The organism is Mycolicibacterium diernhoferi, assembly GCF_019456655.1.
GTDB classification, from domain to species: Bacteria; Actinomycetota; Actinomycetes; order Mycobacteriales; family Mycobacteriaceae; genus Mycobacterium; species Mycobacterium diernhoferi.
The window spans coordinates 4,972,530-5,425,327 of sequence record NZ_CP080332.1; the positions used below are offsets into that span (position 1 = coordinate 4,972,530).

The 452,798-nt window shown below is 67.7% G+C and carries 449 protein-coding genes, 7 tRNA genes, 6 pseudogenes and 1 riboswitch (2 of these 463 cut by a window edge); of the genes and pseudogenes, 215 read left to right on the plus strand and 247 right to left on the minus strand.

Features of this window, described 5'->3' with window-relative positions; all coding sequences use genetic code 11:
• Nucleotides 1–604, minus strand: the start of a protein-coding gene (glp, locus tag K0O62_RS23470; RefSeq protein WP_073858899.1) for a molybdotransferase-like divisome protein Glp. 650 nt of this gene lie to the left of the window's left edge; 604 of the gene's 1,254 nt are visible here — the first part of the coding sequence; its start codon is at nt 602–604; the stop codon falls past the left edge of the window.
• 39 nt (nt 605–643) lie between these two features.
• A complete protein-coding gene (locus K0O62_RS23475; protein WP_073858900.1) occupies nt 644–1,555 on the minus strand; it encodes a UTP--glucose-1-phosphate uridylyltransferase in 912 nt (303 codons plus the stop codon).
• Between the two features lie 53 nt (nt 1,556–1,608).
• On the opposite strand from K0O62_RS23475, the gene K0O62_RS23480 reads away from it, so the two are divergent.
• The 4 genes from K0O62_RS23480 to mscL all read left to right on the plus strand — a co-directional run bounded on the left by K0O62_RS23480 (nt 1,609) and on the right by mscL (nt 3,828).
• Nucleotides 1,609–2,202: a 5-formyltetrahydrofolate cyclo-ligase gene (locus tag K0O62_RS23480; RefSeq protein WP_073858901.1), complete on the plus strand. Its 594-nt coding sequence runs from the start codon at nt 1,609–1,611 to the stop codon at nt 2,200–2,202.
• A 72-nt stretch (nt 2,203–2,274) separates the two neighbouring features.
• Nucleotides 2,275–2,607: an FmdB family zinc ribbon protein gene (locus K0O62_RS23485; protein ID WP_073858902.1), complete on the plus strand. Its 333-nt coding sequence runs from the start codon at nt 2,275–2,277 to the stop codon at nt 2,605–2,607.
• Between the two features lie 67 nt (nt 2,608–2,674).
• Nucleotides 2,675–3,334: an SAF domain-containing protein gene (locus tag K0O62_RS23490; protein WP_073858903.1), complete on the plus strand. Its 660-nt coding sequence runs from the start codon at nt 2,675–2,677 to the stop codon at nt 3,332–3,334.
• An 86-nt stretch (nt 3,335–3,420) separates the two neighbouring features.
• Nucleotides 3,421–3,828, plus strand: coding sequence for a large-conductance mechanosensitive channel protein MscL (mscL, locus tag K0O62_RS23495; protein ID WP_073858904.1), 408 nt, complete (start codon nt 3,421–3,423; stop codon nt 3,826–3,828).
• 67 nt (nt 3,829–3,895) lie between these two features.
• Here the strand turns inward: mscL and K0O62_RS23500 are convergent, their stop codons facing one another.
• The 8 genes from K0O62_RS23500 to rpmF all read right to left on the minus strand — a co-directional run bounded on the left by K0O62_RS23500 (nt 3,896) and on the right by rpmF (nt 10,726).
• A complete protein-coding gene (locus tag K0O62_RS23500; protein ID WP_234800261.1) occupies nt 3,896–4,249 on the minus strand; it encodes a hypothetical protein in 354 nt (117 codons plus the stop codon).
• 166 nt (nt 4,250–4,415) lie between these two features.
• Nucleotides 4,416–4,769 (minus strand): hypothetical protein, encoded by a 354-nt coding sequence (locus K0O62_RS23505; protein WP_073858906.1) that lies wholly within the window; start codon nt 4,767–4,769, stop codon nt 4,416–4,418.
• A 98-nt stretch (nt 4,770–4,867) separates the two neighbouring features.
• The gene (gene mspA / locus K0O62_RS23510) at nt 4,868–5,521 is read right to left on the minus strand and encodes a porin MspA (protein ID WP_073858907.1); all 654 of its coding nucleotides are present in this window, start codon (nt 5,519–5,521) and stop codon (nt 4,868–4,870) included.
• Nucleotides 5,522–6,191: 670 nt separating this feature from the next.
• On the minus strand, nt 6,192–6,752 hold the full coding sequence (locus K0O62_RS23515) for a MogA/MoaB family molybdenum cofactor biosynthesis protein (RefSeq protein ID WP_073858908.1): 561 nt from the start codon (nt 6,750–6,752) through the stop codon (nt 6,192–6,194).
• A complete protein-coding gene (locus K0O62_RS23520; protein WP_073858909.1) occupies nt 6,749–8,083 on the minus strand; it encodes a S1C family serine protease in 1,335 nt (444 codons plus the stop codon). Before K0O62_RS23520 ends, K0O62_RS23515 begins: the two co-directional genes overlap by 4 nt.
• Before the next feature lie 157 nt (nt 8,084–8,240).
• Complete coding sequence (locus K0O62_RS23525; protein ID WP_234800267.1) at nt 8,241–9,692, minus strand: HAMP domain-containing sensor histidine kinase; 1,452 nt, start codon at nt 9,690–9,692, stop codon at nt 8,241–8,243.
• A 110-nt stretch (nt 9,693–9,802) separates the two neighbouring features.
• Nucleotides 9,803–10,492 carry a response regulator transcription factor gene (locus K0O62_RS23530; protein ID WP_073858910.1) on the minus strand — a complete coding sequence of 230 codons (690 nt, stop codon included), beginning with the start codon at nt 10,490–10,492 and terminating at the stop codon, nt 9,803–9,805.
• Between the two features lie 60 nt (nt 10,493–10,552).
• On the minus strand, nt 10,553–10,726 hold the full coding sequence (gene rpmF, locus K0O62_RS23535; protein WP_073858947.1) for a 50S ribosomal protein L32: 174 nt from the start codon (nt 10,724–10,726) through the stop codon (nt 10,553–10,555).
• Nucleotides 10,727–10,917: 191 nt separating this feature from the next.
• Between rpmF and K0O62_RS23540 the strand changes: the two genes are divergently transcribed.
• The 7 genes from K0O62_RS23540 to K0O62_RS23570 all read left to right on the plus strand — a co-directional run bounded on the left by K0O62_RS23540 (nt 10,918) and on the right by K0O62_RS23570 (nt 20,097).
• Entirely contained in the window at nt 10,918–12,684 is a 1,767-nt protein-coding gene (locus tag K0O62_RS23540; protein WP_073858911.1) for an acyclic terpene utilization AtuA family protein, read from the plus strand.
• A 70-nt stretch (nt 12,685–12,754) separates the two neighbouring features.
• Nucleotides 12,755–13,906, plus strand: coding sequence for an acyl-CoA dehydrogenase family protein (locus K0O62_RS23545; protein WP_073858912.1), 1,152 nt, complete (start codon nt 12,755–12,757; stop codon nt 13,904–13,906).
• Entirely contained in the window at nt 13,903–15,498 is a 1,596-nt protein-coding gene (locus K0O62_RS23550; RefSeq protein WP_073858913.1) for an acyl-CoA carboxylase subunit beta, read from the plus strand. The genes K0O62_RS23545 and K0O62_RS23550 overlap by 4 nt, the downstream gene beginning before the upstream one ends.
• Before the next feature lie 42 nt (nt 15,499–15,540).
• Nucleotides 15,541–17,505 (plus strand): acetyl/propionyl/methylcrotonyl-CoA carboxylase subunit alpha, encoded by a 1,965-nt coding sequence (locus K0O62_RS23555; protein ID WP_073858914.1) that lies wholly within the window; start codon nt 15,541–15,543, stop codon nt 17,503–17,505.
• Nucleotides 17,502–18,662 carry an acyl-CoA dehydrogenase family protein gene (locus tag K0O62_RS23560; RefSeq protein ID WP_073858915.1) on the plus strand — a complete coding sequence of 387 codons (1,161 nt, stop codon included), beginning with the start codon at nt 17,502–17,504 and terminating at the stop codon, nt 18,660–18,662. Before K0O62_RS23555 ends, K0O62_RS23560 begins: the two co-directional genes overlap by 4 nt.
• Complete coding sequence (locus K0O62_RS23565) at nt 18,662–19,417, plus strand: enoyl-CoA hydratase family protein (RefSeq protein WP_073858916.1); 756 nt, start codon at nt 18,662–18,664, stop codon at nt 19,415–19,417. Before K0O62_RS23560 ends, K0O62_RS23565 begins: the two co-directional genes overlap by 1 nt.
• Nucleotides 19,418–19,521: 104 nt before the next feature.
• Nucleotides 19,522–20,097, plus strand: coding sequence for a DUF1707 SHOCT-like domain-containing protein (locus K0O62_RS23570; protein WP_073858917.1), 576 nt, complete (start codon nt 19,522–19,524; stop codon nt 20,095–20,097).
• Nucleotides 20,098–20,114: 17 nt separating this feature from the next.
• Here K0O62_RS23570 and K0O62_RS23575 read toward each other — a convergent pair whose 3' ends face one another.
• Together K0O62_RS23575 and K0O62_RS23580 are read right to left on the minus strand one after the other, a co-directional pair.
• The gene (locus K0O62_RS23575) at nt 20,115–22,100 is read right to left on the minus strand and encodes a VWA domain-containing protein (RefSeq protein WP_073858918.1); all 1,986 of its coding nucleotides are present in this window, start codon (nt 22,098–22,100) and stop codon (nt 20,115–20,117) included.
• Entirely contained in the window at nt 22,093–23,475 is a 1,383-nt protein-coding gene (locus K0O62_RS23580) for a sigma 54-interacting transcriptional regulator (RefSeq protein WP_073858948.1), read from the minus strand. The genes K0O62_RS23575 and K0O62_RS23580 overlap by 8 nt, the downstream gene beginning before the upstream one ends.
• Before the next feature lie 94 nt (nt 23,476–23,569).
• On the opposite strand from K0O62_RS23580, the gene K0O62_RS23585 reads away from it, so the two are divergent.
• Nucleotides 23,570–24,577 (plus strand): alpha/beta hydrolase, encoded by a 1,008-nt coding sequence (locus K0O62_RS23585; RefSeq protein WP_073858919.1) that lies wholly within the window; start codon nt 23,570–23,572, stop codon nt 24,575–24,577.
• A 27-nt stretch (nt 24,578–24,604) separates the two neighbouring features.
• Here K0O62_RS23585 and K0O62_RS23590 read toward each other — a convergent pair whose 3' ends face one another.
• The gene (locus K0O62_RS23590; protein ID WP_234800262.1) at nt 24,605–27,391 is read right to left on the minus strand and encodes an ATP-binding protein; all 2,787 of its coding nucleotides are present in this window, start codon (nt 27,389–27,391) and stop codon (nt 24,605–24,607) included.
• A gap of 571 nt (nt 27,392–27,962) precedes the next feature.
• Between K0O62_RS23590 and K0O62_RS23595 the strand changes: the two genes are divergently transcribed.
• The 5 genes from K0O62_RS23595 to K0O62_RS23615 all read left to right on the plus strand — a co-directional run bounded on the left by K0O62_RS23595 (nt 27,963) and on the right by K0O62_RS23615 (nt 31,926).
• Complete coding sequence (locus K0O62_RS23595) at nt 27,963–28,373, plus strand: nuclear transport factor 2 family protein (RefSeq protein WP_165637045.1); 411 nt, start codon at nt 27,963–27,965, stop codon at nt 28,371–28,373.
• 9 nt (nt 28,374–28,382) lie between these two features.
• Nucleotides 28,383–29,021, plus strand: coding sequence for a sigma-70 family RNA polymerase sigma factor (locus K0O62_RS23600; RefSeq protein ID WP_073858921.1), 639 nt, complete (start codon nt 28,383–28,385; stop codon nt 29,019–29,021).
• A 225-nt stretch (nt 29,022–29,246) separates the two neighbouring features.
• Nucleotides 29,247–29,915, plus strand: a complete 669-nt coding sequence (locus K0O62_RS23605; RefSeq protein ID WP_234800263.1) for a cutinase family protein — start codon at nt 29,247–29,249, stop codon at nt 29,913–29,915.
• Nucleotides 29,916–29,973: 58 nt separating this feature from the next.
• Nucleotides 29,974–30,942: a pirin family protein gene (locus tag K0O62_RS23610; RefSeq protein WP_073858922.1), complete on the plus strand. Its 969-nt coding sequence runs from the start codon at nt 29,974–29,976 to the stop codon at nt 30,940–30,942.
• A gap of 66 nt (nt 30,943–31,008) precedes the next feature.
• Nucleotides 31,009–31,926, plus strand: a complete 918-nt coding sequence (locus K0O62_RS23615; RefSeq protein ID WP_073858923.1) for an NADP-dependent oxidoreductase — start codon at nt 31,009–31,011, stop codon at nt 31,924–31,926.
• Nucleotides 31,927–32,148: 222 nt separating this feature from the next.
• On the opposite strand, the gene K0O62_RS23620 is transcribed toward K0O62_RS23615, so the two are convergent.
• From K0O62_RS23620 to sfnG, 6 genes are all read right to left on the minus strand, one after another.
• Entirely contained in the window at nt 32,149–32,547 is a 399-nt protein-coding gene (locus K0O62_RS23620) for a RidA family protein (protein WP_073858925.1), read from the minus strand.
• Entirely contained in the window at nt 32,547–34,109 is a 1,563-nt protein-coding gene (purH, locus tag K0O62_RS23625; protein WP_073858926.1) for a bifunctional phosphoribosylaminoimidazolecarboxamide formyltransferase/IMP cyclohydrolase, read from the minus strand. Before purH ends, K0O62_RS23620 begins: the two co-directional genes overlap by 1 nt.
• A gap of 12 nt (nt 34,110–34,121) precedes the next feature.
• Complete coding sequence (gene purN, locus K0O62_RS23630) at nt 34,122–34,757, minus strand: phosphoribosylglycinamide formyltransferase (protein WP_073858927.1); 636 nt, start codon at nt 34,755–34,757, stop codon at nt 34,122–34,124.
• Between the two features lie 10 nt (nt 34,758–34,767).
• Entirely contained in the window at nt 34,768–36,204 is a 1,437-nt protein-coding gene (locus K0O62_RS23635) for a cell division protein PerM (protein WP_073858951.1), read from the minus strand.
• Between the two features lie 63 nt (nt 36,205–36,267).
• A complete protein-coding gene (locus tag K0O62_RS23640) occupies nt 36,268–37,197 on the minus strand; it encodes a DUF5336 domain-containing protein (RefSeq protein ID WP_073858928.1) in 930 nt (309 codons plus the stop codon).
• Between the two features lie 56 nt (nt 37,198–37,253).
• The gene (sfnG, locus tag K0O62_RS23645; protein ID WP_073858952.1) at nt 37,254–38,384 is read right to left on the minus strand and encodes a dimethylsulfone monooxygenase SfnG; all 1,131 of its coding nucleotides are present in this window, start codon (nt 38,382–38,384) and stop codon (nt 37,254–37,256) included.
• A 114-nt stretch (nt 38,385–38,498) separates the two neighbouring features.
• On the opposite strand from sfnG, the gene K0O62_RS23650 reads away from it, so the two are divergent.
• Together K0O62_RS23650 and K0O62_RS23655 are read left to right on the plus strand one after the other, a co-directional pair.
• Nucleotides 38,499–39,347 (plus strand): LLM class F420-dependent oxidoreductase, encoded by an 849-nt coding sequence (locus tag K0O62_RS23650; protein ID WP_073858929.1) that lies wholly within the window; start codon nt 38,499–38,501, stop codon nt 39,345–39,347.
• A gap of 64 nt (nt 39,348–39,411) precedes the next feature.
• Nucleotides 39,412–40,268 (plus strand): annotated as a pseudogene (locus tag K0O62_RS23655) (dioxygenase family protein).
• A gap of 3 nt (nt 40,269–40,271) precedes the next feature.
• On the opposite strand, the gene K0O62_RS23660 reads toward K0O62_RS23655, so the two are convergent.
• Nucleotides 40,272–41,801 (minus strand): acetyl-CoA acetyltransferase, encoded by a 1,530-nt coding sequence (locus tag K0O62_RS23660; RefSeq protein WP_073858930.1) that lies wholly within the window; start codon nt 41,799–41,801, stop codon nt 40,272–40,274.
• Nucleotides 41,802–41,946: 145 nt separating this feature from the next.
• On the opposite strand from K0O62_RS23660, the gene K0O62_RS23665 reads away from it, so the two are divergent.
• The 3 genes from K0O62_RS23665 (at nt 41,947) to K0O62_RS23675 (ending at nt 46,126) form a co-directional block, all read left to right on the plus strand.
• Nucleotides 41,947–43,098 (plus strand): AAA family ATPase, encoded by a 1,152-nt coding sequence (locus K0O62_RS23665; protein WP_234800264.1) that lies wholly within the window; start codon nt 41,947–41,949, stop codon nt 43,096–43,098.
• A 4-nt stretch (nt 43,099–43,102) separates the two neighbouring features.
• Nucleotides 43,103–44,176 (plus strand): MarR family transcriptional regulator, encoded by a 1,074-nt coding sequence (locus K0O62_RS23670; protein WP_073858953.1) that lies wholly within the window; start codon nt 43,103–43,105, stop codon nt 44,174–44,176.
• An 81-nt stretch (nt 44,177–44,257) separates the two neighbouring features.
• Nucleotides 44,258–46,126: a S9 family peptidase gene (locus tag K0O62_RS23675; protein WP_205870744.1), complete on the plus strand. Its 1,869-nt coding sequence runs from the start codon at nt 44,258–44,260 to the stop codon at nt 46,124–46,126.
• A 62-nt stretch (nt 46,127–46,188) separates the two neighbouring features.
• Here K0O62_RS23675 and sucD read toward each other — a convergent pair whose 3' ends face one another.
• A complete protein-coding gene (gene sucD, locus K0O62_RS23680) occupies nt 46,189–47,091 on the minus strand; it encodes a succinate--CoA ligase subunit alpha (protein ID WP_073858932.1) in 903 nt (300 codons plus the stop codon).
• A gap of 13 nt (nt 47,092–47,104) precedes the next feature.
• On the minus strand, nt 47,105–48,268 hold the full coding sequence (sucC, locus tag K0O62_RS23685) for an ADP-forming succinate--CoA ligase subunit beta (protein WP_073858933.1): 1,164 nt from the start codon (nt 48,266–48,268) through the stop codon (nt 47,105–47,107).
• A gap of 294 nt (nt 48,269–48,562) precedes the next feature.
• Here sucC and K0O62_RS23690 point away from each other — a divergent pair, with 294 nt between their 5' ends.
• Both K0O62_RS23690 and K0O62_RS23695 read left to right on the plus strand, forming a co-directional pair.
• Nucleotides 48,563–49,633: a M23 family metallopeptidase gene (locus K0O62_RS23690; protein WP_073858934.1), complete on the plus strand. Its 1,071-nt coding sequence runs from the start codon at nt 48,563–48,565 to the stop codon at nt 49,631–49,633.
• Nucleotides 49,634–49,670: 37 nt separating this feature from the next.
• A complete protein-coding gene (locus K0O62_RS23695) occupies nt 49,671–50,192 on the plus strand; it encodes a hypothetical protein (RefSeq protein WP_097933893.1) in 522 nt (173 codons plus the stop codon).
• A gap of 37 nt (nt 50,193–50,229) precedes the next feature.
• Here K0O62_RS23695 and pcrA read toward each other — a convergent pair whose 3' ends face one another.
• Nucleotides 50,230–52,578, minus strand: a complete 2,349-nt coding sequence (gene pcrA / locus K0O62_RS23700) for a DNA helicase PcrA (RefSeq protein WP_073858955.1) — start codon at nt 52,576–52,578, stop codon at nt 50,230–50,232.
• Between the two features lie 84 nt (nt 52,579–52,662).
• On the opposite strand from pcrA, the gene K0O62_RS23705 reads away from it, so the two are divergent.
• Nucleotides 52,663–52,920, plus strand: a complete 258-nt coding sequence (locus K0O62_RS23705; protein WP_234800265.1) for a chorismate mutase — start codon at nt 52,663–52,665, stop codon at nt 52,918–52,920.
• 70 nt (nt 52,921–52,990) lie between these two features.
• Here the strand turns inward: K0O62_RS23705 and K0O62_RS23710 are convergent, their stop codons facing one another.
• On the minus strand, nt 52,991–54,445 hold the full coding sequence (locus K0O62_RS23710; RefSeq protein ID WP_073858936.1) for an NAD-dependent succinate-semialdehyde dehydrogenase: 1,455 nt from the start codon (nt 54,443–54,445) through the stop codon (nt 52,991–52,993).
• A gap of 50 nt (nt 54,446–54,495) precedes the next feature.
• Between K0O62_RS23710 and pgi the strand changes: the two genes are divergently transcribed.
• On the plus strand, nt 54,496–56,145 hold the full coding sequence (gene pgi, locus K0O62_RS23715; protein ID WP_220045475.1) for a glucose-6-phosphate isomerase: 1,650 nt from the start codon (nt 54,496–54,498) through the stop codon (nt 56,143–56,145).
• Nucleotides 56,146–56,147: 2 nt separating this feature from the next.
• Here the strand turns inward: pgi and K0O62_RS23720 are convergent, their stop codons facing one another.
• Nucleotides 56,148–57,173: a methyltransferase gene (locus tag K0O62_RS23720; RefSeq protein WP_234800315.1), complete on the minus strand. Its 1,026-nt coding sequence runs from the start codon at nt 57,171–57,173 to the stop codon at nt 56,148–56,150.
• Nucleotides 57,174–57,671: 498 nt separating this feature from the next.
• Here K0O62_RS23720 and K0O62_RS23725 point away from each other — a divergent pair, with 498 nt between their 5' ends.
• Nucleotides 57,672–58,853: a cytochrome P450 family protein gene (locus tag K0O62_RS23725; RefSeq protein WP_073859792.1), complete on the plus strand. Its 1,182-nt coding sequence runs from the start codon at nt 57,672–57,674 to the stop codon at nt 58,851–58,853.
• 42 nt (nt 58,854–58,895) lie between these two features.
• Here K0O62_RS23725 and K0O62_RS23730 read toward each other — a convergent pair whose 3' ends face one another.
• The 4 genes from K0O62_RS23730 to K0O62_RS28925 all read right to left on the minus strand — a co-directional run bounded on the left by K0O62_RS23730 (nt 58,896) and on the right by K0O62_RS28925 (nt 62,451).
• Nucleotides 58,896–60,164: an IS30 family transposase gene (locus tag K0O62_RS23730; RefSeq protein WP_207551014.1), complete on the minus strand. Its 1,269-nt coding sequence runs from the start codon at nt 60,162–60,164 to the stop codon at nt 58,896–58,898.
• Between the two features lie 90 nt (nt 60,165–60,254).
• Nucleotides 60,255–60,680, minus strand: coding sequence for a hypothetical protein (locus tag K0O62_RS23735; RefSeq protein WP_207551012.1), 426 nt, complete (start codon nt 60,678–60,680; stop codon nt 60,255–60,257).
• A 52-nt stretch (nt 60,681–60,732) separates the two neighbouring features.
• Nucleotides 60,733–61,482: an SDR family oxidoreductase gene (locus K0O62_RS23740; protein ID WP_073859499.1), complete on the minus strand. Its 750-nt coding sequence runs from the start codon at nt 61,480–61,482 to the stop codon at nt 60,733–60,735.
• 99 nt (nt 61,483–61,581) lie between these two features.
• Entirely contained in the window at nt 61,582–62,451 is an 870-nt protein-coding gene (locus tag K0O62_RS28925; RefSeq protein ID WP_073859498.1) for an Fpg/Nei family DNA glycosylase, read from the minus strand.
• Nucleotides 62,452–62,503: 52 nt separating this feature from the next.
• Here K0O62_RS28925 and K0O62_RS23750 point away from each other — a divergent pair, with 52 nt between their 5' ends.
• Nucleotides 62,504–64,069, plus strand: a complete 1,566-nt coding sequence (locus K0O62_RS23750; RefSeq protein WP_073859497.1) for an FUSC family protein — start codon at nt 62,504–62,506, stop codon at nt 64,067–64,069.
• A gap of 4 nt (nt 64,070–64,073) precedes the next feature.
• Here K0O62_RS23750 and K0O62_RS23755 read toward each other — a convergent pair whose 3' ends face one another.
• Both K0O62_RS23755 and cobF read right to left on the minus strand, forming a co-directional pair.
• Nucleotides 64,074–64,469: a phage holin family protein gene (locus K0O62_RS23755; protein ID WP_073859496.1), complete on the minus strand. Its 396-nt coding sequence runs from the start codon at nt 64,467–64,469 to the stop codon at nt 64,074–64,076.
• Nucleotides 64,470–64,603: 134 nt separating this feature from the next.
• The gene (cobF, locus tag K0O62_RS23760) at nt 64,604–65,344 is read right to left on the minus strand and encodes a precorrin-6A synthase (deacetylating) (protein WP_073859495.1); all 741 of its coding nucleotides are present in this window, start codon (nt 65,342–65,344) and stop codon (nt 64,604–64,606) included.
• An 87-nt stretch (nt 65,345–65,431) separates the two neighbouring features.
• Here cobF and K0O62_RS23765 point away from each other — a divergent pair, with 87 nt between their 5' ends.
• Nucleotides 65,432–66,625, plus strand: a complete 1,194-nt coding sequence (locus tag K0O62_RS23765) for a diiron oxygenase (RefSeq protein ID WP_073859494.1) — start codon at nt 65,432–65,434, stop codon at nt 66,623–66,625.
• Here the strand turns inward: K0O62_RS23765 and K0O62_RS23770 are convergent.
• On the minus strand, nt 66,583–67,782 hold the full coding sequence (locus K0O62_RS23770) for an MFS transporter (protein WP_073859493.1): 1,200 nt from the start codon (nt 67,780–67,782) through the stop codon (nt 66,583–66,585). The two genes, K0O62_RS23765 and K0O62_RS23770, sit on opposite strands and share 43 nt — an antisense overlap.
• Nucleotides 67,783–67,835: 53 nt before the next feature.
• Here K0O62_RS23770 and K0O62_RS23775 point away from each other — a divergent pair, with 53 nt between their 5' ends.
• Both K0O62_RS23775 and K0O62_RS23780 read left to right on the plus strand, forming a co-directional pair.
• Nucleotides 67,836–68,717 carry an LLM class flavin-dependent oxidoreductase gene (locus K0O62_RS23775; protein ID WP_073859492.1) on the plus strand — a complete coding sequence of 294 codons (882 nt, stop codon included), beginning with the start codon at nt 67,836–67,838 and terminating at the stop codon, nt 68,715–68,717.
• 25 nt (nt 68,718–68,742) lie between these two features.
• A complete protein-coding gene (locus K0O62_RS23780) occupies nt 68,743–69,102 on the plus strand; it encodes a nuclear transport factor 2 family protein (protein ID WP_073859491.1) in 360 nt (119 codons plus the stop codon).
• Nucleotides 69,103–69,106: 4 nt separating this feature from the next.
• Here K0O62_RS23780 and K0O62_RS23785 read toward each other — a convergent pair whose 3' ends face one another.
• Nucleotides 69,107–70,246 (minus strand): ROK family transcriptional regulator, encoded by a 1,140-nt coding sequence (locus K0O62_RS23785; RefSeq protein ID WP_073859490.1) that lies wholly within the window; start codon nt 70,244–70,246, stop codon nt 69,107–69,109.
• 69 nt (nt 70,247–70,315) lie between these two features.
• On the opposite strand from K0O62_RS23785, the gene K0O62_RS23790 reads away from it, so the two are divergent.
• Complete coding sequence (locus tag K0O62_RS23790) at nt 70,316–71,554, plus strand: MFS transporter (RefSeq protein WP_205870759.1); 1,239 nt, start codon at nt 70,316–70,318, stop codon at nt 71,552–71,554.
• A 57-nt stretch (nt 71,555–71,611) separates the two neighbouring features.
• Here K0O62_RS23790 and K0O62_RS23795 read toward each other — a convergent pair whose 3' ends face one another.
• From K0O62_RS23795 to K0O62_RS23805, 3 genes are read right to left on the minus strand one after another with little or no spacing between them, the layout of a single operon-like run.
• Entirely contained in the window at nt 71,612–72,004 is a 393-nt protein-coding gene (locus K0O62_RS23795; RefSeq protein WP_073859488.1) for a DUF5709 domain-containing protein, read from the minus strand.
• A gap of 9 nt (nt 72,005–72,013) precedes the next feature.
• On the minus strand, nt 72,014–73,285 hold the full coding sequence (locus K0O62_RS23800) for a nucleotide disphospho-sugar-binding domain-containing protein (RefSeq protein ID WP_205870757.1): 1,272 nt from the start codon (nt 73,283–73,285) through the stop codon (nt 72,014–72,016).
• Nucleotides 73,286–73,322: 37 nt separating this feature from the next.
• The gene (locus K0O62_RS23805) at nt 73,323–73,481 is read right to left on the minus strand and encodes a hypothetical protein (protein ID WP_165637062.1); all 159 of its coding nucleotides are present in this window, start codon (nt 73,479–73,481) and stop codon (nt 73,323–73,325) included.
• 82 nt (nt 73,482–73,563) lie between these two features.
• Here K0O62_RS23805 and K0O62_RS23810 point away from each other — a divergent pair, with 82 nt between their 5' ends.
• The 8 genes from K0O62_RS23810 to K0O62_RS23845 are packed head-to-tail and all read left to right on the plus strand — an operon-like array spanning nt 73,564 to nt 81,064.
• Nucleotides 73,564–74,679, plus strand: coding sequence for a polyprenyl synthetase family protein (locus tag K0O62_RS23810; protein WP_073859487.1), 1,116 nt, complete (start codon nt 73,564–73,566; stop codon nt 74,677–74,679).
• On the plus strand, nt 74,679–76,178 hold the full coding sequence (gene crtI, locus K0O62_RS23815) for a phytoene desaturase family protein (protein ID WP_073859486.1): 1,500 nt from the start codon (nt 74,679–74,681) through the stop codon (nt 76,176–76,178). The genes K0O62_RS23810 and crtI overlap by 1 nt, the downstream gene beginning before the upstream one ends.
• Nucleotides 76,175–77,119 (plus strand): phytoene/squalene synthase family protein, encoded by a 945-nt coding sequence (locus K0O62_RS23820; protein ID WP_073859485.1) that lies wholly within the window; start codon nt 76,175–76,177, stop codon nt 77,117–77,119. The genes crtI and K0O62_RS23820 overlap by 4 nt, the downstream gene beginning before the upstream one ends.
• 1 nt (nt 77,120) lies before the next feature.
• Nucleotides 77,121–77,462 (plus strand): lycopene cyclase domain-containing protein, encoded by a 342-nt coding sequence (locus K0O62_RS23825; RefSeq protein ID WP_073859509.1) that lies wholly within the window; start codon nt 77,121–77,123, stop codon nt 77,460–77,462.
• Nucleotides 77,459–77,779: a lycopene cyclase domain-containing protein gene (locus K0O62_RS23830; RefSeq protein WP_073859484.1), complete on the plus strand. Its 321-nt coding sequence runs from the start codon at nt 77,459–77,461 to the stop codon at nt 77,777–77,779. The genes K0O62_RS23825 and K0O62_RS23830 overlap by 4 nt, the downstream gene beginning before the upstream one ends.
• Entirely contained in the window at nt 77,776–78,486 is a 711-nt protein-coding gene (locus tag K0O62_RS23835; protein WP_073859508.1) for a class I SAM-dependent DNA methyltransferase, read from the plus strand. Before K0O62_RS23830 ends, K0O62_RS23835 begins: the two co-directional genes overlap by 4 nt.
• Nucleotides 78,483–80,024, plus strand: a complete 1,542-nt coding sequence (locus K0O62_RS23840; protein ID WP_073859483.1) for an FAD-dependent oxidoreductase — start codon at nt 78,483–78,485, stop codon at nt 80,022–80,024. Before K0O62_RS23835 ends, K0O62_RS23840 begins: the two co-directional genes overlap by 4 nt.
• Complete coding sequence (locus tag K0O62_RS23845) at nt 80,021–81,064, plus strand: Rieske (2Fe-2S) protein (RefSeq protein WP_073859510.1); 1,044 nt, start codon at nt 80,021–80,023, stop codon at nt 81,062–81,064. Before K0O62_RS23840 ends, K0O62_RS23845 begins: the two co-directional genes overlap by 4 nt.
• Here the strand turns inward: K0O62_RS23845 and K0O62_RS23850 are convergent.
• The 3 genes from K0O62_RS23850 to K0O62_RS23860 form a co-directional block, all read right to left on the minus strand.
• A complete protein-coding gene (locus tag K0O62_RS23850; RefSeq protein WP_073859482.1) occupies nt 81,033–81,527 on the minus strand; it encodes a hypothetical protein in 495 nt (164 codons plus the stop codon). The two genes, K0O62_RS23845 and K0O62_RS23850, sit on opposite strands and share 32 nt — an antisense overlap.
• Nucleotides 81,528–81,572: 45 nt before the next feature.
• Nucleotides 81,573–83,192 carry an HNH endonuclease signature motif containing protein gene (locus tag K0O62_RS23855; RefSeq protein WP_073859481.1) on the minus strand — a complete coding sequence of 540 codons (1,620 nt, stop codon included), beginning with the start codon at nt 83,190–83,192 and terminating at the stop codon, nt 81,573–81,575.
• A gap of 87 nt (nt 83,193–83,279) precedes the next feature.
• Entirely contained in the window at nt 83,280–84,374 is a 1,095-nt protein-coding gene (locus K0O62_RS23860) for a GGDEF domain-containing protein (protein WP_073859480.1), read from the minus strand.
• A 151-nt stretch (nt 84,375–84,525) separates the two neighbouring features.
• Between K0O62_RS23860 and K0O62_RS23865 the strand changes: the two genes are divergently transcribed.
• Together K0O62_RS23865 and rnhA are read left to right on the plus strand one after the other, a co-directional pair.
• The gene (locus K0O62_RS23865) at nt 84,526–85,137 is read left to right on the plus strand and encodes a VOC family protein (protein ID WP_073859479.1); all 612 of its coding nucleotides are present in this window, start codon (nt 84,526–84,528) and stop codon (nt 85,135–85,137) included.
• A 54-nt stretch (nt 85,138–85,191) separates the two neighbouring features.
• A complete protein-coding gene (rnhA, locus tag K0O62_RS23870) occupies nt 85,192–85,647 on the plus strand; it encodes a ribonuclease HI (protein WP_073859478.1) in 456 nt (151 codons plus the stop codon).
• A 3-nt stretch (nt 85,648–85,650) separates the two neighbouring features.
• Here the strand turns inward: rnhA and K0O62_RS23875 are convergent, their stop codons facing one another.
• From K0O62_RS23875 to K0O62_RS23885, 3 genes are read right to left on the minus strand one after another with little or no spacing between them, the layout of a single operon-like run.
• Entirely contained in the window at nt 85,651–86,025 is a 375-nt protein-coding gene (locus K0O62_RS23875; RefSeq protein WP_073859477.1) for a DUF4267 domain-containing protein, read from the minus strand.
• The gene (locus K0O62_RS23880; protein WP_073859476.1) at nt 86,022–86,330 is read right to left on the minus strand and encodes an NIPSNAP family protein; all 309 of its coding nucleotides are present in this window, start codon (nt 86,328–86,330) and stop codon (nt 86,022–86,024) included. Before K0O62_RS23880 ends, K0O62_RS23875 begins: the two co-directional genes overlap by 4 nt.
• On the minus strand, nt 86,330–86,806 hold the full coding sequence (locus K0O62_RS23885) for a DUF1772 domain-containing protein (protein WP_073859475.1): 477 nt from the start codon (nt 86,804–86,806) through the stop codon (nt 86,330–86,332). Before K0O62_RS23885 ends, K0O62_RS23880 begins: the two co-directional genes overlap by 1 nt.
• Nucleotides 86,807–86,905: 99 nt before the next feature.
• On the opposite strand from K0O62_RS23885, the gene K0O62_RS23890 reads away from it, so the two are divergent.
• Nucleotides 86,906–87,496, plus strand: coding sequence for a TetR/AcrR family transcriptional regulator (locus K0O62_RS23890; protein ID WP_073859474.1), 591 nt, complete (start codon nt 86,906–86,908; stop codon nt 87,494–87,496).
• On the opposite strand, the gene K0O62_RS23895 is transcribed toward K0O62_RS23890, so the two are convergent.
• The 5 genes and pseudogenes from K0O62_RS23895 to K0O62_RS23915 all read right to left on the minus strand — a co-directional run bounded on the left by K0O62_RS23895 (nt 87,459) and on the right by K0O62_RS23915 (nt 90,169).
• On the minus strand, nt 87,459–88,028 hold the full coding sequence (locus tag K0O62_RS23895) for a TetR/AcrR family transcriptional regulator (protein WP_073859473.1): 570 nt from the start codon (nt 88,026–88,028) through the stop codon (nt 87,459–87,461). The two genes, K0O62_RS23890 and K0O62_RS23895, sit on opposite strands and share 38 nt — an antisense overlap.
• Nucleotides 88,025–88,534 (minus strand): nuclear transport factor 2 family protein, encoded by a 510-nt coding sequence (locus K0O62_RS23900; protein ID WP_350355556.1) that lies wholly within the window; start codon nt 88,532–88,534, stop codon nt 88,025–88,027. The genes K0O62_RS23895 and K0O62_RS23900 overlap by 4 nt, the downstream gene beginning before the upstream one ends.
• 36 nt (nt 88,535–88,570) lie before the next feature.
• Complete coding sequence (locus K0O62_RS23905) at nt 88,571–89,395, minus strand: alpha/beta fold hydrolase (protein WP_079244623.1); 825 nt, start codon at nt 89,393–89,395, stop codon at nt 88,571–88,573.
• Between the two features lie 98 nt (nt 89,396–89,493).
• Nucleotides 89,494–89,643, minus strand: a pseudogene (locus K0O62_RS23910) (haloalkane dehalogenase); the annotation flags it as partial.
• Between the two features lie 55 nt (nt 89,644–89,698).
• Nucleotides 89,699–90,169: a MarR family winged helix-turn-helix transcriptional regulator gene (locus K0O62_RS23915; protein ID WP_234800303.1), complete on the minus strand. Its 471-nt coding sequence runs from the start codon at nt 90,167–90,169 to the stop codon at nt 89,699–89,701.
• Between the two features lie 72 nt (nt 90,170–90,241).
• Here K0O62_RS23915 and K0O62_RS23920 point away from each other — a divergent pair, with 72 nt between their 5' ends.
• Nucleotides 90,242–91,234, plus strand: a complete 993-nt coding sequence (locus K0O62_RS23920; RefSeq protein ID WP_073859505.1) for an NAD-dependent epimerase/dehydratase family protein — start codon at nt 90,242–90,244, stop codon at nt 91,232–91,234.
• Nucleotide 91,235: 1 nt separating this feature from the next.
• Here K0O62_RS23920 and K0O62_RS23925 read toward each other — a convergent pair whose 3' ends face one another.
• The gene (locus K0O62_RS23925) at nt 91,236–93,527 is read right to left on the minus strand and encodes an ATP-dependent DNA ligase (protein ID WP_073859470.1); all 2,292 of its coding nucleotides are present in this window, start codon (nt 93,525–93,527) and stop codon (nt 91,236–91,238) included.
• Nucleotides 93,528–93,558: 31 nt separating this feature from the next.
• On the opposite strand from K0O62_RS23925, the gene ku reads away from it, so the two are divergent.
• Nucleotides 93,559–94,461: a non-homologous end joining protein Ku gene (gene ku, locus K0O62_RS23930; protein ID WP_073859469.1), complete on the plus strand. Its 903-nt coding sequence runs from the start codon at nt 93,559–93,561 to the stop codon at nt 94,459–94,461.
• A 17-nt stretch (nt 94,462–94,478) separates the two neighbouring features.
• On the opposite strand, the gene K0O62_RS23935 is transcribed toward ku, so the two are convergent.
• Nucleotides 94,479–94,551 (minus strand) — tRNA-Ile (locus K0O62_RS23935).
• Nucleotides 94,552–94,784: 233 nt separating this feature from the next.
• On the opposite strand from K0O62_RS23935, the gene K0O62_RS23940 reads away from it, so the two are divergent.
• The 19 genes from K0O62_RS23940 to K0O62_RS24030 all read left to right on the plus strand — a co-directional run bounded on the left by K0O62_RS23940 (nt 94,785) and on the right by K0O62_RS24030 (nt 114,069).
• Complete coding sequence (locus K0O62_RS23940; RefSeq protein WP_073859468.1) at nt 94,785–95,576, plus strand: SDR family oxidoreductase; 792 nt, start codon at nt 94,785–94,787, stop codon at nt 95,574–95,576.
• An 8-nt stretch (nt 95,577–95,584) separates the two neighbouring features.
• A complete protein-coding gene (locus tag K0O62_RS23945; protein ID WP_073859467.1) occupies nt 95,585–96,673 on the plus strand; it encodes an NAD(P)H-dependent amine dehydrogenase family protein in 1,089 nt (362 codons plus the stop codon).
• A gap of 124 nt (nt 96,674–96,797) precedes the next feature.
• A complete protein-coding gene (locus K0O62_RS23950; RefSeq protein ID WP_372512860.1) occupies nt 96,798–98,027 on the plus strand; it encodes an Nramp family divalent metal transporter in 1,230 nt (409 codons plus the stop codon).
• A 10-nt stretch (nt 98,028–98,037) separates the two neighbouring features.
• Nucleotides 98,038–99,096 carry a poly-gamma-glutamate hydrolase family protein gene (locus tag K0O62_RS23955; RefSeq protein ID WP_073859466.1) on the plus strand — a complete coding sequence of 353 codons (1,059 nt, stop codon included), beginning with the start codon at nt 98,038–98,040 and terminating at the stop codon, nt 99,094–99,096.
• A 37-nt stretch (nt 99,097–99,133) separates the two neighbouring features.
• Nucleotides 99,134–100,426 carry an NAD(P)/FAD-dependent oxidoreductase gene (locus K0O62_RS23960; RefSeq protein WP_073859503.1) on the plus strand — a complete coding sequence of 431 codons (1,293 nt, stop codon included), beginning with the start codon at nt 99,134–99,136 and terminating at the stop codon, nt 100,424–100,426.
• Nucleotides 100,423–101,196, plus strand: coding sequence for a DUF1365 domain-containing protein (locus K0O62_RS23965; RefSeq protein WP_073859465.1), 774 nt, complete (start codon nt 100,423–100,425; stop codon nt 101,194–101,196). Before K0O62_RS23960 ends, K0O62_RS23965 begins: the two co-directional genes overlap by 4 nt.
• Nucleotides 101,193–102,467 (plus strand): class I SAM-dependent methyltransferase, encoded by a 1,275-nt coding sequence (locus K0O62_RS23970; protein WP_073859464.1) that lies wholly within the window; start codon nt 101,193–101,195, stop codon nt 102,465–102,467. The genes K0O62_RS23965 and K0O62_RS23970 overlap by 4 nt, the downstream gene beginning before the upstream one ends.
• Nucleotides 102,464–103,072, plus strand: coding sequence for a sigma-70 family RNA polymerase sigma factor (locus K0O62_RS23975; RefSeq protein WP_073859463.1), 609 nt, complete (start codon nt 102,464–102,466; stop codon nt 103,070–103,072). Before K0O62_RS23970 ends, K0O62_RS23975 begins: the two co-directional genes overlap by 4 nt.
• Nucleotides 103,069–103,779 carry an anti-sigma factor gene (locus tag K0O62_RS23980; protein ID WP_073859462.1) on the plus strand — a complete coding sequence of 237 codons (711 nt, stop codon included), beginning with the start codon at nt 103,069–103,071 and terminating at the stop codon, nt 103,777–103,779. The genes K0O62_RS23975 and K0O62_RS23980 overlap by 4 nt, the downstream gene beginning before the upstream one ends.
• Nucleotides 103,780–103,797: 18 nt before the next feature.
• A complete protein-coding gene (locus K0O62_RS23985; protein WP_073859461.1) occupies nt 103,798–104,595 on the plus strand; it encodes a TIGR03621 family F420-dependent LLM class oxidoreductase in 798 nt (265 codons plus the stop codon).
• Between the two features lie 85 nt (nt 104,596–104,680).
• On the plus strand, nt 104,681–106,786 hold the full coding sequence (locus K0O62_RS23990; protein WP_073859460.1) for a catalase: 2,106 nt from the start codon (nt 104,681–104,683) through the stop codon (nt 106,784–106,786).
• Nucleotides 106,787–106,792: 6 nt separating this feature from the next.
• Complete coding sequence (locus tag K0O62_RS23995) at nt 106,793–107,983, plus strand: AI-2E family transporter (RefSeq protein WP_073859459.1); 1,191 nt, start codon at nt 106,793–106,795, stop codon at nt 107,981–107,983.
• A gap of 44 nt (nt 107,984–108,027) precedes the next feature.
• Nucleotides 108,028–109,176, plus strand: coding sequence for a sensor histidine kinase (locus tag K0O62_RS24000; protein ID WP_207551011.1), 1,149 nt, complete (start codon nt 108,028–108,030; stop codon nt 109,174–109,176).
• Nucleotides 109,173–109,835 carry a response regulator gene (locus tag K0O62_RS24005; RefSeq protein WP_207551010.1) on the plus strand — a complete coding sequence of 221 codons (663 nt, stop codon included), beginning with the start codon at nt 109,173–109,175 and terminating at the stop codon, nt 109,833–109,835. Before K0O62_RS24000 ends, K0O62_RS24005 begins: the two co-directional genes overlap by 4 nt.
• Before the next feature lie 57 nt (nt 109,836–109,892).
• Entirely contained in the window at nt 109,893–110,474 is a 582-nt protein-coding gene (locus K0O62_RS24010) for a DUF2867 domain-containing protein (RefSeq protein WP_073859457.1), read from the plus strand.
• Between the two features lie 30 nt (nt 110,475–110,504).
• Nucleotides 110,505–110,577: transfer RNA gene (locus tag K0O62_RS24015), tRNA-Arg, on the plus strand.
• A 263-nt stretch (nt 110,578–110,840) separates the two neighbouring features.
• Nucleotides 110,841–112,055, plus strand: a complete 1,215-nt coding sequence (locus K0O62_RS24020) for a PP2C family protein-serine/threonine phosphatase (RefSeq protein WP_073859456.1) — start codon at nt 110,841–110,843, stop codon at nt 112,053–112,055.
• A complete protein-coding gene (locus K0O62_RS24025; RefSeq protein WP_073859455.1) occupies nt 112,052–113,626 on the plus strand; it encodes a sensor histidine kinase in 1,575 nt (524 codons plus the stop codon). Before K0O62_RS24020 ends, K0O62_RS24025 begins: the two co-directional genes overlap by 4 nt.
• Nucleotides 113,623–114,069 (plus strand): response regulator, encoded by a 447-nt coding sequence (locus K0O62_RS24030; protein WP_073859454.1) that lies wholly within the window; start codon nt 113,623–113,625, stop codon nt 114,067–114,069. The genes K0O62_RS24025 and K0O62_RS24030 overlap by 4 nt, the downstream gene beginning before the upstream one ends.
• Here the strand turns inward: K0O62_RS24030 and K0O62_RS24035 are convergent.
• The 5 genes from K0O62_RS24035 to K0O62_RS24055 all read right to left on the minus strand — a co-directional run bounded on the left by K0O62_RS24035 (nt 114,042) and on the right by K0O62_RS24055 (nt 117,297).
• On the minus strand, nt 114,042–114,491 hold the full coding sequence (locus tag K0O62_RS24035) for an ATP-binding protein (RefSeq protein WP_073859453.1): 450 nt from the start codon (nt 114,489–114,491) through the stop codon (nt 114,042–114,044). The genes K0O62_RS24030 and K0O62_RS24035 overlap by 28 nt on opposite strands.
• Nucleotides 114,492–114,524: 33 nt before the next feature.
• Entirely contained in the window at nt 114,525–114,887 is a 363-nt protein-coding gene (locus K0O62_RS24040) for an STAS domain-containing protein (protein ID WP_073859501.1), read from the minus strand.
• Between the two features lie 31 nt (nt 114,888–114,918).
• On the minus strand, nt 114,919–116,130 hold the full coding sequence (locus K0O62_RS24045; protein ID WP_079244616.1) for an MFS transporter: 1,212 nt from the start codon (nt 116,128–116,130) through the stop codon (nt 114,919–114,921).
• An 88-nt stretch (nt 116,131–116,218) separates the two neighbouring features.
• Complete coding sequence (locus K0O62_RS24050; RefSeq protein WP_073859452.1) at nt 116,219–116,827, minus strand: methylated-DNA--[protein]-cysteine S-methyltransferase; 609 nt, start codon at nt 116,825–116,827, stop codon at nt 116,219–116,221.
• Nucleotides 116,824–117,297 carry an RNA polymerase sigma factor gene (locus K0O62_RS24055; RefSeq protein ID WP_073859500.1) on the minus strand — a complete coding sequence of 158 codons (474 nt, stop codon included), beginning with the start codon at nt 117,295–117,297 and terminating at the stop codon, nt 116,824–116,826. Before K0O62_RS24055 ends, K0O62_RS24050 begins: the two co-directional genes overlap by 4 nt.
• A 91-nt stretch (nt 117,298–117,388) precedes the next feature.
• Here K0O62_RS24055 and K0O62_RS24060 point away from each other — a divergent pair, with 91 nt between their 5' ends.
• The 4 genes from K0O62_RS24060 to K0O62_RS24075 all read left to right on the plus strand — a co-directional run bounded on the left by K0O62_RS24060 (nt 117,389) and on the right by K0O62_RS24075 (nt 121,527).
• Nucleotides 117,389–118,588 (plus strand): acetyl-CoA acetyltransferase, encoded by a 1,200-nt coding sequence (locus tag K0O62_RS24060; protein ID WP_073859451.1) that lies wholly within the window; start codon nt 117,389–117,391, stop codon nt 118,586–118,588.
• The gene (locus K0O62_RS24065; RefSeq protein WP_073859450.1) at nt 118,589–120,091 is read left to right on the plus strand and encodes a carotenoid oxygenase family protein; all 1,503 of its coding nucleotides are present in this window, start codon (nt 118,589–118,591) and stop codon (nt 120,089–120,091) included. It begins immediately after the preceding gene.
• 40 nt (nt 120,092–120,131) lie between these two features.
• Complete coding sequence (locus K0O62_RS24070; protein ID WP_073859449.1) at nt 120,132–120,986, plus strand: winged helix-turn-helix transcriptional regulator; 855 nt, start codon at nt 120,132–120,134, stop codon at nt 120,984–120,986.
• Between the two features lie 94 nt (nt 120,987–121,080).
• Nucleotides 121,081–121,527, plus strand: a complete 447-nt coding sequence (locus tag K0O62_RS24075; RefSeq protein ID WP_073859448.1) for an Hsp20/alpha crystallin family protein — start codon at nt 121,081–121,083, stop codon at nt 121,525–121,527.
• On the opposite strand, the gene K0O62_RS24080 is transcribed toward K0O62_RS24075, so the two are convergent.
• Both K0O62_RS24080 and K0O62_RS24085 read right to left on the minus strand, forming a co-directional pair.
• Complete coding sequence (locus K0O62_RS24080) at nt 121,524–122,108, minus strand: GNAT family N-acetyltransferase (protein ID WP_073859447.1); 585 nt, start codon at nt 122,106–122,108, stop codon at nt 121,524–121,526. The genes K0O62_RS24075 and K0O62_RS24080 overlap by 4 nt on opposite strands.
• Nucleotides 122,105–122,521 (minus strand): hypothetical protein, encoded by a 417-nt coding sequence (locus K0O62_RS24085; protein WP_073859446.1) that lies wholly within the window; start codon nt 122,519–122,521, stop codon nt 122,105–122,107. Before K0O62_RS24085 ends, K0O62_RS24080 begins: the two co-directional genes overlap by 4 nt.
• A 42-nt stretch (nt 122,522–122,563) precedes the next feature.
• On the opposite strand from K0O62_RS24085, the gene K0O62_RS24090 reads away from it, so the two are divergent.
• Together K0O62_RS24090 and K0O62_RS24095 are read left to right on the plus strand one after the other, a co-directional pair.
• Nucleotides 122,564–123,004, plus strand: coding sequence for a cupin domain-containing protein (locus K0O62_RS24090; RefSeq protein ID WP_073859445.1), 441 nt, complete (start codon nt 122,564–122,566; stop codon nt 123,002–123,004).
• A 93-nt stretch (nt 123,005–123,097) separates the two neighbouring features.
• A complete protein-coding gene (locus K0O62_RS24095) occupies nt 123,098–124,366 on the plus strand; it encodes an IS30 family transposase (protein WP_207551014.1) in 1,269 nt (422 codons plus the stop codon).
• A 67-nt stretch (nt 124,367–124,433) separates the two neighbouring features.
• Here K0O62_RS24095 and K0O62_RS24100 read toward each other — a convergent pair whose 3' ends face one another.
• The 6 genes from K0O62_RS24100 to K0O62_RS24125 form a co-directional block, all read right to left on the minus strand.
• On the minus strand, nt 124,434–124,865 hold the full coding sequence (locus K0O62_RS24100; protein WP_073858957.1) for a type II toxin-antitoxin system Rv0910 family toxin: 432 nt from the start codon (nt 124,863–124,865) through the stop codon (nt 124,434–124,436).
• Nucleotides 124,866–125,099, minus strand: coding sequence for an antitoxin (locus K0O62_RS24105; RefSeq protein ID WP_073858958.1), 234 nt, complete (start codon nt 125,097–125,099; stop codon nt 124,866–124,868).
• A gap of 9 nt (nt 125,100–125,108) precedes the next feature.
• A complete protein-coding gene (locus K0O62_RS24110; RefSeq protein WP_372512864.1) occupies nt 125,109–127,472 on the minus strand; it encodes an HAD-IC family P-type ATPase in 2,364 nt (787 codons plus the stop codon).
• A gap of 69 nt (nt 127,473–127,541) precedes the next feature.
• On the minus strand, nt 127,542–129,101 hold the full coding sequence (locus K0O62_RS24115; protein ID WP_073858960.1) for a serine hydrolase: 1,560 nt from the start codon (nt 129,099–129,101) through the stop codon (nt 127,542–127,544).
• Between the two features lie 18 nt (nt 129,102–129,119).
• A complete protein-coding gene (locus K0O62_RS24120) occupies nt 129,120–130,214 on the minus strand; it encodes an MBL fold metallo-hydrolase (protein WP_073858961.1) in 1,095 nt (364 codons plus the stop codon).
• Nucleotides 130,214–130,960, minus strand: a complete 747-nt coding sequence (locus tag K0O62_RS24125; protein WP_073858962.1) for an enoyl-CoA hydratase — start codon at nt 130,958–130,960, stop codon at nt 130,214–130,216. Before K0O62_RS24125 ends, K0O62_RS24120 begins: the two co-directional genes overlap by 1 nt.
• A gap of 27 nt (nt 130,961–130,987) precedes the next feature.
• Here K0O62_RS24125 and K0O62_RS24130 point away from each other — a divergent pair, with 27 nt between their 5' ends.
• On the plus strand, nt 130,988–132,484 hold the full coding sequence (locus K0O62_RS24130; protein WP_073858963.1) for an acetyl-coenzyme A carboxylase carboxyl transferase subunits beta/alpha: 1,497 nt from the start codon (nt 130,988–130,990) through the stop codon (nt 132,482–132,484).
• 26 nt (nt 132,485–132,510) lie between these two features.
• Here K0O62_RS24130 and K0O62_RS24135 read toward each other — a convergent pair whose 3' ends face one another.
• The 6 genes from K0O62_RS24135 to K0O62_RS24160 all read right to left on the minus strand — a co-directional run bounded on the left by K0O62_RS24135 (nt 132,511) and on the right by K0O62_RS24160 (nt 139,906).
• Nucleotides 132,511–134,505: a YhgE/Pip domain-containing protein gene (locus K0O62_RS24135; RefSeq protein ID WP_205870659.1), complete on the minus strand. Its 1,995-nt coding sequence runs from the start codon at nt 134,503–134,505 to the stop codon at nt 132,511–132,513.
• A gap of 15 nt (nt 134,506–134,520) precedes the next feature.
• On the minus strand, nt 134,521–135,171 hold the full coding sequence (locus K0O62_RS24140; protein ID WP_073859049.1) for a hypothetical protein: 651 nt from the start codon (nt 135,169–135,171) through the stop codon (nt 134,521–134,523).
• Nucleotides 135,172–135,190: 19 nt separating this feature from the next.
• Nucleotides 135,191–136,066, minus strand: coding sequence for a rhomboid family intramembrane serine protease (locus K0O62_RS24145; RefSeq protein ID WP_073858965.1), 876 nt, complete (start codon nt 136,064–136,066; stop codon nt 135,191–135,193).
• 87 nt (nt 136,067–136,153) lie between these two features.
• Nucleotides 136,154–136,546, minus strand: coding sequence for a hypothetical protein (locus K0O62_RS24150; protein WP_073858966.1), 393 nt, complete (start codon nt 136,544–136,546; stop codon nt 136,154–136,156).
• 40 nt (nt 136,547–136,586) lie between these two features.
• Nucleotides 136,587–138,218 carry an AMP-binding protein gene (locus tag K0O62_RS24155; protein WP_073858967.1) on the minus strand — a complete coding sequence of 544 codons (1,632 nt, stop codon included), beginning with the start codon at nt 138,216–138,218 and terminating at the stop codon, nt 136,587–136,589.
• The gene (locus tag K0O62_RS24160; protein ID WP_073858968.1) at nt 138,218–139,906 is read right to left on the minus strand and encodes an AMP-binding protein; all 1,689 of its coding nucleotides are present in this window, start codon (nt 139,904–139,906) and stop codon (nt 138,218–138,220) included. Before K0O62_RS24160 ends, K0O62_RS24155 begins: the two co-directional genes overlap by 1 nt.
• A gap of 58 nt (nt 139,907–139,964) precedes the next feature.
• On the opposite strand from K0O62_RS24160, the gene K0O62_RS24165 reads away from it, so the two are divergent.
• Nucleotides 139,965–140,789, plus strand: coding sequence for a helix-turn-helix transcriptional regulator (locus tag K0O62_RS24165; RefSeq protein ID WP_073858969.1), 825 nt, complete (start codon nt 139,965–139,967; stop codon nt 140,787–140,789).
• A 1-nt stretch (nt 140,790) separates the two neighbouring features.
• Here the strand turns inward: K0O62_RS24165 and K0O62_RS24170 are convergent, their stop codons facing one another.
• Both K0O62_RS24170 and K0O62_RS24175 read right to left on the minus strand, forming a co-directional pair.
• The gene (locus K0O62_RS24170; protein ID WP_073858970.1) at nt 140,791–142,611 is read right to left on the minus strand and encodes an ABC transporter ATP-binding protein; all 1,821 of its coding nucleotides are present in this window, start codon (nt 142,609–142,611) and stop codon (nt 140,791–140,793) included.
• Nucleotides 142,608–144,413, minus strand: coding sequence for an ABC transporter ATP-binding protein (locus K0O62_RS24175; protein ID WP_234800269.1), 1,806 nt, complete (start codon nt 144,411–144,413; stop codon nt 142,608–142,610). The genes K0O62_RS24170 and K0O62_RS24175 overlap by 4 nt, the downstream gene beginning before the upstream one ends.
• A gap of 170 nt (nt 144,414–144,583) precedes the next feature.
• Between K0O62_RS24175 and prrA the strand changes: the two genes are divergently transcribed.
• Together prrA and K0O62_RS24185 are read left to right on the plus strand one after the other, a co-directional pair.
• Nucleotides 144,584–145,288, plus strand: coding sequence for a two-component system response regulator PrrA (prrA, locus tag K0O62_RS24180; protein ID WP_073858972.1), 705 nt, complete (start codon nt 144,584–144,586; stop codon nt 145,286–145,288).
• 41 nt (nt 145,289–145,329) lie between these two features.
• A complete protein-coding gene (locus tag K0O62_RS24185) occupies nt 145,330–146,664 on the plus strand; it encodes a sensor histidine kinase (protein ID WP_073859050.1) in 1,335 nt (444 codons plus the stop codon).
• 8 nt (nt 146,665–146,672) lie between these two features.
• Here the strand turns inward: K0O62_RS24185 and K0O62_RS24190 are convergent, their stop codons facing one another.
• From K0O62_RS24190 to K0O62_RS24210, 7 genes and pseudogenes are all read right to left on the minus strand, one after another.
• Entirely contained in the window at nt 146,673–147,440 is a 768-nt protein-coding gene (locus tag K0O62_RS24190) for a hypothetical protein (RefSeq protein WP_234803665.1), read from the minus strand.
• Entirely contained in the window at nt 147,437–148,678 is a 1,242-nt protein-coding gene (locus tag K0O62_RS24195) for a hypothetical protein (protein WP_131817462.1), read from the minus strand. Before K0O62_RS24195 ends, K0O62_RS24190 begins: the two co-directional genes overlap by 4 nt.
• A gap of 132 nt (nt 148,679–148,810) precedes the next feature.
• Nucleotides 148,811–148,948 (minus strand): hypothetical protein, encoded by a 138-nt coding sequence (locus K0O62_RS24200; protein ID WP_165637047.1) that lies wholly within the window; start codon nt 148,946–148,948, stop codon nt 148,811–148,813.
• 98 nt (nt 148,949–149,046) lie between these two features.
• On the minus strand, nt 149,047–149,130 hold the full coding sequence (gene arfC, locus K0O62_RS29095) for a channel accessory protein ArfC (RefSeq protein ID WP_434084853.1): 84 nt from the start codon (nt 149,128–149,130) through the stop codon (nt 149,047–149,049).
• Between the two features lie 5 nt (nt 149,131–149,135).
• Nucleotides 149,136–149,243: pseudogene (gene arfB / locus K0O62_RS29100) on the minus strand (channel accessory protein ArfB); the annotation flags it as partial.
• A 10-nt stretch (nt 149,244–149,253) separates the two neighbouring features.
• Complete coding sequence (gene arfA, locus K0O62_RS24205; RefSeq protein WP_083603729.1) at nt 149,254–150,207, minus strand: channel-forming protein ArfA/OmpATb; 954 nt, start codon at nt 150,205–150,207, stop codon at nt 149,254–149,256.
• A gap of 3 nt (nt 150,208–150,210) precedes the next feature.
• Nucleotides 150,211–150,573 carry an FKBP-type peptidyl-prolyl cis-trans isomerase gene (locus tag K0O62_RS24210; protein ID WP_073858973.1) on the minus strand — a complete coding sequence of 121 codons (363 nt, stop codon included), beginning with the start codon at nt 150,571–150,573 and terminating at the stop codon, nt 150,211–150,213.
• 32 nt (nt 150,574–150,605) lie between these two features.
• On the opposite strand from K0O62_RS24210, the gene K0O62_RS24215 reads away from it, so the two are divergent.
• Nucleotides 150,606–152,162 carry a phytoene desaturase family protein gene (locus K0O62_RS24215; RefSeq protein ID WP_073858974.1) on the plus strand — a complete coding sequence of 519 codons (1,557 nt, stop codon included), beginning with the start codon at nt 150,606–150,608 and terminating at the stop codon, nt 152,160–152,162.
• Here K0O62_RS24215 and K0O62_RS24220 read toward each other — a convergent pair.
• The 6 genes from K0O62_RS24220 to pdxH form a co-directional block, all read right to left on the minus strand.
• Nucleotides 152,159–152,566, minus strand: coding sequence for a MarR family winged helix-turn-helix transcriptional regulator (locus K0O62_RS24220; protein ID WP_073858975.1), 408 nt, complete (start codon nt 152,564–152,566; stop codon nt 152,159–152,161). The two genes, K0O62_RS24215 and K0O62_RS24220, sit on opposite strands and share 4 nt — an antisense overlap.
• Nucleotides 152,559–153,995, minus strand: a complete 1,437-nt coding sequence (locus K0O62_RS24225) for an MFS transporter (protein ID WP_073859054.1) — start codon at nt 153,993–153,995, stop codon at nt 152,559–152,561. Before K0O62_RS24225 ends, K0O62_RS24220 begins: the two co-directional genes overlap by 8 nt.
• Before the next feature lie 136 nt (nt 153,996–154,131).
• A complete protein-coding gene (locus tag K0O62_RS24230; protein ID WP_073858976.1) occupies nt 154,132–155,433 on the minus strand; it encodes a citrate synthase in 1,302 nt (433 codons plus the stop codon).
• Between the two features lie 72 nt (nt 155,434–155,505).
• Nucleotides 155,506–156,069 (minus strand): TetR/AcrR family transcriptional regulator, encoded by a 564-nt coding sequence (locus tag K0O62_RS24235; protein ID WP_073858977.1) that lies wholly within the window; start codon nt 156,067–156,069, stop codon nt 155,506–155,508.
• Nucleotides 156,062–156,739, minus strand: coding sequence for a TetR/AcrR family transcriptional regulator (locus tag K0O62_RS24240; RefSeq protein WP_207764091.1), 678 nt, complete (start codon nt 156,737–156,739; stop codon nt 156,062–156,064). Before K0O62_RS24240 ends, K0O62_RS24235 begins: the two co-directional genes overlap by 8 nt.
• A gap of 73 nt (nt 156,740–156,812) precedes the next feature.
• Nucleotides 156,813–157,472, minus strand: coding sequence for a pyridoxamine 5'-phosphate oxidase (gene pdxH / locus K0O62_RS24245; RefSeq protein ID WP_073858979.1), 660 nt, complete (start codon nt 157,470–157,472; stop codon nt 156,813–156,815).
• 54 nt (nt 157,473–157,526) lie between these two features.
• Between pdxH and K0O62_RS24250 the strand changes: the two genes are divergently transcribed.
• Nucleotides 157,527–158,654, plus strand: a complete 1,128-nt coding sequence (locus K0O62_RS24250) for a citrate synthase 2 (RefSeq protein WP_073858980.1) — start codon at nt 157,527–157,529, stop codon at nt 158,652–158,654.
• Nucleotides 158,651–159,259: a maleylpyruvate isomerase N-terminal domain-containing protein gene (locus K0O62_RS24255; protein ID WP_073858981.1), complete on the plus strand. Its 609-nt coding sequence runs from the start codon at nt 158,651–158,653 to the stop codon at nt 159,257–159,259. Before K0O62_RS24250 ends, K0O62_RS24255 begins: the two co-directional genes overlap by 4 nt.
• Here K0O62_RS24255 and K0O62_RS24260 read toward each other — a convergent pair.
• Nucleotides 159,190–160,608 (minus strand): cytochrome P450, encoded by a 1,419-nt coding sequence (locus tag K0O62_RS24260; RefSeq protein ID WP_079244513.1) that lies wholly within the window; start codon nt 160,606–160,608, stop codon nt 159,190–159,192. The genes K0O62_RS24255 and K0O62_RS24260 overlap by 70 nt on opposite strands.
• A 141-nt stretch (nt 160,609–160,749) precedes the next feature.
• Here K0O62_RS24260 and K0O62_RS24265 point away from each other — a divergent pair, with 141 nt between their 5' ends.
• On the plus strand, nt 160,750–161,202 hold the full coding sequence (locus tag K0O62_RS24265; RefSeq protein ID WP_073858983.1) for a VOC family protein: 453 nt from the start codon (nt 160,750–160,752) through the stop codon (nt 161,200–161,202).
• Here the strand turns inward: K0O62_RS24265 and K0O62_RS24270 are convergent.
• The 3 genes from K0O62_RS24270 to K0O62_RS24280 are packed head-to-tail and all read right to left on the minus strand — an operon-like array spanning nt 161,183 to nt 166,480.
• The gene (locus K0O62_RS24270) at nt 161,183–163,744 is read right to left on the minus strand and encodes a family 1 glycosylhydrolase (RefSeq protein WP_073858984.1); all 2,562 of its coding nucleotides are present in this window, start codon (nt 163,742–163,744) and stop codon (nt 161,183–161,185) included. The genes K0O62_RS24265 and K0O62_RS24270 overlap by 20 nt on opposite strands.
• Nucleotides 163,745–163,793: 49 nt before the next feature.
• Nucleotides 163,794–165,455: a 4Fe-4S binding protein gene (locus K0O62_RS24275; protein WP_073858985.1), complete on the minus strand. Its 1,662-nt coding sequence runs from the start codon at nt 165,453–165,455 to the stop codon at nt 163,794–163,796.
• A gap of 8 nt (nt 165,456–165,463) precedes the next feature.
• On the minus strand, nt 165,464–166,480 hold the full coding sequence (locus K0O62_RS24280) for an AurF N-oxygenase family protein (RefSeq protein WP_073858986.1): 1,017 nt from the start codon (nt 166,478–166,480) through the stop codon (nt 165,464–165,466).
• 178 nt (nt 166,481–166,658) lie between these two features.
• Between K0O62_RS24280 and K0O62_RS24285 the strand changes: the two genes are divergently transcribed.
• The 3 genes from K0O62_RS24285 (at nt 166,659) to sepH (ending at nt 168,992) form a co-directional block, all read left to right on the plus strand.
• Nucleotides 166,659–166,829 (plus strand): hypothetical protein, encoded by a 171-nt coding sequence (locus K0O62_RS24285; RefSeq protein ID WP_234800270.1) that lies wholly within the window; start codon nt 166,659–166,661, stop codon nt 166,827–166,829.
• Nucleotides 166,830–166,865: 36 nt separating this feature from the next.
• Nucleotides 166,866–167,972, plus strand: a complete 1,107-nt coding sequence (gene serC, locus K0O62_RS24290) for a phosphoserine transaminase (protein WP_073858987.1) — start codon at nt 166,866–166,868, stop codon at nt 167,970–167,972.
• Between the two features lie 78 nt (nt 167,973–168,050).
• A complete protein-coding gene (sepH, locus tag K0O62_RS24295) occupies nt 168,051–168,992 on the plus strand; it encodes a septation protein SepH (RefSeq protein WP_073858988.1) in 942 nt (313 codons plus the stop codon).
• A 4-nt stretch (nt 168,993–168,996) separates the two neighbouring features.
• Here the strand turns inward: sepH and K0O62_RS24300 are convergent, their stop codons facing one another.
• Nucleotides 168,997–169,281, minus strand: a complete 285-nt coding sequence (locus tag K0O62_RS24300; protein WP_073858989.1) for a hypothetical protein — start codon at nt 169,279–169,281, stop codon at nt 168,997–168,999.
• Between the two features lie 422 nt (nt 169,282–169,703).
• On the opposite strand from K0O62_RS24300, the gene K0O62_RS24305 reads away from it, so the two are divergent.
• On the plus strand, nt 169,704–171,929 hold the full coding sequence (locus K0O62_RS24305) for an acyltransferase family protein (protein WP_073858990.1): 2,226 nt from the start codon (nt 169,704–169,706) through the stop codon (nt 171,927–171,929).
• A gap of 247 nt (nt 171,930–172,176) precedes the next feature.
• Nucleotides 172,177–174,360, plus strand: a complete 2,184-nt coding sequence (gene helR, locus K0O62_RS24310; RefSeq protein WP_073858991.1) for an RNA polymerase recycling motor ATPase HelR — start codon at nt 172,177–172,179, stop codon at nt 174,358–174,360.
• Nucleotides 174,361–174,594: 234 nt separating this feature from the next.
• On the opposite strand, the gene K0O62_RS24315 is transcribed toward helR, so the two are convergent.
• The 3 genes from K0O62_RS24315 to K0O62_RS24325 all read right to left on the minus strand — a co-directional run bounded on the left by K0O62_RS24315 (nt 174,595) and on the right by K0O62_RS24325 (nt 176,112).
• Entirely contained in the window at nt 174,595–174,864 is a 270-nt protein-coding gene (locus tag K0O62_RS24315; RefSeq protein WP_073858992.1) for a DUF2537 domain-containing protein, read from the minus strand.
• Nucleotides 174,861–175,568: a TrmH family RNA methyltransferase gene (locus K0O62_RS24320; RefSeq protein WP_308214452.1), complete on the minus strand. Its 708-nt coding sequence runs from the start codon at nt 175,566–175,568 to the stop codon at nt 174,861–174,863. The genes K0O62_RS24315 and K0O62_RS24320 overlap by 4 nt, the downstream gene beginning before the upstream one ends.
• A 109-nt stretch (nt 175,569–175,677) precedes the next feature.
• Nucleotides 175,678–176,112 (minus strand): Rv0880 family HTH-type transcriptional regulator, encoded by a 435-nt coding sequence (locus K0O62_RS24325; protein ID WP_073858994.1) that lies wholly within the window; start codon nt 176,110–176,112, stop codon nt 175,678–175,680.
• Nucleotides 176,113–176,156: 44 nt separating this feature from the next.
• Here K0O62_RS24325 and K0O62_RS24330 point away from each other — a divergent pair, with 44 nt between their 5' ends.
• Together K0O62_RS24330 and K0O62_RS24335 are read left to right on the plus strand one after the other, a co-directional pair.
• Nucleotides 176,157–176,408, plus strand: a complete 252-nt coding sequence (locus tag K0O62_RS24330) for a DUF2530 domain-containing protein (RefSeq protein WP_073858995.1) — start codon at nt 176,157–176,159, stop codon at nt 176,406–176,408.
• Between the two features lie 18 nt (nt 176,409–176,426).
• On the plus strand, nt 176,427–176,882 hold the full coding sequence (locus tag K0O62_RS24335; RefSeq protein WP_073858996.1) for an SRPBCC family protein: 456 nt from the start codon (nt 176,427–176,429) through the stop codon (nt 176,880–176,882).
• Here the strand turns inward: K0O62_RS24335 and K0O62_RS24340 are convergent.
• Nucleotides 176,879–177,661 (minus strand): DUF3027 domain-containing protein, encoded by a 783-nt coding sequence (locus K0O62_RS24340; RefSeq protein ID WP_073858997.1) that lies wholly within the window; start codon nt 177,659–177,661, stop codon nt 176,879–176,881. The genes K0O62_RS24335 and K0O62_RS24340 overlap by 4 nt on opposite strands.
• Nucleotides 177,662–177,811: 150 nt before the next feature.
• On the opposite strand from K0O62_RS24340, the gene K0O62_RS24345 reads away from it, so the two are divergent.
• Both K0O62_RS24345 and K0O62_RS24350 read left to right on the plus strand, forming a co-directional pair.
• Nucleotides 177,812–179,395: an MFS transporter gene (locus K0O62_RS24345; protein ID WP_083603730.1), complete on the plus strand. Its 1,584-nt coding sequence runs from the start codon at nt 177,812–177,814 to the stop codon at nt 179,393–179,395.
• A gap of 8 nt (nt 179,396–179,403) precedes the next feature.
• A complete protein-coding gene (locus K0O62_RS24350) occupies nt 179,404–179,928 on the plus strand; it encodes a DUF2771 domain-containing protein (protein ID WP_425561772.1) in 525 nt (174 codons plus the stop codon).
• On the opposite strand, the gene K0O62_RS24355 is transcribed toward K0O62_RS24350, so the two are convergent.
• Together K0O62_RS24355 and K0O62_RS24360 are read right to left on the minus strand one after the other, a co-directional pair.
• Complete coding sequence (locus tag K0O62_RS24355) at nt 179,913–180,917, minus strand: glutathione S-transferase family protein (protein ID WP_073859000.1); 1,005 nt, start codon at nt 180,915–180,917, stop codon at nt 179,913–179,915. The genes K0O62_RS24350 and K0O62_RS24355 overlap by 16 nt on opposite strands.
• Before the next feature lie 28 nt (nt 180,918–180,945).
• A complete protein-coding gene (locus tag K0O62_RS24360) occupies nt 180,946–181,356 on the minus strand; it encodes a cold-shock protein (protein ID WP_073859055.1) in 411 nt (136 codons plus the stop codon).
• Between the two features lie 111 nt (nt 181,357–181,467).
• Between K0O62_RS24360 and K0O62_RS24365 the strand changes: the two genes are divergently transcribed.
• From K0O62_RS24365 to K0O62_RS24380, 4 genes are all read left to right on the plus strand, one after another.
• Entirely contained in the window at nt 181,468–181,866 is a 399-nt protein-coding gene (locus K0O62_RS24365) for a YccF domain-containing protein (RefSeq protein ID WP_073859001.1), read from the plus strand.
• Nucleotides 181,863–182,918, plus strand: coding sequence for a GTP 3',8-cyclase MoaA (moaA, locus tag K0O62_RS24370; RefSeq protein WP_073859002.1), 1,056 nt, complete (start codon nt 181,863–181,865; stop codon nt 182,916–182,918). Before K0O62_RS24365 ends, moaA begins: the two co-directional genes overlap by 4 nt.
• Nucleotides 182,919–182,920: 2 nt before the next feature.
• Nucleotides 182,921–183,178: a MoaD/ThiS family protein gene (locus tag K0O62_RS24375; RefSeq protein ID WP_073859003.1), complete on the plus strand. Its 258-nt coding sequence runs from the start codon at nt 182,921–182,923 to the stop codon at nt 183,176–183,178.
• A gap of 233 nt (nt 183,179–183,411) precedes the next feature.
• A riboswitch (cyclic di-AMP (ydaO/yuaA leader) is annotated at nt 183,412–183,613 on the plus strand.
• Nucleotides 183,614–183,622: 9 nt separating this feature from the next.
• A complete protein-coding gene (locus tag K0O62_RS24380; protein ID WP_073859004.1) occupies nt 183,623–184,969 on the plus strand; it encodes a transglycosylase family protein in 1,347 nt (448 codons plus the stop codon).
• A 66-nt stretch (nt 184,970–185,035) separates the two neighbouring features.
• On the opposite strand, the gene K0O62_RS24385 is transcribed toward K0O62_RS24380, so the two are convergent.
• The 4 genes from K0O62_RS24385 to K0O62_RS24400 are packed head-to-tail and all read right to left on the minus strand — an operon-like array spanning nt 185,036 to nt 186,589.
• Complete coding sequence (locus K0O62_RS24385; RefSeq protein WP_073859005.1) at nt 185,036–185,467, minus strand: molybdenum cofactor biosynthesis protein MoaE; 432 nt, start codon at nt 185,465–185,467, stop codon at nt 185,036–185,038.
• Nucleotides 185,454–185,933 carry a MogA/MoaB family molybdenum cofactor biosynthesis protein gene (locus K0O62_RS24390; RefSeq protein WP_073859006.1) on the minus strand — a complete coding sequence of 160 codons (480 nt, stop codon included), beginning with the start codon at nt 185,931–185,933 and terminating at the stop codon, nt 185,454–185,456. The genes K0O62_RS24385 and K0O62_RS24390 overlap by 14 nt, the downstream gene beginning before the upstream one ends.
• Nucleotides 185,930–186,397, minus strand: a complete 468-nt coding sequence (gene moaC, locus K0O62_RS24395; protein WP_073859007.1) for a cyclic pyranopterin monophosphate synthase MoaC — start codon at nt 186,395–186,397, stop codon at nt 185,930–185,932. Before moaC ends, K0O62_RS24390 begins: the two co-directional genes overlap by 4 nt.
• 3 nt (nt 186,398–186,400) lie before the next feature.
• The gene (locus K0O62_RS24400; protein WP_073859008.1) at nt 186,401–186,589 is read right to left on the minus strand and encodes a hypothetical protein; all 189 of its coding nucleotides are present in this window, start codon (nt 186,587–186,589) and stop codon (nt 186,401–186,403) included.
• Nucleotides 186,590–186,647: 58 nt separating this feature from the next.
• Between K0O62_RS24400 and K0O62_RS24405 the strand changes: the two genes are divergently transcribed.
• Together K0O62_RS24405 and K0O62_RS24410 are read left to right on the plus strand one after the other, a co-directional pair.
• Nucleotides 186,648–188,921, plus strand: a complete 2,274-nt coding sequence (locus tag K0O62_RS24405; protein ID WP_073859009.1) for a helicase-associated domain-containing protein — start codon at nt 186,648–186,650, stop codon at nt 188,919–188,921.
• Between the two features lie 8 nt (nt 188,922–188,929).
• Nucleotides 188,930–190,582: a DNA repair helicase XPB gene (locus K0O62_RS24410; protein WP_073859056.1), complete on the plus strand. Its 1,653-nt coding sequence runs from the start codon at nt 188,930–188,932 to the stop codon at nt 190,580–190,582.
• Here the strand turns inward: K0O62_RS24410 and K0O62_RS24415 are convergent.
• Nucleotides 190,579–191,079 carry a MarR family winged helix-turn-helix transcriptional regulator gene (locus K0O62_RS24415; protein ID WP_073859010.1) on the minus strand — a complete coding sequence of 167 codons (501 nt, stop codon included), beginning with the start codon at nt 191,077–191,079 and terminating at the stop codon, nt 190,579–190,581. The two genes, K0O62_RS24410 and K0O62_RS24415, sit on opposite strands and share 4 nt — an antisense overlap.
• A gap of 50 nt (nt 191,080–191,129) precedes the next feature.
• Between K0O62_RS24415 and K0O62_RS24420 the strand changes: the two genes are divergently transcribed.
• Nucleotides 191,130–191,546 (plus strand): DUF5313 domain-containing protein, encoded by a 417-nt coding sequence (locus tag K0O62_RS24420; RefSeq protein ID WP_073859011.1) that lies wholly within the window; start codon nt 191,130–191,132, stop codon nt 191,544–191,546.
• Here the strand turns inward: K0O62_RS24420 and K0O62_RS24425 are convergent.
• The 3 genes from K0O62_RS24425 to K0O62_RS24435 form a co-directional block, all read right to left on the minus strand.
• Complete coding sequence (locus K0O62_RS24425) at nt 191,543–191,887, minus strand: cupin domain-containing protein (protein ID WP_073859012.1); 345 nt, start codon at nt 191,885–191,887, stop codon at nt 191,543–191,545. The two genes, K0O62_RS24420 and K0O62_RS24425, sit on opposite strands and share 4 nt — an antisense overlap.
• A gap of 9 nt (nt 191,888–191,896) precedes the next feature.
• Nucleotides 191,897–192,574 carry an SDR family oxidoreductase gene (locus K0O62_RS24430; protein WP_073859013.1) on the minus strand — a complete coding sequence of 226 codons (678 nt, stop codon included), beginning with the start codon at nt 192,572–192,574 and terminating at the stop codon, nt 191,897–191,899.
• A 101-nt stretch (nt 192,575–192,675) separates the two neighbouring features.
• The gene (locus K0O62_RS24435) at nt 192,676–193,599 is read right to left on the minus strand and encodes a LysR family transcriptional regulator (protein ID WP_073859014.1); all 924 of its coding nucleotides are present in this window, start codon (nt 193,597–193,599) and stop codon (nt 192,676–192,678) included.
• Nucleotides 193,600–193,730: 131 nt separating this feature from the next.
• On the opposite strand from K0O62_RS24435, the gene K0O62_RS24440 reads away from it, so the two are divergent.
• The gene (locus K0O62_RS24440) at nt 193,731–194,435 is read left to right on the plus strand and encodes an SDR family NAD(P)-dependent oxidoreductase (RefSeq protein ID WP_073859015.1); all 705 of its coding nucleotides are present in this window, start codon (nt 193,731–193,733) and stop codon (nt 194,433–194,435) included.
• A gap of 2 nt (nt 194,436–194,437) precedes the next feature.
• Nucleotides 194,438–194,800, plus strand: a complete 363-nt coding sequence (locus tag K0O62_RS24445; RefSeq protein ID WP_073859016.1) for a YybH family protein — start codon at nt 194,438–194,440, stop codon at nt 194,798–194,800.
• Here K0O62_RS24445 and K0O62_RS24450 read toward each other — a convergent pair.
• Nucleotides 194,797–195,786, minus strand: coding sequence for an LLM class F420-dependent oxidoreductase (locus K0O62_RS24450; protein ID WP_073859017.1), 990 nt, complete (start codon nt 195,784–195,786; stop codon nt 194,797–194,799). The two genes, K0O62_RS24445 and K0O62_RS24450, sit on opposite strands and share 4 nt — an antisense overlap.
• A gap of 88 nt (nt 195,787–195,874) precedes the next feature.
• Between K0O62_RS24450 and K0O62_RS24455 the strand changes: the two genes are divergently transcribed.
• Both K0O62_RS24455 and K0O62_RS24460 read left to right on the plus strand, forming a co-directional pair.
• Complete coding sequence (locus tag K0O62_RS24455) at nt 195,875–196,597, plus strand: furin-like repeat-containing protein (protein ID WP_073859018.1); 723 nt, start codon at nt 195,875–195,877, stop codon at nt 196,595–196,597.
• Between the two features lie 4 nt (nt 196,598–196,601).
• On the plus strand, nt 196,602–197,027 hold the full coding sequence (locus K0O62_RS24460; protein WP_073859019.1) for a pyridoxamine 5'-phosphate oxidase family protein: 426 nt from the start codon (nt 196,602–196,604) through the stop codon (nt 197,025–197,027).
• Here the strand turns inward: K0O62_RS24460 and K0O62_RS24465 are convergent.
• The 7 genes from K0O62_RS24465 to K0O62_RS24495 all read right to left on the minus strand — a co-directional run bounded on the left by K0O62_RS24465 (nt 197,024) and on the right by K0O62_RS24495 (nt 206,551).
• Nucleotides 197,024–198,001 carry a GGDEF domain-containing protein gene (locus tag K0O62_RS24465; protein ID WP_073859057.1) on the minus strand — a complete coding sequence of 326 codons (978 nt, stop codon included), beginning with the start codon at nt 197,999–198,001 and terminating at the stop codon, nt 197,024–197,026. The two genes, K0O62_RS24460 and K0O62_RS24465, sit on opposite strands and share 4 nt — an antisense overlap.
• Before the next feature lie 15 nt (nt 198,002–198,016).
• The gene (locus K0O62_RS24470) at nt 198,017–199,474 is read right to left on the minus strand and encodes a class I adenylate-forming enzyme family protein (RefSeq protein WP_073859020.1); all 1,458 of its coding nucleotides are present in this window, start codon (nt 199,472–199,474) and stop codon (nt 198,017–198,019) included.
• A gap of 21 nt (nt 199,475–199,495) precedes the next feature.
• Nucleotides 199,496–200,458 carry a helix-turn-helix domain-containing protein gene (locus tag K0O62_RS24475; RefSeq protein WP_073859021.1) on the minus strand — a complete coding sequence of 321 codons (963 nt, stop codon included), beginning with the start codon at nt 200,456–200,458 and terminating at the stop codon, nt 199,496–199,498.
• Nucleotides 200,459–200,637: 179 nt separating this feature from the next.
• Nucleotides 200,638–201,792, minus strand: coding sequence for a serine hydrolase domain-containing protein (locus tag K0O62_RS24480; protein ID WP_079244437.1), 1,155 nt, complete (start codon nt 201,790–201,792; stop codon nt 200,638–200,640).
• Nucleotides 201,793–201,929: 137 nt separating this feature from the next.
• The gene (locus K0O62_RS24485) at nt 201,930–204,077 is read right to left on the minus strand and encodes a 3-hydroxyacyl-CoA dehydrogenase NAD-binding domain-containing protein (RefSeq protein WP_073859023.1); all 2,148 of its coding nucleotides are present in this window, start codon (nt 204,075–204,077) and stop codon (nt 201,930–201,932) included.
• A gap of 15 nt (nt 204,078–204,092) precedes the next feature.
• On the minus strand, nt 204,093–205,301 hold the full coding sequence (locus tag K0O62_RS24490) for an acetyl-CoA C-acetyltransferase (protein ID WP_073859024.1): 1,209 nt from the start codon (nt 205,299–205,301) through the stop codon (nt 204,093–204,095).
• Nucleotides 205,302–205,435: 134 nt separating this feature from the next.
• Nucleotides 205,436–206,551 (minus strand): alkene reductase, encoded by a 1,116-nt coding sequence (locus K0O62_RS24495; protein ID WP_073859025.1) that lies wholly within the window; start codon nt 206,549–206,551, stop codon nt 205,436–205,438.
• A 55-nt stretch (nt 206,552–206,606) separates the two neighbouring features.
• On the opposite strand from K0O62_RS24495, the gene K0O62_RS28930 reads away from it, so the two are divergent.
• The 8 genes from K0O62_RS28930 (at nt 206,607) to K0O62_RS24530 (ending at nt 212,740) form a co-directional block, all read left to right on the plus strand.
• Nucleotides 206,607–206,738 carry a hypothetical protein gene (locus tag K0O62_RS28930; RefSeq protein ID WP_264002283.1) on the plus strand — a complete coding sequence of 44 codons (132 nt, stop codon included), beginning with the start codon at nt 206,607–206,609 and terminating at the stop codon, nt 206,736–206,738.
• A gap of 26 nt (nt 206,739–206,764) precedes the next feature.
• Nucleotides 206,765–207,475, plus strand: coding sequence for a TetR/AcrR family transcriptional regulator (locus tag K0O62_RS24500; RefSeq protein ID WP_073859026.1), 711 nt, complete (start codon nt 206,765–206,767; stop codon nt 207,473–207,475).
• A 134-nt stretch (nt 207,476–207,609) separates the two neighbouring features.
• Nucleotides 207,610–208,356 carry an SDR family oxidoreductase gene (locus K0O62_RS24505; protein WP_073859027.1) on the plus strand — a complete coding sequence of 249 codons (747 nt, stop codon included), beginning with the start codon at nt 207,610–207,612 and terminating at the stop codon, nt 208,354–208,356.
• Nucleotides 208,353–209,381 (plus strand): ABC transporter substrate-binding protein, encoded by a 1,029-nt coding sequence (locus K0O62_RS24510; RefSeq protein WP_220045476.1) that lies wholly within the window; start codon nt 208,353–208,355, stop codon nt 209,379–209,381. Before K0O62_RS24505 ends, K0O62_RS24510 begins: the two co-directional genes overlap by 4 nt.
• A gap of 5 nt (nt 209,382–209,386) precedes the next feature.
• Entirely contained in the window at nt 209,387–210,145 is a 759-nt protein-coding gene (locus K0O62_RS24515; RefSeq protein WP_073859029.1) for an ABC transporter permease, read from the plus strand.
• The gene (locus K0O62_RS24520) at nt 210,142–210,909 is read left to right on the plus strand and encodes an ABC transporter permease (protein ID WP_073859030.1); all 768 of its coding nucleotides are present in this window, start codon (nt 210,142–210,144) and stop codon (nt 210,907–210,909) included. Before K0O62_RS24515 ends, K0O62_RS24520 begins: the two co-directional genes overlap by 4 nt.
• Nucleotides 210,909–211,664: an ABC transporter ATP-binding protein gene (locus K0O62_RS24525; protein ID WP_073859031.1), complete on the plus strand. Its 756-nt coding sequence runs from the start codon at nt 210,909–210,911 to the stop codon at nt 211,662–211,664. Before K0O62_RS24520 ends, K0O62_RS24525 begins: the two co-directional genes overlap by 1 nt.
• Before the next feature lie 2 nt (nt 211,665–211,666).
• Entirely contained in the window at nt 211,667–212,740 is a 1,074-nt protein-coding gene (locus tag K0O62_RS24530; protein WP_097933916.1) for a PQQ-dependent sugar dehydrogenase, read from the plus strand.
• Here the strand turns inward: K0O62_RS24530 and K0O62_RS28810 are convergent.
• Nucleotides 212,740–212,856: pseudogene (locus K0O62_RS28810) on the minus strand (LuxR family transcriptional regulator); the annotation flags it as partial. The gene K0O62_RS24530 and the pseudogene K0O62_RS28810 sit on opposite strands and share 1 nt — an antisense overlap.
• On the opposite strand from K0O62_RS28810, the gene K0O62_RS24535 reads away from it, so the two are divergent.
• Nucleotides 212,842–213,078 (plus strand): hypothetical protein, encoded by a 237-nt coding sequence (locus K0O62_RS24535; protein WP_073859033.1) that lies wholly within the window; start codon nt 212,842–212,844, stop codon nt 213,076–213,078. The pseudogene K0O62_RS28810 and the gene K0O62_RS24535 overlap by 15 nt on opposite strands.
• Nucleotides 213,079–213,205: 127 nt before the next feature.
• Here K0O62_RS24535 and K0O62_RS24540 read toward each other — a convergent pair whose 3' ends face one another.
• Nucleotides 213,206–214,120, minus strand: a complete 915-nt coding sequence (locus K0O62_RS24540) for a zinc-binding dehydrogenase (protein ID WP_073859034.1) — start codon at nt 214,118–214,120, stop codon at nt 213,206–213,208.
• Nucleotides 214,120–214,554: a RidA family protein gene (locus K0O62_RS24545; RefSeq protein ID WP_073859035.1), complete on the minus strand. Its 435-nt coding sequence runs from the start codon at nt 214,552–214,554 to the stop codon at nt 214,120–214,122. The genes K0O62_RS24540 and K0O62_RS24545 overlap by 1 nt, the downstream gene beginning before the upstream one ends.
• Nucleotides 214,555–214,599: 45 nt before the next feature.
• Here K0O62_RS24545 and K0O62_RS24550 point away from each other — a divergent pair, with 45 nt between their 5' ends.
• Complete coding sequence (locus tag K0O62_RS24550) at nt 214,600–215,070, plus strand: MarR family winged helix-turn-helix transcriptional regulator (RefSeq protein ID WP_073859036.1); 471 nt, start codon at nt 214,600–214,602, stop codon at nt 215,068–215,070.
• Here K0O62_RS24550 and K0O62_RS24555 read toward each other — a convergent pair.
• Nucleotides 215,067–216,074, minus strand: a complete 1,008-nt coding sequence (locus tag K0O62_RS24555) for a helix-turn-helix transcriptional regulator (protein WP_073859037.1) — start codon at nt 216,072–216,074, stop codon at nt 215,067–215,069. The two genes, K0O62_RS24550 and K0O62_RS24555, sit on opposite strands and share 4 nt — an antisense overlap.
• Nucleotides 216,075–216,276: 202 nt before the next feature.
• On the opposite strand from K0O62_RS24555, the gene urtA reads away from it, so the two are divergent.
• The 12 genes from urtA (at nt 216,277) to K0O62_RS24615 (ending at nt 228,391) form a co-directional block, all read left to right on the plus strand.
• The gene (gene urtA, locus K0O62_RS24560; RefSeq protein WP_073859038.1) at nt 216,277–217,515 is read left to right on the plus strand and encodes an urea ABC transporter substrate-binding protein; all 1,239 of its coding nucleotides are present in this window, start codon (nt 216,277–216,279) and stop codon (nt 217,513–217,515) included.
• On the plus strand, nt 217,515–218,216 hold the full coding sequence (locus K0O62_RS24565; protein WP_073859039.1) for an urease subunit beta: 702 nt from the start codon (nt 217,515–217,517) through the stop codon (nt 218,214–218,216). Before urtA ends, K0O62_RS24565 begins: the two co-directional genes overlap by 1 nt.
• 1 nt (nt 218,217) lies before the next feature.
• Nucleotides 218,218–219,933 (plus strand): urease subunit alpha, encoded by a 1,716-nt coding sequence (gene ureC / locus K0O62_RS24570; RefSeq protein ID WP_073859040.1) that lies wholly within the window; start codon nt 218,218–218,220, stop codon nt 219,931–219,933.
• Nucleotides 219,934–219,946: 13 nt separating this feature from the next.
• Nucleotides 219,947–220,564, plus strand: a complete 618-nt coding sequence (gene ureG / locus K0O62_RS24575) for an urease accessory protein UreG (protein ID WP_073859041.1) — start codon at nt 219,947–219,949, stop codon at nt 220,562–220,564.
• A complete protein-coding gene (locus K0O62_RS24580; protein ID WP_073859042.1) occupies nt 220,561–221,364 on the plus strand; it encodes an urease accessory protein UreD in 804 nt (267 codons plus the stop codon). Before ureG ends, K0O62_RS24580 begins: the two co-directional genes overlap by 4 nt.
• A 3-nt stretch (nt 221,365–221,367) precedes the next feature.
• Nucleotides 221,368–221,862, plus strand: a complete 495-nt coding sequence (locus K0O62_RS24585) for an urease accessory protein UreE (RefSeq protein ID WP_073859043.1) — start codon at nt 221,368–221,370, stop codon at nt 221,860–221,862.
• Nucleotides 221,843–222,541 (plus strand): urease accessory protein UreF, encoded by a 699-nt coding sequence (locus tag K0O62_RS24590; protein WP_073859044.1) that lies wholly within the window; start codon nt 221,843–221,845, stop codon nt 222,539–222,541. The genes K0O62_RS24585 and K0O62_RS24590 overlap by 20 nt, the downstream gene beginning before the upstream one ends.
• Before the next feature lie 28 nt (nt 222,542–222,569).
• The gene (locus K0O62_RS24595) at nt 222,570–223,730 is read left to right on the plus strand and encodes a pyridoxal phosphate-dependent aminotransferase (protein WP_073859045.1); all 1,161 of its coding nucleotides are present in this window, start codon (nt 222,570–222,572) and stop codon (nt 223,728–223,730) included.
• 17 nt (nt 223,731–223,747) lie between these two features.
• Nucleotides 223,748–224,959: a DUF6986 family protein gene (locus K0O62_RS24600; RefSeq protein ID WP_073859046.1), complete on the plus strand. Its 1,212-nt coding sequence runs from the start codon at nt 223,748–223,750 to the stop codon at nt 224,957–224,959.
• Entirely contained in the window at nt 224,956–225,918 is a 963-nt protein-coding gene (gene alc / locus K0O62_RS24605; RefSeq protein ID WP_073859047.1) for an allantoicase, read from the plus strand. The genes K0O62_RS24600 and alc overlap by 4 nt, the downstream gene beginning before the upstream one ends.
• Nucleotides 225,915–226,823: an allantoinase PuuE gene (gene puuE / locus K0O62_RS24610; RefSeq protein ID WP_073859048.1), complete on the plus strand. Its 909-nt coding sequence runs from the start codon at nt 225,915–225,917 to the stop codon at nt 226,821–226,823. The genes alc and puuE overlap by 4 nt, the downstream gene beginning before the upstream one ends.
• Nucleotides 226,824–227,068: 245 nt before the next feature.
• The gene (locus K0O62_RS24615) at nt 227,069–228,391 is read left to right on the plus strand and encodes an HNH endonuclease signature motif containing protein (protein ID WP_220045477.1); all 1,323 of its coding nucleotides are present in this window, start codon (nt 227,069–227,071) and stop codon (nt 228,389–228,391) included.
• 91 nt (nt 228,392–228,482) lie between these two features.
• Here the strand turns inward: K0O62_RS24615 and K0O62_RS24620 are convergent, their stop codons facing one another.
• From K0O62_RS24620 to K0O62_RS24645, 6 genes are all read right to left on the minus strand, one after another.
• A complete protein-coding gene (locus tag K0O62_RS24620; protein ID WP_073856579.1) occupies nt 228,483–229,199 on the minus strand; it encodes an aspartate/glutamate racemase family protein in 717 nt (238 codons plus the stop codon).
• Nucleotides 229,196–230,743, minus strand: a complete 1,548-nt coding sequence (locus K0O62_RS24625; protein WP_073856580.1) for an NCS1 family nucleobase:cation symporter-1 — start codon at nt 230,741–230,743, stop codon at nt 229,196–229,198. Before K0O62_RS24625 ends, K0O62_RS24620 begins: the two co-directional genes overlap by 4 nt.
• 79 nt (nt 230,744–230,822) lie before the next feature.
• Complete coding sequence (locus K0O62_RS24630; protein WP_073856581.1) at nt 230,823–231,521, minus strand: GntR family transcriptional regulator; 699 nt, start codon at nt 231,519–231,521, stop codon at nt 230,823–230,825.
• Between the two features lie 53 nt (nt 231,522–231,574).
• Complete coding sequence (locus K0O62_RS24635; RefSeq protein ID WP_073856582.1) at nt 231,575–232,489, minus strand: LLM class F420-dependent oxidoreductase; 915 nt, start codon at nt 232,487–232,489, stop codon at nt 231,575–231,577.
• 59 nt (nt 232,490–232,548) lie between these two features.
• Nucleotides 232,549–232,986 carry an SRPBCC family protein gene (locus K0O62_RS24640; RefSeq protein ID WP_073856583.1) on the minus strand — a complete coding sequence of 146 codons (438 nt, stop codon included), beginning with the start codon at nt 232,984–232,986 and terminating at the stop codon, nt 232,549–232,551.
• A gap of 92 nt (nt 232,987–233,078) precedes the next feature.
• Nucleotides 233,079–233,519, minus strand: coding sequence for an SRPBCC family protein (locus K0O62_RS24645; RefSeq protein ID WP_073856584.1), 441 nt, complete (start codon nt 233,517–233,519; stop codon nt 233,079–233,081).
• Nucleotides 233,520–233,579: 60 nt separating this feature from the next.
• Here K0O62_RS24645 and K0O62_RS24650 point away from each other — a divergent pair, with 60 nt between their 5' ends.
• On the plus strand, nt 233,580–233,927 hold the full coding sequence (locus K0O62_RS24650) for a UBP-type zinc finger domain-containing protein (protein WP_073856585.1): 348 nt from the start codon (nt 233,580–233,582) through the stop codon (nt 233,925–233,927).
• Between the two features lie 38 nt (nt 233,928–233,965).
• Nucleotides 233,966–234,118, plus strand: coding sequence for a hypothetical protein (locus K0O62_RS24655; protein ID WP_165636981.1), 153 nt, complete (start codon nt 233,966–233,968; stop codon nt 234,116–234,118).
• Here the strand turns inward: K0O62_RS24655 and K0O62_RS24660 are convergent.
• The 8 genes from K0O62_RS24660 to K0O62_RS24695 form a co-directional block, all read right to left on the minus strand.
• Entirely contained in the window at nt 234,115–235,677 is a 1,563-nt protein-coding gene (locus K0O62_RS24660) for a phytoene desaturase family protein (protein WP_073856586.1), read from the minus strand. The two genes, K0O62_RS24655 and K0O62_RS24660, sit on opposite strands and share 4 nt — an antisense overlap.
• Nucleotides 235,678–235,738: 61 nt before the next feature.
• Nucleotides 235,739–236,341 carry a TetR/AcrR family transcriptional regulator gene (locus tag K0O62_RS24665; RefSeq protein ID WP_073856587.1) on the minus strand — a complete coding sequence of 201 codons (603 nt, stop codon included), beginning with the start codon at nt 236,339–236,341 and terminating at the stop codon, nt 235,739–235,741.
• A 47-nt stretch (nt 236,342–236,388) separates the two neighbouring features.
• Entirely contained in the window at nt 236,389–236,973 is a 585-nt protein-coding gene (locus tag K0O62_RS24670) for a TetR/AcrR family transcriptional regulator (RefSeq protein WP_073856588.1), read from the minus strand.
• Nucleotides 236,974–236,992: 19 nt separating this feature from the next.
• A complete protein-coding gene (locus K0O62_RS24675; protein ID WP_073856589.1) occupies nt 236,993–237,346 on the minus strand; it encodes a Fe-S protein in 354 nt (117 codons plus the stop codon).
• A gap of 25 nt (nt 237,347–237,371) precedes the next feature.
• Nucleotides 237,372–237,974 (minus strand): YdcF family protein, encoded by a 603-nt coding sequence (locus K0O62_RS24680; protein ID WP_073856590.1) that lies wholly within the window; start codon nt 237,972–237,974, stop codon nt 237,372–237,374.
• 66 nt (nt 237,975–238,040) lie between these two features.
• Nucleotides 238,041–238,114, minus strand: a tRNA-Phe gene (locus K0O62_RS24685).
• Nucleotides 238,115–238,153: 39 nt separating this feature from the next.
• Nucleotides 238,154–238,230: transfer RNA gene (locus K0O62_RS24690), tRNA-Asp, on the minus strand.
• 41 nt (nt 238,231–238,271) lie between these two features.
• Nucleotides 238,272–238,344: transfer RNA gene (locus K0O62_RS24695), tRNA-Glu, on the minus strand.
• Nucleotides 238,345–238,484: 140 nt separating this feature from the next.
• Here K0O62_RS24695 and K0O62_RS24700 point away from each other — a divergent pair.
• Nucleotides 238,485–238,560 (plus strand) — tRNA-Lys (locus K0O62_RS24700).
• 600 nt (nt 238,561–239,160) lie between these two features.
• Here the strand turns inward: K0O62_RS24700 and K0O62_RS29105 are convergent.
• Nucleotides 239,161–239,835: pseudogene (locus K0O62_RS29105) on the minus strand (PGRS repeat-containing protein); the annotation flags it as partial.
• Between the two features lie 420 nt (nt 239,836–240,255).
• Nucleotides 240,256–240,618 carry a group I truncated hemoglobin gene (locus K0O62_RS24710; RefSeq protein ID WP_073856592.1) on the minus strand — a complete coding sequence of 121 codons (363 nt, stop codon included), beginning with the start codon at nt 240,616–240,618 and terminating at the stop codon, nt 240,256–240,258.
• A gap of 196 nt (nt 240,619–240,814) precedes the next feature.
• Here K0O62_RS24710 and K0O62_RS24715 point away from each other — a divergent pair, with 196 nt between their 5' ends.
• The 6 genes from K0O62_RS24715 to K0O62_RS24740 are packed head-to-tail and all read left to right on the plus strand — an operon-like array spanning nt 240,815 to nt 247,690.
• Nucleotides 240,815–242,128 carry an MFS transporter gene (locus K0O62_RS24715; RefSeq protein ID WP_073856593.1) on the plus strand — a complete coding sequence of 438 codons (1,314 nt, stop codon included), beginning with the start codon at nt 240,815–240,817 and terminating at the stop codon, nt 242,126–242,128.
• Between the two features lie 11 nt (nt 242,129–242,139).
• The gene (locus tag K0O62_RS24720) at nt 242,140–243,561 is read left to right on the plus strand and encodes an amidase (RefSeq protein ID WP_073856594.1); all 1,422 of its coding nucleotides are present in this window, start codon (nt 242,140–242,142) and stop codon (nt 243,559–243,561) included.
• Complete coding sequence (locus K0O62_RS24725; protein ID WP_073856595.1) at nt 243,558–244,301, plus strand: GntR family transcriptional regulator; 744 nt, start codon at nt 243,558–243,560, stop codon at nt 244,299–244,301. Before K0O62_RS24720 ends, K0O62_RS24725 begins: the two co-directional genes overlap by 4 nt.
• Nucleotides 244,291–245,520, plus strand: a complete 1,230-nt coding sequence (locus K0O62_RS24730; protein WP_073856596.1) for an NAD(P)/FAD-dependent oxidoreductase — start codon at nt 244,291–244,293, stop codon at nt 245,518–245,520. The genes K0O62_RS24725 and K0O62_RS24730 overlap by 11 nt, the downstream gene beginning before the upstream one ends.
• A gap of 17 nt (nt 245,521–245,537) precedes the next feature.
• Entirely contained in the window at nt 245,538–246,689 is a 1,152-nt protein-coding gene (locus K0O62_RS24735; protein ID WP_073856597.1) for a M24 family metallopeptidase, read from the plus strand.
• Nucleotides 246,689–247,690, plus strand: a complete 1,002-nt coding sequence (locus K0O62_RS24740) for an asparaginase (RefSeq protein ID WP_073856598.1) — start codon at nt 246,689–246,691, stop codon at nt 247,688–247,690. The genes K0O62_RS24735 and K0O62_RS24740 overlap by 1 nt, the downstream gene beginning before the upstream one ends.
• 13 nt (nt 247,691–247,703) lie before the next feature.
• Here K0O62_RS24740 and K0O62_RS24745 read toward each other — a convergent pair whose 3' ends face one another.
• A complete protein-coding gene (locus tag K0O62_RS24745) occupies nt 247,704–248,735 on the minus strand; it encodes an oxygenase MpaB family protein (protein ID WP_073856599.1) in 1,032 nt (343 codons plus the stop codon).
• A 70-nt stretch (nt 248,736–248,805) separates the two neighbouring features.
• On the opposite strand from K0O62_RS24745, the gene K0O62_RS24750 reads away from it, so the two are divergent.
• From K0O62_RS24750 to phoU, 5 genes are all read left to right on the plus strand, one after another.
• Nucleotides 248,806–249,390, plus strand: a complete 585-nt coding sequence (locus K0O62_RS24750; protein ID WP_073856600.1) for a TetR/AcrR family transcriptional regulator — start codon at nt 248,806–248,808, stop codon at nt 249,388–249,390.
• Between the two features lie 142 nt (nt 249,391–249,532).
• A complete protein-coding gene (locus K0O62_RS24755) occupies nt 249,533–250,543 on the plus strand; it encodes an acyl-ACP desaturase (protein WP_073856601.1) in 1,011 nt (336 codons plus the stop codon).
• Between the two features lie 35 nt (nt 250,544–250,578).
• The gene (dusB, locus tag K0O62_RS24760) at nt 250,579–251,712 is read left to right on the plus strand and encodes a tRNA dihydrouridine synthase DusB (protein ID WP_205870705.1); all 1,134 of its coding nucleotides are present in this window, start codon (nt 250,579–250,581) and stop codon (nt 251,710–251,712) included.
• A gap of 210 nt (nt 251,713–251,922) precedes the next feature.
• Nucleotides 251,923–253,974, plus strand: coding sequence for an LCP family protein (locus K0O62_RS24765; RefSeq protein WP_073856603.1), 2,052 nt, complete (start codon nt 251,923–251,925; stop codon nt 253,972–253,974).
• A gap of 88 nt (nt 253,975–254,062) precedes the next feature.
• The gene (gene phoU, locus K0O62_RS24770) at nt 254,063–254,731 is read left to right on the plus strand and encodes a phosphate signaling complex protein PhoU (protein ID WP_073856604.1); all 669 of its coding nucleotides are present in this window, start codon (nt 254,063–254,065) and stop codon (nt 254,729–254,731) included.
• A 66-nt stretch (nt 254,732–254,797) separates the two neighbouring features.
• On the opposite strand, the gene pstB is transcribed toward phoU, so the two are convergent.
• The 6 genes from pstB to K0O62_RS24800 form a co-directional block, all read right to left on the minus strand.
• Nucleotides 254,798–255,574 (minus strand): phosphate ABC transporter ATP-binding protein PstB, encoded by a 777-nt coding sequence (gene pstB / locus K0O62_RS24775; protein ID WP_073856605.1) that lies wholly within the window; start codon nt 255,572–255,574, stop codon nt 254,798–254,800.
• 12 nt (nt 255,575–255,586) lie between these two features.
• Nucleotides 255,587–256,519: a phosphate ABC transporter permease PstA gene (pstA, locus tag K0O62_RS24780; protein ID WP_073856606.1), complete on the minus strand. Its 933-nt coding sequence runs from the start codon at nt 256,517–256,519 to the stop codon at nt 255,587–255,589.
• On the minus strand, nt 256,516–257,589 hold the full coding sequence (gene pstC, locus K0O62_RS24785; RefSeq protein WP_073856607.1) for a phosphate ABC transporter permease subunit PstC: 1,074 nt from the start codon (nt 257,587–257,589) through the stop codon (nt 256,516–256,518). The genes pstA and pstC overlap by 4 nt, the downstream gene beginning before the upstream one ends.
• 48 nt (nt 257,590–257,637) lie before the next feature.
• Nucleotides 257,638–258,768: a phosphate ABC transporter substrate-binding protein PstS gene (gene pstS, locus K0O62_RS24790; protein WP_165636983.1), complete on the minus strand. Its 1,131-nt coding sequence runs from the start codon at nt 258,766–258,768 to the stop codon at nt 257,638–257,640.
• A 92-nt stretch (nt 258,769–258,860) separates the two neighbouring features.
• Nucleotides 258,861–259,748, minus strand: coding sequence for a mycothiol synthase (mshD, locus tag K0O62_RS24795; protein WP_372512858.1), 888 nt, complete (start codon nt 259,746–259,748; stop codon nt 258,861–258,863).
• Entirely contained in the window at nt 259,724–260,536 is an 813-nt protein-coding gene (locus K0O62_RS24800; protein WP_073856609.1) for a winged helix-turn-helix transcriptional regulator, read from the minus strand. The genes mshD and K0O62_RS24800 overlap by 25 nt, the downstream gene beginning before the upstream one ends.
• A 167-nt stretch (nt 260,537–260,703) precedes the next feature.
• Here K0O62_RS24800 and lmeA point away from each other — a divergent pair, with 167 nt between their 5' ends.
• The 7 genes from lmeA (at nt 260,704) to K0O62_RS24830 (ending at nt 264,603) form a co-directional block, all read left to right on the plus strand.
• Entirely contained in the window at nt 260,704–261,519 is an 816-nt protein-coding gene (gene lmeA, locus K0O62_RS24805) for a mannan chain length control protein LmeA (RefSeq protein ID WP_073856610.1), read from the plus strand.
• Entirely contained in the window at nt 261,516–261,938 is a 423-nt protein-coding gene (locus tag K0O62_RS24810; protein WP_073856611.1) for a thioredoxin family protein, read from the plus strand. Before lmeA ends, K0O62_RS24810 begins: the two co-directional genes overlap by 4 nt.
• A gap of 29 nt (nt 261,939–261,967) precedes the next feature.
• The gene (locus tag K0O62_RS29050; protein WP_350355557.1) at nt 261,968–262,060 is read left to right on the plus strand and encodes a putative leader peptide; all 93 of its coding nucleotides are present in this window, start codon (nt 261,968–261,970) and stop codon (nt 262,058–262,060) included.
• A gap of 88 nt (nt 262,061–262,148) precedes the next feature.
• Nucleotides 262,149–262,601 (plus strand): DUF4395 domain-containing protein, encoded by a 453-nt coding sequence (locus K0O62_RS24815; RefSeq protein WP_073856612.1) that lies wholly within the window; start codon nt 262,149–262,151, stop codon nt 262,599–262,601.
• 44 nt (nt 262,602–262,645) lie between these two features.
• Entirely contained in the window at nt 262,646–263,479 is an 834-nt protein-coding gene (locus tag K0O62_RS24820; RefSeq protein ID WP_073856613.1) for a sulfurtransferase, read from the plus strand.
• A 1-nt stretch (nt 263,480) separates the two neighbouring features.
• Nucleotides 263,481–263,783, plus strand: coding sequence for a DUF1416 domain-containing protein (locus tag K0O62_RS24825; protein ID WP_073856614.1), 303 nt, complete (start codon nt 263,481–263,483; stop codon nt 263,781–263,783).
• 166 nt (nt 263,784–263,949) lie between these two features.
• Nucleotides 263,950–264,603: a heme-binding beta-barrel domain-containing protein gene (locus K0O62_RS24830; protein ID WP_073856615.1), complete on the plus strand. Its 654-nt coding sequence runs from the start codon at nt 263,950–263,952 to the stop codon at nt 264,601–264,603.
• A 279-nt stretch (nt 264,604–264,882) separates the two neighbouring features.
• Here the strand turns inward: K0O62_RS24830 and K0O62_RS24835 are convergent, their stop codons facing one another.
• Entirely contained in the window at nt 264,883–265,677 is a 795-nt protein-coding gene (locus tag K0O62_RS24835) for an aminotransferase class IV (protein ID WP_073856908.1), read from the minus strand.
• Nucleotides 265,678–265,713: 36 nt separating this feature from the next.
• On the opposite strand from K0O62_RS24835, the gene ygfZ reads away from it, so the two are divergent.
• Complete coding sequence (ygfZ, locus tag K0O62_RS24840) at nt 265,714–266,787, plus strand: CAF17-like 4Fe-4S cluster assembly/insertion protein YgfZ (protein WP_073856616.1); 1,074 nt, start codon at nt 265,714–265,716, stop codon at nt 266,785–266,787.
• Nucleotides 266,788–266,929: 142 nt separating this feature from the next.
• Entirely contained in the window at nt 266,930–267,115 is a 186-nt protein-coding gene (locus K0O62_RS24845) for a DUF3073 domain-containing protein (RefSeq protein WP_073856617.1), read from the plus strand.
• Nucleotides 267,116–267,149: 34 nt separating this feature from the next.
• On the opposite strand, the gene purM is transcribed toward K0O62_RS24845, so the two are convergent.
• Complete coding sequence (gene purM / locus K0O62_RS24850; RefSeq protein WP_073856909.1) at nt 267,150–268,226, minus strand: phosphoribosylformylglycinamidine cyclo-ligase; 1,077 nt, start codon at nt 268,224–268,226, stop codon at nt 267,150–267,152.
• A 204-nt stretch (nt 268,227–268,430) separates the two neighbouring features.
• Between purM and K0O62_RS24855 the strand changes: the two genes are divergently transcribed.
• Entirely contained in the window at nt 268,431–269,393 is a 963-nt protein-coding gene (locus K0O62_RS24855) for an NAD(P)H-binding protein (protein ID WP_205870611.1), read from the plus strand.
• Nucleotides 269,394–269,396: 3 nt separating this feature from the next.
• Here the strand turns inward: K0O62_RS24855 and purF are convergent, their stop codons facing one another.
• On the minus strand, nt 269,397–270,947 hold the full coding sequence (gene purF / locus K0O62_RS24860) for an amidophosphoribosyltransferase (protein ID WP_073856618.1): 1,551 nt from the start codon (nt 270,945–270,947) through the stop codon (nt 269,397–269,399).
• Between the two features lie 161 nt (nt 270,948–271,108).
• Entirely contained in the window at nt 271,109–271,498 is a 390-nt protein-coding gene (locus K0O62_RS24865) for a sterol carrier family protein (RefSeq protein WP_073856619.1), read from the minus strand.
• 73 nt (nt 271,499–271,571) lie between these two features.
• Here K0O62_RS24865 and K0O62_RS24870 point away from each other — a divergent pair, with 73 nt between their 5' ends.
• Entirely contained in the window at nt 271,572–271,814 is a 243-nt protein-coding gene (locus tag K0O62_RS24870; RefSeq protein ID WP_220045478.1) for a hypothetical protein, read from the plus strand.
• A gap of 105 nt (nt 271,815–271,919) precedes the next feature.
• On the opposite strand, the gene K0O62_RS24875 is transcribed toward K0O62_RS24870, so the two are convergent.
• The 3 genes from K0O62_RS24875 to K0O62_RS24885 form a co-directional block, all read right to left on the minus strand.
• A complete protein-coding gene (locus tag K0O62_RS24875; protein WP_073856621.1) occupies nt 271,920–273,644 on the minus strand; it encodes an alpha/beta hydrolase in 1,725 nt (574 codons plus the stop codon).
• Nucleotides 273,641–275,935, minus strand: a complete 2,295-nt coding sequence (gene purL / locus K0O62_RS24880; protein WP_073856622.1) for a phosphoribosylformylglycinamidine synthase subunit PurL — start codon at nt 275,933–275,935, stop codon at nt 273,641–273,643. The genes K0O62_RS24875 and purL overlap by 4 nt, the downstream gene beginning before the upstream one ends.
• A 68-nt stretch (nt 275,936–276,003) precedes the next feature.
• The gene (locus K0O62_RS24885) at nt 276,004–276,345 is read right to left on the minus strand and encodes a VOC family protein (RefSeq protein ID WP_073856623.1); all 342 of its coding nucleotides are present in this window, start codon (nt 276,343–276,345) and stop codon (nt 276,004–276,006) included.
• A 76-nt stretch (nt 276,346–276,421) separates the two neighbouring features.
• Between K0O62_RS24885 and K0O62_RS24890 the strand changes: the two genes are divergently transcribed.
• A complete protein-coding gene (locus K0O62_RS24890; protein WP_073856624.1) occupies nt 276,422–276,802 on the plus strand; it encodes a nuclear transport factor 2 family protein in 381 nt (126 codons plus the stop codon).
• Here the strand turns inward: K0O62_RS24890 and K0O62_RS24895 are convergent.
• Nucleotides 276,799–278,052 carry a M18 family aminopeptidase gene (locus K0O62_RS24895; RefSeq protein ID WP_073856625.1) on the minus strand — a complete coding sequence of 418 codons (1,254 nt, stop codon included), beginning with the start codon at nt 278,050–278,052 and terminating at the stop codon, nt 276,799–276,801. The two genes, K0O62_RS24890 and K0O62_RS24895, sit on opposite strands and share 4 nt — an antisense overlap.
• A 52-nt stretch (nt 278,053–278,104) precedes the next feature.
• Here K0O62_RS24895 and K0O62_RS24900 point away from each other — a divergent pair, with 52 nt between their 5' ends.
• Together K0O62_RS24900 and K0O62_RS24905 are read left to right on the plus strand one after the other, a co-directional pair.
• A complete protein-coding gene (locus K0O62_RS24900; RefSeq protein ID WP_073856626.1) occupies nt 278,105–279,115 on the plus strand; it encodes a Dyp-type peroxidase in 1,011 nt (336 codons plus the stop codon).
• Nucleotides 279,112–279,909 (plus strand): family 1 encapsulin nanocompartment shell protein, encoded by a 798-nt coding sequence (locus K0O62_RS24905; protein WP_073856627.1) that lies wholly within the window; start codon nt 279,112–279,114, stop codon nt 279,907–279,909. The genes K0O62_RS24900 and K0O62_RS24905 overlap by 4 nt, the downstream gene beginning before the upstream one ends.
• A gap of 21 nt (nt 279,910–279,930) precedes the next feature.
• Here the strand turns inward: K0O62_RS24905 and K0O62_RS24910 are convergent, their stop codons facing one another.
• The 3 genes from K0O62_RS24910 to purS all read right to left on the minus strand — a co-directional run bounded on the left by K0O62_RS24910 (nt 279,931) and on the right by purS (nt 282,016).
• Complete coding sequence (locus K0O62_RS24910; RefSeq protein ID WP_073856628.1) at nt 279,931–280,815, minus strand: glycosyltransferase family 2 protein; 885 nt, start codon at nt 280,813–280,815, stop codon at nt 279,931–279,933.
• A 290-nt stretch (nt 280,816–281,105) separates the two neighbouring features.
• On the minus strand, nt 281,106–281,780 hold the full coding sequence (gene purQ, locus K0O62_RS24915) for a phosphoribosylformylglycinamidine synthase subunit PurQ (RefSeq protein WP_073856629.1): 675 nt from the start codon (nt 281,778–281,780) through the stop codon (nt 281,106–281,108).
• Nucleotides 281,777–282,016, minus strand: a complete 240-nt coding sequence (purS, locus tag K0O62_RS24920) for a phosphoribosylformylglycinamidine synthase subunit PurS (protein ID WP_073856911.1) — start codon at nt 282,014–282,016, stop codon at nt 281,777–281,779. The genes purQ and purS overlap by 4 nt, the downstream gene beginning before the upstream one ends.
• A 73-nt stretch (nt 282,017–282,089) precedes the next feature.
• On the opposite strand from purS, the gene K0O62_RS24925 reads away from it, so the two are divergent.
• Entirely contained in the window at nt 282,090–282,740 is a 651-nt protein-coding gene (locus tag K0O62_RS24925; protein ID WP_073856630.1) for an MBL fold metallo-hydrolase, read from the plus strand.
• A 47-nt stretch (nt 282,741–282,787) separates the two neighbouring features.
• On the plus strand, nt 282,788–283,369 hold the full coding sequence (locus tag K0O62_RS24930) for a phosphatase PAP2 family protein (protein WP_073856631.1): 582 nt from the start codon (nt 282,788–282,790) through the stop codon (nt 283,367–283,369).
• On the opposite strand, the gene K0O62_RS24935 is transcribed toward K0O62_RS24930, so the two are convergent.
• The 5 genes from K0O62_RS24935 to K0O62_RS24955 form a co-directional block, all read right to left on the minus strand.
• Nucleotides 283,282–284,925, minus strand: coding sequence for an FAD-binding dehydrogenase (locus tag K0O62_RS24935; protein WP_073856632.1), 1,644 nt, complete (start codon nt 284,923–284,925; stop codon nt 283,282–283,284). The genes K0O62_RS24930 and K0O62_RS24935 overlap by 88 nt on opposite strands.
• A gap of 15 nt (nt 284,926–284,940) precedes the next feature.
• On the minus strand, nt 284,941–285,645 hold the full coding sequence (locus K0O62_RS24940; RefSeq protein ID WP_073856912.1) for a DUF2334 domain-containing protein: 705 nt from the start codon (nt 285,643–285,645) through the stop codon (nt 284,941–284,943).
• 61 nt (nt 285,646–285,706) lie between these two features.
• A complete protein-coding gene (locus tag K0O62_RS24945; protein WP_073856633.1) occupies nt 285,707–286,195 on the minus strand; it encodes a glutathione peroxidase in 489 nt (162 codons plus the stop codon).
• Nucleotides 286,196–286,205: 10 nt separating this feature from the next.
• On the minus strand, nt 286,206–286,892 hold the full coding sequence (locus K0O62_RS24950; RefSeq protein WP_079244771.1) for an aspartate/glutamate racemase family protein: 687 nt from the start codon (nt 286,890–286,892) through the stop codon (nt 286,206–286,208).
• On the minus strand, nt 286,889–288,292 hold the full coding sequence (locus K0O62_RS24955) for an MFS transporter (RefSeq protein ID WP_073856634.1): 1,404 nt from the start codon (nt 288,290–288,292) through the stop codon (nt 286,889–286,891). The genes K0O62_RS24950 and K0O62_RS24955 overlap by 4 nt, the downstream gene beginning before the upstream one ends.
• Before the next feature lie 202 nt (nt 288,293–288,494).
• Between K0O62_RS24955 and K0O62_RS24960 the strand changes: the two genes are divergently transcribed.
• Nucleotides 288,495–289,157, plus strand: coding sequence for a GntR family transcriptional regulator (locus tag K0O62_RS24960; protein ID WP_073856635.1), 663 nt, complete (start codon nt 288,495–288,497; stop codon nt 289,155–289,157).
• A 3-nt stretch (nt 289,158–289,160) separates the two neighbouring features.
• Here K0O62_RS24960 and K0O62_RS24965 read toward each other — a convergent pair whose 3' ends face one another.
• The 3 genes from K0O62_RS24965 to K0O62_RS24975 are packed head-to-tail and all read right to left on the minus strand — an operon-like array spanning nt 289,161 to nt 292,798.
• Nucleotides 289,161–289,715 (minus strand): TetR/AcrR family transcriptional regulator, encoded by a 555-nt coding sequence (locus tag K0O62_RS24965; protein ID WP_073856636.1) that lies wholly within the window; start codon nt 289,713–289,715, stop codon nt 289,161–289,163.
• Nucleotides 289,716–289,760: 45 nt separating this feature from the next.
• The gene (locus K0O62_RS24970) at nt 289,761–291,914 is read right to left on the minus strand and encodes a S9 family peptidase (protein WP_073856637.1); all 2,154 of its coding nucleotides are present in this window, start codon (nt 291,912–291,914) and stop codon (nt 289,761–289,763) included.
• Nucleotides 291,911–292,798 (minus strand): phosphoribosylaminoimidazolesuccinocarboxamide synthase, encoded by an 888-nt coding sequence (locus K0O62_RS24975; protein WP_073856638.1) that lies wholly within the window; start codon nt 292,796–292,798, stop codon nt 291,911–291,913. The genes K0O62_RS24970 and K0O62_RS24975 overlap by 4 nt, the downstream gene beginning before the upstream one ends.
• Nucleotides 292,799–292,828: 30 nt before the next feature.
• On the opposite strand from K0O62_RS24975, the gene K0O62_RS24980 reads away from it, so the two are divergent.
• Nucleotides 292,829–293,440 carry a hypothetical protein gene (locus tag K0O62_RS24980; RefSeq protein ID WP_073856639.1) on the plus strand — a complete coding sequence of 204 codons (612 nt, stop codon included), beginning with the start codon at nt 292,829–292,831 and terminating at the stop codon, nt 293,438–293,440.
• Nucleotides 293,441–293,534: 94 nt separating this feature from the next.
• Nucleotides 293,535–294,437, plus strand: coding sequence for a type IV toxin-antitoxin system AbiEi family antitoxin domain-containing protein (locus K0O62_RS24985; protein WP_073856640.1), 903 nt, complete (start codon nt 293,535–293,537; stop codon nt 294,435–294,437).
• On the opposite strand, the gene K0O62_RS24990 is transcribed toward K0O62_RS24985, so the two are convergent.
• The 5 genes from K0O62_RS24990 to K0O62_RS25010 form a co-directional block, all read right to left on the minus strand.
• Nucleotides 294,382–294,981, minus strand: a complete 600-nt coding sequence (locus K0O62_RS24990; protein ID WP_073856914.1) for a DUF1707 SHOCT-like domain-containing protein — start codon at nt 294,979–294,981, stop codon at nt 294,382–294,384. The two genes, K0O62_RS24985 and K0O62_RS24990, sit on opposite strands and share 56 nt — an antisense overlap.
• 17 nt (nt 294,982–294,998) lie before the next feature.
• Nucleotides 294,999–296,204 (minus strand): cytochrome P450, encoded by a 1,206-nt coding sequence (locus K0O62_RS24995; protein WP_073856641.1) that lies wholly within the window; start codon nt 296,202–296,204, stop codon nt 294,999–295,001.
• Nucleotides 296,201–297,619, minus strand: coding sequence for an adenylosuccinate lyase (gene purB / locus K0O62_RS25000; protein WP_073856642.1), 1,419 nt, complete (start codon nt 297,617–297,619; stop codon nt 296,201–296,203). Before purB ends, K0O62_RS24995 begins: the two co-directional genes overlap by 4 nt.
• A gap of 11 nt (nt 297,620–297,630) precedes the next feature.
• On the minus strand, nt 297,631–299,007 hold the full coding sequence (locus K0O62_RS25005; RefSeq protein ID WP_073856915.1) for an APC family permease: 1,377 nt from the start codon (nt 299,005–299,007) through the stop codon (nt 297,631–297,633).
• Between the two features lie 76 nt (nt 299,008–299,083).
• Nucleotides 299,084–299,713: a TetR/AcrR family transcriptional regulator gene (locus K0O62_RS25010; protein ID WP_073856643.1), complete on the minus strand. Its 630-nt coding sequence runs from the start codon at nt 299,711–299,713 to the stop codon at nt 299,084–299,086.
• A gap of 84 nt (nt 299,714–299,797) precedes the next feature.
• On the opposite strand from K0O62_RS25010, the gene K0O62_RS25015 reads away from it, so the two are divergent.
• Nucleotides 299,798–300,622: an alpha/beta hydrolase gene (locus tag K0O62_RS25015; protein WP_073856644.1), complete on the plus strand. Its 825-nt coding sequence runs from the start codon at nt 299,798–299,800 to the stop codon at nt 300,620–300,622.
• Between the two features lie 3 nt (nt 300,623–300,625).
• On the opposite strand, the gene purD is transcribed toward K0O62_RS25015, so the two are convergent.
• Nucleotides 300,626–301,894: a phosphoribosylamine--glycine ligase gene (purD, locus tag K0O62_RS25020; protein ID WP_073856645.1), complete on the minus strand. Its 1,269-nt coding sequence runs from the start codon at nt 301,892–301,894 to the stop codon at nt 300,626–300,628.
• A 98-nt stretch (nt 301,895–301,992) separates the two neighbouring features.
• Between purD and K0O62_RS25025 the strand changes: the two genes are divergently transcribed.
• Both K0O62_RS25025 and K0O62_RS25030 read left to right on the plus strand, forming a co-directional pair.
• A complete protein-coding gene (locus tag K0O62_RS25025; RefSeq protein ID WP_272939077.1) occupies nt 301,993–303,192 on the plus strand; it encodes a cytochrome P450 in 1,200 nt (399 codons plus the stop codon).
• A gap of 17 nt (nt 303,193–303,209) precedes the next feature.
• A complete protein-coding gene (locus K0O62_RS25030; protein ID WP_073856647.1) occupies nt 303,210–303,803 on the plus strand; it encodes a TetR/AcrR family transcriptional regulator in 594 nt (197 codons plus the stop codon).
• 1 nt (nt 303,804) lies between these two features.
• Here the strand turns inward: K0O62_RS25030 and K0O62_RS25035 are convergent, their stop codons facing one another.
• The 5 genes from K0O62_RS25035 to K0O62_RS25055 are packed head-to-tail and all read right to left on the minus strand — an operon-like array spanning nt 303,805 to nt 308,554.
• Nucleotides 303,805–305,031: a hypothetical protein gene (locus tag K0O62_RS25035; protein ID WP_073856648.1), complete on the minus strand. Its 1,227-nt coding sequence runs from the start codon at nt 305,029–305,031 to the stop codon at nt 303,805–303,807.
• Nucleotides 305,021–305,464, minus strand: a complete 444-nt coding sequence (locus K0O62_RS25040) for a carboxymuconolactone decarboxylase family protein (protein ID WP_073856649.1) — start codon at nt 305,462–305,464, stop codon at nt 305,021–305,023. Before K0O62_RS25040 ends, K0O62_RS25035 begins: the two co-directional genes overlap by 11 nt.
• Nucleotides 305,465–305,466: 2 nt before the next feature.
• On the minus strand, nt 305,467–306,324 hold the full coding sequence (locus tag K0O62_RS25045; RefSeq protein WP_073856650.1) for an NAD(P)-dependent oxidoreductase: 858 nt from the start codon (nt 306,322–306,324) through the stop codon (nt 305,467–305,469).
• Nucleotides 306,321–307,073 carry an SDR family oxidoreductase gene (locus K0O62_RS25050; RefSeq protein WP_073856651.1) on the minus strand — a complete coding sequence of 251 codons (753 nt, stop codon included), beginning with the start codon at nt 307,071–307,073 and terminating at the stop codon, nt 306,321–306,323. Before K0O62_RS25050 ends, K0O62_RS25045 begins: the two co-directional genes overlap by 4 nt.
• A gap of 11 nt (nt 307,074–307,084) precedes the next feature.
• Nucleotides 307,085–308,554, minus strand: coding sequence for an aldehyde dehydrogenase (locus K0O62_RS25055; RefSeq protein WP_073856652.1), 1,470 nt, complete (start codon nt 308,552–308,554; stop codon nt 307,085–307,087).
• Nucleotides 308,555–308,751: 197 nt separating this feature from the next.
• Between K0O62_RS25055 and K0O62_RS25060 the strand changes: the two genes are divergently transcribed.
• From K0O62_RS25060 to K0O62_RS25100, 9 genes are all read left to right on the plus strand, one after another.
• Nucleotides 308,752–309,366 (plus strand): TetR family transcriptional regulator, encoded by a 615-nt coding sequence (locus tag K0O62_RS25060; protein WP_073856653.1) that lies wholly within the window; start codon nt 308,752–308,754, stop codon nt 309,364–309,366.
• Nucleotides 309,363–310,565, plus strand: coding sequence for a cytochrome P450 (locus K0O62_RS25065; RefSeq protein ID WP_073856654.1), 1,203 nt, complete (start codon nt 309,363–309,365; stop codon nt 310,563–310,565). The genes K0O62_RS25060 and K0O62_RS25065 overlap by 4 nt, the downstream gene beginning before the upstream one ends.
• Nucleotides 310,566–310,585: 20 nt before the next feature.
• Nucleotides 310,586–311,410 carry an SDR family oxidoreductase gene (locus K0O62_RS25070; RefSeq protein WP_073856655.1) on the plus strand — a complete coding sequence of 275 codons (825 nt, stop codon included), beginning with the start codon at nt 310,586–310,588 and terminating at the stop codon, nt 311,408–311,410.
• Nucleotides 311,407–312,798, plus strand: a complete 1,392-nt coding sequence (locus K0O62_RS25075) for a lanosterol 14-alpha demethylase (protein ID WP_073856656.1) — start codon at nt 311,407–311,409, stop codon at nt 312,796–312,798. The genes K0O62_RS25070 and K0O62_RS25075 overlap by 4 nt, the downstream gene beginning before the upstream one ends.
• A 1-nt stretch (nt 312,799) precedes the next feature.
• Entirely contained in the window at nt 312,800–313,012 is a 213-nt protein-coding gene (locus K0O62_RS25080) for a ferredoxin (RefSeq protein ID WP_073856657.1), read from the plus strand.
• 4 nt (nt 313,013–313,016) lie between these two features.
• Nucleotides 313,017–313,556, plus strand: coding sequence for a nuclear transport factor 2-like protein (locus K0O62_RS25085; protein ID WP_073856658.1), 540 nt, complete (start codon nt 313,017–313,019; stop codon nt 313,554–313,556).
• Nucleotides 313,557–313,650: 94 nt separating this feature from the next.
• Nucleotides 313,651–314,781 carry an NDMA-dependent alcohol dehydrogenase gene (locus tag K0O62_RS25090; protein WP_073856659.1) on the plus strand — a complete coding sequence of 377 codons (1,131 nt, stop codon included), beginning with the start codon at nt 313,651–313,653 and terminating at the stop codon, nt 314,779–314,781.
• Between the two features lie 69 nt (nt 314,782–314,850).
• Nucleotides 314,851–315,270 carry a nuclear transport factor 2 family protein gene (locus tag K0O62_RS25095; protein WP_073856916.1) on the plus strand — a complete coding sequence of 140 codons (420 nt, stop codon included), beginning with the start codon at nt 314,851–314,853 and terminating at the stop codon, nt 315,268–315,270.
• 28 nt (nt 315,271–315,298) lie between these two features.
• Entirely contained in the window at nt 315,299–316,123 is an 825-nt protein-coding gene (locus tag K0O62_RS25100) for an SDR family NAD(P)-dependent oxidoreductase (protein WP_073856660.1), read from the plus strand.
• On the opposite strand, the gene K0O62_RS25105 is transcribed toward K0O62_RS25100, so the two are convergent.
• The gene (locus tag K0O62_RS25105) at nt 316,111–317,067 is read right to left on the minus strand and encodes an acyl-ACP desaturase (RefSeq protein WP_073856661.1); all 957 of its coding nucleotides are present in this window, start codon (nt 317,065–317,067) and stop codon (nt 316,111–316,113) included. The two genes, K0O62_RS25100 and K0O62_RS25105, sit on opposite strands and share 13 nt — an antisense overlap.
• 176 nt (nt 317,068–317,243) lie before the next feature.
• Between K0O62_RS25105 and K0O62_RS25110 the strand changes: the two genes are divergently transcribed.
• Nucleotides 317,244–317,648 (plus strand): HIT family protein, encoded by a 405-nt coding sequence (locus K0O62_RS25110; RefSeq protein ID WP_073856662.1) that lies wholly within the window; start codon nt 317,244–317,246, stop codon nt 317,646–317,648.
• Here K0O62_RS25110 and K0O62_RS25115 read toward each other — a convergent pair.
• Together K0O62_RS25115 and K0O62_RS25120 are read right to left on the minus strand one after the other, a co-directional pair.
• Nucleotides 317,636–319,093 carry a sensor histidine kinase gene (locus tag K0O62_RS25115; protein ID WP_097933946.1) on the minus strand — a complete coding sequence of 486 codons (1,458 nt, stop codon included), beginning with the start codon at nt 319,091–319,093 and terminating at the stop codon, nt 317,636–317,638. The two genes, K0O62_RS25110 and K0O62_RS25115, sit on opposite strands and share 13 nt — an antisense overlap.
• 2 nt (nt 319,094–319,095) lie before the next feature.
• Nucleotides 319,096–319,824: a response regulator transcription factor gene (locus K0O62_RS25120; RefSeq protein ID WP_073856663.1), complete on the minus strand. Its 729-nt coding sequence runs from the start codon at nt 319,822–319,824 to the stop codon at nt 319,096–319,098.
• A gap of 92 nt (nt 319,825–319,916) precedes the next feature.
• On the opposite strand from K0O62_RS25120, the gene K0O62_RS25125 reads away from it, so the two are divergent.
• The 6 genes from K0O62_RS25125 (at nt 319,917) to K0O62_RS25150 (ending at nt 324,529) form a co-directional block, all read left to right on the plus strand.
• Complete coding sequence (locus K0O62_RS25125; RefSeq protein WP_073856664.1) at nt 319,917–320,948, plus strand: hypothetical protein; 1,032 nt, start codon at nt 319,917–319,919, stop codon at nt 320,946–320,948.
• A gap of 18 nt (nt 320,949–320,966) precedes the next feature.
• Nucleotides 320,967–321,041: transfer RNA gene (locus K0O62_RS25130), tRNA-Thr, on the plus strand.
• A gap of 42 nt (nt 321,042–321,083) precedes the next feature.
• Nucleotides 321,084–321,488 carry an HNH endonuclease signature motif containing protein gene (locus K0O62_RS25135; protein WP_073856665.1) on the plus strand — a complete coding sequence of 135 codons (405 nt, stop codon included), beginning with the start codon at nt 321,084–321,086 and terminating at the stop codon, nt 321,486–321,488.
• Between the two features lie 32 nt (nt 321,489–321,520).
• Nucleotides 321,521–321,886: a hypothetical protein gene (locus tag K0O62_RS25140; protein WP_073856666.1), complete on the plus strand. Its 366-nt coding sequence runs from the start codon at nt 321,521–321,523 to the stop codon at nt 321,884–321,886.
• A 121-nt stretch (nt 321,887–322,007) separates the two neighbouring features.
• A complete protein-coding gene (locus K0O62_RS25145; protein ID WP_073856667.1) occupies nt 322,008–324,053 on the plus strand; it encodes a glycoside hydrolase family 183 protein in 2,046 nt (681 codons plus the stop codon).
• 2 nt (nt 324,054–324,055) lie between these two features.
• A complete protein-coding gene (locus K0O62_RS25150) occupies nt 324,056–324,529 on the plus strand; it encodes a hypothetical protein (RefSeq protein WP_073856668.1) in 474 nt (157 codons plus the stop codon).
• On the opposite strand, the gene K0O62_RS25155 is transcribed toward K0O62_RS25150, so the two are convergent.
• The gene (locus K0O62_RS25155) at nt 324,526–325,389 is read right to left on the minus strand and encodes a DKNYY domain-containing protein (RefSeq protein ID WP_073856669.1); all 864 of its coding nucleotides are present in this window, start codon (nt 325,387–325,389) and stop codon (nt 324,526–324,528) included. The two genes, K0O62_RS25150 and K0O62_RS25155, sit on opposite strands and share 4 nt — an antisense overlap.
• A gap of 38 nt (nt 325,390–325,427) precedes the next feature.
• Between K0O62_RS25155 and K0O62_RS25160 the strand changes: the two genes are divergently transcribed.
• The 6 genes from K0O62_RS25160 (at nt 325,428) to K0O62_RS25185 (ending at nt 331,488) form a co-directional block, all read left to right on the plus strand.
• On the plus strand, nt 325,428–326,606 hold the full coding sequence (locus K0O62_RS25160; protein ID WP_073856670.1) for an XdhC family protein: 1,179 nt from the start codon (nt 325,428–325,430) through the stop codon (nt 326,604–326,606).
• A gap of 112 nt (nt 326,607–326,718) precedes the next feature.
• Nucleotides 326,719–329,094, plus strand: a complete 2,376-nt coding sequence (locus K0O62_RS25165; RefSeq protein WP_234800108.1) for a xanthine dehydrogenase family protein molybdopterin-binding subunit — start codon at nt 326,719–326,721, stop codon at nt 329,092–329,094.
• 3 nt (nt 329,095–329,097) lie between these two features.
• On the plus strand, nt 329,098–329,805 hold the full coding sequence (locus K0O62_RS25170; RefSeq protein ID WP_073856672.1) for an SRPBCC family protein: 708 nt from the start codon (nt 329,098–329,100) through the stop codon (nt 329,803–329,805).
• Nucleotides 329,802–330,677 (plus strand): FAD binding domain-containing protein, encoded by an 876-nt coding sequence (locus K0O62_RS25175; protein ID WP_073856673.1) that lies wholly within the window; start codon nt 329,802–329,804, stop codon nt 330,675–330,677. Before K0O62_RS25170 ends, K0O62_RS25175 begins: the two co-directional genes overlap by 4 nt.
• Nucleotides 330,670–331,155 carry a (2Fe-2S)-binding protein gene (locus tag K0O62_RS25180; RefSeq protein ID WP_073856674.1) on the plus strand — a complete coding sequence of 162 codons (486 nt, stop codon included), beginning with the start codon at nt 330,670–330,672 and terminating at the stop codon, nt 331,153–331,155. Before K0O62_RS25175 ends, K0O62_RS25180 begins: the two co-directional genes overlap by 8 nt.
• 9 nt (nt 331,156–331,164) lie before the next feature.
• Entirely contained in the window at nt 331,165–331,488 is a 324-nt protein-coding gene (locus tag K0O62_RS25185; RefSeq protein WP_073856675.1) for a DUF732 domain-containing protein, read from the plus strand.
• On the opposite strand, the gene K0O62_RS25190 is transcribed toward K0O62_RS25185, so the two are convergent.
• Entirely contained in the window at nt 331,489–332,328 is an 840-nt protein-coding gene (locus K0O62_RS25190; protein WP_073856676.1) for an SDR family oxidoreductase, read from the minus strand.
• A 59-nt stretch (nt 332,329–332,387) separates the two neighbouring features.
• On the opposite strand from K0O62_RS25190, the gene K0O62_RS25195 reads away from it, so the two are divergent.
• On the plus strand, nt 332,388–332,555 hold the full coding sequence (locus K0O62_RS25195; protein WP_097933944.1) for a hypothetical protein: 168 nt from the start codon (nt 332,388–332,390) through the stop codon (nt 332,553–332,555).
• The gene (locus K0O62_RS25200) at nt 332,556–334,034 is read left to right on the plus strand and encodes an alpha,alpha-trehalose-phosphate synthase (UDP-forming) (protein ID WP_073856677.1); all 1,479 of its coding nucleotides are present in this window, start codon (nt 332,556–332,558) and stop codon (nt 334,032–334,034) included.
• A 79-nt stretch (nt 334,035–334,113) separates the two neighbouring features.
• Here the strand turns inward: K0O62_RS25200 and K0O62_RS25205 are convergent, their stop codons facing one another.
• The 12 genes from K0O62_RS25205 to K0O62_RS25260 all read right to left on the minus strand — a co-directional run bounded on the left by K0O62_RS25205 (nt 334,114) and on the right by K0O62_RS25260 (nt 346,016).
• Nucleotides 334,114–334,599, minus strand: coding sequence for a mammalian cell entry protein (locus tag K0O62_RS25205; protein ID WP_073856678.1), 486 nt, complete (start codon nt 334,597–334,599; stop codon nt 334,114–334,116).
• The gene (locus tag K0O62_RS25210; protein ID WP_073856679.1) at nt 334,599–335,294 is read right to left on the minus strand and encodes an Rv1363c family protein; all 696 of its coding nucleotides are present in this window, start codon (nt 335,292–335,294) and stop codon (nt 334,599–334,601) included. The genes K0O62_RS25205 and K0O62_RS25210 overlap by 1 nt, the downstream gene beginning before the upstream one ends.
• A complete protein-coding gene (locus K0O62_RS25215) occupies nt 335,295–337,061 on the minus strand; it encodes an MCE family protein (RefSeq protein ID WP_073856680.1) in 1,767 nt (588 codons plus the stop codon). It lies immediately after the preceding gene.
• Nucleotides 337,061–338,224, minus strand: coding sequence for an MCE family protein (locus tag K0O62_RS25220; protein WP_165636984.1), 1,164 nt, complete (start codon nt 338,222–338,224; stop codon nt 337,061–337,063). The genes K0O62_RS25215 and K0O62_RS25220 overlap by 1 nt, the downstream gene beginning before the upstream one ends.
• Nucleotides 338,221–339,639: an MCE family protein gene (locus tag K0O62_RS25225; RefSeq protein ID WP_073856681.1), complete on the minus strand. Its 1,419-nt coding sequence runs from the start codon at nt 339,637–339,639 to the stop codon at nt 338,221–338,223. The genes K0O62_RS25220 and K0O62_RS25225 overlap by 4 nt, the downstream gene beginning before the upstream one ends.
• Complete coding sequence (locus tag K0O62_RS25230; protein WP_073856682.1) at nt 339,636–340,694, minus strand: MCE family protein; 1,059 nt, start codon at nt 340,692–340,694, stop codon at nt 339,636–339,638. The genes K0O62_RS25225 and K0O62_RS25230 overlap by 4 nt, the downstream gene beginning before the upstream one ends.
• Nucleotides 340,687–341,724, minus strand: coding sequence for an MCE family protein (locus tag K0O62_RS25235; protein WP_073856683.1), 1,038 nt, complete (start codon nt 341,722–341,724; stop codon nt 340,687–340,689). Before K0O62_RS25235 ends, K0O62_RS25230 begins: the two co-directional genes overlap by 8 nt.
• A 37-nt stretch (nt 341,725–341,761) precedes the next feature.
• Nucleotides 341,762–342,964, minus strand: coding sequence for an MCE family protein (locus tag K0O62_RS25240; RefSeq protein ID WP_073856684.1), 1,203 nt, complete (start codon nt 342,962–342,964; stop codon nt 341,762–341,764).
• 5 nt (nt 342,965–342,969) lie between these two features.
• On the minus strand, nt 342,970–343,812 hold the full coding sequence (locus tag K0O62_RS25245) for an MlaE family ABC transporter permease (RefSeq protein WP_073856685.1): 843 nt from the start codon (nt 343,810–343,812) through the stop codon (nt 342,970–342,972).
• Between the two features lie 33 nt (nt 343,813–343,845).
• Entirely contained in the window at nt 343,846–344,610 is a 765-nt protein-coding gene (locus tag K0O62_RS25250; RefSeq protein ID WP_073856919.1) for an MlaE family ABC transporter permease, read from the minus strand.
• Nucleotides 344,611–344,883: 273 nt separating this feature from the next.
• The gene (locus K0O62_RS25255; RefSeq protein ID WP_205870831.1) at nt 344,884–345,810 is read right to left on the minus strand and encodes a 3-oxoacyl-ACP reductase; all 927 of its coding nucleotides are present in this window, start codon (nt 345,808–345,810) and stop codon (nt 344,884–344,886) included.
• A 14-nt stretch (nt 345,811–345,824) separates the two neighbouring features.
• Entirely contained in the window at nt 345,825–346,016 is a 192-nt protein-coding gene (locus tag K0O62_RS25260; RefSeq protein WP_073856686.1) for a ferredoxin, read from the minus strand.
• Nucleotides 346,017–346,179: 163 nt separating this feature from the next.
• On the opposite strand from K0O62_RS25260, the gene K0O62_RS25265 reads away from it, so the two are divergent.
• The 5 genes from K0O62_RS25265 (at nt 346,180) to lpqN (ending at nt 351,691) form a co-directional block, all read left to right on the plus strand.
• Complete coding sequence (locus K0O62_RS25265; protein ID WP_073856687.1) at nt 346,180–347,361, plus strand: acyl-CoA dehydrogenase family protein; 1,182 nt, start codon at nt 346,180–346,182, stop codon at nt 347,359–347,361.
• A gap of 13 nt (nt 347,362–347,374) precedes the next feature.
• Nucleotides 347,375–348,496: an acyl-CoA dehydrogenase family protein gene (locus tag K0O62_RS25270; protein ID WP_073856688.1), complete on the plus strand. Its 1,122-nt coding sequence runs from the start codon at nt 347,375–347,377 to the stop codon at nt 348,494–348,496.
• Nucleotides 348,497–348,499: 3 nt separating this feature from the next.
• The gene (fadD17, locus tag K0O62_RS25275) at nt 348,500–350,011 is read left to right on the plus strand and encodes a long-chain-fatty-acid--CoA ligase FadD17 (RefSeq protein ID WP_073856689.1); all 1,512 of its coding nucleotides are present in this window, start codon (nt 348,500–348,502) and stop codon (nt 350,009–350,011) included.
• Nucleotides 350,011–350,826 carry an SDR family NAD(P)-dependent oxidoreductase gene (locus K0O62_RS25280; protein ID WP_073856690.1) on the plus strand — a complete coding sequence of 272 codons (816 nt, stop codon included), beginning with the start codon at nt 350,011–350,013 and terminating at the stop codon, nt 350,824–350,826. Before fadD17 ends, K0O62_RS25280 begins: the two co-directional genes overlap by 1 nt.
• 151 nt (nt 350,827–350,977) lie before the next feature.
• Nucleotides 350,978–351,691 (plus strand): envelope biogenesis lipoprotein LpqN, encoded by a 714-nt coding sequence (gene lpqN, locus K0O62_RS25285; protein ID WP_073856921.1) that lies wholly within the window; start codon nt 350,978–350,980, stop codon nt 351,689–351,691.
• Here the strand turns inward: lpqN and K0O62_RS25290 are convergent.
• The gene (locus tag K0O62_RS25290) at nt 351,688–352,263 is read right to left on the minus strand and encodes a hypothetical protein (RefSeq protein WP_234800109.1); all 576 of its coding nucleotides are present in this window, start codon (nt 352,261–352,263) and stop codon (nt 351,688–351,690) included. The genes lpqN and K0O62_RS25290 overlap by 4 nt on opposite strands.
• A gap of 86 nt (nt 352,264–352,349) precedes the next feature.
• On the opposite strand from K0O62_RS25290, the gene K0O62_RS25295 reads away from it, so the two are divergent.
• Nucleotides 352,350–353,318, plus strand: coding sequence for an NAD-dependent epimerase/dehydratase family protein (locus tag K0O62_RS25295; RefSeq protein WP_073856691.1), 969 nt, complete (start codon nt 352,350–352,352; stop codon nt 353,316–353,318).
• Here the strand turns inward: K0O62_RS25295 and K0O62_RS25300 are convergent.
• The 3 genes from K0O62_RS25300 to K0O62_RS25310 form a co-directional block, all read right to left on the minus strand.
• On the minus strand, nt 353,304–353,858 hold the full coding sequence (locus K0O62_RS25300; RefSeq protein ID WP_073856692.1) for a TetR/AcrR family transcriptional regulator: 555 nt from the start codon (nt 353,856–353,858) through the stop codon (nt 353,304–353,306). The two genes, K0O62_RS25295 and K0O62_RS25300, sit on opposite strands and share 15 nt — an antisense overlap.
• Before the next feature lie 85 nt (nt 353,859–353,943).
• Nucleotides 353,944–355,065 carry an NAD(P)H-dependent flavin oxidoreductase gene (locus tag K0O62_RS25305; protein WP_073856693.1) on the minus strand — a complete coding sequence of 374 codons (1,122 nt, stop codon included), beginning with the start codon at nt 355,063–355,065 and terminating at the stop codon, nt 353,944–353,946.
• Complete coding sequence (locus K0O62_RS25310) at nt 355,065–356,717, minus strand: medium/long-chain-fatty-acid--CoA/3-oxocholest-4-en-26-oate--CoA ligase (RefSeq protein ID WP_073856694.1); 1,653 nt, start codon at nt 356,715–356,717, stop codon at nt 355,065–355,067. Before K0O62_RS25310 ends, K0O62_RS25305 begins: the two co-directional genes overlap by 1 nt.
• Before the next feature lie 70 nt (nt 356,718–356,787).
• Here K0O62_RS25310 and K0O62_RS25315 point away from each other — a divergent pair, with 70 nt between their 5' ends.
• Nucleotides 356,788–357,597, plus strand: coding sequence for a crotonase/enoyl-CoA hydratase family protein (locus tag K0O62_RS25315; protein WP_372512853.1), 810 nt, complete (start codon nt 356,788–356,790; stop codon nt 357,595–357,597).
• A gap of 10 nt (nt 357,598–357,607) precedes the next feature.
• Here K0O62_RS25315 and K0O62_RS25320 read toward each other — a convergent pair whose 3' ends face one another.
• From K0O62_RS25320 to K0O62_RS25335, 4 genes are all read right to left on the minus strand, one after another.
• On the minus strand, nt 357,608–358,963 hold the full coding sequence (locus K0O62_RS25320) for an MFS transporter (protein WP_073856696.1): 1,356 nt from the start codon (nt 358,961–358,963) through the stop codon (nt 357,608–357,610).
• 27 nt (nt 358,964–358,990) lie between these two features.
• Nucleotides 358,991–360,202: a cytochrome P450 gene (locus tag K0O62_RS25325; RefSeq protein ID WP_073856697.1), complete on the minus strand. Its 1,212-nt coding sequence runs from the start codon at nt 360,200–360,202 to the stop codon at nt 358,991–358,993.
• Nucleotides 360,199–360,879: an acetoacetate decarboxylase family protein gene (locus K0O62_RS25330; protein WP_073856923.1), complete on the minus strand. Its 681-nt coding sequence runs from the start codon at nt 360,877–360,879 to the stop codon at nt 360,199–360,201. The genes K0O62_RS25325 and K0O62_RS25330 overlap by 4 nt, the downstream gene beginning before the upstream one ends.
• A 105-nt stretch (nt 360,880–360,984) precedes the next feature.
• The gene (locus tag K0O62_RS25335) at nt 360,985–362,016 is read right to left on the minus strand and encodes an LLM class F420-dependent oxidoreductase (protein WP_073856698.1); all 1,032 of its coding nucleotides are present in this window, start codon (nt 362,014–362,016) and stop codon (nt 360,985–360,987) included.
• A 71-nt stretch (nt 362,017–362,087) separates the two neighbouring features.
• Here K0O62_RS25335 and K0O62_RS25340 point away from each other — a divergent pair, with 71 nt between their 5' ends.
• The 6 genes from K0O62_RS25340 to K0O62_RS25365 all read left to right on the plus strand — a co-directional run bounded on the left by K0O62_RS25340 (nt 362,088) and on the right by K0O62_RS25365 (nt 368,290).
• Complete coding sequence (locus K0O62_RS25340; protein WP_073856699.1) at nt 362,088–363,101, plus strand: Zn-ribbon domain-containing OB-fold protein; 1,014 nt, start codon at nt 362,088–362,090, stop codon at nt 363,099–363,101.
• A 15-nt stretch (nt 363,102–363,116) separates the two neighbouring features.
• Nucleotides 363,117–364,172, plus strand: a complete 1,056-nt coding sequence (locus tag K0O62_RS25345; protein WP_073856700.1) for a thiolase family protein — start codon at nt 363,117–363,119, stop codon at nt 364,170–364,172.
• Between the two features lie 4 nt (nt 364,173–364,176).
• Nucleotides 364,177–365,361: a thiolase family protein gene (locus K0O62_RS25350; protein WP_073856701.1), complete on the plus strand. Its 1,185-nt coding sequence runs from the start codon at nt 364,177–364,179 to the stop codon at nt 365,359–365,361.
• A 419-nt stretch (nt 365,362–365,780) separates the two neighbouring features.
• The gene (locus K0O62_RS25355; RefSeq protein WP_073856702.1) at nt 365,781–366,428 is read left to right on the plus strand and encodes a hypothetical protein; all 648 of its coding nucleotides are present in this window, start codon (nt 365,781–365,783) and stop codon (nt 366,426–366,428) included.
• A gap of 240 nt (nt 366,429–366,668) precedes the next feature.
• On the plus strand, nt 366,669–367,820 hold the full coding sequence (locus tag K0O62_RS25360; protein ID WP_073856703.1) for a 3-ketosteroid-9-alpha-monooxygenase, oxygenase component: 1,152 nt from the start codon (nt 366,669–366,671) through the stop codon (nt 367,818–367,820).
• Nucleotides 367,820–368,290: a hypothetical protein gene (locus K0O62_RS25365; RefSeq protein WP_073856704.1), complete on the plus strand. Its 471-nt coding sequence runs from the start codon at nt 367,820–367,822 to the stop codon at nt 368,288–368,290. The genes K0O62_RS25360 and K0O62_RS25365 overlap by 1 nt, the downstream gene beginning before the upstream one ends.
• Here K0O62_RS25365 and K0O62_RS25370 read toward each other — a convergent pair.
• From K0O62_RS25370 to K0O62_RS25395, 6 genes are all read right to left on the minus strand, one after another.
• Nucleotides 368,264–369,691, minus strand: a complete 1,428-nt coding sequence (locus tag K0O62_RS25370) for a CotH kinase family protein (RefSeq protein ID WP_073856705.1) — start codon at nt 369,689–369,691, stop codon at nt 368,264–368,266. The two genes, K0O62_RS25365 and K0O62_RS25370, sit on opposite strands and share 27 nt — an antisense overlap.
• Complete coding sequence (locus tag K0O62_RS25375) at nt 369,691–370,368, minus strand: DUF4956 domain-containing protein (protein ID WP_073856706.1); 678 nt, start codon at nt 370,366–370,368, stop codon at nt 369,691–369,693. Before K0O62_RS25375 ends, K0O62_RS25370 begins: the two co-directional genes overlap by 1 nt.
• Entirely contained in the window at nt 370,365–371,207 is an 843-nt protein-coding gene (locus tag K0O62_RS25380; RefSeq protein WP_234800111.1) for a polyphosphate polymerase domain-containing protein, read from the minus strand. The genes K0O62_RS25375 and K0O62_RS25380 overlap by 4 nt, the downstream gene beginning before the upstream one ends.
• Before the next feature lie 119 nt (nt 371,208–371,326).
• The gene (locus tag K0O62_RS25385; protein WP_073856708.1) at nt 371,327–372,478 is read right to left on the minus strand and encodes a sulfotransferase family protein; all 1,152 of its coding nucleotides are present in this window, start codon (nt 372,476–372,478) and stop codon (nt 371,327–371,329) included.
• A 73-nt stretch (nt 372,479–372,551) separates the two neighbouring features.
• The gene (locus K0O62_RS25390) at nt 372,552–373,331 is read right to left on the minus strand and encodes an SDR family oxidoreductase (protein ID WP_073856709.1); all 780 of its coding nucleotides are present in this window, start codon (nt 373,329–373,331) and stop codon (nt 372,552–372,554) included.
• Nucleotides 373,332–373,333: 2 nt separating this feature from the next.
• On the minus strand, nt 373,334–374,461 hold the full coding sequence (locus tag K0O62_RS25395) for a hypothetical protein (protein WP_073856710.1): 1,128 nt from the start codon (nt 374,459–374,461) through the stop codon (nt 373,334–373,336).
• 106 nt (nt 374,462–374,567) lie between these two features.
• On the opposite strand from K0O62_RS25395, the gene K0O62_RS25400 reads away from it, so the two are divergent.
• Nucleotides 374,568–375,464 (plus strand): IclR family transcriptional regulator, encoded by an 897-nt coding sequence (locus tag K0O62_RS25400; RefSeq protein ID WP_073856711.1) that lies wholly within the window; start codon nt 374,568–374,570, stop codon nt 375,462–375,464.
• Here K0O62_RS25400 and K0O62_RS25405 read toward each other — a convergent pair whose 3' ends face one another.
• From K0O62_RS25405 to K0O62_RS25435, 7 genes are all read right to left on the minus strand, one after another.
• Nucleotides 375,465–376,592 carry an acyl-CoA dehydrogenase family protein gene (locus K0O62_RS25405; RefSeq protein ID WP_073856712.1) on the minus strand — a complete coding sequence of 376 codons (1,128 nt, stop codon included), beginning with the start codon at nt 376,590–376,592 and terminating at the stop codon, nt 375,465–375,467.
• Nucleotides 376,589–378,094 carry an AMP-binding protein gene (locus K0O62_RS25410; protein ID WP_073856713.1) on the minus strand — a complete coding sequence of 502 codons (1,506 nt, stop codon included), beginning with the start codon at nt 378,092–378,094 and terminating at the stop codon, nt 376,589–376,591. The genes K0O62_RS25405 and K0O62_RS25410 overlap by 4 nt, the downstream gene beginning before the upstream one ends.
• A gap of 22 nt (nt 378,095–378,116) precedes the next feature.
• Nucleotides 378,117–379,634: an aldehyde dehydrogenase family protein gene (locus tag K0O62_RS25415; RefSeq protein WP_073856714.1), complete on the minus strand. Its 1,518-nt coding sequence runs from the start codon at nt 379,632–379,634 to the stop codon at nt 378,117–378,119.
• Nucleotides 379,631–379,882, minus strand: coding sequence for a hypothetical protein (locus K0O62_RS25420; RefSeq protein WP_073856715.1), 252 nt, complete (start codon nt 379,880–379,882; stop codon nt 379,631–379,633). Before K0O62_RS25420 ends, K0O62_RS25415 begins: the two co-directional genes overlap by 4 nt.
• 2 nt (nt 379,883–379,884) lie before the next feature.
• Complete coding sequence (locus K0O62_RS25425; protein ID WP_073856716.1) at nt 379,885–380,991, minus strand: NDMA-dependent alcohol dehydrogenase; 1,107 nt, start codon at nt 380,989–380,991, stop codon at nt 379,885–379,887.
• Between the two features lie 5 nt (nt 380,992–380,996).
• The gene (locus tag K0O62_RS25430) at nt 380,997–382,283 is read right to left on the minus strand and encodes a cytochrome P450 (RefSeq protein ID WP_073856717.1); all 1,287 of its coding nucleotides are present in this window, start codon (nt 382,281–382,283) and stop codon (nt 380,997–380,999) included.
• 162 nt (nt 382,284–382,445) lie between these two features.
• Entirely contained in the window at nt 382,446–383,708 is a 1,263-nt protein-coding gene (locus tag K0O62_RS25435; protein WP_234800112.1) for a sensor histidine kinase, read from the minus strand.
• A 60-nt stretch (nt 383,709–383,768) separates the two neighbouring features.
• Here K0O62_RS25435 and K0O62_RS25440 point away from each other — a divergent pair, with 60 nt between their 5' ends.
• On the plus strand, nt 383,769–384,431 hold the full coding sequence (locus K0O62_RS25440; protein WP_073856719.1) for a response regulator transcription factor: 663 nt from the start codon (nt 383,769–383,771) through the stop codon (nt 384,429–384,431).
• Between the two features lie 3 nt (nt 384,432–384,434).
• Here K0O62_RS25440 and K0O62_RS25445 read toward each other — a convergent pair whose 3' ends face one another.
• From K0O62_RS25445 to K0O62_RS25460, 4 genes are all read right to left on the minus strand, one after another.
• Complete coding sequence (locus K0O62_RS25445) at nt 384,435–384,626, minus strand: ferredoxin (protein WP_073856720.1); 192 nt, start codon at nt 384,624–384,626, stop codon at nt 384,435–384,437.
• A gap of 98 nt (nt 384,627–384,724) precedes the next feature.
• Complete coding sequence (locus tag K0O62_RS25450) at nt 384,725–386,845, minus strand: RecQ family ATP-dependent DNA helicase (RefSeq protein ID WP_073856924.1); 2,121 nt, start codon at nt 386,843–386,845, stop codon at nt 384,725–384,727.
• A 76-nt stretch (nt 386,846–386,921) separates the two neighbouring features.
• Nucleotides 386,922–387,422 (minus strand): isoprenylcysteine carboxyl methyltransferase family protein, encoded by a 501-nt coding sequence (locus K0O62_RS25455; RefSeq protein ID WP_073856721.1) that lies wholly within the window; start codon nt 387,420–387,422, stop codon nt 386,922–386,924.
• 8 nt (nt 387,423–387,430) lie between these two features.
• Nucleotides 387,431–388,537: a type III polyketide synthase gene (locus K0O62_RS25460; protein ID WP_205870686.1), complete on the minus strand. Its 1,107-nt coding sequence runs from the start codon at nt 388,535–388,537 to the stop codon at nt 387,431–387,433.
• A 275-nt stretch (nt 388,538–388,812) separates the two neighbouring features.
• On the opposite strand from K0O62_RS25460, the gene K0O62_RS25465 reads away from it, so the two are divergent.
• Complete coding sequence (locus K0O62_RS25465; RefSeq protein WP_073856722.1) at nt 388,813–389,637, plus strand: class I SAM-dependent methyltransferase; 825 nt, start codon at nt 388,813–388,815, stop codon at nt 389,635–389,637.
• Nucleotides 389,638–389,719: 82 nt separating this feature from the next.
• Nucleotides 389,720–389,878 carry a DUF6632 domain-containing protein gene (locus tag K0O62_RS29055; protein WP_372512854.1) on the plus strand — a complete coding sequence of 53 codons (159 nt, stop codon included), beginning with the start codon at nt 389,720–389,722 and terminating at the stop codon, nt 389,876–389,878.
• Here the strand turns inward: K0O62_RS29055 and dmpG are convergent.
• From dmpG to K0O62_RS25480, 3 genes are read right to left on the minus strand one after another with little or no spacing between them, the layout of a single operon-like run.
• Nucleotides 389,826–390,902 (minus strand): 4-hydroxy-2-oxovalerate aldolase, encoded by a 1,077-nt coding sequence (gene dmpG, locus K0O62_RS25470; protein WP_073856723.1) that lies wholly within the window; start codon nt 390,900–390,902, stop codon nt 389,826–389,828. The two genes, K0O62_RS29055 and dmpG, sit on opposite strands and share 53 nt — an antisense overlap.
• A complete protein-coding gene (locus K0O62_RS25475; RefSeq protein ID WP_073856724.1) occupies nt 390,899–391,819 on the minus strand; it encodes an acetaldehyde dehydrogenase (acetylating) in 921 nt (306 codons plus the stop codon). The genes dmpG and K0O62_RS25475 overlap by 4 nt, the downstream gene beginning before the upstream one ends.
• A 24-nt stretch (nt 391,820–391,843) precedes the next feature.
• Nucleotides 391,844–392,629 (minus strand): 2-keto-4-pentenoate hydratase, encoded by a 786-nt coding sequence (locus tag K0O62_RS25480; RefSeq protein ID WP_073856725.1) that lies wholly within the window; start codon nt 392,627–392,629, stop codon nt 391,844–391,846.
• Between the two features lie 95 nt (nt 392,630–392,724).
• Here K0O62_RS25480 and kstD point away from each other — a divergent pair, with 95 nt between their 5' ends.
• Together kstD and K0O62_RS25490 are read left to right on the plus strand one after the other, a co-directional pair.
• Entirely contained in the window at nt 392,725–394,407 is a 1,683-nt protein-coding gene (gene kstD, locus K0O62_RS25485; RefSeq protein WP_073856926.1) for a 3-oxosteroid 1-dehydrogenase, read from the plus strand.
• 1 nt (nt 394,408) lies between these two features.
• The gene (locus tag K0O62_RS25490; RefSeq protein ID WP_073856726.1) at nt 394,409–395,269 is read left to right on the plus strand and encodes an enoyl-CoA hydratase ChsH3; all 861 of its coding nucleotides are present in this window, start codon (nt 394,409–394,411) and stop codon (nt 395,267–395,269) included.
• On the opposite strand, the gene K0O62_RS25495 is transcribed toward K0O62_RS25490, so the two are convergent.
• Nucleotides 395,219–397,837 (minus strand): AMP-binding protein, encoded by a 2,619-nt coding sequence (locus K0O62_RS25495; protein ID WP_073856727.1) that lies wholly within the window; start codon nt 397,835–397,837, stop codon nt 395,219–395,221. The genes K0O62_RS25490 and K0O62_RS25495 overlap by 51 nt on opposite strands.
• 254 nt (nt 397,838–398,091) lie before the next feature.
• On the opposite strand from K0O62_RS25495, the gene K0O62_RS25500 reads away from it, so the two are divergent.
• The 3 genes from K0O62_RS25500 to K0O62_RS25510 are packed head-to-tail and all read left to right on the plus strand — an operon-like array spanning nt 398,092 to nt 400,945.
• Complete coding sequence (locus K0O62_RS25500; RefSeq protein ID WP_073856728.1) at nt 398,092–399,687, plus strand: GMC oxidoreductase; 1,596 nt, start codon at nt 398,092–398,094, stop codon at nt 399,685–399,687.
• Nucleotides 399,688–399,720: 33 nt separating this feature from the next.
• Nucleotides 399,721–400,299 (plus strand): YdcF family protein, encoded by a 579-nt coding sequence (locus K0O62_RS25505; protein WP_097933465.1) that lies wholly within the window; start codon nt 399,721–399,723, stop codon nt 400,297–400,299.
• A gap of 34 nt (nt 400,300–400,333) precedes the next feature.
• Entirely contained in the window at nt 400,334–400,945 is a 612-nt protein-coding gene (locus K0O62_RS25510) for an LbetaH domain-containing protein (RefSeq protein WP_073856729.1), read from the plus strand.
• Here the strand turns inward: K0O62_RS25510 and K0O62_RS25515 are convergent.
• The 3 genes from K0O62_RS25515 to K0O62_RS25525 are packed head-to-tail and all read right to left on the minus strand — an operon-like array spanning nt 400,911 to nt 404,406.
• Nucleotides 400,911–402,230, minus strand: coding sequence for a lipopolysaccharide biosynthesis protein (locus tag K0O62_RS25515; protein WP_073856927.1), 1,320 nt, complete (start codon nt 402,228–402,230; stop codon nt 400,911–400,913). The two genes, K0O62_RS25510 and K0O62_RS25515, sit on opposite strands and share 35 nt — an antisense overlap.
• Nucleotides 402,227–403,144: a glycosyltransferase family 2 protein gene (locus tag K0O62_RS25520; RefSeq protein WP_073856730.1), complete on the minus strand. Its 918-nt coding sequence runs from the start codon at nt 403,142–403,144 to the stop codon at nt 402,227–402,229. The genes K0O62_RS25515 and K0O62_RS25520 overlap by 4 nt, the downstream gene beginning before the upstream one ends.
• On the minus strand, nt 403,141–404,406 hold the full coding sequence (locus K0O62_RS25525; RefSeq protein WP_234800115.1) for a hypothetical protein: 1,266 nt from the start codon (nt 404,404–404,406) through the stop codon (nt 403,141–403,143). The genes K0O62_RS25520 and K0O62_RS25525 overlap by 4 nt, the downstream gene beginning before the upstream one ends.
• Nucleotides 404,407–404,526: 120 nt before the next feature.
• Between K0O62_RS25525 and K0O62_RS25530 the strand changes: the two genes are divergently transcribed.
• The 6 genes from K0O62_RS25530 to K0O62_RS25555 all read left to right on the plus strand — a co-directional run bounded on the left by K0O62_RS25530 (nt 404,527) and on the right by K0O62_RS25555 (nt 408,970).
• Complete coding sequence (locus K0O62_RS25530) at nt 404,527–405,075, plus strand: DapH/DapD/GlmU-related protein (protein ID WP_097933467.1); 549 nt, start codon at nt 404,527–404,529, stop codon at nt 405,073–405,075.
• Between the two features lie 4 nt (nt 405,076–405,079).
• Complete coding sequence (locus tag K0O62_RS25535) at nt 405,080–406,201, plus strand: glycosyltransferase (RefSeq protein ID WP_073856732.1); 1,122 nt, start codon at nt 405,080–405,082, stop codon at nt 406,199–406,201.
• 116 nt (nt 406,202–406,317) lie between these two features.
• A complete protein-coding gene (locus K0O62_RS25540) occupies nt 406,318–406,857 on the plus strand; it encodes an SGNH/GDSL hydrolase family protein (protein WP_205870670.1) in 540 nt (179 codons plus the stop codon).
• A 35-nt stretch (nt 406,858–406,892) separates the two neighbouring features.
• Entirely contained in the window at nt 406,893–407,597 is a 705-nt protein-coding gene (locus K0O62_RS25545; protein ID WP_234803609.1) for an SGNH/GDSL hydrolase family protein, read from the plus strand.
• A complete protein-coding gene (locus tag K0O62_RS25550; RefSeq protein ID WP_073856735.1) occupies nt 407,594–408,235 on the plus strand; it encodes a YveK family protein in 642 nt (213 codons plus the stop codon). Before K0O62_RS25545 ends, K0O62_RS25550 begins: the two co-directional genes overlap by 4 nt.
• Nucleotides 408,236–408,295: 60 nt before the next feature.
• Complete coding sequence (locus K0O62_RS25555) at nt 408,296–408,970, plus strand: YveK family protein (protein ID WP_234800116.1); 675 nt, start codon at nt 408,296–408,298, stop codon at nt 408,968–408,970.
• A gap of 10 nt (nt 408,971–408,980) precedes the next feature.
• Here K0O62_RS25555 and K0O62_RS25560 read toward each other — a convergent pair whose 3' ends face one another.
• Together K0O62_RS25560 and K0O62_RS25565 are read right to left on the minus strand one after the other, a co-directional pair.
• Nucleotides 408,981–409,952 (minus strand): NAD-dependent epimerase/dehydratase family protein, encoded by a 972-nt coding sequence (locus K0O62_RS25560; protein ID WP_073856737.1) that lies wholly within the window; start codon nt 409,950–409,952, stop codon nt 408,981–408,983.
• A 217-nt stretch (nt 409,953–410,169) separates the two neighbouring features.
• Nucleotides 410,170–411,579: a nucleotide sugar dehydrogenase gene (locus K0O62_RS25565; protein WP_079244418.1), complete on the minus strand. Its 1,410-nt coding sequence runs from the start codon at nt 411,577–411,579 to the stop codon at nt 410,170–410,172.
• A gap of 355 nt (nt 411,580–411,934) precedes the next feature.
• On the opposite strand from K0O62_RS25565, the gene K0O62_RS25570 reads away from it, so the two are divergent.
• Together K0O62_RS25570 and K0O62_RS25575 are read left to right on the plus strand one after the other, a co-directional pair.
• On the plus strand, nt 411,935–412,789 hold the full coding sequence (locus K0O62_RS25570) for a hypothetical protein (protein WP_234800118.1): 855 nt from the start codon (nt 411,935–411,937) through the stop codon (nt 412,787–412,789).
• Nucleotides 412,752–414,164, plus strand: coding sequence for an O-antigen ligase family protein (locus tag K0O62_RS25575; RefSeq protein WP_234800119.1), 1,413 nt, complete (start codon nt 412,752–412,754; stop codon nt 414,162–414,164). Before K0O62_RS25570 ends, K0O62_RS25575 begins: the two co-directional genes overlap by 38 nt.
• Here the strand turns inward: K0O62_RS25575 and K0O62_RS25580 are convergent.
• From K0O62_RS25580 to K0O62_RS25600, 5 genes are all read right to left on the minus strand, one after another.
• Nucleotides 414,127–415,245, minus strand: coding sequence for a GNAT family N-acetyltransferase (locus K0O62_RS25580; protein ID WP_073856739.1), 1,119 nt, complete (start codon nt 415,243–415,245; stop codon nt 414,127–414,129). The two genes, K0O62_RS25575 and K0O62_RS25580, sit on opposite strands and share 38 nt — an antisense overlap.
• Nucleotides 415,242–416,180, minus strand: coding sequence for a glycosyltransferase family 2 protein (locus K0O62_RS25585; RefSeq protein ID WP_234800130.1), 939 nt, complete (start codon nt 416,178–416,180; stop codon nt 415,242–415,244). Before K0O62_RS25585 ends, K0O62_RS25580 begins: the two co-directional genes overlap by 4 nt.
• Nucleotides 416,181–416,182: 2 nt before the next feature.
• Nucleotides 416,183–416,731: a polysaccharide deacetylase family protein gene (locus tag K0O62_RS25590; protein ID WP_234800120.1), complete on the minus strand. Its 549-nt coding sequence runs from the start codon at nt 416,729–416,731 to the stop codon at nt 416,183–416,185.
• A 181-nt stretch (nt 416,732–416,912) separates the two neighbouring features.
• Nucleotides 416,913–419,027 (minus strand): GNAT family N-acetyltransferase, encoded by a 2,115-nt coding sequence (locus K0O62_RS25595; protein WP_234803653.1) that lies wholly within the window; start codon nt 419,025–419,027, stop codon nt 416,913–416,915.
• Between the two features lie 275 nt (nt 419,028–419,302).
• The gene (locus K0O62_RS25600; RefSeq protein WP_234800122.1) at nt 419,303–420,553 is read right to left on the minus strand and encodes a glycosyltransferase family 4 protein; all 1,251 of its coding nucleotides are present in this window, start codon (nt 420,551–420,553) and stop codon (nt 419,303–419,305) included.
• Between the two features lie 464 nt (nt 420,554–421,017).
• On the opposite strand from K0O62_RS25600, the gene K0O62_RS25605 reads away from it, so the two are divergent.
• Nucleotides 421,018–422,520, plus strand: coding sequence for a hypothetical protein (locus K0O62_RS25605; RefSeq protein WP_234800123.1), 1,503 nt, complete (start codon nt 421,018–421,020; stop codon nt 422,518–422,520).
• Here the strand turns inward: K0O62_RS25605 and K0O62_RS25610 are convergent.
• The 4 genes and pseudogenes from K0O62_RS25610 to K0O62_RS25625 all read right to left on the minus strand — a co-directional run bounded on the left by K0O62_RS25610 (nt 422,474) and on the right by K0O62_RS25625 (nt 428,268).
• Nucleotides 422,474–423,379, minus strand: a pseudogene (locus K0O62_RS25610) (SDR family oxidoreductase). The gene K0O62_RS25605 and the pseudogene K0O62_RS25610 sit on opposite strands and share 47 nt — an antisense overlap.
• On the minus strand, nt 423,369–425,093 hold the full coding sequence (locus K0O62_RS25615; protein ID WP_308214462.1) for a GMC oxidoreductase: 1,725 nt from the start codon (nt 425,091–425,093) through the stop codon (nt 423,369–423,371). The pseudogene K0O62_RS25610 and the gene K0O62_RS25615 overlap by 11 nt, the downstream one beginning before the upstream one ends.
• 310 nt (nt 425,094–425,403) lie before the next feature.
• Nucleotides 425,404–426,939 carry a lipopolysaccharide biosynthesis protein gene (locus K0O62_RS25620; protein WP_073856745.1) on the minus strand — a complete coding sequence of 512 codons (1,536 nt, stop codon included), beginning with the start codon at nt 426,937–426,939 and terminating at the stop codon, nt 425,404–425,406.
• A 114-nt stretch (nt 426,940–427,053) separates the two neighbouring features.
• Complete coding sequence (locus tag K0O62_RS25625; protein WP_073856746.1) at nt 427,054–428,268, minus strand: glycosyltransferase; 1,215 nt, start codon at nt 428,266–428,268, stop codon at nt 427,054–427,056.
• Nucleotides 428,269–428,435: 167 nt separating this feature from the next.
• On the opposite strand from K0O62_RS25625, the gene K0O62_RS25630 reads away from it, so the two are divergent.
• The gene (locus tag K0O62_RS25630) at nt 428,436–429,815 is read left to right on the plus strand and encodes a glutamate-1-semialdehyde 2,1-aminomutase (RefSeq protein ID WP_073856747.1); all 1,380 of its coding nucleotides are present in this window, start codon (nt 428,436–428,438) and stop codon (nt 429,813–429,815) included.
• A gap of 152 nt (nt 429,816–429,967) precedes the next feature.
• Nucleotides 429,968–430,630, plus strand: a complete 663-nt coding sequence (locus tag K0O62_RS25635) for a methyltransferase type 11 (protein ID WP_073856748.1) — start codon at nt 429,968–429,970, stop codon at nt 430,628–430,630.
• Between the two features lie 61 nt (nt 430,631–430,691).
• Here K0O62_RS25635 and K0O62_RS25640 read toward each other — a convergent pair whose 3' ends face one another.
• The 3 genes from K0O62_RS25640 to K0O62_RS25650 form a co-directional block, all read right to left on the minus strand.
• Nucleotides 430,692–431,687, minus strand: coding sequence for a hypothetical protein (locus K0O62_RS25640; protein WP_079244069.1), 996 nt, complete (start codon nt 431,685–431,687; stop codon nt 430,692–430,694).
• A gap of 84 nt (nt 431,688–431,771) precedes the next feature.
• Nucleotides 431,772–432,599, minus strand: a complete 828-nt coding sequence (locus tag K0O62_RS25645) for a class I SAM-dependent methyltransferase (protein ID WP_234800124.1) — start codon at nt 432,597–432,599, stop codon at nt 431,772–431,774.
• Between the two features lie 34 nt (nt 432,600–432,633).
• Nucleotides 432,634–433,710 (minus strand): methyltransferase domain-containing protein, encoded by a 1,077-nt coding sequence (locus tag K0O62_RS25650; protein ID WP_073856749.1) that lies wholly within the window; start codon nt 433,708–433,710, stop codon nt 432,634–432,636.
• A 14-nt stretch (nt 433,711–433,724) separates the two neighbouring features.
• On the opposite strand from K0O62_RS25650, the gene rfbC reads away from it, so the two are divergent.
• The gene (gene rfbC, locus K0O62_RS25655) at nt 433,725–434,279 is read left to right on the plus strand and encodes a dTDP-4-dehydrorhamnose 3,5-epimerase (RefSeq protein ID WP_073856750.1); all 555 of its coding nucleotides are present in this window, start codon (nt 433,725–433,727) and stop codon (nt 434,277–434,279) included.
• Here rfbC and K0O62_RS25660 read toward each other — a convergent pair.
• From K0O62_RS25660 to K0O62_RS25705, 10 genes are all read right to left on the minus strand, one after another.
• Entirely contained in the window at nt 434,263–435,291 is a 1,029-nt protein-coding gene (locus K0O62_RS25660) for an NAD-dependent epimerase/dehydratase family protein (protein ID WP_073856751.1), read from the minus strand. The genes rfbC and K0O62_RS25660 overlap by 17 nt on opposite strands.
• Before the next feature lie 28 nt (nt 435,292–435,319).
• Nucleotides 435,320–435,991 (minus strand): PIG-L deacetylase family protein, encoded by a 672-nt coding sequence (locus tag K0O62_RS25665; protein WP_073856935.1) that lies wholly within the window; start codon nt 435,989–435,991, stop codon nt 435,320–435,322.
• Nucleotides 435,991–436,788 carry a glycosyltransferase family protein gene (locus K0O62_RS25670; RefSeq protein ID WP_073856752.1) on the minus strand — a complete coding sequence of 266 codons (798 nt, stop codon included), beginning with the start codon at nt 436,786–436,788 and terminating at the stop codon, nt 435,991–435,993. Before K0O62_RS25670 ends, K0O62_RS25665 begins: the two co-directional genes overlap by 1 nt.
• Complete coding sequence (locus K0O62_RS25675) at nt 436,785–438,041, minus strand: class I SAM-dependent methyltransferase (RefSeq protein WP_073856753.1); 1,257 nt, start codon at nt 438,039–438,041, stop codon at nt 436,785–436,787. Before K0O62_RS25675 ends, K0O62_RS25670 begins: the two co-directional genes overlap by 4 nt.
• Complete coding sequence (locus tag K0O62_RS25680; RefSeq protein WP_079244068.1) at nt 438,038–439,087, minus strand: glycosyltransferase; 1,050 nt, start codon at nt 439,085–439,087, stop codon at nt 438,038–438,040. Before K0O62_RS25680 ends, K0O62_RS25675 begins: the two co-directional genes overlap by 4 nt.
• Nucleotides 439,084–440,445 (minus strand): UDP-glucose dehydrogenase family protein, encoded by a 1,362-nt coding sequence (locus K0O62_RS25685; RefSeq protein ID WP_073856754.1) that lies wholly within the window; start codon nt 440,443–440,445, stop codon nt 439,084–439,086. The genes K0O62_RS25680 and K0O62_RS25685 overlap by 4 nt, the downstream gene beginning before the upstream one ends.
• Nucleotides 440,442–441,320 (minus strand): glucose-1-phosphate thymidylyltransferase RfbA, encoded by an 879-nt coding sequence (gene rfbA, locus K0O62_RS25690; protein ID WP_073856755.1) that lies wholly within the window; start codon nt 441,318–441,320, stop codon nt 440,442–440,444. The genes K0O62_RS25685 and rfbA overlap by 4 nt, the downstream gene beginning before the upstream one ends.
• A gap of 3 nt (nt 441,321–441,323) precedes the next feature.
• Nucleotides 441,324–442,871 carry a sugar transferase gene (locus K0O62_RS25695; RefSeq protein WP_073856756.1) on the minus strand — a complete coding sequence of 516 codons (1,548 nt, stop codon included), beginning with the start codon at nt 442,869–442,871 and terminating at the stop codon, nt 441,324–441,326.
• A gap of 28 nt (nt 442,872–442,899) precedes the next feature.
• Nucleotides 442,900–444,693, minus strand: coding sequence for a glutamine--fructose-6-phosphate transaminase (isomerizing) (gene glmS / locus K0O62_RS25700; protein ID WP_073856757.1), 1,794 nt, complete (start codon nt 444,691–444,693; stop codon nt 442,900–442,902).
• Nucleotides 444,694–444,855: 162 nt separating this feature from the next.
• Nucleotides 444,856–445,689 carry a LuxR C-terminal-related transcriptional regulator gene (locus tag K0O62_RS25705; RefSeq protein ID WP_079244067.1) on the minus strand — a complete coding sequence of 278 codons (834 nt, stop codon included), beginning with the start codon at nt 445,687–445,689 and terminating at the stop codon, nt 444,856–444,858.
• 630 nt (nt 445,690–446,319) lie between these two features.
• Here K0O62_RS25705 and K0O62_RS25710 point away from each other — a divergent pair.
• Nucleotides 446,320–447,003, plus strand: coding sequence for a GAF and ANTAR domain-containing protein (locus K0O62_RS25710; RefSeq protein WP_234800125.1), 684 nt, complete (start codon nt 446,320–446,322; stop codon nt 447,001–447,003).
• A gap of 1 nt (nt 447,004) precedes the next feature.
• Here the strand turns inward: K0O62_RS25710 and K0O62_RS25715 are convergent, their stop codons facing one another.
• The 7 genes in view from K0O62_RS25715 to K0O62_RS25745 are tightly spaced (at most 45 nt apart) and all read right to left on the minus strand, a layout consistent with a single transcriptional unit that may run on beyond the window.
• Nucleotides 447,005–447,712, minus strand: coding sequence for a PE domain-containing protein (locus K0O62_RS25715; RefSeq protein ID WP_073856760.1), 708 nt, complete (start codon nt 447,710–447,712; stop codon nt 447,005–447,007).
• A 6-nt stretch (nt 447,713–447,718) separates the two neighbouring features.
• The gene (locus tag K0O62_RS25720) at nt 447,719–448,819 is read right to left on the minus strand and encodes a hypothetical protein (protein ID WP_073856761.1); all 1,101 of its coding nucleotides are present in this window, start codon (nt 448,817–448,819) and stop codon (nt 447,719–447,721) included.
• A gap of 45 nt (nt 448,820–448,864) precedes the next feature.
• Nucleotides 448,865–450,019 carry a 17-hydroxy-3-oxo-4-pregnene-20-carboxyl-CoA lyase gene (gene ltp2 / locus K0O62_RS25725; RefSeq protein WP_205870593.1) on the minus strand — a complete coding sequence of 385 codons (1,155 nt, stop codon included), beginning with the start codon at nt 450,017–450,019 and terminating at the stop codon, nt 448,865–448,867.
• Between the two features lie 2 nt (nt 450,020–450,021).
• Nucleotides 450,022–450,432, minus strand: coding sequence for a MaoC family dehydratase (locus K0O62_RS25730; RefSeq protein ID WP_073856763.1), 411 nt, complete (start codon nt 450,430–450,432; stop codon nt 450,022–450,024).
• Nucleotides 450,414–451,391 (minus strand): bifunctional MaoC family dehydratase N-terminal/OB-fold nucleic acid binding domain-containing protein, encoded by a 978-nt coding sequence (locus tag K0O62_RS25735; RefSeq protein WP_073856764.1) that lies wholly within the window; start codon nt 451,389–451,391, stop codon nt 450,414–450,416. The genes K0O62_RS25730 and K0O62_RS25735 overlap by 19 nt, the downstream gene beginning before the upstream one ends.
• The gene (gene fadE29 / locus K0O62_RS25740; RefSeq protein ID WP_073856765.1) at nt 451,388–452,551 is read right to left on the minus strand and encodes an acyl-CoA dehydrogenase FadE29; all 1,164 of its coding nucleotides are present in this window, start codon (nt 452,549–452,551) and stop codon (nt 451,388–451,390) included. Before fadE29 ends, K0O62_RS25735 begins: the two co-directional genes overlap by 4 nt.
• Nucleotides 452,552–452,798, minus strand: the final stretch of a protein-coding gene (locus K0O62_RS25745) for an acyl-CoA dehydrogenase family protein (RefSeq protein WP_073856766.1). 758 nt of this gene lie beyond the right edge of the window; the window shows 247 of its 1,005 coding nt (coding positions 759–1,005); the start codon falls outside the window, past its right edge; the stop codon is at nt 452,552–452,554.

The following is a 452,798-nucleotide window of genomic DNA, read 5'->3' on the forward strand; positions in this document are numbered from 1 at the left end:
TGCCGGGCGTGCGGGTGACGTCGACGAGCTCGCCACCCACCGAGATCACCGTCATCCGGGGCCGCGGATGGACCATCACCTTGTCCCGGCCGACCGCCGCGAGCAGGCCCACCTGGGCCGCGCCGATGATGGTGCCCGCGCGTACCGCGACGTCGCCGGGCTGCACATCGTCGCCGGTGCGGCGCACATACGCGCCGGAACGCACCCCGCGCAACACCCGGACCCGGGACTGTCCGCCATCGGTCCAGCGCAGCGGGAGCACCGCATCGGCGAGTGTCGGCATCGGCGCCCCGGTCTGCACGCGGGCCGCCTGCCGCGGCTGCAGCCGGCTGGGCGTGCGCGCTCCGGCCTCGATCTCCCCCACGACCGGCAGGCTCACCTCACGATGGAGCCCGTCGTCGTCGGTGCCGCCGACAGCGAGCACATCGACACTGCGCACCGCGTAGCCGTCGATCGCCGCCTGGTCGAAGCCGGGCAGCGGACGCTCGGTGACCACCTCTTCGGCGCACATCAGGCCCTGGGATTCGGCGATCGCCACCCGCACCGGACGGGGAGCCACCGCAGCGGCCGCTACTCGAGCCTGCTGCTCCTCAACCGACCGCACCGCATGCCTTTCTCCTGTCCAAGACCCGCCGTGCTGCCGTTATTTCTCGGCCAGGCCCAATCGCTCGACCAGCCATCGCCGCAATTCGGGTCCGTAGTCGTCGCGTTCTAGCGCAAAGTCAACCGCAGCCTTGAGGTAGCCGCCGGGATTTCCCAAGTCGTGTCGGGAGCCGCGGTGCACGACCACATGCACCGGATGGCCCTCCTCGATCAGCAGAGCGATGGCATCGGTGAGCTGGATCTCGCCGCCGACACCCCTTTCGACACGGCGCAACGCGTCGAAAATCGCCCGGTCCAGAACGTACCGTCCGGCCGCGGCGAAGTGCGAGGGGGCGTCCTCCGGCTTGGGCTTCTCCACCATGCCCTTGACCTTCAGGACGTTCGGGTTCGCCGCATCGGGCACCACCTCGACGTCGAACACGCCGTAGGCGCTGATCGCATCGCCGGGCACCTCGATGGCACACAACACCGATCCGCCGCGTTTGGCGCGCACCTTCGACATGGTCTCCAGGACCCCGGTCGGCAGCACCAGATCGTCGGGCAGCAGCACGGCGATGGCGTCCTCGTCGGGCAGCAGCCGGTCCTCGACGCAGCCGACGGCGTGCCCCAGGCCCAACGGCTCGGCCTGCACCACGGCCTCGACCTTGATCAGCGCCGGTGCGCGGCGCACCTTCTCCAGCATCACGTGCTTACCGCGGGCCTCCAGCGTGCCCTCGAGAACCAGATCCTCGACGAAGTGCGCGACAACGCCGTCCTTGCCTTCGGAGGTGACGATGATCAGCCGCTCGCCGCCGGCCTCCGCGGCCTCGGCGGCCACGAGTTCGATGCCCGGAGTGTCCACCACCGGCAGCAATTCCTTCGGGACCGTCTTGGTCGCCGGGAGAAAACGGGTCCCCAGACCGGCCGCGGGGACTACGGCGGTCCGCGGGATCGGTACCTGTGCCTGTGCCATCGTTGACACATTAATGCCCAACGGTCATCAAGGCGAAGGGTGTCGGCGCAAACGTGGCAATCCTGACAAAACCCGCGCTCAGAACGAGAATTCTTGCGGCTCGGCGGGCAGTGCCGACTGCCGCGCGGGCCGCCGAAACCAAGTCTCTGCAAACGCAAATATCTGCACTCGCCGCCGATGCGGGCACCGTGTGCGGCTACATCCCGGTGGGGTCGGAACCCGGTGCCGCCGCAGGCGACTCGGTGCCGATGCTGGACGGCCTGAGCCTGGCCGGGGTTCGGGTGCTGGTGCCGATCGCCCGCACCGGGATGCCGATGCAGTGGGCCGAGTACCGGGCCGGCGTGCTCGTGCCCGCCCCGTTCGGCCTACGCGAACCGCCGCCGCCCTGGCTGGCACCGGAATCCATCGCCGAGGCGTCGGTGATTCTGGTGCCCGCACTGGCCGTCGACCGCCGGGGGGTGCGACTGGGCCGCGGCGCCGGCTTCTACGACCGGGCACTGCCGATGGCGGCCCCGTCCGCCCGCCTGATCGCGGTCGTACGCGACGAGGAAGTGGTCGACGAACTCCCCGCCGAACCGCACGACGTGCCGATGACCCATGCGCTCACGCCCGGGCGCGGACTGGTGGCGCTGGGGTCGGTGGAATGATCTATCCCACGTAGCGGTTCTAGCACTTGAACCGCTAGAGTGCTAGAAGGTTTGACAGTCTCGGAGGTTTTCGTGCCTACCTATTCCTACGCGTGTACCGAGTGTGACAATCGGTTCGACGAGGTCCAGGCGTTCAGCGATGATGCGCTGACCACATGCCCCAAGTGCAATGGACGGCTGCGCAAGCTGTTCGGCTCGGTGGGCGTGGTGTTCAAGGGCAGCGGCTTCTATCGCAACGACAGCCGCGACTCCTCGAAGTCGAGCAGCACCACGAGCGCTTCGAAGAGCAGCGACAGCTCCACCACGCCATCCTCGAGCTCTTCGGACTCGTCGAGCAGCAGCTCGACCGCATCCTCGTCGAGTTCGTCGAGCAGTTCCGCTCCGGCCGCCGCCGCGTCCAGCTAGCGAACTTATCCACAGGTAGCCGATCGGTGGCTGCCCCTGGCGCCCCGATCGGCCTAGCGTTGCCTCGGTGGGGGAATCGCTGAATCCGTCGCCGCTGGCCCGGTTGCGCCGCGCGGTCCGTCCGGACTGGTCACGCACGGTCGCCGCCCGCCGCACCGCGGCCGGGCTCCTCGTCGTCCTGGCGGCCGCTGCGGCGCTGCGCCCGGACCCGGCCGGACAACGCCACGACGTGATCGTCGCGCTGCGCGACCTCTCCCCCGGCACCCCACTCACCGACGCCGACGTCGGTGTCGAATCACGTTTGGCCGCAACGATTCCCGACGGCGCATCGCGCGACATCCAGAACACGTTCGGAGCCACCCTGGCCGGCCCGACCCGGCGCGGTGAGGTGATCACCGATGTGCGGCTGCTCGGGTCGCGACTGACCGAGGCCAGCGCCGGCCCCGATGCGCGTATCGTGCCGCTACACCTGGCCGACGACGCGCTCGTCGACCTGATCCGCCCGGGTGACGTCGTCGACGTGCTCGCCGCCGGCAGCACCCAGGCGGGCCTGGACTCCCCGCCCGAGGTGATCGCCACGGCGGCGATCGTCGCCCTGGTCTCGGCCGAATCCGCCGGTCCGGCGGGGGCCTCGGAGCGGGTGGTGCTGGTCGTTCTACCCCGCCATGCCGCCAACGCGGTGGCCGGCGCGGCACTGACCCGACAGATCACAGTCACATTTCACTGAACGACCGCACCCGAGCACTCAGCTAGGGTATTTGGGTTTAACGGCCACCAATTGGCGGCCACCCCACTTGCTGGAAGGGTCCCCGCATGATCAAGGGTTTCAAAGAATTTCTATTACGCGGCAACATCGTCGACCTGTCGGTCGCGGTGGTCATCGGTACCGCGTTCACCGCGCTCGTCACCAACTTCACCGACAGCATCATCCAGCCGCTGATCAACCGCATCGGCGCAGGCGGCGAGTCCGACTACGGCGTCCTGCGCATTCCGATCGGCGGGGATCAGACCATCGATCTGAACGTCCTGCTGTCGGCGACCATCAACTTCGTCCTCGTCGCCGCCGTCGTGTACTTCCTGGTCGTGCTGCCTTACAGCAGGTTCCGTAAGCAGGAAGAGGAGACCGTGGAGGCGGAGGTGGTGCTGCTCACCGAGATCCGTGACCTGCTGGCCTCGCGTCCGGGGCCTTCGGCCGAACAGCGCGTCGATCCCGACGCCTAGAAGTCACCCACCCAAGAAAAACGCCCGGCTGGTGATCCAGCCGGGCGTTTTGCGGTCAAGAATCAGATCACCAGTCGCCGATGGGCGGGCTGAAGACGAAGGCCCCGTTGCTCGCGAGGTTGAACGGTGCGGCCTTGGTGCCCGGCACCGCCTTGATGGTGTCGACGTGCACACCCTGGCCCTGTGCGTGCACCACACCGGACTCGGCATTGCGGGTATCCAGGAACCCGCGGGCCTCACCGAAATCGGCGACCCGCAGCGCGTTGTCGTCGATCAGGATGGCCTGCCGGCTGGTGACATACGGCGCCGGAGCGGACTCCTGCACCTCTGCACTCGCGGTGGCGCTGCCCAGACCAGCCAGCAGCGTCGCTCCGGCGAAGGAGCCGAACCCCAGAACTGCGAGCCTCTTCAGAGAAGCCATGAGCACCACTTCCTCGCGTGACATCCAGCGTGGATGTCGAATGGTTCCGATACTAACGCGAAGACCGCCCGCCGGCCGGGTTACCGGCAGGCCGCCTCCGGACAGCAGAACGCCCGGCCGGATTTCTCCGGCCGGGCGAACGCGTCGAACGTCTACAGAACCTGGGTCACCAGTCGCCGATGGGCGGGCTGAAGACGAAGGCGCCGTTGGAATCGAGGTTGAACGGTGCAGCCTTGGTGCCCGGCACAGCCTTGATGGTGTCGACATGGACACCCTCACCCTGTGCGTGCACCACACCGGACTCGGCATTGCGGGTGTCCAGGAACCCGCGTGCCTGGCCGTAATCGGCGACGCGCAGCGCGTTGTCGTCGATCAGGATGGCCTGCCGGCTGGTGACATACGGCGCCGGAGCGGACTCCTGCACCTCTGCGCTCGCGGTGGCGCTGCCCAGACCAGCCAGCAGCGTGGCACCGGCGAACGATCCGAACCCGAGAACTGCAAGCTTCTTCGATAGGGCCATGACCCAATCCTTCCCTGCTAGTGGAGTCCCACCCGTCACCACGTGGTCCGCCTGTCGGAGCGCGGACCACATGGCGACGTCGGGTCAGGAGTGAACGATCAGTTCATGTTCCAGGGCTCGCCGTAGGTGGTGACGCTGTCACCCTCTGCGGCGATCAGGCGGGCGTAGGGACGCAGCAGCACGCCACCGGCCGCACCGGTCACGGTGCCGTGAGCGTTGGAGACCGCGACCGCACCTTCGGCGCCGGCGACGTCGGCGGAGAAGGTGGCGACTTCCTGGATGCCGGGGCCGTTGCCCAGGTCAGCGCTGATCGAGGCGCCGGGGAACAGCGGCGGGGTCACGATGGCGGGGATGACGTCGAAGTCGATGCCGCCGGGGCCCGCGTAGCCGTAGTCCTGGCCGTCGAACGCGATGTTGGGGGTGGTGTAGCTGAAGTTGATGCCAACACCCAGCGACCACGGGAAGCCAACCTGGTAACCCAGCTCCAGCACACCCTCGAAGTCCTCAGCGCCGGGACCCGAGACGATGTACTTGGCCTTGCCGGAGTGGAACCACTCGCGGGTCAGGCGGTTGCGGTCGAGCGGGAACACACCGTTGAGGAAGGTGTCCCACTGCTGAATGGTCAGAGTCCGGTCCTTGCCGTCCACGAGGCTCAGCTCGTTGTCCAGACCCGCGTTCGAGGTGCCCGTGCTCACGAACAGCGACGCGATGGCCGCGATCATCGCGATTAGCACCCGACTGATTACCTTCATGATCTCCCTAGCTGTGCCGACGGTTGGTGTGCTGTCAACCGTGTGTGTTGTCGATGCGGATCCCGGCCCTACCGAGACTTCACACCTCGCAAGATCCTCATGTGATGGGAATTAGAAACTCCACATGTTGCTCTTACGCTTTGCTCATCGTTGACAGGAGGAACATAACGGGGGCGCACCGACCCGGCAACGCGAAGGGGCAGCCCCCCGGACATCCGTCGGGGTCCGTCAACCGTTTGCTGGCCTGGCCATACGCAGGTATCGCAGCCTTCATGGGCGGCGGGACAACTTAGCGGCGCATTCTTTGCCTCGCGCGGCGGAGCAAACAAGAAGATCGGCTGGGATCACCGAGATTCCAGCCGATCAACCTGAAATTACTGCTCAGCCATGGTGCGGGGGCACATTAGCCCGAAGCCACTCATCACGATCGAAACGTTCCTCCGGGGCCTCCGGGTCGCGTTCGTCCCGCGTGGTGCGCGGCATTTCCTCCCCGAAGATGGCGTTAACTGCATCCCTGGTGGGCCGCTCGGAGCCGGTCACTCCACACCCCCCCGAGTGACCAAGGTCACATCAGCAGTGGGATTACCGTTCACCTGCACGTAACTTACGACGCCCGAAAAGGGTGCGTAGACCTGCATGGTTACCGTTCCGACTCGCATTTTTAAGAGCCTCAGATGTCCAGACTGGACAGCTGCCCGATCACCTGAACGGCCAGCGGGTTGAGCGTGGCCATCCCGTCCCGGACCGCGGCGCGGGAGCCGGCGATGTTCACCACGAGCGTGCTGCCGGAGATCCCGGCCAGCCCGCGCGACACTCCGGCGTCCACGATGCCGGCCGACAGTCCGGAGGCACGCAGGGCCTCGGAGATGCCCAACAGCTCGCGGTCGAGCAGTTCGACGGTGGCCTCGGGCGTGACGTCGCGGGGGCTGACCCCGGTCCCACCGACCGAGATCACCAGGTCGACGCCCCCGATCACCGCGGTGTTCAGCGCATTGCGGATCTCCACCTCGTCGGCGGCGACCACCACCACGCCGTCCACCAGGAAGCCGCTCTCGGTGAGCAGCTCGGTGACCAGCGGCCCGTTGTGGTCCTCTTCTCCGTGTGCCGTCCGGTCGTCGACGACGACCACGAGCGCCCGCCCGACCAGCTCCCCAGGTTGTTCCATGCCTGTCACCGTATATCCGGCCGATGCCAACGACCCAGGCAAGGTCAAATCCAGCCCGCCGGTCATTGCTGCGCCTTGCCCAGGGTGACGTCCAGCGTCTCGGAGCCGCCGGATCCCTCGAAGGTCAGCGTCACCTTGGTGCCGGGGGCCTTCGACCGCACCGCGGCCACCAGGGCGTCCGCACTGTTGATGACACGGCCGTCGACCTTGGTCACCACCACGCCGCTGGGCAGGCCGGCCGCGGCGGCCGCGCCACCCTCGGTGACCTCGACGATCTTCGCGCCGTCCACCGAGGCGTCGTTGCCGACCTGCACCCCGAGGGAGGCGTGCGAGGCGCTGCCGTTCTGCACCAGTTCGTCGGCGATGCGCTTGGCCTGATCGACCGGGATGGCGAAGCCCAGGCCGATCGAACCGCTCTGGGAGGCCGCGGAGTCCCCGCCGAGGGTGGCGATGGCCGAGTTGATCCCGACCAGCTCGCCGTTCATGTTCACCAGCGCGCCGCCGGAGTTACCGGGGTTGATCGCGGCATCGGTCTGGATCGCGTCCAACACGGTGTTCTGGTTGCGCCGGTCCCCGCCCGCGGCGACCGGACGGTTCAGTGCGCTGACGATGCCGACGGTGACGGTGCCCTCCAGTCCCAGCGGGGAGCCGATCGCGACGACGTCCTGTCCGACGCGCAGGTCGGCCGACGAACCGACCGCGATCGGCGTCAGATCCGACACGCCCTCGGCCTTCACGACCGCGATGTCACTGGAGGGGTCGGTGCCGATCACCTTGAACGGCGCGGTGCGGCCGTCGGCGAAAGTCACCTTGGTCTGCGGACGGCCGCCGCCCGGGGCGCCTTCGGTGGCGATCACGTGGTTGTTGGTGAGGATCAGTCCGTCACTGGACAGGATGACGCCCGAGCCCTCCTCGGACGCCCGGCCCAGGTTTGTTTCCAGCTTGACCACACTGGGGACCACCTTCGCCGCGACCTGCTCCACCGAACCGACCGGCAGGCTGGCCGCCGGCATACCCGGGGTGGCGCCGCTGCTGCTGGAAAAGCTGGTCGACGGCTGATCGGGCTGAGCCAACACCGCGACCCCGCCGCCGATACCGGCGGAGACGACCGCGATCGCCACCGCGGCGGCTGCCAAAGCGCCTGTCCCCGAACGTTTCTGCGGCCTCGACGAAGCGGCGCCGGTCGGGCGGTACGGGTCGTACTGCGGACGCGGCTGCTGACCCTGCGACTGTTGGGCGTAGCGCCAGTCGTAGGACTGCTGCTGATAGGTGTGCTGATAGGCGTCGCGAGGAGCCGTGTAGCCCGTCCTCGAGTCGTAGGTCGGCTCGTAGGTCGGCTCGTTGGTGCGGTAGCCGGGCTGGGCCGGAGGCTGGGTGTACCTCGGGTCGTTCGTCATGGTGCTCGGCGCTCTTTCTTTCAGCGGTTGGAGTCATCTGTTCAACGCGTCGGACAGCCAAACAGTGCCGATCCGGGCTGAGAATCCACTTAGAGAATTGGTGTATGGCCACCCAGGATGTCCTGAGCTTCCCCACGCCGTTCCCCCGGGTGAGAGGTTATCTATTGTCTGCGCCGGCCGACGTACCGTCCATCGATTTGTCGGCGCGTGTCGGGGAAACCCCGGTGGACCCGCCGTACGCGGCCGCGTACGGTGCCGTCACCGCGGCGCTCTCGGGCAGCACCCGCCGGCCCGGCAGCACGATGCGGACCGAGGTGCCCGCCGGGTCGCCTCCGGGCACGGCGTCCTCGATTTGAAGCGTCCCACCGTGTTTGAGGACGACCTGTTTGACGATGGCCAGACCCAACCCGGAACCGGGCATCGCACGCGCCGATGTCGAGCGGTAGAAGCGTTCGAAGACGAGCTCGCGCTCGTGCGGCGGGATGCCCGGACCGTGATCGGAGATCACCAGTTCGGCGTGCAGCGCATCGCGTTGCTGCAACCGCACCAGCACACTGGCCCCGGGCGGACTCCACTTCGCCGCGTTGTCGAGCACGTTGAGCACAGCGCGCGACAGGCCGGCCATGTCGCCGTCGACCTCCCAGTCGATGAGCTCGGCGTTGAACTCAATGTCGTTGCGGCGGCGGCGGACTCGCTCAAGGGCCCGATCCACCACATCGGACAGGTCGACCTTCTCCCGGATCGCCACGCCGGCGTCGTCGCGGGTCAGGTCCACCAGATCACCCACCAACGTGGACAATTCCTCGATCTGGGCAATCACGTCGGCCTGCAACTCGGCCATCTCACCCTCGGGCAGCTGCTTGGCGCCGGGCGCCTGGGCGGCCATCAGCAGCTCGACGTTGGTGCGCAGCGAGGTCAGCGGGGTGCGCAGTTCGTGCCCGGCGTCGGTGACCAGCCGGGCCTGGCGTTCCCGGGACTCGGCCAGGGCGCGCAGCATCATGTTGAAGGCGTCGGTGAGCCGGGCGAGTTCGTCGGTGCCGATCACCGGGATGGGGTGCAGGTCGTCGGTGCGGGCGACGCGTTCGGCGGCCTGGGTCAGCCGGGCCACCGGCCGCAGCCCGGCGCGGGCGACCATGCCGCCGGAGATCGCGGCCACCGCCATGCCGGAGGCGCCGACGATGGCCAGCACGGTGCCCAGCCGGTTCAACAACGCCAGGGTCGGGGCCAGGCTCTTGGAGATGAGCAGGGAGTTCCCGTCGGCCAGGTGCACGGCCAGCACCCGCTGATTGTTGACGGTCCGCAGCGACATCAGCAGTTCGCCCTGCACGACGGCCTTCTCGGGGGCGCCGAGCGGCAGGGTCTGGCCCTGCTGGTTGGCGGTGTAGACGAAGCGGCCCGGGCTGACCAGCATCGCGTTCACATCGGAGTAGGCGGTGCCCTCGATGGCCTTTCCCGGATCGGCGGACAGCGATCCGCTCTCGATGAGCAGCTGCGCCCGGCTGTGCAGCTGGGTGTCGATGTCGTCGTACACCGATCGCGAGACCACGGCGTAGACGGCGACGGCCATCAGCACCACCACCATCGCGACCATGGACATGGCCAGCAGCATCACCCGCCAGCGCAGCGAGACCGCACTGACGTTGCGGGTGTATCGCCGGTGGCTATCGGACCGCAGCGACAGCTTCGCCGGCCTCTTGAACAACTTCGCGAACCACGGCATCAGGGCGGTGTTTCACGCAGCACATACCCCACCCCGCGCACGGTGTGGATGAGCCGCGGCTCGCCCTCTGCCTCGGTCTTGCGACGTAGATAGCCGACGTACACCTCCAGCGCATTGCCCGAGGTCGGGAAGTCGAATCCCCACACCTCTTCCAGGATGCGGCTGCGGGTGAGCACCCGCCGGGGGTTGGCGATGAGCATTTCCAGCAGCGAGAACTCGGTACGGGTGAGGCTGATCTGCCGGTCTCCGCGGGACACCTCGCGGGTCACCGGGTCCAGGCTCAGATCGGAGAATGCCAACGCCCGCGACTCGGCCGGCTCGTCCGGGGTCACGCGCCGCCGCAGCAGGGCCCGCATCCGGGCCAGCAGTTCTTCCAGCGCGAACGGTTTGGGCAGGTAGTCGTCGGCACCCGCGTCCAGGCCGGCCACCCGCTCGGACACCGAGTCCCGGGCGGTGAGCACCAGGATGGGCAGGTCGTCACCGGTGCTGCGAAGGTGACGGCACACTTCGAGGCCGTCGAGCCTCGGCATCATCACATCCAGGACAAGCGCGTCCGGCCGATCAGCGGAGATGGCCTCGAGGGCTTCGACACCGTCTTGAGCGAGCTCGACGGAGTATCCATTGAACGAAAGCGACCGGCGCAGGGATTCGCGCACCGCGCGATCGTCGTCAACGACAAGAATGCGCACAGCCACAGTGTCATACCTCTGTCTGAGACAGACCTGAGAGCCGCACGGCCGACAGAGCGGCTACTTGCGGTCGAGGTCGACCAGGCCGAGACGCGCGGCCTTGAGGAGGCGACGCGGCACCTTGCGCTGGGCGCCGGCGACAGTGACGTTGACCAGGCCGGTGGCCTCGGCCTTCCACTGCGCGCGGCGGCTACGGGTGTTCGAGCGCGACATCCGGCGCTTGGGCACAGCCATGTTCGAGGTCTCCTCTTGAGTACTGCTGGTGGCATAGATGCGCACGCCCAGATTTCGATGGGCGGCGGCAATTACTCAACAGAATAGCCCGACAGCTGCGTAGCCTCCAAAAAGCGCCGTCAACCCTTGACTCGATACCGTCGGTACCGAGTAATCTACCTACCGGTTGGTTGCGGTGCGAGGGGGTACGGGTGACGACTGCGGCGGTGCGGATCGGCAACTGCTCGGGGTTCTACGGTGACCGCATCGGCGCCATGCGCGAGATGCTCGACGGTGGGGAGCTCGACTACCTGACCGGTGACTACCTGGCCGAACTCACCATGCTCATCCTGGCCCGCGACCGCGCCCGAAACCCCGACCTGGGCTACGCCAAGACCTTCCTGCGCCAGTTGGAGGACTGCCTGGGCACCGCCCTGGACAAGGGCGTGACAATCGTCGCCAACGCGGGCGGCCTCAACCCCGCGGCGCTGGCGGGCGCCGTCCGCGCGCTCGCCGAGCGGCTCGGCCTGGCGGTCAACGTCGCCCACGTCGAGGGGGACGACCTGCTGGCCCGCGCGGACGAACTCGGGTTTCCCGGACCGGCGGGCAAGAGCGGAGCGACCCGGGGGATGGCACCGCTGCTGAGCGCCAACGCCTACCTGGGCGCCTGGGGCATCGTGGACTGCCTGGCCTCCGGCGCCGACGTCGTCGTCACCGGCCGGGTCACCGATGCCTCGGTGACCGTCGGGCCCGCCGCCGCCCACTTCGGCTGGGCGGCGACCGACTACGACGCGCTGGCCGGTGCCGTCGCGGCCGGCCACATCATCGAGTGCGGCGCCCAGGCCACCGGCGGCAACTACCCCTTCTTCACCGAGATCCCGGACTTGAATCACCCGGGCTTCCCGATCGCCGAGATCTCGGCCGACGGTTCCTCGGTGATCACCAAGCACCCCGGAACCGGTGGACTGGTCAGCACCGACACCGTCTCCGCCCAGCTGCTCTATGAGATCGGCGGGGCCCGCTACCCCAATCCGGATGTCACGCTGCGGATGGATTCGGTGTCCCTGTCCCAAGACGGGCCGGACCGGGTGCGGGTGAGCGGGGTGCGCGGCGAGGCTCCCCCGCCGACGCTGAAGGTGTCGCTGAACAGCATCGGCGGCTTCCGCAACGCGACCTCGTTCGTGCTGACCGGGCTGGACATCGAGGCCAAGGCCGCATTGGTGCGCAGCCAGCTCGAATCCCACCTGCCGGTGCGCCCGGCCGAGCTGGTCTGGACGCTGGCGCGCACCGACCACCCCGACGCCGACACCGAGGAAACCGCCAGCGCCCTGCTGCACTGCGTGGTCCGCGACCCCGACCCGGCCGTGGTCGGCCGGCAGTTCTCCTCGGCCGCGGTCGAACTCGCCCTGGCCAGCTACCCGGGCTTCACCTCCACCGCACCGCCCGGCGACGGGCAGGTCTACGGGGTGTTCACCCCGGGATACGTCGACGCCGCACTGGTCCCGCACATCTCGGTGCATGCCGACGGCACCCGCGTGGCCATCGCACCCGCCGCCCAGACCCTGACCGTCGAACCGGTCGCCGCGCCGCCGCTGCCCGAACCGCCGCAGGAAGGCGCGGCCGTGCGGGTACCGCTGGGCCGCATCGCCGGTGCCCGCAGCGGGGACAAGGGCGGATCGGCCAATGTCGGCGTGTGGGTTCGCGCCGGGGCGAGCGACGCGACGGGAAACAGATCGGACGATCAATATGCGTGGCTGGCACACACTTTGACGGTCGACAAGGTCCGCGAACTGCTGCCCGAGACGGCCGGCCTACCGGTGACCCGGCATCTGCTGCCGAATCTGCGCGCCGTCAACTTCGTCATCGACGGCATCCTCGGGCAGGGCGTCGCCTACCAGGCCCGGTTCGACCCACAGGCCAAAGGTCTCGGCGAATGGCTGCGGTCCCGACATATCGAGATCCCGGAAAGGCTGTTGTGATGCGTTGGCGAACCCACGTGAGGATCGCAGCGAGGCACGAGCGAGGACCGGGGCGAGGGAGAGCCGAGCAATGAGGACGAGCCTCTGGCATGCCCCCGAACGTGAAGCCCTGCGAAAGACGGTGCGGGCGTTCGCCGAACGCGAGATCCTGCCCTACGCATCGGAGTGGGAGCGGGCCGGGGAGATACCGCGGGAGCTGCATGCCGAGGCCGGGGCCGCCGGTTTACTGGGCGCGGCGTACCCGGAGTCGGTCGGCGGTGGCGGCGGCGATGCCGCCGACGCGGTGATCATCTGCGAGGAACTGCACCGGGCGGGTGTGCCCGGCGGGACCTTCGCCTCGCTGTTCACCTGCGGCATCTCGGTACCGCACATGATCGCCTCCGGCGACCGGCGCCTCATCGACACCTACGTGCACCCCACCCTGCGCGGCGATCTGATCGGCGCGCTGGCCATCACCGAGCCCGGCGGCGGCTCCGACGTCGGGCACCTCAAGACCAGGGCCACCCGGGACGGCGATGACTACATCGTCAACGGGGCCAAGACCTACATCACCTCCGGCGTGCGCGCCGACTACGTCGTCACCGCCACGCGCACCGGCGGGACGGGGGCGGCCGGGGTGTCGCTGCTGGTCATCGACAAACCCAGCCCCGGGTTCGAGGTGAGCCGCAAGTTGGACAAGATGGGTTGGCGCTCAAGCGATACCGCCGAATTGTCCTACACCGATGTCCGGGTGCCCGCCGCCAACCTGGTCGGCCCCGAGAACAGCGGCTTCGCGCAGATCGCCGGGGCGTTCGTCGCCGAACGGGTGGGCCTGGCGGCCCAGGCCTACGCGAGCGCCCAGCGCTGCCTGGACCTCACCGTGCAGTGGTGCCGGGACCGGGAGACCTTCGGCCGTCCGTTGATCTCCCGCCAGGCCGTGCAGAACACCCTGGCGGAGATGGCCCGGCGCATCGATGTGGCCCGGGTGTACACCCACCACCTGGTGGCGCGTGAGATGTCCGGTGAAACCGACCTGATCGCCGAGGTCTGCTTCGCCAAGAACACCGCCGTCGAGGCCGGCGAATGGGTGGTGAATCAGGCCGTCCAACTGTTCGGCGGGATGGGCTACATGACCGAATCCGAGGTGGAGCGCCAGTACCGGGACATGCGCATCCTGGGCATCGGCGGCGGCACCACCGAGATCCTCACCTCGCTGGCCGCCAAGACCCTGGGGTTCCGATGACACGCCTGCACACCACCCTCGACGCGGACGCCCCCGCCTTCACCGAGGCCGCGGCGGCCATGACGGCCAGGCTCGACGAACTCGCCGCCGAGCACGCCAAGGCGCTGGCCGGCGGCGGCGCCAAATACGTTGAGCGCCACCACGCCCGGGGCAAGCTCACGGCGCGCGAACGCGTCGAGCTACTGCTGGACCCGGACTCGCCGTTCCTGGAGTTGAGTCCGCTGGCCGCCTGGGGCACCGACTTCGCCGTCGGCGCCAGCGTGGTCACCGGGATCGGCGCGGTCGAGGGCGTCGAATGCGTCATCGTCGCCAACGATCCCACCGTCAAGGGCGGCACCAGCAACCCGTGGACGCTAAAGAAGATCCTGCGAGCCAACCAGATCGCCTTCGAGAACCGGCTGCCGGTGATATCGCTGGTCGAATCCGGCGGCGCCGACCTGCCCACCCAGAAGGAGATCTTCATCCCGGGCGGGCGGATGTTCCGCGACCTGACCCGGCTGTCGGCGGCCGGGATCCCCACCATCGCCCTGGTCTTCGGCAACTCCACCGCCGGCGGCGCCTATGTGCCGGGCATGTCCGATCACATCGTGATGATCAGAGAACGCTCCAAGGTGTTCCTGGCCGGGCCGCCCCTGGTCAAGATGGCCACCGGCGAGGAATCCGATGACGAATCCCTCGGCGGCGCCGAGATGCACGCCCGGACATCCGGATTGGGCGACTACCTGGCCGACGACGAAACCGACGCCATCCGGATCGGGCGGCGCATCGTGGCACGGCTGAACTGGCGCAAGCAGGGGCCGGCACCGGCGCCCGTCGTCGAGCCCGCGCACGACCCGCGGGAACTGCTCGGCATCGTCGGCGCCGACCTGCGCATCCCGTTCGACCCGCGCGAGGTCATCGCCCGCTTCGTGGACGGTTCGGATTTCGACGAGTTCAAGCCGCTCTACGGTTCATCCCTGGTCACCGGGTGGGCCGACATCTACGGCTACCCGGTCGGCATCCTGGCCAACGCGCGCGGGGTGCTGTTCTCCGAGGAAGCCCAGAAGGCCACCCAGTTCATCCAACTGGCCAACCGCGCGAACACCCCGTTGCTGTTCCTGCACAACACCACCGGCTACATGGTGGGCAAGGCGTACGAGGAGGGCGGCATGATCAAACACGGGTCGATGATGATCAACGCCGTCTCCAATTCCACGGTGCCGCACATCTCGCTGCTGATCGGCGCCTCCTACGGGGCCGGGCACTACGGAATGTGCGGGCGCGCCTACGACCCCCGGTTCCTGTTCGCCTGGCCCAGTTCGAAATCCGCGGTGATGGGCGGCACCCAGCTCGCCGGCGTGCTCTCCATCGTCAGCCGGGCCGCCGCCGAGGCCCGCGGCCAGCAGGTCGACGAGGCCGCCGACGCCGCGCTGCGGGCCGCGGTCGAGGCGCAGATCGAGGCCGAGTCGCTGCCGGTGTTTCTGTCCGGCCGGCTCTACGACGACGGGGTCATCGATCCCCGGGACACCCGCACCGTGCTGGGAATGTGCTTGTCCGCCATCGCCAGTGCACCGATCGAGGGGACGTCGAACTTCGGCGTCTTCCGGATGTAGAGGTTGTGATGAGCGCCTGCGCGAAGAGCGGAGAGCACAGCGATGATTCATAGGATCCTGGTCGCCAACCGCGGCGAGATCGCTCGCCGGGTGTTCTCCACCTGCCGGCGTCTGGGCATCGGCACCGTCGCGGTGTACACCGACCCCGACGCCGAATCCCCGCACGCCGCCGAGGCCGATCTGCGGGTGCGGCTGCCCGGCCGCAACGGCTACCTCGACCCCGGCGCGCTCATCGACGCGGCCCGCACCGCCGGTGCCGACGCCATCCACCCGGGATACGGATTCCTTTCCGAGAACGCCGATTTCGCGGCCGCGGTTTCCGAGGCCGGGCTGGTGTGGATCGGCCCACCGGTGCCGGCCGTGCAATCGATGGGCTCCAAGATCGAGGCCAAGAAGTTGATGGCCGCCGCCGGCGTGCCGGTACTGGCCGAACTGGACCCGGACGCGGTGACGTCCGCCGAGCTGCCGGTGCTGATCAAGGCGTCCGCCGGTGGGGGTGGTCGCGGTATGCGGGTGGTGCGCGAGCTGGCGGCGCTGCCCGCCGAAGTGGCCGCGGCCCAACGGGAAGCGCAGTCCGCGTTCGGTGACCCGACGGTGTTCTGCGAGCGTTACCTGACCGGCGGCCACCACATCGAGGTGCAGGTGATGGCCGATCGGCACGGCACGGTGTGGGCCGTGGGTGAACGCGAATGCTCCATCCAGCGCCGGCATCAGAAGGTCATCGAGGAGGCCCCCTCACCGCTGGTACAGCGGATCCCGGGAATGCGGGCCAAGCTGTTCGAGGCGGCCCGGCTGGCCGCCTCCGCGATCGGCTACACCGGCGCCGGCACCGTCGAGTTCATGGCCGACGATCAGGGCGAGTTCTTCTTCCTGGAGATGAACACCCGACTGCAGGTGGAACACCCGGTCACCGAGGAGACCACCGGACTGGACCTGGTCGCCCTGCAGATCGACATCGCCGACGGCAGCCCGCTCGGGCCGCACCCGCCCGCGGCCACCGGGCATTCCATCGAGGCCCGCCTCTACGCCGAGGACCCGGCCAGGGACTGGCAGCCGCAGGCCGGCGCCGTGCACCGTTTCCGGGTGCCGGGCGTGCGCACCGAGTTCGGCACCCTCGGCCAGGTCGGGATCCGGCTGGATTCGGGCATCGTCGACGGTTCGCAGATCTCGGTGTTCTACGACCCGATGCTGGCCAAGGTCATCTCCTTCGCACCGACCCGGGCGCGGGCAGCGGCGGTGCTGGCCGACGCGCTGGCCCGCGCCCGCATCCACGGCGTCGGCACCAACCGGCATCTGCTGGTCAACGTGCTGCGACACCCGGCGTTCTTGGCCGGCGACACCGACACCGCGTTCTTCGACACCCACGGACTGGCCGATCTGGCCGCCGCGCCGGCGGCTACCGCAGCGCTGTCGGCGCTGGCCGCCGCACTCGCCGACGCCGCCCACAATCGCAGCACCGCAACGGCGTTCGGTCCGGCACCCAGCGGTTGGCGCAACCTCGCCGCGGGCTACCAGTCCCGCGGTTATCTCGATGCCGCCGGCGCCGAACTGACGGTGCGCTACCGCTTCGACCGAACCGGGGTGGAACTGCCCGACATCGAGAACGTCACCGTGCGCTCCAGCAGCGCCACCCGGGTGGTGCTGTCGGTCGACGGCGCCGAGCAGACGTTCGAGGTGGCCCGCTACGGAGACGAGGTGTTCGTCGACTCCCCGCTCGGACCGGCCCGGTTGACCTGCCGACCCCGTTTCCCCGAGCCGGATTCGGCCCTGGCCCACGGTTCTCTGCTCGCTCCGATGCCGGGTTCGGTGGTGCGGGTGGGCGCTGCCGCGGGCGACTCCGTCACCTCCGGGCAGCCACTGATCTGGCTGGAGGCGATGAAAATGGAGCACACCATCTCCGCCCCGAGCGACGGTGTGCTCGCCGAACTCAATGTGCAGGCCGGCCAACAGGTCGAGGTCGGCACCATCCTGGCCCGAATCGACAACACCCAAGGAGATCGATCATGACCGGCTTCATCGAGACCGAGGAGCAGCAGGCGCTGCGCAAGGCCGTGTCGGCCATGGCGGCCCACTACGGCCAGGACTACTACCTGGAGAAGGCGCGGTCCGGCCGACACACCACCGAATTATGGTCGGAGGCCGGCAAACTCGGCTTCATCGGGGTCAACCTGCCCGAGGAGTACGGCGGCGGCGGGGCGGGCATGTACGAGTTGTCACTGGTGATGGAGGAGATGTCGGCGGGTGGCTGTCCGCTGCTGATGATGGTGGTGTCCCCCGCCATCAACGGCACCATCATCAGCAAGTTCGGCACCGACGAGCAGAAGAAGCGCTGGGTCACCGGGATCGCCGACGGGTCGATCACCATGGCCTTCGCCATCACCGAACCCGACGCCGGCTCCAACTCGCACCGCATCACCACCACCGCGCGCCGAGACGGCAGCGACTGGATCATCAAGGGCCAGAAGACCTTCATCTCCGGTATCGATCAGGCGCAGGCGGTGCTCGTGGTCGGCCGCACCGAAGACCACAAGACGGGCAACCTGAAGCCGGCGCTGTTCGTGCTGCCCACCGACACCCCCGGACTGAGCTGGACCAAGATCGACATGGAGATCATCAGCCCGGAAGCCCAGTTCCAGGTGTTCCTCGATGACGTCCGGGTGCCGGCCGATGCGCTGGTCGGGTCCGAGGACGCGGCGATCGCGCAGCTGTTCGCCGGGCTCAACCCGGAGCGGATCATGGGCGCGGCCAGCGCGATCGGGATGGGCCGGTTCGCCATCGACAAGGCGGTCGAGTACGTCAAGACCCGCCAGGTCTGGAAGGTCCCGATCGGCTCGCACCAGGGTCTGTCACACCCGTTGGCACAGAACCACATCGAGATCGAGCTCGCGAAGCTGATGATGCAGAAGGCGGCCGCGCTCTACGACAGCGGGGACGATTTCGGGGCCGCCGAGGCGGCGAACATGGCCAAGTACGCCGCCGGGGAGGCCTCGGTGCGGGCGGTGGACCAGGCCGTGCAGTCCCTGGGCGGCAACGGTCTGACATCCGAATACGGCATCGCCGCCGCGGTGACCGCGTCCCGGCTGGCCCGGATCGCCCCGGTCAGCCGGGAGATGATCCTGAACTTCGTCGCGCAGACCTCGCTCGGTCTGCCCCGGTCCTACTGATGCTGGTCGGCTACCGGCTCGAGGGCCGGGTCGCCCGGTTGACGCTGGACTCCCCGCACAACCACAACGCGCTGTCCACCGCGCTGGTCGAACAGCTGCACCGCGGCGTCGACGATGCCGTCGCGGCCGGGGCGCGGGTGGTGGTGCTCGGGCACACCGGACCGACGTTCTGCGCGGGAGCCGACCTCGGTGAGGCGGCCGGCCGGGACCCCGGGGATGTGGCCGTCGCCCGTGCGCGGGAGATGACCCGGCTGCTGCGCGTCATCCTGGAGGCCCCGGTCCCCGTCATCGCGGCCGTCGACGGTCACGTCCGGGCCGGCGGTATGGGATTGATCGGGGCGTGCGATATCGCGGTGGCCGGGCGGGCGAGCACCTTCGCGCTCACCGAGGCCCGCATCGGCGTCGCCCCGTCGATCATCTCGCTGACGTTGCTGCCCAAGATGACGGCCCGCGCCGCCGGGCGGTACTTCCTCACCGGCGAGAAGTTCGGCGCGCAGCGGGCCGCCGAGATCGGGCTGATCAGCATCGCCGCCGAGGACGTCGAGACCGAGGTGGCCGGGCTCACCGCCGACATCGCCAAGGCGTCCCCCCAAGGGCTGGCGGCGTCCAAGGCCCTGACCACCGCGCCGATCCTGGCCGGATTCGATGCCCGCGCCGAGCAGCTCACCACGCAGTCCGCCGACCTGTTCGGTTCCGCCGAAGCCCGCGAGGGCATGCTGGCCTTCCTGCAGAAACGCAGTCCGGACTGGGTGTGAGCGCCCGCCACGGGTTTGCCAGTTTGTAAGACGAGCTTGCATATACCGGCGTGCGACGTAGGCTCGTCCCTGATGAGCGCCTGTTCGAAGAACCGAGGACGCAGATGAGCACTCCGTCCTCGCAGAACGACTCGACGCGTGCCGGCGACGCCGAGCGCATCCAGGTGGCCCAACTGCTGACCGACGCGGCCGCCCAGGGCCGGCTCACCACCGACGAGTACGAGCAGCGCCTGGCCAAGGCCTACGCCGCCACCACCCACGGCGACCTGGCCCGCCTGTCGGTCGATCTGCCGGATTTCGCCACCACCACGACCTCCGGGCCGCGTACACCGGCGCCGTCGACGGTGCTGCTGGCCATACTCAGCGGTTTCGAGCGGCGCGGGCGCTGGAACGTACCGAAGCGGCTGACGGCGTTCGCGCTGTTCGGCGGCGGGGTGATCGACCTGCGGTACGCCGATTTCACCTCCCCCGAGGTGGACATCCGGTCCATCTCGATCTTCGGCGGCCAGACCATCCTGGTGCCGCCGGAGGTGAACGTCGCGGTCTGCGGACACGGCGTGATGGGCTCGTTCGACCACGTCAGCGAACAGGGCACGCCCGGTGCGCCGTGCGTGACCATCCGCGGGTTCTCGCTGTGGGGCAGCGTCGGCGTCAAGCGCAAGAAACGCAAGTCCAACTAATTATTTGCTGAAATCGGCTATCGCCGACGCGCTCGGAGGTAGTCGCCGACGACGGCCGCCCCCAGCCCGTCCAGATCGGGGACGACCACCCGGCCGCCCTCCCGCCGCGCGACCTGATCGATGAAGCGCGCCAGCCCGGGATCGCTGCCCAGCCGGAAGATGGTCAGCTGCGCGCCGAGCGCGGCCAGATCGTCGAAGCCCTGCACCGTCAGCGCGATGGTGCGCGGATGCGGCGGGTAGTAGAAGAACGCTTCCGGTGGCGAAGCCACCGAATCGAGCCCTGTGCCGTATCCGTTTTCCAGGTGCGCGGTCGGCTCACCGTCGGTGACGATCAGGACGACCGGCTGCGCGTTGGGGTGGCGGCGCAGATGCCGGGCTGCCAGCGCCAACGCGTGATGCAGGTTGGTGCCTTGATCGCGCACCCCCTCCAGCGCGGTCAGCTCCGCAGCGGTGACGGTCCGGGCGTGCCGGCCGAACGCGATGATCTCCAGCGCGTCGGACCGGAATCGGGTGCTCACCAGATGGTTGAGCGCCAGCGCGGTCCGTTTCATCGGCAACCAGCGGTTCTCCATCACCATCGAGAAGCTGGTGTCCACCAGCAGCGCCACGGCCGATTGGGTGCGGGTCTCGGTTTCGGAGACCTCGACGTCCTCGACACTGATCCGCAGCGGGCCGCCATCGTGCCCACCGGCTTGCCGGAGCACGGCATTGGTGATCGTGCGGGTGACGTTCCACGGTTCGGTGTCACCGAACGCCCACGGGCGGGTGGCGCCCGTCAGCTCCCCGGCGGGCCCGGCCCGGCGGGTCTCGCGCTCACCGTGGCGCCCGGACAGTTGGCGCGCCACGTCGCGCAGCGCGGTCTGGCCGAGCTGACGCATCGCCTTGGGTGAGAGCCGCCACTTGCCGTCGGAGCCGCGGTCCAGGAAGCCCTGGTCGGTCAGGGCGCGCTCCAGTTCGGCGAGGGTGCGGGCACTGACCGCAGCCTCTTCGCCGAGCTGGCGGGCCAGCATGTCCAGGTCGACGTCCTCCATGCTGGCGCCCGAATAGCTCTGTGAGAGTTGCTCGGCCAGCTGCTCGAGCTCGCTGATGTCGGCGAGCGCCTGGGTGCCCTGGCCCATGCCCAGCGGATCGTCCCCGCTGAACTCCTCGGAGCCGCTCCAGTCTTCACCCGGCCGCGCCGCCTGCAGGTTGGCGTCCAACCGGTTCAGCGCGTTCATCAGGGACGGCGACCCGAAGGCCTGTTGGGCCAACGCATCCAGTTCCGCGCGTTGCGATTCGGACAGGCTGTTGCGGAACCGCTGGGCGGCCGCGGCGCGTTTGGCCAGCGAGTCCATCAACTCGTCGACATTGCGCGGATTCTCCGGGAAGTACTGGCCGTGTTCGGCCATGAACTTTTCGAAATCCTCGTCGGTGTCCACACCGTTGTTGTGCTTCTCCAACAGATCGTTGAGGTCGTCGAGCATCTTGTTGATGGCTTGGCGGTCCTCGTCGGTGGCGTTCTGCAGCGCCTCTTTCATCCCGGCGAAGCGCTGGTCGAGCATCTCCCGGCCGAGCAGATCCTTGATCTGCTCGTACTTCTGCCGGGCTTCCGGTGAGCGCCAGTCGTATTCGGCGAGTTCCTGCACCGCCTTGGCCGGCGACGGCGACAGCGCCTCCATCTGCATCTCGCCGAAACGCGCGTCGTCGTCGAGCGCGCGGGCGAGTTCCTTGCGCTCGGCCAGCACCGCCTCGTCGAGCAGCTTCTTCACCTCGGCCAGGGTGCCGTCGAGGTTGTTGCGCTGCAACAATTCCCGGCGCCGGCGGTTGACCTCGGCGGAGAGCCGATCCGCGCCCGGCATGTTCTCGGTGCCGCGGCGCATCAACTCCTGCAGTGCCCGGCGGGGGGACGCACCGGACATGACGTCCTCACCGATCGCGTCCAGCGCCTCACGCAGATCCACCGGCGGGGCCAGTGGGTCCGGCCCGCCGGTGTAGCGCGAATACCTGGAGAGGTGTTTAGCCATAGACGGTTTCGCCCTCGTCGGATTGCTTGTCGATGCGCTTGGCCAGATACAGGCCCTCCAGGGCCAACTCGACGGCGGCCGCCCGCTGCCCCTCGGTCTGTGCGCCGAGGCGTTCGGCGATCTCGTCGAGCACCGGCAGATCCGGTAGCGCGGCCAGCACATCCTTGGCCGACACCCGCTCCCCCGTGGTGACCGGGGATCCGGACTCCACGGCGGTCACCAGCGGGCCGACGTCGATACCGCCCAGTGCCCGGGACGCGGTCTCGGCGGTGGCGCGGCGCAGCAGATGCTCCATCACGGCCTGTTCGCGGCCCTCCTCACCGGATTCGAATTCCAGCTTGCCGCGCAGCACGTCGATCACGGTGCCGAGGTCGACCACCCGGGCCACCGGATCCTGCTCGCCGAGGATGGCGCCGCGGTGCCGGGCCGAGGCGGCCACGGTCTCGGCGGCGGCGATGGCGAAACGCGCCGAGACACCGGACCGCTGATCCACCGCGGTGGATTCGCGCAGCCCGCGGGCGAACCGGGCGATGACGGCCAGCAGGTACTCCGGCACTTCGGCGGACAGGTGCGCTTCCTGCGCGATGACGCCGACCTCGGCGTCGAGTTCGAGCGGGTAGTGGGTGCGGATCTCGGCGCCGAACCGGTCCTTGAGCGGGGTGATGATGCGGCCGCGGTTGGTGTAGTCCTCGGGGTTGGCGCTGGCCACCACGAGCACATCGAGTGGCAGCCGCAGCGTGTAGCCACGAACCTGAATGTCGCGCTCCTCCATCACGTTGAGCATCGAGACCTGAATGCGCTCGGCGAGGTCGGGCAGTTCGTTGACCGCGACGATGCCGCGGTGCGACCGCGGGATCAGGCCGTAGGCGATGGTCTCCGGGTCGCCGAGGCTGCGCCCCTCGGCGACCTTGATGGGGTCGATGTCACCGACCAGGTCGGCCACACTGGTATCCGGGGTCGCGAGCTTCTCGGTGTAGCGCTCGCTGCGGTGGATCCAGCCGATGGGCAGGTCGTCGCCGGAGGTCGCGGCCCGGCGGATCGACTCCGGGGTGATCGGGCTGTAGGGGTGCTCGTGCAGTTCGGAGCCCTCGATGACGGGCGTCCACTCGTCGAGCAGCCCGATCAGCGACCGCAGCAGTCGGGTCTTGCCCTGGCCGCGCTCACCGAGCAGCACGAAGTCGTGGCCCGCGATGAGTGCACGCTCCACCTGGGGCAGCACGGTGTCCTCGAAGCCGAACAGACCGGTCCAGATCTCTTCGCCGTCGGCCAGTCGGGCGAGCAGGTTCTCCCTGATCTCCTGCTTGATGCTGCGCTCCTGATGGCCCGAGGAACGGAGCTCGCCGAGGGTGCGGGGCAGATCGTTGGGTGACGTCACGAGGTCCACGCTACGACGGCTGTCGAATATGAGCTTGCCCACCTGACGCTTCGGCGGGCTCACCCGCCGCCAACTACCCGGTACCCTGGGTCCCATGAATTTGCTCGAATGGCGCGATCGGCCCTCAACGGTGCAGTTCGGGCCGGCCTCGTGGCAGACCCGGTTGCTGAACGCACTCTCGGCGATCTTCGTGCGCCCCGTGCTCGGGGTGCTCACCGTGCTCGGACTGGTGATCAACCGGATCCGGCCCGCGACGCTGCAGCGCGCCCGCCTCGACATCATCGATGCACCGATGCGGGTGCTGCGGCCGCTGCGCGGCACGGTCGTCACCCCCACCCGGTTACCGGACTGCCCGGCCGAGTGGGTGGTCGCACCCGGCAGTGCGGATTCGGACCGGGTGATCATCTACTTCCACGGCTCGGCGCTGGTGACGCTCGGCCTGAACAGCTACCGGCGGTTCGCTTCCAAGTTGTCCGCCGCGACCGGCGCCCGGGTCTTCAATGTGGGCTACCGGCTCGCCCCGCACGCCAGCATCGAGGAGGCGGTGGCCGACGGCCTGGAGGCCTACCGGTTCGTACTGGCGACCGGCGTGCCGCCCGAGCGGATCGTGTTCGCCGGCGATTCGGCGGGCGGGCTGATCGCCGCGGACACCGCGATCGCGGCGCGGGACGCCGGGCTTCCGGTCCCGGCCGGGCAGGTGCTGTTGTCGGCGTTGACCTCCGCCGACATGGAGATCAAGTACCAGGCCATCAAGGAACATTTCGACGTGCTGTTCCCGGCGTCGACGGTGAAATTCATCTACGACGTGTTCGCGACGGTGAACGGCACCCGGCCGGTGCCGGTGATGCCCGCCGAGACGAACATGACCGGGCTGGGCCCGTTCCTGCTGCAGGTCGGTACCCACGAGATGCTGCGCAACGACACTTTCGTGCTGGCCGATCGGCTCGCCGCCGACGGTGTGCCGGTGTGGGTTCAGGTGTGGGACAAGACGATGCACATGTTCCAGCTGTATTTCGACCTGAACCCCGACGCCGTGCGTGCCATCGCCGAGATCGCCTCGTTCGTCGAGCACGTCACCGCCGAGGCCAGCCAGGCTGCCTGAACGACCGCCGTTTCCGGCCCCGTCCAGTCAGGGCAGAGGCAACTCCTTGAGCTGTCGGCGCGAGGTGAGGCCGAGTTTCCGGAAGATGTTTCGCAGAGGGGCTTCGATCGTGCGCGGGCTGAGGAAGAGTTGCGCACCGACCTCGCGGGAGGTCGCTCCGGTTGCGACGAGTCGTGCGATGGTCAGTTCTTGAGCGGTGAGCGCGTCGGTGGGTTGGGCGGTCCGTTTCCGCGCATGCTCGCCGGTGGCGCGTAGCTCGCGGGCGGCGCGGGCCGCGAACGGCTCTGCGCCCATGCCCGACAGCACCTCGTGCGCGGTGCGGAGTTGTTCGCGTGCGTCGTGGCGGCGGCCTTCGCGGCGCAGCCACTCGCCGAAGACGAGGTGGGTGCGGGCGAGGAAGGCGACCATTCGGCAGCGTCGCAGCCGCTCGATGGCTTCGCGGTAGTGCTGTTCTGCGCCAGGTCCGGCGGTGGTCAGCGCCCGCGAGCGCGCAGCGATTCCGAGCGCCCAGTCGGTACCGGTGACGTGTGCCCTCGCGCAGAGTTCTTCGGTTGCGCTCAAAGCAGATTCCGGATCGCCGGCTCGCACGGCCGCCTCGACGAGTTCGTGGAGCGCCTGCCACCTGATCGACGGCTCGTATGTCTCACAAGCTCGGGAGGCGGCTTTCTGCGCCGCCGGATAGTTACCGCGGCCGTTGTGGAGCACCGCCATCGCCACCAGGGCCACGGTGGCCTCGATACTCCGCCGGCGTTCGGTTGCCTCGCCTACCCCGGCGTCGTACCGATCGGTGGCCTCGAAATCAATGCCGCGCCACGCACCCAGGTACGTCTGCGGGAAACTCAGAGGCATCGCGCCCGACGCTTGTGATAACGCAGCAGCCTCGTCCGCCAACTCGGCGGCGAGGGAAAGCTCACCGGTGTAGACCCGCACACACGCCGAAACCACAAGCGCAGCGGGTAGCGTGGCGAGGGCACCGGCTTCGCGCGCAAGTCGCACGTACCGGTCGGCCAACACGATGGCCAACTCGTCCTCGAACAGCCCGATGGCGGTTCGCGTCGCCAGCCACAGCCAGTTGCCGGCGTCGCCGGCTCGGACGGTCTCGACCGGAAACACCTGCTCGCGGAACGCCTCCACGGCCCGCCTGAGGACGGGCGCACCGGCTTCGAATCCCTGCGTGTGGACGGCCACCAATCCGCCGAGCAGCAGATCGGCCGGCCCGGGCGCCCCGGGCGGCATCGGTGCGGCCCTGACAGCTTCGGCAATCTCCAGCAGGCCGGGGCCGCTACCGGAGCCCCCGGTGAAGGTCGCCGCGTCGAAGGCCTGCAGGTAGGTCTCCCGAGCGAGCGGGAGATCCAGGGGAGCCATCATCCGCGCGGCGCCCAGCAGCATCCCCGGCACCTCGCTGCCTTGGGTGAGGTGGAAGGTGATCTGGGCGCGGAGCAGTTCCAGACGGGCGCGCTGCAGCGCATCCAGTCCCCCGGCGTCCACACTCTCCAGCAGTTCCAGTGCGGCTTCGGGCGCACCGGCACAGTGCTTGGCGTTGGCGGCATCCAGTGCACGTCTGGCCCGATTTGCGGGCTCGGGCGTCAGATCGGTCGCGCGTCGAAGAAACGCTGCTGCGGCGGCGAACCCGCCACGGGCCAGCGCACGATCGGCCGAACGCTCCAACTCCGCGGCGGCTTCTTCGTCGGTGCCCAGCACCGACTGCGCGCGGTGCCAGGCGCGGCGGTCCGGATCGGCCTGCGGGTCGGTAGCGACAGCCAAGGCGTCGTGGGCCCGCCGGAGCTCCGGTGCCGTGGCGGCACGGTAGACCGCCGAGCGCACCAGCGGATGCCGGAACCGAACTCGGGTGTCGATCTCCAGCAGCCTTGCGGTTTCCGCGGGCGCGGCCGCCTCGCGGTCGATCCCCAGATGGTCGGCCGCGCGCCAGAGCAAGGCCGCATCGCCGGTCGGCTCGGACGCAGCCACCAACATCAACTGCTGCGTCTCGGCCGGCAGGCTGCCCGAGCGTCGTCGAAAGTTGTCCTCGATGCGGCGCGGGACGCTCATGGCGTCGGGGAGTTCGAAACCACCCGCCATCTGCACGCTGCTGGGCAACTCCAAGAGCGCCAGCGGATTACCGCGCGCCTCGGCCACGATCCGGTCGCGGACCCCGTGATCGAGCGGTGCCCGAACAGCCGTGGCCAGCAAGGCCCGTGCGTCGGCCTCGCCCAGTCCGTCCAGTCGTAATTCGGGCAACCCCACAAACGCATTTCGGCCGTGTTCACAGGGGTCGCGCAACGCGAACATCAGCACCAGCCGCTCCGCCGCCACCCGTCGCGCGACAAACGCAAGAACCTCCGCCGACGCCTGGTCCAGCCACTGCGCATCGTCGACGATGCACAGCAACGGGCCCTCCTCTGCGAGGAGGTTCAGGACGGCCAACCCGACCAGGAACCGGTCCGGCGCGGCACCGCCCTGGCGGCCCAACGCCACGTCGAGGGCAGTCTGTTGCGGGTCTGGCAGCGTCTCTGCGCGGCTGAGTAGCGGCGCGCAAAGCTGGTGCAAGCCGGCGAACGCGAACTGCGTCTCGGACTCCACGCCGACCGACGATTCCACCCGGATCCCCAATGAGACCGCGGAGTCGCGGGCGTGCCGCAGCAGCGCAGACTTTCCAATGCCTGCTTCCCCGCGCAGCACGAGCACCCCGCTGCGCCCCGTCGATGCCTCGGCCAGGATCTTGCCGATCGCGTCACACTCTGCGCGTCGACCCAACAGGCCCGCGGCTTTCTGCTCGATCGGCGTTCGGGACGGGCCAGTGGAGGCGTCCGCCACACGCAGGATCCGTTGCGCGGGGATCGGTCGCGGGGGCGAAGTCTCATCGCCTGGATCCATGAGATCGACAGACACGACTGGGTTCCTCTTCTACGGGGCGCCTATTCGTTCATCAGAGGTATCGAGGACCTTGCCGGGAGCGCCGCGCCGGTCGCCGCAAACGATACGAGACGGACCGTTTCGCGTCAATACGGACCGGACCTATTGCTTTTATGGTCACGTCGTCTCGCTTACGGTTCAACCGCAACGAGCAGTCGCGTCGCGCCATCCTCGACGCGTCCATCTCGATGATCGGTGAGCTCGGGTACGACACATCTCGATAGAGGCGATCGCCAGGCAGGTTCGAGATAGCGCGACCGAGGGCGCTTCGGCGCGCGCCGATGGCTGCGCCCGGACGGTGACATCCCCGCCAGGACGGTAACGGCCGACGACTACGTAAGGGACTCTCACCGACGCGAAGGTGCCGCCGACGCTGCGAACCTGATGGCACGGAAGAAAGCCGGCTTCTCCGACTCGTCCGCGGCACACCTACATCCAGCAAGACCCTGAAAACCAACGGAAGTCAATGACTATGGATGAGATTCCAGCAGGATTATCGGCATTCTTGGCGGCCGTGCAAGCGCGCGATGCCGCCGGCGCAGCAGCTCAACTCGCCGAGTATGTGATCCTCGAGAACCCGATCGCCGTTGAGCCATTCGTCGGCCGCGAACAGGTCGCGAAGGTGGTGGCTCAGTCCATCGATGCCTTCGACGAGTACACCGTCACCGAAATCATCTCGGGAGATGGACACTTCGCGGTCATCACGAACATCAAGATCGGTGTCGCCGAGATCGACGGCGTGGATCTGATCGGCATCAACGCCGAAGGCAAGGTCGCCTCGCTGTCGATCCACCTGCGGCCGTTACACGCCATCGTCACACTTCAGAACCGCCTGGCACCCGCCCTGTCAATTCCGTTGCTCAGACTGACCGAAGATCACTAGGAGACCGTCATGATCGACCTCGGAACCGCCGTACCTCCAGACATCAAAGGCCACCTCGCGCCGGCCCCGGAGGAGACCGACGCCGAAATGGCGGCGCGTTTCGAGCGTGACGTGATCCCGCTTTTGGACACGCTGTTCAGTGGGGCAATGCGGTTGACCCTGCAGCGCGCTGACGCCGAAGACCTGGTGCAGGAGACCATCGTGCAGGCGTACGCGGGTTTCAGGACCTTCCGACAAGGAACCAATCTCAGAGCGTGGCTCTTTCGCATCCAGGCCAATACCCACATTAATCGTTACCGCAAAAAGATGCGGCGGCCCATCGAAGTGCCCGCCGAGACGATCTACGACTGGGAGCGGGCCTCCGACCTCGGGCGTTCGCCGAGAGCACTGCGCTCCGCGGAGATGGAGGTGTTGGAGTTGTTGCCCGACGACGACATCAGGAACGCATTGGATGCCTTGCCCGTCGCGTTTCGGATGGCGGTGTACTACGCCGACATTCAGGGGTTTTCCCACAAGGAGATCAGCCACATCATGTGCACACCGCTCGGCACCGTCATGTCACGAATCCACCGCGGCCGATCCCAGCTGCGCGTCCTGTTGGCTGCCGTCGCCGCCGACCGCGGGTACTTCCGGCAACAAGCAGGGTAGCGACAACACGCGGACGGCGCTGCAGCACTCAGCGGCAACCTGAACCGCTTCGGCCAGGAAGTCGCCCCACGAGCCCGCCCTCGTCGAATCTGTGCGCACCGCAGGACAACGCAACTCGCAACCATCACCGACCAAGAGGACACACTCGCCATGAAATGCACGAGAGATTCGAAATCAGTTGCAGTGCAATCGAACCATCAGTTGATGCGCTTACCGCTCTACGCGATGGCCGCCGGCGCCGCGGTGGCCGCACTGTTCATCGGCGCCACCCCGGGACAGGCGAACGGGGAGCCGACGGCCGCCTCGATCGCCGACTGTGCCGATGTCGAGGTCGTCTTCGCCCGCGGCACCTTCGAGGGTCCCGGGGTCGGCAAGGTCGGTGGGGCCTTCGTAGAAGCGTTGCGCCAGCGGCCGCTCGACCTCACCGTGGGCGTCCACGCCGTGAACTATCCGGCATCCTTACAGTTCGATCGTGCCGTCGACGGAATCCACGATGTCGGCAACCGCCTTCGTCATCTTGCGGCCAACTGCCCCTCCACCGATATCATCGTCGGCGGCTATTCCCAGGGCGCGGCCGTAAGCGGTTACGTCACCAGTGACACTGTTCCGCCCGGATACGCGCTGACCGTTCTACCTCCGGACGTCGCCGAGCGAGTAACTGCGGTCGTCTTGTTCGGAAAACCCGCACCGACGATCCTGAGGCTGCTGCACCATGACGCGCCTCCCCTCGAGATCGGCCCCACCTTCACTGGCAGGACCATCGATCTGTGTGCCCCGCGAGACCCGATCTGCGAACCGGGCAGCCTTGACCGCGGCGCCCACAGCGCATACACGGTGAACGGCATGGCCGAGGAGGCCGCCGATTTCGTCGTCGCCCGCCTGCGAAACCGGTAACCGAGAGGTTGCGTTTCGGCCCGCACGTCACTGCAGCCAACCGACAGGAGAACAGAATATGCCAGCCATCACCGCGGACACGCTCACTTTGCCCCGCATCCCCATCCCGATTCCAGGTTCCGGCACGCAACGGACGGTGCGGTCGATCACCACCGCACCGTCCGGATTCGAGGGGGACGGGTTCCCCGTGCGACGCGGATTCGCCGGAGTCCCGCACACGGCCTTGGACCCGTTCATCCATATGGACCAGATGGGTGAGATCGACTGGGCACCAGGCGAACCCATCGGAACCCCGTGGCATCCGCACAGAGGCTTCGAGACCGTCACCTACATCATCGATGGCACCTTCGAGCACAGTGACTCGCACGGCGGCGGCGGAACGATCACCAATGGCGATACCCAATGGATGACCGCGGGCGCCGGCATCCTGCACATCGAGAAGCCACCCGAGCAACTCGTCGTCTCCGGCGGAATGTTCCACGGTGTCCAACTGTGGGTGAACCTGCCGCGCGCCAGTAAGCTCGTCACGCCTCGCTATCAGGACATCCGCGCGCAGCAGACCCGACTACTGTCCTCAGCCGACGGCGGCGCGCTGGTCCGGGTGATCGCCGGAGACATCGCCGGGCACACCGGGCCGGGAACTACCTACACACCGATCAATGTCGTGCACGCCACCGTAAGCCCCGGTGCGCGTCTGGAATTGCCCTGGCAGGCGGAGTTCAATTCGCTGGCATACGTGCTCGCCGGGAACGGCACCGTCGGCAACCCGGCGCAACCGATCCACCAGGGTCAACTCGCCGTCTACGGTGCGGGGGACGCTATAACCCTGGCCGCCCAGCAGAGCCAATCCGCCGCGGCGCCGAACCTGGAAGTTCTGTTACTGGGCGGCCGCCCCATCCGAGAGCCCGTGGTTCAGTCTGGGCCCTTCGTGATGAACACCCGTGAGGAAGTCCTCCGCGCATACGCGGACTACCAGGCCGGCCGATTCGGCGACATCCCCGCCGAGGGCGCACCGCACACCGGGTGATGACCATGGCGGATCGCCACAGCACATGCAAAGCACCCTCAAGCCAGACAAATTGGAGATGACCCGATGGCACGAACAGTCCAGTTTCACGAATACGGCGGTCCCGATGTGCTCCGTGTGGTCGACGCCCCGGTGCCGAACCCCGGCCCCGGGCAGGTGCGCGTCGCGGTACGGGCAGCCGGCGTCAACCCCATCGACTCGAAGATCCTGCAAGGTTTCATGCAGGAGGTCATGCCACTCACCTTGCCCGCCGGGCTCGGGTCGGATCTGGCCGGGATCGTCGAGCAAGTCGGCACCGGCGTCGAATCATTCCAGGTGGGTGATGAGGTCCTGGGTAGTTCACTGACACCCGCGATATCCGAGTACGCACTGGCAGATTCGGCCAACCTGGTCATGAAACCTGCCGAGGTCAGCTGGGAAGTGGCCGGCAGCGTGGCCGGTGCCGGCGGTACCGCATGGTCGGTACTCAACCGGCTCCGAGTTCGCCGAGGCGAGACGCTGCTCGTCCACGCCGCGGCCGGCGGGGTAGGCACGTTCGCAGTTCAACTCGCAGTCGCGCGGGGAGCACGGGTGATCGGTACGGCCAGCGAACGCAACTTCGACTACCTGGAATCAATCGGTGCCGAGCCCGTCAGCTACGGCGACGGACTTCTCGAACGTGTCCGCGGCATGGCGCCCCACGGGGTGGACGCCGTCCTGGACGCGTCCGGCCGTGGCGAGATCCCGCTGTCCATCGAACTTGCCGGGGGCCCCGAGCGGGTGCTGACCCTGGTCGCGTTCGATGCCGCCGACACCGGAATTCAAGTCTTCGCCGGCGGAACCGGTGACGAACGGGGCCCTGCACTGCGCGAGATCGTCCCGCTCATCGAGAAGGGAACGCTCATCGTCCCCATCTGGCGTGCGTTCCCGCTGGAGGAGACCGCTGCTGCCCTCCACATCAGCAATGCCGGGCACCTCCGCGGCAAGATCGTCGTCCTGCCATGACGGGAGCGCGCACGGCTGGAAACGCTCTGGGTTCGGCGATCTCAACCAGCACGGACCAGACTCCATCCGCTTCTACACGAAAACCGAGACCGTGACCCAGCGCTGGCCGTCGGGGCTCAAGGAGAGCACCGACCATTTCGTGATCCCCACCATGGACTGACCAGCCCCACCCACCCCGGAGACCAGTGCCGGAGGTGCCCTACCGGGCCAGCGCCTGAGTGTTCAGCGGGCCGGACGGACCGCCAGCGCCTCGATCTCGACCCGGGCGTCCTCGGCCACCAGCCCGCTGACGATCAGCAGGGTGTTGGGCGGGTACACCCCGGACGGGTAGAGCTCACCGAACCTCGCGTCACGGCCGGCCACGAACTCCGGGATCGTCTCGCGCCCTACGACATAGGTGCGGAAACCGATGACGTCGGCGAAGCCCAGCCCGACGGCCTCCAACGCCACCCCGATGTTGTCGTAGGCGGCCTTGACCTGTTCGACGCCATCGGGTGAGAACGCGCCGTCGGCGTCGTTACCCAATTGTCCGGCGACCATGACGATATCGCCGGGCCCGCCGATGCCCACCGTGGAGTAGGCGCCGAACTTGTGCAGCGGCGCGTCCTGGTAGCTGGTCATCAGTGCGCGAAATGCCGTGCACCGGTGAGGTACAAGCTGATACCGGCAGCCGCGGCAGCGGCGGTCACCTCGTCGTCGCGCACCGATCCGCCCGGATGCACGATGGCCTTCACCCCGGCGTTGGTCAGGGTCTGCAGGCCGTCCGGGAACGGGAAGAACGCATCCGAGGCGGCCACCGCGCCCTGCACCCGGTCCCCGCCGCGCTCGACCGCCAGCCGCGCCGCGTCGACGCGGTTGACCTGGCCCATACCGACGCCGACCGTGGCGCCGTCGGCGGCCACCACGATGGCGTTGGATTTCACTGCGCGGCAGGCCCGCCAGGCGAAGACCAGATCCGCCAGCGTCGCCGGGTCGGCGGGCTCGCCGGTCGCCAGCGTCCAGTTGTTCGGATCATCGCCGTCGGCGTCGAGCGCATCGCGCTGCTGGACCAGCAGGCCGCCGCTGATCTGGCGGAACTCCATGCCGGCCTCCTGCGGTTCGGCCGCCACCAGGATGCGGATGTTCTTCTTCTTCGACAGCGCCTCCACGGCACCGGGCTCGTACGCGGGCGCCACGATCACCTCGGTGAAGATGTCGGCCACCGTCTCGGCCATCTCCACGCTGACGGTGGTGTTGGTGGCGATCACTCCACCGAAGGCCGACAACGGATCACAGGCGTGTGCCTTGGCGTGCGCATCGGCCACCGACACCGTGGACACCGCGATACCGCACGGGTTGGCGTGCTTGATGATCGCCACACAGGTCTGCTCATGGTCGAACGCGGCCCGCCAGGCCGCATCGGCATCGGTGTAGTTGTTGTAGGACATTTCCTTGCCGTGCAACTGCTCAGCGTGCGCCAGGCCCGGCCAGCCGGTGTCGTCGCGGTACAGCGCGGCCCGCTGATGCGGATTCTCGCCGTAGCGCAGCACGGCGGTCCGCCGTGACGCCGAGCCGACCCAGCGCGGCAGGCCGGTGTCCTGCTCCTCGGGCGAGAGCACCGAAACCATCCAGCCCGCGACCGCCACGTCGTACTCGGCGGTGTGCTGGAAGGCCAACGCCGCCAGCTTCTTCCGCTCGGCGAGGGTGAAACCGCCGGCACGCACCGCGGCCAGCACACCGTCATAGCCGACCGGGTCGACGACGACGGCCACGCTCGGATGGTTCTTGGCGGCCGCGCGCACCATCGACGGGCCGCCGATGTCGATCTGCTCGACGCACTCGTCGGGTCCGGCGCCGGAGGACACCGTCTCGCTGAACGGGTAGAGGTTCACCACCACCAGCTCGAACGGCTCGATGCCCAGATCGGCCAGCGCGGCTTCGTGTTCGGGCTTGCGCAGGTCGGCGAGCACGCCGGCGTGCACCTTGGGGTGCAGCGTCTTGACCCGGCCGTCGAGCACCTCCGGGAAGCCGGTGACGTCCTCCACCGGGGTCACCGGGACACCGGTGGCAGCAATGGTTTTCGCGGTCGAACCGGTGGAGACGATGCTCACGCCCGCCTCGTGCAGACCACGGGCGAGGTCTTCGAGCCCGGTCTTGTCGTACACACTGATCAACGCACGCCTGATCGGCCGCTGGTCACTCATTGCTGTCTCTCCTCAACATCCGAACATCGCTTTTCGTCCGGTCCAGGTCACACCGCGCGTGGCCAGCGCGGCCAGCACGTCCACCAGCAGCCGTCGTTCGACGACCTTGATGCGTTCGTGCAATGTCTCTGCGGTGTCATCGTCGCGCACCGCCACCGCCTCCTGCGCCAGAATCGGGCCGGTGTCCACGCCGGCGTCGACCAGGTGCACGGTGCATCCGGTGACGCGCACTCCGTAGTCGAGCGCATCGGGAACCGCCCGCGCCCCGGGGAAGGCCGGCAGCAGGGCCGGGTGGGTGTTCACCACCCGCCCGTGGAAGCGGCCCAGGAACTCGGGGCCGAGCAGCCTCATGAACCCGGCGCTGACGATCAGGTCGGGTTCGTGCGCGGCGACCGCCTCGGTGAGCGCGACATCCCAGGCCGCGCGGTCCGGGTGGTCGGCCAGGCGCACCCGGAACGACGGGAGCGCTGCCGACACGGCGACGTCCAGGGCCGGGCAGGCGCGGTCGGTGCCGACGGCCACGACGCGGGCCGGGTAGTCCCCGACGGCCGATTCCAGCACCGACGCCAGCAGCGATCCGGTACCGGAAGCCAGTACCACCAGTCGGGCCGGCACGGTCGCCGGCACTCGGACTGGTTGCTGCTGCACTCGCAGCAGCCTAGTCGTCCTGTTCGGGCCGTCTTTGGGCGGTCGTGTCCCCGATGTCGCCGTCGACCATGAAGTGCTCCTCCGGATCGAACTCAGAATCGAACCTGGCATCGAACCCGGCGTCGTCGGGGAAGACCACCGGCGCGGGCGGCGTCGGCTCGTCCGGCGAGTCGAACACCGGGTCGTCGAACACCGGGTCGTCGAACACCGAGGGATCGCCCAGGACGATGGTGTCGGCGGGCGGTTCCAGATCGACGACGTCGGTGATGGCGTCCTCGTCCGCGTCGCCCTCCGGTCCGGGTACCGGCACCGGCTTGACCGGCTTCGGCCTGCGCACCAATCCGCCCGCCATCGCCACCGTCAGCCCACCGATGGACAGGAACCACACGAACACCGCCGGCCCGAAGGTGGTCTGGTCGACGCCGACGTCACCGAAGTTGCCGAGTCGCCCACCACCGGCGTAGCCCAGCAGTGCCATGGTGACCGCGGACAGTGCGGCGGCGACGGTCAGCTTCGCGGCGGCGATCGGCAGCGGTTCGGGGCGGCGCGCACATTGCTGGCCCAGCGCCACCGCGGAGACCGCCGCGACGATCAGCAGCGCCACCCAGATCGGCCCGAGCGGCGGGGTGGGAGCCGCGGCGAGCACCGGCACCGCCGGGATGTCCCCGCCCAGCACGGTGAAGGAACTGAAATTGGCCAGCCCGATGTGCGCGCTGGACCCGACCGCCACGGCGGCCGTCCCGACCAGGACATTCGGGATGTAGAGCACCGACAGTAGGGCGAGGCTGAACTGGCCGAACATCGAGTCGGTGATGCCGAAGAGTTCGTGCATGGTGCCCCAGTGCACGATGATCGACCCGGCGGCCACCACCCCGGACAGCCCGAGCAGCGCGAGCACCCCGGTCGCCGCGGCGCGCAGCGCGTCGGGCAGCCAGCGCGGTATCCAGGGCAGGGTCAGCAAGCGGCCCGTCATCGCCACCCCGATCAGCGCGCCGATGGCGTGCACCGCCAGCACCCCGGCGAATGCCCGGGAGGCGTCCGGGGTCTGCAGTTCGGTGATCACCGAGGACGCGTCGTGGATGACGGCCAGCGCGATGGCCGCGATCAGCAGCGGGCCGCCCAGCGCCGAGGCCACCACCCAGCGGATGACGAACCAGGAGGAGCGCGCCGCCGCGGCCGCGGTGGTGCGCGCGGTGCCCCACACCATCAGCAGCACCGGCAGCAGCGGCATGACGCCGAGCTCGCGGCCGCCGATGGAGACCGGCACCTGGTGCACGCCCAGCCACATACTGGCGATCGCCCCGAACGCGCCGGTCATATCGCTGTTGGCGATGAGCAGCTGGATCAGCGTCACCGCCGCGATCACGCCCAGCGCGACAACCGACGGCCCGAACGCGACCCTGAGCAGGTCTCGGGCCTGACGGCTGCCGACTGACCGGTTGTCCACCACTTGCTGGGTCGCTCCTCGCGCGCGTCTGCGCATCCGACGTCCGGATGCGCGACGCCCAGACTACGACGAGCTGGTGCCGGACTGCGGCGAAGACTCAGGCGGTGTCGCCGAGGACGGCGGCTGGGTCGGAAGCCCGGTGGTGGGCGCTCCCGAACCCTGGCCGTACCCCGTCGCTTCGCCCGCCCTGGATGGCTGACCGAAGGCCGGGAAGCCGGTGGGCGGGGTCGGCGGCCCGTTGTGCCCTTCGTGGGGCCCCTGGGCCCGATGGCCCTCGGGCGCGCTGTGCCCGCCGCTCTGGCCCGCGGACGGGAAACCACCGGTGTTCTGGCCACCCTGGTAGCCGCCGTACTGCGACGGATACCCGGGACGCTGCGGCTGCTGCGTGGGCGCGCCGTACTGCTGGCCCGGCTGACCGTAGTACGGGGCGCCGTACTGGCCGTAGGGCTGCTCGTAGCGCGGCTTGGGCGTCGGCGCACTGAGCACACCGGCGTCGAACAGCAGCGCCGCGATGGCGACCCCGGCCTGCAGCACCGTGGTGGCGATGATCAGGTACAGCCCCCAGCCGATGGACAACCCGGCCGGGGCGTTGATGACCTCGGCCAGCACCAGGAGGAAGGACAGCGTCGAGACGACCGCCACCAATCCGGTGGCCGGCTTCTGCTTGGGCAGCAGGCCGACAGCGGCCAGCAGCGCGGCCAGCACCGAGGCCGCAACCGCCAGGCCGAGGCCCGGGGTGCTGCCGCTGGCGCTGCCGAACTGCGGGAAGTCCGAGTTGCTGATGGTCAGCATCGGGCCGAAGTTGAAGGCGTAGGTCGCCAGACCGAGCGCCGCGACCACGCCGGTCAGGTACAGCGGGAGCTTGCTCGGGCCCGCCGATGAACCTGCTGAACCTTCCTGCGGCTCGCCGACCTTGCCGTACTGCTGGGTCGGCGCGTACTGGTTGCCCTGCTGGGCAGGCGGATATCCGGGATTACCGGGCGGGTAGGTCATGACTCTCCTGTGTGAGCGATTTCAAACCACGCTAGCGCAACCCGGGGCATCACGGTTCAGGCCGATACGAGCACCGCAGCGTCGGCGCGGGTCTGTTCGGAGGCCTCGATTTCGCGGACCAAGGGCAGCACCTTTTGCCCGAAGTGCTCGATTTCTTCCTGGAAGTGGAGGAAGCCGCCCAGTATGAGGTCGACGCCGCGTTTGCGGTAGGCCGCGATTCGCTCGGCGATCTGCTCGGGAGTTCCGATCAGCTGGGTACGGAATCCGTCGTTGTACTGGACGAGGTCCTCGAAGGACGAATCCGCCCACATGCCCTTCTTGTCCCCGGTCGAGTTCCCGGCCTGCTGCACGGCGTCCCGGAATCCCTCGACGGCGGGCTTGTTGGCCTTGGCGACAATCTCCCGCAGCGTCTCGCGGGCTTCCTTCTCGGTATCGCGGGCGATGATGAAGCCGTTGAGCCCGACCTTGACCTCCCGGTTCACCGTGCGGGCGTGATCGCGCACCTCCACCAGCTGCTCGGTGATGCCGTCGAAGTCCTTCCCGTTGGAGAAGTACCAGTCGGCGTAGAGGCCGCCGTTGCGTCGCGCGGCGGTGGAGTTGCCACCCTGGAACAGCTCCGGGTTGGGGCGGTCGGCGATGTTGACCGGTTTGGGCTTGAGGGTGAAGTCGTGGATGCGGTAGAAGTCGCCGCGGAAGTCCACCTCGTCCTCGGTCCAGATCTTGCGCAGCACCTGCAGGAACTCCGCACTGCGCCGGTAGCGCTCATCGTGCTCCAGCCACGGTTCGCCGAGGTGGGTGAACTCGTCCTTGAACCAGCCCGACACCACGTTGACCGCGAACCGGCCGCTGCTCAGGTGATCGGCGGTGGCGCCGAGTTTGGCCAGCACCGCGGGCTGCCACAGTCCCGGGTGCACCGCGGCGATCACCTTGAGGCGCTCGGTGGCCAGCAACAACGCCAGGCTGAAGCTCGTCGACTCGTGCTGGAACTCCGCGCCGTAGCTGGCCTCGTACCGCACCTGGGACAGCGCGTACTCGAACCCGTTGTTCTCCGCGGTCTGCGCCAGTTTCTTGTTGTACTCATAGTTCCAGTCGGTGCGCTGCTCGATATCGCTGGTCACCAGGCCACCGCTGACGTTGGGCACCCAGTAGGCGAACTTGATCTGCTCGGCGATGCGTTCGGTCGTCATGGCTGCCATCGCATCAACTCCCGCACCCGAAGTCACCAATATCGATCCGGCTGAACCGAACGGCTTGACGGCGCACCCTTGTGCGACGGACTAGAACACGTTCTAATTCTGATCATGGACTACGGGCTCGTACTTTTCACCAGTGACCGCGGTATCGCTCCGGCGTCGGCGGCCAAGCTGGCCGACGACCACGGTTTCACCACCTTCTACGTGCCCGAGCACACCCACATCCCGATCAAGCGGGAGGCCGCGCACCCGACCACCGGGGACGAGTCGCTGCCCGACGACCGCTACATGCGCACCCTGGATCCGTGGGTCAGCCTGGGCACCGCCTGCGCGGTGACCTCGCGGGTGCGGTTGTCGACCGCCGTCGCCCTGCCCGTGGAGCACGACCCGATCACCCTGGCCAAGTCCATCGCCACCCTGGACCACCTGTCCGGCGGGCGGGTCAGCCTCGGTGTCGGATTCGGTTGGAACACCGACGAATTGGCCGACCACAAGGTGCCGCCGGGCCGCCGGCGCACCATGCTGCGCGAGTATCTGGAGGCCATGCGGGCCCTGTGGACGCAGGAGGAGGCGTCCTACGACGGCGAGTTCGTGAACTTCGGGCCATCCTGGGCCTGGCCCAAGCCGGTGCAGGCACACATCCCGGTGCTGGTCGGCGCGGCGGGCACCGAGAAGAACTTCAAGTGGATCGCGAAGTCCGCCGACGGCTGGATCACCACCCCACGGGACTTCGACATCGACGAGCCGGTGAAGCTGTTGCAGGACACCTGGGCCGCCGCCGGCCGCGACGGGGCTCCGCAGATCGTGGCACTGGATTTCAAGCCCGACGCCGAAAAGCTGGCCCACTGGCGGGATCTCGGCGTCACCGAGGTGTTGTTCGGGCTGCCGGACAAGCCCGAGGCCGAGGTCGCCGCCTACGTGGAGCGGCTGGCGGGCAAGCTGACCCAGCTGGTCTGAATCTCATAGCTGGTTCTCATCCGGCACCCACGGTCATACCACCTCGGCGGTCCACGATGAGGACATGACCGAAGAACACGACCGCGGATTCGGCTACGACGTCTCGGTGATGTCGCGGCGGCGGATCCTGCTGGGGTTCGGCGCGGTGGCCGGGCTGTCGGCGGTGGCCGCGTGCGGCACGAACACGTCCGCCGCGGCACCGGCTGCCCCGGCGGCTCCGCAGGAAACCATGGGCCCCTACCCCGGCGACGGTTCCAACGGCCCCAACGTGCTGATCGAATCCGGTGTGGTGCGCAGTGACATCACCCCCAGCTTCGGCTCGTTGCGCGGTGTCGCCGAGGGTGTGCCCGCAACATTGACGATCACCCTGCAGGACCTGGCCGAGGGCGGTGTCCCCGGCGCCGGGATGGCGCTGTACCTCTGGCAGTGCGACCGGGAAGGCCGGTATTCGCTCTACAGCGAGGGCGCGACCGAGCAGAACTATCTGCGCGGCGTGCAGGTCGCCGGCCAGGACGGCGTGGTCACCTTCCGCACCATCTTCCCGGCCACCTATCCCGGCCGGTGGCCGCATTTTCATTCGAGGTGTTCGACTCGCTGGAGACCGCGGTCGCCGGCGCGCAGGCCCGACTGACCTCGCAGATCGCGCTACCCGAAAAGGTGGCCTCCGCGGTGTATGCCTTCGATGACGGTTACGCCGCCAGCATCGGCAATCTCGCTGCGCTGAGCCTGGATTCGGACATGGTCTTCGGTGACGGCTGGAACGCCCAGCTGGCGTCGGCCGGCGGCACCCCGCAGACGGGCATCGACATCGCGATCACCATCGGCGTGGCCGACAAGTCGAAGAACGTCGACACCAACCCACCTCCGCCGCGACGGCCCAGTGGGCCGGGCGGGCGGGCTGGGCCCCCTCCTCCGCGCTGACGCCTAGGCCGGCCGCGCGTGGTTCTTCTGCTCGCCCGGTGTCACGATGATCGCCGCGCCGAGCGGGTCACCGTCGGTCATCAGCGCGAGCAGGTCCTCGTCGGTGGTCAACGCCATGAAGCGACTGCCGTCGGCGTCGAGGCGGCCGATGATGACGCCGGTGACCTCGGGCCAGTCGTAGCGCACCGAGTACGTCTCGATGCTGCCCCGCCCCTCGGGGTGGCGGGTGACCGCGATCCTCGGCCGCTCATTGATCTGGGCCTGCAACTCGCGACTTCGGTCGGCGGCCCACTCGACGGGCTGCGTGGAGTACACCCCGACCGAATACTTGCTCATCACACCACCATTGGCGCCGACCAGACCGAACCGGCCCGGATTGTCCCGCATGCTCAGCACGGTCTCGGCGATGCCGTGCAGCGAGTAGCTGTTGCCGGGCCCACCGAAGAACGGCAGCCCGCCGGTCAGCGTGAGGCCGCGGGGATCGTCGGTGGCCAGCCCGGTGGTGTCACAGACGGTGAACACCGGGAACGGGAAGCAGCTGTACAGGTCGAAGGTGGATACGTCGTCCAGCCCGATACCGGCCACCCGAAGTGCTTCTGCCACAGCATATTCCGCGGACACGCTGGTGCCCAGCTGCTCGCGGTCGAGCAGCGGCTGTTCGACCAGGTCGGCGTGGCCGTGCAGGTACACCCAGTTCTGCTCGGGCACCGCCAGCCGGCGGGCCGCGGCCACCGACATGATCAGCACCGCCGCACCCTGGTTCACCTGGTCACGGGCCACCATCAGCCGCGGATAGGGGTCACAGATCATCCGGTTCTCTGGCGTGACGGTGACCAGCTCGTCAACCGAGCGTTCCACCGGCGATGACGAGAACGGGTTCTTGGCAGCGACTTTGGAGAACGGTGCGAACAACTCGGCCATGGCGGTTCGGTAGTCGGCGACGGTGGCGCCCAACCCGGCCCGCCGGGCGTTGTCCAGCAGCCCGTACTGCACCGGCGCGCCGGTCAGCCCGTGCGTGGCGGTGTACTCGTCCATGTACTGCTCGAACCCGTAGCCGCGGTCCTCGAGCTGCCCGCCGATCTGCTCGGAGTGGTCGGGTTTGTCGTCCCGACCGGCGAAATGGCGCAGCGTCGAGCCGTTCTCGGAGCCGAACACCAACACCACCTCGGCGTCCCCGGCGGCGATCGCGGCGGAGAATTCGGTCACCACCTTCTGCGAGCCGCTCCCGCCGAGCGGTTCGAGCACCGCGCGGGCCGGGTCGGCCCCGATGCGGGCCGCGACCGAACGCGGGTAGTTGTCCGAGCATCCCAGGGGCGCCGCGGAGAACGGCGTGCTGATCTCGAACTGCCGCAGCGCGGCGAACACCTCGATCGCCTCGGCAACCGCGGTGACATCGGCACCGGTGTCGGCGAGCGCCGCCCGGGCGGCCTCGGTGGCCAGTTCCACCGAGGACATACCGCGGTAGCCCGGTAGGTCGATGCGCTCGGTGAACTGTCCGACGCCGACGATGACCGGCGTGCGCGGATCCACCATGAGACCTCCTGAAGGGTGTTAGTTCGCCAGGCTAACCGATCGCTCGCATGATCGCCCACAGCCCCATTGCACAACAACCTCGATGTACAACTAGATATATGTACACTTCCTGAGTCGTACAACTTTTTCAGCGTATTATTGCCGGATGAGCTGGCCGATACGCCCGATGTCCCTGGTCGTCGGCGGGATCGTGCAGCCCGATGACGTCGTCGGGCGGATCCGTGACGCTGAGGCGGTCATCGATTCACTACCCGGCAGTGGGGCCGTCCTGGTCGGCGACCGGCGACACGGCAAGACCTCGTTGTCACGGGTCGTGCAGCGCGACGCCCGCCGCCTCGGCGCCGTGGTGATCGCCGCCAGCGCCGAGCGCGAGACCTATGCGGAGTTCGTCGCCGCGCTCGCCGCCGAACTCGCCAATGCCGAACCCGCCTGGGCCCAGGAGCTGTCCAGACTGCGCGTCACCCTGACGGCGGGACCGGTCCGGGTGGAGCGCGACGGACGCGCGGCCGCCGCGCTCGATCAGCTCCTCGAACGCGCGGTCGACCGGGCCGGCCACAGACAGGTGGTGCTGTTCATCGACGAGGTGACCGTGCTCGCCCGCAATCTGGAGCGCCAGGAGCGCGGTTCCGGCGACAGCTTCCTGCACACACTGCGCCGGTTCCGCCAGGAGCACGGCGCCGCGGTGGCCACGGTGCTGTCCGGATCGATCGGTTTCCACCACGTGTCACCCGATGCACCGAGCACCGTCAACGACATCCGCAAGATCACCGTGGGCCCGATCCGCGCCGACCATGCGGCCTACCTTGCCGAGTGCCTGCTCTTCGGCGGCGGGCTGAGCGCCGAGACGGCGCACCACCTGGCACCCGCGGTGGCCGAGGCGGGCGAGAACGTCCCCTACTACATCCAGCATCTGGTGGCCGCCTCGCTGGCAATGTACCGCGGTGGTCGCCGAATCCTTTCTCCTGCAGAGGTTCCCGATCTGGTGACCGCCGCCATCGAAGACCCCACCGACCCCTGGGACCTTCGGCACTACCGGGACCGCCTGGCGCACTATTACGGCGATGACGCCCCCGTCATCGCCAAACTGCTCGACATCTACGCCCACGCCCCCGCCCCACTGGATGTCGATGAGGTTCTCGCGCAGGTGCGCAGCACCGGCATACCGATCGGCGAGCGGGACGAACTGGTGTCGTTCATCGAACGACTCGAACTCGACCACTATCTGGTCCGTACCGGTGACCGGGACCGCTTCGCCTCGGCACTCGTCCAGCGTGCGTGGCGCGCGATCCGGCGGTGACGACATGACCCACCCGGTGTACTCCCCCGCGACAGCCGATCCCGCCGAGCTCGAAGCGCACACCGTGGGGCGGGCGGATCTACTCGATACGCTGACCACCCGGATCGCCGGCGCCGCCCGCGACGGCGCACGCCCGCACACGATGCTGATCGGACCGCGGGGTGCGGGCAAGACGCACACGTTGCGGCTGGTCGTGCACCGTAGCCTCGCCGATCCCCAGACCGCGGAACGCACTCTGCCGGTACTGATCCCGGAAGACACCCTGGCCATCGGCGGCTATCTGGACCTGCTGGTGGAGATCGCCCGGGCGATCGGCGGTGACACGGCCGATGCGGCCCGGTCGATGCGCCATGACCGTGATGCGATCGGCATCGAGCAGGCGATCATGTCCGCCGCAGCCGGCCGCATGCTGCTGCTCGCGCTCGAGAACCTCGACCGCGTCTTCCACCGGTTGGGCCGCGACGGACAGGGCAGCCTGCGCGCGTGGGTCGAGACCTCGACCGCCATCACCATTTTCGCCACCGCGCCCGCGCTCTTCGCGGGAGTGACCTCGAGGGATTTCCCCTGGTACGGATCGTTCATGGTCGAGACACTGACCGACCTGACCGTGCCGGAGGTCGCAGAACTCCTCGCCCACCGCGCACCGGCGCTGGCGGCGTTCGCCGAAACGTCCGAGGGGGCAGCGCGAATCGCCGATATCCACACAGCCCTGGGTGGATCCCCGCGGGTCTGGCAGATGCTGGCCGACATCGCCGATATCCCGATGTTGCGGGCCGTCACGCCCGCGGTCGAGGCGGTCCTCGACCGGCTCGCCCCGTTGCATCAGGCGCGCCTGTGGGAGTTGCCGCCGAGCGAACAGCGCCTGATCGTCGAGTTGGCCCGCGCCGGCGCACCGCGGACCGTGTCCGATCTCGCTGCCGCGGTGGGAGTCTCCAACCAGGCCGCGGCTGCCGTGCTCGGCCGCCTCGGCGAGTCGCACTGGGTCACCTCCCACAAGGACTGCGCCGATCGGCGGTCATCCTGGTACGACCTGACCGATCCACTTCTACGGCAGGTGCTGCGCTTCCGCGACCGCTGATCGCGATAACCCAGCTTGACGGTTCTGTCACTTAGTGACACGGTGTAGTTGTCACTAAGTGACACCGACCGGAAGGACCTCGTGACCGTCACCTCGCAACGCCCGCCGATCATCCCCGTCGAAGACTTCTTCAATCCACCGGAACGGGCCGGGGCCCAGATCTCCCCGGACGGCACCCGGATCGCCTATCTGGCGCCGTGGCGTAACCGCCTGAACATCTGGGTGCAGGACCTGGCCGGGGACGCCGAGCCCCGCTGCGTCACCGCCGACGAGACCCGCAGCGTCCACATCTTCAGCTGGACCCATGATTCGCGGTGGCTGCTCTACATGCAGGACAACGGCGGCGACGAGCACTGGCACGTCTACCGGGTGGATCCCGACGACCCGGACGGGTCCGCGGTGGACCTCACCCCGTTCCCCCGGGCCCGCGCCTCCTTCGAACTGCTGAAGACCCGGCCGGGCAAGGCCGTCGTGCAACACAATGCACGCAACCCGGAACTGGTCGACGCCTTCGAACTCGACATCGCCACCGGAGAACTGACCCTGCTCGCCGAGAACCCGGGCACCGTCATCGCCTGGATCAGCGGTCCGAGCGGGGACCTGTTCACCAACACTCTGACCGCCGACGGCGATATCGAGATAGCGCAATGGGTTTCGGGGACCCAGAGCCTGCGCACCATCCGGGTCTATCCGGGCCGGGACTACCCGCTGGGCATCTACCCGCTCGCGGTGTCCCCCGACGGCACCGGGATCTGGCTGGGCTCCTACCAGGGCAGCGACCGCCTGCGACTGGCCCGCCTCGACGTGGGCACCGGCGAGGAGACCATCGTCGACAGCCACCCGGAGTACGACCTCGGCGCGCAGATCATGCTGCCGTCACCGTTCATCCTCAGCACCCAGACCGGGGACCTGATCGGTGCCCGCTATTACGGTGAGCGCCAGGTGATCCACGCCCTCGACGAGGACTTCGCCGAGGTGCTGACGGCGCTCACCGGACTGTCCGACGGGGATCTCGCCGGTATCTCCTGCGATGACAGCGGACAGCGCTGGGTCGTCAGCTTCAGCCATGACCGCGATCCCCACGCCACCTACTTCTACGACCGGGTGACCGGAGAGAGCCGGCTGCTGTTCCGGCCCTACCCGCACCTGGATCCCGCCGCGCTGGCCCCGATGACACCGGTCACCGTCACCTCCCGCGACGGTCTGGACCTGCACGGGTACCTGACCCTGCCGGTCGGCGTCCCGCCGGAGAATCTGCCCATGGTGCTGCTGGTGCACGGCGGCCCGTGGGCCCGTGACATCTGGACCTACCAGCCCGAGGTACAGCTGCTGGCCAATCGCGGATACATGGTGCTGCAGATCAACTTTCGGGGTTCCACCGGCTACGGCACGGCGTTCACCCAGGCCGCCATCGGTGAGCTCGCCGGCAAGATGCACGACGATCTGATCGACTCGGTGGACTGGGCGGTCAAGCAGGGCTACGCCGACCGGGACCGGGTGGCGATCTTCGGTGGCTCCTACGGCGGGTATGCCGCACTGGTCGGCGTGACGTTCACTCCGGACGTGTTCGCCGCGGCCATCGACTACGTCGGGATCTCCAGCCTGCCCAACTTCATGCGCACACTGCCCGATGTCGGCCGCCGGTTCCTGGCCAACAACTGGCACCTCTACGCCGGAGACCCGTCGGATCCGGAGCAGGAGGCCGACCTGCTGGCCCGCTCCCCGATCACCCGCGTCGACCAGATCCGCGCCCCGCTGCTGGTGGTGCAGGGCGCCAACGACTCCCGGGTGGTGCAGGCCGAATCCGACAACATGGTCGCCGCGCTGCGCGCCCGCGGTGTCGAGGTGGAGTACATGGTCAAGGAGGACGAGGGGCACGGCTTCCTGAACCCGGACAACAGCATCGACATGTACCGGGCCGTGGAGCGCTTCCTGGCCGCCCACCTCTGACCCCGGGCCCGACAACAAGAAAGGCCCCCGCACGTGGCGGGGGCCTTTCCGGTGTGCAGCTGTTACAGACCTGCGAGCAGCTCGCGCGCCTTGGCGGCGGTCTCCGACGGGGTCTTGCCGACCTTCACGCCGGCGGCCTCCAGGGCCTCCTGCTTGCCCGCGGCGGTGCCCGCACCGTCGGACACGATGGCGCCGGCGTGGCCCATCGTCTTGCCCTCGGGAGCGGTGAAACCGGCCACGTAGCCGACGACCGGCTTGGTGACGTTGGCCTGGATGTAGGCGGCGGCCTTCTCCTCGGCGTCGCCGCCGATCTCACCGATCATCACGATCAGCTTGGTCTCGGGATCCTTCTCGAACGCCTCGATGGCGTCGATGTGGGTGGTGCCGATGACCGGGTCGCCGCCGATACCGATGGCGGTGGAGAAGCCGAGATCGCGCAGCTCGTACATCATCTGGTAGGTCAGGGTGCCGGACTTGGAGACCAGTCCGATCGGGCCCTTGCCGGTGATGTTGTTCGGCGTGATGCCGACCAGCGACTCACCGGGGGTGATGATGCCGGGGCAGTTGGGCCCGATGATGCGGGTCTTCTCGCCCTTTTCGACGTTGTAGGCCCACGCGTAGGCACTGTCCTGCACCGGGATGCCCTCGGTGATGACGACCAGCAGCGGGATCTCGGCGTCGATGGCCTCGATGATGGCGTCCTTGGAGAACGCCGGCGGCACGAACGCGATCGACACGTCGGCGCCGGTCTCCTTCATGGCCTCGGCCACGCTGCCGAACACCGGCAGCTCGATCTCGTTGCCTTCTTTATCTTCGTGCTTGACGGTGGTGCCCGCCTTGCGCGCGTTCACGCCGCCCACGATCTGGGTGCCGGCCTTGAGCATCAGCTTGGTGTGCTTGGTGCCCTCGCCGCCGGTGATGCCCTGGACGATGACCTTGGAGTCCTTGTTCAAAAAGATCGACATATCAAGTTCTCCTTTACTTGTTGGCCAGCTCGGCGGCCTTGTCGGCGCCGGAGTCCATGGTTTCGGCCTGGATCACCAGGGGATGGTTGGCCTCGGCCAGGATGCGGCGGCCCTCTTCGACGTTGTTGCCGTCCAGGCGCACGACGAGCGGCTTGTTGGCCTCGTCGCCCAGGATCTCCAGCGCCTTGACGATGCCGTTGGCGACCGCGTCACACGCGGTGATGCCGCCGAACACGTTCACGAACACGCTCTTGACCTGGCTGTCGCCCAGGATGACGTCCAGACCGTTGGCCATCACCTCGGCCGAGGCGCCACCACCGATGTCCAGGAAGTTGGCGGGCTTCACGCCGCCGTGCTTCTCACCGGCGTAGGCGACGACGTCCAGCGTCGACATGACCAGGCCGGCACCGTTACCGATGATGCCCACCTCGCCGTCGAGCTTGACGTAGTTGAGGTCGTTCTCCTTGGCCTTGAGCTCAAGAGGATCGGTGGCGTCGCGGTCCTCGAACTCGGCGTGGCCGGGCTGACGGAAGTCGGCGTTGGCGTCCAGGGTGACCTTGCCGTCCAGGGCCAGGATCTGGTCGTCCGGGGTGCGCACCAGCGGATTGACCTCGACCAGGGTGGCGTCCTCGCCGATGAACACCTCCCACAGCTTCTGGATGGTGACGGCGGCGGCGTCGAGCACCTCGGCGGGCAGGTGGCCCTTCTCGGCGATCTCACGGGCGAACGCCAGATCGACACCCTTGACGGCGTCGACGGGCACCTTGGCGAGGCGCTCCGGCTTGGTCGCGGCGACCTCTTCGATCTCCATGCCGCCCTCGACCGAGCACATGGCCAGGTAGGTGCGGTTGGAGCGGTCGAGCAGGAAGGAGATGTAGTACTCCTCGGCGATGTCACTGGCCTCGGCGACCAGCAGCTTCTTCACCACGTGGCCCTTGATGTCCAGGCCGAGGATGTTCTGCGCGTGGGTGAACGCATCCTCGGGGGTCGCGGCGTACTTGACGCCACCGGCCTTACCCCGGCCGCCGACCTTGACCTGTGCCTTCACCATCACCGGCTTGCCGATTTCCTCGGCGATCGCCTTGGCGTCCTCGGCGGAGTCGGTGACCCGGCCGGGGGTGGTGGGGACGTTGTGCTTGGCGAACAGCTCTTTCGCCTGATATTCGAACAGATCCATGAGTTTCCTAAATGGCGTGTCTGTCTACTGACTTCTGATGTTCCGAATTGACTTCAGAGTGTGCGCCGGACGGGCTCGGTGGCCGCAACTGGCTCGGGTGGCACTGTATCCACCCCGGTGGCAGGCGCCCGCATCGCCCACCTCTCATGTGGTACATCTCACCGGGACCGTCGGGTGATACAAGTCACAATACGAGCGGGAATGGCCGCTTGAGTTGCCACCAACATTGGGATTTGGTTAACGTGCCTACTGGTCTTGATAACGGTCAGGTCACGGCACGAAGGATATTCCAGGTTGGCTGAGCACAGTTCGTCCCGATCCCGCAGGGGAGCAGCGACGACCCGGCGCCCCGACCCGTCCCCGGCCGAAGTCACCGACATCATTCCGTTCAACGAGTTCGGCGACCTCGATGAGCTGGACTTCCGGGACAGTTCCGCGTTCGACAAAGAGCAGCGCGTGATCGCCGCCCCCGAACTCGACGACCTCCACGACACCGATGATCTGGTGCCGCTGCGACTGGTCATTCCCACCGAATTCCAGGCCGACGCCGAGTCCGATGCCCACGGCGTCTCTTCGCGCGCCTACCGGGACAGCCACACCGACCTCAGCGACGGCACCGCGCTGACCGATGTGATCGACATGCGCGCGCACCGGGCCGGTGGCGCACACCGCAAGCAGACCGTCGGCGCGGCGAAGAGCCGGCTGATGATCGCGGCGATGGCCGCCGGCGCGACCGCCTCCGGCGCGTACTCGCTGAGCAACTCGAACACCACTCCCGCCCCGGACACCGTGCTCGCGGCGGACAACGCACTCGTCAACGGCGCCGCGATCAGCGGCTCGGCCGAGGGCATGCAGATCGTCGCGGTGCAGCCGGTTTCCTCCTCGGCCGTGCACGCCGAAGAGATCACCAAGGCCGCCGCGTTCGCCCAGGAGCGGGCCGAGCGCGAGGCGCGCCTGGCGCGGCCGCTGTTCGCGATGCCGACCAAGGGTGTCTGGACCTCCGGGTTCGGTTACCGCTGGGGCGTGCTGCACGGCGGCATCGACGTCGCCGGCCCGATCGGCACCCCGATCCTGGCCGCCAGCGACGGCGTCGTCATCGAGGTGGGCCCGACCGCCGGGTACGGCGCCCTGGTGAAACTGCGTCACTCGGACGGCACCGTCACGCTCTACGGCCACATCAACACCTGGCTGGTCAGCAAGGGCCAGCGGGTGATGGCCGGCGATCAGATCGCCACCATGGGCAACCGCGGTAACTCGACCGGCCCGCACTTGCACTTCGAGGTGTTGATGAACGGCTCCAACCGGATCGATCCGGTGCCGTGGCTGGCGCAGCGCGGGCTGTCCCCCGGCAGCTACGTCGGTTAGAACAGCGGGCGTCGGTCGATTCACTACCTTGGGTGATGTGAATCCGGATCCGTCACCCGATGCCACCCGCATCATCCGCCGGCAGCCGACCGGTTCGTTCCCTGCGGTCGACGCCGCCCTGCCGGACACACCCGAGCCGACGGCCTACATCCCGCGTCCCACGCCCCTCGCCGTGCCCCCGCGGCGGGCCGCCGGGCCGGGCACCGCGATCGCTGCCGCCACCCTGAGCATCCTGTCCGGTTGGGCCACCGCCGTCATCGCCACCGATCTGATCGCCGGTTGGTGGCGCACCGATCGGCTGTTCTGCGTCGCCATCGGCTTCCTCACCGCCATCGCCGCGGCGGCCGGGATCGGCGGCCTGATCGCGCTGCTGCTGCAGCGGCAGTTCGGCCGCCTGCTGATCTGTGTGGGCGCCACCATCGGACTGCTCATTTTCGGCAGCCTGTTCCTGGCCGGGGCCAAGCTGCACCCGGTGGTCTATGCCTTGCCTGCGCTGCCGGTCGCCGCGATCGTGGCCACCCTGCTGCCGCAGACCCGCGAGTGGGCCCGCCGCGGCTAGCCAGATTCCCCGGTCGCTGCGCTCCGGCCCGCCGGACTCAGAGTTTCTGCACCGGGGCGTGGTTGTGCATCAGCTTGACCCGTCCGGCGCTGCCGAAGTCGATCAGCGACATCGCCGACTCCCCGACCCCGGACACTTCCTCGACGCGGCCGAGCCCGTACTTGTCGTGGGTGACCCGGTCCCCGGGTTCCAGCGTGATGATCGCGCGGTTGCGGGCCTTCGTCGGCGCCGGCCGCACGTTGTCGCTGAACCGCCCGGTGCTGACCGGGGCGCTCAGCGAGGACGACGGTGTCTCCACCCGGCGCCAGTTGATCAGGTCCTCGGGTATCTCGCGCAGGAAGCGTGACTCCGGGTTGAGCATCGGCTGTCCCCAGGACGAGCGCACCTTGGCGCGGCTGAGGTACAGCCGCTGCCGGGCCCGGGTGATCCCCACGTAGGCCAGCCGCCGCTCCTCGGACAGTTCGGTCGGATCTCCCAGTGCCCGCATGTGCGGGAACATGCCGTCCTCCCAGCCGGTCACGAAAACCACCGGGAACTCCAGGCCCTTGGCGGTGTGCAGGGTCATCATGGTGACCACGCCCGACTCGTGCTCGGGGATCCCGTCGGCGTCGGCGACCAGCGACACCCGCTCCAGGAACTGGGCAAGCACCCCGGTGTCCGGAATGTCCTCGTCCTGCGGGTCGCCGCCCTCCTCCCGCAACGCCTGGGCGTTGGCCAGGTCGGTGCTGAATTCGTGGGCGACGCTGACCAGTTCGTTGAGGTTGTCGAGCCGGGCCAGATCCTGCGGGTCGGTGGAGGATTCGAGCTCACGCCGGTATCCGGTGCGGTCCAGCACGGCTTCGACGAGGTCGCCGAGTTCACCGTCGAGGCGAGCGCGCAAGCTGTCGAGCAGTTGGGTGAAGGAGGCGATCGCCTTCTCCGAGCGGGTGTTCAGCATCGGCACCCGCCCTTCAGCGGCGGCCTGCAGGGCATCGTTGAAGGTGGCGCCGGTGTTCTCGGCGTAGACCGCGACGCAGGCCTCGGCCCGGTCCCCGATGCCGCGGCGCGGGGTGTTCAGGATGCGGCGCATACTCACCGCGTCCCCGGGGTTGTCCAGCACCCGCAGGTAGGCGACGATGTCGCGAATCTCCTTGCGCTCGTAGAAGCGCACGCCGCCGACGACCTTGTACGGGATGCCGGCGCGGATGAACACCTCTTCCAGCGCCCGCGACGAATTGTTGGTGCGGTAGAACACCGCCACGTCGGAGTAGTTGATCTCGCCTTTATCGGCCAGCGAGTCGATCTCTTCGGCCACGAAGCGGGCCTCGTCGTGTTCGTTGTCGGCGACGTAGCCGACGATCAGCTCGCCCTCCCCGGAGTCTGTCCACAGCCGCTTCTCGCGGCGGCCGGTGTTGCGGGAGATGACCGCGTTGGCGGCGTTCAGGATGGTCTGCGTGGAGCGGTAGTTCTGTTCCAGCAGGATGGTGGTGGCGTCCGGGTAGTCGCGCTCGAAGTCCTCGATGTTGCGGATGGTCGCGCCGCGGAAGGCGTAGATCGACTGGTCGGCGTCGCCCACCACGCACAGCTCCGACGGCGGCACCGCGGCCGGATCATCGGGGTCGGCGTGGCCGACCAGCTCGCGGACCAGCATGTACTGGGCGTGGTTGGTGTCCTGGTATTCGTCGACCAGAATGTGCCGGAAGCGCCGCCGGTAGTACTGGGCGATCTGCGGAAAAGCCTGCAGCACAGCGACTGTCTCGCCGATCAGGTCGTCGAAGTCCAGTGCGTTCGCCGCCCGCAAGCGGCGCTGGTACTCGCCGTACACCGAGGCCACGGTCTTGGACATGTCGTCGGAGCTGTCGGTCAGATCGGACAGCGCCCGGTCCGGGTCGATGAGTTCGTTCTTCAGATTGGAGATGCCGTTGGCCAGCAACCGCGGCGAATACCGCTTGGTGTCCAGGCCCATGTCCTTGGCGATCATCATCAGCAGTCGCCGGGAGTCGTCGGCGTCGTAGATGGAGAAGTTGGAGTTCAACCCCGGCAGCAGGGAGGCCTGATTGCGCAGGATCCGCACGCAGGTGGAGTGGAATGTGGACACCCACATGTTGCGGGCCTTGGGGCCCACGATCTGGACCACCCGCTCCCGCATCTCGGCGGCGGCCTTGTTGGTGAAGGTGATCGCCAGCACCTGGCCGACGCCGACATCGCGGGCGGCCAGCAGGTAGGCGATGCGCCGGGTGAGCACCGCGGTCTTGCCGGATCCGGCGCCGGCCACGATGAGCAGCGGGGACCCTTCGTGCAGGACGGCCTGACGCTGCTGCGGGTTGAGCCCTTCCAGCAGGTCGTCGACGGTGGTGGTGCCCACGGACTGCTGAGCGGGCTGGGCGGGCTGGAAAAGAGATGTCATTTCGGTGTCGAATCTACCGTCGAACGGTGACATGCCCGTGACCCGGCTTTGCACCGAATCTGCGTCGGGTGGCACACTCGGATCGTGCTTGACGAGCCCGCCGCCAACATCGACGACCTCCGCCTGGAGATCGACGAGTTGGACGCTGCGATCCTGGCCGCCGTGAAGCGCCGCACCGAGGTGTCCCGCATCATCGGCAAGGCCCGGATGGCCTCCGGCGGCACGAAACTGGTGCACAGCCGGGAGATGAAGGTCATCGAGCGCTACAGCGAGCTCGGCCCCGAGGGGAAAGACCTGGCCATGCTGCTGCTCCGCCTCGGCCGCGGCCGCCTCGGCCACTAGACCACTACCTGTGATTTCGGCGCGCTGACGTTCGCTAAGCGAACGTCAGCGCGCCGAAATCGCGGTGGGACTAGGGCGTGAACGCGATGTACTTGGTCTCCAGGTACTCCTCGATGCCTTCCGACCCGCCCTCGCGACCGAACCCGGACTCCTTGATCCCGCCGAACGGCGCGGCCGCATCGGAGATGACGCCCCGGTTCACCCCGACCATGCCGGCCTCGACGGCCTCGGCGACCCGCAGCGCCCGGTCCAGCGACTGGGTGTAGATGTAGGACGCCAGGCCGTAGGTGGTGTCGTTGGCCGCGGCGATGCCCTCCTCCTCGGTGTCGAACCCGGTGATCGGCGCGACCGGTCCGAACACCTCCTCCTTGAGGATGCGGGCGTCGGCGGGCACATCGGCCAGCACGGTGGCCGGGTAGAAATGCCCGGGCCCGCCCGGCGCCACACCACCGACGGCCACCTCGGCGCCCCGCGACACCGCATCGGAGACCAGGTCGGCGACGATGCCGAGTTGCTTGGCCGAGATCAGCGGACCCAGCGTCGAGGACTCCTCCAGCCCGTTGCCCAGGGTGTATTCGCTCATCCGCTTCACCAGCTTGCCGGTGAACTCCTCGCGGACCGCGTTGGCGACGTGGAACCGGTTGGCCGCGGTGCAGGCCTCACCACCGTTGCGCATCTTGGCCAGCAGCGCACCCTCCACCGCGGCGTCGACGTCGGCGTCGTCGAACACCACGAACGGGGCGTTGCCGCCGAGTTCCATCGAGGTGCGCAGCAGTTTGTCGCTGGACTGCTTCACCAGCGCCTTACCCACCCCGGTGGAGCCGGTGAAGGTCAGCTTGCGCAGCCGGCCGTCGTCGATCAGCGCGCCGGTCAGGTCGCCGGGCTTGGTGGTCGGCAGCACCGAGAGCACCCCCTTGGGCAGTCCGGCCTCGTCGATCAGCTTGGCCAGCAGCAGCATGGTCAGCGGGGTTTCCTGGGCGGGTTTGACCAGCATGGTGCAGCCGGCGGCGAGCGCCGGGCCGATCTTGCGGGTGCCCATCGCCAGCGGGAAGTTCCACGGGGTGATGGCGTAGCAGGGACCGACCGGCATCTTGGTCACCAGGATGCGGCCGGTGCCGGCCGGGCTGTGCGTGTAACGGCCGTCGATGCGTGCCGCCTCCTCGGAGAACCAGCGGAAGAACTCGGCGCCGTACTTGACCTCGCCCCGGCTCTCGGCGAGCACCTTGCCCATCTCCAGGGTCATCAGGGTGGCGAGATCTTCGCTTCGGGCGGTGAGCGTTTCGAACACCGCCCGCAGGATCTCCCCGCGCTCGCGCGCCGGGGTGGCCGCCCAGTCGGCCTGGGCTGCCTGCGCCGCGTCCAGCGCGGCGATGCCGTCCGCGGGGGTCGCGTCGGCCACCGAGGTGATCACCTCGTCGGTCGCCGGATTGAGCACATCGAACGTCTGGGATGACGCCGAACCCCGCTCTTCACCGCCGATCCACAGGCCGGTGGGCACGGACGCGATCAAGTCTTCGATGCTCATACATCCATCATGTACACCCTCGAAACGGTTGCCGCACTAAGGTCAGCAGAATGAGTGCTGACATCACCGCGTCCCCCGCTTGGCAGGCCTTGTCACGCCACCACGACTCGATCGCCGGGCAAACTCTGCGGGAGCTGTTCGCGCAGGACCCGCGCCGCGGCACCGAGCTCACGCTGACCGTGGGTGATCTGTACATCGACTACAGCAAGCACCGGGTGACACGCGAAACCCTGGATCTGCTGGCCGATCTGGCCGTCGCGGCCGACCTGGAGGGCCGGCGTGCCGCGATGTTCGCCGGCGCGCACATCAACACCTCCGAGGACCGTGCGGTGCTGCACACCGCGCTGCGGCTGCCCCGGGATGCGGTGTTGGAGGTGGACGGTCAGGACGTCGTCGCCGATGTGCACGAGGTGCTCGACGCGATGGGTGACTTCTGTGACCGGTTGCGTTCCGGACAGTGGACCGGGGCCACCGGTGAGCGCATCACCTGCGTGGTCAACATCGGGATCGGCGGCTCGGATCTGGGCCCGGTGATGGTGTACGAGGCGCTGCGCCACTACGCCGATGCCGGTATCTCGGCGCGGTTCGTCTCCAACGTCGACCCCGCCGACCTGGTCGCCAAGCTCGACGGTCTCGACCCGGCCACAACGCTTTTCGTCATCGCCTCCAAGACGTTCTCCACACTGGAGACGCTGACCAACGCCACCGCGGCGCGGCGCTGGCTCATCGAGTCACTCGGCGAGGACGCCGTCGCCAAGCACTTCGTGGCGGTCTCCACCAACAAGAAGCTGGTCGACGAGTTCGGCATCGACACCGCCAACATGTTCGGTTTCTGGGACTGGGTCGGCGGGCGCTATTCGGTGGACAGCGCCATCGGGCTCAGCGTGATGGCGGTGATCGGCCGGGAACGCTTCGCCGAGTTCCTGGCCGGGTTCCATCTGGTCGACGAGCACTTCCGCACCGCACCACTGACCGAGAACGCGCCGGTGATGCTCGGGCTGATCGGGCTTTGGTACAACAATTTCTTCGGCGCGCAGTCGCGTGCGGTGCTGCCCTACTCCAACGATCTATCCCGGTTCGCCGCCTACCTGCAGCAGCTGACGATGGAGTCCAACGGCAAGTCGGTGCGCGCCGACGGCACCCCGGTCAGCACCGATACCGGTGAGATCTATTGGGGCGAACCGGGAACCAACGGCCAGCACGCCTTCTACCAGTTGCTGCACCAGGGCACCCGGCTGATCCCGGCAGACTTCATCGGGTTCTGCGAGCCCACCGACGATCTGCCGACCGCCGACGGCACGGGCAGCATGCACGACCTGTTGATGAGCAACTTCTTCGCCCAGACCCAGGTCCTGGCATTCGGCAAGACCGCCGAGGAAATCGCGGCCGAAGGTACCGACGCCGACGTCGTCGCACACAAGGTGATGCCGGGCAACCGGCCGACCACCTCGATCCTGGCCACCAAGCTGACCCCGTCGGTCATCGGCCAGCTCATCGCGCTCTACGAGCATCAGGTCTTCACCGAGGGCGTCATCTGGGGCATCGACTCGTTCGACCAGTGGGGAGTCGAACTGGGCAAGACCCAAGCCAAGGCCCTGTTGCCGGTGCTCACCGACGATGCCGCGCCGCCCGATCAGAGCGACACCTCCACCGACGCGCTGGTGCGCCGCTACCGCACCCAGCGCGGACGCACCGCCTGACGTCAGATCGCCCGCGTCTCGATGACGGCGAACTCCCCGGCGGTCTGGATGTCGGTGCAGCGCAGGCCCGCCGAGGCGAACAGGGCGTCGAATTCGCCTGCGTCGCGCTCCCGGCCACCGGTCATGACGAGCATGTTCATGTCCATGATCGGAGCCGTGCCCGGATCACCGGGGGCGCCGACGAGGTGGTCGATGACGTAGATGCGGCCGCCGTTGCGCAGCGCGGCCCGGCAATTCTTCAGGATCTGGATACAGCTCGCGTCGTCCCAGTCGTGCAGCACGTATTTGAGCAGGTACAGGTCCGCCGGCGGCACCGAGTCGAAGAAGTCGCCGGCGAGGGCGGTGAAGCGCGGCAGCAGTCCGTCCCGGTGCGCGGCGGCCAGCGCCTCGCCCACCACGTGCGGCAGGTCGTAGACCCCGCCCCGCAGCCGCGGGTTGACCCGCATCATGGCCCGGATCACCTCGCCGTTCGCGCCGCCGATGTCCAGCGCGCGGTCGACACCTGTGGTGTCGATCACCTGCGCGATCTCCAGCGCAGCGGCCGCGCTGAGGTTCGACATGGCCTCGGTGAACGCGCTCGCCTCGTCGAACTGGGTGGCGAGGTAGTCGAAGATCGTGTCGAACTCGCCGAGGGCGGCCTTGACCTGCCGGTCGCCGGTGCGCACGGCGTCCGGGAACCGGCCCCAGGTCTGCCAATGACCGGGTGCGCACATGGCAAGGACCATGCCCCGCAACGAGTTCGGATCGTCGCGGCGCAGGGTGCCCAGCAGCGAGGTGGCCGCGAAGCGGACACCGTCGGTGGAGGTCAGCAGGCCGAGCGAGCAGCAGGTCCGCATGAGCCGGCGGGTGGCGTCCTGGTCGAGGGATTCGGCGTCGGCGACCCCCTCGGCGGTGTCCACTCCGGCGCCGAGATGGTCGGCAAGATTGAACAGTGCGGCGGCCCGCACGATCTGACTGACCCAGTATCCGGAATACATCGTGGACATCAGGTGGTAGTCGGCGGTCTCGGTCGGCACAGAACTCGTCATCAACTCTCTCCAGCGGTCGGGTTCACCATCGGTCGTCGGCCAGTCAACGCAGCGCCCGGCGCCCGGGGAAGGCAACGATCCTCCTAGGTGAGCGAGTGCCACCTTTATCGGCCTGAGCACACCCGACCTGTGAATGCACTGTGAGCCGTGGCGCGGAAAGCCGATCCCCTGAGCGAGTTCGCAGCCGCCGCAGCAAGATCCAGCCCGCCGATGTCGGTACTCCTCGACGGGTGGCCGATGTCAACCACCCGGTGGCCGGGACCTCGATCTGCGTTTCCAGCATCTGATGCTGCGGGGCAGCGCGAACATCATGGTGGTCTACTGGGCCGATCCCGGGTCGCCGCCCGAGCAGGCGCTGCGCAGGCTGACCGAGCACGGCGTAAGGGGGCCGGGACGGTCCTAGTCAGATCTCGACCTGGATGCCGGTCCGGCGGTACATCAGCCTGGGTTGGGCATTGCCCCACCCGAACAGGTCTGACTCGAAGTAGGTCCGAAACCATGCTGTTCCTGTCCAAATCGTTCGTCGACGATCCACACACCGTCTATCGGCAGCTGCGCCACGACGGCCCGGCCCATCAGGTGACCATGTGGAATGGCCTGCGGGCGTGGCTGATCACCGGCTACGACGAGGCCCGAGCCCTGATGACCGACCCCCGGATCAAGAAGGACGGGGTGAGGGCGGCCGGCCTGTACCCCACCGGCACGGCCACCACGGTCGGTTCGGTGCTCGGCAACAACATGCTGTTCAAGGATCCACCGGACCACACCCGGCTGCGCCGCTTCGTCACCGCGACCTTCACCGCTCATGCGGTACAGCGGCTGCGTCCGGGCGTCGAGGAGATCGCCGAGGAGTTGCTCGACGCGATCGATCCGGGCACTCCGGTCGATCTGATGACGGCGCTGGCCCAGCCGCTGCCGATCCGGGTGATCGGCGAGTTGCTCGGGGTGCCGACCGCGGAGCGGGACCGGTTCAAGTCTCTGGTCCTGCCGATATTCACCAGTACCGATGCCGAGGTGGTGGGACCGGCACAGCGCGAACTGACCGAACTGCTGCGCGATGTCATGTCGATCAAACGGTCACAGCCCGGCGAGGATCTGCTCAGCGGCCTGATCGGTCGTCGCGATGACGGGGATCAACTGTCCGAGGAGGAATTGCTCGGCACCGCTTTCCTGCTCATCATCGCGGGATACGACACCACGGTGAACCTCATCGGCAACGGGATCCTCGAATTGGCGCGCCACCCGGATCAGCTCGCCGCGCTGCGCGCGGACCGCGCCCTGCTGCCGGGCGCCATCGAGGAGATGCTGCGGTTCGAGAGCCCGCTCAACACCGCGACGATCCGGTTCACCGCAGAACCCGTCACCGTCGGGCAGGCCGAGATACCGGCCGGCGAGTTGGTGTTGATCGCGCTGCTGTCGGCGAACCGGGACGAGCGTTACTTCCCGGACGCCGACCGTTTCGACATCACCCGCGACGGCCAGCGGCACATGGCCTTCGGCCACGGAATCCACCACTGCTTGGGTGCCCCGCTGGCCCGGATGGAGGCCGAGATCGCGTTCGGCAAGCTGCTGTCCCGGTTCGCCGACATCCGTCTGGACACGGCCGAGCCGCCGGCCTACCGGGCCACCACCTTGATGCGGGGTCTGCATGCCCTGCCGGTCACTTTGAAAGCCGCCTGACGCGCCGAAACACGCGTACCCGCTGTGCCGGATGGGGCGGTTTCAAGTCGTGGTTGCAACAGCGGGTGGTTTAGGCGGGTCTGACAGTAATGCGTCGAGGGCTTCGGCGGGTGTTCTCCAGCCCAGGGTCTGGCGGGGTCGGTTGTTGAGTTTGGCGGCGACGTAGTCGAGGTAGTCGGCGGGAAAGACCGATAGGTCAGTGCCTTTGGGGAAGTATTGGCGCAGGAGGCCGTTGGTGTTCTCGTTGGTGCCTCGTTGCCAGGGTGAGTGCGGATCGCAGAAGTAGATGTCGAGATCGGTGGCTGCAGCGATCTTGGCGTGGTTGGCCATTTCGATGCCCTGGTCCCAGGTCAGCGTGCGGGCCATGATCGCGGGCAGCTGGGCGATTTTGGCCACGATGGCCTCTTGGACTGCCAGGGCGCCGTGGTTATCGGGTAGGTGCAGCAGGATCACGAACCGGGTGCTGCGTTCGACCAGGGTGCCGATCGCGGACTTGTTTTCCGTTCCAGTGATCAGGTCGCCTTCCCAATGGCCGGGGATGGCACGATCCTCGACCTCGGCAGGCCGGTCACTGATGCTGACCATGTCCCGGATACGCGGGCGTCGCTGGTCGGGGCGGTGCTGCGGTTTGCGCAGTGCTCGACCCGTGCGCAAACACGTGTGCAAGTCGCGGCGCAGATTCCCCTTGCCCTGCACGTAGATTGCCTGGTAGATCGTCTCGTGCGACACCCACATCTCCGGATCGTCGGGGAACTCCCACCGTAACCGGTGGGCGATCTGGGCTGGGCTGTGCTGTTCGTGGCCCAACCGGTACTGCACGGCATCGCGCAGCCGCGCATTGGTGGCCAGCTTGCCCGCCTTGGGGCGTCGAGCCCGGTGCTCGGAGCGGACCTGGGCCAGCAACGCGTCGTACTTCAACCTCGTGGTGCGACCGCTCTGGCGGGCCCCGAAGCGTTCCTTGCGCCGGTAGCCGGACTTGCCGCCATTGTGGGCGGCGATGGCACCATTGACGTCGAGTTCGTATTTGATCGTCGAGGCCGGCCGGCCCAAGCTGCGCCCTATCGAGTTCAGCGATTCATAGTTGTGCACGCCGATCTGGATCCGGATCCGATCAGCCAGATCCAGGCGCCGTCGCCGACCGTTCTTCCTAGGGGCAGTGAACTGGGGTTTCACCCCGCCAGCGTCAGCGAACCACGTGACCCCAGTCGTTACCGACACGCCGGCAGCCACAGCGGCCTGACGTTCGGTCAGGCCGGCACCGATATGACCCCAAAACGCTTCACGAACAGACCTGAGCGATCTCCGAGACAACAGCACTCCTCAAGTAGTGCTGTTGCATCCACCCCTTGAAGCCAAGTGGGCAATTGCGCGCGGGTACGCGTGTTTCGCGGGGGTTATCGGTTACGGAGCCGGGATGGTGGCGCACCCGACACCCGGGATGCAACCACTGGCGCCACCGGGACCGGCACTACCGACCGGGCCACCGGGGATCACGCCACTGGCGCCACCTGGTCCAGCCGTGCCGGCCGGTCCGCCCGGTATCACGCCGCTGGCGCCACCGGGACCGGCTTCACCGGCCGGGCCGCCAGGGATAGCTCCCTGGGCACCACCGGGTCCGGCTGTGCCGCCGGGACCACCGGGAATCTGGCCGGTGGCGCCGCCTGGGCCTGCGGAGCCGGGCAGCACGCACGGGGTGCCGTCCGGGTTCACGCAGGCCGGCGGCGGCGGCGGCTCGGGGATCGCACCGGCGACGGGAGAGAACGCGATCGCAGCTCCCGCGGCACCGGCGAACAGTGCGGGCATCATCTTCGTCAGTTTCACCATCATGCGGTGAGGGTTCCACCGGCCCGGGGGGCCTAAACATGACCGGACCGAAAAATCAGGCAAATCTCTTGGTGTACTTGGGCGGTAGCAGACGCATGATCTGCGTCAGCGGCGCCCACGGCCAGCTCGGCACCACGGCCCGGCCTTTTTCCTTCTCGATGGCCGCCACCATGGCGCGCACGCCGGTCTCGTTGTCGACCATCAGCAGTGTGGTCGCCGACTTCGCGGTCATCTCGGACTCGATGTAGCCGGGCTCGATGACGGTGATCCGGATGGGGCCCTTGTCGTACTCGGCGCGCAGCGATTCGCCCAGCGAGGTCATGCCGGCCTTGCTCGCGCAGTAGGCGGCCTTGCCGCCGGGAACCCCGGTGTTGCCCAGCACCGACGAGATCAGCACCAGGTGCCCGCCGCCGGCCTTGTGGAACATCTCCAGCGCGGTCTCGATCTGCACCATGCCGGAGATCAGGTTGGTGTTGATAGTGGCCTTGTTGGCCCACGGCTTGCCCTGCCCCAGCGGCCAGCCCTTACCGATGCCGGCGTTCACGATCACCCGATCGATGCCGCCCAGTTCCTCGGACAGTTCGTTGAACACCCGCGGGATGGCCTCGTGGTCGTCGACGTCGAGCGCGGCGATGGCTACCTTGGCGTACGGGTGCTTGTCCAGGATTTCGGCCTTGAGCTCTTCGAGACGCTCCACACGGCGGGCACACAGTGCCAGGTCCCGGCCCTGAGCTGCGAAGGCGCGGGCCATGCCGGCACCCAGTCCCGAGCTCGCACCGGTGATGAGGATCTTCTGGCGGGTCATGCGCAGAAGAATAACCGAGTTAAACAGCTGGCAAGAAACACCGACGCCGCAGTCGACGAAGTCCGGCCGGCCCGCGGGGTCGGCGGCCCTGGCCGGCAGCTATTTGAGCAGCCGCGACATCCTGCGGTCGGCGAGCACTTTGCCGCCGGTCTGACAGGTCGGGCAGTACTGGAAGGACTTGTCCGCGAACGAGACCTCGGCCACGGTGTCCCCGCAGACCGGGCAGGGCAGGCCGGTGCGGGCGTGCACCCGCAGCCCGGATCGTTTCTCGCCCTTGAGCGTCGCGGCCTGCTGCCCCACCGATCGGGACACCGCATCGGTCAGCACCGAGGACATCGCGTCGTGCAGGTCGGCGAGCTGGGCGTCGGAGAGTTTGTCGGCGGTCGCGAACGGCGACAGCTTGGCCACGTGCAGGATCTCGTCGCTGTAGGCGTTGCCGATCCCGGCGATCACCTTCTGGTCGGTGAGCACCGTCTTGATCCGTCCGCTGTGGCCCTTGAGCGCGCTCGCCAACGCCTCCGGATCCAACGCCAACGCGTCGGGGCCGAGCCCGGCGATCTGCGGCACGTCCAGCGGATCGCCGGCCACCCAGACCGCCAGCCGTTTCTGGGTACCGGCCTCGGTCAGGTCGAAACCCACCGTCTGACCTGGCTCCTCGCCGGACAGGTGGACCCGCAGCGCGATGGGCCCCTTGCCCGGTTTGAGCGGGTCCGGGGCCAGCTTGTCCGACCAGCGCAGCCAGCCCGCTCGGGACAGGTGCGTGATCAGGACGTTGTCCTCGACCTGCAGGCCCAGATACTTGCCCCACCGCGCGGCGCCGGTGACCTGCCGTCCGTGCAGGGCGGTGACGGGCGGGTCGAAGGTTTTCAGGACGGACAGCGCGGCGATGTCGACCCGTACGACGCTGCGGCCGACGGCATGCCGGCGCAGGTGGTCGGCGAGCGCCTCGACCTCGGGCAGTTCTGGCATACCCCAGTGTGACTCACCCATCGCCCGCCCGGGCACCGATATCGTCAGCTGTGTGCCCTCCGTCATTCGGCGCTTCCTGGTGTTCAACCCCGCGCCGGGCCGGTGGAAGTTCGCGCTGCGGGCCGGAATCTGCATGTCGGTGCCGGTTCTGGTGGGCTGGTTGTGCGGCGACACCGGCGCCGGCCTGATCGCGGTCATCGGCGGGTTCACCTCGCTGTACGGCAGCGGCCGCCCCTACCGCAACCGGGCCGGGTACCTCGCCGGTGTCGCGGTGTTCCTGGCCGCCGGGGTGGCCCTGGGAGATTGGGCCGCGGCGATCCCTTGGCTGGGACTGGTGACCATCACGGTGATCGCCATGCTGGCCGCGCTGGTGTGCCACGCGCTCACCGTCGGGCCGCCCGGCGCGTACATGTTCGTGCTGGGGTGCGCCGCCGGCACCGCGACGGCGAGTGCGCATCTGTCCCCGTGGCACATCGGAGCGCTGGTGCTCGCCGGTGGCGCGTTCTCCTGGCTGGTACACCTGGTCGGCGCGCTGTGGGGGCTGCGCCGGCCGGAGCACATGGCGGTGCAGGCGGCGCGCGCCGCGGTGGACCGCTACCTGCAGACCCGCACCTGCGCCGACCGGCATCAGGCGGCGCGGGCCCTGCACCAGGCCTGGACCACGCTGGTCGTCTTCCAGCCGGCGCAGGTGCGCCCGGACGGTGCGGTGGCCCGGCTGCGGATGGAGAACCTGCGCCTGCACCGGGCCTTCGCCGCGGCCGTGCACGCGGTGGATGCCTCGACGGACGGCCCGGATCTCACCGACGTGACCGAGCCCGCGCGCGATGTCCGGTTGCCGCTGGGCCGGCCCGGGACCATCGCGCTCCTGCGCCGCGCGCTGACTCCGGGTTCGGAATCATGGCGGCTGGCCGGCCTCGTCGGGATCGCGGTGGCGCTGGCCGGGCTGGCGGCCCTGCTGCTGGTGTCCGATCACACGTATTGGGCGATGGCCGCCGCGGTGCTGATGCTGCACCAGGGGCTGAACTGGGCCCGCACCGTGGCGCGCGGCATAGAGCGGCTGGCCGGCACGCTGATCGGCCTCGGTCTGGCCGCGGCGATCCTGTCCTGGCAGCCGCAGGGGTGGTGGCTGGTCGCCCTGATCGCGTTGCTGCAGTTCACCATCGAGATGTTCGTGGTGCGCAACTACGCCGTCGCGGTCGTCTTCATCACCCCGCTGGCGCTCACCATCGCCTCCGGTGGGCGGCCGGTGCCCGATCTGGGCCAGTACCTGCTGGCCCGCGGCCTGGACACGCTGATCGGTTGCGCGGTGGCGCTTCTGGTGTACTGGTTGGCCCTGCGCCGGCGACATCCCCGGTCCCTGGAGGCGACCATCACGGCGACCGACGACGCGATCGAGGCCACCGAGGCTCATCTGCGGGCACAGGAGGTCACCAGCGCCCCGGCCCTGGCCGCCCGCCGGGATCTGCAGGTGAATGCCCTGGCGATGCTGGACGCCTACCAGGCGGCGATCGGCGGTTCACCGAATCAGCGCGCGCAGGCCGAGCGGCTGTGGCCCACGGTGGCTGCCACCGAGCAGCGCGCCTTCGCCACCCTGGCCGCCTGCTGGCAGCAGGGATGACCCGTTACCGCACAACCTTTTTCGCATCACCGGCGATCAGAGACAGCAACCAGCTGACGAAGGACAGCACGATGGCCGCCCAGATGGCGGTCCACCAGAAGTGGTCGATCTGCAGACCCCAGTGCGTGGTGTGCTCGGTGATCCAGGACGTGATCCACAGCATCCACGCATTGATGACGATGTGGATCAATCCCAGCGTCAGGATGTACAGCGGGATCGAAATGAGTTGCACAATCGGCTTGATCACCGCGTTGACGACCCCGAATACCACGGCGACGACGAAGATGATGCCCGCCCGGTGCAGCGTGGTATCGCCTCCGACGATGCTGATGCCGGGCACGAGGAGCGTCACCAGCCACAACGCGACTCCGGTCAGTGCGGCCCGCAGCAGAAAGTTCATGCGGTTGCCTCGCAGGCTCGGCTACCGCATGTCGGCTGTCCATTCGCTCCGCAAGCTGCGCTCATGCGGTTGCCTCGCAGGCTCGGCTACCGCATGTCGGCTGTCCATTCGCTCCGCAAGCTGCGCTCATCGACTCAGTCTGCCGTGCGCAGCAGGTAGATGTCCATGATCCAGCCGTGCCGTTCCCTTGCTGCGGCCCGCATTTCGGCGACCTGCTCGCCCACCTCGGCCACCGTGCCGTGCGCCAGCAACTCGTCGGGCGTGCCGAGGTAGGCACCCCACCAGATGCGGGTGTCCGGCGCAGCGGTGCGGAATGAGCATTCGCCGTCGAGCATCACCACGGCCGCCCCGGTCAGCCCCTCTTCGCGCAGCCGGCGACCGGTGGTGATGAGCACGGGTTCACCGATGTCATTGAGCGGAATCCGGTGCCGCGCGGTGAGCGCCTGGATGGCGGTGATGCCCGGGATGACGTCGAACTCGAAGTCCACGTGTTCGGCGACGCGGTCCAGGATGCGCAGCGTGCTGTCGTACAGCGACGGGTCGCCCCAGGCCAGAAAGGCGCCGACGTCGTCGGGGCCGAGTTCGGTCTCGATGGCCTGCGCCCACAGTCGGGCGCGGGCGGCGTGCCAGTCGGCGACCGCCTGCTCGTAGGGGACGTCGGTGGCGCGTTTGGGGTCGGGCAGTTCGACGAACCGGTAACCGGGCCGGTCGATGAAGCGCTCACAGATGTGCCGGCGCAGCGCCACCAGATCGCCCTTGGCGTCGCCCTTGTCCATGGCGAAGAAGACCTGGGTGTCGTTGAGCGCCGAGATGGCCTGCGCCGTTACATAGTCCGGATCGCCCGCGCCGATACCGATGACGTGAATTGTGCGCATCCGCGAAGGCTAGCCGTGCGATACCGCGGAGAATTACCCAGTACCGTCGGTATTGACTACCTCCGGTATCGGACGTAGCGTGCGTTCATGACAGCTTCGGTAAGGGGCCAGACCACCCGCGCAGAGTTCGCCGAACGCCTCCTCAAGGGTTCCGTACGCCGGTCCTACGCGCCCGTCGTCGACATCGACTGGGACGCCCCGCTGGACCCGGACAAGTTCTTTCTGCCACCGCGGGTGGTGTCGCTGTACGACACACCGCTGTGGGAGTCGATGAGCCGGGCCGAGCAGATCGAGCTGTCCCGCCAGGAACTGGTGAACACCCTGTCGGCCGGCATCTGGTTCGAGAACATCCTCAACCAGGCGTTGCTGCGCAAGATGATGCATCAGGACCCGACCGCGGCCACCACCCACTACGAGCTCACCGAACTCGGCGACGAGACCCGGCACATGGTGATGTTCGGCAAGGCCATCGCCAAGGTCGGCGCGGATCCGGTGCGCCCCAAGCTCTATCAGCGGCTCATCATCAACAGCCTGCCGTTCGCGTTCCGCGGCTCGGTGCTGTGGGTGGCCGCCCTGATCGGCGAGGAGATCTTCGACGCCATGCAGCGGCAGATGATGGACGACGAGCAACTGCAGCCGGTGGTGCAGCGGCTCATGCGGATCCACGTCACCGAGGAGGCCCGGCACATCCAGTTCGCCCGTGACGGCCTGCGCAAGCGTGTCCCGTCCATGTCGCGGTTCAAGCGATTCTGGGTCGGCAACCTGAACGGCCTCGGCGGCCCGTTCTTCCGGTTCCTGTTCACCAACGGGGTGCAGTACGCCCGGGTCGGGCTGGATCCCCGGGCGGCGCGCCGGATGGCGCGGCGTTCCCCGCACCGCCTGCAGGTGCAGATCGCCGGATTCGCACCGCTGGCCGCCTTCCTGGAAGAGGTCGGCCTGATGGGCCCGATCGCCCGGCGGATGTGGCGGCGCTGCGGGTTCCTGCCCTCCGGCGCCCTCGCGCCGGCCGGCCGCCTGGAGGCCGACGACGAACCGGAGATCTACGACGGCCCGGCGACCGTCGACGGCCGGATCTCCCGGGTCCGCCTCACCGGGCACCTGGATCCGATCGACGGCCGATACCATTGGCAGGGCACGGTTTTCGACATGCTACCGGACGGTGCGCGCAGCCCACTGGCGGTGACCGTCGACAAGCAGACGGCCATGGCCCGCTTCACCGAGCGCACCCAGCAGGGTGGTTACTCGATCACCGGCGTCGGCACCCCGCCCTTCGCCCGGTAACCCACCACCAGCATCGCGACCGCGAACCCGGCGCCCGCCACTCCCGAGACGAGCAGCGGCAGCGTGCCGTCGGAACCCCAGGCCAGCCCGGCCCAGACCCCGGCGAACAGGATCGCGAAACCACTGGCGCCGCCGTAGATACCCTGGGCGCTGGCCTGCAGGTCGGGCCCGACCAGCGAGGAGATCCAGGCCTTGCCGACCCCGTCGGTACAGGCGGTGAACAGTCCGTAGACGCCGATCAACAGCCACGCCGCGCCTCGATCCGTGGTCAGACCCAGGCCGGTGTAGCCGATCGCGAAGAAGACCAGCCCGATGCCGAACACCGGGATCCGGCCGATCCGGTCGGCCAGCAGCCCGGCCGGAAAACTGGCCAGTGCATAGACCAGGTTGTAGCCGACGTAGGCCAGGATGACGTCGACGACGGAGAAGCCGATCTCGGAGAGCCGTAACAGCAGCAGTGCGTCGGGAAAGTTGATCAGACCGAAGGCCACCAGCGCGGCGCAGATGCGCCAGTACCGCCGCGGCAGATCCTTGACCCGGGCGAAGACGGGCTCGCGGGTCCCGGTTGTCGTCTGCACCCGCCTGGGTTCACGCACCAGGAACACCAACGCCACGCTGAGGGCGGCGGGCACGGCCGCGATCCACAGCAGCGGGCCGATCCGGTGGTCGAGCAGTTCGTAGCCGGCCAGCCCGATCAGCGGGCCGACGACGGCCCCGGCGGTGTCCATCGCGCGGTGGAATCCGAACACCCGGCCGCGCGCGGCATCGTCGATTCCGGCCACCAGCAACGCATCTCGCGGTGCGCCGCGCAGCCCCTTGCCGAGCCGGTCCACCACCCGGCCGGCCAGTACCCCGTGCCAGGACACGAACGCCGCGACCATCACCTTGCCGAGGGCGGCCATGCCGTAACCGGTGGCGATGAGCGGACGGCGGGCGAACCGGTCACCCAGTGGCCCGGAGGCCAGCTTGGTCATCGACGCCGCGCCCTCGGCGGCTCCTTCGATCGCCCCGACGACGGCCGGCGGCGCGCCCAGCACGGTGGTCAGATAGATCGGCAGCAGTGGGTAGAGCAGTTCGCTCGCGGTGTCCTGCAGGAAGGACACCGCCGAGAGCAGCCGGACGTTGCGGGTCAGCCACGCTCTGGGCACAGTGCCCATCCTGCCGCGCCGTTCCACATCGGGAAACTAGAACGTGTTCTAGTATCTGGACCATGCGGTTCACCTATGCGGAAGCCATGACCGATCCGAAGTACTACATCCCGTTGGCGAAAGCCGCTGACGAGGCCGGATACCACGCGATGACGATCCCGGACAGTATCGCCTACCCCGAGGTGTCCGATTCGAAGTATCCCTACACCGAGGACGGCAACCGGGAGTTCCTGGACGGTAAGTCGTTCATCGAGTCGTTCACCCTGATCGGCGCACTGTCCGCGGTCACCACCCGCCTGCACTTCAACATCTTCGTGCTGAAGCTGCCGATCCGCCCGCCGGCGCTGGTGGCCAAGCAGGCCGGCTCGCTGGCCGCCATGTTCGACAACCGCCTGGGTCTCGGCGTCGGCACCAGCCCGTGGCCGGAGGACTACGAGGTGATGGGTGTGCCGTTCGCCCGCCGCGGCAAGCGGATGGACGAGTGCATCGACGTCATCCGCGGACTGACCTCCGGGGACTACTTCGAGTACCACGGCGAGTTCTACGACATCCCGAGCACCAAGATGACGCCCGCGCCGACCAAGCCGGTGCCGATCCTGGTGGGCGGGCACGCCGACGCCGCGCTGCGCCGGGCCGCCCGCAACGACGGCTGGATGCACGGCGGTGGCGACCCGGCCGAACTCGACCCGCTGCTGGCGAAGTTGGCCAAGTTCCGGGATGAGGAAGAGCGAATCGGGCAGGCCGACGAGTTCCAGATCCACGTCATCTCGATCGACGGGTTCAGCCTCGACGGCATCAAGCGCCTGGAGGACAAGGGCGTCACCGACGTCATCGTCGGCTTCCGGATTCCCTACATCAAGGGTGAGGACACCGAGCCGCTGGACGCCAAGATCCGCAACCTGGAGTGGTTCGCCGAGAACGTCATCGCCAAAGCGAACGGATAGCCCGCAACCTGGGTACCCGGTACCCATGGAAGAGGAGTTACTGGAAGCGGAACGGGCGGGCTGGGATTCGCTGTGCGATTCCACCGGTTCAGAGTTCTACGGACGCATCATGCTGGCAGACGCGGTGATGGTGCTGGCCAACGGCATGGTCATGGACCGCGACACCGTGGTGGATGCGCTGTCCCAGTCGCCGCCGTGGCGTAGCTACCAGATCAGTGACGTCCGCTGCATCCGGATCGACGCCGACAACGCAGTGCTGGTCTACACCGGCACCGGGTACCGGGACGGTCCCGAACCCGCGTTCACCGGCACGATGTCGAGCGTCTATCACCGCCGCGACGGCCAGTGGCGACTTGCGCTCTACCAGCAGACCGAACTCGGTTGACCGGTCAGGTCAGCAGGGCCTCGACGGCCGCCGGACCGAGTACCTGATCCAGCACCATCATCGCCGTCCCGACGGTGGCCGAACGGTCGCCGTGGGTCGCCGGGCGCACCCGGAGATCGCCGGTGGCCTGCGCAGTCGCGTTGCCGTACAGCGTCTCTCGCAGACCGGCCACGAAGATGTCGTGCACGCCCGCCATGTCACCGGCGATCACGATCAGCGCCGGGTTGAGCAGGTTCACCGCCGGCGCGATGCCCTCCCCCACATGGCGGCCGCTGTCGCGCACCATCCGGCGCGCCTCCGGATCACCGTCGTGGGCCAGCTCGGCCACGTCGCGCAGATGCCGGACGGAGCGCCCCTGCTGCTGCAGCGCTCGCACGATGGCCCAGCCACCGGCCACGGCCTCCAGGCAGCCCGTGTCCCCACACCGGCACGGGACTCCTTGTGCCGCAAGGACCTTGTTGTGCCCGAACTCGCCCGCGGCCGAATTGGCGCCGTGCAGCAGCACACCACCGGCGACGATGCCGGCCCCCAGCCCACTGGAGGCCTTGAGCACCAGCACATCGGCGGCCTCGCCGCGCTCGGCCAGGGCGATCGCGTTGGCGTCGTTACCCAGCACCACCGTCGTGCCCGCCCGCGGCAGCCCGCCGAAATACGGCCGCAGGTCCACGCCGTCCCAGCCCCGCAGGATCGCCGAACCGCAGCTGCACCCCCGCTCGGCATCCACCGCGCCCGGCAGGCTCAGCCCCACCCCGTAGACGGTGACACCGGGGAACTGTTCCAGCAGCACGTCGAGACCCTTGATCACGTCGGGCATCAGATCGTCGGGGCCGAGCGCGACTTCTTGGTCGATGTCGGTCAGCGCCAGGACGGTGCCGGCCAGGTTGCACACCGCGAGCCGGGTGCGGCTGATCCCGACCGCCGCCGACAGCACCACTCCCGCGTCCGCGTTGAAGCTCAACTGGGTCGCCGGGCGGCCACCGGTCGAGGGCGCAGGTTCACATTCGACGACCAGCCCGGAGTCCAGCAGCACCGCCAGCCGCGCTCCGACCGCGGTGCGGGACAGTCCGGTGTGGGCCGCGATCTCTGCGCGGGTGATCTCCCCACGCTCCCTGATCAGGGCGAATACCTCGCCAACGCCGGCCATGCCATCGATTGGACCACGACGGCGTAAGTTTCGCCACTTTCGCCGGAAAAAAGCAAAACTGATTTGATGATGAGACGTAAGTCGCTCTACGCTTGGCCGGTGACATCCCGCCTCGACCGCCCCACCCGCCCGCAGTCCGTCGTGGCCCCCGACCCGACGGTGCGGTGGCTTGCGGTCTTCGCGCTGGCGATCGGCGGTTTCGCGATCGGCACCACCGAGTTCGTGGCGATGGGCCTGCTGCCCGACATCGCCGCCGGCCTGCGCGTCACCGAACCGGTCGCCGGCCATGTCATCTCGGCCTACGCGATGGGTGTCGTCATCGGGGCGCCACTGATCGCCGCGCTGACGGCCCGGATGCCGCGCCGGAACCTGCTGCTGGGCCTGATGGTGGTGTTCACCGTGGCCAACCTGGCCAGCGTCTTCGCCCCCACCTACGGCACCTTGATTGCCGCGCGCTTCATCGCCGGCCTCCCGCACGGCGCGTACTTCGGGATCGCCGCCCTGGTGGCCGCGCATCTGATGGGCCCGCAGAATCGGGCCAAGGCGGTGTCGCATGTCCTCACCGGGTTGACGGTCGCCACCGTGCTGGGAGTGCCGGTGGCCTCCTGGCTCGGCCAGCACTTCGGCTGGCGCAGCGCGTTCGGGCTCGTGGTGGCGATCGGCCTGGTGACCCTGACTGCGCTGTGGTTCTGGTTGCCCGGCATGCACTCGATGCACGTCACGAGTCCGCTCACCGAACTCGGCGCGCTCAAGCGCCCGCAGGTGCTGTTGGCCCTGCTGGTCGGGATGATCGGCTTCGGCGGCATGTTCGCGGTGTACACCTACATCGCCACCACGCTGACCGACGTCGCGGGCCTGTCACGCGGCATGATTCCGCTGGCGCTCATGATCTTCGGCGTGGGCATGGTGGTCGGGAACCTGGTCGGCGGAAAGATGGCCGACATCTCGGTGGTCGGCTGGCTGTACGCCTCGATGATCGCGCTCACCATCGTCCTCGCGGCGTTCGTGGCCGCCGCCCACAATCCGTGGACCGCGCTGCTGGGCCTGTTCTGCATCGGCGCGGTGGGCTCCTCCATCGCGCCCGCGCTGCAGTCGCGGCTGATGGATGTCGCCCACGATGCGCAGTCCCTGGCCGCCGCCCTGATGCACTCGGCGTTCAATTTCGCCAACGCGACCGGCGCCTGGGTCGGCGGGCTGGTGATCGCCGCCGGGTACGGCTACACCGCGCCGGCCGCCGCCGGGGCGATGCTGGCGGTGGGTGGGCTGCTGGTGCTCACCGTCTCGGTGCTGCTCGAGCGGCGGTCCTGACCCCGGGTCGCTACGCTCTCCCCGCAAGCGGGAGTTACCCCCAGCCCGCCGGCGCCGCTAATCCTCGATCACGTGCACGGCGGCCTCTTCCGCGGAGGCCGCCCCGCCGTCGATGCCGACATCGCGGCCCAGCAGCGCGGGCTCGTCATCCTCACCGAAGCCGGCGTCGGGTGCGACCAGCCGGCCGGACCTGGTGGCGCCGACCTCGTCCTCGCCGAACTGCTCGTCGCGGCCGTCGCCGTCATCGAGGGCCTGGTCCGGTTGCTCGTCGGCCAATCGTTGATCGAGGGTCTCGTGCTCACGCGGGTCCCGCCAGCGCTCCGGCGGCGAGTATCCCTCGTCGAGCAGATCGTCGACCCCGCGGTCCAGCAGGGTGTCCTCCGCTGACAGCTGGTCCTCTTCCTCAGGGCTGTAAGCCCCTCCGGTCTCTTCCGGGAGTTCTGCAGTCATGGCTTCACGCTACTCACCACAGCGCTTGAGGACATTGGCAATCGAATCCACCGGGGTGGTCGCCTCGATCGCCCGGCGCAAGCCCGCCGCGGCCTCGCGGTAACGGCCATCTCCGAGCACCCGGTCCACGGCGGCACCGATCGATGCCGCCAACGGTGTCGAGGTTCCCAGGTCGACACCCACCCCGGTGTGCTCGACGCGGGCCGCGACCTCGGCCTTGTCCGACGTCTCACCGGCGACCACCAACGGCACACCGTGGCTCAACGCGTACTGCACCCCGCCGTAACCGCCGTTGGTCACCATCGCACCGACCATCGGCATCAGCGCCGAGTAGGGCACCCAGTCGGCCACCCGGGCATTCGCCGGCACCGACAACCGGGCATCCGGGCGGCCCGTGCTGACCACCACCAGCAGATCCTCACGCTCGGCGAGCGCCTCCAGGGTGGGGGCGATCAGCTGGCCGAGATCGGTGTTGTCGAACGTGCCCTGGGTGACGTGGACCACCGCCTCGGCCCCGTGCAGATCCGGCCACCAATCCGGTAACCCCTTGTCCACCTTGCCCTTACCGGGCAGCACCGGCCCCACGAACTCGACGCTCGGCGGGAGGTCCGAACGCGGATACTCGAAGTCTTCGACCGAAAGCTGCACGATCCCGTCCGCCAGCCGGGGCCAGTCACTGATGAACACCGGCGATGACCGCGAGCCCGCCGCGGCCAGCGCCCGGTCGAATCTGCGTTGGCTGCCGCGCATGATCACGCGATGTGCGACGGTCGTCATGGGCCGATAGTCGACCCCGGGCTCCGGGCGGCGGGCCATCCCGAACGGCGGGACCTCGGCGCCCGACAGCGTCAGCGGTCCCACGTTGCAGACCACCACCGGCGGCCGTGGCGCGTCCCCCAGCAGCATCGGCAGCACCCCGGTGAAGGTGATGTCGGCCAGCACCGCGTCGGCGGGCAGATCCCGCAGCGCCGCTGCCAGGGAACGGGATTGCGCGCCGAGCGGGCGGGCAAACACGGTGTCCAGTTCGGCGCGCCCCAGCCAGAACCGCCGCAACTGCACGGGCAGCCGGCGCAATGCTGCCGGCGCCGCGGACGGCGGGTCGAGGCGGACCTCGGCGGGCAGTGCCCTCATCGACAGACCGGCCGCGCGGACCGGGCCGGTGTAACCGGCGCCGGTGAGCACGGTGACGTGGTGGCCGAGTTCGCGGAGTCCGACGCCGATGTCCAGCATGGGCAGCACGTGTCCCCGTATCGGGCTGACGGCAAGCAGGTATCGGGCCAATCCTCTTCCTTCGCTCGGTCCTGAGGTGCCCTGATCGTCAGCCGATGAAACCGCCGGCGATCAGCACGACCGCGACGACCAGCAGCGCCACAATGCCCAGGATGAGGACCGTCCGTCGAATGCCGTTGCGGGCGCCGCCTTCTGGGTGATCGTCGCCGGGCGGTCGGGGTGCGTTGTGCGGATGGTGGGTGGGCACGGCAAACGACTACCCGACCACCGTCACGACAAACACCGGCGGTGATGCTTAGAACCCGCGAAAGCGGGTAACTACAGGCCCGATGGCATCCCGATCCGAGGTCGCGACCGAGCCCCCCGTCGTCGCAGGCCCCACGGCAGCAAGGTGGCTGGCGCCGTTGCGCCGATCGGTGCTCGGCGCGGTCACCGAGTTCCTCGATGTGAACTGCCGCGAGGCGCTCTACGGGGCGCACGTCGACATCGCCGAACTGGTGCTGCGCGGCATGCTCGCCGAGGGCAAGTGTCTGCGGTCGACCTACCTGTACCTGGGCTGGCAATGCGGTGCGCGGCCTGATGCCGCCGCGCTGCGGGCCGCGGCCAGCCTTGAGCTGCTGCACGCCTTCGCGCTGCTGCAGGACGACGTGATGGACGAATCCTCGATGCGACGGGGACGCCCGAGTGCGCACCGCGCCTTCGAACGCTGGCACCGCGAGCGCGGCCTGCCCGGATCCTCGGCGCGGTTCGGAGAGTCCGCGGCCGTGCTGCTCGGCGATCTCTGCCTGGTCTGGGCCGAGCAGATGCTGCGCGAGAGCGGGCTGGAGGAGGCCGCCCTGGCCCGGGCCTGGCCGCGCTACGACGCCATGCGGACCGAGCTGGCGATCGGGCAGTTCGCCGACCTGGTCAACGACAGCGCGGGCTTCCCCGACTTCGACGATGTGCTGGACGTGGCGCGCCGCAAGTCCGGGAATTACACGGTGCGCCGGCCGCTGGAGATCGGCGCCGCGCTGGCCGGGTGCGACGACGAGGTGATCGCGGTGCTGGGCCGCTACGGCGAGGCCATCGGTGAGGCCTTCCAGCTCCGCGACGACCTGCTCGGGGTGTTCGGCGCGCCCCGCACGACGGGTAAGCCGACGGGCACCGATCTGGTCGCGCGCAAGGCCACCACCGTGGTGGTCGCCGGCTACCGGTTGGCCGGCGGCGCGCAGCAGCGCCAGTTCAAGGAATTCATGACGGCGCAGCAGCTCAGCTCCGACGACGTGACCAGATGGCAGGCCCTGATCTCGGAGGTGGGAACCGTGCAACGGATAGAGGACATGATCCACCGACGATTCGCCGCCGCGGTGCAGGCATTGGACAGCCTGGACGAGGCGCGGCTCCGTCCCGATGCGCGCTCGGCGTTGATCACCATGGCCTCGGCGTGCACCGAACGGGTCTCCTGATGCGCACCGTCGGCGGCCGCACCGACCATGTCGTGGTGGTCGGTGCCGGGTTGTCCGGGCTGTCCGCGGCGCTGCATCTGGCCGGGCGCGGCCGCCGGGTCACCGTCGTCGAGCGCGGATCGCACCCCGGCGGGCGGGTCGGTCGCGCCGACGTATCGGGTTACCGCATCGACACCGGGCCCACCGTGTTGACGATGCCCGACATCATCGACGAAACCTTCGCCGCCGTCGGGGAATCCACCGCCGACCGGCTGGAACTGCACCCGGTCGCCCCGGCCTACCGGGCGTCGTTCGCCGACGGCAGCAGCCTGCACGTGCACAGCGATGCGGCCGCCATGGCGGCCGAGATCGAACGGTTCGCGGGCCGCGCCGAGGCCGACGGTTACCTGCGGCTGCGGGACTGGCTGGCCCGTCTCTACCAGTTGGAGTTCGACGGTTTCATCGCCGCCAACTTCGACTCGCCGCTGTCCCTGCTGACCCCGCAGTTGGCCAAACTGGCCGCCATCGGCGGGTTCCGCCGCTGGGAGCCGATGGTGCGGCGCTTCATCACCGACGACCGGCTGCTGCGGGTCTTCACCTTCCAGGCCCTCTACGTCGGTGTGCCGCCGAGCCGGGCGCTGGCCGCCTACGCCGTCATCGCCTATATGGACACCGTGTCCGGCGTCTACTTCCCGCGCGGCGGGATGCGCGCGCTGCCCGATGCGCTGGCCGCCGCCGCTACCGATGCCGGCGTCGAATTCCGTTACGACGCAAAGGTGACCGCGCTGGAGCGCTCCGGTAGCCGGGTGACCGCGGTGCGCACCGACACCGGGGAGCGTTTTCCCGCCGACGCGGTGGTGCTCACCACCGAACTGCCGGACACCTACCGGCTGCTGGGCCGCACCCCGCGCCGGCCCACCCGGTTACGGCCGGCGCCGTCCGCTGTCGTCGCCCATATCGGTTGCCGGGCCGCGGATCCCGCAGCGGATGCGGCACACCACACCATTCTGTTCGGCCACGAGTGGGCCCGGACATTCGACCAGATCATCGACGAGGGCCGGCCCATGGTGGATCCGTCGCTCCTGGTCACCCGGCCCACCGCCGGTGATCCGTCGCTGGCCCCGGACGGCCGCGACCTGCTCTACGTCCTCGCCCCGGCACCCAATACCGCGGTGGGCGGCAAGGATTGGGACGCCGACCGGGACGCGTACACCGCACAGATGCTGGACACCGTGACCGCCCGGTTGCCGCATCTGGGTGCCGACCCCGAGGTGCTGCATGTGGTGACGCCGCAGGACTGGGCGCGTCAGGGCATGATCGCCGGCACCCCGTTCGCGCTCTCGCACACCTTCGGCCAGACCGGACCGTTCCGGCCCGGCAACACGGTGCGCGGTATCGACAACGCGGTGCTGGCAGGTTCGTCCACCGTGCCCGGGGTCGGGATCCCGACCGCCATCGTGTCCGGCCGGCTGGCCGCCGACCGGATCGCCAGCAACTCGATGATGGGGGCCCGCACATGATCCACTCCGAACTCGATGCGGCAGGGGTACAGGACAAACGACTGCGCGAGGCCTACCAACGCTGCCGCGCCCTCAATGCCGCACACGGCAAGACCTTCTTCCTGGCGACCCGGTTGCTGTCGCCGCGACAGCGCCCCGCGGTGCACGCGCTCTACGGTTTCGCCCGGCGGGCCGACGACATGCTGGACGGCTTCGACGACCGCACCACCGAGGAGCGAGCCGCCGAACTGCAGGGGCTGGCCGACGCGTTGTTCGCCCGGCTCGTGCAGAACCGGTTGGCCGGTGACGATCCGGTGCTGGACGCCGTCGTCGACACCGCCCGCCACTATCAGCTGGACTGGCAGTTGTTCGACGACTTCCTGGCCTCCATGCGGATGGATCTGACGATCACCGACTACCCGGACCGGGCGGCGCTGGACCGCTACATGTACGGCTCGGCGGAGGTGATCGGTCTGCAGCTGCTGCCCGTGCTGGGCACCGTGGTTCCCCGCGAGGAGGCCGCACCGCACGCCGCAGCGTTGGGGAAGGCATTCCAGCTCACCAACTTTCTGCGCGACATCGACGAGGACCTGACCCGCGGCCGGGTATACCTGCCCGCCGACGAGCTGGCCGCCCACGGCGTGGACCGCGAGGTGCTGCTGTGGTGCCAACGCCACCGGCGCACCGATCCGCGGCTGCGCGCCGCCCTGGTCGAGCAGCATGGGCTGACCCGGCGCATCTACGCGCACGCCGAACGGGGAATCCCCATGCTGCACCCGCATTCGCGGCCGTGCATCCGCGCCGCGCTGACCCTGTACTCGGAGATCCTCGACTGCATCGAGGAGATGAACTACGAGGTGTTCAGCGAGCGCGCCACGGTATCGAATGTCCGGCGGCTGCAGGTCGCCGGCCGCGGACTGGTCAACGCCTGGCGCGCACGCGCCCGCCGCGGGGAGGTCTGAGATCGACGCCTATCACTACCTGATCCTGATGGGCTCCTGCCTGGTTCTCACCGCCCCGCTGGAGGTGTTCGGGGACGGCGTCTACCGCCAGCTGCGCCGTACCGCCGCGGCGATCCTGCCGGTGGCGGCCGTGTTCGTGCTGTGGGACCTGCTGGCGATCCTCGGCGATGTCTGGTCCTACAACCCGCAGTACGTCACCGGCTTTCACATCGGGGTGTTCCCGGTGGAGGAACTTTTGTTCTTCATCGTCATCCCGTTGTGCGGGCTACTCACCTACTCCGCGGTGAGCACCATCCTGGCCTGGCTGGCCCGGCGCCGCTCCGATCAGGAGGTGAACCGGTGACCGGCCTCGGCTACACCCTGCCGGCGGTGATCGCGGTGCTGGTGGTCATCGTCTGGGAGTTGCGGGTGCTGCACACCGGACTGTTCCGCCGGCCGGCGTACTGGGTGTCGATCGCGATCGTGCTCGGATTCCAGGTGCTCGTCGACGGTTGGCTGACCAAGCTGAGCGCACCGATCGTGCTGTACAACGAACAGCACTCCACCGGTATCCGGTTTCCCTGGGACATCCCCATCGAGGATTTCCTGTTCGGCTGGGCGATGATCACCGCGGTGCTGCTGCTGTGGGTGCGGTCGGGGAACCGGCGGGGCGCCGCATGAACACCACCCCGTACAACGTCCCGGAGGCCTTCGACGCGGGCGCCGATTCCTACGACGAGCTGGTCGGCGCCAACCCCGGCTACCACGAGCACCTCCGGTTGTCCGCCCGGCGGATGGAACTCCCCGGCGGCGGTCGCGGGCTGCGACTGCTGGACATCGGCTGCGGCACAGGCGCTTCGACCGCCGCCCTGCTGACCGCAGCGCCGCACGCCGAGATCGTCGCCGTCGACGGGTCGGCCGGCATGCTGGCCCGGGCCCGGGCGAAGGACTGGCCCGCGGGGGTGTCCTTCGTGCAGAGCCGGGCCGAGGATCTGCGGTCCTGCGGGGTGCACGGCCCGTTCGACGGCATCCTGGCCGCCTATCTGGTGCGTAATCTGCCCGACCCCGACCCGGTGTTACGGGAGCTTCGCGGGCTGCTCGCACCCAACGGGGTCTTCGCCGCGCACGAGTATTCGGTGCGCGACTCCCGCCGGGCCACCGCGATCTGGAATGCGGTCTGCTGGGCCGTCATCATCCCGGCCGGCCGGATCCGCACCGGCGATGCCGCGCTGTACCGCTACCTGCGCCGCAGCGTCACCGGATTCGACGGTGCGATGCAGTTCCGGGACCGGCTGCAGCGCAACGGTTTCATCGATGTCCGCAGTGTCAGCATGCCCGGATGGCAGAGCGGGATCGTGCACACCTTCCTCGGCAGGGCGGCAGCATGACCGATCACCGCAGAGTGCTGCATCCGGCCACACCGGGTCTCCCGCACGCCGCATATCTTGCGGCCCGCCCGACGGTGGCCGTCGTCGGCGCGGGTATCGCCGGCCTGGCGGCAGCGACCGCGCTGGCCGAGCGGGGCGTGCAGGTGCATCTGTACGAACGCGAACCTCATCTGGGTGGACGCGTCGCCGGGTGGACCGAGACGCTGCCCGACGGCACACCCACCGCCATGAACCGCGGCTTCCACGCGTTCTTCCGCCAGTACTACAACCTGCGGAACATGTTGCGCCGCATCGACACCGATCTGGATATGTTCGTCCCACTGGACGACTACCCGCTGGTCGACGGGGACGGGCGCCGCGACACCTTCCGCGGGTTGCCGCGCACACCGCCGTTCAATGCGATGGCGTTCGCGCTGCGCAGCCCGACCTTCCGGGTGCGCGACCTGATGCATCTGGACGCGAAGGCCGCGGCACCACTGGCGAAGGTGTCGGTGCCGCAGACCTACTGGCAGCTCGATGAACAGGACGCCGAGTCATTCCTGCAGGACATCAACTTCCCGGTGGCCGCCCGGCACCTGGCGTTCGAGGTGTTCTCCCGGAGCTTCTTCACCCGGCCCGAAGCGCTGTCGGCTGCCGAGCTGGCCACCATGTTCCACATCTACTTCCTGGGCTCCAGCGAGGGCCTGGTGTTCGACGTGGCCACCTCGAATTTCGATGTGGCCCTCTGGCGTCCGCTTGAACGGTACCTGCGCCGGCATGACGTGCAGGTACGAACCGGCACGGCTGTGCACAGCGTGACGGCCGACGGCACCGGATTCGTGGTCACCGACGGGTCCGGCGGCACGGTGCGTGCCGACGGCGTGGTGATCGCGGCCGAGGTGCCGGGCCTGCAGCGCATCGTCGCGGACTCACCGGGACTCGGGGACCCCGAATGGCGTTACCGGATCGGCGAACTCGGTTCGGCGGCGCCGTTCGTGGTGCGCCGGTTGTGGCTGGACCGCCCGGTGCTGGCCGACCGGCCGGCCTTCCTGGGCACGGGCGGGCTGCCACCGCTGGACAACATCAGCGTGCTGAACCGGTACGAGGCGGAGGCCACGAGTTGGGCGCAGCGCACCGGGGGCGCGGTGGTGGAGTTGCACGCCTACTCGGTCACCGAGGACAGCGCGGGCCTGCGGGCACAACTCGACGCCCGGCTGCACGAGCTCTATCCGGAGACGGCCGGGGCCGGCGTGGTGCACGAGGTGACGCTGTGCCACAGCGATTGCCCGCGGCTGGGTCCCGGTGATTTCGCCCGCCGACCGACCGTGCGGACCCCACAGGAGGGCTTGGTGCTCGCGGGTGACGGGATCCGGATCGACCTGCCGGTGGCGCTGATGGAACGCGCCGCCACCACCGGATTGGCGGCGGCGAACGCGTTGCTCGACCGGTTCGGCGTGCGGGGGCACGATATGTACACGGTGCCGGTGCGGGGGCGGTCGGCGGTGTTGCGCCGGTTGGCCGGCCGGGCCGACCGCAGTGACGGGCGGGTGTGGGCATGAAGGCGTGGCCGTTCCAGTTGCTCCCCCGCATCCAGTGGAGCAGGCAGACTCCGACGCACCGTCAGGCGGCGCCCTCGGTGATCGCCGCCGCACTGGCCCGCTCGCAGAGCCGGCCGAGCGGGAATTGGTTTGTGCTGGGGGCGAGTTCGGATGTCGGCCGTAAGCCCTTCGGGGCGCGGGTGGCCGGGGCCGAGGTGGTGTGCTGGCGTGACGACGACGGGGCCCTGCACGCCGGTCCGGCCAGGTGTCCGCACCTGGGCGCGGACTTGAGCACCGGGGTGGTGGATCGTGGGCAGCTGGTCTGCCCGTGGCACGGGTTGCGGTTCACCGGCCGGTCCCGCCCGGACTGGCCGGCGCTGCCCACCGTCGATGACGGCGTGCTGGTGTGGGTTCGGCTGGATCGGATCGGGGGTGAGCCGCCCACCGACGCCCCGGTGCTGTCGGCCCGGCCGGGTAAACCGTGGATTGTGGCGGTCACCAGCCTGTCCGGCACATGCGAGCCGGTCGATATCGTCGGCAACCGGATGGATCCGTGGCATGGCGGGTGGTTTCACCCGTACTCCTTCACCCGGCTGGAGGTGTTGAGCGCGCCTGCCGAGGATCCCGACCTGCCCGAGCAGGAGGACCGCTTCCTCGTCGCGGTGACATTCCGGATGGGGCGCTTCGGGGTGCCGGTGATCGCCGAGTTCACCAGCCCGGAGCCGCGCACCCTGACCATGCGGATCATCGACGGCGAGGGCCGCGGCAGTGTGGTGGAAACGCACGCCACCCCCAATGGCACCGGGCCTGACGGGCGGCCGCGCAGCACGGTGATCGAGGCGGTCATCGCGCATTCCGACCGTCCGGGGTTTGCCCGCGCAGTCCCGGCGCAGTCGCTGATCAGGCCGTTCATGCGGCATGCGGCGCACCGGCTGTGGCGTGACGACCTGAGATACGCGGAGCGGTTACAGGAGGTGAGCCGTCAGGATGCCGACGGCGTGGCCGACCTGCTGCTACCGCCCGACGGTGTCAGCGAAGGTGATCCTCGCAGTTCGAGGTGAGCCCGGAGTAGTGCACGGCGGGCATCCCGTCGACGAGCACGAAGTCCGTGCCCGGGTACCACTCGGTTCCGGGCTGGATCCACGGCGGCACATTCTCGGGGTAGGCGATCGTCATGTCGGCGTAGAACCGGGCGTCGGGCGCGCAGGCCGGACTGCTGGACGGCTGCGGGTTCCAGGCGTGCACGACAACGGGATTGATCAGCAGGGGCCCCTCGGCACAGTTGGGTTGGCACTCGACGGAGATGTCGGTGCCCACGCCGTGCGCGCCGTGCGCGTCCCACGACGACCAGTCCATGTGATGCAGCACGCCGGTGCCGTCGCAGTTGTAGTCGAAGTACGCCGGGCGCTGCGGCAGCGGATTCTCGGTGTCGTAGCACATGCCGATGGCGTACCGTTCCGGCTCGGCGTTCGCTACCGGGGCATAGGACAGTGCGGCGAGGACGGCCAGAGGCGCGGCGAGCATGCGAATCACCCCGGGAGAGTAGCAATCGCTGCCGCCGCCGGCCGGTCATATCGGCGGGACGCAGTCGCGCAGGTACTGCTCGACCCAGGCGGTGTTGGCCCGGCGTTCGTCATCGATGCGCCGGCGCCGCGCTTGCGCGCGGGTCTGCTCTCGACGCGGCATGCGCAGTCCCGCAGTAGTTTTCACCGGCACCCTCGCGGTGACGACGGCCGTCGGCGCGCACAGGCGCGGGAACAGCAGCCGACTGCGCGGATAGGTGGTGTGGACGCGTTTGTCGGGCGCGGTCCACTGCACCGTCCCGTCCGGGAACTGTCGACTCGACCAGCCCGGCCAGAACGTCTTGCACAAGTGGTGTTCACGGCACAGACAGATCAGGTTCGATGCCGCCGTCGGCCCGTACGGGTAGGGCACCGTGTGGTCGATATCGGCCACCGGCCGGCTGCAGCCCGGGAATCGGCACGTCCCGTCCCGGCAGCGGACGAACGCCGCCAACGCTCTCGACGGGCGGTAGCGGGGCTCCGGGGGCGCCTCACCGGGATGCGCGATCCGCCGGATGCGGGCGTGCAGTGCGAGTTGGGCCACCACCGCCGCCGGCAGCATCGGCCCACCCAGAACCAGCCCCGGCCCGGCCGGGCTGAACTCGCCGCGGTCGGCGGCGTACGCCGCGACCAACTCCGCCCAGGTGTGCAGGTACCACGGCTTGGCCAGCACCGGTTTCGGCGCGGTTACCAGGGCGCGGCGCTGCGCAGCCAGCTCACCCACCCCGGGAGCGGCGGCAGACTCGGGCTCGGGTCCCGGCGGCTCGGGCTCGGGTCCCGGGGGCACTGACTCAGGTCCGGGTGCGGGACCGCCGGCCCCGACCGCCTCCGGATCAGCCACCACGTAGATGACCACGCCACCGCCGGCGGGCGTGGACGCGGCCCCACAGTCCTCGCGTTCACACAGACACGGCAGCCGGTCCCACCCGAATCCCATCGCCCCCATCGCCGCGGCCCGCCGCACCTGCAGCGGCCGCGGATCGTGCTCACACACCGTGCGCGCCAGCGCATCCGCGCGTTCGTCCACCGCCTGCGCATCGGTGGCCGACAACGTCGCATTGAGGTACGCCGTGCCCGAACCACCCTCGACACAAACGTCGACACGATGACTGCGCGCCGCTGATTCGCTGCGGCGCACGGCATACGGATCGTGCAGCAGCACCAGCGCGTCGATGGCGGTGTCCTGCTGTTCCTGCGACATCGCACCGGCCGAGGCGAACTCCGCAGCCAGCCCCACGTCGACCGCACGCAGCGCACCGGGATCCTTGACCAGCGCGGTGCGCATACAGATCCGGTGCACCACCCGGTATGACAGCACCCCGGCCGCGAACAGAGCCCGCACCTTCGGCAACCGCTCCGCCAACGCCACCGCGTCCATCAGCAACCCCGACGCCGTCCCGCTGGTGATCGCCTGCGCCGCACCGATGTGTGCACAGACTGCCGACCAGTTGTCGAACCGCCACCGTTCCCGGTCGGCCGAACCGTCCTCGGCATGGGCCGCCGCCAGCATGTCGGCCATCGCCGCCAGCCGGGCCGCACACGCCGAGTTCTCCAGCCGCGCGTACGCGTCGATGCGGGCCGCGACGGTCCCCGCCGCCACCACCGCAGACATCTGATGCTCGAACATACTTTCGATTATCGGCGCGCCCGGGTCGACCCGCCAGGGACACACCCCGGCCTGTGGATAGACCCGCGATTGTGGATAACCCGGGCGTCAGTACCCGCAATAGTGGCTGTGCCGGTTGCCGCCCGCGCGCTTGGCCGCGTACATCGCCTCGTCGGCATCCGCCACCAGGCTCTCGACATACGACCCGAGATGCACCGACGGGCTGCGCAAACTCCGGATGGGCGCCGATGCGGTGCCCACGCTGGCGGTGACCGACATCGGGAGCGCGGCGATGCCTTCACACACCCGCCGGGCCAGCGCCCGGGGATCGGCGGTCTCGTAAACGGCCGCGACCACGAATTCCTCGCCGCCGCTTCGCGCGATCACCGCAGGGGTGTCGGCGACAGCGCGCCTGAGCGCCCGGCCGACGGCCACCAGCGCGTCGTCGCCGACCTGGTGGCCGTAGGTGTCATTGAGCCGCTTGAACTCGTCGAGATCGATCATCGCGACAACGAGGTGATCGCCGGGCGCAACGTTGCGGTCGTGCACCATCCGGGGCACCCGGCGCTGGAACAACCGCCGGTTCAGCAGCCCGGTCAGCGGGTCCCGGCCGGCTCGTTCGAGGTCCGCACCCAACGCGCGGACGAGCAGGTGGATGGCGACCGGCATGACGATGTTGATCTGCGCGACGAGGAACAGGTCCACGGCCGCGAGCGCGAGGTGCCCGGACTGGGCGATGCGGGACGCCGCGACCACCGCCACCGAGGCCGCCACCACGAAGTTGAGAATGACCAGCGCGGTGGAGTGGAAGAACGCGATGTAGGCGGCCGTGGTGGCGAATGCGATGCAGCCGGTCAGCGCGCCCTGCGGATCCGGGTACGCCAGGCACGCCAACGCGACCGACCCCATGGCGAGCAGGGCGATGACCACCGACTGGCGCCGGGTGGGCCAGGACAGCACCCACACGGCGGCGCTCGCGAGGCCGCCGATGATGGCGAGCCACATCATGATCAACGGCGCGCCGGCGGGCGGGCCGTCCACGCTGCGCAGCAGCACGACCAGGCATATCGCGAACGAGACCGCGACCCCGGCCATCACCGCGCGCACGGCGCCGGTCGCTCCGCGTTCGGACAGGTAGTCGGTGATCCATTCGTAGTGGTTCGCGCGAACCGACCACCCGGAAGCAGGAGTGGCCACCGTCATTGCCCCATTCTGAACACCAGCAAAGCCCCACCAGGCTACCTCGTTAATGACGCTTGCGTCAGTACTATTGACCGCGCCCCGATTCCACCCGGTCACAGGTCCTGGTCGGCCGGTCAGCAAATGACGATGGTGGACCGGCAGAATGGCAGCCATGGCCCTCGCCGTTGATGAACTACAGATCGCCGACCCGGCGGACGCCTGGATCGAGGCCGGTTTCAGCCTCAGCGACGGGGTGGTGCGGGTCGGCGGCGTCGGCCTTCGGCTGGTGGGGCGCGAGCGGGGCGCCGGCATCGTCGGGTGGTCGCTGTCAGGGTTGCCGTCCGACGATCCGATCGACGGTATTCCGACGACAGCGTCGCAGGCGCAGGCGACCGTTCCGGACCGGCACGCCAATGGAGTGACGTCGATCGATCACGTCGTGCTGTTCTCGCCGGACCTGGGACGCACCGTGGCGGCGCTGGCCGCCGTGGGGGCGGACCCGCGCCGGGAACGCGACGGCGAACTCGGCGGGCGGCCCATCCGGCAGATCTTCTTCCGGCTCGGCGAGGTGATCCTGGAGGTGGTCGGCTCCCCCGACTCGGCCTCCGACGGCCCCTCGACGTTGTGGGGCGTCACGTTCACCGTCGCCGACATCGATGCGACGGCCGCCTTCTTCGGTGACCGCACCTCGCCGGTCAAGGACGCCGTGCAGCCGGGCCGCCGGATCACCACGCTGGACAACCGGGCACTCGGGATGTCGGTCCGCACGGCGATGATCTCGTGACACTCGCCCCGGTCGCTGCGCTCCTGCCCACCGTCACGCTTATCCTCTGAACCCATGAGCTCCACCGAGGACCCCGTCATCATCCACACCGACGGGGGCTGCCGCCCGAATCCGGGGCCCGGCGGCTGGGGCGCGGTGTTGCGCCACCGCGAACATGTCCGCGAAATGTGCGGCGGAGAACCCGGCGAGACCAGTAACAACCGGATGGAACTGATGGCGCCGATCATGGCGCTGGAGGCACTCAAACGCCCGATGCTCGTGCATCTGCACACCGACAGCACCTACGTGCGCAACGGCATCACCAAATGGGTGTTCGGTTGGGAGCGCAACGGCTGGCTGACCGCCGCCAAGCAGCCGGTGAAGAATGTCGATCTCTGGCAGCGGCTTCAAGCTGCGTCCGCACAGCACCGGGTCGAATGGTTCTGGGTCAAGGGGCATTCGGGGATCGCGGACAACGAGCTGGCCGATGTGCTGGCCACCCGGGGTCTGCAGCAAGCACTCGCCCTCTGACGCTCACGACATCAACAGGAGCCCGGCCGCCACCAGCATGACGACGGCAGTGAGGCCGTGCACTCCCCACGCGATGGACTTCGGGCCGCCGGCACCGAGCACGATGGCCAGGTCGGCGATCGGGATGATGGTGGCCGCCAGGAGCACCCAGCCCAGCAGATGCGGTGCGCCCGCGGCCATCAGGATGAGGACGATCAGCCCGGACGCGATGTCGCGGACACCCTTGACCCTCATATAGGCCAGGACGGACCGATCAACCACGTCGGACTGGACGCCGTAACCGGCGGCCGCGGCGCCGGGTGCGATGAGGAATCGTGCCCCGATGACGATGATGGCTGCGCCGATGAGACCGGCGAGGATGTAGGCGATGGCGGTCATGGCAGACTCCTGGGTTCGAGGAGCACCGACTGCACGTCGGTGATCGCACCAACATCGAAACCGGCCATGTCCGAAGCGAATTCAGGACTGCCCATGACGACGCGGGTGAGTTCGTCCGGGTCGGCGCCGGCCGGGTACCGAATCAGCGCGACGAGGCGGTTCGCACCGCCGGACTGCTCCGTCCAGACACCTTCGGTGGCGATGCCGAACGCCGCGAAGGTTTCCACATGCCGTGTCCAGTGGATACCCGCGTACAGCTGTAGCGCTTGCCGCGATCGCAGGGTGTAGATCCTGAGCTGCAGCATCAGAGGGCCAGTGCCACGCACAGGGCCACCACGGCCAGACCTTGCAGCAGCGCGCGTACCCCGATGATGCCGTCCCACTTATCCTGCAGCGCACGGCCGTTCGGCAATGACCGGCCGACGTGCGCGGCTTCGGTCAGTTCCCGGTTGATGGGCGCGCTCACCTGCGTGTAGAGCCCGATCCAGATGATCAGCAGAACCAGCGCGACGCCCGCCGCAATCGTCTGCGCCCAGTGCCCGGCCATCGCGGCCAGCACCGTCGCGGCCGCGGCGGCCAGGATCCCGAGGGCACCCGGAACGGGCATCCGTTTGTCACCGTAGCGATGCACGTGCCCCATGACCGCGACCAGTGCGTCGTCGTCGACCGCGGCCAGGGCCGGCCGCAGCACGACCGCGCAGAACACGTCGGTGCCGTAGACCACCGCGGTGCTCAGCACTGCGACCAGTGCCGTGCCCCGAACAAGCAGGTCGATGTCCATTCCCCGCACCCCTCACCGGTAGTGCTAGCAACGCTAACCCCGCGGCCATCGTCGTGTCAATAGCGCCGCTAGCACTTCTAGCGGTGCTACCGTTGCGGCATGGCCTCGGAGAATCGACGCGAGCGGGAGCGAACCGCCCGCAGAACGCTGATCATCACGACCGCCCGCAGGATCGCGGAGGCCGAGGGCTGGGACGCCGTCACCACCCGGCGGCTGTCCGCGGAGATCGAGTACAGCCAACCGGTGCTGTACAAGCACTTCACCGGCATGGAGCAGATCGCCGACGCGGTCGCCATCGACGGCTTCCGTGAGCTCGCCGAGGCGATCCGCGCCACCCCCGCCGTCACCGGCGACGCCCTGTCCCGGGCCGCGCAGGCCTATCTCGATTTCGCCCGCGCCCACCCGGCGGTGTATGACGCGATGTTCACCCGGGCCACTGCCCTGCACTTCGCCGCCGAGGACACCCCGCCCGACCTCAAGTCGGCGTTCGCCGAGTTACGCCAGGCCGTCGGTCTTGTCGCCGGCGATCAGGACACAGATGCGCTCACCGAGGTGTTCTGGGCCGCGCTGCACGGACTGGTCGCGCTCAGCCGGGCGGGCCGGCTGCGGCCCGGCCACGAGGCGCAACGGCTGCGGCTGCTGGTCGAACAGTTCAGCCGCGAACAGTCGTCGCGAGCAGTAGATCGATGAGTTCGTCGGCGGTGGTCTGCCATTTGTCCGTGTCGAGTAGCCCACTGTTTTCCAGGCCGGCGGCACCATGGGCAGCGGTCAATAGAACGGCCGCATGGCGACTGGCCTCGTCCTCCCCCGTGACCGCGGCGACGATGCCGAGAAACTCGTCGCATGTGCGCTGCGCTGCGCGAACGATGGCCCCGGGATCACGAAGAGGCCGACTGAACATCAGCTGATACAGATGCGGGCGCTCGCGGCTGACGGCGATGACGATGAGCAATGCCGCGCGTAGGGTCTGCTCAGGCGAGAGCCCGGAATCGCCTCGCAGCCTTTGCATTTCGTCGCCGATTCGCTGCCACCCTTCGGCCGCGACCGCCGCCAGCAGGGTCTCCTTGTCGGCGAAATGGCCATACGGCGCACCGCGACTGACGCCCACCCGCGCGCCGACCTCGCGCAGCGTCACCGCCGCCGGGCCGCCGGCATCCAGCAGAGCTGCGGCTTCGTCGAGCAGTGCACGGCGCGTCGCAGCGGCCGCCTCGGCGCGGCTCATCCCGCGGCCGGGAGTGCGCCGAACACTCCCGGATTGCCAGTCTGGATCCGCGACGTGAGTTTGACCTTCGAGATCCGCCACCCCTTACCGGTACGCACGAACGCATTCGTGTAATAGCCGTAGACGGTCTGTTCGGTACCGCCGTCGGCCGCTGTGTTGTGGTGGATCGCGCGAACGTAGGCCACGACGGTCGCGTGATCGGCATCGTGGAAGTCGACCGTGAGGTTCGTGATCATGTGCTGAGTTGCGGTGAGGGCACCCATCACCGGCGCGATCACCGCGACGAAGTCGTCCGCCCTTAGCCGTGCGGGCGGAGTGCCGAACACCGAGCTGTAGTCACCCTCGATCTCGTCGGTGAAGCAGTCACGGAAGAGTTCCCAGTCACGCGAGTCTACCGCCGTCGCGTATCGCATTTGTACGTCCGCGATTTCGACGCGGTCCACCAGACGCCAGAGTTCGGCAGCCTCGGCCGTAGTTTCATGTGACGTTGTCATATTAGCGAGCATGGACCCCTCATATGACGTTGTCAACTACGACTTCGCTCACCGGACCGAATCGATGGCCTGATCGATCACCGCGGTCACCGCGTCCGGGTGTGATATCAGGGTGAGGTGTGACCCGCCGTCGAAGACGGTGACGTGGGAGTGCGCCCGTTGCGCCATGGCCTTCTCCGACGCGGCCGTGATGATCTGGTCGCCGCTGCTGATGAAGTACCACGACGGGATCGCCTCCCAGGCCGCGAACCGGGAGGGCGTCTCGAACGCTCGCGTCGACGCCGCCCGTTGAGTGGCCCACAGCCGCGTCGCCTCCTCAATGGGCAGGTCGCTACCGAAATAGCGCAGGAAGATGTCCTTCTTCAGGTACAGATCCTCGCCTTGGGCGGACGAAAGCCTTTCGAACAGTTCACCTTCGGGCTTCTGCTTGAGCACCGAATCCGATCCGCTCAAGGACCCGTTGGTCTCCCCGACGGCCGGTGCCGCGGCATCGACGTACACCAGCGCCTTGACTTCTCCGTTGCCCGCGGCGGCGTTGGTGATGACCGAACCTCCGTAGGAGTGCCCGACGAGCACGATGGGCCCGGACAGCGATCGCAGGAAGTTGGCGACGTATTCGGAATCGGTGGTGAGGTCCTGCAACGGATTGGCGATGGCGCGCACGTCATAGCCCTGGCGCTGCAGCGCAGCCACCTCGCCGTCCCAGCTCGACGCGTCGGCCCACGCGCCGTGCACCAGGACCACCGTGGGTTTGACGCCGTCGGGCGGATTCGCACGGGCTCCGGCAGGTGAGATGGTGAAGAGCGCGACCGTGAGCACGATGACGCCGGCCAGCGCGCCGGCCCGTCGCAGGAGATCGGTGAAGTCAGGCATCGGGCTCTTCCCATCCATCGGCCAATAGGTCTGGTCAATACCTTTGTCCACCTGGACGGTCTGTTTCATCGCCGCTACCGGGCATTCCCCGATACCGGCTAGCTGGAAGCGCCACCGCGGGCGAGCGTGCGGACAAATGCGGCGATGGCCGCGCCGATCTCGTCCGCGCTGTCCTCCTGGACGAAGTGTGTTCCCGGGACGGCGATCTCGGTCTGATTGGGCCAGCTGCGCACGATGTCGAGGATGCGTTGCCTGCTCTGGATCACGCCGGGATCTGGCCGCGAAGTTACTGCGTTCAGAGGGCTAGCCCGGAGGATCCAGGGACTCGGCGATCCGATCGAGCAGTCGGGTCAACTGGCGTTGTTCCTCGGTTGTCAGGCAGCTGAAGATCTCTCCCGCGACGACGACGTAGTCGCGGAGCCAGTTTCGCGCCTGCGCCTCCCCCTCGGGCGTGGTCGTAAGGCGTATCGCGCGGCGGTCCTTGTCGTCGACACCACGGGCGACCAGCCCGTCCCGCACGAGTGCCTCCACCAACGTCGACGCAGTTCCCTGGCTGACCCCGACCTCCCGGGCCAGATCCGCGAGCCGGACCGGCTGCATCCGAGCCACTTCGGCGAGCAATTTGGATCTCGGAGTCGAGACGCCGTGCTCCCCCAGTCGGTCGTCGAAGGCCCGCACAACCGATTTGCCGGCGCGCCCGAACGCGTCGGCCAGGCGCCCTGCGCGCTGCGCCGATGCACCTGACGCAGCGCGTCCACCCATCGCCTCTTTCACGTTGACGAAATACTATCAGTGATCATATAGTTTGATATCAAATGATTTGATACCGAATGAATGGAGAAGAAGATGCGAGTATTCGTCACGGGTGGCAGTGGATTCGTCGGGCAGCACCTGATCGGGCGACTGGTCGGCGCGGGGCACGAGGTGCGCGCACTCGCCCGCACGGACCACGCCGCCGACCTGGTCGGCCGGGCCGGGGCGCAGCCGGTTCTCGGCGACCTGTCGGAACTGGTCGAAGGTGATCCACCACCGCGGTGGACGTCGGCACTGCACGGGGTCGACGCCGTCGTACACGGCGCCGCCCACATGGCGTTCTGGGGTCCCGATGACCTCTTCCGCCGCACCAACCTCGAGCCCAGCGTCGCCCTCCACCGGGTCGCCGCCTCGTCTGGGGTGAGCAGGTTCGTCTTGATCAGTGCCGCCAGCGTGGCCAGCGGCACCCAGCGCGCGCCGGTCGTCGACGAGCGCACCGATGAAGGTCGGCCCAATATCGCCTACAGCCGCGTCAAGCTCGCCACCGAGCGCACCCTGCTCGGCGTGGACACCCCGACGATGACGACGGTGGCCCTTCGTCCCCCGTTCATCTGGGGTGCGGGCATGTCCACCCTGGCCGACTTCGTCGCCGCCGTGGAAGCGGGCCGGTTCAGCTGGATCGACAACGGCCGGCACACCGTCGACTTCGTCCACGTCGACAACCTGACCGAGGCCGTCCGTCTCGCGCTCACCCGTGGCCGTGCCGGTCGCGCGTACTACGTCACCGACGGCACTCCCTTGCCGGCCCGCGAATTCTTCACCCCGCTGCTGGCAACCCAGGGCGCGGATGTGCGCGCGGCCCGCAGTGTGCCGTTCGCGGTGGCGGCCCCCCTCGGCGCGGTCTTCGAAGCGGGGGCACGCCTGTTGCGCCGACCCGAGCCACCGATGCTGACGAATTGGATCACCACGTTCATGGGCCGTGACCGCAGCTACGACATCACCGCGGCACGAAGCGAACTCGGCTACACACCGTCGGTCGACCTGGCCGACGGACTCGCGGAGATGGCCGACTCCCTCGCCCGCTGAGCTACTCCCACACCACCTCGTCCGGAGTCTTGTCCGGACGCAGCCCCCGCCAGCTCGGCTGCCGCAACCGGCCGTCCGAGGTGCGCTCGCTGTAGCGCACCTCCCCCACCAGCTCCGGGCGCACGAACGTCACGCCCTTGGCGTCCGGGCCGGAAAGCCGCTTGGCGAACGGTGATTCGTCGGTTTCCAGCGGCTTCAGCGTGGCGCGTAGATCTTTGAGCATCTTCTCGGTGAATCCGGTACCCACCCGACCGGCGAAGTCGAGGCCGTCCGGACCCGGCACACCCACCACCAGGGCCCCGATCCCGCTGGTGCGTCCACCTTCACCGGCCCGCCACCCGCCGATCACCACCTCCTGGCTGAGCCACAGCTTGTCCTTGATCCAGGACTGCGAGCGCCGGCCGGGTTGATAGGTGGAGTCCCGCTTCTTGGCGACCACACCCTCCCACCGCCGCTCGGCCGCATACTCCAACGCCGCGGCACCGTCACCGGGCAACTGCGCCGGCACGATCAGGTTCCCCACCGATTCCAGTGTCTCCAGGATCCGTCGACGATCGGTGTACTTGGCGCGCAACAGGGATCGGCCGTCGAGATACAGGATGTCGAACGCCCAGAACTCGATGTTCCCGCCCGAAGCCCGGTTCTGCATCGCCCCGAAGCTGGGCACCCCGTCGTCGAGTGCGACCACCTCCCCGTCGAGAATGACGTGATGGTCGGCCAGATCGGCGGCCAACGCCCTCAGTTGCGGGTACTCCTGGGTCACGTCCCGCCCGCTGCGCGTACGCAGTTGCAGCGCACCGTGATCCGCGTCGACCAGCAGCCGGTAGCCGTCCCACTTCCCCTCGAACGCCCACGTCACCGAGTTCAACTTCGCCACCGAACCGTGGGTGGCCAGCATCGGTGCGAGGTCTTTGGCGCTCGGCTGCGCCTGGTCCTTCATCCGGTGCGCCAGCCAGTTCTTCCCGCCGGTCTGGATCAGCGCGTAACGACCCTGCACCTTGGCCCCGCGCAGCGTGACGATCACCTCGCCACCCTTGTCCGGGCCGTCCGGCGGGTTGTCCCGGAACTTCTCGGCCTCGTAGGTGCCGGAATCCCAGATGTACACCTCACCGCCGCCGTACTCACCCTTGGGGATCGAACCCTCGAACGAGGCATACTCCAGCGGGTGGTCCTCGGTGTGCACGGCCAGATGGTTGACCGCCGTGGTCTCGGGCAGGTTCTTCGGGATCGCCCAGGACACCAACACCCCGTTGCGTTCCAACCGGAAGTCGTAGTGCAATCGCCGGGCATGGTGTTCCTGGATGACGAACGTGTTGTCCTGCCCGACCGCCGGCGCGGCCCTCGGCACCGGCTCCGGGGTCTTGGCGGCGTCGCGCATACTGCGGTAAGTGGTCAGCCGGTCGGATTCCGGCAGTGGCTCGTCGAGCCCCGCCAGCAGATCACCGTCGCGCTCAACCCGTTCCAGCACCTCGTCGAAACGCAGGTGCCGCAGGTCGGGGTCGGCGATCTCCTCCCAGGTCCGCGGCGCCGCCACCGTCGGCTCGTGGCGGCCGCGCATCGAGTACGGCGCGATGGTGGTCTTGGCGGCGCTGTTCTGGCTCCAGTCCAGGAACACCTTGCCCGTCCGCACGCTCTTGGTCATGGTGGCGGTGACCTGCTTGGGCATCGCCTTCTCCAGCGCCAGCGCAATGCGTTTGGCCAGCACCGAGGCGCCCTGCGAACTGATCGGCTCGGCCAGCGGCACGTACAGGTGCAGCCCCTTGCTGCCGCTGGTCAACGGATACGCCGTCAGGCCGATGTCCTCGACGTACCCCTTCACCTCGTGGGCGACCTCGCAGAGCTGACGGAACGTGACGTCCTCGCCGGGGTCCAGATCGAACACGATGCGGGTGGCCGGCCCGGGATCACCAAAAATCTCACCTGCCCCGCTGCGCCCGCCCGATGAGAACCGCCACTGCGGGACATGCACTTCCAGTGAGGCCTGCTGGGCGATCCAGGCCAGCCCCTCGGCGGTGTCGATGACGGGGTAGGTGGTGGTGCCCGACCGGTGGGTCACCGAGCCGCGGTCCAGCCAGTCCGGCGCCGAGGAGGCGAGTTGTTTCTCGAAGAACTCGGGTTGTTCGACGCCGTTGGGCCACCGTTTGCGGGTGACCGGGCGCCCGGCGATGTGTGGCAGCATGGCGTCGGCGACGGCCAGGTAGTAGTCGAACACCTCGGCCTTGGTGGTGCCGACAGCCGGATAGAGCACTTTGTCCGGATTGGTCAGTTTGACCCGGCCGAAGCGCTCCACCACATGAGCGTATTACCCGCTGTTACCGTTACCTATGCGGTCGATCTGGAAAGGCTCGGTCTCCTTCGGTCTGGTCAACGTGCCGGTCAAGGTTTACAGCGCGACCGAGGACCACGACATCAAGTTCCACCAGGTGCACGCGAAGGACAACGGGCGCATCCGCTACAAGCGGGTGTGCGAAGTCTGCGGCGAGGTGGTCGAGTACCGCGACATCGCGCGGGCCTACGACTCCGATGACGGGCAGACGGTCATCATCACCGACGAGGACATCGCCACGCTGCCCGAGGAACGCAGCCGCGAGATCGAGGTGGTCGAGTTCGTCCCCGCCGATCAGCTCGACCCGATGATGTACGACAAGAGCTACTTCCTGGAACCCGATTCGAAGTCCACCAAATCGTATGTCCTGCTGGCCAAGACACTGGCCGAGACGGATCGGGTGGCGATCGTGCACTTCGCGTTGCGCAACAAGACCCGACTGGCGGCGTTGCGGGTCAAGGACTTCAGCAAGCGCGACGTCATGGTGATCCACACCCTGCTGTGGCCCGACGAGATCCGCGACCCGGACTTCCCGTCGCTCGACAAGGAAGTCGACATCAAGGCCGCGGAGTTGAAGATGGCCGGCCAGGTCGTCGAATCCATGACCGACGACTTCAAACCCGATCAGTTCCGCGACGACTACCAGGAACAGCTGCACGAACTGGTACAGGCGAAACTCGAAGGTGGCGAAGCGTTTACCGTCGAGGAGCAGCCCACCGACCTGGACGAGACCGAGGACGTGTCCGATCTGCTGGCCAAGCTGGAGGCCAGCGTGAAGGCCCGCGAATCGAGCAAGTCCGACACCGAGAAGGCCCCCGCGAAAAAGGCCGCCGCCAAGAAGGCGCCGGCGAAGAAGGCCGCCAAGAAGTCACCGGCCAAGAAGGCCGCCGCGAAGAAATAGCTGCTGTGCGAAACGCGTGCTCCGGGAAGGAATTGAACCTTCACCGGGACCTTATAAGGGTCCTGCTCTGACCAACTGAGCTACCGGAGCGAAAGATGGCGCTCCCTCAGTGGGTTCGAGACGTCGTCAGCCGCCGCTGTGCCCCACTGAGCCGACGACGGGTATCTCGAACATGGACCGAGTAAAACCGGTGTCCGCACCGGTGTCAACGGCCCGGATCGCCCGAAACTGGCCACCCGGCCAAATTAGAACGTGTTCCAGAAATCACCCACCCCGCTCGCACGGCCTTGCTACCGTGACGCCGACACAGAGATGAGGCATGCATGATCCTGGATAAATTCCGACTCGACGATCAGGTGGCGGTCGTCACCGGGGCCGGCCGCGGACTGGGCGCCGCCATCGCCGTCGCATTCGCCGAAGCCGGTGCGGACGTGCTGATCGCGGCCCGCACCCAGGCCCAACTCGAGGAGGTTGCCGAGCAGGTGGCCGCGACCGGGCGGCGGGCCCACATCGTGGTGGCCGACCTGGCCCACCCGGAATCCACGGCCTCCCTCGCACAGCAGGCCGTGGAGGCGTTCGGGAAACTAGACATCGTCGTCAACAACGTCGGCGGCACCATGCCCGGGCCACTGCTGAACACGTCCACCAAGGACCTCAAGGACGCCTTCACCTTCAACGTGGGCACCGCGCACGCGCTGACCACCGCCGCGGTCCCGCTGATGCTGGAGCATTCCGGCGGCGGGTCCATCATCAACATCACCTCCACGATGGGCCGGTTGGCCGGACGCGCCTTCGCGGCCTACGGCACCGCCAAGGCCGCGCTCGCGCACTACACCCGACTGTCCGCACTGGACCTGTGCCCGCGGATCCGGGTCAACGCGATCGCCCCCGGATCGATCCTCACCTCGGCACTGGACGTGGTGGCCTCCAACGAGGCGCTGCGCGGCCCGATGGAGAAGGCCACCCCGATGCGCCGCCTCGGCGACCCCACCGATATCGCCGCGGCCGCGGTCTATCTGGCGTCACCGGCGGCGAGCTATCTGACCGGCAAGACCCTCGAGGTCGACGGCGGCCTCACCTTCCCCAACCTCGACCTGCCGATCCCCGACCTGTAAGGACCGCCATGACCATTCGCGTCGCCGCGATCGGCACCGGAAACGTCGGCCGCCATGCCCTGGCCCAACTCATCAACGACGAGCGGTACGAACTGACCGGGGTCTGGGTGTCCTCGGCAGCCAAGGCCGGCAAGGACGCCGGTGAACTCGCCGGACTGCAGGTCCGCACCGGCATCACCGCCACCGACGATCTCGACGAGATCCTCGCCGCCAAGCCGGACTGCGCGGTCTACACCGCGATGGCGGACAACCGGCTGCCCGATGCACTGGAGGATTACCGGCGGATCCTGGCCGCCGGGGTCAACGTGGTGGGCAGCTCCGCGGTGTTCCTGCAGTACCCGTGGCAAGTGCTGCCGGCCGAACTCGTCACCCCGATCGAGGATGCCGCGAAAGCCGGATCTGCGGCCATATTCGTCAATGGCATCGATCCCGGTTTTGCGAATGATCTTCTGCCCCTTGCCCTTGCGGGCACCTGCCAGAGCATCGAGCAGATCCGGTGCATGGAGATCGTGGATTACGCCACCTACGACAGTGCCACCGTGATGTTCGATGTGATGGGTTTCGGCAAGAGCACCGACGAGTTGCCCATGTTGTTGCAGCCCGGCGTGCTCAGTCTGGCCTGGGGCTCGGTGGTCCGACAACTGGCGGCCGGACTCGGGATCGAACTCGACGAGGTCACCGAGACCCATGTCCGGGTCCCGGCGCCGGAGGACTTCGAGGTCGCGGCCGGGCACATCCCGAAAGGATCGACGGCGGCGATGCGTTTCGAGGTCCGCGGCATGGTCGGCGACCATCCCGCCGTGGTGCTCGAACATGTCACCCGGCTGCGCGCCGATCTGTGCCCCGACTGGCCGCAGCCGGCGCAGGAGGGCGGGTCCTACCGAGTCGAGCTCACCGGCGAACCGTCCTATGCGCTCGACCTGTGCCTGAGCAGCCGCAAGGGCGACCACAACCACGCCGGACTGGCGGCCACCGCCGCCCGGGTGGTCAACGCGATACCCGCTGTCGTCGCCGCCGATCCCGGCATCCGGACCACCCTGGACCTGCCGCTCATCACCGGAAAAGGGTTGTACGCCGGACCTCGGCCCACCGCATGAGGACAGCGGGCGGCTACGGCCGTGCAGGGACCGGTCGCCGGTGAAGCCGGCGCCACCCACCTGTTGACCACAGCAGATTTCGGCTAACCTAACTTTTCTATTCGCCAGATAGAAAGGCGCTGGGTTGCTGCGGGAAACCACTGCCTCGGGTGCCCGGCCGGGCTGGTATCTGCTCGGGCCGGCTTTCGTCGCGGCCATCGCCTATGTCGACCCCGGCAACGTGGCCGCGAACGTCAGTGCCGGCGCGCAGTACGGATTCCTGCTGGTCTGGGTCATCCTGGTGGCCAACGTGATGGCGGGTCTGGTGCAGTTCCTGTCCGCCAAGCTGGGCCTGGTGACCGGCCGCTCCCTACCCGAGGCCGTCGCCGATCACACCCGCACGCGGACCCGCATCGCCTACTGGATCCAGGCCGAGCTGGTCGCCATGGCCACCGATCTGGCCGAGATCGTCGGCGGGGCCATCGCGCTGTATCTGCTGTTCGACCTGCCGCTGCTGGTGGGCGGCATCATCACCGGTGCGGTCTCGCTCGGGCTGCTGGCCGTGCAGAACCGCCGCGGTCAGCAGGTGTTCGAACGGGTGATCACCGGCCTGCTGCTGATCATCGCGATCGGCTTCCTCACCAGTCTGTTCGTCGCCCCGCCCACAGCCTCCGAGGTGGCCTCGGGCCTACTCCCCCGGTTCGACGGAGCCGAGAGCGTACTGCTGGCCACCGCCATGCTCGGCGCCACGGTGATGCCGCACGCGGTGTACCTGCACTCCGGGCTGGCCCGGGACCGGCACGGACACCTCGAGCCGGGTCCGGCGCGCAAACGCCTGCTGCGCATCACCAAATACGACGTCGGTGCGGCCATGCTGGTCGCCGGCGCGGTGAACCTGGCCATGCTGCTGGTGGCGGCGACCAACCTGCAGGGCATGGAGAACACCAACTCGATCGAGGGCGCGCACGCCGCGGTCAGCAGCGAGCTCGGACCGACGGTGGCACTGTTCTTCGCGATCGGTCTGCTGGCGTCCGGGTTGGCCTCCACCTCGGTCGGCGCCTACGCCGGCGCGATGATCATGTCCGGTCTGCTCAGGCGCAACTACCCGCTGCTACTGCGCCGACTGGTCACCCTGATCCCGGCACTGGTCATCCTGGCCATCGGCGTGGACCCCAGCCGAGCGCTGGTGCTCTCCCAGGTGGTGCTGTCCTTCGGCATCCCGTTCGCCCTGATCCCGTTGATCCGACTGACCAGCAACCGGACCCTGATGGGCGCGGACGCCAACCACCGGGTGACGACGGGCCTAGGCTGGCTGGTGGCCGGTGTGATCACCGTGCTGAACGTCGTACTGATCTATCTGACCGTCCGGGGCTGATCTGAACCACGTGCTGAAGCATCTGTATTTCGCGTACGGATCCAATCTGTGCATGCGGCAGATGGCGCGGCGCTGCCCCGATGCCGTCGACCCCCGGCCGGCCACCCTGGCCGACCACGACTGGCTGATCAACGAGCGCGGGGTGGCGACCGTCGAACCGGCCGCCGGCGCCGTCGTGCACGGTGTGCTGTGGCGCGTGAGCGATCACGACCTCACGGTGCTCGACAGCGCCGAGGGTGTCCCGGTCCGCTACCGCCGCGACCGCCTGCAGGTACACACCGCCGCGGGCCCGGACCCCGCCTGGGTCTACATCGACCCGCGGGTCGAGCCCGGCCCGCCACGGCCCGGGTACCTGGAACGCATCATCGACGGGGCGCGCCATCACGGACTACCCCAACGATGGCTCGATTTCCTGCACCGGTGGGATCCGGCGACCTGGCCCAGCCGGGACACCCACCCTGATCCGGCTGCCCCGCAATCCCTTTCCGAGCTCCTCGGCGATCCGGATGTCGTCGAGGACGCCACCTTGGCGTCCCGGTTCGGGTTTCTGGCCATCCACGGCGGTGGGCTGGAACAGATGACCGACGTCATCGCCGAACGCGCTGCCCGCGCCTGCGGCGCCTCCGTGTACACGGTGCGCCATCCCGGTGGTTACCCGCACCACCTGGCCTCCCGGCTCTACCGGCCCGCCGAGTCCGGCGCGCTGGCCGCGTTCCTGGACCACGTCGACACGGTGATCTCGCTGCACGGCTACGGCCGCATCGGGCGCAGCACCCACCTGCTGGCGGGCGGCGGCAACCGGGAGCTGGCCGGGCATCTGGCCCGCCACCTCAGCGTGCCCGGCCACCAGCTGATCACCGATCTGGACACCATCCCCCGCGAACTACGCGGTGTGCACCCGGACAACCCGGTGAACCTGCCGCGCCGGGGCGGTGTCCAGCTCGAACTGCCGCCCCGGGTGCGTGGCATCAGCCCCCGCAGCGGGATGGCGAACGAGGACGGCCTCGCCCCGCCGACAGCGGCGCTGATCGACGGCCTGGCCGCAGCAGCCAGAGCCTGGTCACCCTGAACAAAACCCGACCCATCCGGTGCGGCACCGGCACCGAATACCGGTCGTGGAACGAAAAATCGCCGTCATCGGCAGCGGTGTCGCCGGACTGACCGCGGCGTACGTGCTGTCGGCGAGCAACCGGGTGACGCTGTTCGAAGCCGACACCCGCCTCGGCGGCCACGCCCACACCCAGCTGGTCGACGACGGCCGCGGCAACCCCGTCGCCGTCGACACCGCATTCCTGGTGCACAACGACCGCACCTACCCGACGTTGTGCCGGTTGTTCGCCGAACTCGGCGTGCAGACCCACGAAACCGATATGTCGATGTCGGTGCGCGACGACAGCATCGGCCTGCAGTACGCCGGCGCTCGTGGGCTGGGTGGGCTGTTCCCGTCCTGGTCGAACCTCGCCCGCCCCGGCTATCTGCGCATGCTCACCGAGGTCACCCGATTCCACCGGGCGGCGACCGTGCTGCTGGAGACCACCGATGACGACGCCGACACCCTCGGGGCGTTCCTGGAGCTGCACGACTTCTCCGACTACTTCGTCGACCATTTCATGACGCCGCTGGTCGCCGCGGTCTGGTCGTGCGCCCCGGGTGAGGCCATGCGCTACCCGGCGCGCTACCTGTTCATGTTCCTGCAGCACCACGGCATGCTGACGGTCTTCGGGTCACCGACCTGGAAGACGGTGGTCGGCGGGTCGGCCACCTACGTCGCGGCCATCGCCGAGCGGGTGCACGAGGTCGTCACCGGCACACCGGCCGGGTCGGTGCGCCGCAACCGCCACGGCGTACAGATCACCGCCGGGAGCGGGCAACCCCGCCAGTTCGACGCCGTGGTGATCGCCACCCACCCCGATCAGGCGTTGCTCGCACTGGCCGAACCCACCCGCCGCGAACGCGACACCCTCGGTGCGATCAGCTACTCGGCCAATCACGCCCAACTGCACACCGACACATCATTGTTGCCGACCCACCCGCGGGCCCGCGCGTCATGGAACTACCTGAGCACCCCGGGTGACGGACCGGTGCTGGTGACCTATGACATCAGCCGGTTGATGGGGTTGACCGGACCGCGACGGTTCCTGGTCACCCTGGGTGGGCGCGACCGGGTGGACCCGAAAACGGTCCTCTCCGAGATGATCTACGACCATCCGCTCTACACACCCGAATCGGTTGCCGCGCAGCGACTGCTGCCCACCATCGATGACGACAAGGTGGTGTTCGCCGGCGCCTACCACGGGTGGGGATTCCACGAGGACGGCGCGGCCGCCGGTCTGCGCGCGGCCGAACGCCTCGGCGCGCGCTGGCCGGCCGCCTCCGACCGGGAGTCGGTGTCGCTGTGACCGACCCACACTCTTCGCGCGATCCTTCACCGGCGGCGCTCTACCGCACCCGCATCGGACACGTCCGGCACTCTCCGCTGCGCAACGAATTCCAGCACCACAGCTACAGCTGGTACGTCGACATCGACGACCTGCCCCGGCTGCCGATCTGGTTGCGTCCCTTCGCCGTTTTCCGCGCGCAGGACCACTTCTCGGCAGCCGAGGACGGGCCCCCGACGCTGCGGGCCCGGGTCGAGGCGTTCCTGCTCGAACACGGCGTCGACCTGGCCGGCGGCCGGGTCACCGCCCTGCTGAACGCCCGGGTGCTGGGCCACGTGTTCAACCCGATCAGCGTGTTCTGGTGCCACGACCCCGCCGGCACGCTGCGGCACGTCATCGCCGAGGTGCACAACACCTACGGCGGACGGCACGCCTATCTCCTGCCGCCCACCGAAACCGGGCCGACCGCGGTGCCCAAGCAGTTCTACGTATCCCCGTTCAACGAGATCGAGGGCTACTACCTGGTGGACGCTCCCCGTCCGGGCGACACCGCGGAACTGGCCATCTCCTGGCACCGCGACCACAAGATGGTGTTCGCCGCGACGCTGCACGGCCGGCGGCTGCCGGCGACGGCGATGGCCGTGGCGCGCATGCAGCTCCGCGCGCCGATGGCCCCGCTGATGGGTGCGGTCCAGATCCGGCTGCACGGCATCGCGCTGTGGCTGCGCGGACTTCCCGTCATCCCGAGAAGCACCCCCACCCCGCAGAACAGGAAGGTCACCCACCGATGACGCTGGACACCACCGGAGGCTCTGCGGCGCAGCTGACTTCGAATCGATGGTCGCAGATCACGCGGGTGCCCAGAGGTCCGGTCGGCGCGGCGCAGGGCCGCGTCGCCGAGGCGCTGCTGCGGCGCGCGGTACGTCAGCTGCCGGTCCGGCTGCAGTACCCCGACGGATCGATCGTGGGCGCCGCCGACCCCACCCTGCCGACGCTGACCATGCACCGGCCCGACGCGCTGTTCCGGCGGGTCGGCAGCTACGGGCTCATCGGGTTCGGCGAGTCCTACATGGCCGGCGACTGGACGTCCGGCGATCTGCCCGCGCTGCTGACCGAATTCGCCTCCTCCGTCGATGTGCTGATACCTCGTGCGCTGCAACCGCTGCGCCCGCTGGCGGTGGTGCGCCACCCACGCTCCATGCACAACAATCCCGCCCAGTCGCGGCGCAACATCGCCGAACACTACGACCTTTCCAACGCCCTGTTCGCCGAGTTCCTGGACGAGACGCTGACCTACTCCAGCGCGCTCTTCCAGACCAGCCGCCCCAGCTGGTCCGACCTGGCCGACGGTCAGCGCGCCAAGATCGACCGCCTGCTGGACGTCGCGCAGGTGACCGCGGGTACCCGGATGCTCGAAATCGGCACCGGCTGGGGCGAATTGGCCATCCGCGCGGCCCGGCGCGGGGCATCGGTACACACCATCACCCTGTCCACCGAACAACTCGACCTGGCCCGCCGGCGGGCCGCTGCCGCCGGGGTGGCCGACCGGGTGCACGTCGAGTTGCGGGACTACCGCGATGTCGACGGCCGCTACGACGCGGTGGTCTCGGTGGAGATGATCGAGGCCGTCGGGTACCGGTTCTGGCCGGTCTTCTTCGGCACCCTGGACAAGCTGGTACGGCCGGGGGGCCGGGTCGCCCTGCAGGCGATCACCATGCCGCACGACCGAATGTTGGCCTCCCGCAACACCTATACCTGGATCCAGAAGTACATTTTCCCGGGCGGACTACTGCCCTCGGTGGAGGCCGTCGTCGGGATCACCGAGCGGTCCACCAGCCTGCGCACCGTCGACATGTTCTCGTTGCAGCACGGCTACGCCGAAACCCTGCGGCTGTGGCGTGAACGCTTTGTCCAACGGGCACCGGCGCTTTCGGCGTTGGGTTTCGACGACACCTTCCAGCGCATGTGGGAGCTCTACCTCGCCTACGCGGAGGCCGGATTCCGTTCGGGGTACCTCGACGTCTACCAGTGGACCTTCGCCCCGACCGGAGGCCACCCATGACCCGGACGGAAAACCCGGTGTTGCCCACCGTGACGTTGCCGGCCGCTAGGCTACCGGACGTGGCCGCAGACCTGGACGTATTACTACGCCGGGTCGCGCAGCGCGACGTGGACGCCTTCGCCGAGTTCTACGACGAGACCCGCGCCCGGGTGTACGGCCTGGTCACGCGGGTGCTGCGGGATCCCGGGTACAGCGAGGAGACCACCCAGGACATCTACCTGCAGGTGTGGCGCAACGCCGCGGACTACAACCCGTCGGCCGGCACCCCGCTGTCCTGGCTGATGACCGTCGCGCACCGCCGCGCGGTGGACCGGGTCCGCTCCGAGCAGGCCGCCACCGACCGGGAGTCGCGGTACGGGGCGTCCACCGTCGAACTCCCGGTGGACGAGGTCGCCGACGGCGTCCTCAGCCGGGAGGAGCACCGTCAGGTCGCGGCCTGTCTGGACAGCCTGACCGACCGGCAACGCGAGTGCATCCAGCTGGCCTACTACGAGGGACTGACCTACGTCCAGGTCTCGACCCGGCTGTCGGCGAACCTCGCCACCATCAAATCCCGGATGCGCGACGCCATCCGGGGGTTGCGTAACTGCTTGGGGGCGCCATGACCACCCCGACCGACGATCTGTTGACACTCGCCACGGCCTACGCCCTGCACGCCGTCGAGGATGCCGAACGGGCCGACATCGAACACCGGCTGCGCTCGGCCCCCGATGACATCTCCGGTGCTTTCGCCGTCGAGGTGCGGCAGGTGCGCGAGGCGATGGCCCGGGTCTCGGCAACCACCGCCGCCGAACCGCCCCCGCACCTGCGCGACCGCGTGCTCACCGCGGCGGCCGAGGACCCGGTGCGCCGGCTCCGCCCGCCCCGGCGCCGCTGGTCCACCACCGTCGCGGCCGCCGCCGCGGCCGTCGTCATCGGTGTCGCCATCTTCGGTGTCGGCTGGTATCTGCGGCCGGCGCCCTCGGCGACCACCGCCGAGCAGATCTTCGCCGCACCCGACGTCCGCACGGTGTCCGGCGACATCCCGACCGGCGGGACCGCGACCGTGGTCTTCTCCCGGGAGCGCAACGCCGGCGTGCTGGTGATGAACAATGTCGCCCCACCGGAATCCGGCACCGTCTATCAGATGTGGCTGATCGACGACGCCGGGCCGCACTCGGCCGGGGTGATGGACGCCGGTGCGGTGGCCCCGTCGACGACCGCGGTGCTGCCGGATCTCGGTGATTCCACGACGCTCGCGTTCACCGTCGAGCCGGGCACCGGTTCGACCCAACCCAGCGGCACCCCGTTTGCGGCCCTGCCGCTGAGCTGACCGCGCTACCGTCGGGTCATGCCCCGCGACTTCCGTTTCGGCCTCGGCCTGCGCGACACCTCATCGGCGGCGAAGGTCCGCGATGCGGCCAGGCTGGCCGAGGACCTCGGTTACGACGTGCTGCTGGTGCCCGACCATCTCGGCGCGCCCGCCCCGATGCCGGTGCTGGCGACCGTGGCGGCGGCCTCGCAGACGCTGCGGCTGGGCACCTTCGTCCTCAACGCCTGCTTCTACAAACCGGCCCTGCTGGCCCGCGATGTGGCGGCGCTGCACGACCTGTCCGGTGGACGCTTCGAGGTCGGGCTCGGCGCCGGTTATGTGCGCGAGGAGTTCGAGGCCGCCGAGCTGCCCTTCCCGTCTGCCCGCCGCCGCATCGAGTACCTCGAGCACGTGGTCGAGTACCTGACCGAGCACGTGCCCGGCGCCCCGATCATGATCGCCGGCGGCGGTGACCGGCTGCTGACGGTGGCCGCCAGGTGGGCGTCCATCGTCGGCGTCACCGGCACGGCGCTGGCCGAGCGGATCGCGTTCCTGCGCGAGGCGGCCGGCGCGCGGTTCGGTGAGATCGAGCTGAACGTGGCGATCACCGCGGTGCCCACCGATGGCTCCGGGGTGCCCAATCTCGCGATGACCCGGCACTATGCGCCCGGTCTGACCGATGAGCAACTGCTGGCGCTGCCCGGTGTGCTGTCGGGATCGGTGACCGACATGGCCGCAAAGGTGCGCGGGGTTCGCGACACCCTCGGCGCCAATTATCTCGTGGTGCAGGCCAACCACGCCGAGGCGTTCGGGAAGGTCATCGCCGCGCTCCGATAGTTTCGCGGGCCGACGGCTGGGTACCTCACTGAGGCACCGGTTTCCACCGGGCCGTCAGCAGCCACGTCTTCGTTCGGAGAATGCCATGCCCACACCCCGCAAGCGCGATCAAGCAGCCCCGGCCCAGGTCGGCCCGACCGGTCCCGACGGCAACGGACTGTTCGGTACGGATCCGCGGGCACAGTCCGGCACGTTTCTGACGACGGCGCAGGGTGTGCGCATACCCGACACCGATCACTCGCTCAAGGCCGGCCGCCGCGGCCCCACCCTGCTGGAGGACTTCCACCTCCGGGAGAAGATCACCCACTTCGACCATGAGCGGATCCCGGAGCGCGTCGTGCACGCACGCGGCGCGGCCGCGCACGGCACCTTCGAGTCCTACGGCACCGCGGCCTCGGTCACCAAGGCCGGGTTCCTCGGCAAGAAGGGCACCAAAACCCCTGTCTTCACCCGCTTCTCGACCGTTCTGGGATCCCGCGGGTCCGCCGACACCGTGCGCGACACCCGCGGTTTCGCGGTCAAGTTCTACACCGACGAGGGCACCTTCGACCTGGTCGGCAACAACATGCCGGTGTTCTTCATCCAGGACGGCATCAAGTTCCCCGACATCATCCACGCGGCCAAGCCGCAGCCGGATCGCGAGATCCCGCAGGCACAGTCGGCGCACGACACCTTCTGGGATTTCGTGTCCCTGCACACCGAGGCCACCCACCACGTGTTCTGGAACATGAGTGACCGCGGCATCCCGCGATCGTTCCGGACCATGGAGGGGTTCGGCGTGCACACCTTCCGGCTGGTGAACGCCAAGGGTGAGACCAGCCTGGTGAAGTTCCACTGGAAGCCGGTCGCCGGGGTGCACTCCCTGGTCTGGGAGGAAGCCCAGATCGCCGCCGGTTGCGACCCGGATTTCCACCGCCGCGACATGGCCGACGGCATCGAAGCCGGCGCCCCGCTGGAGTACGAGTTGGGCATCCAGGTCATGCCCGACGACGGCACGGACACCTTCGAGGGCATCGACCTGCTCGATCCCACCAAGGTCGTGCCCGAGGAACTGGTGCCGGTGCAGTTGATCGGCAAGCTGACGCTGGACCGCAACCCCACCAACTTCTTCGCCGAGACCGAACAGGTCGCCTTCCACACCGGCAACCTGGTGCCCGGCATCGAGGTGACCAACGACCCGCTCATGCAGGCCCGGCTGTTCTCCTACCTGGACACCCAGCTCACCCGCCTCGGCGGGCCGAACTTCACCCAACTGCCCATCAACCGCCCGCACTGCCCGGTCAACGATATGCTGCGCGACGGCATGCACCAGACCGCGGTGCACACCGGGCAGGCGCCCTATCACCCCAACAGCATCGACGGCGACGAGCCGCAGCCCGCCGACGAGCGGCAGGGCGGCTACGTGCAGGTGCCCCGCGCCGTCGAGGGCCCGGTGGAACGCGCCCAACCGGCGTCGTTCGACGATCACTTCACCCAGGCCGCCATGTTCTACCGCAGCCTGTCGCCGATCGAGCAGGCGCACGTCGCCGAGGCGTTCAGCTTCGAGTTGGGCAAGGTGTACGAGCAGAGCATCAAGGAACGGCAGCTGCAGGTGCTGGCCAACGTGGACACCGAGTTGTGCGAAAAGGTCGCCGCCGCATTGGGTTTGCCCGCCCCGTCCGGAAACCCGCCACGGGACGTCCCGCTGTCCCCGGCGTTGTCGCAGGTCCTCACCGCGCCCGGCCCGGTCAAGGGCCGGCAGATCGGCATCATCGCCGACGCCGGGTCGGATCTGGCCGGCGTCGCCAGACTCGCCAAATCTGCTGAGGCTCTCGGGATCATCCCGCTGGTGATCGCACCGGTCGGCGGTGTGCTGAAGTCCGGGCGGCGCAGCGTCATCGTCAACCGCACCTTCGCGACGGCGCGGTCGATCGAGTTCGACTCGCTGGTGATCGCCGGGGGCACCTCGCCCGACCCCAAGCTGGTGGTGTTGCTGCACGAGGCCTTCCGGCACTGTAAAGCGCTGGCCGCGTGGGGCGATGGCAGCGCGGTCCTCAAGGCCGTCAAGATCCCGCTGAAGGGGCCCGGTATCGAACTCGCCGACGAGGTCGACAAGGACTTCACCGCGCGGCTCACCGCCGCCCTGGGTCTGCATCGCGCCTGGGACCGGGTGAAGATCGGTTCGGCGGCCGTGCCGTCGCCGGTCGGCTGATGACCCATGAACGCGGCGCCGCCCGGCGGTGGTGAACCACCGTCGGCCGAGGACGGCCATGACGATCTGGTCGCCCAGCCGCACACCGAGGACGAGGGCCCGGTCGCCGAAGCGGAACTGCAAGCGGCGGAGATGACTTCGCCCGAGCAGCCGCTCGGCGCACCGGGGAGACGATTCGACCGGCGTTCCCCGTTCTTCATCGGCCTGGCCGGTTCGGCGGGGGTCGCGGTCACCTACGGGGCGGTACAACTCGTCTCCGCGATGTCCTCGGTCCTGGTGCTGATCGGCGTCGCGTTCTTCCTCGCACTCGGCCTGGAGCCGGTGGTGTCCTGGTGCGTCAATCACGGTCTGCGCCGGTGGTTCTCGACAGCCTTGGTCTTCGTCGTGTTCCTGGCCGGGATCGGGGCATTCGCCGCCGCGGCCATCCCACCGCTGTCCCAGCAGGTGGACCACCTGATCAACCACACACCTCAGTATCTGCAGCAGGCACAGGACAATTCGTCGGTCATCGGCCGTCTGAACGAGCGTTTCCATCTGCAGCAACACATCTCCGACGCGGTCGGCGGCATCGACGAATCGGCGCTCCACCAGGTGCTCAGCGCCGGCACCGCAGTCCTCGGGGTGGTGGGCGACACACTCATCACGGTGGTCTTGACCCTTTACTTCCTGGCCGATATGCCGCGGATCCGCGCCACGCTCTACCGCCTCGTCCCGCACAGCCGGCGCCCGCGCACGATCCTCATCGGCGATGAGATCTTCGCCAAGGTGGGCGCCTACGTGCTGGGCAATGTGCTGATCTCGCTGCTGGCCGGGGCGGCGACGCTGATCTGGCTGGCCGTGTTCGATGTCCCCTACGCGCTGCTGCTCTCGATCATGGTCGCCCTCTTCGATCTGGTGCCGGTCGTGGGGTCGACCATCGCGGGCGTGATCGTGGCCGCGGTGGCGCTGACCGTGTCGCTCCCGATCTGCATTGCGACCATCGTCTTCTACGTGGTGTTCCGGCTCGTCGAGGATTACGCGCTGATACCCAGGATCATCGGCCGGGCGGTTCACGTGCCGGCGTTGACGACGGTGGTCGCCGTCCTGATGGGCGCCGCGCTGCTGGGGATCGTCGGCGCACTGGTCGCCATTCCCATCGCCGCGGCGGTGCAACTCATCGTCGAGGAGGTGCTCTACCCGAGACTGGACGCGGTGTGAGGAGAACGCGTTAACGTGATGGGGTGCCGAACAGGCTCGAAACGGTGGGACAACCGGCCCTTGCCGCGGTCCTGGCCCTGGTGCTGCTGCCCGTCGGCGTGCCGGCGATCCGGGACGGCGCCCTCGCCATGGGGTGGCGGGTAGCGCTTGCCTGTGCTCTGCTCGCGCTGCACATCGGCGTCGCGGCGGCGCGGCGGTGGCCGGTTCCCGCCTTCGCCGGCGGCGCAGCAGCCTGCCTGATCCTGGTCGCCGCACCGAATCTCGCCGCCGCCACGGCCGCCATCGACACCACCGATTACAGCCCCATCCTGCTGCCGAGCAGTCTGTGTTTCTTCGTGCTGCTCTACTCCGTCAGTGCACACACCGACGCGCCGTGGCCCAGGATCGGTCTCGCCATCGGCCTGGTCGGGTCGGTGTTGACCGTCGCCCGACTGTGGGATTACCGCGGGATGCCGGTCGCCGGCTGGGCCTGGTGGTTGATGTTGGGCACCACGGCCGTCGGCGGGACGGTCGCCGCCTGGGCGCTGGGCCGCTACCGGGCCACCCGTGCGGCCTGGACGGTCCAGCTCGAAGAACGGGTGGCCGCCGACGAGCGCCGTCGGATCGCCCGCGAAATGCATGATGTGGTGGCACATTCGGTGGCGGTGATGGTCAGCCATGCCGAAGCGGGCAGGCTGGTCGTCCCGAATTCACCGGAGCGGGCCCCGGAGATCTTCACGACGATCGCGGAGGTGGGCCGCGAGGCGCTGGCCGAGATGCGCGGACTGCTCGGGGTGCTGCGTGATGACGTGTCGGCCGAAGACAACCCGCCCGCCGAACCGCAGCCGGGGCTGGCCGAGGTGCCCGCGCTCGTCGACCGGATGTGCGGCGCCGGGGTACCGACCGGACTCTGCATGCCCGAGGATCTGCGGATCTCCTCGGCGCTCGGGTTGACCGTGTACCGGGTGGTGCAGGAGGCCTTGACCAATGCGGCGCGCCACGGCGGACCCGGCGCCGCCGCACATGTCCGGGTCGAGTGCGGATCGGGGAAACTCGTTGTGACGGTGAGCAATACATCGGTGATGACGCCGGCCGCGGCGGCTCCCGGCCGCGGACTCACCGGTATGCGCGAGCGGGTGGCGGCAACCGGCGGGGCATTGACCACCGGACCGGTGGACGGTGCCTGGCGGGTGCAGGCGGTGCTGCCGCTGTGAGCGCCATCCGAGTGGCGGTGGCCGACGATCAGGAGCTCATCCGGTCGGCGCTGCGGATGATGGTGGACAGTCAGGACGATCTGGAATGGGTGGGCGAGGCGGCCGACGGGCATGCCGTGCTCGCGTTGGTGCGATCACGACGGGTCGATGTGGTGTTGATGGATCTGCGCATGCCCAACCTCGACGGCATCGCCGCCACGGCGACGATTACCGCCGAACAGCCCGGATGCCGGGTGATCGCGCTGACCACCTTCGACCTCGACGAGTACGCGTTCCCCGCGCTGCGAGCCGGGGCCAGCGGGTTCCTGCTCAAAGACGCGCGCAGCGAGGACATCGTCGAGGCCATCCGCACCGTGCACGCCGGTCACGGGGTGATCGCACCGTCGACCACCCGCAGGCTCATCGAACACGTCGCCGCCTCCCCCGCCCGCGGCGACCGGGCCGACACCGTGCGCGCCGTGCTGACTCCCCGTGAGTTGGACATCCTGCTCCACATCGCCACCGGGGCAACCAATCGCGAGATCGCCGACCGGCTGCATCTGGCCGAAGCCACCATCAAGACCCACGTCGGGCACGTGCTCGCCAAACTCGGTCTGCGGGACCGGGTTCAGGCGGTGATCCTGGCCTACCAGTCCGGACTCGCTCATCCTCCGGGATGAGGTCCCAGCGACCTGAGACCGATGCGGCGGGCCGCCGGCGCGGCACACAGTCGAGATATGAAGATTCCCGATGCCGTCCATACCCGTCAGCCGTGGCGCATCCACGAGCTGACAACGGACTTCGAGATCCTCGACGTCTGGTCGTTCCGGGCGCCGGGTGCGGGGCCGGGTGACCTTGCCGCCATGTTCGCCGTCATTCAGGCGGCCGGCGCCCAACCCAAGCCCCACAGCCTGACCCGGCTGCTGTTCGCGGTGCGCTGGAAACTCGGGCGGGTGTTCGGCTGGGACGAAGTACCGCCCGGCGCGCAGCCCCTGAGCGCGCGGCTGCCCGCCGACCTCCTGCAGCCCGGCACCGATACAGCGGTGCGCGGCCTACCGTTCACCTTGCTGTACCAACTACCCGACGAGATCGCACTGGAGGTGCGCAACCGGACCGTGCACGGGGTGGCGCATCTGGGCTGGGTGCACAACGCCGGTGGTGGGTATGCGCTGCAGATGGCGGTGCTGGTGAAGCCCGACGGCCCGCTCGGCCGGGCCTACCTGGCCGCGATCGCGCCGTTCCGGCACCTGGTCGTCTATCCCGCGCTGACGCGGCAGTGGGAACAGGCCTGGACGCGCCGGCAGCCCACGATCCACTAGAGTCTTGAGCGCCTGTGCAAACAGGTCCCCGCCCCCGTAGCTCAGGGGATAGAGCACGGCTCTCCTAAAGCCGGTGTCGCAGGTTCGAATCCTGCCGGGGGCACTCCGGGCGAAAATCGGTTACCACCCCACCGGGCAGTGGCCGGCGACGGCGATCCGATTCCGGCCGTCGGGTGGGTACGGTCCGTCGGGCAGACCTGAGTGTGACTTCGCACGTCAACCGCACAGTATGGGCCAGCGCACGACGGAAAACGCGTTCGACTCGGACGTCCCGCGGGTGTCTGGGTAAGGTCGTAGCCGTTGACTGTCATACCGAATTACGGCGCGACCGGGGCGAAAGCCCCAGGGGGAGGACTTGATTTTCCCATGCGCGCACCACAGAACCCACTGCCCTCACCGGGCCCGAATGTTGCCACCGCCGCCGGTGGACGACGACTGTCCCTGCTTCTGGTCGAGGATGACCGCGCCGACGCGTTGCTGGTGGAAGAGCTGATCGCGGACACCACCGGGGAATTCGACTTCGTCTGGTCTCCGTCCATCGCGCATGCCGCCCGGACCCTGACCACCCATCGCCCCGACTGCATCCTGCTGGACCTGAACCTGCCCGATGCCAGCGGCATGGATGCCGTACACCAGTTGAGCAAACTGGACCCCACCGTCCCGATCATCGTGCTCACCGGGCTCAACGATGAACATTTCGGCATATCCGCGGTGTCCTCGGGTGCCCAGGACTACCTGGTCAAGGGCCGAGTCGAACCCGACACCCTGCGCCGCGCCGTGCTCTACGCCATCGAACGCAAGCGCGCCGAGCTGGCCAGCGTCGATCTGCACTCCAGCCGGCTGCGCGCCATGGAGAACGCCCGCCTGGAGCGCGGCCTGCTGCCGTCGCCGGTGCTGGAGGAATCCCCCGGGGTGCAGATCGTCACCCGGTCCCGCCCCAGCCGGCAGGACGCCCTGGTCGGAGGCGATTTCTTCGACGTCGTGCAGACCGCCAACCGCACGGTGCACGTGATGATCGGCGATGTCGCCGGCCACGGCCCCGATGAGGCGGCACTCGGGGTGGCCCTGCGCATCGGCTGGCGCGCGCTGACCTTCGCCGGCCTGCGCGGCAACGAGCGGATGCGCGAACTCGACCGGATCCTGACGACCGAACGCCCGAGCCGGGGGATCTTCGCCACGCTGCTGAGCGTGGCGTTGGAACCCGACAGCGGACGCTTCACCGCGGTCCGGGCCGGCCACCCCGGCATGCTGTTGCAGGGCGACGGGACGGTGGACTGGCTCGAACCCAAGCCCGGCGCGGCACTCGGCCTCGGCGCCCGGGAATGGCCGGTCGAACATTACGAGCTACCCGAGGGGTACGGCCTGCTACTGCTCACCGACGGTTTGTTCGAGGGCCACTCCGGCCGCGGCGATGAACGCCTCGGGGAGCAGGGGCTGCTGGCGATGGCGCGATCCCTGGCCCACCTGCCCGGCCGCGACTTCGTGGAGGGCCTCATCGAGCACGCCGAATCCCGGGCACAACTGCACGGCGGGCTCACCGACGATATCGCCGTGATCCGGGTGGAGCGTTCAAGCTCATGAAGCTGACCGTGCAGGGCTGGCAGAACCTTGTGCTCTCCGTCATCGGTCTGGTGGTGCTGGTCGGCGCGATCGGCGCCACCGTCCTGGTGAGCCGGGCCGACACGGTGTCCAACGAGATCCGCGACACGATTCAGCCGGCGCGCATCGCCGCCTATCAGTTGCAGGCCGCGCTGCGGGATCAGGAAACCGCGGTCCGCGGCTACCTGCTCACCGCCGACCCTCGATTCCTGGACCCCTACAACGACGGGCGCACCGCCGAGGCTGCTGCGGCCCAACAGATCCGGGACAGCCTGTCCTCGTACCCCGACCTGCTCGCCGATCTCGACGCGATCGATGCGGCCGCCGCGACCTGGCGCGCCGAATACGCCGACCCCATGGTCACCAGCGTCGTGCCGGCCAATCCGGCCGACGTCTCCGAGCAGAACTCCGAAGAGGGCAGGGTGCTCTTCGACCGTCTTCGCGATCTGTTCGCCGGGCAGAACGAGCACCTCAGCGAGGCCCGGGTGGCCGGTCTGGCACATCTGGACCAGATCCGCGGCTGGCGGGACGCGGTCATGCTGACGATGATCCTGGCCTTCTTCACGATGGCGGTGCTGCTGGCGGTGGTGATCCGCACGGCCGTCTCGGCACCGCTGGGAGCGCTGGCCGCCGCCTGCCGTCGGATCACCGAGGGCAACTTCGGTGAGCGCATCATTCCGCGCGGGCCCCGCGACATCCGGGCGATCGGCGCCAGTGTCGAGGACATGCGGCAGCGGATCGTGGATGAACTCGAGGTATCCCAGACCGCGAAGGCCGCGCTCGCCGAACAGGCCGATGAGTTGCGGCGCTCGAACGCCGAACTCGAGCAGTTCGCCTACGTCGCATCCCACGATCTGCAGGAGCCGCTGCGCAAGGTGGCCTCCTTCTGTCAGCTGCTGGAGAAGCGCTACGGCGACAAACTCGATGAGCGCGGTACCGAATACATCGGTTTCGCCGTCGACGGCGCCAAACGGATGCAGGTGCTGATCAACGATCTGCTGACCTTCTCGCGGGTCGGGCGGCTCAACGCGAAGACCACCGAGGTGGACCTCAACTCCGTCGTCGATGCCGCCATGGGCAATCTGACCACCGCGATCGGCGAGTCGGGGGCGCAGATCGTGCGCCCGGCCGAGCCGCTGCCCACCATCGACGGCGACCCGACGCTACTGGTCATGGTGTGGCAGAACCTGATCGGCAACGCCGTGAAGTTCCACCGCGAGGGTGTACCGCCCCGCATCGAGATCGAGTGCCGCGAAGGCACCGGTGAGCATGCCGACAAGTACCTGTTCACGGTGACCGACAACGGGATCGGCATCGGCGAGGAGTTCGCCGACAAGGTGTTCGTCATCTTCCAGCGGCTGCACGGCCGCGATGCGTACTCCGGCACCGGGATCGGGCTGGCGCTGTGCAAGAAGATCGTGGAGTACCACGGCGGGACGATCTGGATCGACACGTCCTATCAGGACGGGACACGATTCCAGTTCACCTTGCCCCTGACCCCCACCACCGCGCCCAACGACGCGTTGGCACCCCTGCTGGAAGGAACCCGATGAGCTATCCCGATGACACCCGCGCGATTGACATCCTGCTCGTCGAGGACGACCCGGGCGATGAGCTGATCACCCGGGAGGCTTTCGAGCACAACAAGATCAAGAACAATCTGCATGTCGCCCACGACGGCGAGGAGGGCCTGGACTTCCTCTACCGGCGCGGCGCCTACGCCGATGCGCCCCGGCCCGATCTGATCCTGCTCGATCTCAATCTGCCCAAGTACGACGGCCGGCAACTGCTGGAGCAGATCAAGTCCGACGCCGATCTGTGCCACATCCCGATCGTGGTGCTGACGACGTCGTCGGCCGAAGAGGACATCCTGCGCAGCTACAAGCTGCACGCCAATGCCTACGTGACCAAACCCGTCGACCTCGATCAGTTCATGAGCGCGGTACGCCAGATCGACGAGTTCTTCGTTCAGGTCGTGCGGCTGCCGCAGTTCTGAGCGATGTCATCCCAGTGCAGGCGCACCTCGGTGCCTGCCGGGGTGGAGTCGATCTCGGTGCGGTCGGTGAGCGCGTGCATCAACGGGATTCCCCGACCCCGCGCCGGATTGTGCACGTTCTGATCCTTGACCCGCCAGCGTCCCTCATCGCTGACCGTCACGGTGAGCACGGAGGTGTCCGGGTCGTGGGCGGCACGCACATGCATCGGGCCGGGCTGGTCGGCGCCGTCATAGGCGAACTCGGCCGCGTTGGCGAGAGCCTCGTAGACGGCCAGCAGCACATCACTGGACTTCTCGGCGTCCAGCAGAAAATACTGCTGCAGCCAGTGGGCAAGCTCCTGCCGGATCTGGGACGCGAGTTCGGGTCCGGCGATGACGCCGATCTTCGCGAATGCTGCTGCGGAATCGCCTTGCTCTGTCATGTCGACCTGCTGGCTACCCGTTCGCTGAGTTTTCTAACTCTGCAAGGCGGCCAAGGCATCATCAAGGGTCGCGTAGAGGTCGACGACATCGGCGATACCGACCAGTTTGAGTGGTCGGCTGGTGGCCGGGCCGTCCGCGACGACAACGAGTTTCACGGCCGGAGCGAGGTCACCGTGGGTGGCCACCAGGACGCCCATGCCCGCCGAGGCGAGGAATTCGACCTCGGTGAAATCCACCACGATGGCCGATGGCTCGCCCGTTGCGGCAGACCCGATGGCCGCCTCCAACTTCGGCGCGGTGATCATGTCCACCGTCCCGCTCACCGCGACCACGCTGATATCACCCACGCGGCGTTCCTGGATGTCCCCGTTGGCCGGTCCCGGCTGGTTACTCATCATTCCTCCGCTGTCTCCGAGCACCCGGAGTCTAGCTGCGCGTCGCCGACGCGCAGACCAGATCCTGGTCTCGGGCTTCCTCATCGTAATCACGCCGTCGCACGTGACTGACCTCGGACGCGATGACCGCGACCAGGATGGACACCGACGCGGCGGCCAGCAGCACCGGAAATCCGTGCGGTAGCGCCGCCGCGCCGATCAGCGGCGCGATGGAGATACCGAGGTACATCGCCGTCGAGTACCACGCCAGTGCCACGTTCGCGAAGCGCGGATCGATGAGCGCGAGGCGGACCTGGATGGCCACCGACGCGGCGAACCCGGACACGCCGGACAGCGCGAAGCACAGCGCGGTGGCGAGGTAGGAACCGTGGGCGGGGATGAGCGCGAGGAAGGCCAGGGTCTGGCCCGCCAGCACGATCTCCAGGGTGCGCCGGGTGCCGAGACGATCCGCCAGCCGGCCGCCCAGGAAATTGCCCACGACGCCGGCGAGTCCGTAGACCAGCAGCAGCGCCGCGAGCCGGGTGTGGTCACCGCCGGTGGCGTCGTGGGTGATCACGGCGCTGAAGATGTAGACCATGTTGAACGCCAGCGTCATCAACAGCGAGGCGGCGATGGCGAAGACGACCCGCCGGTCCCCCAGCACGGTGGCGCGCGACCGCAGGTTCACCCCTGCGCCGCGCGGCACGTCGCGCACCACGAACAGCATGGTGGGCACCAGCACCGCGGCCATCCCGGCCAGCACCGACAGGGGCAGCCGCCAGCCGCCGATATCGGCCAGCGCGGTGCCGACCGGCGAACCGACCGCCATGGCCAGGGTGAAGCCCAGGCCGACCACCGAAATGGCCCGGCCCCGCTGCGCCGGCTGGACCAGCGCGGGGGCGGCGGCGAGCGCCGGGGGCACCAGCGCCGCCCCACCGAACGCCGCGACGACGCGGCCCGCGGTGAACATCGGGAAGCTGGTCGCGGCCGCGGCCAGGAAGGTGCCCGCCGCGATGAGTACCAGACCGGTGGCCATCACCCGTTCCGGGGCGAACCGGCCGCAGGTGACCGACACCAGCGGTGACGCGACAGCGACCACGGCGGCGTAGATGGAGATGGAGTAGCCGACGGTGCCCGGGCCGACGCCGAGGGTGTGCGCGATCTGCGGCAGCACACCGGCGATGACGAAGGCGTTGGTGCCGACCACGAACAGGCCGAGCGCCAGCAGGCTGAGCCGCAGCACGCTCGCTCTGGCCAGCCTCACCCGATCTTCACCTCACGCCGAATCCGCACTCCGCCGAATCAGCGGTACCTCAGCGTACCAGGGGTTTTGCCGCTCGATCACCTCGAGCTCAGGCCGCCTCCATGGCCAGCAGCACGGCCTTGGCGGCGGCTCCGCCGGCGTACTGCCCGATCGAACCGTCGGTGCGAACCACCCGATGACACGGGATGACCACCGGCAGCGGATTGCGGGCGCAGGCGCTGCCCACCGCCCGCACCGCCCGGGGACTGCCGACCGATGCCGCGAGGGCGGCGTAGCTCTCGCGGTGCCCGTACTCGATGCGCTGCAGCTGCTCCACGACCTTGCGCCGGAAGCCGTCGGTCAGTTGCAGATCCAGGGCGAGGTCGAAGCGGGTGCGCACACCGCGCAGATACTCGTCGATCTCGGCCGCGGCGTCGTCGAGCCGGGCCGGCGCGTGCAGTACCCGTGGGCTGATCCGCTGGGCGAGCGAGGCCAGCTCGGGGCTCTCCCCGGCCTGGCCGAGGAACGCGACCCGCACCAGACCGACGGGGGTGCGCGCCAGCAGCAGCCGGCCGATCGCGGTGTCCAGGGTCCGGTACGCCACGTCGAGCAGCCCGGCGTCACCCGCATCGTGTTCCAGGCGCCGGTGCAACCGGGCCAGCGTGGCCTCGTCGGCCGGCACCGCATCGAAGATCGCCGCGTTGAAATTCTCGGTCATGCTCGCTCCTTCAGATAGGTGGTGCGCAGCGTCTTGATGCCGTCGGCCGCGGCGCGGCGGGCGGCCTCGGCGGACCCACCGAGCAGGCCGGCGATCTCGACATAGGGCAGACCCGCCAGGTGGCGGTAGGCCAGGGTGCGGCGCTGTTTGTCCGGCAGCGCGGCGAGGGCGGCCCACAGGTCCGGGTCGGCAGCGTCGGCGTCTTGGGTGTGTCCCGTCTCCGGGACCTCGGCCACCGGGGCCGGCGCCCGCGAGATTGCGCGGCCGACGTCGATGGACCGGCGGTGCGCGATCGTCACCAGCCAGGCCTCGATGTTCGTCTCCGGCGCCAGGTCCGGATAGGCGTGCAGGGCGGAGAGGAAGGTTTCCGACCAGGCATCGTCAGCCTCGACCGGACCGACGACGGCCCGGCACACCCGCAGCACCAGCGGGCCGTACTCGGTCACGATGTCCTCGAAGGGTCGGTCCACGGTCACATTCTGTAGACGTCCGGGCGCGACCGAACGTGAGATCGGAGAGTTCCCCCGACTGACTCTCTTAGTTGTAGTAGCCTCGGCCCGCATGAGTTCCTCGGTGTGGATCCTCGGCGGGTATCAGAGCGACTTCGCACGCAACCTGCACCGCGAGGGCCGCGATCTGGCCGACCTGACCGCCGAGGTCGTCACCGGCACGCTGTCGGCGGCCCGCACGCCGGCCTCCGACATCGGCGTCGTGCACGTCGCCAACGCCTTCGGGGAGTTGTTCGCCGGCCAGGGCCATCTGGGCGCCATGCCGGCCACCGTCGAGGACGCCCTGTGGGACGTCCCGGCGTCCCGGCACGAGGCGGCCTGCGCCTCGGGCAGCGTCGCGGTGCTGGCCGCCATCGCCGATCTGCGCTCCGGCGCCTACGACAGCGCACTGGTCGTGGGCGTGGAACTGGAGAAGGCGGTACCCGGCGACACGGCCGCGGCCCACCTCGGCACCGCCGCCTGGACCGGGCACGAGGGCGCCGACGCGACGTTCATGTGGCCGTACATGTTCTCCGCCGTGGCCGACGAGTACGACCGCCGCTACGGCCTCGACGACGCGCACCTGGACGCCATCTCGGCATTGAACTACGCCAATGCCCGGGCCAACCCGAATGCCCAGACCCGCGACTGGTCGGCGCCCTCCGCCAATCCGGTTGTGGAGGGCCGCATCCGGCGCCTGGACTGCAGCCAGATGACCGACGGCGGTGCGGGCCTGGTGCTGGTCAACGACGCCTACCTGCGCACCCACCCGGGCGCCCGACCGCTCGGGCGCGTGGAGGGCTGGGGACACCGCACCGTCGGCCTGGGTCTGCGCCAGAAGCTCGACCGCAGCGCCGGGGAACCCTATGTGCTGCCGCATGTGCGCAGGGCCGCCCTCGACGCATTCGACCGGGCGCGCATCACCCTCGACGACCTGGACGGCATCGAGGTGCACGACTGCTTCACGCCCAGCGAGTATCTGGCCATCGACCACATCGGACTCACCGGTCCTGGCGAATCCTGGAAGGCCATCGAGAACGGCGAGATCGCGATCGGCGGGCGGCTGCCGGTCAACCCCAGCGGCGGGCTGATCGGCGGCGGCCACCCGGTCGGCGCCACCGGCGTCCGGATGCTGCTCGACGCCGCCAAACAGGTCAGTGGCACCGCCGGCGCCTATCAGGTCGACGGCGCGAAGACGTTCGCCACCCTGAACTTCGGCGGCAGCACCGCCACCACCGTGAGCTTCGTCATCCGTTCCGCCAGGGAGGTCTGAGTGAATACCGAGATCGTCACCAAGTTCCTGTCCACACTGCCCGAGGACGACGACCACCCGTACCGCACCGGAGCCTGGCGCCCGCAGACCAGCGAGTGGAACGCCGACGATCTGGTCGCCGTCGAGGGTGAGATCCCCGCCGATCTGGACGGGGTGTATCTGCGCAACACCGAGAACCCGCTGCATCCGGCGTTCAAGGCCTATCACCCGTTCGACGGCGACGGCATGCTGCACATCGTCGGCTTCCGGGACGGTAAGGCATTCTACCGCAACAGGTTCGTCCGCACCGACGGCTTCCTGGCCGAGAACGAGGCCGGCGGGCCGCTGTGGCCGGGCATCGCCGAACCCGTGGAATTCGCCAAGCGCGAGCACGGCTGGGGCGCGCGCACCTTGATGAAGGACGCCTCCAGCACCGATATCGCGGTGCACCGCGGGGTCGCACTGAGCAGCTTCTACCAGTGCGGCGATCTGTACCGCATCGACCCGTACACCGGCGACACCCTGGGCAAGGAGGGCTGGCGCGGGGGCTTTCCCACCGATCTGGGCGTGTCGGCGCACCCCAAGGTGGACGACGCCACCGGCGAGTTGCTGTTCTTCAACTACGGCAAGGACGCGCCCTACCTGCACTACGGGGTGGTCGACGACACCAACTCCGTGGTGCACTACGTGGACGTCGAACTACCCGGGCCGCGGCTGCCCCACGATATGGCGTTCACCGAGAACTACGTGATCCTCAACGACTTTCCGCTGTTCTGGGACGCAGAGTTTCTCAAGCACAATGTGCACCTGCCGCGCCTGCACCGCGATATGCCGTCCCGGTTCGCGGTGCTGCCGCGCCGCGGCGGGCCCGGCGATGTGTTGTGGTTCGAGGCCGACACCACCTACGTCCTGCACTTCACCAACGCCTACGAGGACGGCGACGAGATCGTGCTGGACGGCTTCTTCCAGGGTGACCCCGAACCCACCGAGGGCGCCGCCTTCGGGATGAACCCCAAGTGGCAGCGCATCTTCCGCGGTCTGTCGCTGGACGGCATGCAGACCCGACTGCACCGGTGGCGGTTCAACCTGGTGACCGGCCAGACGCGCGAGGAGCAACTGTCCGACAGCATCACCGAGTTCGGCATGATCAACTCGGCCTACGCCGGCCGGCCCTACCGCTACACCTACGCCGCCACCGGCAAGCCCGGCTGGTTCCTGTTCAACGGGCTGGTCCGCCACGATCTACACACCGGCGCCGAGCAGCGGTTCGCGTTCGCCGACGGCGTCTACGGCAGCGAGACCGCCATGGCGCCCCGTGTCGGGGGCGCCGGCGAGGACGACGGGTATCTGGTCACGCTCACCACCGACATGAACGCCGACGCCTCCTACTGCCTGGTCTTCGATGCGGCCCGGCTCTCCGATGGCCCGGTGTGCAAACTCGCTCTGCCCGAACGGATCTCCAGCGGTACCCATTGCACCTGGGCGGCCGGCGACGAACTGCGACGCTGGGTGGGCGTTGACTAGTACCCCGCTCGCGCCGGGCGACACCAATGCCGTCGGGCGGATGCTCGGCCTGCTCGGCGATGAATGGACGCTGCTGATCATGCAACAGGCACTGCTCGGCGCCCGCCGGTACGGCGACTTCATCGAACGACTGCCGATCTCACATTCCGTGCTGACCCGGCGCCTGGTCGTCGCGGTCCAGCAGGATCTGCTCACCCGGCGCCAGTACCAGGCCGGGCCACCCCGGTTCGAATACGTACCCACCGAGCGGGGCCTGGCGTTGTGGCCGGTGCTGGTGTCGATCTGGCAGTGGGAACGCCAGTGGGTGCCCGACCACGCCGAGGCGCTGCCGGCGATGCGGCACGGCACCTGCGGGCAGACCTTCGCCCCGGTGCTGACCTGTCGCGGCTGCGGGGATCGGACCGATGAGAAACACCTTGTCGCACAGTGGGGCCCGAGCGGATCCTGGCCGCGGTCGATGCCGGTGGGAACCACCCGGCGCCGGTCGCACTCCGATCGCGGCAGCCAGCCCGACCTGTTCCCGCAGACGATGGGCATCCTGGGCAACCGGTGGGCCTTCGCCATCATGGTCGCGGCCTTCGTCGGGACCACCCGGTTCAGCGACTTCACCGGCCAGCTCGGCGCCCCGCCGGGTTCGCTGGCCGACCGGTTGCAGCTGCTGGTCGGCAACGCGGTGCTGGACACCGACGGCGGGGCCTACCGGCTCACAGAGAAGGGTCGAGCGGTGCTCCCGGTCATCCTCACCGCGCTGGCCTGGGCCCAGCGCTGGTACGTCGCGGCGGAGGGCCCGGCCGTGGAGCTGACCCACACCGCCTGTGGCACAGCCTTTGTCGCGGCCCTGGCCTGTGATCAGTGCAACGCCACACTGCGCGGAAATCATGTGAAAAAGGACTAGCACTCTCGATCCTTGAGTGCTAACTTAGGTGTCGCACAGTGATTGGCTGCCCGCCAGGGTGGTGGGCTCTTGATCGACGAGGAGGTGGATTGCTGTGCTTCGCTTCGATCCCTTCAGTGACCTGGACTCCATGACCCGTGATCTGCTCACCGGCCAGTCCGGTTCGTCACGGACACCGAGGTTCATGCCGATGGACCTGTGCAAGATCGACGACCATTACGTGCTGACCGCGGACCTGCCGGGCGTCGACCCGGGTTCGGTCGACATCAACGTCGACAATGGCACTCTCACCATCTCCGCACACCGCACCGCCCGCTCCGATGACTCGGTGCAGTGGTTCGCCAACGAGCGCTTCTTCGGCAGCTACCGACGCCAGCTCTCGCTCGGCGAAGGCATTGACACCGCGGCGATTTCGGCCACCTACGAGAACGGGGTACTCACCCTGACGATACCGCTGGCCGAACGGGCGAAGCCGCGCAAGATCGAGGTGGCGCACAGCGGGCAGAAGTCCGTCGAGGCGCCCACCGTCGACGCCGACTAGTCCGAGCCGGTGCGGTCCAACCGGTGCTTCAGGTTGGACCGCACCGCCGGCCACTCGATGTCCAGGATGGAATACACGACGGTGTCCCGGCGTGACCCGTCGGCCAGCAGTTGGTGACTGCGCAGCACGCCGTCCTGCTTGGCGCCGAGACGCTCGATGGCGGTGCGGCTGACCGTGTTGAAGAAGTGCGTGCGGAATTCCACCGCCACACAGCCGAGTGCATCGAAGGCGTGCGTGAGCAGCAACAGCTTCGCCTCGGTGTTCACGCCGGTGCGCCGGGCCTCGGTCACGTACCAGGTGGCGCCGATCTCCAGGCGCCGGTTGGGTCCGTCGATGTTCAGATAACTGGTGGATCCGATGACGGCGCCGTCGAGTCCGCGGACCACGAAGGTGCACCCCGCCGGATCGGCCAACCGGGTGTGCACCCAGTTCGCCGTGGTGTCCGGCGTCGGAACGCTGGTGAACCACGGCGATCCCGCCCGCGCCGACGCGGGGGCGAGTTCGCCGATGTGCCCGTCACGCAACGGTTCCAGCGTCACCCGGCGGCCCCCGGTCAACGTCACCGGCGCCACGAAGCTCATCGGGTCTGCCGCCAGGCCACCACCATGGTGGCCACCGAACCGATGATGGCCAGCACCGTCATCGCCACAGCCAGATACATGCCGTAGCCGACGGCCACCGGGGTGTGCACGTAGAGCCGGAAGTACCAGCCGAGCAGTGCCGCGACGATCACCGAGATCGCCAGTGCCGCAGACGATGCCACCTTCGCCGAGAGCTCCCGCGCGGCCATCGCGGCGGCCACGATCAGGATGGCGGCCAGCAGCACGATCAGCTGCCCCACCCCGAAGCCCGGCGGCGGCACCGCGATGGTGCCGATCTTGCCGCCGATCGCGTTGGCCCGCCCGTCGGCCGTCGTCAGCCAGGGGAACCAGGCACTCACGGCCAGCACCAGCGCGAACAACGCAACCAGCCAACCGGGACGCAATCGAGCCATGCGCCCCAGATTATCGGGTGACGCTGCGTACCCTGGGTCCCCATGACCGATCTACCCGATTGGGCCCGGCAACTCGACCTGTCCCCGCACCCGGAGGGTGGTTGGTTTCGCGAGACCTGGCGCAGCGACCTGACGTTCCCACAGTCGGCGCTGCCCTCGGACTACACCGGACCGCGCCAGGCCGGGACCGCGATCCTGTTCCTGCTGATGCCCGGCCAGCAGTCCGCCTGGCACACCGTGCGCAGCGCCGAATTGTGGCTGTGGCACCGGGGCAGCCCGCTGCTGCTGGAGGTCGGCCGCGAGCAGGCGGGCGCCGACACCGTGCCGCTGGGCCCCGATATCACCGCCGGACAGACCCCGCAGTTCGTGGTGCCGCCCGGGCACTGGCAGCGGGCCAGGCCGCGCGACGATGAGCCGACGCTGGTCACCTGCGTGGTGGTGCCGGGCTTCGATTTCGCGGACTTCGCGCTGAGCTCGGGCTGATCCCACCCACCCGCGGCGAAACTCGCGTACCCGTCGTCGGCGGGGCCCTTGGCTTCAAGGGGTGGATGCAACAGCACTACTTGAGGAGTGCTGTTGTCTCGGAGATCGCTCAGGTCTGTTCGTGAAGCGTTTTGGGGTCATATCGGTGCCGGCCTGACCGAACGTCAGGCCGCTGTGGCTGCCGGCGTGTCGGTAACGACTGGGGTCACGTGGTTCGCTGACGCTGGCGGGGTGAAACCCCAGTTCACTGCCCCTAGGAAGAACGGTCGGCGACGGCGCCTGGATCTGGCTGATCGGATCCGGATCCAGATCGGCGTGCACAACTATGAATCGCTGAACTCGATAGGGCGCAGCTTGGGCCGGCCGGCCTCGACGATCAAATACGAACTCGACGTCAATGGTGCCATCGCCGCCCACAATGGCGGCAAGTCCGGCTACCGGCGCAAGGAACGCTTCGGGGCCCGCCAGAGCGGTCGCACCACGAGGTTGAAGTACGACGCGTTGCTGGCCCAGGTCCGCTCCGAGCACCGGGCTCGACGCCCCAAGGCGGGCAAGCTGGCCACCAATGCGCGGCTGCGCGATGCCGTGCAGTACCGGTTGGGCCACGAACAGCACAGCCCAGCCCAGATCGCCCACCGGTTACGGTGGGAGTTCCCCGACGATCCGGAGATGTGGGTGTCGCACGAGACGATCTACCAGGCAATCTACGTGCAGGGCAAGGGGAATCTGCGCCGCGACTTGCACACGTGTTTGCGCACGGGTCGAGCACTGCGCAAACCGCAGCACCGCCCCGACCAGCGACGCCCGCGTATCCGGGACATGGTCAGCATCAGTGACCGGCCTGCCGAGGTCGAGGATCGTGCCATCCCCGGCCATTGGGAAGGCGACCTGATCACTGGAACGGAAAACAAGTCCGCGATCGGCACCCTGGTCGAACGCAGCACCCGGTTCGTGATCCTGCTGCACCTACCCGATAACCACGGCGCCCTGGCAGTCCAAGAGGCCATCGTGGCCAAAATCGCCCAGCTGCCCGCGATCATGGCCCGCACGCTGACCTGGGACCAGGGCATCGAAATGGCCAACCACGCCAAGATCGCTGCAGCCACCGATCTCGACATCTACTTCTGCGATCCGCACTCACCCTGGCAACGAGGCACCAACGAGAACACCAACGGCCTCCTGCGCCAATACTTCCCCAAAGGCACTGACCTATCGGTCTTTCCCGCCGACTACCTCGACTACGTCGCCGCCAAACTCAACAACCGACCCCGCCAGACCCTGGGCTGGAGAACACCCGCCGAAGCCCTCGACGCATTACTGTCAGACCCGCCTAAACCACCCGCTGTTGCAACCACGACTTGAAACCGCCGGCCTCCGCAGCGACGGGTACGCGAGTTTCGCCCGCGAGCAGGGGCCGCGAGTGGAGGGCCTAGGAGTAGACCTTCTTGAACTGCTCGAGGGACTGCCGGATATCGCTCTTGAGTGAGCCGGCCACGATCATGCCGATCGGCCCGAACAGGGCCGGCCCGCCGAGGTGGATGTCCAGTTGCACGGCGGCTCCGTCGACCACCGGCTTCACCCGGGCGATCAACTTGACCTTCACCCCGCCGACACCGTCGCCGTTGAGCGTCATGGACTCCGGCGGCTTGTAGTTCACGATCGTCCAGTTGACCCGGGTGGCCATGCCCTTGACCTCGACGATGGACGAGATCTTGGTGCTCTTCTCCAGAGTTTCGGGCAGCGTGGACCGCCACACCCGGTGAATGCTCAACCATTCGTCGAATCGGGACAGGTCGGAGGCAGCGTCCCAGGCCTGCTCCGGCGACAGCGGAACGTCGACGGAGACCGAAAGCTTGGCCATCTACGGTGCGGGCGGGGAGGCCGGCGGCTGGCCCGACTGCTGATTCGGCGGCACCTGCGGGTCGCCGGTCTGATCGCGGGCGGCCTTCTTGGCGGCCTCCTGCACCTTGTCCACGTGCTCGGCGTACTTACCCTGCGTCTTCTTGTCGACGAGGTCGCCGGCCTTCTCGATCGCCATGTCCACCTTGTCGGTGTTCTGGGCCAGCAGGCCCTTCACCTTGTCCAGAAATCCCATGATTCAACCCTAGCGCCACAACCGCCGGGGTTCGCCCGCGATCCGGCCCTCGACCCACCAGGCCACCTCGATGAGCACCGCGGCGCACACCCCGATACCCAGCCCCATCGACGTCAACGCGAGGTTCGACGGGTCGAGCAGGAAGGTCTCCCGGGCCAGCGGGATGGAGAAGATCACCACGTAGGCCAGCCCGGACACCGCGACCAGGGCCACCCGCCACCACTGGTACGGGCGCGCGACCACGGCCAGCACCCACACCCCGGCGACCAGCAGGGTGATCAGCGCCGTGGTCGAGGCCTGGCTTTGCTCGATCGCGCTCGCGCCGCGGCCCTGGTAGGCCAGCAGGTAGGAGATGAAGGTGCTGGCCCCGACGATGACCCCGGCGGGCAGCGCGGAGGTCATCACCCGGCGCACGAAGCCGGGCTGGGCCCGTTCGTTGTTGGGTGCCAGCGACAGGATGAACGCCGGGATGCCGATGGTGAACCAGGCCGCGATGGTCACGTGGATCGGCTGGAACGGGTACAGCAGCGGGTCGGAGCCGAACAGCTTGGCCGACACCCCGCCGATGCCGACCAGCGCGGCCAGCAGCACCGAGTACACCGTCTTGGTGAGGAACAGGTTGGAGACCCGCTCGATGTTGCCGATCACCCGGCGGCCCTCACCGACCACATAGGGCAGCGTGGCGAACTTGTTGTCCAGTAACACGATCTGGGCCACCGCCCGCGATGCGGAACTGCCCGACCCCATCGCGACGCCGATATCGGCGTCCTTGAGTGCCAGCACGTCGTTGACACCGTCCCCGGTCATCGCCACGGTGTGCCCGCGCGACTGCAGCGCGTGCACCATGGCCCGCTTCTGATCGGGACGCACCCGGCCGAAGGTGGTGGACTGCTCGACCGCGGCGGCCAGTTCGTCGGGCTGCTCGGGCAGTCGACGGGCATCCAGCGTCTCCCCGTGCAGGCCGAGGGTGCCGGCCACCGCGCCCACCGACTTGGCGTTGTCACCGGAGATCACCTTCACCGTGACGTCCTGGGAGGCAAAGTATTCCAGGGTGTCGCGGGCATCGGGGCGGACCCGCTGTTCCAGGATCACCAGGGCGACCGGGGTGACGGTCCCGGGCGCATCCTGGGCGTCGACGCTGCGGTCGCTGGACCCCAGCAGCAGCACCCGCAGCCCCTCGGCGCCTCGCCGTTCGGCCTCCTCGGCTTCCGGTGAGGACGGATCCAGCAGCACGTCGGGGGCGCCGATCACCCAGTTGCCGTGCTCGCCGTAGGACGTGCCGCTCCATTTGGTGGCCGATTTGAACGGGGCCGACGCGGTGGCCGTCCAGCCGGGAGCGGTGCCGTACGCCTCGGCGATCGCCGCAATGCTGGCGTTGGGCCGGGGGTCGTCGGCGGCCAGCTGGGCGAGCACCTGGGCAGCGTCGGTGTCCGTGAATGTCTTGAGCTCGCTGAGCCGCATCCCGTTCTCGGTCAGCGTGCCGGTCTTGTCGGCACACACCACGTCGACGCGGGCCAGCCCCTCGATGGCGGGCAGTTCCTGCACCAGGCACTGCCGCTGCCCGAGCCGCACCACCCCGACCGCGAACGCGATGGAGGTCATCAGCACCAGGCCCTCGGGCACCATCGGCACCAGCGCGCCGACCATCCGCAGCACCGATTCCCGCCAGCCGGCGTCGGTGGTGAACAGCTGGGTGTAGATGATCAGTGCGCCGGCCGGCCACAGCAGATAGGTGATGAACTGCAGGATCTTGTTGATGCCGCTGCGCAGTTCGGATTTCACCAGGGTGAACTTGCTGGCCTCCTCGGCGAGCCGCGCCGCATACGCTTCGCGGCCGACCTTGGTGGCCCGGTAGGCACCGCTGCCGGCCACCACGAAGCTGCCCGACATCACCGTGTCCCCGGCGTCCTTGGCCATCGGGTCGGCCTCACCGGTCAGCAGTGACTCGTCGACCTCAAGGTTGTTCTCCTCCAGCACCTCCCCGTCGACGACGATCTGATCACCGGGCCCGACCTCGATGATGTCGTCGAGGACGACCTCGCTGGGTGGCAGCGCCGCGGTGCCCGAGGCTCGGCGCACCAGCGGTTTGGCCTGCCCGACGATGGCCAGCTTGTCCAGGGTGTTCTTGGCGCGCAGTTCCTGGATGATGCCGATCGCGCTGTTGGCCACGATGAGCAGTCCGAACAGCCCGTTGATCAGCGACCCGGTGGCCACCACGATCGCGAAGAGCACCCCGAGGATGGCGTTGATCCGGGTGAACACGTTGGCACGCACGATGTCCGAGACGCTGCGTGCCGCCCGGGTCGGTACGTCATTGGTCTTACCCGCGGCGACCCGCTCGGCGACCTCGGCGTCGGTCAGCCCGGAAACGATCGTGGTCACCAGTGCTCCGGTCTCTTCACGCGAGCGTTCATCGGTGCTCTACTCTCTTCGCGCAAGCGCTCATCGCAAGAACGCACCCTTCCCGTCCTCGTCGCAGATCTCCACGGTGAGCTTGTCCCCGTCGAACGTGGCCTTCGAAATCGTTCCGGGCGGCGCATTCTCACTCATCGGGGTGAAGGTGAAGACGTTGCCGTCCCAATGCTCCAACTCGAAGCTGTCGCCACGCGGGCCCAGTGCCAGTGCCAGTTTCCCATCCCGTTCCGACACGGTGGCCGGACCCCAGTACTCGCTCTGATAGACACCGGCGTAGGTCGGCAGGGGCTGGGCGGCGGCCGGGTCGGCCGGCCGCGGCTTGCCGACCAGGGAGCCCACCGGCGCACTGATCGGTAGCAGCGCATTCTTGTAGAGCTTGTACCAGTCCTCGCGGACCTCGCCGAACTGCACGAGGTCGCTGAACTCGGCGGTCAGCGCCTCGGGCACCCCGGATGCGGTGCCGTTGGTGAGTGCGACGATACCGACGTCTGCCGACGGCAGGATGAGGAAGTTCGTTCCGGCACCGGACTCGAATGCCCCCGAGTGACTCACCTCGGTGCGGGCCCCCGACGAGGTGCTCAGGTTGACGCCGAACCCGTAGAAACCCGACCGCATCGCCGGTTCGCTGGGCGGGCTGGACAGGATCTGCGGGCTGAGCACGGGCAACAGCGCCTCGCGATCGATCAGTTGGCTGCCGTCATGGGCACCCTCGGCCAGCACCATCGCCAACCATCGGGTCATGTCGTTCACCGAGGAACTCACGCCGCCTGCCGGCGCCTGGGCATCGGGTTCACGCACCATCAGGGGCTGGTACGCCCCGTCTACCCGGGTGTGCCCCACTGCCCGGTTCGGACGTTCCGCGAAGTCGGCAAAGCGGTAACTCGTCGAATCCATGCCCAGCGGCCCGAACAACGCATCCTGGCCCAGCTGGTCCCAGCTCTTGCCGGCGGCCACGGCCACCGCCTCTGCCCCGGCGGTCAGTCCGAAGTTGGTGTAAGCGTATGAAATTCGGAACGGATCGAGCGGTAGCTGGCGCAGCTTCTCCAGGATGGCCCGACGCCCGAAGCCGATGTCCTCCAGATAATCGCCGGCGTGGTCGGGCAAACCGGTGCGGTGCGAGAACAGGTCGCCGACGGTGACCATCCGGGTCACCACGGGGTCGGACAACTCGAACCACGGCAGCTTGTCGACCACCGGGGTGTCCCAGCCGACCACCTTCTCGCTGACCTGCTGGGCGACGACGGTGCTGCTGACCGACTTCGACACCGAGGCCAGCTGGAACACCGTGTCGGCATCCACCGCCTCGTCGGTGCGGATGTCCTTCACCCCGAAGCCCTTGGCATACAACGTCTTCCCTTGGTGCACGACGGCCACGGCCAGCCCGGGTACCCCGGATTCCGTCAGCAGCCGTTCGGCAATGCCATCGAGTTTGCCGACCGCATTCTCGACGGCGTTGTCCGGCAAGGGCATCGCGGGCACCAGCGGCGGGGGCACATCGGAGCCCACCGGCACGGCCGGTTGTTGTGCCGGCACGGAGGCACAACCGGCCACCAGCGCCGCCGCAGCGACGCACAAGATCAGTCTCACGGCGTCAACGCTAGCCGGTCAGTCCCGCCACCACGCATCGATCGCTGCGGAGCTGACCAGCTGACCCGGTTTCGGGGTGGCCACCGCGACCCCCTCGGCGGCGGCCGCGGCCAGCATCCGCTCCACCGGCTCCGACCACGGGTGCGGGGCCAGCCGGAAGGTCGCCCAGTGGATCGGCACCAGCAGCCCGGTGTCGGTGACATCGCGGTGCGCCCGCACCGCCTCCTCCGGATCCATGTGGATGTCCGGCCAGGCGGGGTGATACGCCCCGATCGGCATCAGGGTCAGATCGAACGGTCCGTAGGCGTCGCCGATCCCGGTGAAGGCGGTCGTATAGCCGGTGTCCCCGCCGAAGAACACCCGGTGCCGCGGCCCGATCAGCGCCCACGACGACCACAACGTCACGTTGCGGGTCAGGAAGCGGCCGGAGAAGTGCCGGGCCGGGGTGCACACCAGGCGCAGGGACCCCAGGTCGGCGCCCTCGTCCCAGTCCAGTTCCACGATCCGTTCCGGGGGCAGACCCCAGGTGCGCAGATGCGCCCCGATTCCCAGCGGGACGTAGAACTTCGCACGCTGGCTGCGGGCCAGCGCCTTGATGCTGTCGATATCGAGGTGGTCGTAGTGGTCGTGGCTGATGATCACCGCGTCGACGGCGGGCAGCTCGTCGAGTTCGGCCGGCACGGGATGCAGGCGTTGCGGGCCGATGACCCGCGACGGTGAGCAGCGCCGGCTCCACACCGGGTCGGCCAGCACCCGGTAGCCGTCCACCTCGATCAGCGCCGACGAATGCCCGTACCAGGTGACGGCCACATCGGCGGGCGGGACGTCCAGCGCGGGCGTCACGACCGGGATCTCCCGCGGCGGGTGCTGGGCCTGGCCGCCGGTCAGCACATCGCGCACCAGCGCGAACTGATCCGCCCGGGTCAGTTGGGCCGGCGAGGCCGGTTCCCGGTTGACGAACACACCGTCGCGGTAGTTCGGCGAGCGTTTGGCGGCCGTACCGATGTCGGCGGCGCCCAGCGCGGTCGGGGCGCCCTGCACGGCACGCAGTACCCAGCCGCCCGCGACCACCGCCGCGGTCCCGCCGAGCACCCGTGCCGCCTGCCCGAACATCAGGCCCCGAGGAACTTGGGTGTGCGCTTCTCGATCCGGGCGACCTGGGCCTCGATCACGTCCGGGCTGGCCCAGGCCTTGTCGAAGCCCTCCTTGTGGGCCGGCCAGGGCTCCTCGTACGCGCCGTCGTCGTTGAGGACACGTTTGGAGTGCGCCACCGAAAGCGGTGCGTACCCGGCGATCTCGGCTGCCCAGGCCTGGGTGTCGGCGAGATCGCCGACCCGGTTGACCATCCCGGTCTGCGTCGCGGTCTCCAGGTCGAGGCGCTCGGCGGCGATCAGCATGGCGCGGGCCCGGCCGTGCCCGACCAGCGACACCAGCCGGCGGATCGACCAGTTGTCGAGCGCCAGCCCGTACTTGGCGATCGGGAACTGGAAGAAGGTGCCCGGAGCGGCCACCCGCAGATCACAGATCATCGCCAGGATCACCCCGGCCCCGATCGCGGGTCCGTTGAGGGCGGCGATCACCGGCACCGGGCTGGCGTCGATGGCCAGGTTCAGTTCCTTGGCCTTCTCCGGGAGATCCCTGGCCACGCCCTCGGCGTCGGAGAGGTCCGCGCCCGCGCTGAACACCGGGCCCTGCCCGGTCAGCACGATGGCCCGGACACCGGTGGTCGCGGAATCCTGGCTGGCCTTCTCGATCTCTTCCCGCAGTCCGTCGACGAGCGGGGCGTTGAGTGCGTTGCGGCGCTCGGGGCGCTGCATCTCCAGGGTGAGGACATTGCCTTCGCGGGTCACTCCAATCATGAACCCCAGCCTATATAGCCTTTAGCCGTGAGCAGTGCGCTGGCACTACGTGATGCCGTCCTGGATGAGGGTTCCTTCCGCAGTTGGGACAGCGCTCCCCTGCAGGTCGCCGAGTCCGATTCCTACCGCGCCGAGCTGGCCGCGGCCGCCGTGAAGTCGGGGCTCGACGAGTCGGTGCTGACCGGGGAGGGCACCGTCTTCGGGCGGCGGGTAGCCGTGCTGGCCTGCGAGTTCGACTTCCTGGCCGGATCCATCGGGGTGGCCGCCGCCGAGCGGATCACCGCGGCCGTCACCCGCGCGACCGCCGAACGGCTGCCCCTGCTGGCCTCACCGGCCTCCGGCGGCACCCGCATGCAGGAGGGCACCGTCGCGTTCCTGCAGATGGTGAAGATCGCCGCCGCTGTGGAACTGCACAAACGCGAGCACCTGCCCTACATCGTCTATCTGCGCCACCCCACCACCGGCGGGGTGTTCGCGTCCTGGGGTTCGCTCGGGCACGTCACCGCCGCCGAACCCGGCGCACTGATCGGCTTCCTCGGTCCCCGGGTCTACGAGCACCTCTACGGCGAGAAGTTCCCGCCCGGGGTCCAGACCGCGGAGAACCTGTACCGGCACGGCGTCATCGACGGGGTGGTGGCACTCGACGCGCTGCGCGCGGTGCTCGGCCGCACGCTGGGGGTGATCTGCGATCCGCCCGGCCCGCCCCCGCCGGTCCCCTTCACCGCGGACACACCCGACATCCCGGCCTGGGATTCGGTGCTGGCATCCCGGCGTCCGGACCGGCCCGGCGCGGAGTACGTGCTGCGGTACGGGGCGACCGACCCGGTGGTGTTGTCGGCGACCGGCGGGCAGGAGCGAAGCGACCCGGGGATCAAGCACGGCACCAGTACCGGGCAGACGCTGGTGGCGCTGGCCCGGTTCGGTGGTCAGCCCGCGGTGGTGCTCGGGCAGCGTCGGCTCGGCATGCTCGGCCCGGAGGCTCTGCGTGGGGCCCGGCGCGGGATGGCGCTGGCCGCCGGGCTGCGGCTGCCCTTGGTGTCCTTCATCGACACCGCGGGCCCGGCGCTGTCGGCCGATGCCGAGCAGGGCGGGCTGGCCGGTGAGATCGCCCGCTGTCTGGCGGAATTGGTGACACTCGAGGTCCCGACGGTCTCGGTGCTGCTCGGGCAGGGCAGCGGCGGCCCGGCGCTGGCGATGGTGCCCGCGGACCGGGTGCTGGCCGCCCAGCACGGCTGGCTGGCACCGCTGCCGCCGGAAGGGGCCAGCGCGATCGTCTTCCGCGACACCGAGCACGCCCCGGAACTATCTGCGGCCCAAGGGATCCGGTCGAAGGATCTGCTGCGCAACGGGATCGTGGACGCCATCGTGCCCGAGCTGCCGGACGCCGCCGACGAGCCGATGGAGTTCACCACCCGGCTGTCGGCGACCATCGCCGGTGAGTTGCACCGGCTGCGCACGATGTCGGGCATCGAGCGGCTCGGTACCCGGCTGCACCGGTTCCGCAAGATCGGGCTGCCGGGCTGAGTGCCCCGGCGATTGCGCCCCGCCGGTCACACCTCGATCGGCGGGTTCAGTCTCTCCATCGTGTACTGCCGGTCCCGGCGCGCGGCCCAGGAACTCGCGGCCAGCGCCGCCACCAGCAGTCCGCCCAGCACCGCGATCGCGATCCACAGCCGGGAGTCCACACCGCCGGCGATGGTCTGCCGTAACCCGTTGACGGCGTACGTCATCGGGTCGTACGGGTGCAGGATCTGGAAGGGTTTGGCGGTCGTCTCGACCGGATAGATGCCACCGGCCGACACCAGCTGCAGCATCAGGAAGGCCAGCGTCACCACCCTGCCCACCGCCACCCCGAACAGCGCGTTGAACGCCTGGATGATCGCCAGGAACGTCGCACCGATCAACAGCAGGAACGCCACCGTGGCCAGCGTGTGCTTGGCCTTCAACCCGACCCCGAAGTGCACCACCAGGTACATCACCGCGACCTGGCAGAGCACGATCAGCAGCGCCGGCCAGTAGGAGGCCAGCACCACCCGCAGCCCACCGAGACCCTGCACGATCGGCCGCGACTGCATGGGCTTGAGCAGCATCCAGATGATGAGCGCGCCGATGAACAACGCCAGCGGCAGGAAGAACGGCGCGAATCCGGTACCGAAGGTGGCCGCCGGATTGTCGGTCTGCATGTTCAGCCCGACGGGCGCGGCCAGGGTGCGCGCCACCTCGGTGCGTTGCTGCGAGGTCCAGCTCGGCACCTGCGCCGAACCCTCCTTCAGCTTGGTCGCCAGCTCCTCACTGCCGTCCGCGAGCTTCTTCGTGCCGTCGACGAGCTGGTTTGCACCACTGGACAACTGGGCACCCCCGGTGGCCAACTGCACCAACCCGCGGTTGAGCGCATGCGTCCCGCTGTCGAGCCGGTCCACCCCCTCCTGCAGGGCGACCACATCGCTGCGCAGACCCCCGTCGAGCGCGCGGGTGATGAAGACCCGCAGCTTGCTGTTCGGGTCACCCAGTTCGTTCTCCAACTGGGCGGCACTGTCGCGCAACCGGATCAGACCGGCATCGGTGGCCGGGTCGATCCCGTTGGCGCGCAGCAACCGTTGTGCACCCGCCAGCACGTCACCGGCCTCCCGGACCGACGGGTCCGGGCTGGTCTGCAGAATGCCGAGAGCCTGGTCCACGATCGCCGCGGCGTGCAGCTGGTCGACGTTCAGCGCGGCGATCCGGTCGGTGGTGGATCGCACCGCAGCGCTGAGCCGTTGCGCGACGTGGGCGACCTCGTCGGGGTTGAGCTGGGCACCGGCCAGCCGGTCCAGCATCTCCAGCAGCGGGCCGGTGGCCGTGTCGACCTTGTCGGCCAGCTGCCGGGTCCCGGCCATCAGCTGCGCCGAACCGTCCCGGGCGGTCTTCAACCCGGCGGTCAACTCCCCCGCCCCGGCCGCGAGGCGCTGCGCACCGTCGTTGGCCTCGGCGTTGCCCGTCGCCAGCTGCTCGGCCCCGTCGGCGGCCTGGACCAGGCCGTCACCGGCGTCGCTCAGACCGGTCAGCACCGTCTCCAGGGTGCGCTCCCCGATGCTGGCGTTGACCTGGTTGATCACCTCGCGCGCGGCGTTCTGCCCCATGATCGAGCCGAGGTAGTTGTTCGCGTCGTTGAACTTGAAGTCGATGTGCGCCTGCTGCGGCGCATCGCTGTTCGGGGAGGCGATGTTGGCGCTGAAATCCTCCGGCAGCGTCACGGTGAAGTAGTACTTGCCGCTGCTCAGCCCGTCGGCGGCCTCGGCCGCCGAGACCAGATGCAGTTGCAGCTGCCCGGAATTCACCAGCGCGTCGGACACGTCGGCGCCGGCGTCGAGCGTCTCGCCGTCCACCACGGTGCCCTTGTCCTCGTTGACCAACGCCACCGGCACCTTGTTGACGGCGTCGAACGGGTTCCAGAACGCCCACAGGTACATGGCGCCGTAGAGCAGCGGCATCAGCACCACCACCGCCAGCGCGAGCCGCGGCATGGCCCCGCGGGAGAAACGTTTCAGATCTGTGCCCAAAGACATTCCAGCAAGCATCGGCTAGTCACCCTCTACTTTGATCTCGGCACGGGCCCCGGGAACCGGGTTGGCGGATGCGGTGATCACCGTCTGGTGCTCGCCGAGCACGGTCAACCGGTCCAGCACGAATGCGCGGTTCTCGTCGTCGGTGATCCCGTCCAGGTCGCCGACCACCAGCAGCGGCGGAGTCCCGGTGTTGGCCAGCGCGATTCGCAGCAGCACCTGCGCCAGCTCACCGATCTCGTCGAAGTACGCGGTCAGCTCCGGCAGCGCCGCCGCACCGAACGTCGACGCGCAGATCTTCTCCAGGTCGGACTGCTCGGCCTTGCCGATGAAGCGGTACCACGGTGCGTCCCAGCGCAACTGCTCGGTGATCAGGTCACCGACGGTGACCGATTCGGCGATCTTGTCCAGTGCATCGATGTTGGCCAGTGCCGAGACCTTGAAGATCTTGCGGATGTCGGACCGGCCGAAGACGGTCAGGGTGCCCTCCACCGGGCGCATCCGCCCGGCCAGGGTGAGCAACAGTGCGGTGCGCCCGGTGCCGGCCGGATGGATCAGCGCGGTCACCCCGCCGGCGTCGACGTCCAGATCGATGGGGCCGTAGACCGGGCCCCAGGGACCACGCATTCGGATACCGCGGGCGGTGACCGCCGGTTCAGGATCAGGCACCACCCAATCTCAGCACACCTCACCGGAGGTTCAGATACCCGCCGAACATATCCAGCAACTCCGCCGACCGCCACCAGATGAGCGCCAGGAACAACACCAGCAGCCCACCCGTCACCGCGGCCTGGATCAGGGTGCGCTGCGCCCGCGGGGCGTAGACGAATCCCGCGGCCACCAGGGCACCGGTGACCAGGCCACCGAGGTGGCCCTGCCAGCTGATCGCGCCCGCACCGATCAACGGCGCGGCGAAGGTGAACACCACGTTGAGCGCGATCAGACCGATGACCCATTTCACGTCCAGGTTCAGCTTGCGGGATACCACGAAGATCGCACCGAACAATCCGAACACCGCACCCGAGGCGCCCGCGGTGGCGGTGTTCAGCGGGGAGATCAGATACACCAGCACCGAGCCGCCGAGGGCGCTCAGCCCGTAGAGCGCTCCGAACCGCACCCGTCCCAGCAGCCGCTCCAGCGACGGGCCTATGACGTACAGCGCGTACATGTTGAACAGGATGTGCGCGATGCCGTAGTGCAGGAAGGCCGACGTCACGAGCCGGTAGTACTCGCCGCCGGCGACGGCGGGCGGCCACAGCGCCAGCCGGTTCTCCAGCTGCCCGGACGCCATCTGCAGCACAAACATCGCCACATTGAGCGCGATCAGCGTGTAGGTGATCACCGGGGTGTCCGAGGCGGCCTTCCCGCCGAACCGGCCGTGCACCGGCTTGACGGTGGCCGCGCCGGCGGCCACGCACTCCGGGCACTGATGGCCCACCGCGGCAGAGTTCATGCAGTCCCCGCAGATGTAGCGCCCGCACCGGGTGCACTGCACGTAGGACTGGCGACCGGGATGGCGGTAGCAGACCGGGGCCTGCGGGGGCACCTGCGGCGGGTAGCTCATGCGGCCGCCTCGCAAGCTCGGTTACCGCATGTTCGGCTGATGAATCGCTCGCAAGCGTCGCTCATGCCCCCCATTCTTGCCGATGGGTCAGAACAACCTGGCCGCACGCCGACGTGTGGCCACCACCAGGACCGCCGCCGCGATGACGGCCTCGGCCAGCGACACCGTGGTCGCCACACCCATCAGCGCGCTCACCGGGTCGGCCTGCAGGTTCACCGCACCGTGACGGTGCTGCGGCAGCGACCAGTGCGCGCCGATCATGGCGAGGTTCATCACCGCGACCACACACCAGGTGCGCAGCGACCCGGCACGCCACAACTCGTAGCTGCAGTACAGGCACACCAGCGCCATCGCCACGATGAGAACGCCCAGCACCGGGTTACCGGCGTGGCCGAGCATCATCAGGTGCAGCACGGCCGATCCCGCCGCCAGCACGGCGCACACCCGCCGTCCCAGGGTGGCAGGCTGCACGGCGGGCATGCACCAACTCTTCCACCAGAGGTGGCCGCCCGCAGCGCAACTACGAGTTCGCCAGCCCCAGGATCCGGACGCTCTCCTCGCGCATCTGCACCTTGCGGATCTTGCCGGTGACGGTCATCGGGAACTCGTCGACCAGATGCACGTACCGCGGAATCTTGTAGTGCGCCAACCGGCCCGTCGCGAACTCACGGATGGCCTCGGCGTCCAATCGTTCGGCGCCGGGCTTCAACTTGATCCAGACGCAGATCTCTTCGCCATACCTGGTGTCCGGCACCCCGATGACCTGAGCGTCCTCGATATCCGGGTGCGCGTAGAGGAACTCCTCGATCTCGCGGGGGTAGACGTTCTCCCCACCGCGGATCACCATGTCCTTGATCCGGCCGACGATGGTGCAGTAGCCGTCCTCGCGCATCACCGCCAGATCCCCGGTGTGCATCCAGCCGTCCTGATCTATTGCCTCGGCGGTCTTCTCCGGGTCCTCCCAGTAGCCGAGCATCACCGAGTAGCCACGGGTGCAGAACTCTCCGGGCTGCCCGCGCTCCACGATGTCCCCGGTTTCCGGGTCGACGACCTTGATCTCGACATGCGGGTGCGCCCGGCCGATGGTGGCGGTACGGCGTTCCAGATCGTCGTCGTGCAGGGTCTGACACGACACCGGCGAGGTTTCGGTCATGCCGTAACAGATGGCCACCTCGGCCATGTGCATCTCGTTGATGCAACGCTTCATCACTTCGATCGGACACACCGCGCCGGCCATCACCCCGGTCCGCAGACTCGACAGATCCCGATCGGCGAAGCTCGGATGGTTCTGCATGGCGATGAACATCGTCGGCACCCCGTACACCCCGGTACAGCGTTCGGCCTCGATGGTTTCCAGCGTGATACCGGGTTCGAAGCCGGGCGCCGGGATCACCATGGTGACGCCGTGGGTGGTGCAGCCCAGGTTGCCCATCACCATCCCGAAGCAGTGGTAGAAGGGCACCGGGATGCACAGCCGGTCACCGGGTTTGAGATTGATGCCCTCGGTGACGAAGAATCCGTTGTTCAGGATGTTGCGGTGTGACAGCGTCGCACCCTTCGGGAAACCCGTTGTGCCCGAGGTGTACTGGATGTTGATCGGGTCGGTGTTGGACAGGCTGTCCATCCGCTCCCGCAGCTGCTGCGCCGGGACGGCGGCGTCCCGCAATGCGGCCCAGTCCTCGGTACCGAGGAAGATGACCATGCGCAGCGTCGGCGCCTCGGCGCGCACCTGACCGACCATCGCGACATAGTCCGACGTCTTGAAGGAGGTCGCCGAGATGAGCATCCGCACGCCGGACTGGTTGAGCACGTAGCTCAGCTCGTGGGTGCGGTAGGCCGGGTTGATGTTGACCAGGATCGCGCCGATCTTCGCGGTCGCGTACTGCACGATGGTCCACTCCGCGCAGTTGGGCGACCAGATACCCACCCGGTCACCCTTGGCGATCCCGCGGCCCAGCAATCCCCTTGCCACCACGTCGATCTCGTCGTTGAGTTCGCGGTAGGTCCAGCGCAGTCCCTGCGCGACATCGACCAGCGCTTCGACATCGGGATGCGCGGCCGCGGTGCGTTCGAAGTTCGCACCGATGGTGTCCTCGATGAGGGGCGCCGTGCCCGCTTCATGGTCGGTCGGGCCTGCGTCGTAACTCTGCATCAGATCACCAGATCCTCGTATCGGTACTCGGTTTCGATCGGGCTGCCCGAGGCATGTGCCTCATCTTCGCGCCTGCGCAGTTCGACGCGCCGGATCTTGCCGGAAATGGTCTTGGGCAGTTCGAAGAACTCGACCCGGCGGACCTTCAGGTACGGGGCCAGATGATCGCGGGAGTACTCCAGGATCGACTTCGCGGTGTCCGCGTCGGCCTGCCAGCCCGAGGCCAACGCCACGTAGGCCTTCGGCACCGCCAGTCGAGTGTCGTCGGGCTGGGGCACCACCGCGGCCTCGATGACCGCCGGGTGCTCGATGAGCACACTCTCCAGCTCGAACGGCGACACCTTGTAGTCCGAGGACTTGAACACGTCATCGGTGCGGCCGATGTAGGTGATGTAGCCGTCCTCGTCCCGGCTCGCGACGTCGCCGGTGTGGTAGTAGCCGTTGGCCATCACCGCGGCGTTGCGCTTCGGGTCGCCCAGGTATCCGGTCATCAGATTCAACGGTCGGTCGACCAGATCCAGGCAGATCTCGCCCTCGTCGGCCACATCGCCGGTCAGCGGGTCGACCAGCACCACCGGCACCCCGGGCATCGGGCGGCCCATCGAGCCCGCCTTCACCGGCTGGCCGGGGGTGTTGCCGATCTGCAGGGTGGTCTCGGTCTGCCCGAACCCGTCCCGGATGGTCAGGCCCCAGGCCCGTTCGACGGCGCCGATGACCTCCGGGTTGAGCGGCTCGCCGGCACCCAGGATCTCGCGCAGCCCTTCGGGTTTGGCGCCGAGGTCGGCCTGGATGAGCATCCGCCACACCGTCGGCGGGGCGCAGAACGTGTTCACCTCGGCGCGGTGGAGCTGCTCGAGCAGGGCCGCGGCGTCGAACCGGTCGTAGTTGTAGACGAAGATGGTCGCCTCGGCGATCCACGGGGTGAAGAAGCAGCTCCAGGCGTGCTTGGCCCAGCCCGGGGAGCTGATGGCCAGGTGCACGTCGCCGGGGGTGACGCCGATCCAGGCCATCGTGGACAGATGCCCGACCGGGTAGGACACCTGCGAGTGCTCGACGAGCTTGGGCTTGCTGGTGGTACCGGAGGTGAAATACACCAGCAGCGGGTCGCCGACCTCGGTGACGGTCTCGAACGGGCCGGCGGAGCTGACGTCGGCGGCGTCGGCGTAGCGGTGCCAGCCGTCTGCTTCACCGATGGCGATGCGGGTGAACTCGGCGTCGATGCCCTCGAACTTGCCGGCATCGGCGGCGTTGGCGATGACGAACCGGGCGCCGCCGCGCTCGATCCGGTCGGCCAGATCCGCGGTGCCCAGCGCGCCGGTGGTCGGCATGACCACCGCGCCGAGCTTGGCCACGGCCAGCATGGACTCCCACAGTTCGACCTGGTTGCCGAGCATCAGGATGACGCGGTCGCCCTTGCCGACGCCGAGGCTCTGCAGCCAGGTGGCGACCAGGTCGGAGCGCTGCGCCATCTCGGCGAAGCTGAGCTTGGTCTCGCTGCCGTCCTGCTCCACGATCCACAGGGCGGGACGGTGGTTGTCCTGGGCGATGACGTCGAACCAGTCGATCGCCCAGTTGAACGATCCGGTGATGGCGGGCCAGCGGAACGTCGCCACGGCCTTGTCGTAATCGCTGATCACGTCCACGAGCTGATCCCGGGCGTCGCGATAGAGATCTGTGTTGCTGCTCATGCCGACTAGGATCTAGGTCACAGTCCCCCGTCCGCTACCCCCGAAAGAGGGGAACACCGTGGCTCCCCTGTCACCGCTGCTCCGCCCTCGAGACACCGATGCGGTGCGCGCCGAGCTGCGCTGGGTGGCGGCCGAGGCCGGGGTGCCGGTGCTGTTCGGCGGCGAGGTCGACGGTGACGCCTGCCTGTTGAGCGAGTTCGTCGGCACCCGGACCGGAATGCTGCGCGGGCTGGTGGTGCGGGCCAGTTCCGGGTTGGGTGGGGCCAGCATGGTGGCCGGCCGCCCGCTGGCGGTGGCCGACTACCGCAATGCCTCGACCATCACCCACGACTACGACGCCCCGGTTTTGAGCGAGGGCATCCGGTCGGTGCTCGCGGTGCCGGTGGTCGTCGACGGGCTGCCCCGGGCCGTGCTCTACGGCGCCTACCGCTCGGGCGCGCCGTTCGCCGGGCGGGCGGCGGACCTGATGGTCGGCTCCGCGCACCGGCTCGCCGAGGAGATGCGCATCCGCGACGAGGTGGACCGCCGGCTGCGGCTGCGTGAGGCGCAGCAGACCGGTGCGGCCAATCCGGAAGCCGTCCGGGAGGTGTACGCCGGGCTGCGCACGCTGGCTTCTCGCGTCGACGCCGACACCGGCGCCGAGCTGAACCGGCTGGCTGACCTGCTGTCCGCGCCGGTGGACGAGGATCTGGGTTTGACGCCGCGCGAGCTCGACGTGCTGTCGCAGATCGCGCTGGGCTGCACAAATGCCGAAGCCGCGCAGCGGCTTTCACTCAAGCCCGAGACCGTGAAGAGCTATCTGCGCAGCGCGGCGTCGAAGCTGGGTACGCACAGCCGGCACGAGGCGGTGTCGAAGGCGCGCCGAGCCCGGTTGATTCCCTAGCTCAGGCCAACGACTCCACCCACGCCCGGTGCAGCGCCGCGAACTGCCCGTCCCCGCCGATCAACTCCTCCGGCGGCCCGTCCTCGACGACCTCGCCGTGCTCGAGCACCAGCACCCGGTCGGCGATCTGCACCGTAGACAGTCGGTGCGCGATCACCACGGCGGTGCGGTCGGCCAGCACGGTGGCCAAGGCGCGCTGCACCATTCGTTCGCTGGGGATGTCCAATGATGAGGTCGCCTCGTCCAGGATCAGCACCGCCGGATCGGCCAGGAACGCCCGAGCGAACGCGATGAGCTGACGCTGCCCGGCCGAGAGCCGGCCGCCGCGCTTGGCGACGTCGGTCAGGTACCCCTCCGGCAGATCGTCGATGAACCGGTCCGCTCCGACGGCCACCGCCGCCTCGCGCACCTCGGCATCGGTGGCGTCGGGCCGGCCGAACCGGATGTTGTCGGCGATGGTGCCCTCGAAAATGAAGTTCTCCTGGGTCACCATCACCACCTGCGAGCGCAGGTCGGCCTGCGCGACATCGCGCAGATCGATACCGTCCAGCGTCACCGCACCGGAGACCGGGTCGTAGAACCGGGCCAGCAGTTTGGCGATGGTGGTCTTGCCCGCGCCCGTGGTCCCGACCAGTGCGACCGTCTGCCCGGCCGGGATATCCAGCGTCAACGACGGCAGCACCGGCCGGTCCCGCACGTAGGAGAAGTGCACATCCTGAAAGACGATGTGACCCAACACATCCGAGAGCTTCACTGGATGCGCGGGATCCTCGATGCCGGGGTCTTCGGCCAGCACTCCGGCGATCTTCTCCAGTGCCGCCGACGCGGACTGGAAGGTGTTGAAGAACTGCGAGATCTCCTGCATCGGCTCGAAGAAGATCCGCAGGTACAGCAGGAACGCGGTCAACGTCCCCAGCGTCATCTGATCCTCCAGCACCAGGTAGCCGCCGTAGAGCAGCACCGCGCCGGTGGTGAGGTTGCCGGTCAGCCGCACCGCCGGCATGAAGATCGCCAGCAGCTTGAACGCCCGCTCGTTGATCGTCTTGTACTGATCGGCGACGTCCTCGAAGATCTCCTGGTTGCGCGGTTCGCGGCGGTAGGCCTGCACGGCCTTGATGCCGGTCATGGTCTCCACGAACTGCACGATCACCAGGGCCGCGGCCTCACGCACCTTCAGATAGGTGCGCGAGGATTCGTTGCGGAACCACCACGTCAGCAGCACCAGCACCGGGAACGCGCACAGGCAGGCCAGCCCGAGTCGCCAGTCCAGCACCACCAGCAGCACGGCGGTGCCGAACATGGTGAGCACCGCGGTGATCAGACCGTCGAACCCGGTGGCCAGCATGTCCTGGATGGCGTCCACGTCATTGGTGGACCGGGCCACCACCCGGCCCGAGGTGTAGCGGTCGTGGAACGCCACGTCGAGCCGCTGGAAATGCCGGAACAGCCTGCGGCGCAGTTCGATCAGCACCTTCTGACCGATCCGGCCCGACCGGCGCAGGAAGTACATCCGGCTGACGGCCTGCAGCACCACCACGGTGCACAGCGCCGCCAGGATGAGCAGCAGGTCATGGGCGTTGCCGTCGGCAGTGATCGGCGGGATGCCGTGGTCGATGCCGCGCTGCACCAGCAGCGGCACCGACAGCCGGGCCGCGTTCTCCACCACCACGACGACCGCGAGCACCGCGAGCGCCGGCCAGTACGGCTTCAGCAGCGACCCCAGCAGCGAACGGGCCTCCCGGCGCCGCGAGATCGACTCGTCGATGGGCAGGTTCTCGTCGTCGGCGGAGACCGCCTGACCCCGCCAGTCGGTGACGCTCATTCGGACCTGCCGCTCATCGACTGCACCCCGGCGAGTTCCTCGTCGGCGGCCAGCAGGTACCGGTACTCCGGCGCCTCGGCCAGCAGGTCGTGGTGGGTGCCGACCCGGGTCACGGTCCCGTTCTCCAGCAGGGCCACCCGGTCGGCCAGCAGCACCGTCGACGCGCGGTGGGCCACCACGATCCCGGTGACATCGCGCAGCACCCGGCCCAGCGCCTCGGTGACCTCGGCCTCGGTGTGCACGTCCAGCGCGGACAGGGTGTCGTCGAGCACCAGGATGCGCGGGTCGGCGATGATCGCGCGGGCCAGCGAAAGACGTTGCCGTTGACCACCGGACAGGCTCATGCCCTGCTCCCCGATGCGGGTGTCCAGACCGAACGGCAGGTCGTAGACGAACTCGGCCGACGCGACGTCGATGCCCCGGGCCAGGTCCTCGTCGGTGGCGTCGGGGTTGCCGAGGCGCAGGTTCTCGGCCACCGACATGGAGAACAGCGTCGGGTCCTCGAAGGCGGTGGCCACGGTGCGCCGCAGCGCGGGTAGCGACAGCTCGCGGATGTCGGTGCCGTCGACCAGGATGGCGCCCTCGCTGACGTCGTGTAGCCGGGACAGCAGCGCGGCCAGCACCGACTTGCCCGACCCGGTGGCCCCGACCAGGGCGACCGTCTCCCCGGACTCCACGGTCAGGTTCACGTGTCGTAGCGCCCAGGTGTCCGAGTCCGGGAACCGGAAGCCGACGTCGATGAGTTCCAGCCGCCCGCCGTGCGCGGCCGCCGTGTGCGGGCCGTCGGTGATCTCGCGCGGGGCGTCGAAGATCTCGGCGACCCGGTTGGCGGCCGTCATGGACTCCTGGGTCATGGACAGCAGGAAACCCAGCGAGGCGATCGGCCACACCAGCGACAGCATCATGGTGATGAACGCGACCAGCGTGCCCATGCTGATGTAGCCGTGACCGGTCGCGTAGGCGCCGACGCCGAGCACGATGATCAGCGTGATGTTGGGGATGACCTCCAGCAGCGTCCAGAACTTGGCCGACACCGCGACCTTGCGCACCTCGGTGTCGTACAGCCCGGTGACCCGCTCGTCGAAGCCGCGGTAGGCGTGCTCCTCGCGGCCGAACGACTTGATGACGCGCAGCCCGAGCGCGGATTCCTCGACGTGGGTGGCGACATTGCCGGCCTGGTCCTGTGACTGCCGCGACAGCTGGGTGAACTGCCGCTGGAAGTGCAGCACCGCCCACGTGATCGGCACGATCGCCACCACCACGACCACCCCCAGCGGCCAATACATGGCCAGCAGGATCGCGGTCACCGCGATGATCTGGACGATGTTGAGCATCAGGAACAGCAGCCCGAAGGACAGGAACTGCCGGATGGCGCTCAGATCGTTCATCACCCGCGACAGCAACTGCCCGGACTGCCAGTTTCCGTGAAACGACATCGGCAAGATCTGTAGCCGCGCGTAGAGGTCCTTACGGATGTCGGCCTCGACACCCATGGTGGCCCGGGCCACCAGCCAGCGCCGGACGAACCAGAGCACGGCCTCGCAGATCAGCAACGCGACGGCGGCCAACCCCAGCGTCCACAGGCCCGCGGCGTCCTTCTCCCGGACCGGCCCGTCGATGACCGCCCTGGTGATCAGCGGCACGGAGATGGTCGCGGCGAGGCTGACGAAGGCCGCCACCACCATCGCGATCCAGCGCACCTTGTAGGGCCTGAGGTACGGCAGCAGCCGCAGGATGTCCGACGACGTCCTGATCCGCTTCGGTGGCGGCGCGATCGCCGGTTCCGAATGGAGTCCCTGCACACGCACCACCTCCCCTGCTCATCTTGATTTCTATCGCACGGTGCCGACAACTTATTTCCGGCGTGCGGCCAACCTAAAACCTCAACAATGGATGAGGTCAAGAAACTTCCCGCACCGCCGATACCCAGGCCTCCCCCGGTTGTCGTGGTCTTTCAGGCAGTATTGGCTGCATGGAAAGTGGTGCCTCGGCCTCCCCGCGGGTTCTCGTCGTCGACGACGACCCGGACGTCCTCGCCTCGCTGGAGCGCGGCCTGCGGCTGTCCGGCTTCGAGGTCTCCACCGCGGTGGACGGCGCCGAAGCCCTGCGCAGCGCTACCGAGAACCGTCCGGATGCGATCGTGCTGGACATCAACATGCCGGTCCTGGACGGGGTCAGCGTGGTCACCGCGCTGCGCGCCATGGACAACGACGTTCCGGTCTGCGTGCTCTCGGCCCGCACCAGCGTCGACGACCGGGTCGCCGGTCTGGAAGCCGGCGCCGACGACTACCTGGTCAAGCCCTTCGTGTTGCAGGAGCTGGTGGCCCGGGTCAAGGCGCTGCTGCGCCGGCGCGGATCCACCGCGACGTTCTCCTCGGAGACCATCTCGGTGGGCCCGCTGGAGGTCGACATCCCGGGCCGGCGCGCCCGCGTCAACGGCACCGACGTGGACCTGACCAAACGCGAGTTCGACCTGCTGGCGGTGCTGGCCGAGCACAAGACCGCGGTACTGTCCCGCGCGCAGCTCCTCGAGCTGGTGTGGGGCTACGACTTCGCCGCCGACACCAACGTGGTCGACGTGTTCATCGGCTACCTGCGCCGCAAGCTTGAGGCCGGCGGCGCACCGCGGCTGCTGCACACCGTGCGCGGTGTGGGCTTCGTGCTGCGGACCCAGTAGGTCAGACTGACCCCGTGGATTTGAACGACCGGCTGTACCGGATGCTCGGGCTGCCCAAGCGCATCCTGTCACTGCGCTCGATCGTGGTGGTCTCGGCGCTCGGAGTGGTCACGACCGTCATCATCATCGGCACCTGGGTGTGGATCGGTATCACCAACGAGCAGTACAGCCAGCTGGACCGCCGACTGGACTCGATCAGCAGTCTCGGGGACGTCAGCACCCTGCTGTCCAGCGCGATGAAGGCCGACACCGACGCACCGGTGGCCGACCCCGACCTGGTGCGCACCGCTCGCATCGGGGGCGCCACCGTGTCGATCCCCGGTGACATCGTGCTGCCGGAGTTCCCGGACGGCTTCGCCACCACCACCATCAACGGCGTCGAGTACCGGGTGCGCACCTTCACCGCCGGGCAGGCCTCGGTGGCGCTCGGCGCGACCTTGACCGAGACCGAACGGCAGATCAACGCCCAGCACCGACGCGTTCTGCTGATCAGCGGCGGCGTCATCGGCGGCACCCTGGTGGTCGGGTGGGTGATCTCGGCGGTGATGATCACCCCGTTCCGGCGGCTGGCCCAGCAGGCCCGCGCCATCAACGCGCAGTCCAAGCCGGAGGAGGTGCAGGTCCGCGGGGTGTGGGAGGCCACCGAGATCGGCGAGGCCGTCGAGGGCATGCTGGCCCGCATCGGCGACGAGCAGCAGCGCACCAAGGCCGCGCTGGAATCGGCGCGAGACTTCGCCGCGGTGGCCTCGCATGAACTGCGCACCCCGTTGACCGCCATGCGCACCAACCTGGAGGTGCTGGCCACTCTGGACATGCCCGACGAGCAACGCAAAGAGGTGCTGGGCGATGTCATCCGCACCCAGTCGCGGATCGAGGCCACGCTGTCCGCGCTGGAACGCCTCGCGCAGGGGCAGCTGTCCACCTCCGACGACCATGCCCCGGTCGACCTGACCGAGCTGCTCGACCGCGCCGCCCACGACGCCATGCGGGTGTACCCGGACCTCGACGTCTCACTGGTGCCCGCGCCGACGGTGCTCATCCTGGGCCTGGCCGCCGGTCTGCGGCTGGCCGTCGACAACGCGATCGCCAACGCGGTCAAGCACGGCGACGCCAAGCGGGTTCAGCTGTCCGCGGTGAGCTCCCGCGAGGGAGTCGAGATCGCCATCGACGATGACGGCTGCGGGATCCCCGAAGAGGAGCGCACCAAGGTGTTCGAGCGGTTCTCCCGTGGGTCCACCGCATCGCACTCCGGCTCCGGGCTGGGCCTGGCCCTGGTCGCTCAGCAGGCCGAATTGCACGGCGGTACAGCCTCGCTGGAGGAGAGCCCGCTCGGTGGGACCCGGCTGCTGCTGCGCCTGCCCGGCCCGACGAACTAACGGGACCGCTACTCGACGGCGAACCGCTCGTTGCGCAGGCGGTCGAGCGCTCGTCCATCCTCGAGCTCGTCCCGGTTCTCCGGGTGCAGCCAGTAATGCCGGACCATCCAGTACAACGCCGCACCGTTGGGGACGAACCCGCTGGCGTTGTTGATCACAATCGGTTTCGCATCCCTCACGACGAGCACGATCGGATGACGGAGATTCTTGTCCGGAGTCTGGTCGGTGACATCGATGACGTCTTCCCAAGATCCTCGGCGGGTGAACAAAACATCGACCACCTCGAACCCCTCAGCCGTCAACCGAAGATGCCCCATCCCGCGCCGCCGAGCTATCGCGATCAGTCCGCCGAGACAGAAAACCACCAACAGTCCGATAAGAATGGGACTGAAAACCTGCTGTCCACGACTCAACGACAGGTCAACCGCACCTTGCGGAACATAGATAACGTAGGGCAGGCCGGCGAGCAAACCCGATACAAAAACCGCGGCTACAAGCCCTACGGTCAGCGAGTCCGGCAGCAGAACGGTCCCCGCAGAACCCACATCGGGCCGCATCGGTATCGACATGAACCGCAGGCGTGCGGTCAGAAATGCGCTGGATACGCAGAACACCGTGGCCCCGAAAGTGATCACGGCCGTGAGATATTCACCGCGCTGCAATCGATCCACCGTCATCACCACCGCTGCCACTCCCGACGCAGCGAACACCACTAGCGCGAAAGCGATCATCACGCTGCGGTCCCGCCAGTGCACAGGTCGAGTCATCGAGGTCATTTGCAGAACGTTTCGCCGACCTTTGTACCCAACGTGTTCATCCAATCTCCTGCTAGATAGGCGGTGCCGACTGCCAACGCAGGAACCGCTACGGCCTGGCCGAAGGGAACCAGGGAGCCCGCACCCGCACCGGCAGCGCCCCCGCCGATCTCGCCGACGATCTGAAAACCACCCGCGAACCCCGAAACACATGCGTCGTACGGAGTCTCCGCCGAAGCCATTGAATACGCCGTGGTCAAGACGCCCAATGCGGGTCCTCCGAATTTCGCTCCGGCACCGACATTCTTGGTGGCATCCACGTCCAGCATCGGCAGGCTGCCGCCACGCCCGACGTGCGCACTCAGGCCTGTCATGGCACCACCAACCGTCGTGGGCACCGCGCCGGTCAGCAACGGGTTGTCAGGCGGCAGTACGCCGTAGCGGCCATCGGGCAGTGTGAACGCCATCTTGATGACACCGTCCGGGGTTTCCGAACCGTTGAGCATGGTGCCGTCGGCCCACTCGATATCCAGCCGTTTGTTGCCCCACATGTCGATCCATGAATCGGTCGTGGTGATCATCTTGTCGTCGGGATCGTAGTGAGTGGTCGTCATGTGTCGGTGTCCCGGCGGCCCGAATTCCCAGAGGACCTGCTTGCTGCCGTCCTGCATGATCAGTGTCTTCCGCGGCTCGCCGTAATCCCCGCGGTGATTGACGATTTCCTCCTTGACCTCCCGAACGGTCGTTGCCATCTCTTCGCCCCGCATCACGGCCTGCTGAAAAAGCCCGATATGGTTCGAGGGGTTCGGCACTTCGTCATCGGGGCGCTGTAGACCCGCAATCATCAAGCCGCCCAGTCCATCTGTACTGGGCGCGACGAATCCGAGTTCCGCTGCTCCAGCCATCACCGCGTCAGCGACGGCGTCATCAGCGGCACCCACGGCCAGCAACAGTTCATTGATCACCGCCTGCTCGGCCTCGATCAACGCCATCAGCGCTGCGACCTTCTCCTCCGACATCGGCGCCGCCTTGATCAGCACGACCCACCCATCAGAGACGTACAAGTCTCCCCTGTCGATCTCGTCGGCTTTGTTCAACAGCCCTGTTCGGGCCCCTCCGATCGAACCCGCACCATCGACGAACTCCTGGCCGATCTTCCCGTTGTGCTCCGCGAAATCACGTGTCTGCTCCGTCGCCCTGCCGAACATTTTGTCGGCTTCGTCGTGAGCCGCTCCCGACCACGCCTTGGTCTCCGGCATCACACCGAGGTTGTCTCGGACCCGCACCACAGCATCGTCAACCGCCTGGCCACCGGCTTTGATGTGCGCGCCGGTGAACGACAAGGAGTCGGGATTCCACCGTTCAAGCCGAGAGCGTGACGGCAGCATGGTTCAGAAGATTCCTTCGAAAGTCGAAACCAGACCGGAGTCCGTCCCCCCGTTTCCGCCGACATCCCCCTCGATGATCAGTCCCGACGCGACATCGACCTGACCGGCGAAGGCACGCAGAATCTCGGGGTCGACCTCCACCAGCAACCTCCGTTCACGTGCGCTGCAAGCCCTCAGTCAACAACCTACGTGAGCTCAGCGACCCGCCCGATCACCAATTTCCGGGCTGCGTGAGTTGGCTAGCGTGAGGACCTCCGCACCGTCAACGCCAACGTCAGAACGAATCCGAGCAGGAACGACAGCGCCAGCAACGCCATGCTCATGAGGGCTCGTCCTCACTCGCCGGTTTGATCAGCAGCACGGTGGCACCCCAGGCCACCGCGGAGCCGGCGACGAACGCCAGCAGATACCAGAACCACTCCAGCACGAATTCCACGCCGTTCCCCTCAGCTGACCGTGATCTCGACGCGCCGGTTCTGCGCCCGGCCCGCCTCGGTGTCGTTGCCCGCGATCGGTTCGGTCGCGCCGGCGCCGGACGAGGTCACCCGATCCGCCGACACCCCTTGCCGAATGAAGGCGTCGGCAACGGCTTTCGCTTGTCGGGCGCTCAACTCGATGCCGGCCGCATCGGCGACGGTGTCATCGGTGTGCCCGGTGATCGACACCCGCGCCTGCGGGCAGGCCTTCAGCTCCTTGACCAACTCGGCGATCAGCGGTGCCGAGCTCTCCGCGATCCGGGCCCCGCCGGCCTCGTACTGGATCGGGGTGCGCAGCAGACCCGAGATGTCCTGCTGCAGGTCGGCACACTCCCCGCTCAACCCAGGGCTCACCGGTGCCTGCGGAGGCGCGAATCCCGGTGTGATCACCGCGATGTCGTCCACCACCGCCAGATCGGGCCAGGCGGCCTGCACGGCATCCTCCACCCGGGCGGTGACGTCCTCGGATTCGGCGGTGCCGGTGAGGATGACGTCCCCGCCGTTGATGCTGAACCCGAAGTCCGGCAACGGCGACCCCGCGATCAGCACACCGTCGAGCCCGGTCAGATCGGGCGCGGTGATACCACCGATGACGCTCAGCAGATCGATGACGTTCGACCCCGGCAGCAACGTCCGCACCCGGTCCAGGGCAAAGGTTCTGGTCGGTTCGTCGGGCACCTGACCGCTGACGACGACGTCATCGTTACTGTGCTGCAACGAGAATGGCGCCATCACCACGCCTGCGCGGCCGTTCGCCGGGGTCAAGGTCGGTGCGGTGCTGATCATCGGGTTCGGCAGCGCCGAGTCCGATGTGTCGTCGCGGACCGCGGTCCCGATCAGTGCGAGGGCCAGCGGCACCACGATGAGTGCCGCCAGCCATCCCGCACCCGGCGGACGCCGATGGAAGTCGGTCGAGCCCGGCACCGGCTAGCGTGCGGCCAGCAGGTCGATCACGAAGATCAGGGTCTTGCCGGACAGCTGGTGCCCGCCGCCGGCCGGTCCGTACGCCAGCTCCGGCGGGATGGTCAGCTTGCGCCGTCCACCCACACGCATGCCGGGGATGCCGTCCTGCCAGCCCTGGATCAGCCCGCGCAACGGGAACGAGATGGCCTCACCGCGGTTCCAGGAACTGTCGAACTCTTCACCGGTGTCGTATTCCACGCCGATGTAGTGCACCTGCACGGTGCCGCCCGGCACCGCTTCGGCGCCGTCGCCGACCGTCACGTCTTCGATGACCAGCTCGGTGGGCGCCGGGCCATCGGGAAATTCAATCTCGGGTTTCGTTGCCATGGTTTCCTACCGTAGTCGGGCAGACTTGGCGTGTGGCCGCAGACCAAGACATCGTCATCGTCGGAGGTGGGCACAACGGCCTCGTCGCCGCTGCGTACCTGGCCCGTGCGGGTCGCCGGGTCACCCTGTTGGAACGGCTCGACCATGTGGGTGGCGCGGCGGTGTCGGCGCACGCCTTCGACGGCATCGACGCGCGGTTGTCCCGCTACTCCTATCTGGTGAGCCTGCTGCCCCGGCGCATCATCGACGACCTCGGCGCACGGATCCGGCTGGCTCGCCGGCGCGCGTCGTCCTACACCCCGGATCCGGCCACCCGGGGCGCCACCGGACTGCTGATCGGAGCGCGAAACACCTTCGCGGCCATCGGCGCCGGAAGCGACGAGGCCCGGTTCACCGAGTTCTACCGGCGCGCGCAGCTGGTGACCGCGGCGGTGTGGCCCACGCTGCTGTCCCCGCTGAGCACCCGCTCGGCCATCCGGGACCGGGTGCTGAGCTCGGCGGACCCGGCCGCTGCCGCCGGCTGGGAGACCCTGATCAACACCCCGATCGGCCGCGCCATCGCCGAGTCGGTGCACAACGACCTGGTGCGCGGGGTGATCGCCACCGATGCGCTGATCGGTACCTTCGCCGCCACCGACGACCCGTCGCTGATCCAGAACATCTGCTTCCTGTATCACCTGATCGGCGGCGGCACCGGCGACTGGGACGTCCCGGTCGGCGGGATGGGTGCGGTCACCGGCGCGCTCACCGCGGCCGCCAGCGGCTTCGGCGCCGAGATCATCACCGGGGCCGAGGTGTATGCGATCAGCCCCGACGGTGATGTGCGCTACCGCACCCAGGATGGCGAGCACACCGTGCACGGTAGGCATGTCCTCGCCGGGGTCACCCCGGCGGTGCTGGCACGACTGCTCGGGGAGCCCGAGCCGGAAACCGCTCCGGGATCGCAGATCAAGGTCAACCTGATGCTCGAACGGCTGCCCCGGTTGCGCGACCAGTGGGTGGGCCCGGAGCAGGCCTTCGCCGGCACCTTCCACATCAACGAGACCATGCGGCAGCTGGACACCGCCTACGCCACGGCGGCCGCCGGTGAGCTGCCCGATCCGCTGCCGTGCGAGGTGTACTGCCACTCACTGACCGACCCGAGCATCCTGTCCGAACCATTGCGCAGCAGCGGTGCCCATACCCTGACGGTGTTCGGCCTGCACACCCCGCACCGCCTGCTCGAGGATCTGGACCCGGACACCAAGCGCATCAAACTTACTGCGGCAGCTCTACATTCGCTGAATTCGGTGTTGGCCGAGCCGATTCAGGACGTCGTGATGACCGACGCGGACGGCCGTCCGTGCGTGGAGGCCAAGACCACCGGCGACCTGGAGGACGCGCTCGGCATGACGGCGGGCAACATCTTCCACGGCGCGCTGGGCTGGCCGTTCGCCGAGGACGACGAGGACCTGGACACCCCGGCCAAACGCTGGGGCGTGGCAACCGGGCACGATGCGATCCTGTTGTGCGGGTCGGGGGCTCGGCGCGGCGGCGCAGTGTCGGGTATCGGTGGGCACAACGCGGCGATGGCCGTGCTGGAGAGCTAGCTCAACTTCCCCAGAAGATCCTGCAGCGCAACGAGATCCGTCTTACTCAAGGCCGCTACCACCGGGGGCGCGGGATCCTCGACGGCGTCGATCCGGGCGAGCAGCTCGCGCCCACGGGCGGTGAGCGAGACCGTCTTCGACCGTCGATCACCCGGATCGGTCTGCCGGATCACCAGCCCGCGCTCCTCCAGATCGTTGACCGCGACGGTGGCCGCGGGGGCGTCCATGGCGGCCGCCTCGGCCACCCCCTTGACCGTCATCGGCTCACTCGCAAGCCTTTTGAGGACCCGGATGCGGCTGAACGGCAGACCGGACTGCTCGATGACGGCCCGTTTCCAGCCGTCCCGGTTCTGGTGGACCACCGCGGCCATCCGGCGCCATACGTCGTCGGCGAGTTCAGACATCGGTGGCCGCCTTGCTCCCCGGACCGGCTGGGGCGTCGATGAGCGGGGCCAGCCGCCGGGCCGAGTCCATGGCCCGCGCCGAGGTGGACACCACGCCGAGGACCACGATCACCATCCCGAGGGCGGCGCACAACAACCACAGCGGGCGGGCCGATGCGGCGAAGTCACCGTGCCCGGCCAGGGCGGCGCCGGCCACCGAACCGCACAGCGCCACACCGATACTCACGCCGATCTGGCGGCTGGTGCTGGTCACCGCGGAGGCGGCGCCGGCCCGGTCCAACGGCATCCCGCTGACCGCCGTATTGGTGATCGGCGCGTTGACCATGGAGAAGCCGATGCCGAAGACCGCGAACACCGCCATCAGCGACCACACCGGCGCCGACTCACCCAGCAGTGCCAGCACGATGGAGGCCGTCACGATCATCACCCCGGACACCAGCAGCGACGGACGGGCCCCGTACCGGCCCACCAGCCGTCCCGACAGCGGGGAGAACACCAGGGCGCCGACCGCGATCGGCAGGTAGATCAGCCCGGTCTGCATGGCGGAGAAGCCGCGCGCACCCTGCAGGTAGAGCGACATCATGAACAGCAGCGCACCCCAGGAGGCGAACGCGCAGATCGCGATCACGGTCGCCGACGCGAACGGCACACTACGGAAGAAACGCAGGTCGATGAACGGGTCCGTCCGCCGCGCCTCGTAGCGCAGGAATGCCACGAAGGTCAGCACCGCGACGACGGCCGCGACGACGACGCGGGGGTGACCCCAGCCCAACGCGGGCCCTTCGATGAGGGCGAACACCATGCCGAACAGGAACGCCACGGCCAGCGCCTGCCCGATGGGGTCGATGGTGCGCATGGTCGCCGACCGGGTCTCCGGGACGAAGATCGCGGTCAGCACGAGGGCCGCCAGACAGATCGGCAGGTTGATCCAGAACACCGCCCGCCAGCTGATCAGGTGGATGAGCAGCCCGCCCACCGTCGGGCCGAGGGCCATGGAGATGCCCACGACCCCACCCCACACACCGATGGCACGGGCGCGTTCGACGGGCCCGGTGAACACCTGGGAGATGATGGACAGCGCCACCGGATTGAGCATCGAGCCGCCGACGGCCTGCAGGAAGCGCGCGGCGATCAGGGCGTCTATGCCCGGGGCGAGACTGCACAGCAGCGAGCCGAGCGCGAAGACGACCAGGCCGGTCTGGAACACCCGGCGCCGCCCCAACCGGTCCCCCATGGCGCCGGACAGCATCAGCAGCGAGGCCAGCACCAGGGTGTAGATGTCGATGACCCACTGCAACTGGGATGCGGTGGCCCCGAGATCCGTCTGGATGGACGGGATGGCGACGTTGACGATGGTCGCGTCCATCGACACGATCAGCAGGCTCAGACAGCACGACGCGAGGACGATCGCCTTACGCCGGGGCGTCAGCGTGCTGATGGTTTCATTCACGCAACTATTGTGAATCTACAACTGTTGCTGGTCAAACAGCATTCCGCCGAGATCGACGAAAGGACGAAAACCACTCGACCTTTTGCACCCGTTTGTTCGTTTGGGCGAAAAGGGGTCAGCGGCCGGACAGGTCCACGTAATCGCGCTCGGTGTAGCCGGTGTAGATCTGGCGCGGACGGCCGATCTTGCCCGGCTCGGAGTGCATCTCCCGCCAGTGCGCGATCCAGCCGGGCAGCCGGCCGAGCGCGAACAGCACGGTGAACATGCGGGTCGGGAAGCCCATCGCCCGGTAGATCACGCCGGTGTAGTAGTCGACGTTCGGGTAGAGCTTGCGCTCCACGAAGAAGTCGTCGGTCAGCGCGATCTCTTCGAGCTGCTTGGCGATGTCGAGCAGCGGATCGTCCACACCGAGCTTGGCCAGGATCTTGTCGGCCTGCTCCTTGACGATGCGGGCGCGGGGATCGTAGTTCTTGTAGACCCGGTGCCCGAAGCCCATCAGCTTCACGCCGTCCTCGCGGTTCTTGACCTTGCGGACGAACTCCTTGACGTCGCCGTCGGAGTTCTGGATCTTGGTCAGCATCTCCAGCACGGCCTGGTTGGCGCCGCCGTGCAGCGGGCCCCACAGCGCGTTGATGCCACCGGAGATCGAGGTGAACAGGTTGGCCTGCGAGGAGCCGACCAGGCGCACCGTCGAGGTCGAGCAGTTCTGCTCGTGGTCGGCGTGCAGGATCAGCAGCATGTCCAGGGCCCGCACGATCTCCGGGTCGACCTCGTACGGCTCGGCCGGGAAGCCGAACGTCATGCGCAGGAAGTTCTCCACCAGCGTCAGCGAGTTGTCCGGGTACAGGAACGGCTGCCCCTCGGACTTCTTGTAGGCGTAGGCGGCGATCGTCGGCAGCTTGGCCAGCAGACGGATCGTCGACAGCTCGACCTGCTTCTTGTCCAGCGGGTCCAGCGAGTCCTGGTAGTAGGCGCTGAGCGCGTTCACCGCGCTCGACAGCACCGGCATCGGGTGCGCGTTGCGCGGGAACCCGTCGAAGAACCGCTTGAGGTCCTCGTGCAGCAGGGTGTGCCGCTGGATCTGGTTGGTGAACGAGGCCAGCTCGTCGGTGGTCGGCAGTTCACCGTAAATCAGCAGGTAGCTGACCTCGATGAAGGTCGACTGCTCGGCGAGCTGCTCGATCGGGTAGCCCCGGTAGCGCAGGATGCCGGCGTCACCGTCGATGTAGGTGATCGCACTCTTGGTCGAGGACGTGTTGACGAAACCACCGTCGAACGTGGTGTAACCGGTCTTCGCCAGCAGCGGCCCCAGCGCGATGCCGTCGGAGCCCTCTGTGGCGCGCACGATCTCCAAGTCCAGGGAGCCACCCGGATAGGACAGGGTGGCTTTCTCGTCAGGGCTGGAGTTGTCTGCCACTGGAACCCCTTCTCTGGGCGTCGGGAGGAGTGAGGCGGGCGGAACCCGTCTCTTGATACTGGACGGTAGTCGCTAACAATCCGGCACGCTTGCGGGGGGTTGCCGGTCGGGGGTTTCGGCCGCCTGCGCCCCCCTGGTCCACGGGCCCCACGTCCGGGTGAAGGTCTCATATGCTGCGGTGATCCGAGCGCCGAGGATCTGAGGTTCGATCGGCGGATTTCCCGGGGTCCCCAACCCCCGGGTCGCCGCGTTCATGATCGCGGTCCAGTTCGAGATCCGGACCAGCGCCGCCATCCGGTGGAAGTCCGGTGTGGGCCGGCCGTCCGGCCCCGGCGCCAGCACCTGCAGGTGGGCTCGCAGCATCGCCTCGTACTCGGTGATGTCGGTGGGCAGCGTCTCGATCAGCGAGGCGATGACGTCCGCGGTCTCCTCGACGATCGCGAAGAACACCGCCTCCTTGGTCGGGAAGTACCGGGAGAAGGTGCGCGGGGACACGTCGGCGGCGGCCGCGATCTGTTCGACCGTGGTGTTGTCGAACCCCTGCTTCTCGCACAATTCGGCCGCGGTCTCGATCAGGGTGGCCCTGGTTCTGAGTTTCTTGCGTTCCCGCAGCCCGCTGACCGGACGCTCAGGCATTCGTCACGACGTCCGCGCCACCCGGGCCGGTGCTGAACAGCTCGGCGGCGAAGCCGGCCACCTGCTCACACGCCTCGTTGATGCGCTCGATCATCAGGGCCGGCCCCAGCGGCGCCCCTTCGGCGTCGGCGACCAGATCGGCACAGGCGGTGACGATGAGCACGGAGAACACCGAGAGACCGAGTTGCAGCCTGCGGTCACCGATCTCGACGCCCATCAGCTTGGCGAGAGCACCGGCCACCACTGTCGACCGGTATTCGAATGCGCTCTGCTGCAAGGCATTCGCGTTGTTGAAGATCCGCAGGATGAGCGCCACCCGATCGCTGGTGACGGCACCGCCCCGGCGGTCGAGCACCCTGGTCAGCACCGCGGTGTGCGCCGACCGCAGCGCCTCGATCGGGCCGGTGCCGTGCGGCAGCCGGCCGACTTCGACGGCGACCTGCTCGGAGACGTCGTCCAGGAGTGTCAGGAAGACTGCCTCTTTGGTGGCGAAGTACCGGCTGTAGGTACGCGGGGATACCTCGGCGGCCGCCGCGATCTGATCGACGGTGGTGTGCTCGTAGCCCTGTTCCAGACAAAGCCGTAGCGCCGCATCGATGAGGATCGCTCGAGTGCGTTGCTTCTTTCTCTCCCGCAAACCGAGATCGGTTCCCCTGCTCGCGCCGGACACGACGGTCATCCTAACCTGCGGGGCCGAGAGTCCACGCATCGTACGCAGGTGAACGTTGCGCGACGCGAAAACCCTACGGTTGCAGCCTCTGCACCCGCCCGTCGGCCGGAGTGACCCGAATCCTGTTATGCACGCGGTTTTCCCGGCCCTGCCAGAACTCGACAACCTCGGGCTCGATCAGGTATCCGCCCCAATTCGGCGGTACCGGAACCTGTTCGACGTCGGCAAAGCGTGCGCTGACGTCGGCGAGCCGTTCCAGCAGCGCCGCCCGGGACTCGATCGGCGCGGACTGCCTCGAGGCCCAGGCACCCAACTGCGAACCACGTGGACGCTTGGACCAGTAGTCCGCCGTCTCCTGCGCGGACACCCGGATCACCGGTCCGCGCACATGAATCTGGCGTCCGAGGCCGTACCACGGGAACGTCGCCGAGGCATACGGCTGTATTGCCAACTGCTCACCCTTTGCCGAGTCGTAGTTGGTGAAGAACGTGATCCCGTTTTCTTCGGCGCTCTTGCACAGCACGGTGCGGGTGACCGGACGCCCCTGCGCGTCGACGGTGCCGACCACCATCGCGTTGGGTTCGGACAGCCCGGCCGCGTGCGCGTCGGCCAGCCACTGGTGGAACAACACCACCCAGCCCTGCGCGACCCAGTCGGCATCCAGATCCGGGCTGCCGTCCTTTTCCACCGATCCGTATTCCGCGCGCATCCGCGCCAGCTGTTCGGGTCCCATGCGCGAAACGGTACGCCCACCTCGAACGCGGGCGATCGGTGCGAGAATCGGCGTATGTCAGAGCAGTCACCGATTCCCGACGATTTCACGCCCGGCCTCGAAGGAGTGGTGGCGTTCACCACCGAGATCGCCGAGCCGGACAAGGACGGCGGCGCCCTGCGCTACCGCGGTGTCGACATCGAGGACCTGGTGACCGGCCGGGTCACCTTCGGCGATGTGTGGGGACTACTGGTCGACGGCGATTTCGAGAACCCGCTACCGCCGGCCGAACCCTTCCCGCTGCCCATCCGCTCCGGCGATGTCCGGGTCGACGTGCAGGCGGGATTGGCCATGCTGGCCCCCATCTGGGGGTACGCACCGATGCTCGACATCGACGACGGTACCGCGCGGGAACAGCTCGCCCGGTCCTCGGCGATGGCGCTGTCCTACGTCGCGCAGTCCGCGCGGGGTATGCACAAGCCTGCGGTGCCGCAGCGGTCGATCGACGAATGCTCCACCGTCACCGGACGTTTCATGACCCGCTGGCAGGGCGAACCGAACCCGCGGCATGTCGAGGCCATCGATACCTACTGGGTGACCGCCGCCGAGCACGGGATGAACGCCTCCACCTTCACCGCGCGGGTGATCGCCTCCACCGGCGCCGATGTGGCGGCCGCGTTGTCCGGCGCGGTCGGCGCGATGAGCGGCCCGCTGCACGGCGGGGCACCGGCGCGGGTGCTGCCGATGCTCGAGGACGCCGAGCACGCCGGCGATGCCCGCGTGGTGGTGAAGGCCATCCTGGACCGCAAGGACAAGTTGATGGGCTTCGGGCACCGGGTGTACCGGTCCGAGGATCCGCGCGCCCGGGTGCTGCGGGCCACGGCACAGCGCCTCGGGGTGCCCCGGTTCGAGGTGGCGGCCGCTTTCGAACAGGCGGCGCTCGCCGAACTGCGCGAACGCCGGCCCGACCGTGCCATCGAGACCAATGTCGAGTTCTGGGCCGCGGTCATCCTGGACTTCGCCGGGGTGCCGCCGCAGACGATGCCGGCGATGTTCACCTGCGGGCGCACCGCCGGCTGGTGCGCGCACATCATGGAGCAGAAACGGCTGGGCAAGCTGGTGCGCCCGTCGGCGGTGTACGTCGGGCCGGGGCCCCGCCCGGCGTCCTCGGTCACCGGATGGGAGCGCATCGACCACTCATGACCACTTCGGTATTCGCCTCGGCGGTAACGGCTTTCACCCAGTTGACAGGTGATCTTCCCGAGACGTGCTGGGACCGACCCGGGCTGGGCGACTGGGATATGCGGGCACTGGTCGGGCACACCTCGCGCTCACTGATCACCGTGAGCGAATACCTTCGGACCCCCGCCGAACGGGAGGACGTCACCGACGCCGTCGCCTACTACGTGTGGGTCCGGGAGTACACCGGGGCTGCGGGGGCCGAGGCCGTCACCGAACGTGGCCGCGCGGCCGGGCGCGATCTCGGATCCGATCCGGTGGCCACGGTCGACGGGCTCGCCGCCCGGGCACTGGCCGATGTGCAGGCCGCCGGGGACCCGGTGATCAGTGTCATCGGCGGGTTGGGCATCCGGTTGTCGAACTATCTGCAGACCCGGGTCTTCGAATTGGCGGTGCACGGTCTGGACATCGCCCGCGCCGCCGGCTGCGAATTCGCACTGCCGCCCGATGTGCTGGAGCAGGCCACCGTGCTGGCGGCCCGGGTGGCCGTCCGGCTGGGTCAGGGCGAGACGGTGCTGACGGCGCTGACCGGCAGGTCCGCGCTGCCGCCGGGGTACTCGGTGGTCTGAGGGCGCCGCCAGCACACCGACGCCCAGATGGGCGACGCCGCCACCATGGTGAACGGCGTCGCAACCGGGAATTCTTCGTTCTCCGAATGTAATTCGGCGCGACGCACGATGGTCGCCAGGGCCAGCGTCGCCTCCAGCATGGCGAAGTGGTCGCCGATGCATGATCGTGGCCCCGCCCCGAACGGTAGGTACTGCCATCGGTTCAGGCGCTTGGCGACCTCCGGGCGGAAACGCTCCGGGTCGAACATCAGCGGGTCGTCCCACAACTGCGGATCGCGCTGCACGGCGTAGATCCCGAACAGCAGGACGGTTCCCGCCGCGACGCGGTGACCGTCGACGACGACGTCACGCACCGCCACCCGGGCCGCACCGGGCGCGGGCGGGCACAGCCGCAACGCCTCCCGCAGCACCTGCACGGTGTAACCCAGGTCGGCGATGTCGGCGCAGGTCAGTTCCCGGTCCCCCAACTCGGCCACCTCGGCGCGCACGGCCTCCTGGATCTGCGGGTTGCGACCCAGCTGCCACAGTGCATACGTCAGGGTGGTCGCGGTGGTGTCGTGCCCGGCAGCGATGAACACGACGAGCTCGTCGCGGATCTCCTCATCGGTGAGGCCGCGGCCGGTCACCGGATCCTTCGCGGCCAGCAGCGCACGCACCAGGGGGGCATCGAAGTCCGGGGCGGCGCGGCAGGCGGCCAGCACATCGGTGGCCAGCCCCCGCAGCGCCGCGGCGGCGGCCCGGGCCCGGGCGCGGGCCGGTGTCGGCAGCCAGCGCGGGGCCCGGATCGGGGCGGTCGCGCGGTCGGCGATGTAGGTGAGCACCTCCCGCAGCGGTTCGCCGATGGCGTCGGCACGCTGGTCCAGGTCGATGCCGAGTACCGAACGTCCGAGCGCCCGCAGGGTCAGCCGCCGGCATTCGAAGTCGAGATCGAGGCGCTGGCCCTCCTCCCAGGTATCCACCACCGCATGCGCGGCCTGCGCCATGTGCCCGCCGAAGGCCTCGACGTGCTTCTTGGTGAACAGTGGCTGCAGCGCCCGCCGGCGCGGCAGCCACTCGTCATGCATGAGGTCGAACAGATTGCCGCCGAGCACGTGACGCATCTCCCGGTGCAACATGGTCTTGTCCACGAACGTGTCCGGTCGGCCCAGCACGTCACGACCGCCTTGCGGTGAGTTGGTCACCACCAGTTCCGGCATCAACCAGCGGGGGCCGAGTTTGACCCGGGTCACCGGCCCGCCGGAATCGCGGAACATCTCGAAACCGGCGTTGAAGGACCGAAGTGCCTTCATCTGATCGCGGTAGGGCATCGGGTTGCGCGGGACCCAGGGCAGCTCATCGTTTTGCCTCATGTTTGCCAGCGTGTCCGCCGGACACTGCCCGCCATAGCGTAGTCGGATACCTGTTTTCCTTCTGTTTTCGTCCGCGGCGATGAGATCGGCCCGTCCGCCGGGTCTAACCGATCGTCAGTTGCCGCGAATCAGGAGGATGCCATGCCCATCGAGATAACCCCCGCCGTCATGCCGCACCTCGTCGTCGATGACGGCGCCGCTGCCATCGACTTCTACGTCAAGGCGTTCGGGGCCACCGAGCTGGGCCGGATGCCCGGACCGGACGGCCGGCTGGTGCACGGGGCGGTGCAGATCAACGGGGGCACCGTGATGCTGGCCGACGATTACCCGGAGTACTGCGACGGGCAGTCCGAGACCCCGAAGGCGCTGGGCGGGACGCCGGTGACCATCCACCTCGTCGTGCCCGATGTGGACGCCGCGTTTGCCCGCGCGGTCGAGGCCGGCGCGGAGGTGGTGATGCCGGTGGAGGACATGTTCTGGGGTGACCGCTACGGCGTGCTGCGCGACCCGTTCGGCCACAAGTGGTCGCTGGGCCAGCCGGTGCGCGAGGTGAGCGAGGAGGAACTGCAGACGGCTATGCAGCAATTCTCGTGAGCCCGAGGTAGAGCGCCAACAGGCTCGCCGGCAGGGCGTTCGCCTTGGTGATCTGGCTGATCGCGGCGATGCTGGCGGGCTTGGGGGTGCGTTCCAGTTCCGGGGTGTTCGGGTCCGAGCCGTACAGCCCGAATTGCAGGTGGTAGCCGTCGGCCCACTCCACATTGTCGACGAAGGACCAGTAGGTGTAGCCGCGGATGTCGGCGCCGTGCGCCACCAGGTCCTGCACCACCGCGAGGTGGTTGACGATGTAGGGCGGGCGCTTCGTGTCCCCGCTGTCGGCGACGCCGTTCTCGGTGATCCACAGCGGTTTGCCATAGGAGGCAGCGACTTCGAGCACCTCCCGGAAACCGCCCGGATCCATCGGCTGGTTGAAGTCGCTGCAGGTCGGCGACGAGGCCTGGCAGCGGAACGGGATGCCCTGCAGGAAGTTGTATCCGGGCAACGGCGCGAACCCGAACCCGCCCATCGGCTGCGTCCCGTAGTACTGCACGCCGAGGAAGTCGACCTTGTCCGCGAAGTCGGGGCGGATCTCGTCGGCGGTCTTGACCCCGTCGAAGTTCGCGTCCACCCAGCCGTGGATGACCGCGTTGGGCACCCACTGGTTGAACACCTTGTTCCAGGCGTCGGCGGCTGCGATGTCGTTCGTGTTGAGGGGATTGGCCGGCCGCGCCGGGATCATGTTGTTGGCGATCCCGACGAAGGCGGTGTCATCCCACTTGTGGATGGCGTCATAGGCCGCGACGTGCCCCTTGGCCTCGTTGATCACGAACCGGGCCGCCAGGTCGGGGCGCAGCACCCCGGGCGGCCAGCTCGGCACCAGCCCGGGGATGGCCAGGAGCTCGGTGAGCAGGGGCGGGAACGGTTCGTTCAGCGTCACCCAGTTGTCCACCTGGTCGCCGTAGGTCCAGGCCAGGAAGGCAGCGTACTTCTCGAACTCGACCGGCGTCTCGGCCGAGAGCCAGCCGGCTTTCGGGGCGGGCAGACCCAATTGGATGAGCGGGCGAGCGGTGATCGGGTCGTGGATCCACACCGGCAGGGTGAAGTGGTTGACGGTGACCAGCGGCTCCAGTCCGTGCGCGCGCAGTGAATCGAACACCGCCCGGTAGTGGGCGACCTCGACCGGGTCGGCCAACGCCTGCAGGGCCTGCAGGTCGGCCAGGCTCACTCCACCGCCCTCATCCGAGATGTCTACGGACGCAGTGGAGTTCGGGAAGATCCGGCTCCATTCGATGGACATCCGGAAGGTGTTCATCCCGAGTTCGTTCTTGGCCAGTGCCGCGTCGGAATCGTAGGAGACGTAGGTGCCGGGCCCGTTCTCCGGAACGCCCTTGGTGAGCCCGAGCCACTGATTGAGCGGATGGTGCACCCACTTGTACCAGTCGGAGTTGGGGTCGACCGGGGATCCGGGCCCGCCCTCGGCCTGGAACCCGGCGTGCGCCACGCCCCAGTAGAAGTCGTCGGGGAAGGACAGGTCGACCCCCTCGACCGGATCGACGGTGACGGTGATGGTGCGGGCCACCGCGTGCCCGCCGCCGGGGCGCAGCAGGTTACCGAGGATCGGGATGTGCGCCAGGATGCCCAGCGGGCCGTGCCAGTGCACGCCGGCGCGCTGGTCGTCGGCGACGACCGTGAACGTGTCGGTGCCACCGACGGCCGCCATCGCGTTGGTCGGCCGGTAGATGAAATCACCTGTGGTTTCGTTGATCTGGACGGTGCCACCGTTGCGCGGCCGGCCGACCACCGAGAATTTCAGCGGGTCCCCGTCGGGATCGGAGATGCCCGCGTTGCCGAGCACCAGCCCGGTGGTGGTCTGGGTGGTCTCACCGACGTCCTCGATCCGTGGGGTGGCGTTGAACAGTTCCCGGCGCACCCAGGCCAGCACCGCCCATGCCGACGGCGGGCCGACGGGCCCGGCCGGCAGCCCCGCCGCGAACGGCGCGAGGACGGCGCCGACCAGGCTGCGGACCACGTTGATCGCGTAGCGGATCGCGGTGGCCGGGTTGGGCAGGGTGGATGTCCACGTCACGGGCGCCTTGGCAGCGGAGACCAGGGCGGCGGTGTCGGACCCGGTCGGGATCGCGACCGTAGTCTGTCTCGGTGCAACCGGGGGCGTCTCGGACATCGAGCTGGTGGCCACGCGCGTATCGGTGTTGTCGTCCGAGGTGGCCTCGACCCGGGCTTCGGTCCTGGTTTCGGCCCGGAGCGCTGATCGGCGCTGCGCAGCGGACCTGCGGCTGCTCTTCCGTTCCTGGCGTGTTTCGGGTTCGGCCTCGGCCTCGGCAGCCTCCGGAATCTGCGCAGCGTCGGGTTCGGGTTCGGGAGCCTGGAGGTCCGGCTTGCTCTCGGGCTTCGACTCCGACTCCGCCTCCGAGTCCGATGTCGGTACCGAGTCCGATGTCGAGGCCGAGTCCGTCGCCGAACGCTCCGTCGCCGAACTCTCCGTCCCGGGGTCCGCCCATGCCGGCCCCGCGGACCCCAGCCCGCCGGCCGACCAGATGCCGATCACCACTGCGACACTCGCGACCCGACCGCTACCCATGCACTTTGCTTACACGGTCGGTGCCCGCGCTACCGGACTTTCACAGAGGTTAGCGGAGCAATCCGGCCAGCAGGCGCTTGTGCACCGGCGGCCGGGGCGCGGTCGCCGCCGCGGCCAGCATGTCGGCGATGTCGGTGAACTTGTCCCGGGGTCGCTGCCCGCCGCCACGGGCGATCTCCGCGGCGTCGATGGCACGCCAGCCCGCGGCGTCAACAACCGCGGGCCGGCGGCTTCGGACCAGCTTGTCCAGCGCCGCCGGCGTATGGGCCGGGTCGCCGAGCCGTCCTCGGTTGTAGTCCTCCACCAGGTTGCGCACCGTCTCGGCGGCACAGGATTTGTTGGTCCCGATGAACCCGGTCGGGCCACGTTTGATCCAGCCCGCCACGTACGCACCGGCAGCGTCGAGCACCCGGCCACCGTCGTTGGGCACCACCGCGGCGTCCTCGTCGAACGGCAGGTCGGCGATCGCCTTGCCGCGGTAGCCGATCGAGGTCAGCACCATGCCGGCGTCCACCACCCGGGTCCGGTCGGTCCCGGTGACGGTGAACTCGATCCCGGTGACCCGCTGATCGCCCAGAACCCGCTGCGGAGTCATGTTGTAGGCGAACCGGATTCGGGGCCCGGTGATCGGTGCCGAGGCGTCCCCCAGCTTGGCCAGGATCTCCAGTTTGTTGCGGGTAAGCCGGTCCTGCTCGGTGGCCAGGTCGGCGAGCACCAGTTGGTGGTCGGCGGCGTCGAGGACGACCTCAGAGCAAGACGTCAACCCGATCAGTTCCGGGAGCGTGAACGCCGAGAACGCCGGCCCGCGCCGGGCCGCGATCACCACCTCGGAGACTTTGGACGACCGCAGTGCTGCCAACGCATGACCAGCGATATCGGTGCGGGCCAAAGCATCTGGATCCATCGTCAGGATGCGCGCCACGTCGAGCGCGACGTTGCCGTTGCCGACGATGACCACCCGCTCATGACCGAGATCGACGGGCAGATCGGCCTGGTCGGGATGGCCGTTGAACCAGGCCACCACCTCGGTGGCGGTCCCGGCGCCCGGCAGGTCCATGCCGTCGATGGCCAGCCGTCGGTCATCGGGTGCGCCGACGGCGTAAAGCACCGCGTGATGGTGTTCGAGCAGGTCTGCGTGGCTGAGGTGCTCACCCACCTCGACGTTCAGGAACATTCGCAGCCCCGGTTCCGCGGCGATCTTGTCGAACAACCGGGTCACCCGCTTGGTGCTCTGATGGTCCGGCGCCACCCCCGCCCGCACCAATCCATAAGGCGTGGGTAGCTTTTCGAACATGTTCACCCGGACCCCACGCTGGGTGAGCAGCTCGTCGGCGGCATACATCGCGGCCGGCCCGGTTCCGACGATCGCGACCGTCAGCGGGCCGCTGCGCCGCACATCGATCTTCGGGGCCACCAGCACCGGGGCCAGCTTCGACGTCGGCGGCAGCTTCCCCTCCCGCTTGGGATAGAAACCGGCGTTCAGTTCGATGAAGGGCAGTTGGTTCTCGGTCAGCTTGGTGTCCGGCGAGATGGCCCCGACCGGGCATGCGCTGACGCAGGCGCCGCAGTCCACGCACGCGTCCGGATCGATGAACAACATCTCTGCGGTCGCGAACCCCGGCTCATCCGGTGAGGGATGGATGCAGTTGACCGGGCAGGCATAGACACAGGACCCGTCGCTGCAACACGACTGGGTGATGACATGTGGCATGCGCGGGCCTAGGCGACCGACACCAGGTGCTCGCGCTGCGGCTCGCTCCGGTAGCGGCTGGCGGGACCGTCGATCTTGCAGATCTTCCAGATCAGCTTCGCCAGCGGGTTCATCAGGCCCGTGTCCTCACACAGCATGCGGACGTCGGAGAACATGTCGCGCAACATCTTTCGTGATTCCGGAGCCCGGAAGAAGACGTCCTTGCGCACCGAGCGCGGGATGTCGAATTCCTTCCAGAACGCCTTCGGCGGAACGAGGATGGCCGAGCACAGGATGCGCATGGTCAGCGGGACTAACAGCGACAACCCGAAGCGCTGGCGACGGCGCAGGGTGGGCACCCGCTTCTGCAGGTACTGGTGGGCGAACGAGATGTGGCGCGCCTCCTCGGCGACGTGGATCGCCATCACCCGCTCCATGATCGGGTGCAGGTTGCGCCCCTCCCGCAGCACACTCTTCTGGGTGTGGTCGATGGGCTCCTCGCCGGCGAGCACCCCGAAGAAGAACGGGATCGGCGCCGGACCGGCGGCCAGCGGGATGATCGGCTGCGCCCACTTGAGCAGCCGCGGCATGCCGGGCACATCCATCCCGATCCGGTTGACCATCTCCTGGAACATCAGGGTGTGGTTGCACTCCTCGACCGCCTCGTGCAGGCAGTAGCGGTATTCCGGGGAGCCGTTGGGCACCCAGAACGAGTACTCCATCAGGCCGCGGATCAGGATGTTCTCGAAGTGCAGACCCACCTTGGCCACGTTGGCCTGGCGCCACATGCCGATCTCGATCTGACGCTCGAGCGACTGCGCCTGGTACCAGGGGTGCCGACCCAGCGGATCGGTGTCGGTGAGGACCCACCGCGGGTCGTTCGGGACGACGGCAAACTCCGGAGAGTCCCAGTCGATGTCCTGGTACGGGTTGAAGTTCCGCCGCACCGACCCCTCGGACAGTGTGGCGAGCATCTCGACGTACCGGGGGTCGTCGCTGACATCCATATTGCGTCGCCAGCGCCTGACCATCTTGGTTCGAGCCATCTGGATCCTCCATGAGGTTTACATCGACCGGCCTATTGTCTAGACGGTACCGCAGGTATCGAGTAAATGTCCACACCTCGATCCGCACCTTTGCCCGGGGATGCCCACGGCGCCGAGACCCCAAACGGAAGCCGTGATCAGGTCGGTTTTCCCGAGCCGTTGCGAGGGTTTGCCGGTCGTGGACGAGGGGCTCAAGGACGCCAACGCGGCGCGGGCCCGTCAGGTCGCCCTGCAGAAGCAGGCCGAGATCCCCGGCTACCCGGATGTCGACGCCTACCTGAAGGCCAAGGCCATCGAGAGCGGACAGAATCCGTACCAACCGACCTACGTGGCGCCCCAGGCCGGCTAATTTCGGCTGGCTGCCCTCGGCCGATAATCTGACGACATGGCCGAACTGACGATCCCCGCCGAACTCAAGCCCAAAGACGGACGCTTTGGTTGCGGCCCCTCGAAGGTTCGGCCCGAACAGCTCGCCGCGCTGGCTGCCGCCGGGGACCTGTTCGGCACCTCACACCGCCAGGCCCCGGTGAAGAACCTGGTGGGCCGGGTGCGCGACGGTCTGCGGCAGCTGTTCTCGCTGCCCGACGGCTACGAGGTCATCCTGGGCAACGGCGGCTCGACCGCGTTCTGGGATGCCGCCGCGTTCGGCCTGGTCGACAAGCGTTCGCTGCACCTGACCTACGGCGAGTTCAGCTCGAAGTTCGCGTCGTGCGTGGCCAAGAACCCGTTCGTCGGTGATCCGATCATCGTCAAGGCCGACGCCGGCAGCGCACCGGAGCCGACCTCGGACCCGTCGGTCGACGTGGTGGCCTGGGCACACAACGAGACCTCCACGGGTGTGGCGCTGCCGGTGCAGCGGCCCGCCGGTGATGCGCTGGTGGTCATCGACGCGACCTCGGCGGCCGGCGGCCTGCCGGTCGACATCACCGACACCGACGCCTACTACTTCGCGCCGCAGAAGAACTTCGCCGGCGACGGCGGCCTGTGGATCGCGGTGCTGTCCCCGGCCGCACTGGCCCGCATCGAGGCGATCGCCGGGACCGGCCGGTGGGTGCCCGACTTCCTGTCGCTGCCCATCGCGGTGGAGAACAGCCTCAAGAACCAGACCTACAACACCCCGGCCATCGGCACGCTGATCCTGCTGGCCGAGCAGCTGGACTGGCTGAACGGCAACGGCGGCCTGGACTGGGCGGTCAGCCGCACCGCCGACTCCTCGTCGCGGCTGTACACGTGGGCCGAGGCGGCGTCGTTCGCCACCCCGTTCGTCGCCGACCCGAAGCTGCGCTCGCAGGTTGTGGGCACCATCGACTTCGACGACGCGGTCGACGCGGCGGCGGTGGCCAAGGTACTGCGGGCCAACGGCATCGTGGACACCGAGCCCTACCGCAAGCTGGGCCGCAACCAGCTGCGAGTGGCCATGTTCCCGGCGGTCGATCCCGAGGACGTCAGCGCCCTGACCCAGTGTGTCGACTGGGTCGTGGAAAGAATCTGAGCGCGGCTTCCTCCGGGTCCCTGCGTGTCTACGCGGTAACGGGCCGATAACAAAGTAGGGTGCGCAGAGGAGGTCACTATGCGAGAACTCAAAGTCGTCGGGCTCGACGTGGACGGCAAGCGCATCATCTGCGAGGCCTCCGACTCCGGCGACAACTTCGCCATCCGTGTCGACAATCGTCTGCGCGCCGCGGTACGCGGCGACAAGGCCACCTCAAATCAAACCGAGATCGAGGTCGAGGTGAGCCCAGGCTTGCGCCCCAAGGAGATCCAGTCGCGCATTCGCGCGGGCGCATCCGTGGAGCAGGTGGCGGCGCTGGCCGGCGAGGACATCGAACGGATCCAGCGGTTCGCCAACCCCGTGCTGCTGGAGCGTTCCCGCGCGGCCGAGCTGGCGACCGCGGCGCACCCGGTGCTCGCCGACGGGCCGTCGGTGTTGACGCTGCTGGAGACCGTGACCACTGCGCTGATCTCGCGGGGGCTGGATCCCAACGCGACCAACTGGGATGCGTGGCGCAATGAGGACGGGCGCTGGACCGTGCAGCTGGCCTGGAAGGCCGGTAAGTCGGATCTGCACGCACATTTCCGCTTCACGCCCGGTGCGCACGGCGGCACCGTCACCGCGTTCGACGACAGTGCCTCGGAACTGATCGACCCCAGCTTCGCGCGCCCGCTGCGTCCGGTGGCCGCCGTTGCCCAGCTCGACTTCGACGTCGCGCCGGTCGCGCAGCCCCCGGCCCAGGCGCCGGTGCATCCGTCCCAGGTACAGATTCCCCCGCAGGCCCCCGCCCCAGCTGCAGCGCCGGTGGTAGCCCAGGTTCCCGCCCCGCCCGCTCCCCCGGCGCCTGCCCCGCAGGCTCCCGTCGCACAGGCTCCGGTGGCGCCCAGCGCAGAGGCCGAGGCTGAAGCCGAAGTGGCCGAGGCACCGGCCCCGAAGCCGCGCCGCGCCCGCAAGGCCAAGCCCACCATCCCGGGCTGGGAAGACGTTCTGCTGGGCGTGCGGTCCGGCACCCAGCGCTGATCCCCTAGTACGGCGGGTCCCCGTCCAGCGCGATCCCGGTGGCGTTGCGGACGCGTTCGGTATTCGCGTTCGGCATCGATGCATTGCTCGCGTTCTTGAGCGCGGGTGCGCTGGCGGGTGGGCATCTTGAAATCTCGAATGCCGCGCTCGACGAGGCCGATGGGTCGCGGTGGCGGAACAGCCGTGTGATGTTCCAGTGCGGGAAGAGAATTGCCACCCCCGGGGTGGCGACATAGGTGTGCCCGGTCGGCGAGATCCATTCGGTGGCGCCGTCGGGCCGTGCCGTCACGGTCCAGCCGCCTGGGCCGGTTCGGGCCGTTTTCAACAAATGATGCGCATCTGCTTCGATGCCGCACTCACCTGAGCCTTCGCGAGTCCCACCCGCCGATCACCGCATGCGCGCCCCGAGATACGACACGGTCGCGCCATGCTCAGCGAACCACTACTTGCCGTAGCAAAGTTTTCACGCACACGTAAATTTCGATACCGGCCACACGGACGCGCCAGTTGGACAACAAATGCGTCATTCTGCCATTTTTCCGATGGCCGCCTATTTGCTGGTCAGCTCTAGAATTTTGCTGACCATGTGCTCGATGCACACACTTCAGTGAACATCAAGATCAAAGTGGTGCGGGGTCGCGCCGGGACGGCTATCTTCTTTCCAGCAATCAGTGGGGGAAAGATGGTCAAGCGGGGGTACGTGGTTCGACAGTGGCGAGCGTGGCGGTGAGCACCACCGACCAGCGGGAACCCACCCGGCCACCGGAACTGAACCCTCAGGCCTCGGCAGCCAAGTCGTTCCGTCCCGACATCGAGGGCCTTCGCGCCGTCGCCGTGCTGGCCGTCGTGCTGTTCCACGCCGACCTGCCCGGCCTGGGCGGCGGGTTCGTCGGTGTCGACGTCTTCTTCGTCATCTCCGGATTCCTGATCACCGGATTGCTCTGGCGGGAGGCCAGCACGTCCGGGTCCGTCCGGCTGCGCAACTTCTTCGCGGCGCGGGCCCGCCGGCTGCTGCCGGCATCAGCGTTGGTGGGCGTCGTCACCATGATCGCCGCGGCGCTGCTGCTGCCTCCGCTGCAGGTCCGCTCGGTCACCATCGACGGCATCACCAGTGCGCTCTACATCAGCAATTACTGGTTCATCGGCTCGGGCGTGAAGTACTTCGGCCATCAGAGTGTGCTGTCCCCCTCGCCGTTCCAGCACTACTGGTCGCTGGGCGTCGAGGAGCAGTTCTACCTGGTGTGGCCGCTGCTCATCATCGGCACCGCGTGGATCATCCGGCGTCGACGCAAGCACACCGACAAGACCGGGGCCACGGCCTCCGTGCGGCCATATCTGGTGGTGCTTGCGCTGGTCGCGATCGGGTCGTGGGCGCTGTCGGTGTTCTTCACCTACCTGATCCCTCCCCTGGCGTTCTTCTCGCTGCCCACCCGGGCCTGGCAGTTGGCCGCCGGAGGGTTGATCGCGCTCACCGTCATCTATTGGCGCCGGCTACCGGCGCCGGCCGCGGCGTTCCTCGGCTGGACCGGACTGGTGCTGATCCTGGTGGCCTGCACCCAATTGACCGGCGAGACCCGCTACCCGGGGTTCGCCGCGATGGTGCCCACCCTGGGTGCAGTACTGGTGATCGGCGCCGGCTGCGCCGCGCCGACACAGGGCTGCGGCCGCCTGCTCGGTCTGGCGACCATGGGATGGATCGGCAGAGTGTCGTACTCCTGGTACCTGTGGCACTGGCCGGTGTTGGTGCTCACGCCTCCGCTGCTGGGCCATCAGGTGGGACTGAGCACCAAGCTGGCCGCGGTCCTGGTCTCACTGGGCCTGGCGCTGCTCACCTTGCGATACGTCGAGAACCCGCTTCGGTTCGCCGATCGCATCCGCAACTCCCCTCGGGCCGGGTTGTCCCTCGGTGCCGTCTCCACTGCGATCGCGGTGGCCGTCGGCGCGGTACTGATGACGTGGACGCCGCACCCGGTCGGCCACGGCCCGGCGATCAAACCGGTCACGATCACCTCGACACCCGTCCCGCCGGGCTCCAGCCTGGCCGCGTACGACGCCGAGGTCGCGGACGTATTCGACCAGGTGCAGGCGGCGGTTGCGAATTCTCTTGATGTGGAACAGGTCCCATCGAATCTCGATCCGCCGCTGACCGACCAGGGGGCCCAGCAGATGGGCATCTTGACCAAGGGCTGCCTGCGCGTGCTGCCTTTCGATTCCAGTCACCCGGAGTGCGTCGCCGGCGATACCTCCTCCGACACCACGGTGGCGCTGATCGGCGACTCCCGCGCAGCCATGTTCAACCCGGCGTTCCTGCAACTCGCCGACCAGCGACACTGGCGTCTGATCATGATGGCCAAGGCGGGTTGCCCGATCACCGATCTGCGCATCAACGCGCACTTCAACCGGCTCGCCGAACAGATGCAGCGGTGCGCGGCCTGGCGCGAGGGCATCCTGGCCCGGTTGGCCGTGGAGAAACCCCAGCTCATCGTCGTCAGCACATCCCGGGCCTACGACGCCGACGGCGCCCACGTGCTGATCCCGGGCCTCAAGCGCTACGACCAGGCCTGGCTGGACAGCCTCAACGGTCTGGTGCGGGAACTCCGCGGCACCGGCGCCAAGGCGCTCGTGCTCGGTACGACCCCGGATCCGCCGGGCCCGGTGCCACTGTGCCTGTCCGGGCACCTCGACGACGCCACGGCGTGCACCGCGCGGCGCAACCCGGCCCACGGACCCGGGCTTGAGGCGGAGCGAGCCGCCACCGAGGCGGCCGGCGGTCAGTACGCCGACGTGACGGACCTGTTCTGCAGCGCGGACCGCTGCCCGTCCATCATCGGCAACACCATGGTGTACTTCGACGCCGGCCATCTGACCCGTCAGTACGCCGAACTGCTGACACCGGCGATGGGCGCGCTGGCAGACCGCGCGCTCGCCCACGACTGACACAAGAAAGCGAACGCCTCTTACTGGGCGGGATCGACGACCGGGTCGCCGGATTGCATCGTCGTCGCGCACCCGGACCCGACGCCGAAGGTGACCTCACTCGCGCGGGCGCTTAGGCTGGTACTCACTCCCGCGACCCGAAACCGAGCGATCGCCGCGGCCGACACCATATGCACCGACGGGGCAGAGACGGCCGCGGCGATGCTACTGAGCGCCTGCCAAGAACATACGAAATAACAAGGGGCACATGACAACCCACGATTATGAAGCCGAACTGCAGGCCGAGCGCCAGTATGTCGACGCGCTGTACGCCCGCCTCGACGAGGACCGGGCGCGCGCCAAGGACCGCTACGCCGAGGCGCTGCGCGGGGACATCGACAAGCAGGACGGCTCGACCCTGGTGAACCGGGACGCCCACGTTCGCGCGCTGGGCAAAGAGGTCAGCAGGCTCGACGTGGCCGACAGCGGATTGTGCTTCGGGCAACTGGAGAGCGTCGATGGTGAGCGGTCCTACATCGGGCGGCTCGGACTGTTCGACAACGAGAACGATTACGAGCCGCTGCTGCTGGATTGGCGTGCCCCCGCCGCCCGGCCGTTCTACGTGGCCACCGCCGCCAGTCCGGAAGGCATGAAGCGGCGCCGCCAGTTCCACACCCGCGGACGTCAGGTGCTGGATTTCACCGACGAGGTCCTGGGTCGGCCGGACACCGGTGAGCGCGGCGATGCGGCACTGCTCGCGGCGGTCAATGCCCCGCGCACCGAGGGCATGAACGACATCGTCGCCACCATCCAGGCCGAGCAGGACGAGATCATCCGGCTCGAGCATCCGGGTGTGTTGATCATCGAGGGCGGCCCGGGCACCGGTAAGACCGTCGTGGCGCTGCACCGGGTGGCCTACCTGCTGTACACCCAGCGGGAGCGGATGGAACGCCACGGTGTGCTGGTGATCGGGCCCAGCCCGGCCTTCCTCAACCACGTCGGCCGGGTGCTGCCCTCCCTCGGCGAGACCAACGTGGTGTTCATGACCACCGGCGACCTCGTCCCCGGTCTGCACACCACCGCCGAGGACACGCCCGAGGCCGCCCGGGCCAAGGGCTCGCTGCGGATGCTGGAGGTGCTGGCCGCCGCGGTCGCCGACCGGCAGCGCACCCCCGCGGAGCCGCTGCCGATCAGACTGGCCGACGTCACGGTGCAGATCGACGCCGGGATCGCCGGGTGGGCGATCCAGGAGGCGCGCGACGCCGGGATGCCGCACAACGACGCCCGCGCGGTGTTCGTCGATGTGGTGACCTGGGCACTGACCGAGCGGGCGATCGCCCGGATCGGCAAGGGCTGGTTGACCCGTGACGACAAGCAGGCCTGGGAGCATCTGCGCGCCGAGCTGATCGACGAGCTCGAAGACCACGACGGGTTCAAGGCCGCGTTGAACGAGCTGTGGCCCGAGCTCACCCCGGAAGCCCTGCTGGCCGACCTCTACGAATCCCCGCAACGGCTCAAGGCCGCGGGCGCCGACGAGTCGCTGCTGCGTGCCGACGGCCGGGCCTGGACGGTCTCGGATGTCCCGTTGCTCGACGAGCTGGTGGACCTGCTGGGCGGCATCAAACCCGATGCCGCGGCGGAGAAGGACCGTCAGGAGGAGGCCGCGTACGCGGCCGGCGTGCTGGACCTGATGGTGGCCCGCGAGGACCTGATGGACGATGAGGACCACCTGATCGCCGCCGACCTCATCGGCGCCGAGGAACTGGCCGACCGGTTCATCGAACAGGACAATCGTGAACTGGCCGAACGTGCTGCCGCGGACCGGGATTGGACCTACCGTCACGTGGTGGTCGACGAGGCCCAGGAGCTCTCCGAGATGGACTGGCGGGTGTTGATGCGACGCTGCCCGGCCCGCTCGTTCACCATCGTCGGCGATCTGGCGCAACGCCGCTCCGAGGCCGGGGCGCGCAGCTGGGAGGCCATGATGGCCCCCTACGTGGCCGACCGCTGGGTCTACCGGCCGCTGACCGTGAACTACCGCACCCCGGCCGAGATCATGACCGTCGCGGCCGCGGTGCTCGCCGAGTTCGCCCCCGGCATCCAGCCACCGGTGTCGGTGCGTTCGTGCGGCGTCCAACCATGGTCGAAGAAGGTCACCGAGGACGAACTACCAGCTGCCATAGCGGAATTCGCGGCCGAAGAAGCGGCCCGCGACGGCACCAGCGTGGTCATCGGACCGCCCGGGGTGCCCGGAGCGGTGTCGGCCGCGTTGACCAAGGGCCTGGAATTCGACGCGGTGCTGGTGGTCGAGCCGGACCGGATCCTCGCCGACGGACCGCGTGGGGCGGCCGAACTCTACGTCGCCCTCACCCGCGCCACCCAGCGCCTCGGCGTGCTGCATCACCGAGACCTGCCGCCGTCACTGTCGGGTCTCGACCTGAAAGAGGCTTGAGACACCTGCGAATCGCTGCGCGGTTCTGCACCAGCGCATCGGCGGGGTCTCCCAGCGCGATGAAGCGCACCGCGCCCGACGAAAGCGCTTCGACGCCAAAGCTTCCCGGGACCGGGGTGGACTCGTGGATGGGGCAGTACAGCGGACCGATGACGACCAGCGGCGTCCTCGGGTGCCCGTCGCGGATGGTATCCAGGAATCCGTGCACGGCCGGCCCGAACGCACGGCGGCGCATCAGGACAAGGCGAGCGCCAGCACTGTCACCCAGCCGACCGCCACACCGACGCCCGAACCGAGGACGAACCACCGCCAGACCGGCAACCGGCGCCAGCCCCACACCGTGGGGGCCAGTCCGCCGACGGCGACCAGATTCAGACCCACCGCAAGCAGGGGGTGGATCCGGATCAGGCCGAGGCTGAGCACCACGATCGCCACCCCGACCACGGCCGCGACGAAACCCGCGACCGTAAGGCCGGTCCCCCATGGCGTCTCGGCTCTGGTCACGGATCCAACCTAGCGCGCTCATAGAAGGCCAGCGCGGCGGCGGTCGCCACATTGAGCGAGTCGGTGCCTCGGGACATCGGAATCCGCACCCGCACATCGGCGGAACGCATCGTGTGTTCCTTGAGTCCGGGGCCCTCGGCGCCGACCATCATCGCCACCTTCTCCCCGGCCAGCTCGGCCATCGCGGATGCCAGCGTCGGGGCGGACGGGTTCGGCGTCATCGCCAGGACCCGGAAACCCTTGTCACGCAACACCTGCAGATCGTCGGGCCAGGACTGCGCCCACGCGTAGGGCACCAGCAGCGCGTGCCCCATCGAGACCCGGACCGCGCGCCGGTACAGCGGGTCGGCGCAGCCGGTGCCGAACAGCACACCGTCGACCCCCAGCCCGGCGGCGTTGCGGAAGATCGATCCCAGGTTCTCGTGGTCGTTGACGCCCTCCAGCACCGCGACGGTGCGCGAGCCGGCGATGATCTCGTCGACCGAGAGTTCCCCGGGCCGGGGCGCGGCGGCCAGCACGCCGCGGTTGAGGTGGAAGCCCACCGCGGCCGCCATCACCTCGGCCGACGCCCGGTAGTACGGGACCTCGACGCCCTCCAGGTCGGCGGCCAGTTCGCCCAGTCGACGGTCGGTGCCCAGCAGGGCGCGGGGACGGAACCGGGAGGCCAGCATGCGCTGCACCACCAGCACACCCTCGGCGATCACCAGTCCCTTGCCGCTGGGCAGGTCGGGGCGACGGTCGACGCTGTTGAGGTCACGGAAATCATCGAGGCGCGGATCGGCGGGATCCTCGATATCGAATACGTCGGCCAGTTCAGGCGCCTTCGTCCACGATGGCGAGCATCAGATCGGCGGCCGCCAGCAACGTGGCCCGCTCATCGGCGGTGAGCTCGGCAAGGCGTTGAGCCAGCCATTCCCGGCTGGCCCGGCGCTCGGCCTCGATCAGCTCGGTGCCGCTGGCCGACACCGTGATCAGCACCTGCCGGCCGTCGTCGGGGTGGGCGGTGCGGTCGATGAACCCCACGTCCACCAGCGAGGCGATCACCCTGGTCATCGACGGCGGGCGGACCCGCTCACGAGCGGCCAGCGCGCCGGGGGTCATCGGCCCCTCCTTGGCCACCGTGGCCAGCGCCGACAACTGGGTCAGCGACACCGGCGAATCGGGCCGCCGGAAGCGGAGCTGACGGGCCAGGCGGACCACAGCCAGCGAGAGATCACTCGCCAGCCGGGGGTCGCCATCGTCTGCCACAGGTCCGAACAATACCCAGCGGGCATCGGCTAGGTTGAATCCTGATGTCTGCGAACACGTCGCCGGAGCCGCCTGCGCTGCCCCCGCGGCTGCTCGAGCCGGTGCCGGTGATCGGCGTGATCGCGGTGGGCTGGCTGATCGCGGTGCTGCTCGCATTCACCGTTCCCTGCCTGCACGACTGGCGACCGACCACGGTGGCCGGCCTCGGTGTCGGTCTGCTCGGCACCTCCATTTTCCTGCTGCAACGACGCGCCGCGCGCCGCGGCGATCGGGGTGCGCAGCAGGGACTGACCTGAGATTCGAGGAGCACACCTATGGGAGCCCCCCTGCTGCAAGCGGAGATCCAGATCGATGCGCCGGTGGCCAAGGTCTGGGAACTGGTTTCCGACCTGCGCCGGATGCCGGAGTGGAGCCCGCAGTGCCGGGCCATGAAGGTGTTCGGCCCGCTGCGGGCAGGCGCCCGGACCATCAACTTCAACCGGCGCGGCCTGCTGTTCTGGCCGACGACGTGCACCATCGTCGAGGTCGATCCGGAGCGCAGGCTGACCTTCCGGGTGGACGCCAACGGCACCGAATGGAGCTACGAACTCGAGCCGGTCGACGGCGGGACCCGGGTCGTGGAGAGCCGGCGCGCCCCGAACGGGATCAAGAAGGTCTCGACGGTGCTGGTGAACGCCGCGATGGGCGGGGTGCCCAGCTTCGAGGTGGAACTCGTCGACGGGATGAACGAGTCGCTGTCGCGGATCAAAGAGACCGCCGAACGCGGCTAGGTCGGGTCGATGACGCCGTCGTCGTAGGGCACGTACAGCGGCGAACCGCCGCCCGCCGGCACCGGGGTGTCCGAATGGGCACCGCAGCCGTACTCACAGTCGACCACGCGGCCGTCGGCGGACAACTCGTTGCAGCAGACCCCGAACAGTGTGCCCAGCGATCCGGTCAGCGGCACGTAGAAGCCGCAGTCGCGGCACACCCGGCGGGTCGCGCGGGCCATCGCCGACGACGGGCCGAACTCGCCCTCGTGCCAACGTTGGGCGGCCTCCAGTCGGCCTTCCAGGCTGAGCACCCGGCGGCGTCCCAGCCCGACCTCACCGGCGACCTCGTCGAGTTCGGGATCCCCGCTGGACATGTAGCCGGGGACCAGCCGCGGGTCATCCGGCGCGGTGGCCAGCAGGTCGCCGGGGCCGAGGTCACCGGGCTGAACGCGCTGGTCCCAGGGCACCCACTCGGGCGCGAGCAGCGCCGTCGGACCGGGCACCAGCACCACTTCGCTGATGGTGACGTGGTCGGTGCCGGGATAGCCGGCCACCACCACGGCCCACTGCCAACCCTGATAGCCGGGCAGCACAGCCAGGAAGCGGTGCGTTGCCGCGGTGGGGTCCTCGAAGACCGCACCGAGGTACTCGCCGACGGTGTCGTCGCCGCTGAACTCCTCGATCGCGGTGCGGGCGGGGTCGACGGCGCCCATCAACAGTGCCTCCAGCGCCGGTGGCCGCTCTTGCGAGTGCTCGGTGCCCGGGGCCTGTTCGGTCGCTTCGGTCATGCTGTCCATCGGTGTCCATATTGCCTGACCATGCGCGGCAGAGCCACACCGGTGGCCTGCACGCGGCGGCCTCGGGTTTAGGGAACAATCGGTGGCGTGTCTTCCCGGGATCCCCGCTACTACCCGCCGCGGCCGCCGTCCGGCGATGAGCATCCCGGTATGGCCAACTATCCGAGCGACGGGGAGATGCCCCGGCACGGAGCGCGCAGGCAGCAGACACCGAGCGCGAACCGCTGGCTGCCGCCGCTGGATGACGAGGCCGGCCAGCGCCGGACCGAACCCCCGCCCCGCGTCGGCACGGCCGCGGGTGAGCGCATCACCGTGACCCGCGCGGCCGCGGCGCGCAGCCGGGAGATGGGCTCGAAGATGTACGGCCTGGTGCACCGGGCGGCGACCGCGGACGGTGCGGACAAATCCGGGCTGACGGCGCTGACGTGGCCGGTGGTCGCCAACTTCGCCGTGGACGCCGCGATGGCGGTCGCCCTGGCCGACACGTTGTTCTTCGCGGCGGCCTCGGGCGAGAGCAAGAGCAAGGTCGCGTTGTATCTGCTCATCACCATCGCACCGTTCGCGGTGATCGCCCCGTTGATCGGGCCGGCGCTGGACCGTCTGCAGCATGGCCGGCGGGTCGCGCTGGCGGCGTCGTTCGCACTGCGCACGGTGCTGGTGGTGGTGCTGATCGCCAACTTCAACGGCGCAGATGGGAGCTTCCCGTCCTGGGTGCTCTATCCCTGTGCGCTGGGAATGATGGTGTTGTCCAAATCATTCAGCGTGTTACGCAGCGCCGTGACACCGCGGGTGCTGCCACCGAGCATCGACCTGGTCCGGGTGAATTCGCGGCTGACGACGTTCGGTCTGCTCGGCGGCACGGTGATCGGCGGCGGCATCGCGGCCGGCGCACAGTATCTGTTCAAGCTCGCCGAGCTGCCCGGTGCGCTGTATGTGCTGGTGGCCGCGACCATCGGTGGCGCCGTGCTGTCGATGCGTATCCCGAAGTGGGTGGAGGTCACCGCCGGTGAGGTGCCCACCACCCTGAGCTATCACGGCGGCACCGATCAGCTGCGCCGCCACCCGCAACGCGAGGCGGCCCGACAGCCGCTGGGCCGCAACATCATCACCGCCCTGTGGGGCAACTGCACCATCAAGGTGATGGTGGGATTCCTGTTCCTCTATCCGGCCTTCGTGGCCAAGTCACACGGGGACGGCGGCTGGGAGCAGTTGCGCATCCTCGGCCTGATCGGCGCCGCCGCCGCGGTCGGCAACTTCGCCGGCAACTTCACCGCGGCCCGGCTCAAGCTGGGCCGCCCGGCGCTGCTGGTGGTGCGCGCCGCCATCGCGGTGACGCTGGTGGCGCTGGCCACCGCGCTCAGCGGCAACCTGCTGGTGGCCGCCGCTGCCACCCTGGTCACCTCCGGCGCCAGCGCCATCGCCAAGGCCTCCCTGGACGCGTCACTGCAAGACGACCTGCCGGAGGAATCCCGGGCGTCGGCGTTCGGGCGGTCGGAGTCGGTGCTGCAGCTGGCCTGGGTGATCGGTGGCGCCACCGGCGTACTGATCTACACCGAACTGTGGGCCGGATTCACCACCATCACCGCGATCCTGATTCTCGGGCTGGCCCAGACGCTGGTCAGCTACAACGGCGCATCGCTCATCCCAGGGTTCGGCGGCAACCGCCCCGTCCTGGCCGAAACCGAAGGCGGACATGTGAATCATCCCGGCAGCACTGCGGCGGGCATGCGATGAAGAAAGGCGTGGCGATTCTCGCGGCCCTGGCCCTGCTCTCATCGATCGGCACCGGCCTGCTGGTGTGGCAACTCAGCCGGAACAGCGGGCCGCACTACCCCGAGATCAGCGCCTACTCGCACGGGCAGACCGTCCGGGTGGGCCCGTTCCTGTACTGCCCGGTGCTCGACCTGGACGACTGCGACTTCCCGCAGAACACCGCCGATCTCGCACTGAACTCGCGGCACCCGGTGCAGCTGGCCGTCGACCCGGCGATCGCCCGGGGCCCCTGGTTGCTGGTGCGCACCTACGAGGACGCCGCCGCGCCGGTGGTGCAGGGCTTCCTCCCGAATGCCGCGCGGACGGTCAAGATTCCGAGCGTCGACGCCCGTTTCGGGAAGTTGACCGGGATCGTCGTGCAGCTGCCCACCCTGGTGCGCGACGAGGACGGCAACGAGTTCCCGGTGCCGCACGCCGAGTGGTCGGTGCGCACCAGCTGGGATGCGGACGAAGAGTATTCGGAGTCGGTGACGGACTTTCAGCCGGCCCGGTGACCGGCCGGGACCTCTTCACCCGGCTTCGTCGGGCCGGGCGGGGTGCCGTCACCGAAAGGCCTGCCGCCCAACGCCTCCCGCCCGTGCGGGGTGAGCCAGCCACCCAGCTCGGGACCCTTCGGGACCACCCGGGTGGGATTGATGTCGGTGTGCACGATGTAGTAGTGCGCCTTGATCTGCACGAAGTCGACCGTGTCGCCGAAGCCCGGGGTCTGGAACAGGTCGCGGGCGTAGGCCCACAGCACCGGTAGCTCGGTGAGCTTGGACCGGTTGCACTTGAAGTGCCCGTGGTAAACGGGGTCGAACCGGGCCAGCGTGGTGAACAGCCGCACATCGGCCTCGGTGATGGTGTCGCCCACGAGATACCTTTGCTTGCCGAGTCTTTCGGTCAGCCAGTCCAGCGCGGTGAACAGCCGGTCGTAGGCCGCGTCGTAGGCGTCCTGCGAACCGGCGAACCCGCACCGGTACACGCCGTTGTTCACCTCGGTGTAGATGCGCTGGGCGACCTCGTCGATCTCGGCCCGCAGGGGTTGCGGGTAGAGCTGTGGGGCGCCCTCGCGGTGATGGGCGGTCCACTCGGTGGACAGGTCCAGGGTGATCTGCGCGAAGTCGTTGGTGACCACCTCGCCGGTGGGCACGTCGACGATCGCGGGCACCGTGACGCCCTTCGGGTAGTCCGGGATGCGTTTGTCGTAGGCGTCGCGCAGGTAGTGGATGCCCAGCACCGGGTCCACACCACCGGGGTCCAGATCGAACGTCCAACTGCGCTCATCGTGGGTGGGCCCGCAAAAACCAATGGACAGAACGTCTTCCAGGCCGAGCAGGCGCCGCACGATGATGGCCCGGTTGGCCCACGGGCACGCCCGCGCGACCACCAGCCGGTACCGGCCGGGTTCGACGGGATACCCGTCCCGGCCGTCGGCCGTGATCCGGTCGGTCAGGTAGTCGGTGTCCCGGTCGAAGTCACCCTTGGGGTTCACGTAGGCCATCCGGCCAGTGTGCCCCGCCGGCGGGGTATCAGGCGTCGAGTTCGCTGGCGACGGCCTTGACCACCTCGGACACCCGGCGGGCGACCTTACGGTCGGGGTACTTACCCTTGCGCAGCTCGGGCTGGATGGTGTTCTCCAGCAGGGTGATCAGGTCACCGATGATGCCGTGCAGTTCGTCCGGGGTGTGCTTGTGCTCGACGGTCGCCGCTTCGCGCCGCGTCCGAGACAGGCTCGGCGGCGGATCGAGCAGCCTGACCTGCAGCGCCTGCGGGCCGCGACGCCCGGCGGCCAGGCCGAACTCGACCTTCTGGCCGGCCTTGAGCCCCTCGACACCCGACGGCAGCGCCGACGCACGCACGTATACGTCCTCGCCATCCTCCTGAGAAAGGAAACCGAAGCCCTTCTCGGAGTCGTACCACTTCACCTTGCCGGTTGGCACTGCGCTCACCCGTCCGTCTTGATAGATCACATAAGTAATGCGTCCCGCCTGCGCAGGACGCAATGGGGAAGATCCTAACAAGTAGGCTAATGCGACAGCCTGGAGGAGACCATGCGCCTAGTACTCAACGTCATCTGGTTGATCTTCGGTGGCCTCTGGCTGGCGCTGGGATACTTCCTGGCCGGGATCATCTGTTTCATCCTCATCGTCACCATCCCGTTCGGCTTCGCCGCGTTCCGCATCGGCCTCTACGCGCTGTGGCCGTTCGGCTACAAGGTGGTCGACAAGCCCGGCGTGCGACCCGGCGCCACCGTCGGCAACATCATCTGGCTGCTCGTCGCCGGTATCTGGCTGGCGATCGGTCATGTGCTCTCCGCGATCGCGTACGCCATCACGATCATCGGTATCCCGCTCGCGATCGCGACGATCAAGTTGATCCCGGTGTCGCTGATGCCGCTGGGCAAGGAGATCGTTCCCACCGACGAGCCTTTTGCCGGGGTGTCGCGATGACCCTGACCAACCTCGGACTGCCGATGCCGGGCCGACCCCCCGCCCCGGGGATGCCCGCCGACGGCCCGCTGCTGGACAGCTATGGCCGGATCGCCACCGATCTGCGGGTGTCCCTGACCGACCGCTGCAATCTGCGCTGCACCTATTGCATGCCCGCCGAGGGCCTGCAGTGGCTGCCCGACAGCCAGCTGCTGAGCGCCGACGAGCTGGCCCGGCTGTTGCGCATCGCGGTCACCCGACTCGGTATCACCAGCGTGCGGTTCACCGGGGGTGAACCGCTGGTGTCCCCGCACCTGGCGCAGACCATCGCGGCCGCCGCCGCGCTGCGGCCACGTCCCGAGATCGCGGTGACCACCAACGGCCTCGGGCTGGCGCGACACGCCGCGAAGCTGAAGCAGGCCGGACTGAACCGGGTCAACGTCTCGCTGGACACCGTCAACGCCGAGCACTTCGCCCAGATCACCCGCCGCGACCGACTGGACGATGTGCTGGCCGGGCTGGCCGCCGCCGCCGAGGCCGGCCTGGGGCCGATCAAGGTCAACGCGGTGCTCGACCCGCGGACCGGGCTGGATGATGTGGTGCCGCTGCTGTCCTTCTGTCTCGAGCACGGCTATCAGCTGCGGATCATCGAACAGATGCCGCTGGACGCCGGGCACGAGTGGACCCGCGCGAAGACCATCGAGGCGGACACCGTGCTGAGCACCCTGCGCCGGCACTTCGACCTGCAACCCGACCCCGGCCCGCGCGGATCGGCACCGGCACAGTTGTGGCGGGTCGACGGCGGCGAGGCCACCGTCGGCGTCATCGCCTCGGTCTCCGAATCGTTCTGCGGTGCGTGCGACCGCACCCGGCTCACCGCCGACGGCCAGATCCGCAGCTGCCTGTTCTCCACGACCGAGACCGACCTGCGTGCCCTGCTGCGTGGCGGCGCGGACGACGACGCGCTGGAGGCGGCCTGGCGGACGGCGATGTGGGCCAAACCGGCCGGGCACGGCATCAACGATCCGAGCTTCATCCAGCCGGCCCGGCCGATGAGCGCCATCGGCGGTTGAGCATGTCCGAACTACAGATCACCGTTCGATACTTCGCGGCCGCGCGGGCCGCCGCGGGGATCGAGACCGAAACGTTGCGTTGCCCCACGGGCACCACCGTTCACACCCTCGTCGAGGGCCTCGCCCAGCGCGGGCCCGAGTTGGCGAAAGTCCTTGCACGCTGCTCGTTCCTGCGCGACGGTGTCGCGGTACGAGATAAAAACGTCGCGCTCCAAACAACCGAAACGGTGGATGTATTACCCCCGTTCGCCGGCGGATAGTCGTGATTTACGTCACATAACGAAATGATCACGGGCTGGCTACCTGCGGTTTGAGTGGTGAAAGCACCTGCGGAAACGCCCGAATCGCCTGCGCCTTTAAAGTCCTCTCAGAGTTTGCAGCCACAGGAAACGCCGGAACCGCGTCGAGGTGACGGTCGACCCGAGAACCGTTACCGTCGTGCCAAGCCGGTCGACCCAAATCGATTGGCCTGCCTCGTCTGATTGCGCCGAGCTCCATCCATCAGCCGAGGGCCAACACGAACCACTGGATGGAGGCGGGGGACCCACCGGTCCGCCGACAAGCAGACCAGGAACTGCAGTACCGGTTCCTTGGGGTGAAGCCGAAGTAGTGCACATGGTGCACAACACGGAGGCCGGGCAACCTCTCCAGCCCGAACCCGACAGCTGACCTCGCGGGCGCTGACGAGAGGAACTTTGCGTTTTATGAGTGGACGGCACCGTAAGCCCACATCATCTTCTGTAAGCGTCGCGAAAATCGCCTTCACCGGTGCAGTTCTCGGTGGCGGCAGCCTCGCACTCGCCGGTCAGGCCGGCGCTGCAACCGATGGCGAATGGGACACCGTCGCCAGCTGCGAGTCCGGCGGTAACTGGGCCATCAACACCGGCAACGGCTACCACGGCGGCCTGCAGTTCTCCCCCAGCACCTGGTCGGGTCACGGCGGCGGCGAATTCGCCCCGGCCGCCTACCTGGCCACCAAGGAAGAGCAGATCGCCGTCGCCGAGCGCGTCCTGGCCAACCAGGGCAAGGGCGCGTGGCCCACGTGCGGACGCGGTCTGTCCGGTGCCACCCCGCGCAACGTGGTGAACGAGCCCGCCCCGCAGGCGCTCGACAACCCGCTGATCAACGGTGAGCTCCCGCCGCCGCCGGCGGACGCCCCGCCGCCGCCGCCCGCCCCGTTCGACGCCTTCGCCGCGCCGGCCCCGCTGCCGCTGGATGCCCCGCTGCCGCTGGATGCCCCGCTGCCCCCGGCACCGGCTCCCGAGGCGCTGCCGCCTGCCCCTGAGGTCCTTCCCCCGGCTCCCGAGGCGGTAGCCGTCCCGCTGGACGCCCCGCTGCCCGTCGAAGCGCCGCTGCCCGTCGAAGCGCCGCTGCCCCCGGCCGAGCCCGTCGACGTCGCGCTGTCGGCCGCTCCGGCCCCGCTGCCCATCGACGCACCGCTGCCGCCCGCCCCGGCCGAGCCCGTCGCCTTCGACGCACCGCTCACGCCCGAGCAGCTGGCCTCGCTGCCGATCATCCAGGTCGCCGACTGGGATGTCGCGGTCGATCCGGCCCCGGCCGATCAGCCCCAGCTGTGGGCCCTGCACGACGCACCGATGCCGCTGGAGCCGGTGCTGCCGGCACCCGCCCCGGTTCCGGCGCCCGCCCCGGTTCCGGCCCCGGCTCCGGAAGCGGTCGCCGCTCCGGCGCCCGATCCGCTGGCCCCGCTCAACGGCGTCGAGCTGCCGCAGCCGGCCATGGATGTCGCCAACCAGGCCATCTCCGGCCAGCTGCCGCTCCCGGCCGACGGTGTCCCGCACCTGATCAGCCCGGAGAACCTGGCACCCGGCACCACCATGGACCCGAACGCGCTGCCCAATGAGAGCGCCAACGTCAGCTACCTGCGCCAGATCTGGGACGCCGTGCAGTCCCAGCAGATCTCCGGCCGGGATGCCCTGCTCGCGGTGGCCACTCAGCGCTCGCTGACCGGAACCGCACCGGAACTGCCGCCGGGCGCGGTCATCGCCCCGCCGGCTCCCCCGGCCCCGGGTGCACCGCTGCCGGCCCCGTAAGTCGTTCGATTCCGAAGCCGCACTCCCGCGAGGTGTGCGGCTTCGGTGTTTCTCGGGCCCATGTTTCTAGGCCGAGTTGACCCATTCATCGGATCCGTCGGCGAAATGCTGGTGTTTCCACACCGGCAGCCGCTCCTTGACGACGTCGACGAGCAGCGCGCAGGTCTGGAACGCCGCCCGCCGATGATCGGCGGCCACCGCCACGACGAGCGCCGCGTCACCGATGCGCAGATCGCCGATGCGGTGGCTGACCGCAATCGCCCGCACGCCTTCGCACTCCCCGGCCACCTCGTGCACCACGGCGGTGAGGGTCTGCAGCGCCGACGGGTGCGCCTCGTACTGCAGTCGGGTCACCGACCGCCCGCCGTCGTGGTCGCGGACGACGCCGGAGAACCCCACCACGGCGCCGGCGGACGCGTGGGCCACCAGATCCTCGTGTTCGGACAGTGAGATCGGCTCCCCGGAGAGCCCGACCCGCAGTACTTCAGCGCCTGGCATGGTCTCCCCCGGCGAGTTGGTCCACGGCGTGGTCGAGAACGCCCGCCAGCACTGTGAGGCCGTCCTTCACCCCGCCGGTCGATCCCGGCAGGTTGACCACCAGGGTGCGCCCGCGCACCCCGCACACGCCGCGTGAGAGGACCGAGGTCGGCACATGCGGCAGCCCGGAGCGCCGGATGGCGTCGGCCAGCCCGGGAATCTGGTAGTCGACGAGCGCGGCGGTGGCCTCGGCGGTGCGATCGGTGGGTGAGATTCCGGTCCCGCCGGAGGTGATGATGACGTGCACGCCGGCGTCGAACGCGGCCTGCAACGCCTCGCCGACCGCGCTGCCGTCGGCGACCACCACCGGGGCGGGCACCTCGTAGCCGCGGCCGGTCAGCCAGTCCACGATCACCGGCCCGGTGCGGTCCTCATAGACCCCGGTGGCCGCGCGGGTGGAGGCGATGATCACCCGGGCCGTTCTCATGGCTGCCGGGTTCCGGTCTTACCGCCCTCTTTGCGCAGCACGTGGATGTCCTCGATGCGCGCGGCGGGGTCGACGGCCTTGATCATGTCGTACACGGTCAGGGCGGCCACGCTCACCGCGGTCAGCGCCTCCATCTCGACGCCGGTGCGGTCGGTGGTGCGCACGGTGGCGGTGATGGTGACGTCGGTGGTGCCGACGGCGAAGTCGACGTCGACCCCGGTCAGTGCCAGCTGGTGGCACAGCGGGATGAGATCGCTGGTGCGTTTGGCCGCCATGATGCCGGCGACCCGCGCCGTCGGCAGCGCGTCACCCTTGGGCAGGCCACCGCCGGCGATCAGGTCGATGACGTCGGCACGGGTGGTCACCACACCCTGCGCCACCGCGGTGCGCTTGGTGGCGGTCTTGGCGGTGACGTCGACCATGTGTGCCGCGCCCGACTCGTCGAGGTGCGAGAGCCCGCTCACCGGTTATTTGTTGACGACGGTGACCGGATGCAGATAGGGCAGCTGCTCTGCCGGCAGCGGGAAGGTCACTTCACCGAACGGGGACAGCGATCCGGTGCGGTCGCTCACGAGCTCGCTCACGGCGTGATCACCATCGGCGACCTCGGGCCAACCATTGTCGACGTACTGCTTGTTGTCTGCCACGCCTGACATTGTGGCAGGTACTACGAGCGGTGGCGAGAGCGGGACGCTGCCCTAGGCTGGTCAAGCAATGACTATTCCAGCCCAGACCGTGCCACTGGGCGTCTGGCTCGCCGAGCTGCCCGACGACAGCCTGGTCCGGCTGCTCGAATGCCGGCCCGACCTCACCCAGCCGCCGCCCGGCACCATCGCCGCGCTCGCGGCCCGGGCCCAGGCCCGCCAGTCGGTCAAGGCCGCGACCGACGGGCTGAACTTCCTGCAGCTCGCGGTGCTCGACGCGCTGTTGGTGCTGCACGCGAACACCGCACCGGTACCCCGGGACATGCTGGCGGAGTTCATCGGCGACCGGGCCGAGCCGGCCGAGCTGAAGGCCGCGCTCGCCGAACTGCAGGACCGGGCCCTGATCTGGGGGGAGGACTCGCTGCGCGTGGTGGCCGAGGTGGCGGCCGGGCTGCCCTGGTACCCGGGTCAGGCGGTCCCCGATCAGCCCGACCCGCCCGCCGACGAGATCCCGGCACTGCTCGACGGCCTCGACGAGCCCTCCCGCGAACTGCTCACCCGGCTGGTCGAGGGGTCCCCGGTCGGGCGCACCCGCGACGCCGTCCCGGGCACCGACCCGGACCGGCCGGTCCAGCGGTTGCTCGCCGCCGGTCTGCTGCACCGCATCCCCAGCGACTCCGGGGACACCGTGATCCTGCCCCGGGTGGTCGCCCAGGTGATGCGCGGCGACCTGCCCGGCCCGGTCGGGCTGACCACACCGGACCCCACCCGGCACACCACCACACAGGCCGACGTGGACTCGGTCGCCGCGGGCGCCGCGATCGACCTGCTGCGCGAGGTCGACGTGCTCATCGAGGCGCTGTCGAACGCGCCGGTGCCCGAGCTGAAGGCCGGCGGGCTCGGGGTCCGTGAGGTCAAGAAACTCACCAAGTCCACCGGTATCGACGAGCAGCGGCTCGGCCTGATCCTGGAGGTGGCCGCGGCCGCCGGACTGATCGCCCCCGGCACACCGGATCCGGAGCCGCCGGACGGCAACGCGCCGTACTGGGCGCCGACGATCGCCGCGGACCGGTTCATCGAGATCTCCACCGCCGCGCGTTGGCACCTGATCGCGTGGACCTGGCTGAACCTGCCGGCCCGGCCCAGCCTGATCGGCAGCCGCGGGCCCGACGGCAAACCCTTCGGTGTGCTGTCGGACGCGCTGTACTCCACCGCCGCCCCGCTGGACCGGCGGCTACTGCTCACGGTGCTCAACGGGTTGCCGCCCGGCGCGGGCGTGGAGCCCGAGTCGGCGGCGCAGGCCATGATGTGGCAGCGCCCGCGCTGGTCGGCCCGGCTGCAACTGGAGCCGGTGACCAATCTGCTGCGCGAGGCGCACGCCGTCGGACTGGTCGGCCGCGGGGCCATCGCGACCCCGGCCCGCATGCTGCTGGCCCAGCGCACCGAAGACGCCGCCGAAGAAGTCATCAACGCGATGGCCAAGGTGCTGCCCGCACCGCTGGACCACTTCCTGCTGCAGGCCGATCTGACCGTGGTGGTGCCCGGTCCGCTGATCCGCGACCTCGCCGAGCAACTCGACATGGTGGCCACCGTGGAGTCGGCGGGCGCGGCGATGGTCTACCGGATCAGTGAAGCGTCCATCCGGCGGGCACTGGATGCCGGGCAGACCGCGGGCGGCCTGCACGCCTTCTTCGAGAAGCACTCGAAAACACCTGTGCCGCAAGGCTTGACGTACCTGATCGACGATGTGGCGCGCCGGCACGGGCAGCTGCGGGTCGGCATGGCGACGTCGTTCGTGCGGTGCGAGGACCCCGCACTGCTGGCGCAGGCGATGGCGTCGCCGGCGGCCGAACCGCTGGAGCTGCGGATCCTGGCGCCGACCGTAGCGGTGTCCCAGTCGGCCATCGGCGATGTGCTGGCCGCGCTGCGGGCCGGCGGTTTCGTACCCGCCGCCGAGGATTCCACCGGGGCCGTCGTCGACATCCGGGCTCGCGGCGCCCGGGTGCCCGCCCCGGGGCGCCGCCGGGTGTTCCGGCCGCTGACCGCTCCCCCCAGCCAGACCCTGGGCGCGATCGTCGCGGTGATGCGCAGCGTGGCCGCGGCCCCGCGGTCCGGCGAGCGACTGGACCCCGCGGTGCTGGTGGCGCTGCTGCAACAGGCCGCCCTGGAGCAGACCTCGGTGGTGATGGGTTACGTCGACCCGGCCGGGGTGGCCACCCAGCGCGTGGTGTCGCCGATCAACATCCGCGGCGGCCAGCTGACCGCCTTCGATCCGGCCTCGGGCCGGGTCCGAGAGTTTGCCATCCACCGCGTGACCTCCGTGGTGTCGGCCGACTCTGGATAATGGTCGGGATGAGTACCGAAGGGCCCCTGATCGTCCAGTCCGACAAGACTGTGCTGCTCGAAACCGATCATGAACTCGCAGGGGCGGCACGCGCCGCGATCGCGCCGTTCGCCGAGCTGGAACGCGCCCCCGAACACATCCACACCTACCGGATCACCCCGCTGGCGCTGTGGAACGCCCGCGCCGCCGGCCACGACGCCGAGCAGGTGGTCGACGCGCTGGTCAGCTTCTCGCGCTACGCGGTGCCGCAGCCGTTGCTGGTCGACATCGTCGACACCATGGCCCGCTACGGCCGGTTGCAGCTGATCAAGCATCCGGCGCACGGGTTGACGCTGGTCAGCCTGGATCGCGCGGTGCTGGAGGAGGTGCTGCGCAACAAGAAGATCGCCCCGATGCTGGGGGCGCGCCTCGACGACGACACCGTGATCGTGCACGGCAGCGAGCGCGGCCGGGTCAAGCAGATGCTGCTCAAGATCGGCTGGCCGGCCGAGGACCTGGCCGGCTACGTCGACGGCGAGGCCCACCCGATCAGCCTGGCCCAGGACGGCTGGGCGCTGCGCGACTACCAGGAGATGGCCGCCGACTCGTTCTGGGCCGGCGGCTCCGGGGTGGTGGTGCTGCCCTGTGGCGCGGGCAAGACGCTGGTCGGTGCGGCCGCGATGGCCAAGGCCGGGGCGACGACGCTGATCCTGGTCACCAACACCGTGGCGGGCCGGCAGTGGAAGCGCGAGCTGATCGCCCGGACCTCGTTGACCGAGGAGGAGATCGGCGAGTACTCCGGGGAACGCAAGGAGATCCGCCCGGTCACCATCGCCACCTATCAGGTGATCACCCGCCGCACCAAGGGTGAGTACAAGCACCTCGAGCTGTTCGACAGCCGCGACTGGGGCCTGATCATCTACGACGAGGTGCACCTGCTGCCCGCGCCGGTGTTCCGGATGACCGCGGATCTGCAGTCGCGCCGCCGGCTCGGCCTGACCGCGACCCTGATCCGCGAGGACGGCCGCGAGGGCGACGTGTTCTCCCTGATCGGGCCGAAGCGCTATGACGCGCCGTGGAAGGACATCGAGGCCCAGGGCTGGATCGCACCGGCCGAGTGCATCGAGGTGCGGGTCACGATGACCGACAACGAGCGGATGATCTACGCGACCGCCGAGCCGGAGGAGCGCTACAAGCTGTGCTCCACCGCGCACACCAAGATCGCGGTGGTGAAGTCGATCCTGGAGCGGCACAAGGACGAACCGACCCTGGTGATCGGCGCCTACCTCGATCAGCTCGACGAGCTGGGTCAGGAGTTGAACGCCCCGGTGATCCAGGGGTCCACCAAGAACGCCGAACGTGAGCAGCTGTTCGACCAGTTCCGTAGCGGCGAGATCAAGACGCTGGTGGTGTCCAAGGTGGCGAACTTCTCCATCGACCTCCCGGAAGCGTCTGTGGCCGTGCAGGTTTCGGGCACCTTCGGGTCCCGCCAGGAGGAGGCCCAGCGACTGGGCCGGCTGCTGCGCCCCAAGCACGACGGCGGCGGTGCGGTGTTCTATTCGGTGGTCTCCCGCGACAGCCTGGACGCCGAGTACGCCGCGCACCGGCAGCGTTTCCTGGCCGAGCAGGGCTACGGCTATGTCATCAAGGATGCGGACGACCTGCTGGGCCCGGCGATCTAGGAGTCTGCCGAGTCCAGCGCGCCGGCGGCCAGCGCGGCGGTGTTGATCCGGGTGAGCACCGAGTGCAGGTGCTCCAGCTCGGACAGCTCGACCCCCAGACGGGCCACCACCGTGGGCGGGATGTCCACGGCCCGGTGCCGTAGCGCGGCGCCCTCCTCGGTGAGACTGACCAGGATGGCCCGTTCGTCGGCGGCGCTGCGGGTACGCGCCACCAGCCCGAGCGCCTCCAGCCGCTTGAGCATGGGCGAGGTGGTGGCCGGATCCATCTGCAGCAGGGCGGCGATCTGTTTGACCGATAGCGCGTCGGCACCCGTCTTGGCGTTGTCCCACAGCGCCAGCATCACCAGATACTGCGGATGGGTGAGCCCGAGCGGTTCCAGCAGGGGGCGGTACACCGCCAGCACGGCGCGGTTGGTGACCGCCAGCGCAAAGCACACCTGATGCTCCAGGGCGAGTGGATCGACATCGCTGCCGGAGGCAGGCAGAACGGTGGTCATCCCCACAGCGTACTACTTAGTCCGCTAATCATTAGGGTACGATGTAAATCATGGCCGCCACACAACCGTCCCGGATCCAACGCCTCCTCTACGCGTACGGGAAGCGCCTGCCCGACTCCATGCGCGAGTGGGTGACCAACGACCTGGCCGGCCCGGGCGCCATCCGTCGGCACATGATCCGTTACTCGATCCCGCCGGCGCTACTGCTCGCGCCGCTGTGGCTGCTGCCGGCCTCGCTGTACGTGCACCTGGAGATGACGGTGCCGATCTACATCTGGGCCGTGATCATGGGTTACGTGCTGAACAAGGTGTGGCGACGGCACCGGCTCGCCCAGCACGGGCTGGACCCCAACCTCGTCGACGCGATCAACCGCGAGAAGAACGCACGCCTCCACGAGGACTACGCCCGGCGCTTCGGGGCACGCCCCGAAGAAGCCAAGTGGCAGTCCAACTCGAGCCCCTTCTAGACGTGCGGGCCGAGCTTCTTGGCGACGGTCAGAATGACCACCGAATCCTCGAGCGCGGCCAGCGCATGCCGGGTCAGCGGCACCACCAGATGATCGCCGGCTGAACCCTCCCAGCCGGCCTGCTCGGTGGACAGCCGGACCCGGCCCTGCAGCACCTGCAGGGTCGCCTCCCCCGGGCTCTCGTGGTCGTCGAGTCCGTTGCCCGCGGTCAGGGCCAGCAGGACCTGTCGGAGACTGTGCTCGTGGCCGCCGTAGACCGTATGCGAACTACGCCCACTGCTGGCGGCGCGGGCCTTTTCCAGGTGCTCACGCGCCAACGCGGTGAGTGAAATCTTCTCCATGAGGCCTCACTATGACACGGCCCCCGAAAGGGCGGCCTTGGCACGTCGCGCGGTGTCATCGACCAGGATCTCGGTGGCCCCGCCGAGCACCCCGTCGACAGCCATCCGGGCGACCACCGCGGGGTCGGTTTTCTGGTCTGCCGGAATGTAACTCACCATGTCGGTGTCCATGTAGCCGACATGCAGGGCCGCGACGGTGACACCCCGCGGGCCGAGTTCCTCACGTACCGCGTCGGTGAGTGCCCACGCGGCCGCCTTTGCCGCGGCGTACGCACCGGAGCCGGCCGGATGCTTCCAGGACAGCGCCGAGAGCACGTTCAGGATCGAACCCCCGCCATTGCGCTCGATGACCGGGGCGAACTCCCGGATGACGTTCAGGGTGCCGAAGTAGTGGGATTCCATCTCGGCGCGGATGTCCTCCATCGGACCGGTCAGCAGATTGGCCCGGGTCGAGATGCCGGCGTTGTTCACCAGCACGGTGACATCGTTCGCGACCTCGGCGGCCCGTCGGATCGATTCGGGATCGGTGATGTCGAGTTGCACCGGGATGACCCCGGCCGCGTCGACACTCTCCGGTTTGCGTGCCGCGGCATAGACCTTGGCGCCGCGGGCGACGAATTCCGCCGCGATCTTGCTGCCCAGCCCCCGATTGGCCCCGGTGACCAATACCGTGATGTTCTCGCTCATGTCCGACCCCTTTTCGTGTGTGTTCACAGTCAACGGCGCCCAACCGCCGGGCGCATCCCCCGGACGCAGAATTTCCGGCTGGCAGCAATGGGGTTGTGGTGTCAGCGGTAAGGATCCCGGTCCGGCAGCCAACTGCCGGGCGCGCCGATCCCGAGATCGCCGACGTCACGGACCAGGGCGTCGACCACGGCGAGCACGTTCGCCCGGTCTTCGTCGCGCCGCCACACCAGGGACCACGTCCACAACGGCGTCGGGCGCACCACCGGTCGGCGGACCAGGTCCCTGGGCTCGGTGTCGTTCTGTCCCTTGGGATTGTTGAGAACGGGCCGGCCGAGCCGACGCGCATGCTCGAAGAAGGTCGGCCCGGTGACACCACCGTCGTCGGTGCGCATCACCCGGGCGCCGGTGGCGGCCGCGAACCGCTCGGCGTAGCGATTCCACGACGACCAGCTCGCGGTATCGGTATCCACAAGTGCCACGGTGTCTTTCGCGTCCACGGGCGAGTCATCGCCACCGGGACTCAGCGCATACAGTCGGTCCACCCCGACCAGGCGGGAGTGCAGGCTCAGCGCCTGCAGGTCGTCCTGTTGCACCCAACAGATCGCCAGGTCCAGACTGCCGTCGGCGACCCGGGCCGCCTGGGCGTGCGATGGCATCACCCAGGCGTCGACCCGCAGGGTGGCGACCCCGGCGGCCCGTTCGGACCAGTCCACCGGACACCAGTTGACGCAGCCGATGCGCACCGGATCGTCGGCATCCGCACCGGAGCCCAATCCAATTGCGCGCCTTCGGAACTCATCGGCCTGACGAACCAGTGAGTGAGCCTCGGCCAGCAGCGCCACCCCGGCGGGTGTCAGGGCCACCGAGCGGCGGTCCCGGTCGAACAGCTGCACCTTCAGATCGCGTTCCAGCGTCTTGATCTGCTGGGACAGCGACGGTCCCGCGATACGCAGGCGCTGCGCCGCCCGGCCGAAGTTCAACTCCTCGGCGACGGTGACGAAGTATCGCAGCTGCCGCAGCTCCACCCGGCAAGCGTAGTAGTCACAGCCTCCTACCAGCGAGATTTCCGGTCCCACCGGCCCGGCATCGGCGCCGCGGCGATTCCGGTTGAGCCGTGCATCAGCAGGTCCACGAAACTCCCGGAAGAGGTCCAGCCATGAACAATCCCACCCGCGTCGCGATCATCACCGGCGCATCTCAGGGCATCGGCGCCGCATTGGTCGCCGGCTACCGCAAGGCCGATTACGCCGTGGTCGCCAACTCCCGCAGTATCGGCGCGAGCGACGACCCGATGGTGCTCACCGTCGCCGGTGACATCGGCGAACCGGGCGTCGGGCGCAGCATCGTCGAGGCCGCGCTGGAGCGGTTCGGGCGCGTCGACACCGTGGTCAACAACGCCGGCATCTTCATCGCCAAACCGTTCACCGAATACACCGACGCGGACTACGACGCCATCACCGGCGTGAACCTGCGCGGCTTCTTCGAGGTGTCCCGCGCCGCCGTCGCCGCCATGCCCCAGGGCGGCCATCTGGTCAACATATCGACCAGCCTGGTCGATCAGGCCAACTCCGCGGCGCCCTCGGTGCTGGCATCGCTGACCAAGGGCGGGCTGAATGCGGCCACCAGGTCACTGGCCGTCGAGTACGCCACCCGCGGCATCCGGGTGAACGCGGTGGCCCTGGGCATCATCCGCACCCCGATGCACGGCGACCATGAATACGACAGCCTGGCCCAGCTGAACCCGCAGAAGCGCATCGGCGAACTCGACGACGTGGTGGACGCGGTGCTCTATCTGGAGAACGCCGGGTTCGTCACCGGCGAGATCCTGCACGTCGACGGCGGCCAGAGCGCGGGGCACTGATCATGGGCCACGGTGAGCACGAGCTGCGCAGCGTCCTCGACGTCTGGCAGGCCGGGATCGACGCCCACGATCCGGACCGGGTCGCCCAGGTCTTCACCGAAGACGCCGTCTTCCAGGGACTGCGGCCCTACACCGTGGGGCGCGCCGGAGTGCGCGACTACTACGCGTCCCAACCGCCCGGGCTGACGGTGCGCTACCGCATCCTGGAAACCCGCACACCCGCCGACGGCATCCTGCTCGGCTACCTGCGGGCCGATTTCGAATTCCCCGACGGTTCGGCGTTGCCGCTGAACCTGAGCGTGCTGCTCACCCGCACCGCCGACGGCTGGCTGATCCTGCACTACCAGGTGTCGAGAGTGCCCTAACTCAGCGCCGGGATGACCTCGCGCTCGAACATCTCGATGCCCGACCTGTCGTAGGCGGCCTCCGGGAAGTACAGGATGGCGTACTCGCAGCCCAGGTCGCGCAGGCGCTGCAGCCGCGCCACGACCTGTTCGGGCGTGCCGGTCGCCGAGTCCGGCGAGGCGACATTGGCCAGCATGGCGTCGACCGCCGCTTCGCCCGCCCGGCTGACCTGCCGGGCCCGGATGCGTTCGAGGCGCTCCTTGACGTCGGATTCGGAGCTGCCGATGACGGCGTTGAAGTTGGCCGACCGCACGATCGCGTCGTACTCGGTGCCGACGTCGCGGCAGTGCTCGGCCAGGATCTGCGACTTGCGGGCGAACTCTTCGGCGTTGCAGCTGTAGTTGGTGTACTGCGCGTACTTGGCCGCGATGCGCAGGGTGACCTTCTCGCCGCCGCCGGCGATCCACAGCGGCAGGCCGCCGTCCTGCAGCGGTTTGGGGGCAACGATGGCGTCGTCGACCTGGTAGTGCTTGCCCTTGAAGGTGACCCGGCCGTCCCGCCAGGCGTCCCGCATGATCTGCACACCCTCGTCGAGACGGCCCAGCCGCTCACCGGCGGACGGGAACCCGTAGCCGTAGGCGCGCCATTCGTGCTCGTACCAGCCGGCGCCGATACCCATCTGGGTGCGGCCCCCGGAAATGATGTCATTTGTCGAGGAAACTTTTGCCAGATACACCGGATTCCGGTAGCTCATGGCCGTGCACATCTGCCCCAACTTCACCCGGTCGGTGACCGCGGCGAAGGCCGACATCAGCGTCCAGGCCTCGTGGGTGGCCTCATCGGTGGGCACCGGGACGGTGTGGAAGTGGTCGTAGACCCACACCGAGTCCCACGTGCTGTTATCGGCGTAGGTGGCCAGGTCTCGCATCACTGACCAGTGCTTATCGGTGGGAATGTCGACGAGGTCGAGTCGCCAACCCTGCGGAATGAAGAGTCCGAAGCGCATAGGGACAAACTCTATGCCCACCCGGCCCATTCTTAAATCGTCTACACTTGCCAGAAATCATTCGCTGTACCAACGCTGAGGACTGGTCATGACCGCCTTCACACGTCGCCTCGCGGCCGCCACGTTCGCGGCGCTGATGCCCCTGGCAGCCATTTCGGTCGCCACCGCGGCACCCAGCGTCGCCGAGACGACCTGTGCGCCGGGTCAGTCCGAATTCAACGGCAGCTGCGTCGACAGCTGCAACAAGTCGCAGGTCCGCAACGCCGACACCGGCAAGTGCCAGTCGCTGTTGTCGGCCGCGCTGCAGAAGGCCGAGACCCCGGCCGTGGCCAAGCTGACGCCGGAGCAGATGGGCGGCGCCTGGCAGCTGGCCAAGCAGGCCCAGATGATCCCCGAGGGCACCCGGGTGTGGAACTCGGTGGTCGGTACGGCCGACACCGTGCTCGGCTGGCCGGTACTGGCCACCGCCGCCGCCGCCGACGTGGCCACCACCATCGCCCTCCTCAACGGAGTTGCTCCTAGCGGCGCCCGCGTGATGAACATGGCCGGCGCGGCCGGCGGCGCAGCCACCGGCGTGGCCCGGACGTTCTCGGCGGCCAATGACGTCGCCCAGGTGGCCCGCGCACTGCCGTCCCCGCGGATCGGCCTGCCCAAGCTCCCGAACCTGAAGATGCCCCCGCACCCGCGGATCTTCCCCAAGAAGGTCGGCCTGCCCAAGATCGGCATCCCGCACCCGAAGATCGGTCTGCCCAAGCTGGGCAGCTCGGGCATCTGCGGGCCGAAGCTGCTGTTCTTCACTCCCTGCCTCTAGAGCCATGGCACTGTCTCGGGAAGAACGCGAAGAGTTCCTCGCCGAGCCCCATGTCGCCGCGTTGTCGGTGATCAGGGGAAATACCCGCGGTCCGCTGACCGTGCCGATCTGGTACCAGTACTCCCCCGGCGGTGAGCTCTGGTTCACCACCGGAGCCGGGTCACGCAAGCACCGGCTGCTCGAGGCCGCCGGACACTGCTCGCTGATGGTCGACCGGGTCCAACCCACCGTGCGCTACGTCGCGGTGGACGGCCCGGTCAGCCGTATCGAGGAGGGCACCGACGAGCAGCTCGTCGAGATGACCCGGCGCTACCTTCCGCCCGAGGCCGTCGAACCGTATCTGGAGATGGCCCGCCGTGAGCACGGTCCCAGCATCGCGGTGTTCGTGAAGCCCCAGCACTGGCTGTCCGCGGACCTGGGCGGCTTCTAACGGGGACCCAGCTCGTCGCGTAGCGGGATTCCGCGGCTGCGGTAGAGCTCGGCGTCCGCCTCGGCGTACAGCGCGGCGATGTCGGCGGTGACCGACGAGCCGGTGGCGGTGCCGATGCTGACCCCCGGTGTCTGCGTCCGGATCTCGTCGAGCAGCCGTTGCACCACCACCGCCTGCGGGTGCACCACACAGATGCCGAACTCGTCGCCGCCGAGTCGCGCCACCACGGCATCGCGCGGTGTCGCCCGGGCCCAGGCCCGTGCGTACTCGGCGATCCGGCGGTCCCCGGCCTGATGTCCGTAGGTGTCGTTGAGGTTCTTGAGGCCGTCGATGTCCAGGGCGATGACGGTGACTGGCACCGGCGCCGAGCGGAACCGGGCGACGAGCTCGGCGGTGTCGATCTCCCACCCGGCCCGATTGGACACCCCGGTGAGCGGGTCGGTACACGCGGCGGTGAACATCGCCCGCATCAGGAACCCGAAAGACTCTGCGGCGCCGAAGATCGCCACGATGACGATGAGGTAGGTGATGACGGTGACGTGGGGTGCCGGAGAGACGGCGACGGCCGCCACGCAGGCCGCGGTGAGCAGGGTGATCAACACCCACGCCCGCCGCGGCGGGTGGAAGGCCCGCAGATACATGGCCAGGAACATCGGCGCGATCAGGCAGACGTACTGGGCGGTCAGGGTGACGTGATAGGCCAGCACGATCGGGGTGGCCAGCACCGCCGCGCCGGTGGCGAAGCCGGCACGGCCCGGCCGGACCGCCAGCGCGATCAGCGCCGCCACGCCCAGTGCGATGGCGATCATGCCGCCCACCGGGTTTCCGTACTCCAGGTCGGTCCGCACCGGGAAGAGGGTGAACACCACGCCGTAGGTGTAGAGGAAGGTCGTCGCGGCCAGGTAGATGCGCAACAACCGGATGTGCTGGCGGCCGAGGAATCGGCCGTCGGCGACGGTGGTGAAACCGGGCATGGCCACCAGCCTGCTTTATGACGCCCGTCGATACAACGCGGCCACCCCGGGCACGCTGACCTTGAGTGACGGGGTGCGGGGCAGCTCGTCGACGAATGCCACCGCGACGGGCACGTGGTGCGCGGGCAATGCCTCCCGGATCACGGCCAGCAGATCGTCCTCGGTGACGCGGGCACCCGCCACGGTCTCCACGGCCGCGAACGGCACCTCCCCGAGCCGCCCGTCCGGCACCCCCACCACCCCGGCGTCACGCACCTGCGGATGCGAGATCAGCACGGCCCGCACCGTTTCGGGGAGGATCTTGAAACCGCCGCGGTTGATCGCCCCGTCCGCCCTGCCGTGCAGGGTGATGAACCCGTCCGCGTCGATGGACGCGATATCGGTGGTGCGGATCCAGTCCGGTCCCAGCAGCGGCACCTGGGCGGTGAGGATGCCCGACTGCCCGGTGGGCACCTCGGCGCCGGTGTCGGCGTCGAGGATCCGGACCCGCACCCCCGGCAGCACCCGGCCCGAGCTCTCACGTTTGCGCGCGCCGAACTCGCGGTACAGATCCGGCGTCCAGGCGCACACCGAACCGGCGAATTCCGTTGCGCCGTAGGCGGTCAGCACCGGCACACCGTAACGCTGCTCGAAGGCGTCGCGGGTCGCGACATCCAGCGGACCCGATCCGCACATCACGAAATCCAGCGAGGACAGGTCCGCTGCGGGCAGATCGGCCTCCAGCAGCATGCGCACCACGGCGGGCTGCACACCCACCCGGCGCAACCGGTGGGTCTTGACCACCTGCACCCAGGCCGGCACGCTGAACCGCTCCAGCAACGCCATCCGCTTGCCCACGTAGATGGCGGTCACCAGCTGGCAGACACCGCCAATCCCGCCGAGCGGCCAGTAGGCCAGCTCGGGCGGCTCGTCGGGGGCGGCCTGCCCACCCGTCACGCTGAACACGGTGTGCTCCAGCACCGCCGAGCGGACCACGAATCGTTTTGGCGCCCCGGTGGTTCCGCTGGTGAGGATGGCCAGCGCGCCGCCGATCGGCCGGCGCGGCCGTGGCACCCCGACGCCGGCGAGCGTCGGCGCCCGGGCGCCCAGTTCCACCCGGGCCGCCCCGATGCCCTCGGCGGCGGCCGTCACCGGGTCGGTCCAGTCCTGCGGGTCGGCGAGCACCGCCGCGACGTCGAGCCGTTCGATGTCGGCGGCGATCGCCTCGGGCGACTGGAAGGAATAGATCATCACCACCGGCCGGTCGGCCGCCAGCAGCCCGATGGTCGCGGCGGCGTGCGCATACCGATTGCGCACCACCAGCCCCACCGGTGCGCGGGCGTCCAGTCCGGCCCGCTCCAGCAGGCCGGTGAGTCCGGAGCCGTATCCGGCGATCTCGGCCCCGGAGAACCAGCGACCCTCGAACTCGATGCACGGCCGGTCGCCGTAACCGGCCAGCCGTGCCGCAAACCTTTCGGTAAAGCTTTCGGTCACCGGCTCATTGTGGCACCGGGATCAGCCGGTGAAGCAACTGCGGTAGTCGCTGGGCGTGGTGCGCATCTGCCGGGTGAAGTGGTGACGGTAGGTCACCGGCGATTCGAAACCGACCCGGGCCGCGATCTGTTCGATGGACAGGTCGGCGGACTCCAGCAGCGCCAGGCTGGCCTGCACGCGTTGTTCGATGAGCCACTTGATGGGCGTGGTGCCGGTGGCCTTCGCGAACTGGCGCAGATAGCTGCGCCGGGACATGGCCGATTGCGCGGCCAGTTCGTCGAGGGTGATGGGTCTGTCGAGATGTTCGAGGGCCCAAGCCATTCCGGCCGCGATGCGACCGTCGGCGGTCGGTTCGGGTACCGGGGCGTCGATGTACTGGGCCTGCCCGCCCGCCCGGTGCGGGGCGATCACCAGCCGCCGGGCCACATCGTTGGCGACCCGCATCCCGTGATCGGTGCGCACGATGTGCAGGCAGAGATCAAGCCCCGCGGCGCATCCCGCGCTGGTGAGCACCCGGCCGCTGTCCACGTACAGCGGCGCCGGGTCGACGTCGATGTCCGGGTACTGCCGCTGCAGTTGGTCGGCGTAGATCCAGTGGGTGGTCGCCGCGCGGCCGTCCAGCACCCCGGCGGCGGCCAGCGCGAAGGCACCCGAACAGATCGACACCAGCCGTGCCTGCCGGTCGTCGGCGGCCCGGATGGCCTCGACGAGTTCGGGCGACGGGGCCGCGCCGACGTCACGCACGCTGGGGATCAGCACGGTGTCCGCGTTCGCCAGATCCTCGATGCCATAGGAGGTGCGCATGACCGCCCCGCCCAGCATCCGGACCTCCGGTTGTTCCGAACACAGCTGCACCGCGTAGCCGGGCGGCGCGACGCCCGCGGAGAACTTCCCGGGCAGTTCGGCCATCCCGAAGATCTCGGTGGCCAGGCCCGATTCGAAGCCGGTCATGCCGTCGTAGGCGAGGATCGCCACGGTATGCATGTCACTATCTTAACGAAGGCGGGCACTGGTGCCACTGTTCTCGGGCGCGACGACTCGGCATCGTCGGAGTCATGACGAACACACGCAAGCGTTTCCGCACCCTCGCCGCGTTCGTCGCGGGCCTGCACACCGGCAACGGGCTCGCGCACGGCGTGCGACCGCCAGCCGACAGCGTCGTCCTACGTCGAAACGGCCGAACACCCCGGAAGTGACGTCGGCCCTTCGACGGCCGTCCAGAACTCGTCGAATCCGTCCTGGGCATCGGCGAGTTCGCGCTGGGACAGGAACACCGCCACCGATCCGTCGGGAGCGACATGCCCCGTGGTCCCGGTGCCACCCATCCAGCCCCACCGGCCGGGTCGCATCCACGGCCGCACGGCCGCCACGTCCACCGCCGTGCCCAGCCCCCAGGACACCCCCGCGCCCAGGATCGGCAGCGCCTGTCGGCGCTGTTCGACGGTCAGGCTGTCCGTCGTCATCATCCTCACCGACTCGGGACTGAGGACAGGGTCGCCGCCGTCGGCCAGCGCCGAGAAGAAGCGCAACAGATCCGGCCCGCTGGACACCAGCCCACAGCTGAGTTCCTCGAACTGCGGCGGCTGTGTGAAGGCGCCGTCCGGCAGCGCAATGAGCTCGACTCCGTCCGGTGTCGGCCGGTACGCAGTGGGCAACCGATCGGCAGCGGTCCAGAAACCGGTGTCGGCCATCCCGAGGGGCCCGGTGATGCGTTGGGCCACAAGCTCTCCCAGCGAAAGATCGCTGACACGATCGAGGAGCACACTGAGCACCTTGAATGAGGTGTCGTACAGCCAACCGGTTCCGGGCTGGAATGCCAACGGCAACTGGGCGAGCCGGCGGATGAATTCGTCACCGGTCATCTGCGGCGGTACCGGGCCGGAGCCGATCCCTTGTTCTTCGATGGCCGACTGCAGCGCACACTCGTCGAAGAGCACGCCCCAGCCCGCGGTCATCGTGAGTAGGTGCGCGACCGTGATGGGACGGTCGGCGCGGACGGTGTCGCTCAGTGCGCCGTCCGGCCGGCGCAGCACCGCCGGCTCGGCGAGTTCGGGTAGCCAGCGCCGGATCTCGTCGTCCAGGCGCAGCAGCCCGTCCTCCATCAGCGACAGCGTGAGAGCCGCCGCCAGAGGTTTGCACAGCGAGGCGATCCGGAACGGGGTGTCCTCCCGCATCGGCGGGGCATCCGTATCGAACGACCTCAGTCCCGACGCCTGAACCGCCGTGACGCCATCGCGGCGGACGGCGGCCACATAGCCGGGGATGCGGCCGTCGGCCACCTGCCGGTCCAGCGCCGACCATATCTGTTGTGTGTGCACTCCGATCCGACCACGACGACCGGCGAAACTCATCGCAGATGCCGGCGTGCCCCCACCGGAGCGCACATGGACAGCAAGAAACCCCCGGGCTCGCCGCTTCGAGGACGGTGGGCCCGGGGGTTCCTGGTCTTGTCCGGCTAGGCCTCCAGCGAGGCGGGCGGGTTGAAACGGTCGCCGTAGCGGGCGGCCAGCTCCTTGGCCCGGGCCACGAACGCGGCCTTACCGACGCCCAGCGGGCCCTCGTAACCGACGATGTACTGCGCGGAACCACCGGTGTACGGCGGGAAGCCGATTCCCATGATGGAGCCGATGTTGGCGTCGGCGGTCGAGGTGAGCACGCCCTCGTCGATGCACTTCTGGGTTTCCAGCGCCTCGGCGAACAGCATGCGGTCGATGGCGTCCTGCAGCGGGATCTCGGTGGAACCGGAGTTGAAGGTCTCCTTCAGGCCCGGCCACAGGCCGACGCGCTTGCCGTCGACGTACTCGTAGAAGCCCGCGCCCTTGAGGCGCGACGGACGACCGATCTCGATCATCTTGTTGACGACCTCTTCGGCCGGGTGCGCGACGTGGGTGCCGCCGGCCGCCTCGGTCGCCTTGCGGGTCTCGCCGGCGATCTTCTGCATGAGCTCCAGGTTCAGCTCATCGGAGAGCTGCAGCGGCGCGGCCGGGTAACCGGCCTGGGCGCCCGCCTGCTCGATGGTGGCAGCCGAGACGCCCTCGCCCAGCATGGCCAGCGCCTCGTTGACGAAGGTGCCGATGACGCGGCTGGTGAAGAAGCCGCGGCTGTCGTTGACCACGATCGGGGTCTTCTTGATGGCCAGGGTGTAGTCGAACACCCGGGCCAGCGCCTCGTCAGAGGTCTTCTCGCCCTTGATGATCTCCACCAGCGGCATCTTGTCGACGGGGCTGAAGAAGTGGATGCCGATGAAGTCCTCCTGGCGCTTCACGCCGGTCGCCAGACCGGTGATCGGCAGGGTGGAGGTGTTGCTGCCCAGCAGCGCGTTCGGCTCGACGATGTCCTCGATCTCCTGGAACACCTTGTGCTTGAGTTCCTGGTTCTCGAAGACGGCCTCGATGACGAAGTCGACACCCTTGAGATCGGCGGGGTCGGCGGTCGGGTGGATCTTGGCCAGGAGCGCGTCGGACTTCTCCTGGGTGGTCTTGCCGCGCTTGAGCGCCTTGGCTTCGATGCCCTCGGAGTACGCCTTGCCCTTCTGGGCGGCCTCGATGGTGACGTCCTTGAGCACGACGTCGTAGCCGGCCTTGGCCGACACGTAGGCGATTCCGGCGCCCATCATGCCCGCGCCCAGCACGCCGATCTTCTTGATCTCCTGCGGGGCGATGCCGTCGGGCCGCGAGGCGCCGCCGTTGATGGCCTGCAGGTCCAGGAAGAACGCCTGGATCATGTTCTTGGCGGTCTGCCCGGTCACCAGCTGCACGAAGTAGCGGCTCTCGATGCGGGTCGCGGTGTCGAAGTCGACCTGTGCGCCCTCGACGGCGGCGTTGAGGATGGCCCGCGGCGCGGGCATCGGGGCGCCCTTGAGCTGCTTCTTCAGCAGCGCCGGGAAGGACGGCAGGATGCCGGCCAGGCCGGGCGAGGCGGGGGTGCCGCCGGGCATCTTGTAGCCCTTCGCATCCCACGGCTGCACGCCGGCCTCGGGGTTCTCCTTGATCCACTTCTTCGCGGCGGGGATCAGCTCGTCGACCGACTTGACCAGCTCGTCGACCAGGCCGATCTCCTTGGCCTTGGCCGGGTTGAACCGGGTGCCCTGGCTCAGGACCTCCATGAAGGCCTTCTGCACACCGAACATGCGCACGGTGCGGGCGACGCCGCCACCGCCGGGCAGCAGGCCCAGGGTCACCTCGGGCAGGCCGATCACGACACCGCGCGCGTCGGCGGCGATGCGGTGATGGGTGGCCAGCGCGATCTCCAGGCCGCCACCGAGGGCCGCGCCGTTGATGGCGGCCACGACGGGCTTGCCCAGGGTCTCCAGCTTGCGCAGGTCGGCCTTGATCGCCTCGACCTCGGCGAACGACGCCGCGGCGTCCTCGGGGCCGACGTTGATCATCGCCTTGAGGTCACCACCGGCGAAGAAGGTCTTCTTCGCGCTGGCGATGACGACACCGGTGATCGAATCCTTCTCAGCAACCAGCCGTTCGACGGCGTTGTGCATGGATTCCTTGTAATGCTCGTTCATCACGTTGGCCGAACCGGTCGGGTCGTCCAGCGTCAGGGTGACGATGCCGTCGGCATCCTGGTCCCACTGAATAGTGTTCTCTGCCATGTTTTTTCAGTCTCCCTAGACGCGCTCGATGATGGTGGCCACGCCCATGCCGCCGCCGACGCACAGCGTGATCAGCGCACGCTTCGCGCCACGACGCTCGAGCTCGTCGACCATGGTTCCGGTGATCATGGCGCCGGTGGCGCCCAGCGGGTGGCCCATCGCGATGGCACCACCGTTGACGTTGAGCTTCTCGTCCGGGATGTTCAGATCCTTCTGGAACTTCAGCACCACCGAGGCGAACGCCTCGTTCAGCTCGAACAGGTCGATGTCATCGACGGTCAGCCCGGCGCGGTCGAGCACCTTCTTGGTCGCCGGGGTCGGGCCGGTCAGCATGATGACCGGGTCGGCGCCGGAGGTGGCGGTGGCCACGATGCGGGCGCGCGGGGTCAGGCCCTGCGACTTGCCGGCCTCCTCGGAGCCGATCAGCACCAGGGCGGCGCCGTCGACGATGCCCGAGCTGTTACCGCCGGTGTGGACGTGGTTGATCTTCTCCACGAAGTGGTACTTCTGCAGCGCCACGTCGTCGAAGCCGCCCATCGCGCCGATACCGTCGAACGCGGTCTTGAGCTTGCCCAGGCTCTCCACGGTGGAGCCGGGACGCATGTGCTCGTCGTGGTCCAGCACGACCAGGCCGTTCTGATCGCGGACCGGCACGACCGACTTGGCGAAGTAGCCGCCCGACCATGCCGCCGCGGCGCGTTCCTGGCTGCGGGCGGCGTAGGCGTCGACGTCCTCGCGGGAGAAGCCCTCGATGGTGGCGATCAGGTCGGCGCCGATGCCCTGCGGGACGAAGCCGATGCGGTAGTTGGTGTCGGGGTCACCGGCCCAGGCGCCGCCGTCGGCGCCCATCGGGACGCGGCTCATCGACTCGACGCCACCGGCGAGCACCAGGTCGTCCCAGCCCGAACGCACCTTCTGGGCGCCCAGGTTGACAGCCTCCAGGCCCGACGCGCAGAACCGGTTGAGCTGGAAGCCGCCGGTGGTCTCGGGCAGACCGGCCACCAGGCCGGCGGTGCGGGCGATGTCGCCGCCCTGATCGCCCACCGGGGAGACCACACCGAGGATCAGGTCGCTGATCAGGTTCTCGTCCAGGTCGGGGAACCGGACCCGGATCTCGTCGATCAGGCCGACAACCAGGTTGACGGGCTTGATCTCGTTGAGGGCGCCGCCACGCTGCTTACCGCGCGGGGTGCGGATCGCCTCGTAGATGAAGGCTTCGGACATGTGTTGTTCCCTTTCGGGTGGGTGACAGGGGACGTCCATCAGGACGGTGTTCCACTGGTCGCGCAGCCTAACAGGATCGCAAACCAACCTGTTGGTTGGGCGTCTGATCTGCGCTGTCCGTCACCCCACACGCCTCAGGCGGTGCGGGACCCCTCCAGGCCCGCGAGGGCGGGGTAATCGATGTACCCCGCCGGCCCGGAAGCGTAGAACGTGCTTTCGTCGGGTTCATTGAGCCCGGCCCCGAGCAGCAGCCGGTCGATCAGGTCCGGGTTGGCCAGATAGGCCCGCCCCACCGCCACCGCACTGACCGCACCCCACTCGGCCAGGCCTTCCAGCTCGCGGAAATCGGTGTCGCGGTCACGGCCGGTGTTGAGCACCACGGTGCCGCTCCACAGCGCGCGGATCGCGCCGAAGGTCTGCGAGGACGGGTCGATCAGCACATGCAGATAGGCGATGCCCAGGCCGGCGATGCGGTTCAGCAGCGCCTCGTAGGTGCTGACCGGATCGTTCTCGCGCATGTCCCCGGCCGTCCCCCCGGGCGATATGCGCACCCCGACCCGGTCGGGGCCGATCTCCTCGGCGACGGCCTCGATCACCTCGGCCGTCAGCCGGGCGCGGTTCTCCGGCGTGCCGCCGTAGGCGTCGGTGCGCACGTTGGTGGCATCGGAGAGGAACTCGTGCAGCAGGTAGCCGTTGGCGGCGTGGATCTCCACCCCGTCCATACCGGCGTCGACGGCGCGGCGCGCGGCGCAACGGAACTGCTCGACGATCGAGGTGATCTCGTCGACCCGCAGCGCCCGTGGGACCGGCAGCGCCTGCTTGCCCGACGGGGTGTGGGCCACCATGTCGGCGGCGATGGCAGACGGGGCGACGGTTTCGAAGCCGCTGATCTCCGGATGCGCCATCCGGCCGACGTGCCACAGCTGGACGAACATCTTCCCGCCCCGGGCGTGCACCGCTTCGGCGATCTCGGCCCATACGCCCTGCTGCCGGTCGGTGTAGATGCCCGGGGTGAACATGTAGGCGCCGTTGGCCTGTTCGCAGATGGCGGTGGCCTCGCTGACGATGAGGCCGGCGCAGGCACGCTGGGCGTAGTACTCGGCCGCCAGATCCGATGGGGTGCCGTCGGATTGGGCGCGCGACCGGGTCAGCGGCGCCATGAAGATCCGATTCGTCGCCTCGATCGCACCGACGCGCACCGGGGTGAGAAGTTTGGCATCTGACGGGAGGCGGTAGGTCTGGTCGATCACCCGCTACACAGCGCCGCGGGCGACCGATCTATTCCCAGATGCCCAAAGTCACAGCGTGAGTGCGACTTTCCCGGTGCCCGCGTCCTGGCGTGGCAGAGAGTTGCACATCCCGCTCCCGTTCACCTCAGGCCCGGGCCGGGCCGCCGGCCTGTTGGCAGTGCCTACGGAACAGCGCTATCTGCGCTAACATCAACAATCGATGAGGAGGGGCGGATGAGCGGCAACCCGAGTAAGGCAGAGGTGGATCCCCCGGAGCGAATCCTGCGGGCTGCCGCCGAGATCCTGGCCGCCGACGGGCGCGAGGCCGTGTCCACCCGCGCCGTCAGCGCCAGAGCCAACGTGCAGTCGCCGACGATCTACCGACATTTCGGCGATATGCGACAACTACTCGACGCGGCAGCCAGCCGTAGCCTGGCGGACTATCTGGCCACCAAGCGGAGCCGCCCACACACTGACGACCCGGTGGAGGATCTGCGCACCGGCTGGAACACCCATGTCGAATTCGGCCTGCGCAATCCGCACGTCTATACCGTGCTCTACGGCGACCCCCGGCCGGGCGCGACCCCACAGGGGGTCGCCGAAGGTGAGGCCATTCTGCTCGGACTGGTCCGACGGATCGCCGAGGCCGGCCGCCTGCGGGTCGGCGTGGAACGTGCTGCCGCGATGATGCATTCGGCGTGCCGGGGCGTGACCATCACCCTGCTCTCGACGCCCGCCCCCGAACGCGACCCAGACCTGTCGGCGGCGACCCGAGAGGCGATCCTGACATCGATCACCACTGGCGCCGAGACCGCCGACACCACCGGTGTCGGACCCCGCGCAGTCGCCCTGAAGGCCCTGCTGGACCCACCGCCGGCTGCGCTCACCGCCGCCGAGGTCACGCTTCTCGCGGAGTGGCTGGACCGGCTGACCGCCCGAGCTTGATCTGACGCCCCCGGAACTGGCCACTCACTGCTACGTGAGTGGCCAGTTCTGGTTTCCCGCATCAATTGCGTTAGCGCGATCAACGCTTAAATGCTACCGTCGATAACATCATCGCTAACACGAAGGTGGTATCAATGACAACGACCAGGCAGATCGACCGACGGGTGGCTATCGTCCTCGGCGGGTCCGGCGGTATCGGACGCGCGGTCAGTGAGCGGCTGGCCGCCGACGGGATGGCCGTCGTGGTGCACTACAAGACCGGTTCCAGCCGTGCCACGGATACCGTCCAGCGCATCACCGAGGCCGGCGGCGAAGCCACGGCCATCGGTGGCGATGTTGCCGATGAGCACGATATGGCAGCACTTTTCGAGCGGACCGTCGCCCGCTACGGCGGCATCGACGTCGTGGTGAACACCGCGGGCATCATGGTGCTGACCCCGGTCGCCGACCTCGACTTGGCCGATTTCGACCGGATGCACCGCATCAACGTCCGCGGAACCGTCGTCGTCACCCAACTCGCGGTGCGGCATCTGCGCAGTGGTGGCGCGCTGGTCAACTTTTCGACGTCCATCACCCGATTGCAGACGCCGAACTACGCCGCCTACGCCGCGTCCAAAGGTGCGGTGGAAGCCATGACCCTGGTGACCGCCCGGGAGATGCGTGGCCGCGATATCACCGTCAACACCATCGCACCCGGGCCTACCGCCACACCGCTGTTCCTGGCGGATAAATCGAAGGAACTCGTCGACCATATCGCCGGGTTGTCCCCGATGGAACGCATCGGCTCACCCGCCGATGTCGCCGCATCCGTGGCGGCTCTCGCCGGTCCTGCCCGATGGGTCAACGGACAAATCGTGTTCGTCAACGGCGGTGCAGTATGAGGCGCCACGGAACTTTATGTGCCGCAGTGGCGGCGGTCGGCCTCACCGTCAGTGGCTGTTCGACCGATCTCGGCCGGGTCGAGGTCACCGAGTCCGGACTGACCCGACTGGCCGTCGACTACAGTCCGACGGCAGTCAACGCCCAGCTGACGCTCGGCGTCAACCGCGGAATCTTCGCCGACCACGGTCTCGAAATCGTGCAGGTCCCTGGGGCCGGAGCCAGCGCGGCCAGCGTCGCGCTGCTCCTCAACGGCCAGATCCAGTTGGCAGTCAGTGAGATCACGGCGATCCCCACCGCAGTCGCAGCCGGCTTTCCGATCGAGGTCGTCACCTCGCTGGCCACCGATTACCGCTCGCCGCAAGGCGATGCATTCTCGGTGGTGGTCGCCGACGACAGCCCGATCCGATCCTTTGCAGACCTACCCGGCCACACCGTGGCCGTCAACGGTCTGCGCAGCTTCTTCGACCTGACCGTCCTGGAGTCGGTGCGCCGTTCCGGCGGTGACCCCGACCGGGTCTCCGTGGTGGCCGTGCCGTTCGAAGATCAGGTCGCAGCTCTTCGGCAGGGCCGGGTCGACGCAGTCAGCACACTCGAGCCGTTCGCCGGGCAGTTGCTGCGTAGCGGGTTCCGTACCTTGGGAAACCCCGCGACAACCGCCCTGGGCCCACGCAGTGTCGCCACGGTGTTGATGGGTTCCAAGGAGTTCGTCGACCGCAACCCCGAGGTGATGCACCGCTTCCTGGCCGCCCTGCAGGAAGCGACCGAGTACGCCAACAACCACCCGGCCGAGGTTCGGCAGACGATCAGTGACACGACAGGTGCGCCCCCGGAAACCGTCGCTGCACTGCCGGTGCCATGGTTCATCACCGGCATCGAACGCCGCGCTGCCGCGCTCACCACCCGACTGATGGTCGATTACGGGCGCATTGACAGTGCACCCGAAGTCGACGATTTCACCTGGTCGCAGTCCCCTGATGCCACCGACGTCGCGAATCCGCCACGCGATCTGCAGGTGACGGGGTGATCGGCATGAAGCTCTTGCCGCCCGCACTCACCACCGCGGCGTTGCTCGTGACGTGGGAATTGCTCTCGCTCAGTGGGGTATTCCCACCAGAGCTCCCACCGGTCTCCACGGTCGCGGCCTGGCTGCTGGCCAACCTCACCACCGCAGATCTGTGGACCGTGATGGGACTGACCTTGATGCACTGGGGCGCCGCTCTGACCGTCGGGATCGTGGCCGGCACGGCGATCGGCGCCGCCATGGCGTCCATACCGGCAGTCAACGAACTGTTGATCGGCACCGTGGAGTTCTTCCGCCCCATTCCCGTAGTGGTGTATCTGCCCATCATGCTGTTGCTGTTCGGGGCACGACCCCAGGTCGTGGTCATCCTGGCAGCGGTGGCCGCCACCTGGCCGGTCCTGTTACAAACCCTCTACGGGATCAAAGCCGTCGACCCGGTGACCGTGGACACCGCACGCGTCTACGGATTGACGGCGCTGCAGCGGCTCGCGTGGGTCACCGTGCCCAGTGCGCTGCCCTTCTTCGGCACGGGCGTGCGCATTGCGTCGTCCATCACCCTGCTCGCGGTCATCGCCGTCGAACTGATCGGCGCCGTCCCCGGGCTGGGTAACACGCTGAACACCTACGCCGCCAACGGAATCTACGCTGCGACCTACGGGGTGATCGTTTTGACCGGACTACTGGGGGTACTGCTGAATGCGGTGTTCGAACGACTGGAACACCGCGCGCTGCGGTGGCACCCCGCACACCGGGTGGTCACGATATGAGCACCATGGCGAGGACCGGCTTACGTCTCGTGATCCCGGTGGCGCTGGTCCTGCTGTGGTGGGCGACGTCGGTGGGCAGCACCTCACCCTTCTACCCGCCGCTACCCGATGTGTTCGAATCATTCGGCGAGACATGGATATTCGCTCAGCTCTCCGCCGACGTTATCCCCAGTCTTCGCCGACTGCTGATCGCTCTGGTGCTGGCAACGGCGACCGGGGTGGCCGCCGGAGTAGCACTGGGGCGTAGCCGGAGGTTGGCCGACGCCCTCAACCCACTCGTGCAGTTCGGCCGCTCCATACCCGGCACCGCCCTGGTGCCGATCAGCGTCCTGCTGTTCGGCATCGGCGACAACGCCAAGATCGTGGTCATCGGATTCGTCTGCCTGTTCCCGGTTTTGCTCAATACCGTCGACGCGGTACGCGGCGTGGACCCCCAGTTGGAGGATGTGGCCAGGAGTTTTCGGCTGACCCGGACCCAACGGCTGACACACATCCTGCTGCCATCCGCGGCACCACAGATCACCGCCGGCATCCGGACGGCGTTGGGCATCGGCTTCATCATGATGGTCATCACCGAGCTTTACGCCACGGCCAACGGCATCGGATTCGTCACCATGAGCGCGCGCAACGCGTTCGACATACCCCAGATGTGGGCAGGCACAGTGCTCCTCGGCCTTCTCGGAGTGACACTGAGCGCACTGTTCGCCCTCGCGGAGCGGCGCGTTCTGCGCTGGCATATCGGCATGACCGAAAGGAATCATTGATGCTGTCCGTCAAGAACATCCACCGGACCTACGGAACAGGAAACCAGCAGGTCGAAGCGATCCGTGACCTCAGCCTGGACGCCGACGCCGGGGAATTCGTCTGCATTGTCGGGCCGTCCGGGGCGGGTAAGACCACGCTGCTGAAGTGCCTGAGTGGCCTGATGACGCCGACGACAGGCACTGTCGTACTCGACGGTGAGCTCGTCACCGAGCCGCCGGAGAAAATGGCCTCGGTGTTCCAGGATTACAGTCGCTCGCTGATGCCGTGGCTGACCGTCGACCGTAACGTTGCCCTGCCGCTGCGCAACAAGTTCCCGTCGCCGGCCGACCGTAAGCAGCGGGTGGCCAGGGCGCTCGACGAGGTGGGGTTGACCGGGTTCGGCACCCGCTACCCGTGGCAGCTCTCCGGCGGCATGCAGCAGCGGGTGGCAATCGCCCGCGGCCTGGCCTACCAACCCGAGATACTGCTGCTCGACGAGCCTTTCGCGTCAGTCGACGCCCAAACGCGGGCCGACCTGGAGGACCTCGTTCAGCAGGTGCAGATCGCCACCGGTGTCACCATGGTGCTGGTCACCCATGACATCGACGAAGCGGTGTACCTCGGCGACCGCATCGTGGTGATGTCGGCCAGACCGAGCGTAGTGCTGGAAACGGTGCCGGTGGATTTGCCCAGGCCCCGCAACCAACTCACCACCAAGGCTCTTCCACAGTTCGCCGAACTGCGGGCACACGTTCTGAGCCTGGTCAGGAGTTGACGATGACGACCAGATGGATGCCGACGGTCATCGCAACGTTGGCCCTGACCACCGGATGTGGGCAAGCACCGACGAATCCAGTTCCGTCGATCGGGCAGGTCACCGAACTCGCCACCGGTCTGCGGATGCCGTGGGGACTAACCTTCCTGCCCGACTCCTCGGCGCTGGTGTCGAGCCGCGACACCGGCGAGATCCACCGGATCTCCCCCGACGGCCGCACCGTCACACCGGTCGGGGTCGTGACCGACGTGCCGCAGACTGCCGAAGGCGGTCTGCTCGGCTTGGCGAGCTCACCCGATTTCGCGGTTAATCGGACCGTCTTCGCCTATGTCTCAGGAGAACCCAGCAACCGAGTGGTGGCGCTGGAGTTCGACAGGTCGGTGTCCTCGTTCACCGTCGGCCCGGCGATCATCGACGGTATCGCCACGGGCAATCGCCATCACGGTGGCCGCCTGACCTTCGACCCGGACGACAACCTGTGGGTCGGCACCGGGGACGCCTTCAACGGGTCATATGCTCAGGACCCCACGTCACTGAACGGGAAGGTATTGCGGGTACGCGCCGATGGGTCCCCCGCCGTCGGCAATCCCTTTGGCACACCCGTTTTCTCGATCGGTCACCGCAACGTCCAAGGCATCGCGTTCGGGCCAGACGGGACGGTGTACGCCTCGGAGTTCGGGCACCGCACCTGGGATGAGGTCAACGTGCTGCGCCCCGGGGCGAACTACGGCTGGCCGGTCGCCGAAGGCAGCGACGGTGACCTCGGGGAGAATCCGATCGTCACCATCCATCCAGACGACGCATCCCCGTCGGGACTGGCCTACGCCGGCGGCTCGCTGTGGATGGCGGGTCTTCGGGGCCAGCGGCTCTGGCAGATCCCGGTGTCCGGCGGTCGCACCGCCGGAGACCCCGTCGCGCACTTCACCGGCGAATGGGGACGGATCCGCACCGTCGAGGTGGCCCCGGACGGGGCGCTGTGGTTGCTGACCTCGAACACCGACGAGGCCACCTGGGGTGGTACCGAACCGCGGCCCGGTGATGACCGGCTGCTCCGGCTGGAACTGCGCGGGTCCTGACCGACGAGCAAACGGCCGGAGAGCAGGCCCCAGGTCGCCGCGGCCGACCCGCAGGCTGCCCGGTTACTGGCACCGAGTTTGGCCATCGCACTTTCCATGTGATGGCCGGCGGTGCGCACGCCACCGCGGTTGCGCTGTGGCTGCAGTTGCACGACAGCGCTTTTCCGGCCGGCCGGATGGTGCACAGCGACGGCCTGGAGGAGTGGCTGTACCACGACGAGCTGATCGCCTCCTACAAGCTGTTCGACAACGCCCGCACGGCCTCGGTATCGGCGGGCAGGCAACTGGCGGCCACCGCGTGCGCCGTCGGCATCGCGGCGCGCGGCACCCGTACCTGATCGCGGTGTGCGGCGGCACCACCGACGCCATGCCGCCGTGGCGGACGGCGTGGCCCCGGCGCTGGAGATCAGCGGGATGCGTCACGAGGAGCGCACCGCGAGACTGTTCGCCAGCTGAGTCGGCCGCTCAGCCCAGCGTGAGCGCAACCTTGCCGGGTACCCGCCGGCCCAGCAGCGCATCGATGGCGCCGTCCAGGTTCTCCCAGGAGTCACGCAGGCCGATCTGGGGGTCCAGTTGTCCGCGTCCGGCCAGATCGACGACGTACTGCAGATCCTCCCCGACCGGCCAGGAGACCATGAACGATTTGATTGTGGTGCGCTTCAACATCATTCGTTCGGCCTCGAAGTCGATCGTGGTCTGCGGCCCGGACGCCGAGCCGGTGGCGATCAGCGTTCCGCCGTCGAGCAGCAGATGGAACGCCTCGGCGAGCATGGTGCCGCCGACATGCTCGAGCACACCGTGTACCGGCGCCACACCGTCGAGCCCGACCACGACCTCACCCGCTCCGAGTTCGGCCAGACCGGCGCCCCGCTGCGGGCTGCCCACCGCGGCGATCACGTGTGCCCCGGCCCGCGAAGCCAGCTGCACGGCCACCCGGCCGACCCCGCCCGAGGCCCCGGTGATGAGCACCCGCCGCCCGAGCACCGGGCCCAGCCCGCGGATGGTCTGCACGGCGGTCACCCCCGCGACCGGCAGTGCGGCCGCGGTCTCGAAGTCGACATCGTCCGGCAGCACCGCCACGTTCGCCGAGTTCAGCACCCGTCGCTGCGCCCACCCGCCGGACCAGCCCAGGCCGGCCACCCGGGTGCCCACCGGCGGACCGGATCCGTCTGCCGCGGCCGTGAGCACGACCCCGGCGCTGTCCCAGCCCGGGACGGAGCCGATCCCGTCGGCGTTGTCGGCGTGACTGACCTCGCCGAAGTTCAGCGAGATGGCCCGGACCTCGATCAGCAGTTCCTCCGGTCGCGTCGGCACCGGTTCTGCAACCTCTGCGAACGCGAAGCGGCGGGGCGCATCCGGGTCGAAGACGATGGCCCGCATCAGTTTTCGATGATGGCGGTGACGCGGATCTCGATTCGCATCTGCGGCAGGCCGAGCGCGGTGACACCGGTCTCGGTCCAGATCGGCGCCCGGTCGCCCATCCGCTTGCGGTACTGATCGGTCATGACCTTGTTGTGCGCGTCGAACGTGGAGTCCGGTGCGGTGAGGACGTGATACGAGTTCACGTGCACCACATCGCCCCAGGTGGCGCCGGCGGTGGCCAGGGTCCGTTCGACGTTGTCGAACGCCGTCACGATCTCCTCCTCCAGCGTCGCCGGGAAGTTCAACTCGTCATCCCAGCCGCCCTGCCCGGAAATCTCCACCCGGTTCCCGATCCGGACCGCCTGGCTGTAGTGCAGCTGGCCCAACACCTTCTCGCCATATCCCGGCGTGACGAAAAATTCCACATCCTGACGTTCTTTCACTTCATGCATGAAGTGAACCGTACACCTGATCACTTCACGCGTAAAGTGACGGGCATGGACGAGCCCCGTTGGCTGACCCTGCCGGAGAAAGAGGCGTGGACCGGTCTGGTCTCCCTAATGCTGTTGCTGCCCAACAAACTCGAATCCCCGCTGCGCGAGGTCGACCTGACCCTGTTCGAGTACCTGGTGCTCAGCCACATCTCCGAGGCCCCGGATCGCCGGATCCGGATGAGCGACTTGGCCTTCCTGGCCAGCGGCTCGCTGTCGCGGCTGTCCAACGTGGTCAAGAGGTTCGAGGCACGCGGCTGGGCGACCCGGTCCCCGGATCCCGAGGACGGCCGCTACACCCTCGCCTCGCTCACCGACACCGGGTACGCCCTGGTGGCCGAGGCGGCACCGATCCATGTGCGGGCCGTGCGCGAGCTCGTCCTGGACCCGCTGACCGCCACCGACCTGGCCGCGCTGACCCGGATCGCGGCGAAACTACGGGTGGTGCCGCCCGGGCTGGAGACCAAACCGGGTTAGGCGCTGCGGGCGGCTGTGTCGTTGCCGACGAGCAGCCGACCCGCGAGCAGCCCCCAGGTCACCGCGGCCGAGACGCAGGCCGCCCGGTTACTGGCTCCGAGCTTGGCCATCGCGCTCTCCATGTGATGGCCGGCGGTACGCACGCTGATGAACAGCTGCGCGGCGATCTGATTGTTGGTCAACCCCTGCGCCGCCAGCGTGAGCGCGTCCAGTTCCCGCGGCGTGATCGCGAACGGCAACGGCTCGCGGTTGACCAGGATCACCCCGCTCAAGCTGTCCTGGGCGAAACGCGGGGCGGTGTTGATATGCCGCGCGTGCAGCCAGGTGCTGCCGTCGAACCAGCGGGTCACCTCGGGCCGGAAAGCCAATCCGGGCCCGCGGGCGGCCGACGCCATATCCGCGACCAGGGCGCGTTCCAGCTCGTGCTCGAACATCTCACCGTGGATCAACAGGTGTGCCTGCCCGGCACCGTCGACCGCCCAGGCCTGCGCCTCGGGCGCCACCAGTTCGGCGACCATCCGGGGGCGCACCGAGAAATCCAGGTGTTCGGCGATCTGGGCGCGCAACGCATTGATCTCGGCGACATCGTCATCGCTGGGATAGCGCGCATCGTCGCAGTTGACGTGGATGGTGCCCGCATAGGTGCCGTCGGCGGTGACCAGCCGGGCCGACAGTCCCTCGTCGAAACCGGCCGGTACGAAAACGCCCTGCACCGAATAGGTCTCGCGGTACTCGGGGAAGTCTCGCCAGCGCAGCGCCCCGAGGCCGCGCACCCGCATGGTGTCGAAGAGCGGATCGTGATCGATGAACCAGGTGTTCAGGTGCGCCATCACGTTCTCGGGGTAGCCGTGGTTGGCGACCGCGACGTGGCATCGCCGGATCGGATCCCACAGGCTGATCGCCGAGGCCGAGGACGCGGCCTTCGCACTCAGCGCGTCCAGTATCTCGTGCGCCCGCGTCTCGATCCCGGCCGTGCTGCCCAGCACGTCACCGTATCCGCCCATCGGTCATCCTCACCTGTCCGGCCCCTGCGAAAGCATCTTGTTCAGGCCATGTTTCGGCGATGTTTCCGGCCCGCGGCAGCCACGAAACAGTGTGATCCACAAATGGGAGATTCCTCCCATAGCCTCTTCGCACCCGGAATTCCTACGCTTTGCGGCAACGATCCCAGACCCTGACCTCAGACCCCTCGAAGGCGGCCTTTTCATGAAACGACTCAGCGCGGGCATTGCGCTCCTCGCGGCGACCACGATCCTGGCGACCGGTTGCGGCAGCCGGGCCGGCGACACCGACACCGCAACCGCGGCCGGATGTGTCGACACCTCGGGACCGACCGTCAAGGTCGGGGCGATCAACTCGCTCTCCGGGGGTCTGGCCGTCAGCGAATCGGTGATCCATGACGCCATCGTGATGGCCGTCGAGGAGATCAACGCCGGCGGCGGGGTGCTCGGCAAACAGCTGGAACTGCTCTCCGAGGACGGCGCGTCGGAACCCACCACCTTCGCCGAGAAAGCCCAGAAGCTGGTCAACAGCGACTGTGTCGCAGCGGTTTTCGGCGGCTACACCTCCGCGAGCCGTAAGGCCATGCTGCCGGTCTTCGAGAACGCCGACGCGCTGCTGTACTACGGCCAGCAGTACGAGGGCCTGGAATCCTCGCCCAACATCTACTACACCGGTGCCACCACCAATCAGCAGATCATCCCCGCCCTGGACTATCTGAAGGAGCAGGGCGTGACATCGCTGTACCTGGTGGGCAGTGACTACGTGTTCCCGCGCACCTCCAACGCCATCGTCAAGGCCTACGCCGCGGCCAACGGTATCGAAATCAAGGGCGAGGACTACGTCCCGCTGGACAGCACCAACTTCTCCACCATCGTCAACAAGATCCGCACCGCCGGTGCCGATGCCGTGTTCAACGTCGTCGTCGGCGGCTCGCTGACATCCTTCTTCCGCGAGTACAACAGCGCCGGGCTGACACCGGAGGTGATGCCGGTGATGTCGATGTGCGTCGGCGAGGAGGAAGTCCGCAGTATCGGTGCCCAGAGCCTGGTCGGGCAGCTGTCCTCGTGGAACTACTACCAGACCCTGGACACCCCGGCCAACAACGCCTTCGTCGCCGACTTCAAGGAACGCTTCGGTGCCGACCGGGTGACCTCGGATCCGATGGAATCGGCGTACACCGCCGTGCTGCTGTGGAAAGCCGCTGTGGAGAAGGCTGATTCGTTCGGGGTGGCCGATATCCAGAGCGCATCCGGCGGGGTCAGCGTGGACGCACCCGAGGGCACCGTCACCATCGACGGCGAGAACCACCACGTCACCAAGACCGCCCGTATCGGCAAGGTGTCCGGGAACGGATTGATCGAGCAGGTGTGGGAGTCCCCGCAGCCCATCACCCCCGACCCGTTCCTCAAGGATTACCCCTGGGCCGAAGGCATCACGGGCTGATGCACCTCACTCCCAAGGACGAGGACCGGTTGTTGCTGTTCCTGGCGGCCGAACTGGCCCGAAAGCACCGCGCCGCGGGCCTGGCCCTCAGCTACGCCGAGGCGCGGGCGCTGATCGCCGACGAGGTGGTCGAGGCCGCCCGCGGTGGCGCGAACGTCGCCGACGCCGCCGCCCACGGTGCGCGCATCCTGACCGACGACGACGTGCTACCCGGCGTGCGCACCCTGCTGGGATCGGTTCAGGTGGAGGCGTTTTTCGCCGACGGACAGAAGTTGGTGACCGTGCACGACGCCATCGGCCCGGGCAACCGCAGCGCCGCCGATCTGGCGGTGGTGCCGGGCGAAGTGTTGGCCGCCGAGGGTGAACTGGTACTCAACGCCGGACGTCGCAGCACCACGGTCTCCGTGGAGAACACCGGGGACCGGCCGATCCAGGTCGGTTCGCACTTCCACTTCTTCGAGACCAACCGGGCGCTGCGCTTCGACCGGCGAGCCGCCTTCGGTATGCGCCTTGACATTCCGTCCGGCACCGCGGTGCGGTTCGAACCGGGCGAGGCGCAGGAGGTCTCACTGACCACTTATGGCGGTGAGCGTGTGGTGATCGGGCAGAACGATGTCACCAACGCGGCCACCGACACCGTCCCGAACGAGGAGCTCATGGCGAACATGCACGCGCTCGGCTTCCTGGATACCGGAGATTGAAATGGCCTATCGCATCAGCCGGGCCCGCTACGCGGAGCTCTACGGGCCGACCACCGGTGACCGGGTCCGCCTCGCCGACACCGAACTGCTGGCCCGCGTCGAGGCCGACGCGACGGTGTACGGCGACGAGGCCGTCTTCGGCGGCGGCAAGACCATGCGTGAGGGCATGGCGGTGCACGGTGACCTCACCAACGCCGCAGGCGCGCTGGACTTCGTCATCACCAACGCGCTCATCATCGACGCGGTGCTCGGAATCCGGAAGGCCGACATCGGAATCCGTGACGGCCGCATCGTCGGCGTCGGTAAGGCGGGCAACCCGCGCACCATGGACGGGGTGGACCCGGGCCTGATCATCGGGGCGGGCACCGACATCCGGTCCGGGGAGGGCATGATCGCCACCGCGGGCGCCATCGACGTGCACGTGCACTTCGACAGCGCCGGACTGGTCGAGGAGGCCATCTCCAGCGGAATCACCACCATGATCGGCGGCGGCCTGGGGCCGGTCACCGTCGGCATCACCTCATCGGGCCCGACCAATCTGGCCCGGATGCTGCGCGCCGCCGAGGCATTCCCGATGAACTTCGGCTTCATCGGCAACGGCAGCGCGTCGAGCACCGCCCCGCTGATCGAGCAGGGTCTGGCCGGTGCCATCGGCTACAAGATCCACGAGGACTGGGGCGCCACCCCGGCGGCCATCCGGGCCTCACTGGACGCCGGCGACGAACTCGACCTGCAGGTGCAGATCCACACCGACACCCTCAACGAGTCCGGGTTCTACGAGGACACCATGGCCGCGATCGGGGGCCGGCCGATTCACACCTACCACGCCGAGGGGGCCGGCGGCGGGCATGCGCCCGACATCATGCAGGTCGTCGGTGAGCCGTACTGTCTTCCGTCCTCCACGAATCCGACGAACCCGTACACGCTCAACACCTTCGACGAGCATCTGGACATGGTGATGGTCTGCCATCACCTCAACCCGCGCATCCCCGAGGATGTGGCCTTCGCCGAATCCCGGATCCGGCGTGAGACCATCGCAGCCGAGGACGTGCTGCACGATCTGGGGGCCATTTCTGCGATGGGATCGGATTCCCAGGGCATGGGGCGGATCGGTGAGACCATCGCCCGGACCTGGCAATTGGCCTCGCATATGCGTGCCACCCGCGGCCCGCTGATCGCCGATGCGGGCACCGGTGCGGACAATGCCCGCATCCTGCGCTACATCGCGAAGCTGACCATCAATCCGGCCCGGTTGTTCGGCATCGACCACGAGGTCGGCTCGCTGGAACCGGGCAAGCTGGCCGACATCGTGCTGTGGGAACCCAAGTTCTTCGGGATCCGTCCCGAGGTGGTGTTCAAGGGCGGCTTCCCGGCCTGGTCGGTGATGGGCGAGGCGAATGCCTCGCTGATGACCTGCGAGCCGCTGAAGTACCGACCCCAGTGGGCCGCGTTCGGCCGCACTCCGGCCGATGTGTCGGTGAACTTCGTCGCCGGGGCCGCCATCGACGCCGGCCTCGGCGCACGACTGGGCCTGGACACCCGACTGGTGGCCTGCCGCGGCGCACGGGCGCTGACCAAGGCCGACCTGCTGCACAACGACTATCTGCCCGACATCCGCATCGAACCGGACACCTACCGGGTGATCGTCGACGGTGAGCTCTGCCAGAGCACCCCGATGACCTCGGTGCCGCTGGGCCGCCGGTACACGCTGAAATAGCAAGGAGAACACCATGGCTGAGGTACTCCGCATCGGCATCGGCGGACCGGTCGGATCGGGCAAGACACGGCTGGTCGAGATGCTGGTCCCCGAACTGATCCACAGGGGTTTGGGGGTCGCGGTGATCACCAACGATCTCGTCACCGATGAGGACGCTCAGCGGGTACGCCGCAGCGGGGTGATCGATCCGCGCCGGGTGCTGGCCGTCGAGACCGGCGCCTGCCCGCACACCGCCATCCGCGAGGACCCGTCGGCCAATCTGGCCGCCGCCCGGCGCCTGTGCGCCGAGTTCGACGATCTGGACCTGATCCTCATCGAGTCCGGCGGGGATAATCTGGCGGCCACGTTCACCTCCGATCTGGTGGACTACTGGATCTTCGTCATCGACACGGCCGGCGGGGACGACATCCCGCGTAAGAAGGGCATCGGCCTGTTGCAGGCGGATCTGTTGGTGGTCAACAAGATCGACCTGGCCGAGTTGGTGGGCGCCGATCTGGCCGGGATGCGCCGTGACTGCGCCGTTGCCCGCCCCGTCAAACCGACGGTGTTCACCGATCTGCGGTCGGGGCACGGCCTGGAGCAACTGATCGAGGAACTGCTGCGCGGAGTGATGCTCCCGGTCGGCACATGATCGCCCCCGGTGAGCTGACGGTACACACCGCGGCCGACGCCACCGGCCGCACCCGGATCACCGATCTGCGCCAACGCTATCCGCAGCGGGTGACCACCGCGCTGCACACCGACGCCGAGTTCCCGCGGGCCGCGGTGCTGTGTGTGCAGAGCCCCAGCGGCGGCACCTTCTCCGATGACGATCTGCACACCGCCGTGCGCTGCACGCCCGGCACCCACCTGCATCTGACCAGCCAGGCCGCTACCCAGGTGTTCGCAGGGAGCGGGCCCGGCGCCCGGCACCGGATCGAGTTCACCGTCGACGCCGGGGCCGTCCTGGAGTACCTGCCGAAAACGATCATTCCGCAATCGGATTCGATGTTCACCCAGACGCTCGACGTCGACGTCGAGGACGGCGGCGTCTACATCGGCTGGGACGCGATCGCGGCCGGCCGCATCGCACACGGGGAACGCTTCCGCTACGCCGCGATCGACAATTCCTTCACGGTGCGATCCCAGGGCCGGGTGCTCGCACGGGACCGGCAACGCATCACCGGAGCCCACACCCTGGACGGCGACTATCTGGCCACCCTGCTCGTCGTCACACCGGGCGCCACCCCCGGCCCCGCGCTGGCCGCGGTCCGCGCGGCCCTGGATGAGCATCCCGAGATATCCAGCGGCGCCGGCGAACTGCCCGAGCGGACCGGGATCTTCGCCCGGATCATCGCGCGCCGGGCACCCGAACTCAACCGGGTCCGGCTGGCGCTGCACGCGGCCGCCCGCCGGTCCGTCCTGGAACAACCGATCGCAAGGAGCGCCTGACAAGTGATAGCCGATACCGTTCTGGGCACCGTCGCCGACCCGGCGTTCGCCGGGCGGCGCCGCCACCACGTCGACATCGGCTGGGGCGACGCGGGCAAACACCGCCAGCTCGTCACCGCCGATACCGGCACGCAGGTGCGGATCATGCTGCCCCGCGGCTCATTTCTGCACCACGACGCCGTCATCGCCGACGACGGCACCGATGTGGTGGTCGTGCGCAGGCCCGCCGAACCGGCCATCCGGGTCCGCTTCGCGGACAACACCGCCCGTGCCATGCTGCTGCTGGGGCACCTGCTGGGCAATCAGCACGCACCCGTGGATGTCGACGTCGACACGTTGACCGCACCGCTGTTCACCAGTACCGCGGCCGCCCGCGACATGCTCGCCGAGTTGGGGGTCATCGGCGAGGTGATCGAGACGGCGATGGCCGTCGACGGCTGGGCTGCGACATCGTCTGACCACCACGCAGCCCATCACCATGCCGGCCATCACCATTGATCCCGCCACCGCGCTGGCACTGTGGCTGCAACTGCACGACAGCGCCTTTCCGGCCGGCCGGCTGGTGCACAGCCACGGCCTGGAGGAGTGGCTGTCCCAGCGGCCCGACGCGGATGCCGGCGCCATCGAGGCCACGGTCTGCGCGTACCTCACCCACGGGTACGCGACCCTCGATGCGCCGGTGACCGCGGCCGCCTGGAGGAACTGGGAGTCGCTGGAGTCCCTGACCGAACTGGACGAACTGATCGGGTCCTACAAACTGTTCGACAACGCGCGCACGGCGTCGATGTCGGCGGGCCGGCAGCTGGCGGCCACCGCGGGCGAGGTCGGCATCGGTGAGCGGCATCCGTACCTGCTGGCCGTGCTGGCCGGCACGACGCCCGGCCATGCCGCCGTGGTGGACGGGGTGGTGCAGGCCCAGCTGGGCAGCACCGAGCACCTCGCGGTGCTGGGATCGCTGCGCTCGATGTTGGGTTCGATGCTCAGCGCGGCGGTCCGCCTGGGGCGGCTCGGGCCGCTGCAGAGCCAGCGCATCCAGTTGCGCACCGCGGCCGCGATGGCCGCGCTGGCACGGCAGGCCTGCGCGCGCCCGCCGGAGGATCTGTGCAGCGTGGCGCCGGCGCTGGAGATCAGCGGGATGCGTCACGAGCAGCGATCCTCCCGGCTGTTCGCCACCTGACCGGCGCTAGTCACTACCCTCGTTCACCATGACGGTTCAGCGGCTCCAGCCCTACGCGGTGACGATCTTCGCCGAGATGTCGGCGCTGGCCGCCCGCATCGGTGCGGTCAACCTCGGCCAGGGCTTCCCCGACGAGGACGGGCCGGCCGGAATGCTGAAGGTCGCCCAGGACGCCATCGCCGAGGGCGTCAACCAGTACCCGCCGGGGCTGGGTATCCCCGCTCTCCGGCAGGCCATCGCCGCGCAGCGCCTGCGCAACTACGGCGTCGAGTACGACCCGGACACCGAGGTGCTGGTCACCGTGGGTGCCACGGAGGCGATCGCGGCTTCGCTGCTCGGGCTGGTGGAGCCGGGGTCCGAGGTACTGGTGATCGAACCGTTCTACGACTCGTACTCCCCGGTCGTCGCGATGGCCGGCTGCCACCGGGTGGTGGTACCCCTGGTGCCCGACGGCCGCGGGTTCGCCCTGGACGTCGACGCCCTGCGCGCCGCCGTCACCCCGCGCACCCGGGCACTGATCGTGAACTCACCGCACAATCCGACCGGGATGGTGCTGACCGAGACCGAACTGTCCGCGCTGGCCGCGCTGGCCGTCGAGCATGACCTGCTGGTGATCACCGACGAGGTGTACGAGACGCTGGTCTTCGACGACCGCACGCATGTGCCGCTGGCCTCGCTGCCCGGCATGGCGGACCGCACCGTGACCATCTCCAGCGCGGCCAAGATGTTCAATGCCACCGGCTGGAAGATCGGCTGGGCCTGCGGCGCACCGGAAGTGATCGCCGGGGTGCGGGCGGCCAAGCAGTACCTGACCTATGTGGGTGGCGCCCCGTTCCAACCCGCGGTGGCCTACGCGCTGAACCACGAGGATGAGTGGGTGGCCGGGCTGCGCGCCGACCTGCAGGCCAAACGGGACCGGCTGGGCGCCGCGTTGACCGAGCTGGGCTTCGAGGTGCACCAGAGTTCGGGGACCTACTTCCTGTGTGTCGACCCGCGCCCGCTCGGCTATCACGACAGCACCGCGTTCTGCGCCGAACTGCCACACCGGGCGGGGGTGGCCGCCATTCCGATGTCGGCGTTCACCAGTAGTGACGGCGCGTGGAATCACCTGGTGCGCTTCGCCTTCTGCAAGCGCGATGACACCCTGGACGAGGCGATTCGCCGTCTCGAGGTGCTCAAGTCCCGCTGACGGGAGAGGATGGGTTGATGCCCGCTCTGCGCCGAGTCCCCGAGGACACGCTTGCGCGTCTCGATTCCCTGCTCACCGACGTGGATGCGAGGTTGGCCGCCCGCTATCCGGGCGACCGCGGCGCCGGCCAGCCGGTGCACACGGTGTACATCAGCGCCGCCGAGGCCGGACCGGCCACCGTCATCGAATGGGGAGCCGCCGCGCTCGAACTGCTCGACCGCCAACCCGAGGTGTTCGCCGAACTCGGCGATGAGACCGTCCTCGCCATGGTGCGCGAGCGCCTGCGCACCGCCCCCATCGCCGACCTGCGCCTCGACTTCGAGGACGGCTACGGCCGGCGCGCCGACGAGATCGAGGACGCGGACGCCCTGCGCGCCGGTGACACCCTGCGCGGCCTCGGGATCGGCAGTTCCGGGATCCGGATCAAGGGGCTGACCGCCGCGGACCGGCGCCGCTCGGTGCGCACCCTGGAACTGGTGCTCGACGGTGGGGTACCGGCGGGGTTCGTCTTCACGGTGCCGAAACTGCGTGCCGCCGAACAGGTCACCGCCACGGTGTGGCTGTGCGAGGCGCTGGAGCAGGCACACGGTCTGCCCGTGGGCACTTTGAAATTCGAGTTGCAGATCGAGAGCCCGCAGGCCATCGTCGGCGCCGACGGTACCGCCACGGCGGCCCGGGCCATCGACCTGGCCGACGGCCGGTGCACCGGATTGCATTACGGCACCTACGACTACAGCGCGGCCTGCGGTATCGCGCCCCAGCAGCAGGCCCTGGACCACGCGGTCGCCGACCACGCCAAGGCGGTCATGCAGGCCGCCGCCGCACAGACCGGGGTGTGGATCGCCGACGGTTCCACCCAGGTGTTCCCGGTCGGCACCGAGGAGCAGGTGACCCACGCGATCCGCAGGCATCACCGGCTGGTGACCCGCTCGCTGGAGCGCGGCTATTACCAGGGCTGGGATATGCACCCCGGCCACCTGGCCACCCGCTGGCTGGCCACCTTCACCTTCTTTCGCGCCGCGCTCACCGCGGCCGCACCTCGGTTGCAGGCCTACCTGGACCGCCGCGGCGGCGCGATCGTCGACGAACCGGCCACCGCGGAGGCGTTGGCCACCGTGGTGCTGCGCGGATTGGATTGCGGCGCCTTCGATGTCGACGATGTCGCGACGCTGGCCCCCGACGCCTCCCTGCCCGTACTGCGAGATCTCAAGGACCGAAAGACGTCATGACCGAATCCCTTCCCGACTTCACCTGGCTGCCGGATCTGGCACTGCGCACCCTCGGCGGGGCAGTGGTCTGGGCCAACGACGAATCGTTCGCCGAGAAGGAGAATCTGATCTCGCCGGGCCCGTCGACGTACCGGCCGGCCTCGTTCGGGCACAAGGGCCAGGTGTACGACGGCTGGGAGACCCGGCGCCGCCGCGAGACCGGGTACGACACCGCGATCGTCCGGCTCGGCGTGCCCGGCGTGATCCGTGGATTGGTGGTGGACACCGCGTGGTTCAAGGGCAACTATCCACCCGCCGTGTCGATCGACGCGATCGAGGTGGACGGCTACCCCACCGCCGGGCAGCTGGCCGACAGTGAGCACTGGACACCGCTGGTCGAGCGCAGCCGGTGCTACGGGGACAGCCGCAACAACTTCGAGGTGAACTCGGAGAACCGTTGGACCCATGTGCGTCTCAACATCTACCCCGACGGCGGCGTGGCCCGGTTGCGGGTGCACGGCGAGGGGCTGCCGGACAAGCGTTTCTTCGGGGCCGGGCCGCTGGATCTGGCCGCGCTGGAGAACGGCGGGCTGGTGCTGGACTGTTCGAACCGGTTCTACAGCTCCCCGCAGAACCTGATCTTCCCCGGGTATGCACAGGTGATGGGTGACGGCTGGGAGACGGCGCGGCGCCGCGACGACGGCAACGACTGGGTACGCATCCGGCTGGCCGGCCCGGGCCGGGCCAAGCTGGCCGAGATCGACACCTCGTACTTCATCGGCAACTCCCCCGGTGCTGCGGCGCTGACCGGGTTCCGCGCCGATGGTGAACCGGTGCAGTTGCTGCCGCGCACCGACCTGTTGCCCGACACCCGGCACAAGTTCCTGATCGACACCGATGAGGTGATCACCGAGGTGCGCCTGGACATCTACCCCGACGGCGGGTTGGCACGGCTGCGGTTGTTCGGGGAACTGGCGTGACGTACCCGCGCGATCTGGTCGGCTACGGCCGCACCCCGCCGCATCCGCACTGGCCCGGCGGGGCGGCGATCGCGGTGCAGTTCGTACTGAATTACGAAGAGGGCGCGGAGAACTGCGTCCTGGACGGCGACCCCGCCTCGGAGACGTTCCTGTCCGAGATCACCCCCGCCGAACCGTACGGTAATCGGCACATGAGCATGGAGTCGCTGTACGAGTACGGGTCCCGCGCCGGTCTGTGGCGGATCCTGCGGATCTTCGAGCAACGTGGTCTGCCGTTGACGATCTTCGCGGTCGCCCGGGCCATGCAGCGCAATCCCGAAGCGGTGGCGGCGTTTCGGGAACTGGGTCACGAGATCGCCTGTCACGGCTTGCGCTGGAAGTCCTATCAGCTGATCGGCGAGGACACCGAGCGAGCCCACATGGCCGAGGCGGTACAGATCCTGACCGAGTTGACCGGGGCCGCGCCCCTGGGCTGGTACACCGGCCGGGACTCCCCGCACACCCGGGACCTGGTGGTGGCGCACGGCGGGTTCGTCTACGACTCGGATTCCTACGCCGATGATCTGCCGTACTGGGTGCAGGTGGCCGGCGCCCATCATCTGGTGGTGCCCTACACGTTGGACACCAACGACATGCGGTTCTCCTCGCCGGCCGGGTTCGCCAACGGGGACGAGTTCTACGCACACCTGCGCGACGCCTTCGATGTGCTCTACGCCGAAGGGCTTGCCGGACAACCGAAGATGCTCTCGGTCGGACTGCATTGCCGGCTGGTCGGGCGCCCGGCCAGAGCGGCTGCGCTGCAACGCTTCCTCGATCACGTGCAGTCGCACGACCGGGTGTGGGTGGCGCGACGCATCGAGATCGCCGAGCACTGGCGGGCAGTGCATCCGGCGCCGGTCGAGTAGCGGACACCCCACAAATCACCGATGTCCTGAGACATCACCCTTGCGTACTGCATCCACGAGGCGTACTATCGAACATAGGTTCGAATTGAATTGAGTAGTGCTCCCGATCTGTACACGGTGAGCTTTCGCCCGCGACGTGTGTCGCTGAGAGGTTCGAGGGTCCCTGCGGGACCGTCCGAGCCGATTGCCTATGAATCCGAGTTGTCATCCCGTGTACCGCCTTTGGGAAAGGTTGGGCATCTGGCATGGACGCCACCCATCTCGACACGTTCGTCACTGCGTTGATCGATGACCTCGCTCCGGCAGGTGAGGGCACCGATCGCAGTTTGTTCGATCTGCTGGATTGTCCGCGGCCGGTGGTTGATGAGCCGGCCCTGTTGGCGGTGCTGGTGGCCGCAGTGACCGCGCGCAATCTGTTCGACCATGTGATCGCGTCGGCGGTCGCGGCCACCGAACGGCTCGGGATCCCGGCGCGCCGGCACCTGCGCTCGGGGGCCGATCTGCTCACCAGCATCGGGGTGGCCCCCGGCGTGGCGCTGCGGGCGGTACGGGTCGGACGTGCCGCGCCGATGCTGCCGGCCCTCACCTGCCAACAGCGACTCGGTGGGCTGGGTATCGAGTTCGCCGATGCGGTCGGCAGAGGAGTCGCCCACATCGCCGCCCGGGTTGAATTGACCGAGGAAGACCGGGCCACGGTGGTCACGAAACTGATGATCCAGACCACCCCCGCACAGGTGAGCGAGAAGGCCCGCGAGATCGCCATCGAGAAAGCCGCCACACAACCTCAAGAAGAGGGGGCGGTGCCGGTCGCGGAGAACACTGACCTCAACGACATGACGCTGGTGCAGACCGACGAGGGGCGGGTCGCCGCGACGCTCGATCTCGATGTGCTCACCGGTGAGGAACTGTTCGCGGCGTTGGATCCGTTGTGCCGGCCCGTTCCGCTGCCGGATGGGTCACCGGATCCGCGGCCGGCCGGGCGGCGCCGCGCGGACGCGTTCGGTCAGCTCGTGCGGGGCTACCTATCGAGCCAGCGGCGCCCGACCTCCGGTGGTGTGCTGCCCCACGTCACCCTGATCCGACCCGCCACCATCCGACCAGGTGCGCGCGGCCAGGAATGCGTGGACACCCTCGGGTTCGGTGGACCCATCAGCGCCGTCACCGCGGACCTGATCTCCTGTGACAGCACCCTCACCGCGGTGATCGTCGACGGCGCGGGGGCGCCACTGAACGTCGGACGCAGCGAACGGCTGTTTCCGCCCGCGCTGCGAAAAGCTTTGGGGGTGCGTGACGGTGGGTGCGCCTTCCCCGGCTGCGGCAGACCGGTGTCCTGGTGCGACGCCCACCACATCCAACCGTGGAACAGCGCAGGCACCACCTGCGTCGATAACGGAGTGCTGCTCTGCCGCAGCCATCACACCGCAATCCACCACGGCGGCTGGCAGGTCTACCTCGGCCCCGACCGGCACCCCTGGTTCATCCCACCCCACGACCCGGCCGAACCCCAACCGGCGCACCTGCGTTCACACGCCAGACGCACCATGACCGACCTACCCACCGCCGCTTAACCCAGCCCTCAGGCACCTTGAAAACTACACAGAGAACCGCACACGCGGCGGGAACCGGCACCGATGACGCCGCCGGACCCGCCACGACGAGTCAGGCCTTCTCGACGTACACCTTCGCCGGCGGCGCGGCGTATTCGCCGCGCTTGGACGTCCGCAGGCCCATCGTCACCAGGGACTGCACCGTGAGCGTGGCCGCGGTGACCCCGTCGACCACGGGCACCCCGATCTCCTCGGTGATGTGCGCGCACATATCGGCCATCCCGGCGCAACCCAGCACCACGGCGTCCGAGCCGTCCTGCTCGATCGCCTCCCGACACGCTTCGGTGACGAGTTTGAGTGCGGTCGGGTCGGTTTCGAGATCGAGCACCGGGATCTCGCAGGCGTGGAAGCCCCGGCAGAATCGGCTCATCCCGTACCGTTCGGCGAGTTCCTCGGCGCGGCCGATGGTGCGCCCCAGCGTGGTCACGACGCTGAATCCGCGCCCCAGATGACTGGCGGTGTGCATGGCGGCCTCGGCGATCCCGATCACCGGCCCGGCGGCAAGTTCGCGTGCGGCGTCCAGTCCGGGATCGCCGAAGCATGCGATGACGTAGCCGTCCACCCCGGCGTCCTCACCGCGCCGGATCGCCGCGAGCAGGCCGGGCACGCTCATCGCCTCGTCATAGTGGCTCTCGATGGACGGCGGACCGAAGTCGCTGGTGACGCCCACGACCTGTACGCCCGCGCCGGCCACCGCCCGGGCGCATGCCTCGATGGTCGAGGTCATGGCCCGGGTGGTGTTCGGATTGATCAACCAGATACGTGTCACGACAACGATTCTGCGACGAGGACGTCCTTCTTGGCGAGCAGATAGTACACCCCGAAGCCGACACCGCACCCGATGAACCAGCTGTACTGGGCCGTCGTCGACATCCCGGCGACGCTGCCGCCCAGCAGCACCGGGATGACGGCCAGCGTCGCCCCGACGATGGTGGCGATCACCGCGACCTTGTTGTATCCCTTGGTGTACCAGTACTTCCCGGACTCGTCCATGGTGAACAGGTCGTCCACCACCACCTTCTGCTTGCGGATCAGGTAGTAGTCGGCGATCAGCACGCCGAACAACGGTCCGATGAAGGCGCCGAGGGTCTCCAACGTGTAGTGGATGACCTCCGGGTTGTTGTACAGGTTCCACGGGGTGATCAGCACCGAGCCCACCGCCGCGATCATGCCGCCGGCGCGCCAGCTGATCCGCTGCGGGCTGACATTGGAGAAGTCGAAGGCCGGCGAGATGAAGTTGGCGACGATGTTGATGCCGATGGTGGCGATGGCGAAGGTCAAGGCGCCCAGCACGATAGCGAAGGTGCTGTCGATGCGGGCCACCGTCTCGACCGGGTCGGTGATCAGTTCACCGAACACCGGCAGGGTCAGCGAGGCGGTGACGACCACCAGCACCGAGAACAGCAGGAAGTTCACCGGCAGGCCGAGGAAGTTGCCCTTCTTGACCGCTTCGAATGACTTTCCGTAGCGGGAGAAGTCGCCGAAGTTGAGCATCGGCCCGGAGAAATAGGAGACAACCAGCGCGATGGCGCCCAGCATCACCGGGACCGACGACCACCCGGTGTAGGTGACCGAGCCGAGGTTGAGATCGATGGCGCCCCAACCGGCCTTGTGGATGAGGTAGCCGCACAGGATGAACATGACGACGTAGACGGCGGGACCGCAGAAGTCGATGAACTTGCGGATCGATTCCATCCCGCGCCAGAACACGCAGGCCTGCAACACCCACAGCAGCAGGAAGCTGCACCACCCGAGCAGCGACAGTCCGGCGAACCCGTAGTCCGCGACGACCGCGTACGGGGCCAGGCTCGGGAACAGTTTGATCAGTACGATGTCCAGTGCCGCCGAGGCCAGGAAGGTCTGAATGCCGTACCAGGCCACCGCGATCAGGCCGCGGATGATGGCCGGGATGTTGGCGCCGAGCACACCGAACACGGTGCGACAGATCACCGGGTACGGCACCCCGGCCACCTGACTGGGTTTGGCCACCAGGTTGCAGAAGAAGTACACGATGCTGATACCCACCAGCAGTGCGACCAGCACCTGCCAGCTGGCCAGGCCGAGGGCGAACAGGCTGCCCGCGGTGACGTAGCCGCCGACACTGTGCACATCGGACATCCAGAACGCGAAGATGTTGTACGACGACCAGGTCTGCTTGCCCAGGGGGGCCAGGTCCTCGTTTGTCAGGCGCGGGTCGTAGCCCGGTTTGATGACGCCGCCGCCGACCGGATGGCCGGCGGCTTCGACGACGTCACCGGCGCCGACAACGGCTCCCGGTGGCGCGGCTTTCGGTGGATCAGCGAGTTCGGTCATGCGTGCCGACGCTAAGATCGGGTTGTTTCCCTGCTGTTTCGCCCGAACTATCGTCCGATTGCGGCGAGAATATATTCCCTCAGGCCAGCAGGCCGGTGTTGCGCGGCAGGGTGGCGATGACGGTGTTGAGCCGGGCCGCGTGCCGCTGCGAGGCCGCGAGCAGTTCCTCGGCGTCCCCGGCCAGGAACGCCTCCAGCATGTCACGGTGATCGGCGTGCAGCGCCGAGCGGTCGGCGGGGCTGACGTGCACCATGGACTGCACAGGCTCGGTGATGTTCCAGGCGTTCTCCAGCATGTGCAGCAGCCGATGCATCCGCGACGGCCCGGTCAGCGCGGCGTGGAACTGCCTGCTGCCGCGGTGAAATGCCCCCGCATCACCGTCGCGGATGGCCTGCTCCAGGCGCTGATTGGCGATCACGGCCGCGGCCCGGTCCGTATCGGTGGCGTTGTGCACCGCGGCGGCCAGCGACGCGGCCTCCAAAGTCTCACGGACGATGTACATCTCGCGAAGTTCCTGCGCGGTCAGCAACGCGACTGTGTATCCGCCGTTGCGCCGGTGTGCGATCAGGCCCTCGGCGACAAGGGTCTTCAACGCCTCCCGGATCGGAATCTGGCTGACCCCGAACAACTCGGCGACCTCGGCCAGCGGGATCGGTGTGCCCGGCGGCACCCCGCCGTCGAGGATCGCGCGGCGCAGTTCGGTGAGCACCCCGTGCTGGGATGTGCCTACCCGCTCGACGATCAGACGTTCCAGCAGTACCGAACGTCGCGCCCCCATGCCGCAGAGGTTAGGCGGGTTGTGTTGCACCGCTGTTTCGGCACGGTTAGACATCAGAGTGCGGCGGTGACCTCCCACAGCAGCGACAGTGCGGGTTGCGAATGGTCGAGCGGACTGATCGCGACGTCGGTCGCACCCGCGTCGAGATAGCGCCGCAGGTGCTTTCGGACCGTCTCGGCATCGCCGACGGCGGCCAGGTCGGCGGGCGAGTCGAGGCCCTCCCGTTCGATCACCCGCTGATACGACGGGATGGAGGCGTAGAACTCCAGGGCCTGCGCGGCGACTTCGCGACCGGCCGCCACGTCATCGGTGACCAGGGCCGGCACGAACGCGATGGTCGCCGGTTCGGGCCGCCCTGCCACCGCAGCCGCGCCGGTGATCGTCGGGACGATGAAGTCGCCGATGGTGCGCGGCCCGGCGAGGTAGGGCAGGGTGCCGTCGGCCAGTTCACCGGTCACCTGCAAGGCCTTGGGTCCCATGGCCGCGACGTACAGCGGGATGGGCGTGCCACCGGGCACCGATACCGGCCATTGGGGGCCGGCGGTGAACTCGGCGCCGTGGAAGTCGACCTCGCCGTCATCGAAGATCGACCGCAGCACCTGGAGGTATTCGCGAAGCCGGGCGACCGGGCGGGGCCAACTGGTGCCGAAGGCGACCTCCTCCGGCTTATGCGAGCCCAGGCCGATACCCAGGCTGAAGTTGCCGTGCGCGGCGGCCTGCGCGGTCTGCGCCTGGCCGGCGATGACCAGCGGGTGGCGCGGGTTGAGCGGCACCACGGAGGTACCGACGCCGAGGCCGGGCACCGCGGCGCCGATCAGGCCGGCCAGCCCGATCGCGTCATGGTCGAATTGCTGTGCGAGCCAGATCTGCCGGACGCCGACATCATGGGCCCGGCGGGCCTGGGCGATCGCGTCGTCGACGTAATTGTCGGCCTGGCGGTTGGGGAAGAGCACGATTCCGGTGGACATGTACCGGACAGCAATCCCCGGGCCCCGATGATTCCGTTTCGCTCAGGATGATCGGATCGTCAGCCGTGGTTACGGGTGACCTGAGTACGCAAACGGTCGACGGCCGAGTCGAGCACCATCTTCTTGGCCCGGCGGATCAGGAACTCCGGGATCGGCGCGACGAGATCGATGATCAGGTCGAACCGGACCCGGGTGCGGTCTCCCTCGCGGATCAGCTTGTACTCGCCGTGCTGGCCGCGCTGCTGGAAGGTGTCCCGGGCATCCCAGACCATCCAGTCGTTGCCCCAGTGGTATTCGAGCATCTCCTTGTCGGTGATGCCCATGATCTTCACGGTCGCTTTGACGTGGTGCGGCCGGCCGTCGGGATGGCGGTCCACCACTTCGGTGGACCGGTGCAGCGTGGACCAGTTCGGCACCTCGTCGATGTCGGCGAGCGCATCCAGAATCGCCTCCGGCGAGGCGTCGAAGAGAACTTCCCTCGATGCCCTGACAGCCATCAAGCAAATATAAGACCGGCCTTAGACTGGCGCAAGGATTTGATCGAACTGCAATTTATTTATTGACGTCGCCGCTGGTAGCAAACCGAACTTCAGCCCTTCTTGACCTTGAGGACCTGTTTGCGCAGACCCGTGGTGGCCACATCGATGGCACCACTCATCACCTTCTTGAGCAGAAATCCGGGCAGCGGGATGGCCAGGTCGATGGTCATGTCGAAGGTCACCAGCGTCTTGTCACCCTGCGGGGTCAGCGTGTAGCTGCAGTTCTGCGATTTCAGCTGACTCGCCTTCACCAGGACCCAGCTGACCTTGTCCGGCTCCCAGGTGTAGTCGATGGTCAGCTGATCGCTGATACCGACGGTCTTGATGGTCTGGATGACGCGGTGCGGGCGCCCCTCGGCGTCCCGGTCGACAACCTCGGCCTTCTGATACTGCGGTGACCAGGTGGGGGTGGACTCGACGTCGGCGACGACGGCGAGGATCTCCTCCGGGGACGCTTCGATGACCACATCACGGGACACACTGGTTGCCATCGCCCGACAGTAGCGACCGGTTCGGTTCGCACGCGCCGATTCACCGCAGCTCCTAGACTCGTGTCCGTGGACGTCGACCCCACCCAGGCCCCCAGTGGCACCGGCTGTGTGGAATGCGACGCGGTGCACGGCTGGTGGGTTCACCTGCGTAGGTGCGCGGCCTGCGGGCATATCGGCTGTTGTGACGACTCGCCGGCCAAGCATGCCACCGCGCACTGGCGCGATACCGGCCATCCCATCATCCGCAGCTTCGAGCCCGGCGAGGACTGGTTCTGGAACTACGCCACCGACGAGTACTACGACGGCCCGGAACTCGCTGACCCCCAGGCGCATCCGGAGAGTCAGCCGGCTCCCGGCCCGCGGGGGCGGGTGCCGAAGGATTGGCTGCAACAACTGCGGGGACGCTGACCGTTTCCGGAGCTGCCGATTCGGGTATCTGAGCAGGCGTGACTCCCGATCCCAAGACCACTTCATCGAACTCCGGCCCCGAGGGCGCCGAGGACGACGTCCAGAGCGACCCGGCCAAGGGCGCCGAGGACCGTTCCGACTGGACCGACGAGGGTGGCGCGGCCCCGGACGGCCCCGCCACCAACGATTAACCCGCGTCGGCCAGTGCAGCCCTGGCCGCGTTGTAGCCGGGGATGAACGTGATACCCGGCCCCCCGTGGCAGCCCGCGCTGCCCAGGTACAGCCCCGAAACCGGGAGCTCCTGCCCGCGGAACCCCCGCGGGCCCGGCCGATTGGGTCCCATCTGCCCGGGGTGGATCAGGCCGTGGCAGTAATCCCCGCCGGGCGCGCCGAACATGGTGCCCATGTGTTTCGGGGTGAATGTGGTGTGCCGCAGAATCAGGCTCTCGAAATCCGGTGCCAGCCTGGTGATCTTGTCGATGACGCGCTGCCCCATCTCGTTCTTGAGGTCACCGTAGGCCGCGGCGGCCGCTTCGACCGGGAACCACAGCGAGAACGCCGAGACCGCGTGCTTGCCCGGCGGCGCCAGATCAGGGTCCCGCACCGACGGCATCTGCAACGCGATGGCGGGATCGACGGGCACGATGCCGCGCCGGCTGTCCTCCCACTGCTGCTGCAGTTCCTCGGGCGTGCTGAAAAGGCCGATGGCGGTTTGCATCTGGGGGTCGTTGAGCAGTCCGTAGGGATCGGCGAAGGTGGGCATGCCGTCGAGCGCGAAGTGCATCTGCAGGTAGCTGCCGCGGTGATCCACCCGGGTGTAGCGATCCCGGACCTCGGCGGGCACCGCTGCGGCGTCGAGCAGGCCGGTCACGGTGAGGTCGGGAGCGACGGCGGAGACGACGATCGGCGCGCTGATCGCGGTGCCGTCGGCGAGTCGCACCCCGGTCACCCGTCCGTCGGCGGTGCAGATCTCCCGAACCTGGGACCGCAACCGTAGCTCTCCCCCGCCGTCGGTCAGCAGCGTCGCCAAATGTGTGGTGAGCGCGCCGATTCCGCCGCGCAGCTTCTTCATCAGCACGGCGTTCTCGTCGGGTACCGCCAGCCCGAAGGCCAGCGCCGCGGCACTGCCCGGGGTGGCCGGGCCACGGTAGGTGGTGTTCACCGCGAGGAAGCTGAGCATGCCGCGCAGCGCACCGTGTTTCTCCGGGTCGGGCAGGTAGCGGTCGAGCACGTCGGTGACCGAACCGAACAGCATGTCGGTGATCGCGGAGCGCTCGAATTCGTTGTGCGCGCAGGCGTACATCTCATCGAGGGATCTGGGCGGGGCGTCGGCGTCGAAGCGGCCCAGCGCCCGGGTCGGCGCCATACTCCAGGCCATCAACCCGGCCATGCCGTTGACGGCCTCGGCCCCGTGCACCTCGTTGAGGTGGGTGAGCAGGCGCATCGGATCGGTGTAGTAGACGACAGGGTCGTCGCCGTTGCCGCGCAACGAAACCGACATCACCTCCACGTCGACGGTGGGAAGCGCGTCCAGACCGAGTTCACGACTGACCACCGCCGATGTGGGGAACTGCAGAGACCCCGCGATCTCGAATTTGTATCCGTCGAAAAGCTCTACGGTGGAAGCCATTCCGCCGGCGTAGAGCTTGGCGTCCACGCACAGGGTGCGCGCTCCGGCGCGCTGCAGCAGGGTGGCGGCGGCCAGCCCGTTGTGGCCCGCGCCGATGACGATCGCGTCGAAGTCCGCCATCACCCCAGGCTGACACCGAGGGGAATGTTTTGTCAATATTGTCAAAACTGGAAGGGTGCGGTCAGCGCCCGATGACTCCCGATTCCAGTGAATCCAACGCGGTACGGCAGAGTCGGGCCAGCTCGGGCAGCGAGTGCTCCTCGGTGAGCATCCACACCTCCATGGCCCCGAACACCGCCGCCGCGATGCAGCGGGCGGCGATGGTGACCCGCAGCGCGGCATCGGTGCCGGGGCGCGGCGGGTCGTCCCCGCGCAGGTGCTCCTCGACCACTTCGGCGAACGACGCCTCGACCTGGCGGATGTGGCGGACGATGACGCCCGGTTCCAGCTCCTCGGCGCGCAGTTCGGCGATCTTGGCGACCGCGTCGATGTCGTAGGGGGCCTGCAGGATCGCCGAATTCACCGACTCGACGATCGATTCCTGCGGCGACCGGTTGGCCAGCGCGGCGCGGAACCATTCCAGGCCGGCGTCGTAATCGGCGAACAGCAGATCGTTCTTGGACGCGAAGTGCCGGTAGAAGGTCCGCAGCGACACCCCGGCGTCGGCGGCGATCTGCTCGGCGGAGGTGTCCTCGACGCCCTGGGCCAGGAACCGCACCACCGCCGCCTGCCGCAATGCGGCGCGGGTCCGCTCACTGCGAGCAGTCTGCGCGGGCCGAACCATCCGCTCAACGTACCGGAGCGACGGATTCGCCCCGGACACGGCGTGTTTCAGCGCGGGGCGAGTAGTGCGATGGTTGCCTCGACGGCCTCTTCGGTGACGTCGCTCATCTTGCCGCCGTTCTCCACGACGATCGCCGTCAGCTCACGCAGACCGCCGATCAGCATGATGATGCGCTGCCGGGACACCGGCCCGATCCCGGCGGACCGGAACTGCGCGCTGTCCACCAACCCGGTCACCAACTCGACGAACTTCTCCATCGATTCGCGGGTCAGCTCGCGGCCGGCAGCACCCAGCGACGGCCCGTCCCGGATCCAGCTCAGGGTGAGGTCGGGCCGCGACTCCGCGGAGGCGATCCAGGCCTCGATGGCCTGGCGGGCCTGCTGCTCCCACGGCGCGTCCGGGTCGACCGCGGCGGCGATCGAGCGCACCTGCTCGGCGTTGGCCTCGGCGAGCAGCGCCATGAAGCATTCGTCCTTGCTGGAGAAATGCTCGTAGAACGTCCGCCTCGAGGTGCGGGCCCGGCGCACGATGTCGGCGATGGTCGTCTTGGCGTAGCCGTCCTCGGCGATCGAGGCCTCGAATGCGCTGAGCAGCCGCGACCTGAAGTCCGCCCCGGCCACTTCCGTCGTCACCCGGTCACCATAGAACGGGTCACCACAGCACGGCGACGGCGGCGGCCGTCACCGACAGCACGCCGGCCGCGACGAACAACGGCCGCGGCACGGCCTGCCCGGTCCGGCGTTGCCGCGCGCTGCCGATACCGAGCACCGCCCCCAGCGCGACCAGCAGGACCAGCTTGAGCCCGATCTTCGGGTAGTTGAGTTCGATGCCGGCCGGCCACGGCGCGGCCAGCGCGAGGCCGGTGACCAGTGAGAGCACCAGCCCGTAATCCATCGTCCGGGTGAACCGGAGCTCCCGCGATACCGCGGCGGTGACCCACGCGCCGAAGGTGACCGCGAATCCCACGATGTGCAGCAATACAACTACGTCGCGTAGTAGCTCCATCCGGACAGCGTAGCGTCACGTCGGCTCAGCGGAAGGGAGTCACCGGGCTGAGCACGTCGCGCACGAGCTGGCTGATGTTCGTCGCCGGATTCCCGTCCGGGAAGCTGACCGTGGCCAGGATATTGCCACCGGCATCGGCGAAGTTGCGGTCCGCGCGGCCCTGATGCGTCGAAGAGGTCACCAGGATGATCCCCGAGGTGTTCGCCTTCTTCGCCAATGGCACGGAGAACTGTGCATTCTGGACCGTGCTGTTGGCCTTGTCCTCGACGATGATCCGGTTGGCGGGGAACCCGAGCGTGCGCAGCAGGTTGCGCATCTCACCGGCCTCGGACTTGCCGTTACGCGGGTTGCCGCCGGTGACGATGATCGGGGACTGCGGGAAGGCCTGCGCGACCGCCAGGCCGGTCAACACCCGGGTGTAGAGAATCGGGCGCATCCAACCCTGGGGTGTCAGGCCGTAACCGAGGATGACGATCGCGGGCTTGGAGAAGTCCTTGCCCGCCACCGGCACCGTGGGCTGCGCCCCGGCCACCGGCGCCGCGGCGCAGGCGAGGGCGCATGCGAGCAGCACCGCACCGACGATGGTCTTGCAACGATTGCGCTGTTCATCCCCGAATGATTGCGACACGTGTTGTTGATCGTGATCGCTGGGAAAGATGTTACGGAGGCGACAATTTTGTCGATTCGATCTGAGTGGCCAGGGCCGGGATCGAACCGGCGACCTTCCGCTTTTCAGGCGGACGCTCGTACCAACTGAGCTACCTGGCCGGAAGGCCCCGGTCTCGCGACCGGGATACCTCGCCGAGATGGCGACCCTGACGGGACTCGAACCCGCGACCTCCGCCGTGACAGGGCGGCGCGCTAACCAACTGCGCCACAGGGCCTTGCTCTACTGCTACCCAAGTGTGTCACCACCTGGGCGTCGTACCCCCAACGGGATTCGAACCCGTGCTACCGCCGTGAAAGGGCGGCGTCCTAGGCCGCTAAACGATGGGGGCCTATCCGAATTTCTTCGGGCCGCTCTCAACGCCGGTGACGTTGGAAGCTTCGATAGCTTAGGACACGCCCCCCGAATATCCCAAATTGGGCACCCCCACCCGCCCCGAACAGGGGCTTCCCAGTATTCTGTTGCACCACTGCCCCTATAGCTCAGTTGGTAGAGCTACGGACTTTTAATCCGCAGGTCCCAGGTTCGAGCCCTGGTGGGGGCACCACGTGACTCGCGGCGCCGCTCACTCCCCGCCGGGACCACCCGAGTTGCCCGGGCTGCCGTGGCCGCCCCTCGTGCCGGTGCCGCCCGATGCGCCGGGCGCGGCGTGGCCATCCCCGCCCGAACTTGCGGTCCCGCCGGAACCTCCGGTTCCGCCCGCACCGCCTGCGCCACCCGTCCCGCCGGCGCCGCCTACCCCATCGTCAGCGTCAGAACCCTTCTGACCGAAGGGTTTGGCTGAACCCGCGACACCCGCTGACCCGCCGGTCCCGCCGTTGCCGCCGGAACCGCCGACGGCGCCGCCGCCCCCGACACCCCCGTTGCCGCCGTCCGCGCGCTCACCCGAACCGATGGCGATCGAAAAGGCGTCTCCGCCCTCGCCGCCGGAACCACCGTCACCCCCGACGCCGCCCGAACCGCCTTGCCCGCCGGCACCGCCGGCGCCCGCCGCACCGCCGGAACCGAACATTCCGCCACTACCGCCGTTGCCACCCGTACCGCCGACGCCACCCGTACCGCCGACGCCACCCGTACCGCCGACGCCGCCCGTGCCGCCCGTGCCGCCTAGTGCGTTGGCCGGCAACGTCGAACGTGCCTCGGCGTAGCCGCCCTCACCGCCAACCCCACCGGTCGCGCCCGCGCCCCCGGACCCGCCTTGACCACCCTGGCCCCCGGTTCCGCCCGCGCCACCGTTACCGAACAGCGTGCCGCCGTCGCCGCCGCGTCCGCCATTGCCGGCAGTGCCACCGGCGCCGGCCGCACCGACATCGATGCCCACGCCGCCGACGCCACCCGTGCCGCCGATCCCACCGCCGGCATCGGTGTTCTCAAGAATTGCGCTGCCGCCGTTGCCGCTGCCACCCGCACCCCCGCTGCCACCGATCTGGCCAAGGGTCCCCGCGCTGCCGGTGCCGCCGGCACCGCCGATGTTTCTGCCATTGAGCCCGGCGCTGCCGCCGGCGGCCGTCCCCGCAATGGGGGTCACGGCGGAGGCTCCCAGGGTTCCCGCGCCGCCGCGGCCGCCCGCACCGCCGTTGCCCATCATTCCGGCGTTGCCGCCGTCACCGCCATCGGCGCCGAGGCCGCCGTTGCCGCCATGGCCACCGTTGCCGATGATTCCGCCCTTGCCGCCGTTACCGCCGGCCAGCCCGTCGGTGGTGCTGTTCCAACCGTTTCCGCCGTTACCGAACAGCCAGCCACCGTTCTGCCCGTTGGGGTTGTCCGCAGTACCGGCGGCGCCGTTGCAGATCAGTCCGCAGGACAGCGGGACGCCGAGCACTGCCGCAAGGTTGACAGGCGCAGGGGCGTCGCCGCCGGCGCCGATGAAGTGGTCCGGTGCGTCACAGCCGACTCCGACGGTGCCGATGACACACTGCATGACGCTTTCCACCGATGACGTCGCGCTGTCGGCGGGCCCGGCCGAAGCGATGCCGGCGGGCCCGGCAAGCGCCAGGGCACCCGCACCCAGCACACCGCCAGCAAACCACGCCGGAGTTTTCCGCTTCGTCCCATGTGCACCCACGTGCTCACCCTTTCGCCAGAGCTCAACGGCGAGCCGCAACAGGTGAGGCCTGTACCCCACCTGTCGTGGAGCGAGCATGTTCGCGCAGATTAGCGCGTCAGGATGCGATTTCAGCGAAGAACAGCACAAATTAACGTATTCGTCAGCCGACCGGGTGACACAAAGGTCAGGCGCCGCTCAGGCGCCGCGCGCCGTCGCGATCTCACTCGACAGCGGTGCGATCGCCGCGATGATCTCGGCCACCACCGGACCGGGCACCCCGGCCGCGGCCAGGCTGTCCGACAGGTGCACGGCGACCAGATCGAAGTGCCGCACGGCGATGCCACGGCCCTGGTGCACCTGCCGCATGGGTGCACCGGTGTAGGGCTCCGGCCCGCCGAGGGCGGCACAGAAGAACTCGGCCTGCTTGCCCTTGAGTCGGGCCATGTTCGTACCGGTGAAGAAGCCGGCCAGTTCGGGGTCGGCGAGCACGCGCGCATAGAAGTCCTCCACCACCGCCTCGATGGCCTCGGCACCGCCGATCTGTGTGTAGATGTTCATCGGCCGAGCAGATCGCGGCCCGATTGCCGCGCCGTATCCGCCAGGTGCCCGGCGGGATACAAGACCCTCACAGAAGACCTGCGGCACCGGATTTTCCGTTCACCGCGCACACCCCTCCAAGATGTGATCAAATTTTCGCAAGATGTGATCACAAAGCGGTGAGCACCCCGGCAACCCGGACGGAAGGCCCCTTCGGATGACCGCCAGCACCACCCGACCTGTCGCACCACCCGATCAGCGCTCGGCCCGCCACGTCGTGGCCGGAGCCGGTGTCGGCACCTTCGTGGAGTACTTCGGCGACGCCGTCTACGCGTTCATGGCGGTCACGCTGGCCGCGGTCTTCTTCCCCACCGACAACCCGTCGCTGGCCATTCTGCAGACCTTCGCGATCTTCGGGGTGTCCTTCCTGATGTATCCGCTCGGTGGGATGTTCTGGGGCCACTACGGCGACAAGCTCGGCCGCAAGAAGGTGCTGGCCATCACGATCTTGGGAATGGGTGGCATCACCTCCCTGATCGGCCTGCTGCCGACCTACGATTCGATCGGCTGGGCGGCCGCCCTGCTGCTGCTGATCGCCCGCCTGCTGCAGGGCTTCTGCGCATCCGGCGAATACTCCGGCGCCGCAGTGTTCATCGGCGAATTCGCCCCACCGGAGAAGCGGGCGCGCTACATCAGCGTGGTGCCGATCGGCGCCGCCGCCGGCTTCCTCGTCGCCTCGCTGCTCATCACCGCGATGTTCTCGGTCATCGGCGAGGACGCGATGACCGAGTGGGGGTGGCGTATCCCGTTCCTGGTGGCCGGCCCGCTGTGCCTGATCGGTTGGTACATCCGCTCCAAGCTCGACGAGTCGCCTGAGTTCCTGGCCCTGCAGGCAGACGGAAAGATCGCGAAATCCCCCGTCGCACAGGTCTTCCAGCACCACTGGCGCAGCGTCGTGCGAATGCTGTGCATCATGGCGGTCAACGCGGGCGGCTACTACCTGGTGCTCTCCTACATGGTGACCTACTTCCAGGAGGAGGTGGCCCTGAGCGCCACAGCGTCCAACCTGATCGCCACCATCGCCCTGGTGGTCTACCTGCCACTGCTCTTCGGGGCCGCCGCGCTGTCCGACCGGATCGGCCGCAAACCGGTGCTGATCGCCAATGCGGTGCTGTTCATCCTGATCAGCTACCCGGCGTTCCTGCTGCTCGGGGCCGCCGGATTCGGCACGGCACTGGCCGTCCAACTGCTGTTCGTGGCGATGTTCAGCCTCAACGACGGCACCTTCGCCACCGCGTTCGTCGAGGGTATGCCCGCCGAGGTCCGGTTCAGCGGATTCGCCATTCCGTTCACCCTCGGTATCGGCCTGTTCGCCGGCGGCACACCGTTTTTGGCGACCTGGCTGATCGATTCCACCGGGACCGCGGCCGCGCCGAGCTTCGTGCTGATCGCAGTCTGCGCCATCGCCCTGTTCGGACTGGTGACGATGAAGGAAACCGCACCCGCCAAAACCTCGGCCGCACAGGACTGATCGGCCCCGGCATGCAACTGAGCGAATACACCTCCTTCGACGCCACCGCGCTGGCCGGGTTGATCGCCGAGGGTTCCACCACCGTCACCGAACTCCTCGACGTTGCGCAGGAAGCTTGTCTGGCAGTCAATCCCGAGATCAACGCGGTGGTGGAGGTGTACGACGACCCTCGGGTACCGGAGCCCATCGACACCGACGCGATGTTCGCCGGCGTGCCGTTCTTGATGAAGGACTTCGGTGCGCACGAGCACGGCCGCCGGCAGTGGATGGGCAGCCGCGCGGTCGGCGATGAACTCACCGGTACCGAGTCGGCACTGGCGAGGCGCTTCCGCGAAACCGGCCTGATTTCGATAGGCCGCACGGCCACATGCGAATTCGCCATCACCGCGACGGTGGAGACGGCGCGGTTCGGCGCCACCCGCAACCCGTGGGATCCGCGGCGCACCGCCGGCGGGTCCAGCGGTGGCGCGGCGGCGGCGGTCGCGGCCGGTGTGGTGCCGATGGCGCACGCCACCGACAGCGGTGGCTCCATCCGCATTCCGGCCGCCTGCTGCGGGCTGGTCGGGCTCAAACCCAGCCGCGGCCGCATCTCGTCGGCACCGGCCGGCCCCGCGCCCGGGGACTTCCACACCGAGTTCGTGCTCACCCGGTCGGTGCGCGACGCCACCCATGCCCTGGCCGTGCTGGAGGGCACCGAACCCGGAGATCCGTACGCGGTGCCGCCGTTGGACTTCCCCGTCCCGCCGGCCTCGCGGATCGCGGTGGCCACCCACGCCCCGTGGCTGCCCGCCCCCGATGCCGCGGCCGTCGAGACGACGGTGCGTACCGCGCGACAGTGTGAGCAGTTCGGGTACACCGTGGACGAGGCGACGCCGACGATCGACTGGCAGTCGCTTTTCGAGGCGATGAAAGACCTGTGGGCACTTGGCACGCTGGATACCGTGCGCGGCTGGGCCGACGTCTCCAGCACCGAGCGCCCCGCCGACGTCGAGGGGCTGACCTGGGACCTGGTCGGCCGTGCGCGCCGGCTGCAGCCTATCGACGTACTGGACGCTCTCGCCGAGGTCGACCGCGCCACACGTGCTTTCGCCGCGTTCATGGCCGACTACGACATGCTGCTGACGCCGGCGCTTCCCGGCCCGCCACCCCTGCTCGGCGACTACTCCCCCGATATGGACCTCGACGAGTACTACGACAGCCCGGTCGGCCGGATGGAGTCGGCGGCCGCGGTGTTCAACGCCACCGGCCAACCGGCCATCACGGTGCCGGTGACACTCGCCGACGGCCTGCCGATGAGCGTCCAGATCGCCGGGCGGGCCTACGAGGAGACCTCGGTGCTGACGCTGGCCGCCGAACTGGAAGCCGAGCTCGACTGGGCACGGTGGCGCCCGCCGGTGCACGCCGCGCGGACCGCCTCGGGTGACCTGTCATGACCGAGGTGACCCGGCTCAGCCCGCCGCAGGCCGCGTTCGAGCAGCTTCGCTCGTGGATCCTGGCCGGCGCCCTGCCACCGGGACAACGACTCCAGGTCCGTGACCTCGCCCAGGGAATGGGCTTGAGCACCATGCCCGTTCGGGAGGCGCTGATCCGGCTGGAAGAAGCGGGCCTGATCACCCAGGAACCGCACAAGGGCGCCGTGGTGGCCCGGCTGTCGCTGGAGGACCTGCACGACTACTACAACCTGCGCCAGATCATCGAACCCCCGTCGCTGCAGATGGGCGTGGAGCGCATGACACCGGAGCGGCTGACCCGGTTGCGGTCGACGATGGCCGCGTTGCGGACGGCCGTCGACGAGGACGACCTGGTCACGGTGTTGGAACTGGACGAACAGCTGCTGCTGCTCATCCACGGCGCGGTCGCCAACCGGCAGTTGCTGCGGGTGATCAAGTCCACCTGGGTGCGGGTGCGGCCGTACAAGTTGCTGTTCACCACCATCGCCCAGGCCGATGCCGGCGGCTACATCGTCGCGGAGAATTCGCGCTTCGTGGAACTCGCCGAGGCCGGCGACGGTCCGGGAACGCACGCGCTGATGATGCACAGCCTGGCCAATGCGAAGATCCGGCTGGCGGATCTGCTGCGCAGCCACGATCACGGTGACCCGCGCGGCCGCGCCCCGCGCGGCTCGCTGGTCGAGCTGATCACCAATCTCACCGGAGCAGACGGTGGCCACTGAATCCGCTCGGCACGTCATCGTCGTCGGCGGCGGGGTGATCGGGCTCAGTAGCGCCTACCACCTCGCACGGGCCGGGCACCGGGTGACCGTGATCGAGCGGGCCACCTGCGGGCGCGGTGCCTCCTGGGGCAACGCCGGCTGGATCACCCCGTCGCTGGTACAGCCGTTCAACGCGCCCGGCGCGGTGCCACAGGCCCTGCGCGCCATGCTGGATCCCGCCGGCCCCATAGCGATGCGCCAGGTTCCGACGTGGGCGCTCGCCCGGTGGGGATGGGCTTTCCTGCGCAACAGCCGCGCCGACCGCAGCCGGCGTTCGCTGCGCGCGCTGGCGACATCCGCGGCCGATGCCGCCGCCGATGTCGCCGCACTCGCCGCCGAACTGGACTTCGAGGTGCACCGCAGCGGGTTGTTGGTGGCGTTCCGGTCCCCGGATGCCTTGGCCGCCTTCCGGACCTCGCACGCGCAGGTGCAGGAGGCGGGTTACCGCGGCCACGCCGTGGAACTCGATGCCACCGAGACCAAGGCCCACGAACCCGCGCTGGCCGATGACGTGATCGGCGGCCTGTACCTGCCCGACGAGGCGAGCGTGCGGCCCGACGCGATGACCGCGGCACTGGCCCGGGGGATCACCCGCGCCGGTGGCGAGGTCGCCGAACAGGAGTCCATGCTGGCCGCCACCCCCGTGGCGGGCGGCTGGCGGGTGCGCACCCCACACCGCGAATTGTCCGGTTCCGCAGTGATTCTCGCGGCCGGCGAGCAGACCGCCCGGCTGGCCCGGGGTTGCGGTGTCCGCCTCGCACTGCAGTCCGGCCGGGGCTGCAGCGTGACCCTTCCCCCGGTGTTCGAACTGCAGGGCCCGCTCAAGATCGCCGAGCACCGGGTCGCGTGCACACCTTTCGAGAGCGGACAGGTGCGCATCTCGGGCACCTTCGATCTGGTCCGGCCCGGCGCCCGCACCGAACGCGGCCGGATGCAGGCCGTCCTGAACGCCGCCGCCACCACCCTGCCCGCCCTGGCCGACCTCGACATCGATGATCTCGAGGTCTGGAGCGGGGCACGGCCCTGCACCCCCGACAGTGTCCCCGTGATCGGCCCGATCGGACGGCACCCCGGCCTGTTCGTCGCGACCGGCCACGGCACGTTGGGCATGACCCTGGCCGTCCCCACCGGGCGGACCATCACCGAGATGGTGAATGCCACTCTCGGGCACACCATCTAGAGAGGAACACCAACCCCGTGAGCGCCGTCCCCCAGCAGCTGCACTTCTCCGTCGAGGAGTACCGCGCCCGCCTGCAGCGCACGCAGGCCGAGATGGAGCGTCATCGTCTCGACGCGCTGCTGCTGCATCAGCCGGAGAACATCGCCTGGCTCAGCGGGTTCTTCCATGACGGCTTCTTCGCCTACCACGCGTTGCTGATCCCCGCCGCCGGCGATCCGGTCCTCATCGAACGGGCGCTGGAAGACCCGGTAGCCCAGGAGCTTTCGTGGGTCACCGACCGCCGCGGATATTTCGACGGCGAGGACCCCGAGGCCCTGGCGGCGGCCGCGGTGGCCGAGCTGTGCGGAGACAACGCACGGGTCGCAGTGGAACTGGACTCGGCCTTCCTGCCGTTGACCCGGTTCCGCCGGATCGGGTCGCTGCTGCCGAACGCGGAACTGGTCTCGCACAACGCGATCGTCGAGGAACTGCGCCAGATCAAGTCCGCCCAGGAGATCGCCTACATCCGGGCCGCCGGCCTCATCGCGTCGGCGGCGGTGTCCGCCGGGTTGGCCGCCGCCCGGGTCGGCGCCACCGAACTCGACATCGCGGCCGCGGTGGCCCAGGCCCAGGCCGCACACGGGCACGACTCGTTCTTCGGCGGGCTCGGTGGCACCATCTGCAGCGGCTGGCGCACCATCCAGCTCCACGGACAGCAGACCGGGCGCACGCTGGAGGCCGGTGACCGACTACGCCTGGAACTGCCCGGCATCCACCGGCAGTACTGGGCCAAGCAGATGCGCTCGACGGTGCTCGGCCGTCCCGATGACGCGCTGCTGCGTGCACACGACATCCTGCGCGCCGCCCAGGACACCGCGATCGCCGCGATGGGCCCGGGCGTACCGGCCGCCCACATCGCCGACCTGTGCCGGCGCCCGGTCCTGGACGCCCAACTGATCGACCGCTACGAGAACCGGGTCGGCTACGGCCTCGGTATCCAATTCCACCCCACCTCAGGTGATTTCGCGCTCGACATCGATCACCGCACCAGCCGGAAGCTGGAGTCCGGCATGGTGTTCCACATGCTGCTGTTTGCGGCCGGCGCCGCGATCAGCGAGACCGTGGTCGTCACCGACGCCGGCTGTGAACTGCTCACCCACGGGCCCCGCAGCCTGCCCGAGGTCGGCTGATGCGCGCCCCCACCGTCGCCGTCATCTCGATGGGCGGCACCATCGCCTGTGCCCCCAGCGCCGACGGCGCCGGCCTGGTGCCGCGCATCAATGCCGCCGACACGTCACCCGTCAACGGTGTCGAGGTTCGATCCGTGCCCTGGAGCCTGACCGACTCATCCGAGATCAGTTTCGACGAGATCGTCCGCCTGGCACGGGAAGTGCGCGAGCAGACCGATCGCGGTGCGGACGCCGTGGTGATCACCCAGGGCACCGACACCCTGGAGGAGACGGCGTACGCGCTGAGCCTGCTGCGCCCACTGGACACCCCGGTGGTGTTCACCGCGGCGATGCGGGCGCCCAGCGCGCCGGGTTCGGATGCGGCGGCGAACCTCCAGGCCGCCATCAGCGCGGCTCTGGATCCGGAACTGACCTATGCCACCAGCGGCGCCGTGGTGCTGATGAACGACCAGATCCACTCCGCCAAATGGGTGCAGAAGACCCACACCCACCGTGTCGACGCGTTCCGGTCGGTCGGCCGCAGCGATCTCGGGGTCATCCACGAAGGACGCGCCACCCTGCTGCGCTGCGACCCCGCCCCGGCGCTGCCCGCGCTGCTGGACTCCGACCGCGGGGACGCGGTCCGGGTCGCCCTGCTCACGGCCGTGCTCGACCAGGACACCGATCTGATCCACGCCGTCGCCCGGTGCGGATATCAGGGCCTGGTGGTCGAGGGCCTGGGCGGCGGGCATGTCAGCGGCGCCGTCGCCGAGGCGCTCGGCGAACTCGCCCGCGACATCCCGGTGGTCTACGCATCCCGCACCCGGGCCGGTGCGGTACTCGAAAAGACCTATGGCTCACCGGGTGCCGAACTGGACCTGATCGGACGCGGCTGCATTCCGTCCGGCCAGCTGACCGCGCTCAAGGCCCGGGTGCTGCTCACCCTGCTGCTGCGGTCCGGGCATCCCCGGGACAAGGCCGAGGCCCTGCTGATGGCCGAGGGCGCGGCCGGGGACGGCTGAGCCGTCCCCGCCCTCAGGACACCTTGGGGCTGTAGAAGTTCGGGCTGTCCCGGTACTCGATCGGCGGCAGGTTGCGCGCCGGGGTCTGCACCAGCGGCGAGTCGGCGGGCAGCTTGCCGGCGGCCCGGTCCAATGCGGACCGTTTGCGCGGATGCTGCAGCCACCGCTTGGGCAGCACCTTGCCCGCGAAGGTGATCACCTCGCAGAACCGGTCGTGCAGGAACTGCTGGCGCGGCGTCCAGGTGTAACCCATCAGGTCACGGACCGCCGGGTCGTAGATCGCGACGGTCAGGAAGGTCAGGAAGGGCTGCATCACCTTGAGGTTCAGCGCCCACAACCGGTCCGGAAGCCACTGCAACGACGGGTGTTTGGGCATGGTGGACAGATCCATCACCTCACGTGCCGCCCAGTTGTTCTCCAGGACGTTGTTGCACATGTGATCCCAGTACTGCTCGAACTCCTCGTAGGACTTCGGCACCGGGCGCATGCTCATCCCGTACATCCGGTACCAGGTGACGTGCTCGTCGAAGAGCTGACGCCGGTCGGCGTCGGTGATGCCGCCGCCGAACTTCTCGGCCGAGAGCAGCACCGACTTGAAGAACGTCGCGTGCGCCCAGTAGAAGACGTCGGGATTCAGCGCGCTGTACCGGCGGCCCTGCTCGTCCACCCCCTTGATACCGATGTGATAGTCACGCACCTCGGCGCCGGTCTTCGGCGCGCGGTCGCCGTCGAAGACCACCCCACCGATCGGGTAGATGGACCGGAACAGCCGCGGCATCCGTTCCATGAAGAAGATCGAGTGCTCCTGGACGGCCGCGCCGAGCTGCGGGTGCATGTTCTGCATGGATCCGGCCCAGGGCCCCTGGAAAAGACCCGTCCACTGACCGAAGTACTTCCAGGTCAGCGAGTCGGGGCCGAGCGGGATCGGGGGCGCGTCATAGCCACCGGTGCTGACCGGGCAGCCGGCGGCAACCGGCTGGGCCTCGGCCGCGTCGGCAGCGGATGCGCTGGTCACCGGGCACGTCTCGGACGTATCTTGAGTCACTGGCGAACTTCCCGTCCATGTCAGAAGAATTCTGACTACACTCGTTGTCAGTACGCAGCTTAGGAGTGATGTGCCGTCCGGTCAACGACGCGGTCGATGGTCCGGCGTTCCTCTTCAGGATCGCCAGACGCTGCGCCGCGGCGATCTCATCGCGGCCGGCGTCGCGCTGCTCGGCGGTGCCGGCGGTCAGACCCTGACGGTGCGTGCGGTCTGCCGCGCGGCCGGGCTGACCGAGCGCTACTTCTATGAAAGCTTCGCCGACCGCGACGAATTCGTGCGCGCGGTCTACGACGAGGTGTGCAGTACCGCGATGACGGCGCTGACATCGGCGCAGACGCCGCGCGAGGCCGTCGAACAGTTCGTGGCGCTGATGGTCGACGACCCCAGCCGCGGCCGGGTGCTGCTGTTGGCCCCCGAACGCGAACCGGTGCTCACCCGGTCCGGCGCGGAGTGGATGCCGAACTTCATCGGACTGCTGCAGCACAAGCTCACCGCGATCACCGACCCGGCCCTGCAGGCCATGGTCGCCACCGGTCTGGTGGGCGCGCTGACGGCCTTGTTCACCGCATATCTGGACGGCCGACTGACCGCCACCCGGGAACAGTTCGTCGATTACTGCATCGACATGTTGCTCAGTCGCGCCGCCGCACGCTGAGCATTTCCCCAGGCACAGAGACCCACCGGTCGTCATACCGAGGCGCAACCGTTACGCGCACCACAGTCGACGAAACTTGAATGTCACCGGAGTACACAGATACTCTGACTGCTACCAAGAGGTACACGTAATCGGAGGGTTCATGTCCAAGGAACTGACCGATCTGCAGCTCCTGCACGAGCTGGAGCCCGTCGTCGAGAAGCAGATCAACCGGCACCTGTCCATGCGTAAGGACTGGAACCCGCACGACTACATCCCGTGGTCGGACGGCAAGAACTTCTACGCCCTCGGCGGCCAGGAGTGGGATCCGGAGCAGTCCAAGCTGTCCGAGGTCGCTCGGATCGCGATGATCACCAACCTGCTGACCGAGGACAACCTGCCCTCGTACCACCGCGAGATCGCGATGAACTTCACCATGGACGGCCCCTGGGGCTACTGGGTGAACCGCTGGACCGCCGAAGAGAACCGGCACGGCATCGCGCTGCGCGACTACCTGGTCGTCACCCGCGCCGTCGACCCCGTCGAGCTCGAAGAGCTGCGCGTCGAGCAGGTCACCCGCGGCTTCTCCCCCGGCCAGAACCAGCAGGGCGGCGACGAGCTGTTCGCCGAGAGCCTCTTCGACTCGGTCATCTACGTGACCTTCCAGGAGCTGGCCACCCGCGTCTCGCACCGCAACACCGGCAAGGCCTGCAATGAGCCGGTCGCCGACCAGCTGCTGGGCCGCATCTCGGCCGACGAGAACCTGCACATGATCTTCTACCGCGATGTGTCGGCCGCGGGTCTGGAGATCGCGCCGAACCAGGCGATGCGGTCGCTGCACCACGTGCTGACCAACTTCAAGATGCCCGGCTACACCATCCCGGACTTCCGCCGCAAAGCCGTCGTCATCGCCACCGGCGGTGTCTACGATCCGCGGATCCACCTCGATGACATCGTGATGCCGGTGCTGAAGAAGTGGCGCATCTTCGAGCGCGACGACTTCACCGGCGAGGCCGCCAAGCTGCGCGACGAGCTCGGCAAGCACGTCGAGGAGCTCGAGGAGACCTGCGTGAAGTTCGAGATCGCCAAGGAGCGTCGCCTGGAGCGCGAGCGCAAGGTCGCCGAGAAGAAGGCGATGAAGAACCTCCTGGTGTCCTCCTCAGCGGCCGGATGACGCTCGCTCCCGTTGCACCGACGGCCCGATCTGCCCTGCAGATCGGGCCGATCGCGTTGCAGAGTCCGGTGGTCCTCGCCCCGATGGCCGGTGTGACCAATGTCGCATTCCGCACGCTGTGCCGGGAACTGGAGCTGGCCCGGGCCGGCACCGTCAGCGGCCTGTACGTGTGCGAGATGGTGACCGCCCGCGCGCTGGTCGAACGGCACCCGGTGACCATGCACATGACCACCTTCGCCCCGGCGGAGTCCCCGCGGTCGTTGCAGCTCTACACCGTCGATCCGGAGACCACCTACGCCGCGGCGAAGATGATCGTCGATGAGAACATGGCCGACCACATCGACATGAACTTCGGCTGCCCGGTACCCAAGGTGACCAAGCGCGGCGGCGGATCGGCACTGCCCTACAAACGCAGGCTGTTCGGCCGGATCGTCGCCGCCGCGGTGCGGGCCACCGAAGGCACCGGCGTGCCGGTGACGGTGAAGTTCCGGGTCGGCATCGACGAACGGCACCTCACCTACCTGGACGCCGGCCGGATCGCCGAGGCCGAGGGTGCGGCCGCGGTGGCTCTGCATGCCCGCACCGCCGCTCAGCGGTACTCCGGCAGCGCCGACTGGAGCCGGATCGGCGAGCTCAAAGAGCACGTCACCAGCATCCCGGTGCTCGGCAACGGGGACATCTTCGACGCCGCCGACGCGCAGGCCATGATGGCGCAGACGGGTTGCGACGGCGTCGTCATCGGCCGCGGCTGCCTGGGCCGGCCGTGGCTGTTCGCCGAACTGTCCGACGCGTTCAACGGCCGGCCGATCACGACCCCGCCGACGCTCGGTGAGGTCGCCGAGATCATGCGCAGGCACGGGAAACTGCTGGCCGACCACTTCGGCGAGGACAAGGGCATGCGCGATATGCGCAAGCACATCGCCTGGTACCTGCACGGTTTCCCGGCCGGTGCCGATCTGCGCCGGGCATTGGCCCTGGTCAAAACGCTGGACGAGCTGGATGCGCTGCTCGGCGAACTCGACGCCGACGTGCCCTTCCCGGAGGTGGCCGGTGGCCCGCGCGGCCGCCAAGGCTCCCCCGGGTCGGTGAGCCTGCCCGAGGGCTGGCTCGACGATCCCGACGATCTGACGGTGCCGGTGGCCGCCGATGTGATGAATTCGGGTGGGTGATCGGAGATCTTCCCGAAATCGCGCCGTCACGCCCTCGAGCTGGCCTGTTCCCAGCTTGTCTCAGTACGATGAGAGACCACTTGACCGGGCTCCGGTGGCGGAGCCCGGTGCACTGCTGCTAAAAGAAACGGATGTGCCTTTTCTGCGGCGCAGACCACGATCGTGCGCAACGGCGCGCACGTCCCCACGAACCGCGAAGGCCGGTAGGACATGAGTGACGGCGAAAACGCCACTCCTGGCCGGCCCGACCGCGCCTCCGGCACCGGGGACGAGAACACGGGCGACGACAACCCCTGGCTTACCCGAACCCCGAGACCGGCACCAGGCGCCACGCCGTGGGAACGGGCCGCCGGGGCGCTGCCGCCCGGCCCGCGAGCCGATGCAGCCGGCACCGGCAACCACACCGACGGCATCACCGTCGCCGACCTGATCGCCAAGTTGGACGCCGACCTGCCCACCGGCGGTCGTGCCGCCCGGCGCCGGGCAGAACAGCGGGCCGACGAGAAAGCCGAAGCGGAGCCCGGCCCCGAACCTGCGGCCGCCGCACCCGCCGAGCCCGTCGAGGCGGTGATCTTCGAACCCCACCCCGACCCGGCGGACGACCCGGTCACCGAGATCATGGTGCTGCCCTCGGCGTACGCCTCCGAGCTGCCCGACCTGGGTGCGGACCGGTCATTGCACCCGCTGCACACCGCACGGCCGGCACCTGCCGGCCACCACACCGCACGCAACATCGGACGCGTCGCCGCCGCGATCCTCGCGACGTGTGCGCTGCTGCTGACCGGTGGCGCCTGGCAGTGGCAGTCGATGAAGAACAACAGCCTCAACCAGGTCGCGGCGCTGGACCCGAACTCACGCGACATCCTGGACCCCAACGCGCAGTTCGGCGACGAGAACTTCCTGATCGTCGGCACCGACAGCCGGATCGGCCAGAACAGCGAGATCGGGGCCGGCACCACCGACGACGCCGCCGGCGCACGCTCGGACACCATCATGCTGGTCAACATCCCGGCCGACCGCCAACGGGTTGTGGCCGTGTCCTTCCCCCGTGATCTGGCGATCACGCCGATCAAGTGCGAACCGTGGGATCCCGAAACCGGGGCGTACGGCCCGATCACCGACGAAGAATCACCGATGTACGGGCTGGAAGAGGCCTGGACCGAGACCAAGCTCAACTCCGCCTACGCCGTCGGCGGACCCAAGTGCCTGGTGAAGGTGATCCAGAAGCTCTCCGGCCTGTCGGTGAACCGGTTCATGGCCGTCGACTTCACCGGCTTCGCCAGGATGGTCGACGCGCTCGGCGGCGTCGAGGTGTGCACCACCACCCCGCTGGAGGACTACGAGCTGGGCACCGTGCTGGCGACGGCCGGCCGGCAGACCGTCGACGGCCACACCGCGCTGAACTACGTGCGGGCCCGGCAGGTCACCACCGAGGTCAACGGCGACTACGGCCGGATCAAGCGCCAGCAACTGTTCCTGTCCTCGCTGCTGCGCTCGCTGATCTCCAAAGAGGTGTTCTTCAGCCTGTCCAAGCTCAACAACGTGGTGAACATGTTCATCGAGGACAGCTACGTCGACAACATCAAGACCAAGGATCTCGTCGACCTCGGCCAGTCCGTGCAGGGCGTCAACGCCGGGCGGATCACCTTCGTCACCGTGCCCACCACCGGCTATGCCGACGACTGGGGGAACGAACAGCCGCGCGTCGACGATATGGCCGCGCTGTTCCAGGCCATCATCAACGACGATCCGCTGCCCGAGGAACGCAACGCCGACGACACCCCGGTGCCCCAGACCCCCGAATCGGGCAGCAGCGCAACCGGTCCCGATGACGAGGTGGGCGAACTGGTGGACGCGGTGGCCACCGACCCGGGCGAGGTGACCGTGCGGGTGTCCAACTCGACCGGCGAGTCGGGGCTGGCCGGCAGTGCCGCCGACGTGCTGGCCCAGCACGGGTTCAACATCGAGACCCCCGACGACTACCCCGGCCCGCTGGAGTCGACGACGGTGTTCTTCTCCGCCGGCAACGAGCAGGCCGCCGCCACCGTCGCCTCGTCGTTCCACCACGCCGACATCGAGCAGGTGACCGGGCTCGGGGATGTGGTGCGGGTGGTGCTGGGCACCGATTTCAGCGCCGTCACCCCGCCGTCGCCGAGCGGATCGACCGTGCAGGTGCATCTGGTGCGCGGGACCAGCAGCGAACCCACCGAACTCCCCGAGGATCTCACCGTCACCAACGCAGCCGATACGACCTGCGAATAGTCCGGGCCCACCGGCGAGGAAAGGGCATTCACCTTTCGTTCATCTGTGGCATCGTGACCCCCGGGCCCGGCAAACGTAAGGTAGTTCCATGCGTACTGCGTATCAAGAACAGCTGTCTTCCTTGACCGTTCAACTCGGTGAGATGTGCGATCTCGCCGGGCAGGCCATGGAACACGCTACTCAAGCCCTGCTGCAGGCCGATCTGGCGCTCGCCGAGCAGGTCATCACCGATCACGAACGCATCACCGAGATCAGCGTGCGCGCCGAGGAGGCCGCCTTCAAGTTGCTGGCCCTGCAGGGACCGGTGGCCGGTGACCTGCGCGCCATCGTCAGCGGCATCCAGATCGTCGCCGATATCGACCGGATGGGCGCCCTGGCCCTGCACGTCGCCAAGATCGCCCGCCGCCGCCACCCCCAGCACACCCTGCCCGAAGAGGTCAACGGCTACTTCGCCGAAATGGGTCGGGTGGCAGTCGAATTGAGCCGCAGCGCGCAGGAGGTTCTGGACACCCTGGACCCGGAGAAGGCCGCCCGGATCCGCGAGGAAGACGATGCGATGGACGATCTGCACCGTCACCTGTTCTCGGTGCTGATGGACAAGGACTGGAAGCACGGCGTCACCGCCGCGGTCGACGTCACGTTGCTGAGCCGGTTCTACGAGCGGTTCGCCGACCACGCCGTGGAGGTGGCCCGGCGGGTGATCTTCACCGCGACCGGCTCGTTCCCCGAGGACCAGCCCTTCGTGGAGCCGCGCTGATTCGTCCGCGCATACGAAAACTGCCCCGGAACCTCGGTTCTGGGGCAGTTTTCGTGTGACCGGTGCTCAGCCGAAGCGTCCCGAGATGTAATCCTCGGTGGCCTTCTGGGTGGGGTTGGAGAAGATCTTCTCGGTGTCGTCGATCTCGATGAGCTTGCCCGGCTTGCCGGTGGCCTCGAGGTTGAAGAACGCGGTCTGATCGCTGACCCGGGCGGCCTGCTGCATGTTGTGCGTGACGATGACGATGGTGAAGTCCTGCTTGAGCGTTGCGATCAGATCCTCGATCGCCAGCGTGGAGATCGGGTCCAGCGCCGAGCACGGCTCGTCCATCAGCAGCACATCGGGCTGCACGGCGATGGCGCGGGCGATGCACAGACGCTGTTGCTGACCGCCGGAAAGACCGCCGCCGGGCTTGTCGAGGCGGTCCTTGACCTCATTCCACAGGTTGGCGCCCTTGAGCGAGCGCTCCGCGACCTCGTCGAGGGTCTTCTTGTTGCGCACACCCTGCAGCTTCAGACCGGCCACCACGTTGTCGCGAATCGACATGGTGGGGAACGGATTCGGGCGCTGGAAGACCATCCCGATGGTCTTACGCACGCCCACCGGGTCGACGCCGGCCCCGTAGATGTCCTCACCGTCGAGCAGCACCGAACCCTCGACGCGGGCACCGGGGATGACCTCGTGCATGCGGTTCAGGGTGCGCAGCACGGTGGACTTACCGCAGCCCGACGGGCCGATGAAGGCGGTGACGCTGCGCGGTTCCACCGACAACGAGACACCCGACACCGCGTGGAAGGCGCCGTAGTAGATGTTGACGTCTTTCAGGTCGAGACGCTTGGCCATGTCTGTGACTCCTCAGAGCTTCTTGGGGGCAAAGAATTTGGCGATGAACCGCGCGCCGACGTTGAGCGCTGCGATGAGGACCACCAGGGTGAGGGCGGCGCCCCACAGGCGGTCCGTCGGAACCGGGTTGGCACCGGCGCCGGCCGAGGTCTGATCGAACATCATGCCGGGCAGTGACCCCATGAAACCGCTCAGCATGTCGAAGTTCATCGCCTGGGCGTAGCCCACCAGGATCAGCAGCGGCGCGGTCTCGCCCATCACGCGGGCCAGCGACAACAGGATGCCGGTGACGATGCCCGACAGCGCGGTGGGCACCACGATCGCCGAGATGGTCTTCCACTTCGGTACGCCCAGCGCATAACTCGCCTCACGCAGGTCCATCGGCACGATCCTCAGCATCTCCTCGGTGGAGCGCACGATGACCGGGATCATCAACAGCACCAGGGACAGCGACACCGCAAGGCCGGACCGCTGGAAGCCCAGGGTGGCCACCCACAGCGCGTAGATGAACAGCGCCGCGACGATGGAGGGCACACCGGTGAGGATGTCGACCATGAAGGTGGTCACCTTGCCCAGCCGGGTCCCGCCGCCGTACTCCACCAGATAGATGCCGACGAAGACACCGACCGGGATGGAGATCGCCGCACAGACCGCGGCCTGTAGCAGCGACCCGACGATGGCGTGATAGGCGCCGCCACCGGCCGCAAACGCGGTCATGCCCGACTGCGAGTTGGTCCACCAGGTGCTGTCGAGCACCACGCCGATGCCCTTGGCGACGACGGTGTAGAGCACCCACACCAGCGGTACCAGCGCGACCACCACGGAGGCGGTGACCAGGACGGTGGCGATGTTGTCGGTGATCTTGCGGCGCAGGCTCACGCCCTGGAAGGTGGCCGCCTTGACCGGCTGGTCCAGGACGGCCGCCGAGGAGTCGGAAGGGGTCATGATGCGGACCGGTCCTTTCCGGAGACCGCGGCGCGGGCCAGCGAGTTCACCACGAACGTGAGGATGAACAGCACCAGGCCTGCCGCGATGTATGCGCCGGCCTTGTACTGGTCGTTGAATTCCGATGCCGCGGAGGCGATCTTGCTGGCGAAGGTGAACCCGCCGTCGAACAGGGACCAGCCGAATGCGGACTGGGTGCCCCGCAGGATGATCAGCAGGGCGATCGTCTCACCGAGCGCACGCCCCAGACCGAGCATGGCGCCGCTGATGTAGCCGGACATCCCGAACGGCAGCACCGTGGTCCGCACGACCTCCCAGCGGGTGGCGCCCAGCGCCAGCGCCGCCTCGATCTGGCCGCGCGGTGTCTGGACGAACACCTCGCGGGTGACGGCGGTGATGATCGGCAGGATCATCACCGCCAGCACGATGCCCGCGGTGAAGATGGTGCCGCCGCCCGCCACCGACGCGTTGCCGGTGGAGAACAGGAACAGCCAGCTCAGATTCTCGTTGAGCCACACCGCCACCGGCTTGATCGCCGGCGCGAGGATGTACAGCCCCCACACGCCGTAGATGATCGACGGTACGGCGGCCAGCAGATCCACCATGTAGGCCAGCGGCCCCTTGACCCGCTTGTGCGCGTAGTTGGTCAGGTAGATCGCGATACCCAGCGCCACCGGCATGGCCAGGATCAGGGCGAACACCGAGACGAACACCGTCACCTGGAGCAGGTCCAGGATGCCGAAATGCATCGCCGAGGTGTCGGTGGTGATCCAGTTGCCGCCGTAGAGGAAGAAGTTCTCCTCGTTGCGCCGCAGGGCCGGAACCGCCCGCCACATCAGGAAGATCGCGATCGCGGCGATGATCGCGATGACGAGGACGCCGGACCCGGTGGCCGCTCCGCCGAAGAGGCGGTCGCCGAGGCGCACACCGGCGTTCCTCGACGGGTTCGTCGAGATCGGGGTGGGCTCGGGGAAGGGTGCGGCCAGCGCCTCACCCGACCCGGAGTCGGATGGATTCGGAATAGTCACGGAGTTACCGTCGGAACCCTTCTCGATGCCTTGATACGTCATACGGTTGCCGCACCCATCCTCGCCTCGATGTCGCCGATGTGCCAGTGACTAGGCGGCCGGCCCGATGGCCTCGATGGAGGTCAGCAGACGCTGCTTGAACTGGTCGGGCAGCGGCACATAGCCGGCGGCCGACAGCCCGCCCTGTCCGTCCTCGGCGGCGACCGTCAGGAAGGACCGCACCGCGGCGGCGGTCTCGGCGTCGTAGCCGTCCGAGCAGACGATGTTGTAGGTGGCCAGCACCAGCGGGTAGGCGCCGGCCTCCTTGATGCCGTAGAGCGAATCGAGGTCCAGCACAAGGTCATTGCCCTCACCGGAGATCTCGACGGCGTCGATCGCCTTGCCCGCCGACTCGTCGGTCAGCTCGACCGCACCGGCACCGGCGTCGATCTGGGCGTAAGGCAGACCGGCCTGATCGGCGAACCCCTTCTCCACGTAGCCGATGGCGCCGGGGGTCGCCTGCACCGCCTGGGCCACCCCGGCCGACTTCTGCGCACCCTCGCCGGCGCCGCCCTGGAACTCGCTGCCGGCACCCTTGGTCCACGACTCGGGAGCCGCCGCCGTCAGATACTTCTGGAAGTTGTCGGTGGTGCCCGAGGAATCGGAACGGAAGATCGGGGTGATCGCCGTATCCGGCAGCGTCGCGCCCTCGTTCAGCGCCGCGATCGCCGGATCGTTCCATTTGGTGATCTGGCCCTGGAAGATCTTGGCCAGGGTGTCACCGTTGAGCACCAGCCCGTCGACGCCCTCGATGTTGTAGGCCATCGCGATCGGCCCGAAGACCAGCGGCAGGTGCCAGGCCGGGTTGCCGCCGCACCGCGCGGCGGCGGCGGCGATCTGGTCGTCCTTGAGCGCCGAGTCGGAGCCGGCGAAGTCGACGTTCGCGGCGATGAACTGCTCGCGGCCCGCACCGGAACCGGTCGGGTTGTAGGACAGGTTCTTGCCCGGGCAGGCCTGTCCCCACACCTGGTTGAACAGGGCGACGGCGTTCTGCTGCGCGGTCGAGCCCTCGGCGGTGACGGAGTTCTTGCCGCCGCAGTCCGCCCCGGACGCGGTGGAACCGGTGGCCGAACCGCTGCCCGCCGACGGCGTGTTGTTGTCGCTACCGCACGCCGACAGCGTCAGCGCGGCGACCGCGGTCGCCGACAGGGCCAGGCCGATGTTGAGCTTCACGAATCCCACTTTCAGTTGACGGCAACACACTCCCCGGCAACGTATGCGGTGGTGGTGGACGGTCAGCAGCGCCGGTATGAACGGGAGGTGAACAGGTACAGCTAGTTCACCGTCGGCGCGGCGTAGGCGATATCGGCGCTGTACACGGCGAACCCGAGGCGTCGATATGTCTTCACCGCCGCGGTATTGTCGCCCTCCACATAGAGGGTGACGTCGGCCTCGGGACCCAGCCGCTCGGCGAGGTGGTGCAGCCCCAGCAAGGTCAGTTCGGCGCCGAGCCCGCGCCCCTGGGCGTCCGGGGCGATGCCGACCACATACACCTCGCCGAGATCAGGACCGTGCACCTTGGTCCAGTGGAAGCCCAGCAGCCGGTCACCGTCGAAGGCCATGAACAGTCCCTCGGGGTCGAACCAGGATTCAGCGCGGCGTTCGGCGATGTCGGCTTCGGTCCAGCCGCCCTGTTCGGGGTGCCAGGAGAAGGCCGCGTTGTTGACCCGCAGCAGCTCCGCATCGTCGGCGGGTCCGCGGTAGGTGCGGACGGTGTGGGCGTCGGCGCGGTCCGGCAGCCCGGGCAGGTCGGCCAGGCTGCGGCGCATCTGCAGCAGCTCGCGGACCCGGTTCAACCCCAGCTTGTGCGCCAGCGCCTGCGCGGCGGCCAGATCACCGTGCGCCCAGATCCGGGTGCCCGGCCCGCCGGCGGCCAGGCCGGTGCGGACCAGTTCGGTGCCCACCCCGCGACGCCGGGCGTCGGGGTGCACCACCGCCTCGGCCATGCCGGGTGTGAGGTTCAGGTAGCCGACGATCTGCTCGCCGTCGAGCGCCAGCAGGTGGCGGGTGTCGTCACGTCCCAACTCGCGCAGCACCTGATCACCGACCGGGGCCACCCCGTCGGCCGCGGTGGCCGCGTCGATGATCTCGATGATCCGGTCCCGGTCCGGCACGGAAAGGCCGGTGCGCCATTGCGTCACTGGCTGTGCAGCGGGCCGAATGACCCTGCGGCCGAACCGAATCCGGAATCATTGAGGTCGCCGTCCAGGTCAGCTTCGAGGTCTCCACCGAAGCCGTCCACGTCGTCGAGCTCATCGGCTGCAGGTGCGGGAGCGCGGCCGCGAGCGGGCCGCACGGCCTTGTAGCCCACGTTGCGCACGGTGCCGATCAGGGACTCGTACTCCGGCCCGAGCTTGGCGCGCAGCCGCCGCACGTGCACGTCGACGGTGCGGGTGCCACCGAAGAAGTCGTAGCCCCAGACCTCCTGCAGCAGCTGCGCGCGGGTGAACACCCGGCCGGCGTGCTGAGCGAGGTACTTGAGGAGTTCGAACTCCTTGTAGGTGAGGTCCAGCGGCCGGCCCCGCAGCCGCGCGGTGTAGGTGCCCTCGTCGATGACCAGTTCACCGAGCGTCACCTTGCCGACGCTCTCCTGGTCGGCGACCCCGCCGCGGCGCCCGATCAGCAACCGCAGCCGCGCATCGATCTCCGCGGGCCCGGTGCCGGGCAGCAGGATCTCGTCGAGTCCCCACTCCACGTTGACGGCCACCAGGCCGCCCTCGTTCACGACCGCCACCACGGGGATGGAGGTTCCGGTGGTGCCGAGCAGCCGACACAACCCGCGGGCCGCGGCCAGATCGGTGCGCGCGTCGACGATCGCCACATCAGCGGTACCCGCCTCCAGCAGCGAGGAGACCTCGGTCGGAGCGGTGCGCACATTGTGCGCGAGCAGGGACAGTGAAGGCAGAACGGTATCCGGATGCGGGTCGACGGTCAGAAGTAACAGTTCCAAAAGTTCCTCCAGCGTCCTGAATCATCCCCGGGACATCGGTGTCGGAGGCAACTTCGGCGATTCATGGCTGACACGTGGCCGTTACGACCGACGATCGCACCACGATACCGTGCTACCTGCTGCTTAGCAGACCGGAACCACCAGGTGCCGGTCGAAGGTCTGCATTCGTGGGACAGAATGACCGGGTGCGCAAGCTGCTGACCGGTGCCCTGGCAACCATCGTCGCGGTCGTCGTGGGCGCCGTCGGCACGGATTTCGGTGCCGCCATCTATGCCGAGTACCGGCTGGCGCGCAGCGTCCGCACCGCCGCCCACCTGCACTTCGATCCGTGGGCGAGCATCCTGGGATTCCCGTTCATCAGCCAGGCCCGGGCGCACGAGTACCGCGAGATCGAGATCCGCGCCTCCGGGGTTCCGCACCCGGTGACCGGCAAGGTCTCGCTGGAGGCGACCCTGCACTCGATCGATCTGGCCGAGTCGACGTGGCTGATCGGGCCGGATGCCGCGCTGCCGGTCGGGACCGCCGAGAGCCGCATCATCATCGACTCCACCCACGTCGGCCGGTTCATGGGCATCAAGGACCTGCTGGTCGAGGCGCCGCAGCGGGAGAGCAACGACGCCACCGGCGGGACCACCGAATCGGGCATCTCCAGCGGGGACGGTCTCATCTTCACCGGCACCCCGACGGCGGCGGATTTCGACACCCGGGTGAGTGTGTCGGTGGACATGACGATGGCCGGCCCGCACGACAGCACCATCGTGCTGACCGCGACCGGGGTGCTGACCGGGCCGGGTACCGCCGATGAAACGGTGCCCGAGGACAAGACAGCGGCGGTGCTCAAGGCGTTCAGTGCCCGGATCCCGGACCAACGGCTACCGTTCGGGGTAGCTCCCACCAGCGGCGGGGTCCGCGGGTCGGACATCATCGTGGAGGGCATCGCGGAGGGACTGACCGTGCGCCTGGACGAGTTCAGACAGTCATGAACACCTCGCTGACGCTGGTGATCGTGATCGTGATCGCGGTCCTCGGCATCGGGTATCTCATCGGCAAGCTGATCACGCTGCGCTCGGGGATGATCCGGGCGGCGGCCGAAGCCTCCGACATCGACACCAGCGGCCTGGGCCTGTCCGCGACCGGACCGACGATCCTGCATTTCACCGCCGCCTGGTGCGGACCCTGTTCGGCGGTGCGGCGAGTGGTCGATCAGGTGTGTGCCGATGTTCCGGCGGTGGCCCACGTCGAGATCGACATGGACGACAATCCCGAGGCGGCACGGCGACTTTCGGTGCTGTCCCTGCCGACCACCATCATCTTCGACGGCGACGGCCGGCCGCGGTACCGCACCACGGGCGTTCCCAAAGCCGCTGACCTGCGTTCCGCCCTCGAACCGCTATTGGCCTGATCCCGGTGCCTACGGGTATTGTGTGCGGCGTGACTGCCCGTCTTGAGCTGCTGCTCACCAAACGCCGCACGGTCGATCTGTGCCGCACCGCGGGTTGTTGCTGTTGTTGTCGTAGCTGCTGACGAGCCGCGCCCTCGATCTTGGTGCGCCGCTCTGCAGGCGCCATCGTGGCCTGCCAGTCCAGTCCAGCCAAGCAACAGGAGCATTTACATGTCAGCCACCACCGCAGAGCACGTGGACGTGCGCGGTCCCCGGTTCGTCGCCTGGGTCACCACCGCCGTCCTGATCCTCACCCTGCTGATCTCCACGGTCAGCGTTCCCGTCGCCGCGGCGATTCTCGGTCTGCAGACCGTGGTCTTCGCCGTCGGCGCCGCGCTCGGACCTCGCCGGCACCCCTACGGCACGGTGTTCGCCACGCTGATCGCGCCGCGGCTGGGCCCGGTCACCGAGCGTGAGCCGGTCGCCCCGCTGCGGTTCGCCCAGCTGGTCGGGTTCGGCTTCGGCGTGGTCGGCACCGCCGGCTTCGTGCTGGGCGCGCCGTTGATCGGCCTCGTCGCCACCGCGTTCGCACTGTTCGCAGCATTTCTCAATGCGGCCTTCGGCATCTGCCTGGGCTGCCAGATCTACCCGCTCGTCGCGCGGCTCCGCCGCGCGCCCGCCTGACCCCGCCAAACGACTCAAAGCAGTACAACGAAAGGAACCACTCCATGGCACGCTCCGACGTCCTGGTCTCCACCGACTGGGCCGAGAGCAATCTCGACGCGCCGAAGACGGTCTTCGTCGAGGTCGATGAGGACACCTCCGCCTACGAGGGCGGTCACATCGCCGGCGCTGTGCGCCTCGACTGGAAGACCGAGCTGCAGGACCAGGTCAAGCGCGACTTCGTCGATCAGCAGCAGTTCTCGAAGCTGTTGTCCGAGAAGGGCATCGCCAACGACGACACCGTGATCCTGTACGGCGGCAACAACAACTGGTTCGCCGCCTACGCCTACTGGTACTTCAAGCTGTACGGCCACGAGGACGTCAAGCTGCTCGACGGCGGCCGCAAGAAGTGGGAGCTCGACGGACGCCCGCTGGTGACCGAGGTCCCCGAGCGCGCAGCCACCTCCTACGAGGCCAAGGCCCCCAACAACGACATCCGCGCCTTCCGCGACGAGGTCATCGCCGCGATCGGTGAGAAGAACCTGGTCGACGTGCGCTCCCCCGACGAGTTCTCCGGCAAGATCCTGGCCCCGGCACACCTGCCGCAGGAGCAGAGCCAGCGCGCCGGCCACATCCCGACCGCCATCAACGTGCCGTGGAGCAAGGCGGCCAACGAGGACGGCACCTTCAAGTCGGATGAAGATCTGGCCAAGCTGTACGCCGAGGCCGGCCTGGACGGCGACAAGCTGACCATCGCCTACTGCCGCATCGGTGAGCGTTCCTCGCACACCTGGTTCGTGCTGCAGGAGCTGCTGGGCCACAAGAACGTCAAGAACTACGACGGTAGTTGGACGGAATACGGTTCCCTGGTGGGAGCCCCGATCGAGTTGGGAAGTTGATATGTGCTCTGCCCCTAAGCAAGGACTGACGTTGCCGGCCGGCGTCGACCTGGAGAAGGAAACCGTCATCACCGGTCGGGTGGTCGACGGCTCCGGTCAGGCGGTCGGTGGGGCCTTCGTGCGCCTGCTGGACAGCTCTGACGAGTTCACCGCCGAGGTCGTCGCGTCGGCCACCGGCGATTTCCGGTTCTTCGCCGCGCCGGGCAACTGGACGCTGCGTGCGCTGTCGCCGGCCGGCAACGGGGATGCCAGCATCGCCCCCACCGGCGCCGGCATCCACGAAATCGACGTCAAGGTCGCCTAGCGACTCCACCGGGTCACCGCGCTCGAGCCTCGACTCGAGCGCGGTGACCTCTGGCGGTTAGGATCATCACCGTGGTGCTGTTCTTCGAATTTCTTCTTGTGGCGGCCGTGGTCGTCATCACCTGGTTTGCGCTGTACGCCGTCTACCGGCTCGTCACCGACGAGGGGTGAGCGAGGACGACGCGGTCGCGCCCGGCTCGGGTGACCGGGCCGTGGCCTCTGCGGCTGAACGGGCCAAGATCACCGCGGCCCGCAACATCCCCGGGTTCGACGATCTGCCGATCCCGGCGGATACGGCGAACCTGCGGGCCGGCGCCGACCTCAATCCCGCCCTGTTGGCGCTGCTGCCGCTGGTCGGTGTGTGGCGCGGCGAGGGCGAGGGTCGCGACGCCGACGGCGACTACCGGTTCGGCCAGCAGATCATCGTCTCCCATGACGGTGGCGACTATCTGAACTGGGATTCCCGCTCCTGGCGTTTGAACGCGGCCGGCGAATACCAGGGCCCCGATCTGCGCGAGACCGGCTTCTGGCGCTTCGTCAGCGATCCGGCCGACCGCGACGAAACCCAGGCGATCGAACTTCTGCTCGCCCATTCGTCAGGCTTCATCGAACTGTTCTACGGCAGCCCGCTGAACCAGGCGTCCTGGGAGTTGGCCACCGACGCACTGGCCCGCAGCAAGTCCAGCAAGCTGGTGGGTGGCGCGAAGCGTCTCTACGGCATCATCGAGGCCGGCGATCTGGCCTACGTCGAGGAACGCGTGGACGCCGACGGCGGGCTGGTCCCGCACCTCTCCGCCCGGCTCAGCCGTTTCATCGGCTAGTCCGCAGGTTTTCTCACCCCGGAAACGGAGCAGCCCCCGAGTCGTTTGATCTTGGTTGGACCAACCAAGGACTCGGGGGCCGGGTGGCCGCTCGGAATTCGCCAGCGCTCGCAGGATTGCACGATGAGCGCGTGTGCGAAGAGCCGAGTAGCTCCATCACACTCCTGGTGCTGCTAGCTAGCAGCCACCTCACTTGTCCGTATGTCACTCAATTTTCGGACCACCTCCTTCCCTGTGTACGGCCGACCGTACTCCCGGAACCTGGGCCCGACAACCGATTTAGCGTGACACTGCCTGCTCCACCCACCGGGACAGCTGCCCGTCGACGGGGGCCCGGTCGAGCGCCCGACCGTCGAGCGTGTGCACGCGGGCACACAGCGTGACCGCCGAGACCAGCCAAACCCCTTGCGCGGCAAACAGATCTGCAACGGTAAGGGGGCGGTAGACGCTTTTCGGCGCGATCTCGAACAATGCGCCGACGGTGGTGCCGGCCAGAATCGGCAGGGTCGGCGGCGGGCTCACCAGGATTTCGCCCTGCGCGATCACCACCGAGGACCGCGGGCCCTCCAGCACCACACCGTCGTCGTCGACGAAGATCGCGTCCCCCGCACCCCGGCGCCCGGCTTCGGTCAGCGCCGCGACATTCAGCGCATAGGACAACGACTTTGCGCCGGCCACCGCGCCGCGCGGGCCGGGATTCAGCGTCACCGCGGCCAGCCCGTCCCGGCGGGCGGCCAGCGCACGCTCGGGCACCGGCGAGACCATCACGAACGCCGCCCCGCGACCGGACACCAGCCGCAGCACCCCCGCCCCGGCACCCCAGCGTGCTGCGGCGACCGTCACCGCGGACCGCCAGCGCGCCGGGTCGGTCGGCGCCAGGCCGACCACGGCCTCGGACCGGGCCAGCCGCCCCAGGTGCGCGTCCAGCAGGCAGGGCCGCCCGCCGCGCAGCAGGGTGGTCTCGAAGACACCGTCGCCGCGGGTGAGCACCGGGGCGCCCGCGGGCACGAGGCGCTCGGCCGGGCCGTGCACGGCGCCGTCGAGGTCCACCACCACGTCCGGGGATCGGGCCACCATGGGCCAGAGCGTATCGGCCGTATCGTTGGGGGCATGTTCGCAGTTCCCGCCCCAGAATCCGGACCAGACGCCGGCGCCGTCTGGCACTACGGTGACCCGCTCGGCGAACAGCGCGCCGCCGCCTCGACCGCGGTGGTGGTGGACCGCTCGCACCGCGCGGTCCTGCAGCTGACCGGCGCTGAGCGCCGCAGCTGGCTGAACACCATCTCCAGCCAGCACGTCAGCGACCTGCCCGATGGCGCCGTCGTGCAGAACCTCAGCCTGGACGTCCAGGGCCGTGTCGAAGATCACTGGATCCAGACCCAGCTCGACGGCCGCACCGTGCTGGACACCGAGCCGTGGCGCGGGGAAGCACTGCTGGCGTTCCTGCGCAAGATGGTGTTCTGGGCCGATGTGGCCATCGACCCGGCCGATCTGGCGGTGCTCTCACTGCTGGGACCGGCCGTCCCGGAGGCGCTCGACGGGCTCGGGATCTCGACCCCGGCGGCGCCGTGGTCCGCGGCTGCGCTGCCCGACGGCGGCTTCCTGCGCGCGACGTACCCGGGCGAATACGACCTCGTCGTGCCCCGGGAGGCCAAGGACGGCTGGCTGGCCCGGCTGACCGGTGCCGGGGTGCAGCCGGCCGGTGTGTGGGCCTACGAGGCACACCGGGTGGCCGCCGCCCGCCCGCGCCTGGGTGTCGACACCGACGAACGCACCATCCCGCATGAGGTCGGCTGGATCGGCGGTCCCGGCGTGGGCGCGGTGCATCTGGACAAGGGCTGCTACCGCGGGCAGGAGACCGTCGCGCGGGTGCACAATCTCGGGAAGCCGCCACGCATGCTGGTGCTGGTGCATCTGGACGGTTCGGTGGAGCGGCCGAGCACCGGCGACCCGCTCCTGGCGGGCGGCCGGGCGGTGGGCCGGCTGGGCTCGGTGGTCGACCACGTCGACGAGGGGCCCATCGGGTTGGCGCTGGTCAAGCGCGGCATCCCGGTAGACACGGCGCTACTCACGGGCGGCGAGATCGAGGTCGCCGCGGGGATCGACCCCGACTCCGTGCCGGATACCGGGGGCGTCGGCGCGGGTCGGCTGGCGGTCGAAAAACTGCGCGGCGGAGGCCGCTAGGACCGCCGGAACCGCGGCAGTCATGGGCCTGCAGGCGCCCCGCCGCCGGGCACGGTAAAGTGTTCGGCAGGACAATACATACACACACAGATCGGAGCCGCCTGCACGTTGGGCCGCTCCGTTATTGCGCGAGGGGGTCCCAATGGGCCGCGGCCGGGCTAAGGCAAAGCAAACCAAGGTTGCTCGTGACCTTAAATACAACACGCCGGAGACTGATTTCGAGCGGCTGCAACGCGAGCTGTCCAACAGCAGCGGTGTTGCCGACGACTTCAAGAACGGTGACGGCCTCGCCGATCGGTACGTCGACGAGGACGACTGGCGGCGCTGACCCGCCGCCCGCGGCACGCGCACCGCGCGGTTCCTCAGAACCGCGGGTGCTGCCCCACCAGCCGCGCTCGCTCTCCATCCTTTGAGCCCTTGGCCACGGTCCCGACCGTCCAGCAGGCCAGGTGGCGCGCGGTAAGAATCGCCAACGCACGGTCGGTGTCCTCCGGCGCGACGATGGCGACCATACCGACGCCCATGTTGAACGTCTTCTCCATCTCTGCGCGCTCGATCCGACCGCGCTGGGCGATCATGCCGAACACCGGTGCCGGAGTCCAGGTACCGCGGTCCAGTTCGGCGACCAGCCCGGGCGGGATGATGCGTTCCAGGTTGCCGGCGAATCCACCGCCGGTGATGTGGCAGAAGGTGCGGACCTGCGTCTCGGCGGCCAGCGCCAGGCAGTCCTTGGCGTAGATGTAGGTCGGCTCCAGTAGTTCCTCGCCGAGCGTGCGGCCGAACTCCTCGACGTGACCCGACAGGTCCATCCGGTCGATCTCCAGCAGCACCTTGCGGGCCAGGGAGTAGCCGTTGGAATGCAGACCGGTGGACGCCATCGCGATGATCACGTCGCCGGGCTTGACCCGGTCCGGGCCGAGCAGATCGTCGGCCTCGACGACACCCACACCGGTGGCGGAGATGTCGTAGTGGTCGGGCTCCATCAGCCCGGGATGTTCTGCGGTCTCACCACCGAGCAGAGCACACCCGGCGCGCACACAGCCCTCGGCGATACCGGAGACGATCGCGGCGACCCGCTCCGGCACGGTCCGGCCGACCGCGATGTAATCCTGCAGGAACAGCGGCTCGGCACCGCACACCACGAGGTCGTCGACGACCATGGCGACCAGGTCCAGGCCGACGGTGTCGTGCTTGTCCATCGCCTGGGCGATCGCCAGCTTGGTGCCGACCCCGTCGGTGGAGGAGGCCAACAGCGGCTCGCGGTAGCCGTCGCGTAAGGCGAACAGCCCCGCGAAGCCACCGAGGCCACCACGGACCTCGGGTCGGGTGGCCTTCTTGGCGAGAGGTTTGAACAACTCGACGGCTCGGTCACCCGCCTCGATGTCCACTCCAGCGGTTGCGTACGAAATACCGTGTTCTTCGGCGCGGCCTTTATCCATGGTCACGCCGGTTCCTGCTCACTCATCGAGCCCAAGGCTACCGGTCCCCTCCTGCCCTCCGCATGGCCGGTGACCTCATTGCTTTCCCGGCGCCGACCGCGCCCACCCGTTTTGGTGCCGCGCGGTGCGGTCATCCATCCCCCGATCGGCTCCGAATACCTGGTGGAGAGCCTGACGAGTGGAGGAACTGTGCCGGACACGAACATGCGCTGCCTGGTCACCGGAGCCACCGGCTACATCGGTGGGAACCTGGTGCCGGTGCTGCTGGAGCGCGGGCACCAGGTGCGCGCCCTGGCCCGCAGACCCGAGAAGCTCGATGATCGGCCCTGGCGGGACCGGGTGGAGGTGGCCCGCGGCGACCTCGGCGACCTGGCCTCGTTGACCGCCGCCTTCGCCGATACCGACGTCGTCTACTACCTGGTGCATTCGATGGGCACCTCGACCGATTTCGTCGCAGAGGAGGCGCGGGCGGCGCGCAATGTGGTGTCTGCGTCCCGCAGCGCGGGCGTGCGCCGCATCGTCTACCTCAGCGGCCTACACCCGGACGGGCAGCTGTCCCCGCACCTGCGTTCCCGCACCGCGGTCGGCGACATCCTGATCGAGTCCGGGATCGAGACGGTGGTGCTGCAGGCCGGCATCGTCATCGGCTCCGGCTCGGCGTCCTTCGAGATGATCCGGCATCTGACCGATCGGTTGCCGGTGATGACCACCCCGCGCTGGGTGCACAACGAGATCCAGCCGATCGCCGTCGACGATGTGCTGCACTACCTCGCCGAGGCGGCCACCGCGCCGGTGCCGCGGTCACGGACCTGGGATATCGGCGGGCCCGACGTCATGGAGTACGGCGAGGCAATGCAGGGCTACGCCGATGTGGCGAGGCTGCGCCGCCGGATGATCGTGGTGTTGCCGTTCCTGACCCCGACGATCGCGAGCTGGTGGGTGGGGCTGGTGACGCCCATCCCGTCGGGCCTGGCCCGCCCACTCGTCGAGTCGCTGCACTGCGATGCGGTGATGCACGACCACGACATCGACGCGGTGATCGGGCCTCCGCCGAACGGTCTGACCCGCTACCGCGACGCCGTCAGCGAGGCGTTGGCCAGTGATGGCACCGCGGCCGACAGGGACCGGCGCCGACTGGTGAGGTTGAGCTCGCCCGAACCGCAGTAGATCTCAGGGCGCGCGCAGCGCGTCGGCGGCATTGCCGGCAGTCTTCGCGGACTCCAGCGGGATGCCGGTGCGTGCCGCGTTGGCCAGCATGTGCTCGATCACGTTCTTGCCCAGCGCCGTCTCACCGGGCAGTTCGATCGGGTAGTCGCCGTCGAAGCATGCCGAGCACAGCCGGGTGGCCGGCTGTTCGGTGGCCGCGATCATGCCCTGCTGACTGATGTAGCCCAGGGTGTCGGCGCCGATCGCGCGGCGCACACCGTCGAGCATTTCGTCCTCGTCGGCGGAGTTGCTGGCCGAATTGGCGATCAGCTCGGCCGGGGTGGCGAAGTCGATGCCGTAGAAGCATGGCCACCGCACCGGCGGGGAGGCGATCCGCACGTGGACCTCGAGCGCCCCCGCCTCACGCAACATCCGGATCAGCGCCCGCTGGGTGTTGCCGCGCACGATCGAGTCGTCCACGACGATCAGCCGCTTCCCGCGGATGACCTCTTTGAGCGGGTTCAGCTTCAGCCGGATGCCGAGCTGGCGGATGGTCTGCGAGGGCTGGATGAACGTGCGCCCGACGTAAGCGTTCTTCACCAGGCCCTGGCCGAACGGGATACCCGAACCCTGCGCGTACCCGACCGCGGCCGGGGTGCCGGATTCCGGCACGCCGATCACCAGATCGGCGTCGACCGGGTTCTCGGCGGCCAGTCGCCGGCCGATGTCGACGCGGGTGGCGTGCACCGAGCGGCCGCCGATGACGCTGTCCGGGCGGGCCAGGTAGACGTATTCGAAGACGCAGCCCTTGGGCGTCGGGTTCGCGAACCGGGTCGAGCGCACCCCGTCGGCGTCGATGGCCAGCAGCTCGCCGGGCTCGATGTCGCGGACGAAGGAGGCGCCGACGATGTCGAGGGCGGCGGTCTCGGAGGCGACCACCCAGCCGCGGTCCAGCCGGCCCAGCGACAGCGGGCGCACACCGTGCGGGTCGCGGGCGGCGTAGAGGGTGTTCTCGTCCATGAACGTCAGGCAGAACGCGCCCCGGACGGTGGGCAGCAGTTCCAGTGCGGCCTGCTCGAGCGTCGAGTCGGCGGCGCCGTGGGCCAGCAGCGCGCCCAGGATGTCGGAGTCGGTGGTGGCGGTCGGGACGCCGCGGGTCTCGATCAGTCCCTCGTCACGCGCCCGGGTCGCCAGTTCGGCGGTGTTCACCAGATTGCCGTTGTGCCCCAACGCCACCCCGGTGCCGGCGGCGGTGTTGCGGAAGACCGGCTGGGCGTTCTCCCAGGTGGTCGAGCCGGTGGTCGAGTAACGGCAGTGCCCGACGGCGACATGTCCGTGCATGGCGGCCAGCGTCTGCTCGTCGAAGACCTGGCTCACCAGGCCGAGATCCTTGAAGACGAGGATCTGGGAGCCGTCGGCGACCGCGATGCCCGCGGCTTCCTGGCCACGGTGTTGCAGCGCATAAAGGCCGTAGTAGGTGAGCTTGGCCACATCCTCGCCGGGTGCCCAGACGCCGAAGACGCCACATTCCTCTTTCGGGTCCGTCTCTTCATGTTCGACGGGCGAGAAGGTCACGATGGCTGCTCCCTGGGGGCTGGGGGTGACGCACCCCAGTCTACGGTGCTCCGACCCCGGTAATTCAATACGCAAGCCGGATTTCGTCCTATCTCACACTCCGCGCGATGCCGATTGCGCATGCCGCGAGCGGCATTTGACACCGGCTGCCATGAGCCGTCCTAGGCCCGGCGGTCATCCAGTGTCAGCAACGGAAGCCACTGCGCGATCTCGGGCGCGCGGGACCCGGACAGCTGCAGGCCCGGCGCATCGATCCCGATCAGCCCGGTGACCAGCAGCAGCCAGGTGCGCGGATCGGTCTCCACGACATTGGGCGGCGTGCCCCGGGTGTGTTTGGGGCCGGCGATGCACTGCACCGCGACGAACGGCGGCACCCGCACCTCCACACTCGCGCCCGGCGCCATCGCCGCCAGGGTCCGCGCGGTCAACCGGACGGCGGCGGCCAGCTCATCACGCGCCGGCTCGGGCCGTGACCCGTCCAGCAGCCAGTCGGCCACCGCGAGCACCGCGGCGCGTGTCTCTGCCGGATCGGCAGTGCGGCGAGCCATCATCGGTTTAGTGTCGCAAAGCGACTGTCCCCGACCGGCCGGCACCGCCGTACAAGACGCGGGTGCGGTGGCCCCGGTGCTGCTCACCCTCGGCGCGGTCCTGCTCTACCAGCGGTTCCGTGGCGAATTCGCGGGCCGGGCTGGTGGCGATCCTGGCACCAAGGTGACACTCACCATCGTGGCCGAATCCTCCGGGGCCCGGCTGACGCTGCGGGTCGACCCGAGGTATCTGGGCCTCATCCCGGCTGACGCTGCGGGTCGACATCAACGCCAGCACCGTGTTCGGCAACAAATACGTCGCGTTGCGGGCGCCGTATAATCCTGTCGCACAACGCTTGTCACCGGGCGGCCGGGTTGCCGGCAGAAGATCCCACCATCAACCCGTGACAAGGCGATTCGGCGCCGGGCACCGCGACGGGGTGGCTCAGACGGGCGGCCCGTCGACGCCGGCCTTGGCCTCCAGGTCCGCCCGGATCCGCTCGGTGTCCTCCGGTGTCCAGCCATCGGGCGGGGCGACGGCCACCCACCCGTCCAGCACGGTGTCGCCGTAGTTGTGCCCGTGCCCCTCGGGCATTCCGGACGCATTCGTGATGTCGGCGCTGACCTGCCAGAACGTCACGATCGGATACCAGCGCATGGATTCGGTCCGACCGGCGCCGGGCGGCTCCCTGAGCCAATCCGGCCGGGAGAACAGCAGATTCGGCGACCACCAGACGATCGGGTCCGAGGCGTGCTGAAGGAACAGCACCCGGGTGCCCGCCCAGTGCGGGGCCGCGATCCGCTGCACGTCGGCCGGGCCGGCGGACTGCGAGAAGCGCACCGTGCGCCCGTTGTCGTAGCGGGGTTCGACCTCCCGGGTGCCCGGATCACGACGCACCACCAGCCCGCTCCACAACGAACTCTCGTGCGGCGGACCCACCCAGAGCACCCCCGAGAAACCCGACTCGGCGATATCGGGCAACCAACCGAACGCACCCTGTCCGGCGAAGGAACCCAGACTCTCGCCGTAGAGCGCGAGTTTGGGGCGGTCACCCGCCGGCAGGGCCGACCACCGCTGATGGATACCGTCGATCATCATCCGGGCCGCGTCGACGGACTTCTCCCGGTCACCGAGGAACGAAATCCAGCTCGGCAGATACGAGTACTGCATGCCGACCAACGCGGTGTCCCCGTTGTACATGGACTCCACCGCCCGGGCGGCCACCGGATTCACCCAGCCCGTGCCGGTCGTCGGGATGATGACGAGCAGTTCGCGATCGAACGCCTCGGTGCGCTCCAACTCGCTGAGCAAGACCGCCATCCGCGCCGCGTCGGTGTCGGCGGTCTGCAGGCCGGCGTACACCCGGATGGGTTCGCGCGCCGGCCGGCCGTTCAGCCGGGTCAGTTCGTCGGCGTCCGGCCCGCCCGCCACGAAGTTTCGGCCTTGGTAGCCGAGCGAATCCCAGGGCGCGAATGATGTTGGACTACCTGACTTCTCGGGCTTCACCGGTTGAGCCACCCCGGCCGCACTGGTCGAGTTCTGCGGTTGGAACACCTGGCTGGCGCCGAGCAGGAAGCCGCGGTAGAGCACCCCGTTGACGAGCATCACGATCAGCACCGCGGTGACCGCGGTGCCGATGAAGAACGCCACCTCGTTCTGCAGCCGCCACCGCCGGATCAGCATCCGGGCGATCAGTTTGACCAGGTCCACCAGCACCCGCCACACCGAGATGCAGGCCGCGCCGACCAGAACCGCGATCACCAGGGTGCGCATGTGGCTCAGCGTGTCGGGGCCTTCGATGCCCATCAGCTCCGAGACCTGGCGCTGCCAGCGGGCGGCCGGGATCATCATCAGGACCGGGACCGTGAGCGCGCCGGCCACCACGACCGCCTTGGCGATGCGCAGCACCGTGGCGCTCGGCGGCCACCAGGATCGGCCGCGTAACACGAACCGCTGCAGGAACTTACGGATCAGGACGCCGATCCCGTAGCCGATGGCTCCGTTGATACCACCGATCAGGCCGGCGAACAGCCAGTCCCTCGGCAGCAGGGACGGGGTCAGCGACAGACAGAAGAACAGTGCGCCGAAAGGGATTCCGACGAAGTCGAGCCGGACCAGACTCCAGGCCCACCGCAGTAGTGGATGCCCGAGCCTGGTCCGATCGATCACCCGAACAACCCGGGCAACACGCCCTCGGAGGTGGCCCGTAGCTCGGCGAGCGTGACGGTGAACTGGTCCTGCACTTCCAGCGAGCTGCTGCCCTCGTCGGACACGCCCACCCGGGTCACCGGCAGGCCGCGGGCCTCGCACATGGACCGGAACCGGCTCTCCTCGGTGCGCGGCACCGCCACCAGCACGCGGCCGGCCGACTCGGAGAACAGGAACACGAACGGGTCGACACCTTCGGGCAGCACCACCCGGGCGCCGGTCTCACCGGCCAGCGATGCCTCGATGACGGCCTGGATCAGCCCGCCCTCGCTGAGATCGTGTGCGGCCGAGACCAATCCGTCACGCGACGCCGCGGTCAACACCTCGGCCAGCAGCTTCTCCCGGGCCAGGTCGACCTTCGGTGGCACACCACCGAGGTGGTCACCGGTGACCTGCGCCCAGATCGACCCGTCGAACTCGTCGTGGGTGTCGCCGAGCAGCAGCAGTGTCTCGCCGGGCTCGTTGCCCAGTCCGGTCGGGATCCGGCGGGTCACATCGTCGATCACGCCGAGCACACCGACCACCGGGGTGGGCAGAATCGGCGTGCTGCCGGTCTGGTTGTAGAAGCTGACGTTGCCGCCGGTGACCGGGATGCCCAGTTCCGCGCAGCCGTCGGCCAGTCCGCGGACCGCCTGGGAGAACTGCCACATCACACCCGGGTCCTCCGGGGAGCCGAAGTTCAGGCAGTTGGTCACCGCCACCGGGGTGGCCCCGGTGACCGCCACGTTGCGGTAGGCCTCGGCCAGCGCGAGCTGGGCGCCGGTGTAGGGGTCGAGTTGGGTGTAACGGCCCGACGCGTCGGTGGACACCGCGACACCGCGGCCGGTCTCCTCGTCGATCCGCAGCACACCGCCGTCGGCGTGCTCGGCGAGCACGGTGTTGCCCCGCACGTACCGGTCGTACTGCTCGGTGATGAACGCCCGGCTGCACAGGTGCGGGCTGCCCAGCAGCGCGAGTGCGGTGGCCTTGAGCTCGTCGCCGGTCACCGGGCGGGCGAGCTTGGCCGAGGTGTCGGCGATCAGCGCGTCCTGGCTGTCCGGGCGGGCCAGCGGACGCTGGTAGACCGGGCCCTCGTGGGCGACGGTGCGCGGCGGGACATCCACCACGGTCTCCCCGTGCCAGGTGATCTGCAGCCGGTCGCCGTCGGTGACCTCACCGATCACGCTGGCCAGCACGTCCCACTTGCGGCACACCGCGAGGAACTTCTCCACGTTCTCCGGGGTGACCACCGCGCACATGCGCTCCTGCGATTCCGAGGACAGGATCTCCGCGGGGGTCATGTCCGCGGCGCGCTGCGGCACCGCGTCCAGCTCGACGCGCATCCCGCCGTCGCCGGCGGACGCGAGTTCGGAGGTGGCGCAGGACAATCCGGCACCACCGAGGTCCTGGATGCCGACCACCAGGTCGGCTGCGTAGAGCTCCAGGCAGCATTCGATGAGCACCTTCTCCATGAAGGGGTCACCGACCTGCACCGAGGGCAGCTTCTTGCGGCCGGAGCCGGATTCGTCGCCCGAGAACGTGTCGCTGGCCAGCACCGAGACACCGCCGATGCCGTCCAGACCGGTGCGCGCTCCGAACAGGATGATCTTGTTGCCGGTGCCGGACGCGAAGGCCAGGTGCAGGTCCTCCTTGCGCAGCACACCGACGCAGAGCGCATTCACCAGTGGGTTGCCCGCGTAGGAGGCGTCGAACACGGTCTCGCCGCCGATGTTGGGCAGGCCGAGCGAGTTGCCGTAGCCGCCGATGCCGCGGACCACGCCGTCGAGCACCCGGCGGGTGTCGGGGGCGTCGGCGGCGCCGAAGCGCAGCTGGTCCATCACCGCGACCGGGCGGGCGCCCATCGCCATGATGTCGCGGACGATGCCGCCCACGCCGGTGGCCGCACCCTGGTAGGGCTCCACGTAAGACGGGTGGTTGTGCGACTCCACCTTGAAGGTGACCGCCCAGCCGTCACCGATGTCCACCACGCCGGCGTTCTCGCCGATCCCGGCGAGCATCCCGGCCCGCATCTCGTCGGTGGTGGTCTCACCGAAGTAGCGCAGGTGCACCTTGGAGGACTTGTACGAGCAGTGCTCGCTCCACATCACCGAGTACATCGCCAGTTCGGCGTCGGTGGGGCGGCGGCCCAGGATCTCGCGGATGCGCTGGTACTCGTCGTCCTTCAGCCCCAGTTCGCGATATGGCTGGGGATGATCAGGGGTGGCGGCTGCCCGCTCGACGGTATCTGTCTGATGAGTGAGCTCCGACGTCACGCAGACAGTCTAAGCGGGCCCGCAAAACGGATCCGACCAGCTGGCAGGGTGCGCTGGGTCACCCCCGTTCAGGAGACGCAGAACGCGTTGCCTTCCGGGTCGGCGAGCACCACCCATTCGAACTCGGGGCCGAAGCTGTTGCGTGCGGTCTCCGTCGCGCCCAGGCCGACCAGCCGGGCGACCTCGGCCTCCTTGTCCTCGGCGTGCAGGTCCACGTGCACCTTGTTCTTGCCGGGCGTCGGGTCGGGTACCCGTTGGAAACCCAGCGTGGGACGGCCTTCGCTGCTCAGCATCACGAATTCCCCTGGTGCCACGGCGTTCAGGTCGCCGCCGATCGCCTCGGTCCACCATGCGCCGAGCGCGTCGGGGTCCACGCAGTCGAACGTGATCATCTCGATTCGAAGAGTCATGGTCCGAGATTAGGACAGCCGGGCAACCACCTCAGGGGTAATTGATGCCACGACCGCCCCGTCGCAGGGTGGGGTCATGACCAACACACACACCGCACCCAAGTTCACCGCCGAGGCGTGGGCCGCGTTCTGGGCCGCCCCCGACCCGTCCCACATCGGCGGGCTGCTCGCCGAGGGCATCGTCGGGCACTGGCCCGGGGACCCGAAACCGGCCCGCGGCCGCGCGGACTACCTCGCCAAGATCGCCGGGGTCGTCGAGGCCCTGCCCGATCTGCGGCTGCAGTTGGTGGACAGCGCCACCGTCGCCGGCGACACCGACGGCGAGGAGCTGATCTTCCTGCACTACACCGGCACCGCCGCCGACGGCGCGGTCACCATCCGGGGGATGGACCGGGTGCGTACCCGGGACGGCATCGTGGTGGAGAACGTGATCCGGTACGACCTCAGCGAGCTCTAGCCACCGGGTGTGAGGAACGCCTGCAGCGCCGCCGAGTAGGCGGCGACATCGTGCGCACCCATCACCTCTCGCGCGGAGTGCATGGCCAGCTGCGCCGCACCCACGTCCACGGTCGGGATGCCGGTGCCCGCGGCGGTCATCGGGCCGATGGTGGACCCGCAGGGCAGATCGGCGCGGTGCTCGTAGCGCTGCAGCGGCACCCCGGCCTGGCGGCAGGCCAGCGCGAACGCCGCCGCGGTCCGCCCGTCGGTGGCGTAGCGCAGATTGGGTTGCACCTTGAGCACCGGGCCGCCGTTGACCTGGATCTGATGGCCGGGCTCGTGCCGCTCCGGGTAGTTCGGGTGGGTGGCGTGGGCCATGTCGCCGGAGGCCACCATCGAGGTCGACAGCCGGCGCAGGAAATCCTCCCGGTTGCCGCCGGCCGCCAGCGTGATGCGTTCCAGCACGGTCAGCAGCAGGTCGGACTGGGCGCCGTGATCGGACTGCGAACCGACCTCCTCGTGGTCGAACAGCGCCAGCACCGGGACCTGGCCGGTCGGGCGTGCGGCCAGCAGCGCCTCCAGCCCGGCATAGCAGGTGGCCTGGTTGTCCAGCCGCGGCGCGCTGACGAAGTCGCCGTCGACACCGGTGACCGCGGACGGGGTGAGGTCGTGGGTCATCAGGTCGAAGCCGAGCACATCGCGCTCGGGCACCCCGGCCCGTTCGGCGACGTAACCGAGGAAGGACCGCTGCTCCCCCACGCCCCAGACCGCGTTGACGTGGCGCTGCGGGTCCGGGCTGACGCCCTTGCGGTCGTCGGACAGGTGGATGGCCAACTGCGGGACCCGCAGGATCGGGTCGTCGATGCGGACGAGTTGATGGCTGATGGAGCCGCCGGCGGCCACCGAGAGCCGGCCGCTGATCCCCAGATCGCGGTCCAGCCAGGAGTTCAGCCAGGCCCCGCCGTAGGGCTGCAGGGCCACCACCTGCCAACCCGCGACGACGCGGTCCGGATGCTGTTTGACCCGCAGGTTGGGGCTGTCGGTGTGCGCGCCCACGATCCGGAAGGGCACATCCCCCGCGGTGCCGTCCCAGGCGACCAGGGAGCCGGCGCGGACGGTGAAGAACCTGCCCGAGGACGGCCAGGCGTCCGCTTCCGACAGTTCGGTGTAGCCCGCCGCGGTGAGCCGCTGCGCCGCGGTGGCGCACACATGGAACGGCGACGGGGAGGCGTCGATGAACTCACACAGACTCTGGGGGCTAGCGGCCATCTTTCCATCTTGACCTGCGAATCCGTTGCCCGTGCCGCTAGGGTCTGCATCTGTGACCGGTCCGGTGCCCCAGCAGGTGGTCGACCCGTTGACCGCTGCCGCAATTTTCCTGGTGGCGACCATCGACGGCGGTGGCGAGCAGGCCGTGCACGACGCGTTACCCGACATCGCAGGATTGGTCAGCGCCATCGGGTTTCGCGACCCGTCCAAGAAGCTGTCGGTGGTGACCGCGATCGGCTCGGACGCCTGGGACCGGTTGTTCGACGGGCCCCGCCCGGCCGAGTTGCATCCGTTCATCCCGCTGGACGGGCCGGTGCATCACGCGCCGGCCACCCCCGGAGATCTGCTGTTCCACATCCGCGCCGAGACCATGGACGTCTGCTTCGAGTTGGCCGGGCGGTTGATGGAGGCCATGGACGGGGCGGTCACCGTGGTCGACGAGGTGCACGGGTTCAACTATTTCGACAACCGGGATCTGCTCGGTTTCGTCGACGGCACCGAGAACCCGAACGGGCAGGCGGCGTTGAACGCCACCGTCATCGGCGCCGAGGACCCGGACTTCGCCGGCGGCTGCTACGTGCACATCCAGCGGTACGTGCACGACATGTCGTCGTGGCGTTCGTTGTCCGTCGACGAGCAGCAGAACGTGATCGGGCGCACCAAGTTCGACGACATCGAGATGGATGACGATGTGAAGCCCGCGAATTCGCACATCGCGCTGAACGTCATCACCGATGCCGACGGCAACGAGCTGAAGATCGTGCGCCGCAACATGCCCTACGGCAGCGTCGGCAACGGCGAATACGGCACCTACTTCATCGGCTATTCGCGCACGCCCGGGGTGACCGAGCAGATGCTGGCCAACATGTTCATCGGCAGCCCGCCCGGAAACACCGACCGCATCCTGGATTTCTCCATCGCCGTCACCGGCGGCATGTTCTTCGTCCCCACCGTCGACTTCCTCGACGACCCGGCGCCGCTGCCCGCACCGGCCGCCGGTGGGAAGGTTCGGGTGCCCGACCAGTCCCTGGCGATCGGCAGTTTGAAAGGAATTCCGCAATGAACAACCTCTACCGCGAACTCGCCCCGATCACCGATGCGGCCTGGGCCGAGATCGAGCAGGAGGCCAGCCGGACCTTCAAGCGGCACATCGCCGGCCGGCGGGTGGTCGACGTCAGCGATCCCAGCGGCCCGGTGACCGCGGCGGTCAGCACCGGTCATCTGGTCGATGTGACACCGCCCGGTGAGGGGGTGGTGGCGCATCTGCGGGAGGCCCGCCCGCTGGTGCAGCTGCGGGTGCCGTTCACGGTGGGGCGCCGCGATGTCGACGATGTGGAACGCGGTTCGCAGGATTCGGACTGGGATCCGGTGAAGGACGCGGCCAAGAAGCTGGCCTTCGCCGAGGACCGGGCGATCTTCGAGGGTTACCCGTCGGCGTCCATCGAGGGCATCCGCAAGTCGAGTTCCAATCCGGCGCTGGCGCTGCCGGAGGATCCGCGCGACTACCCGGATGTGATCGCCCAGGCGCTGTCGGAACTGCGGCTCGCGGGCGTGGACGGGCCGTACTCGGTGCTGCTGTCGGCCGACGCCTACACCCTGGTCAGTGAGACCACCGCGCACGGCTACCCGCTGCGCGAACACCTCAACCGGCTGGTCGACGGGGAGATCATCTGGGCGCCGGCCATCGACGGTGCGTTCGTATTGTCCACCCGTGGAGGCGATTTCGATCTTCAGCTGGGCACCGACGTATCGATCGGGTACCTGTCCCACGACGCGCAGAGCATCCAGCTCTATCTGCAGGAGACGTTCACGTTCCTGGCCTACACCGCCGAGGCGTCGGTCGCGCTGACCCGCTGACGCTTGCTGCATCTGCATGACCTAATCCCGGGGTAGGAAGATCCGCTGCACGAGTCTCGCGAGTCGTTGCCGGGGTGGCCGCATGGCGATAAGCCTCGCCGACTCCGACAGGAGCCCCAGGTTGAAGGCGAAGATACGAAGAGTCCTGCGGCGCGCGATGCCGGCGGCCCATGCGAGGCCCCAGATGAACGACTGCAGGCTGACGCAGGCTACGACGACCCGTAGGTAGCTCGGCCGGAATTTGCCGATCAGCCTGGCCTCCCCCTTGCCGTAGTTGAGGTGCTGGGTGAAGGCGTTGTGCGGTTCGGCGTGCTGGACCTTCGACACGACGGCCCCCTCCACGAAGGTCAACCGGTAGCCCGCGTCGGCGAGACGCCAATAGAAATCGACCTCATCGGCCCCGCCCATGAACTCCTCATCGAAGCCGCCGATGCGGTCAAAAGCTTCCCGAGTGAACCCGCAGTTAGTTCCGTTAGCAAATAGATTCCGACGATACAAAGACGGAAACAATTGGCGCGACTTCACGAGAATAGTTCCATCTTCAAGAATGCGGTCCAACCCCCCGCCCACCGCGTCGGCGCCGCCGGCAAATGCTCGATAGTGAGCCTCGAGCCAACCGTCATGGACGATGTCGTCACCGTCCGTCAGAAGGATGAAGCGCCCCCTCGACGCCTCGACCCCCACATTGCGCCCGACGTTCACACCAGGGCGACGACCAGCGTCAACCACGCGGATGCGCGGGTCTGCGTAGCTATGCGCAAGCGCCACAGTGCCATCGGTGGAGCCATTGTCGGCGACGACAATTTCAAACTCGGCGGGAGACTCCTGCGCGAGTAGGGCGTCGAGTTGCCGACCGAGTGTCGGTGCGGCATTCCGGCATGGGATAACCACGGAAATGTCCACCATTGAGGCAGTATATGTGCACCAACTCGACGTCGCCACACAGATGTAGCAAACTGTGATCGCGAGCGATATGCGTGAAAAGAAACCCCCCGCTCAATGCGGAGATCTCGCTGGAGAATGCGGAGTCTTCCATCCACCCGTCGAGGCGCTCATCGAGCTTTCCCGGACCGGTTCTTGGCATCTCGTATCGATCCCACTTGTCCGAGGTGCCCACCGACCCTGCGGACGGCCGATTCGTCGTCGAACGGGGTAGACCGTCTGCCGCGGTGCCGGCCGGTACGGTCCTGATCGGCTCAGGCGGTCAGCACCGCGTCCAGTGCGGAGTAGAACAGTCCCAGCCCGTCATCGGAGGGGCCGGTCAGCGGCTCGGTGGCGTGCTCGGGGTGCGGCATCAGCCCGACGACCCGGCCGTCGGCCGAGCTCACGCCCGCGATGCCGCGCATCGAGCCGTTGAGGTTCTCCCGGTAGCGGAACACCACGCGGCCCTCGCCCTCGAGCTCGTCGAGCACCGATTCGGCGGCCACGTAACGGCCCTCGCCCGACTTCAGCGGCACCAACAGGTCGGCGCCTTCCTCGTAGCGGGTGGTCCAGGCGGTCTTGTTCGACGCCACCTCCAGCCAGACATCGCGGCAGATGAAGTGCAGTCCCTCGTTGCGGGTCAGCGCACCGGGCAGCAGCCCGGCCTCGCACAGCACCTGAAAGCCGTTGCAGATGCCCAACACCGGCAGCCCGCCCTTGGCGGCATCGACGACCGAACGCATCACCGGCGCGAAGCTGGCAATGGCACCGGCGCGCAGGTAGTCGCCGTAGGAGAAGCCGCCGGGAACCACCACGGCGTCCACGTTCTTGAGGTCGGCGTCGGCGTGCCACAGGCTGACGGCCTCGCCGCCGGCCAGCCGCACCGCCCGGGCGGCGTCGACGTCGTCGAGCGTGCCGGGGAAGGTGATGACCCCTACGCGCCCTGTCACGCGTCCTCCCGGCTGACCGTGAACTCCTCGATCACGGTGTTGGCCAGCAGCGACTCGGCGATCTCGTTGAGCGCCTCGTCCGACACCGAGTCATCGACTTCGAGTTCGAACCGCTTGCCCTGACGAACATCCGCGACACCGCCGTGGCCGAGCCGGCCCAGCGCGCCGACGATTGCCTGACCCTGGGGGTCGAGGATCTCGGCCTTGGGCATCACGTGCACTACGACGCGGGCCACGGGCACTCCTTCATTTCGGACGGTCTTGATCGGCGCTAACTCTACCGGCGCCGTCTGGGGCCACAATGTAGCCATGCAACTCACGCACTTCGGGCACTCCTGCCTCCTCGCGAGCTTCCCCGATAAAGGCGCCGAGACCACGGTCCTGTTCGACCCGGGCACCTTCTCGCACGGTTTCGAAGGCATCACCGGCCTGGACGCGATCCTGATCACCCACCAGCATCCCGACCACGCCGACACCTCGCGGCTGCCCGCCCTGCTCGACGCCAATCCCCAGGCCAAGCTGTATGCCGATCCGCAGACCGCCGCTGCACTGGGTGCCCCGTGGACCGCCGTGCACGCCGGGGACGCGTTCACCGTCGGGCACCTGTCGGTGCGTGGGGTCGGCGGCACCCACGCGGTGATCCACCCGGAACTCCCGGTGATCGACAACACCTCCTACCTGATCGGCGATGCCGACCACCCCGCCCGCCTGATGCATCCCGGCGACGCATTGTTCGTTCCCGGCGAGCCGGTCGATGTGTTGGCCACCCCCGCGGCGGCGCCCTGGATGAAGATCTCCGAGGCCGTCGACTACCTGCGTGCGGTCGCGCCGAACCGGGCGGTGCCGATCCATCAGGGAATCATCGAGCCGAACGCCCGCGGCATCTACTACGGCCGGCTCTCGGAGATGACGACAACCGACTTCCAGGTGCTCGAACCCGAGAACGGGACGGCATTCTGATCCCGCGCAGACTGCTGCTGTGGTGGCCGCCGATCGGCCTCACGGCGGTGGTGGTCCTGGGACTCACGGTCGGCACCGGGTCCACCGCGTTCGACGACTGGGCACTGCGCGTGATGCACCGCGTATTCGGCCCCCACCCGGACTGGATGCTCTACTTCAGCTGGGTCGTGCCGATGGTGCTGACCCTCGCGGTCGCGGTGGTGATCGCGCTGGTGCGGCGCCGTCCACGGCTGGCGGTGGTGGTCGCGCTGTGCCCACTCGTTTCGGTGATGACCTCCCGCGCTCTCAAACAGCTCTTCGGCCGCTTCAAGGATGACGATCTGGCCTACCCGAGCGGCCACACCACCGTCGTCCTCACCGTGCTGGCCATGCTGGTCCTGGCGGCGGGGGCCTCGCTGTGGCTGGTGCTGCTCACCTCGGTGTGGGCCGTGATCGGCGGGTTGAGCATGGCGACCAACAACCTGCACTACCTGACCGACAACGTCGGTTCGGTGCTGCTGGCCAGCTCCACGATCTGCCTGGCGATCCTGGCCGCGGGGCCTCAGGCGGTCTCGCGGGCGGCCGCCCGGCCGGCTGCCCGGCCCGAGAACACACACCCGCCGAGGAACGTGCCCTCCAGCGACCGGTAGCCGTGCACGCCGCCGCCACCGAAACCGGCGGCCTCCCCGGCGGCATACAACCCGTCGAACACCGTCCCGTCGGGTTTGAGTACCCGGGAGTCCAGGTCCGTCTCCAGGCCGCCCAACGACTTTCGGGTCAGGATGTGCAGCTTCACCGCGATCAGCGGGCCGGCCTTCGGATCGGTGAGACGGTGCGGCGCCACCACCCGGGCGATGCGGTCGGGCAGATATTCGCGGGCGGCCCGGATCGCGGTGATCTGGCTGTCCTTGGTGAATCTGTTGACCACCTCGCGGTCGCGGGCGGTCACCTCCGCCTCGACGGTCGCGTAGTCCAGCGGAACCACGTCCTGGACCCCGTTCATGGCGGTCACCAACTCGCGCAACGAGTTGCCGGTGACGAAGTCGACGCCCTTGTCGACGAAGGCGCGTACCGGCGCCGGACCGCCACCACGGCCGCGCCCCAGCACCTGTTTGACGCTGCGGCCGGTGAGATCCGGATTCTGTTCCTGCCCGGACAGCCCGAATTCCTTGGCGATGATGCGGGCGTTGAGCACGAACCAGGTGTAGTCCTGGCCGGTGGTCGCGATGTATTCCAGCGTCCCGAGGGTGTCGAACCCGGGATACAGCGGCACCGGTAGCCGCTTTCCGGTGGCATCCAGCCACAGTGAGGACGGGCCCGGCAGGATCCGGATGCCGTGCATCGGCCACACCGGGTCGTAGTTGGTGATGCCCTCGGTGTAGTGCCACATCCGGTCGCTGTTGATGATGTTCGCGCCGGCGGACTGGCTGATCTGCATCATCCGGCCGTCGACGTGCGCGGGCACCCCGGAGAGCAACTGCTGCGGCACCCGACCCATCCGAGCCGGCCAGTTCTTGCGCACCAGGTCGTGGTTGCCGCCGATCCCGCCGCTGGCGACGATGACGGACTGGGCCCGGAACTCGAACTCCCCCACAGTGTTCCGCGAGGACGCCACCCCGCGGGCGGCATCGCTGGGTTCGAGCACCGCGCCGCGCACCCCGGTCACCGCGCCGCCTTCGACGATGAGCTCGTCGACGCGGTGGCGGTGGGCGAACTTCGCCCGGGGCTGGCCCAGCAGCCGGCGGGCGAAGACGTCGACCAGGGCCGGTCCGGTGCCCCAGGTGATGTGGAACCGCGGTACCGAGTTGCCGTGCCCCAGCGCGCCGTAGCCGCCGCGTTCGGCCCAGCCGACCATCGCGAAGGTCTGCAGCCCGCGCTCGCGCAGCCAGCTGCGCTTCTCCCCGGCCGCGAAGTCGACGTAGGCGTGCGCCCACTGGCGCGGCCAGTGGTCGCACTCACGGTCGAAGCCGGCGCTGCCCAACCAGTCCTGCAGGGCCAGTTCGTGACTGTCCCGGATACCGAGGCGGCGCTGCTCCGGGCTGTCGACCAGGAACAGCCCACCGAAGGACCAATACGCCTGGCCACCCAGGTTGGCGGCGTTCTCCTGGTCGACGATCAGGACGCGCCGGCCCCGCTCGATCAGTTCCGCTGCGGCGACCAGTCCGGCCAGCCCTGCTCCTACGACGATGACGTCGGCGTCTGCCATGCCGACACGTTAGTCTCAGGCGGCGACGGAGCGGGCGGGATCGGCCTCCCAGCGGTAGACCTGCGGGACGCAACCGTGCATCAGCGCCAGGTCGATGGCGTCGAAAGCCGCCTGCCGGGGACCGATATCGCGCAGTCGGCTCGCGGAGACCGCCAGCCGGACCGTTCCGCCGCGGCGCGCGGTGCGCTCGGCCGACAGCACCAGCGTGCGGCACCACCACGTTTCGGCGAGGAATCCGGCGCCGATGCCCAGTACCCGCGCCGGTGTGGTGGTGCGGCGGACCAGATCGGTGACCCCGGACAGCCCGGCGAGCAGCCGGAAGCCGTTGCGCGGCAACGCCGTCACCGTGCCGTCGGACACCGTCCAGCCGGGCGCGGCAAACAGCCGGGTGCGCAGGCCCAGATGCTCCATCACCCGGTCGGCCCCCATCAACCGCAGGTTCGCCTCGTGCGCGGGCAGGGTGGCGAACTCGCCGCGCCGCTTCTTGGTGGCCGCCTCGTCGTAACCGTGCAGCAGCACCGCGTCGCCTGCGGCCCGGCGTTCGGCCAGCCACAGCGCGGTGCCCGGGTCGCGGTCCAGCCGGTAGCCGCCCTTGTGACGCGGGGCGACGAGCAGCGACGCCGGTACCCCGCGGGCGTCGAGCGCCGCACAGAACGCGTCGATGTCGGCCAGCGTGCGATCCCAGATTCCGGAGATCGAGACGATCAGCTCTGCGGTCACATCCACAGAGTGTGCCGATGCCAGGTGTCGCGCCGGTTGCGGACACCCGGACGCGAGTCGACTATTTGGCGACGACGGACTCGATGGCCGCAATCACCTCGGGGGCGTCCGGTTCGGTGCGCGGACGGAACCGGTTCACCACGCTGCCGTCGGGAGCGAGCAGGAATTTCTCGAAGTTCCACTGGATGTCGCCGGCCTGGCCGTCGGCGTCGGCCGCCGCGGTCAGCTCGGCGTACAGCGGATGCCGGTCCTCGCCGTTGACATCGGTCTTGGCCAGCAGCGGGAAGGTGACACCGTAGGTGGTCGAGCAGAACGTCTGAATCTCTTCGGCGGTGCCCGGTTCCTGGCCCATGAACTGGTTGCACGGCACCCCGACAACGGTCAGGCCGCGGTCGGCGTAGTCCTTGGCGATCTTCTCCAGCGCGGTGTACTGCGGGGTCAGGCCGCATTTGGAAGCGACGTTCACCACCAGCGTTGCCCCACCGGACAATTCGCCGAGGGTGGTGGTGTTGCCGTCGAGGGTGGTCAGCGGGAGGTCTTTGAGGCTCACGGTGACGACGCTAACACTGCATCGCGTGGTCCAGGACGGACAACGCGGACCGAACCGCGCACGGCACCGGTTCGATCACCGCAACGTCGGTGCGGGACGCGAGTTGGCGGGCGGCGCCGGTCAGCGGGCCGCCCCCGATCACCACGCACTGCGCCCCAGCGGCCAGCGCCGCATCGATGGCGGCGTCCAGCGCCGCCACATTGCGATCGGGATCGGCCGCCAACTCGACGGGGTCGCCGTCGGCGTAGAAGATCCCGACGAAGTTGCCGTCCGGGCAGTGCGCTGCCACCAGACCGGACAGCGGTGCGTGCAACCGCGGGGTGGATGTGACGATCGCGAACGGCACCCGCCGCCCCGCTGCCGCCCGCAGCGCCGTCTCCCCGATGCCCAGCACCGGAACCTGCACCGCCGCACGCAGTTCGGCGATGCCCGGATCCCCGAAGGCCGCCACGATGACGGCCTCGGCCGCGTAGGCGTCGACCCCCGCACGACCGGCCGCCACGGTCGGTGCGACCGCATCCGCGAGCGCCGCCGGGTCGATGATCATGGCCGGCCCGGTCGCCGCGGTGACGCCGTGGACCGTGGCGTCCTGCCCGACCTCGGCCACCGCACCGCGGGCGGCCTCGACCATCATGGCCGTGGTCGCGGCATTGGTGTTCGGGTTCACCAGCAGGATCCGGCGCACCGGCGCGCTCACCGGTCCTCGGGCATCGGCAGCCCGAACGTCTCGGCCGGGAACCGAACCGCCAACGCGCACACCGCGAACAGGGTGGTGAGCAGGGCGAACATGGCAGCGACCCCGAACGAGTCCAGCACCGCCCCGGCGATCAGCGGGAACAGCCCGCCCGACAGTGACCCGATCGCCAGGATCACCGAGGTGGCCAGGCCGCGGATGCGGGTCGGGTACTGCTCCGGGGCGAACAGCCAGATGGTGGTGTTGAGGATGATCACCGCGAAGTTGAACAGGAAGCCGAACAGCAGCACCAGGCCGATGTTCACGGCCAGGAAGCCGAAACCCAGTGCGGCGCCGACACCGAGCACCGCGGCGCAGGTCAGGGTCAGCTTGCGCGGCAACCGTCGGGCCAGGCCGGCCGCGGTGAGCGCGCCCACCAACGACCCGCTCTGCATCACCAGCGTGTACCAGAGCGCGCTGGTCAGCGACAGCCCCCGTTCGGTGAGGATGACGGGGATGAGGGTCAGCATCGAGATCTGCGCGGCGTAGGACATGCACACCGCGACGCCGAGCGACGCGGTCGCCCGCCGGTAGCGGCCGCTGAACGCCTCGGTCCAGCGGGCGGCCGGCGCGGCCGCCTCCTCGGCACCAGATGCCTCCAGATACCGTTCGGGCGAGGCGATCTCACCGCGCAGCTTGCCCCTGGCGAGCCGGTTCAGCACCGTGTTGGCCTCCTCGATGCGCCCCTTGGCGACCAGGTAGCGCGGCGTCTCGGGCAGCGCGCGGCGGTAGACGACGACCGCGACGGCCGGCAGCACCAGAACACCGAACAGCCAGCGCCATCCGTCCGGGCCGGAGAAGATCGCGAAGACGATCACCCCGAACAGCGGTGCGAGCATGTTGCCCAATCCGGCCGCCGCGACGTTGATCAGGCCGACCGCGGTGCCACGGTGCTTGGCGGAGAAGAACTCCGAGAGCATGATGACGGCGATGGCGATCTCGCCGCCCAGTCCGAGGCCGACCAGGAAGCGGGCCGCGACCAGGATCTCGTAGCTGGGCGCCAGCGCGCAGATCAGCGAGCCGACGGCGAAGATCAACAGGTTCAGTCCGAGCAGCGGGCGCCGTCCGACCCGGTCCATGATGACGCCGGCCAGGACGCGGCCGAGCGCGACGGCGGTGAAGGTCGCGGTGTTGAGCAGTCCGATCTCGGTGCCGCCCAGCCCCCACTGCTCCTTGAGCATGGGACCGGCGATGCCGACGGTGTTCTGTTCGATGGCGTCGAAGAACACGCCGAAGAGCACCATGGCGACGATGCCGAGATGGGCGGAGGTCAGCCCGATGCGTTGATAGGCGTTCTCGATCTGCTCGGCGAACGGCACCTTGCTCCCGCGGTCGGTCGCCGGGGCGTGTGGGTCAGCGGTCATGTCGTCCCCTCAGACGTGTTGGTATACCAGTGCCCACAAGTTAGGACGAGGCCCGACGACGATGGTGACGACGAAGTAAACCTTCGGTTACGTCGTCTACCTGGATAAATATATTCTCGACCTGGGGATTGCCCCGGGCGGATCTGCGCGCCGACACCCAAACGCGGAGGCGCCTGTTCCGCCAAGCTGGTATACCAATGGAGTGGTCATCCAGAGCCTGTCCCGGTACGTGTTCGACGAACTACGGGCGCGCATCCTCGACGGCCGACTCCCCGCCGGGGCGCCGCTGAGCGAGCGCGAGATCGGCGCGGAACTCGACGTCTCCCGGGTTCCGATCCGCGAGGCCATGCCACTGCTGGAGGCCGCCGGCCTGGTCACCCTGGAGCCGCGCCGGCCCGCCGTGGTCACCGCCGTGACCCGGACCGGGGTGGACGAGTTGTACGACGTACGCGCCGTCCTGGAACCGTTCGCCGCCCGCGGGGCCGCGGCGGCGGTGGCGGCCGGAGCCGATCCCAGCGACCTCAACCGCAGCCTCGATCTGGCCGATGCCGCGGTGCACCAACAGGATTGGCAGGCCTTCCACGTGCACAGCGGCGAGGTGCACCTGGAGATCGAGCGGCTGGCCGGCAACACGCTCTTCGGCTGCCTGATGGAACCGCTGCGGGCCCGCACCGATCGGCTCAACGTCGCCAACATGCGCACCAGCCCGACGGCCCGGCACGACGAACACGTCGCCCTGGTGCGGGCGATCGCCCACGGTCAGGTGGAGGTCGCGTCGGCGGTGGCGTTCTCCCACGTGGAGTGGGGGCGGCAGCGCATTCTGGAAACGCTCGCCTCGGTCCCGGGTTACGACCCCGACCGCTGAGCCCTAACCGTCGAACAGGATCGCCGCCAGCCTCTCGATCGTGGCGATCGGGTCACCGGAGGTGTCGACGGCATCGTTGAGCCACAGCTGGGCGAATCCGTGCACCATCGACCAGGCGGCCAGGGCGGCGCCGGCCGGATCGGCCAGGGCATGCGGGTCGGTCAGGGTGGCGACCCCGGCGCGCAGTTCGGCGTCCGCCCCGGCGGAGGCCTCCAGCAGTTGCGGGTCGGCGTCGTCGTAGAGCGATTTGTCGAACATCACCTCGAAGTGGCCGCGGTGCTCCAGAGCGAAGCGCACATAGGCCTTGGCGGCGTCGATGAACTCCGGCCGGGCGCCTGCCAGTTCGGTCGCCAGGATCCGGAATCCCTCGGTGGCCAGCGCCGTGAACAGGCCGCGCCGGTCCCCGAAGTGATGGGCCGGGGCGGCATGCGACACCCCGGCCGCGCGGGCCAGCTCCCGCAGTGAGATGCCGTCGGCGCCGCGCTCGGCGACCAGGTCGGCGGCGTGGGCCAGGATGGTGGCCCGCAGGTCGCCGTGGTGGTAGCTCGCCTTGCCCATCGGCCCATCCTAGCCGCCAACTTGACAGCGACTAGAAATTGGGCGTCAGGTACGCGGGCCGCCGAACAGGCTGTGCACCTGACCGTCGCCGTGATTCGCGGGATCCGCGGTCGCCAGCAACCAGGCGTACTGGAACGCGGCTTCCTTCCAGCGTTCGTACCGGCCGCTGATGCCGCCGTGCCCGGCCACCATCTCGGTCTTGAGCAACACCTTGCCGGCATCGGCCGCCGGATCCACCTGGGCATACCGAAGTGCGGCAACCCATTTCGCCGGTTCCACGTAGTACACCCGGGTGTCGTTCAATGAGGTCATCGCCAGCACCGCCGGATAGTCGAAGGACCCGACGTTCTCGTACGGCGAGTACGACTTCATGTAGTCGTACACTTCCTTGTCCTCCAACGGATTCCCCCACTCGTCCCATTCGGTGACGGTGAGCGGCAGCGAGGGATCCAGGATGGTGGTCAGCGGATCGACGAACGGCACCTGGGCCAGCACGCCGGCGAACAGGTGCGGGGCCAGGTTGAGTACCGCACCGACGAGCAGACCGCCGGCGCTGCCCCCGAGCGCGACCAGATTGGCGGGCCGGGTCAGGTCGGTCGCCACCAGATGCTCTGCGACGGCGATGAAATCGGTGAAGCTGTTCCGTTTGCGCAGTAGCTTGCCGTCCTCGTACCACGGCCGGCCCAGTTCGCCGCCGCCCCGCACGTGGGCCACCGCGAAGACCATGCCGCGGTCCAGCAGCGACAGCCGCGCGATCGAGAAGCGCGGATCCTCACAGGATTCGTAGGCGCCGTAGCCGTACAACAGGGTCGGCGCCGGGAAGGCCAGACCCGCCCGGTGCACGATGGAGATCGGGACCCGGGCCCCGTCCGCGGCGACCGCCCAGTCCCGGCGCTCCACATAGTCCTCGGGCCGGTAGTCCCCGAGCACCGGCTGCTCGCGCAGCAGGGTCCGTTCACCGGTCACCAGATCCAGATCGTAGATCCGCACCGGGATCACCCAGGACACCGCGCCGACCCGCAGCTTCGGCGAGGACCAGTTCGGGTTGCCGCTCAGGCCCGCCGACATCAGCTCGGACTCGAACTCGATCTCCTGCGGCGTCCCGTAACTTCCGTCGGCCTCGATGGGCCACAACTGGATTCGGGGCAGCGCCTCGCGGCGGTAGCTGACCACCAGCTGGCGTTCGAAGGCGTCGACGCCGTCGAGGCGGACGTCCTCGCGGTGCTCGATCAGCGTGCGCAGCGTGGTCGGGTCACTCACCGGGGCCTCGGCCAGGGTGAAGTTCACCGCGCCGTCGTTGTGCAGGATCAGGAAGCGGTCCTGCCCGCCGACCACGGCATGCTCGACGGAGTACTCGACGTTGTCGCGACGCGGCCACACCACGGTGAACTCGGCGTCCGGGTCGCCGGCGTCCGCGTAGCGCACCTCGGAGGTGACCGCGCTGCCGGCGGCGATGATCACGTACTTGTCGCTGCGGGTGCGTCCGACGCCGAGCCAATACCGTTCGTCGGCTTCGTGATACACCTTCTGCGCGGGCAGCCCCGACCCCAGCCGGTGCCGCCACACGGTGTCCGGGCGCCACGCCTCGTCCACGGTGACGTAGTAGAGCGACTGGTTGTCGGCGGCCCAGGTCGCCCCGGCGCCGATACCGGTGATGGTGTCCTCGTAGAACTCGCCGGTGCGCAGATCCTTGAACCGCAACGTGTAACGCTCATCGCCCTTGACGTCCACCGAGAACGCCAGGATGTTGCCGTCGACGCTGACGCTGATCGCGCCGAGGGAGAAGAACTCGTGGCCGTCGGCCTCGATGTTCTCGTCGAGCAGGATCTGCTCACCCGGGATCTCGGTGGTCTCGTCGAGTTGGGGCGGCGTCCAGTCGTCCGCGTCGTCGATCGGGCACCGGCAATGCACGCCGTACTGCCGGCCCTCGAAGCTGCGCGCGTAGTACCACCAGTCGCCGCGCCGCGTCGGGACCGACAGATCGGTCTCCTTGGTGCGCGCCTTGATCTCGTCGAAGATCTTCTGCCGCAACGGCGCCAGATGGGCGGTGGCGGCCTCGGTGTGCGCGTTCTCGGCCTCAAGGTATTCGATCACCTCGGGGTTGGATTTGTCTCGGAGCCACTCGTAGTGGTCGATGAACACGTCACCGTGGTGCTCGCGGCGGTGTTCGACCCTCTTGGCAACCGGCGCGGCCGTCATGCCCCGATCCAATCGGAGAAGCTCAAACCTGAAATCCTCTCGTAGGCCTCGATATAACGCGCGCGGGTGGCCGCGGCGATCTCGGCGGGCAACGGTGGCGGCGGGGTGTCGGAGTGCCGGTCCCACCCCGAGTCGGGTCCGGTCAGCCAGTTGCGCACGAACTGCTTGTCGTAGCTGGGCTGCACCTCACCGGGCCGGTAGGTGTCGGCCGGCCAGTAGCGGGACGAATCCGGGGTGAGCACCTCGTCGGCGAGCACGAGCTGCCCGGAGGCGTCCACGCCGAACTCGAACTTGGTGTCGGCGACGATGATGCCCTTGCTCAGTGCGTGCTCGGCGGCCTTGCGGTAGATCTGCAGGGTCGCCTCGCGCAGTTGCGCGGCGCGGTCGGCGCCCACCAGCGCAACCACCGCGTCGTAGGACACGTTCTCGTCATGCTCGCCCAGTTCGGCCTTGGTCGCCGGGGTGAACAGCGGCTCGTCGAACTTGCTGGCCTCGCCGAGCCCGGCGGGCAGCTCGATCCCGCAGACCGCCCCGGTCTGCTGGTAATCGGTCAGCCCGGAACCGGTCAGGTAACCGCGCGCCACGCACTCCACGGGCAGCATCTCCAGGGCACGCACCACCAGCGCGCGTCCCAGCACCTCCGCCGGGATGCGCTCATCGTCGGGTGGGCCCGCGAGGTGGTTGGCGACCCCGAGATGGTCGAAGAAGAAGACGCTCATCGCGGTGAGAATTCGGCCCTTGTCCGGGATCGTGGTCTCCAGGATGTGGTCATAGGCCGAGATGCGGTCGCTGGCCACGAACAGCAGGTGTTCGTCGTCGATGCGGTACAGCTCGCGTACTTTGCCACTGGCCAGATGCTGGTAGTCGGTCAGAGCGGGGCGCATTGACCCACCCTATGTGCTGGGATCGGTGCCATGAGATTGCGGTACCTGCCCTACGCCACCCGGCCCGGTCGCCTGCTGGCCCAGCTCGCCAGCGACATCATCGTCATCGCCTGGACGGTGGTGTGGGTGATGGTGGGCAGCGCGGTGTACGCCGCCGTCGCGACCATCGCCGAAGTCGGCCGTCAGGTGCGCAGCGGCGCCGACGGGGTGTCCGGCAGCCTGAACTCGGCCGGCGACAGCGCCGACGACGTCCCGCTGATCGGCGGGGCGTTGAGCGGGCCGCTGCGCGCCGCCAGCGAAGCCGCCGGGGAGATCGCCGGCGCGGGTCAGAACCTGGACAGCACCGCGACCTGGCTGGCCTGGGTGTTGGCGCTGGCGGTGGCGGCCACCCCGATCCTGGCGGTCGCCATGCCCTGGCTGTTCCTGCGGGTGCGCTTCTTCCGCCGCAAGCTGACGGTCCTCACCCTGGCCTCCACCCACGCCGGCCAGGAACTGCTGGCGATGCGCGCGCTGGCCAACCGGCCGCTGGGCAAGCTGACCGCGATCCACCCGGACCCGATCGGGGCCTGGCGCCGCGATGACCGGCCGGCGATCCGGGGACTGGCGCTGCTGGAATTGCACGCCGCCGGCGTGCGCCTCTGACTATTTGCGCACCGTTTGTAACGGTCCGCGTTACTGAATGTGCGCAAATCGCCGGCGGTGGAACCGTGCGAGCCGGCACTGCGTCCAATTCAGCGTGCTCGACGATCTGCTGCGCAGCCACGACGGTGTCATCACGCTCGCTCAGGCCGGCGCCGCCGGCCTCAACCGGCAGGCGGTGTATCGACGGGTGCGCTCCGGACACTGGCTGCGCTGTTCACCGGGGGTGTACTTCGTCACGGACCGGCCGTTCACCGAACACGCCCGGATCCGCGCCGCCGTCTGGGGCTACGGCCCCCGGGCGACGGCCAGTGGTCTGACGGCTGCCTGGTGGCACACGTTGACGAAGTATTCGCCCAAGACCGTGGAGGTGACGGTGCCGGCGGTCAGCAACCCGCGCCGACGCTACGAGGTCCGCACCCGCCGGCGAGACCTGGACCCGGCCGATTGCGTCACCCGACAGGGCCTACGCCTGACCGCGCTGCCGCTGACGGTCATCGAGTCCGCCGTACGCCGCGACGGCGGCATGAAGATCCTCGACGAGGCGCTGCAACGCCATCTGCTGGACCTGCGCGAACTGTGGAACGCGCAGCTGCGCAACAGGGGCCGTCACGGTTCACCCGCGGCGCGCCTACTCTTGACGACCGCCGATGACGGTGCGCACTCGGCGGCCGAACGGCTGCTCATCAGTCTGCTCAGGCGGGCGGGGGTCACCGGGTGGAAGGCCAATCAGCGGGTCGGCCGCTGGGAGGTCGACGTCGTGTTCCGCGACCCGAAGACCGCGATCGAGGTCGACGGACTGGCCTTTCATACCGATCCCGAGGCCTTCCAACGGGACCGGCTCAAGCAGAACGAGCTGTCGCTGATGGGCTATCGGGTGCTGCGCTTCACCTGGTTGGACCTCAACGAATACCCGGAACGGGTGATCGGCGAGATCGAGTTGGCTATCGGCCGCCGTGCAGGCGGCGCAGAAACGTCCCGAACGGGTGCCGCACGCTGAGCGACCCCAACCTGACCTTGCCGCGGACGACGACGTGCAACTGTTCGGGCTGCAGGAGGTTGCGCACCTTGACCGTCGCGCTGCCGGCGATGGCATCCACGCCGTTGAGGTCCGCGGTGGCACCGGCAGGCACGATGAGCTCGGTCGAGCTCAGATAGTCGTCGATGATCACCTCGATCACCGGGCCGGGCAGGACCGCCGAGGTGAAGTCCAGCGTCGTACTGCACATCCGGGTGTTCAGGCTGATCACCGGCGCCACCGTCCAGGGGCCCCGTCGCACGATCGAGGTCATCCACCCGCCCAGCGCCGCGGGCGGCGGCGCCGCGCGTCGCTGCACCGGAGCGGCTCGCAACTGCATGTCGGGCAGGTCGGCCAGTACCGCGCGCAGGTCACCGCGGGTACGGGCGGCCAACGCCCGGTCGGTGCGCTCGGCGAACTCGTCGAGGGTGATCAGGCCGTCGCCGGCCGCGCGCTCGAGCAGTCCGCTCACGTAGGTGCGGTCGGCATTGGAGACCCGGAGATTGTCGTCCTGGCCTGAGTCCATGCTGTCGAGGGTAGCGATCACTCGAACGCGACGAACAGGTGCCGGATGCCGGTGTGCCGATTGCTGCGCGCCCACTCGACCGGCTGCACCAGACGGGCGGCTCCGAACCTGGACAACAGCTCCTCGAAGAGCACCCGCAGTTCCAGACGCGCCAGGTTGGCGCCGAGGCAGTAGTGCACGCCTTGACCGAAGCCCAAGTGCGCGTTCGGCTTACGCGCGATGTCGAAGACGTCCGGATCCGCGAACGCCGCCGGATCGCGGTTGGCCGAACCCTCCCAGACCTGCACCTTCTGCCCGGCCTCGATGGTGTGACCACCCAGGGTGACCGTACGCGTCGCGGTGCGCCGCTTCGACGGGGACGGGGTGGTCCAGCGCACCATCTCCTCGATCGCCGATCCCAGCAGGTCGGGTTCGGAGCGCAGCCGGTGCAGCTGGTCGGGGTGCTCGATGAGTGCCAGCAGCCCGCCGGCCACCGCATTGCGGGTGGTCTCCGCCCCAGCGCTGAACAACAGACTGAAGAACAGATACAGCTCCAGGTCCGACAAGGCGGCATCGGTGGCATTGGCGACGACCGAGAGCATGTCGTCGGTCGGTTCGGCCCGTTTCGCCGCGATCAGCTGCCGGCCGTATTCGTACATCCGCGTCCCGGCTTCTTCCGGGGTGAGCTGGCGCATCTGGGCCGAGCGTGAACCACCGAAGTCGAACTGCGGCTCGATGGCCTCGAACAACCAGTGCCGTTCGGATTCGGGGACGCCCAACAGGATGCAGATCATCTGCATGGGCAGTTCGGCGGCCACCTCGACCAGGAAGTCCAGTGCCACACCGGGTTCGACGGTGTCCAGCAGGGTCTGCGCCCGGGTCCGCAGATCGGTTTCGACGCGGGCGATCATCCGCGGGGTCAGCCCGGAACTGACCAGCCGGCGGATCTGGGCGTGCCGCGGATCGTCCATCATGTTGAGCACCTGGCCGGCGACCGATAGATCCTGCAGCAGGGTACCGCCGAAGGGCCGTGAGCCACCCGTCACCGACGAGTAGGTCAGCGGATCCCGCAGCACGGCAAGGGTTTCCGAGTAGGTGGCCACCGACCAGAAGCCCTCCCCGTCCGGGGTGTGCTCGGTCGGCTCGTGCCAGTGGACCGGCGCCTCACGGCGATGCACCTCGAACAGGTCGTGTGGGAAACCGTTCGCGAAGTTGTCGAGGTCCGTGAGGTCGGCCAGGGTCACAAGATGGCGCCCGAGGTGTACTTGGCCGCCTCCGGGTAGCGCCCGACCAGATCCTCGACCGCCGAGACGACGGTGTCGACCTGGGCGCCGGCCGCGCCGGTGAACGCCGCCTTGTCCGCGAGTGCGGCATCGAGGGCGACGCGGTCCAACGGCAGCCGCGGGTCGGCGGCCAACCGGTCCAGCAGGTCGGGCTCGGAGCCCTTCTCCCGCATGGCCAGCGCGACCGCGACGGCGTGCTCCTTGATGACCTCGTGGGCGGCCTCCCGGCCGACACCGGCGCGCACCGCCGCGATGAGGATGCGGGTGGTGGCCAGGAACGGCAGGTAGCGGTCGAGTTCGCGCTGGATCACCGCGGGGTAGGCGCCGAACTCGTCGAGCACGGTGAGGAAGGTCTCGGTCTGGCCGTCGATGGCGAAGAACGCGTCGGGCAGCGCGACGCGGCGGACCACCGAGCAGAACACGTCGCCCTCGTTCCACTGGGCGCCGGCCAGTTCGGCGACCATCGAGGCATAGCCGCGCAACACCACCTGCAGGCCGTTGACCCGCTCGCAGGAGCGGGTGTTCATCTTGTGCGGCATCGCCGAGGACCCCACCTGGCCCGGGGCGAACCCCTCGGTGACCAGTTCGTGCCCGGCCATCAACCGGATGGTGTGCGCGAACGAGGACGGACCGGCGCCCACCTGCACCAGCGCGGACACCACGTCATGGTCCAGAGAGCGCGGGTACACCTGTCCGACGCTGGTGAAAACCTCTGCGAATCCCAGGAATTGCGCGACGCGCCGCTCCAACTCGGCGAGCCGTGCGGTGTCCCCGTCGAACAGATCGAGCATGTCCTGGGCGGTGCCCATCGGGCCCTTGATCCCGCGCAGCGGGTAGCGATCGATCAGCTCACGCAACCGGTTCAGCGCCACCAGGGTCTCTTCGGCCGCCGACGCGAACCGCTTGCCCAGGGTGGTGGCCTGTGCGGCGACGTTGTGGCTGCGCCCGGCCATCACCACATCGCGGTAGACGATCGCGCGTTCGGCCAGCCGCGCCACCACCGCCACCCCGTGCGAGAAGACCAGTTCCAGCGAACGGCGGATCTGCAGCTGCTCGACGTTCTCGGTGAGGTCGCGGCTGGTCATGCCCTTGTGCACGTGCTCGTGCCCGGCGAGCGCGTTGAACTCCTCGATGCGGGCCTTCACGTCGTGGCGGGTGACCCGCTCCCGGGCGGCGATCGAACCCAGGTCGACGGTCTCCAGCACCCGCTCGTAGTCCTCGATGACGCCGTCGGGGACGGGGACGCCGAGCTCGGACTGGGCGCGCAGGACGGCCAGCCACAATCGGCGTTCGGCGATGATCTTCGCCTCCGGTGACCAGATGGCGGCCATCTCGTCGCTGGCGTAGCGGTTGGCGAGAACATTCGGGATCGTCACGGCAACACAGCTTAGGGGGCGTCGCCGAGGTGGGTCGGATCGGTGATGCCCGCGCCGCGGACGCCCAGCTGCCGGTTGATCAGGGTGGTGAGCCCGAACAGCAGGACGCCGATGAGGACGAGCCCCCCGGCCAGCAGGTACTGCTGTGCGGGACGACCGGCGAACGGCAGCACCAGATAGGCCGAGGCGAAGAACCCGATGACGGGCATCACGGTCGGCGTCCGGAAGTGCTCCCCGGCGGCACGGACGTCGCGGCGCAACACCAGCACCGCGATGTTCACCATCGCGAACACCGCGAGCAGCAGCAGCGAGGTGGTGCCGCCGAGTACCGCGATGGCACCGCTGCCGGCGACGGCGGACACGTAGAAGATGAGCCCGAACGCGATCAGGGTGGTGAAGATTATGGCCACCCACGGGGTGTGACGCCGGGGGTGGACGACGCCCAGCACCGGCGGCAGCACATGCTGGCGGGCCATCCCGTAGATCAACCGGCTGGCCATCAACATGTTGATCAGCGCGGTGTTGGCCACCGCGAACATCGAGATGAACGGCAGGATCGCCTCGATCGGCAGGCCCGGGGCGCCGGCCTTGACCACCTCGATCAGCGGGGTCTCGCTCTCGGCCAGTACTCCGACCGGCACCAGTGCCACCGCGACGATGGCGACCACGACGTAGACGGCCCCGGCGATGCCCAGACCGGTCAGCAGCACCTTCGGGAAGATCCGGACCGGGTCCTTGGTCTCCTCGGCCATGTTGACCGAATCCTCGAAGCCGACCATCGCGAAGAAGGCCAGTGAGGTCGCGGTGGTGATGGCCAGGAAGGTGCCCTTCTCGGCCGGGGTGTCGAAGGCGACGACGCGGGCGAAGTCGACGTCGGCACCGCCGCCGGTGAACGCCCACAACCCGACCAGGATGACCATCGCCAGGCCGGTGATCTCCACGAAGGTCAGCGCCACGTTGAGCTTGACGCTCTCCCCGACGCCGCGGAAGTTCACCACCGCCAGCAGCGCCATGAACAGCAGCGCCAGCACCACCACGCCGGTCTTGCCCCAGCTGAAGTCGAAAGCGGTGAAGAAATTCGCCGCGAAGAAGCGGGAAGCCGTTGAGGCCGAGGTGATTCCGGAGCACATGACGACGAAGGCGACCAGGAACGTGACGAACTGAACGCCGAAGGCCTTGTGCACATACAACGCCGCACCGGCGGCCTGCGGGTACTTGGTGACCAGCTCCAGATAACTGAAGGCGGTGATGGTGGCGATCGCGAAAGCCACCAGGAACGGCAGCCAGGCCGCACCGCCGACCTCCTGGGCCACCTGCCCGGTCAGCGCATAGACCCCCGTCCCGAGGATGTCGCCCACCACGAACAGCAGCAGCAGGCCCGGTCCCATCACCCGCCGCAGTTGCGGTTCATGCGTGGTATCGGACTTCTCGGTCTCCGACTCGGTCAATCCGCCTCCCCTCGGCTCAGACGTGCACGGCCCTGTCGTCGACCGGGGCCAGCACGTCGATCACGTCGATCAGGGTCGCCCGGGCGGTGGCCCGCGGCCCCTCCCCCTCGTCCACCAACGAGGCAACCACAGCTCCGTCCACCGCGCACACCAGAGCGGAGACGAGTTCCGAGCGCACCGCGCGGCCGGACCGTTCCACCACTTCGAGGACGGCGTCGTTGCGTTGCCGCAGGATCCGGCGCTGGATGTCGCGCAGTTCGGGTTGCCGGGCGCAGGCGATGTAGCGCTCGTACCGCGAGATCAGCTGTTCGGACACCCGCACTCCCGGGTTGTCCCCGACCAGCAGGTCCACCAGCAGGTCCGCGGTGGATTCGGCGCCGCGGCGCCGGCGGGACAGGCTGGCAACCTGCAGCTGCAACTCGGCGGCCTCCCGTTCACCGATGTGCTCGACGGCCTTGGCGATCAGATCGTCCAGAGAAGAGAAGTAGTAGGTGGTCGATGCCAGCGGCAGTCCCGCGCGCCGGGCCACGGCCCGGTGGCGCACCGCGTCGATCCCTCCTTCGCACAGCAGATCGGCGGCGGCGCTCACGAGGGCGCACCGCCGACGCTCCCCCTTCGGGGTCACCGCCGCTGTCACGTTGAGCAATGCTGCCAGCAGAATCCCAGTTGTATCGGGGTTTTCAACAAACGCACGAACTTGACAGCGAGCGCCATTGCGGGCGGTGGCAAGATGTCCCGCATGCCAGCGCCGAACCGTCGAACCGTCCTGCGCATGGGTCTGGGCCTGGGGTTGGGTACGGCCCTGGGCGCGGCCGCCGCGCTGCCCCGAGCGGTCGCCGAAACGGCGCCGACATACCAGTCCGGGTCGTTCATCTCCGCGGCGCGGGGCGGCCTCCGCACCAATTGGGCCATTGCCCGGCCGCCCGGCCAGAGTGCCGCACTGCGCCCGGTCATCGCGCTACACGGCAAGGGCAGTGATGCCGCGACGGTGATGGCCGGCGGCGTCGAGCAAGGCCTGGCCGACGCTGTGGCAGCGGGCATTCCGCCGTTTGCTGTGGTCGCCGTGGACGGTGGCGGTGGGTACTGGCACAAACGCGCGTCCGGAGACGACGCCGGCGCGATGGTGCTCGACGAGCTGCTCCCGATGCTGGCGGACCAGGGCCTGGACACCTCGCGGGTGGGGTTCCTGGGCTGGTCGATGGGCGGCTACGGCGCTTTACTGCTGGGCTCCCGGCTGGGCCCGGCGCGGACCGCGGCGATCTGCGCGGTCAGCCCGGCGTTGTGGACCTCCCCCGGCGCCGCCGCCCCGGGAGCGTTCGACGACGCCGATGACTACGCGGCCAACAGTGTGTGGGGACTACCGGCGTTGGGGGCCATCCCGATCCGCATCGACTGCGGCAGCGGCGACCCATTCGCAGCCGCCACCCGTGCGTTCATCGCCCAGTTACCGTCGCCGCCGGCCGGCGGATTCTCCCCCGGCGGACATGACGGCGGGTTCTGGAGCGCCCAGTTGCCCGCCGAAATCTCTTGGCTGGCACCGATACTCGTCGCCTGAACGTCAGATTGAGATGCGTCCCTGCGCCGCCGCCAAGCCGATGTCGGTGCGGAAATGGCTGCCGGGCAGTCGGATTGACTTGATCGCCTCGTATGCCGCGGCACGCGCGGCGTCCAGGTCTGCGCCGGTACCCACGACCGAGAGCACCCGCCCGCCGGCGGACACGACGGCGCCGTCCTCGCGCCGGGCGGTCCCCGCGTGCAGCACCGCATCCGCCTCGGATCCGGTGATCACGTCCCCGAGCCGCGGCCGGCCCGGGTAATTCTCGGCGGCCACCACCACGCTGACCGCGGACCCCTCGCGCCACCGCAGATCCCCGTACGACGCCAGCGAGCCGGTGGCCGCCGCGTTCAGCAGCTGCCCGAGCGGGGACTCCAGCAGTGCCAGCACCGCCTGGGTCTCCGGGTCGCCGAATCGGCAGTTGAACTCGACCACCGCGGGACCCGCGGAGGTGATGGCCAGCCCGGCGTAGAGCAGCCCCGAGAACGAGCTGCCGCGCGAAACCATCTCGGCGGCAACCGGTTTGACAACCTCTTCGACGATCTGGTCGAGCACCTCGGCGGGCAGCCAGGGCAGCGGCGTATAGGCGCCCATGCCGCCGGTGTTCGGGCCGCTGTCGTTGTCACCGACCCGTTTGAAGTCCTGGGCCGGCAGCAGCGGCACCACGGTCTCACCGTCGACCACGCAGAACAGCGAGACCTCGGGCCCGTCCAGGAAGGACTCCAGCAGCACCGGATGTCCGGAATCCAGCAGTCCGGCGGCGTGCGCCCGGGCCGCGTCGCGGTCGGCGGTGACCACCACCCCCTTGCCTGCGGCCAGGCCGTCGTCCTTGACCACCCAGGCGGCCTGACCCGCCGGCGGGCCGAAACGGTCCAGGGCCGCGTCGAGGTGGGCGGGGTTGTCGACGATCTCGCTGACGGCGGTCCGCACCCCGGCCGCTGCCATCACGTCCTTGGCGAACGCCTTGGAGCCCTCGATGCGGGCGGCATCCTTGGAGGGCCCGAAGCAGGCGATACCGGCGGCACGCAGCGCGTCGGCCACGCCGAGCACCAGCGGCACCTCCGGCCCGATCACCACCAGGTCCACCCCCAGGCGCTGGGCCAGGGCGACCACCGCGGCGCCGGAACTGATGTCGACGTCGTACTGCTCGGCGATGGCGCCGGTGCCGGCATTGCCGGGCGCCACCGCCAGATAGTCGACCTGCGGGTCGCGCCGTAGGGCGAGCAGCAGGGCGTGTTCACGGGCTCCGGAACCGATGACGAGGACGCGCACGGTAAGCACCCTAGCGGCCCCGTCCCGGCCATACACTCCACGCAACCATGTATGGTCATCGGAGGCGTGTGCCACATCACATCAGGAGGCTTCCCGGGATGGACTTCACCGACCCCGACGTGCTGCTGCAAGGCATTCCGCTCACCGAATTCGCCGAGCGCCGCAAGACCGCGCCGGTCTGGTGGGCCGAGCAGAAGGACTCGATCTTCGACGACGGCGGCTACTGGGTGGTCAGCCGCCACGAGGACATCAAGGCCGTCTCCCGCAACGGCGAGCTGTGGTCGGCCAATGCCAAGGGCTCGGTGATGCGGCTGCCCAACGGTGTCACCGCCGATCAACTGGACCTGACCAAGGCCCTGCTGCTCAATCAGGACGCCCCGGAGCACACCCGGCTGCGCAAGCTGGTGTCCCGGCTGTTCACGCCCCGCGCGGTGGCCTCCCTGGAGGAGAAACTCGCGGTGGCGGCGCACGACATCGTGGCCGCGGCGGCACGTCAGGACACCGGCAACTTCGTCGAGGACGTATCGGTGAGCCTGCCCCTGCAGGCGATCGCGGACCTGATCGGCGTGCCCGAGGCCGACCGCGAGAAGCTCTACCACTGGAGCAACGCGATCCTGAACACCGACGACCCGGACTTCGCCGGCGATCCCACGACGGCGAACGCCGAGCTGATGGGCTACGCCTACACCATGGCCGAGGAGCGGCGGCGCTGCCCGGCCGACGACATCGTCACCCGGTTGGTCCAGGCCGACGCAGATTCCGGCGGTGAGGCGATCTCGGAAGTGGAGTTCGCGTTCTTCGTGATCCTGCTGACCGTCGCCGGCAACGAGACCACCCGCAATGCGATCACCCATGGGATGAACGCCTTCCTCGACCACCCCGACCAGTGGGAGCTGTTCAAGCGGGAGCGCCCGGAGACCGCCGTGGACGAGATCATCCGCTGGGCCACCCCGGTGCACTGTTTCCAGCGCACCGCACTGGCCGACACCGAACTCGGCGGAGCCCGCATCGGCAAGGGCCAACGCGTCGGGTTGTTCTACAGTTCGGCGAATTACGACGACGAGGTGTTCACCGACCCGTTCACCTTCGACATCCTGCGCAACCCGAATCCGCACCTGGCCTTCGGCGGCAACGGCGCGCACTTCTGCATCGGCGCCAACCTGGCCCGGATGGAGATCCGGCTGATGTTCGACGAGATCGCCGATCAGATCCCGGACATCGCCAAACTGGCCGAGCCGCTCCGGCTGCGCTCCGGGTGGATCAACGGCGTGAAAGACCTGCAGGTCTCCTACCACTAGCTCGCTACACTTTCGGCGTGCGTACCCACGGGTGGTCCGGCGACGCGCCGGCCAGTGACGAGGAGGCCGTCGCCCGGATCCTCGCCGCCGCCGGCAGAGCCATCGACGAGCGCGGCGCGGACTTCTCCATCGCCGACGTCGCCCGCACCCTCGGTGTCACCCGCCAGACCGTGTACCGCTACTTCCCGAGCACCGAGGCGCTGCTGATGCAGGCCGGCATGGTGGCCGCCACCGATTTCCTGGAGCGGTTGGCCACCCACCTGCAGGGCATCACCGACCCGGCGGATGCAGCCACCGAGGCCATCGCCACCGCGCTGGAATGGCTGCCCAAGGACAAGCACATCGGGCTGCTGCTGGCTCCCGGTCGCACCTCGGTGCTGACCGAGTCGGTGACCTCCGATATCGCGCTGCAGTTCGCCCAGTCGGTGGTGCGCCACTTCGATGTCGATTGGGCCGCAGCGGGATTCGGCGACGACGATCTCGACGAGCTGGCCGAACACCTGCTGCGCGTCATCCAGTCGTTCGTCATCGACCCCGGACGGCCGCCGCGCACCGGGACCGCGCTACGCGATTACCTGCGACGCTGGGTGGCCCCGGCGTTGCGCGGCTGACTCAGACCACGGTCAGCGGCAACGACTTCCGTTCCTCGAACACCCAGGACGCGCCGTGGCTGAACTCGCACACCTCGACCTCGGACAGCTTCTTGGCGGGCGTGTCGGTTTTGATGACCCGCACCGTCCAGTCGGTCTCGGTACCGGAGAGCTCGGCCCGCAGGTGCGGATCCACGGCAGCCACGATGGCCTGCACCGGGACGTCCGCGACCGGTGAGATCAGCGAGATCCAGGCGCCGTCCTCATGGGCCGGCGAGCGCCGCACATGCACGAACTCCGGGTCGACGTCGGCGGACACGTAGGCGGCCGGGTTGAGCAGCGGGTGCAGTTCCAGCACCCGCAACGCACCCCGGGCGTCGCTGCTGAGCTTGAGCGCCTTGTGGATCCGGGCCGCGGCCACCCCGGCGATCCCGATCAGCTGTTTGGTCCGGATCGAGCGTGCCAACGCCGCGTCACCGGCGGCGCGCTTCTCCACGGCGATGGTGAACGCCTTGACCAGCAGGTGCATCTGCAGGCACACCTCGTCGGCGATCCGGACCAGCGCCGAATGGGAGAACGCGCCGAAGTCCACGTCGGCCAGCAGGTCACCCGAATAGTCGGACATGCCTTCGTCATTCGGATCGATCGGAGCGAGTTCACACGCGTGGGCGTGGGTGGCGGCGACGATGTCCATCTCCGGGATGAAGGGGACCTCCGGGTAGGACTCGTCGATGATGACGGTCCACCTGCAGTGCGGGTGCCGATCGGACGGGATGCGGGGCGGCCGGTGGATGGGCCGCACCTGCGCCCTGCGGTTGGTGGCCAGCGCGGTGGCGTCGAAGGTGGGGTCCTCGATGTCGTGGCACATCCCGCGCACGTAGTCCTCGCCCATCGGTTCCACATCGAGCAGCGCGCCGCAGTGGTCGAGGTAGAACTCGCCGTGCCAGCGGTCGTGCACGATATAGCGGAAGTCCATGAACTGCGGTGGCGCACCGATGTCGAGCTGCAGCCCCTTGAACAGGGTGAAGATGTCGACGCCCTCGTACTTGAGCGCCTTCTGCATCCGCCTGGTGTAGAGCGGGCTGGCCGCCGCCCACTCCTCGATGGCGATCTGCAGCATCTCCTCGCGCCCGAACGACGATATGCACCAGGCCATTCCGGACCGGTCGATCAGCTGCCCGATCAGCAGCAGCTCGGGGACCAGGGTGGCCAGCTCCTCGCGCGAGAGCGCGGCATACCTACTCGTCATCGAGGGTCTTCCCGGAGTGCATCTTCACCGCGGCGTTGACGTTCGCCTTCCGGTCTTCGCCAGATCCCTTCTCGGCGGCCTTCTTCCGGTTGCGCACCACCTTGCTCACGGCTCCGTCGAGCTTGGACCCCAGCGGGAACCCGAGATAGTGGGTCAGGAAGACCGCCACCTCCTTGAGTTCCTCGGCGGTGATCTCCTCGTTGTGCAGCGCCGCGTTGACCTGGATCTCGGCCAGATCGGAGTTCCCGACCGCGGTGACCGCGGCCAGCGTCAGCAGGCGCTTGTCCCGCATCGACAGGCCGGGGCGGGTCCAGATGGTGCCGAAGAGATGCTCGACGGTCAGATCGAAGTACGGGTCGCCCTCGATATCGGGCATCTCCCAGCCGTAGACCTCGTTCATCTTCTGCAGGCCCTGCTTGCGCCGATCGGTCATGCTCACTGCTCCTTTGCGTGCGGTACTCCGAGGCCGTCGGCCAGGCGCTGCAACGCCACCCGCGCCAACGGAAGGTCCACTCCCACCGACTCGCCCAGCCCGAGGGCCAGTGTCAGATCCTTCTCACCCAGTCCCCGGGTGTGGGTGAACATGTCGAACAGCCAGTGATCGGGCGCCAGCGGTGACATGTCGTCGCGCAGGATGATGGCGCCGGGCCCGCCGCTCTGCGCATCGCTGTGCCGGACCACCCGCCCGAGCTTCGCCAGATCGATGCCCGCGGCCTCGGCCAGGTACTGGGCCTCGTTCGCCGCTGCGAAGCCGATGAACGTGAGCATGTTGCGGGCCAGCTTCATCCGGGTGCCGGCGCCCGGCTCACCGGCCCGCACCACCAGCGAGGCCCACTTCTTGAAGACCGGCTTGACGGTGTCGTAGGCCTCTTCGCCGGCGCCCACCATGACCGCCAGCTCGCCCTTGTCGGCCGCGCCGGCGCCGCCGCTGACCGGGGCGTCCACGATGTGAATGCCCTTGGGGCGCAGCCGCTCGGCCAGCTGCGCCGCGGTGTCCGGTTCGATCGTCGAGTGGATCGCGATGACGGTGCCGGTCGCGGCATGCTCGGCCAGCTGACCGACCACGTCGCGCACCTGCGCATCGTTGAGCACGGTGACGCTGATGACATCCGCTTTCGCGACGTCCGCCACGCTGTCGGCCAGTTCGGCGCCGAGCTCGGCCAGTGGGGTCATCGCCTCGGTGCGCACGTCGTAGACGATCAGGCCGCCGGGCCAGTCGGCCAACCGTTTCGCCATCGGGGCGCCCTGGTTTCCCAGCCCGATGTAGCCCAGCTTCGGCGCGGTGTCACTCATGAGCGGATGATCTGTCCGCCGTCGACGTTGAAGATCTGCCCGGTGATCCACTTGGCCTCATCCGAGAGCAGGAACAGGCACATGCCGACCAGATCCTCGGGCTGCCCCATCCGGGACAGCGGGATGTTCTTCACGATGTCGGCCACCATCTCCTGGGGGGTGGTGGTGCGGTTGGCCTCGGTGTCGATCGGGCCCGGGGCAATGGCGTTGATCCGGATGTTCTGGCCGCCGAGCTCACGGGAGAGCTGCTGGGTGAGGCCGTTGATGCCGACCTTGGCCAGACCGTAGAAGTTCGCGTAGAGCCAGGCGGCCGTCGAGGACTGGTTGACGATGGCGCCGCCGCCACGCTTGGCCATCTTCTTGTAGACCGCGCGGGTGCACCACAGCGCACCGTCGAGGTTCACGCTCATGAACTTCTTGTAGTACTCCGGGTCCACCGTGACCAGGAAGTCCAGCTTCATGCCGCCGAAGATGGCCGCATTGTTCACCAGGTAGTCGATGCCGCCGAACTCCGCGAGCGTGGCCGCGGCCATCTCCTTGGCCGACTCCGGGTCGGAGACGTCGACGCGCACCGCCAGCGCGTTGCCGCCCTCGCCCAAGATGCCGTCGGCGACCTTCTGTGCGCCTTCGAAGTTGATGTCGGCGACCACGACGGCGGCACCCTGACGTGCCAGCGCCTCGGCGTACGCCTGGCCGATACCGCCGCCGGCACCGGTGACGATGCCCACCTTGTTGTCGAACTGTCCCATCGAAAATCTCCTCAGTTGGCTAGCGTCGCGATGAGCTTGGTTTCCAGGTACTCCTCGAAACCGGCCACGCCCATCTCGCGGCCGACCCCGGATTGCTTGTAACCGCCGAACGGCGCGTCGGCGGAGTACCAGATGCCGCCGTTGACGTTGACCGTGCCGACCCGCAGGCGCGCCGCGACCGCCTGCGCACGGTCGTCGTCACCGGAGAACACCGTGCCCGACAGGCCGTACGGGGAGTCGTTGGCGATGCGCACGGCATCGTCGTCGCCGTCGTGGGCGATCACCGTCAGCACCGGGCCGAAGATCTCCTCGCGGGACACCCGCGCCGAGTTGTCCAGTCCGGCGATCACGGTCGGCTCGATGAAAAAGCCGGTGTCCAGGTCCGCCGGGCGTCCGCCGCCACACGCGAACCGGCCGCCCTCGGCGATCGCGGAGTCCAGGTAGCCCTGGATGCGGTCACGCTGGCGGGCCGAGATGACCGGCCCGCACACGGTGCGCTTGCTGTTCGGGTCGCCCGGCTTGATGCCGGATAGCGTTGCCGCCGCAGCCTCGACGGCGTCGTCATACTTCGCCCTGGGCACCACCAGCCGGGTGGTGATGGCGCAACCCTGTCCGGCGTGCATGGCGACGGTGAAGGCCGCCATCGCGCACGCCCCGTTCAGGTCCGCGTCATCGAGCACCAGAAAGGCGGACTTGCCGCCGAGTTCCAGGAACACCTTCTTGATGGTCACCGCCGCGTCGGTCATCACCGCGCGACCGGTGGCGGTGGACCCGGTGAACGAAACCATGTCCACCCGTGGGTCTTTGGAGAGCAGGGCGCCGACGGAGTGATCGTCGGAGGTGACGATGTTGATCACCCCCGCCGGGAAGTCGGTGTGCTCGGCGATGATCTCGCCGAGCACGGCGGCCGCCCATGGGGTGTCCGGGGCCGGTTTGAGAATCAACGTGTTGCCCGCGGCCAGCGCCGGGCCGATCTTGGCCAGGTTGATCTGATGCGGGAAGTTCCACGGGGTGATGGCGCCGACGACGCCGACGGCCTCCCGGGCGATGGTGCGGTTGGTCGGGATCCCCTGCGGTGTCGCGTGCCCCAGATCGGTTCGCCACGCATAGTTCTCCGCGGTATCGGCGGAGAACGCGAGATCGTCGACCGGCCCCTCCAGCTGAGCGCCCGAGGTCAGCATCCGCGGAGCGCCCACCTCCGAGATCGTCAGTTCCCGCAGATCTTCGATATTGGCCTGCAACGCTTCCCGGAGCTGGCGCAGGCAGCGCACCCGCAGCTCGGTGTTGGTCGACCAGTCGGTGCCGTCGAAGGCGGTCCGCGCGGCGCCGATGGCCGAGCTCATATCCGTCTCGTCGGCATTGGCCGCGACGCCGAGCACCTCTTCGGTGGCCGGGTTGACCGTCTGGAAGGTTCCCCCGCTTCCGGCGACCAGCTTGCCGTCGATGAACAACCGGCTCTCGCGATCCGCCAGAATCGACATCCCACTCCTCATGTTTCGGTGGTCCACATTCTCTGGACAAGTGTCCGACATCAGTCCACCGAACCATAACCTTAGGTCCGCGGCGGTGGCAAGACCCGGCATCGCCACCGGACCGACGGTCGCACGGCTGGGCCTCTGTACTGGTATTTCAGGCCAGATGCTTGCTCCGGGACGATGTCATCCGATAACTTGGACATGTGTCCAGCGATCCGGTGTCAACCGTCACAGGCAAGGCGGACGGCAAGCCTGCCGAGGCGCCGCGCAACCGACGGCAGGAAGAGACCTTCCGCAAGGTGGTCGCCGCCGGCATGGAGATGCTGCGCGAGTCGTCCTATGCGGATCTGACGGTGCGCGCTGTGGCGGCCCGGGCCAAGGTCGCCCCCGCCACCGCCTACACCTACTTCTCGTCGAAGAACCACCTGATCGCCGAGGTGTACCTGGATCTGGTGAAGCAGGTCCCGTACTTCACCGATGTCAACGACTCGATGACCACCCGCGTCGACAAGGCCGTGCGCGCCCTGGCCCTCGTCGTGGCCGACGAACCGGAGGTCGCCGCGGCCTGCACCACCGCTCTGATGAGCGGGAGCAGCGACCCCGCTGTCCGCAAGGTCCGCGACCGGATCGGCGCCGAGATCCACAAGCGCATCCGTTCCGCCGTCGGCCCCGACGCCGACCCCCGCATCGTCTCCGCGCTGGAGATGACGTTCTTCGGCGCACTCGTCAACGCCGGCAGCGGCGCCTTCACCTACCACCAGATCGCCGACCGACTCACCTATGTCGTCGGGCTGATCCTGGGCGAGGAGTCCAAATGAGCTCACCCACTGTCGACCTGATCCTCGACCCGTACAGCTACGACTTCCACGAGGACCCGTATCCGTACTACAAGCGATTGCGCGACGAGGCCCCGATCTATCACAACGAAAAGCTGAAGTTCTGGGCGCTGTCCCGGCATGCGGACGTGGTGGCGGGCTTCCGCAACAGTGTTGCCCTGTCCAACAAGCACGGGGTGTCCCTGGACCCGATCTCGCGCAACGACGAGGCACACCGGGTGATGTCGTTTCTGGCCCTCGACGATCCCGGCCATCTGCGGTTGCGCACCCTGGTGTCCAAGGGCTTCACCCCGCGGCGCATCCGGGAGTTGGAGGGCCGGGTCACCGAGATCGCCGTGCAGCACCTCGATGCCGCGCTGCAGTCCGACACGTTCGACTACGTGGACGATTTCGCGGGCAAGCTCCCGATGGATGTGATCTCGGAGCTGATGGGGGTGCCCGACGAGGACCGGGTCCGCATCCGCGCCCAGGCCGATGCGGTGATGCACCGCGAGGACGGTGTCGCCGACGTGCCCGCCTCGGCCATCGAGGCCTCCGGGGAACTGCTGGTCTACTACGCCGACATGGTCAAGCAACGCCGCAAGCGCCCCAGCGACGATCTGACCTCGGCGCTGGTCGAGGCCGAGATCGACGGGGACAAGCTCACCGACGACGAGATCATGGCGTTCCTGTTCCTGATGGTGGTGGCCGGGAATGAGACCACCACCAAACTCCTGGCCAATGCCGCCTTCTGGGGCTACAAGAACCCGGACCAGCTGGCCCCGGTCTTCGACGACCACGACCTGGTCACGCCGTGGGTGGAGGAGACGCTGCGCTATGACGCCTCCAGCCAGATCCTGGCCCGTGCGGTGGTCGAGGACATCACGTTCTATGACACCACCGTGCCCGCCGGCGATGTGCTCGTCCTGCTGATCGGCTCGGCCAACCGCGACGAACGGGTCTTCGAGAACCCCGACGATTACCGCATCGACCGTGAGATCGGCCCCAAGCTGGTGAGTTTCGGCAGCGGCGCCCACTTCTGCCTCGGCGCGCACCTGGCCCGGATGGAGGCCCGGGTGGCACTGACCGAACTGTTCAAACGGATCCGCGCATTCGAGATCGACGAGGCGAACTCCGTCCGGGTCCACTCCAGTAGCGTTCGCGGTTTTGCTCACCTCCCGATGACCGTCCAGCTCCGCTGAGACCGAAAGGCCCTGTATTCATGCCCAGATTTGATCCTCTGCCCGACCGCCGGCCCGCGCTCGTCGCCGGCGCGTCCTCCGGAATCGGCGAGGCGACCGCGATCAAACTCGCCACCAACGGTTTCCCGGTCGCCCTCGGCGCCCGCCGGGTGGAAAAGCTGCAGGAGATCGTCGGCAAGATCCGCGCCGACGGCGGTGAAGCGATCGCGGTGCACCTCGACGTCACCGACCCCGACTCGGTGAAGGCGGCCGTCGAGCAGACCGTCTCCGAACTCGGCGAGATCGAGGTGCTGGTCGCCGGCGCCGGGGACACCAACTTCGGCAAGCTGCACGAGATGAGCACCGACGAGTTCGCCGACCAGCTGCAGATCCATCTGGTCGGCGCGAATCGGCTCGCCACCGCGGTACTGCCCGGCATGATCGAGCGCCGGCGTGGCGACCTGATCTTCGTCGGATCCGATGTGGCCCTGCGGCCACGGCCGCATATGGGCGCCTACGGCGCCGCGAAGGCCGGCCTGGTCGCCATGGTGACCAACCTGCAGATGGAACTGGAAGGCACCGGGGTTCGCGCCTCGATCGTGCACCCGGGCCCGACCATGACCTCGATGGGCTGGAGCCTGCCGGCCGAGAAGATCGGTCCCGCGCTGGAGGACTGGGCCAAGTGGGGCCAGGCGCGCCACGACTACTTCATGCGCGCCGCCGACCTCGCCCGCGCCATCACCTTCGTGGCCGAAACCCCGCGCGGCCACTACATCGCGAACATGGAACTGCAGCCCGAGGCTCCGCTGGCGGACGTCAAGGACCGACAGAAACTTGCTCTCGGCGAGGAGGGAATGCCGTCATGACGACCGCGATCGTGCCCCGGGTTTCCGGCGGCGAGGAGGAGCACGGCCACCTCGAGGAGTTCCGCACCGACCCGATCGGGCTGATGCAGCGCGTCCGGGCCGAGTGCGGGGACGTCGGCTGGTTCCAGCTCGCCGACAAGCAGGTGGTGCTGCTGTCCGGCGCGGAGGCCAACGAGTTCTTCTTCCGGTCCAGCGACAGTGAGCTCAACCAGGCCGAGGCCTACCCGTTCATGACGCCGATCTTCGGCGAGGGCGTGGTGTTCGACGCCGATCCCGAACGCCGGGCGGAGATGCTGCACAACACCGCGCTGCGCGGCGAGCAGATGAAGGGCCACGCCGCCACCATCGAGAACGAGGTCAAGAAGATCATCGCCGACTGGGGCGATGAAGGTGAGATCGAACTGCTCGACTTCTTCTCCGAGCTGACGATCTACACCTCGACGGCCTGCCTGATCGGCTTGAAGTTCCGTGAACAGCTCGACAGCCGCTTCGCGCACTACTATCACCAGCTCGAGCGCGGCACCGACCCGCTCTGCTATGTCGACCCGTACCTGGACATCGAGAGCTTCCGGATCCGCGACGAGTCGCGGGTCAAGCTCGTGGAGCTGGTCCAGGAGATCATGAACGGCCGGATCGCCAATCCTCCCAAGGGCAAGGAGGATCGCGACCTGCTCGACGTGCTGGTCTCCATCAAGGATGAAGAGGGCAACCCGCGCTTCACCGCGAACGAGGTCACCGGCATGTTCATCTCGCTGATGTTCGCCGGCCACCACACCAGCTCGGGCACCTCCTCGTGGACGTTGATCGAGTTGCTGCGCCACCCGGAGTTCTACGCCAAGGTGCAGGCCGAGCTCGACGATCTGTACTCCGACGGTCAGGAGGTGAGTTTCCATGCGCTGCGCCAGATCCCGAACCTGGACAATGCGCTCAAGGAGACCCTGCGCCTGCACCCGCCGCTGATCATCCTGATGCGGGTGGCCCAGGACGAGTTCGAGGTCGCCGGCCACCCGATCCACAAGGGCCAGATGGTGGCCGCCTCCCCGGCGATCTCCAACCGCATCCCCGAGGACTTCCCCGACCCGGACGCCTTCGACCCCAGCCGGTACGAGAAGCCGCGGCAGGAGGATCTGATCAACCGGTGGACCTGGATCCCCTTCGGTGCGGGCAAGCACCGCTGCGTGGGAGCGGCGTTCGCGCAGATGCAGATCAAGGCGATCTTCTCGGTGTTGTTGCGCGAGTATGAGTTCGAGATGTCACAGCCCTCGGAGACCTACCGCAACGACCACTCCAAGATGGTCGTGCAGCTGGCTCAGCCCGCCAAGGTGCGCTACCGCAGGCGCCAGACCGGCGGGCCGGAGCACAGCGACCGGGGAATCGAAAAGGCCTGAGATGGGCTGCTACCGGATCAACCTCGACGAAGACCTGTGCCAGGGCCACGCCATGTGCGAGCTGGAGGCACCCGACGTCTTCTCCGTGCCCAAGCGCGGTGTCGTCGAGATCCTCGACCACGAACCACCCGACGAACTGCGCGAGGCGGTCGAGTTGGCCGTCGAAATGTGTCCCACCCGAGCACTATCAATCACAGAGAACGAGAAGGGTTGAGCCGATGGCGTCAAGAGAACAACTCGAGAACTGGGTCGAGCGTTGGCTGCAGGCCAACAAGGACGCCGAGGCGGCCGGTGACTGGAAGCCGCTGGCGGACTTCTACACCTCCGACGCCACCTACGGCTGGAACATCGGCCCCAAGGAAGACGTCATGTGCGTGGGCAAGGAGGAGATAGCCGAGATCGCCCTGGGCCTGGAGATGCTCGGCCTGGAGAACTGGTACTACGAGTACCAGCGCACACTCATCGACGACAAGCAGAACGAGATCGTCGGCTTCTGGAAGCAGATCGCCAAGAAGAGCGACGGCACCGAGAGCGAGATCTACGGGATCGGCGGCAGTTGGTTCCGGCTCAACGATGAGCTGTTGATCGAGTGGCAGCGCGACTTCTTCGACTTCGGCCACGTCGCGAAGGGCTACGCAAAGCTCATCGAATCCGGTGACCTGACCCCGGCCATGCAGCAGCGCATCGAGCGGTCATTGTCCGGGGAGAAGCTGCCCGGCTACTACCCGCTGGGGCAGGCACCTGTTCCAATCTGGTGATACACCCAACCACCCGGTTGGTTGTTTTGTGACATAGGTTACTAAGCTATCTTCGGACAAGTTAGTCACAGTCTCCACGAAAGCAAGGATCTTGATGAAGACAAAAGGCGCCATCATCCGGGAGTTCAACCAGCCGTGGTCGATCGAGGAGATCGAGATCGGCGACCCGGTAAAAGATGAGGTCAAGATCCAGATGGAGGCCTCCGGGATGTGCCATTCCGACCACCATCTGGTGACCGGAGACATCCCGATGTTCGGGTTCCCGGTGCTGGGCGGGCACGAGGGCGCCGGCATCGTCACCGAGGTCGGCCCGGGTGTGGAGAACATCAAGCCCGGCGACCACGTCGTGCTGTCGTTCATCCCGTCCTGCGGTGAATGCCCGTCGTGTCAGGCCGGCCTGCGCAACCTCTGCGATCTCGGCGCGGGCCTGCTGGCCGGCGTCGCCGTCTCCGACGGCACCCACCGCATCCACACCGCCTCGGGCGACCCGGTGTTCCCGATGACCCTGCTGGGCACCTTCTCCCCGTACATGGTCGTGCACAAGAGCTCGGTGGTGAAGATCGACGAGTCGATCCCGTTCGAGGTCGCCTGCCTGGTCGGCTGCGGCGTCACCACCGGGTACGGCTCGGCCGTGCGCAGTGGCGACATCCGCCCCGGCGAGGACGTCGCGATCGTCGGCATCGGCGGCGTCGGCATGGGCGCCCTGCAGGGTGCGGTCAACGCCGGTGCCCGCAACATCTTCGCCATCGACCCGATCGAGTGGAAGCGTGACCAGGCGCTCAAGTTCGGCGCCACGCACGTCTACCCGGACATCGAGTCGGCGATGGGCGGCATCGCCGAGGTCACCCACGGCGGCATGGCACGTAAGACCATCGTCACCGTCGGCGAGCTCAAGGGCAAGGACGTCGACAGCTACCTGAGCATCACGAGCAAGGGCGGCACCTGCGTGCTGACCGCCGTCGGCAGCATGTCCGACACCAACGTGACGCTGAACCTGTCGATGTTGACCCTGCTGCAGAAGAACCTGCAGGGCACCATCTTCGGTGGCGGCAACCCGCACCACGACATCCCGCTGCTGCTGTCGATGTACAAGGCCGGCCGCCTGAACCTCGATGACATGGTCACCCGGCAGTACAAGCTGGAACAGATCAACGACGGCTACAAGGACATGCTCGAAGGCCGCAACATCCGCGGCGTCATCCGTTACACCGACGCGGACCGCTGACCCACACTCGCCGGCACCGTGTTCTGCTGTGCAGGACACGGTGCCGGCGAGCAGGGTGTGAAAGGAAACATGACCGATTCACCTGTCGTCCTCGCGTCCCAGGCATCCTGGCGCTGTGTGCAAGCCGGCGATGGCGAGGGCTGGCTCGCGCTGATGTCCGACGACATCGTCATCGAGGATCCGATCGGTGAGGCCGTCACCAACCCGGACGGCAGTGGGGTGCGCGGCAAGGAGGCCGTACGAGCCTTCTTCGACACCAACATCGGTCCCAACAAGCTCACGGTCACCTGCGAGGAGACGTTCCCGTCCAGCTCGCCGACCGAGATCGCCTACATCCTGGTGCTGCGTACCGAGTTTCCCAACGGGTTCGTGGCCACCGTGCGCGGCGTGTTCACCTACCGGGTGAACGATGCGGGCCTCATCACGAACCTGCGCGGCTACTGGAACATGGACGCCATGAAGTTCTCCGAGGTGGAGAAGACAGATTAGCGGTGCGCTCACCGACCGCGCCGCCGTCGTGGTCGGCGGCACCCGCGGTATCGGCTTGGCGGTGGCCGAACTGCTGGCCGCCCAGGGCGCCCGGGTGCTGGTCAACGGCCGCGACCCGGAAGCGGTAGCACAAGCCGCACAACATGTTTCGGGTATCGGATATGCCGGTTCGCCCGCCGATCCGACGGTGGCCGACGACCTGGTCGAGGCCTGTGTCGCCGAGTTCGGCCGGATCGACATCCTGATCAACTGCGCGGGCACCGCGGAACCACCGGGATCCTCGATACTGTCCATCACCAGCGCACAGTTTCGCGATCTGGTCGACGCCCACCTGGGCACCGCGTTCGAGACGGCCCGCGCGGCGGCGCCGCACATGGTCGCCCAAGGTTCCGGCGCCATCGTCAACACCAGTTCGTTCGCCTACCTGGGTGACTACGGCGGCACCGGCTACCCGGCCGGCAAGGGCGGCGTCAACGGCCTCACGCTGGCCATCGCCGCGGAACTGAAAGACCGAGGGGTACGGGCCAATGTGGTGTGCCCGGGGGCGAAGACCCGGCTGTCCACCGGCACCGACTACGAGCAGCACATCACCGAGCTCAACCGGCGCGGTCTACTCGACGACGTCAGTTTCCAGGGAGCGCTGGACGCCGGGCCCGCCGGCCACGTGGCCCCCACCTACGCCTATCTCGTCAGCGACCTGGCCAAGGACGTCACCGGCCGGATCTTCATCGCCGCGGGCGGTTTCATCGGCGAGTTCGCCCGCCCCACGCCGGGTTTCATCGGCTACCGCGATCACCACGACACCCCGCCCTACACCCTGGACGAGGTGCACGCCCTGATTCAGGACGGCTGAAGCTCCCGCCTGCTCGCCTCGCGGGCCAGCAGCCGGTCACGCTGTTCCTCGAACCGCACGACCTTGGTCGCCAGATCCTCCAGGAATGCCGCGAGTTGCTCGCGCCGCGCCTCGCCCCGGGCGCTGAAGTCGTTGCGCTCGAAGATGTCCCACTTACGCAGGGTCGGCATGATCACCTCGTCGAGGTGCTGGCGCAGATCGTAGATCCCGTGCTTGGCCATCAGCACGCCGTTGCGCCGGAAGTCGGGCATGCCCTGACCCGGCATCCGGAAGTTCTCGACCACGGCGGCCACCGCGTCCAAGGTCTGGTCCGGGGACAGATCCAACGCGGCGCCACAGACGTTGCGGTAGAAGATCATGTGCAGGTTCTCGTCGGCGGCGATGCGCTGCAGCAACCGGTCGGCGATCGGGTCATCGCAGACCTTGCCGGTGTTGCGGTGACTCACCCGGGTGGCGAGTTCCTGGAAGGTCACGTAGGACACCGACATCAAGAACTCCGAGTCGTGCTTGGCCCGTTCCTCGTCGGTGGCGGCGAAGCCGTTCGTGACGTGCTCCATCCGGGCCCGCTCCAGCGCCTCCACATCGACGGCGCGGGTCACCACCAGGTAGTCACGGAGCGCGATACCGTGCCGGTTCTCCTCGGTGGTCCACCGGTTCACCCAGGTACCCCACGGGCCGTCCTGGGAGAAGCTGCCTGCGGCCTCCCGGTGGTAGGACGGCAGGTTGTCCTCGGTGAGCAGGTTGGTGATCATCGCAGCGCGTGCGACCTCGCCCAACTGCGACTGTTCGATACACCAGTCGGCGCCGCCGGTGGCCGCGAAATTACGCCCCTGCTCCCACGGCACATAGTCGTGCGGGTACCAGTCCTTGGTCGTGGACAGGTGCCGGTTGACGTTGTCCGCGGCGATCGGCTCGAGCTCGCGCAGCAGCACAGCGTCGTTCATCGGTTTCTGCAAGGTGGGGCCTTCCATTCGGCAGTCGCAGCCGCTGTACAGCGGCCACCGCGCACCGAATGGACCCAACACCCGGAGTGTCATGTACTTGCGTACACAACATCGCCGCTTAGCACTGTACTGGCAGCCGACCCGCAGCGCCGAAACCGACACCTATGCTCGTACCCATGGCGACCGTCTTCAGCATGATCATCAACGGGGATCTGCCCGGCCGATTCGTCTATGAGGACGACGAGATCGTGGCGTTCCTGACCATCGAGCCGATGACGCAGGGCCACACCCTGGTGGTGCCACGCGCCGAGGTGGACAACTGGCAGGATCTCGACCCCGCCCTGTTCGGGCGGGTGATGGCGGTCTCGCAGAAGATCGGCAAGGCCGTCTGCGCGGCGTTCGAGACGGAACGGGCCGGCATGATCATCGCCGGCCTGGAGGTGCCGCACCTGCATGTGCACGTGTTCCCGGCGCGCAACCTCAGCGACTTCGGGTTCGCCAACGTGGACCGCAACCCGTCGCCGGAGTCCCTCGATGAGGCACAGGCGAAGATCAAAGCCGCACTCGCTCAGCTGGGCTGAGCCGCCTCCGAGGTCGCCGCCGGAACGGCTCCAGCCACGTCCAGGATGCGGGGCAGGCTGACCCGGAACCGGGACCCACGACCGGGTGCGGACTGCACCGACACCGTGCCGCCATGCGCGGCCACCAACGAGTCGACGATCGACAGGCCGAGGCCGAACCCGCCGCTGGCGCGGGTGCGCGAGGTGTCCGCGCGGTAGAACCGCTCGAAGACACGCTGCGCGTCCTCGGGTTTCATGCCGGGCCCCTGATCGCACACCTCGAGCACGGCGTCGCTGTCATCGGTGCCCACCCGCACGGTGATGTCCGTATCCTGCGGAGTGTGCTGTAGGGCGTTGGACATCAGGTTGCTGAACACCTGGCGCAACCGCGCCTCGTCGCCGAGGACCTCCGGGATGCCCGGGCCGTCGAACACCTCCATCCGGATCCGCCGCCCGGGCGCCACCGTCTGCGCGTCGTGCACCGCATCGGTGGCCAGTGCCAGCAGGTCGACCCGGCCCTCGTCCAGCGGCCGCTGCTCATCGAGTCGGGCCAGCAGCAACAGGTCCTCGACCAGCAGGCCCATCCGGCCGGCCTCGCTCTCGATGCGGCCCATCAGCATGTCCGTGTCGCGGGTCGCGCCCTGGCGGTACAACTCGGCGTAACCGCGGATGGTGGTCAGCGGGGTGCGCAGATCATGGCTGGCGTCGCCGATGAACCGGCGCATCCGCTCCTCGGATTCGCGGGCCAGTTCGGCCGACTGCTCCGAGGACGCCAGCGCCCGCTGGATCTGGGCCAACATACCGTTCAGCGCCAGCGACAGACGCCCCACCTCGGTGCGCGGATCACGTTGCGGGACACGGCGATCCAGTTCTCCACCGGCGATAGCGGCCGCCGTCTCCTCGACCTCGGCCAGCGGCTGCAGGCTGCGGTGCACCACCGCATACCCGACCACGCCGAGCACCAACAACACGGCCGCACCGATCGCGGCCTGCGACCAGATGAGCGCACGCATGGTGGATTCGACCTCGTTGAGGTCCATCGCGACGGTGGTCAACTCCCCGTCGGGTCCGCGGACCGTCACCGCACGCCACTTCACCTCCGAGTCGCCCTCGGAGCCCACGGTCACCGGGTCCGGGCCGACATCGTTGTCCGCGGGCAGGACCGGATCGGCGGCACCGTTCTTGACGGCCAGTCGCACACTGCCGTCGGCGTCGGTGCCGCGCACGTAGAAATTCGACGGCGGATAGGCCGGACTGGGATCGGGCACCGGGACCGCGGTCATCATGGGTGCGCGCGCCCAACCGCCGGAGGCCTCCAGCAGGGTCTGGTCGATGCGCTGGATCTCGGTGTGCCGCATCAGCGAAGTGACCGCGATGCCCGAGGCCAGCAGGCCCAGGCCCACCAGCACCAGGGTGGCCGCGACCAGTCCGACCCGCAGCGGAATCCCGCGTCTGCCCACCGGCACGCCTAGCGCGGTTCGCGCAGGACGTAGCCGACGCCGCGCAGCGTGTGCAGCAGCCGTTTCTCCCCGGTGTCGATCTTGCGGCGCAGATAGGACACGTACGACTCGACGACGTTGACGTCACCCCCGAAGTCGTAGCGCCACACGTGATCGAGGATCTTCGGTTTACTCAGGACGGTCCCGGCGTTGATCACGAAGTAGCGCAGCAGAGTGAACTCGGTGGGTGACAGCGAGACCGGCTCACCGGCCTTCCACACCTCGTGGGTCTCCTCGTCGAGTTCGATGTCGGCGAAGGTCAGCCGGGCATTGCGGGGCTCCTCGACACCACGGCCGACGCGACGCAGGATGACCCGCAGCCGCGCCACCACCTCCTCCAGGCTGAACGGTTTGGTGACGTAGTCGTCACCGCCGAGGGTGAGCCCGGTGATCTTGTCCTGCAGGTTGTCCCGGGCGGTGAGGAACAGCGCCGGTGCGTCGATACCGTCGGCGCGCATCCGGCGCAGCACTCCGAAGCCGTCCATACCGGGCATCATCACGTCCAGGATGACCGCATCGGGCCGGATCTCGCGGGCCTTGTCCAGCGCGTCGGTGCCGCTGGAGGCGGTATGCACCTCGAAGCCCTGGAACTTCAGGCTCACCGAGAGCAACTCGACGATGTTGGTCTCATCGTCGACGACGAGCACCCGTGCTTCGGGGATGCTGTGCGTGGATTCCGAAATCGCTGCCATGGCCATGAGACCACGGTCCTCCGCAGACTTGAAGCGAAGCTGCGTACTTGTTGTGAACTTGCTGAGAATGCGGTCCGGTGCCGACCTAGACTGGGTTGATGAACCTGGTCGGCACCTTCGTGCAGTTTGCCACCGCGCCCGTCCGGGCCGGCTTGGCCGTCGCCGACCTGGGCCTCAACATCGCCACCGGCTCGCTCAAGGTGGTGCGGCGTTCGCTCGACGATCCCGGGGCGGTGGGCAACGCAACCTCGTTCGCGGCCATGCTCGGCATCGACGACGCGGTGGACCGCGCGAACCGGCTGGCCCGGCTGATGGACGACGACGCCCCACTGGGTCGCGCACTCGCCCCGGAGGGCCCGCTCAACCAGCTGCTGCGACCGGGTGGCCTGGTGGATCAGCTGACCGCCCCCGGTGGACTGCTGGACCGGCTCAATGCCGAGAACGGCCCGGTGGCCCGGGCGCTGGCCAAGGACGGGCTGATCGATCAGGTCACCGCGGAGGGCGGCCTGGTGGATCGGCTGACCGCCGACGGTGGCGTGGTGACCCGGGTGATCGCCCCCGGCGGGCTGGCCGACCGGTTGCTGGCCGAGGACGGTGTCGTGGACCGGGCGCTGCGCGAGGACGGGGTCGCCGATCAGCTGCTGGCCGAGAACGGGCCGGTGGGCCGTGCCCTGTCCAGGGGCGGTCTGGTCGACCAGGTGACCGCCGAGGGCGGGTTGATCGACCGGTTGACCACCGACAGCGGGGCGCTGTCCCGGGTGATCGCCCCGGGCGGGCTGGCCGACCAGCTGCTCGCCGACGACGGGCTGATCGAGCGGATCCTGCGCGAGGACGGGGTGGTGGACACCCTGTTGGCCGAGGGCGGGCTGCTGGACACCCTCACCGACCCGGACGGACCGCTGCTCAAGCTCGCCGATGTGGCCGACACCCTGAACCGGCTCACTCCCGGGTTGGAGGCGCTCACGCCGACGATCGACGCGCTGCACGAGGCCGTGATCACGCTGTCGCAGGTGGTGAACCCGCTGAGCAATATCGCCGGCCGCATCCCGCTGCCGCGTCAGCGCGGACGGCGCACCAGCACCGGGCCGCGGGCGGTGGTCTCCGAACGGATCATCGACGAGGAACGCTAAGCTGTCCGGCGTACCACCGCCTCCTTAGCTCAGTGGTAGAGCACTTGCCTTGTAAGCATGATGTCATCGGTTCAATCCCGATAGGAGGCTCCACCTCCGGCCCGATTTGTCGGTGCTGATCCCTAGTGTCGGTTCATGAGCCTCTGCCTCGGCTGCGGCGCAACGCTTTCCAAGCGCAGCCAGAAGACGTACTGCAGCAATACATGTCAGGCCGCCGTCCGCCGCAATGCCAGCACAGTGCTATGGCTGCAGTCCGGCGATGCCAAGATTCGCGGCGAGCGGGGCAATTACATCCGCAGACACATCGCCGCCGAACAGGACGGCCGCTGCGCCATCTGTGGCAGTGCCAGCACCTGGCAGGGGTCGGCGTTGACACTGATCCTGGACCACATCGACGGCAACCCGACCAACAACCGCCGCGAGAACCTGCGCCTGGTCTGCCCGAACTGCGACTCGCAGTTGCCGACATACAAGAGCCGCAACCGGGGCAGCGGGCGGGCGTCGCGCCGGCAGCGTTACGCCGACGGCAAGTCCTACTAACGAGCGGCCGCGCGCTGTGTAGGTTCTCCCCTATGTCGGACGCCGGTTTCTGGATCGCCTGGGGTCTGCCGACCCAGGGCCGCGAGCCTCAGGCCCTCGAAGCCCTGAAGAAGTCGCGCTCGTTCCTGGTCGAACTCACCGAGAGCGGACGCATCGAACGCCACGATGTGGTGATCCTGCGGCCGCAGACCAGCGAGCTCGGCGGCTTCTTCCTGGTGCAGGGCAGCACAGAGCAGATCGACGCGCTGCGGCGCGACGCGGACTTCGAGCGGTGGGTCAATCAGGTGCAGATCGTCGCCGACCGGGTCGCCATCGTCGACGCCTGGGTCAACGACGGCATCGACGAGGCCACCGACCTGTACACCGACGCCCTGCGCGAGGCCGGCCTCATCGACTGAAATCCCAGCTCAGGTGCAACCCATGTGACCTGTGGGGTACTTGCCTCTTTCGCAATCGGGCGGATTGTTGTTGGATATCTGTACTTGTTGGGCCGGGGGCGGACAGCACGGAGGCACCATCATGGGCTCAGCGGCGTATATCGGCCGGGTCGGGGGGCTGGCGGTCGCACTGGGAGTCGGTACCGCGATCGCCACCGGAGGTGGCATCGCCGTCGCCGACACCACCGACTCGTCGACGAACTCCTCGGCCAAGGACTCCTCGACGAGTTCGGCCGGGTCGGAGTCGAACTCCGGGACCGGCTCCACCGGCAGCAAGACAGACACCGAGACGTCGACTCCCGACACGGCCGACGACGCTGACGACACGGCTGGCGACCCGGACGACGAGCCGGAGGCCGGCGCCGGTAAAGACACCGAGACCGCCGAGGATCCCGCACCCGAGGCCGCCGAGAGCAAGGGCACCAAACGGGCTCGGCCCACGCTGCGCTCGGCCGAACGCAAACCGTTCGGCGCGCGCAAGGCGGCCCGTCCGCAGGCGGCGACCCCCACCGACACCACCACCACGGCCACCACGGCCACCACGGCCACCAACACCAACACCTCGGCTCCCGCGCCCGCCGTCACCGCAAGCGCGCCCGCAGATCCCACCGACTCCCTCGAAAAGGCAGACAAGGTAGCGGTTTTCGCCACGGCGCACGCGCTGGCCTCGGCCGGCACAGCCACCATCGAACGCCGGTCCACTCCCATCGCGGTGGCACCGCCCAATCCGGTGACCGCGGTGGTCAAGGTGGTGTCCAAGGTGTTGGACTGGGCGGCCGGCGTGGTCCCCGGCTCGCCGTCGAACCCGACGCTGGCCTGGACCCTGCTGGCCTTCGCCCGGCGCGAGGTCGACAACCTGCTGACCCGGTTGAGCCCGTCGCACGCCGCGGCCACCGGCGGTGTCGCCGCCGACAACATCTCCCTGGCGCTGGCCGCCGCCGCGGCCCGCCCGGGCTTCCCCCGACCCGGCGCGCAGGTGAGCGGCTCCACCACCTTCATCGACTGGGTGACCGGCAACTTCCCGCCGAACGACACCTTCAACCGGTTCGGCATCTGGGGTACCGATATCGGCGTCATGTGGGACAACGGGATCCCCGACGACCCGAACACCCCGATCAACGAGCACCAGGTGCTGATCGCTTTCGGCGACACGTTCGGCGGGCCGAACATGACCGGCACCTGGCGGTTGAACACACTGTTCCGCAGCTCCGACCACAACCTCGGCAACGGGATGACCATCCCGGCCGGAGAGTGGTTGAACGGCAACATGTTCGGCGGTTCACCGCTGTGGGAGGAAACCTACGCCCGCCAGATCATCCTGCCCGAACGGCTCCCCCGCAACCTGCCGACCGGGGTCACCCTCATCCCGACCGCCGGCATCTCCGTACCCACCCCGGGAACCCAGTACGGGGCGACCCAATACGTCAGCTTCATGTCGGTGAAGAAGTGGGGCAACGCGGGTTCCTGGACGACGAACTACTCGGCGATCGCCTACTCCGAGGACAACGGCGAGAACTGGTACATCGCGCCGACCAGCGTGCGGATGAACTCACCGGTAGGCGGCAACAAGAACTTTCAGCAGGCCGCCTTCGTGCGCCCCGGCGACGGGTTCGTGTATTCCTACGGCACCCCCAACGGACGCCAGGGCCAGGCCTACCTGTCCCGGGTGGCCGAGGCCGACATCCTCGACGTCACCAAGTACGAGTACTACAGCAAGGGCAGCAAGGGCGGACTGTTCGGCATCGGCGCCTACAAGGCCGGCTGGTACCGCAACGACCCGTCCAAGGCCACTCCGATCTTCGGCAAGGAGAAGGGCGCCTGCGGGATCAGCAAGCCCGGCAACCAGGTCAGCGAGATGTCGGTGCAGTACAACGCGACACTCGGTAAGTACGTGGCCATGCACGGCGACCAGTTCAACAACATCATCCTGCGCACCTCGGACACCCCGGAGGGCGCCTGGTCCGGCCCCAGCGTGGTGATGACCCAGCAGAACGGCGGGATCTACGCGCCGATGATGCATCCCTGGTCCCCGTCCACCCAGGGCACCGGCACCGACCTGTACTGGAACCTGTCGATCTGGAGCGAGTACAACGTCATGCTGATGAAGACAGACCTGACCAAGCTGTGACCATGACCCGACTCGCGGCCCTGCTGCTGACCGTGACCGCCCTCGCGACGGCCGCTCCCGTGTACGCGGATCCCACCGTGCCGCAGCAGGATTCGTCTTGCACCGCAGATCTCGACGGGGCGGCCACCATGCCGCCCGGCCGTAATCTGCCGCTGGTCTGCCGGGGCGGTCGCTGGCAACAGACCACCGCCCCCGGCGATCCCAGCGACCGGTGGGTCGGTTTCGGCCCGGCGATGGCGTTGCACGGCGACGGTCTGCGCAACCCGAACCTGGAGTCCGGGTCCTGGACGGCCACCCCACTCGATCCGGACACCACGTGCGCGGCCACCCAGCAGACGGTGGTCAGCGCCGGCGTCCTGGGCAGTCCGGTTGCCGCCGAAGGGGCGCCCGGACAGCGGCTTTCACTGCAGGTGTTGCCCAGCCTGTTCGACATCTCGATGACCGGGCATTGCCTCTGGGAGCGGGCCGGCGATTAGTCGGTGAACGCGATCCCGCCGGCCGAGCAGCCGGTGACCCCGGCGCCGGCCGGGAAACTGCGGGGGTCGACGTCGGCGATCACCACGTCACGATAGAAGGCCTCGTCCTCGTCGGCGGAGCATTCGAAGGCCTCGTGCAGTACCCGGAAGCTCGCCGGGGTCGCGCCCCGAATCTCCTTGCCCATCCAGTACGCCCGGCGGACGTCGGCCGCATACGCCCCCTGCAGGTGGCGCAGCGAAGCAGAGTCCGCGTCGACGATCGGCTCGTCGAGGTAGAAGGCGCCGTCCCGGTCGGTGCCGTAGGCCCCGCCGAGGACCCGGTAACTCTGCGGGTCCGCGCCCGCGATCGGGTTCCCGTTGACGTGCACCTTCTTGGCATCCCGGGTGAACAGGTAGCGCTCGGCATTCGAGATGATCACGAAGTTCTCCGGATCGTCGGACAGCACACTGCCGTCCGGCCAGTACACCGCCGCACTGTCCCGGGACAGGTCGCCGCCGAGCAGTTCGAAATGCTCCGGGTCGGTGCTGACCACCCGGTCCCGGGCGTACACATGGCGAGTGTCCTTGGCGTAACCGGAACGATCCAGCAGGACGAAACTCGCCGGGTCGGCATCCGGCAGCGCGTGCCCGTCCAGGTACACCGCACCGCGGTCGCGCGCGAACCCACCGTCGAGCACCTCGAAGCTGTCGGCATCGGCGCCGCTGACGTCAAATGCCTTGCCCGGGAACGTATTCAGGTAGTAGACCCGCCCGTCGCGCACATGGTAGCCCGCCGCGTCGAACACGGAGTTCGGCTCGCCACCACACCCGGGCAGCACAGCCAGGATCACGAGCATCACGAGGGCGATCACTGTGCGCATGCCTCATCATGGCGGTTGACGCACATAGACTCCAGACTGTGCGCGAGGTTCTCAAGGAGTTGATGACCACCTGGCGGAGCGGCGGGACCGCCGGTCTGGCCACCGTCGTGCGCACCATCAAATCCGCGCCGCGCCCGGCCGGCGCCGCACTGGTGGTCGCCCCCGACAGCAGCGTGGCGGGGTCGGTGTCGGGAGGATGCGTCGAGGGCGCGGTCTACGAACTGGCCACCGAGGTGGTGGCGACCGGGTTACCGACCCTGCAGCGCTACGGCATCAGCGACGACGACGCCTTCGCGGTCGGGCTGACCTGCGGCGGCATCCTCGACGTATTCGTCGAACCGGTGTCCCAGCAGACCTTCCCTCAGCTCGGTGAGGTGGCCGCGGCGATCGCCGAGCACCGTCCGGTCGCGGTGGCCACGGTGATCGCGCACCCGGACCCGGCCCGCCGGGGCCGCCGACTCATCGTCGAACCGGAGACCGCGGTGGGCAGCCTGGGCTCGGGGCGCGCCGACGCCGCGGTCGCCGACGATGCCCGCGGGCTGTTGCTGGCCGGCCGCACCGCGGTGCTGTCCTACGGGCCCGACGGGGAGCGCGTCGACGAGACCTCCGGCGAGACCGACACCGGCATGGAGGTGTTCGTCGCCAGTTATGCGCCGCCGCCGCGCATGCTGATCATCGGCGCCATCGACTTCGCCGCCGCCCTGGCCCAGCAGGCCACGTTTCTCGGCTACCGCGTCACGGTGTGCGATGCCCGGCCGGTGTTCGCCACGCCGGCCCGTTTCCCGTCCGCCGCCGAGGTCGTCGTCGATTGGCCGGACCGCTATCTGCGCGGGCAGCAGGACCTCGATGCGATCGACGGCCGCACCGCGATCTGCGTGCTGACCCACGACCCCAAGTTCGACGTGCCCGCGCTCGAGGTGGCGCTGCGGTTGCCCCAGGTCGGTTACATCGGAGCGATGGGTTCCCGGCGCACCCACACCGACCGGCTCGCCCGGTTGCGCGAAGCCGGCCTCACCGAGACCGATCTGGCCCGGCTGTCCAGTCCCATCGGTCTCGACCTGGGCGCCCGCACACCCGAGGAGACGGCCGTCTCGATCGTCGCCGAGATCATCGCCCGGCGCTGGGGTGGCGGCGGCCGCCCGCTCACCGCCGTGGCCGGCCGGATCCACCACGAACTGGCCGAACAGCCCGCCGTTACCAGCGCCGACGTGCGGTAACGGGACTCTCTTCTTTTGCAATTCCCCCTCTCGGGGTAGGCTAACGCCGCTCGCAAAAGGGTGTGACACAGCCCACTTACACGCGCAAGCAAAGATGGACAGGAGCCACCCCGTGACGCGTCCCGTCGCCGCCCGCTACGCAGGCACCCGGGTACCACGCATCGAAGACTCCCGCCTCCTGACGGGCAGCGGAACCTTCGTCGACGATGTGCAACGACCGGGCATGCTGCACGCGTGCTTCGTGCGCAGCCCGTTCGCCCACGCCACCATCAACGGCATCGACACCGCCGCCGCTCTCGCCCTGCCCGGCGTGCACGCGGTCTTCACCGCCGCCGACATCAACCCCGATGTCCGGGAGTCCTGGCATGCGGTGGCCGGCAAGGATGTCCCCGACACCCCGCGCCCGCCGCTGGCCGAGGGTGAGGTCAAGTTCGTCGGCGACCCGGTCGCCATCGTCGTCGCCAACAGCCGGCGCCTGGCCGAGGACGCCGTGGACCTGGTCGATGTCGACTACACCCAACTGCCCGCGGTCGCCGACTTCCGCAAGGCGATCGGCGGCGCCGAGGCCGGCGTCCCGGTGGTACACGAGGCCTACCCCGACAACGTCGCCGGTGGCATGGGCGGCATGCCACCGGACGAGGAAGTATTTGCCACGTCGGCATATGTGGTCCAAGAGCGCATCTACCAACAGATGTACGTTCCGGTGCCGATGGAGACCCGCGGCATCGTCGTGGAATGGGTGGCCAGCACCTCCGAGCTGACCATCTGGGGCTCCACCCAGACGCCGCACGAGTTGCGCGCCTTCGCCGCACGCCTGCTCGGCATCCCCGCCCAGGGGGTGCGCGTCATCGTGCGCGACACCGGCGGTGGCTTCGGCCAGAAGGTCGTGCCGATGCGCGAGGACATGTCCGTCATGCTGGCCGCGCGCAAGGTGTCCGGCCCGCTCAAGTGGATCGAGGACCGCCGGGAGAACCTGATGTCGGCCGGACAGTCCCGGCACGTCGACGGCACCGTCCGGATGGCCTTCGACGCCGATGGCAAGATCCTGGCCGCCGACATCGACTTCGTCCAGGACATCGGCGCCTACCCGACCCCGTACCCGGTGCTCACCACCGCCGCGATCGGGATGTTCTTCCCCGGGCCCTACCGGGTGCCCAAGTCGAGCTTCAACTACAAGACGGTGTTCTCCAACACCCCCGGTCTGCACGCCTATCGCGGACCGTGGCAGTACGAAACCCTCACTCGCGAAATGCTGCTCGACATCGCGGCCCGCAAGATCGGCATGGACCCGGCCGAACTGCGCCGGATCAACATCCTGCGCGGCGACGAGATGCCGTTCTTCAACCCCAACGGCATGCCCTATGACAACTGCGCGCCCGCCGACACCTTCGAGCAGGCGGTGAAGATCCTGGACCTGGAGGGCTTCCGCAAGGAGCAGGCCGAGGCACTGGCCCAGGGCCGCTACATCGGGCTGGGCTTCTCGGCCTATATCGAGCCCACCGGCGCCGCGACCGGAAACCTCGCCACCGAGGGCGCCACCATCCGGATGGAATCGACCGGCAAGATCAACGTCTACGTCAACGGCGGCTCCAGTGGCAACAGCATCGAGACCACGGTGGTCCAGCTGACCGCGGATGTCCTGGGCGCCAACATCAACGACGTGGCGACCATCCAGGGCGACACCGCGGTGACCCCGTACGGCGCGGGCACCCAGGGCAGCCGCAGCGCTCCGATGACCGCGGGCGCGGTCAACGAGGCCGGCACCATCCTGCGTGACCAGATCGTGGCGATCGCGGCCCAGATGCTCGGCGCCGATGCCGACGCGATCGAACTCTCCGATTCGCGTGCCGTGGTCCGCGACGACCCGGACAAGAGCGTCAGCTTCGCCGACATCGCCTACCGGTCCTACTACGACCCCGCTCAACTCGGCGGTGTCTCCCCCACCCTGGAGGCCACCGCACGCTTCAACTCCCAGGCGATGATCCACTGGGCCAACGCAACTCACGCCTGCACCTGTGAGGTCGACACCGTCACCGGCCAGGTCACGCTGACCCGCTACATCGTCAGCGAGGACGTCGGCCCGATGATCAACCCGAACGTGGTGGAAGGACAGGTCGCCGGCGGCACCGTGCAGGGCATCGGCGGGGCGCTGCTCGAACACCTCGCCTACGACGACGCCGGCAACCCGATCGCCTCGACCTTCGTGGACTATCTGCTGCCCACCGCCACCGAGGTGCCGCCCATCGAGTTCGGGCACGTCGAGATCCCCGGACCCGGCGTCGGGGGGTACAAGGGTGCCGGTGAGGGCGGAGCCATCGGCTCCCCGCCCGCGGTGATCAACGCCATCAACGACGCCCTCGCTCCCCTCGGGGTCACGGTCACCCGGATGCCCGCCACCCCCGCCACCATCATCGAACTCATCGAACAGGCTTCTTCCGGAGGGCGGGAGCGAAGCGACTCGGGAATCACTACAGGAAAGGACCGCTGAAACGTGGAACTCAACAACGAATTCCGGGTAGCGGTACCGGCCGCCACGGTGTGGGAGGTGTTCACCGACGTCGAGCGGGTGGCCCCGTGCCTGCCCGGCGCCACGCTGCTCAGTGTCGACGGCGATGACTTCACCGGTGCGGTGAAGGTGAAGGTCGGCCCGATCACCGTGTCCTACAAGGGTGTTGCCACCTACCAGGAGAAGGACGCCGCCGCCCAGCGGCTGGTGCTCAAGGCCGAGGGCAAGGAGACCCGGGGCAACGGGACCGCCGCGGCGACCGTCACCGCCCAGCTGAAGCCCGAGGGGGACGCCACCCACGTGGTGATCACCACCGATCTCGCGATCTCCGGTAAGGCCGCCCAGTTCGGCCGCGGGGTGCTGGCCGACGTCTCCGGCAACCTGATCGCCCAGTTCGCCCGCAGCCTGGAAGCCGAACTGCTCGGCGGCGCACCGGCGTCGACCACGGCCGCACCGACGGCCGAGACGGCCGCCGCCGCGGCCCAGCCTGCGGCCGACTCGGTGGATCTGCTCAAGGTCGTCGCGGTGCCGATGGCGAAGCGGTTCGCGCCCGTCATCGCGGCCGCGGCCGCGGCCGGAGCCATCGGTTTCCTGGTCGGCCGTCGCGCTGACCGACACAGGGGCAAGGCTGTCCATCCGGCGGCTGTCAAGACCGATGAGCTGCTCGCCGCGCTGACGAAGCTGCTCGCGTGAAAGCGGCCCCGTTCGACTATCACCGCCCCGCCACGGTGGCCGAGGCGGTGCAGACGCTCGCCGAATTCGGTGACGAGGCCAAGGTGCTCGCCGGCGGTCAGAGCCTCATCCCGCTACTGGCCATGCGGCTCACGCATTTCGAGAATCTGGTGGACATCTCCCGGGTCCCGGAACTGCAGGGGATCGACCTGGTGGACGGCGAGGTCGTGATCGCCGCCGGCACATCGCACGCGCTGGTCGGGATGGACGACGAGGTGGCGGACTCGGTGCCGCTGCTGTCGCTGGCCGCCCCGCACATCGGCCACTTCCAGATCCGCAACCGGGGCACCCTCGGCGGCGCCATCGCGCACGCCGACCCGGCGGCCGAGTTCGCGTCCGTGGCATTGACCTTGGACGCCACCATCGTCGCGGCCTCGGCCCGTGGCGACCGGCAGATCGCGGCCGCCGACTTCTTCACCGGGCTGTGGGAGAACTCGCTGGCTGCCGATGAACTGCTGCGCGAGGTCCGGTTCCCGGTATGGTCCGGTCGGGTCGGCTTCGGCGTGCACGAATTCGCACGCCGGCACGGCGATTTCGCGATCGCCGGGGCCACCGTGGCAGTCGAGCTGGACGACGACGACCGGGTGGTGCGCTGTGGCGTCGGCCTGCTCGGGCTGGGCTCCACCCCGGAACGGGGCACGCCCGCCGAACAGGCCGTCACCGGCCGGCCGGTCACCGATATCACCGCCGAGGAGTTCGGCCGGCTGGCACTGTCCGACCTCCAGGACGTGCCGACCGACCTGCAGGGCTCACCGTCCTACCGCCGACGGGTCGGCGCGGCGATGGTGGCCCGGGCCTGGACCGACGCAACCACGGAGGCGCTCAATGCATGAACTACCCGTCAACCTCTCGGTGAACGGTCGCGAGTACACCGGCACCGTCGAACCGCGGGTCACCCTCGCCGACCACCTGCGGGAGAACTGTGGGCTGACCGGCACCCACCTGGGCTGCGAGCACGGCGCGTGCGGCGCCTGCACCGTCCTGCTGGACGGTCAGGCGGTGCGGTCCTGCCTGGTGCTGGCCGTGCAGGCCGACGGCCAGGAGGTGACCACCGTGGAGGGCATCGCGTCCCCCGACGGTGAGCTGTCCCCCGTGCAGGCCGCCATGCGCGAATGCCACGGCCTGCAATGTGGCTTCTGCACACCGGGATTCGTCACCAGTATCACCGCGCTGCTGCGCGACAACCCGAACCCCAGCGACGCGGAGATCCGCGAGGGCCTGTCCGGGAACTTCTGCCGGTGTACGGGCTATCAGGGCATCGTCAACGCGGTGAAGCGCGCCGGCGAACTGATGAGCGGTCCGACGGCATAGGCTGAATTCATGCGGACCCGGACGATCAGCGGTACCGTCGCCGCAGCCCTGCTCGGCGCGGCCACCGCGCTGGCCGCGCCGGCCGCCGCCGACGAGCAGACCGACCAGCAGTTCCTCACGGTCATCGCCGAGCACGGTGTGCAGGCCGGTGACGATCCGGTCGGGCTGGCCCAGACGATGTGCCGCAAGCTGGGCAACGGCGGCAAGAAGGGCGTGCAGGCCGCCTTGACCTACATCCAGGACAACACCGACCTGGACAGCGAGGGCATCACCACCTTCGCCGGCATCGCCGCCCAGGTGTACTGCCCGGACAAGGTCAAGAACACCGAGTAGTCACAGGTCGGGCATCACCCCGCGCAGCCCCTCGGCCCCGAAGACCGGCTCCAGCATCGCCGAGAGGTCCGGTCCGCGGCGCAGGCCGTGTCCGCCGTCGATGTTGATGACCTGACCGGTGATCCAGCCCGCGGCGTCGCTGAGCAGGAACACCGCGGCGTTGGCGATGTCCTCGACCTCCCCGTGCCGCGGCAGCGGGGTGTTGGCGGCGTAGTCGCCACTCAACTCCGGCATCGACAGGATCGGCGCGACCATATCGGTGGCGATCAGACCCGGGCGGATCGAGTTGACCCGCACCCAGGACGGTCCGAGTTCATCGGCGGCCAGCATCATCAGGTGATCCAGCGCCGCCTTGGTGACGCCGTAGGCGCCGAACCAGCGGTGGGTGTTGCTCGCGGCGATCGACGAGATCCCGATGAAGGAGCCGCCGCCCCCGCGGACCAGTTCGCGTGCCGAGTGTTTGAGCACGTACATGCTGCCGTTGACGTTCAGGTCGACCGCACGGCGCCAGCCCTCGGAGTCCACCTGCGTCAGCGGTCCGATGGTCTCGGTTCCGCCGGCGCAGTGCACCACCCCGTGCAACCGGCCGGTCCAGGCCGTCGCCGCGTCGACCGCCCGGGCCACCTCGTCCTCGTTGGTCACATCGGCGGGTTCGAAGCGCACCTCGCCGTCCCCGCCGGTCGCGGTGATCTCCTCGGCCGCGGCGGCCAGCTTGTCCGCGTTGCGCCCGACCAGCAGCGCCTTTCCGCCGGACGCCACCACCGCCGCCGCCACCCCTTTACCGATACCGCTTCCGCCGCCGGTTACCAGGACCGTCTGTCCAGCCAAATTGATTTGCACGGCTACACATTTACACGGGCACCGACCTCGGAGACCTGAACTTCGCCTAGAATCATCGGATGACCGCAAAAACTGCTGACAGCGCCGAAATCGGCGACGTCGAGCCGCTGCCCGACGATACGGCCAACCAGGCACGCCGCGTGGTCGCCGCTTATGCCACCGACGCCGAAGAATGTCGGACCTTCATGGCCATGCTCGGTATCGGACCGGCGAAGCCCGAGGCGTAGGTGAGCGCCGGAGGCGGCCCGTCGACCGACTCCACCACTCCCCAGGGCCGGGCTGACTTCGTCGTCGTCGCCAACCGGCTGCCCGTCGACCAGGTAGTGCTGCCCGACGGTTCCACCACCTGGAAGCGCAGCCCTGGTGGCCTGGTCACCGCGCTGGAACCGATCCTGCGCAAACAGCGCGGAGCCTGGATCGGCTGGCCCGGCGTCGCCGACGACCGCGTGGACGAGCACGACGAGGACCCGATCGTCCAGGACGATCTGCAACTGTTCCCGGTGCGGCTGTCCGCCGAGGACGTGGCGTTGTACTACGAGGGCTTCTCGAACGCCACGCTGTGGCCGCTGTATCACGACGTCATCGTCAAACCGCAGTACCACCGGGAATGGTGGGACCGCTACGTCGAGGTCAACCGGCGCTTCGCCGAGGCGACCTCACGCTCGGCCGCGCCCGGGGCCACCGTCTGGATCCAGGACTACCAGCTGCAGTTGGTGCCCAAGATGCTGCGCATGCTGCGCCCGGACCTGACCATCGGGTTCTTCCTGCACATCCCGTTCCCGCCGGTCGAGCTGTTCATGCAGATGCCGTGGCGCACCGAGATCATCGAGGGCCTGCTCGGTGCCGACCTGGTCGGGTTCCACCTGGCCGGCGGCGCGCAGAACTTCCTGATCCTGGCCCGCCGGCTGATCGGCGCCCACACCTCGCGCGCCTCCATCGGCGTGCGCTCCCGCTTCGGCGAGGTGCAGGTCGGGTTCCGCACCGTCAAGGTCGGCGCCTTCCCGATCTCGATCGATTCGGCCGAACTGGACCGCAAGGCCCGCGCCAAGAGCATCCGGCAGCGGGCCCGCCAGATCCGCACCGAATTGGGCAACCCCCGCAAGCTCCTGCTGGGTGTGGACCGGCTGGACTACACGAAGGGCATCGACGTCCGGCTCAAGGCCTTCTCCGAACTACTGGAGCAGAACCGCGCCGACCGCAGCGATACGGTGCTGGTGCAGCTGGCCACCCCCAGCCGGGAGCGGGTGGAGAGCTACATCGAGATGCGCGAGGACATCGAGCGCCAGGTCGGCCACATCAACGGCGAGTACGGCGAGGTCGGCCATCCGGTCGTGCACTATCTGCACCGGCCGGTCCCGCGCGATGACCTGATCGCATTCTTCGTCGCCGCCGACGTCATGCTGGTCACTCCGCTGCGCGACGGCATGAATCTGGTGGCCAAGGAGTACGTGGCGTGCCGCAGCGACCTCGGCGGCGCACTCGTGCTCTCCGAGTTCACCGGCGCCGCAGCCGAACTCCGGCAGGCCTACCTGTGCAACCCGCACCATACCGACGGCGTCCGGGACGCCATCGAGGAGGCACTGAACCAGACCGTCGAGGAGGGCAGGCGCCGGATGCGGGCACTGCGCCGCCAGGTGCTGGCCCACGACGTGGACCGCTGGGCCCGGTCCTTCCTGGACGCGCTGTCCACCGCCAAATCGGACTAGCCACCGCGCCGAGGCCGAGATCGACGAAATCGCGCCGCTTCCTCGGACTCTCGCGCCGGTCTGTTCGTTCGGGCGGGGATCAGATGGGCGTGATGTAGCTGATCAGCCACTTGCCGTCGATCTTCTGGTAGTCGACGCGCAGCCGGCTGCCGTCGTACACCGGCTGCTCCGCCTTGTCTGTGACGGTGCGGTTCATGAACACCAGCACCGAAGCCGACTCCCGCTGCGCGTCCAGCAGTCCGGCGCCGACCGCATGAGCCTGGCTGATGACCTGGCGTTCGCGGGCCTGCGGAATGATGTCGCGGGCCGCGCGGTCCTCGAACTCGCGGCGGTACTCCGGCGTCAGCAGCGTCGCGGCCTCGGTGAGGCTGCGCTCGACGGTCTGGAAGTCGTAGCCGAATACCTGTGGAATCTGCGCGATGGCCAGCGCCGGCAGTTCGGCACCGGCGGCCGCCTGGGCCCGGGCCTGCACCCGGTCCCAATACAGCGTCCCGGCAAGCGCACTCAACGCGATCAGACCGATCGAGAACACCGCGACGGCCAATTGGAGCAGTCTGGCGCGCATCAGTTTCCACCCTCGGGGTACTTCAGGTCGTAGCCGGTCATGTGACCGTTGTCGTCCTCGCGCACGATCACCCGCATCCGGTAGGGCTGCGACGGCTTGTTGACCCCGTCGATATCGGTCACGGTGACCCGCACCGAGACGAGAACCGCGGCGGTGCCCCCGGTTTCATCGATCTTCTCCAGCGCCGCACCACTGATGACCGCCTCCGAGGTGGCGTTGGTGTCCCGGAAGATCGCCTTCAGGTTGTCGACGTTGTTGTTCTGGCTCAACATGTCCCGCAGCGGGCCGCTGGTGCCGTCCACGAACCGGTTGACGCTCTCGTCGATGCTCTCCTGGTCGTAGCTGAACATGTTCATCACGGTCTGCGACGCGGTGTCCACGAAACGCTGCTGGCGGGCCTGCACGGCCTCGGCATCGCGGTGCTGCACCCACAGCACGGCCACCACCGTCACCAGCGCGATCGCCGCGATCAGGGCGGCGGCCACACCGACCTGGACCACCCGGGCGACATGCGGCCGGCGCGGCGGCAGCGGGCCGAGCGGTGCCGGGGTCGGCGGCGCGGCGGGCTTGGCCACCGGGGCACTGACGTGGCGCACCGCCTGCTCGGGCACCTGCGCGGGTACACCGACCGGACCGGCCGCACGGAACGCACGCCTACGAGCCGGCCTTGTCGTGGCCGGTTCCTGCTCAACCATCTACACCCGTCCTGGCGCCATCATCAGATCCACCCAATTCTCCGCGGGAGTGAACTCGTCGCTACCGGGGGCGAACACCCCGGTACCGCCGCTCGCCGGATCGGCGAACACACCCGTCTTCGGATCGTAGGTGGTGGTCAACGAAGCACTGGCCAGGGGCTGTTCAGCCGGCATCGGAGCCGGAGCGGGGGCCGGCGCCGGTGCGGGCGGGGGCAGCAGGCCCCCGGGCGGGGGTACCAGTGCCGGGTCCGCCGACCCCGGGGGCCGGTAGACCGGCGTGCCCGGCGGCAGCGGCGGCATCGGCGCCGTCCGGCCGTACGGTGGGAGCACCTGGTCCGGCGGGGCGTGGAACGGCCACGGCGGCGCCGGCGGATTGTTGTTCGGCGGCACCGGGTTCGGGAACGGCGCGTGCGGGGCCGGACCGGGACCCGGCTGCACGCCCGGGGGCAGCTGCACCGCGGGTGCGCCCGGGTCATAGTCGGCGGCCGGCGGGATGTTCGGGAACTTGTTCGGCGGCGTGATGTTACGCGGATCGGTGACCGGGGTGTCATAGGGCACCGGCGGTCCCCGCCACGGGTTGCTGCCGATCGGCACGAACCCGACCGGGTCGCGGCACAGCTGCACGGTCGGTGCCCGCTTGCCGGGGACCTCCTGGCACGGATAGTTGCGTGCGCCGCGCACCGCGGCGGGATCGTTCTGCGCGGCCTTGCAGTACAGGTCGGTGGGCAACTCGCGCACCGTGGTGTCGGCCGGCGTGCGGATCTCGGTGGCCGGGATGAAGCCCACGTTGCAGGGTGGCGGGTCACCGAGGGCGATCTTGAAGTCCAGCTTGGCGCCCTCGTCGGCGGGCAGGCCGCCGCCGACGGTCAGCAGCGCGGCCATCAGCGCCGGGAAGATCACCAGCGCCTGCTCGATGGACTTGTTGTAGATGACGCCGATCCGGCCGAAGTTGGCCAGGTTCGCCGCCAGCACCGGGAAGGTCGGACGGATTCCGGCGAAGGTCGTGCTCGCCTCCGCCGCCGCGCCCGGCGCGGTCTGCAGCACCGAGCGAAACTGCGGATCGGCATTGGACAGCTCGCTGGTGAACCGGGCCAGGCCGTCGGCCGCGGACCGGATACCGTCACCGGCGCGAATCTGGGCGTCCAGCAACGGTCCGGCCTGATCGATCAGAGCCACGGTCTGCGGAGCGCTCGCGTTGGCCTCGTCGACCAGCAGCCGCGCCGACTGGATCAGTCGGGCCAACTCGGGTCCGGATCCGTTGAAAGCCTTGAACGTCTCGGAGAGGACGTCCTGAATCCGGGTGTCCCCCAGACTGCTCACCAGATCGTCGGCTTCGGCCAGCAGACCGGCGATGTCCTGACCGATCGCGGTGCGGTCGACCCCGATGTTGGCGCCGTCGTGCAGCAGGTCCGGACTCGGATCCTCCGGCGGCACCAGGTCGATGTACTGCTCGCCGACCGCCGACACGCTCTTGACGGTCGCGGTGACATTGCCCGGTACGTCGGTGTCGGTGTTCAGCCGCATGTTCGCGACCACTCCGTCGTCGGTCAGACCCACCGACTCGACGCGGCCGATGGTGACGCCGCGGTAGGTGACGTTCGCGTTCTGGTACAGACCGCCGCCGGCCACGAAATCGGCGGTGACCATGTAGGTTCCGATGCCCAGCTTCGCCGGCACGTGCAGGTAAAACGCCGAGATCGCGGTCACGGTGAGCACCGTGACGAGCGCGAAGATCGACAGCTGAATCCGCGTCAACCGGTCCCGCATTACGGCGTCCCCTCGTGCTGCGTCGCCGTTCCGGGCGGGATCTTGAACGGGTCGGCGGCCTGTCCGGACAGGTTCGCCAGCGCGCCGGTCAGGAAGTCCGGCGGGTTGAGGACCTCGTCGAGATGCTTCATGTTCGGGTCGAAGAACGACGTGGTGAACATGGATTCGCCGAAGCGTCGTGCCGTCAGGTCGAAGGTCGCGAACACGTTCAGGTAGTCACCGCGCACCGCATTGCGCAGGTACTTGTAGTGGAACGGGAACGTCGGCAGGAACTCCAGGTCCTTGATCAGATCGTCGCCGTTGTCGTTGAACGCCTTGATCAGCGGGTACAGGTCCAACATGTCGGCGGCGAAATCCGCCTTGGTCTCCGACAGTATCCGGGAACCGACGACAGCGAACTTCTGCAGTGCGGCGAACGCGGAGACGATGTTGTCCCGGTTGTCGTTGAGCACCTTCAGCGCATTGGGCAGGCTGTCCAGGGTGCGGCCCACATTGTCCTTGCTGCGGGCCAGGATTCCGGCGAACCGGTTCAGACCCTCGGCGGCGGTGATGATGTCATCGGTCTGCTGGTCCAGGGAAGCGGTCAGCTCGGCCAGTCTGGGCAGCAGACCGGCGAAGCTCTCGGTGCGGCCGGCGACCGCAAGGTGCGCCTCGTCCATGATGTCTTGCAGCGCACCGAGGTTGCCCTTGTTGACCACCACACCGAGCGAGGACAGCACCTCTTCGGTGGTGGGGTAACGGCCGATGCTGCCCGACGGGATGTGCGAACCCTGCTTCAGCTTGCCGACCGGCTTGGCCATCGGCTCGGCGAGCTGGACATGCTGAGATCCCAGCAGCGAGGTCTGGGCGACGGTGGCGGTGGCGTTCTCCGGCAGGTCGACGTTGCTGTCCAGTGACAACTGCACCGCGGCGTAGAACGTGCCGTCGGGCCGCTGGACGGCCTCGATCCCGGACACGCTGCCGACGGTGACGTCGTCGAGCATGACCGGCGAGTTCTGCGGCAGGGTCGCCACATCGGGCAGTTCCACGGTGATCCGGTAGGAACCCGGGCCGTGCCCGGCGGTGCCCGGCATGTTCAGCGAGTTCAGCCCGCCGAACTGACAGCCGGCCAGCATCAGCGCACCGGTTCCCAGCGCGGCGCTACGCAACAGGATGCGGGTCATCCGCCTGCCCCTTCCGTCGTCGGAGCGTCGGGTCCGGGAGCCGCTCCGGCCGGCGACATTTGGCCCGGAGCCGCTCCGGCCGGCGACATTTGGCTCGGCGCCGGCCCGGCGGGTGAAATCTGTCCGACCACCGCGGGCGGCGGCAGGATCAGCTCGCTCAGGTTGCCTTCCGGACCGACGGTCGGCGGCGTCACGCCGGGTGCGGGCTGCCACTGCAGGTACGGCACCGGGGTGCGGGCCTTGGCTTCGGTGGCCGGGGTGTCGTAGATGATCTGACCCTTGTAGGCGGTGATGCTGTCGACCGGGTGCAGCAGCATCGGCGGGTAGTTCATCGTGATGCGCTTGAGCACCGGGCCCATCCGCTGGCGGCAGATCTCGGCGCGCTTGTAGTTGTCCGGTGACGCACCGGTGTCGAAGGTGCCGCCACAGATGAACTGCACCGGGTTGGCGAAGTTGGGCAGCGACAGCAGACCGCCGACGGTGCCCTGGGCCGGGTTGTAGATGTTGTAGAAGTTGGCCAGACCGTTGGGCGTGATGTGCAGGATCTGCTCGATGTCATCACTGTGGTCGGTGAGGATCTGGGTGAAATCGGCCAGTTTCCCGACCGACTCGATCAGTTCCCCGTTCGACTCGCCGAGCAGTCCCTTCACGTCACCGAGCGCCTGGTTGAGCACCCCGAGGGTGTTGTCCAGATCCTGCGAACTGGAGGCCAGCACCTGCGACACCGAGGACACGTGATTGGTGAACTGCACGATCTGTTCGTTGCTGTTGGCCAGCGCGTCGACCAGCACCTGCAGGTTGCGCACGGTGCCGAACAGGTCGGTCCGCGAATCACCCAACCGGCCTGCGGTCTGGGACAGCTCACGCAGTGCCTGGCGGAAGGAGTCGCCGTTCCCGTCGAACGTGTCGGCGGCCTGGTTGACGAACGCGGTCAGCGGCCCTTGGACCCCGCCCTCCTTGGGGCCGAGTTGCGCGCTGAGCGCGGTGAGCTGCTCCTTGACCTCGTCCCATTCCACCGGGACGGCGGTACGGTCCATACCGATCTCGGCGCCCGAGGCCATCACGTCGCCACCGGTGTAGGCCGGCGTCAGCTGAACGAACCTGGCCGACACCAGGTTCGGCGCGATGATCAGTGCCCGCGCGTCGGCGGGCACCCGCACGTCACCCTGCACCGTCATGCTGATCTTGACGTCGGTGGCCCGCGGTTCGATGGCGTCGATGCGCCCGACCGGGACCCCGACCACGCGCACCTCGTCACCCGGGTACAGCCCGACCGCCGTCGGGAAGTAGGCGACGATCTTGTTGCCCCCGCGGTTCGGCCACACCAGGTACACGCCGACGGCCAGCAGCACCGCCAACGCGACCGCGATGATGCCGCGCAGCCACTTGGATTTCTTCGGATCAGTTTGGGTCACGGTGACTTCGGCCTCACCAGGAGTCGTTCGGCGACCATGCCGCGCAGGTAGTCCGCGAGGCTGTCCGGCAGCTTGCCCGGCTGGAAGTAGCTGTCCAGCAGCACCTCGGCCATGGTGGCCGGCGGCAGGCCGTACAGGTTGATCTGGAAGCCGGGTCCCGAACCGACCACCTCACCGAGTGCGGTCGCGTACGGCGGCAGGCGGCGCAGCGCCTCGCCGATGTGTTCCCGACGCTCGAGCAGGTTGTCCATCACCTTGTTCAGGTTCTGCAGCGCCGGCAGGAACTCGCGCTTGTTGTCGGCGACGAAGCCCGAAAGCTGCTGTGAGACATCGTCGATACCGGCGATGAGAGTGCTCAGCGCCTGCCTGCGCTCATCCAGGGCGGCGAACAGCAGGTTGCCGTCGGTGATCAGCGTGTTGACCTGATCGGCGCGCTGGGCCAGGGTGTCGGACACCCGCTTGGCGTGTACCAGCAGTTGCTCCAGCGCCTCGTCCCGTTTGTTCAGGCTGCGGCTCAGATCGGTCATCCCGTCCAGGGCGCCGCGCAATTGCGGGGTGGCGTCCTTGAGGGTGTCGGTCAGCGTCTGCAGGGCCTGCTCGAAGCGCGGCTTGTCCAGCGCGGCGACATTGCTGCCGAGGTCCTGCAGCGCGGTGTTGAGCGTGTACGGAGTCGTGGTGCGGCCCACCGGGATCGACGTGGAATCACCGCTGCCGCCCGGCGTCACGGCCAGCAACTTCTGCCCCAGCACGGTGTCGGTCTTGATCGCGACCAGCGTCTGGTTGCCGATCCTGATGTCCCGGGACACGGTGAAGTCGACCCTGGCCTGGTCACCGGCCAGCGACACATCGGTGACCGAGCCGACCTTGACGCCGGACACGGCGACGTCGTTGCCCGGGGTGATACCGCCGGCGTCGGTGAAGTACGCCTGGTAGGTGCGGCCCTGGGGATACCAGGGCAGCCCGGAGTACCCGAAGGAGACCAGCACGAGGCAGGTCACCACGAAGATCCCGAGGATCCCGGTACGAAGCGGGTTGCTGCGGTCTGGACTAGCCATTCTCAGAACACCTACCCTTCGACGGGTCCGGCGGTCCGCCGAACGGAATCAGAAGGTCGCTACCGGCCGGCCCGTTGACCTTCAGACGCACCGAGCAGTAGTACACGTTGAAGAAGGAGCCGTAGGCGCCGAGGGCGTTGAGCCGCATGTAATTCTCGGCCAGCGGTTCGATCACCTTGTTCACGTCGGCCTTACGCGCATCGAGCAGTTGCATGAACGGCCTGGTGTTCTCCAGCACGCCCTGCAGCGGCCGGCGCGACTCCTCCAGCATCTCGGTCAGATCGTTCTCGGCCGCGGCCAGCGGTGCGATGGCGCCGGCGATCGGGTCGCGGTTCTCGGCCAGCCCGGTGATGAGCCGCTGCAGTTCGTCGACGCTGGCGTCGAACTGGGCGCCCTTCTCGTCGATGGTGCCGAGCACGGCGTTGAGGTTGGTGACCACCTCACCGATGAGCTCATCGCGGGCGGCGAGGTTCTGGCTGAACGAGCTGGTGCTCGCGAGCATGCTCGCGACCGCACCGCCCTGGCCCTGCAGCAGCTCGATCACCGCGTTGCTGACCTCGTTGACCTTGTTGCCGTCAAGACCCTTGAGCACCGGCCGCAACCCGCCCAGCAGGGCGTCGAGATCCAGTGCGGGCTGGGTGTTGTCCTTGGAGATCGTCGCGCCGGGCGGCAGCTTCTTGAGTTCGCCGGGGCCGGAGGTGATCTCCATGTAGCGGTCACCGACCAGGTTCTCGTAGCGCACCACGGCCCGGGTGGAGGTGTAGAGCTGGTAGCGCCTGTCGACATCGAAGGCGACATCGACGGTGTTGTCCGGGTTCAGTGTCACGGCGTTGACGGTGCCGACCGGGACCCCGGCGATGCGGACATCCTGACCGGATTTCAGCCGGGACGCCTCGGCGAACGTCGCGTGGAACGAATTGCTCGCGGAGAACCGGAACTGGCCGAAAACCACGATCAGACCGGCGGCGACCAACACCATCGCGAGGGTGAAGACGGTGACGTTGATCAGGGTGCGCTTGTGACTGTCCATCAGCAGATGACCTCGATCTTCTTCGCGCAAGCGCTCATCAGAAATCATCCCGTTCGGCAAGTGCACCGTTGAACAGGAACTGCAGTGTCGACGGGGCGTTGAACTGCAACTCGGTGTTCGGTTCGAACGGCACATAGGCGTTGTCGGTGACCAGGAACGGCGAGCGGTACCAGGAGCCGCCGTACTGCTTGCTCGGAACATTGGGCAGGCCACGGCAGTTCGGGCCGCCGGAGGCGTTCACGATGGGCAGGCTCTCCGGGAAGGTGTACGCCGGTGAGCCGGGCAGGAAGTTCGAGTTCACGTACAGGCCGGGGCGGACGCCACCGATGATCGGGGCGAAGGTGTCCACGGCCTGGGCGGTGCCCTGGATCATGCACGGGAACACCGGGGAGTAATCGCCGAGCACCTTGAGCGGGGCGCGCAGCCGCTGGATCGCGGCGATGTAGTCGTCGGCGCCGGGTTCCAGTGTGGCGGTACCGTTCTCGGCCAGACCGGTCGCGGCCAGCAAGGTGGCGTTCAGGTTGTCCTGCTGGTCGACGATCGTCGCCGACAGGTTGGGCGCATTGTCGAAGATGGTGGCCAGATCCGGCCCGGCGTCACCGTAGATGCCGGCGACGACTGCCGCCTTGCGGAAGTCGTCCTGCAGGGTCGGCAATTTGGGGTTGATCTGCCCCAGGTAGCCGTTGAGCCCGGACAGCAGCACGCCCAGATCCTCACCGTTACCGCGCAGGCCCTCGGCCAGAGCGGTGACGGTGGCATTCAGGTTGATCGGGTCGACCTTGGCCAGCACATCGGTCAGCGTCTGGAACAGGGTGTTGACCTCGAGCTGCACGCCCTGGGCCTGGATGTGCGTGCCGGGCCGCATCGAACTGCCGGTCGGCGCCTCCGGCGGCAGGAACTCCACCGACTTGGCGCCGAAGATGGTGGTGCCACCGATCTTCACGACGGCGTTGGACGGGATGTAACGCATCTGGCCGCGGTCGATGCTCAGGGTCAGCTTGGCCTGATCACCGGCATATTCGATCTTGTTGACCTTGCCGATCTGGATGCCGCGGTACTTGACCTTGGCGTCGCTCTCCATCACCAGGCCGGCCCGTTGAGAGCTCACCGTCACCGTCTCGGTCGGGGTGAACGCCGCCGTATAGAACAGGTAGGTGAACACCACCGCGGCCAGCACGACAGCCGCCATGATCGCGGCGGCGATCCTGACGTGACTGCGTTTGGCTGCTCCGTCTGACATCTGGTCTACCCCGAGAGATTGAAGTTGCCGGACGCGCCGTAGACGGCGAGCGAGATCAACAGGGTGATGGTGACGACCACGATCAGCGAGGTCCGCACGGCCTGACCGACGGCGATGCCCACCCCGACCGGGCCGCCGGAGGCGGTGTAGCCGTAGTAGGTGTGCACCAGCATCACCGCGATGGCCATGACGATCGCCTGCAGGAATGACCACAGCAGGTCACTCGGGATCAGGAAGGTGTTGAAGTAGTGGTCATACAGACCGGCGGACTGTCCGTTGATGAACACCGTGGTGAACCGGGCGGCGAAGAACGCCGCCAGCACCGACAGTGAGTACAGCGGGACGATCGCGATGAGCCCGGCGACGATCCGGGTGGAGACCAGGTACGACACCGCGTGTACGGCCATGGCCTCGACGGCATCGATCTCCTCGGCGACCCGCATCGCACCCAATTGCGCGGTGGTGCCGGCGCCGATGGTGGCGGCCAGCGCGATACCGGCGATCACCGGCGCGACGATGCGCACGTTGAGGAAGGCGGACAGGAAACCGGTCAACGCCTCGATGCCGATGTTGCCCAGCGACGAGTAGCCCTGCACGGCGATGACGCCGCCGGAGGCCAGCGTCAGGAAGGCCGCGACGCCGACGGTCCCGCCGATCATGACCAGCGCGCCGGCGCCCATGGTCATCTCGGCGACCAGCCGGATGGTTTCCTTGCGGTACCGGGTGACGGCGTTGGGGATGTAGCGCACCGACTCGCCGTAGAACAGCGCCTGTTCACCCACGGTGTCCACCGCGCGCGGCACGCCTCGGAAGAATCGGCGCAGCCGCACTGTCGCGTCGTAACTCATGACCGTCTTTCCCTTACGTCATTGCTCATCGGCTCAGCTGTCCAGAATTCGGACGCCGACGGCGGTCATGATGACGTTGATGACGAACAGGCAGATGAAGGCGTAGACCACGGTTTCGTTGACGGCGATGCCCACACCCTTGGGCCCACCCTGCACGGTCAGGCCGCGGTAGCAGCCGACCAGGCCGGCGACGACACCGAACAGCATCGCCTTCACCTCAGCGAGCAGAAGTTCGGGCAGACCGGTCAAGACGGTGAGACCGTTGATGAACGCACCCGGATTCACGCCCTGCAGGAAGACCGAGAACACGTAACCGCCGGCCAGGCCGATCGCGCAGACCAACCCGTTGAGCAGCAGCGCCACGACGGTGGAGGCCAGCACACGGGGAACCACGAGGCGCTGGATCGGGTCGATGCCCAGCACCCGCATCGCATCGATCTCCTCGCGGATGGTGCGGGCGCCGAGGTCCGCGCAGATCGCGGTGGCGCCGGCGCCGGCGACCACCAGCACGGTCACCACCGGGCCGAGCTGGGTGACGGTGCCGAAGGCGGTACCCGCGCCGGAGAGGTCGGCCGCACCGAGTTCGCGAAGCAGGATGTTGAGCGTGAAGGCGACCAGCACGGTGAACGGGATCGAGACCAACAGCGTCGGGACCAAGGAGACGCGCGCGATCATCCAGGTCTGGTCGAGGAACTCGCGGAACTGGAACGGCCGCCGGAACATCTTGACGAACGTGTCGATGGTCATCTCGACGAACCCACCCACGGCCCGAGCCGGAGCCGCAAGCTGTTCGATCAACCTCGACTCCATTCTCGAACGGGGTTACTTAGCCGTACTGGCGAAGAACCCGACAATATCGGTAATCCGCCCGCCCCGGCGGTCTTTCCAGCCCACCGACGCAGAGTGCGCTAAGTGAGCGGGCTCATACTAACTAGAACACGTTCACAGTGTCAAAGAACCATGATCTTCGTGGTAAACCCACATTTACGCTGGTCATAGCACATGTGTTCACCACCGTTCTAGAACGTGTTCTAGTCAGTTTGAAGCCATCGCCAATCTGGTTCTCCCGAATCAAGAACCCATTAGTGCAGTAGCAGAGAATCCAACTTCCGGGTCGCGTGCAGCAAAGTACTCACCGAGCGCCGCGCTCAGCGCGGCCGGATCCCAGGCGTCCCCGTCGGCGTCGAACCGCTCCGCGACCACCGGCGCAGCCACCAGGGTGACGCTCGGCCCGTACACGATGAACAGCTGCCCGTTGACCGCCTCCGCGGCCGGCGAGGACAGGTAGGTGACCAGCGTGACGACGTGCTCCGGGGACAGCGCGTCGATCCGCCCGTCGGACGGGTCCGGCGCGTCACCGAAGACGCCCGCGGTCATCGCGGTGCGCGCCCGCGGCGCGATGGCATTGGCGCGCACCCCGTACCGGCTCAGCCCGCGCGCGGCCGACAGCGTCAGCGCGGTGATCCCGGCCTTGGCGGCGCCGTAGTTGGCCTGCCCGACCGGCCCGGCCAGCCCGGCCTCCGAGGAGGTGTTGACGATCCGGCCGTATACCCGCCCGTCCGCGGATTCCTTGGCCTTGGCCTTCCAGTACGCCGCGGCGTTACGGGTCAGCAGGAAGTGGCCGCGCAGGTGCACGGCGATCACCGCGTCCCAGTCCTCGTCGGACATGTTGAACAGCATCTTGTCCCGGGTGATACCGGCATTGTTGACCACGATGCCCAGCCCGCCGAGCCGGTCGGCGGTTTCCACGAGTTCGTCCGCCGTGCTGCGGGCGCTGATGTCACCGGGCACCGCGATGCCCTTCGACCCCACCGCCTCGATCTCGGCCAGCACGTCGGACTTGTCGAGTGCCCCCGCCATGTCGTTGACCACGACCGTCGCGCCGGCACGGGCCAGCCCGATGGCTTCGGCCCGGCCGAGGCCGGCAGCCGCGCCGGTGACGACCGCGACCTTTCCGGACAGGTCGATCGCGTTCTCATTCGCTGCTGTTGGGGACACGGTTATGAATACCTCTAGTCTCTGCGGATCAGGGCTGCCCGGGGGCATTCGGCGACGGACTGCTCGGCCAGGGCCTCCATATCGGCGGGCACCGGGTCGAGCTTGACGACGGCGTAGTCGTCGTCGTCGAGATCAAACAGGTCGGGGGCGATGCCAAGACAGACTGCGTTTCCTTCGCAGCGGTCAAGGTCGACTTCAATACGCATCAGAACCTCCTCGCGATCCGGGCACGGGCTGTGTGCCCATGAGCAGGCTATCGCTACCGTCCTGGACCGCAAGACTAGAACGTGTTACAACGAGAGTCACTGCCGGGTTGGCTCGACCCAGTGCCGGCGCCCGGGATACCCCCTCGACAGACAGGACGTCGCCATGCGGATCGGTTACACCGCCGAGCAGGAGGAGTTGCGCCGCGAGCTGCGGTCCTACTTCACCAAACTGATGACGCCCGAGCGGGCCGAGGCGCTGGCGGCCAGCGACGGGGAGATGGGCCGCGGGAACGTCTACCGCGAGACCGTCGAGCAGATGGGCAAGGACGGCTGGCTGACCCTGTCCTGGCCCAAGGAGTACGGCGGCCAGGCGCGCCCGCCGATGGACGGGCTGATCTTCAACGACGAGGCCGCCATCGCCAACGTGCCGGTGCCGTTCCTGACCATCAACAGCGTGGCGCCGACGATCATGGGATTCGGCACCGAGGAACAGAAGTCGTTCTTCCTGCCCAAGATCGCGGCCGGCCAGTTGCACTTCTCCATCGGCTACTCCGAGCCCGGTGCGGGCACCGACCTCGCGTCGCTGCGCACCACGGCCGTGCGCGACGGGGACGACTACGTCATCAACGGCCAGAAGATGTGGACCTCACTGATCGCGTACGCCGACTACGTGTGGTTGGCGGTGCGCACCAACCAAGAGGCCAAGAAGCATCGCGGCATCTCCATGCTCATCGTCCCGACCAGCTCCGAGGGATTCTCCTGGACCCCGGTGCACACCGTGTCCGGCGTCGACACCAGCGCCACCTACTACCAGGACGTGCGGGTGCCCAAGACGGCGTTGGTCGGCGAGGAGAACGCCGGCTGGAAGTTGGTCACCAACCAGCTCAACCATGAGCGCGTCGCCCTGGTATCCGCGCAGCCGATCTTCGTGGCCCTCAACGGAGTTCGCGAGTGGGCGCAGAACACCAAGGACGCGCACGGCAAGCGGCTCATCGACTCCGAATGGGTCCAGCTCAACCTCGCCCGGGTGCACGCCAAGGCCGAGGTGCTCAAGCTCATCAACTGGGAACTGGCCTCAACCGAGGATTCCGCCCCGTCCCCCGCCGACGCATCCGCGGCCAAGGTGTTCGGCACCGAACTGGCCACCGAGGCCTACCGCCTGCTCATGGAGGTGCTGGGCACCTCCGCGACCCTGCGGGCCGGGAGCCCCGGCGCGCTGCTGCGCGGCCGCATCGAACGGATGCACCGCTCCTGCCTGATCCTCACCTTCGGCGGCGGCACCAACGAGATCCAGCGCGACATCATCGGCATGGTCGCGCTCGGCCTGCCCCGAGTGAACCGGTAAGAGGAGACTTCACATGGACTTCACCCCCACCGAGGCATCCGTCGATCTGGGCGGCCTCGTCCGCACCATCACCGAATCGATCGTCACGCCCGAACACCAGCGGGTGCTCGACGGGCTCGACGAGAGGTTCGACCGCGACCTGTGGGCCAAACTGATCGAGGCCGACATCCTGTCCACCGCCGCGCCGGAGGCGTTGGGCGGCGGCGGTTTCGGCGTCCTGGAGCAGACCGCGGTATTGACTGCGCTGGGGCGCCAACTCGCCGCGGTGCCCTACCTGGAATCGGCGGTGCTCGCCGCCGGCGCGCTGGCGAAATTCGGTTCTTCTGCGCTGCAACAGGAATGGGCGGTACCGGCGGTCAACGGAACCACCGTCCTGACGGTCGCCCTGGACGGTGAGATGGGCCAGGGTCCGGTTCAGGCCCAACGGGACGCCGACGGGTTCCGCCTGACCGGCACCCGCACGCAGGTCGCCTACGGCCCGGTGGCCGACGCCTACCTGGTGCCCGCCGACACCGAGAACGGCACCGTGGTGTTCCTGGTGGCCAAGAGCGATCCCGGCGTCACGCTGACCAAGCTCAGCACCACCGGCCTCGGCACGATCGGGCACCTGGAATTGAGTGGCACCACGGTCGACGCCGCCCGGGCGGTGGGCGGCGCGGAGGTACTCGACTGGCTGACCATCCAGCATTCCCTGGGCCGCAGCGCCTTCCAGCTCGGTGTGCTGGAACGCGCCCTGGAACTGACCGCCCTGTACGCGCGGGAACGCGAGCAGTTCGACCGGCCGATCGGCAGTTTCCAGGCGGTGTCCGCGCGGCTGGCCGACGGCTACATCGACGTCAAGGCGCTGCGCTCGAGCCTGACCCAGGCGGCCTGGCGGTTGTCCGAGGACTCCCCCGCAAGCGGGCGGGACACCCACCCCGCGAGTGTGGATGTGGCCGGCGCCGCGTTCTGGGCGGCCGACGCCGGACACCGGGTCGCACACACCGCGGTGCACGTGCACGGTGGCGTCGGTATCGACATGGACCACCCGATCCACCGGTACTTCCTGGCCGCCAAGCAGACCGAGTTCGCGCTCGGATCGGCCACCGGTCAGCTGCTGCGCATCGGCCGTGAACTGGCCGACACGCCCGTCTGATCGATGACCGAACCGGGCGGGCCCACCGTCACCGAGTTGTTGGCACCGTTGGTCGACATCACCGACCGCGGTGTGTACGAAGAAGATTCGTTCACCAGTTGGCGCGATCACATCGCGGCCGGAGCCCAGCTGGCGGCTGCGCTGAGCGCCCGGATGGATCCGTCGCGCCCCGCGCATATCGGCGCGCTGCTGGGCAACACCGCGTTCTTCTCCACGTTGCTGGTGGCGGCCGGGCTGCGGGGGCTGGTCCCGGTGGGGCTGAACCCGACCCGGCGCGGCGCGGCGCTGGCCTCCGACATCGCCCGCGCCGATTGCCAACTGGTCCTCACCGACGACCCGAGCGCGGTGCCCGACGGTGTCGATTTCATCGACGTCGGGTCTGCGGTGTGGGCGGCCGAACTGGCCACCCACACCGGTGCGCCGGTGTCCTTCGCCGACATCGCCGCCGACGATCTGTTCATGCTGATCTTCACCTCCGGTACCAGTGGCGAACCCAAGGCGGTCCGGGTGACCCACGACAAGGTGGCGTTCCCGGGCAGGATGTTGGCGCAGCGGTTCGGGCTCGGCCCCGAAGACACCTGCTATCTCGCCATGCCGCTGTTCCACTCGAACGCCATCATGGCCGGCTGGGCGGTGGCAGCGGCCGCGGGCGCCTCGATTGCGCTGCGGCACAAGTTCTCCGCCTCGCAGTTCATCCCGGACGTGCGCCGCTACCACGCCACCTACGCCAACTACGTCGGCAAACCGCTGTCCTACATCCTGGCCACACCCGAACGCCCCGACGACGCGGACAACCCGCTGAAGTTCCTGTACGGCAACGAGGGCGCGCCCCGCGATCTGACCCGCTTCGCCGACCGGTTCGACGTGCGGGTGGTGGACGGGTTCGGATCCACCGAAGGTGGTGTGGCCATCGCCCGCACCCCCGACACCCCGGACGGATCGCTGGGACCGTTGACCGACGAGGTGGCCATCCTGGATGTGCTGACCGGTCAGCCGTGCCCGCCCGGGGTGGTCGGCGAACTGGTCAATCCGACCGGTGCCGGCTGGTTCCGCGGCTACTACAACTCCCCCGGCGCCGAGGCCGAGCGGATGGCCGGCGGGATCTACCACACCGGCGACCTGGCCTACTGTGACGACGCCGGATACATCTACTTCGCCGGTCGGCTCGGTGACTGGATGCGGGTGGACGGGGAGAACCTGGGCACCGCGCCGATCGAACGGATTCTGCTGCGGCACAGCGATGTCGCCGAGGTGGCCGTCTACCCGATCCCGGACCCCGCGGTGGGCGATCAGGTGATGGCCGCGGTGGTGCTGCGCGACGGCGCCCAGTTCGACGTGGACACCTTCCGGGACTTTTTGGACGAACAGACCGATCTGGGACCCAAGCAGTGGCCGTCGTTCGTGCGGGTCGCCACCGACCTGCCCCGCACCGAGACGTTCAAGGTCCTCAAACGCGAACTGTCCGCGCAGGGAACCGACTGCGCAGATCCGGTGTATCCGGTTAAAGTCCGCTGATGCCGATCGATCCGTCAGCGGTGTCACTGGCGGGACGGGTCGCGGTGGTCACCGGCGGTGGCGCCGGCATCGGCCGTGGTATCGCCGCGGGCCTGGCCGCATTCGGCGCCCGGGTTGCGGTCTGGGAACGCGATGAGACGAGCTGCGCCGCCGCAGCGGCGGAGGTCGACGGGCTCGGCCTGGTCACCGACGTCCGGGACGCCGGCGCGGTCGACGAAGCGCTCGCACGCACGGTGGAACAACTGGGGCCGGTACAGATCCTGGTGAACAACGCCGGCGGCACCTTCGCCTCCCCGCTGCTGGAGACCTCGGAGAACGGCTGGGATGCGTTGTACCGCAGCAATCTACGACACGTCCTGCTGTGCACGCAGCGGGTGGCCCGGTCGATGGTCGAGACCGGTCGCGGCGGCAGCATCATCAACGTGACCTCGATCGAAGGGGTCCGCGCCGCGCCCGGGTATGCCGCCTACGCCGCGGCGAAGGCGGGCGTCATCAACTACACCCAGACCGCGGCGCTGGAACTGGCCGAACACGGCATCCGGGTCAACGGTCTGGCACCGGATTTCACCGTGACCGAGGGGCTGGCGCAGATGTCCGGACCGCAGGCCCTGAGGCGCGCCGGCCGGATGGTCCCGCTGGGCCGGGGCGGACATGTCGACGAGATGGCCGGGGCCGCCGTTTTCCTGGCCTCGGATCTGTCGAGTTACGTCACGGGTCAGACCATCCACGTCGACGGCGGCACGCATGCCGCCGGCGGTTGGTACCGGCACCCGGAGTCCGGCCGCTACACCCTGGGCCCCGGCGAACCTTCCTGAAGTTTGCTGTTTTCGACATCGCGCGTTGCGTAGAACGATCTGGATCGTTCTACCCACGACGTGGTGAGGTTGTCTCGGATACGCTTCCGTTGAAGCTGACCCACGAAAGATCTTTGCCATGGATAAGGCCTTTCGCGCCGGAGGAGTGAAGATGAGAGCATCTGCGATCGCCGGTGTCATGGCACTGACCGTGGGTCTGGCGCTGTCCGGTTGCGGCGCGGACACCAGGACCACCGAGGGCACCCCCAAAGCAGGTGCTTCGTCAGACTCCTCGCCGACCCGCGAATCCACCCCGCGGACAACGAAACCCAGAGTGGCACCGCGGGAGGAGGACGCCGCCGGCCCGCATGACACGATCGCCAGCTACATCGAGGAGAACGGGATTCAGGAAACCCCGGTCAAGCGCGGCGACCCGGGGTCACCGACCATCGACCTCCCCTTCCCCGACGGCTGGGAGGACGCCGGCGCGGACACGCCCGAATGGGCCTACAGCGCAATCGTCTACACCGGTCCGGAGGCCGCCGAGTACCCCCCGAGCATCGTCGCTCTGGTGTCGCGACTGGACGGCGACGTCGACCCGCAGACGATCCTCGATGTGGCCGGCGGAGAACTGCAGAACCTGCCCGGGTACGAGGGCTGGAACGAAGGGACGTTCAGCGCGTTGGGCGAGTTCCCGGCCTTTCAACTCGGCGGCACCTGGGTCCAGGACGGCCTGACCAAGGTCGTCGCCCAGAAGACGGTGGTGATCGAGGGCGGCGACGGGCTCTACGTACTGCAACTCAACGCGGATGGGACCGAGGACCAGGCCGATATCGTCAGCGCGGCAACCGATGCCATCGACGCCGAGACCGTGATCACGCCTTAGAGGGACCCGTGCCGGAACGGCCCCTTCCATTGCTGTGGGCGATACCGGCGCACCGCGGCCTTCGCGCGGGCGCCGGCATCGGTGTACGGCGAGACGGTGTAGCGGTAGCAGCCGTCCGACAGTCCCGGCGCCGGTGACGCGACCTCCTGCCAGTCGTTGCGCAGTCGTGGATGGTCTGCAGCGTAGGCCGGGTCGGTCAGGTAGATCTCCAGCCCGGCAATGACTTCGGTGCTTCGCCCCCGCCGGGAGCTGAGGTAGGAGCCGAAGCCGACGGCGGCGATCTCATGCCATCCGATGGTGTCGACGGTGCCGCCGTCGAACGGGTGGATACCGGCGGCGTCGATGGTCAGTCCCACGCCGCGCAACGTCTTGGGCACCCGCCAGACCACCCACAGGAACGGCACCGCCAGCACCACCACCGCCAGCCAGTGCACCACCAGGGCGATCCCCCGGTCCGATCCGACCAGCAGGTAGAACAGCGGGACCACCCAGAACACCGCCGTCATCGCCAGACAGAAGATCGCCATCGACGGGCTCCACTTGACCAGCACGATGCGCTCGGCGTCACTCACCGGGGCATTATCACCGGGCCGCCGCCATCGCGGCACCTTTCGATACCATTGGCACCGAAACCATGCCCGGGGACTGAAAGGCGATTATGCGCATCGCAATGACCGGCGGGACCGGCTATCTCGGCGCCCACACCGTCAAGGGACTACTGGAAGCCGGTCACGAGGTCCGTCTGCTGGTGGCCCCCGGGGAAGACGCGGTCATCCCCCACCTGCAGGCGTTGGGCGAGTTGACCGTGCTGGCCGGCGACATCCGCGACGCGGCCATCATCACCCGCCTGCTCGACGGTTGCGACGCCGTGATCCACGCCGCCGGGGTGGTCGGCACCGACCGGCGCCGGGAGGCCCTGATGTGGGAGATCAACGCCCACGCCACCGAGGCGATGTTGACCCGGGCCGCCGAGGCCGGGCTGGACCCGATCGTCTCGGTGAGTAGCTACAGCGCGCTGTTCCCGCCACCGGACGGCGTCATCACCGCGGACACCCCGCCCGCCCCGGGCCGCAGCCCGTACGCCCAGACCAAGGCCTACGCGGACCGGGCGGCACGCACCCTGCAGGCCCAGGGCGCGCCGGTGGTCGTGACGTACCCGTCCAGCGTCGTCGGCCCGGCGTTCCACACCGCCGCCGGCGTCACCGAACGCGGCTGGGCGCCGATCGTGGCCGGCGGCGCGGCACCCCGGATGCCCGGCGGCATGCAGATGGTCGACGTTCGCGACGTCGCCGAGGTGCACCGCCGGCTGATGCGGCCGGGCAACGGGCCGCGACGCTACGTCTGCGGTGGCGTGATGGTCTCCTTCAACGAGATGATCGACACGCTGGAACGCGGATCGGGTAAGCGCATCCGGCGAATCCCGCTCTCCCCCAAATTGTTCCGTGGCATCGGGTGGATCTCCGATGTCGCGGGCCGGGTTCTTCCGCTGGGCGACGGGATCAGCTACGAGGCGGCCATGCTGCTCACCGCGGCCACCCCGACCGATGATGCGGTCACCCTCACCGACCTGGGCATGGACAGCTGGCGTTCACCGCAGCAGGCCATCCTGGAGTCATTCAGGCGGTGAGCCACCCACGGCCGCGGTCAGCAGCGCTACCAGCCGGTCCCGCAGTTCCGGGGAATCGGCCTCGTCGGCCACCGTGTGGATCAGCAACGCCGAACCGGCCGCCATGGCCAGCGCCGCCCGGGCGTCCACTTCGGCACCGTAACCCTGCTCGGCGAACAACCCGATCGCCGGGCCGCTGAACCCGGCCCACAGCGATCGGCGCAGCGCCTCGTTCTCCTGTAGTGCCAGCAACAGGCCCGGTACCGCCGCGCGGACGTCGGGCCGGCCGAACAACTGATGGCTGCCCCGGACCACCCACTCGATCCAGCCGCTCAGATCGGTCCCGGAAAACGGTGACATATCCGGGGATTCACCGAGAATGGCGTGCAACACCAGTTCGGCCTTGGAGGACCAGCGGCGGTTCAGGCTGGACCGGCCCACCCCGGCCCGGGCCGCCACCAACCGCAGGCTGAGATCATCCCAGCCCACCTCGACCAGGAGTTCGCGCGTCACCGCGAGCACCCGCTCGTCGATCGAGGTGTCGCGCGGCCGACCGGTCATATCACCCGATTCAACACCAACGCCCAAACGAACAAACGGGCGGGAAACTGCCAGGACAGTCCCGCCCGTTCGTCAATCTCGGCGATCAGCTGTCGGCGATACCGTCGAGGCGCTTGGTGGCGGCCTCGAAGCCGGTGACCAGTTCGGCGATGATGTCGGCGACCGGCCGGATCTCGTTCATCCGGCCCACGATCTGGCCCACCGGCATCGCGACGGCGGTCGGATCGACGGACTGGTTCATCCGCTGGTGCGCCTCGCTGACCAGAATGTTCTGCAGCGGCATCGGCAGCGGCTCGGGGGCGCCCTCGGCATCCCAGGCGTCGGTCCACCGGCTCTTGAGCAGCCGCGCCGGCTTACCGGTGTAGATCTTGCGGCGCACGGTATCGGCGGAGGTGGCATCCAGCATGGCCTGCTGGATGGTGGACACCCCGGACGCCTGCCGCACACCGAGGTCGTACTCGGCCGAGGTCAGAAACGCCGAGCCCATCCACACGCCCTGCGCACCGAGTGCGAGCGCGGCGGCCACCTGGCGACCGGTGCCGATGCCGCCGGCGGCGAGCACCGGGGCCTTGCCGTCGAGGGCGTCGACGATCTCCGGCCACAGCACCACCGAGCCGATCTCACCGGTGTGCCCGCCGGCCTCGTGGCCCTGCGCGACAACGATGTCGACACCGTTCTCGACGTGGCGCAGCGCGTGTTTGGCGCTACCGGCCAGCGCGGCGACCGGGACGCCGGCGGCGTGCGCCTGGTCGATGACGTCCTTCGGCGGGGAACCCAGCGCGTTGGCGATCAGCTTGATCGGATGCTGCAACGCCACCTCGACATGGCTGCGGGCCACCGAGTGCAGCCAGCCCAGCACACCCTCGGACTTCTCGTCGTCCTCGGGCAGCGGCGGAACGCCCAGATCGGCAAGGGTTTTCGCGACGAAATCCCGGTGCGTCTGGGGAATCAGCTTGTCGATGTCGACGCTGGTGCCCTCGGTGGGCACCTTGGCGGGCATCACGATGTCGACGCCGTAGGGCTTGCCGTCGGTGTTGTTGTCCATCCACTGCAGGACGTTTTCCAGGTCGTCGGCGTCGTTGAACCGCACACAGCCGAGCACGCCGAGACCGCCGGCCTTACTGACCGCGGCGGCCACCTTCTCCGACGGGGTGAACACGAAGATCGGGTATTCGATCCCGAACCGTTCGCAGAGTTCGGTCTTCATCAGCTCTTTGCTCCTGCATGGTTGGCGTGCACGTCATCGGCGGCCCGCTCTTCGGTGGTGTCCTTGGCCCAGCGGTAATCGGGCTTGCCGGCGGGCGAGCGCTTCACCTCGTCGACCAGCCAGAGGCTGCGCGGCACCTTGTATCCGGCGATCTCGCTGCGGACATGGGCGTCCAACTCGGCCAGCGTCGGGCGGGTGCCCTCGCGGGCCTGGACGACGGCGGCGACATGCTGACCGAACCGCTCGTCGGGCACGCCGACCACCAGGGCGTCGAACACGTCGGGATGACCCTTGAGCGCGGCCTCGACCTCTTCGGGGTAGATCTTCTCGCCACCGGAGTTGATCGACACCGATCCGCGGCCCAGCATGGTCACGCTGCCGTCGGCCTCGACCTCGGCGTAGTCACCCGGAATCGCGTACCGCACACCGTTATAGGTGCGGAAGGTCTCGGCGGTCTTCTTCTCGTCCTTGAAGTACCCCACCGGGATGTGCCCGCACTTGGCGATGATGCCGCGCACGCCCGAACCGGGCACGACCTCGTTGCCGTCCTCGTCGAGGACCTTGGTGTTCTTGTCGATGGTGACTCGCGGGCCGCCGGTGTGCGACTGGCCCTTTGCCACGATGCTGGTGCCACCGAAGCCGGTCTCCGAGGAACCGATCGAGTCGGTGATGACGCGGTTGGGCAGCAGTTCGAGGAACTTCTCCTTGAGGCTGGTGGAGAACAGCGCCGCGGTGCTGGCGAGCAGGAACAGCGAGGACAGGTCGAACTCCTTGCCGACCTCCTGGTGGGCCAGCAGCGAGTCCAGCAGCGGTCGCGCCATCGCGTCACCGGTGAAGAACAGCAGGTTCACCTTGTGTCGGTGGATCAGCTGCCAGACCTCGTCGGCGTTGAATTCCGGTGTCAGCACGGTGGTCTGGCCGGAGAACAGCGCCATCCAGGTCGCCGACTGGGTGGCTCCGTGGATCATCGGCGGGATCGGCAACCGGACCATCGGCGCGTTTTCCTTGGCCTGCTTGGACAGGCCGTATTCGTCGGCGATGGGCTCGCCGGTCGCGAAGTCGGTGCCGCCGAACAGCACCCGGTAGATGTCCTCGTGGCGCCACATGACGCCCTTGGGGAACCCGGTGGTGCCACCGGTGTAGAGCAGGTAGATGTCGTCCTCGCTGCGCGGTCCGAAGTCGCGCTCCGGCGACCCCTGGGCCAGGGCCTCCTCGAACGGCACACCACCGTAGCGGGCGAAATCGTCGTCGCTGCCGTCCTCGATGGCCAGGACCGTCTTGACGTTCGGGGTCTCGGGCAGCACGTTGGCGACCCGGTCGGCGTAGCGCCGCTCGTGGATCAGCGCGACCATGTCGGAGTTGTCGAACAGGTACTTCAGTTCACCCTCGACATAGCGGAAGTTGATGTTGACCAGGATGGCGCCGGCCTTGATGATGCCGAGCATGCCGATCACGATCTCGATCCGGTTGCGGCAGTACAAACCGACCTTGTCGTCCTTCTTGACGCCCTGGTCGAGCAGGTAGTGAGCCAGCCGGTTGGCCTTCTCCTCCAACTGCGCATAGGTGATGGTTTCGTCGCCACAGATGAGGGCGACACGGTCAGGCACGGCGTCGATGGCGTGCTCGGCAAGGTCCGCAATATTCAGAGCCACGGAACCTAAACTAGAACGTGTTACATTTCGTGACAAGTCCGGGGTTCTAATGCATGGAGGCAGACGGTCTGTGAGCGAGGAAAAAGACACCGAGAAAGGGCCCGACGCCCTCATTGAGCAGCGCGGACACACCCTGATCCTGACGCTGAACCGGCCCGAGCGGCGCAACGCGCTGTCCAGCGAGATGCTCTCGATAATGGTCGAAGCCTGGGACCGTGTCGACAACGATCCGGAGATCCGCACCTGCATCCTCACCGGCGCCGGCGGCTACTTCTGTGCGGGCATGGACCTCAAGGGCGCGACCAAGAAACCGCCGGGCGATTCGTTCAAGGACGGCAGCTACGACCCTTCCCGCATCGACGGGCTGCTCAAGGGGCGGCGCCTGACCAAGCCGCTGATCGCGGCGGTCGAGGGGCCGGCCATCGCCGGCGGCACCGAGATCCTGCAGGGCACCGACATCCGGGTGGCCGGGGAGAGCGCCAAGTTCGGCATCTCCGAGGCCAAGTGGAGTCTGTACCCGATGGGCGGCTCGGCGGTGCGCCTGGTGCGCCAGATTCCGTACACCATCGCCTGCGACATGCTGCTGACCGGACGCCACATCACCGCCGCCCAGGCGCTCGAGTACGGGCTGATCGGGCATGTGGTGCCCGACGGCACCGCGCTGGACAAGGCGCTGGAGATCGCCGAGGTGATCAACAACAACGGTCCGCTCGCGGTGCAGGCCATCCTGAAGACCATCCGCGAGACCGAGGGCATGCACGAGAACGACGCGTTCAAGCCCGACACCGCCAACGGCATCCCGGTGTTCCTGTCCGATGACGCGAAGGAAGGCCCGCGGGCGTTCGCGGAGAAGCGGGCCCCGAACTTCCAGATGAAGTGATCGCTGGGGGTTATTTGGCGCGCGGGACGAACGCCTCGCCCTTCTCCCGGTCGAGATGCGTGACGGCCTTGTTCTTCAGGAAGAACAGGTACACCACCAGCGACAGCGCGATGCAGACCGTGACATAGCCGATGAACAGCGGCACCTGGTCGCGGGCCTTGAGTGCCTGGTAGATCAGCGGCGCGGTGCCACCGAACATCGAGTTCGCCATCGCGTACCCGACGCCCACCCCGAGCGCGCGCACGTGTGCCGGGAACAGCTCCGATTTCACCAGGGCATTGATCGAGGTGTAGCCGGTCAGGATGACGTAGCCGACCGCCACCAGCACGAACGACATCAGCGGCGTGTGGGTCTGCGGCAGATAGGTGATCAGCACGTAGGTGTACAGGACACCGCCGATGCCGAAGAACACCAGCAGCGGTTTGCGGCCCACCTTGTCGCTGATCATCCCGCCGATCGGTTGCAGCAGCATCAGGAAGATCAGCCCGATCAAGTTGATCCAGGTGGCCGTCATGGCCGCGTCCTTGTAGGTGGCCTTGACCATCGCCGGCGCGTTGACGCTGTAGGTGTAGAACGCGACGGTGCCGCCGAGGGTGATCAGGAAGCACAGCAGCAGCGGTCGCCAGTAGCGGGTGAGCAGTTCACGCATGGAGCCCGAGCTGGTGTCCTGCCCGGACTTGACCGCGGCCAGTTGCTCCTCCGACAGCGACTCGTCCATCGAGCGGCGCAGCCAGTACACCACCACTGCGGCCACACCGCCGATGGCGAACCCGATGCGCCAGCCGAATTCGCGTAGCTGCTCGTCGGTGAGGAAGACGTCGAGCACCAGCAGGGTGAATTGGGCGAGCACGTGCCCACCCACCAGCGTCACGTACTGGAAGGACGAGAAGAAACCGCGACGCTCCCGGGTCGCGGCCTCGGACATGTACGTGGCCGACGTCCCGTACTCCCCGCCGGTCGCGAAGCCCTGGACCAGGCGGGCGAGGATCAGGATGACGGGCGCGGCCACACCGATGGTGGCCTGCGAGGGAACCAGCGCGATCACCATCGAGCAGGCCGCCATCACCGACACGCTGAAGGTCAGCGCGGCGCGGCGACCCCGCCGGTCGGCGTAGCGGCCGAAGAACCACGAGCCCACCGGCCGCATCAGGAACGTGACGGCGAAGATCGCGTACACGTAGATCGTCGAGTTCTTCTCGGATTCGTCGAAGAACTGGCCCTCGAAGTACGACGCGAAGACCGTGTAGATGTAGACGTCGTACCACTCGACGAGGTTGCCGGAGGACCCCCGGATGGTGTTCCAGACGGCCCGGCGGGTCTGTGCCGCCGACGAGATCGGTGCCGACGTCGGCGGTGCTGAAGACATCGCCCCATTTTGGGGCATGCGTTGTTGCTAGCCCAAAACCCGAGGTGACGGGGTGAATACCACCGGCATGGCCTCCAGTCCGCTGACGAAGTTGGCCGGCCGCAGCGGCAGCATGCCCTCGTCGGCCAGCCGCAGGTCGGGCAGCCGCTGCAACACCTTGGTCAGCATGATCTTCAGCTCCAGGCGGGCCAGTTGGTTGCCCATGCAGAAGTGCGTACCGAAACCGAAGGCGAGGTGGTTGTTCGGATTGCGGTCGATGCGGAAGTTCTGCGGGTCGCCGAATACGTCCTCGTCGAAGTTCGCCGACTCGAACATCAACATGATCTTCTCGTCCTTGCGCAGCTGGGCGCCGTGGAACTCGGTGTCGGCGGTGAGCGTGCGGCACATGTTCTTCACCGGCGACGTCCAGCGCAACATCTCCTCGATGGCGCCGGGGAGCAACTCGACGTCGCCGACGAGCCGGGCCCACTGATCGCGGTGCCGCAGCAACTGCTCGGTGCCGCCGGACAGGGTGTGCCGGGTGGTCTCGTCGCCGCCGATGAGGATCAGCAGGGTCTCGAAAACGATCTCCTGATCGTCCATCCGCTGTCCCTCGACCTCGGAGTTGACCAGCACCGAGAACAGGTCGTCGGTCGGTTCCACCCGGCGCTTGGCGATCACATCCATGGTGAATGCGGTGTACGCGGCGAAGGTTTCCATCAGCTTCGCGACGGCGGCCTCGTCCAGATGCGAGGACAACCCGCACACCAGGTCGTCCGACCAGGTCAGCAGCATCTCGCGTTCCTCGGGTAGGACTCCGAGCATGTCGCCGATCACCGCCATCGGCAGCGGTGCGGCGATGTCGCGGACGAAGTCGGCCTCGCCCTTCTCGCACACCGCGTCGATCAGGGCGTCGCACAGGGTGCCGATCGATCCCAACTTGTCCATCACCCGCTTGCGGGTGAATCCGGCGTTGACGAGCTTGCGCCGCAACAGATGTGCCGGATCGTCCATGTCGATCATGTACGGCATGCCGGGCTGGTCGGGCCGGATGCCGCCGGCGCTGGAGAACAGTTCGGGGTTGCGTTCCGCGTCGAGCACCGCGGCGTGACTGGCGGCGGCGGCCTGTCCGTTGCGGTCCCGGAACACCGGTTCGTGGGCCCGCATCCACGCATAGGCCGACCGCGCGTTGCCGTCGGCGTAGAACCTGCCGTCGGCGAGATCCACATCGGGTTTGGTGTCGGGCAGAACCTGGGTCACCTGATCTCCTTGGCATCACCGAACGTCATCTCGACGTTCTCAGCGGAACTCGAGAACAACGCGCGTTTGGGCAATCCCAGCGCTGCGAGGTCGCGGCCGATCGCATGATCGCCAAGCCGCATGGTCACCCCGCCCGGCCGGTACCGCACTCCCGAGAGCGTCATCTCCCCGGCGGTCTCGCGGGTGACACCGTCCAGATGCGAATACGTCGGGTGGACCTGCGGTTTGGACGTCATCGCCGACGGGGTCGGCAAACCCTTGCCGAACTCCATGCTCACCGCATGCCGGCCGTCGATGGCGACATCGAAACCGAAGCTCTGGCCGTCGCGAACGGTGAAGTCCGCCAAGACTTTCGGGTAACCCCAGATCTTGCGGCCGGCCTCCATGGTGAACTCGCCGTCGACCGGAAGGTGATGGATGAAGGCCGCGGCGTCGCGCAGCGCGCGCAGGCCCGACGCGGTGGATCCGGGTGGGTTCACCATGACGTTGGTGCCGTACTCCAGGTACGGGCCGAGGTCGCCGTCGATGTAGTGCATCAGCATCAGGATCACGACGGCACGACGCGGCCGGTACCGGCAGACCTGCAGCCCGCTGTAGTCGATCATCCGCTGCGCGGCGTCGGCGTCCACCGAGAACATGGCCATGTGCTGCCTGGCCCGCCGGATCTGCACGGGCATGGTCACGGTCTGGCCCGCGATCGCGTACTGAGTTGTGGCGTCGGTCACGCCGCCCAATCTAGGACTCGCGGTAGACACCTGGCAAGGAAGTGTCTACTCGCGGCGTCAGACCAGCGCGGCGAGGTCCTTGATCTGCTGGGCCGACCGTGCGCCCACCACCATCATGGTCACCCCCGAGGCCTCCCAGGCCTTGATCTGTTCCTTGACGTAGTCCAGGTTGCCCACGATCGCCGAGTCGTCGACCAGCTCGTCGGGAATCACCTTCGCCGCTTCGTCTTTTCGGTCGCTGCGGAACAATTTGGTGACGTCGTCGACCACCTCGCCGTAGCCCATCCGGCGGTACACGTCGGCATGGAAGTTGGTGTCCTCGGCGCCCATGCCACCCATGTAGAGAGCCAGGTGCGGCTTCATCAGCTCCATGATCGCCGGCCGGTCGTCGGTCACCACGACCTGCGCGGTCGCACAGATCTCGAACGTCTCGCGGGTGCGGCGCGCGCCGGGGCGGGCGAAACCCTCGTCCAGCCATTCGTTGTACATGCCCGCGATCCGCGGGGAGTAGAAGATCGGCAGCCAGCCATCACAGATCTCGGCGGCCAGCGCGACGTTCTTCGGCCCCTCGGCGCCCAGCATCACCGGGATGTCGGCGCGCAACGGGTGGGTGATCGGCTTGAGGTTCTTGCCCAGCCCGGTGGTGCCCTCCCCGGTCAGCGGCAGCCGGTAGTGCGGGCCGTCGCTGCGCACCGGGGCCTGACGGGCCCACACCTGGCGCAGGATGTCGATGTACTCGCGGGTGCGCGCCAGCGGCTTGGGGAACTTCGCCCCGTACCAGCCCTCCACCACCTGCGGTCCGGACACCCCGAGACCCAGGATGTGCCGGCCCCCGGAGAGGTGATCGAGTGTCAGGGCCGCCATCGCGCACGCGGTGGGGGTGCGCGCGGAGAGCTGGACCACCGACGTGCCCAGACGCAGCCGCGTGGTCTCGCGGCCCCACCAGGCCAGCGGCGTGTAGGCGTCCGAGCCCCAGGCCTCGGCGGTGAACACGGTGTCGAAACCCTCGGCCTCGGCCGTGGCGACGAGTTCGGCGTGGTCCGTCGGAGGCTTGGCACCCCAGTATCCGAGCTGCAAACCCAGTTTCATTCAGACCCGTCCTTCCGGGCCGACCGACCCGCTCCTTGAAACCATTCTTAGAACCTGTTCTACTCGATGCTGTGACCACAGGCCAAAGCAGCCCGGTGCAGATCGATGAGCATGAGCAGCCCCTCTCGGCGCCGCTGAAGCTCGCTTTCGACTACACCCGTTCAGTCGGACCGCTCCTGTCCCAGTTCTTCACCGCCCTGCGCGAGCGACGCATCGTCGGCGTGCGCGGTTCAGATGGCCGGGTGCACGTACCCCCCGCAGAGTATGACCCCGTCACCTACCAGGCGTTGACCGAGGTGGTGCCGGTCAGCGCCGTCGGCACCGTGCAGTCCTGGACGTGGCAGTCGACCCCGCTGCCGGGCCAACCGCTCGACCAGCCGTTCGCCTGGGCGCTGATCCTGCTCGACGGCGCGGACACCCCGATGCTGCACGCCGTCAAGGCCGATGCGGCCGCCGAGATCAACACCGGCGACCGGGTGCACGCGCACTGGGTCGACGAACCGGTCGGCGCGATCACCGATATCGCCTACTTCCTCCCCGGTGACAGCGAAGAGCCGGTGGAGGCGTCCGCCGGTCCCGATGACCGGGATCCGGTCACGGTGCAGGTGACGCCGAGCTTCATCGAGATCCAGCACACCGCGTCGCTGCCCGAGACCACGTTCCTCAAGGCCCTGCAGGAGGGCAAGCTGATGGGCGGCCGGACCGGCAAGAGCCGGGACGGGCAGCCCGGGAAGGTGTACTTCCCGCCCAAGGAGGCCGATCCGGCGACCGGCCTGGCGCTCGACGAGTTCATCGAACTCACCGACAAGGGCACCGTCACCACTTTCGCGGTGATCAACATCCCGTTCCCCGGGCAGCGGATCAAGCCGCCCTACGTGGCGGCCTACGTGCTGCTCGACGGCGCCGACATCCCGTTCCTGCACCTGGTCACCGAGATCGAGGCGGCGGATGTGCGGATGGGGATGCGGGTGCAGGCGGTGTGGAAGCCGCGCGAAGAGTGGGGTCTGGGTATCGACAACATCGACTACTTCAAGCCCACCGACGAACCCGATGCCGACTACGACTCCTACAAGCACCACCTGTAAAGGGCCCGCACCGAAATGACTGATATCGCAGTGGTGGGCTTCGCGCATGCGCCCCACGTCCGTCGTACCGACGGGACCACCAACGGCGTCGAGATGCTGATGCCGTGTTTCCACAAGCTCTACGAAGAGCTCGGCATCAAGCAGACCGATATCGGATTCTGGTGCTCGGGGTCCTCGGATTACCTTGCTGGACGGGCGTTCTCGTTCATCTCGGCGATCGACTCGATCGGCGCGATTCCGCCGATCAACGAGAGCCACGTGGAGATGGACGCGGCGTGGGCCTTGTACGAGGCCTACATCAAGCTGCTGACCGGCCAGGTCGAGACCGCGCTGGTCTACGGGTTCGGCAAGTCCTCGGCGGGCATCCTGCGCCGGGTGCTCGCGCTGCAGACCGACCCGTACACGGTGGCTCCGCTGTGGCCGGATTCGGTGTCGATGGCGGGGTTGCAGGCCCGCGCCGGCCTGGACGCCGGTAAGTGGACCGCCGAGCAGATGGCCCAGGTCGCGCTGGATTCCTACGCTGCGGGCGGCCGCACCGACCGGGTGGAGGTCACCGGAAGTATCGAAGACCTGCTGTCCCAACCGTTCTTCGCCGACCCGCTGCGGCGCCATGACATCGCACCGATCACCGACGGCGCCTCCGCGATCGTGCTGGCCGCCGGGGACAAGGCCCGGGAGATGCGCGAAAACCCGGCCTGGATAACGGGAATCGAGCATCGCATCGAGACGCCGATCCTGGGTGCGCGCGACCTGACCACCTCACCATCAACAGCAGCGTCCGCGGCTGCCGCCACCAATGGGGACACCGGCTCCATCGACGTCGCCGAGGTCTACGCGCCGTTCACCCACCAGCAGTTGATCCTCGCCGAGGCGATCGGGCTGCCGTCGTCGACGAAGATCAACCCGTCCGGTGGCGCGCTCGCCGCGAACCCGATGTTCTCGGCCGGGCTGGAGCGTATCGGCTTCGCCGCACAGCACATCTTCGACGGTTCGGCGCAGCGCGTGCTCGCGCACGCCACAAGCGGCCCTGCGCTGCAACAGAACATCGTCGCCGTCCTGGAAGGGAAATAACCTGATGGCGGGATCACCCAAGAAGTTGGCAGCGGTACTGGGCACCGGGCAGACGAAGTACGTCGCCAAGCGCCACGACGTGTCGATGAACGGCCTTGTTCGCGAGGCCATAGATAGAGCGCTCCGGGACTCGAATTCCACCATGGACGACATCGACGCCGTGGTGGTCGGCAAGGCGCCCGATTTCTTCGAGGGCGTGATGATGCCCGAATTGTTCATGGCCGACGCGACCGGCGCCACCAACAAGCCGTTGATCCGCGTGCACACCGCCGGATCGGTGGGTGGCTCGACCGCGATCGTCGCGGCCAGCCTGGTGCAGTCCGGTAAGTACAAGCGCGTGCTGACCATGGCCTGGGAGAAGCAGTCGGAATCGAATGCCATGTGGGCGTTGAGCATTCCGGTTCCGTTCACCAAGCCGGTCGGCGCGGGCGCGGGCGGGTACTTCGCCCCGCACGTGCGCGCGTACATCCGCCGCTCCGGCGCCCCGAACCACATCGGCGCGCTGGTCGCGGTCAAGGATCGGCTCAATGGCGCCAAGAACCCGTTGGCGCATCTGCACCAGCCCGACATCACCCTGGAAAAGGTGATGGCCTCGCCGATGTTGTGGGACCCGATCCGCTACGACGAGACCTGCCCCTCCTCCGACGGTGCGGCGGCCATGGTGATCGGCGACGAGCAAGCTGCCGAAGCCCACCTCGCCGCCGGCCATCCGGTGGCCTGGATCCACGCAACGGCGCTGCGCACCGAACCGCTGGCCTACGCCGGGCGCGACCAGGTGAACCCGCAGGCCAGCCGCGATGCTGCCGCCGCACTGTGGCGTGATGCGGGAATCACCTCCCCCATCGACGAGATCGACGCCGCCGAGGTGTACGTCCCGTTCTCCTGGTACGAGCCGATGTGGTTGGAGAGCCTGGGCTTTGCTCCCGAGGGCGAGGGCTGGAAGCTCACCGAGGCCGGTGAGACCGCGATCGGCGGGCGTATCCCGTTCAACGCCTCCGGTGGGGTGTTGTCCTCGAATCCGATCGGCGCCTCCGGCATGATCCGGTTCGCCGAATCCGCGATCCAGGTGATGGGCAAGGCCGGCGACCATCAGGTGCCCGGCGCCCGCAAGGCGCTCGGCCACGCCTACGGCGGCGGTGCCCAGTACTTCTCCATGTGGGTGGTCGGGGCGGACAAACCGGCGCGCTAGTCACCGGCCGCGTCGTGCAGCGCGCATGACGCCACGAAGCACATCGGCGGTGCCCCTCGAACTCAGGGGCACCGCCGAACTGCCAACTGGAGAGATGTTCCCGTCCGAGAGGGCTCGGCCACTCACGCCGGTATCGCCCCCACGCCGCCGACGATGACGGTCGAGATCTGTCGACGGTTGAACTTCGTTGGTGATCAGTTACTTTCATCGGCTAACGCTGCTCAGTTTCATCGAGTACCTCTACCTTCTGCAGACATGCAGTGACCCGGCACCCGCTCCGCCCGACCTGTCAGCACGGCCGGCCGGCGCCTCTACCGGGGCCCAATGTTCTCGGGCCCCACCGTGATGACCACCACACACCGGTCGATGTCCGCCGGTCGCGTACGGTGGGAGGCAATCCCACCCCCCGAAACGAACGCATGGATTTGTCTCGCTCACAGTTGCCCGCACGCCCGTTACGCGCTTTCGCCGCCGCCGCCCTGCTCGTGATGGGGGCAAGTGCCTGTACGCCCGTCGAACAGGACGGCGCCACCACGACGCCACCGACACTGCCCGCCTTCACCACGACGACCCCCAGTTCGGCGACACCGAGCCCGGCCGCAGCACCCGGCGACTACAGCGATCTCCTGCTGACCGCAGCCGACCTCACCAATGCCGACGACACCTTCGTCGAGCGGAACCGCAAAGGCGCACCCGACGGCCACCCCGGCGCGACCGCATTCTTCGTCAACGAACCGGACACCCGGGCAATCAGCAACACGGTGCTGATCTATCCCGATGAAACCACCGCTACGGCCGCGCTGCAGCAGGCGACCAGCACCACCAAGGTCACCGGTGAACCACAGCTGGTCGGGGTCGGCCAGGACGGAATCGTCATAAGGGGTAGCCGCCCCGATGAGGGCAAGGCGGTGACGCTGCTGCTGTTCACCGAGGGCCCGGCACTGGTCCGGCTGGAGTTCCAGAGCGCCGACGGCGACGTCACGACCGACGAGTTCGTCACCGCTATCGGCAAGATGCAGCAGATCGCCCTGCGCGTGGGTCTCCCGACGCAGCGCGGCACCGGCTAGCGCAGGCCAGCACGCCCGTCGACCGGGCCCGCGCAGCACCGACGATCACCCATCCGGTGAGGTCCGCCGTCGGTGCCACGAGTGTTTCCGGGACGATTCCGGGTATACGGCCGGCACGCATAACCGGCCTCGTCTGCACATATCGAGCAGTCCATGCAGGTAGTCGCGCTTACGTTGCGCAATGGCAGGGCAAAACTGTAACGTGTTCTAGTTAGAGAGACCAGATACGGGAGGCCCACCGTGACTACCGAGACTGCCGGCATTCGCGAAATCGACACCGGCGACTTGCCCGACCGCTACGCCCGCGGGTGGCACTGCCTGGGGCCGGTGAAGAACTTCCTGGACGGCAAGCCGCACGGCGTGGAGATCTTCGGCACCATGCTCGTGGTGTTCGCGGACTCCGAGGGTGAACCGAAGGTTCTTGACGGCTACTGCCGACACATGGGCGGCAACCTTTCCCAGGGCACCATCAAGGGTGACACCGTGGCCTGCCCGTTCCATGACTGGCGCTGGGGCGGTGACGGCAAGTGCAAGCTGGTGCCCTACGCCAAGCGCACCCCGCGGCTCGCGCGTACCCGCGCATGGCACACCGACGTCCGCGGCGGCCTGCTCTTCGTGTGGCATGACCACGAGGGCAACCCGCCCCAGCCCGAGGTCCGCATCCCGGAGATCCCGGAGTTCGCCAGTGACGACTGGACCGACTGGCGCTGGAACACGATGCTCATCGAGGGCTCCAACTGCCGCGAGATCATCGACAACGTCACCGATATGGCGCACTTCTTCTACATCCACTACGGATTGCCGACGTACTTCAAGAACGTGTTCGAAGGCCACATCGCCAGTCAGTACCTGCACAACGTGGGCCGGCCCGATGTCAGCGATCTCGGCACCACCTACGGTGAGGCGCACCTGGATTCGGAGGCCAGCTACTTCGGGCCGTCCTTCATGATCAACTGGTTGCACAACAACTACGGCGGGTTCAAGGCCGAGTCGATCCTGATCAACTGCCACTACCCGGTCTCCCAGAACAGCTTCGTGCTGCAGTGGGGCGTCATCGTCGAGAAGCCCAAGGGCCTCGATGAGAAGACCACCGACAAACTGGCCCGGGTGTTCACCGACGGCGTCTCCAAGGGCTTCCTGCAGGATGTGGAGATCTGGAAGCACAAGACCCGCATCGACAACCCCTTGCTGGTCGAAGAGGACGGCGCCGTCTACCAGATGCGCCGCTGGTACCAGCAGTTCTACGTCGACGCCGCCGATGTCACCGCGGAGATGACCGACCGGTTCGAGATGGAGGTCGACACCACCGCCGCCGTCGAGAAGTGGAACGTCGAGGTGCAGGAGAACCTGAAGAACCAGGCCGCCGAGCAGGAAGCGGCTCAACCGAACTGATGGCAACCCACGACGAGCGGGCACAGACGCCGGACGTTGACCGTCTGGCCCGCTCGATGCTGGAGTTGCTCGGTCACGACGACCATGACGACCACGCGACCGGTAGTCGGCCCGCGTCCGGTTCCTGGTCCAAGGCACCGGATTTCGGTTCGGATCCGCAACGTGCCGCCGCGGTCCGCGAAGGCACCGAACGGGACAAACAGCGCTATCTGACATCCGGGCTGGCCTCGGTCGACTGCCGGTTCTGCCATGTCACCGTTGCGGTGAAAAAGCTGGGACCCGAACACACCTCGGTGCAGTGGAGCACCGAGGCCACCCGCCGCTGCGCGGTGTTCGCCGAGATGCGGGCCGCCGGCGAGGATCCGGCTCGCGCCCGGTCCTGCCCCCGGCTCACCGACAGCATCAAACATGCTGTCGCGGAGGGGTGCCTGGAGGAATTCTCCTCAGCGCCCTCCCCCGGCGACGGCTGACCTCGCGCGCGCCAGCGCCGCGGCCCGTTCCTGCAACCAGGCACGCAGGGTTTCCTTCTGCTTACCGACCTCTTCGGCGCTGAGTCCATCGGTCAGCGGCACGGTGGCCGAGATGGTGTCGAGCAGCTCGAGCGCCTGCCCATCCGCATAGATCGCGTCGTAGAGTTCCCAGTACGCCTCGTCGTAGATCTCGGTGAACGCCGGTGAGGCCAGGAAGCGGTCCTTGAGGGCGTTTCCGCCGGGCGGCATCCCCTCCGGTGGGCCCATGCCGGTCGGGGGCTTGAAGCCCGACGGCGGCTTCAACTCCAGCTTGTCGTGCGGCCCGAGGCCCGAATCACCCATCATCATCGCCAGATTCAGGTCCCAGGACAGCACCGATATCTTCTCGGCCGCCAGGTCGTACCAGAGGTAGTAGTTCTGGCCCGGTCCGGACATATCGTCGGCGTTGACCAACAGATTCTGGGTGGCGGCATAGCGCGCCAGCGATTCGACGTCCACCCAGTCCGCCAGCGAGCGGGCGAACTCCTGGTCGTCGGCGCTGTCCAGCCAGCTCAGAAAGTTGATGATCGGCTGCAGGTTTCCGGTGTCGGCGGCGTTGATCTGCTTGAACTGTTCGGCGTAGGCCGACTGGTCGGGCCCGCGGTACTCGAGTTTGGACTTCGCTCTGGCCTTGTACAGATAACCGTCGGACTCGAACAACTCGTCGGCGTAGGTCTCGTCCGGATGCTCGAGGACCAACCGGGTGGCGGTGTCCCCGTTGACGGAGTAGGTGACGTACGCGTACCGCTGGCTGGGTTGCCCGGTCAGCGCGGTCAATGACAGTGCCAGCGCCTCATTGAGCACCGGTGCACCGGGACGCACCGACAACTCGGTCAGGCCCTGGTAGCCACGTCCCTCGGCGTTCTCGTTGAAGCTGATCAACAGCGGCAGTGACAGCGGGTCATCCGCGGACACCTTCGCGAACACGCCCGGCGGCGGCCCCGGCGGCGGGCCGGCCCCCTCCGTGGGCTCTTCGCCCGGCTTGGGCCCGAAGTAGATGCCGCGCAGCGCCATCAGCGTCGAGTTGCCCTTGAGCCGTACCGCGACATCGCTGATGACGGTGCCGTCGATGGTGATGTCGGCGGTCACCCACTTCTTGTCACCGTCGGCCTCGAACTGACGGACCATATCGCCGTACTCGGCATCGGTGAGCTCTATCGACAGCTCGTGCGGCACCTGCGGGTCGAACAGATCGACCGTGCCGGTGATGTTCTCCGTGATCTCCGAGGAGATCACGGTTGCGTCCCCGGTGATGTAGGGCCGGATCCGAGCCTCGCCGAACACCAGCGCCACCACAGCGACGAAGGCGACGAGCCCGGCCACCCACTTCCAGTGCTGGCGGAATCGGCGCGGCAGCCGCATCAGATGTCGGTCTGGTCGTAGCCGGTCAGCACCGTCACCCGCTGTCCGGTGTTCACCGCGCTCAGGGCGGCGATCAGTTCGCTGCTCTTCTTGTTCTTCTTCAGCTGGGCCGTGTAGTACAGCTCGTTCAATGCGCCGCTGCGCACCGATTCGGTGGAGACCAACTCGAATTCGGAGCAGTACTCGATCAGGGTGTCCTCGACGCGGTCGGTGAACTCCGGATCCGGCGGCACCTGCACCTTGACCACCTGACGCTTGACGTCGAGCTTGAACAGGTTGAACTTGCTCATGATCACCAGCACCAGGCAGATGGCGATGGTCGCGGCGACGGCGAGCGTGTAGAACCGGGTGCCCGTTGTCATACCGATGGCCATCACCAGGAAGACGAACCCGACATCACGAGTCTCCTTGATGGCGTTGCGGAACCGGATCACCGACAGGGCGCCGACGAGCGCGAACGCACGGGCGATATTCGAGCCCACCACCAGCATGATCACCGAGACCACCATGCAGACCAGCACCAGCGTCTGGACGTAGGACTGGCTGTAGGAGACGTTCTTGTGGGTGTAGCGGTACACCCAGCCGATGATCAGCGCCAGCACCAACGACAAGCTCAGCGACGCGATCACGTCGAAGGTGCTGAAGGTCCCGCTGAGGTCCTGCAGATTGATGTTCACGCCTGATCTCCTGATCGAACTGGGTTACTGGGCATTGCGAGTTCGGGGGCACCCTGCAAAGAGCGCGGGGCCAGGCCGAATGCCTGAACGGATTGGCAGTACTTCGACACCCGCACCACGGACATGTCCGTCCGGGCGAGCAGGTCGGTGATCCAGTAGGGCACCCGCTCGTTGGCCTTGACCTCGACGATCGCCAGCTTGGGCGGGATGATGAACCGGTTCTCCGCGCCCGAGTCGAAGCGGAAGTCCCGGTCCCGGCCGTGCACCTTGTGGTCGATGGTCACCCGCAACCCGAGGTCGGCGTCGCGGCCGACGAAGGCCTCCCGCAGGTAGCCGGTGGTGACGATCGGGCGCAGGTCCAGGTTCTGCACCAGGGTGGTCACCTCGTCGACGAACCCCCGCCCACCGGGGCCGCAGTCGAGTTCGGCTCGGTGATCCAGCCAGTTCAGGGCCACCGCGTAGGGCAGCTCGATCCGGCGCTTCTGGGTCACCCGGTTGACCCGCTGCTTGATCTCGACCTGCACCGGGGTCTGGTCGGTACACGCCTCGGGTGCCCCGTAGAGCCGCATCCGCAGCTTGCGCCGGAAGCGCAGGCCCTCGATCTTCTCCCAGTAGAACCGCAGGTCCTCGGTGTCGTAGTACACCGAGGTCACCGGGTATCCGCCGTGCGGTGAATGCGGATCCGAGTCCATGTGCGCGGCGAGTTCACGGCGCAGGTCCGGAACCCGCAGTTCGTCGACGAAGTATTTGATCTCGTAGCGGTTGAAGGCGTGCAGCTTGCTGGCCGTCTGCGAGTAGCCGGTCGGCAGCGTCGGCACGTCCTCGAACGTCGCCGGCACCGCTGTCTCCGCGCCTCTGCGACGCCACCTGCCCAACACGGAAGGTAGTTAATCGCGCTTATCTATGAGCCCGCTGTGTCCAGCCTCATGACCAGCTGTTTAACACAGGGTGAATATCGTCACAGACCCGCGAAGCGCTCCTGCACCCGTTCGGTGGTCAATCCGTAGTCACTCAGCGAATAGGTGTGCTTGGGCGCGCGGGGGCCCTCCTGGCTGGCCGCGTGGCTGGCTTCGATGGCGTGGCGCGCCGCGTCGGTGAACTCGATGCCGAAGGTCCGGTAGATACCCTCGACCGCCCCGACCGGGTCCTTGATGAACTCGAAGTAGTCGACGTCGCAGAACTGAGCAGGGTCGTGTTTGGCGCGCTCGGCGTCGAACAGTTCCAGACCACGCGACCAGGTCTCCAGGGAGTCCTCACCGATCACACTGCCCGAGAACGTGTTCGACCATCCCGCGGTGGTGTGCTGGGCCAGCGAGCACATCGACGCCATGATCGTCTCCGCAGGCCGGTGGCACTGCACCACCAGCGCATCGGGATAGGTGGCGAACAGCGCGTCGAGCGCGAACAGGTGGCTGGGATTCTTGAGCACCCAGCGCTTCTCGGGCTCGTTCAGGCCGATCAGCTGCAGGTTGCGCCGGTGCCGCTGATAGGACCGGGTCCAGTCCTGCTGGGCCAGCCACCGCGAATAGGTGGGGATGTGCGCCAGCGTCTCATAGGAGAGCGAATGCAGCGACTGCCGCAGCAGTTGCCAGCATTCCTCGACCTCGTCGGCGGTCATGTAGTGCAGACCCGTGTAGTCCGGGTTCTCCTGGTGGGCCTTGGTGAACTGTGCGTCGAGCGCCTGGAAAACCGGGTTCTGCGACCAGGTTTCGCGCGGCGGACGGGGCTGCGGGAACTCGGCCAGCCACAGTTCGAGGCCCTGGTGCGCCGGGTCCGCGGTCAGCAGCCGGTGGATCACGGTGGTGCCGGTACGGGGCAGACCGGTGACGAAGATCGGCCGCTCGATCGGCACCTGCGCGTGCTGCGGGTACTGCTTGAACGCCGCCTCCGAGACAAGACGCGCGACGAGGGCGTTTCTGACGAAGAAGCGCTGCATCTTGCTGCCCAACTCGGTCAGATCGGCGTCACGCCGATAGGCCTCGAGCAGAACACCGAGCGCTTCCTTGTAGTTGTCGCTGTCGTCGCCGAAATCGTCCAGCCCGCAGGCCTTGGTCGCCGAGGCGTGCAGATCCTCGACGGTGCCGACATCTGTTCTGGGCGTGCTACTCATGGCTCGACTCCCACTCGCTCCGGTCCTCGCTCGTCCCTCGCTGCGATCCTCACTCGCGCTCGTCTTCGCGGCATCAGAACTTGTACTCCCCGCAGTTGACGTCCAACGTCTGCCCGGTGATACCACTGGACAGGTCACTGGCCATGAACAGGATCGCCGAGGCGACCTCATCCTCGGTGGGAAGCTTCTTCAGATCACTGTTGGCCGCGGCGGCCTGGTAGATCTGCTCCACCGTGGTGCCGTACTTGGTGGCCTGATGCTGGAAGTAACCCTGCAGCGTCCCGCCCCAGATATAGCCCGGTAGAACCGAGTTCACCCGGATGCCGGCACCGCCGAGCTCACTGGCCAGCGACTGCGACATGGCCAGCAGCGCCGATTTCGCCAGCTTGTAGGCGCCCTGCTTCGGGTCGGAATGCCGCACCACCATCGAGTTGACGTTGACCACCGATCCTTCTGTCTCGGTGAGGGCCGGGGTGAATCCCTGGATCAGCCGCAGCGCGCCGAGCACGGTCAGTTCGACCGTCTCCCGGATGTGTTCGAAGGAGGTGTCGGCGAACGGTTTCATGGACGGAACCCGGAAGGCGTTGTTGATCAGCACATCGACCTTGCCGAACTCCGCCATCGAGGCCGACACCAGATCGGCGACCTGCTGGTCATCGGTGATGTCGGTGCCGACCGCCAGGGCACGGCGACCGAGCCCGCGCACCTGTCCGGCGACGTCCTCCAACCGTTCGACGGTGCGGGCCGCCAGCACCAGATCGGCGCCCTCCTCGGCACATCGGCGTGCCAGCGTGGTGCCCAGCGCCGGACCCACACCACTGATGACCACGACCTTGTCGGTCAGCAATCCCATGATCAACCCACCATTCTTTCGCCGATCAGCTTCTGGCGCAGTGCGATCCGCGCCCGCCAGTCCTCATCGGAGATCCTGTTCGATTCGTAGTACGGCAGCACGCCGGCGACGTCCGCCACGTCGATGATCTCGACCGTCGGACCGTCCGCCTCGGTCAGCTCCCGGGAAACCCGCTGCCAGCGGAACTGCAGATACCCCTTGCCGTGGCCGAGCGTCTCGCACCAGTTCGTCACACCGGGGTTGGCATCGGACACCACGATCCGGATCTTGCCGTCCGGATCCGCCTGGGCCTGAGTACCGTTGAGCGAGGTCTGGTGGTTGATGTAGTCCAGCGAGATGTACCACAGGCTGCCCAGCTGGAACCCCAGGTAGGGCGCATCGCTGACCGGCAGCGTGATGACCATCGCCTGCTGCGGGCCGAGATCGAAGTGCCCGACCGAGGAGTACTGGGTGGCCAGGCCGCCCGGGGTGAGCCGCGGCGCGGTCAGGGTGTTGACCGGCAGGTTGTCGTAGAACCACTTGGGAAACTGCAGCCAGGTCTTGACCCGCTGCACCAGTTGCTTCGCCGCGACCGCGTAACGCTTCTCGATCAGTTCCCTGGTCAATGCCGGCGGTGCGGTGCCCGCGGTGTCGGTCCGCGCGATGGCGAAGGTCCCGCGTTGCGCGGCCCAGTCGTTGTAGACCTCGCGGATGACCAGCTGCGCGGGTTTGTCCGGGGTGAACCGCCATTCGAAGGTACCGTCCGCGGCGATGTCGAGCTTGCGATCGTCGAACGCGGTCTCACTGTCGGGTACCACCTCGTCGGTGTACTCCCCGCCGATCAGTTGGAAGCTGACATCGGTGGTGGTGCCGCGGGTGCCGGTCACCACGTACTCGTGACCGGGCTGTACCCGGGTGCCGAAGTACATGGTGTCCGGGTTGTCCAGGGCCATCTTGGTGAACGGCCCGGTCCCGCTGTGCAGGAAGGGGTGGTCCCGGTCGTAATCGAAGGCGACGTGGGTGCACGCCGCGATGCAGCCGGCCAGGTACTGCAGGCCCTCCAGCAGGTCGGCCTCGGACTCGATGAACGGCGCCTCGGTGACCAGACGTTCGGCCTCGGCGATGGCGTCCGCCAATGGCTGTGAATACATCGGCTTCCATTCTCTCGGTCCACTATTGGACCGAAGTGGTAGAGTTTCCGACCTGAGACTAGAACGCGTTCTAATTCGCGTCAATGCTGCGAGCGGAGGTCATGGGGTGCCGGCACCAGATCGAGCGTCCCCACCCACCGCCCGGGTGTTGACCATCCTGGACTTCCTGAGCCGATATCCACACGACCGGTTCGGGCTCTCAGAGCTGGCCCGCCGCGTCGATCTGAGCAAGCCGACCTGTCTGGGCATCCTCACCACGCTCACCGATGCCGGCTATCTGCTGCGCGACACCGACTCCAAGACCTACCGACTCGGGCCCGCGCTCATCTCGCTCGGGCACATCGCCCAGGAATCACTGCGGGTCAGCCCGGCCGCCCGCGATGAGTTGCGCAGGCTCTCCGAGCAGTTCGAGGCGACCGCGGCGCTGTCGGCCGTCGTGGACGACCGCATCACCCTGCTGGAACTCGTGGCGCCACCGGGCGCACCGGTCGGCGTGCGGGTCGGGCAGAGCTACCCCTTCGCCCCGCCCGTGGGGCTGATGTTCGTGCTGTGGGACGACGCCGCGGTCCGGCACTGGCTGCAGAAGGAGCCGACCATCCCGCTGCGCACCGACGGCGACCGCCTGGACCGGGTGATCGCCGAATGCCGCCGCGCCGGATATCTGGTCGAGCGGATGACCCCCGGGGGTCGTCGGCTGTATGCGCTGATGGCCGGGATGTCCAACACGCTGCCCGACGAACTGCGAGCCCTGCTGGGCGAACTGGTGTCCGATATCGGGGAGCGGGTCTACCTGCGCGACGAGGCCGACGCCGACCGGCGTCACGACGTCAGCGTCATCGCAGCACCGGTCTACGACCATCACCGGCGTCAGGTCATGGTCGCCACCATGCAGATCGGGGCGGCGCTCACCGACGACGAGATCAGCCGGCGCGCGCAGGCGTTGATCCAGACCGCGGACGCCGTGACCCGACTCCTCGGCGGGGTCAAGGCGGCCCGGTCGTAGTCACTTCAGCAGGGCGCGCGCCATCACCATCCGCTGAACCTGGTTGGTGCCCTCATAGATCTGGGTGATCTTGGCATCCCGCATGAACCGTTCCACCGGGAAATCGGTGGTGTAGCCGTAGCCGCCGAACAACTGCACCGCATCGGTGGTGACCTGCATAGCGACATCGGAGGCGAAGCACTTGGACGCCGAGGCAAGGAAACTCAGCCGGGCGTCGCCCCGCTCGGCCGCCATCGCGGCTTCGTAGACCATCAGCCGGGCGGCCTCGACCTTCATCGCCATATCGGCCAGCATGAACTGGGTGTTCTGGAAATCGGCGATCGCCTTGCCGAATTGGTTGCGCTCCTTGGTGTAGGCGACCGCGGCATCCAATGCACCCTGCGCGATAACGACGGCCTGGGCCCCGACCGCAGGGCGGGTGATGTCCAGCGTCGCCAGGGCTGTCTTGAAGCCGGTGCCCGGCTCGCCGATGATCCGGTCGCCCGGGATCCGGCAGTTCTCGAAATACAGCTCGGTGGTCGGCGAGCCCCGCAGCCCCATCTTGCGTTCCTTGGGTCCCACGGTGAATCCGGCGTCGTCGCGGTGCACGATGAACGCCGAGATGCCGTTGGCGCCCTTGTCCGGATCGGTCACCGCCATCACGGTGTACCACGTGGATTCACCACCATTGGTGATGAAGCACTTGGTGCCGTTGAGCACCCAGCCATCCCCGTCGGGGACCGCCCGCGTCCGCATGGCCGCGGCATCGCTGCCGGCCTCGCGTTCGGTCAGCGCGTAGGAGGCCATCGCTTCACCGGCGGCGATCGAGGGCAGCACCTGCTTCTTGAGCTCCTCGGACCCGCGCAGCAACAGCCCCGTGGTAGCCAGCTTGTTGCCGATCGGCAGCATCGACGAGGTCGCGCACACCCGGGCCACTTCCTCGATGACGATCGCCTGTGACACCGCGTCCGCGCCCTCGCCGCCGTACTCCTGCGGGATGTGCAGCGCCGCGAAACCCGCTGCCTGAAGCGCGGTCACCGCCTCACGGGGATAGCGGGGCGACTGGTCGACATCGGCGGCGTGCGGCGCGATCTGCTTGGCACACAGGTCGCGTATCGCCTCGCGCAGCTGGTTGTGTTCGTCGGTCACCGAAGTTTGCCTTTCACGAGCTTTCCGGTCGGGGTGCGCGGCAGTTCCTCGATGAACTCCACCTCCCGCGGCGCCTTGTAGTGCGCGATGCGCGACCGGGTGTGCTCAATCAGTTCTTGTGCCAGCTCGTCACTTTCGCATACGCCCTCGGCGAGCTGAACAACGGCCTTGACCCGCTCCCCCATCTCCGGGTCGGGCACGCCGATGACCGCGACATCGAGCACCGCGGGATGCAGCGCGAGCGCGTTCTCCGCTTCCTGCGGGTAGATGTTGACCCCACCGGAGATGATCATGAACGACTTGCGATCCGCCAGATACAGATACCCGTCCGCATCGACGCGGCCGAGATCGCCGACCGTGGTCCAGGTCGGATGATCGGGGTGCTGAGCGCCGGCGGTCTTCTCCGGGTCGTTGAGATAGCGGAACGGCAGTGCGTCGCGTTCGAAGTAGACGGTGCCCACCTCACCGACCGGTGACTCGAGCCCGTCGTCATCGCAGATGTGCAGCACGCCGAGCACGCTGCGGCCGACCGAACCCGGATGGGCGAGCCAGTCCGGGCTGTCGATGAACGTCATCCCGTGCGCTTCGGTGGAGCTGTAGTACTCGTAGATGATCGGGCCCAGCCAGTCGATCATGGCCTGCTTCGCATCGACCGGGCAGGGCGCGGCGGCATGAATGACAGCCCGCAGACTGGACAGGTCGTGCCGGGTACGGATGTCCGCGTCGAGCTTGAGCAGCCGGATGAACATGGTCGGCACCATCTGGGTGACGGTGACCCGATACCGCTCGATGTGTGCCAGGGTTGCGGTCGCATCGAATCGCTTGGCCAGCACCACGGTTCCGCCGAGCGCGTGCACCATCGAGCACCAGCGCAGCGGGGCGGCGTGGTAGATCGGCGCCGGAGAGTAGTAGATGTCGGATCCGTCGATACCGTACAGCGCCTTCGCGATCGCGACGATCGGATCTCCCGGTTCCTCGACGCTGCGCCCCGGCAGCTCCGGCTGAATCCCCTTGGGAAAACCCGTGGTTCCCGAGGAGTACAGCATCACTGCCCCGCACGGCTGTTCGGTCAGCCGTGGGCCCGCCATTGCCAGGGCCTCCTCGAAGCAGCCATGACCCTCGATGTCGCCGCCGAAGGCCAGCCGCAGCGGCAGACCCGCGCCCACCGGTGCTGCCAGCTCAGACAACGCCGCGGACGCGATCAGCGCGCGGGCACCGGAGTCGGAGACGATGTAGCCGGCCTCGTCGGCGGTGAGGTGATGGTTGATCGCGGTGATGTACAACCCGGAACGCAGTGCCGCCCACAACACCACCAGCGCTTCCGGGGCGTTGTCGGACAGCAGTGCCACGACGTCACCGGGGCGCAGTCCCGCGTCGTGCAGCACGCGGGCCAGCGCCGCGGAGTCGTCGTCGAGTTGCCGGTAGCTCAGTCGGCGGCCGGTCTCGGCGACGATCACCGCGGGGCGGTCGGGGGCGGTCTGGGCGTGGGTACCCGGATACATGGTGCCTTTCCGTGCTTTTCGGTCAGTCGGCCAGGGCGGCCGACACGACGACGGCGTAGGCGCGCTTGCGGCGGTCGTTGGTCAGGTCGACATGGACGAACTTGGCCTCGGTGTACTCGTCGAGGGCGTCGGGCCCCAACTCACGTCCCAGGCCGCTCTGCTTCACCCCACCGAACGGGTACATCGCGTTGACCATGTGCCAGTCATTGATCCACACGGTGCCCGACTCCAGCCGGCGGGCGATCTGCAGGGCACGGCCGTTGTCGGTGCTCCATACCCCCGCCGACAGCCCGTACTCGCTGTCGTTGGCGATCGCGACGGCGTCGTCGTCATCGGCGAACGGGATCACCACCAGGACCGGGCCGAAGATCTCCTCACGGGCGATCCGCATCTGATTGGTCGCATCGGTGAGGATGGTCGCGGGTACCCAATGTCCGTCGGCCAATGCCGGATCCGTCGGGATGCTGCCCTGAAAGGCAATCCGGCAGCCCTCCTCCTGCCCGAGCGCGATGTACTTCTCCACCCGCGCTTTCTGCTTGGCCGACACCAGCGGGCCCAGATCGGTGGCCGGGCTCATCGGGTCGCCCATCACCAGGGTCTGCGCGCGGGCCACCAGTCGGTCGACGAACTCATCGTGGATGGACTCGTGCACCAGCAGCCGGGTACCCGATTCGCAGGCCTGCCCGCTCATCATCAGGAAGGCGAACAGCGACCCGTCCACGGCGGTGTCGAAGTCGGCGTCCTCGAGCACGATGTTGGCGCCCTTACCGCCCAATTCCAGGGTGACCTTCTTGACATTTTCGGCCGCAGCCCGCATGACCGATTTGCCGACCTCGGTCGATCCGGTGAACGCGATCTTGCGGACATCGGGATGCTCGGCCAACCGCGCCCCGACCACCGGGCCCGGTCCGGTCACCACGTTGAGCACACCCGGGGGCAGTCCGACTTCGTCTGCGGCGCGGGCGAGTTCGAGCAGGGTCAGCGGGGTCTGGTCGTCCGGTTTGAGCACCAGCGTGTTGCCCGCGGCCAGCGCCGGGCCCAGCTTCCACACCGCCAGCAGCAGCGGGAAGTTCCACGGGATGATGCCCGCGCACACCCCGACGGGTTCCCGGATGGTCATCCCCGATGCCAGCGTCGGCGCCTCGATCAGCGGCCCGGTGGTCTGGAACTCGTAGCTGCGCGCCAGCGACGCGAAATACTTCAGATTCGCGATGGCGTAGCCGATCAGGAACGCGCCCGCACCCCGCAGCGTCGCGCCGTTCTCGGCCACCTGCAGTGCGGTGAGCGCGTCGGCGCGGGCCGCCAGATTGTCGGCGATCGCGTCGAGGACGTCGGCGCGCTGCTGCGGCGGCGTGTTGCGCCACACCCCGGACTCATGGGCGGTCTTGGCCGCGGCCACCGCGGCATCCGCGGTCGTCTCGTCGCCGTAGGCCACGGTGGCGACCAGTTCACCGGTGGCCGGGCTGTGTACCTCGATCGACTCGTCGGCGTTGCGCCACGCGCCATCGATGTACATCCGGTAGTGCGGAGCTGCACTCATGCTGTACCTGTCCTCATCTCTGTCATCTCACGTTGGAAGCGGCCGATCCGGGCCGGCCCGGGTAGATAGCCCACCGTCCAGCGGTTCCAGCCGGTGTCGAGCCGCTGCAGTCGGTTCACCCGGAAGTCCCTGACGAAGTCGCCGCGGTCGGCGGCGACGGTCAGCACGCGCTCTCGAAGTTCGTCCACCACTGCCGCTTTCGGCATCGAGCTGGGTAGGTAGAACTCGAAGGACTGCCAGGCGTCCATTCTCAGAACCTGATCACTCCGCGCAGGTTGCGCCCGTTGTGCATGTCCTCATAGCCCTGGTTGATCTCGTCGAGGGTGTACTCGCGGGTGATCAACTCGTCGAGTTTGATGCGGCCCGCCTGGTAGAGCTCGAGCATCCGCGGGATGTCCAGGCGCGGGTTCGAGGAGCCGAAAAGGCATCCCCTGACCTGCTTCTCGTAGAGGGTCAGATCGAACAGCGACATGTCCACGGTCATGTCCGTGGGATGCGGGATGGCGGTCATCACCACCCGGCCACGCTTACCGACCAGGCTCAGCGCCTGCGCCACATACGCGCCCTCGCCGCTGTCGGTGGTGACCACGCAGACGTCGGCCATGGTGCCGCGGGTGATGTCGGTGATCAGCGCCTGCGCCTCGGCGACATCGGCCGCGGCGTGGGTGGCGCCGAACTCGAAGGACCGCTCACGCTTGTAGGCAACGGGATCCAGGGCGATCACGTGCCGGGCGCCGGCCAGTGCCGCGCCCTGCACCGCGTTGATGCCGAGCCCCCCGACACCCATCACCACCACGGTGTCGCCGTCGCGGGCCTCGCCGGTGCGCACCGCGGCGCCGTAGCCGGTGGTGACGCCGCAACCGACCAGGGCGGCCTTGTCCAGCGGAATGTCCTTGTCCACCTTGACCACCGAGGCGATCGGTACGACGGTGTACTCGGAGAAGGTGCCCAGCACACACATCTGACCGATGTCTTCGCCACGGCCGTGGAACCTGAAGGTGCCGTCGAGTTGCGGACCCGCGACGATGGCCGCGCCGTACACGCACAGGTTGCTGCGCCCACGCGCACACTCGGTGCAGCGACCGCAGGCGGGGATGAAGCTGAGCACCACGTGGTCGCCGACCTCGACCTCGGTGACACCCGGGCCCACCTCGGCGACCACACCGGCGCCCTCGTGACCGCCGACCACCGGCAGGTTCATCGGCATGTCCCCGGTGACCAGGTGGTCATCGGAATGGCACAGCCCGCTGGCGGTCAGCTTGACCAGCACCTCCTGGGCCTTGGGCGGGTCGAGTTCGAGTTCGGTGACCTCCCACTTCTGGTTCAGGCCCCACAGCACAGCGGCTTTGGTCTTCATGCGTTCTACTTCCCTTCCGGGGTCCAGGTGGCGGGCAGGCTGTTGATGCCGTTGATGAAGTTGGCGACCTGGAATTTGGGGTCGGTCGCGGTGATGTCGGGGATGCGGGTGTAGACCTCGGTCAGCAGCGAGCGCAGCATGGTGCGGGCCAGCGCGGCACCGAGGCAGAAGTGCGGGCCGCCACCGCCGAATGCCAGGTGCGGGTTGGACTTCCGTTCGATGTCGAACGTGAACGGGTCCTCGAACACGTCCTCGTCGCGGTTGGCCGAGCTGTACCACAGCACCACCTTGTCGCCGGCCTTGATCTCCTTGCCACCCAACCTGACGTCCTGGGTCGCGGTGCGCCGCATGTGGATCAGCGGCGAGGCCCAGCGCAGTGCCTCCTCGACCGCGCCATCGACCCGCCCCTCGACATCGGCGACCAGCAGGTCCCGCTGGTCGGGGTGCTGGGAGAACGCGTAGATCGCCTGTGCCGAGGCGTGTCTGGTGGTGTCGTTGGCCGCAACCGCCAGCAGCGTGAAGAACGCCTTGAGTTCATCGTCGGTCATCTTGACGCCGTCGAACTCGGCCTGCACCATCCAGGACAGCAGATCGTCGCCCGGGTTGGCGCGGCGTTCGGGAGCCAGTTCGGCCACCGTCTGGTGCAGATCCATCACCGCTCCGGCGAACAGTTCCAGGGCGGTGCGGTCACCGCGCACCTCCGGATCGGTCCAGCCCAGGGTGCGCTGGGCGGCGTTGATGGTCCGCTCGTAGGTTTCGCCGGGCGGCAGACCGAAGAAGCTGCCGAAGATGCGGCCCGGCAGTTTCACCGAGACCAGTTCGACGAAGTCGCCCTCCCCCAGGCCCGACATCTCGGTGACCAGGTCGCGGGCGTGCTGTTGGATCCAGTCCTGCAGGCGGCGCATATTGCGCGGCTTGAAGGCGTCCAGGGTGATCCCGCGCAGCTGGGTGTGGCGCGGCGCGTCCATCGCGATGAACGACTGCGACATCATCAGGATCTCCTGCGGGAAGTCCTCCATGGTGATGCCCTGCTCCGAGGAGAAGATCTCGGGATGGCGGCTGGCGTAGCGGATGTCCTCGTGCTTGGTCAGCGACCAGAAGCCCTTGAGGTTCTGTTCGGGCGGCAGCAGGTCGGAGTCGGCGGGCCGGCTCCAGGCCACCGGGTTCTCCCGGCGCAGCACCGCGAAGGCGGCATCCCGTTCGGCCGGCGGTTTGGCCCAGAACTCCCGGTCGGCCAGGTCGATGTCACCGTGGGTGGTCGCGGGGAACGACTCGGGGATCGTTGCGGTCATCAGGCGTGTGTGTCCTTTCGGCATCGCCCGCCGGCCTGTGGTGCAGGTCACGCGGCGGTTGTCGCCCAGTTTTGGTCACCGCGACACCCGATGGGGACGTCGCGTGGGCCAACGTCGGCCCGCGCGGGCCACGTCCACGGCCCTCTTGGTCCTCCCGGGAACTCAGCCGACCGGGACCGTGAACGACGCCGTCAGTCCGCCTTCCTCGCGGGCGCGGAACTGCAGCGTCCCGCCGAGGGCGTCGATGATCTGCTGCACGATCCACAGGCCCAGGCCCGCGGTGCCGCGCCGGTCGGACAGGCTGACGAACTTGCCGGTCAGCTCACCGAGTGCGTGCTCGGGCACGCCCGGGCCACGGTCACCCACCTCGCAGTGCAGGTGATCGTCGAGGCGCTCGCACACGACGTCGATTGGCCGGTCGCGACCGTGCCGGGCGGCGTTCTCCAACAGGTTGGTCAGTACGCGGCGCAGTCCCTGCGCGTCGATCTGGATGGTCGAGACATCACCTCTGACGGTGACCCGCAGCCGGGGCGGCCGCAGGCCGACGGCGTCACCGGCCTCGGCGATCAGGTCGGCGACGTTCACCCGGCGCACCCGCCCGGTGGAGAACGCCGGCCGCCGCGACAGGTTGACGTCGGACAGCGCGTCGAGCATGTCGGCGAGGTGGCGAGAGTGCCGCCGGACGAGCTGGCTCGCCGCGGCATCATCGGACGCCGGGTCAGACGCGGTGAGCGCGTCCAAAGAGGCCACCGGCGTGCGGAATTCGTGCAACAGCACCTTCAACCCCTCCTGCTGGGCCTCATACGAGCGCAGCAACCGGGCACGCAGGTCGCGCTCCTCTTCGGCGGCCGCATGCTCGGCCTCGGCTTCCACCAGGGCGCGCACGCGGGACTGGTGCTCGCGTTCGAGCAGCCGGGACAACCCACCGCTCATCACGGCGATGAACACCACGTACAACGCCCCCCACAGACCCAGCACCCACGGCGCCAGCGCCGCATGGGTCGAATCGACGGTCAGCACCACCGCCAGGTAACCGGCACCCACCATCGCGGACAGCAGCAGGCATCGGCGCAGCGGCAACCGGGCCGCCGAGGCGATCACGACCAGCGCGAGGACCGAGGCCACCGGGCTCGCCGCCCCTCCGGTCAAGCCGATCAGCGCCAGCGTGAACGCCGTGTCCAGCGCGGACACCAACCACGCGAACCGGGTCCGGCGCACCTCGTACCGGGGCAGGGCCATCAACACCGCGGCATACAGCAGCGCCGCCGCCAGGACCGCAGCGGTGCCGGCGGCATGCGCGCTCATCCAGTCCGGGCCGACCGCGACCAGCACCGCGATCGACACCACGACCGCGACCCGGACCGCGACGACGACCCGGGCCAGACCGTAGCCGTCCAACGCCGCATCCGACGGCAACCTGTTCACGCGCCCGACCCTAGACATTCGGCGCCGGACCCGGTGCCGGGATCACTATCATCTCCTCGGGTGAACCCGAGGCCGGACCGAAAGCCGTACGTCGTCGTCATCATCGATGACCACGAGTTGTTCGCCGAGGGGTTGGAGCTGCTGCTGACCCGCGACTGGGGCGAGAAGTTCGTGATCGGCGGCCGCACCACCTTTGTCGAGGAAGCGGCCGAACTGGTGGCCTCGTGCAACGCCGACCTGGCGATCGTGGATCTGTCCATGCCGCCGCTCGGCGGCGTGGCGGCCATCCGGCACATCAAGGCGCGCCATCCCGGCACCCGGATTCTGGCGTTGTCGGGGACCGAGGACCAGGAGCTGGCCGAGGAGGCGCTGCGCGCCGGGGCGGACGGGTTCCTGTCCAAGACCGTGCGACCGGATGCGCTGGCCGAGCCGCTGGCCACCATCGCGGCCGGTCTGCGGGTGGTCGATCCGGGCCTGCTGGACACGCTGCTGTCCAGCACCCGCAAGCCGGCCGCGGCGATCCTGGACTCCCTGACCCCGGCCGATCTGACGCTGTGGACGCTGCTGTCGACAGGCATGGAGACCGTCGACATCGCGAACCGGATGCTGGTGTCCGAACGCACCGCCAAACGCATGGTGGCCGCACTGCTCAACAAGCTCGGTGTGAGCAATCGAATCGCCGCCGCGGCGCTGGCCGGTCGCAGCGGCATCCTCGACGACTGATGCTCAGCTGACCGACAGCGCCTGCGCCGGGCACATGGCGGCGGCGCGGACCACCGCATCACGCTCCTGCTCGGGCGGATCCTGGTCGAGCACGACGACATGGTCGGCGTCGTCGGGGAGATCGAACACCTCGGGTGCGGCCATCAGGCACTGTCCGTGCCCCTCGCACAGCGTCACATCGACATCGATACGCATGGTTCCTCCTGCTCTGTCCGCCCCGAGTATCGGGTTCTGACCGGGCGGGCGAACCGGGCTACGCGCGCCAAACCTGGCCTGTACGGGCCAGGTTGAGCTCAGCTGACCGCGGCCAGCGCGAACGGCAGCACGTCACCGGCGCCCGCGGCGCGGACCATCCGGGCGGCCATCGTCATCGTCCAACCGGTATCGATGATGTCGTCGACCAGCAGCACAGTGGCGTCCTGCATCCCGGCCGGCCGCTCCCAGGCGCCGTGCAGCGCGGCCACCCGGTAGGCCGAGTTGGCCGCGGCCACCGGCCGGTGTTCGGGCGAATAGTGCAGCACGCCAAGGTTGTCGAGTCGGCCCACCTCGGCCAGCCGGGCCGCCAGGGACCCGATCAGGATCGGGTGAGTGACCGAGTCCAGGGCCAGCACCGCCGTGGGCCGGTGCGCCCAGTCCCAGGCCTTCAGCACCGCGACGGCCGCACCGACCACGTCCTCGGAGACCTCGGCATCGGGTTCGGTCAACTGCTTGCGCAGCCGGGCGCCCCAGCCCAGATCGGTCAGCCGGCCGATGACCCGGCCGGGCGACGGACCGTCGTTGATCCGACCGCTGAGGTCGATGCCCAGCTTGCTCAGGCCCGACGGCCACTGCTTGCGCGCAGTGACCTCCACACCCGGGCGCATCAGCCGTTCCCGGGTGGCCTCGGCCTCGCCCGCGTCGACGTCGGCGCGGTACTGGGGCCCGGCACAGTTGTCACATCGCCCACAGGGTTGCGGCCCGAGTTCCGGGTCGTCGAGTTGCTTGCGCAGGAAAGACATCCGGCATTCGGTGGTGCTCTGGTAGTCGAGCATGGCCTGCTGCTCGCGGTTGCGGGCCTCTTCCAGGCGACGGTAGCGGGGTTCGTCGTAGACCCAGGGTTGACCGGTCCCGATCCAGCCACCCTTGACGCGGCGCACCGCGCCGTCGACGTCGAGCACCTTGAGCACCATCTCCAGCCGTGACCGGTTGAGGTCCACCAACGGCTCCAGCGCCGCGGTCGACTGCACGCGGTCGAGATCCAGCGCGTCGATCACCTTGCGCACCAAGGCTTCCGACGGGAACGCCACCGATGCGAAGTAGCGCCACACCTCGGCGTCCTCGCGACCGGGCAGCAGGATCACCTCGGCGCTGTCGGTCGAGCGCCCGGCACGGCCCACCTGCTGGTAGTAGGCGATCGGCGAGGACGGGGCACCCAGGTGCACGACGAAGCCGAGGTCCGGTTTGTCGAACCCCATGCCCAGCGCCGAGGTGGCGATCAGGGCCTTTACCCGGTTGTGGATCAGATCCTCTTCCAGCTGCTCCCGTTCGGCGGCTTCGGTGCCGCCGGTGTAGGCCGCGACGGTGTGGCCCTGTTCACGCAGCAGCGCCGCGATGTCGTTGGCCTGCGCAACGGTGAGGGTGTAGACGATGCCCGATCCGGGAAGCGAATCGATATGCGCGGCAAGCCAGGCCGCACGTTGCGCCGGGCCGCCGGCCTGCACCACCGACAGCCGCAGCGACTCCCGGTCCAGGCCGCCGCGCAGCACCAGCGTGTCCGCCCCGCCACCCGGCACATCGTCCGCCCCGCCACCCGGCACATCGTCGGCACCGCCGACACCCAATTGCGCGGCAACGTCGGCGACCACCCGGTCGTTGGCGGTCGCGGTGGTGGCCAGCACCGGGATCCCCTCACCCAGTTCGGCGATGAGGGTGCGGATGCGCCGGTAGTCCGGCCGGAAGTCATGTCCCCAGTCCGAGACGCAGTGCGCCTCGTCGACCACCACCAGGCCGGCATCGGCGGCCAGGGCGGGCAACACCGCATCGCGAAAGTCGGGGTTGTTCAACCGTTCCGGGCTGACCAACAGCACGTCCAGTTCGCCGGCGTTGACCCGTCGGTGCACGGTGTCCCACTCGGTGACATTGCTGGAGTTGATGGTGGCGGCGTGCACACCCGCCCGTTCGGCGGCGGCCACCTGGTTGCGCATCAGCGCCAGCAACGGCGACACGATGACGGTCGGCCCGCGCCCCGCCGCCCGCAACAGTTTCGCGGCGATGAAGTACACCGCGGACTTACCCCAGCCGGTGCGCTGGACGACGAGCGCCCGGCGGCGATGCACCACCAGCGCCTCGATCGCGATCCACTGATCGTCACGCAGAACGGCCTGCGGCCCGGCCAGCTGTTCGAGGATCGCCTGTGCGTCAGCTCGGGTCACCACCATCCCGCGAGTGTATGCAGACACCTGTGTGCCCCGGTCACCTGCACTCGGTGACCGGGGCACACAGGTCCTTGTCTCAGGCGTATCCGAGCGCGAGGTTCTCGGCTCTGATCCGGACCCGTAACACCGCCGCGTTGGCGATGGTGAACACGATGGCGGTCAACCACGCCGAATGCACCAGGGGGAGCGCCACCACCTCCGCGGCGACCGCGGAGTAGTTCGGGTGATGTATCCAGCGGTAGGGGCCGCTGCGCACCAGATCGGCGCCGGGCACGATGATGAGCCTCGGATTCCAGTGCTTGCCGAGCGTGGTCACGCACCACCAACGGACCACGGTGCTTGCCACCACCACGGCCACCATCGGCCAGCCCAGCGCGGGGATGAACGGGCGGTGCGCGACGGCGACTTCGGCGATACACGACAGCAGCAGCGCGGTGTGCATCCCGACCATCACCGGGTAGTGCCCCCGGCCGAACTCCCGGCCCCCGCGGGCGAAGGACCAGTCGGCGTTTCGGCGCGAGACGGCCAGCTCGGCCAACCGCTCGACGCCGATCAGCAGGATGAACAGGTAATACATCGTCGTACCTACCAGCCCAGTAGGACGAGTTCGAAGCTGAATCCGGGTCCCATGGCCAGCAGCAGGCCCGTCGATCCACGGGCCGGCGGCTCGGTCAGCGTGCGGTCGAGCACGTCCAGTACGGATGCGGACGAGATGTTGCCGTTGTCGCGCATGGACTCCCAGCTGTGCCGGAATTCACCGGCGGGGACCTCGAGGGCCTCCGATATCGCCTCGAGCACCTTGGGTCCGCCGGGGTGACACACCCAGGTGGACACGTCGGCCGTCGTCAGACCATGGTCGGCCAGGAAGTCGGTGACCTCGACTCCGAGGTGATCCGATGCCATCCGGGGGACGTCGCGCGACATCACCAACTGAAACCCGCTCGCGCTGACGTTCCAGCCCATCACGTCGACGGTATCGGGGAAGAGCCTGCTGCGGGTGTCCAGGACCCGCGGTCTGCCGATCATGTTGGGTCCGGACGGAATTCGATGCGCACCGGTGGCCACCACGGCACCGGCGCCGTCACCGAACAGGCACAGCCCGATCAGCGCCGGAATGGAGGTGTCGTCGCGCTGCAGGGTCAGCGAACACAGCTCCACCGACAGCAGCAGTGCCACATGGTCGGGGAAGCCACGCAGGTAGTCATGCACCCGGGCCAGGCCGGCGGCACCGGCGACGCAGCCGAGACCGAACAGCGGGAGCCGCTTGACGTCGGGCCGCAGTCCCAGCCGGGAGGCGATCCGGGCGTCGATGGTCGGCACCGCGACACCTGTACTCGACACCGCAATGACGGCGTCGACGTCCTCTGGCTGCAGATGGGCATCGTCGAGGGCGGCCCGCGCGGCGCGTTCACCGAGGTCGGTCGCGACCTGCAGGTAGGCCTCGTTCGCCTCGGTGAAGCCCGACAGCGTCGGGTAGCGGTCGAGTGGGAGCGCGAGGCTGCGGGTCTGCACCCCGCTGGTACTCGCGAACCGGATGAACGCCGGGTCGACGATGGTGCTGAGTTCGCGCACCACCTCGTCCTGCGAGTACCGGTGCGGTGTCAGCGCCACCCCGGTTCCGGCGATATGTGGGGCACCCGGACGCGGGTCGCGCAGGGTGTCGATGAACGGGTTTTCCGATGTATCTGTCATGCGGGTTGAAACGCGGCAAATGGTCGACAAGTTCAGCGGAAATCGCCATTTGTGAGATACCTCGCCAATTCACTTCATATTTACCATATTGCGCTATAACCGCAGTTCATCGGGCATTTCTGGGAATGCACACAGGATCGAATCACCATTATCGGCGACTTCCCAGAAATGGCCCGATATCTGGTCATCACGTATGGTCACGCTGATGGTTCGCCGATAGGAAGCGCCCGCCCGCCCCGGACCGGGCCCCGCCGGCGGCGGGTAGATTCGACAGGATGGAAAAGAAGGTCGACGCCGGCGCTCTGACCGGGGTTTCGGAAACCGCGTTGCTGACGCTCAACGGCCGGGCACACCAGGCCCGCCACCCCGACGCCATCATCGACGACCCGATGGCCATTCGACTCGTCGATGCGATCGACTTCGATTTCGACAAGTTCGGCCGGCGGGGCCAGGAGATGGCGGTGCGCTCGCTGGCCTTCGACCGGGCCGCCACGGCCTATCTGTCGACGCACCCTTCGGCCACCGTGGTCGCGCTGGCCGAGGGTTTCCAGACCAGCTTCTGGCGGCTCAGCAGTGCGCTGCCCGAGGCAGATTTCCGCTGGCTGACCGTCGATTTCGAGCCCATAATCGAGCTCCGGCAACGGTTGTTGCCCTCATCGCCACGGATCACCAACCTGGCCCAGTCGGCGCTGGACTATTCCTGGATGGACCGGGTGGACACCGGCAACGGGGTGTTCATCACCGCCGAAGGCCTGTTGATGTACCTGCAGCCCGACGAGGCGATGGGCCTGATCACCGAGTGCGCCAAGCGTTTTCCCGGCGGGCAGATGGTCTTCGACCTGCCGCCGACCCTGGTCAAGAAGTTCGCCCCGAAGGGGATGCGTGCGACCCGCAGGTACCGGGTGCCCCCGATGCCGTTCAGTCTGTCGCCGAAACAGCTGGCCGGTCTGGTCGGCACCGTCCCCGGCATCCGGGCGGTGCACGATCTGCCGATGCCGCGGGGCCGGGGTCTGGTGTTCAACAAGCTGTTCCCGGCGTTCTGGCAGTTCCCGCCGACCAAGCAGATCCGCGGGGCTTACACGCTCCTGGAATTCGGCTGAACCCGGACCGAGCCCGACCTTGGGCCTCTTTCTGTGCAACGCCGCACGACGCCCGGAGGCACCCCTGCGCTTGGGACACCTGATGGGAGACATCCCGGCGCTGCTGCTCATCGTCCTGGTGCTGGCCGTCCTCGTCCGATCCGCCGGTCTGCGGCGGACCGTCGAGGACGTCAGCAACCAGGTCCTTCTCAGGCGTTGGCTTCTCCCCCGCGAGCGGGAGGTGCCCCCAGCTCGCGCTTGATCTCGAGCGCGATGTCGATGAGCTGGTCTTCCTGTCCGCCGATGAGCTTGCGCTGACCCGCCCGGTGCAGCAGCTGGTGAGCGGGCACGCCGTAGCGCTCGGACTGGCGGATGGCGTGCTTGAGGAAGCTGGAGTACACCCCGGAGTAGCCCATGATCAGTGCGTTGCGGTCCAGCAGGCACTCGGCGGGCATCGCCGGGGCGACCACCTCTTCGGCGGCGTCGGCGATGTCGAAGAAGTCGATCCCGGTCTTGACACCGATCTTGTCGAACACCCCGATCAGCGCCTCCACCGGAGCGTTGCCCGCACCGGCACCGAACCGGCGGCACGACCCGTCGATCTGCTTGGCGCCCGCGCGCACCGCCTCGATCGAGTTCGCCACTCCGAGACCGAGGTTCTCGTGGCCGTGGAAACCGACCTGGGCGTCGTCACCGAGTTCGGCCACCAGCGCCGCGACCCGGTCGGCGACCGCGTCGAGCACCAGCGCACCGGCCGAATCCACCACGTAGACGCACTGGCAGCCGGCGTCGGCCATGATGCGGGCCTGGGCGGCCAGCTTCTCCGGCGAGATCGTGTGGCTCATCATGAGGAAGCCGACCGTTTCCAACCCGAGTTCACGGGCCAGCCCGAAGTGCTGGATCGACACGTCGGCCTCGGTGCAGTGGGTGGCGATCCGGCAGATCTCGCCGCCGTTGTTCTGCGCCTCCTTGATGTCCTCCTTGGTGCCCACACCCGGCAGCATCAGGAAGGCGATCTTGGCTTCCTTCGCGGTCTCGGCCGCGAGCTTGATGAGTTCCTGCTCAGGGGTTTTGGAGAACCCGTAGTTGAAGCTCGATCCACCCAGCCCGTCACCGTGGGTGACCTCGATGACCGGCACTCCCGCGGTGTCCAGCGCCGCGACGATGGACCTGACTTCGTCCTTGGTGAACTGATGCCGCTTGTGATGGCTCCCGTCCCGCAGGGAGGTGTCGGTCATCCGGACGTCCCAGACGGGGTTGAAGAAAATCTCACCTGTGCCGCTCATGCCTGAGCTCCTCCTGCAGTTGCCGAAACTCGCTCTTTGGCGATTTCCTCGCCGACCTTCGTCGCCGCGGCGGTCATGATGTCCAGGTTGCCCGCGTACGGCGGCAGATAGTCACCGGCACCTTCGACCTCGACGAACGTGGTCACCACATGCTGACCGCCGTTGACCACCGACGGCTCGTCGAACTGCGGCTCGTTGAGCAGTCGGTAGCCGGGCACATAGGTCTGCACCTGCGCCACCACCTCTTTGATCGACGCGGTGATCGCCGCGTGATCGGCATCCTCGGGGATCGCACAGAAAATGGTGTCCCGCATGATCATCGGCGGGTCCGCCGGATTCAGGATGATGATCGCCTTACCCCTGCGCGCACCGCCGATGTGCTGAACTCCCGCGCTCGTGGTCTTGGTGAACTCATCGATATTGGCCCGCGTACCCGGGCCCGCCGACGCCGAGGACACCGACGCCACGATCTCGGCGTAGGGCACGTCCACAACACGCGACACGGCATAGACCATCGGGATGGTCGCCTGCCCGCCGCAGGTCACCATGTTCACGTTCGGCGCGTCCAGATGCGCCCGCAGATTCGCCGGCGGAATCACCCCCGGCCCAACGGCCGCCGGGGTCAGATCGATGGCCACGATCCCTGCTTCCTCGTACCGTGGTGCGGCATCCCGGTGCACGTAGGCACTGGTCGCCTCGAACACCACGTCGGGCTTCTCGGCCTGGTTGAGCAGCCAGTCCACCCCCTCGTGGCTGGTCTCCAACCCCAGCTTGCGGGCCCTCGCCAACCCCTCGGACTCCGGATCGATCCCGATCATCCAGCGCGGCTCCAGCCAGTCCGAGCGCAGCAACTTGTACAGCAGATCGGTACTGATATTTCCCGACCCCACGATGGCAACGGATAACTTATCGGCCATAACGGCTCCCTAATTTCGGTCGTGTCACTCGAAACTCAGTCGGACTGAACCTAGTCCGTCAAAATCTGCTACGAAATCGTCACCGGGACGCGCATCTATCGCACGCATGCACGCGCCCGGCAACACGATGTCGCCGGCCTTCAGTCGCACCCCGAACTGGTCGACCTTGCGGGCCAGCCACGCCACCGAGGTCACCGGGTTGCCCAGTACCGCGTCACTGCGGCCCTCGGCGACCACCTCACCGTTGCGCTTGAGCACCGCGTTGATGGCTTTTATGTCTATGTCCTTGGGGGACACCCGCTCCGGGCCCAGCACCCACCCGGCCGAGGACGCGTTGTCGGCGATCGTGTCGCACAACTTGATCTTCCAGTCGGTGATCCGGGTGTCGATCAACTCGATCGACGGTGCAAATGCGGCGGTCGCAGCCAGCACATCGTCCTCGGTGCACCCGGCACCGGGCAGATCGTCGGCCAGCACGAACCCGACCTCCACCTCGACCCGCGGGTACAGGAACCGGCCCGCCTCCACCGGGGTGTCCTCGAAGACCTCCATGTCGGCGAGCAGGTGGCCGTAGTCGGGTTCGTCGACGCCCATCATCTTCTGCATGGCCTCACTCGACAGACCCACCTTGTGCCCGATCACCCGCGCACCCTCGGCGACCCGCTGCCGGATGTTGATCAGCTGGATCTCGTAGGCATCGACCACGTCGATGTCGGGATACCGATCCGTCAGCGGGGTGGTCGGCACCCGGCTACGCTCCGCCTGCGCCAGATCGGCAGCAAGCTCGTCACGGACCTCGACACTGAGCATCTTGGTGAATTCCCCTCGTAATCTCATTAAGGCCTCGACCGGCACAGTTGCGGGCCTGTTGTCGAAAGGCACTGCAATTCTATAACGTGTTCTACATGACTGGACAGGAGTACGACGTCGTCGTGGTCGGCAGCGGCGCTGCCGGCATGGTCGCCGCCCTCACCGCTGCTCACCAGGGCCTCTCGACAGTAGTCGTAGAAAAGGCTCCACACTATGGCGGTTCCACTGCGCGGTCAGGTGGTGGCGTATGGATCCCGAACAACGAGATCCTCAAGCGTGACGGGGTCAAGGACACCGCCGAGGAGGCCCGCAGGTATCTGCACGCCATCATCGGCGACGTGGTGCCCGCGGAGAAGATCGACACCTACCTGGACCGCAGTCCGGAGATGTTGTCCTTCGTGCTCAAGCACTCCCCGCTGAAACTGTGCTGGGTGCCGGACTACTCCGACTACTACCCCGAGACCCCGGGCGGCAAGGCCACCGGGCGCTCGGTCGAGCCCAAGCCGTTCAACGCCAAGAAACTCGGCCCCGACGAGAAGGGCCTGGAGCCGCCGTACGGCAAGGTGCCGATGAACATGGTGGTCCTGCAGCAGGACTACGTGCGGCTCAACCAGCTCAAGCGGCACCCCCGGGGCGTGCTGCGCAGCATCAAGGTGGGCGTGCGTTCGGTGTGGGCCAACGCCACCGGTAAGAACCTGGTCGGCATGGGCCGGGCGCTCATCGCGCCGCTGCGCATCGGACTGCAGAAGGCGGGCGTACCGGTGCTGTTGAACACCGCGCTGACCGACCTGTACGTGGAGGACGGTGTCGTCCGCGGCATCTATGTGCGCAACACCGGTGACCCGGAATCGGCCGAACCGACCCTGATCCGGGCCCGCAAGGGCGTCATCCTGGGTTCCGGCGGGTTCGAGCACAACGAGCAGATGCGGGTGAAGTACCAGCGTGCACCGATCACCACCGAGTGGACCGTGGGCGCGGCCGCCAACACCGGTGACGGCATCCTGGCCGCGGAAAAGCTGGGCGCAGCACTGGAATTGATGGAGGATGCGTGGTGGGGCCCGACCGTCCCGCTGGTGGATTCGCCGTGGTTCGCGCTGTCGGAGCGCAACTCCCCCGGATCGATCATCGTCAACCTGTCCGCCAAGCGCTTCATGAACGAGTCGATGCCCTATGTGGAGGCCTGCCACCACATGTACGGCGGCCAGTACGGCCAGGGGCCCGGCCCGGGTGAGAACGTGCCGGCCTGGCTGATCTTCGACCAGCAGTACCGCGACCGCTACATCTTCGCGGGACTGCAGCCCGGACAACGCATTCCGAAGAAGTGGCTGGAGTCCGGCGTAGTCGTCAAGGCCGAAACCCTGGCCGAGCTCGCCGAGAAGACCGGGCTGAACGCAGATGCGCTCAAGGCGACCGTCGACCGGTTCAACGGCTTCGCCCGTTCCGGTGTCGACGAGGACTTCCACCGCGGCGACAGCGCCTACGACCGTTACTACGGCGACCCGACCAACAAACCCAACCCGAACCTGGGCGAGATCAAGCACGGCCCGTTCTACGCGGCCAAGATGGTGCCCGGCGATCTCGGCACCAAGGGTGGCGTCCGCACCGATATCCACGGCCGCGCGCTCCGCGACGACGACTCCGTGATCGAAGGGCTCTACGCCGCAGGTAACGTCAGCTCCCCGGTGATGGGTCATACCTATCCCGGCCCGGGCGGGACCATCGGCCCCGCCATGACATTCGGATACTTGGCCGCGCTCCATCTGGCAGGAAAGGCTTGACGTGCCCATCGACGCCGCCTTGGCACTCGCAGCAGATCTCGACCCCATCGAGTTCTCCTGGTCCAGCAGCGATATTCAGCTGTACCACCTCGGCCTCGGGGCCGGCGCGGACCCGATGGACGAGCGCGAGCTGCGGTACCTGACCGATAACACCCCGCAGGTGCTGCCGACCTTCGGCAATGTCGCGGCCAGTTTCCACATGACCGAGGCACCGACCGTGCAGTTCCCCGGCATCGACATCGAGCTGTCCAAGGTGCTGCACGCCAGTGAGGGTGTCACCGTTCCCGGCCCCATCCCGCCCAGCGGGAAAGGCTGGTCCAAGCAACGGTTCACCGAGATCTGGGACAAGGGCAAGGCCGCAGTCATCGTCAGCGAGACGACGGTGACCGACGAGTCCGGCACCGTGCTGTGGACGACCAAGCGCTCCATCTTCGCCCGCGGCGAGGGCGGTTTCGGCGGTGAACGCGGACCGTCCACCTCGGTCGAGCTGCCCGACCGCGCGCCGGACGCCGAGATCGCGCTGCCGACGCTGCCGCAACAGGCGCTGCTCTACCGGTTGTGTGGCGACCGTAATCCGCTGCACTCGGACCCCGCGTTCGCCAAGGCCGCGGGTTTCGACCGGCCCATCCTGCACGGTCTGTGCACCTACGGCATCGGCTGCAAGGCCATCGTCGACCACTTCCTCGACGGGGACGCCCTGCAGGTCGGGACCTATGGCGCCCGGTTCGCCGGCACCGTCATCCCCGGCGAGACGCTGCAGGCCAACATCTGGAAGCAGGACGGGAAGTACATCGGCGTGCTGACCGCGCCGTCACGGGACAACACCGTCGTGCTGTCGGGCGTGGAGCTGATACCGGCGTAAACGCATGAGGTGTCGAAGCACGAATTCGTACGCCTTCCACGCCACTACGCCGACCGCCAGGGCGATGACCGTCGCGACGACCAGTCGCAGATCCTGCAGCACGCCCGGGTGCCCCGCTCCGGACGCCGCAACAGAGGGCTGATCGACGAGCGGCGACTGTACCCGGTCCAGCAGGAAAAGGGTCAGTGGCTGAGTCAGGTAGATCAAGAGGGACGCACTGGCCAGGACGGCGGTGACGCGTCGCAGTCCGAAGGGAACCGGCAGTCGGGTGACCCAGATCAGCAGCAGCAGCCCGCAGGCTACGACCAGTTTTCGCCCATTGTCACCGTCGGAGAATCCCGGGAGCATGGCACCGCCGACGGCGGCGGCCGTCAACAGCAGCCGATGCCTGTACCGGGTCGTCCGCGCCGCTGCCCAGCCGAGCGCGAACAGCCACCCCGTCGCCACCGGGCGGTACAACTCCATCGGGCCGTCGCCGGCGATGGGCTCGAACCGCAGGAACAGACAGATTCCGAGGAGTCCGACGGCGAATCCGAACGGCCAGGCTCGTTCGAGCCTACGGGCTGCCGGGATCGACAACAGGACCGCCGACAAGACCAGCGCGAGAACCAGAACCTCGATGAACCAGTAGTTCCACACCGGGTCCCAGCCGTCAGGGCCGAGCTCCGGACCGTCCGGGGCGAAGAAGTGCTCGATGAGCAGGATGTTCCAGACCTGGTACTGACGGGTGATCACGTAGCCGGTGGCGATCACGAGTACCGACGGCACCGTGATCCGCGCGATCGACCGGACCAATGGGCGGATTCGCCCGCCCGCCGCGACCGCGTTGAGTTGAAACCGGGCGAAGCTGTACCCGGCGGCCGCGAGCAGGACATGCGCACCGCCGAACAGATGGCTCAGACCAACGTGATTGGCACACACCAGGACGATTGCCACCGCACGCAGGACGGTACTGAGCTCCTGCCACGCAAGGAGTCCACGCGGCCGGCCACGCGCCGTACGTTCGAGCTCGGCGACGGTCATCAGATACCAGTCCGTCGGTAGCGTTTCGAGCAGGTTCTCGAGTCGCCGTGAGGTTTCGACGAACGACAGCGAGTCACCCCCGAGGCTGACGAAGGTGTCGCTGTCCATCACCTCGTCAGCCCCGAGAATCTCCCGGTAGAGACCACGGACATCGCTCTTCTCCGCGGCGGGCCCGGTGTTCGCGAGCCGGGATTCCGCCAACCGCGCCACGGCGGCGTAATCGGGTTTGCCGTTGGCATTTCGGGGAAGCTCGTCGAGCACGACAGTGCCCACGGCCGCGGCAGGCAGACCCAATTTCGCGCAGATCACCGAGGCGGGGTCGAGCCTGCTTCGTGCGACCGCGACGACCAATCTGGCGTCGTCCCCGATGCACAGCGCCTCGATACCCTCGGCAAGCAGGCTTTGCTCCAGCTGATCGAGGTCGACACGCAAGCCGAAAAGCTTCAGGAACCGGCTCCGCCGTCCGACTATCTCGTACAGCCCGTCCTCGCGGCGACGGGCCAGATCACCGGTGTGCAGACAATCGACGTCGCGGCCGGCAGCGAGGTCGTCTACCGTCTGGGCGTAGCCGAGCATGACGTTCGGTCCGTGATAGATGAGTTCGGAGTCCCCGTCGATGGTGAACTTCCCGCCCGGTATCGGCTGCCCGATCGCTTCCGGCGCGTCGAGAACTCGGTCCGGAGGAAGGTACGCCATCCGCGCAGTGGCCTCGGTCTGCCCGTACATGACGACGAGATCCCAGCCCCGCCGGCGCCCGAGTTCGGCGAACCGCCGGACCCGGTCGGCGCCCATCTTCCCACCCGCCTGGGTGACGTAACGCAGACCGGGCAGTTCAAGATCAGCGAAACCGATACGGTCCAACAGGTCGAATGTGTACGGGACACCCGCGAATGAGGTCGCCTCACTCGTGCGTGCCAGGTCCCACAAATCAGGATCCACCACCGACAACCCGGTCACGACGACCGCGGCGCCACGCGCCAGATGACTGTGCAGCACCGACAGCCCGTAACAGTACGACAGCGGCAACACCGTGATTGCGCGGTCCGTGCCGTCGATCCCCAGGTACTGCGCGATCGCTTTTGCGTTGCTGTCCAGGTTTTCGTAACTGAGCCGCACCAACTTCGGTGAACCGGTCGACCCGGAGGTGGAGAGCAGCAGCGCCAGATCGGGATGCAGATCATGTCGCGGGACCGTTCGGCGCCGATCCACCCGCCATTCGTCCTCGCCATCGGCGCCGACCACCACATCAGGGTCGTATGCCGCCACCAGTGCGTCGCGGGCGTCCGCGTCGGATGCCACCAGTACGACGTGCCCCGCTCGCAACGCCGCCAGATAGCTCACAATCGCTGCCACAGTGTTTTTCAATTCAATCAACACCAGGCACCGGGCACCGGCGGACAGCCCCGCCGCCGCCTCGACCCGTTCCCCGAGTTCGGCATACGTGATGGTGTGACGGTCCGTGATCAGTGCCGGGTGGTCGGCATACTCGTCCCACCCGTCGAGGAATCCCAGGCCCAGACGAGCACCGGAAGTCCAGATCGTCATCGCGAGTCCGTCCCACCCGCGTCAGCCGCGCCACACACAGCAAATATTGTGTCAACACCGGGCGCTGCCCGCTCGAGAGTCAGCGAACTTCTCGCAGGCATGAATAAGTTGCTCCAGACGCCGCCGACGATCATGTAGAGTCCGCTTCCAGCAAGCGTTTCGAGCGTTGGCAGCATCTCTGTGATGAGCGCCCCGGCAGCGGCAAAGGGTGCGTGCGAGAAATCCGCCGCTCCCTACGCGAACGAGATCCACACATGAGCAGTAACGAAACGTATGACGCGATCGTCGTAGGCTCGGGCGCCGCAGGTTCGTGGGCTGTCAAAGAGTTGACCGAATGCGGCCTCAAAGTGGTTCTGTTGGAGGCCGGCCGGGGTTTGGATCCCGAGAAGGACTTCCCCATCGGCGCGCCGCCCGGCGCAATCGGTTTGGCGAGCCGCGCGAAAGCGGCCCTTCAAGGTCAGGCGGTCCAAGCTCAATGTGCGGCATTCTTCGAGAACACCAAAAATTTCTACGTCAGCGACAGAGAAAATCCGTACACGACGCCGCGCGGAAAGCGGTTTCTCTGGTACCGCGGACGCCAACTCGGCGGCCGTCTGCACACCTGGTCACGCCACGTTCCACGGATGTCCGACCATGAATTCAAATCCGCGAGCCTGCGCGGTCAGGGCATCGATTGGCCCATCTCGTACCAAGACGTGGCACCGTACTACGACATCGTCGAACGAACGCTCGGCGTGCACGGAAGCCCTTCGGGCATTCCTTCCTGCCCGGACGGGCAATTCATCGGACCCGCAAGAACGACGCAGGCCGAAGAGAAATTCAAAACCAACGTCGAGCAACGAATTCCGGGCATGCGCATGACCTATGGCAGAAATGTCAGGTACGACCGGGAGCGAATTCCCCTGCCCCTCCGTCTGGCCGTGGGCACCGGCAATGTCGAGATCCGTACCGATGCCGTCGTGCGTCGCCTACTGGTCGATGAACGGACGGGAAAAGCGGTTGGTGTCGACTACGTCGATCGCATCACCGGCGCGGCTCAAGCGGTTCATGGTCGGATCGTCGTGCTCTGCGCGTCGGCGATAGAAAGCGTGAGAATTCTTCTGAATTCAAGAACCGCAAGACATCCCGGCGGGGTGGGCAACTCGTCAGGCCATCTAGGCCGGTACCTCTGTGACCATGTCGCCTACGCGCAGAGCGGCGCCATATCGGCACACGAGGCCGAGCCCAATCCCGCCGAGGACGGGTTCGATTTCGCCGCGACCGGCCTCTACATCCCCAGTTGCCGCGATGACGAGCCGAACAGCTTTCCTGGCGGCTATGGCATCCAGGTGGGCATCGGCCGCGGCAAGCCGACCTGGAGCATGTATGCCCTCGGGGAGATGCAACCGCGGTTCGACAACCGTGTATCACTGGATCCCGCGGTCACGGACGCATGGGGCGTTCCCGCAGCGAGGATCGAGTGCAGCCATTCACCTGACGAGGTCAGGATGGTTGCGCACATGAAGTCGATGGTTCGCGAGATCGCCACGGCCGGTGGACTTCCGGTCGAGGACAACCATGATCTCGGACGCCGCAACGTCGCGTTGCGGTTGTTCCGGTCCCGATTCTTCACCGGCTACGGCGCCTACTGGCCAGGAGCTGCCGTCCACGAGAGCGGAGGCGCGAGGATGGGCGGCAGTCCGGAGGACTCGGTACTCAACTCCCACTGCCAGGTCTGGGACGCCGAGAACGTATTCGTGACCGATGGCGCTTGCTTCGTTTCATCGGGGTTCCAGAACCACACCCTCACGATGATGGCTTTGACGGTACGCGCATGCCGTTTCGTCGCCGGCGATTACCTGAAGTGCTGACCGGGCCACGTCGAGTGCGGGTACAGTCGCGCCATGCCCGAGACCGCCAGGGGCGTGGACGCGGCGCGCCGCCGGCGCCGCCTGCGAATCGGGGCGCTCTCGGTGTGCCTCGTCCTCCTGGCCGCTGCGATCGCCGGACTGCCGGTCTATGTGCGCCCCCAGGCCGACCATCCGCGCACCGCTGACGCGATTGTGATCCTCGGCGGTCCGGACTACCGCCGTTACTCGTTCGGGTTCGGGCTGGGCGCCGACGGGTGGGCACCCAACGTCGTCGTGTCGAACCCAAACGGCGCGGATGACCCGTATCTGACAGACTACTGCGCCGCCCGGCACCCCGAGTTCAATCTGATGTGCTTCATCCCGGATCCCGAAACCACGAAAGGCGAAGGGCGAGAACTGCGTCGGCTGGCTACACAATACGGATGGCGCACGGTGATCGTGGTGACCATCCGCCCGCACATCTCGCGGGCCCGGTTCATCCTCGAACAGTGCTTCGACGGCGAACTGGTGATGGTCGCCCTGCCGGTTCGGATGTCATTTTTCGAGTGGATGTTCCACTACGCCTACCAGTCCGCCGGTTATGCGCGCGCGATATTGCAGCCCGGATGTTGAGTTTCCCGCGGCGCTTCCGATCTAGGATCGGACCATGGCGCGTGACCGGCGGACCGCATTGCTCGCGTTCGCCCGCATCTGGGCGTACCCCTTGTGGTGCGGTGTCACCCGGTCCGAGGTGGCAGAGGTGGTCGCCGAGGACGTCGATTGGTGGATGCGGTGCATCGATGAGCCTGATTTAACTGCGCTGGACCACTATTCGCGATTCGCCTATCTCAGTGGTGCGCTACGTGAATTCCGCACGCTCGTCCATTACCGGCTGCAGGCGTTGCCGTGGCCGCTGCGTCTGGTGTTGCGCAAGTTGTACCCGCCGGAGCCCACGTTGACACTGGATGTCGGCAGCATCGGCCCCGCCTTCTTCATCCAGCATGGGGTCGGGACGATCATTGCCGCAGAGTCCATCGGTTCCCACTGCTGGGTGAACCAGCAGGTCACCATCGGGCACAACGCGCACGGCAGGCCCACCCTGCAGGACCGCGTCCGTGTCGGGGCCGGCGCGGTGGTGGTAGGTCCGATAACCCTGCACGAGGGCGCGACCGTCGGGGTCAACGCGACGGTGATCCACGACGTCCCCGCCGGCGTCACCGTCGTGGCGCCGGCGGCGACGATCCTCAGCCGACAGGAGAACGGCGACGCACAAGCCTAGGCACCCAGAGCAGGTCCGGGACGACCTGAGCGGCGAGGATGGCCAGGGCGGCCATGAACACGACACCCGCCGCACCGAACCGGACTACCGCCAGGCAGCCCAGCCCAATGGCGATGACCGCCATGGCCACCGTCCAAAAGGCCTGCCAGCGGGCCTCATTCGACCTGGTCAGAAGAACCGATGCCGGTAGATGCAGGGCTTGACCGACCAGGACCGCACCGAATGCGAGTGCAAGCCAGGCCGACACTTGGATCGTCCCGCCCGACAGCACCGAGGCGGCCCACGGACCGAGCAACCCCAGGCATACCATCGCGAACAATCCCACAAGTGCAAGTACGAAGGTGAGGCGCCACCACATCCGAATCGTCACGTCCGCGACGCCCCGGCGCTTGACGAAGATCGGCCAGTACGCGAGTGCTGCTGCCGACAGCACCTGCCAGCCGACGGCATAGATCTGCGCCATCAACGCGTAGCGTGACAGCTCCTCGGGCGTCGACAGGTGCGCCACAAGGATCCGTCCGCCCTGTGACCCGATCGGGATTCCCACCCCGACCAGGAACAGCCACATACTTCCGGCCAACAATCGGCTGCCCGTTCGCGAGGGTGACACCGGCGAGAACACGTCTGTGCCGAGTCCGGACAGGCGCAGCGCCAGCACGGTGCCGACCGATTGGCCGATGAGCAAGCCGCCCAGCGCCGATACCGCGAACCAGATCCCGCTCGCCCCGATGGCACGGAGCCCGAGCGTGAGCCCCAACCCGAATGCCGGACAGCTCATCAACACCAGGGTGGCCAAGGGATTTCGGTCTATCCCCACCAGGATCCGAGGCCCGAGTCCGGCCGGGATGGTGAGCGCGAATATGCACATCGCCACAGTGATCGCCCAGCGGTCTTCGGGACCGCTGGCGAAGCCGACGACGCCGCTCCAGGCGTCGAGCGCCATGACGGCCAATGCGACGAAGATCAGCGCACCCGCAACCACGAACAGGACACGGTAAGCCCGCCGAATGATGTCGACAGCCTCGTCACGCTGCTCTCCGCCGAGCATCGCGGCGGCATTGATCGCGGTGGCACCGATGCCCAGATCCGCAAATGGAAACAACAACGCGACGGTGGCGACGAGCGAGACCAGACCGAATACAGCTTCACCGGTCTCTCGAACGATGATCGCCGTGTTCAGCAGGCCGAGCATCGCGACAATCGGTGTGCCGAGGATGCGGTAGAGCGGACCGAGTAGCAGCGCGCGGCGCTCCTCGGGTGCGAGATGCCCCTGGTCCGTCGTCATCGCCGAGCAGTCGGCCACAGGAGGCGCAGGACGATCCTGCCCGCGTTGAGTGCCGCATAGGCAAGCGCGAAGACGCCGGGGCGACCATGTCGGACTGCCGACCTCACCGCGCGCATCACACCGCCCAACGACCCGGCCGAGACCGCGGCGCTCACCGGACTGGTGCACAGATAGTCACCGAGGACACGTGGCGACTCCGGACCCAGATAGTGCAGTCCCCAGCGTATATAGGTTGCCGTACGGTCCGATGTGTCCCGAGACACCGAACTGCCGTTCACGTTGTAGATGCTCAAGGCCTCGGGCAGGTGAACGACGTGCAGATCCGGATTGGTGCGCTGAGCCCTGATCAACCAGCTCGGCTCATCGTGTGGTTGATCGTAGGCTCCGCCCCATGGCACCGAACGTCCCAATACGGTCGGAAAGCACAACGTGGAAGTCTGCAGGTTGGCGTTGCCGAACCCAAGGCGCTCGAAGCGAAACAGGTACTCCGCCACCAGCTCCCCCGGCTCGATGAGCCGCCGCGGCCACAACCGCTCCCGAGCGCCCGGACCCCGCACCACCATTCGCGACGACACGATCCAATCGTCACCGTCGAATGCCTCGACGGCGGCGAGTTGGCGGGCCAGTTTGGTCGGTTGCCACGCGTCATCGTCGTCGAGCAGCGCGATGACCGTCCCGCTCGCTGCATCGATGCCCAGTTGCCGGCTTCTGGCCGGCCCGCCACCGGCCGGGGTGGTGAGCACACGGATGCGGTCGTCGTCCGGAACGGACACCCGAACATCGGCTTCCGCAGTCTCGTCCGCGACGACAAGGATCTCGTCGACCGGGTAGGTCTGGGCCAGTGTCGATCGAATTGCACCGGTGAGCGAAGGACGGCCGATGGTGGCGATCACCACGCTGACAGTAGGTTTCATTGCTTCGCCGATGATCGCACCGGCGGCCCACGGAAGTGGGTGGCAGCGAAAAACAAAGCGATGCAGGCGAATGTCGGGATCATGTTGTACAGCCAGGGCCCGTACAGGAGGTCCCAGATCCCCTGCAGAGCCACCGTGATCCCCAGCGGCGCCCACCTCCCGAGCCGGGTGAAGTTCCATACCAGCCCAAGGCAGGCCACCACCAGCGCAGCAGGCAGGAGCACTGCCAACACCCCGCCTTCGGCCCACGACCCCAACAAGATCGAATGCATCGCCGAGTAGTTCGAGGGTGGCAATTCCCAGTAAACGTCGAACGGGAATGTCGGACTGAATCCGAACCGCGTCGCGAGATGCTGAGCCTGCGTGTACACATCCGGCGGCAGGTTCATCGCGCTGCCCCAGCCCAGAAGTGGGCGCTCCAGGATGGCGGTGATGCTCATCGGTGGCTCGGTGCGGCCCGCCAGGAGCAGCGGCACGTCGAACGTCTCCTGCTCGAGGGTCTTGGCCTGAAGCGCAGCGCCGAACATCCCGGTGCGCGCGACCATCGGCATCGCATAGGCGAACGCCACACCGATCATGATCAGACCGGTGAACTGCCAACCGCGGCGAAGCCGAGTCCCGAGAAAGTGATTGATCACCAATGTTCCCGCGGAAAGAAAACAGACGAGCGCATGGGCTCGGTAGTTCAGCCCGAGGCTCGCCAGTCCCAGTGCCGCCAACGCGACAGACAGTGCCAGGACGGGCGCCCGCAGGGTCGTCAATCCGAACACGATGAGGATCGTCACGGCAGAGGCGATCCCGTACTTCCACACGTCCGCGAATCGCCCGGTGTGGGTCAGCTCGATGCCTTCGGTTGCAAAGAACACGATCGCGCCAACGGCGAGTCCCGCCAACGCAGCCGCAATCGAGTCGACCGCGCGTCCGGTGAGGACCGTGAGCCCGATGAAATACAACCCGAAAGCCGCCGGAGCCAACGCATTAGGCCACAGCACACTCACATCGTTCACCAGACAGGAGGCGAGGAACGAGATCGACCCCAAGGCTGCCAGCAGCAGTGGTAGCAGGTCGACTCCCCGGTGCGACATGAGCAGCCAGGCCGGTGCGATGAGCAGACAGATCAGCGATAGTGCCGTCACGGTGACGTTGGCACCCTGGATCGCCGAGGTTGCCGCGACCGCAAAGACCAGGATGAGGCCGGGCGTTACGGCACGTCCTCGGCTTCGTTCCTGCAGCGAGCAGGGTGCGAGCTCGGTTGCTGTCAACACACACCCCCAATTGACCGATGCGCGCAAAAGAACGATAGCTGTTTACCCGGTTTCATGTGGTGAAGTCGTAGTCCCGTTACGATGATTATCGTCAGATTCTTTGCTGGGGGAGGCAATGTGTCGATCACTCAGCCGGACCGGTCGCTGGCTGCACGGCGGGGTCGGTCCTACGACAAGGGCCGTGGACTCGGTGCGCAGATTCTCTGGGTGGCCATGTCCACCCTCGTCTTCACGCAGGTCTGGTGTCCGAACCGGCTACGGTGCGCCATGCTGCGCTGGTTCGGTGCGCAGATCGGTGACAACGTGTTGATCAGGCACCGCGTGACGGTTCAGTGGCCATGGAAACTCTCGATCGGAAACAATTCCTGGATCGGTACGGGCAGTGAGCTCCTCAACCTCGACCAGATCGTGATCGGATCCGATGTATGCATCTCCCAGCACGTGTTCCTGTGCACGGGGAGCCACGACCGCACGTCTCCGACCTTCGAGTTCGACAACGCTCCGATCACGATCGAAGACGGCGTGTGGGTATGTGCGCGTAGCACGGTGCTGCGCGGTGTCCGCATAGGAGCGAACTCGGTTGTCGGCGCGACGTCGTTGGTCCACCGCGACATACCACCGGACTCCCTGGTCCAGGCTGCGTTACCGGTCGTCAGCCGGATGTGAGGCCATGCGCATCCTGCAGGTGGTGACGTTGTTCAGCCCGGACGGGCTGTACGGCGGGCCCGCCCGGGTGGCGCTGAACCAGAGTTCGGAGTTGGCCGGCCGCGGCCACGACGTGACGATCATCGGTGCCGCCCGCGGCTACCGGGACCTGCCGACCGAACTGAACGGGATACCGGCCAACTTGTTCGAGGCGAAAGCGGTCCTCCGCCGGTCCGGCTTCGCGTGGCTCTGTGCGCCGGGGCTGACGAAGTGGTTGCGTGACAACTGGTTCCGATTCGACGCCGCGCACATTCACTTCGCCCGCGACCTCGTTGTCATGCCGGTCGCGGCGGCTGCCCGCCGCCGCGGCATCCCGTACGTGTTGCAGACCCATGGCATGGTGGTGCCCACGGCCCATCCCCTCGCTGCTCCGCTGGACCGCGGGTGGACTCGCGGGATCCTCGGGGATGCGCGGGCCGTGTTCTTCCTCGATCACAAGGAACGGCAACAGCTCATCGCCGTCGCCGGCGCTGATCTTCGGCTCGTGGAGCTGGGCAACGGAGTACCGGATTACCCTGCGGCCACCGGCGCGCCGCCTTTCGGGCAACCGGAGGTCTTGTTCGCGGCTCGAATGCACGCGAGGAAACGACCGGTCGTGTTTGTCGAGATGGCGAAGGAACTGCTGAGACTGGGGATCGACGCCCGCTTCACGTTGGTGGGACCTGACGAGGGGGAAGGGCCGGCGCTGCGGGCTGCGCTCGACGGGGACCCCCGGATCACCTGGGAAGGCGCCCTGAGTCCCGATGCGATCCCGGCCCGGCTGGCCGACGCAGAGGTCTACGTCCTTCCGTCGGTTCGGGAGCCATTTCCGATGTCGGTCCTGGAAGCGATGTCCGTCGGGGTTCCCGTCGTGGTGACCGGCGACTGTGGGCTCGCGCCGATCATCGAACAATCCCGCAGCGGCGTCGTCACCGACCACACCGTGCCCGCCCTGGTCGCCGCGGTCGGCTTGTTACTCGGCAACCGGGCACGTGCGCGGTCCATGGGTGAACGCGGCCGGGCAACGGTGCATGAACACTTCGGCATGCGCCGGGTCGCTGACCGCCTGGAGAACACGTACACGGACGCCCTCGTGGGTGGCCGATGAGCTGGGGGAAGATCGATCAGCGACGAGTCCGGTGGGCGGTCGGACTCGCGCTCGTCGGCCAGTTGGTGCTCGCGACGGCGGTCGCCTGGGCGCCGGCCACGGCTCCCCCGCCGCCGTTGACCATTGCCGTGGTCGGCGATCAGAACACGGCCGGCATCAAGAACCGGGTGGTCTGGCCAACGCTGATGGCGGCCAGAACCGGATGGGCGGTATCCAATTATGCGCTCCCCGAGGCAGGCTTCGCCGCGGACGGAATGGGGGGACAAGCCTTCAGCTTTCAGGTCGATCGCGCGCAAGCGCAGCGCCCCCGACTCATCTTGCTGGTGACCGGTACCGCTGACGCGTCCGTGCCGGAAATGGAAGCGGTCACCGTCGGGGCGACAGACGCGATCAACAAGATCATCCGGGGTGGCCAACAAGCGGCAGTGATCGGTCCGTTCTGGTATGAATCACCCGTTCCGGAGTCGGTTCGGCGGGTGGACGACGCCGTCAAAGCGGTGGCCGAACGGGCCGAGGTGCCATTCTTCGACGCCCTCGATCCCCCGCTGCTCACCAAGGCCCAGATGCACCCGGACCGCAGCGGGCCGAGCGACGAGGGGCAATCCGTCACCGCGGACAGGGTCGCAGCGTGGCTTCGTGCGCAGGTTCTGCGATGACCCGGGCACGGTGGTCGGATGTCGGCGCAGCCGCCATGGTCGTCGCGATTGCCATCGGTATCAGCACGGTTTCCCGTTCTCCCCAACCCCACCCGGTGCTCTCCCACTCCGGGGCAGAGCAGCCGATCAGCGAAACCCGGCCGCTGGCGTTGTTCATCGGGGATTCGTACACCGCGGGCGAGAGTTCCGCCGAGCTGTCCTATGCATGCCGCGCCGCGGTGCTGATGGGCTGGCTCTGCGCGCTGTCCGCGGTCGGCGGAACGGGGTACATCAGCGGCGGGCCCGCCAACCGCTGGGACGATCCGTATACCGGAGAGTCCTCGTCTTTCATCGAGCGTATCCCGCACCTGTCCGCTCAATACGATCCCGACCTGGTGTTGCTCGACGGTGGCCGCAATGATGCCTTCGCGCCGCGCACCTACGTGTTCGAGGAGACGGTGTCGACACTCGGCGAGGTATATCGGGCCTGGCCGCGCGCCCAGATCGTCTTCATCCGGCCACGGCTCCTCGCGGACCCCGGCGACGATCTCGGAATGACCGACGAGTTCATGGCACACCTGCGGGCTGAGCCTGCAGCCAAAGGCGTGATCTTCATCGACCCGATCAGCACATTGACCGGCACCGACACATCGGAATTGCTTGCCCCGGACAAGCTCCACCCGAACGCCAGAGGCGAACAGCGCATTCTGACGTCGCTCATCGCAGCATTGCAGTCGCAACAGCTGGGTCCGTCATCGTGAGCGCTGCACTCACGGCGTATCTGCGCATCCTCCGCGCGGGGTGGCGGTGGATGCTGTGGGGTGTCCTGCTTGCGCTGGCCGCCGCCACCGTGATGTTGGTTCTCCAGCCACCGATGTACCAGTCACACGCGACCGTGTTCGTCCGGACCCCTGGCGACGTCAGCCGCGTGGTCGACGGCGGGGACACCTACGCCCGCGAGCGCGCCGCTACTTATGCTCAGCTGGCCAAGAGCACAACCCTCGCGGACCGCGTGATCGCCGACCTCAACCTCGACGTCGACCCGGCAACCCTGTCCGCGCGGATCACGGGAAAGAATCCACCGGGCACCGCGCTCATCGCCTTATCGGTCGGCGCCCGGTCCGGCACCCAAGCTCACCAGCTGGCGACGGTGTTCCTTTCCGAATACGCCGAAATGGTCCGCAGTTTGGAGTCGGTGCCCGGGTTACTAGTGCCTCGGGCCGAGCTCGTCGTCGTCGACCCGCCCGGGCTACCCACCAGGATGGTCTCGTGGGGCCTACCACTGTTGGTCGTACTGTCCGGTGCCGTGTTGATCGGGTTGGTCTCAGGTGCCGGCGCGGCGGTGATCCGGGCGGTCCTTGCCGGAACTGCAAGAGAAGACGCGGAACGGCGGGGGTGAAAGTTGACTGTTCAATCATTTATCGCTGCGGCACAAAAGTATTGGGCGACGTACCTGGCGGTGGCCGCGGTGGTGTTCGCCGCCGGAACAGCTGCGATACTGCTTTCGCCCGTCACATACGTGTCATCGGCCCGGCTGATGGTGTCGGTCGAGGGGTCGACGACCGCCGCGGCATATCAGAATGAGGAGGTCGCGACGCGGCGTATCCATTCCTACATTCCGCTCTTGACCAGCGGCCTGGTGACTCAGCGGGTCATCGACAGACTCGGGTTGCCGATGGCCCCTTCGGAACTCGCCCAGGAGATCTCCGCCACCAACGTGCCGCCGAAGACCTCCCTCATCGACATCTCGGTCAGAGACAGGTCGTCCGACCGAGCAGAACAGATCGCCGATGCGACAGCCCGCGAGTTCATCGCATTCACCGCCGCCATCGAGACACCCACCGGCGAGGACAGTCAGAAGGTCCACACCACCTTGGTCAGCGCCGCCGGCCCCGCACACCGGGATCCGTTTGAGCAGGTCATTCTCCTTCTACTCGCGGCCCTGACGGCGCTCCTGCTCGGAGCTGTCGCAGTATGGATCCGCGAAACGCGCAACCACCCCATCCCGGGGCTGCCCGGCAGTGCCGATGACGTCGAAGCCGATGACGTCGAAGCCGATGATCGTGCACGACACCGAGCGACGGACAGCTATGGGCCCGCGCCACGAGCAGTCGACGCGGCCGAGTCCAACTGAACCCGCCTACTCATCCTCTCCGAGAGGCGAGTTGCTGCTCCCGGAGCCACTCCACCGTCGCAGCGATACCGTCTCGCAGATCGACACGTGCCTGCCATCCGAGCAGCCTTCTCGCTTTCTCGACGGACGGCCAGCGGCGTTGCACGTCGACCTCGAAACTCGGCACGCTTTCGAGCTCGAAGAGCTCGGGGTCCAACCCGCACAATTTCCAGATCAGCCGTGCGGTCTCCGCCACCGTATGTTCCTCGGACGCAGAAATGTTGAAGTCCTGGTTCTCACCGGCGGGGTGGAACATCGCCGTGACGATCCCGTCCGCGATGTCGTCGACGTGGGTGAGTGTGCGCGTCTGATGACCTGATCCGAAGATCTGCAGTGGGCGCTGACCCGACAACGCCTTCCAGATCAGATCGGGTACGACATGTGCGATCCCCGGTTCGACATCGGGCAGTTCGCAGGGTCCGTACGCGTTGAACGGCCGGCAGATGGTGAACGGTAACCCGTGTTCCTCGTGCAGAGCGTGACAATGAATCTCACCGGTCAGCTTCGAGAATCCATACGCCGAGCGTGGGGGACGACAGTCCTGCAGGTGCTCCTCCGTGGTCGGAAACTGGGTCGCTTGTTCGAACACCATCGAGGAGGAGACATAGACCAGCCGCTCGACGTTCTCGCGGAGAGCCGCACCGAACACCGAGTTGTAGAGGCCGGTATTCATGGCGAGGAGCGTGTGGGGGAGATTATGGAAGTTCGCGATGCCGCCGACGATGGCAGCCAGGTGCACGACATGGGTGCATCCTTCGACAACCGCCTCGGCCTCGCGGAGCGAAAGCAGATCTCCGGTGTGCACTTCACACCTGTCAAGCATCCACTGCGGTGCCGCACGTTGATCCGCCACTCGGATGGCGCAGGCATTGTCGCGCAACAATCTTCGGACCACGGCACTGCCGATCGCGCCGACGCCGCCGGTGACGAGAACTCTGTTCACCTGAAGAAAGCGCTCTCCGCCGGCGGCCCGAAACCTGTTCCCCGGCTGTCGAAATCGGATCCGTGACTCAGCTCATGAAACTTCTGAACAACGCCCACCTGCCCCCCTGAGGTCTATTCGGCGCGCCAATCGCAGTCAATGGTACGCGCCGCGCCAGACAGAGTGACCGCTTCCGCGCATCCCCATTCGACGGCGCCTGCCGGCTGGTACGCCGCCACTACCAGCTGATACCGATGTATCGGGGGTCACCCTGACAGTCCACCGAACCCGGAAACCGGACCAGATCGAGGACGATACGTCCGTCGACGTTCCGCAGTGCGGCAATCGCCTCAGAGTCTGCCGAGCCCACGACGCACACCTCGGCATGGTTGACGACATCCTCGGGTGAGTCGGCGATGAACCGTGAGAGGTGCGGGATTCGCTGCTCGACGTACACGCGGTTGGCGCCGAGGAGACGTGGCACCGCGACCTGCCGATCGTAGATCAGCAACTCGAAGCCACGCCCGAGAAGACGCTCGGCGAGTGCCACCAGCGGGCTCTCACGCAGGTCGTCGGTTCCGGTCTTGAACGCAAGGCCGAGAAGCCCCACCCGACGCTTGCCGGTTGACTCAATGATCTTGAAAGCACGGTCGATTTGGCCGTCGTTGGACATGCCGACGCTCTCCAGGATCGGCACAGGGACTTCCGATCGCCGCGCGTGATGAACGAGCGCACGGAGGTCCTTCGGAAGGCATGAGCCACCGAACGCGAAACCCGGACGCAAGTAGGCGGACGATATGTTGAGCTTGGTGTCGGCTGTGAAGATGTCCATCACGGCGTGGCTGTCGAGTCCCAGCGCCTTGCACACCGCACCGATCTCGTTGGCGAACCCGGTCTTCAGGGCATGAAAACCGTTGTCGGCGTACTTGGTCATCTCGGCTACCGCGATCGGTACTCGGAACACCGGGCCAGGTAACCCCCGGTACAGGTCCGCGACTGTATCGCCGCTCGCCGCGTCGAACTGGCCGACGACAATCTTCGGCGGCTCGAAGAAATCGTCGATCGAGCAGCCTTCGCGCAGGAACTCCGGATTCACCGCCAACCCGAAGTCCTCCCCGGCCCGCAACCCCGAGGCGGACTGCAGTCGCGGCAGAACGATCTGCTCGCACGTGGACGGCAACATCGTCGACCGGATGACTACGGTGTAGCGCTCGGTCCGCCCGACCAGTGCGGCCCCGATCTCTTCACTGACGTGTTCGAGGAACGTCGTCAGGAGGCTCCCATTGGGAGCCGAGGGTGTGCCCACGCATACCAGTGCGATATCGGTGTTCGCCACCGCTCTGGCGGCATCCGTTGTCGCACATAGTCGTCCGGAGACAACCTGCGAGAAGACGAGATCGTCGAGACCGTCTTCGACCACCGGACCCCGCCCCCGGTTGATCATTTCGACCTTCTCGCGGTTCACGTCGACGCCGATGACCGAATGACCACGAAGGGCAAGACAGGCCGCAGATACGCTCCCCACATAGCCGAGGCCGAAAACGGCGACCCGCCGCGCAATTCGCGCGGAGGATGGGCCGGCCTGAGTTACATCTTCCGATTCGCGGACGGCGATTGCGTCTCCGCCCGGTGTGCCAGTTTCCAGCATCGACTGCCCTTCCCGTGCTGCGGCCCCATAGCCCGAAGGAGCACGAAACCCGCCAGTCGAAGTGGCAATCTTAACACTGTTTGCCCCCACTGGAGAAGTGTACGACGAAACTCGTACCGGGACAGTTGCGAAGGCGATTACTGCGCGGAGCGCTATGGTTGCTGAAGAAACTTCCCGTTATGCGATTGCCGATGTCCGCCAACTTTTACGGCCGGACCCATGAAGCCGTGCTCAAACTCCTTTGCCTCATCAATTACATTTCACAGATATGCCCTTTCGGGCGAGCCGATGGCACACAGCCAGGCAGAGTCTATTCGCCCCGCGAATCTCGGATTCAAAACCAAAAGACCGCCTGATGGGTAGCCTGAGCAGTACCGAATCCCAGACTCCCGTTGATTTCGATCACGAAGGGGACGATGACGTGGATCTGTTTGATGTAGTGCGGTCGTGCGCTCGCCGCTGGTACGTCTTCATTCCGCTGCTGGCAATCGTGAGCTGGATCAGCTACTCCACGTACAACGCGGCGCAAACGGTCTACTACTCGAACGCCGTCATAGGTCTGGCTGCCCCGAGCTCCCGCATCGACAATGCAGTACAAGGCATCCCGGTTCCGCGCAACGGACTTCTGGACGTCGGCGGCGCATCGCTGATCGCCAACATGACCGCACTCGGTCTCAGCGAGCCGGCCGTGATCGAAAAGGTCGTCGCGTCCGGCGGCATCCCCGACTACAACGCCCGGATGTTCCCGAGCCCGGCGAACATGCAGCAATTACCCCTGGTGATGATCGAGGCCACCGACGCCGACGAAGAAGCCGTGTCGCTCACGATCCAACTCGTATCCGCGCAAGCCGAGGAAACCTTGCGCACCTTGCAGCAACAAGCCCAGGTTCCCGAAGCGCAGATGGTTCGGCCCTTTGTGGTTTCACCCCCGAGCACACCGTACGGGGTAATGCCTTCACGCGCCCGCTCGACAATATCGATCTTCGTTGCCGGAGCCGGTTTGACGGTCGTGGCCACCGTGCTGCTGGACGTCCTCCTCTGCCGTATCCGCCGACGGCGCGAAACCGCACACGGGTCGACATCGATGACCGGAGGGCACAGCGCCGGAACACCGTCGACAAATGGACAGCCGAGTGGTGACGCCGAAGTGAACGAACATGACAGGGACACCAGTGAGCGCTTCCGAGTTGGCGACACCCGTCCGGACTGATCCTCCGGGGACCACAGCTGAGGGCGCCGGCACGGAGGATCGCCTGCCCTGGTTGCTCGGATTTCTCTGCGTTCTCATTACGGCCCTGCCGAGCTATGTGCTTCTTCCCGGGCCACTGAAGAGCAACGGCTCGCCGGCACGCATGATCGCCGTGGTGTTACTCGGATTGGTGATGCTCGGCTTCGTGCTGGTCCGCCGAACCGTGAAGGTTCGGCAAGTTCGGCCCGGCGTACTGATTCTGCTGATCTACTTCCTGTTGTGGCTCACGACCTTCGGAGTCGCGCTGGCTGACTTCACCCCTTTGCCGTCATCCTCGGCCACCGAGGCGAGCATGACTCGCAGTCTGATTGCCCTGACCGCGAACATCGGCTTGGGTCTCTACGTCGTCATGCGGGTCCGAACCCCCCGGCAACGCGACTTCGTGCTCGGATGCCTGCTGTGCGGAATGACTTTCGCGTGTCTGGTGGGCCTACTGCAGAGCGTCGCCGCCATCGACTTGCGGTTTCTCTTTCAGCCACCGGGATTTGTGGTCAACACCGACACCCTGTCCCTGGTTGAACGCGCGGGAGTCGAACGCGCTTTGGGTACGTCAGAACACGCAATCGAGTACTCCATCCTGACCGCGGCGACGGTACCTCTCGCCCTCTACTTCGCTCGTTACGCCCGCGTGCGCAATATCCGCATACTGTCGGCTGCCATCTGCGGCCTGGCGATCCTGACCGTGCCGACCGGAGTCTCCAGGACAGGCGTGATCGCCTTCGCCGGAGCACTGTTGCTCCTCATGTTCGCCCACACCGTGCGGCAGATCGCCACCGGACTCGTCGTCGGAGCCCTCGCCCTGGGCGGCTATATCGCCGCCTTTCCGAAGGTCGCGAATGCGCTGTGGCAGACGATCATCACGTCGGAAAAGGACCCGAGTGTTCTCTCCAGGACCGCGGACTACGCCACGGTCTCCGAAACCTTCCGCGCCCATCCGGTGTTCGGTCTGGGTCTCGGGGCATCACCGCCGGAAATCTACGGGTGGCTGGACAACGAATGGTTGCAAGCCATCGTGCAAGGCGGACTTTTCGGTGTCGCCGCGATGATCGTGCTCGCCGGCGGAGGTGTTTTCGGGATCGCTGCTGCATTGCGCCGTGCCTCGAATCAACGGGAGCGGTATCAAGGCTACGTGCTCGGGGCGATCTTGGTCGCGATACTGATCTCCAGCTTCACGTTCGACCTGTTCGGCTTCCAACAAGCAACGTTCTTGTTCTTCATCACCTTTGGTCTGTTGTGGTCCGGCTTCACGATCGACTCACCTGACCCGCGCCCGCAGGCGTGGCGAGCACGTCGCGGACCTAAGGCTGTGGCGACCTCAGACGGCCGGACAGCTTGACACCACGCATGCGGCGAGTCACCTTCCGCAGACCTGGGGCCAGGGGCGACATCTTGACGGTATTGACCACGGCGTGACGTCCACTGTGCAACATCCGCCGTGTGCTGCTGTTGGTGATGAACGCTCGGTGCACGGAGGTCCCGCCCGTACTCGCCCGACGCTTGTACTCATCGTAGCCGCGGCCGAGGTCGATGCGCCGAATGCCGAGTTCCGGTGCAGCGGCGATGACTTCACGCAGAAGTATCCAGCCCGGAGACAGCTGGGCGTACACGGGATCGTAAACCGGGAACCACCAGTGCAACACATGATCGGAGCGGATACCGAAATGGGCTGCCATCAAGCAATCGCCGATGTGCACGGTCGACAACACACCTCCGAACGCAGGTTCACGAGTGTGCAACAACCGGTGCATCAGCTGGATGTGGCCAGACTGCGCGAAGTAGTCCCGGCTGCCGGTTGCGCGGTACTGGTCTCTCTTCAATTCGATCAGCCGGGTGAGCCCGTCCTGATCGACGACATCGATCGCGAATCGTACTGGTCCATAGTCTCGTTCCGCTTTCGCGAGGCATCGGCGAGCCTCTTTCATCTTGTCCTTACCGCTACGCGAAGCCCGACCCAGGTAGTCGTCCAGCCCGCCCGAGGTGTCGATGCACGGTGACGGCTCGCTGGAGATGATGCACGGGTCGAAGTCGGGCCCCGGCCGAACCAAATGGTCGAACTCCACCACCCGCAGACCGTCCGCCAAGAGCTCGGCCGGCGAGGGCGCCCTGCCGGTGGCGAACACCGGCCCTTGAAAGTCCGCACCTGGCCAGCCCACAGGTTGCAGCACCGCACCCTGGCGGTGGCCTGGCAGCAACCCGGACACCGCGCCTGCACTGTCACGTACGACCACCACCGACACCGGCCGCCCGCTGGCTTGCACTGCCGCCGCGAATCCAGGATGGAAATAGGGGCTGTCCAACGCTGGGTTGTCGGCCCTGAGCTCGTGCCAGGCGTCGATCTCCTGGACGCTGAGTTCGGCAAATGGCACCAGCCGAGATCGGGCGCCGCCGCCGGGAGACGGGTTGGTCTCACCGGTCATGTCGGTAGCTCCTGCATTCGGCGTGATGGCTGGAACAGAGCCATGATCGAGGCGCGTGACGTGGGACGGCCGGCTATTGCGCGCATACCCTGGCCCACCGCTACGGCCACGAGGTAGCACGCCCCGTGCATCCGGTTATGCCGCCGTCGAAACAGTTCCACCTTGTTGACCGTCAGCATCGAGGCGAACATCGGCTTGGTTTCGGAGTCGCCCCCGACGTGTTCGAAGACTGCGGCCGGTTCGTACCAGGTGCACCATCCCTTGTCGGCCGCGCGCAGACAGTATTCGGTCTCCTCGCTGTAGAGCAGGAAGGACTCGTCCCACGGGCCGACGTCGAGAAACGCGGTCACCGAGAGCATCATCGCGGCCCCGGTCGCCCAAGACGTGACGCCCGGCTGCTCGTAGGCCCGAGGATCGGTGACCCGCTCCCCCAGCGCCCCCAACCGGCCGGCGAGCCCACCCGGCACCAGTGCTTCGACCAGCGCCCGGACCACAGTCGGTTTGCGGCGCAACGTATATTGTTGGCAACCATTCGGGTACAGCAGCCGCGGCACGACGATCCCTCGGCCGGACTGCCTCAGTGCCGAGGCCAGCACCTGCAACGTGTTGGGCGAGACGCGACAATCGGCGTTGAGCACGAGCACCGCGTCCAGGTGGGCCAGGTCCAGTGCGGCGATACCTGCGTTCACGCCCGCGGCGTACCCTGCATTCCGCCCGATTTCGGCGACGGTCACATCCAGATCTGCGAAATCCCTTGCAATCTGGCATGTTTCGTCTCGGGACGCATTGTCGGCGACCACGACGGCTGCCAACGGTGTGCCCTCGTCGGCCAGCGCACGCAGACAGTCGCCGAGCACGCCGGCGCTGTTGTATGTCACGATCACCACTGCCACCCGGGCCCAGCCCGCCGGTCGCACACTGGCCTCCTCCGGCACGATCAACCCCGCCAGCGTTTCGCCGCTCGCGCGGTGTTGTCCCGCGCTTGCCGGATGAGCGACGGGTCTGGATCGAGCACTCGGGCGGTCCAGGCTGCATCCATGTCATGACGCAGACTGGTCCGCGCCTGTATCCAGGCGTCCGGGCGGGCCCGCCCACCGTCGCTGGTGTAGACGCGGGACACTCCGGCGTTCCGCAGCCTGCGTAGGACATGTCGGTCGTAGGAGCCGAACGGAATCGCCACCCGCACCACGGGACTACCGGTGAGAGCAGTCAGTGTTCTCAGAGCGACTTCCATCTCCTCCCGGGCTTGCATATCGTCGATGCGGCGCCAGTCCCGGTGCGACCAGCCGTGTGAACCGATTGTCATCCCGGCACCCTGCAACTCCTGGACTCCGGCCTGGTCGACACGTCCAGGTGCCCCCAATTCACCGGCAAGCAAGAAGAACTCCGCGGTGAGGCCCCGCTCCAGCAGGCGCGGCAGCGCGATCTCCACATCAGATGCATTGCCGTCATCAAAGGTCAGGTGAGCATCCGACCTCCCCGCCACGGCATCGAGCATCTGCTCGAACTGCGCTGTACTGACCCAGGTCTGATCCTCGCCGCGGTCGAGTTGGCGCTTGGGAGTCCCGATCCCGTGGACGGTGATATTGGCGATCGAGTTGCCCAGGACTGCGGCTGATCGACTTGACCGACCGACTCTTCGTCGGACCGGGGATTCCCCCGTCGGCTCACACACGGGTCTGTATCCAAGGGCGCCACAGCGGCCGCGGTGGCAGCCGCAGCTTGCGCCGGAGCTTGAGGAACCACGCGCGATAGTAGACAAGGTCGAGTAGATCGGCCCAGGCGATCAGAAGCGTGCTTCTCCAGCGGGACACCCCGGATCTTCGGGTGGTGACGATTCGGCGTAGCGCGTGTTCCTCGGCTCCGAGCAGAACCTTGTGTTCGTAATGGCCGGGACCGCTTTCCACCGTTCGGTGTCCGCTTTCGATCAGGACCCGGAACTTCTCGACCACACTCACCCGGCCCAGGCCCAGCTTCTCCAGCTCTGGATCGGCGTCCCGGGCCGGCAGGCGCGAGTAGCACCGATCGCCGAGTACGAAGCCGTACTCGGCGGCCAGGACACGACCATCGCCGGCGAGCTCATAGAACCGAGCCCGTCCCGTCGCAGCCATGCGGGAAATGAGGTCCCGATTGAAGTCCGCGCTGCCCGGCCAGTCGCCGAAGTGGCCGAGCTTGCCCTTCGTGCGCCAGTACGTCGCGTGCAGAGTCTCGAAGCGGTCGAAGTATTCGACCGCCGCGTCGCCACTGATCGTTCGAAATGAGATGTCGGACCCGATGTTCAGTTTCCGCAGGTTGCGCCGGTGAGCCTTGCGTTGTGCACTGCTGAGGCTCTGGAGGTACAACTCGAAGTTTTCAGGGAGATTGAACACCGCATGGGGTCCATGGCTATCCGAACGCAGTGTCCTGAACTTCTGCCCATCCGCCGCCCGCTCGGCAGCCGCAACCGCGGGTGAGAGACCCGAAAGCGGAGACAGACTGACCGCATCGCACCGCGCGTCCTCGAAGAGGAGCTCGAAGGCTGCCTGTAGCACCGATTCTTCATAGCCCTTGGTGATCGCCGGGGTGAAGACCGGCAGGGTGGAGTCGGCCCCGACAAACCGGGCCAATCGCACCGGCACCGGCCCTGCCCAGACGCGGTGCACACCGAAGGGAAGCGCGCCGACCAAGTTTCCGTGCTCCCTGAAGACGAGCCCGTGAAAGGTCCGGCCGCGCCCGTAATGATGCCACCAGGCTTGTAGCCAGTCGACCGTGAAGTAGATGTCACTGCCGGTCAGTTCGACCAGGGCATCCCATTCAGCACGGATCCTGTCGAGATCATCCGGGCAACCGAGGCATTCGACGCTGAGGCCGGAGGCGTGAAGCCGGCCATCCCTCGCCGTTCCGCCGGCCACTCGGCTGCTCTCGTCTCGTTCCCAGCTACGGGCCTGGCCGGCGGTCAGCCGTTTGGCCAGCGCCATGCCCAGATATACAGCTGCATCGACGGCCGATCGTGGTCCGCCGACCGCCCGCATGACGGCGACCGCCGTGTTCGCGCCCGTGCTGTGCGCCCGCGCGGGCGAGCCATCTCGGGCCGGCGCCGAGAGTTCGACATTGCCTTTGTGACTGCGCCGCAGGATGGCAAGCAGGCTCTTGGCATCGGCGGGAGTTCTCACCACGGACGGCTCGGTCGGCACCACGACCTTCTCGTGGGCGGCGAACTGGTTGTCGATGAAGAAATCGTCGCCGGTCACCATCGGAAAGAAGCCGAACCGCTCGTGCCCAGCGGCACTGAGTCCGTACGCTCCCGCACCCCACATCGCCAGTTTGTGCTGCGGAAGTCGCTGGCGTGTCCGGTAATAACAGCGCACCACCGTGCTGGCGCCGTCGACGTCGTACCGACAGTCCGGGCGGGCCGCCAACACGTCGCCTTGTGCAAGCCGATCGAGGACCGCCAGAACCGAGGCCGGCGAGATCTGGATGTCGGCGTCCAGATACAGTCGCGGCCAGAGGGTGGCTGCCGTATCGCCGGCATTGAGTGCGGCAGGCTTCGACCCCTGGTCCAGTTCCAAGACCTGCACGCCGGGGATACTTCGCGCCACATCAGCGGTGCCGTCGGTGCACCCGTTGCACACCACGATCAGTTCGAAGAATCCCTCGGCTGCGCCCCGACTCAACGGGGACAGCGTGCGTTCGATCACCGCCGCCTCGTTGTACGCAGGGACGATCACCGCGCCGCGCCGACGTGCCCCCGAAACCTGGTTCAGCGGATCAGGATTCACAATCGCCCCGGTTTGCGCCAACACGCTAACCACGGGCCCGCCACTCCCCCATGTCGCCCTCCTCGACGCGCGCGCCCCATCGATCCCCCCGCGCGCTCAGCACCAGTGTGCAGGATTGTAGAGCCGCTGTGGCCAACTTCATAGACTTTGCTTGACCGGAGAAGAACCTCCAAAATGCACGGAGACCCCGCTCGGACCCGGGGTCCGTTCGACGCCATCCGCAACTTGGCGAGTTCATGTCAGCTACCAGCGGATTCGGGCAGGAGTCATGTGAATTCGCAACGACTCTGACATTCTCCTCAGCTGCGCACGCTTCGCCGCGACGCGGACAGACCGGCTATCCATTCTTCGTAGCTGTCCACCGCCGCGGCAGCCGACAGGAACGCCTCGCTGTAGCGTCGACCCGCCTGGCCCAGCTGCGTGGCGAGCGAACGATCTGCGCCAAGCCGGACCGCCTCGTTCAACAGCAGATCCGGCTGATCCGGCCGCACCCGGATGCCCGCCCCGGAAGCCGTGATCTCCTGAGCGGTGAACCCTGCCTTGTCGCTCGCGGCAAGGATCGGTCGACCCGCCTTGAAATAGGACGTGAGCTTGCTCGGCACGGCCATCTGCGCGACCCCAGGTCGTTCGTTCACCAACAGTATGTCGGCGGCCCCGAGGGCGGCGGGAAACTCTTCGTCACTGACCGGAGGCAGGAACTCGAGCGCGCGAACCCCGGCGCCGATCGCCTGGAGGTGTACGCGCTGATTGCCGTCGCCCAGTAGGACGAATCGGACCGGGCTGTGTGTACGGCTCGCCAAACCGGCAGCGGCGACCACATTTTCCAATCCCTGCTTGTAGCCCATGTTTCCGGCATGCAGAACCACCACTTCGTCGATCCCCCACCCGTGTGCCGCACGGAAGGCGGAACTGGCCACGGGATCCGGAGCGCAGATGTGAGTCCAGTTCCGGATCTCGCGGATGCGATGCGCACCCACCCCGAGATGCCGGACATCGGCCGCGAACCCCGCATGAATGACCACGACCCCATCGGCGAACCTGAAGGCCGCCGACTCGATTGCGCGCACCGCACCGGCAGAGAGTCCTGACGCCGCGCCGGTCTCCGTGACCCCCCGGCTGTACAGATCCTGCACCACCATGCCGATGGCAGGTCGCGGCCAGGTCAAGCGGGCCCGGACAGTTGCCATTGCGACCGCCAGCAAGGGTGGCGTGACGCACACGACGACATCCGGTCGACCCCATCGAGTGCTCAACAGTTGCAGGCCGAAGGTGACCTCCATGGCCGCTCGGCCAGACCAGGAAAGGCGTTTCGGCACCGTGTGGCTGAGCCGGACCACCGGTACGCCGTCGACATGCTCGGCAGAGCGGAATCCAGACGTGTTCTCGGCGCGCTTCCATTGTGGGTAGTGCGGGAAACCGGTCAGGACCCGTACGTCGTGGCCGCGCTCGGCCAGACCGAGTGCGAGGCCGGTCGTATAGGGGGCGATCCCGGTCGGCTCCGGGGCATAGTTGATCCCCAGTATCGCAACTCTCACCGCTTGACGGGACACCCTTCGAGCGTAATTGCACGCGTGCCCACCGTCAGGCTGTCACTCGACAACACGACGGTGGACGATGACGAATCTTCCACTAGGCAAACAACTCTTGTCTCATCTGTGCACAGCGCGCCTGCTCACCACCCGGGTGCCGCGGGCCCGCCGGCGAATTCTCAGCTTGTTACAACACTTTGCCGCCCGGACACAGCAAAACGCCCTACACTCGCTGATATGCCCGATCGGCCCCCACAGAGGCCGATCAACACAACACTGAAGCCATCGAGAATGCCCGTACGGCGCACTGCGATACGCCAACGGCAACCCGGTCCACCACCGCACCCGACTGACGCCACAACGACATTGGATTCCCATGAAGCGGACCCGCCACGACGACGTCGAACCTTCATACCGCGGATGCGGCCACTGCGACGGGAACACCGCAGATGCGGGCTAAACCACCACCACCGCCACTCATCGAGGTGCGCACCATCCGGTTTCGCAGGCCCGTCGCGCTCATCGTCATTTCGCTGCTCGTCATGTCCGGCACGCTCACGGCGTGCCAAGATGCTGGTGTCACCGAGCAACGCGCGAGCGAGGTAACCCAGTACGGCATCACCTGGAAGTTCGACCGTGATTACCCCGTCGGCCAGTTCATCACCGGTGACTGGTGGGTCATCGGCCCTGTGAACGTCGTGTCCGTCACGCCGGAGCCGGGGCCGGCCCCGCCGGCCGAAGTCACCGACCTCGGCCTCAATCAGTGGGACGACAGCGGCCTGCAGGACAACAGAGAGCGGCGCAACGGATCGATGGTGGTGATGGACGTCGGTCCGGCTCAGGGCTATGACTCCCGCGGAACCACCTATGACGCAGCCACATCCATCACCTTCCCCTATGAACTGGAGGCCGATCGATCCCTCATCTCTTCGATCAGCGAGGTCTCCACGCCGAACACCGCGATGTACGCAGACCTGATGTGGTCCTCGGAGAAAGAATCCGGCAACGTGATGAAGACAGCGGCAGTGCTGACCAGTCTGTCCGAGACGCCGCCGGCGGATGCCTTCCGGCCGAGCTATGTCGGGGCCGACAAAGAGATCTTTCGCGCCTCCGGCCTCAATTGGGATCTTCTCCAGAACCTTCCCGTAGACGCCACGAAATACCCGGTACCCTCGTTCGCGCAGTACGAGCGTTACCTCGAGCGACCCTGGCTGGACCACCTGAACGGTGCATGGGAGGGTCAGTGGCTCCTACCCGTCGAGAACCAGCCTTCTTACGGTCGGGAGATCGCTCGTATCGTGGGCTCCGCGTCGCTGCTGCTCAACACCGACGCCTCCCAAGATCAGAAGCGGCGTCTGCTCTACCGACTCGTCCAGTACGGCATCGACCTGCACGGCATGGTCCGGCTCGGCGCAGTGTTCAACGAAGGTGGCGGCGTCACCAGCGGGCGCAAGTGGCCTATCTTGTTCGCCGGCCTCATGCTCGGCGACCCCGCCTTCATCCCAGATCCGCGGGGCACGGTCTTCCATGAGGACGCCCAGACCTACTATGGCCGGGGCTGGTATGGCCAGCACGCGCTCTGGCAGATGGTGTGGCATCACGGACCACGCCAGCCCTACCAGGAGAAGCCGCCCAGCGAATGGGACGAGTGGGATCAAACATCTGAGGACTACCGGATCTGTTGCACCGTGCGCGCCTGGGTCGGCCAGGGGCTCGCGGCGCTGTTGATGAAAGCCAAAGTCGAATGGAACCACAATGCGTTCTTCGACAACATCGACGACTGGATGCGCAAGACGGACCAGTATGCCGCCGACCGGCAGGGCCACGAGCGTCCTCCCGAGGAGACGACCAGCTTCGATCCGTTCGTCGATGCGTTCTGGGATCTCCATCGCAACAACGTGCCGGCGCAACGCGACGGGCCGACCGACCTCAAATGGGACGTCAATGCGACCGACGACTTGAAGTGGGTCTCCAATCCAGCGATGTGACGGCGGCGAGGAATCGCGCGCCGGCCCTACCGGACCGGGTGGGGCTCAGCCGCAGCAGTTCTGGACCGAGGCGCAGTCGCCGAAGCAACATCCGCCGCACACCTTCGTGCGGGCGCACTTCGCGACCCATCACGAACATCCGGCCATGCGCGCCACCTGACGGCTGGTCGATAAGCGCCTGGATCATCGGGTACACGGCCTCGGGCGGTTGTCCGCTTGCGCTCATGCCGGTTCGAGTTCGGCCCGGATTGAACTCGTTCACCAGTACGTTCGGGTACCGGACACGCTCGATCTCGGTGGCGATGCCACGGACCAATGCGTGCACTGCCCCTTTCGACACGGCATAGGCGCAGTCGCCGGCCCGAGGGCTCTGATCGGCCAAGGAACCCACAACGATGACGCGACCGACCCTTCGGGCCAACATGCCCGGCAGCACGGCGCGAACTGCGTTGGCCACCCCGAGCACGTTGACCTGAATCGTCGCTTCGAAGCTGCTGGGACTCTGATCCAGGAAATTCAGTCGCGGGTGGACAGCCGCGTTCGCAATCAGAATGTCGACCGGACCCTACTGCTTCTCGACTTCGCCGAACACGGCATCACACTGGCGGGCATCGCCCACGTCGAGGCTGAACGGGGTGATGTCGGGATGGGCCTGTGCGGACTCGGTCAAGGTGTCCATCCGCGGACCGAGGATCGCAACTCGGTAACCTGCCGTCGCTAGCCCGTGCGCCACGGCACGACCGATGCCGCTACCGCCACCGGTGACTGCTGCGACCCGGATCTGGTGGTGCGCAAATGAATCGAGGGAGATGCGCGGATCAGGGAAGGTGTCGGCCCGCTCGATCGAATCAGCCGACACGGTGCGGTCTCGCTTCGTCGTTCATTCGGCCCACAAGTGCCTCGGCGATCCGCAGAGCATTCGCGGCGACTGTCAGGGCCGGATTGGTCGAACCGGAAGATGGCAAGGTCGCGGCATCCGCCACCACGACGTTGGACAGCCCCCACACCCGGCCCTGGGAGTCGGTCACCGATTCTGCCGGATCGACCCCCATCCGACAGGTCCCCATCGGATGTCCCCAATTCGGAGTCGCCAACTGGCTGAGGAAGAACGGCCGGAGACGGTGCAGGCGCTCTCGGATCACACGCCGCGATCGCTCTGAACGTTCGCGCAGCTCAGCCGAAACGTCATACCTGAAACGGATTCGTTCAGGATGGCTCGAATCCTCCCACACACGGTTACCCGGGTATGCGTAGTCTTCCTGCACCGTAGCGAACGTCGCGGCCGCGCCCAGATACCGCGCGGCAATGGCCGCCGGAACTCGAAGGGCCTCCAGGCCCACACCGAGCCAACCGAAACCGAGTCGTTCCGCCTCGCCGCGCAGAAAAGACGCGATCGGCGCGGCTCCCACCCGCATCGCCATCGACTGGACTTCGCCCCCTTCGCAGAGGTCACGGATGGCCAATGTCTTCTGCGGCCCATAGTTCGGGACCTGATGCGGCACACGCAGACCGAGGATGTCGGTTACGTGGAACATCAGTCCCCTCCCCAGCATCGGCGGCGGGAATCCGTCGCGCCACAACCCGCTCGATCGCGCGAGGATGAGAGGCGTGTTCAAAGCGCCGGCAGCGAGAACCACGGTCCGCGCCAGGCGGACCCGGTCGGCCCCATCGGCGGCCCCAGGCCCCCCTTCCCGGCTGATGACCAGCACACCGTCCGGTACAGGCTCAAGTCTGACGACCGTCTCTTCTGGGTAGACGAGAGCACCGCAGGTCTCCGCTTTCTGCAGCGCCCGGTTGTAACCGTCCGCCTTACAGGCACGCGGACACGCATCTCCCAGGCACTCGGAACAACCAGGGAGGTAGTCGATCCCGACATGCAGGCGGTATGGATGAAGTCCGGCCTCCCGCATCGCACGCACCAGCGCCGTGTCACGGGGGCCGAGTGGCGGCGGCGAACGCAGCATCGCATCATCATCGGCGTCTAGCGGATCCGGCGTCCCAGCGATCCGCAGCATCTTCTCCATACGTGCGTAGAATGGCCTGAACTCGTCGTACTCGAATGGCCATTCCCGGGGTAACGCGCCTGGTGGCCGCAGCGGTGCAAAGTCCGATCGCCGATAGCGGGACAGAGCCGCGCCATAGACGGTCGAGGAACCACCCGGTCCGATGCCGAGGACGGCAGCCATGGGCGTCGCCGATCGACCTCGGCCCGTCTCACGCATCAGCGGTACGGGCCACCGGCCTACGCGAGGCAACGGGTGTCCAATGAGCCTAGCTATGAGCTTTCGCCGCATAGTCGGCCCGGGCTCCGGTTCCTGCAATCGCGACCGGCCGCATTCGATCACCCCGACCGAGTACCCCGCCTCACCTACCGCGAGCGCCGAAACGCTGCCCGCCAGCCCTCCCCCGACGACGATCACGTCGAGCGTCTCTGTCACCCGGTCATCCACGGTCACACCGCAACTGGGCCGGACGTTCATGACGGCACCACAACCGGGCGTGGCTTCTCGGAAACCCCTGGCTCTGTCATGTGCTCCCCCTTGGTCCCAGGCGGCGGATGATCGGCGTTCCATGCGCCTCAGATCAAGTGATCATCTTTGCTTTTCATCTACGTATCAGTGTGGCGCTTGACAGGAGATTTGACAGCGCTTTCCCGGAACTCGCAAACACATTGATCTTGTAATATCAACTGCACGAGGAATTTTGGCGTCGGATTCCCGGTCCGGCAACCTCGCGAGCCGCCGGCGCCTTCTTCGAAATTCCACAACGGTGATTCTCTGGCCTGTGTACAGAGGGCGGAGTCGACCCGTCCCCTGCTCCGTCGACGTGACCACGCCCATACCGCTGCGGACAACTGTCATGGTTGTTCGAACATCGCGCCGCTCAGGTGGACTCATCCGCACTGCGGGGGCGAGGGACCAGCGCCAGCACCGTTCTATACACCTCTGGGGAGACGACACGAACGATCGCGAGGTGAACCACACCGATGGCCGGGATGACCGCCGCCAACGACCACAGCTGGGCCCACCCTGCGGTGAGGTTCAACGCGAGGAGTCCCGCCCCGGCCGAACCGGCAACAGCTGCGCAAGCAGCAGCGAACACCGCAGCAAGTCTGCGTGGTCGAATGCCCAACAGTCGCCCTACCAGCAACCACCGGACGACGGTCGCCACCAAGGCCACGAACACGAATCCGATTGCCACCCAATTCAAGCCCTTGTGCGCCACCAACGCTGTCACTGCTATCTCGAGTGCGCCGAAGCACGCCGCGTATGCCAACCAACGGCCCGGTTTTCCGGTGCCGTAAAACAGACGCTGATCGATGATTGCACCCAAGGTCAGAATTGCGGCAAGACCCAGCGCCTGAGCCACCGGAACGCTCTCGTCCCACCCCTGGCCGAACAGCAGCGGGACGACCAGGGTGCCCCCGACCACAACCACCGTCATGAGCGGGGACACCGCGGCATACGCGATGCTGAGCGCCTTTACATAGGCGGTCTGCAGCCGCTCGGGAGATTCACGGACTTTGGCGAAGACAACCGTCGAAACCGGAACCAACGCCTTGCCGCCGAGATCCTGCATGACCTGAACCAGTCGCTGGGCGATGCTCAAGTAGCCGAGCGCGGCCGGGCCTAGGACGGTCGAGATGATCGCGGCCTCGGCCGCTGGTCTCATGGCCACGATCAGGTCGACCGTCACCACCTTGTTTCCGAACTTCGCCATGGCGAAGAACTCCGGTTTGGAGAACTGAAATCTCGGCCGCCAATGCGCAGCCTTCCAGCACAAGACGCAACTGATCGCTTCCGCGACCACGAGTTGGCTCACCAGTGCCCACGCCCCCGCGCCGCGGACAGCGAGAACGATGGCCACCACCTGAGCAATGACGGCAGAGAACAACCACTGCAGCGAGAGCAGGCGAAACTTCATCTCCCGCCGCAGCAGCGCCGCGGGCACCGAGCAAAGGACGATGAAGCCGGCCGCCAGGGAGCACCCCCGCAGCACCGGTGCGGCGCCCGGGAGATTGAAAAGGGCGGCGATGACGGGTGCGAAGACAGCAATGGCCGCCATCAGTGCGATCGCCATGGACAGCGAGTACCAGAACGCGGTGCTCAACAATCGTTGGTCGGCATGCTTCACCTGAATCACATAGGTCGACAACCCGAGGTCTGCCAGGAGCAGAAGGAACGGTGTGACAGTCATCGCTGCCGCCACGACGCCGAAGTCCTCGGGAGTGAGCAGTCGGGTAAGGATCGCGACGGTGATCAAACCCGTCAGACGCATCACCCACTGAGCCGCCGTCAGCCACAATGTCCCGGCTGCCGCGGATCTGCCGAGGGGCTCGACCGGCGGCGCCTCGTCGGCGGGCGCCTGCTCGGGAACAAGCCCGTCGGGCCTGTCTGGACCGCTACCCGGGCTGGACATCGCAGGCCCGTGACGACCGCCCCCACCGCGCTTCCGGGCGCACCCCACTCAAGACACGCCGGTTACCGACCGGGCAGGCGGCACGACCGGGGAAAGATGCGCGTCGCAGAATGCTCACTGGAGTTCGGGCATCTTCTGCTCGATGGACGCCGCGAGTTCACCCAGTTCGCGCCGCCGGTCCTGCATGGTGCGGGTCTCCTCCAAGCCCGCAATGGAAAGAATCTGCCCCCACCGGTAGACGTGGTCGTGTCGCCGCAGCGAGTTCACCGTATTAGCCCGTCGGATCCGCTCGATTCGGTCCGGATCGGCCGTCAGCGAATCGATTACGTCCGCGATGTCAGCGGAATTGAAGGCAAGCGGGATTACCGAATCCTGCCAGCCGAAGTTCTCGTTGAACGATTCGTTGTCGGGTGCGTCGCCGATGAGAACGGTCCCGGCGGCAGCACCCTCGAAATAGCGCAGACCGAGCTCTCGGTTGCCGCCGGTGCGCTCGGGGTTGTAGTGCCGGACGGCGGTCGCGAGAAAAAACCGGGTGCGCTTCAACATCTCCGCCAGGCGACGGCGGTGTTCGGCGTTACTGGTAACGGGACAGTTCGTCAACGTGTCATACATGTAGTACCAGTCGCCGCGCTCTGCCATCCGAAGCAGCGCCTTGTGCGTCTCAGCTGGTCGTTTACCCATTGCGTAGAAGTCGATGACCCGCTTGGGGGACGCAGGATACGGACAGAACTCGAGCGCGTCGACGGACGGGGCCAGGAAATGACATGGCCGGCCTGTCGCCAGCGCAAGCGGCTCCACCGTGTCGCGGATGGACACCATGATGTGATCAAATCGCCTGAGCACGTCCAGAAGACCGCCCAAACCGGGCACATCGGACGGATAGATCTCATCGATGTAACACACCGATACCCGGGCCCTGGAACGCCAGATCGCGCATGGACCGACGTTGTACAAATCCTTGGGCGACTGATTGCTGACGAAAAGAATCTCGTAGTCTCGCGCGATATCGGCAGGGGGACGACGCGGGATGGCGATTCGGGCCATTCCCTCCAGGGACACCGACAGTCGTCGAAATATCTTCGCCCCCAAGCGGTGTAGGGTCCGGGTGGCGTGACCACAGGGACCGCCGGCACCGGTTGGATCCGGTGTGTCCTGGGGAGCGATCAGGTCCACCGAGTCAATCGCACCGACGAGGTCCTCGAATTCGTACAATCCACTCCGCGAGACGACCGGAAACATGTCGCGGTTCGAGACGCAGAGAACACGCGCATCCGGCGCCTTCCTGACGAATCGGTATGCCCGCATCCCCCACACAGCTTTCTCGATCACGAACTGATTCGCTTCTCGGAGCGGCCGACCTCGAAACTCTGTGGCGAACCGGCGTCATACCCATTCTTGGCAGAGCTACCGAAGATCGAGCCGTTTGTTAGCCTCCCCGCAAACCCGGACGCGACGTACACTACACGGAATACCAGGCCTATTCACGGGGAACGCAAATGCCGAACATTCCGGCAGTTCGATCATTTGAGAGGTCGCGCGAACTTCAGGCGACACTCCACCATCTGATTCCGGGCGGCGCACACACCTACTCACGGGGCTCCGACCAATACCCGGAGTTCATGGCCCCGGTGTTGACACATGGTCAGGGCTGCCACGTTTGGGACGTGGACGGCAACGAATACATCGAATACGGCATGGGGTTGCGGTCGGTGACGCTCGGTCACGGCTTTCAGCCGGTCGTCGAGGCAGTGTGCTCGACCATTGCCGGTGGGGTGAACTTCAGCCGGCCGACGACACTCGAGCTGGATGCGGCCGAGGATTTCTTGGATCTCGTTCCGGCGGCAGACATGGTGAAGTTCGCGAAGAACGGATCCGACGTCACCACCGCCGCCGTCCGCCTGGCCCGCGCCGTCACCGGCCGGATCAAGATCGCCGCCTGTCACCAGCCGTTCTTCTCGACCGACGACTGGTTCATCGGTACCACCGAAATGAGCAGCGGAATACCGGGATTCAGCCGAGGCGCGACCGCGGGCTTCCGGTACAACGACCTCGACTCCCTCGCCGAAGTGCTGGCCTCCGATGACGTCGCGTGTGTGATTCTCGAGGCCGCGACATCAACCACCGAGCCCGAGCCGGGCTACCTCGAAGGAGTCCGGCGGCTCTGTGACGAACATGGAGCGCTGCTCATCATCGACGAGATGATCACCGGGTTCCGGTGGTCTGAGCATGGTGCGCAGGGGGTTTACGGAATTCGCCCCGATCTGTCCTGCTGGGGAAAGGCGATGGGCAACGGGTTTCCGTTGTCCGCTCTGGCTGGAAAGCGTGAGTACATGGAACTCGGTGGCCTACGCACCGACCGTGAGCGGGTCTTCCTGCTGTCCACCACGCATGGGCCGGAAAGAGGGTCGCTCGCCGCCTTCCGGGCTGTGGTCGAGGAGTACGCGCACAATGACCCGATCGCTCGAATGGAGCACGCCGGGCGGCTGTTGGTCGACGGCGTACAGGCCGCGGTATGCGAAGAAGGACTGGCCGACTACGTGCAGCTGGCCGGGAGGCCCTCCTGCTTGACCTACATCACACGAGATTCTGACAAGACTCCTTCCCAGGCATATCGCACGCTCTTTCTCCAGGAGTTGCTCAAACGCGGTGTGCTGGGCCAGTCCTTTGTCACCTCCGCGGCGCACACCGATGCCGATATCGAACAGACGGTGGCTGCCGTCCGTGGCGCGCTCCCGCTGTACAGGCGAGCAATCGAGTGCGGTTCAGTCGAAGGATTACTCGAAGGCCGTCCCGTTGCTCCAGCAGTCCGCCAGTACGCCGCCCCGCGCCGAATAGAGTCTCCGACCGCATCAACGCAGACTTCCCCGCCCGGCTGAGCGAGTCGGCGCTCCTACCAAATACAGGTTCAACCAAAGACGGAGCGCCATCTCGGCCTGGGACAGGCTGCAACAAGCGTAGCGTTGGATTCACATGGGGAGTTGGGCAATCGGTGTTCTCGCGCAGGGGATATCGAGAGCGGAGGGGGATTATGATCGCGACACGACTGCGTCAGGTATTCGTGGACTCGCCCAACTCGTTCGGCGCGAAAGCTCGCCTGAAGCGCTGGGAACTGTTTCGCGAGACGTTTCCGAACATCGAGGACATGAACCTACTGGATCTCGGGGGAACCGCCGAGACGTGGCACCGGTCGCCCATGAAGCCCCGAAGGGTGACGGTGCTCAATCTGTTCGAGCCTGGGGAACCCGACGGAGACAGCATCCTCGCGATCAAAGGTGATGGGTGTAATGCCACCGCCGCCCTGGCCGCGGCCGGCGCCGGCACGCACTTTGACATCGTCTTCTCGAATTCGCTGATCGAACATGTCGGCGGCCACGCGCGGCGCTGCGAATTGGCATCGGAGATCGATGGACTGGCACCGCGGCACTGGGTGCAGACTCCATACCGCTACTTCCCTGTCGAACCGCACTGGCTTTTCCCAGGCATGCAGTTCATGCCGGTTGCCGCACGAGTGCAAGTCGCGAACCACTGGCCGCTGGTACACACGAGGCCGAACACCATCGACGAGGCGCGTGATGCGGTTCTGTGGACGGAATTACTCAGCATCGCGGAAATGCAGGATTACTTCCCAACCTCCACGATCCTGAAGGAACGGGTATTGGGCATGGCCAAATCCCTCATCGCGGTCCGCTGATACCCGGCATACAACTTCACAGTCCCGTTCCTGCCGGAGCGATCACACTTTCGCATAGCAGTCATTGGTCATCGATACGATCCAGCCAGATTTCACGCCAATAGGTGGGCAGGCCGCGCGAACACATCCGCCAATACTCGCCACGGCAGCCGACTCCGTCGAGCATCACACAGTCAGATTTGATCTCGATCATCTCGCCGGTCTCGTCGTTGACAAACCGCCTCACGCGGGCGATCACCGTGCTGTCCGCTCCACACCAGGTGGCATCCTCGGCGTCGATGAGCAGACCACGGTTGTGGTTGTGTTCGTCAAGGGTCGCCTCGATCTCACGACGCGGGCGAACACGAACTCGCTCCCCGACCCGCAGATCCAGCGTCGATTTCGGCGTGCTCGTTCCGTGTCCCTGGATGTAATTGAGGCTGTGTCCGTCATGCACGCGCAGCGCGGACGGCAGATGGTTTGCACTCCAACGCTGATAGCGGTTGAACACCGCTTTCGTCATAATGCGGGTGAAAGCCCAGATGCTGTAGTTTCCAGAGGATATGTCCCAAAGGTACTGCTTCACCTCACCTACGGGCAGTGGTCGGCTAGCGGCAGTGACTTCCGTCGCCTGGCACATGTAGCGCACCGTGCCGTCCGCGGCATCCCATGTCGTGCGAGCCAGCCGCGCAAGAAGGTCCGCGTCGCCACCGGCCACGCGCGGAAGTGACTGGACTTCGGTATCGTCGACGCGCCTCAACCACGACACCTTCCAGTACATGAGGCATCGCGCCTGACAGCCGCCGTGGGCCGAGCCATCGCAGTGTAGGCCATCGAGGTGCACCGCGTCATCGAGCCACCGAAGGTGCCCATGGCCATCGCAGGTCTTGTGCGCACGCTTGACGACCGTTGCTCGTTGACCGCAGTATGCGGCCATCTCGGGCATGAAGGGCATACCGTCGAGACTGCCCTTGTCATCGAGTGTCGCAACGATCTCCGCAAGCGGCCTGATAACGACGAGATCACCGACACGTAGTGGAGGACCGGAGCTCACAGCCTCCGCCATGATGTCAACCATTACATTCCTTTCAATGCCGAACACCGCGGTGACTATCCGTCAGTTTGACGTTTACACAGCAGAATTGATGTGGACAATCCTCGTTCATGGCTTCACCAACGCGTAGTACGCGTAACGTGAATCGAGGCTGTTCCTGGGAACCAGGGTGATCAGCTTCGGCATCAAACCGCAAGCGGCGCTGGCAATCCAGAATTCCTCTATGCCGAATGTGGTCATATTACTGAGATTACGTCGATAGTTTCGCTTGTATCCGCGAGTACGCCAATCAGCCGTATGGTACTTGACCTGAATGAATGCCATTCCTCCGCTGACAAGCAAACGTTCTGCCAGCCGTAGGATACGCAGGGCTTCATCACGGTCGGCGGTCAGTTCCAGCACATACGTGCACAGGAATAAATCGCATTGCGTTTTCAGCTTTTCGACCGTACGCCCAGGCTCGGCAATGTCGATAATCGACTGCCCGGTCGGCGTGTCACACACCGCGCGAACCTGGCGAACGCACTCCATAACGCTCTCGCCCGATACGTCGGCCGCGATATATTTCCGCTTGGTGATTGGCGCAAACACCACTGCGTTTGCACCGCCACCACAACCCCAGTCGATCACAACGTCGGGGTGAGTCGATACCTCCAAGGCTCTCGCGAACTGTTCGAACATTGCGAGATGTTCTTTCCCGACATCTTCCCAGTTTGTTTCCCCAAGTCCGCTACGCCAGTGCGAGTTCTCAGTCCAGCCGGGTGCCGCCTCGGCTGACCAGTAGCTCTGCGCATCGCTGAGTCTGCGGGATGGCTTCTGGCCGGCGCCGAGAAAGCCGGCGACATGGCTCAACCTGTGGACGTTCCGCCGGAGGAGCTCCGACCAGCGTCGTTCCGCAGCTTCGCTGCTCACCGACTGGTGTTCATCCGCGACCACAGTTACCTCCCTTTCCGGACGGGCAAAACACAAGTCACTGCCCGTCGACCTGCCACCTACCGTCGAGTTCCGGATAGCGCGCGGCCACCTCGGCCAGGAGGTCGGGCACCGTCAGCAGCACCCGATCCGGATTCGCGGCGAGGAGTTCGGCCGGCGATATGATCGGAATGTCGGTGCCCGGCATCCTGCGGCGGTGCTTGGCAGGCGATGCGTCGGCGACCGCCGCAAGCAACCGGGCGTCGAGTCCCGCACGACTGAACAACGCCACCGCGCGTGACGCGGCGCCATATCCGAACACGGAACGGCCGCCGGACGATTCCGACTCGAGCCAACTCCGCAACTCCTCGACGTGCAGGTCGGCCCGGCGTTGAAGATCGGAGATGACTTCCGGATCCGTGATGCCGAATTCTTCCTCGGTCGCGAGGATTCGATCCACCACGTCATCGTGGTGGACATTTTCTCGCACCGCCGCCAGCAGTACCGTCCCGCCGTACAGATCGAACTCCCATGCCGTGGCAACCCGTAGCCCCACCTCGCCGAGGAGTCGCATGAGCGCAGTCAGCGAGTAGTACGCGAAGTGACCGTGCCGCAGCGCATTCCATTGCCCCTGCCGGACAATCGTCATCAGCGAGTGGTACTGCAGCAGCAGCACGCCGCCGGGCCGGATCAACTGCGAGCGTGTGTCGAACGCCGCTCGTTGGTCCTTCTCGTGCATGATGCCGAAGCAGTCGAGCACCACATCCGGCGCCGACTTCACCGGCGTGTACCCACGCGCGGCGAGCAGCGGGATCCAGGTACCGCCGTGCGGGCTGCCGAACTCGAACACCGAATCACCCCGCAGCCAGCCCGCAGCGGCCACTCGTTCGATCGCGTCTCCGGCCTGATCCCTCAGCGCCTGCGGTTCCACCCCGCGGGGTTCGTCGGCAATCGTGTCGTCGTCGGCGAGTTGCGCCAAACCGCATGCCCGACATAACTCCATGGCCAACGAATGCGACATCTCCTCGGCACAGACAGGTTCGGCCACGCGTGGGAAGTGATCGGCCGCAGGTGTCTTTCCGAGATCAAGGACCCGGATCAGATCCGTTTTCCCGCATCCACGGCACGCAATCATGACAGCATCTCCATGTGCGTATCGAAGAAACCAGCCTCATGGACGTGCTGATCCTCGTCCCGGACCCGTTCCACGACGAGCGTGGACTGTTCACCCGGACGTTCGACGCTCAGATTTTCGACGACCATCTCGGCAGGCCGGGACTCGCGGCTTCTTTCATCCAGGACTCCCAGTCCCGCTCGGCGCAGGGTGTCATTCGCGGCATGCACGGACGCTCCGGACGCGGGGAGGCCAAGTTGGTGCGCTGCGCACACGGTGCCGTGCACGACGTCCTGGTCGATATCCGCAAGGATTCGCCCACTTTCGGTCATCGTCAGGCATTTCGACTGGATGACAAGGATTTCCGACACCTCTACGTACCCCCGGGGCTTCTTCATGGCTTCCAAGCGCTGACCGCTACGGCCGACGTCTGCTATCGAATCGATCGCCCCCACAATCCCGCCGAAGACCTCGCCGTTGCGTACAACGATCCGGATCTCGGCATTGACTGGCCGCTGCCAGTGACGAGCATCTCGTCCAGAGACGCACGTGCGGGAAGTTGGGCCACACTTCTCACGCAGCTCTCGTGACTCGCCGCATGGACTCATCAAGGATGTTGCTCGCGCGCAGCATCTCGAGGTGCGGCAGCCGAGTGAACTTCTTGGCAAAGTCCTCGGCGGTCAACCCCGCGCCGCTGTACTCCTTATAGAGCTCTGCCGCACCGTCCGGAATCGACCACTTCGCCTCGAAACCCAACTCGTCCCTGAGCTTCGAGAAGTCCACCCGGTAGGAACGCGGGTCTGCTCCGGTCTCACCGGTGATCAACAACTTCGCGCCCGGAACCACATCGACAACCGACCGCGCGATATCCGCCACGGTCAGATTGTTCGACTCGGCGCCGACGTTGTACGCCGCGCAGTGCACCATCGCCGCCGGTGCATCCAGCGCGAGTAGGAATGCCGCGGCAATGTCTCGGGCGTGCACAAGGGGCCGCCACGGCGTGCCATCCGAGAGCACGCGAACATTCCCGGTGAGGAACGCGTGCCCGACCAGGTTGTTGAGCACGATATCGGCCCGCAGTCTCGGCGAGAACCCGAAAGCGGTGGCATTACGCAAGAACACGGGACAAAAGGATTCATCCCCCATGGCCGCAACGTCGGCTTCAACTCGCACTTTGCTTTCCGCGTATGGGGTCAATGGCCGCAGCGGAGCGCTCTCGTCGACCAGGTCGTGGCCGGCAGATCCGTATACCGAGCACGTGGACGCGTAGAGGAACCGGCGCACACCCGCGGCTTTGGCCAACCGGGCCAGCCTGACCGACGCGTGGTGGTTGATGTCGTAGGTGATTCTGGGTGCCAGTGCACCAAGTGGGTCGTTGGACAATGCCGCCAGGTGAACGACTGCATCAAAGCCGGCCAATTGGTCGACCGTCACGTCCCGCAGGTCTACCCGTATCCCCGGTGGATCCACGGGAACCGGACCAAGGACACAGTCGGCAAAGAACCCGGAGTCCAGGCCGGTTACGTCATGGCCGGCACGCTGCAGGATCGGCACCATGACGGTCCCCAGATATCCTTGATGTCCGGTGACAAGTACTCTCATCGCCCACCGCCCCTTTACTTCTGCTTACTCATCCGGTCTGCGCACGAATGTCGCCAGGACCGAACGTGATGGTCGCCTTCTCCAGAATGAACCCCTCCGCATGCTGGGTCCGGCATTGGACTCCCCGCAGCCTCGACAGGCCGAGGAACGCTTGCTCATCGAACCAATCGTGGCCTGCCTGGGACGGATAGTGCTTGCGCAGCAGGCGCGCTTTCTCCTCGGCCACCTGGCTCGTGAGGGTATGAAAAAGTGCCGGGCGGGGGGTATCCGCCTCCCATTTGAGGATCTCATAGCCGAGCACGAGGTGGTCACGAAACTCGGTCGGTAACAGTTCCGCCACCAACCGGTGGTCTTGATGTTCGTCGCGGCGGTGCGGACCGAACACCACCTGCGGTGTGCACGCTCTGCGAAACCTGTTGAGATGGACCTTGATCTGTTCCCAGTGTGCGGGTGCTCTTCCATCTGGAACGTCCAGAACCGTCAGATCGACGTCGGCCCCCGGACAGAATGCCGCCAACGCCGCGATCTCTTCTGATTCACGTTCGGTGCCGCCACCTGAGAGCACGAGTCCGCTCACTCGAAGCCCCGGATGTGCGGTGGCGATCGTGAGCAGTGTGCCGCCCATGCCGATCGCGATATCGTCACAATGTGCGCCGACCACGGCTATCTCTTCGAGCGCACCGGTGAACAGATCGATCATCAGGCGCCGGCCGCGAGGCTGATCGGCCGCTCCCACAGCATCCATGGCCGGTCGCCGTCGTGATATCTCGCTTCGAGCTCGGCTCGCTCTTTGAACGTGTCGGCAGGTTTCCAGAAGCCGTGATACCGATAACCGAACAACTCGCCCCGCCCGGCCAACGTACCGCACACATCCGCGACGAGATCCCCCCCGGGAGGCAACAGGTCGAAGATGCCCTGGGAGAGTACGAAGAATCCCCCGTTCTCCCAGATGGTCATCTCCGACACAGCAACGATGTCCTTGACCTCACCTGTCTCGGACACCTCGACACAGTGGAACGACGACTGGGGTGGGACGACCATCATCGACGCGACAGCACCGGATCGATGGAACTCGTCGATCATGTGGTCAAGGGGCGCATCTGTCAGGACATCGGCATAATTGGCCAGGAAGTACTCATCACCATCGAGGTGGTCCCGCACCCGGCGCAGGCGCTCACCGATTGCCGACTCAAGACCGGTGTCGACGAACGAGATCGTCCAGTCGCTGATATCCGACCGCACCAACTGAATGTTCCCGCCGCTCATGATGAAATCATTGGACGCCGCTTCCTGATACGTCAGGAAGTAGTTCTTGATGTGGTCGGCGCCGTAGCCGAGACACAACACGAATTCCTTGTGACCGAAGTGCGCGTAGTAGCGCATGACGTGCCAGATGAGCGGACGTGGACCGACCATCTGCATCGGCTTCGGTATGGCGTCTTCTGGCCCGTTACGCATGCGCATGCCATATCCACCGCAGAACAGGACGACTTTCATGCTGATACTCCTCTTGTAACAGGCTTGAAGATTGCTGAGCTGTGCAGTGTCGGCAGCGGAAAGACCAGCTGGCCGTCCCACTCGCGAATGTACGAAAGTTGCTCCGTCAACTCTGTTTCCAGATTCCAGGGCAACGCCAACACGACATCGGGCCGGTCTTTGGCGATCTGCGCCGGATCATGGATCGGGATTCGAGTTCCCGGGGTGAATCGGCCGTGTTTGTACGGATTGCGGTCGACCGTATAGGCGAGCAGGTCCGGTCGGATGCCGCAGTAGTTGAGCAGCGTGTTTCCCTTACCCGGTGCGCCGTATCCGACCACCAGCTTGCCGTCGGCATGGCAGTCGAGGAGAAACTGCAGCAACTGATGGCGAACCGCTTCTGCTCGCGGCCTCAGCGCGAGATAACCGTCGGCCGCGTGTAGTCCGGCCTCTTCCTCGAGCCGAAGCACTTCAGCCACCCGTTGGCTCGGTGGTCCGGCGGCGCCCTCGGGTTGTGCCCAAAGCCGTATCGACCCACCGTGCGTCGTGATCATCTCCACATCCACGACAGTGAGGCCGGCCGTCGCGAGTGCGCGCATCGCTGAAAGTACGGTGTAGTACTGGAAATGCTCGTGGTAGATGGTGTCGAACTGGCCCAGCGTCACCAGATTCAAGGCGTGGTGCACTTCAATGCTCAGCCAACCGTCGTCAGCCAGCAGGCCGCGAAGCGCCTTGGTGAATCCGAGGAGATCAGGAATGTGCGCATAGACGTTGTTGGCGATGACAAGATCTGCCGGTCCACGCTCCGCCCGCACACGTGACGCGAGCTCCTCATCCAGGAACGCGGTCAGCGTCGGGACGCCGATATCACGCGCAGCCGCACCGACATTGACGGAGGGCTCTATTCCCAGGCACGGTATGCCGGCTGCCATGACGTGCTGGAGCAGGTACCCGTCGTTGCTGGCAACTTCGGTGACGAAGGAGTCAGGACCAAGCCCTATTCGTGCAACAGCCTCATCGACATACCGTTTCGCGTGCTGGACCCAGCTGTCGGAGTACGAGGAGAAATAGGCATACTCGCTGAAGGTGTCTTCCGGGGTGATGAGAGCCGGAATCTGCAGTAGCAGACAGTCCTCGCACAACCGGAGATGCAGTGGGAAAGTGGGCTCCGGTGAGTCCAGGTCGTCAGCAGCCAAGAATGTCTCGCACGGTGGCGTCGCACCGAGGTCGAGCACACTCAGGAGGCGGTGAGAGCCGCACAGTCGGCAGGTCATGAGATCTCCGTTCTCTTACTTGGCGGATACACGTCGGTGATGTCATCTGAGCGTGCGCGATCACCGTGGTGTGTATGCCTCTGGTCGATACGCACCGATCGTCTCGATGCGGCTGTGATCGTGCTCTGCTGCAACTGATCCGCTTCGGTGACGATCGATATCCCACGGGTGTCGAGTAATGAGGCGATCTGGGCCTGATGGTCGTCGATGTGCTCGTTCCGCTTGGCCCGCCGCGGAACCACGATCGGGAGTATTCCCATTTCGAGCAGATGCATGATCGTTCCGACGCCGGCGTGCGTGACGACCACGTCGGCCGCGCGGGCACAGTCTTCGAACTCGGCGGCGCCCATTTGCGATACCGCCTCACCAGGGAGCCCTTGTCGCGTAGTTGTCCCGAGCTGCCATACCGTTCGGCTGTCCGCCAGGCCAGTGTGGAGGATCGCGTCGACGAGAGCGTCGAAACGGTATGGATAGATGGTCCCGAGGGTCACGAACAGGCGCGGATTCTCCACCTGAGCCTTCGGCACCATTTCGTACCGGTCGAACAGTGACCGTCGGTACTTCCAGCGGCGCCCCGCCCAATGCTCGTACTGACAGTAGGTATGGATGCCAGGATCGATACTGGCCAGCTTGCCGGTGAGTGACGGTCCGTTTACGCGCGAAACACTCTCGAAGTAGTACGACGGTACGTGATGTGAACGAGCGGCGACGAGGCCGGCCAACCCGACGGCAGCCCCGGTCGTCACCGCTGCCGAGAATCCTTCGGCCTTCCAGTCGATCTCGCCCATCATGCGGGCGAGGGCGTTCATCGCTCCGCGGATGTCACGCGGAGCGACGTAGGGCACGTACATGACCCGGCAGTGGTGGAGAAGCGAGTCGCTCTGGGGTGACTTGAAGGTGATCCACAGGGAGTCGGGTTCAGCACCGATCACATGCGACCACTTGACGAGTTGGGCCAGATGTCCGCCGGTCGAGGCGACCAGCAGTTGGCTTCCTGGCGGCGGATCGTCCAGCGACCCGATTGCGACCCGTTCGGCGTGCGTCATGTCGCCGCCGACGATGCGCTCAGGTCATGTGGTGATACCGGTCTGCCGAGAGCCCGGTACAGCCACCCAGCCGCACGCCATTCCGCAGGGTCGAGACAGTTGCGTGCGTCGATGACCACCCCGGAGCGCACGGTATCCCTCAGCGCCACTGGGTTGATGGACCGAAACTCGGCCCATTCTGTCAGGATCAGAACCACGTCGGCGCCTTCACATGCTTCGAATGCAGACGTCGCGTAATTCAGCGTCGGGAACAACGCCCGGGAGTTGTCCATCGCCTGCGGGTCGAACACGTTGACGCATGCACCCTGTAGCTGGATCTGACCGGCCACGTTCAACGCCGGGGAATCCCGCACATCGTCCGAATTCGGTTTGAACGCGGCTCCGAGCGCAGCAACCCTGGTCCCGATGAAGCTGCCGCCACATATCTCACGGGCGATGTCGACAACCCGGGTCCGTCGGCGCATATTGATGCTGTCCACTTCACGCAGGAAGGTAAGCGCCTGATTGGCGCCCAGTTCCCCCGCCCGAGCCATGAAAGCCCGAATGTCCTTCGGCAGGCATCCACCACCAAAGCCGAGGCCGGCGTCGAGGAACCGCCGACCGATCCGGCCGTCGTACCCGATCGCGTCGGCAAGGACCGTGACGTCGGCGTCCACTGCCTCGCAGACCTCAGCGATGGCATTGATGAAAGAGATCTTGGTGGCAAGGAAGGCGTTCGCAGATACCTTCACCAACTCGGCGGTCGCGAGGTCCGTCACGATGAAGGGAACGCCATCGCCGAGAAGATCGGAGTAGATCTCGCGCACGACCTGTTCCGCACGGCCGGAACCGGGCCTTCCGATACCCAGGACAAGGCGGTCGGGATGCAACGTGTCCTGAACTGCGAAGCCTTCCCGCAGAAATTCCGGATTCCACGCCAACTCCACTGCCTCGCCCGCGGGTGCCAGGGCCCGCACCCGTGCAGCGAGCCGCTCCGCGGTTCCCACCGGAACCGTCGACTTTCCGATGATCACGGCGGGTTTGTCCAAAAGCACTGCCAAAGAAGCCATTACGGCATCAACGAAGCACAGATCGGCTCCGTAGTCACCCTTCTTCTGTGGCGTCGCGACAGCGACGAAGAAGACATCGGCAAAGTCGACCGCCTCTTGGTACGAGGATGAGAATCGCAAACGGCCGCTTTCCGTGTGACGGCGCAGCACCTCTCGGAGTCCTGGTTCGAAGAACGGCACCTCGCCCGCCTCCAGCTTCGCGAGCTTGGCCGGATCGATATCCACGCCGAGAACCTCATGTCCGAGTTCGGCCATGCACGCCGCGTGTGTGGCACCCAAGTACCCGGTGCCCAGCACCACCATTCTCACGTCGGACCTCCCCAACCATCAAGCAGGCGTAGCAAATAGGTTCCATACCCGGACTTGTAGAGAAGCTCGGCACGCTCCCGCAGCGCGTCATCGTCGAGGAGCCCGCGCCGCCAGGCGGCCTCCTCCGGCACTCCCACCTTGAGCCCTTGCCGCTGCTCGATGGTGCGGACGTAGCTGCTCGCATCCAACATGGAGTCGAATGTGCCGGTGTCCAACCAGGCCGTACCGCGTGGCAACTCCTCGACCGACAGCCCGCCCTGCTCGAGATATGCGCGATTCACGTCGGTGATCTCGTACTCACCGCGATCCGACGGCTGCAGCGCAGCCGCGATCTCGATCACATCGTTGTCATAGAAATAGAGGCCGGGGACCGCGAACTCCGATCGGGGCACCTTTGGCTTCTCCTCGAGCGACACGGCGCGAAACTGGGCGTCGAACTCGATCACACCGTATGCAGTCGGGTCGGCGACCCGGTAGGCGAAGACGCCTCCACCGTCGATATCCTTGAACCGGCTCAGGCTCGTGCCGAGCTTCGGGCCGTGAAAAATGTTGTCACCCAATGCGAGAGCCACACGGTCCGTACCGATGAAAGCACTGCCGACCTCAAACGCCTGCGCGATGCCCTCCGGCCTGGGCTGCGCCGCGTACTCGATACTGATACCGAACCGGGAACCGTCACCGAGCAATCGGGTGGAGGCATCGATATCCTCCGGTTTGGTGATCACCAGGATGTCGGTGATGCCGGCCAGGATCAGGGTGGAGAGGGGGTAGTAGATCATCGGCTTGTCGTAGACCGCCAGCAGATGCTTACTTGTGCCCATGGTGATCGGATGCAGCCGCGATCCCGTCCCGCCTGCGAGAATTATTCCGCGCATGGTCTAGTACGCCCCGTCGCGTTGCAGTACTGCACCCACAGTCCTTGCAATGATCAAGATGTCGCCGATCATCGACCAGTTGTCGACGTAGGACAGATCCAGTCGTACTGCCTGACTCCAGGACAGATCGGACCGACCGCTGATCTGCCACAGTCCGGTGACACCCGGTTTGACCAACAGCCGACGCAGCACCTCACAGTCGTACTCCTCCACCTCGCTGCGCAGCGGTGGACGTGGCCCGACGACGCTCATCTCCCGTCTGAGCACGTTGATGAACTGCGGCAGCTCATCGATACTGAACCGCCGCAATACCTTTCCGACCCGGGTCACCCGCGGATCGTCGCGGATCTTGAAAAGCGGTCCACTGCCCTCGTTCGCGGCCTGGAGGGAACTGCGCTGTTGATCGGCATTCTCGACCATGGTTCGGAGCTTCAGCATCAGGAAGGGCTTGCCTTCGATCCCGATCCGTTCAGATGCATAGAAGACCGGGCCCCTGCTGCTCACCTTGATCGCGATTGCCGCCACCAGTAGCAGCGGCAGGATGATGACGAGCACAACCAGTGCGAAACAGACGTCGAAGGCCTGCTTCTGGAACGTCTTGGTCCGCTGGTACTGGGGCTTCTCGATGTGCAGCAGGGGCACTCCGCCGATCGGCCGCATCACCAGGCGTGACAACGCGACATCCATCACCCCCGTGGACACCACCAGATCGACACCCATCGGCTCCAGGTCCCAGAGCAGCTTCCGTATCCCCGAGACACCGAACAGTTCGGTACCGGCGATTGCCACGGTGTCGGCCCGGCAGGTCCGAATCGCGTCAACCGCATCCGATTCACCACCGACGATCGGCACCATCCGTTCATTGACGATGAGGTGTTCGCCGCGGTCCGGTCCGTAGCCCGGGATCGCCACGCCCACGACGTGAAGGCCGTTGGTCGCGCCCCGGGTCAGCTCACATGCCAGATGCCGCACGGCCTCGAGGTCCCCGATAACCAGTACCGCAGTCTTGTAACGTCCGGCTGCTTGCTGCCGCGCTGCGTAGACCCGCCACATGGACCTGGTGGCGACAAGACCGATCACGCCCAGCGGCAACGCAACGGCGAGATAACCCCGAGCGATGTCGAACTTCAGCAGGAGGGTGGCGATCGCGATGGCCCCGAACACCCACAACGATGCGGCGACCACACGGCGGTACTCCTCGACTCCCACACCGACCACCCGCGGCGAACGCGTATGCAGTGCGGACAGCGCGGTCAACCAGCCGGCTGCAAAGAGTACCGAGAAGGCTGTCACGAACAAGTCCGGGTAGCCGAGGGGCGAGAACGTGGGGCCGAATCGCACATATTGGGCTAGCCCAACAGCCAGGCAGACCACGAGGAAGTCTGTGCATCGAAGCTTCGATTCGTACTGGCGCTGCCACCGGACCCGCTCGAAAACCTGATTGGGCAATAGCAGCGGGATGCGCGACACAGGTGCAGGACCCGTTTTCGGCCGGTCCGAAGACGTGTCCGGACGTGCAACGGGGGTGAGTGTAGGACTTGACTGCAACATGCTTGTTCCCTGTCCAGGATTCGTTCGGTTACTCGACCGTGACCGACTTGGCGAGATTGCGTGGCTTGTCGACGTCCCGGCCGAGTGACATAGCCATGGATCTGGCCAGTATCTGCAGTGGGACAGTGGATTCGATGGGGCCCCACGGCGCGCTCGGTATGCTGGCGACTTGCACTGTGCTGTCCGCGTATCGGCCGATACTGACGATGCGACCGCCTCTGGACTGCACCTCGGCGATATTGGCACGCAGGCGGGGATCATCGTTGTCGACGACGATTACCACCGTGCCCACCCCGATCAGTGCGAGCGGCCCATGCTTGAGTTCGCCGGCCGAGTGGTGTTCAGCCCAGCAGTAGGTGAGTTCCTTGACCTTGAGCGCACCCTCAGCCGCATAGGGGATTCCGTTGCCTCTGGCGATGAAGATCATCCCGCTCGCGCTTGATATCTCCTCCGCGATACGCGGCACCACACACTTCGCCTTGACCCCTGCATGACCGAGTCGGTCCGGGAGGTACCGCAGATCGTCGACCAGGTCGACCGCGGCAGCGCGGGTCAACCGGCCCATCCCGACCAACGCCGAGATCATCAGCGCCGTGCCGGCCACGATCTGACAGATGAACGTCTTCGTCGCTGCCACACCGATCTCGGGTCCCGCCCCGCACAGCATCACCGCATCGGCCCGGCGGGCCAGCGCGGAGTGTGCGCTGTTGGTCAAGGCGAGCATGGGTGTCTCGCAGACCGCGGGCGTCTCCAGAGCGCGCAACACATCCGTCGTCTCCCCGGATTGGCTGATGGCCAGGGACAGGGTGCCGGGCTCGGCGATCTCGTCGGCGACCTCGCTGGCCGTGCTGCACCGCACCGGAATGCCGCCGAGTCGGCGTACCAGATTGGCAATCACCCTGCCGGCGTTCAGTGATGTGCCACAGCCGACCACGTGTAGGCGTTCGAACGGTTCCATTCCATATTCGGCCCACAGCGACCCGTCGGCAATGCGGCTTCCGTACGAATCCAGTGCGCCACTGACCAGTTCGGCCTGTTCGTCGATCTCCTTGGCCATGTGGTCGGCATAGCCGTTCAACTCGGCATCTGTGCTCCGCCAGGCGCATCGGTGCACCGGGGGCAGCGATGCACCGATGCCTTCCTGCCGGCTCCAACGGGGCGGACTCACCAGATCGACGATGTCACCGTCCTCCAGGACACGGAACTCATCCACCCAATCCGCAATGGCAGCAATATCACTGGTCGCGAACGCGCCGTCGGGTGTATGCGCGACGAGGAGCGGGCAACGATTGGCCGCGACGACGATCCGCCCGGTGCCCCGTTCCAGAACCGCCAGACCCCAAGACCCTTCGACTTCGACGAGCGCCAACCGGACGGCCTCGAAAAGATCCCCACACAATTGGAGCCGGTCCTCGATCAGATGACAGAGCACCTCGCTGTCGACATCCGAGTCGAAGCTGTGCCCTGCGATGGTCAGAGATGCCCGCAGTGTGTCGGCGTTGTCGATGATGCCGTTGTGCACCAAGCTGATCCGGTCTTCACAGTCATTGTGAGGATGGGCGTTGGATTCCGTCACCGAACCATGGGTAGCCCATCGGGTGTGGCCGAGGCCGGCACCGGCGAACGCCGGTCCGCTCCAGTCCGCGAGCAGGCGGTCGAGGGTGTCGATCCGCTCGATGGTGCGCACCCGAGCTATGTCGCCGGTAGCCGTCTGGATGGCGACTCCTACGGAGTCGTATCCGCGGTACTCCAGCCTGCGCAACCCGATGCGCAGGTAGTCGGCTGCCGACTCCGCCGTCCGGCACGCGATGATGCCGCACATCAGGGGTCCACCTGAACAAGCTCTCGGTCACTGAAATCGCTTTGCCGGTAACGGTTTACAGCTACCTCGGCCTGTCCGGATATCATGCCTCAACTATCGGGCCCCGGACCCTTCAGGCATATGGACCAGTAGAGCGAATTCTGGTCTAGTCCCGGCCTAGCTCTACGAGTCCGAGAGACCGTACCGCAGGCTACGAGACAGCGCGGCCGCCTCAGCCCGAGTGCTGACGCCAAGCTTTGTCAGAACGCTGTGTACATGGTTCTTCACCGTATGTACGGCGATGCACAACTGGGTGGCGATGTCCCGATTCGAGAGACCCAATCTGAGCATCTCGAGGATCTGGGCCTCCCGGGCAGTGAGGACTAGTTCGTTGGTCGCCGGTTGGTAGTTCTGCGCCAGCATCGACAAACGTCGGAGCAGAATGGCTGAGACCCGCGGCGAGCACAATGCTTCCCCCGCAGCTACTTTGGCCATCAACATCAGCAGAGACTCGATCGACTCGGTACGGGTGTGGTAGCCCACGACACCCGCCTCGGCGCAAGCGATGACCTCAGATTCGTCGTCGTCCGACACTCCGAGCACGACAACTCGGACCTGTGGGTTGGCTTGCATCGCAGCACGCAGCAGAGCTCGACTGTGTCGAGTGGAGAGATTCAACAGGATCATCTCGACGGTGTTGCTCTGCACGGCGGCGACCACCGAGTGCACGTCCGAGGCGACCCCGGCGATCAGCACTCCGTGCGCGGCGAGCGCGTTGATCAACGTGTCCCGATACAGGATGCAATCGTCCACGATCAGAATTCGCACGCCGCACAGTTGCTCCCCTGCAACGGCGACGGCCACCGACGGCACGGCCGCGGCGGACGCGTACAGCAATGGCGGACCATGACGGTCGCGAATGCCATCGGCCAATGGCATCGTCGCAGCCGGTGTTGTTGTGGTGGACGACTTCTCACTCAGGTACGCCGGCGGCGCTACCGATCCGAAAGCCTTCATACTGTACCCCCGACAATGAACGCGCTCGATGTGAAGTGCGCCAGCAACGGCGCACTTGACCCGGTCGCTGTTCAAACCCTCATTATGGGACCGGCAACACCGGACCCAAATCCCCCGTCATGCATAGCGACGCAATCTGACGATTGTAGCAAACTATCGAGCGTCGCCCTACACTTTCCTGCACTTCCTTGCCATCCTGCGCTGAGCTGGTCAGCTCTTGTACAAAACCCGCCGCTACCAGGGTCTAGGGAAGCTAGGTGTCACACACGTTAATTCATCGGCATCAGCTAAGGCAAGCATTCTGTACGCCAATTTGCAGTTGTGGCGAACGCAAGGACCGACGGCGCCCGGTTCTGTCCGCAGCTAATCGACAGCGACTCGTGTCACCCCGGCCGACGGCCTTCCCGGATCCCCGGCATGCGACTCTGCCGCCATCATCCATGAAGGACGGTGAAACCGCTGGCCTGCGAGCCGTATTCGGCACTCTGCGCAACCACGCCAAGGAGCACGGGCCGGGGTATCCTGGGGGACGGCTGGCTCGGACTGTTGACTGGAAGGGCAAAGTCGTCAGCCCTGGCTCGGGGGGACCATATGGATAGTCACAATCTGCTCGGCCACGTATTCACCCGATTGGCGGACACGCTGGCAACCGATTTCGACGTCGTCGAATTGGCCCAGCAACTGGTCGAGAGCGCCATGACACTGCTGCCCGTCGACGCTGCCGGCATCCTCGTTGCTGATCTCGACGGTCGTTTTCAGGTGTTGGCATCCAACAGCGAACAAGCTCATCTATTGGAACTGTTCCAGACCGAACACGAGCGAGGTCCATGCGTGCGGGCCTATCACACCGGGGAGGCCGTGATCGTGGATGACCTCACCGTCGACATCCAGCGCTGGCCGGAGTTCGCCAGGCGTGCACTGGAATACGGATTCCAATCGGTGCATGCATTGCCGATGCGGATGCGTGCCGACCGTGTGGGCGCCCTGAACCTGCTCCGATTCGACACCGGCAGGCTCTCGGCCGACGACGCGGCGATCGGCCAAGCGCTCGCCGACATCGCGACCCTGGGCATCATGCACCGGCGCATCGCGACGCAGGCCGACATGGTCAACCAACAGCTGCAGACTGCGTTGAACACCAGGACCGTGATCGAACAGGCCAAAGGCATGCTTGCTGAGCGCGGCGGCATCGACACGGACCGGGCATTCCACCTGCTTCGTGCGCATGCCAGGAGCACAAGGGTGCGCCTCGTCGACATCGCCCGTGCGGTCGTCGACGGCGCCGATACCACCGCGATACTCGACCCGAGCTGAGCTACAGCCGGCGAGCGATATCCGCTCGGTCGAGCGGATTCTCAGGCTCCGTCGGGATAGTAGGGGCGGAACCGGCATCCGGTCCGACGGCCGCCGGGCCCGCCGCCGCCACTTCACGGGCGCCCAGTACCGCCTCGCGGCGATCTTGTTGCTCCTGCCGCTGGTTCTGCTCGTTCTCCCGCGCGTCCTGCCGAGCGTCGCGCTCGTCCTGCTGGTCCTCCCGCTGCTCGGGCGTCGGCACTCCGTGGGCACCCGGCGGCGGTCCGCTTGTCTGCCCCTGCTGCGCGGCCTGGGTCGCCTTCTGCACCGCACCTTGGGCGCCCTGCATCGCTTGTTGCATGAGCTGACCGAAGCCGCCGCCCTGGCCGCCTCCGCCACCACCGCCTAGGCTGCTCGCCGCCTGTTGCGGCACCTGTGCGAGCTGGCCGAGCTGCCCCAGCATCTGCCCCATCTGGCCCACCGACTGCCCGCCGGCGGCGTCCTCCGCGTTGTACGCGGTCTGAGCGGCGCCGACCTTGCCGGAGAAGGTGTTCTCCTTGGCCGCAAGGGAAGTCACGCTGGCCGTCATCGATGCTTCCAGCGTCGGCAGCACGGCCGCGATGGTCATGCTCATGGCATCCGCGCCCGGCGGGATCACCGGCATGGGCGGCAACTCCACCGATGCGGCGCTCCAGGTGATTCCCTCGGGTTTACGCAGTGGGCTCGTCATCAGCGTTCACCAGTCCTCGTCGACGTCGTCTTCGGCCAGGTCGTATTCGAGGGATTCGGGCAGCGCCAGGCCGGAGGCGGTGCCCCCGCTGCTCCCCCGCTGTCCCATCATCGGCGCGCCCATGCCCCCCATGGCGCCACCGGCGGCCACCGGCGCCATCCCGCCGATCGCGCCGCTGCCTGCACCGGCACCGGGCGCCGGGGCCACCGACACCGGCAGGGTATTGCCGACCAGACCGGCCAACAGCGGCGACTGAGCCGAACCGCCGCCACCGCCGGGCAGGCCGGCCGCACGCATCATGCCCGCGCCGGCACCGGCGCCGGATCCACCGGCGAGCGGGTGATTGGAGAACGCGGAGAACGGTGAGAGCGCACCCAGCCCCGCGGAACCTCCACCGCCCTGGCCGAACATCGAGGTGAGTTGTTGCAGCGGCTGGCCGAGGGTCTGCATGAGCTGTTGGGGTGCCTGGGTCACCTGGCCCATCGCCTGCCCCAACATCTGCGGGATCTGGCCGACCAACCCGGCGAGTTGCCCGAGCATCTGCATCGCCTGCGACGGGTCCTGTCCGGCCAGCTGCTGCGGACCTACCGGCGGGACACCCCCGGTGGGCAGCTGCGGCGGGGCGCCGATGGCATTGGCCATCGTGCCGGCGTTGGCCGAGACGGTGGCGGCGTTCTGTGACAGGCCCATCATGATCCGGCTCTGTACCAGCGCCTGGGTGTTGCTGACCGGCATCGCCTGCAGCGCCATGCATTCGGCCTGAGTTTCCTGGGCCACGATGTTGGCCGTCATCTTGGTCTGGATGACCGCGGCCTCCATGGTGCGCAACTTGGCGGCGATGGCGGCGGCTTGGGCACCGTTGGCCTCATGGCCGCCGATTATGGTGCCGGCCTCACCGGCGGCAGCCAGCGAACCGCCACCCTCCCACTCGCCGGTCAGTCTCGTCAGCTGGCCCTGTTGCGCCGGCACCACCGTGCCGTTGATCTTGGCGGCCATCGCCTCGTACTGCGCGGCCGCCGCGGCCAGTGCGTTCTCGTCGACATTCGGCCAACCCGGACCGGTGACCGTTTGCCCCCCGTATGGGCTCACGTCAGGCTGGATCCCCATAGCGACGAGATTACCGTGCCCCCGACCTGGGGAGGCACACTAAAATCAGCCCAGGATCAGACCCGAGGTGGGCACCCCGGTACCCGCTGTGACCAGCACATGCTCGACGCCCTCGACCTGGTTGACCGAGGTCCCGCGCAGCTGGCGCACTCCCTCGGCGATCCCGTTCATGCCGTGGATGTAGGCCTCACCGAGCTGTCCGCCATGGGTGTTGATCGGTAGCCGCCCGCCGATCTCGATCGCGCCGCCGGCGATGAAGTCCTTGGCCTCGCCCTTTCCGCAGAAACCGAGCTCCTCCAGCTGGATCAGGGTGTACGGGGTGAAGTGGTCGTACAGGATCGCGGTCTGGATGTCGGCCGGCGACAGCCCACTCTGCTGCCAGAGCTGGCGGCCGACCAGGCCCATCTCGGGCAGGCCCAGCTCTTCGCGGTAGTACGAGTACATGGTGAACTGGTCGGCGCCGGCGCCCTGAGCCGCGGCCTCGATGATCGCCGGCCGGTGCTTGAGATCCTTGGCCCGCTCGGGGGTGGTGACGACGATGGCCACCCCGCCGTCGGTTTCCTGGCAGCAGTCCAGCAGTCGCAGCGGTTCGGCGATGAACCGGGAGTTCTGGTGATCCTCGATGGTGATCGGCTTACCGTAGAAATGCGCCTTCGGGTTGTTCGCGGCGTGTTTGCGATCGGCGACCGAGACCGCACCGAAATCGGCGCTGGTGGCGCCGTACTCGTGCATGTAGCGCTGAGCGATCATCGCCACCGACGCAGCCGGGGTGCTCAGCCCGTGCGGGTAGGACCAGCTGTACTCCACACCGCGCGAGTCGGCGTTGACGGTGAGCCCGGTCATCACCTGCCCGAAACGGAACTCCGAGCGCTCATTGAACGCTCGGTAGGCGACGACGACATCCGCGACGCCGGTCGCCACCGCCAGGGCGGCCTGCTGGACGGTGGCCGCCGCGGCCCCGCCGCCGTAACCGATCTGGCTGAAGAACTTCAGGTCACCGATCCCGGTGGACCGGGCGACGGCGGTCTCCAGGTTCGAGTCCATGGTGAAGGTCACCAGTCCGTCCACGTCCGACGGCGACAGGCCCGCATCGTCGAGCGCGTCGAGCACTGCCTCGGCGGCCAGCCGTAACTCGCTGCGGCCGGAGTTCTTGGAGAAGTCGGTTGCACCGATACCGGCGATCGCCGCTTTACCCGACAGGCTCACTTTCCGCCTCCCAGCGTGAGGGTCGATGTGGCGATGACATGGGCGCCAAGACTGTTGTTGCCCACCACTTTCAGCGTGATCAGGTCCCCGTCGACCTCGGTCACCTCACCGGTGAAGGTGATGGTGTCATAGGCGTACCACGGCACACCGAGGCGCAGCTTGATCGACCTGACGATCGCGTTCGGCCCGGCCCAGTCGGTCACGTAACGCCCGACCAGACCCGTGTCGGTCAGGATGTTGACGAAGATGTCCTTGGAACCCTTCGCCTGCGCCTTGTCCCGGTCGTGATGCACGTCCTGGTAATCGCGGGTCGCGATGGCGGTGGACACGATGAACGTGGGGTCGCCGTAGATCTGCAGTTCGGGCAGCTTGGTGCCCACGGTCACGCTCACTTGGCGGGCTCCCATGCGTACAGGCTCCATGCGGGGCTGACATCACTGTCTCCGAAATCGAGATAGGTTGCGCGCACCGACATTCCGATCTTCACGTCGGCGGGATCGACACCGCGCAGCTCGCCGAGCATGCGGACGCCCTCCTCGAGTTCGACGAGCGCGATCACGAACGGCAGCGAGCGCCCGGGCACCTTGGGCGCGTGGTGCACCACGAAGCTGAACACCGTGCCGTTGCCGGAGGCCACCACGTAGTCGACCGGGTCGTCCTTACCCGCCCACACCGCCGGCACCGGCGGATGCTGCAGGGATCCGTCGGGGCGGCGCTGGATACGCAGTTCGTGGGCGTTGATGCCGTCCCAGAAGAACTTGGTGTCCCGAGAGGACGACGGCCTCATCAGCTTGTCCGGATCGAGGTCCTCCGGGATCGCGACCTCTTCGCCGGCCTGCGCGCCGACCTGGTTCGCCGCCGGCAGGAACTTCATGATCCGCCAGTCCATTTCGGCGACTTCTTCATCACCGACGTGCCAGCGGATCTTCTGGTTGATGAAGTAGCCCTCGCCCAGCGCGGTCTGCTTGGGCCCGATGATGCTGACGATCTCGGCACTCATGGCGACCTGCTCACCCGGCCGCAGGTAGCGGTGATAGGTCTGATCGCAGTTGGTGGCGACCACCCCGACGTATCCGGCGTCGTCGAACAACTTCATGGCGCGCGCCAGCGGATCATCCTCGGATCGCTTGCGCCCCAAGCCCATCATGGTCCAGACCTGGATCATGGCGGGCGGCGCGACGATGCCCGGATGGCCCGCGGACCGGGCTGCTTCGTCGTCGACGTAAATCGGGTTCTTGTCACCGATCGCATCGGTCCAGTGGTGAATCATCGGCTGGTTCACCGGATCCCGGGCGATGGTCGGCTCGCCGGCACCCGACGCGAGGATCGCGTCGATGCCCTGCTGAAGATCGTTCGATTGCGTCATCGCGGAACCCTCGGCACCTTCAGGCCGGACGCCGCGATCATCTCGCGCATCACCTCGTTGACGCCGCCACCGAAGGTGATGACCAGATTGCGCTTGGTCATCTTGTCCAGCCAGTCCAGCAGCCGGGCGGTATGCGGATCCGCGGGGTTTCCGTACCGGCCGACGACCTCCTCGGCGAGCCGGCCCACTTCCTGAATCCGTTCGGTGGAGAAGACTTTGGTCGCGGCGGCATCGGCGACGGCGATGGTCTCGCCGGAGGCGGCGACCTGCCAGTTCAGCAGCTCGTTGACCCGCCAGATCGCCTTGATCTGACCGAGCAGACGGCGGGCGCCCTCCTGCTCCAGGGGCGTGACGCCGTCCGAGCCGGGCTGGGCCGCCCACTCGTGCACCTGGTCGTAGATGCCCGCGATACGTCCGGCCGGGCCCAGCCCCACCCGCTCATGGTTGAGCTGGGTGGTGATCAGCTTCCAGCCGCCGTTCTCCTCGCCGACCAGCATGTCGGCGGGCACCCGCACGTCGTTGTAGTACGAGGCGTTGGTGTGGTGTGCACCGTCGGACAGGATGATCGGCGTCCACGAGTAGCCGGGATCCTTGGTGTCCACGATCAGGATCGAGATGCCCTTGTGCTTGGCGGCTTCCGGATCGGTGCGACACGCCAACCAGATGTAGTCGGCGTCATGGGCACCGGTGGTCCACATCTTCTGGCCGTTGACGATGTATTCATCGCCATGCTTGACGGCGGTGGTGCGCAGCGAGGCCAGGTCGGTGCCGGCTTCGGGTTCGGAGTAGCCGATCGCGAAATGCACTTCGCCGGCCAGGATCCCGGGCAGGAACTTCTTCTTCTGCGCTTCGGTGCCGAGGGCCTGCAGCGTCGGTCCGACGGTCTGCAGGGTCACCATCGGCAGCGGGATGTCCGCACGGTTGGCCTCGTTGATGAAGATCTGCTGCTCGACCGGGCCGAAGCCCAGGCCGCCGTACTCCTTGGGCCAACCGACGCCGAGCTTGCCGTCACTGCCCATCCGCTTGATCACCGTGCGGTAGGCCTCGTTGTGCCGGTCGGACTCCATCGCCGCGGCTTCCTCGGGAGTCACCAGCGTCGAGAAGTATTCCCGCAGTTCGGATTGCAGCTTGCGCTGCTCCGCGGTCAGGTCGATGAACATTTACGCTCCCACCAGGTCGAGACGATACGCGGGACCGCCCAGCAGCCGGTTCAGGTCCTTGATCGAGGAGAAGTAGCGGTCCATGGGGTAGGTGATGTCCATGCCCATACCGCCGTGCAGGTGGTGGCACAACCGCATGGCAGGCGGGGCCTGCGTGGTGAGCCAGTAACCCAGGATGGCCAGATCGTCTGTGGCGTCGAGTCCTTCGGACAGCCGCCACACCACCGAGGTCGCGACCAGCGAGATG

Excerpts from the sequence above, each read along its gene's own strand:
- K0O62_RS23475 (WP_073858900.1), bottom strand. The coding sequence starts at position 1,555 with ATGGCACAGGCACAGGTACCGATCCCGCGGACCGCCGTAGTCCCCGCG.
- mscL (WP_073858904.1), top strand. The coding sequence starts at position 3,421 with ATGATCAAGGGTTTCAAAGAATTTCTATTACGCGGCAACATCGTCGAC.
- K0O62_RS23500 (WP_234800261.1), bottom strand. The coding sequence starts at position 4,249 with ATGGCTTCTCTGAAGAGGCTCGCAGTTCTGGGGTTCGGCTCCTTCGCC.
- K0O62_RS23505 (WP_073858906.1), bottom strand. The coding sequence starts at position 4,769 with ATGGCCCTATCGAAGAAGCTTGCAGTTCTCGGGTTCGGATCGTTCGCC.
- mspA (WP_073858907.1), bottom strand. The coding sequence starts at position 5,521 with ATGAAGGTAATCAGTCGGGTGCTAATCGCGATGATCGCGGCCATCGCG.
- K0O62_RS23515 (WP_073858908.1), bottom strand. The coding sequence starts at position 6,752 with ATGACCGGCGGGCTGGATTTGACCTTGCCTGGGTCGTTGGCATCGGCC.
- K0O62_RS23520 (WP_073858909.1), bottom strand. The coding sequence starts at position 8,083 with ATGACGAACGACCCGAGGTACACCCAGCCTCCGGCCCAGCCCGGCTAC.
- K0O62_RS23525 (WP_234800267.1), bottom strand. The coding sequence starts at position 9,692 with ATGCTGCTGGCCATGTCCATGGTCGCGATGGTGGTGGTGCTGATGGCC.
- rpmF (WP_073858947.1), bottom strand. The coding sequence starts at position 10,726 with ATGGCTGTGCCCAAGCGCCGGATGTCGCGCTCGAACACCCGTAGCCGC.
- K0O62_RS23545 (WP_073858912.1), top strand. The coding sequence starts at position 12,755 with ATGAGGACGAGCCTCTGGCATGCCCCCGAACGTGAAGCCCTGCGAAAG.
- K0O62_RS23550 (WP_073858913.1), top strand. The coding sequence starts at position 13,903 with ATGACACGCCTGCACACCACCCTCGACGCGGACGCCCCCGCCTTCACC.
- K0O62_RS23555 (WP_073858914.1), top strand. The coding sequence starts at position 15,541 with ATGATTCATAGGATCCTGGTCGCCAACCGCGGCGAGATCGCTCGCCGG.
- K0O62_RS23560 (WP_073858915.1), top strand. The coding sequence starts at position 17,502 with ATGACCGGCTTCATCGAGACCGAGGAGCAGCAGGCGCTGCGCAAGGCC.
- K0O62_RS23565 (WP_073858916.1), top strand. The coding sequence starts at position 18,662 with ATGCTGGTCGGCTACCGGCTCGAGGGCCGGGTCGCCCGGTTGACGCTG.
- K0O62_RS23570 (WP_073858917.1), top strand. The coding sequence starts at position 19,522 with ATGAGCACTCCGTCCTCGCAGAACGACTCGACGCGTGCCGGCGACGCC.
- K0O62_RS23575 (WP_073858918.1), bottom strand. The coding sequence starts at position 22,100 with ATGGCTAAACACCTCTCCAGGTATTCGCGCTACACCGGCGGGCCGGAC.
- K0O62_RS23585 (WP_073858919.1), top strand. The coding sequence starts at position 23,570 with ATGAATTTGCTCGAATGGCGCGATCGGCCCTCAACGGTGCAGTTCGGG.
- K0O62_RS23595 (WP_165637045.1), top strand. The coding sequence starts at position 27,963 with ATGGATGAGATTCCAGCAGGATTATCGGCATTCTTGGCGGCCGTGCAA.
- K0O62_RS23600 (WP_073858921.1), top strand. The coding sequence starts at position 28,383 with ATGATCGACCTCGGAACCGCCGTACCTCCAGACATCAAAGGCCACCTC.
- K0O62_RS23605 (WP_234800263.1), top strand. The coding sequence starts at position 29,247 with ATGGCCGCCGGCGCCGCGGTGGCCGCACTGTTCATCGGCGCCACCCCG.
- K0O62_RS23610 (WP_073858922.1), top strand. The coding sequence starts at position 29,974 with ATGCCAGCCATCACCGCGGACACGCTCACTTTGCCCCGCATCCCCATC.
- K0O62_RS23615 (WP_073858923.1), top strand. The coding sequence starts at position 31,009 with ATGGCACGAACAGTCCAGTTTCACGAATACGGCGGTCCCGATGTGCTC.
- K0O62_RS23620 (WP_073858925.1), bottom strand. The coding sequence starts at position 32,547 with ATGACCAGCTACCAGGACGCGCCGCTGCACAAGTTCGGCGCCTACTCC.
- purH (WP_073858926.1), bottom strand. The coding sequence starts at position 34,109 with ATGAGTGACCAGCGGCCGATCAGGCGTGCGTTGATCAGTGTGTACGAC.
- K0O62_RS23640 (WP_073858928.1), bottom strand. The coding sequence starts at position 37,197 with ATGACCTACCCGCCCGGTAATCCCGGATATCCGCCTGCCCAGCAGGGC.
- sfnG (WP_073858952.1), bottom strand. The coding sequence starts at position 38,384 with ATGACGACCGAACGCATCGCCGAGCAGATCAAGTTCGCCTACTGGGTG.
- K0O62_RS23650 (WP_073858929.1), top strand. The coding sequence starts at position 38,499 with ATGGACTACGGGCTCGTACTTTTCACCAGTGACCGCGGTATCGCTCCG.
- K0O62_RS23660 (WP_073858930.1), bottom strand. The coding sequence starts at position 41,801 with ATGGTGGATCCGCGCACGCCGGTCATCGTCGGCGTCGGACAGTTCACC.
- K0O62_RS23665 (WP_234800264.1), top strand. The coding sequence starts at position 41,947 with ATGAGCTGGCCGATACGCCCGATGTCCCTGGTCGTCGGCGGGATCGTG.
- K0O62_RS23670 (WP_073858953.1), top strand. The coding sequence starts at position 43,103 with ATGACCCACCCGGTGTACTCCCCCGCGACAGCCGATCCCGCCGAGCTC.
- sucD (WP_073858932.1), bottom strand. The coding sequence starts at position 47,091 with ATGTCGATCTTTTTGAACAAGGACTCCAAGGTCATCGTCCAGGGCATC.
- sucC (WP_073858933.1), bottom strand. The coding sequence starts at position 48,268 with ATGGATCTGTTCGAATATCAGGCGAAAGAGCTGTTCGCCAAGCACAAC.
- pcrA (WP_073858955.1), bottom strand. The coding sequence starts at position 52,578 with ATGACATCTCTTTTCCAGCCCGCCCAGCCCGCTCAGCAGTCCGTGGGC.
- K0O62_RS23710 (WP_073858936.1), bottom strand. The coding sequence starts at position 54,445 with ATGAGCATCGAAGACTTGATCGCGTCCGTGCCCACCGGCCTGTGGATC.
- pgi (WP_220045475.1), top strand. The coding sequence starts at position 54,496 with ATGAGTGCTGACATCACCGCGTCCCCCGCTTGGCAGGCCTTGTCACGC.
- K0O62_RS23720 (WP_234800315.1), bottom strand. The coding sequence starts at position 57,173 with ATGACGAGTTCTGTGCCGACCGAGACCGCCGACTACCACCTGATGTCC.
- K0O62_RS23725 (WP_073859792.1), top strand. The coding sequence starts at position 57,672 with ATGCTGTTCCTGTCCAAATCGTTCGTCGACGATCCACACACCGTCTAT.
- K0O62_RS23735 (WP_207551012.1), bottom strand. The coding sequence starts at position 60,680 with ATGATGGTGAAACTGACGAAGATGATGCCCGCACTGTTCGCCGGTGCC.
- K0O62_RS23740 (WP_073859499.1), bottom strand. The coding sequence starts at position 61,482 with ATGACCCGCCAGAAGATCCTCATCACCGGTGCGAGCTCGGGACTGGGT.
- K0O62_RS28925 (WP_073859498.1), bottom strand. The coding sequence starts at position 62,451 with ATGCCAGAACTGCCCGAGGTCGAGGCGCTCGCCGACCACCTGCGCCGG.
- K0O62_RS23755 (WP_073859496.1), bottom strand. The coding sequence starts at position 64,469 with ATGAACTTTCTGCTGCGGGCCGCACTGACCGGAGTCGCGTTGTGGCTG.
- cobF (WP_073859495.1), bottom strand. The coding sequence starts at position 65,344 with ATGCGCACAATTCACGTCATCGGTATCGGCGCGGGCGATCCGGACTAT.
- K0O62_RS23765 (WP_073859494.1), top strand. The coding sequence starts at position 65,432 with ATGACAGCTTCGGTAAGGGGCCAGACCACCCGCGCAGAGTTCGCCGAA.
- K0O62_RS23770 (WP_073859493.1), bottom strand. The coding sequence starts at position 67,782 with ATGGGCACTGTGCCCAGAGCGTGGCTGACCCGCAACGTCCGGCTGCTC.
- K0O62_RS23775 (WP_073859492.1), top strand. The coding sequence starts at position 67,836 with ATGCGGTTCACCTATGCGGAAGCCATGACCGATCCGAAGTACTACATC.
- K0O62_RS23780 (WP_073859491.1), top strand. The coding sequence starts at position 68,743 with ATGGAAGAGGAGTTACTGGAAGCGGAACGGGCGGGCTGGGATTCGCTG.
- K0O62_RS23785 (WP_073859490.1), bottom strand. The coding sequence starts at position 70,246 with ATGGCCGGCGTTGGCGAGGTATTCGCCCTGATCAGGGAGCGTGGGGAG.
- K0O62_RS23790 (WP_205870759.1), top strand. The coding sequence starts at position 70,316 with ATGAGACGTAAGTCGCTCTACGCTTGGCCGGTGACATCCCGCCTCGAC.
- K0O62_RS23795 (WP_073859488.1), bottom strand. The coding sequence starts at position 72,004 with ATGACTGCAGAACTCCCGGAAGAGACCGGAGGGGCTTACAGCCCTGAG.
- K0O62_RS23810 (WP_073859487.1), top strand. The coding sequence starts at position 73,564 with ATGGCATCCCGATCCGAGGTCGCGACCGAGCCCCCCGTCGTCGCAGGC.
- crtI (WP_073859486.1), top strand. The coding sequence starts at position 74,679 with ATGCGCACCGTCGGCGGCCGCACCGACCATGTCGTGGTGGTCGGTGCC.
- K0O62_RS23820 (WP_073859485.1), top strand. The coding sequence starts at position 76,175 with ATGATCCACTCCGAACTCGATGCGGCAGGGGTACAGGACAAACGACTG.
- K0O62_RS23835 (WP_073859508.1), top strand. The coding sequence starts at position 77,776 with ATGAACACCACCCCGTACAACGTCCCGGAGGCCTTCGACGCGGGCGCC.
- K0O62_RS23840 (WP_073859483.1), top strand. The coding sequence starts at position 78,483 with ATGACCGATCACCGCAGAGTGCTGCATCCGGCCACACCGGGTCTCCCG.
- K0O62_RS23845 (WP_073859510.1), top strand. The coding sequence starts at position 80,021 with ATGAAGGCGTGGCCGTTCCAGTTGCTCCCCCGCATCCAGTGGAGCAGG.
- K0O62_RS23850 (WP_073859482.1), bottom strand. The coding sequence starts at position 81,527 with ATGCTCGCCGCGCCTCTGGCCGTCCTCGCCGCACTGTCCTATGCCCCG.
- K0O62_RS23855 (WP_073859481.1), bottom strand. The coding sequence starts at position 83,192 with ATGTTCGAGCATCAGATGTCTGCGGTGGTGGCGGCGGGGACCGTCGCG.
- K0O62_RS23860 (WP_073859480.1), bottom strand. The coding sequence starts at position 84,374 with ATGACGGTGGCCACTCCTGCTTCCGGGTGGTCGGTTCGCGCGAACCAC.
- K0O62_RS23865 (WP_073859479.1), top strand. The coding sequence starts at position 84,526 with ATGGCCCTCGCCGTTGATGAACTACAGATCGCCGACCCGGCGGACGCC.
- rnhA (WP_073859478.1), top strand. The coding sequence starts at position 85,192 with ATGAGCTCCACCGAGGACCCCGTCATCATCCACACCGACGGGGGCTGC.
- K0O62_RS23875 (WP_073859477.1), bottom strand. The coding sequence starts at position 86,025 with ATGACCGCCATCGCCTACATCCTCGCCGGTCTCATCGGCGCAGCCATC.
- K0O62_RS23880 (WP_073859476.1), bottom strand. The coding sequence starts at position 86,330 with ATGCTGCAGCTCAGGATCTACACCCTGCGATCGCGGCAAGCGCTACAG.
- K0O62_RS23885 (WP_073859475.1), bottom strand. The coding sequence starts at position 86,806 with ATGGACATCGACCTGCTTGTTCGGGGCACGGCACTGGTCGCAGTGCTG.
- K0O62_RS23890 (WP_073859474.1), top strand. The coding sequence starts at position 86,906 with ATGGCCTCGGAGAATCGACGCGAGCGGGAGCGAACCGCCCGCAGAACG.
- K0O62_RS23895 (WP_073859473.1), bottom strand. The coding sequence starts at position 88,028 with ATGAGCCGCGCCGAGGCGGCCGCTGCGACGCGCCGTGCACTGCTCGAC.
- K0O62_RS23900 (WP_350355556.1), bottom strand. The coding sequence starts at position 88,534 with ATGCTCGCTAATATGACAACGTCACATGAAACTACGGCCGAGGCTGCC.
- K0O62_RS23905 (WP_079244623.1), bottom strand. The coding sequence starts at position 89,395 with ATGCCTGACTTCACCGATCTCCTGCGACGGGCCGGCGCGCTGGCCGGC.
- K0O62_RS23920 (WP_073859505.1), top strand. The coding sequence starts at position 90,242 with ATGCGAGTATTCGTCACGGGTGGCAGTGGATTCGTCGGGCAGCACCTG.
- ku (WP_073859469.1), top strand. The coding sequence starts at position 93,559 with ATGCGGTCGATCTGGAAAGGCTCGGTCTCCTTCGGTCTGGTCAACGTG.
- K0O62_RS23940 (WP_073859468.1), top strand. The coding sequence starts at position 94,785 with ATGATCCTGGATAAATTCCGACTCGACGATCAGGTGGCGGTCGTCACC.
- K0O62_RS23945 (WP_073859467.1), top strand. The coding sequence starts at position 95,585 with ATGACCATTCGCGTCGCCGCGATCGGCACCGGAAACGTCGGCCGCCAT.
- K0O62_RS23970 (WP_073859464.1), top strand. The coding sequence starts at position 101,193 with ATGACGCTGGACACCACCGGAGGCTCTGCGGCGCAGCTGACTTCGAAT.
- K0O62_RS23975 (WP_073859463.1), top strand. The coding sequence starts at position 102,464 with ATGACCCGGACGGAAAACCCGGTGTTGCCCACCGTGACGTTGCCGGCC.
- K0O62_RS23980 (WP_073859462.1), top strand. The coding sequence starts at position 103,069 with ATGACCACCCCGACCGACGATCTGTTGACACTCGCCACGGCCTACGCC.
- K0O62_RS23985 (WP_073859461.1), top strand. The coding sequence starts at position 103,798 with ATGCCCCGCGACTTCCGTTTCGGCCTCGGCCTGCGCGACACCTCATCG.
- K0O62_RS23990 (WP_073859460.1), top strand. The coding sequence starts at position 104,681 with ATGCCCACACCCCGCAAGCGCGATCAAGCAGCCCCGGCCCAGGTCGGC.
- K0O62_RS23995 (WP_073859459.1), top strand. The coding sequence starts at position 106,793 with ATGAACGCGGCGCCGCCCGGCGGTGGTGAACCACCGTCGGCCGAGGAC.
- K0O62_RS24010 (WP_073859457.1), top strand. The coding sequence starts at position 109,893 with ATGAAGATTCCCGATGCCGTCCATACCCGTCAGCCGTGGCGCATCCAC.
- K0O62_RS24020 (WP_073859456.1), top strand. The coding sequence starts at position 110,841 with ATGCGCGCACCACAGAACCCACTGCCCTCACCGGGCCCGAATGTTGCC.
- K0O62_RS24025 (WP_073859455.1), top strand. The coding sequence starts at position 112,052 with ATGAAGCTGACCGTGCAGGGCTGGCAGAACCTTGTGCTCTCCGTCATC.
- K0O62_RS24030 (WP_073859454.1), top strand. The coding sequence starts at position 113,623 with ATGAGCTATCCCGATGACACCCGCGCGATTGACATCCTGCTCGTCGAG.
- K0O62_RS24035 (WP_073859453.1), bottom strand. The coding sequence starts at position 114,491 with ATGACAGAGCAAGGCGATTCCGCAGCAGCATTCGCGAAGATCGGCGTC.
- K0O62_RS24040 (WP_073859501.1), bottom strand. The coding sequence starts at position 114,887 with ATGAGTAACCAGCCGGGACCGGCCAACGGGGACATCCAGGAACGCCGC.
- K0O62_RS24050 (WP_073859452.1), bottom strand. The coding sequence starts at position 116,827 with ATGACCGAGAATTTCAACGCGGCGATCTTCGATGCGGTGCCGGCCGAC.
- K0O62_RS24060 (WP_073859451.1), top strand. The coding sequence starts at position 117,389 with ATGAGTTCCTCGGTGTGGATCCTCGGCGGGTATCAGAGCGACTTCGCA.
- K0O62_RS24070 (WP_073859449.1), top strand. The coding sequence starts at position 120,132 with ATGCTCGGCCTGCTCGGCGATGAATGGACGCTGCTGATCATGCAACAG.
- K0O62_RS24080 (WP_073859447.1), bottom strand. The coding sequence starts at position 122,108 with ATGAGCTTCGTGGCGCCGGTGACGTTGACCGGGGGCCGCCGGGTGACG.
- K0O62_RS24085 (WP_073859446.1), bottom strand. The coding sequence starts at position 122,521 with ATGGCTCGATTGCGTCCCGGTTGGCTGGTTGCGTTGTTCGCGCTGGTG.
- K0O62_RS24090 (WP_073859445.1), top strand. The coding sequence starts at position 122,564 with ATGACCGATCTACCCGATTGGGCCCGGCAACTCGACCTGTCCCCGCAC.
- K0O62_RS24100 (WP_073858957.1), bottom strand. The coding sequence starts at position 124,865 with ATGGCCAAGCTTTCGGTCTCCGTCGACGTTCCGCTGTCGCCGGAGCAG.
- K0O62_RS24105 (WP_073858958.1), bottom strand. The coding sequence starts at position 125,099 with ATGGGATTTCTGGACAAGGTGAAGGGCCTGCTGGCCCAGAACACCGAC.
- K0O62_RS24120 (WP_073858961.1), bottom strand. The coding sequence starts at position 130,214 with ATGTTCGGGCAGGCGGCACGGGTGCTCGGCGGGACCGCGGCGGTGGTC.
- K0O62_RS24125 (WP_073858962.1), bottom strand. The coding sequence starts at position 130,960 with ATGATTGGAGTGACCCGCGAAGGCAATGTCCTCACCCTGGAGATGCAG.
- K0O62_RS24135 (WP_205870659.1), bottom strand. The coding sequence starts at position 134,505 with ATGTCTTTGGGCACAGATCTGAAACGTTTCTCCCGCGGGGCCATGCCG.
- K0O62_RS24145 (WP_073858965.1), bottom strand. The coding sequence starts at position 136,066 with ATGAGCTACCCGCCGCAGGTGCCCCCGCAGGCCCCGGTCTGCTACCGC.
- K0O62_RS24150 (WP_073858966.1), bottom strand. The coding sequence starts at position 136,546 with ATGCCCGCCGTGCAGCCTGCCACCCTGGGACGGCGGGTGTGCGCCGTG.
- K0O62_RS24155 (WP_073858967.1), bottom strand. The coding sequence starts at position 138,218 with ATGCAGAGTTACGACGCAGGCCCGACCGACCATGAAGCGGGCACGGCG.
- K0O62_RS24160 (WP_073858968.1), bottom strand. The coding sequence starts at position 139,906 with ATGAGCAGCAACACAGATCTCTATCGCGACGCCCGGGATCAGCTCGTG.
- K0O62_RS24170 (WP_073858970.1), bottom strand. The coding sequence starts at position 142,611 with ATGAGCGTCACCGACTGGCGGGGTCAGGCGGTCTCCGCCGACGACGAG.
- prrA (WP_073858972.1), top strand. The coding sequence starts at position 144,584 with ATGGAAAGTGGTGCCTCGGCCTCCCCGCGGGTTCTCGTCGTCGACGAC.
- K0O62_RS24185 (WP_073859050.1), top strand. The coding sequence starts at position 145,330 with ATGCTCGGGCTGCCCAAGCGCATCCTGTCACTGCGCTCGATCGTGGTG.
- K0O62_RS24190 (WP_234803665.1), bottom strand. The coding sequence starts at position 147,440 with ATGACCTCGATGACTCGACCTGTGCACTGGCGGGACCGCAGCGTGATG.
- K0O62_RS24195 (WP_131817462.1), bottom strand. The coding sequence starts at position 148,678 with ATGCCGGAGACCAAGGCGTGGTCGGGAGCGGCTCACGACGAAGCCGAC.
- arfC (WP_434084853.1), bottom strand. The coding sequence starts at position 149,130 with ATGAGCATGGCGTTGCTGGCGCTGTCGTTCCTGCTCGGATTCGTTCTG.
- K0O62_RS24210 (WP_073858973.1), bottom strand. The coding sequence starts at position 150,573 with ATGGCAACGAAACCCGAGATTGAATTTCCCGATGGCCCGGCGCCCACC.
- K0O62_RS24220 (WP_073858975.1), bottom strand. The coding sequence starts at position 152,566 with ATGTCTGAACTCGCCGACGACGTATGGCGCCGGATGGCCGCGGTGGTC.
- K0O62_RS24235 (WP_073858977.1), bottom strand. The coding sequence starts at position 156,069 with ATGCCTGAGCGTCCGGTCAGCGGGCTGCGGGAACGCAAGAAACTCAGA.
- pdxH (WP_073858979.1), bottom strand. The coding sequence starts at position 157,472 with ATGGGACCCGAACAGCTGGCGCGGATGCGCGCGGAATACGGATCGGTG.
- K0O62_RS24250 (WP_073858980.1), top strand. The coding sequence starts at position 157,527 with ATGTCAGAGCAGTCACCGATTCCCGACGATTTCACGCCCGGCCTCGAA.
- K0O62_RS24255 (WP_073858981.1), top strand. The coding sequence starts at position 158,651 with ATGACCACTTCGGTATTCGCCTCGGCGGTAACGGCTTTCACCCAGTTG.
- K0O62_RS24260 (WP_079244513.1), bottom strand. The coding sequence starts at position 160,608 with ATGAGGCAAAACGATGAGCTGCCCTGGGTCCCGCGCAACCCGATGCCC.
- K0O62_RS24265 (WP_073858983.1), top strand. The coding sequence starts at position 160,750 with ATGCCCATCGAGATAACCCCCGCCGTCATGCCGCACCTCGTCGTCGAT.
- K0O62_RS24270 (WP_073858984.1), bottom strand. The coding sequence starts at position 163,744 with ATGGGTAGCGGTCGGGTCGCGAGTGTCGCAGTGGTGATCGGCATCTGG.
- K0O62_RS24275 (WP_073858985.1), bottom strand. The coding sequence starts at position 165,455 with ATGCCACATGTCATCACCCAGTCGTGTTGCAGCGACGGGTCCTGTGTC.
- K0O62_RS24280 (WP_073858986.1), bottom strand. The coding sequence starts at position 166,480 with ATGGCTCGAACCAAGATGGTCAGGCGCTGGCGACGCAATATGGATGTC.
- serC (WP_073858987.1), top strand. The coding sequence starts at position 166,866 with ATGGCCGAACTGACGATCCCCGCCGAACTCAAGCCCAAAGACGGACGC.
- sepH (WP_073858988.1), top strand. The coding sequence starts at position 168,051 with ATGCGAGAACTCAAAGTCGTCGGGCTCGACGTGGACGGCAAGCGCATC.
- helR (WP_073858991.1), top strand. The coding sequence starts at position 172,177 with ATGACAACCCACGATTATGAAGCCGAACTGCAGGCCGAGCGCCAGTAT.
- K0O62_RS24330 (WP_073858995.1), top strand. The coding sequence starts at position 176,157 with ATGTCTGCGAACACGTCGCCGGAGCCGCCTGCGCTGCCCCCGCGGCTG.
- K0O62_RS24335 (WP_073858996.1), top strand. The coding sequence starts at position 176,427 with ATGGGAGCCCCCCTGCTGCAAGCGGAGATCCAGATCGATGCGCCGGTG.
- K0O62_RS24340 (WP_073858997.1), bottom strand. The coding sequence starts at position 177,661 with ATGGACAGCATGACCGAAGCGACCGAACAGGCCCCGGGCACCGAGCAC.
- K0O62_RS24345 (WP_083603730.1), top strand. The coding sequence starts at position 177,812 with ATGGCCAACTATCCGAGCGACGGGGAGATGCCCCGGCACGGAGCGCGC.
- K0O62_RS24355 (WP_073859000.1), bottom strand. The coding sequence starts at position 180,917 with ATGGCCTACGTGAACCCCAAGGGTGACTTCGACCGGGACACCGACTAC.
- K0O62_RS24365 (WP_073859001.1), top strand. The coding sequence starts at position 181,468 with ATGCGCCTAGTACTCAACGTCATCTGGTTGATCTTCGGTGGCCTCTGG.
- moaA (WP_073859002.1), top strand. The coding sequence starts at position 181,863 with ATGACCCTGACCAACCTCGGACTGCCGATGCCGGGCCGACCCCCCGCC.
- K0O62_RS24375 (WP_073859003.1), top strand. The coding sequence starts at position 182,921 with ATGTCCGAACTACAGATCACCGTTCGATACTTCGCGGCCGCGCGGGCC.
- K0O62_RS24380 (WP_073859004.1), top strand. The coding sequence starts at position 183,623 with ATGAGTGGACGGCACCGTAAGCCCACATCATCTTCTGTAAGCGTCGCG.
- K0O62_RS24385 (WP_073859005.1), bottom strand. The coding sequence starts at position 185,467 with ATGCCAGGCGCTGAAGTACTGCGGGTCGGGCTCTCCGGGGAGCCGATC.
- K0O62_RS24390 (WP_073859006.1), bottom strand. The coding sequence starts at position 185,933 with ATGAGAACGGCCCGGGTGATCATCGCCTCCACCCGCGCGGCCACCGGG.
- K0O62_RS24400 (WP_073859008.1), bottom strand. The coding sequence starts at position 186,589 with ATGTCAGGCGTGGCAGACAACAAGCAGTACGTCGACAATGGTTGGCCC.
- K0O62_RS24405 (WP_073859009.1), top strand. The coding sequence starts at position 186,648 with ATGACTATTCCAGCCCAGACCGTGCCACTGGGCGTCTGGCTCGCCGAG.
- K0O62_RS24410 (WP_073859056.1), top strand. The coding sequence starts at position 188,930 with ATGAGTACCGAAGGGCCCCTGATCGTCCAGTCCGACAAGACTGTGCTG.
- K0O62_RS24415 (WP_073859010.1), bottom strand. The coding sequence starts at position 191,079 with ATGACCACCGTTCTGCCTGCCTCCGGCAGCGATGTCGATCCACTCGCC.
- K0O62_RS24420 (WP_073859011.1), top strand. The coding sequence starts at position 191,130 with ATGGCCGCCACACAACCGTCCCGGATCCAACGCCTCCTCTACGCGTAC.
- K0O62_RS24425 (WP_073859012.1), bottom strand. The coding sequence starts at position 191,887 with ATGGAGAAGATTTCACTCACCGCGTTGGCGCGTGAGCACCTGGAAAAG.
- K0O62_RS24430 (WP_073859013.1), bottom strand. The coding sequence starts at position 192,574 with ATGAGCGAGAACATCACGGTATTGGTCACCGGGGCCAATCGGGGGCTG.
- K0O62_RS24440 (WP_073859015.1), top strand. The coding sequence starts at position 193,731 with ATGAACAATCCCACCCGCGTCGCGATCATCACCGGCGCATCTCAGGGC.
- K0O62_RS24445 (WP_073859016.1), top strand. The coding sequence starts at position 194,438 with ATGGGCCACGGTGAGCACGAGCTGCGCAGCGTCCTCGACGTCTGGCAG.
- K0O62_RS24450 (WP_073859017.1), bottom strand. The coding sequence starts at position 195,786 with ATGCGCTTCGGACTCTTCATTCCGCAGGGTTGGCGACTCGACCTCGTC.
- K0O62_RS24455 (WP_073859018.1), top strand. The coding sequence starts at position 195,875 with ATGACCGCCTTCACACGTCGCCTCGCGGCCGCCACGTTCGCGGCGCTG.
- K0O62_RS24460 (WP_073859019.1), top strand. The coding sequence starts at position 196,602 with ATGGCACTGTCTCGGGAAGAACGCGAAGAGTTCCTCGCCGAGCCCCAT.
- K0O62_RS24465 (WP_073859057.1), bottom strand. The coding sequence starts at position 198,001 with ATGCCCGGTTTCACCACCGTCGCCGACGGCCGATTCCTCGGCCGCCAG.
- K0O62_RS24475 (WP_073859021.1), bottom strand. The coding sequence starts at position 200,458 with ATGCATACCGTGGCGATCCTCGCCTACGACGGCATGACCGGCTTCGAA.
- K0O62_RS24485 (WP_073859023.1), bottom strand. The coding sequence starts at position 204,077 with ATGGCAGAGAACACTATTCAGTGGGACCAGGATGCCGACGGCATCGTC.
- K0O62_RS24490 (WP_073859024.1), bottom strand. The coding sequence starts at position 205,301 with ATGTCCGAAGCCTTCATCTACGAGGCGATCCGCACCCCGCGCGGTAAG.
- K0O62_RS24500 (WP_073859026.1), top strand. The coding sequence starts at position 206,765 with ATGAGCGGCAACCCGAGTAAGGCAGAGGTGGATCCCCCGGAGCGAATC.
- K0O62_RS24505 (WP_073859027.1), top strand. The coding sequence starts at position 207,610 with ATGACAACGACCAGGCAGATCGACCGACGGGTGGCTATCGTCCTCGGC.
- K0O62_RS24510 (WP_220045476.1), top strand. The coding sequence starts at position 208,353 with ATGAGGCGCCACGGAACTTTATGTGCCGCAGTGGCGGCGGTCGGCCTC.
- K0O62_RS24515 (WP_073859029.1), top strand. The coding sequence starts at position 209,387 with ATGAAGCTCTTGCCGCCCGCACTCACCACCGCGGCGTTGCTCGTGACG.
- K0O62_RS24520 (WP_073859030.1), top strand. The coding sequence starts at position 210,142 with ATGAGCACCATGGCGAGGACCGGCTTACGTCTCGTGATCCCGGTGGCG.
- K0O62_RS24525 (WP_073859031.1), top strand. The coding sequence starts at position 210,909 with ATGCTGTCCGTCAAGAACATCCACCGGACCTACGGAACAGGAAACCAG.
- K0O62_RS24530 (WP_097933916.1), top strand. The coding sequence starts at position 211,667 with ATGACGACCAGATGGATGCCGACGGTCATCGCAACGTTGGCCCTGACC.
- K0O62_RS24535 (WP_073859033.1), top strand. The coding sequence starts at position 212,842 with ATGGCCGGCGGTGCGCACGCCACCGCGGTTGCGCTGTGGCTGCAGTTG.
- K0O62_RS24540 (WP_073859034.1), bottom strand. The coding sequence starts at position 214,120 with ATGCGGGCCATCGTCTTCGACCCGGATGCGCCCCGCCGCTTCGCGTTC.
- K0O62_RS24545 (WP_073859035.1), bottom strand. The coding sequence starts at position 214,554 with ATGCATGAAGTGAAAGAACGTCAGGATGTGGAATTTTTCGTCACGCCG.
- K0O62_RS24550 (WP_073859036.1), top strand. The coding sequence starts at position 214,600 with ATGGACGAGCCCCGTTGGCTGACCCTGCCGGAGAAAGAGGCGTGGACC.
- K0O62_RS24555 (WP_073859037.1), bottom strand. The coding sequence starts at position 216,074 with ATGGGCGGATACGGTGACGTGCTGGGCAGCACGGCCGGGATCGAGACG.
- urtA (WP_073859038.1), top strand. The coding sequence starts at position 216,277 with ATGAAACGACTCAGCGCGGGCATTGCGCTCCTCGCGGCGACCACGATC.
- K0O62_RS24565 (WP_073859039.1), top strand. The coding sequence starts at position 217,515 with ATGCACCTCACTCCCAAGGACGAGGACCGGTTGTTGCTGTTCCTGGCG.
- ureC (WP_073859040.1), top strand. The coding sequence starts at position 218,218 with ATGGCCTATCGCATCAGCCGGGCCCGCTACGCGGAGCTCTACGGGCCG.
- ureG (WP_073859041.1), top strand. The coding sequence starts at position 219,947 with ATGGCTGAGGTACTCCGCATCGGCATCGGCGGACCGGTCGGATCGGGC.
- K0O62_RS24580 (WP_073859042.1), top strand. The coding sequence starts at position 220,561 with ATGATCGCCCCCGGTGAGCTGACGGTACACACCGCGGCCGACGCCACC.
- K0O62_RS24590 (WP_073859044.1), top strand. The coding sequence starts at position 221,843 with ATGCCGGCCATCACCATTGATCCCGCCACCGCGCTGGCACTGTGGCTG.
- K0O62_RS24595 (WP_073859045.1), top strand. The coding sequence starts at position 222,570 with ATGACGGTTCAGCGGCTCCAGCCCTACGCGGTGACGATCTTCGCCGAG.
- K0O62_RS24600 (WP_073859046.1), top strand. The coding sequence starts at position 223,748 with ATGCCCGCTCTGCGCCGAGTCCCCGAGGACACGCTTGCGCGTCTCGAT.
- alc (WP_073859047.1), top strand. The coding sequence starts at position 224,956 with ATGACCGAATCCCTTCCCGACTTCACCTGGCTGCCGGATCTGGCACTG.
- K0O62_RS24615 (WP_220045477.1), top strand. The coding sequence starts at position 227,069 with ATGGACGCCACCCATCTCGACACGTTCGTCACTGCGTTGATCGATGAC.
- K0O62_RS24625 (WP_073856580.1), bottom strand. The coding sequence starts at position 230,743 with ATGACCGAACTCGCTGATCCACCGAAAGCCGCGCCACCGGGAGCCGTT.
- K0O62_RS24630 (WP_073856581.1), bottom strand. The coding sequence starts at position 231,521 with ATGGGGGCGCGACGTTCGGTACTGCTGGAACGTCTGATCGTCGAGCGG.
- K0O62_RS24635 (WP_073856582.1), bottom strand. The coding sequence starts at position 232,489 with ATGTCCACCGGAATCGTGCTCTTCCCCAACCGCCAGGCCGACAATTAC.
- K0O62_RS24640 (WP_073856583.1), bottom strand. The coding sequence starts at position 232,986 with ATGGCTGTCAGGGCATCGAGGGAAGTTCTCTTCGACGCCTCGCCGGAG.
- K0O62_RS24645 (WP_073856584.1), bottom strand. The coding sequence starts at position 233,519 with ATGGCAACCAGTGTGTCCCGTGATGTGGTCATCGAAGCGTCCCCGGAG.
- K0O62_RS24660 (WP_073856586.1), bottom strand. The coding sequence starts at position 235,677 with ATGGCGGACTTCGACGCGATCGTCATCGGCGCGGGCCACAACGGGCTG.
- K0O62_RS24665 (WP_073856587.1), bottom strand. The coding sequence starts at position 236,341 with ATGGTTCGGCCCGCGCAGACTGCTCGCAGTGAGCGGACCCGCGCCGCA.
- K0O62_RS24675 (WP_073856589.1), bottom strand. The coding sequence starts at position 237,346 with ATGGAGCTACTACGCGACGTAGTTGTATTGCTGCACATCGTGGGATTC.
- K0O62_RS24710 (WP_073856592.1), bottom strand. The coding sequence starts at position 240,618 with ATGAACATCTACACACAGATCGGCGGTGCCGAGGCCATCGAGGCGGTG.
- K0O62_RS24715 (WP_073856593.1), top strand. The coding sequence starts at position 240,815 with ATGACCGCCAGCACCACCCGACCTGTCGCACCACCCGATCAGCGCTCG.
- K0O62_RS24720 (WP_073856594.1), top strand. The coding sequence starts at position 242,140 with ATGCAACTGAGCGAATACACCTCCTTCGACGCCACCGCGCTGGCCGGG.
- K0O62_RS24725 (WP_073856595.1), top strand. The coding sequence starts at position 243,558 with ATGACCGAGGTGACCCGGCTCAGCCCGCCGCAGGCCGCGTTCGAGCAG.
- K0O62_RS24740 (WP_073856598.1), top strand. The coding sequence starts at position 246,689 with ATGCGCGCCCCCACCGTCGCCGTCATCTCGATGGGCGGCACCATCGCC.
- K0O62_RS24755 (WP_073856601.1), top strand. The coding sequence starts at position 249,533 with ATGTCCAAGGAACTGACCGATCTGCAGCTCCTGCACGAGCTGGAGCCC.
- K0O62_RS24765 (WP_073856603.1), top strand. The coding sequence starts at position 251,923 with ATGAGTGACGGCGAAAACGCCACTCCTGGCCGGCCCGACCGCGCCTCC.
- phoU (WP_073856604.1), top strand. The coding sequence starts at position 254,063 with ATGCGTACTGCGTATCAAGAACAGCTGTCTTCCTTGACCGTTCAACTC.
- pstB (WP_073856605.1), bottom strand. The coding sequence starts at position 255,574 with ATGGCCAAGCGTCTCGACCTGAAAGACGTCAACATCTACTACGGCGCC.
- pstA (WP_073856606.1), bottom strand. The coding sequence starts at position 256,519 with ATGACCCCTTCCGACTCCTCGGCGGCCGTCCTGGACCAGCCGGTCAAG.
- pstC (WP_073856607.1), bottom strand. The coding sequence starts at position 257,589 with ATGACGTATCAAGGCATCGAGAAGGGTTCCGACGGTAACTCCGTGACT.
- K0O62_RS24810 (WP_073856611.1), top strand. The coding sequence starts at position 261,516 with ATGAACACCTCGCTGACGCTGGTGATCGTGATCGTGATCGCGGTCCTC.
- K0O62_RS24815 (WP_073856612.1), top strand. The coding sequence starts at position 262,149 with ATGTCAGCCACCACCGCAGAGCACGTGGACGTGCGCGGTCCCCGGTTC.
- K0O62_RS24820 (WP_073856613.1), top strand. The coding sequence starts at position 262,646 with ATGGCACGCTCCGACGTCCTGGTCTCCACCGACTGGGCCGAGAGCAAT.
- K0O62_RS24825 (WP_073856614.1), top strand. The coding sequence starts at position 263,481 with ATGTGCTCTGCCCCTAAGCAAGGACTGACGTTGCCGGCCGGCGTCGAC.
- ygfZ (WP_073856616.1), top strand. The coding sequence starts at position 265,714 with ATGTTCGCAGTTCCCGCCCCAGAATCCGGACCAGACGCCGGCGCCGTC.
- K0O62_RS24845 (WP_073856617.1), top strand. The coding sequence starts at position 266,930 with ATGGGCCGCGGCCGGGCTAAGGCAAAGCAAACCAAGGTTGCTCGTGAC.
- purM (WP_073856909.1), bottom strand. The coding sequence starts at position 268,226 with ATGGATAAAGGCCGCGCCGAAGAACACGGTATTTCGTACGCAACCGCT.
- K0O62_RS24855 (WP_205870611.1), top strand. The coding sequence starts at position 268,431 with ATGCGCTGCCTGGTCACCGGAGCCACCGGCTACATCGGTGGGAACCTG.
- K0O62_RS24865 (WP_073856619.1), bottom strand. The coding sequence starts at position 271,498 with ATGATGGCTCGCCGCACTGCCGATCCGGCAGAGACACGCGCCGCGGTG.
- K0O62_RS24885 (WP_073856623.1), bottom strand. The coding sequence starts at position 276,345 with ATGACTCTTCGAATCGAGATGATCACGTTCGACTGCGTGGACCCCGAC.
- K0O62_RS24890 (WP_073856624.1), top strand. The coding sequence starts at position 276,422 with ATGACCAACACACACACCGCACCCAAGTTCACCGCCGAGGCGTGGGCC.
- K0O62_RS24895 (WP_073856625.1), bottom strand. The coding sequence starts at position 278,052 with ATGGCCGCTAGCCCCCAGAGTCTGTGTGAGTTCATCGACGCCTCCCCG.
- K0O62_RS24905 (WP_073856627.1), top strand. The coding sequence starts at position 279,112 with ATGAACAACCTCTACCGCGAACTCGCCCCGATCACCGATGCGGCCTGG.
- K0O62_RS24910 (WP_073856628.1), bottom strand. The coding sequence starts at position 280,815 with ATGGTGGACATTTCCGTGGTTATCCCATGCCGGAATGCCGCACCGACA.
- K0O62_RS24925 (WP_073856630.1), top strand. The coding sequence starts at position 282,090 with ATGCAACTCACGCACTTCGGGCACTCCTGCCTCCTCGCGAGCTTCCCC.
- K0O62_RS24935 (WP_073856632.1), bottom strand. The coding sequence starts at position 284,925 with ATGGCAGACGCCGACGTCATCGTCGTAGGAGCAGGGCTGGCCGGACTG.
- K0O62_RS24955 (WP_073856634.1), bottom strand. The coding sequence starts at position 288,292 with ATGACCGCTGACCCACACGCCCCGGCGACCGACCGCGGGAGCAAGGTG.
- K0O62_RS24965 (WP_073856636.1), bottom strand. The coding sequence starts at position 289,715 with ATGGGCAAGGCGAGCTACCACCACGGCGACCTGCGGGCCACCATCCTG.
- K0O62_RS24970 (WP_073856637.1), bottom strand. The coding sequence starts at position 291,914 with ATGACGGCCGCGCCGGTTGCCAAGAGGGTCGAACACCGCCGCGAGCAC.
- K0O62_RS24975 (WP_073856638.1), bottom strand. The coding sequence starts at position 292,798 with ATGCGCCCCGCTCTGACCGACTACCAGCATCTGGCCAGTGGCAAAGTA.
- K0O62_RS24980 (WP_073856639.1), top strand. The coding sequence starts at position 292,829 with ATGAGATTGCGGTACCTGCCCTACGCCACCCGGCCCGGTCGCCTGCTG.
- K0O62_RS24990 (WP_073856914.1), bottom strand. The coding sequence starts at position 294,981 with ATGGACTCAGGCCAGGACGACAATCTCCGGGTCTCCAATGCCGACCGC.
- K0O62_RS25005 (WP_073856915.1), bottom strand. The coding sequence starts at position 299,007 with ATGGGACCGGGCCTGCTGCTGCTGTTCGTGGTGGGCGACATCCTCGGG.
- K0O62_RS25015 (WP_073856644.1), top strand. The coding sequence starts at position 299,798 with ATGTCCCGCATGCCAGCGCCGAACCGTCGAACCGTCCTGCGCATGGGT.
- K0O62_RS25025 (WP_272939077.1), top strand. The coding sequence starts at position 301,993 with ATGGACTTCACCGACCCCGACGTGCTGCTGCAAGGCATTCCGCTCACC.
- K0O62_RS25035 (WP_073856648.1), bottom strand. The coding sequence starts at position 305,031 with ATGACGAGTAGGTATGCCGCGCTCTCGCGCGAGGAGCTGGCCACCCTG.
- K0O62_RS25040 (WP_073856649.1), bottom strand. The coding sequence starts at position 305,464 with ATGACCGATCGGCGCAAGCAGGGCCTGCAGAAGATGAACGAGGTCTAC.
- K0O62_RS25045 (WP_073856650.1), bottom strand. The coding sequence starts at position 306,324 with ATGAGTGACACCGCGCCGAAGCTGGGCTACATCGGGCTGGGAAACCAG.
- K0O62_RS25050 (WP_073856651.1), bottom strand. The coding sequence starts at position 307,073 with ATGGGACAGTTCGACAACAAGGTGGGCATCGTCACCGGTGCCGGCGGC.
- K0O62_RS25055 (WP_073856652.1), bottom strand. The coding sequence starts at position 308,554 with ATGTCGATTCTGGCGGATCGCGAGAGCCGGTTGTTCATCGACGGCAAG.
- K0O62_RS25065 (WP_073856654.1), top strand. The coding sequence starts at position 309,363 with ATGAGCTCACCCACTGTCGACCTGATCCTCGACCCGTACAGCTACGAC.
- K0O62_RS25070 (WP_073856655.1), top strand. The coding sequence starts at position 310,586 with ATGCCCAGATTTGATCCTCTGCCCGACCGCCGGCCCGCGCTCGTCGCC.
- K0O62_RS25075 (WP_073856656.1), top strand. The coding sequence starts at position 311,407 with ATGACGACCGCGATCGTGCCCCGGGTTTCCGGCGGCGAGGAGGAGCAC.
- K0O62_RS25080 (WP_073856657.1), top strand. The coding sequence starts at position 312,800 with ATGGGCTGCTACCGGATCAACCTCGACGAAGACCTGTGCCAGGGCCAC.
- K0O62_RS25085 (WP_073856658.1), top strand. The coding sequence starts at position 313,017 with ATGGCGTCAAGAGAACAACTCGAGAACTGGGTCGAGCGTTGGCTGCAG.
- K0O62_RS25090 (WP_073856659.1), top strand. The coding sequence starts at position 313,651 with ATGAAGACAAAAGGCGCCATCATCCGGGAGTTCAACCAGCCGTGGTCG.
- K0O62_RS25095 (WP_073856916.1), top strand. The coding sequence starts at position 314,851 with ATGACCGATTCACCTGTCGTCCTCGCGTCCCAGGCATCCTGGCGCTGT.
- K0O62_RS25105 (WP_073856661.1), bottom strand. The coding sequence starts at position 317,067 with ATGAACGACGCTGTGCTGCTGCGCGAGCTCGAGCCGATCGCCGCGGAC.
- K0O62_RS25110 (WP_073856662.1), top strand. The coding sequence starts at position 317,244 with ATGGCGACCGTCTTCAGCATGATCATCAACGGGGATCTGCCCGGCCGA.
- K0O62_RS25120 (WP_073856663.1), bottom strand. The coding sequence starts at position 319,824 with ATGGCCATGGCAGCGATTTCGGAATCCACGCACAGCATCCCCGAAGCA.
- K0O62_RS25125 (WP_073856664.1), top strand. The coding sequence starts at position 319,917 with ATGAACCTGGTCGGCACCTTCGTGCAGTTTGCCACCGCGCCCGTCCGG.
- K0O62_RS25135 (WP_073856665.1), top strand. The coding sequence starts at position 321,084 with ATGAGCCTCTGCCTCGGCTGCGGCGCAACGCTTTCCAAGCGCAGCCAG.
- K0O62_RS25140 (WP_073856666.1), top strand. The coding sequence starts at position 321,521 with ATGTCGGACGCCGGTTTCTGGATCGCCTGGGGTCTGCCGACCCAGGGC.
- K0O62_RS25145 (WP_073856667.1), top strand. The coding sequence starts at position 322,008 with ATGGGCTCAGCGGCGTATATCGGCCGGGTCGGGGGGCTGGCGGTCGCA.
- K0O62_RS25150 (WP_073856668.1), top strand. The coding sequence starts at position 324,056 with ATGACCCGACTCGCGGCCCTGCTGCTGACCGTGACCGCCCTCGCGACG.
- K0O62_RS25155 (WP_073856669.1), bottom strand. The coding sequence starts at position 325,389 with ATGCGCACAGTGATCGCCCTCGTGATGCTCGTGATCCTGGCTGTGCTG.
- K0O62_RS25180 (WP_073856674.1), top strand. The coding sequence starts at position 330,670 with ATGCATGAACTACCCGTCAACCTCTCGGTGAACGGTCGCGAGTACACC.
- K0O62_RS25185 (WP_073856675.1), top strand. The coding sequence starts at position 331,165 with ATGCGGACCCGGACGATCAGCGGTACCGTCGCCGCAGCCCTGCTCGGC.
- K0O62_RS25195 (WP_097933944.1), top strand. The coding sequence starts at position 332,388 with ATGACCGCAAAAACTGCTGACAGCGCCGAAATCGGCGACGTCGAGCCG.
- K0O62_RS25205 (WP_073856678.1), bottom strand. The coding sequence starts at position 334,599 with ATGCGCGCCAGACTGCTCCAATTGGCCGTCGCGGTGTTCTCGATCGGT.
- K0O62_RS25210 (WP_073856679.1), bottom strand. The coding sequence starts at position 335,294 with ATGGTTGAGCAGGAACCGGCCACGACAAGGCCGGCTCGTAGGCGTGCG.
- K0O62_RS25215 (WP_073856680.1), bottom strand. The coding sequence starts at position 337,061 with ATGCGGGACCGGTTGACGCGGATTCAGCTGTCGATCTTCGCGCTCGTC.
- K0O62_RS25220 (WP_165636984.1), bottom strand. The coding sequence starts at position 338,224 with ATGACCCGCATCCTGTTGCGTAGCGCCGCGCTGGGAACCGGTGCGCTG.
- K0O62_RS25230 (WP_073856682.1), bottom strand. The coding sequence starts at position 340,694 with ATGGCTAGTCCAGACCGCAGCAACCCGCTTCGTACCGGGATCCTCGGG.
- K0O62_RS25235 (WP_073856683.1), bottom strand. The coding sequence starts at position 341,724 with ATGGACAGTCACAAGCGCACCCTGATCAACGTCACCGTCTTCACCCTC.
- K0O62_RS25240 (WP_073856684.1), bottom strand. The coding sequence starts at position 342,964 with ATGTCAGACGGAGCAGCCAAACGCAGTCACGTCAGGATCGCCGCCGCG.
- K0O62_RS25245 (WP_073856685.1), bottom strand. The coding sequence starts at position 343,812 with ATGAGTTACGACGCGACAGTGCGGCTGCGCCGATTCTTCCGAGGCGTG.
- K0O62_RS25260 (WP_073856686.1), bottom strand. The coding sequence starts at position 346,016 with ATGCGTATTGAAGTCGACCTTGACCGCTGCGAAGGAAACGCAGTCTGT.
- K0O62_RS25265 (WP_073856687.1), top strand. The coding sequence starts at position 346,180 with ATGCGGATCGGTTACACCGCCGAGCAGGAGGAGTTGCGCCGCGAGCTG.
- K0O62_RS25270 (WP_073856688.1), top strand. The coding sequence starts at position 347,375 with ATGGACTTCACCCCCACCGAGGCATCCGTCGATCTGGGCGGCCTCGTC.
- fadD17 (WP_073856689.1), top strand. The coding sequence starts at position 348,500 with ATGACCGAACCGGGCGGGCCCACCGTCACCGAGTTGTTGGCACCGTTG.
- K0O62_RS25280 (WP_073856690.1), top strand. The coding sequence starts at position 350,011 with ATGCCGATCGATCCGTCAGCGGTGTCACTGGCGGGACGGGTCGCGGTG.
- lpqN (WP_073856921.1), top strand. The coding sequence starts at position 350,978 with ATGAGAGCATCTGCGATCGCCGGTGTCATGGCACTGACCGTGGGTCTG.
- K0O62_RS25295 (WP_073856691.1), top strand. The coding sequence starts at position 352,350 with ATGCGCATCGCAATGACCGGCGGGACCGGCTATCTCGGCGCCCACACC.
- K0O62_RS25300 (WP_073856692.1), bottom strand. The coding sequence starts at position 353,858 with ATGACCGGTCGGCCGCGCGACACCTCGATCGACGAGCGGGTGCTCGCG.
- K0O62_RS25305 (WP_073856693.1), bottom strand. The coding sequence starts at position 355,065 with ATGAAGACCGAACTCTGCGAACGGTTCGGGATCGAATACCCGATCTTC.
- K0O62_RS25320 (WP_073856696.1), bottom strand. The coding sequence starts at position 358,963 with ATGTCTTCAGCACCGCCGACGTCGGCACCGATCTCGTCGGCGGCACAG.
- K0O62_RS25330 (WP_073856923.1), bottom strand. The coding sequence starts at position 360,879 with ATGCCCGTGCAGATCCGGCGGGCCAGGCAGCACATGGCCATGTTCTCG.
- K0O62_RS25335 (WP_073856698.1), bottom strand. The coding sequence starts at position 362,016 with ATGAAACTGGGTTTGCAGCTCGGATACTGGGGTGCCAAGCCTCCGACG.
- K0O62_RS25345 (WP_073856700.1), top strand. The coding sequence starts at position 363,117 with ATGACTGATATCGCAGTGGTGGGCTTCGCGCATGCGCCCCACGTCCGT.
- K0O62_RS25350 (WP_073856701.1), top strand. The coding sequence starts at position 364,177 with ATGGCGGGATCACCCAAGAAGTTGGCAGCGGTACTGGGCACCGGGCAG.
- K0O62_RS25355 (WP_073856702.1), top strand. The coding sequence starts at position 365,781 with ATGGATTTGTCTCGCTCACAGTTGCCCGCACGCCCGTTACGCGCTTTC.
- K0O62_RS25365 (WP_073856704.1), top strand. The coding sequence starts at position 367,820 with ATGGCAACCCACGACGAGCGGGCACAGACGCCGGACGTTGACCGTCTG.
- K0O62_RS25370 (WP_073856705.1), bottom strand. The coding sequence starts at position 369,691 with ATGCGGCTGCCGCGCCGATTCCGCCAGCACTGGAAGTGGGTGGCCGGG.
- K0O62_RS25385 (WP_073856708.1), bottom strand. The coding sequence starts at position 372,478 with ATGAGTAGCACGCCCAGAACAGATGTCGGCACCGTCGAGGATCTGCAC.
- K0O62_RS25390 (WP_073856709.1), bottom strand. The coding sequence starts at position 373,331 with ATGGGATTGCTGACCGACAAGGTCGTGGTCATCAGTGGTGTGGGTCCG.
- K0O62_RS25395 (WP_073856710.1), bottom strand. The coding sequence starts at position 374,461 with ATGTATTCACAGCCATTGGCGGACGCCATCGCCGAGGCCGAACGTCTG.
- K0O62_RS25410 (WP_073856713.1), bottom strand. The coding sequence starts at position 378,094 with ATGTATCCGGGTACCCACGCCCAGACCGCCCCCGACCGCCCCGCGGTG.
- K0O62_RS25415 (WP_073856714.1), bottom strand. The coding sequence starts at position 379,634 with ATGAGTGCAGCTCCGCACTACCGGATGTACATCGATGGCGCGTGGCGC.
- K0O62_RS25420 (WP_073856715.1), bottom strand. The coding sequence starts at position 379,882 with ATGGACGCCTGGCAGTCCTTCGAGTTCTACCTACCCAGCTCGATGCCG.
- K0O62_RS25425 (WP_073856716.1), bottom strand. The coding sequence starts at position 380,991 with ATGAAGACCAAAGCCGCTGTGCTGTGGGGCCTGAACCAGAAGTGGGAG.
- K0O62_RS25430 (WP_073856717.1), bottom strand. The coding sequence starts at position 382,283 with ATGACCGCAACGATCCCCGAGTCGTTCCCCGCGACCACCCACGGTGAC.
- K0O62_RS25445 (WP_073856720.1), bottom strand. The coding sequence starts at position 384,626 with ATGCGTATCGATGTCGATGTGACGCTGTGCGAGGGGCACGGACAGTGC.
- K0O62_RS25455 (WP_073856721.1), bottom strand. The coding sequence starts at position 387,422 with ATGTATTACCTGTTCATCCTGCTGATCGGCGTCGAGCGGTTGGCCGAG.
- K0O62_RS25460 (WP_205870686.1), bottom strand. The coding sequence starts at position 388,537 with ATGACAGATACATCGGAAAACCCGTTCATCGACACCCTGCGCGACCCG.
- K0O62_RS25465 (WP_073856722.1), top strand. The coding sequence starts at position 388,813 with ATGGAAAAGAAGGTCGACGCCGGCGCTCTGACCGGGGTTTCGGAAACC.
- K0O62_RS29055 (WP_372512854.1), top strand. The coding sequence starts at position 389,720 with ATGGGAGACATCCCGGCGCTGCTGCTCATCGTCCTGGTGCTGGCCGTC.
- dmpG (WP_073856723.1), bottom strand. The coding sequence starts at position 390,902 with ATGAGCGGCACAGGTGAGATTTTCTTCAACCCCGTCTGGGACGTCCGG.
- K0O62_RS25475 (WP_073856724.1), bottom strand. The coding sequence starts at position 391,819 with ATGGCCGATAAGTTATCCGTTGCCATCGTGGGGTCGGGAAATATCAGT.
- K0O62_RS25480 (WP_073856725.1), bottom strand. The coding sequence starts at position 392,629 with ATGCTCAGTGTCGAGGTCCGTGACGAGCTTGCTGCCGATCTGGCGCAG.
- kstD (WP_073856926.1), top strand. The coding sequence starts at position 392,725 with ATGACTGGACAGGAGTACGACGTCGTCGTGGTCGGCAGCGGCGCTGCC.
- K0O62_RS25495 (WP_073856727.1), bottom strand. The coding sequence starts at position 397,837 with ATGACGATCTGGACTTCCGGTGCTCGTCTGGGCCTGGGATTCCTCGAC.
- K0O62_RS25500 (WP_073856728.1), top strand. The coding sequence starts at position 398,092 with ATGAGCAGTAACGAAACGTATGACGCGATCGTCGTAGGCTCGGGCGCC.
- K0O62_RS25505 (WP_097933465.1), top strand. The coding sequence starts at position 399,721 with ATGCCCGAGACCGCCAGGGGCGTGGACGCGGCGCGCCGCCGGCGCCGC.
- K0O62_RS25510 (WP_073856729.1), top strand. The coding sequence starts at position 400,334 with ATGGCGCGTGACCGGCGGACCGCATTGCTCGCGTTCGCCCGCATCTGG.
- K0O62_RS25515 (WP_073856927.1), bottom strand. The coding sequence starts at position 402,230 with ATGACGACGGACCAGGGGCATCTCGCACCCGAGGAGCGCCGCGCGCTG.
- K0O62_RS25520 (WP_073856730.1), bottom strand. The coding sequence starts at position 403,144 with ATGAAACCTACTGTCAGCGTGGTGATCGCCACCATCGGCCGTCCTTCG.
- K0O62_RS25535 (WP_073856732.1), top strand. The coding sequence starts at position 405,080 with ATGCGCATCCTGCAGGTGGTGACGTTGTTCAGCCCGGACGGGCTGTAC.
- K0O62_RS25545 (WP_234803609.1), top strand. The coding sequence starts at position 406,893 with ATGGTCGTCGCGATTGCCATCGGTATCAGCACGGTTTCCCGTTCTCCC.
- K0O62_RS25565 (WP_079244418.1), bottom strand. The coding sequence starts at position 411,579 with ATGCTGGAAACTGGCACACCGGGCGGAGACGCAATCGCCGTCCGCGAA.
- K0O62_RS25570 (WP_234800118.1), top strand. The coding sequence starts at position 411,935 with ATGGGTAGCCTGAGCAGTACCGAATCCCAGACTCCCGTTGATTTCGAT.
- K0O62_RS25580 (WP_073856739.1), bottom strand. The coding sequence starts at position 415,245 with ATGACCGGTGAGACCAACCCGTCTCCCGGCGGCGGCGCCCGATCTCGG.
- K0O62_RS25615 (WP_308214462.1), bottom strand. The coding sequence starts at position 425,093 with ATGGAACGCCGATCATCCGCCGCCTGGGACCAAGGGGGAGCACATGAC.
- K0O62_RS25620 (WP_073856745.1), bottom strand. The coding sequence starts at position 426,939 with ATGTCCAGCCCGGGTAGCGGTCCAGACAGGCCCGACGGGCTTGTTCCC.
- K0O62_RS25630 (WP_073856747.1), top strand. The coding sequence starts at position 428,436 with ATGCCGAACATTCCGGCAGTTCGATCATTTGAGAGGTCGCGCGAACTT.
- K0O62_RS25635 (WP_073856748.1), top strand. The coding sequence starts at position 429,968 with ATGATCGCGACACGACTGCGTCAGGTATTCGTGGACTCGCCCAACTCG.
- K0O62_RS25640 (WP_079244069.1), bottom strand. The coding sequence starts at position 431,687 with ATGGTTGACATCATGGCGGAGGCTGTGAGCTCCGGTCCTCCACTACGT.
- K0O62_RS25650 (WP_073856749.1), bottom strand. The coding sequence starts at position 433,710 with ATGATTGCGTGCCGTGGATGCGGGAAAACGGATCTGATCCGGGTCCTT.
- K0O62_RS25660 (WP_073856751.1), bottom strand. The coding sequence starts at position 435,291 with ATGAGAGTACTTGTCACCGGACATCAAGGATATCTGGGGACCGTCATG.
- K0O62_RS25665 (WP_073856935.1), bottom strand. The coding sequence starts at position 435,991 with ATGATCGATCTGTTCACCGGTGCGCTCGAAGAGATAGCCGTGGTCGGC.
- K0O62_RS25670 (WP_073856752.1), bottom strand. The coding sequence starts at position 436,788 with ATGAAAGTCGTCCTGTTCTGCGGTGGATATGGCATGCGCATGCGTAAC.
- K0O62_RS25675 (WP_073856753.1), bottom strand. The coding sequence starts at position 438,041 with ATGACCTGCCGACTGTGCGGCTCTCACCGCCTCCTGAGTGTGCTCGAC.
- K0O62_RS25680 (WP_079244068.1), bottom strand. The coding sequence starts at position 439,087 with ATGACGCACGCCGAACGGGTCGCAATCGGGTCGCTGGACGATCCGCCG.
- rfbA (WP_073856755.1), bottom strand. The coding sequence starts at position 441,320 with ATGCGCGGAATAATTCTCGCAGGCGGGACGGGATCGCGGCTGCATCCG.
- K0O62_RS25695 (WP_073856756.1), bottom strand. The coding sequence starts at position 442,871 with ATGTTGCAGTCAAGTCCTACACTCACCCCCGTTGCACGTCCGGACACG.
- glmS (WP_073856757.1), bottom strand. The coding sequence starts at position 444,693 with ATGTGCGGCATCATCGCGTGCCGGACGGCGGAGTCGGCAGCCGACTAC.
- K0O62_RS25705 (WP_079244067.1), bottom strand. The coding sequence starts at position 445,689 with ATGAAGGCTTTCGGATCGGTAGCGCCGCCGGCGTACCTGAGTGAGAAG.
- K0O62_RS25715 (WP_073856760.1), bottom strand. The coding sequence starts at position 447,712 with ATGACGAGCCCACTGCGTAAACCCGAGGGAATCACCTGGAGCGCCGCA.
- K0O62_RS25720 (WP_073856761.1), bottom strand. The coding sequence starts at position 448,819 with ATGGGGATCCAGCCTGACGTGAGCCCATACGGGGGGCAAACGGTCACC.
- K0O62_RS25730 (WP_073856763.1), bottom strand. The coding sequence starts at position 450,432 with ATGGGAGCCCGCCAAGTGAGCGTGACCGTGGGCACCAAGCTGCCCGAA.
- K0O62_RS25735 (WP_073856764.1), bottom strand. The coding sequence starts at position 451,391 with ATGACGCAATCGAACGATCTTCAGCAGGGCATCGACGCGATCCTCGCG.
- fadE29 (WP_073856765.1), bottom strand. The coding sequence starts at position 452,551 with ATGTTCATCGACCTGACCGCGGAGCAGCGCAAGCTGCAATCCGAACTG.